This is a genomic window from Enterobacter cloacae complex sp. 309I3 (genome assembly GCF_050031595.1).
Lineage (GTDB): Bacteria > Pseudomonadota > Gammaproteobacteria > Enterobacterales > Enterobacteriaceae > Enterobacter > Enterobacter cloacae.
The window spans coordinates 573268-1034640 of the sequence record NZ_JBLGWI010000001.1; the positions used below are offsets into that span (position 1 = coordinate 573268).

The 461373-nt window shown below is 54.6% G+C and carries 398 protein-coding genes, 8 tRNA genes, 3 rRNA genes, 4 pseudogenes, 1 riboswitch and 1 other annotated feature (2 of these 415 cut by a window edge); of the genes and pseudogenes, 242 read left to right on the forward strand and 171 right to left on the reverse strand.

Annotation, left to right across the window (positions count from 1 at the left end):
- The 3 genes in view from dptH to dptF are tightly spaced (at most 4 nt apart) and all read right to left on the reverse strand, a layout consistent with a single transcriptional unit that may run on beyond the window.
- Positions 1 to 3867: the 5' portion of a DNA phosphorothioation-dependent restriction protein DptH gene (gene dptH / locus ACQG22_RS02720; protein WP_369706831.1), read on the reverse strand. 1197 nt of this gene lie to the left of the window's left edge; only the first 3867 of its 5064 coding nucleotides appear in the window; it begins with the start codon at positions 3865 to 3867; the stop codon falls past the left edge of the window.
- Positions 3848 to 5173, reverse strand: a complete 1326-nt coding sequence (gene dptG / locus ACQG22_RS02725; RefSeq protein ID WP_047737553.1) for a DNA phosphorothioation-dependent restriction protein DptG — start codon at positions 5171 to 5173, stop codon at positions 3848 to 3850. Before dptG ends, dptH begins: the two co-directional genes overlap by 20 nt.
- 4 nt (positions 5174 to 5177) lie before the next feature.
- Complete coding sequence (gene dptF, locus ACQG22_RS02730; protein WP_047737558.1) at positions 5178 to 6827, reverse strand: DNA phosphorothioation-dependent restriction protein DptF; 1650 nt, start codon at positions 6825 to 6827, stop codon at positions 5178 to 5180.
- 626 nt (positions 6828 to 7453) lie between these two features.
- Here dptF and ACQG22_RS02735 point away from each other — a divergent pair.
- From ACQG22_RS02735 to ACQG22_RS02750, 4 genes are all read left to right on the forward strand, one after another.
- A complete protein-coding gene (locus ACQG22_RS02735) occupies positions 7454 to 7921 on the forward strand; it encodes a SymE family type I addiction module toxin (RefSeq protein WP_108453446.1) in 468 nt (155 codons plus the stop codon).
- A gap of 182 nt (positions 7922 to 8103) precedes the next feature.
- Complete coding sequence (locus ACQG22_RS02740) at positions 8104 to 8619, forward strand: DUF2778 domain-containing protein (RefSeq protein ID WP_306295015.1); 516 nt, start codon at positions 8104 to 8106, stop codon at positions 8617 to 8619.
- Positions 8594 to 8857 carry a hypothetical protein gene (locus ACQG22_RS02745; RefSeq protein WP_045902479.1) on the forward strand — a complete coding sequence of 88 codons (264 nt, stop codon included), beginning with the start codon at positions 8594 to 8596 and terminating at the stop codon, positions 8855 to 8857. Before ACQG22_RS02740 ends, ACQG22_RS02745 begins: the two co-directional genes overlap by 26 nt.
- Before the next feature lie 9 nt (positions 8858 to 8866).
- Positions 8867 to 9334, forward strand: a complete 468-nt coding sequence (locus ACQG22_RS02750; protein ID WP_226858092.1) for a hypothetical protein — start codon at positions 8867 to 8869, stop codon at positions 9332 to 9334.
- A gap of 10 nt (positions 9335 to 9344) precedes the next feature.
- On the opposite strand, the gene ACQG22_RS02755 is transcribed toward ACQG22_RS02750, so the two are convergent.
- Together ACQG22_RS02755 and trpS are read right to left on the reverse strand one after the other, a co-directional pair.
- Positions 9345 to 9716, reverse strand: a complete 372-nt coding sequence (locus ACQG22_RS02755) for a hypothetical protein (protein WP_108453447.1) — start codon at positions 9714 to 9716, stop codon at positions 9345 to 9347.
- A 575-nt stretch (positions 9717 to 10291) separates the two neighbouring features.
- Positions 10292 to 11296 (reverse strand): tryptophan--tRNA ligase, encoded by a 1005-nt coding sequence (trpS, locus tag ACQG22_RS02760; protein WP_336340409.1) that lies wholly within the window; start codon positions 11294 to 11296, stop codon positions 10292 to 10294.
- Between the two features lie 199 nt (positions 11297 to 11495).
- Here trpS and fosA point away from each other — a divergent pair, with 199 nt between their 5' ends.
- Positions 11496 to 11921: a FosA/FosA2 family fosfomycin resistance glutathione transferase gene (fosA, locus tag ACQG22_RS02765; RefSeq protein WP_108453449.1), complete on the forward strand. Its 426-nt coding sequence runs from the start codon at positions 11496 to 11498 to the stop codon at positions 11919 to 11921.
- Here fosA and ACQG22_RS02770 read toward each other — a convergent pair.
- Complete coding sequence (locus ACQG22_RS02770; protein WP_252000048.1) at positions 11907 to 12914, reverse strand: LacI family DNA-binding transcriptional regulator; 1008 nt, start codon at positions 12912 to 12914, stop codon at positions 11907 to 11909. The two genes, fosA and ACQG22_RS02770, sit on opposite strands and share 15 nt — an antisense overlap.
- 185 nt (positions 12915 to 13099) lie before the next feature.
- Between ACQG22_RS02770 and ACQG22_RS02775 the strand changes: the two genes are divergently transcribed.
- Positions 13100 to 14188, forward strand: coding sequence for a cellulase family glycosylhydrolase (locus ACQG22_RS02775; RefSeq protein WP_369706830.1), 1089 nt, complete (start codon positions 13100 to 13102; stop codon positions 14186 to 14188).
- Positions 14189 to 14238: 50 nt separating this feature from the next.
- Positions 14239 to 15633 (forward strand): MFS transporter, encoded by a 1395-nt coding sequence (locus ACQG22_RS02780; RefSeq protein WP_095907298.1) that lies wholly within the window; start codon positions 14239 to 14241, stop codon positions 15631 to 15633.
- A gap of 40 nt (positions 15634 to 15673) precedes the next feature.
- On the opposite strand, the gene mcrC is transcribed toward ACQG22_RS02780, so the two are convergent.
- From mcrC to ACQG22_RS02810, 6 genes are all read right to left on the reverse strand, one after another.
- Positions 15674 to 16807: a 5-methylcytosine-specific restriction endonuclease system specificity protein McrC gene (mcrC, locus tag ACQG22_RS02785; RefSeq protein ID WP_336340411.1), complete on the reverse strand. Its 1134-nt coding sequence runs from the start codon at positions 16805 to 16807 to the stop codon at positions 15674 to 15676.
- Positions 16804 to 18756: an AAA family ATPase gene (locus tag ACQG22_RS02790; protein WP_336340412.1), complete on the reverse strand. Its 1953-nt coding sequence runs from the start codon at positions 18754 to 18756 to the stop codon at positions 16804 to 16806. Before ACQG22_RS02790 ends, mcrC begins: the two co-directional genes overlap by 4 nt.
- 131 nt (positions 18757 to 18887) lie before the next feature.
- Positions 18888 to 19709, reverse strand: a complete 822-nt coding sequence (locus ACQG22_RS02795) for an alpha/beta hydrolase (protein ID WP_336340413.1) — start codon at positions 19707 to 19709, stop codon at positions 18888 to 18890.
- 30 nt (positions 19710 to 19739) lie between these two features.
- Positions 19740 to 21359: an MFS transporter gene (locus tag ACQG22_RS02800; RefSeq protein WP_038981728.1), complete on the reverse strand. Its 1620-nt coding sequence runs from the start codon at positions 21357 to 21359 to the stop codon at positions 19740 to 19742.
- Positions 21356 to 21763 (reverse strand): DoxX family protein, encoded by a 408-nt coding sequence (locus tag ACQG22_RS02805; protein ID WP_335261709.1) that lies wholly within the window; start codon positions 21761 to 21763, stop codon positions 21356 to 21358. The genes ACQG22_RS02800 and ACQG22_RS02805 overlap by 4 nt, the downstream gene beginning before the upstream one ends.
- Positions 21763 to 23634 carry an amidohydrolase gene (locus ACQG22_RS02810; RefSeq protein WP_038418608.1) on the reverse strand — a complete coding sequence of 624 codons (1872 nt, stop codon included), beginning with the start codon at positions 23632 to 23634 and terminating at the stop codon, positions 21763 to 21765. The genes ACQG22_RS02805 and ACQG22_RS02810 overlap by 1 nt, the downstream gene beginning before the upstream one ends.
- A gap of 217 nt (positions 23635 to 23851) precedes the next feature.
- Between ACQG22_RS02810 and ACQG22_RS02815 the strand changes: the two genes are divergently transcribed.
- The 5 genes from ACQG22_RS02815 to ACQG22_RS02835 are packed head-to-tail and all read left to right on the forward strand — an operon-like array spanning position 23852 to position 31063.
- Complete coding sequence (locus ACQG22_RS02815) at positions 23852 to 24538, forward strand: hydrolase (RefSeq protein ID WP_013095411.1); 687 nt, start codon at positions 23852 to 23854, stop codon at positions 24536 to 24538.
- Positions 24539 to 24598: 60 nt separating this feature from the next.
- The gene (locus ACQG22_RS02820) at positions 24599 to 24811 is read left to right on the forward strand and encodes a DUF1427 family protein (protein ID WP_013095412.1); all 213 of its coding nucleotides are present in this window, start codon (positions 24599 to 24601) and stop codon (positions 24809 to 24811) included.
- On the forward strand, positions 24808 to 25068 hold the full coding sequence (locus tag ACQG22_RS02825) for a XapX domain-containing protein (RefSeq protein WP_013095413.1): 261 nt from the start codon (positions 24808 to 24810) through the stop codon (positions 25066 to 25068). Before ACQG22_RS02820 ends, ACQG22_RS02825 begins: the two co-directional genes overlap by 4 nt.
- 22 nt (positions 25069 to 25090) lie before the next feature.
- The gene (locus ACQG22_RS02830) at positions 25091 to 25471 is read left to right on the forward strand and encodes a response regulator transcription factor (RefSeq protein WP_013095414.1); all 381 of its coding nucleotides are present in this window, start codon (positions 25091 to 25093) and stop codon (positions 25469 to 25471) included.
- Positions 25472 to 25480: 9 nt separating this feature from the next.
- Positions 25481 to 31063, forward strand: a complete 5583-nt coding sequence (locus tag ACQG22_RS02835) for a trifunctional serine/threonine-protein kinase/ATP-binding protein/sensor histidine kinase (RefSeq protein ID WP_336340414.1) — start codon at positions 25481 to 25483, stop codon at positions 31061 to 31063.
- Between the two features lie 3 nt (positions 31064 to 31066).
- On the opposite strand, the gene ACQG22_RS02840 is transcribed toward ACQG22_RS02835, so the two are convergent.
- Together ACQG22_RS02840 and ACQG22_RS02845 are read right to left on the reverse strand one after the other, a co-directional pair.
- Entirely contained in the window at positions 31067 to 31684 is a 618-nt protein-coding gene (locus ACQG22_RS02840) for a response regulator transcription factor (RefSeq protein ID WP_023620669.1), read from the reverse strand.
- 179 nt (positions 31685 to 31863) lie between these two features.
- A complete protein-coding gene (locus tag ACQG22_RS02845) occupies positions 31864 to 32250 on the reverse strand; it encodes a VOC family protein (RefSeq protein ID WP_029882203.1) in 387 nt (128 codons plus the stop codon).
- 81 nt (positions 32251 to 32331) lie between these two features.
- Here ACQG22_RS02845 and ACQG22_RS02850 point away from each other — a divergent pair, with 81 nt between their 5' ends.
- The 3 genes from ACQG22_RS02850 (at position 32332) to ACQG22_RS02860 (ending at position 35020) form a co-directional block, all read left to right on the forward strand.
- A complete protein-coding gene (locus ACQG22_RS02850) occupies positions 32332 to 33102 on the forward strand; it encodes a DeoR/GlpR family DNA-binding transcription regulator (RefSeq protein ID WP_038981735.1) in 771 nt (256 codons plus the stop codon).
- A 63-nt stretch (positions 33103 to 33165) separates the two neighbouring features.
- On the forward strand, positions 33166 to 33762 hold the full coding sequence (locus ACQG22_RS02855) for an ATP-dependent Clp protease proteolytic subunit (protein ID WP_013095419.1): 597 nt from the start codon (positions 33166 to 33168) through the stop codon (positions 33760 to 33762).
- Positions 33763 to 33898: 136 nt separating this feature from the next.
- Positions 33899 to 35020, forward strand: a complete 1122-nt coding sequence (locus ACQG22_RS02860; protein WP_045902490.1) for a cupin domain-containing protein — start codon at positions 33899 to 33901, stop codon at positions 35018 to 35020.
- 61 nt (positions 35021 to 35081) lie between these two features.
- On the opposite strand, the gene ACQG22_RS02865 is transcribed toward ACQG22_RS02860, so the two are convergent.
- On the reverse strand, positions 35082 to 36500 hold the full coding sequence (locus ACQG22_RS02865; RefSeq protein ID WP_369706829.1) for a PLP-dependent aminotransferase family protein: 1419 nt from the start codon (positions 36498 to 36500) through the stop codon (positions 35082 to 35084).
- A 176-nt stretch (positions 36501 to 36676) separates the two neighbouring features.
- On the opposite strand from ACQG22_RS02865, the gene ACQG22_RS02870 reads away from it, so the two are divergent.
- Positions 36677 to 36838, forward strand: a complete 162-nt coding sequence (locus tag ACQG22_RS02870) for a DUF1127 domain-containing protein (protein WP_020687816.1) — start codon at positions 36677 to 36679, stop codon at positions 36836 to 36838.
- Between the two features lie 86 nt (positions 36839 to 36924).
- Here the strand turns inward: ACQG22_RS02870 and ACQG22_RS02875 are convergent, their stop codons facing one another.
- A complete protein-coding gene (locus ACQG22_RS02875; RefSeq protein WP_047023206.1) occupies positions 36925 to 38313 on the reverse strand; it encodes a PLP-dependent aminotransferase family protein in 1389 nt (462 codons plus the stop codon).
- Positions 38314 to 38415: 102 nt separating this feature from the next.
- Between ACQG22_RS02875 and ACQG22_RS02880 the strand changes: the two genes are divergently transcribed.
- Positions 38416 to 38895, forward strand: a complete 480-nt coding sequence (locus tag ACQG22_RS02880) for a carboxymuconolactone decarboxylase family protein (RefSeq protein WP_013095424.1) — start codon at positions 38416 to 38418, stop codon at positions 38893 to 38895.
- Here ACQG22_RS02880 and ACQG22_RS02885 read toward each other — a convergent pair.
- Positions 38882 to 39784, reverse strand: a complete 903-nt coding sequence (locus tag ACQG22_RS02885; protein ID WP_336340416.1) for a LysR family transcriptional regulator — start codon at positions 39782 to 39784, stop codon at positions 38882 to 38884. The genes ACQG22_RS02880 and ACQG22_RS02885 overlap by 14 nt on opposite strands.
- 100 nt (positions 39785 to 39884) lie before the next feature.
- Between ACQG22_RS02885 and ACQG22_RS02890 the strand changes: the two genes are divergently transcribed.
- From ACQG22_RS02890 to ACQG22_RS02920, 7 genes are all read left to right on the forward strand, one after another.
- Entirely contained in the window at positions 39885 to 41300 is a 1416-nt protein-coding gene (locus ACQG22_RS02890) for an aldehyde dehydrogenase family protein (protein WP_246949233.1), read from the forward strand.
- A gap of 151 nt (positions 41301 to 41451) precedes the next feature.
- Entirely contained in the window at positions 41452 to 41775 is a 324-nt protein-coding gene (locus tag ACQG22_RS02895) for an antibiotic biosynthesis monooxygenase family protein (protein ID WP_023620659.1), read from the forward strand.
- The gene (locus ACQG22_RS02900; protein ID WP_058678940.1) at positions 41768 to 42166 is read left to right on the forward strand and encodes a hypothetical protein; all 399 of its coding nucleotides are present in this window, start codon (positions 41768 to 41770) and stop codon (positions 42164 to 42166) included. Before ACQG22_RS02895 ends, ACQG22_RS02900 begins: the two co-directional genes overlap by 8 nt.
- Positions 42138 to 42833, forward strand: coding sequence for an ArsR/SmtB family transcription factor (locus tag ACQG22_RS02905; RefSeq protein ID WP_038418621.1), 696 nt, complete (start codon positions 42138 to 42140; stop codon positions 42831 to 42833). The genes ACQG22_RS02900 and ACQG22_RS02905 overlap by 29 nt, the downstream gene beginning before the upstream one ends.
- A gap of 202 nt (positions 42834 to 43035) precedes the next feature.
- On the forward strand, positions 43036 to 43506 hold the full coding sequence (locus ACQG22_RS02910) for a MarR family winged helix-turn-helix transcriptional regulator (RefSeq protein ID WP_013095432.1): 471 nt from the start codon (positions 43036 to 43038) through the stop codon (positions 43504 to 43506).
- Positions 43503 to 44570: an HlyD family secretion protein gene (locus ACQG22_RS02915; protein ID WP_086528209.1), complete on the forward strand. Its 1068-nt coding sequence runs from the start codon at positions 43503 to 43505 to the stop codon at positions 44568 to 44570. The genes ACQG22_RS02910 and ACQG22_RS02915 overlap by 4 nt, the downstream gene beginning before the upstream one ends.
- Complete coding sequence (locus tag ACQG22_RS02920) at positions 44560 to 45636, forward strand: DUF2955 domain-containing protein (protein ID WP_038418624.1); 1077 nt, start codon at positions 44560 to 44562, stop codon at positions 45634 to 45636. The genes ACQG22_RS02915 and ACQG22_RS02920 overlap by 11 nt, the downstream gene beginning before the upstream one ends.
- On the opposite strand, the gene ACQG22_RS02925 is transcribed toward ACQG22_RS02920, so the two are convergent.
- Positions 45606 to 46904 (reverse strand): DUF445 domain-containing protein, encoded by a 1299-nt coding sequence (locus ACQG22_RS02925; RefSeq protein WP_013095435.1) that lies wholly within the window; start codon positions 46902 to 46904, stop codon positions 45606 to 45608. The two genes, ACQG22_RS02920 and ACQG22_RS02925, sit on opposite strands and share 31 nt — an antisense overlap.
- 169 nt (positions 46905 to 47073) lie before the next feature.
- On the opposite strand from ACQG22_RS02925, the gene ACQG22_RS02930 reads away from it, so the two are divergent.
- Both ACQG22_RS02930 and ACQG22_RS02935 read left to right on the forward strand, forming a co-directional pair.
- Positions 47074 to 47361 carry a BrnT family toxin gene (locus ACQG22_RS02930; RefSeq protein WP_023620650.1) on the forward strand — a complete coding sequence of 96 codons (288 nt, stop codon included), beginning with the start codon at positions 47074 to 47076 and terminating at the stop codon, positions 47359 to 47361.
- The gene (locus ACQG22_RS02935; protein WP_336340417.1) at positions 47348 to 47650 is read left to right on the forward strand and encodes a BrnA antitoxin family protein; all 303 of its coding nucleotides are present in this window, start codon (positions 47348 to 47350) and stop codon (positions 47648 to 47650) included. The genes ACQG22_RS02930 and ACQG22_RS02935 overlap by 14 nt, the downstream gene beginning before the upstream one ends.
- Positions 47651 to 47680: 30 nt before the next feature.
- Here the strand turns inward: ACQG22_RS02935 and ACQG22_RS02940 are convergent, their stop codons facing one another.
- Both ACQG22_RS02940 and ACQG22_RS02945 read right to left on the reverse strand, forming a co-directional pair.
- Positions 47681 to 48319 carry a LysE family translocator gene (locus ACQG22_RS02940; protein WP_194500792.1) on the reverse strand — a complete coding sequence of 213 codons (639 nt, stop codon included), beginning with the start codon at positions 48317 to 48319 and terminating at the stop codon, positions 47681 to 47683.
- A gap of 48 nt (positions 48320 to 48367) precedes the next feature.
- On the reverse strand, positions 48368 to 49111 hold the full coding sequence (locus ACQG22_RS02945; protein ID WP_336340418.1) for an AraC family transcriptional regulator: 744 nt from the start codon (positions 49109 to 49111) through the stop codon (positions 48368 to 48370).
- 137 nt (positions 49112 to 49248) lie between these two features.
- Between ACQG22_RS02945 and ACQG22_RS02950 the strand changes: the two genes are divergently transcribed.
- The gene (locus ACQG22_RS02950; protein ID WP_058678937.1) at positions 49249 to 50619 is read left to right on the forward strand and encodes an NAD-dependent succinate-semialdehyde dehydrogenase; all 1371 of its coding nucleotides are present in this window, start codon (positions 49249 to 49251) and stop codon (positions 50617 to 50619) included.
- 41 nt (positions 50620 to 50660) lie between these two features.
- On the opposite strand, the gene ACQG22_RS02955 is transcribed toward ACQG22_RS02950, so the two are convergent.
- Both ACQG22_RS02955 and ACQG22_RS02960 read right to left on the reverse strand, forming a co-directional pair.
- Entirely contained in the window at positions 50661 to 50981 is a 321-nt protein-coding gene (locus ACQG22_RS02955) for a hypothetical protein (protein ID WP_013095439.1), read from the reverse strand.
- Entirely contained in the window at positions 50981 to 51526 is a 546-nt protein-coding gene (locus ACQG22_RS02960) for a YfaZ family outer membrane protein (protein WP_013095440.1), read from the reverse strand. The genes ACQG22_RS02955 and ACQG22_RS02960 overlap by 1 nt, the downstream gene beginning before the upstream one ends.
- Before the next feature lie 402 nt (positions 51527 to 51928).
- On the opposite strand from ACQG22_RS02960, the gene ACQG22_RS02965 reads away from it, so the two are divergent.
- The 4 genes and pseudogenes from ACQG22_RS02965 to ACQG22_RS02980 all read left to right on the forward strand — a co-directional run bounded on the left by ACQG22_RS02965 (position 51929) and on the right by ACQG22_RS02980 (position 55791).
- Positions 51929 to 53287 (forward strand): esterase-like activity of phytase family protein, encoded by a 1359-nt coding sequence (locus tag ACQG22_RS02965; RefSeq protein ID WP_141236769.1) that lies wholly within the window; start codon positions 51929 to 51931, stop codon positions 53285 to 53287.
- 349 nt (positions 53288 to 53636) lie between these two features.
- A pseudogene (locus ACQG22_RS02970) lies at positions 53637 to 54259 on the forward strand (glycosyltransferase family 8 protein); the annotation flags it as partial.
- Entirely contained in the window at positions 54251 to 54529 is a 279-nt protein-coding gene (locus ACQG22_RS02975; RefSeq protein WP_426711601.1) for a glycosyltransferase family 8 C-terminal domain-containing protein, read from the forward strand. The pseudogene ACQG22_RS02970 and the gene ACQG22_RS02975, both read left to right, overlap by 9 nt.
- Complete coding sequence (locus tag ACQG22_RS02980; RefSeq protein WP_102752465.1) at positions 54523 to 55791, forward strand: O-antigen ligase family protein; 1269 nt, start codon at positions 54523 to 54525, stop codon at positions 55789 to 55791. Before ACQG22_RS02975 ends, ACQG22_RS02980 begins: the two co-directional genes overlap by 7 nt.
- Before the next feature lie 37 nt (positions 55792 to 55828).
- Here the strand turns inward: ACQG22_RS02980 and yjiA are convergent, their stop codons facing one another.
- The 14 genes from yjiA to hpaG form a co-directional block, all read right to left on the reverse strand.
- Positions 55829 to 56782: a GTPase gene (gene yjiA, locus ACQG22_RS02985; protein ID WP_045902501.1), complete on the reverse strand. Its 954-nt coding sequence runs from the start codon at positions 56780 to 56782 to the stop codon at positions 55829 to 55831.
- Positions 56783 to 56792: 10 nt separating this feature from the next.
- Positions 56793 to 56996, reverse strand: a complete 204-nt coding sequence (locus tag ACQG22_RS02990; RefSeq protein ID WP_003856610.1) for a YbdD/YjiX family protein — start codon at positions 56994 to 56996, stop codon at positions 56793 to 56795.
- A gap of 114 nt (positions 56997 to 57110) precedes the next feature.
- On the reverse strand, positions 57111 to 59264 hold the full coding sequence (locus tag ACQG22_RS02995; protein WP_029882188.1) for a carbon starvation CstA family protein: 2154 nt from the start codon (positions 59262 to 59264) through the stop codon (positions 57111 to 57113).
- A gap of 205 nt (positions 59265 to 59469) precedes the next feature.
- Positions 59470 to 60372 carry a helix-turn-helix transcriptional regulator gene (locus tag ACQG22_RS03000; RefSeq protein ID WP_020688847.1) on the reverse strand — a complete coding sequence of 301 codons (903 nt, stop codon included), beginning with the start codon at positions 60370 to 60372 and terminating at the stop codon, positions 59470 to 59472.
- 178 nt (positions 60373 to 60550) lie between these two features.
- Positions 60551 to 61063, reverse strand: a complete 513-nt coding sequence (locus tag ACQG22_RS03005) for a 4-hydroxyphenylacetate 3-monooxygenase reductase subunit (protein WP_020688846.1) — start codon at positions 61061 to 61063, stop codon at positions 60551 to 60553.
- Between the two features lie 17 nt (positions 61064 to 61080).
- Positions 61081 to 62643 (reverse strand): 4-hydroxyphenylacetate 3-monooxygenase, oxygenase component, encoded by a 1563-nt coding sequence (gene hpaB, locus ACQG22_RS03010; RefSeq protein WP_013095447.1) that lies wholly within the window; start codon positions 62641 to 62643, stop codon positions 61081 to 61083.
- A 177-nt stretch (positions 62644 to 62820) separates the two neighbouring features.
- Positions 62821 to 63753, reverse strand: a complete 933-nt coding sequence (hpaA, locus tag ACQG22_RS03015; protein WP_114519207.1) for a 4-hydroxyphenylacetate catabolism regulatory protein HpaA — start codon at positions 63751 to 63753, stop codon at positions 62821 to 62823.
- A gap of 9 nt (positions 63754 to 63762) precedes the next feature.
- Positions 63763 to 65109 (reverse strand): 4-hydroxyphenylacetate permease, encoded by a 1347-nt coding sequence (gene hpaX, locus ACQG22_RS03020; RefSeq protein ID WP_040020168.1) that lies wholly within the window; start codon positions 65107 to 65109, stop codon positions 63763 to 63765.
- 21 nt (positions 65110 to 65130) lie between these two features.
- Entirely contained in the window at positions 65131 to 65928 is a 798-nt protein-coding gene (hpaI, locus tag ACQG22_RS03025) for a 4-hydroxy-2-oxoheptanedioate aldolase (protein WP_369706998.1), read from the reverse strand.
- Between the two features lie 9 nt (positions 65929 to 65937).
- The gene (gene hpaH, locus ACQG22_RS03030; protein WP_013095451.1) at positions 65938 to 66741 is read right to left on the reverse strand and encodes a 2-oxo-hept-4-ene-1,7-dioate hydratase; all 804 of its coding nucleotides are present in this window, start codon (positions 66739 to 66741) and stop codon (positions 65938 to 65940) included.
- Between the two features lie 122 nt (positions 66742 to 66863).
- Positions 66864 to 67244 (reverse strand): 5-carboxymethyl-2-hydroxymuconate Delta-isomerase, encoded by a 381-nt coding sequence (locus ACQG22_RS03035; protein WP_045295471.1) that lies wholly within the window; start codon positions 67242 to 67244, stop codon positions 66864 to 66866.
- Positions 67245 to 67253: 9 nt separating this feature from the next.
- Positions 67254 to 68105: a 3,4-dihydroxyphenylacetate 2,3-dioxygenase gene (gene hpaD / locus ACQG22_RS03040; RefSeq protein ID WP_013095453.1), complete on the reverse strand. Its 852-nt coding sequence runs from the start codon at positions 68103 to 68105 to the stop codon at positions 67254 to 67256.
- Between the two features lies 1 nt (position 68106).
- Entirely contained in the window at positions 68107 to 69573 is a 1467-nt protein-coding gene (gene hpaE / locus ACQG22_RS03045) for a 5-carboxymethyl-2-hydroxymuconate semialdehyde dehydrogenase (protein ID WP_013095454.1), read from the reverse strand.
- Positions 69570 to 70847, reverse strand: coding sequence for a 4-hydroxyphenylacetate degradation bifunctional isomerase/decarboxylase (gene hpaG / locus ACQG22_RS03050; RefSeq protein ID WP_013095455.1), 1278 nt, complete (start codon positions 70845 to 70847; stop codon positions 69570 to 69572). The genes hpaE and hpaG overlap by 4 nt, the downstream gene beginning before the upstream one ends.
- Positions 70848 to 71115: 268 nt before the next feature.
- Between hpaG and hpaR the strand changes: the two genes are divergently transcribed.
- Positions 71116 to 71556, forward strand: coding sequence for a homoprotocatechuate degradation operon regulator HpaR (gene hpaR / locus ACQG22_RS03055; RefSeq protein ID WP_013095456.1), 441 nt, complete (start codon positions 71116 to 71118; stop codon positions 71554 to 71556).
- Positions 71557 to 71639: 83 nt separating this feature from the next.
- Complete coding sequence (tsr, locus tag ACQG22_RS03060) at positions 71640 to 73304, forward strand: methyl-accepting chemotaxis protein (RefSeq protein ID WP_029882181.1); 1665 nt, start codon at positions 71640 to 71642, stop codon at positions 73302 to 73304.
- Between the two features lie 72 nt (positions 73305 to 73376).
- Here tsr and ACQG22_RS03065 read toward each other — a convergent pair whose 3' ends face one another.
- The 10 genes from ACQG22_RS03065 to ACQG22_RS03110 all read right to left on the reverse strand — a co-directional run bounded on the left by ACQG22_RS03065 (position 73377) and on the right by ACQG22_RS03110 (position 81407).
- Positions 73377 to 73895, reverse strand: coding sequence for a GNAT family N-acetyltransferase (locus tag ACQG22_RS03065; protein WP_369706999.1), 519 nt, complete (start codon positions 73893 to 73895; stop codon positions 73377 to 73379).
- Positions 73895 to 76186 carry a phosphatidylglycerol--membrane-oligosaccharide glycerophosphotransferase gene (gene opgB, locus ACQG22_RS03070; protein WP_369707000.1) on the reverse strand — a complete coding sequence of 764 codons (2292 nt, stop codon included), beginning with the start codon at positions 76184 to 76186 and terminating at the stop codon, positions 73895 to 73897. The genes ACQG22_RS03065 and opgB overlap by 1 nt, the downstream gene beginning before the upstream one ends.
- A 270-nt stretch (positions 76187 to 76456) precedes the next feature.
- On the reverse strand, positions 76457 to 76939 hold the full coding sequence (locus ACQG22_RS03075; protein WP_013095460.1) for a DUF2501 domain-containing protein: 483 nt from the start codon (positions 76937 to 76939) through the stop codon (positions 76457 to 76459).
- Between the two features lie 83 nt (positions 76940 to 77022).
- Positions 77023 to 77760, reverse strand: a complete 738-nt coding sequence (gene dnaC, locus ACQG22_RS03080; protein ID WP_013095461.1) for a DNA replication protein DnaC — start codon at positions 77758 to 77760, stop codon at positions 77023 to 77025.
- Positions 77757 to 78302 carry a primosomal protein DnaT gene (gene dnaT / locus ACQG22_RS03085; RefSeq protein WP_013095462.1) on the reverse strand — a complete coding sequence of 182 codons (546 nt, stop codon included), beginning with the start codon at positions 78300 to 78302 and terminating at the stop codon, positions 77757 to 77759. The genes dnaC and dnaT overlap by 4 nt, the downstream gene beginning before the upstream one ends.
- A 148-nt stretch (positions 78303 to 78450) precedes the next feature.
- Positions 78451 to 78879, reverse strand: coding sequence for an organic hydroperoxide resistance protein (locus ACQG22_RS03090; protein WP_013095463.1), 429 nt, complete (start codon positions 78877 to 78879; stop codon positions 78451 to 78453).
- Between the two features lie 84 nt (positions 78880 to 78963).
- Positions 78964 to 79416: a MarR family winged helix-turn-helix transcriptional regulator gene (locus ACQG22_RS03095; protein WP_013095464.1), complete on the reverse strand. Its 453-nt coding sequence runs from the start codon at positions 79414 to 79416 to the stop codon at positions 78964 to 78966.
- A gap of 41 nt (positions 79417 to 79457) precedes the next feature.
- A complete protein-coding gene (locus ACQG22_RS03100) occupies positions 79458 to 80099 on the reverse strand; it encodes a TetR family transcriptional regulator (protein ID WP_333039713.1) in 642 nt (213 codons plus the stop codon).
- Between the two features lie 67 nt (positions 80100 to 80166).
- Positions 80167 to 80640 (reverse strand): threonine/serine exporter, encoded by a 474-nt coding sequence (locus tag ACQG22_RS03105; RefSeq protein WP_013095466.1) that lies wholly within the window; start codon positions 80638 to 80640, stop codon positions 80167 to 80169.
- Complete coding sequence (locus tag ACQG22_RS03110; RefSeq protein ID WP_029882175.1) at positions 80631 to 81407, reverse strand: threonine/serine ThrE exporter family protein; 777 nt, start codon at positions 81405 to 81407, stop codon at positions 80631 to 80633. Before ACQG22_RS03110 ends, ACQG22_RS03105 begins: the two co-directional genes overlap by 10 nt.
- A gap of 412 nt (positions 81408 to 81819) precedes the next feature.
- Here ACQG22_RS03110 and ACQG22_RS03115 point away from each other — a divergent pair, with 412 nt between their 5' ends.
- Positions 81820 to 82557 carry a helix-turn-helix transcriptional regulator gene (locus tag ACQG22_RS03115; RefSeq protein WP_020688833.1) on the forward strand — a complete coding sequence of 246 codons (738 nt, stop codon included), beginning with the start codon at positions 81820 to 81822 and terminating at the stop codon, positions 82555 to 82557.
- Positions 82554 to 83189 carry a DNA-binding transcriptional activator BglJ gene (gene bglJ / locus ACQG22_RS03120; RefSeq protein WP_013095473.1) on the forward strand — a complete coding sequence of 212 codons (636 nt, stop codon included), beginning with the start codon at positions 82554 to 82556 and terminating at the stop codon, positions 83187 to 83189. Before ACQG22_RS03115 ends, bglJ begins: the two co-directional genes overlap by 4 nt.
- Before the next feature lie 42 nt (positions 83190 to 83231).
- On the opposite strand, the gene ACQG22_RS03125 is transcribed toward bglJ, so the two are convergent.
- A complete protein-coding gene (locus ACQG22_RS03125; RefSeq protein WP_013095474.1) occupies positions 83232 to 83690 on the reverse strand; it encodes a YbaK/EbsC family protein in 459 nt (152 codons plus the stop codon).
- A gap of 328 nt (positions 83691 to 84018) precedes the next feature.
- Here ACQG22_RS03125 and ACQG22_RS03130 point away from each other — a divergent pair, with 328 nt between their 5' ends.
- Positions 84019 to 85365 (forward strand): PTS cellobiose transporter subunit IIC, encoded by a 1347-nt coding sequence (locus ACQG22_RS03130; protein ID WP_013095475.1) that lies wholly within the window; start codon positions 84019 to 84021, stop codon positions 85363 to 85365.
- Between the two features lie 463 nt (positions 85366 to 85828).
- Here the strand turns inward: ACQG22_RS03130 and ACQG22_RS03135 are convergent, their stop codons facing one another.
- Together ACQG22_RS03135 and ACQG22_RS03140 are read right to left on the reverse strand one after the other, a co-directional pair.
- Positions 85829 to 86197: a hypothetical protein gene (locus ACQG22_RS03135; protein WP_426711483.1), complete on the reverse strand. Its 369-nt coding sequence runs from the start codon at positions 86195 to 86197 to the stop codon at positions 85829 to 85831.
- Entirely contained in the window at positions 86185 to 86700 is a 516-nt protein-coding gene (locus ACQG22_RS03140) for a hypothetical protein (RefSeq protein WP_426711484.1), read from the reverse strand. Before ACQG22_RS03140 ends, ACQG22_RS03135 begins: the two co-directional genes overlap by 13 nt.
- Before the next feature lie 55 nt (positions 86701 to 86755).
- Between ACQG22_RS03140 and ACQG22_RS03145 the strand changes: the two genes are divergently transcribed.
- Positions 86756 to 86962: a hypothetical protein gene (locus tag ACQG22_RS03145; protein WP_426711485.1), complete on the forward strand. Its 207-nt coding sequence runs from the start codon at positions 86756 to 86758 to the stop codon at positions 86960 to 86962.
- 219 nt (positions 86963 to 87181) lie between these two features.
- On the opposite strand, the gene fhuF is transcribed toward ACQG22_RS03145, so the two are convergent.
- Together fhuF and ACQG22_RS03155 are read right to left on the reverse strand one after the other, a co-directional pair.
- Positions 87182 to 87970, reverse strand: coding sequence for a siderophore-iron reductase FhuF (fhuF, locus tag ACQG22_RS03150; protein ID WP_058683641.1), 789 nt, complete (start codon positions 87968 to 87970; stop codon positions 87182 to 87184).
- A gap of 92 nt (positions 87971 to 88062) precedes the next feature.
- The gene (locus ACQG22_RS03155) at positions 88063 to 89127 is read right to left on the reverse strand and encodes a GGDEF domain-containing protein (RefSeq protein WP_023621917.1); all 1065 of its coding nucleotides are present in this window, start codon (positions 89125 to 89127) and stop codon (positions 88063 to 88065) included.
- 216 nt (positions 89128 to 89343) lie between these two features.
- On the opposite strand from ACQG22_RS03155, the gene ACQG22_RS03160 reads away from it, so the two are divergent.
- Positions 89344 to 89613: a DUF1435 domain-containing protein gene (locus tag ACQG22_RS03160; protein WP_058681502.1), complete on the forward strand. Its 270-nt coding sequence runs from the start codon at positions 89344 to 89346 to the stop codon at positions 89611 to 89613.
- Positions 89614 to 89655: 42 nt separating this feature from the next.
- On the opposite strand, the gene ACQG22_RS03165 is transcribed toward ACQG22_RS03160, so the two are convergent.
- From ACQG22_RS03165 to rsmC, 4 genes are all read right to left on the reverse strand, one after another.
- Positions 89656 to 89742: transfer RNA gene (locus ACQG22_RS03165), tRNA-Leu, on the reverse strand.
- Positions 89743 to 89773: 31 nt separating this feature from the next.
- Positions 89774 to 89860, reverse strand: a tRNA-Leu gene (locus tag ACQG22_RS03170).
- A gap of 28 nt (positions 89861 to 89888) precedes the next feature.
- Positions 89889 to 89975 (reverse strand) — tRNA-Leu (locus ACQG22_RS03175).
- Between the two features lie 151 nt (positions 89976 to 90126).
- On the reverse strand, positions 90127 to 91155 hold the full coding sequence (gene rsmC / locus ACQG22_RS03180) for a 16S rRNA (guanine(1207)-N(2))-methyltransferase RsmC (RefSeq protein WP_013095479.1): 1029 nt from the start codon (positions 91153 to 91155) through the stop codon (positions 90127 to 90129).
- Between the two features lie 102 nt (positions 91156 to 91257).
- Between rsmC and ACQG22_RS03185 the strand changes: the two genes are divergently transcribed.
- The 8 genes from ACQG22_RS03185 to ACQG22_RS03220 all read left to right on the forward strand — a co-directional run bounded on the left by ACQG22_RS03185 (position 91258) and on the right by ACQG22_RS03220 (position 97621).
- On the forward strand, positions 91258 to 91671 hold the full coding sequence (locus tag ACQG22_RS03185; protein WP_013095480.1) for a DNA polymerase III subunit psi: 414 nt from the start codon (positions 91258 to 91260) through the stop codon (positions 91669 to 91671).
- The gene (gene rimI / locus ACQG22_RS03190) at positions 91640 to 92083 is read left to right on the forward strand and encodes a ribosomal protein S18-alanine N-acetyltransferase (RefSeq protein WP_038418642.1); all 444 of its coding nucleotides are present in this window, start codon (positions 91640 to 91642) and stop codon (positions 92081 to 92083) included. The genes ACQG22_RS03185 and rimI overlap by 32 nt, the downstream gene beginning before the upstream one ends.
- Before the next feature lie 20 nt (positions 92084 to 92103).
- Positions 92104 to 92781 carry a pyrimidine 5'-nucleotidase gene (yjjG, locus tag ACQG22_RS03195; RefSeq protein WP_020684451.1) on the forward strand — a complete coding sequence of 226 codons (678 nt, stop codon included), beginning with the start codon at positions 92104 to 92106 and terminating at the stop codon, positions 92779 to 92781.
- Positions 92782 to 92873: 92 nt separating this feature from the next.
- A complete protein-coding gene (gene prfC, locus ACQG22_RS03200) occupies positions 92874 to 94463 on the forward strand; it encodes a peptide chain release factor 3 (RefSeq protein ID WP_023621922.1) in 1590 nt (529 codons plus the stop codon).
- Between the two features lie 300 nt (positions 94464 to 94763).
- Positions 94764 to 95381, forward strand: a complete 618-nt coding sequence (osmY, locus tag ACQG22_RS03205) for a molecular chaperone OsmY (protein WP_013095484.1) — start codon at positions 94764 to 94766, stop codon at positions 95379 to 95381.
- A 126-nt stretch (positions 95382 to 95507) separates the two neighbouring features.
- The gene (locus ACQG22_RS03210) at positions 95508 to 95669 is read left to right on the forward strand and encodes a DUF1328 domain-containing protein (protein WP_003856556.1); all 162 of its coding nucleotides are present in this window, start codon (positions 95508 to 95510) and stop codon (positions 95667 to 95669) included.
- Between the two features lie 120 nt (positions 95670 to 95789).
- Positions 95790 to 96842, forward strand: a complete 1053-nt coding sequence (locus ACQG22_RS03215) for a patatin-like phospholipase family protein (RefSeq protein WP_020684448.1) — start codon at positions 95790 to 95792, stop codon at positions 96840 to 96842.
- A complete protein-coding gene (locus ACQG22_RS03220) occupies positions 96839 to 97621 on the forward strand; it encodes a metal-dependent hydrolase (protein WP_013095486.1) in 783 nt (260 codons plus the stop codon). The genes ACQG22_RS03215 and ACQG22_RS03220 overlap by 4 nt, the downstream gene beginning before the upstream one ends.
- Here ACQG22_RS03220 and ACQG22_RS03225 read toward each other — a convergent pair.
- On the reverse strand, positions 97616 to 98476 hold the full coding sequence (locus ACQG22_RS03225; RefSeq protein ID WP_045902517.1) for a YjjW family glycine radical enzyme activase: 861 nt from the start codon (positions 98474 to 98476) through the stop codon (positions 97616 to 97618). The two genes, ACQG22_RS03220 and ACQG22_RS03225, sit on opposite strands and share 6 nt — an antisense overlap.
- The gene (locus ACQG22_RS03230) at positions 98451 to 99998 is read right to left on the reverse strand and encodes a YjjI family glycine radical enzyme (RefSeq protein ID WP_102751633.1); all 1548 of its coding nucleotides are present in this window, start codon (positions 99996 to 99998) and stop codon (positions 98451 to 98453) included. Before ACQG22_RS03230 ends, ACQG22_RS03225 begins: the two co-directional genes overlap by 26 nt.
- A 262-nt stretch (positions 99999 to 100260) precedes the next feature.
- Here ACQG22_RS03230 and deoC point away from each other — a divergent pair, with 262 nt between their 5' ends.
- The 4 genes from deoC (at position 100261) to deoD (ending at position 104544) form a co-directional block, all read left to right on the forward strand.
- Complete coding sequence (gene deoC / locus ACQG22_RS03235; protein ID WP_180978458.1) at positions 100261 to 101040, forward strand: deoxyribose-phosphate aldolase; 780 nt, start codon at positions 100261 to 100263, stop codon at positions 101038 to 101040.
- 100 nt (positions 101041 to 101140) lie between these two features.
- Positions 101141 to 102463, forward strand: a complete 1323-nt coding sequence (gene deoA / locus ACQG22_RS03240; protein ID WP_102751635.1) for a thymidine phosphorylase — start codon at positions 101141 to 101143, stop codon at positions 102461 to 102463.
- A gap of 51 nt (positions 102464 to 102514) precedes the next feature.
- Positions 102515 to 103738 carry a phosphopentomutase gene (gene deoB / locus ACQG22_RS03245; RefSeq protein WP_013095491.1) on the forward strand — a complete coding sequence of 408 codons (1224 nt, stop codon included), beginning with the start codon at positions 102515 to 102517 and terminating at the stop codon, positions 103736 to 103738.
- A gap of 83 nt (positions 103739 to 103821) precedes the next feature.
- A complete protein-coding gene (deoD, locus tag ACQG22_RS03250) occupies positions 103822 to 104544 on the forward strand; it encodes a purine-nucleoside phosphorylase (RefSeq protein ID WP_013095492.1) in 723 nt (240 codons plus the stop codon).
- A 61-nt stretch (positions 104545 to 104605) separates the two neighbouring features.
- Here deoD and lplA read toward each other — a convergent pair whose 3' ends face one another.
- Both lplA and ACQG22_RS03260 read right to left on the reverse strand, forming a co-directional pair.
- Positions 104606 to 105622: a lipoate--protein ligase LplA gene (lplA, locus tag ACQG22_RS03255; protein ID WP_057071048.1), complete on the reverse strand. Its 1017-nt coding sequence runs from the start codon at positions 105620 to 105622 to the stop codon at positions 104606 to 104608.
- A 39-nt stretch (positions 105623 to 105661) separates the two neighbouring features.
- Positions 105662 to 106306 (reverse strand): YtjB family periplasmic protein, encoded by a 645-nt coding sequence (locus ACQG22_RS03260; RefSeq protein WP_013095494.1) that lies wholly within the window; start codon positions 106304 to 106306, stop codon positions 105662 to 105664.
- Positions 106307 to 106423: 117 nt separating this feature from the next.
- Between ACQG22_RS03260 and serB the strand changes: the two genes are divergently transcribed.
- From serB to nadR, 3 genes are all read left to right on the forward strand, one after another.
- Positions 106424 to 107392 (forward strand): phosphoserine phosphatase, encoded by a 969-nt coding sequence (serB, locus tag ACQG22_RS03265; RefSeq protein WP_013095495.1) that lies wholly within the window; start codon positions 106424 to 106426, stop codon positions 107390 to 107392.
- A gap of 75 nt (positions 107393 to 107467) precedes the next feature.
- Positions 107468 to 108853 (forward strand): DNA repair protein RadA, encoded by a 1386-nt coding sequence (gene radA / locus ACQG22_RS03270; RefSeq protein WP_013095496.1) that lies wholly within the window; start codon positions 107468 to 107470, stop codon positions 108851 to 108853.
- Positions 108854 to 108888: 35 nt separating this feature from the next.
- A complete protein-coding gene (gene nadR / locus ACQG22_RS03275; protein WP_014830583.1) occupies positions 108889 to 110121 on the forward strand; it encodes a multifunctional transcriptional regulator/nicotinamide-nucleotide adenylyltransferase/ribosylnicotinamide kinase NadR in 1233 nt (410 codons plus the stop codon).
- Positions 110122 to 110226: 105 nt separating this feature from the next.
- Here the strand turns inward: nadR and ACQG22_RS03280 are convergent, their stop codons facing one another.
- Positions 110227 to 111228: a zinc-binding alcohol dehydrogenase family protein gene (locus tag ACQG22_RS03280; protein WP_040020126.1), complete on the reverse strand. Its 1002-nt coding sequence runs from the start codon at positions 111226 to 111228 to the stop codon at positions 110227 to 110229.
- A gap of 108 nt (positions 111229 to 111336) precedes the next feature.
- Here ACQG22_RS03280 and ACQG22_RS03285 point away from each other — a divergent pair, with 108 nt between their 5' ends.
- Complete coding sequence (locus ACQG22_RS03285) at positions 111337 to 112236, forward strand: LysR family transcriptional regulator (protein ID WP_369706571.1); 900 nt, start codon at positions 111337 to 111339, stop codon at positions 112234 to 112236.
- A gap of 91 nt (positions 112237 to 112327) precedes the next feature.
- On the opposite strand, the gene ettA is transcribed toward ACQG22_RS03285, so the two are convergent.
- Positions 112328 to 113995, reverse strand: a complete 1668-nt coding sequence (gene ettA / locus ACQG22_RS03290) for an energy-dependent translational throttle protein EttA (RefSeq protein WP_013095500.1) — start codon at positions 113993 to 113995, stop codon at positions 112328 to 112330.
- 227 nt (positions 113996 to 114222) lie between these two features.
- Between ettA and sltY the strand changes: the two genes are divergently transcribed.
- Together sltY and trpR are read left to right on the forward strand one after the other, a co-directional pair.
- Positions 114223 to 116160, forward strand: coding sequence for a murein transglycosylase (sltY, locus tag ACQG22_RS03295; protein ID WP_013095501.1), 1938 nt, complete (start codon positions 114223 to 114225; stop codon positions 116158 to 116160).
- Positions 116161 to 116215: 55 nt separating this feature from the next.
- A complete protein-coding gene (gene trpR / locus ACQG22_RS03300; protein ID WP_013095502.1) occupies positions 116216 to 116545 on the forward strand; it encodes a trp operon repressor in 330 nt (109 codons plus the stop codon).
- 27 nt (positions 116546 to 116572) lie between these two features.
- Here trpR and yjjX read toward each other — a convergent pair whose 3' ends face one another.
- Complete coding sequence (gene yjjX, locus ACQG22_RS03305) at positions 116573 to 117088, reverse strand: inosine/xanthosine triphosphatase (RefSeq protein ID WP_029882672.1); 516 nt, start codon at positions 117086 to 117088, stop codon at positions 116573 to 116575.
- Between the two features lie 49 nt (positions 117089 to 117137).
- On the opposite strand from yjjX, the gene gpmB reads away from it, so the two are divergent.
- Positions 117138 to 117785, forward strand: a complete 648-nt coding sequence (gene gpmB / locus ACQG22_RS03310) for a 2,3-diphosphoglycerate-dependent phosphoglycerate mutase GpmB (RefSeq protein WP_013095504.1) — start codon at positions 117138 to 117140, stop codon at positions 117783 to 117785.
- Here the strand turns inward: gpmB and robA are convergent.
- Positions 117782 to 118651 (reverse strand): MDR efflux pump AcrAB transcriptional activator RobA, encoded by an 870-nt coding sequence (robA, locus tag ACQG22_RS03315; RefSeq protein WP_013095505.1) that lies wholly within the window; start codon positions 118649 to 118651, stop codon positions 117782 to 117784. The genes gpmB and robA overlap by 4 nt on opposite strands.
- A 211-nt stretch (positions 118652 to 118862) precedes the next feature.
- Here robA and creA point away from each other — a divergent pair, with 211 nt between their 5' ends.
- On the forward strand, positions 118863 to 119336 hold the full coding sequence (creA, locus tag ACQG22_RS03320; RefSeq protein WP_040020122.1) for a protein CreA: 474 nt from the start codon (positions 118863 to 118865) through the stop codon (positions 119334 to 119336).
- A 45-nt stretch (positions 119337 to 119381) separates the two neighbouring features.
- Here the strand turns inward: creA and arcA are convergent, their stop codons facing one another.
- On the reverse strand, positions 119382 to 120098 hold the full coding sequence (gene arcA, locus ACQG22_RS03325) for a two-component system response regulator ArcA (RefSeq protein ID WP_003856501.1): 717 nt from the start codon (positions 120096 to 120098) through the stop codon (positions 119382 to 119384).
- A 95-nt stretch (positions 120099 to 120193) separates the two neighbouring features.
- Here arcA and yjjY point away from each other — a divergent pair, with 95 nt between their 5' ends.
- From yjjY to ACQG22_RS03360, 7 genes are all read left to right on the forward strand, one after another.
- Entirely contained in the window at positions 120194 to 120334 is a 141-nt protein-coding gene (gene yjjY / locus ACQG22_RS03330) for a protein YjjY (RefSeq protein WP_001541509.1), read from the forward strand.
- A 399-nt stretch (positions 120335 to 120733) separates the two neighbouring features.
- Positions 120734 to 121420, forward strand: a complete 687-nt coding sequence (locus ACQG22_RS03335) for a tRNA/rRNA methyltransferase (protein WP_058661978.1) — start codon at positions 120734 to 120736, stop codon at positions 121418 to 121420.
- A gap of 211 nt (positions 121421 to 121631) precedes the next feature.
- The gene (thrL, locus tag ACQG22_RS03340; protein WP_369706573.1) at positions 121632 to 121697 is read left to right on the forward strand and encodes a thr operon leader peptide; all 66 of its coding nucleotides are present in this window, start codon (positions 121632 to 121634) and stop codon (positions 121695 to 121697) included.
- Positions 121639 to 121753: a sequence feature (Thr leader region), on the forward strand. It overlaps the preceding gene by 59 nt.
- Positions 121754 to 121777: 24 nt before the next feature.
- On the forward strand, positions 121778 to 124240 hold the full coding sequence (gene thrA, locus ACQG22_RS03345; RefSeq protein ID WP_048972693.1) for a bifunctional aspartate kinase/homoserine dehydrogenase I: 2463 nt from the start codon (positions 121778 to 121780) through the stop codon (positions 124238 to 124240).
- Between the two features lies 1 nt (position 124241).
- Positions 124242 to 125171, forward strand: coding sequence for a homoserine kinase (thrB, locus tag ACQG22_RS03350; protein ID WP_013095510.1), 930 nt, complete (start codon positions 124242 to 124244; stop codon positions 125169 to 125171).
- Positions 125172 to 125174: 3 nt separating this feature from the next.
- Positions 125175 to 126461: a threonine synthase gene (gene thrC / locus ACQG22_RS03355; RefSeq protein WP_013095511.1), complete on the forward strand. Its 1287-nt coding sequence runs from the start codon at positions 125175 to 125177 to the stop codon at positions 126459 to 126461.
- A 243-nt stretch (positions 126462 to 126704) separates the two neighbouring features.
- Entirely contained in the window at positions 126705 to 126998 is a 294-nt protein-coding gene (locus ACQG22_RS03360) for a DUF2502 domain-containing protein (protein ID WP_013095512.1), read from the forward strand.
- 32 nt (positions 126999 to 127030) lie between these two features.
- Here the strand turns inward: ACQG22_RS03360 and yaaA are convergent, their stop codons facing one another.
- Both yaaA and ACQG22_RS03370 read right to left on the reverse strand, forming a co-directional pair.
- Positions 127031 to 127804, reverse strand: a complete 774-nt coding sequence (gene yaaA / locus ACQG22_RS03365) for a peroxide stress protein YaaA (RefSeq protein WP_045292781.1) — start codon at positions 127802 to 127804, stop codon at positions 127031 to 127033.
- 66 nt (positions 127805 to 127870) lie between these two features.
- The gene (locus tag ACQG22_RS03370; protein ID WP_114519200.1) at positions 127871 to 129301 is read right to left on the reverse strand and encodes an alanine/glycine:cation symporter family protein; all 1431 of its coding nucleotides are present in this window, start codon (positions 129299 to 129301) and stop codon (positions 127871 to 127873) included.
- 262 nt (positions 129302 to 129563) lie between these two features.
- Between ACQG22_RS03370 and tal the strand changes: the two genes are divergently transcribed.
- From tal to ACQG22_RS03385, 3 genes are all read left to right on the forward strand, one after another.
- On the forward strand, positions 129564 to 130517 hold the full coding sequence (gene tal / locus ACQG22_RS03375; RefSeq protein WP_013095515.1) for a transaldolase: 954 nt from the start codon (positions 129564 to 129566) through the stop codon (positions 130515 to 130517).
- Between the two features lie 110 nt (positions 130518 to 130627).
- Positions 130628 to 131215 (forward strand): molybdopterin adenylyltransferase, encoded by a 588-nt coding sequence (gene mog / locus ACQG22_RS03380; protein ID WP_013095516.1) that lies wholly within the window; start codon positions 130628 to 130630, stop codon positions 131213 to 131215.
- Positions 131216 to 131337: 122 nt separating this feature from the next.
- On the forward strand, positions 131338 to 132660 hold the full coding sequence (locus ACQG22_RS03385) for an MFS transporter (protein WP_020688467.1): 1323 nt from the start codon (positions 131338 to 131340) through the stop codon (positions 132658 to 132660).
- On the opposite strand, the gene satP is transcribed toward ACQG22_RS03385, so the two are convergent.
- Positions 132637 to 133203, reverse strand: coding sequence for an acetate uptake transporter (gene satP, locus ACQG22_RS03390; protein ID WP_369706570.1), 567 nt, complete (start codon positions 133201 to 133203; stop codon positions 132637 to 132639). The genes ACQG22_RS03385 and satP overlap by 24 nt on opposite strands.
- Before the next feature lie 297 nt (positions 133204 to 133500).
- Between satP and dnaK the strand changes: the two genes are divergently transcribed.
- The 4 genes from dnaK to nhaR all read left to right on the forward strand — a co-directional run bounded on the left by dnaK (position 133501) and on the right by nhaR (position 138952).
- On the forward strand, positions 133501 to 135414 hold the full coding sequence (dnaK, locus tag ACQG22_RS03395) for a molecular chaperone DnaK (protein WP_013095521.1): 1914 nt from the start codon (positions 133501 to 133503) through the stop codon (positions 135412 to 135414).
- An 87-nt stretch (positions 135415 to 135501) separates the two neighbouring features.
- A complete protein-coding gene (gene dnaJ, locus ACQG22_RS03400) occupies positions 135502 to 136647 on the forward strand; it encodes a molecular chaperone DnaJ (RefSeq protein WP_014830600.1) in 1146 nt (381 codons plus the stop codon).
- A 173-nt stretch (positions 136648 to 136820) separates the two neighbouring features.
- Complete coding sequence (gene nhaA, locus ACQG22_RS03405; RefSeq protein ID WP_013095522.1) at positions 136821 to 137996, forward strand: Na+/H+ antiporter NhaA; 1176 nt, start codon at positions 136821 to 136823, stop codon at positions 137994 to 137996.
- A gap of 56 nt (positions 137997 to 138052) precedes the next feature.
- A complete protein-coding gene (nhaR, locus tag ACQG22_RS03410) occupies positions 138053 to 138952 on the forward strand; it encodes a transcriptional activator NhaR (protein WP_020688469.1) in 900 nt (299 codons plus the stop codon).
- A 57-nt stretch (positions 138953 to 139009) separates the two neighbouring features.
- On the opposite strand, the gene rpsT is transcribed toward nhaR, so the two are convergent.
- A complete protein-coding gene (gene rpsT / locus ACQG22_RS03415; RefSeq protein WP_003856458.1) occupies positions 139010 to 139273 on the reverse strand; it encodes a 30S ribosomal protein S20 in 264 nt (87 codons plus the stop codon).
- 101 nt (positions 139274 to 139374) lie between these two features.
- Here rpsT and ACQG22_RS03420 point away from each other — a divergent pair.
- The 10 genes and pseudogenes from ACQG22_RS03420 to ACQG22_RS03465 all read left to right on the forward strand — a co-directional run bounded on the left by ACQG22_RS03420 (position 139375) and on the right by ACQG22_RS03465 (position 151654).
- A pseudogene (locus ACQG22_RS03420) lies at positions 139375 to 139593 on the forward strand (DUF2575 domain-containing protein).
- A 7-nt stretch (positions 139594 to 139600) separates the two neighbouring features.
- Positions 139601 to 140527 carry a bifunctional riboflavin kinase/FAD synthetase gene (ribF, locus tag ACQG22_RS03425; RefSeq protein WP_020688470.1) on the forward strand — a complete coding sequence of 309 codons (927 nt, stop codon included), beginning with the start codon at positions 139601 to 139603 and terminating at the stop codon, positions 140525 to 140527.
- 45 nt (positions 140528 to 140572) lie between these two features.
- Positions 140573 to 143389: an isoleucine--tRNA ligase gene (gene ileS / locus ACQG22_RS03430; RefSeq protein WP_029882680.1), complete on the forward strand. Its 2817-nt coding sequence runs from the start codon at positions 140573 to 140575 to the stop codon at positions 143387 to 143389.
- Positions 143389 to 143889 (forward strand): signal peptidase II, encoded by a 501-nt coding sequence (gene lspA, locus ACQG22_RS03435; protein ID WP_013095527.1) that lies wholly within the window; start codon positions 143389 to 143391, stop codon positions 143887 to 143889. The genes ileS and lspA overlap by 1 nt, the downstream gene beginning before the upstream one ends.
- A gap of 117 nt (positions 143890 to 144006) precedes the next feature.
- Positions 144007 to 144456, forward strand: coding sequence for an FKBP-type peptidyl-prolyl cis-trans isomerase (fkpB, locus tag ACQG22_RS03440; protein ID WP_013095528.1), 450 nt, complete (start codon positions 144007 to 144009; stop codon positions 144454 to 144456).
- A 1-nt stretch (position 144457) separates the two neighbouring features.
- Positions 144458 to 145408, forward strand: coding sequence for a 4-hydroxy-3-methylbut-2-enyl diphosphate reductase (gene ispH, locus ACQG22_RS03445; protein ID WP_028015471.1), 951 nt, complete (start codon positions 144458 to 144460; stop codon positions 145406 to 145408).
- A 205-nt stretch (positions 145409 to 145613) separates the two neighbouring features.
- On the forward strand, positions 145614 to 146435 hold the full coding sequence (gene dapB / locus ACQG22_RS03450) for a 4-hydroxy-tetrahydrodipicolinate reductase (protein ID WP_013095530.1): 822 nt from the start codon (positions 145614 to 145616) through the stop codon (positions 146433 to 146435).
- Positions 146436 to 146889: 454 nt separating this feature from the next.
- Positions 146890 to 148038 (forward strand): glutamine-hydrolyzing carbamoyl-phosphate synthase small subunit, encoded by a 1149-nt coding sequence (gene carA / locus ACQG22_RS03455; RefSeq protein ID WP_045292772.1) that lies wholly within the window; start codon positions 146890 to 146892, stop codon positions 148036 to 148038.
- Positions 148039 to 148056: 18 nt separating this feature from the next.
- Positions 148057 to 151281 (forward strand): carbamoyl-phosphate synthase large subunit, encoded by a 3225-nt coding sequence (gene carB, locus ACQG22_RS03460; protein ID WP_013095532.1) that lies wholly within the window; start codon positions 148057 to 148059, stop codon positions 151279 to 151281.
- A 139-nt stretch (positions 151282 to 151420) separates the two neighbouring features.
- Positions 151421 to 151654: a YgdI/YgdR family lipoprotein gene (locus tag ACQG22_RS03465; RefSeq protein WP_013095533.1), complete on the forward strand. Its 234-nt coding sequence runs from the start codon at positions 151421 to 151423 to the stop codon at positions 151652 to 151654.
- Between the two features lie 47 nt (positions 151655 to 151701).
- On the opposite strand, the gene ACQG22_RS03470 is transcribed toward ACQG22_RS03465, so the two are convergent.
- On the reverse strand, positions 151702 to 154245 hold the full coding sequence (locus ACQG22_RS03470) for an autotransporter outer membrane beta-barrel domain-containing protein (protein WP_222169069.1): 2544 nt from the start codon (positions 154243 to 154245) through the stop codon (positions 151702 to 151704).
- On the opposite strand from ACQG22_RS03470, the gene ACQG22_RS03475 reads away from it, so the two are divergent.
- The 4 genes from ACQG22_RS03475 (at position 154136) to folA (ending at position 157963) form a co-directional block, all read left to right on the forward strand.
- On the forward strand, positions 154136 to 154627 hold the full coding sequence (locus ACQG22_RS03475) for a hypothetical protein (protein ID WP_170942758.1): 492 nt from the start codon (positions 154136 to 154138) through the stop codon (positions 154625 to 154627). The two genes, ACQG22_RS03470 and ACQG22_RS03475, sit on opposite strands and share 110 nt — an antisense overlap.
- 353 nt (positions 154628 to 154980) lie before the next feature.
- Positions 154981 to 155511 (forward strand): glutathione-regulated potassium-efflux system oxidoreductase KefF, encoded by a 531-nt coding sequence (gene kefF / locus ACQG22_RS03480; protein ID WP_023620041.1) that lies wholly within the window; start codon positions 154981 to 154983, stop codon positions 155509 to 155511.
- Positions 155504 to 157369: a glutathione-regulated potassium-efflux system protein KefC gene (gene kefC, locus ACQG22_RS03485; protein WP_013095537.1), complete on the forward strand. Its 1866-nt coding sequence runs from the start codon at positions 155504 to 155506 to the stop codon at positions 157367 to 157369. Before kefF ends, kefC begins: the two co-directional genes overlap by 8 nt.
- Positions 157370 to 157483: 114 nt before the next feature.
- On the forward strand, positions 157484 to 157963 hold the full coding sequence (gene folA, locus ACQG22_RS03490; RefSeq protein ID WP_008502023.1) for a type 3 dihydrofolate reductase: 480 nt from the start codon (positions 157484 to 157486) through the stop codon (positions 157961 to 157963).
- A gap of 39 nt (positions 157964 to 158002) precedes the next feature.
- Here folA and apaH read toward each other — a convergent pair whose 3' ends face one another.
- From apaH to lptD, 6 genes are read right to left on the reverse strand one after another with little or no spacing between them, the layout of a single operon-like run.
- Positions 158003 to 158851: a bis(5'-nucleosyl)-tetraphosphatase (symmetrical) ApaH gene (gene apaH, locus ACQG22_RS03495; RefSeq protein WP_020688477.1), complete on the reverse strand. Its 849-nt coding sequence runs from the start codon at positions 158849 to 158851 to the stop codon at positions 158003 to 158005.
- Positions 158852 to 158855: 4 nt separating this feature from the next.
- Complete coding sequence (gene apaG / locus ACQG22_RS03500; RefSeq protein ID WP_013095539.1) at positions 158856 to 159233, reverse strand: Co2+/Mg2+ efflux protein ApaG; 378 nt, start codon at positions 159231 to 159233, stop codon at positions 158856 to 158858.
- A gap of 3 nt (positions 159234 to 159236) precedes the next feature.
- Positions 159237 to 160058, reverse strand: coding sequence for a 16S rRNA (adenine(1518)-N(6)/adenine(1519)-N(6))-dimethyltransferase RsmA (gene rsmA / locus ACQG22_RS03505; RefSeq protein WP_013095540.1), 822 nt, complete (start codon positions 160056 to 160058; stop codon positions 159237 to 159239).
- Positions 160055 to 161041 carry a 4-hydroxythreonine-4-phosphate dehydrogenase PdxA gene (gene pdxA / locus ACQG22_RS03510; protein ID WP_102751641.1) on the reverse strand — a complete coding sequence of 329 codons (987 nt, stop codon included), beginning with the start codon at positions 161039 to 161041 and terminating at the stop codon, positions 160055 to 160057. Before pdxA ends, rsmA begins: the two co-directional genes overlap by 4 nt.
- On the reverse strand, positions 161041 to 162327 hold the full coding sequence (surA, locus tag ACQG22_RS03515) for a peptidylprolyl isomerase SurA (RefSeq protein WP_013095542.1): 1287 nt from the start codon (positions 162325 to 162327) through the stop codon (positions 161041 to 161043). The genes pdxA and surA overlap by 1 nt, the downstream gene beginning before the upstream one ends.
- A gap of 53 nt (positions 162328 to 162380) precedes the next feature.
- Complete coding sequence (gene lptD, locus ACQG22_RS03520) at positions 162381 to 164732, reverse strand: LPS assembly protein LptD (RefSeq protein WP_029882686.1); 2352 nt, start codon at positions 164730 to 164732, stop codon at positions 162381 to 162383.
- 239 nt (positions 164733 to 164971) lie between these two features.
- Between lptD and djlA the strand changes: the two genes are divergently transcribed.
- Positions 164972 to 165790, forward strand: coding sequence for a co-chaperone DjlA (gene djlA, locus ACQG22_RS03525; RefSeq protein ID WP_013095544.1), 819 nt, complete (start codon positions 164972 to 164974; stop codon positions 165788 to 165790).
- 30 nt (positions 165791 to 165820) lie between these two features.
- Here the strand turns inward: djlA and rluA are convergent, their stop codons facing one another.
- From rluA to araB, 6 genes are all read right to left on the reverse strand, one after another.
- Complete coding sequence (gene rluA, locus ACQG22_RS03530; protein WP_020688480.1) at positions 165821 to 166480, reverse strand: bifunctional tRNA pseudouridine(32) synthase/23S rRNA pseudouridine(746) synthase RluA; 660 nt, start codon at positions 166478 to 166480, stop codon at positions 165821 to 165823.
- Positions 166481 to 166492: 12 nt separating this feature from the next.
- Positions 166493 to 169399 carry an RNA polymerase-associated protein RapA gene (gene rapA / locus ACQG22_RS03535; RefSeq protein ID WP_045292756.1) on the reverse strand — a complete coding sequence of 969 codons (2907 nt, stop codon included), beginning with the start codon at positions 169397 to 169399 and terminating at the stop codon, positions 166493 to 166495.
- A 128-nt stretch (positions 169400 to 169527) separates the two neighbouring features.
- Positions 169528 to 171885 carry a DNA polymerase II gene (gene polB / locus ACQG22_RS03540; RefSeq protein ID WP_284957439.1) on the reverse strand — a complete coding sequence of 786 codons (2358 nt, stop codon included), beginning with the start codon at positions 171883 to 171885 and terminating at the stop codon, positions 169528 to 169530.
- A gap of 74 nt (positions 171886 to 171959) precedes the next feature.
- Positions 171960 to 172655, reverse strand: coding sequence for an L-ribulose-5-phosphate 4-epimerase (araD, locus tag ACQG22_RS03545; RefSeq protein ID WP_048972700.1), 696 nt, complete (start codon positions 172653 to 172655; stop codon positions 171960 to 171962).
- A gap of 86 nt (positions 172656 to 172741) precedes the next feature.
- Positions 172742 to 174244: an L-arabinose isomerase gene (gene araA / locus ACQG22_RS03550; RefSeq protein ID WP_020688483.1), complete on the reverse strand. Its 1503-nt coding sequence runs from the start codon at positions 174242 to 174244 to the stop codon at positions 172742 to 172744.
- A gap of 10 nt (positions 174245 to 174254) precedes the next feature.
- Complete coding sequence (gene araB, locus ACQG22_RS03555) at positions 174255 to 175964, reverse strand: ribulokinase (protein ID WP_058661974.1); 1710 nt, start codon at positions 175962 to 175964, stop codon at positions 174255 to 174257.
- A 336-nt stretch (positions 175965 to 176300) separates the two neighbouring features.
- On the opposite strand from araB, the gene araC reads away from it, so the two are divergent.
- Both araC and ACQG22_RS03565 read left to right on the forward strand, forming a co-directional pair.
- Positions 176301 to 177146: an arabinose operon transcriptional regulator AraC gene (gene araC / locus ACQG22_RS03560; RefSeq protein ID WP_013095551.1), complete on the forward strand. Its 846-nt coding sequence runs from the start codon at positions 176301 to 176303 to the stop codon at positions 177144 to 177146.
- Between the two features lie 128 nt (positions 177147 to 177274).
- Positions 177275 to 178042 (forward strand): DedA family protein, encoded by a 768-nt coding sequence (locus tag ACQG22_RS03565; RefSeq protein WP_045292750.1) that lies wholly within the window; start codon positions 177275 to 177277, stop codon positions 178040 to 178042.
- Here the strand turns inward: ACQG22_RS03565 and thiQ are convergent.
- The 4 genes and pseudogenes from thiQ to sgrR all read right to left on the reverse strand — a co-directional run bounded on the left by thiQ (position 178032) and on the right by sgrR (position 183114).
- Positions 178032 to 178733: a thiamine ABC transporter ATP-binding protein ThiQ gene (gene thiQ, locus ACQG22_RS03570; protein WP_038981187.1), complete on the reverse strand. Its 702-nt coding sequence runs from the start codon at positions 178731 to 178733 to the stop codon at positions 178032 to 178034. The two genes, ACQG22_RS03565 and thiQ, sit on opposite strands and share 11 nt — an antisense overlap.
- Complete coding sequence (gene thiP / locus ACQG22_RS03575; protein WP_045292748.1) at positions 178717 to 180327, reverse strand: thiamine/thiamine pyrophosphate ABC transporter permease ThiP; 1611 nt, start codon at positions 180325 to 180327, stop codon at positions 178717 to 178719. The genes thiQ and thiP overlap by 17 nt, the downstream gene beginning before the upstream one ends.
- Positions 180303 to 181286 (reverse strand): thiamine ABC transporter substrate binding subunit, encoded by a 984-nt coding sequence (gene thiB, locus ACQG22_RS03580; protein WP_369706569.1) that lies wholly within the window; start codon positions 181284 to 181286, stop codon positions 180303 to 180305. The genes thiP and thiB overlap by 25 nt, the downstream gene beginning before the upstream one ends.
- Positions 181287 to 181317: 31 nt before the next feature.
- Positions 181318 to 181418, reverse strand: a riboswitch (TPP riboswitch).
- 36 nt (positions 181419 to 181454) lie between these two features.
- Positions 181455 to 183114 (reverse strand): annotated as a pseudogene (gene sgrR, locus ACQG22_RS03585) (HTH-type transcriptional regulator SgrR).
- 88 nt (positions 183115 to 183202) lie between these two features.
- On the opposite strand from sgrR, the gene sgrT reads away from it, so the two are divergent.
- The 3 genes from sgrT (at position 183203) to ACQG22_RS03600 (ending at position 185023) form a co-directional block, all read left to right on the forward strand.
- A complete protein-coding gene (gene sgrT / locus ACQG22_RS03590) occupies positions 183203 to 183355 on the forward strand; it encodes a glucose uptake inhibitor SgrT (RefSeq protein ID WP_013095557.1) in 153 nt (50 codons plus the stop codon).
- A gap of 120 nt (positions 183356 to 183475) precedes the next feature.
- Entirely contained in the window at positions 183476 to 184654 is a 1179-nt protein-coding gene (locus ACQG22_RS03595; RefSeq protein WP_013095558.1) for a sugar efflux transporter, read from the forward strand.
- A 216-nt stretch (positions 184655 to 184870) separates the two neighbouring features.
- Positions 184871 to 185023, forward strand: a complete 153-nt coding sequence (locus ACQG22_RS03600) for a Hok/Gef family protein (RefSeq protein ID WP_010427008.1) — start codon at positions 184871 to 184873, stop codon at positions 185021 to 185023.
- 91 nt (positions 185024 to 185114) lie between these two features.
- Here the strand turns inward: ACQG22_RS03600 and leuD are convergent, their stop codons facing one another.
- The 5 genes from leuD to leuL all read right to left on the reverse strand — a co-directional run bounded on the left by leuD (position 185115) and on the right by leuL (position 189974).
- Complete coding sequence (gene leuD, locus ACQG22_RS03605) at positions 185115 to 185720, reverse strand: 3-isopropylmalate dehydratase small subunit (RefSeq protein WP_013095559.1); 606 nt, start codon at positions 185718 to 185720, stop codon at positions 185115 to 185117.
- Between the two features lie 10 nt (positions 185721 to 185730).
- The gene (leuC, locus tag ACQG22_RS03610) at positions 185731 to 187131 is read right to left on the reverse strand and encodes a 3-isopropylmalate dehydratase large subunit (protein WP_045292743.1); all 1401 of its coding nucleotides are present in this window, start codon (positions 187129 to 187131) and stop codon (positions 185731 to 185733) included.
- Positions 187132 to 187133: 2 nt separating this feature from the next.
- Positions 187134 to 188225, reverse strand: coding sequence for a 3-isopropylmalate dehydrogenase (leuB, locus tag ACQG22_RS03615; protein WP_013095561.1), 1092 nt, complete (start codon positions 188223 to 188225; stop codon positions 187134 to 187136).
- Positions 188225 to 189796: a 2-isopropylmalate synthase gene (gene leuA / locus ACQG22_RS03620; protein WP_013095562.1), complete on the reverse strand. Its 1572-nt coding sequence runs from the start codon at positions 189794 to 189796 to the stop codon at positions 188225 to 188227. The genes leuB and leuA overlap by 1 nt, the downstream gene beginning before the upstream one ends.
- A 91-nt stretch (positions 189797 to 189887) precedes the next feature.
- Entirely contained in the window at positions 189888 to 189974 is an 87-nt protein-coding gene (gene leuL, locus ACQG22_RS03625) for a leu operon leader peptide (protein ID WP_071830037.1), read from the reverse strand.
- A gap of 636 nt (positions 189975 to 190610) precedes the next feature.
- Between leuL and leuO the strand changes: the two genes are divergently transcribed.
- The 23 genes from leuO to mutT all read left to right on the forward strand — a co-directional run bounded on the left by leuO (position 190611) and on the right by mutT (position 217792).
- A complete protein-coding gene (gene leuO, locus ACQG22_RS03630; RefSeq protein WP_013095563.1) occupies positions 190611 to 191555 on the forward strand; it encodes a transcriptional regulator LeuO in 945 nt (314 codons plus the stop codon).
- A 379-nt stretch (positions 191556 to 191934) separates the two neighbouring features.
- Positions 191935 to 193659, forward strand: coding sequence for an acetolactate synthase 3 large subunit (gene ilvI / locus ACQG22_RS03635; RefSeq protein WP_102752746.1), 1725 nt, complete (start codon positions 191935 to 191937; stop codon positions 193657 to 193659).
- Between the two features lies 1 nt (position 193660).
- A complete protein-coding gene (gene ilvN, locus ACQG22_RS03640; RefSeq protein WP_008501994.1) occupies positions 193661 to 194152 on the forward strand; it encodes an acetolactate synthase small subunit in 492 nt (163 codons plus the stop codon).
- 179 nt (positions 194153 to 194331) lie between these two features.
- Entirely contained in the window at positions 194332 to 195336 is a 1005-nt protein-coding gene (cra, locus tag ACQG22_RS03645; RefSeq protein WP_013095565.1) for a catabolite repressor/activator, read from the forward strand.
- Positions 195337 to 195940: 604 nt separating this feature from the next.
- A complete protein-coding gene (gene mraZ / locus ACQG22_RS03650) occupies positions 195941 to 196399 on the forward strand; it encodes a division/cell wall cluster transcriptional repressor MraZ (protein WP_014830641.1) in 459 nt (152 codons plus the stop codon).
- A gap of 2 nt (positions 196400 to 196401) precedes the next feature.
- Entirely contained in the window at positions 196402 to 197343 is a 942-nt protein-coding gene (gene rsmH, locus ACQG22_RS03655; RefSeq protein WP_013095568.1) for a 16S rRNA (cytosine(1402)-N(4))-methyltransferase RsmH, read from the forward strand.
- A complete protein-coding gene (gene ftsL, locus ACQG22_RS03660; protein WP_008501989.1) occupies positions 197340 to 197705 on the forward strand; it encodes a cell division protein FtsL in 366 nt (121 codons plus the stop codon). Before rsmH ends, ftsL begins: the two co-directional genes overlap by 4 nt.
- A 15-nt stretch (positions 197706 to 197720) precedes the next feature.
- Positions 197721 to 199487 carry a peptidoglycan glycosyltransferase FtsI gene (locus tag ACQG22_RS03665; RefSeq protein WP_023620014.1) on the forward strand — a complete coding sequence of 589 codons (1767 nt, stop codon included), beginning with the start codon at positions 197721 to 197723 and terminating at the stop codon, positions 199485 to 199487.
- Positions 199474 to 200961 (forward strand): UDP-N-acetylmuramoyl-L-alanyl-D-glutamate--2,6-diaminopimelate ligase, encoded by a 1488-nt coding sequence (murE, locus tag ACQG22_RS03670; protein WP_013095570.1) that lies wholly within the window; start codon positions 199474 to 199476, stop codon positions 200959 to 200961. The genes ACQG22_RS03665 and murE overlap by 14 nt, the downstream gene beginning before the upstream one ends.
- Positions 200958 to 202316 (forward strand): UDP-N-acetylmuramoyl-tripeptide--D-alanyl-D-alanine ligase, encoded by a 1359-nt coding sequence (murF, locus tag ACQG22_RS03675; protein ID WP_020688495.1) that lies wholly within the window; start codon positions 200958 to 200960, stop codon positions 202314 to 202316. Before murE ends, murF begins: the two co-directional genes overlap by 4 nt.
- Positions 202310 to 203392 carry a phospho-N-acetylmuramoyl-pentapeptide-transferase gene (mraY, locus tag ACQG22_RS03680; protein ID WP_008501985.1) on the forward strand — a complete coding sequence of 361 codons (1083 nt, stop codon included), beginning with the start codon at positions 202310 to 202312 and terminating at the stop codon, positions 203390 to 203392. The genes murF and mraY overlap by 7 nt, the downstream gene beginning before the upstream one ends.
- Positions 203393 to 203394: 2 nt before the next feature.
- Positions 203395 to 204711 (forward strand): UDP-N-acetylmuramoyl-L-alanine--D-glutamate ligase, encoded by a 1317-nt coding sequence (gene murD / locus ACQG22_RS03685; protein WP_023620010.1) that lies wholly within the window; start codon positions 203395 to 203397, stop codon positions 204709 to 204711.
- The gene (ftsW, locus tag ACQG22_RS03690; RefSeq protein WP_013095573.1) at positions 204711 to 205955 is read left to right on the forward strand and encodes a cell division protein FtsW; all 1245 of its coding nucleotides are present in this window, start codon (positions 204711 to 204713) and stop codon (positions 205953 to 205955) included. Before murD ends, ftsW begins: the two co-directional genes overlap by 1 nt.
- Positions 205952 to 207016, forward strand: coding sequence for an undecaprenyldiphospho-muramoylpentapeptide beta-N-acetylglucosaminyltransferase (gene murG, locus ACQG22_RS03695; protein WP_013095574.1), 1065 nt, complete (start codon positions 205952 to 205954; stop codon positions 207014 to 207016). The genes ftsW and murG overlap by 4 nt, the downstream gene beginning before the upstream one ends.
- Before the next feature lie 58 nt (positions 207017 to 207074).
- A complete protein-coding gene (gene murC, locus ACQG22_RS03700; RefSeq protein WP_013095575.1) occupies positions 207075 to 208550 on the forward strand; it encodes a UDP-N-acetylmuramate--L-alanine ligase in 1476 nt (491 codons plus the stop codon).
- Complete coding sequence (locus tag ACQG22_RS03705; RefSeq protein ID WP_057071073.1) at positions 208543 to 209463, forward strand: D-alanine--D-alanine ligase; 921 nt, start codon at positions 208543 to 208545, stop codon at positions 209461 to 209463. Before murC ends, ACQG22_RS03705 begins: the two co-directional genes overlap by 8 nt.
- A gap of 1 nt (position 209464) precedes the next feature.
- Positions 209465 to 210307, forward strand: a complete 843-nt coding sequence (gene ftsQ, locus ACQG22_RS03710; protein ID WP_013095577.1) for a cell division protein FtsQ — start codon at positions 209465 to 209467, stop codon at positions 210305 to 210307.
- Positions 210304 to 211560, forward strand: coding sequence for a cell division protein FtsA (gene ftsA, locus ACQG22_RS03715; protein ID WP_006173845.1), 1257 nt, complete (start codon positions 210304 to 210306; stop codon positions 211558 to 211560). The genes ftsQ and ftsA overlap by 4 nt, the downstream gene beginning before the upstream one ends.
- Before the next feature lie 63 nt (positions 211561 to 211623).
- Positions 211624 to 212775: a cell division protein FtsZ gene (gene ftsZ, locus ACQG22_RS03720; RefSeq protein ID WP_008501978.1), complete on the forward strand. Its 1152-nt coding sequence runs from the start codon at positions 211624 to 211626 to the stop codon at positions 212773 to 212775.
- Between the two features lie 101 nt (positions 212776 to 212876).
- Positions 212877 to 213794, forward strand: coding sequence for a UDP-3-O-acyl-N-acetylglucosamine deacetylase (gene lpxC / locus ACQG22_RS03725; protein WP_369706568.1), 918 nt, complete (start codon positions 212877 to 212879; stop codon positions 213792 to 213794).
- A gap of 280 nt (positions 213795 to 214074) precedes the next feature.
- Entirely contained in the window at positions 214075 to 214578 is a 504-nt protein-coding gene (gene secM, locus ACQG22_RS03730) for a secA translation cis-regulator SecM (RefSeq protein WP_029882703.1), read from the forward strand.
- Between the two features lie 59 nt (positions 214579 to 214637).
- Positions 214638 to 217343, forward strand: coding sequence for a preprotein translocase subunit SecA (secA, locus tag ACQG22_RS03735; protein WP_013095581.1), 2706 nt, complete (start codon positions 214638 to 214640; stop codon positions 217341 to 217343).
- A 56-nt stretch (positions 217344 to 217399) separates the two neighbouring features.
- The gene (gene mutT / locus ACQG22_RS03740; protein ID WP_014830654.1) at positions 217400 to 217792 is read left to right on the forward strand and encodes an 8-oxo-dGTP diphosphatase MutT; all 393 of its coding nucleotides are present in this window, start codon (positions 217400 to 217402) and stop codon (positions 217790 to 217792) included.
- A gap of 34 nt (positions 217793 to 217826) precedes the next feature.
- Here mutT and yacG read toward each other — a convergent pair whose 3' ends face one another.
- Genes yacG through coaE form a run of 3 tightly spaced genes read right to left on the reverse strand, consistent with a single transcriptional unit; the run spans position 217827 to position 219394 of the window.
- Positions 217827 to 218021, reverse strand: coding sequence for a DNA gyrase inhibitor YacG (gene yacG, locus ACQG22_RS03745; protein WP_003856332.1), 195 nt, complete (start codon positions 218019 to 218021; stop codon positions 217827 to 217829).
- A gap of 9 nt (positions 218022 to 218030) precedes the next feature.
- The gene (gene zapD / locus ACQG22_RS03750) at positions 218031 to 218774 is read right to left on the reverse strand and encodes a cell division protein ZapD (protein ID WP_013095583.1); all 744 of its coding nucleotides are present in this window, start codon (positions 218772 to 218774) and stop codon (positions 218031 to 218033) included.
- Positions 218774 to 219394, reverse strand: a complete 621-nt coding sequence (gene coaE, locus ACQG22_RS03755; RefSeq protein ID WP_048972710.1) for a dephospho-CoA kinase — start codon at positions 219392 to 219394, stop codon at positions 218774 to 218776. Before coaE ends, zapD begins: the two co-directional genes overlap by 1 nt.
- A gap of 228 nt (positions 219395 to 219622) precedes the next feature.
- On the opposite strand from coaE, the gene ACQG22_RS03760 reads away from it, so the two are divergent.
- Complete coding sequence (locus ACQG22_RS03760; protein ID WP_020688503.1) at positions 219623 to 220666, forward strand: GMP reductase; 1044 nt, start codon at positions 219623 to 219625, stop codon at positions 220664 to 220666.
- A 32-nt stretch (positions 220667 to 220698) separates the two neighbouring features.
- Here the strand turns inward: ACQG22_RS03760 and hofC are convergent, their stop codons facing one another.
- The 4 genes from hofC to nadC all read right to left on the reverse strand — a co-directional run bounded on the left by hofC (position 220699) and on the right by nadC (position 224775).
- Positions 220699 to 221883: a protein transport protein HofC gene (gene hofC / locus ACQG22_RS03765; RefSeq protein WP_346721039.1), complete on the reverse strand. Its 1185-nt coding sequence runs from the start codon at positions 221881 to 221883 to the stop codon at positions 220699 to 220701.
- Positions 221873 to 223255, reverse strand: a complete 1383-nt coding sequence (gene gspE, locus ACQG22_RS03770; protein WP_369706567.1) for a type II secretion system protein GspE — start codon at positions 223253 to 223255, stop codon at positions 221873 to 221875. The genes hofC and gspE overlap by 11 nt, the downstream gene beginning before the upstream one ends.
- A 12-nt stretch (positions 223256 to 223267) precedes the next feature.
- Positions 223268 to 223705 carry a prepilin peptidase-dependent pilin gene (gene ppdD / locus ACQG22_RS03775; protein WP_348569807.1) on the reverse strand — a complete coding sequence of 146 codons (438 nt, stop codon included), beginning with the start codon at positions 223703 to 223705 and terminating at the stop codon, positions 223268 to 223270.
- Between the two features lie 176 nt (positions 223706 to 223881).
- Positions 223882 to 224775, reverse strand: coding sequence for a carboxylating nicotinate-nucleotide diphosphorylase (gene nadC, locus ACQG22_RS03780; protein ID WP_013095589.1), 894 nt, complete (start codon positions 224773 to 224775; stop codon positions 223882 to 223884).
- Between the two features lie 87 nt (positions 224776 to 224862).
- Between nadC and ampD the strand changes: the two genes are divergently transcribed.
- Positions 224863 to 225414 (forward strand): 1,6-anhydro-N-acetylmuramyl-L-alanine amidase AmpD, encoded by a 552-nt coding sequence (ampD, locus tag ACQG22_RS03785; RefSeq protein WP_369706566.1) that lies wholly within the window; start codon positions 224863 to 224865, stop codon positions 225412 to 225414.
- A 9-nt stretch (positions 225415 to 225423) separates the two neighbouring features.
- On the forward strand, positions 225424 to 226278 hold the full coding sequence (gene ampE, locus ACQG22_RS03790) for a beta-lactamase regulator AmpE (RefSeq protein WP_020688508.1): 855 nt from the start codon (positions 225424 to 225426) through the stop codon (positions 226276 to 226278).
- An 18-nt stretch (positions 226279 to 226296) separates the two neighbouring features.
- Here ampE and ACQG22_RS03795 read toward each other — a convergent pair whose 3' ends face one another.
- The 3 genes from ACQG22_RS03795 to aroP all read right to left on the reverse strand — a co-directional run bounded on the left by ACQG22_RS03795 (position 226297) and on the right by aroP (position 230189).
- Positions 226297 to 227247, reverse strand: a complete 951-nt coding sequence (locus ACQG22_RS03795; protein WP_038418687.1) for a glycoside hydrolase family 43 protein — start codon at positions 227245 to 227247, stop codon at positions 226297 to 226299.
- Entirely contained in the window at positions 227240 to 228652 is a 1413-nt protein-coding gene (locus ACQG22_RS03800; protein WP_369706565.1) for a glycoside-pentoside-hexuronide (GPH):cation symporter, read from the reverse strand. Before ACQG22_RS03800 ends, ACQG22_RS03795 begins: the two co-directional genes overlap by 8 nt.
- 166 nt (positions 228653 to 228818) lie before the next feature.
- Entirely contained in the window at positions 228819 to 230189 is a 1371-nt protein-coding gene (gene aroP, locus ACQG22_RS03805) for an aromatic amino acid transporter AroP (protein ID WP_013095594.1), read from the reverse strand.
- Positions 230190 to 230726: 537 nt separating this feature from the next.
- Between aroP and pdhR the strand changes: the two genes are divergently transcribed.
- The 4 genes from pdhR (at position 230727) to lpdA (ending at position 237807) form a co-directional block, all read left to right on the forward strand.
- Entirely contained in the window at positions 230727 to 231491 is a 765-nt protein-coding gene (gene pdhR / locus ACQG22_RS03810; RefSeq protein ID WP_369706564.1) for a pyruvate dehydrogenase complex transcriptional repressor PdhR, read from the forward strand.
- Positions 231492 to 231614: 123 nt separating this feature from the next.
- On the forward strand, positions 231615 to 234278 hold the full coding sequence (gene aceE / locus ACQG22_RS03815; RefSeq protein ID WP_013095597.1) for a pyruvate dehydrogenase (acetyl-transferring), homodimeric type: 2664 nt from the start codon (positions 231615 to 231617) through the stop codon (positions 234276 to 234278).
- Positions 234279 to 234292: 14 nt separating this feature from the next.
- Complete coding sequence (gene aceF, locus ACQG22_RS03820) at positions 234293 to 236185, forward strand: pyruvate dehydrogenase complex dihydrolipoyllysine-residue acetyltransferase (RefSeq protein ID WP_023620930.1); 1893 nt, start codon at positions 234293 to 234295, stop codon at positions 236183 to 236185.
- A gap of 197 nt (positions 236186 to 236382) precedes the next feature.
- The gene (gene lpdA, locus ACQG22_RS03825) at positions 236383 to 237807 is read left to right on the forward strand and encodes a dihydrolipoyl dehydrogenase (RefSeq protein ID WP_014830669.1); all 1425 of its coding nucleotides are present in this window, start codon (positions 236383 to 236385) and stop codon (positions 237805 to 237807) included.
- A gap of 52 nt (positions 237808 to 237859) precedes the next feature.
- Here the strand turns inward: lpdA and ACQG22_RS03830 are convergent, their stop codons facing one another.
- Both ACQG22_RS03830 and ACQG22_RS03835 read right to left on the reverse strand, forming a co-directional pair.
- Positions 237860 to 238651: a DUF2950 family protein gene (locus tag ACQG22_RS03830; protein WP_369706563.1), complete on the reverse strand. Its 792-nt coding sequence runs from the start codon at positions 238649 to 238651 to the stop codon at positions 237860 to 237862.
- A 10-nt stretch (positions 238652 to 238661) separates the two neighbouring features.
- Entirely contained in the window at positions 238662 to 240206 is a 1545-nt protein-coding gene (locus ACQG22_RS03835; RefSeq protein ID WP_369706562.1) for a DUF3300 domain-containing protein, read from the reverse strand.
- A gap of 891 nt (positions 240207 to 241097) precedes the next feature.
- Here ACQG22_RS03835 and acnB point away from each other — a divergent pair.
- Positions 241098 to 243695 carry a bifunctional aconitate hydratase 2/2-methylisocitrate dehydratase gene (gene acnB / locus ACQG22_RS03840; protein WP_013095602.1) on the forward strand — a complete coding sequence of 866 codons (2598 nt, stop codon included), beginning with the start codon at positions 241098 to 241100 and terminating at the stop codon, positions 243693 to 243695.
- 177 nt (positions 243696 to 243872) lie between these two features.
- Positions 243873 to 244235 (forward strand): protein YacL, encoded by a 363-nt coding sequence (gene yacL, locus ACQG22_RS03845; RefSeq protein ID WP_023620926.1) that lies wholly within the window; start codon positions 243873 to 243875, stop codon positions 244233 to 244235.
- A 31-nt stretch (positions 244236 to 244266) separates the two neighbouring features.
- On the opposite strand, the gene speD is transcribed toward yacL, so the two are convergent.
- The 3 genes from speD to ACQG22_RS03860 form a co-directional block, all read right to left on the reverse strand.
- The gene (speD, locus tag ACQG22_RS03850) at positions 244267 to 245061 is read right to left on the reverse strand and encodes an adenosylmethionine decarboxylase (RefSeq protein ID WP_013095609.1); all 795 of its coding nucleotides are present in this window, start codon (positions 245059 to 245061) and stop codon (positions 244267 to 244269) included.
- Entirely contained in the window at positions 245062 to 245931 is an 870-nt protein-coding gene (gene speE, locus ACQG22_RS03855) for a polyamine aminopropyltransferase (protein ID WP_020688518.1), read from the reverse strand.
- A 114-nt stretch (positions 245932 to 246045) separates the two neighbouring features.
- On the reverse strand, positions 246046 to 246393 hold the full coding sequence (locus tag ACQG22_RS03860; protein WP_014830675.1) for a YacC family pilotin-like protein: 348 nt from the start codon (positions 246391 to 246393) through the stop codon (positions 246046 to 246048).
- A 145-nt stretch (positions 246394 to 246538) separates the two neighbouring features.
- Between ACQG22_RS03860 and cueO the strand changes: the two genes are divergently transcribed.
- Positions 246539 to 248098 (forward strand): multicopper oxidase CueO, encoded by a 1560-nt coding sequence (cueO, locus tag ACQG22_RS03865; RefSeq protein WP_369706561.1) that lies wholly within the window; start codon positions 246539 to 246541, stop codon positions 248096 to 248098.
- A 132-nt stretch (positions 248099 to 248230) separates the two neighbouring features.
- Here the strand turns inward: cueO and ACQG22_RS03870 are convergent, their stop codons facing one another.
- On the reverse strand, positions 248231 to 250621 hold the full coding sequence (locus tag ACQG22_RS03870) for a glucose/quinate/shikimate family membrane-bound PQQ-dependent dehydrogenase (protein ID WP_139937242.1): 2391 nt from the start codon (positions 250619 to 250621) through the stop codon (positions 248231 to 248233).
- Positions 250622 to 250829: 208 nt separating this feature from the next.
- Between ACQG22_RS03870 and hpt the strand changes: the two genes are divergently transcribed.
- The gene (hpt, locus tag ACQG22_RS03875) at positions 250830 to 251366 is read left to right on the forward strand and encodes a hypoxanthine phosphoribosyltransferase (RefSeq protein WP_013095614.1); all 537 of its coding nucleotides are present in this window, start codon (positions 250830 to 250832) and stop codon (positions 251364 to 251366) included.
- A 59-nt stretch (positions 251367 to 251425) separates the two neighbouring features.
- Here hpt and can read toward each other — a convergent pair whose 3' ends face one another.
- On the reverse strand, positions 251426 to 252088 hold the full coding sequence (can, locus tag ACQG22_RS03880; protein WP_013095615.1) for a carbonate dehydratase: 663 nt from the start codon (positions 252086 to 252088) through the stop codon (positions 251426 to 251428).
- Between the two features lie 107 nt (positions 252089 to 252195).
- Here can and ACQG22_RS03885 point away from each other — a divergent pair, with 107 nt between their 5' ends.
- The 4 genes from ACQG22_RS03885 (at position 252196) to ACQG22_RS03900 (ending at position 255745) form a co-directional block, all read left to right on the forward strand.
- Positions 252196 to 253122 carry an ABC transporter ATP-binding protein gene (locus ACQG22_RS03885; RefSeq protein WP_013095616.1) on the forward strand — a complete coding sequence of 309 codons (927 nt, stop codon included), beginning with the start codon at positions 252196 to 252198 and terminating at the stop codon, positions 253120 to 253122.
- Positions 253119 to 253889, forward strand: a complete 771-nt coding sequence (locus tag ACQG22_RS03890; RefSeq protein WP_013095617.1) for an ABC transporter permease — start codon at positions 253119 to 253121, stop codon at positions 253887 to 253889. The genes ACQG22_RS03885 and ACQG22_RS03890 overlap by 4 nt, the downstream gene beginning before the upstream one ends.
- Before the next feature lie 104 nt (positions 253890 to 253993).
- Positions 253994 to 254434 carry a PTS sugar transporter subunit IIA gene (locus ACQG22_RS03895; protein ID WP_040022739.1) on the forward strand — a complete coding sequence of 147 codons (441 nt, stop codon included), beginning with the start codon at positions 253994 to 253996 and terminating at the stop codon, positions 254432 to 254434.
- 63 nt (positions 254435 to 254497) lie between these two features.
- Positions 254498 to 255745, forward strand: coding sequence for a polysaccharide deacetylase family protein (locus ACQG22_RS03900; RefSeq protein ID WP_369706560.1), 1248 nt, complete (start codon positions 254498 to 254500; stop codon positions 255743 to 255745).
- Between the two features lies 1 nt (position 255746).
- On the opposite strand, the gene ACQG22_RS03905 is transcribed toward ACQG22_RS03900, so the two are convergent.
- From ACQG22_RS03905 to thpR, 16 genes are all read right to left on the reverse strand, one after another.
- Positions 255747 to 256823 (reverse strand): fimbrial protein StkG, encoded by a 1077-nt coding sequence (locus ACQG22_RS03905; protein ID WP_040022741.1) that lies wholly within the window; start codon positions 256821 to 256823, stop codon positions 255747 to 255749.
- Positions 256824 to 256848: 25 nt separating this feature from the next.
- Positions 256849 to 257454, reverse strand: a complete 606-nt coding sequence (locus tag ACQG22_RS03910; protein ID WP_072039872.1) for a fimbrial-like protein — start codon at positions 257452 to 257454, stop codon at positions 256849 to 256851.
- Positions 257455 to 257483: 29 nt separating this feature from the next.
- Positions 257484 to 258026, reverse strand: a complete 543-nt coding sequence (locus tag ACQG22_RS03915) for a fimbrial protein (protein ID WP_052123593.1) — start codon at positions 258024 to 258026, stop codon at positions 257484 to 257486.
- Between the two features lie 24 nt (positions 258027 to 258050).
- Positions 258051 to 258629 (reverse strand): fimbrial protein, encoded by a 579-nt coding sequence (locus ACQG22_RS03920; RefSeq protein WP_047023393.1) that lies wholly within the window; start codon positions 258627 to 258629, stop codon positions 258051 to 258053.
- A gap of 13 nt (positions 258630 to 258642) precedes the next feature.
- Positions 258643 to 261222: an outer membrane usher protein gene (locus tag ACQG22_RS03925; protein WP_369706559.1), complete on the reverse strand. Its 2580-nt coding sequence runs from the start codon at positions 261220 to 261222 to the stop codon at positions 258643 to 258645.
- Positions 261223 to 261287: 65 nt separating this feature from the next.
- Positions 261288 to 262025, reverse strand: coding sequence for a fimbrial chaperone (locus ACQG22_RS03930; protein ID WP_013095625.1), 738 nt, complete (start codon positions 262023 to 262025; stop codon positions 261288 to 261290).
- Positions 262026 to 262087: 62 nt separating this feature from the next.
- Positions 262088 to 262675 carry a fimbrial protein gene (locus ACQG22_RS03935; protein WP_013095626.1) on the reverse strand — a complete coding sequence of 196 codons (588 nt, stop codon included), beginning with the start codon at positions 262673 to 262675 and terminating at the stop codon, positions 262088 to 262090.
- Positions 262676 to 263070: 395 nt separating this feature from the next.
- Positions 263071 to 263451: an aspartate 1-decarboxylase gene (gene panD / locus ACQG22_RS03940; protein ID WP_003856284.1), complete on the reverse strand. Its 381-nt coding sequence runs from the start codon at positions 263449 to 263451 to the stop codon at positions 263071 to 263073.
- Between the two features lie 56 nt (positions 263452 to 263507).
- Entirely contained in the window at positions 263508 to 264359 is an 852-nt protein-coding gene (panC, locus tag ACQG22_RS03945; protein WP_013095627.1) for a pantoate--beta-alanine ligase, read from the reverse strand.
- 11 nt (positions 264360 to 264370) lie between these two features.
- Entirely contained in the window at positions 264371 to 265162 is a 792-nt protein-coding gene (panB, locus tag ACQG22_RS03950; RefSeq protein ID WP_013095628.1) for a 3-methyl-2-oxobutanoate hydroxymethyltransferase, read from the reverse strand.
- Between the two features lie 122 nt (positions 265163 to 265284).
- On the reverse strand, positions 265285 to 265764 hold the full coding sequence (folK, locus tag ACQG22_RS03955; RefSeq protein ID WP_013095629.1) for a 2-amino-4-hydroxy-6-hydroxymethyldihydropteridine diphosphokinase: 480 nt from the start codon (positions 265762 to 265764) through the stop codon (positions 265285 to 265287).
- Positions 265761 to 267158, reverse strand: a complete 1398-nt coding sequence (gene pcnB / locus ACQG22_RS03960) for a polynucleotide adenylyltransferase PcnB (protein ID WP_072193776.1) — start codon at positions 267156 to 267158, stop codon at positions 265761 to 265763. The genes folK and pcnB overlap by 4 nt, the downstream gene beginning before the upstream one ends.
- A gap of 42 nt (positions 267159 to 267200) precedes the next feature.
- Positions 267201 to 268091: a tRNA glutamyl-Q(34) synthetase GluQRS gene (gene gluQRS, locus ACQG22_RS03965; protein WP_029883633.1), complete on the reverse strand. Its 891-nt coding sequence runs from the start codon at positions 268089 to 268091 to the stop codon at positions 267201 to 267203.
- Positions 268092 to 268150: 59 nt separating this feature from the next.
- On the reverse strand, positions 268151 to 268606 hold the full coding sequence (gene dksA, locus ACQG22_RS03970; protein WP_013095632.1) for an RNA polymerase-binding protein DksA: 456 nt from the start codon (positions 268604 to 268606) through the stop codon (positions 268151 to 268153).
- Positions 268607 to 268782: 176 nt separating this feature from the next.
- Positions 268783 to 269487, reverse strand: coding sequence for a DNA/RNA nuclease SfsA (sfsA, locus tag ACQG22_RS03975; RefSeq protein WP_013095633.1), 705 nt, complete (start codon positions 269485 to 269487; stop codon positions 268783 to 268785).
- On the reverse strand, positions 269477 to 270031 hold the full coding sequence (thpR, locus tag ACQG22_RS03980) for an RNA 2',3'-cyclic phosphodiesterase (RefSeq protein WP_369706558.1): 555 nt from the start codon (positions 270029 to 270031) through the stop codon (positions 269477 to 269479). The genes sfsA and thpR overlap by 11 nt, the downstream gene beginning before the upstream one ends.
- Positions 270032 to 270104: 73 nt before the next feature.
- Here thpR and hrpB point away from each other — a divergent pair, with 73 nt between their 5' ends.
- The 6 genes from hrpB to fhuB all read left to right on the forward strand — a co-directional run bounded on the left by hrpB (position 270105) and on the right by fhuB (position 281362).
- Positions 270105 to 272534: an ATP-dependent helicase HrpB gene (hrpB, locus tag ACQG22_RS03985; protein WP_369706557.1), complete on the forward strand. Its 2430-nt coding sequence runs from the start codon at positions 270105 to 270107 to the stop codon at positions 272532 to 272534.
- A 143-nt stretch (positions 272535 to 272677) separates the two neighbouring features.
- Positions 272678 to 275203: a bifunctional glycosyl transferase/transpeptidase gene (gene mrcB / locus ACQG22_RS03990; RefSeq protein ID WP_013095636.1), complete on the forward strand. Its 2526-nt coding sequence runs from the start codon at positions 272678 to 272680 to the stop codon at positions 275201 to 275203.
- 231 nt (positions 275204 to 275434) lie between these two features.
- On the forward strand, positions 275435 to 277645 hold the full coding sequence (gene fhuA, locus ACQG22_RS03995) for a ferrichrome porin FhuA (protein WP_038981238.1): 2211 nt from the start codon (positions 275435 to 275437) through the stop codon (positions 277643 to 277645).
- A 50-nt stretch (positions 277646 to 277695) separates the two neighbouring features.
- A complete protein-coding gene (fhuC, locus tag ACQG22_RS04000; protein WP_023620747.1) occupies positions 277696 to 278493 on the forward strand; it encodes a Fe3+-hydroxamate ABC transporter ATP-binding protein FhuC in 798 nt (265 codons plus the stop codon).
- The gene (fhuD, locus tag ACQG22_RS04005; RefSeq protein ID WP_013095639.1) at positions 278493 to 279383 is read left to right on the forward strand and encodes a Fe(3+)-hydroxamate ABC transporter substrate-binding protein FhuD; all 891 of its coding nucleotides are present in this window, start codon (positions 278493 to 278495) and stop codon (positions 279381 to 279383) included. Before fhuC ends, fhuD begins: the two co-directional genes overlap by 1 nt.
- Positions 279380 to 281362, forward strand: a complete 1983-nt coding sequence (gene fhuB, locus ACQG22_RS04010) for a Fe(3+)-hydroxamate ABC transporter permease FhuB (RefSeq protein ID WP_045902568.1) — start codon at positions 279380 to 279382, stop codon at positions 281360 to 281362. The genes fhuD and fhuB overlap by 4 nt, the downstream gene beginning before the upstream one ends.
- A gap of 94 nt (positions 281363 to 281456) precedes the next feature.
- Here fhuB and hemL read toward each other — a convergent pair whose 3' ends face one another.
- Complete coding sequence (gene hemL, locus ACQG22_RS04015) at positions 281457 to 282737, reverse strand: glutamate-1-semialdehyde 2,1-aminomutase (RefSeq protein ID WP_038981245.1); 1281 nt, start codon at positions 282735 to 282737, stop codon at positions 281457 to 281459.
- A gap of 177 nt (positions 282738 to 282914) precedes the next feature.
- Between hemL and clcA the strand changes: the two genes are divergently transcribed.
- Together clcA and erpA are read left to right on the forward strand one after the other, a co-directional pair.
- Complete coding sequence (gene clcA, locus ACQG22_RS04020; RefSeq protein ID WP_369706572.1) at positions 282915 to 284315, forward strand: H(+)/Cl(-) exchange transporter ClcA; 1401 nt, start codon at positions 282915 to 282917, stop codon at positions 284313 to 284315.
- 85 nt (positions 284316 to 284400) lie between these two features.
- On the forward strand, positions 284401 to 284745 hold the full coding sequence (gene erpA / locus ACQG22_RS04025; RefSeq protein ID WP_013095643.1) for an iron-sulfur cluster insertion protein ErpA: 345 nt from the start codon (positions 284401 to 284403) through the stop codon (positions 284743 to 284745).
- Between the two features lie 93 nt (positions 284746 to 284838).
- Here the strand turns inward: erpA and ACQG22_RS04030 are convergent, their stop codons facing one another.
- The 3 genes from ACQG22_RS04030 to mtnN are packed head-to-tail and all read right to left on the reverse strand — an operon-like array spanning position 284839 to position 286981.
- Positions 284839 to 285462, reverse strand: a complete 624-nt coding sequence (locus ACQG22_RS04030) for a TRIC cation channel family protein (protein ID WP_013095644.1) — start codon at positions 285460 to 285462, stop codon at positions 284839 to 284841.
- 27 nt (positions 285463 to 285489) lie between these two features.
- Positions 285490 to 286290 (reverse strand): vitamin B12 ABC transporter substrate-binding protein BtuF, encoded by an 801-nt coding sequence (gene btuF, locus ACQG22_RS04035; protein ID WP_023620756.1) that lies wholly within the window; start codon positions 286288 to 286290, stop codon positions 285490 to 285492.
- Positions 286283 to 286981 carry a 5'-methylthioadenosine/S-adenosylhomocysteine nucleosidase gene (gene mtnN, locus ACQG22_RS04040; RefSeq protein WP_013095646.1) on the reverse strand — a complete coding sequence of 233 codons (699 nt, stop codon included), beginning with the start codon at positions 286979 to 286981 and terminating at the stop codon, positions 286283 to 286285. The genes btuF and mtnN overlap by 8 nt, the downstream gene beginning before the upstream one ends.
- Positions 286982 to 287063: 82 nt before the next feature.
- Here mtnN and dgt point away from each other — a divergent pair, with 82 nt between their 5' ends.
- The 3 genes from dgt to cdaR all read left to right on the forward strand — a co-directional run bounded on the left by dgt (position 287064) and on the right by cdaR (position 291457).
- On the forward strand, positions 287064 to 288578 hold the full coding sequence (gene dgt, locus ACQG22_RS04045; RefSeq protein WP_013095647.1) for a dGTPase: 1515 nt from the start codon (positions 287064 to 287066) through the stop codon (positions 288576 to 288578).
- A 131-nt stretch (positions 288579 to 288709) separates the two neighbouring features.
- Positions 288710 to 290146 carry a serine endoprotease DegP gene (gene degP, locus ACQG22_RS04050; protein WP_013095648.1) on the forward strand — a complete coding sequence of 479 codons (1437 nt, stop codon included), beginning with the start codon at positions 288710 to 288712 and terminating at the stop codon, positions 290144 to 290146.
- A 153-nt stretch (positions 290147 to 290299) separates the two neighbouring features.
- A complete protein-coding gene (gene cdaR, locus ACQG22_RS04055; RefSeq protein ID WP_013095649.1) occupies positions 290300 to 291457 on the forward strand; it encodes a DNA-binding transcriptional regulator CdaR in 1158 nt (385 codons plus the stop codon).
- A gap of 104 nt (positions 291458 to 291561) precedes the next feature.
- Here the strand turns inward: cdaR and ACQG22_RS04060 are convergent, their stop codons facing one another.
- From ACQG22_RS04060 to map, 4 genes are all read right to left on the reverse strand, one after another.
- Positions 291562 to 291951 carry a DUF3461 family protein gene (locus tag ACQG22_RS04060; protein WP_008501916.1) on the reverse strand — a complete coding sequence of 130 codons (390 nt, stop codon included), beginning with the start codon at positions 291949 to 291951 and terminating at the stop codon, positions 291562 to 291564.
- A gap of 111 nt (positions 291952 to 292062) precedes the next feature.
- On the reverse strand, positions 292063 to 292887 hold the full coding sequence (gene dapD, locus ACQG22_RS04065; RefSeq protein ID WP_013095650.1) for a 2,3,4,5-tetrahydropyridine-2,6-dicarboxylate N-succinyltransferase: 825 nt from the start codon (positions 292885 to 292887) through the stop codon (positions 292063 to 292065).
- Positions 292888 to 292919: 32 nt separating this feature from the next.
- Complete coding sequence (gene glnD / locus ACQG22_RS04070) at positions 292920 to 295595, reverse strand: bifunctional uridylyltransferase/uridylyl-removing protein GlnD (RefSeq protein ID WP_038418715.1); 2676 nt, start codon at positions 295593 to 295595, stop codon at positions 292920 to 292922.
- A gap of 63 nt (positions 295596 to 295658) precedes the next feature.
- The gene (map, locus tag ACQG22_RS04075; protein WP_013095652.1) at positions 295659 to 296453 is read right to left on the reverse strand and encodes a type I methionyl aminopeptidase; all 795 of its coding nucleotides are present in this window, start codon (positions 296451 to 296453) and stop codon (positions 295659 to 295661) included.
- A 321-nt stretch (positions 296454 to 296774) separates the two neighbouring features.
- Here map and rpsB point away from each other — a divergent pair, with 321 nt between their 5' ends.
- From rpsB to tilS, 20 genes are all read left to right on the forward strand, one after another.
- Complete coding sequence (gene rpsB / locus ACQG22_RS04080) at positions 296775 to 297500, forward strand: 30S ribosomal protein S2 (protein ID WP_013095653.1); 726 nt, start codon at positions 296775 to 296777, stop codon at positions 297498 to 297500.
- A gap of 117 nt (positions 297501 to 297617) precedes the next feature.
- Positions 297618 to 298469 (forward strand): translation elongation factor Ts, encoded by an 852-nt coding sequence (tsf, locus tag ACQG22_RS04085; protein WP_008501911.1) that lies wholly within the window; start codon positions 297618 to 297620, stop codon positions 298467 to 298469.
- 151 nt (positions 298470 to 298620) lie between these two features.
- Entirely contained in the window at positions 298621 to 299346 is a 726-nt protein-coding gene (gene pyrH, locus ACQG22_RS04090; RefSeq protein ID WP_003856194.1) for a UMP kinase, read from the forward strand.
- A 167-nt stretch (positions 299347 to 299513) separates the two neighbouring features.
- On the forward strand, positions 299514 to 300071 hold the full coding sequence (frr, locus tag ACQG22_RS04095; RefSeq protein ID WP_008501909.1) for a ribosome recycling factor: 558 nt from the start codon (positions 299514 to 299516) through the stop codon (positions 300069 to 300071).
- A 95-nt stretch (positions 300072 to 300166) separates the two neighbouring features.
- Complete coding sequence (gene ispC / locus ACQG22_RS04100) at positions 300167 to 301366, forward strand: 1-deoxy-D-xylulose-5-phosphate reductoisomerase (protein WP_038981256.1); 1200 nt, start codon at positions 300167 to 300169, stop codon at positions 301364 to 301366.
- A gap of 186 nt (positions 301367 to 301552) precedes the next feature.
- Positions 301553 to 302311 carry a (2E,6E)-farnesyl-diphosphate-specific ditrans,polycis-undecaprenyl-diphosphate synthase gene (ispU, locus tag ACQG22_RS04105; RefSeq protein WP_028028110.1) on the forward strand — a complete coding sequence of 253 codons (759 nt, stop codon included), beginning with the start codon at positions 301553 to 301555 and terminating at the stop codon, positions 302309 to 302311.
- 12 nt (positions 302312 to 302323) lie between these two features.
- Entirely contained in the window at positions 302324 to 303181 is an 858-nt protein-coding gene (cdsA, locus tag ACQG22_RS04110; protein WP_013095657.1) for a phosphatidate cytidylyltransferase, read from the forward strand.
- An 11-nt stretch (positions 303182 to 303192) separates the two neighbouring features.
- Positions 303193 to 304545, forward strand: a complete 1353-nt coding sequence (gene rseP / locus ACQG22_RS04115; RefSeq protein WP_348569825.1) for a sigma E protease regulator RseP — start codon at positions 303193 to 303195, stop codon at positions 304543 to 304545.
- 31 nt (positions 304546 to 304576) lie between these two features.
- On the forward strand, positions 304577 to 306994 hold the full coding sequence (gene bamA, locus ACQG22_RS04120) for an outer membrane protein assembly factor BamA (RefSeq protein WP_013095659.1): 2418 nt from the start codon (positions 304577 to 304579) through the stop codon (positions 306992 to 306994).
- 122 nt (positions 306995 to 307116) lie between these two features.
- A complete protein-coding gene (skp, locus tag ACQG22_RS04125) occupies positions 307117 to 307611 on the forward strand; it encodes a molecular chaperone Skp (RefSeq protein ID WP_013095660.1) in 495 nt (164 codons plus the stop codon).
- A gap of 3 nt (positions 307612 to 307614) precedes the next feature.
- On the forward strand, positions 307615 to 308640 hold the full coding sequence (gene lpxD, locus ACQG22_RS04130) for a UDP-3-O-(3-hydroxymyristoyl)glucosamine N-acyltransferase (RefSeq protein WP_013095661.1): 1026 nt from the start codon (positions 307615 to 307617) through the stop codon (positions 308638 to 308640).
- A 104-nt stretch (positions 308641 to 308744) separates the two neighbouring features.
- Positions 308745 to 309200 (forward strand): 3-hydroxyacyl-ACP dehydratase FabZ, encoded by a 456-nt coding sequence (gene fabZ / locus ACQG22_RS04135; RefSeq protein WP_010426706.1) that lies wholly within the window; start codon positions 308745 to 308747, stop codon positions 309198 to 309200.
- Positions 309201 to 309203: 3 nt separating this feature from the next.
- The gene (lpxA, locus tag ACQG22_RS04140; RefSeq protein WP_013095662.1) at positions 309204 to 309992 is read left to right on the forward strand and encodes an acyl-ACP--UDP-N-acetylglucosamine O-acyltransferase; all 789 of its coding nucleotides are present in this window, start codon (positions 309204 to 309206) and stop codon (positions 309990 to 309992) included.
- Positions 309992 to 311140: a lipid-A-disaccharide synthase gene (gene lpxB / locus ACQG22_RS04145; RefSeq protein ID WP_038981262.1), complete on the forward strand. Its 1149-nt coding sequence runs from the start codon at positions 309992 to 309994 to the stop codon at positions 311138 to 311140. The genes lpxA and lpxB overlap by 1 nt, the downstream gene beginning before the upstream one ends.
- Positions 311137 to 311733: a ribonuclease HII gene (gene rnhB, locus ACQG22_RS04150; RefSeq protein WP_369706556.1), complete on the forward strand. Its 597-nt coding sequence runs from the start codon at positions 311137 to 311139 to the stop codon at positions 311731 to 311733. Before lpxB ends, rnhB begins: the two co-directional genes overlap by 4 nt.
- Before the next feature lie 38 nt (positions 311734 to 311771).
- A complete protein-coding gene (gene dnaE / locus ACQG22_RS04155) occupies positions 311772 to 315254 on the forward strand; it encodes a DNA polymerase III subunit alpha (protein WP_248092186.1) in 3483 nt (1160 codons plus the stop codon).
- A 12-nt stretch (positions 315255 to 315266) separates the two neighbouring features.
- On the forward strand, positions 315267 to 316226 hold the full coding sequence (gene accA / locus ACQG22_RS04160; protein WP_013095666.1) for an acetyl-CoA carboxylase carboxyl transferase subunit alpha: 960 nt from the start codon (positions 315267 to 315269) through the stop codon (positions 316224 to 316226).
- 100 nt (positions 316227 to 316326) lie between these two features.
- Complete coding sequence (locus ACQG22_RS04165) at positions 316327 to 318459, forward strand: lysine decarboxylase LdcC (protein ID WP_062729341.1); 2133 nt, start codon at positions 316327 to 316329, stop codon at positions 318457 to 318459.
- Positions 318460 to 318524: 65 nt separating this feature from the next.
- Positions 318525 to 318914, forward strand: a complete 390-nt coding sequence (locus tag ACQG22_RS04170; RefSeq protein ID WP_061771875.1) for a VOC family protein — start codon at positions 318525 to 318527, stop codon at positions 318912 to 318914.
- A 58-nt stretch (positions 318915 to 318972) separates the two neighbouring features.
- Entirely contained in the window at positions 318973 to 320259 is a 1287-nt protein-coding gene (gene tilS, locus ACQG22_RS04175) for a tRNA lysidine(34) synthetase TilS (RefSeq protein ID WP_044158883.1), read from the forward strand.
- A 28-nt stretch (positions 320260 to 320287) separates the two neighbouring features.
- On the opposite strand, the gene rof is transcribed toward tilS, so the two are convergent.
- Positions 320288 to 320548 carry a Rho-binding antiterminator gene (rof, locus tag ACQG22_RS04180; protein WP_014830722.1) on the reverse strand — a complete coding sequence of 87 codons (261 nt, stop codon included), beginning with the start codon at positions 320546 to 320548 and terminating at the stop codon, positions 320288 to 320290.
- On the reverse strand, positions 320535 to 320735 hold the full coding sequence (locus tag ACQG22_RS04185; protein ID WP_008501889.1) for a YaeP family protein: 201 nt from the start codon (positions 320733 to 320735) through the stop codon (positions 320535 to 320537). The genes rof and ACQG22_RS04185 overlap by 14 nt, the downstream gene beginning before the upstream one ends.
- 196 nt (positions 320736 to 320931) lie before the next feature.
- Here ACQG22_RS04185 and ACQG22_RS04190 point away from each other — a divergent pair, with 196 nt between their 5' ends.
- Genes ACQG22_RS04190 through nlpE form a run of 3 tightly spaced genes read left to right on the forward strand, consistent with a single transcriptional unit; the run spans position 320932 to position 322628 of the window.
- Entirely contained in the window at positions 320932 to 321477 is a 546-nt protein-coding gene (locus tag ACQG22_RS04190) for a YaeQ family protein (protein WP_369706555.1), read from the forward strand.
- The gene (gene arfB / locus ACQG22_RS04195) at positions 321474 to 321896 is read left to right on the forward strand and encodes an alternative ribosome rescue aminoacyl-tRNA hydrolase ArfB (RefSeq protein WP_020688557.1); all 423 of its coding nucleotides are present in this window, start codon (positions 321474 to 321476) and stop codon (positions 321894 to 321896) included. The genes ACQG22_RS04190 and arfB overlap by 4 nt, the downstream gene beginning before the upstream one ends.
- Positions 321897 to 321929: 33 nt before the next feature.
- Positions 321930 to 322628 carry an envelope stress response activation lipoprotein NlpE gene (gene nlpE / locus ACQG22_RS04200; protein WP_062729342.1) on the forward strand — a complete coding sequence of 233 codons (699 nt, stop codon included), beginning with the start codon at positions 321930 to 321932 and terminating at the stop codon, positions 322626 to 322628.
- Between the two features lie 49 nt (positions 322629 to 322677).
- Here the strand turns inward: nlpE and proS are convergent, their stop codons facing one another.
- From proS to metN, 6 genes are all read right to left on the reverse strand, one after another.
- Positions 322678 to 324396, reverse strand: a complete 1719-nt coding sequence (gene proS, locus ACQG22_RS04205) for a proline--tRNA ligase (RefSeq protein WP_038418725.1) — start codon at positions 324394 to 324396, stop codon at positions 322678 to 322680.
- 112 nt (positions 324397 to 324508) lie between these two features.
- Entirely contained in the window at positions 324509 to 325216 is a 708-nt protein-coding gene (tsaA, locus tag ACQG22_RS04210) for a tRNA (N6-threonylcarbamoyladenosine(37)-N6)-methyltransferase TrmO (protein ID WP_038418726.1), read from the reverse strand.
- Positions 325213 to 325617 carry an Rcs stress response system protein RcsF gene (gene rcsF, locus ACQG22_RS04215; RefSeq protein ID WP_014830728.1) on the reverse strand — a complete coding sequence of 135 codons (405 nt, stop codon included), beginning with the start codon at positions 325615 to 325617 and terminating at the stop codon, positions 325213 to 325215. The genes tsaA and rcsF overlap by 4 nt, the downstream gene beginning before the upstream one ends.
- A gap of 106 nt (positions 325618 to 325723) precedes the next feature.
- On the reverse strand, positions 325724 to 326539 hold the full coding sequence (metQ, locus tag ACQG22_RS04220) for a methionine ABC transporter substrate-binding lipoprotein MetQ (protein WP_013095678.1): 816 nt from the start codon (positions 326537 to 326539) through the stop codon (positions 325724 to 325726).
- Positions 326540 to 326580: 41 nt separating this feature from the next.
- On the reverse strand, positions 326581 to 327234 hold the full coding sequence (locus ACQG22_RS04225; RefSeq protein WP_003856130.1) for a methionine ABC transporter permease MetI: 654 nt from the start codon (positions 327232 to 327234) through the stop codon (positions 326581 to 326583).
- Positions 327227 to 328258, reverse strand: a complete 1032-nt coding sequence (gene metN, locus ACQG22_RS04230; protein WP_029883822.1) for a methionine ABC transporter ATP-binding protein MetN — start codon at positions 328256 to 328258, stop codon at positions 327227 to 327229. Before metN ends, ACQG22_RS04225 begins: the two co-directional genes overlap by 8 nt.
- A 188-nt stretch (positions 328259 to 328446) precedes the next feature.
- Between metN and gmhB the strand changes: the two genes are divergently transcribed.
- The 8 genes from gmhB to dkgB all read left to right on the forward strand — a co-directional run bounded on the left by gmhB (position 328447) and on the right by dkgB (position 335731).
- Positions 328447 to 329013 carry a D-glycero-beta-D-manno-heptose 1,7-bisphosphate 7-phosphatase gene (gene gmhB, locus ACQG22_RS04235; RefSeq protein ID WP_013095680.1) on the forward strand — a complete coding sequence of 189 codons (567 nt, stop codon included), beginning with the start codon at positions 328447 to 328449 and terminating at the stop codon, positions 329011 to 329013.
- Positions 329014 to 329385: 372 nt separating this feature from the next.
- Positions 329386 to 330925 (forward strand): 16S ribosomal RNA (locus ACQG22_RS04240).
- 69 nt (positions 330926 to 330994) lie between these two features.
- Positions 330995 to 331071: transfer RNA gene (locus ACQG22_RS04245), tRNA-Ile, on the forward strand.
- A 107-nt stretch (positions 331072 to 331178) separates the two neighbouring features.
- A tRNA-Ala gene (locus tag ACQG22_RS04250) sits at positions 331179 to 331254 on the forward strand.
- 171 nt (positions 331255 to 331425) lie between these two features.
- A 23S ribosomal RNA gene (locus tag ACQG22_RS04255) occupies positions 331426 to 334329 on the forward strand.
- A 187-nt stretch (positions 334330 to 334516) separates the two neighbouring features.
- Positions 334517 to 334632, forward strand: a 5S ribosomal RNA gene (gene rrf / locus ACQG22_RS04260).
- The 16S, 23S and 5S rRNA genes sit together here with 3 tRNA genes alongside, the layout of an rRNA operon.
- Positions 334633 to 334687: 55 nt before the next feature.
- Positions 334688 to 334764, forward strand: a tRNA-Asp gene (locus tag ACQG22_RS04265).
- Between the two features lie 163 nt (positions 334765 to 334927).
- On the forward strand, positions 334928 to 335731 hold the full coding sequence (dkgB, locus tag ACQG22_RS04270; protein WP_020686296.1) for a 2,5-didehydrogluconate reductase DkgB: 804 nt from the start codon (positions 334928 to 334930) through the stop codon (positions 335729 to 335731).
- Positions 335732 to 335760: 29 nt separating this feature from the next.
- Here the strand turns inward: dkgB and yafC are convergent, their stop codons facing one another.
- Positions 335761 to 336666 carry a DNA-binding transcriptional regulator YafC gene (gene yafC, locus ACQG22_RS04275; protein WP_038418727.1) on the reverse strand — a complete coding sequence of 302 codons (906 nt, stop codon included), beginning with the start codon at positions 336664 to 336666 and terminating at the stop codon, positions 335761 to 335763.
- A 104-nt stretch (positions 336667 to 336770) separates the two neighbouring features.
- Between yafC and ACQG22_RS04280 the strand changes: the two genes are divergently transcribed.
- The 3 genes from ACQG22_RS04280 to ACQG22_RS04290 all read left to right on the forward strand — a co-directional run bounded on the left by ACQG22_RS04280 (position 336771) and on the right by ACQG22_RS04290 (position 339731).
- On the forward strand, positions 336771 to 337946 hold the full coding sequence (locus ACQG22_RS04280) for an MFS transporter (RefSeq protein ID WP_369706916.1): 1176 nt from the start codon (positions 336771 to 336773) through the stop codon (positions 337944 to 337946).
- 137 nt (positions 337947 to 338083) lie between these two features.
- The gene (locus tag ACQG22_RS04285; RefSeq protein ID WP_038420885.1) at positions 338084 to 338881 is read left to right on the forward strand and encodes an endonuclease/exonuclease/phosphatase family protein; all 798 of its coding nucleotides are present in this window, start codon (positions 338084 to 338086) and stop codon (positions 338879 to 338881) included.
- A 76-nt stretch (positions 338882 to 338957) separates the two neighbouring features.
- Positions 338958 to 339731: a class I SAM-dependent methyltransferase gene (locus ACQG22_RS04290; RefSeq protein WP_013095685.1), complete on the forward strand. Its 774-nt coding sequence runs from the start codon at positions 338958 to 338960 to the stop codon at positions 339729 to 339731.
- A gap of 50 nt (positions 339732 to 339781) precedes the next feature.
- Here ACQG22_RS04290 and mltD read toward each other — a convergent pair whose 3' ends face one another.
- Both mltD and gloB read right to left on the reverse strand, forming a co-directional pair.
- On the reverse strand, positions 339782 to 341146 hold the full coding sequence (mltD, locus tag ACQG22_RS04295; protein ID WP_013095686.1) for a murein transglycosylase D: 1365 nt from the start codon (positions 341144 to 341146) through the stop codon (positions 339782 to 339784).
- 68 nt (positions 341147 to 341214) lie between these two features.
- Positions 341215 to 341973: a hydroxyacylglutathione hydrolase gene (gene gloB, locus ACQG22_RS04300; protein WP_029882852.1), complete on the reverse strand. Its 759-nt coding sequence runs from the start codon at positions 341971 to 341973 to the stop codon at positions 341215 to 341217.
- Positions 341974 to 342005: 32 nt separating this feature from the next.
- Between gloB and ACQG22_RS04305 the strand changes: the two genes are divergently transcribed.
- The gene (locus ACQG22_RS04305) at positions 342006 to 342722 is read left to right on the forward strand and encodes a class I SAM-dependent methyltransferase (RefSeq protein ID WP_013095688.1); all 717 of its coding nucleotides are present in this window, start codon (positions 342006 to 342008) and stop codon (positions 342720 to 342722) included.
- On the opposite strand, the gene rnhA is transcribed toward ACQG22_RS04305, so the two are convergent.
- Complete coding sequence (rnhA, locus tag ACQG22_RS04310) at positions 342723 to 343190, reverse strand: ribonuclease HI (protein WP_100168786.1); 468 nt, start codon at positions 343188 to 343190, stop codon at positions 342723 to 342725.
- Positions 343191 to 343254: 64 nt separating this feature from the next.
- Here rnhA and dnaQ point away from each other — a divergent pair, with 64 nt between their 5' ends.
- The 4 genes from dnaQ to ACQG22_RS04330 all read left to right on the forward strand — a co-directional run bounded on the left by dnaQ (position 343255) and on the right by ACQG22_RS04330 (position 361924).
- A complete protein-coding gene (gene dnaQ / locus ACQG22_RS04315) occupies positions 343255 to 343986 on the forward strand; it encodes a DNA polymerase III subunit epsilon (protein WP_013095690.1) in 732 nt (243 codons plus the stop codon).
- A 130-nt stretch (positions 343987 to 344116) separates the two neighbouring features.
- A tRNA-Asp gene (locus ACQG22_RS04320) sits at positions 344117 to 344193 on the forward strand.
- A 478-nt stretch (positions 344194 to 344671) separates the two neighbouring features.
- Positions 344672 to 360883: an Ig-like domain-containing protein gene (locus ACQG22_RS04325; RefSeq protein WP_369706917.1), complete on the forward strand. Its 16212-nt coding sequence runs from the start codon at positions 344672 to 344674 to the stop codon at positions 360881 to 360883.
- A 99-nt stretch (positions 360884 to 360982) separates the two neighbouring features.
- Entirely contained in the window at positions 360983 to 361924 is a 942-nt protein-coding gene (locus ACQG22_RS04330) for an OmpA family protein (RefSeq protein ID WP_058661564.1), read from the forward strand.
- Between the two features lie 110 nt (positions 361925 to 362034).
- On the opposite strand, the gene ACQG22_RS04335 is transcribed toward ACQG22_RS04330, so the two are convergent.
- Complete coding sequence (locus ACQG22_RS04335) at positions 362035 to 362730, reverse strand: helix-turn-helix transcriptional regulator (RefSeq protein ID WP_029882406.1); 696 nt, start codon at positions 362728 to 362730, stop codon at positions 362035 to 362037.
- 364 nt (positions 362731 to 363094) lie between these two features.
- Between ACQG22_RS04335 and ACQG22_RS04340 the strand changes: the two genes are divergently transcribed.
- From ACQG22_RS04340 to ACQG22_RS04435, 20 genes are all read left to right on the forward strand, one after another.
- Positions 363095 to 364234: a polysaccharide export protein gene (locus ACQG22_RS04340; protein ID WP_139152677.1), complete on the forward strand. Its 1140-nt coding sequence runs from the start codon at positions 363095 to 363097 to the stop codon at positions 364232 to 364234.
- A gap of 1 nt (position 364235) precedes the next feature.
- On the forward strand, positions 364236 to 364685 hold the full coding sequence (locus ACQG22_RS04345; RefSeq protein WP_047352053.1) for a protein-tyrosine-phosphatase: 450 nt from the start codon (positions 364236 to 364238) through the stop codon (positions 364683 to 364685).
- Between the two features lie 17 nt (positions 364686 to 364702).
- Entirely contained in the window at positions 364703 to 366850 is a 2148-nt protein-coding gene (locus tag ACQG22_RS04350; protein ID WP_369706918.1) for a polysaccharide biosynthesis tyrosine autokinase, read from the forward strand.
- Positions 366851 to 367146: 296 nt separating this feature from the next.
- A complete protein-coding gene (locus ACQG22_RS04355; RefSeq protein WP_335279135.1) occupies positions 367147 to 371019 on the forward strand; it encodes a filamentous hemagglutinin N-terminal domain-containing protein in 3873 nt (1290 codons plus the stop codon).
- A gap of 126 nt (positions 371020 to 371145) precedes the next feature.
- On the forward strand, positions 371146 to 372726 hold the full coding sequence (locus ACQG22_RS04360) for a ShlB/FhaC/HecB family hemolysin secretion/activation protein (RefSeq protein ID WP_284156270.1): 1581 nt from the start codon (positions 371146 to 371148) through the stop codon (positions 372724 to 372726).
- A gap of 16 nt (positions 372727 to 372742) precedes the next feature.
- The gene (gene acpS / locus ACQG22_RS04365) at positions 372743 to 373111 is read left to right on the forward strand and encodes a holo-ACP synthase (protein WP_014830751.1); all 369 of its coding nucleotides are present in this window, start codon (positions 372743 to 372745) and stop codon (positions 373109 to 373111) included.
- 20 nt (positions 373112 to 373131) lie between these two features.
- Positions 373132 to 373887, forward strand: a complete 756-nt coding sequence (locus tag ACQG22_RS04370; protein WP_045295521.1) for an SDR family oxidoreductase — start codon at positions 373132 to 373134, stop codon at positions 373885 to 373887.
- A gap of 3 nt (positions 373888 to 373890) precedes the next feature.
- Positions 373891 to 374439: a 3-hydroxyacyl-ACP dehydratase FabZ family protein gene (locus ACQG22_RS04375; protein WP_013095700.1), complete on the forward strand. Its 549-nt coding sequence runs from the start codon at positions 373891 to 373893 to the stop codon at positions 374437 to 374439.
- A 21-nt stretch (positions 374440 to 374460) separates the two neighbouring features.
- Positions 374461 to 374742 (forward strand): acyl carrier protein, encoded by a 282-nt coding sequence (locus ACQG22_RS04380; protein WP_013095701.1) that lies wholly within the window; start codon positions 374461 to 374463, stop codon positions 374740 to 374742.
- A 29-nt stretch (positions 374743 to 374771) separates the two neighbouring features.
- Positions 374772 to 375932 (forward strand): aminomethyltransferase family protein, encoded by a 1161-nt coding sequence (locus tag ACQG22_RS04385; RefSeq protein ID WP_155022901.1) that lies wholly within the window; start codon positions 374772 to 374774, stop codon positions 375930 to 375932.
- Between the two features lie 93 nt (positions 375933 to 376025).
- Positions 376026 to 378584: a beta-ketoacyl-[acyl-carrier-protein] synthase family protein gene (locus tag ACQG22_RS04390; protein ID WP_095453035.1), complete on the forward strand. Its 2559-nt coding sequence runs from the start codon at positions 376026 to 376028 to the stop codon at positions 378582 to 378584.
- Between the two features lie 4 nt (positions 378585 to 378588).
- Complete coding sequence (locus tag ACQG22_RS04395) at positions 378589 to 379806, forward strand: beta-ketoacyl synthase (protein ID WP_369706919.1); 1218 nt, start codon at positions 378589 to 378591, stop codon at positions 379804 to 379806.
- An 18-nt stretch (positions 379807 to 379824) separates the two neighbouring features.
- A complete protein-coding gene (locus ACQG22_RS04400; protein ID WP_284156235.1) occupies positions 379825 to 380775 on the forward strand; it encodes an ATP-binding protein in 951 nt (316 codons plus the stop codon).
- 10 nt (positions 380776 to 380785) lie between these two features.
- Entirely contained in the window at positions 380786 to 381493 is a 708-nt protein-coding gene (locus ACQG22_RS04405; RefSeq protein WP_014830757.1) for an ABC transporter ATP-binding protein, read from the forward strand.
- Positions 381477 to 382124, forward strand: a complete 648-nt coding sequence (locus tag ACQG22_RS04410; RefSeq protein ID WP_013095707.1) for a hypothetical protein — start codon at positions 381477 to 381479, stop codon at positions 382122 to 382124. Before ACQG22_RS04405 ends, ACQG22_RS04410 begins: the two co-directional genes overlap by 17 nt.
- Positions 382125 to 383435 (forward strand): ABC transporter permease, encoded by a 1311-nt coding sequence (locus ACQG22_RS04415; RefSeq protein WP_369706920.1) that lies wholly within the window; start codon positions 382125 to 382127, stop codon positions 383433 to 383435. It abuts the gene before it with no gap.
- A gap of 9 nt (positions 383436 to 383444) precedes the next feature.
- Complete coding sequence (locus tag ACQG22_RS04420; RefSeq protein WP_013095709.1) at positions 383445 to 384233, forward strand: outer membrane lipoprotein-sorting protein; 789 nt, start codon at positions 383445 to 383447, stop codon at positions 384231 to 384233.
- A complete protein-coding gene (locus tag ACQG22_RS04425; protein WP_369706921.1) occupies positions 384230 to 385618 on the forward strand; it encodes a hypothetical protein in 1389 nt (462 codons plus the stop codon). The genes ACQG22_RS04420 and ACQG22_RS04425 overlap by 4 nt, the downstream gene beginning before the upstream one ends.
- A 10-nt stretch (positions 385619 to 385628) precedes the next feature.
- Positions 385629 to 386561 (forward strand): ACP S-malonyltransferase, encoded by a 933-nt coding sequence (locus ACQG22_RS04430; RefSeq protein ID WP_047352045.1) that lies wholly within the window; start codon positions 385629 to 385631, stop codon positions 386559 to 386561.
- Positions 386562 to 386619: 58 nt separating this feature from the next.
- Positions 386620 to 387573: a hypothetical protein gene (locus ACQG22_RS04435; protein ID WP_369706922.1), complete on the forward strand. Its 954-nt coding sequence runs from the start codon at positions 386620 to 386622 to the stop codon at positions 387571 to 387573.
- A gap of 73 nt (positions 387574 to 387646) precedes the next feature.
- Here the strand turns inward: ACQG22_RS04435 and ACQG22_RS04440 are convergent, their stop codons facing one another.
- From ACQG22_RS04440 to ACQG22_RS04460, 5 genes are all read right to left on the reverse strand, one after another.
- A complete protein-coding gene (locus ACQG22_RS04440; protein ID WP_130626616.1) occupies positions 387647 to 389368 on the reverse strand; it encodes a TolC family protein in 1722 nt (573 codons plus the stop codon).
- A 4-nt stretch (positions 389369 to 389372) separates the two neighbouring features.
- Positions 389373 to 390725, reverse strand: a complete 1353-nt coding sequence (locus ACQG22_RS04445; RefSeq protein ID WP_013095714.1) for an HlyD family type I secretion periplasmic adaptor subunit — start codon at positions 390723 to 390725, stop codon at positions 389373 to 389375.
- Positions 390722 to 392971, reverse strand: a complete 2250-nt coding sequence (locus ACQG22_RS04450; RefSeq protein WP_369706923.1) for a type I secretion system permease/ATPase — start codon at positions 392969 to 392971, stop codon at positions 390722 to 390724. The genes ACQG22_RS04445 and ACQG22_RS04450 overlap by 4 nt, the downstream gene beginning before the upstream one ends.
- A gap of 258 nt (positions 392972 to 393229) precedes the next feature.
- Positions 393230 to 393865: a hypothetical protein gene (locus ACQG22_RS04455; RefSeq protein WP_023620482.1), complete on the reverse strand. Its 636-nt coding sequence runs from the start codon at positions 393863 to 393865 to the stop codon at positions 393230 to 393232.
- A 155-nt stretch (positions 393866 to 394020) separates the two neighbouring features.
- On the reverse strand, positions 394021 to 394683 hold the full coding sequence (locus ACQG22_RS04460) for a helix-turn-helix transcriptional regulator (RefSeq protein WP_102752170.1): 663 nt from the start codon (positions 394681 to 394683) through the stop codon (positions 394021 to 394023).
- 810 nt (positions 394684 to 395493) lie between these two features.
- On the opposite strand from ACQG22_RS04460, the gene ACQG22_RS04465 reads away from it, so the two are divergent.
- The 7 genes from ACQG22_RS04465 to ACQG22_RS04495 are packed head-to-tail and all read left to right on the forward strand — an operon-like array spanning position 395494 to position 403268.
- Positions 395494 to 396213 carry a FadR/GntR family transcriptional regulator gene (locus ACQG22_RS04465; protein ID WP_013095718.1) on the forward strand — a complete coding sequence of 240 codons (720 nt, stop codon included), beginning with the start codon at positions 395494 to 395496 and terminating at the stop codon, positions 396211 to 396213.
- Entirely contained in the window at positions 396210 to 397223 is a 1014-nt protein-coding gene (locus ACQG22_RS04470; protein ID WP_058651596.1) for an ABC transporter ATP-binding protein, read from the forward strand. The genes ACQG22_RS04465 and ACQG22_RS04470 overlap by 4 nt, the downstream gene beginning before the upstream one ends.
- Complete coding sequence (locus ACQG22_RS04475; protein ID WP_369706574.1) at positions 397220 to 398299, forward strand: ABC transporter ATP-binding protein; 1080 nt, start codon at positions 397220 to 397222, stop codon at positions 398297 to 398299. Before ACQG22_RS04470 ends, ACQG22_RS04475 begins: the two co-directional genes overlap by 4 nt.
- 5 nt (positions 398300 to 398304) lie before the next feature.
- A complete protein-coding gene (locus ACQG22_RS04480; RefSeq protein WP_013095721.1) occupies positions 398305 to 399819 on the forward strand; it encodes an ABC transporter substrate-binding protein in 1515 nt (504 codons plus the stop codon).
- 18 nt (positions 399820 to 399837) lie between these two features.
- A complete protein-coding gene (locus tag ACQG22_RS04485) occupies positions 399838 to 400779 on the forward strand; it encodes an ABC transporter permease (protein ID WP_013095722.1) in 942 nt (313 codons plus the stop codon).
- A gap of 2 nt (positions 400780 to 400781) precedes the next feature.
- The gene (locus ACQG22_RS04490; RefSeq protein WP_102752171.1) at positions 400782 to 401657 is read left to right on the forward strand and encodes an ABC transporter permease; all 876 of its coding nucleotides are present in this window, start codon (positions 400782 to 400784) and stop codon (positions 401655 to 401657) included.
- A 9-nt stretch (positions 401658 to 401666) separates the two neighbouring features.
- On the forward strand, positions 401667 to 403268 hold the full coding sequence (locus tag ACQG22_RS04495; protein ID WP_369706604.1) for a gamma-glutamyltransferase family protein: 1602 nt from the start codon (positions 401667 to 401669) through the stop codon (positions 403266 to 403268).
- 84 nt (positions 403269 to 403352) lie between these two features.
- On the opposite strand, the gene ACQG22_RS04500 is transcribed toward ACQG22_RS04495, so the two are convergent.
- Complete coding sequence (locus ACQG22_RS04500) at positions 403353 to 404123, reverse strand: amidohydrolase (RefSeq protein ID WP_029882429.1); 771 nt, start codon at positions 404121 to 404123, stop codon at positions 403353 to 403355.
- 107 nt (positions 404124 to 404230) lie between these two features.
- Positions 404231 to 406675 (reverse strand): acyl-CoA dehydrogenase FadE, encoded by a 2445-nt coding sequence (gene fadE, locus ACQG22_RS04505; protein WP_369706575.1) that lies wholly within the window; start codon positions 406673 to 406675, stop codon positions 404231 to 404233.
- Positions 406676 to 406914: 239 nt separating this feature from the next.
- Here fadE and lpcA point away from each other — a divergent pair, with 239 nt between their 5' ends.
- Entirely contained in the window at positions 406915 to 407493 is a 579-nt protein-coding gene (gene lpcA / locus ACQG22_RS04510) for a D-sedoheptulose 7-phosphate isomerase (RefSeq protein WP_013095727.1), read from the forward strand.
- Positions 407494 to 407546: 53 nt separating this feature from the next.
- Positions 407547 to 408314, forward strand: coding sequence for a class II glutamine amidotransferase (locus ACQG22_RS04515; RefSeq protein WP_013095728.1), 768 nt, complete (start codon positions 407547 to 407549; stop codon positions 408312 to 408314).
- Here the strand turns inward: ACQG22_RS04515 and dpaA are convergent.
- Entirely contained in the window at positions 408285 to 409025 is a 741-nt protein-coding gene (gene dpaA / locus ACQG22_RS04520) for a peptidoglycan meso-diaminopimelic acid protein amidase (protein WP_013095729.1), read from the reverse strand. The genes ACQG22_RS04515 and dpaA overlap by 30 nt on opposite strands.
- A 298-nt stretch (positions 409026 to 409323) precedes the next feature.
- On the opposite strand from dpaA, the gene ACQG22_RS04525 reads away from it, so the two are divergent.
- From ACQG22_RS04525 to nqrM, 7 genes are read left to right on the forward strand one after another with little or no spacing between them, the layout of a single operon-like run.
- On the forward strand, positions 409324 to 410667 hold the full coding sequence (locus ACQG22_RS04525) for a Na(+)-translocating NADH-quinone reductase subunit A (protein ID WP_369706576.1): 1344 nt from the start codon (positions 409324 to 409326) through the stop codon (positions 410665 to 410667).
- 2 nt (positions 410668 to 410669) lie between these two features.
- Positions 410670 to 411905, forward strand: a complete 1236-nt coding sequence (locus ACQG22_RS04530) for an NADH:ubiquinone reductase (Na(+)-transporting) subunit B (protein WP_013095731.1) — start codon at positions 410670 to 410672, stop codon at positions 411903 to 411905.
- On the forward strand, positions 411898 to 412692 hold the full coding sequence (locus ACQG22_RS04535; RefSeq protein ID WP_369706577.1) for a Na(+)-translocating NADH-quinone reductase subunit C: 795 nt from the start codon (positions 411898 to 411900) through the stop codon (positions 412690 to 412692). Before ACQG22_RS04530 ends, ACQG22_RS04535 begins: the two co-directional genes overlap by 8 nt.
- A complete protein-coding gene (locus tag ACQG22_RS04540) occupies positions 412685 to 413323 on the forward strand; it encodes an NADH:ubiquinone reductase (Na(+)-transporting) subunit D (protein ID WP_013095733.1) in 639 nt (212 codons plus the stop codon). Before ACQG22_RS04535 ends, ACQG22_RS04540 begins: the two co-directional genes overlap by 8 nt.
- Positions 413324 to 413329: 6 nt before the next feature.
- Entirely contained in the window at positions 413330 to 413926 is a 597-nt protein-coding gene (gene nqrE / locus ACQG22_RS04545) for an NADH:ubiquinone reductase (Na(+)-transporting) subunit E (protein ID WP_013095734.1), read from the forward strand.
- Positions 413927 to 413936: 10 nt separating this feature from the next.
- Positions 413937 to 415160 carry an NADH:ubiquinone reductase (Na(+)-transporting) subunit F gene (gene nqrF / locus ACQG22_RS04550; RefSeq protein WP_013095735.1) on the forward strand — a complete coding sequence of 408 codons (1224 nt, stop codon included), beginning with the start codon at positions 413937 to 413939 and terminating at the stop codon, positions 415158 to 415160.
- Positions 415160 to 415366 carry a (Na+)-NQR maturation NqrM gene (nqrM, locus tag ACQG22_RS04555; RefSeq protein WP_020686315.1) on the forward strand — a complete coding sequence of 69 codons (207 nt, stop codon included), beginning with the start codon at positions 415160 to 415162 and terminating at the stop codon, positions 415364 to 415366. The genes nqrF and nqrM overlap by 1 nt, the downstream gene beginning before the upstream one ends.
- A gap of 48 nt (positions 415367 to 415414) precedes the next feature.
- Here nqrM and ACQG22_RS04560 read toward each other — a convergent pair whose 3' ends face one another.
- Positions 415415 to 416278 (reverse strand): glycerophosphodiester phosphodiesterase family protein, encoded by an 864-nt coding sequence (locus tag ACQG22_RS04560; RefSeq protein ID WP_020686316.1) that lies wholly within the window; start codon positions 416276 to 416278, stop codon positions 415415 to 415417.
- A 157-nt stretch (positions 416279 to 416435) separates the two neighbouring features.
- Between ACQG22_RS04560 and dinB the strand changes: the two genes are divergently transcribed.
- Positions 416436 to 417494: a DNA polymerase IV gene (gene dinB, locus ACQG22_RS04565; protein WP_058684264.1), complete on the forward strand. Its 1059-nt coding sequence runs from the start codon at positions 416436 to 416438 to the stop codon at positions 417492 to 417494.
- A gap of 61 nt (positions 417495 to 417555) precedes the next feature.
- Here the strand turns inward: dinB and pepD are convergent, their stop codons facing one another.
- Positions 417556 to 419013, reverse strand: a complete 1458-nt coding sequence (gene pepD, locus ACQG22_RS04570; protein ID WP_058681077.1) for a cytosol nonspecific dipeptidase — start codon at positions 419011 to 419013, stop codon at positions 417556 to 417558.
- Between the two features lie 260 nt (positions 419014 to 419273).
- Between pepD and gpt the strand changes: the two genes are divergently transcribed.
- The 3 genes from gpt to crl all read left to right on the forward strand — a co-directional run bounded on the left by gpt (position 419274) and on the right by crl (position 421540).
- A complete protein-coding gene (gpt, locus tag ACQG22_RS04575) occupies positions 419274 to 419732 on the forward strand; it encodes a xanthine phosphoribosyltransferase (RefSeq protein ID WP_003863205.1) in 459 nt (152 codons plus the stop codon).
- Between the two features lie 104 nt (positions 419733 to 419836).
- Positions 419837 to 421081: an esterase FrsA gene (gene frsA / locus ACQG22_RS04580; protein ID WP_023620942.1), complete on the forward strand. Its 1245-nt coding sequence runs from the start codon at positions 419837 to 419839 to the stop codon at positions 421079 to 421081.
- A gap of 57 nt (positions 421082 to 421138) precedes the next feature.
- Positions 421139 to 421540: a sigma factor-binding protein Crl gene (crl, locus tag ACQG22_RS04585; protein WP_023620943.1), complete on the forward strand. Its 402-nt coding sequence runs from the start codon at positions 421139 to 421141 to the stop codon at positions 421538 to 421540.
- A gap of 101 nt (positions 421541 to 421641) precedes the next feature.
- Here crl and phoE read toward each other — a convergent pair whose 3' ends face one another.
- Positions 421642 to 422694, reverse strand: coding sequence for a phosphoporin PhoE (gene phoE / locus ACQG22_RS04590; protein ID WP_013095744.1), 1053 nt, complete (start codon positions 422692 to 422694; stop codon positions 421642 to 421644).
- Between the two features lie 304 nt (positions 422695 to 422998).
- Between phoE and proB the strand changes: the two genes are divergently transcribed.
- From proB to ACQG22_RS04615, 5 genes are all read left to right on the forward strand, one after another.
- Complete coding sequence (gene proB, locus ACQG22_RS04595; RefSeq protein WP_058678566.1) at positions 422999 to 424102, forward strand: glutamate 5-kinase; 1104 nt, start codon at positions 422999 to 423001, stop codon at positions 424100 to 424102.
- 11 nt (positions 424103 to 424113) lie between these two features.
- Positions 424114 to 425367, forward strand: coding sequence for a glutamate-5-semialdehyde dehydrogenase (gene proA, locus ACQG22_RS04600; protein ID WP_013095746.1), 1254 nt, complete (start codon positions 424114 to 424116; stop codon positions 425365 to 425367).
- A gap of 111 nt (positions 425368 to 425478) precedes the next feature.
- Positions 425479 to 425554, forward strand: a tRNA-Thr gene (locus tag ACQG22_RS04605).
- Between the two features lie 567 nt (positions 425555 to 426121).
- Positions 426122 to 426280: a hypothetical protein gene (locus ACQG22_RS04610; protein ID WP_176686730.1), complete on the forward strand. Its 159-nt coding sequence runs from the start codon at positions 426122 to 426124 to the stop codon at positions 426278 to 426280.
- A 168-nt stretch (positions 426281 to 426448) separates the two neighbouring features.
- A complete protein-coding gene (locus tag ACQG22_RS04615; RefSeq protein ID WP_013095758.1) occupies positions 426449 to 427831 on the forward strand; it encodes an HNH endonuclease signature motif containing protein in 1383 nt (460 codons plus the stop codon).
- Between the two features lie 49 nt (positions 427832 to 427880).
- Here the strand turns inward: ACQG22_RS04615 and ACQG22_RS04620 are convergent.
- Positions 427881 to 428045: pseudogene (locus ACQG22_RS04620) on the reverse strand (tyrosine-type recombinase/integrase); the annotation flags it as partial.
- A 236-nt stretch (positions 428046 to 428281) separates the two neighbouring features.
- Here ACQG22_RS04620 and ACQG22_RS04625 point away from each other — a divergent pair.
- On the forward strand, positions 428282 to 428602 hold the full coding sequence (locus ACQG22_RS04625; protein ID WP_038418755.1) for a hypothetical protein: 321 nt from the start codon (positions 428282 to 428284) through the stop codon (positions 428600 to 428602).
- Here ACQG22_RS04625 and ACQG22_RS04630 read toward each other — a convergent pair.
- The 6 genes from ACQG22_RS04630 to ACQG22_RS04655 all read right to left on the reverse strand — a co-directional run bounded on the left by ACQG22_RS04630 (position 428599) and on the right by ACQG22_RS04655 (position 433961).
- Entirely contained in the window at positions 428599 to 429393 is a 795-nt protein-coding gene (locus ACQG22_RS04630; protein ID WP_013095759.1) for a DUF4225 domain-containing protein, read from the reverse strand. The genes ACQG22_RS04625 and ACQG22_RS04630 overlap by 4 nt on opposite strands.
- Before the next feature lie 234 nt (positions 429394 to 429627).
- A complete protein-coding gene (locus tag ACQG22_RS04635) occupies positions 429628 to 430374 on the reverse strand; it encodes an SAM-dependent methyltransferase (RefSeq protein WP_369706578.1) in 747 nt (248 codons plus the stop codon).
- A gap of 10 nt (positions 430375 to 430384) precedes the next feature.
- Entirely contained in the window at positions 430385 to 430642 is a 258-nt protein-coding gene (locus tag ACQG22_RS04640) for a YjhX family toxin (RefSeq protein ID WP_013095761.1), read from the reverse strand.
- Between the two features lie 395 nt (positions 430643 to 431037).
- A complete protein-coding gene (locus tag ACQG22_RS04645) occupies positions 431038 to 431709 on the reverse strand; it encodes a hypothetical protein (RefSeq protein WP_058661767.1) in 672 nt (223 codons plus the stop codon).
- 218 nt (positions 431710 to 431927) lie between these two features.
- The gene (locus tag ACQG22_RS04650; RefSeq protein WP_369706579.1) at positions 431928 to 433142 is read right to left on the reverse strand and encodes an L-dopachrome tautomerase-related protein; all 1215 of its coding nucleotides are present in this window, start codon (positions 433140 to 433142) and stop codon (positions 431928 to 431930) included.
- A gap of 24 nt (positions 433143 to 433166) precedes the next feature.
- On the reverse strand, positions 433167 to 433961 hold the full coding sequence (locus tag ACQG22_RS04655; protein WP_023620951.1) for an SDR family NAD(P)-dependent oxidoreductase: 795 nt from the start codon (positions 433959 to 433961) through the stop codon (positions 433167 to 433169).
- Positions 433962 to 434060: 99 nt separating this feature from the next.
- Between ACQG22_RS04655 and ACQG22_RS04660 the strand changes: the two genes are divergently transcribed.
- Entirely contained in the window at positions 434061 to 434960 is a 900-nt protein-coding gene (locus ACQG22_RS04660; protein ID WP_062729912.1) for a LysR family transcriptional regulator, read from the forward strand.
- 16 nt (positions 434961 to 434976) lie between these two features.
- Entirely contained in the window at positions 434977 to 435486 is a 510-nt protein-coding gene (locus ACQG22_RS04665) for a hypothetical protein (protein ID WP_045292999.1), read from the forward strand.
- A gap of 31 nt (positions 435487 to 435517) precedes the next feature.
- Here ACQG22_RS04665 and ACQG22_RS04670 read toward each other — a convergent pair whose 3' ends face one another.
- The 4 genes from ACQG22_RS04670 to ACQG22_RS04685 form a co-directional block, all read right to left on the reverse strand.
- Entirely contained in the window at positions 435518 to 437302 is a 1785-nt protein-coding gene (locus ACQG22_RS04670) for a diguanylate cyclase (RefSeq protein WP_045292997.1), read from the reverse strand.
- Positions 437303 to 437422: 120 nt separating this feature from the next.
- Positions 437423 to 438532: an AI-2E family transporter gene (locus tag ACQG22_RS04675; RefSeq protein WP_013095768.1), complete on the reverse strand. Its 1110-nt coding sequence runs from the start codon at positions 438530 to 438532 to the stop codon at positions 437423 to 437425.
- A 118-nt stretch (positions 438533 to 438650) separates the two neighbouring features.
- Positions 438651 to 439832 carry an amidohydrolase gene (locus tag ACQG22_RS04680; protein ID WP_369706580.1) on the reverse strand — a complete coding sequence of 394 codons (1182 nt, stop codon included), beginning with the start codon at positions 439830 to 439832 and terminating at the stop codon, positions 438651 to 438653.
- A gap of 11 nt (positions 439833 to 439843) precedes the next feature.
- Entirely contained in the window at positions 439844 to 441031 is a 1188-nt protein-coding gene (locus ACQG22_RS04685; RefSeq protein ID WP_369706581.1) for an MFS transporter, read from the reverse strand.
- Positions 441032 to 441158: 127 nt separating this feature from the next.
- On the opposite strand from ACQG22_RS04685, the gene ACQG22_RS04690 reads away from it, so the two are divergent.
- From ACQG22_RS04690 to ACQG22_RS04755, 14 genes are all read left to right on the forward strand, one after another.
- The gene (locus ACQG22_RS04690; RefSeq protein WP_013095771.1) at positions 441159 to 442067 is read left to right on the forward strand and encodes a LysR substrate-binding domain-containing protein; all 909 of its coding nucleotides are present in this window, start codon (positions 441159 to 441161) and stop codon (positions 442065 to 442067) included.
- Positions 442068 to 442304: 237 nt separating this feature from the next.
- On the forward strand, positions 442305 to 443705 hold the full coding sequence (mmuP, locus tag ACQG22_RS04695) for an S-methylmethionine permease (RefSeq protein WP_013095772.1): 1401 nt from the start codon (positions 442305 to 442307) through the stop codon (positions 443703 to 443705).
- A complete protein-coding gene (mmuM, locus tag ACQG22_RS04700; RefSeq protein ID WP_013095773.1) occupies positions 443692 to 444624 on the forward strand; it encodes a homocysteine S-methyltransferase in 933 nt (310 codons plus the stop codon). The genes mmuP and mmuM overlap by 14 nt, the downstream gene beginning before the upstream one ends.
- Positions 444625 to 445219: 595 nt before the next feature.
- Positions 445220 to 445735, forward strand: coding sequence for a fimbrial protein (locus ACQG22_RS04705; protein ID WP_013095775.1), 516 nt, complete (start codon positions 445220 to 445222; stop codon positions 445733 to 445735).
- A gap of 88 nt (positions 445736 to 445823) precedes the next feature.
- Positions 445824 to 446375 (forward strand): fimbrial protein, encoded by a 552-nt coding sequence (locus ACQG22_RS04710; protein WP_013095776.1) that lies wholly within the window; start codon positions 445824 to 445826, stop codon positions 446373 to 446375.
- Position 446376: 1 nt separating this feature from the next.
- Complete coding sequence (locus tag ACQG22_RS04715) at positions 446377 to 448860, forward strand: outer membrane usher protein (RefSeq protein WP_038982886.1); 2484 nt, start codon at positions 446377 to 446379, stop codon at positions 448858 to 448860.
- A gap of 31 nt (positions 448861 to 448891) precedes the next feature.
- A complete protein-coding gene (locus tag ACQG22_RS04720) occupies positions 448892 to 449638 on the forward strand; it encodes a fimbria/pilus periplasmic chaperone (RefSeq protein WP_013095778.1) in 747 nt (248 codons plus the stop codon).
- Positions 449639 to 449654: 16 nt separating this feature from the next.
- Positions 449655 to 450236 carry a fimbrial protein gene (locus ACQG22_RS04725; RefSeq protein WP_038982885.1) on the forward strand — a complete coding sequence of 194 codons (582 nt, stop codon included), beginning with the start codon at positions 449655 to 449657 and terminating at the stop codon, positions 450234 to 450236.
- Positions 450229 to 450705 (forward strand): fimbrial protein, encoded by a 477-nt coding sequence (locus tag ACQG22_RS04730; RefSeq protein WP_013095780.1) that lies wholly within the window; start codon positions 450229 to 450231, stop codon positions 450703 to 450705. Before ACQG22_RS04725 ends, ACQG22_RS04730 begins: the two co-directional genes overlap by 8 nt.
- A gap of 11 nt (positions 450706 to 450716) precedes the next feature.
- Entirely contained in the window at positions 450717 to 451577 is an 861-nt protein-coding gene (locus tag ACQG22_RS04735; protein WP_038418768.1) for a hypothetical protein, read from the forward strand.
- Between the two features lie 5 nt (positions 451578 to 451582).
- Positions 451583 to 452383: an EAL domain-containing protein gene (locus tag ACQG22_RS04740; RefSeq protein ID WP_062729921.1), complete on the forward strand. Its 801-nt coding sequence runs from the start codon at positions 451583 to 451585 to the stop codon at positions 452381 to 452383.
- Between the two features lie 163 nt (positions 452384 to 452546).
- The gene (locus tag ACQG22_RS04745; protein ID WP_038418769.1) at positions 452547 to 453284 is read left to right on the forward strand and encodes a winged helix-turn-helix domain-containing protein; all 738 of its coding nucleotides are present in this window, start codon (positions 452547 to 452549) and stop codon (positions 453282 to 453284) included.
- Positions 453285 to 453291: 7 nt separating this feature from the next.
- Positions 453292 to 453732: a hypothetical protein gene (locus tag ACQG22_RS04750; protein ID WP_369706582.1), complete on the forward strand. Its 441-nt coding sequence runs from the start codon at positions 453292 to 453294 to the stop codon at positions 453730 to 453732.
- 233 nt (positions 453733 to 453965) lie between these two features.
- On the forward strand, positions 453966 to 454412 hold the full coding sequence (locus ACQG22_RS04755; RefSeq protein ID WP_102752458.1) for a hypothetical protein: 447 nt from the start codon (positions 453966 to 453968) through the stop codon (positions 454410 to 454412).
- 46 nt (positions 454413 to 454458) lie between these two features.
- Here the strand turns inward: ACQG22_RS04755 and fbpC are convergent, their stop codons facing one another.
- The 5 genes from fbpC to ACQG22_RS04780 all read right to left on the reverse strand — a co-directional run.
- Positions 454459 to 455505: a ferric ABC transporter ATP-binding protein gene (gene fbpC, locus ACQG22_RS04760; protein ID WP_038982882.1), complete on the reverse strand. Its 1047-nt coding sequence runs from the start codon at positions 455503 to 455505 to the stop codon at positions 454459 to 454461.
- Between the two features lie 4 nt (positions 455506 to 455509).
- Complete coding sequence (locus ACQG22_RS04765) at positions 455510 to 457588, reverse strand: ABC transporter permease (RefSeq protein WP_013095788.1); 2079 nt, start codon at positions 457586 to 457588, stop codon at positions 455510 to 455512.
- Between the two features lie 65 nt (positions 457589 to 457653).
- Positions 457654 to 458685, reverse strand: coding sequence for an ABC transporter substrate-binding protein (locus tag ACQG22_RS04770; RefSeq protein WP_013095789.1), 1032 nt, complete (start codon positions 458683 to 458685; stop codon positions 457654 to 457656).
- Positions 458686 to 458698: 13 nt separating this feature from the next.
- Positions 458699 to 460000: an MFS transporter family glucose-6-phosphate receptor UhpC gene (gene uhpC / locus ACQG22_RS04775; RefSeq protein WP_048970435.1), complete on the reverse strand. Its 1302-nt coding sequence runs from the start codon at positions 459998 to 460000 to the stop codon at positions 458699 to 458701.
- Between the two features lie 85 nt (positions 460001 to 460085).
- A protein-coding gene (locus tag ACQG22_RS04780; protein ID WP_013095791.1) for an MASE1 domain-containing sensor histidine kinase crosses the window boundary here: on the reverse strand, positions 460086 to 461373 show its 3' portion. The gene runs 254 nt beyond the window's last position; only the last 1288 of its 1542 coding nucleotides appear in the window; its start codon lies off the right edge, out of view — the gene reads right to left on this strand; it ends in the stop codon at positions 460086 to 460088.

Genomic DNA, 461373 nt, shown 5'->3' on the forward strand with positions numbered 1-461373 from the left:
CGGCTCAGTTGTTGTTGCTACCTGTACTGGATGTGAAGAATTGACATCACACTTTGATTTGAGCAGATATTTTTCCGGCATCCGATAGCGTTCAGCTAGTGGAGGTTGATCACCTTGTGCTGCAATTAACGATGGAAGCAATGAATAGGGGATTTCGATCTGAAGAATATTCTCTGCCGTTTCTTTATAAGAGAGATCAAAACAGGTTCCGCTGTCTACATGCGCTACCACAAAGCCTTCTGCATAATCAGCAAGCTCACCTAACTGATAGTCGCCAGTGAGCCACCATTCACGTCGTTCCAGCAGAGGGGATAGCTTGTCGTTATCCAGTACACCATACAGACGCAACTTCTCTACCTGCATTAATACCTGGCGGATAAAAAGTGCCCGGTATAGTTGTGATGCTAGAGTTTGTGGCCCAAGAATATCTTGCTGTAAATAGCGTTTTAGCTCGCGGGCCTGCTGCCCCGCATGGTTGTAATCGGGGCGAGCTCCTGTTTTTACTTCAAGTGGTAACAGATACAGGTTGTTATCTTTGAAGCCGACAAAGAGCACATCGTCAGAGATCGCTCCTTTCTGATAACCCTGTAAATGGCGCGATAAATCGCTTTCTTTCATTCTCAGCCCGACGTTGCCGGACACGCGGATCATCTCAGCTACTGACAGTGGGATCCAGCAAATATCTGACTGGAGCAGCATAGACTGTACGAATTTGTATGCACCGATAATGCCGTGTTTTTCTTTGCGCTCCTTTTCATTTGAACGCAACATTTTCAACAGCCACTCACCGTTAAAGGCATTAAATTCAGCAAGTAGTTGCTGGCTATCAACGGTGGATTGTCCTGTTTGAAGGAGACGTAGGAACAACTCAACCTGTTTTGTGACGGTTACGGCGTCATAACCAGCACAACTGGTGTACTGGTCAGAGTAATGAATTAGTACGACATCTTTTTGACTAGTAAAGAAATCGAGTGTGACCTTAGGGTCGATAATTGTGGTCCAGAGAGAGCTATCATAAGAGCGATTCAGCAGTTGCTTAAAGTTACCGCTGACAGCCAGACTAATTCCCTGACCGTGATACTGGCTGTTGCTCTGCCGTGCCGGTTGCCACAGACAGCCTAACAAGCGGGCGAGACGCAGGGCGCAAGACGATTCAGTATCGACATTACGCAGACCAAACGCGGTAAAGTAAGCATCGCCTTGTGTTTCAGCCCCTTCGCCTGCAATCAAGCCATGACATAAAACCCCGCTGGCAGCATCCTCAATGCGAATTTGGCGGCAATCAACCGGTGCGGTGTTGGTGAAAAATGCGAGATGGGCGTAAGCCAGTTGATCGCTTTCCGGTGGCAGGATAAATTTGCTGAATGTTAAGCGACTGCGAAGCAGATCGATCAACATATCGGCTTCAGAACGCCACGCACCGCTGTTCAGACCAAGATCATTTTTAAGTTGTTCATAGCTGCCGCTTTCGGCAAAGCGGTCAAAGGCATTGGGTAGCAGACGTTCGTCATAGCAGTTTACGTGTATCGAAATTGCGTTATCTTTTTCCTGCTTAAAATAATCTACCAGTCCCAGGAATAGCTCTCTGGCTTCTCCCATATTAATAGCATTAATAACCAGGGCATTATTTCCTGCACTCTGGAACAGCCGAGAATAGGCATCTGTAAATTCGTTTAGCTTGTCTTTCACCAGACGCTTAACATATTCGTGGCTCATCTGGCGCTGGGGAACAATATCTATCCAGAAGCGGTTTTCTACCATCGGTTGTAACTGTGCGTATTCATGTTCGCTATGATACACAAATGGCATTAGGCCAGAGACGACCAGACGATCGAGAGTAATCTCTGGTAATGAAGCAAATGAAGCTGATGTGGGGAATACGGGCTCAGCGATGATAGTTTCAGCTAGCTGTAAATGATAAGCCATTACCAATGGGTGCAGAGGCGAGAGACGTTCATAATCGTCGCCGCGGCAAATCCCGAGATGTAACAGACTTTTTTCCTGGATGGTTAATGCTCTGCTTAGACTGATTTGCTGTAATGCCTGTTCAAAAGTAGCGATCATGTGACTGACTAATACACGATATTCCGCTGACCATGACACCAGACTCGGCAGGGTATTTCGACGTTGATAGTAAACGAACAATTGGTGGTACGCATTATGGAGGTCGGGATAGCTCGCCAGAAGCTCATCCAGTGCAAACTCACTACCTTTACTGCCAGTGCTGAGCAGATTACGCTCGATCAGGGCGTACTCTTGCATAAGCAACTGCTGGCGAACACCAACCACATTATGTTCGATATTGTCCAGGATGACGCGACCTTTCAACTTGTTCCAGGTTGCATTCCCTTCTTCTTTAAAGAGTTTATTGAAACGACCCTGATCAAAAAGCAGAGGCAGGGTTAATCCTTCCTCTGCTCCTGGACCTTCGATGTTAAACAGTAAACGGGAGTCACCTGAAATCAAGGTAAATTTGATCAGCTCACTTTGATTCGCCAGCGTTTCAAAATTAACGAGTGCATAATGGCGGCAATCAACATCATCACTTTCTTCATCAAGTAAACAGGTCTTGTCGCCGAGCTCTGCAATACGTAACTCATTATCTTCCAGTTGCAGAGTTAATTGACCTTTACCAGGTTCAATACGATAACAATGCTGGATTTCATTAAGCCAGAATTGCCCTTGTTCAACTAACAGCAGGCGAAACTTGTACTCTTCTGCTGAGTTATTGCGGTTAATGATTTCGAGACTAAATAAGCAGGGCCGACCATCAAAAGGCACTGATGCCAGTATCTTAGAGTTTCTCCCCCCGAGCCGGCTAGTACGCCAGAATCGTTCCTTCTGTAACGGACGATGATGAGCAATTTTTACCTGATTGTCCTGAAGGTCATTACCCTGGAAGATAAACTCCAGCTCAACGTGTGACTGCCCCGGTAGAACCTGAACCAGGACACTGATATCTCGTTTACCTGCTTTACTGGTGCTTTTGGCTCTTTGCCAGACCTCACCGTTTTCAGCAGTAATGTTTTCCAACACCAGTTTCTGTTCACTGTTTTGTGCTTTTTCATTCAGGTAGACGGAGAAATCAAGTTCACGCCAATCGTCATTGTCAACGAAATGCTCCTGAATGAATTTTGCACTAAATTCAGTTAGTACATTCTCCAGTTGCCCGCTGTAGCGTTCAACACTGTCCTCTATCTGGCGATATAACTTTTGGTTTTCATTGAGCCGGGCGCGCAACTGCTTATCACTAAAATTCAGCAGGTTATTATCGTTGAATAACTTTAGCTCTGAGAAATCCAGATTGCCGTCGTCCAGCAGACGGTATAACGATGAAAATCCAAAAACCGTTGCGCCTTCATCCAATATTGTTGTCAACTGATCGCCCAGCAAACAGCGGGATACTTGAGAACGGGCGCTGTCCGTTGTGATTAACTTTTCGAGCTGGTGACGGAAGGTTTCTGGGTGCCAGATAGCATCCGGTGCAGCGACATCTTTGGTACTATTGAGTAAGGTATCCAGCATGCTGTTGTGGATAATCAACAACGCTGTCTGGGCAAAAATGCCATTGCGGCCAGAAACCTGATCGCGTAAATGAGAAATATAGTTTTCTGTGAATGCAGGGGTAGTGGTGCCGTGCAGTACCGGAATAAGCTGGATATTATTACATTGGACGTAGGTAAGATATTGCCCCGGTGCAATTTCTAGTTTATTTCCATTCGCTAAAGAGTCGAAAGCATTCCAGAGCTTTAAGGCGTTATCCGGATCGGGAGATTTAAACTGGTAGCGCTCACCAGGCTGGATGATGCTGCTAACCCATTCAATGAAGGTTTCTGCCAGATAGGTTTCATACTGTTTTACGGACATATACGGCGTCTCCACTGTCACTCATTCTCTCCACATTCCCCATGCGTTCATAAAACGCAACCAGCATTTGTGTAGACTGGTTATCCAGATAAAATCCGCGTTGCTCAAAACCACGTAGCAGCTCATGTAGCCGGAGTTTTTTGTTTTTACCCACGGTAAGGTTAGTTAGTAGCAGTAGTCTATCCTGGTTCAGTACCAGCACTTTGCCCGCTCGGCCACGAACCTGAATGAAGTCAGTGCAAATCTGGCTTTCCAGCTCGTTGATGTATTTGCGATTTACCGCTGCTCGCTCGGTTTTTTTACCCTGAAACTGTTCAACGGCAACAGATAACAGCTGTTTAAAGGCATCTTCCAGGTTTGTAGCACGATCGCGTTCAGGAAGATCTCGCTCCTCCTTACTGATAAACTTCTGTATATAATTATTGAGTTCATTCAGTACTCGATTCGATGTATCTGAATAACCTAAACAATCTTGATATACCTGCCAAAGAGGGCGCTTTTCCTCACCTTTTACTTGTAATACCTCTAATGCAGAGAGTATGGGGAACAATTTTTCACTTTGGCGGGCAAACCACTTATAGCCGAAGAGCTTTATTTTATCTCGTTCTGAGCTAGCTTTTTCAGTATCGAGGATAAAGAACAATGATTTACTCTGCGGCTCGCCGTCTTGCCAGTTGTCCAGATTGAGCGCCAGTTGTGCGCACCAACTAAAGGCGTACAAACGTAGAGTATTGGTCAGTTCCTGCAAAAGATATTGTGGATGCTCTGCCAGAAACGCCAAATCAGACTGAAAACACGTTACCAGATAGGGTAAATAAGGTTTTTCTTTTGCAAATGGCCCCTCACCCAGTCGGATTAATTTTTTATTGAGCTTATTCAGCATCTCTTTTTCAATAAAATTCAACTTATCTTGTATCGGGTGATTAAGGCTAAAATCTCTCATCAAATTGGCAAACAGTGTTCCAAGGCGTTTGTCGGCAGTCGAGCCTGCACTTATCTTTTCACCATCAAACTGAGCGTGGAACAGCAAGAAAAGGGGAGATACACGAAAAATATCCTGACTGGAAAAATACATCCGTTCCAGCACGGACAAGAACGCGGGTTCATCGATCAATATTTGCAGATGAGTTTTACAATCCTCGCGAAACTGCTCGAGACTGTAAGTATCGATTTTATACTTCACGGCATAGCTTAGTACTAAACCTGTTACGATTTGCCAGTCAATATTGTTATTCTTATTACGTATTGGAAGGTAGCTATCCAGCTGGTTATTACTAACTTTTAAATTTGTTGCAATGGGATACATGATGTTATCCCTCCATGCCACTGATAGTAATCATGTCATCGTCCGCTCTTGCACTATAAACCCGCTTTAGGCCATCATAAAATTTGATTTCGCTGCTGGATTTTGCCTTTTCTGCGATTAGTTCAACGATTTCGTCCAGTAAGACAATTGCACTTTTATCATATTTATTAGGGCGATAGCCATTATTCAGTTTGCTCAATAGCTCAAATAAGTTAAGACCGATCCGAATCGGATCCAGCGGATCTTGTCCTACTTTTAAATAGATATCGAAACAAGTTGTATGGGCTGTATTTTTCTTGAGAATGGAATCCCAGTCCGGTTTCAGCGCAACAGGTGCTGTTATTTTAATCCCACCAAATTCGCCTAAAAAGAACTCTTCTTTTTGGGTACTCAGTTCAGGTGCTTTACGGTTTGCGTAACGCTGAATACCAGCGATAAGCTCGAAAGAGTAAAAGCGATTTAGTGTTCTTTTTTGTTCCGGATCTGCGGTATAGTTTTTATGAAGATGCCAAATCTCTGAATAACGCTCAAAGAGAGCTTCTTTAAAGAATACAGAGAATCTTTTGTGATAGTTATTTCCTAAAGATTCATGTTGTAGTAGCCAGAAAAGTCTAATTAAGGAAGCTGCATCACCAGGCTTAACACATTGACGATCAAACGTAAGATGTAATTTCGCAAGTGTACTCAGGAAATCATCCAGTTCGGGATCAACTAATCCAAGCTCATAGCGCAAAATAAATTGATCAATCTCGTATGTATGCAATCTGGCAGGATCAAAATCAGAAACCTTTTTAATTAGATCATTTTCTGCACCATTAAACAGATTATCAAACAGATACCCAGGCCCTGTCAGCAGGTGATGTAAAAAATCCAATAAGGTTCTTGTGGTAACAAATTGATCTTTTATTAATCGGGCTTTAAATAGCTGTGTTATTAAAACATTCTGAACACCGGGCATGCACAGTAGTTTAAAGTTAGCAACGGTTTTTAAATCATGTCCTATTGATTCATCACGTTGATAAATTGTGTAAAACAGGTTTTTGTCGTCATTCCCCGTTAAGTGATTCATTAATTTTTTGATAAAAGGGGAGTATTCCTGCTCTTCGTCAAACTCGAACTTTGGATAATGTTCGAAATCAAAGAATGTACAATGTTCATTGCGGTAAGGACGGTGGCCTTCCTGTTGCGATGACAAGAATGAGTCAATAGCGGCGCGGATAGCCATATGGGACTCAGAACCTTCTCTGGCAAAGTTGGCGAGCATCCCGGTGTTGATACCGATGAGGAGCGGGTATGATTGCGAATGATGATTTTCAAATAAATCATTCAACGCATCAATGGCTGATTGTTGAGGCGCAAAGCTGTGTGTCGCATCCAGATGGAAACTAAACTTCTGTTGATATCGTGGTTCTGACTTACAGCGGGTTAAAATTTCGGATTTCCCATCGCCACTACTTCCGCATAGAAAAATGATCTCACCGGGAGCAGCGGTATCCAGATAACGCTGTAACTCTTCTTCAATCTCTTGTTTAACAAAGAGTTGTTCTTTTAGCTCATCGAACACATCCTTTTGCCGATGAGTCTCTGTGGTTACAGAAAACGAAGATGACTTCGCAAGTACACCTAACGCTTTACGTAATGTGATCGCGCTCATAACTTCATGTTCTCTAAAGTAAGAATTCGCCTATTTTATACGAGCTTTTCCTTGATCTCTATAGGACTTTTGTTATCGAGTTAGGGAAGCGTGTTTTTCGTGTAACGAATGAAAGGGTTAAATAGTATTAGCCCCAGCAATGATGAAAAACTAATAATAACCAAATGAAATTATCTGCTCCGGCAAACAGGTAAATTTGCCATTCCTGAAATCATCAGCTCTTCATGTAAAAAAATGTTTTTTGGAATGTCTGGTGCTTTCTTAGAAAATTAAAAAAACTTGCTTATGTGAAATTGCAACAAAGTGTGCACCCTGCAAATATGGTTTCCTGGGAAGCCATTGCGTACAAAGTAAAGGAATAGTGCTTGCAAAAAGTGAAGTAATTTATCCACATCCCATAAACACCACCTTATTTCCCCAACAGTATTTCCTGAATCCCCCTCGCAAATTCAAAATTTATCCCACACCAAACCGCTGTATTTATATTCAGCCCTGTATAATGAGCACCAGAAATTACGCCGAACGGCAAAGGAAGTATCAAAGAATATTTAACGAGGAATTCGCGATATGAAGGTGCTGCAACACCCCCATACCGCTAACCACAAACAACTTACAAGGAGTTGAAAATGGCTGCGACGAATTTTAAGCCAGAGTTTACTGTTTGCAAAACAGAATCAGACGCTTTCACCGGCATGATTGAAAACCGCGAGCTGGTACGCAAAAACAGCGCCCGTCGTCTGCATGGCAACCCGCCCAACGCGGCACCCGTTCATCCCCGCGCGGAAACGCCGCAGGACAGTGCAGCCTGCTGCGAACTGTATGCACGCATAGACATGAAATACCTTCTTTTGGGCGGCGACTGGTTAACCCGTGCAGGCTTTATCAACGGTATGCCGGTAAAAATCCGCGCCATGAAAGACTGCATTGTGATTACGCCACAGCATACAAGAGAATTATGGGGATGTCTGGAAGGGATGAGTGTGGTGAATATAAATAAACAGAAAGTCGCGCAGTGGTTAAAAACATTTCCGGGTGCGTTGAATGATACTGGGGATATACCGACGGTGAAGCGCAGAAATGGTCTGGCAGAGTAAGAATAACATCTAAAATATCCCTTCCTTAATCATGTAAAAGGATAAGTTAATACGGGCTTGAATACACATGCCCGTATTTTTTCTTTTTTAAATGAGTTATCTAATTCCGCTGGTGCACCCAATAAATCGGTTGTAACATTCTCCGCAAAGCGACAGGGAGGATTGCTATGCAAATTTGTAGGATGGATTACAACGATGTCTCCGCAGATGGAAGAACATTGACATTACACGTCTATGGGGTTGGGGCATTTCCTGTTTTTTCAGGTGTCGAACCCGTAACCAATATTGCAGAGTGCGCCTTTATCAGGAATGCTGCGTTACCGGTGGGTACATATTGGATCGTTGATTCACCGGAAGGAAGTGTTGCTAATCGTGTTGGGCGATTTGTAAAAGACTTAAAGAACGGGACCGATCATTCTGAATGGTTCGGCTTGTTTAATGCATCGACCATGGCTGATAACGTATTTGTGAATGGGGTCGACAGAGGATCATTTAGGCTTCACCCATTGAGGCCGAATGGCGAAGGAGAGTCGTGGGGATGCATAACGTTCTATAATATCCCTGATTTTCAGCTGGTCAGACAATCTTTGCTCGCACGTAAGAAGATTCGTGTTCCTGGTGGCAAAGGGTTGATGGCATATGGGCGTATAGATGTAACAGGAAGGGTCGATTATGCTTCATGCAAAGTTAAAAAATAATATCCTGATTGGTCTGGCATGCCTCATTGCTTCCTTCTTTATTGTCCTGTTTCCTCTGGGAGGCTTACTCGATTACTTATCTCAAGCCAGCAATGATTTTTTAAATCGTACCGGTCTGGGGTTTGCTGATGGTGAAGCAGACCCATCATTCCTGTGGGTATTGGGTGGGATGATGGTCGTCGTTACCGCGCTACTGATGTTCGCCATCCGAAAGATATGCAGCCTGAAACGGGCATGAGATATTTCATTGAAGCTTTTTTCGACAATCCCGTCAAAAGTCCTGAAGTGGTGCGTACTTTCGACTGCCACGGTATTTATCCTCGGATGGCTGTTTGTCTGGCTTGTGGCATACGGTTCTGATGACACGACTGTTTATACAGAAAACGATTTTTTCCACTACCACCTGCTGACAGACAGGGAGATTGAAAACGCCCCTAAAGTAACGGACGACTATTATTTTGAGGCGCATTCGGGCGATGGTTACGAACCTTCAAACAGTATCATTTTTAAAGGCGCTACCAGTGCTGCGCCGTTGCGCGCTTATCTCGAAACGTTAGGGTATGTGAAGGAAAAGCGTAGCCTGGAAGTGAAGGAGGTCTGGTCGAAACCCGAACGGTTAAACGCAGATTTTTTTTATCTGTACTTCAATACGGCTACGGGTGAGATTGAACTGACCAAAGTGATAGGTAACGGGCATGTTATCCCATGCCCGTAGTAAGAAAAAATCACTTGTGTTTTATCTGCTCTTTCAGAGCCTTAACCAATGCAGCATGGAGTTCGCCAACGGTTAAATCGCGTATCACAGGTTCGGGAATGCCTCGCAACCTGCGAATTAAACGGCAGATACCAAAGTAATCTATGCCCTCGGTGCTAAAAAGAAACTCGTTTTCAGCGAGAGAAAAAGTTTTCTCATAACCATCTTCTTCAGTGACAAGCGTAACGCCAAACGCTTCCTCGCAGTCTTCAATCAGGGCATCGCCATCCATGCCGCATATATCGAGGTCGGCTTCGATTAGGGTGTTCTCATCAATGCGCTTGCGATGATGTCCTGAGGACTGACGTACAACCTCAATGACCTGCGAAAGAGTGGGATTCATTATGTTGGATTCCATGGGGGAAGAAATGGTGCAGACATTTATAAAGAGACCGAATTAACGCCTGGGACTTATTATTGATGGTCCAAAGAAAATCAAAACAACCCATGCAAACATCCCAATGATTTTTAGCGGCCAGGGTTCGAATACATGAATGCACACAATTACCCCAATAACTAATAGTGGTCCTCCTACTAATTCCAGTATTCCATCTAAAATAGATAACTTATGAGGCAATACACGATTAATTAAAATTGCCATGAAATGTGCGCATCCTAAAATGAGGACTATTACTATAGTGCAGTCTTTCCAGTTATCAGTGACACCCATGCAAATGAGACATAGCGCGATCACTAGAACGCAAAGTAATGTATTCAGCATGGAAATAATAAACTTGCTCATAACAGTTGTCGCGACGTTTAAAAATATAAAGAGTCTATGAATATCGTGCTCTTAGTCGGATGACAAACGACATTCACTAATAATGCATTTAAGAGGCTCTTGCGCTTTAACTATTATTTTAATCGGCTACAAAGCGGCTTCGTGCTCTTCCCACGCACTCCACCGCTAAACCTAACTTAACTAAACACCGGCACCCCCAACCCCACCTTCACCTCCCTCAACGTCTCCTGCGTCACCCCCTGCGCCCGTTCCGTTCCGCGCTTCAGCATCGCCATCAGCTCCCCTTTATCCCGCATATACATCGCCCTCCGCTCCCGCATCGGCGCAATCAGCTCCTGCAAACACGCCTCCAGCTCGTTCTTACAAACCCGGTCACCCAGCCCGCCCTCCTGATAGTGCGCCTTCATCGCCGCCACTTTGTCCTTGTCCGGATGAAACGCGTCGAGGTACGTAAACACCACGTTCCCCTCAATCTGCCCCGGGTCGCTCACCTTCAGGTGGTTCGGATCGGTGTACATGGCGCTGACCGCACGGTGAATGGTCTCTTCGCTGGCCGAAAGGTGCAGCGTGTTGCCCAGCGATTTCGACATCTTGGCGCTGCCGTCGATGCCGGGCAGGCGGCTGGTGTCGCTCAGCATCGCCTTGCAGTGGCGCAGCACCGGGGCGGGCAGCAGGCTGTTCATCTTGTGCACAATCTCGTTGGTCTGCTCAATCATCGGCAGCTGGTCGTCGCCGACGGGCACGCACTCGGCCTTAAACGCGGTGATGTCCGCCGCCTGGCTGATGGGGTAGACCATAAACCCGACCGGCAGCGAGCGGGCGAAGCCCTTCTGCGCAATCTCGTTTTTCACCGTCGGGTTACGCTCCACGCGGGCGACGGTGACGATGTTCATATACAGCATCGTCAGCTCGGCGAGGGCGGGCAGGGCGGACTGCAGGCAGATGGTAGTCAGGTTCGGGTCGATGCCCGCAGCGAGGTAGTCGGCCAGCACTTCGGGGATATTGTCGCGGATCTTCTGCGGGTTGCTGCCGTTGTCGGTCAGGCCTTGCAGGTCGGCAATCAGCACAAACTGGTTGTGCGTCTGCTGCAACGCCACGCGCTGGCGCAGCGATCCGACGAAGTGGCCAAGGTGCAGCGGGCCGGTTGGACGGTCGCCGGTGAGGATGGTTTGCTGGTTCATAAAGACTCCTTAATGTGCAGTTGCCGAAAGGGGTCTTAGAAATGTGAAAGCCGCCTTTCGGCGGCTATCTGAAAATGGGGAAAACTACTCCGTGCCGCCTTTAAGAAGGCAGCCACCAGCGGTTTACGGTGAGCACGGCGTGGTTTATGTTCATCTCTTTACCGTACCACGTCCGGCGCGAAAAACAAAAGGGCACGTCATGCTGCAATCTCTCAACCATCTGACCCTCGCGGTCAGCGACCTGCAAAAAAGCGTCACCTTCTGGCACGAGCTGCTGGGGTTAGCGCTGCATGCCCGCTGGAATACCGGGGCCTATCTCACCTGCGGCGATCTGTGGGTCTGCCTGTCGTACGACGAGGCGCGCCAGTATGTCCCGCCGCAGGAGAGCGACTACACCCATTACGCGTTTACCTTGGCGGAAGAGGATTTTGAACCGTTCTCGCACAGGCTGGAGCAGGCGGGCGTCATCGTCTGGAAGCAGAACAAAAGCGAGGGGGCGTCGTTCTATTTTCTCGACCCGGACGGGCACAAGCTGGAGCTGCACGTGGGCAGCCTCGCCGCGCGGCTGGCGGCGTGTCGCGAGAAGCCCTATGCGGGCATGGTGTTTACCTCAGACGGGGCTTGAGGCGCGTGCCTTCAGCCTGCCCGCCAGCGTCACGTGCGTGGCGGCATCTTCCTGATTGCACAGGTACTCCACCGCCAGCCGTCCCAGCTCGCTGTAGGGCAGCTGGATACTGGTCAGCGGCGGGGTGAGCTGCTCGGAGATCTTCTGGTCGTCGTAACCCGCCAGCAGCATATCCTGCGGGATGCGCACGCCGTTCACCGCCAGCGCCTGATAGCAGCCAATCGCCAGCCAGTCGCTGGCGCAGAAGATGGCGTCCGGGCGCTCGGCCAGTTCCAGCAGGGAAGCTGTCGCGGTAAAGGATTCGCTGAACTGCCAGTTGGTCTGGCGCACCAGGCTGTCGTCGCACGCGAGTCCGGCCTGCTGCAGCGCCGCCTGGTAGCCTGCCAGACGCTGGCGGGAGGCCTCCATCCAGCTCTCGCCGGTGATGTGGGCGATGCGCGTGGCCCCGCAGGCGATGAGATGTTTTGTCACCTGGAAGGCGTTGGCGTAGTCGTCCGGGATAAACGACGGCAGCAGCGGCGAGCCAGGGTCGCGCTGGTTAAGCAGCACCAGCGGGATGCGGGTGCAGTCCTGGAACGCCGTCATGTCCACCAGCGTGGTGACCGGGGAGGCGAGAATAATCCCGATGCAGTTGCGCTTCTCCAGCTGGCGGATGATGTTCAGCGCCAGCTCGATGTCGTCGCCGTAGTCGTAGACGGTGAGCAGGGTCTCGTTGCGCCACGCCGCTTCCCGCGCCTGGCTGATGGCGTCGATAAACGGGTCGAAGCTCTGCATGGAGCTCACCAGCAGGGCGATCTCTTCCTGGTTGCGCGGGGCGTGAACGGCGGGGAGGCGGTCGTAGCCGAGCTCAGTGGCCACGTTAATCACCCGCTGGCGGGTGTCGTCGCTGAGCTTGATGTTGCGGGACTGGTTAAGCACCAGTGATACCGTCGCCTGCGATACCCCTGCCGCCCGCGCAATATCGTTCATCGTCACTTTCGTTTTTCGCTTCATCCGTCCTCTCCCTTTCGCGATTTCGCATCATACCCTAACCGCACGCTTTAGCGCCGTCGATCACGTTTCTCATTCATCGAAGCGTGAACTTTGTGAGGGCCGTCGCTTTTCTAAACGCCGTGATTTGCGCATTTATCCCGCAGCTAATATTTATTAGCTAAATATTATCAGTAAGAGGATGCGTAATGAAAGAGCAGTGGAGCAGGGAGCAGGCACAGGCGTGGTATCAGCAAAAAGGCTGGCTGTGCGGGTTTAACTACCTGCCGTCGACGGCGGTGAACTGGACCGATATCTGGCAGGAAGAGACCTTCGATGCCGCCACCATCGAGCGCGAGCTGGGCTGGGCGGCGGAGGCGGGTTATAACACCCTGCGCATTAATCTGCCGTTTATCGTCTGGGAGCACGACCGCGACGGGCTGATGGCGCGCATCGACCGGTTTTTAACGATTGCTGACGGTCATGGCTTCAGCACCATGCTGACCCTGATGGACGACTGCGGCTTCTCCGGCGACGAGCCGTATCTCGGCCCGCAAAAGCCGCCGGTACCGGGCAAGCACAACAGCCAGGCGGCGGCGAGCCCGGGGCGCGACAAGGTGTGCGATCCCGACTGCTGGCCGCAGATTGAGCGCTATATCCGCGACGTTGTCCGCCAGTTCCGCGAGGATAAGCGCGTGCTGCTGTGGGATCTCTATAACGAGCCGGGCAACCGCGGCATTTTCGCGACAGGCACGCATGAGGTGCAGTACGACGCGAAGCTGGAGACCTGCGCGCACGAGTTGATGAAGCTGGCGTTCCAGTGGGTGCGTGAAGAAGACCCAACCCAGCCGCTCACCGTCTGCGCGTGGCGTCTGCCGCCGGAAGAGGAGGGCGAGACGTTCTTCCAGCATCCGCTGGACCAGACCGCACTGGCGCTCTCGGACGTGGTGAGCTTCCACGCCTACACCCACACCGGCCGCATGACGGCGATTATTCAGCAACTGCAAAAGCTTGGTCGGCCGCTGTTCTGCACCGAATGGCTGGCGCGCCACGTGGGTAGCACCATCGAGGAGCAGCTACCGCTGATGTACGCGGCGAAGGTCGCGCCGTATCAGTGGGGGCTGGTGCGCGGCAAAACCCAGACGTGGCTGCCGTGGCCGGTGGTGATGAAGGAGTCCACGGACTACTGCCGCCTCTGGTTCCACGACGTGTTCGAGGAGAACGGCATTCCGTTCTCACGCCGTGAAATCGCATTAATGCAGCAGCTGCGCAAGATCGCCCCGAAAGTCCAGGGCTAATAATATCGACCCGGCGGCCGACCGCCGGGCAACCAGGCAGGCATATAACAATGGCAATGACAATGAAAATACCGTCTCGCGAGTTGTGGTCTTATTTTGGCTATGGTTTAGGTCAGTGTTTTAGCTTTGGTTTAGTGGGTTCGTTTATTAACTATTTTTACACCGACGTGCTGGGGATCTCGGCGCTGGCGGCGAGTACCATCTTCCTGATTGCCCGCGCGTGGGACGCGGTTCACGATCCGCTGTTTGCCAGCATTATGGACACCATTAACAGCCGGTTCGGCAAGTTTCGCCACTTTTTGCTGATTGCGCCGCTGCTGATCACCGGCGTCACGCTGCTGTCGTTCTATAAAATCGAAGCAGACATGACCACCAAAATCCTCTACGCCGGGGTGACGTATATCCTGTGGGGGACGCTGTATGCCATCTCCGATATCCCGTTCTGGTCGATGTCGTCGGTGATGACCAACGACTCCGCCCAGCGCACCCGCGCGGTGACGGCGGCGATGCTTGGGGTGAACGCGGGCATTGCCTGCGCCAACATCTTCTTCCCGAAGCTGGCGGCGTTCTTCGCCCAGTACAGCAATGATAAAGGCTACTTTATGGCGGCGCTGGTGATGATGCTGGTGGGCCTGCCGCTGATGCTCAACGGCTTTATGCAGATCAAAGAGCGCGTGCCGCCGAGCCCGGAAAAGGTGACCATCCGCGACACCTTCCACAACCTGCGCCAGAACAAGCCGCTGTTTATTGTCCTGCTGTCGTTCTTTTTCTGCGTGTTCCACAACGTGGCGGGCGGGCTGTATATCTACTTTTTTATCAATAACCTGGGCGACGGCAGCCTGCAGATGGCGATTGGCGTGATGGGGATTGTGGCGGCGGTGTTGTGCCTGGTGGCCCCAATGCTGACGCGCCGGATGCAGAAGCGGAAGCTGTTTATGATCCTCTGCGGGCTGGACGTGGCGGTGCGCGTGGTGATGTGGTTCATCGGCTATCAGCAGGTGACGATGCTGTTTATTCTGCTCGGCCTGAGCACGCTGTTCGTGATGATGACCAACATCCTCACCTCGTCGATGATTGCCGACACCATCGAGTACGCGGAGTACCACACCCACAAGCGCTGCGCGGCGATCACCTTCTCCGGGCAGACCTTTACCGGCAAGATGTCGGTGGCGGTGGGCGGTGGGCTCATCGGCGTGTTTCTGACGATGATCGGTTACGTGCCGCAGGCGCAACTTCAGAGCGAAGGCGTGCTGTCGGGGCTGTTCTTCGGGATTTGTTTGTTACCGGCGATTGGCTCGTTGATCCGCATGGGCTTTATGTCGCGCTTTACCTTTACCGAGGAGAAGCATGCGGAGATTTGTCGGCTGCTGGCGGAGCGCAGGCATCATATAGAAAATAGCTGCGCGGAGAATAAGCGGCTGGAGCGCCCGGCTCCGGCGAACTAATCCAGGTGGGTGCCTGTCATGCAGGCGTCCACTTCAGAACTTAATTCACATCAGCTATCCCACAGCAATCATGGGCTAATTTCAATAATTGCTGAGTTATTGTGACGGCATCTGCTGCTAAATCAACGGTGGCAAAGTGGATTTTATGCCCTTGTACCTCAACGAATTCGGAGAGCATTACGTCGACGGCTGGATGAAGTAATAATCCAGCCGAACGGAGAGATAGCGGGTCTGTTCGGTTCTCCTGCGTGCGCAGATAGGTATACATCTGGTAGATATAACCGCTGCGCAAGCTCTGATCGCGATACCAGCCTTTAATCAGAATGTTATTGAATTTAGTGTCGATGATGATGCGCTGTGCAGGTTGCTTGTGCTCAAGAATGATGTCCGAGTTCATGGTTGGGAAAATACTTTCGCTCCCTGCACTGTGAGACGTTAATCTCCATTTCAACTCTTTTCCGGCAGCGACTGTCCAGTCTTTTTTGGGAAGATGGACGTCATAGAAACCCGCCATACTTTTCTCGAACAGCTTACGCATCCAGTAAGGGTCATCAGACGGCGTTGGCAACAGTTTTTGCCCCGCAGTTTGTGTTGGTAGCCATAATTCAAATGCCAGCTGCGAGGCATCGACCATGGCTTTATCCGCCGCATCGTGGCGACCAAAGCGCGTGATTGACGGCAGTTCACCTTTGCTGGGCATTGCGCCCTCGATACCTCTACGACGCAAATTGACTGCCATTGCGCGACATTGCGCAGCCAGCGTGCCGTCGCTGAGCAGTGGAACAAGATGCTCTAGCGCAGAGCGAACATAGCGATTTCGTGGTGTATCCAGCGTCATTTCCTGAAACTGACATGCTACCTGTGCCCGCTCAAGCAATTGTCGACTGGTTGTACGCAGAACATCAATGCGTCCTCTTACCCTGTTAAGCGTGGCGCGGCGTGTTTGGTATCCCATACTTAACTGCCTTAACAGCCGCTGTTCTACTTCGTGAAGCAAGATTCTGGCTACCAGCGCCGGGATCTCCTCCGGGTTGTTTTCAGCGGCAACCATGCTGCGCCCGTGGTGGCGAAACAGACTGGAGGCGTACAGCATCAATAGCCAGATGTTGCGCAAAGGAATGCGCGATACCGCTGCCCGAGCCTGCGTATCGCCACGTTCAGCAAGATCGGTCATACGCTGAGAAGTCCCTTTCTGGCATCCAGGACTTTCTCCGGCGCATCGAACCAGTATTCAGCAAGTAAAGGGCAGATTTCGGTTTCGACAACCTGCTCGTACCAGGCCATCCCGTCGTCAATTTTCAACCCCGTGGGTGGGGTAAAATAGCTATGCCCGATACAAAACTGTGGCCCTAGCGCCGCATCCCTGGATAATTTTTCATTTAACGCGGTTAACTGGGATTCGATAAGGGCTAATGTTTCCAGGCTCACATTAAACCGTTGGTTAACCCACTTTTTCCACGCGTCGTTAAATTCGGGCTTAAGATCAATAAACGCAAAGCGGCGCCGTAATGCCAGGTCTAGCAGGGCAAGCGAGCGGTCAGCGATATTCATCGTCCCGATGATGTACAGGTTTTCAGGAATGTAGGTTTTTTCGTCCATATCCGATCGGTATGAGAGCTCAAGCGCCTCATTCGGTGTGCGTTTATCCGCCTCCATCAGCGTCAGAGTTTCGCCGAAAATTTGCGCAGGATTGCCCCGGTTAATCTCTTCAATGATGACCACGTATTTAGTTGTCGGATCGTTTACTGCTCTGTCTATCGCATGGAGAAAAGGCCCGTCTACCAGTGCTAAACGTCCTTCATTATTAGGACGCCAGCCGCGAATAAAATCTTCGTAGGAGAGGGTAGGGTGGAACTGCACCGCGCTGATGCGCTTAGAGGTTTCCTCGCCCATCAGGCAATACGCCAGGCGGCGAGCAAGCCAGGTTTTACCGGTTCCCGGCGGGCCCTGCAGGATCAGATTTTTTTTGGCCTGTAACCGCTGAAGGATGAGTTGGATTTTATCCTCTTCTAAAAAGCAGCCCTCGTCGATCAAATTGCTTATCGCGTAAGGCTTGTAAGGGATTTCAGCGGGCACGTTCTCTTCAACCGTTTCCTCGGTGATGCTCTGCAATTCACCTTTATCGAAGTTGAGATATTCATAGTGACCGGGGGACTGAAACTCCAGTTCATCATCATCACGTAGTTTTTGCAGATAATATGAAATGGACGATTCAACCGTATTGTTATTGGGATAATCCGCCTTAATCTCATCCAGATAAGCCTCTTTTAACTCCCTCAAGGAGAAATATGGGCTGTCTTTTTTCAGGCACAGTAGTTTGATTTTATTAAGCAAATACGCTTTCCATGTCAGCCGCTCGACCTCATCATTTGACTGATGTAAATCGATATTCCATGCCGCCAGGGAGAGTTCAGGGAAGGAGTGAACCGGATAGTTTGGCTGGGTAAAGGCTTTTTTGAGCGCCAGCGCTACGGTCTGATAGTTGTGTCCACTGCAGCGCCCTTTGGCACCTTTTTTAATGATTTTAATATTCAGGACTTTCTGAATGTAGTACTGAGACTGGCTATCCAGCGTAGGGTAGAACCAAGGGCGTAGCCAGTACAATCCCATCGTCAGGTTCCAGCCAACATTGCGCACGTTAGATGCGGCGTCATAAGAAAAGAGGAAGTCTGTGGGATCGGCGTTTGGGGTGTCGGCGAAGGAGATTGCCTGAGAAAACATTTCCCACAGCGTATCGATGTCTTCTGGCTTGCGTGATTTCTCATAGCCAAAGAACCATGACTTTTGATTGTTCAGCAGCGGAATACCGTCGAACGATTCAGGAACCGGTTCGCGAACGCCTATCAGTTTTGCCAGGCTGGCTGCGATATTTCTTCGGTTGGTAACGGTAAGTGAGCGATTAAACAAGCCCATAGTGGTAAAAGGACAAATGTCTTTCAAAGGATGGGAAGCGCCATTAGCGGGCTTGTCTTGCAGGTGTGACATACTGCCAATCTCAGCAGCAATGCGGTGAATGCCCGCCACCAACTCCTCTCTTCGATTTCGCCAGGTCAGTAGCTGAGAGGCAAATGTCTGATAAAAGTCTGCCCATGCGAATCTGACGTCTTGCTCAACTGCGTCCATATGCTCTCCAGTAAAATTTCATGCTTCTGTAACCTGGCGACTGAATTTTACGGGATTGTAAGCCTTAGTGAATAACTACCTAAAACAGTGGTCTATAAGGGCATGCCGGAACGACATGCCCTCAGACCATCTTACAGCGACTTCACAAACGCCAGCAGATCTTCGTTGAGCTGGTCCTGGTGGGTCAGCGCGAAGCCGTGCGGCGCGTTGTCGTACACCTTCAGCGTGGCGTTTTTGATCATCTCCGCCGCCAGCTTGCCGGTGCTTTCAAACGGCACGATCTGGTCGTTGCTGCCGTGGATCACCAGCGTCGGCACGTCGATTTTCGCCATATCCGGGCGGAAGTCGGTTTCGCCGAACGCGGTCACGCAGTCGATGGTGCCCTTCAGTGACGCCAGCAGGGCGATGTTCAGCGTCTGGGTCAGGGCACCGGCAGAGACGGTCTGCCCGGCATTGATGCCGTAGAACGGGGTGGCGAAGTCGCTAATGAACTGGGCGCGATCTTTACGCAGGCCGTCGCGAATGCCGTCGAACACTCTCTGATCCACACCCTGCGGGAAGGTATCCGATTTACCGAAGATCGGCGTGACCGCGCCCAGCAGCGCCAGACCGGCCACGCGTGCGCTGCCGTAGTTATTGATGTAGCGGGTCACATCGCCGCCGCCCATGGAGAAGCCCACCAGCGTCACGTCCTGCAAGTCCAGGGTGATAATCAGGTCGTTGATATCGGACGCAAAGGTGTCGTAGTCGTAGCCGTTCCACGGCTGATCCGAGCGGCCAAAACCGCGACGGTCAAAGGCGATGGCGCGGAAGCCGCGCTCGGCCAGATAGTTCAGCTGGCTGTCCCACATGTCGCCGTCCAGCGGCCAGCCGTGGCTGAAGAGAACCGGTTTACCCGCGCCGCAGTCTTTGTAGTAAATCTGCGTGCCGTCTTTTGCCTTAAACGTTGCCATAGTGTGTTCCTGTACAGGTGATGGTTATGGTTATACCGGCGCGACCAGGTAGCGAATAGCCGGCGATGTTGTGCCCTGATGAAAAGCCAGAACGCGGCTCTGCAGCAGGAGGTCATTCATGGTGTGGCGCTCCTGCTGGCGCAGATGCTCAATCCAGGAGCCCATCAGGAAGGTCTCGATAAACAGTCCGGGGCGTTCGATATCCTCGTACACCGCCCAGCTCATCGCTCCGGCGCGGCGGCGCACCCGGCGCAGCTCGTGCACTGCCTGCAAAAACGCTTTCGCGTTGTGCGGGTCGATGATGTACTCGTGCGACACCAGCACCGGGCCGCGCTCGTTCGGCAGGTCGATCTCGATGCCGTCCAGCGGCTGGCCGCTGAGGTCGAGATTTAAATCAGGATCTTTCTCCAGCTTCCAGCGGAACACCGTCGCGCTCGCCAGCACCATTCCCAGCGTGGCGACCACCAGCGAAGTCGGGGTGCCAAACTGCGAAGCGATCTGTCCCCAGAGGGCGCTGCCGGCGGTCATCGAGCCGAAGAACACCGTCAGATAAACCGCCAGCGCGCGGGCTTTCACCCAGCGTGCCGCACTGCGCTGCGCGCCGAGGTTGAGGGTAGAGAGCACCGCAATCCACGCGAAGCCGGTGAAGAACTCAAACAGGTTCAGCAGCCAGAAGTGGCGCACGAACGCCAGCGCCAGCATGGTAAGAGCAAACGTCAGGCTGGCGGCCACCATCAGGCGGTCGGCGTTCAGCCGCTGGCGCAGTCGCGGCAGCAGGATGGCCCCGGCGATCGCCCCCAGGCCAATGCAGGCCAGCATCACGCCGTAGCCTGCCGGGCCTAAGCCCAGCTCGCGGCGCGCCACCAGCGGCAGCAGGGCCCAGCCCGCGCTGCCAAAAACGAAGAAGGCCACCGTGCGCACCAGCACGTTGCGCAGCACCGGCGCGGCGTGCACGTAACGGATGCCAGAGCGCACCGCCGAGAAGAAGTGCTCCGGCGGCAGACGCTGCACTGTCGGTGCGGGACGCCAGCGCCACAGCACCCACGCCACGCCGACCACGGAGAGCGCGTTCAGGGCAAACACCATCCATGGCCCGGCCAGTGACAGCAGAAAACCGCCCAGCGCAGGGCCAATCGCCCGGCTGATGTTCACCCCGAGCGAGTTGAGCGCCACGGCGGCACCCAGCTCCGGCTTGCTCACCAGGTCGGGCACCACCGCCTGGAACGGCGGCGAGCTCATCGCCGCCCCCACGCTCAGCAGAAACGTCGTCACCAGCAGAACCGCAGGCGTGACGTGGCCGGTGAAGGAGAGCACCGCCAGCCCGGCGGCGGCGATGAACACCCACAGCTGGGAGAAGAGCAGGTATTTACGTCGGTCGACGATGTCCGCCATCACCCCGGACGGCAGGGCGAAGAGGAACATCGGCAGGCTGCTGGCCGCCTGTACCAGCGCGATATCCAGCGGATCGGCGCTCAGGCTCAGCATGCTCCAGTTAATACCGACGTCGCTCATCCATGAGCCGACGTTAGAGACCACCGTGGCGATCCACAGCATGCGGAACACCGGCTGGCTCAGCGGCTGCCAGGGCGAAACCGTCGGTGCGGGCGTCGTCTCGACGTGGGCGTCACGAACGTCGTTAACCTGGGTCATGCAAATTTCTCCGTTACCTTACGCTGCAGCCGCCACTGGCCCGGCCCGGTCAGGGCAAGGGTGGTGAAGATAATCAGCAGCAGCCAGCCAAACTGCCCTTCGGCAATCGACCAGTTCGGGTGTACCGCCAGCATCGCCACCAGCAGCACGGCGATAATCGGCAGGCACGCCAGGCGGGTGTAGACGCCCGCAATGATAAACAGCGGACAGATCACCTCGGCGACAATCGCCGGGATCAGGCTCGCCCAGGGCCCGAAGCCGAACGGATCTTCAATGCGCGTCAGCTCTTCGCTGAAGTGCAGCACCTTCGGCAGGCCGTGCACGTACAGCAACAACAGGCTGCCGGTCAGACGCAGGAAAAACAGCCCCAGTTCGACCCGGGGCGGAGCAAAGGTGTTTTTCATCAGAATGCAAAGCAGCTGCAGCCCAGCGCCCCCCAGAATGCGTTATCGTCCGACACCGGTATCTCTGACGTGCGGGCAAAATCATGCTGGTGGCTGTGCACCCCGCACGGGCCGCTGCAGTGGTGGACGGCGTTCATACCCACGCGTGTGGCCTGCGGCGGCGCGCTGCGGTAGTGGCCCGGCACCTTCACCACCGGGGACCACTCAGGCAGGACCGGAATGGCAGGCGGGGCCAGCGGGCCAAAGCTGCCTGCGGCGTAGACGATATCGCCGTTGACCACCGTCAGGACGGATTCGATGCCCTTGATCTCCTCTTCCGGCACGCGGAAGTAGTCTTTGCTCAGCACCGCCAGGTCGGCGAGCTGGCCAACTTTGATCTGCCCCTTCTGGTTTTGTTCGCTGGAGAACCATGCGCTGCCCTGGGTCCAGAGCATCAGGGCGGTGTCGCGATCCAGACGGGCGCTGTGATCGTACATCTGCATCCCGCCGACGGTACGGCCAGAGACCAGCCAGTAGAGGGCGGTCCACGGGTTGTAGCTCGCCACGCGGGTGGCATCGGTGCCTAAGCCCACCGGTACGCCGGTCTCCAGCATTTTTGCCACCGGTGGCGTATGGCGGGTGGCTTCAATGCCATAACGCTCGGCAAAGTATTCGCCCTGGAAGGCCATACGGTGCTGCACGGCAATGCCGCCGCCGAGCGCTTTGATGCGGTCGATGTTGGCCTGGGTGACAGTCTCCGCATGGTCGAAGAACCAGTGCAGGCCGTTAAACGGAATATCGCGGTTAACTTTTTCGAACACGTCCAGCATGCGGCTGATGGACTCGTTGTAGGTGGCGTGCAGGCGGAACGGCCAGCGGTGCTCTACCAGATGGCGAACCACGCGCTCCAGCTCATCCTCCATACCCGGTGCGAGGTCAGGGCGTGGTTCGAGAAAATCTTCAAAATCGGCGGCGGAGAAGACCAGCATCTCGCCCGCGCCGTTATGGCGGAAGAAGTCGCTGCCCTGGCCCGGCGTGAGCATGTCGGTCCATTTTTCAAAGTCTTCCAGCTCGTGGCCCGGACGCTGGGTAAAGAGGTTGTAGGCGATGCGGACGGTCATCTGCTTTTTCTCGTGCAGCTCGGCAATCACCTCGTAATCTTCCGGGTAGTTCTGGAAGCCGCCGCCCGCGTCGATGGCGCTGGTCAGCCCCAGACGGTTCAGCTCGCGCATAAACTGGCGGGTGGAGTTAACCTGCTGCTCCAGCGGCAGCTTCGGCCCTTTGGCCAGCGTGGCGTAGAGGATCATGGCGTTCGGACGGGCGATCAGCATCCCGGTCGGGTTGCCGTTGGCGTCGCGCTGGATCTCGCCGCCCGGCGGGTTTGGCGTGTCTTTGGTGTAGCCAACCACCTTCAGCGCGGCGCGGTTGAGCAGGGCGCGGTCGTAGAGGTGCAGGATAAAGACCGGGGTATCCGGCGCGGCGTCGTTAATTTCATCCAGGGTTGGCATGCGGCGTTCGGCAAACTGGAACTCGCTCCAGCCGCCCACCACGCGCACCCACTGTGGCGATGGCGTGCGCAGGGCTTGTTCTTTCAGCATCCGCAGGGCATCGGCCAGAGACGGCACGCCTTCCCAGCGCAGCTCGAGGTTGTAGTTCAGCCCGCCGCGAATGAGGTGCAGGTGGGAGTCGTTCAGGCCGGGGATGGCGGTGTGGCCTTTTAAATCCACCACTTTAGTGCCGTCGCAGTGGTGTTGCATCACCTCGGCGACGGTACCCACTTCCAGAAATTTTCCGTCGCGCACGGCGACGGCTTCCGCCACAGGATTCTCGCGATCGACGGTGTGAAACTGGCCGTTAACCAGAATGAGATCGGCTTTTCCAAGGGTAACCATAACTGCTCCTGACTGAGAGGGGAATGGTCAGGATTATGGGAACCGGTTTCGGCAAAGATCCAGTTATACAATAGGATAGGTATACCAAAGTATAACTATACCTAAGGTTAACTATACGAAGAGATAATTACGCACAGGCGCAGAAGGCCGCAGGATGGGGGCGACTTTATCGGCGTGGCACTCACGGCGATTTCACCCTTAACCACTGGAAAATGCTATGACCTCTTCAAAGCTCGAAGTATTAACCCCTGCGAACTGTCAGATTATTTTCATCGACCACCAGCCACAGATGGCGTTTGGCGTGCAGTCTATTGACCGCCAGGTGCTGAAAAACAACACCGTGGCGCTGGCGAAAGCGGCCAAAGTGTTCAACATCCCGACCATCATCACCACCGTAGAGACTGAAAGCTTCTCCGGTAACACCTACCCGGAGCTGCTGGACGTGTTCCCGGGCCAGGACATTCTGGAGCGTACCTCCATGAACTCCTGGGATGACCAGAAGGTGCGCGACGCGCTGAAAGCCAACGGCAAGAAGAAGGTGGTGGTTGCCGGTCTGTGGACCGAAGTGTGCAACAACAGCTTTGCCCTGTGCGCAATGCTGGAAGGTGACTACGAAATTTATATGGTGGCGGACGCGTCTGGCGGTACCACCAAAGAAGCCCACGACTTTGCCATGCAGCGCATGATCCAGGCGGGCGTGATCCCGGTGACCTGGCAGCAGGTGATGCTGGAGTGGCAGCGCGACTGGGCGCGTAAAGAGACCTACACCGCGGTGATGGATATCGTGCGCGAGCACTCCGGCGCGTACGGCATGGGCGTGGATTACGCTTACACCATGGTGCACAAAGCGCCGTCTCGCCAGAAGAGCGAGCACCGTACCTTAGCGCCGGTCCCGGCCCGCTAAGTCCCGGCGGCAGGCTGGTCCCTCATCCGGCCTGCCACTGACTGCTTTCTGGAGTTCTCTATGAGTACAGGGTTGATATCCCTTGCGGCAGGCGTGTTGATCGGCCTGATGTATGCCGCGCTGAAGGTACGCTCCCCCGCGCCGCCCGCGCTGGCGCTGATTGGCCTGCTGGGGATGCTGGCCGGGGAGCAGGCGACGCGCCATCTGTTAGCCCGCGACAGCGTGGTGAGCGTTCCGGCAGTGGTTCACCATCCGGCAGGAGAGTCATCATGAAGGCCTGGATAATTTCGCTGGTGTGCGGCGTGCTGGCTGGGGTAATTTACGCTCTGCTCAACGTCCACTCTCCGGCACCGCCGGTTGTCGCCCTGCTTGGCCTGTTTGGTATGCTGGTGGGCGAACAGCTGATCCCGGTGGGACGTCGCATACTGAATCGCGAACCGCTGACTCTGGCCTGGTTTCGTCACGAGTGTGTGCCGAAAATCAGCGGCACGGCGCCTCCCGCGCCCGTGAAGGAAAACCGCGACGTTTAATGATTTTTTGAGGAATAACAGCATGACGCTGCCGTGGCGCATTGCCATCATTGATGACGAACGTTCTGTCCGCAGCGGGCTGAGTAACCTCCTGGAGTCGGAAGGGTATGCGACCGACACGTTTGATTCGGCAGAGGTGTTTCTGAGCCACCCGTTCGCCCTGTCCGGCGCGGCGCTGGTGATCACCGATATCAAGCTGCGGGGCATGAACGGCCTGGAGCTGTTTGAAAAGCTGCGGCTGTTGGCTGCCCCGCCTCCCCCCGTACTCTTTATCTCCGGTCATGCTGATGAAAATATGCAGCGGTACGCTCTTGATTTGGGCGCCGCTGCATTTTTGCGTAAGCCTATTAACATCGATATTCTGCTGGATCATATTCAGCGGGAGCTGGCCCGCCGACAATAAGGATCGCGGATGAACGAAAACGAGCTGCCTGCATTCTGGCCCGCCCAGGGAAATCTCCATGATGGGCGGGTTTTTGTCCTTAAAGAGGATGTCATTTTTACCGTGCTGGCGCAGGAGGGCGGGATCTCCTGGATGAACGCCCGACATCCCCATTCTGGCGGCTCCTTTATCATTGCCACCGCGGTCAGCGACGAAGAGGAAGAGCGGGCCACCCGGCTGCTCAAAAATGAGTTTGCGTTGCGCGATCACCTTCAGGACAGCTGGGCCATTCGCGCCGTGGCCTCCACCCAGTACCGGGGGCGTTTTGCACTGGTGTACGCGCCATTTTCGTTTGAGCTGCTGGCGCGACGCGCGGGCAGGGCGATCTCGGGGATCGCCCGGTTTATCGAGCTGGCGATCCAGATCTGCACGCCGCTGCGTCAGATGCATCTGCAGAACCTGATCCACGGCGATATCAAGCCCGGCAATATCTTTGTTCATCACGATTCAACCTGCCGTCTGGGCAGCTTTGGCCTGTCATGCAGTATCTCCGGGGCCTTTTCCCAGACACGGCTGGCCGTCTCTGGCGGTACGCCCGCCTATATGTCCCCGGAGCACACCACCCGCACACAGCGGGCCGTCGATTGCCGCAGCGATCTCTACAGCCTCGGCATTGTGCTTTATGAGCTCCTGACCGGACGCCTGCCGTTTGATCTGGGCGAGAGCGAGCAGACCAACTGGGCGCATTATCACATTGCCTCTGAGCCGCTCTCTCCCGCCGTGTTGCGCCCGGATGTGCCCGACATGCTGTCGACCATCATTCTCAAGCTGCTGGAGAAGCAACCCGATAACCGCTACCAGACCGTCGACGGGCTGATTGCCGATCTTCGACGCTGTCAGGCGACGTTAACCTCCGAAGGCGAGATCGTCGCCTTTACGCCCGGCCAGCAGGACCGGACGCCGGCGATCCATCTGGCGGACTCCCTGTTTGCGGCGCATCCGCAGGCAAACGACGTCATCGCCGCGTTTGAGCGGGTGGGGCAAAACATTGTGCCGGAGCTGGTGACGATCGGCGGGCCGTCGGGGATCGGTAAATCCTCGATTATCGCCACGGCGTTAAAAACGTTGCAGCAGCGCAGGGTGCTGCTGGCGGTGGGCAAGGTCGATCAGTTTTCGCCGACGTTACCCTACGGCGTATTAAGCTCGGCGTTTCGCACCCTGACGCTGCACCTGCTCGGGCTGCCTGCGGAAGAGGTGGCGAAGTGGAAAATCCGCCTCGCGCGCGCCCTGGAAGGATATGAAGAGCTGGCCGTCAGCCTGGTGCCCGAGCTGGGGTTGCTGCTGGAGAGTAAACCTCGCTTCTCGGCAGATACATTTTCCATTGATGCCCGGGCCCGCTTCAGCCATATGGTGCTGGCGCTGGTTAAAACCTTTGCCTCGCAGGGCTGTCCGCTGGTCTTGCTGCTTGACGATCTGCAGTGGAGCGACGCCGCCAGCCTGCAAACGTTGAAGCACCTGCTGGCGACCTGCGGTGCCATTCCGCTATTGCTGGTGGTGGCGCACCGGGACATCGCCTCGTTGTCCGATCCCGCGTTACAGCAGCAGCTCGCGAGCCTGCCGGCGTCGGCGCAACACGCCATCGAGATTATCCCGCAGCCGCTGACGGTGAAGGCGGTAGCACGCTGGCTGGGCACGCTGTTTCGCGTGCGCAGCGCCACAACAACCGACCTCGCCACGCTTATCCACGAGAAAACCGGCGGCAACCCGCTGTTCGTGCATGAGTTTTTCCGCCGCATTGTTGATGACGGGCTGGTGGTGCATAACAAGTATCAGGACAAATGGCAGTACGATCTGCAGGCGATCCGCGCCCGGCATTACACTGAAAACGTCGTCACCCTGGTGCTGGAAAAGCTCGAAGAGATGCCCGACGAGACGCGTCGTCTGCTGGGCAGCATTGCCTGTCTTGGCGGCACGGGCGAGCTGGAGATGCTGTGCCGCGTGGTCGGGATGTCGGTGGCGGAAATCCGTTATGCGCTGCACCCGGCGGTGATGGCGCAGCTGATTGTGCTGACGGAAAAAGCGTATGCCTTTACCCACGACAGGGTGCAGGAGGCTGCTTTCGCACTGCTGGATCAGCGTGAGAGGAGCCACCTGCACCTGACCACCGCCAGCCTGCTGGCCGAGGCCGCGCGTCAGGCGGCGGGGAACGAACTGCTGTTCCGCGCCGTGCACCACGTGACGGCCGCGCTGGATAGCATTCAGCCCGCGCCGCAGCGCCAGATGTTCCGCGAGCTCAGCCTGCTGGCCGCACGGCGGGCGAAGCGCACCGGCGATTATCATTCGGCCCTGAGCTACATTCAGACCGCCAGAGCGCTGGGCAATGCCGGGGCGGTGTCTGACTTTATGCTCGACATCGAAGAGGCGGGCTGTGAATTTGCGCTCGGCCACCTGGAGCGAACCCGCGAGCTGTGTGACGCGATCCTCGGCTGCCCCGGCGGGCTGACTGAAAAAGCGCTGGCGGCTAACCTGCTGGTGGAAGTCTACATTCGCCAGTCCGACAGCCGTCTGGCGCTGGAGGCGGCGCTGTGCTGGCTGGGGATTTTTGGTATCCAGATCAGCCACTACCCGGAAGACGTCGAGTGCGACGAAGCCTGGAAACACTTTTGCAACCGCGTGGGTGAGGCGCCGCAACAGTATTTTGTCCAGCTCTCGCAGATGGACAACCCGCAAACCGAAGCGGTGATGAACCTGCTGTATAGCGCCAGCATTTGCGCCAGCTTTATCTGTCCGCGCCTGCACTTTTTGTTGCTCTGTCGCATGATGCACCTGACCCTCGACCACGGTATCACCGGCGCCTCCACCACGGCGATGGCCTGGTTTGGCGTATTGATTGGCCAACGCTACGCCGAGTATCGCCTTGGTTTCCAGTACGGCACGCTGGCCCGCGAGCTGGTAAACCGTCACGGCTACGATGCCTTTGAAGCCAAAACCCTGCTGCCGCTCGATCAGCTCAGCGTCTGGACCCAGCCGCTGTCATTCACCATCGAGTGCGCCAAAGCCTGCTTTACCGCCGCCGTCACTCACGGTGATATGACGGTGGCCTGCTTTGCGGCCTGCCATCAGGTGATCAACTTCCTCTCGCGGGGCGATCATCTGGACGGGGTGCTGACCAGCATCGATCGCGGTCTGGCCTTTGTCCGTAAAACCCACTTCCAGGACATCGAAACGATTTTGATGCTCCAGCGCGGCTACGTTGAGTTTCTGCGTACGCCGGTCATCGGCACCTGGAGCGCCGCGCAGGTACTCCCTGAAGCGATGCTGCCAGCGGCACCTGAGCAGGCCCCGGAGCAGACCTCGACCATGCTGTTCTGGTACTGGCTGTACCGTGGGATGGCGCACTTTACCTGCGGGGAGTATGCCGCCGCGCAGGCGGAGCTGGAGCAGGCGGGCTGGTTCGCATGGTCTGCGCCAGGCCACATTCACCTGCTGGATTACCATCTCTACAGCGCCCTGTCGCTTTCCAGACAGCTGACGCCGGAGACCTTCTCGGCGAATCACCGTCGCAGCATTCACGCCCACTACGACAAAATCGCCCTCTGGGCGCGGATTAATCCGGGCACGTTTGCCGACAAAGAGGCGCTGATTTACGCCGAAATCGTGCGTCTGGACGGGATGAACAGCATTGCGCTTGAGCAGTATGAGAAAGCGGTGCGCCTCTCGCGGGAGGGCGGTTTTAATCCGCTGAACGCGCTGGCCCACGAGCTGGCAGGGCGCTTTGCCCTTGCCTGCGGCTACCCGACCGCATCGGACGCCCACTTCCGCGGGGCGATCGCCGCCTGGGGCCGCGCCGGTGCACAGGCAAAAGTGCGCCAGCTTGAGCAGGATTTCCCGCATCTTCTGAGCTCCGCCCAGGCCAGCGCGTACGACACGGTGGCTTTCGCGCAGAATGAAGTGATTCGCGATCTGCAAAGCGTGATCAAGGCGTCACGCGCGCTGTCTGAAGAAATTAACCTTGAGCGGTTAATCGAAAACCTGATGACGCTGCTGCTTGAACGGGCCGGGGCGCAGCGCGGTCTGCTGCTGCGCGTGAGCGACAACCATATCCCGGAGATCGAGGCCAGCGCGTGGACCAGTACCGACGGCGTGCGGGTGCGGATCCTGAAAGAGGTCCCGATGGCGACCGATATGCCGCTGTCAGTGCTGGCGGCGGTGATCCGCACCGGGCAGGAGATCCGCACCGGCAAGCCGGAAGAGTTCCACCCCTTTAGCCAGGATCCTTATCTCGTGACCTCGGGGGCGGCCGTGATGTGCGTCCCGATGTTCAAACAGGCGCGGCTGGTGGGCGTGCTCTACCTGGAAAATCGCCTGATGCCGGAGGTCTTTACCGCCGAGCACTCCCGCGTGGTGAGCCTGCTGGGGGCGCAGGCGGCGGTCTCGCTGGAGACGGCGCGCCTGTATGCCGAGCTGCTTGCGGAAAACATCCAGCGTCGTCGCGTGGAGAAAGAGCTGCGATCCAGCCAGACCTCGCTGATGCTGGGCGAGCAGATCAGCCACACCGGCAGCTGGCGCTGGGAGCTGGAGCAGGATCTGATGTTTATCTCCGAGGAGTACGCCCGAATCCTCGGCCTGCCTGAACAGCAAAAGAAGATCTCCATGGCGGAGTTTTTGACCTTTGTGCATCAGGATGATTACGCCCGGATCAGTACCATCGTCACCCAAAGCGTACGCGAAGGGCTCTCCATGCGGGCGGAGTTCCGCATTAACCGTACCGATGGCTCAACCCGCTATATTCTCGGGATTGGCGATCCGGTGGGCGTGGGCAGCGAGGTGAACGAGTATTACGGCATCATCACCGACATTACCAGCCAGCGGGCGGCGGAAGATGCGATGCGGGTGGCGCAGGCGGATCTGGCGCGCGTTTCCCGGGCGACCACCGTCGGGCAATTGACCTCTTCCATTGCCCATGAGATCAACCAGCCGCTGATGTCGATCGTCTCCAACGCCGGGGCGAGCCTGCGCTGGCTCAACCGGGAGCCAGCCCGGCTGGATAAAGTGCGTGAAGGGCTGGAGGAGATCGCCGCTGAAGGGGCGCGGGCGGGGGAGATCATCCGCAGCATTCAGTCCCTGACGCGCAAGCAGGATCCGACCTTCTCACGCATCGATCTGCACTACCTGGTCCACCATATCATCGCGCTGTCGCGCAGCGAGCTTGAGCAGCGACACATTAGCGTCGATTACCTTTTGCAGGCACAGGATAGCTTTATCACTGGCGACAGCGTGCAGATCCAGCAGGTGCTGCTCAACCTGGTGATGAACGCGGTAGAGGCGATGGCCGAGGTGAAAGATCGCTCTTGCACCATCACCATCAGCACCAGCAATGCAGAAGGGAGAGTGCTGGTGGAGATAGCCGATACCGGCAGCGGCATAGAGCCTGAGCGGCTGGAGAAGATTTTTGACTCGTTCTATTCCACCAAAGCGCAGGGCATGGGGATGGGGCTGACCATCAGCGCCAGCATCATTGAGCGGCACTGCGGGAAACTGAGCGCGCGCCGCCGGGAGCCGCACGGCACCGTCTTTGCCTTTACGCTGCCGCTTGCGGCACAGGAAGGGTAACGGCTATTCCGTTGGCAGACTTTTGCTCAGGCGTTCCACAACCCTGACCAGCTCTGCCACGGAGCGCACCTGCATCTTCTCCATCACGCGGCGGCGATGGACTTTCACCGTGATTTCGCTTACCCCAAGCTCGGCGGCGATCTGCTTGTTCAGCAGGCCGCTTATCGCCAGCTGGAGCACTTCATGTTCGCGCGGGGTAAGAGACATATGGCGCTGCTTCAGGGCGTAGTGCTCTTTGTTACGCACGGCGTTGTTTTCCGCCAGCCGGAGCGCGGATTCAATGGCGTCGATAAGCGCGGCGGATTCAACCGGTTTGGTCAGAAACTCGTAGGCCCCGCCTTTGATGGCGCGAACCGACATCGGGATGGTGCCGTGGCCGGTGAGGAAAATAATCGGGATCTCACGCCCGCTGTCCCTGAGGGCATCAGCCACCTCAAAACCGGAGATGGTGGGCATTTGCATATCGAGGATCACGCACGAAGGCAGATCCTCGAAGCGGTGCTGAAGAAATGCTTCTGCCGATGAAAAGCCGATAGCGTTCAGGTCTGCCGATTCCAGTAGCCCGGTCACGGACTGCCTGACGGCGTCATCGTCATCAACCACATACACAATGTGTTCCATTCACCGCCCCGGTGCTGATCTAAATGTCGAGGATGCAAACCGTCCCTTCGGTTACGTAAGAGACTGTTTATGCTGACTTTCATCTTAACACATTAAATATCATTATCATTTAACAATATGATAACCATATGAAGTATAGCGAGCCGGAGCAGGGGCGGTGAAGGAACGAAACGCTGTTTTTATGCACCGACAAGCTCAATGCGATTGCCGTCCGGGTCCGCAATTACCGCTTCATAGAAGCCGTCCCCGGTCATCCGCGGGGCGCTAAGCAGCGTGCCGTTTGCCCTGGCCTGTGCCGCCATGCTGTCCACCTGTGCTTTTCCGCCGACGTTGATGGCGATATGCGCCCAGCCGATAAATTCCGGGTGGGCGGGCGCGTCGGGCAGGTCCGGAATGGTCATCAGCTCAATCGTCGGCCCCTCGTCAAGGGTAATAAAATGGGATTCAAAACCCGGACGATTTTTACTGACGTAGCGTGCGTTGCTGCGGCCATTAAACACCGTTTCCCAGAACTGAACCTGGGCGTTAAGGCTGCGGGTCCAGAGTGCGACATGTGCAATATTCATTGTAACCCTCGTTGTTTGTGTTGCGCGGTTATGCAACATTATGCGCATTGATACTCGATTAGAATTTTTAAAGGACTTTCAATGCTCGATTATGCAGCTTTTCCTGAACAGCGACAAGCGCGGATCCGCCAGATCCTTCAGAAGAGCGGAAGGGTGGTCTGTACCGAGCTGGCGAGCCAGATGAACGTATCCGAGCACACGATTCGCCGTGATTTACATGAACTTAGCAAAGAGGGGTATTGCAAAAAGGTCTACGGCGGCGCGGTGCTTCAGCTTCCGGATGCGGGTAATTTTTTAAGCCGCGAGCAGAAAATAAGTGCAGAAAAGCACACAATCGCGCAGAAAGCAGCAACGCTGGTTCAGGCGGGCGGGTGCATTTTTATCGACGCGGGGACAACAAACCTGGCGCTGGCGAAAGCGCTCCCGGCGGATCTCAACGTCACGGTGGTGACCAACTCCCCGGCCATCGCCACGGAACTGCTGCGCCATCCCCTGTGCGAGGTGATCATCACCGGCGGTCAGATCCAGCGGGCATCCGGCGGGTCGGTGGGCGCCACGGCCGCGGGTCAGATCCAGGGCATTATCTTCGATCAGGCCTTTATTGGCGGCTGCGCGATGGATCCGCAGATGGGACTCACCGGCTTTGACTTTGCCGACTGCGAATTCAAAAAGGCGGTTATCGCCCAGAGCAACCAGACCATCGTGGCCCTGACGGCAGACAAACTTCCCGGTGTGGCGCGCTTTGTGGTGTCGACGTGCCAGGACATTGATGTGCTGGTGGTAGAAGAGGCGCTGGAACAGGGCGTTGTCGACGCGTTTGCGGCCCAGGACATTCGCATTGTGTGCGCCTGAGGACTTTCACGGGTAAAACAGGCTACACTCTGGTTTTAAGCGCTAAATGCTGAGGACATAACAATGCACTACACACTGAAAGACGGCGATAAGGATAAAGCGGAAGGGACACAGAGCGCACTGCAGCAGAAGCTGCTGGAATCCCGCTCGATTGTTATCTCCGGTGAAATCAACCAGGCGCTGGCAGAGAAAGTCATCACCCAGCTGATCCTGCTGCAAAGCGTGAGCAACGATCCGATCAAACTGTACATCAACAGCCAGGGCGGTCACGTGGAAGCCGGTGATACCATTCACGACTTCATCAAGTTCATCCGCCCGGATGTACACGTGATCGGTACCGGCTGGGTGGCGAGCGCCGGGATCACCATCTTCCTGGCGGCGAAAAAAGAGCATCGCTACTCGCTGCCAAACACCCGCTTTATGATCCACCAGCCGCTGGGCGGCGTGCGCGGTCAGGCGACGGATATTGAGATTGAAGCGCGCGAGATCATCCGCATGCTGGACCGCGTGAACAAGCTGATCGCTGATGCCACCGGCCAGCCGCTGGAAAAAGTGAAAAAAGACACCGACCGCAACTTCTGGATGTCTCCGGCCGAAGCGCTGGATTACGGCATTGTGGGTAAACTGATTACCCATTATGACGATCTGAAGCTGGATTAAGTTTTTAACGCCGCGTACGTGTCGGGTGGCGGCTACGCCTTACCCGACCTACGCGTGCTGGTTTGACCCATGACAAGTTCCCCCTCTGCCTTCTTGCCTATAATCGCGCCTGTTTCCCCTCTCACTGGTGCTATCCATGGCGTATCAACTGAACCTGAACTGGCCGGAATTTCTTGAGAAATACTGGCAAAAAAAACCCGTTGTGCTGAAAAATGCCTTCCCGAATTTTGTCGACCCGATTACCCCGGACGAGCTGGCTGGCCTGGCGATGGAGCCGGAGGTCGATAGCCGTCTGGTGAGCCATTTCAACGGCAAATGGCAGGCCAGCAATGGTCCGTTTGAGCACTTTGACGGCCTGGGTGAAACCGGCTGGTCGCTGCTGGCGCAGGCGGTGAACCACTGGCACATGCCGGCGGCGGAGCTGGTGCGCCCGTTCCGCGTGCTGCCGGACTGGCGTCTGGATGATCTCATGATCTCCTTCTCCGTGCCGGGCGGCGGCGTGGGCCCGCATATCGATCAGTACGATGTGTTCATCATTCAGGGGATGGGCAGCCGTCGCTGGCGCGTGGGTGACAAGCTGCCGATGCGTCAGTTCTGCCCACATCCGGCGCTGCTGCACGTGGATCCGTTTGAACCGATCATCGACGAAGATCTGGCGCCGGGCGATATTCTCTACATTCCACCAGGATTCCCGCACGACGGCTTCACCCATGAAACCGCGCTGAACTACTCTGTGGGTTTCCGGGGGCCAAACGGCCGCGATCTGATCAGCAGCTTTGCCGATTACGCGCTGGAAAACGATCTGGGCGGGGAGCATTACAGCGATCCGGATCTGACCTGCCGCGAACACCCTGGGCGCATTGAGCAGTACGAGCTCGATCGCATTCGCCAGATGATGATCGACATGATCGGTAAGCCGGATGATTTCACAAAATGGTTCGGCAGCTTTGTCTCCACGCCGCGTCACGAGCTGGATATCGCCGCCGCCGAGCCGCCGTATGCGCCCGATGAGGTGCTGGACGCGCTGCAGGGCGGAGAGAGATTGTCTCGCCTGAGCGGCCTGCGCGTGCTGAATATCAACGGCAGTTTCTTCATCAACAGCGAACAGCTCGAGACAGTCGACGCGAAGGCGGCGGACGCGCTGTGCCGCTACACTGAGCTGGGCCAGGCCGAGCTGGGCGATGCGCTGAACAACCCGGCGTTTGTCGAGGAGCTCACCGGGCTGATTAACCAGGGGTACTGGTACTTCGACGAGTAGTGCTGTACGGTTTTCTCCCTCTCCCTGTGGGAGAGGGCCGGGGTGAGGGCATCAGGCCGCACTAGCCCTCCTCCATCGCAATCACAATCGCTTCACCCATCTTCTTCAATGCCTCGCGATGCTTATCCGTCGGCGGTAATGCCACGTTAATCCGCAGGCAGTTGCGGTACTTTCCGGAGGCGGAAAACAGCGACCCGGCCGCGGCCTGGATCTTCAGGCGGCACAGCTGCTTGCTGACGCACACCATGTCGACCTTCTCCGGTAGCTCCACCCACAGCAAAAAACTGCCCTGCGGGCGCGTCACGCATATGTCTGCCGGAAAATATTGCCGTACCCAGCAGGTATAGGTTTCCATATTCTGCTGATAAATCTGGCGCATACGGCGCACGTGGCGATGATAATGGCCGTCGCGGATAAACGCCGCCACCGCCATCTGCGTGCCCGGCACGTTAAACCCGCCCGCGGCGTATTTCATGTGCATCACCCGGTCGTAGTAGCGTCCCGGCACAATCCAGCCGACGCGTAACCCCGGCGCCACGGTTTTGGTAAACGAACTGCAGAGGATCACGCGGCCATCAATATCCATGGAGTGAATGGTCCGCGGGCGCGGGTATTCCGCCGCCAGCTCGCCGTAGATATCATCCTCGACGATCACGATATCGTGCCGCTGGGCCAGGGCCAGCACCTGCTTCTTACGCGACTCCGGCATGATAAACCCAAGCGGATTATTGCAGTTGGGCACCAGGATGACCGCTTTGATGGGCCACTGCTCCAGCGCCAGCTCTAATGCCTCAATGCTGATCCCGGTTTGCGAATCGGTCGGAATTTCTATCGCCTTGATGTCAAACCCGCGCAGCATCTGCATGGTGCCGTGGAACGACGGCGACTCCACCGCCACAATGTCTCCTGGTTTACAGACTGACAGCAGGGCGATGGAGAGCGCGCCGTGGCAGCCGTTGGTGATCACAATCTCGTTCGCCGCCACGGTGGAGCCCCCGTCGAGCATCAGCCGGGCGATCTGCTCGCGCAGCTCAAGGCGGCCGTCGAGTACGTCATAGCTCAGCATTTCGGCGGGGTTGTGCTGTGCGATGCGGCTCATCTCACGCCACAAGGGCTTCAGGCTCGGCTGGTTAACGTCTGGCGAACCGCCGCCAAAGGAGATCATCTCTTTGTCGGCGCGGGCATCCAGCAGCATCATCACCTCATCCCACTGGGTGACGTCCACCGGGCGCTGCACCGGGCGCGTCATGGCCGGCACCGGTGGCTGGGCCTTGCGCTTAGACACAAAATAGCCGGAACGCGGCTGGGGGGTGATGAGCTGCAGGTTTTCGAGGATCTGATAGGCCTGCTGTATGGTGCTGATGCTCACGCCATGCTCCTGGCTCAGCGCGCGTACCGACGGCAGACGTTCACCGCTGCGATACAGCCCTTGTTCAATGCGTTCTGCCAGTAGATTGACCAGATGTTGGTAGCGCGTCATGCTGTATCCTTTGTTGTCACCATACAGATTACAAAACCAGTACAGATTGCCGCAAAAAACGGCATGCAGATACCGTTTTAGCGGATCTGTATGTTAAACAAAAGTTGTTTTTGAGTCTGTATTGCTAAAGCCGTTTTCCACGATCATAGCCCCACTGACACGGTGAGGAGAGCATCATGGAATTCTACGAAAATCGTTCAAAACGTCCGTTTATCGCGTTTGTGTGGGTAGCGAAAACGCTGCGTAACTGGTATCGCGTCAACCGTACCCGCCGCATTCTGAGCCAGATGAGCGACGAGCAGCTCAAGGACGTTGGATTGTCGCGGTATGATGTGTGAGACACGTCGCCGCCGGGTGGCGGCTGCGCCTTACCCGGCCTACTCGATCCCGTAGGCCCGGTAAGCGTAGCGCCACCGGGCGATGTTTAGCTCAACAGCGTAAGCGTCTGCCGCTTCGGTCTTTCCAGCAAATCCACCGCCTCCTGATATGACCGCACGTTGTTATAGCCCATCACCAGCCCGTAGCGTTTGCCCGACCCGCGATACCACTCTGAAAGGGCATTCACCTGCAGCTGCTGCGCTTGCCAGCAGCACGCCACCTCCCGATCGTTGCTGCCTTTCGCCAGAAACGCCACGATATGCATTCCGCCGTCGTTTTGCTCGGTGAAAAACAGATCGCCATATACCTCACGCAGGGCGGCAATCATCCACTCCCGGCGGGTCTGGTACAGCGCGCGCATCTTCTTGAGATGACGGAAAAAATGGCCCTCGTTGAGAAAGGTGGTGAGGATTTTTTGCGTCAATACCGGCTGGCCGCTGGCAACGATGTCCGCACAGTCGGTAAATGCCTCAACCGTGCTGGCGGGCATCACGATGTAGCCCATGCGTAAGGAGGGCATAATGGTTTTACTGAAAGTGCCCATAAAGATCACCCGATCATGGCGATCGAGGCTTTTCAGCGACGGCAGCACCTTGCGGGTATAGTGAAATTCTCCGTCGTAATCATCTTCAATAATCCACGCCCCGTTCTGGCTCGCCCAGTCGAGAAGCTGCTGTTTACGCGGCAGAGAGAGCGTTACCGCCAGGGGGCTTTGGTGAGAGGGCGTCACGATAGCAAAACGGGCGTCGCGGTGATGATGCAACAGATACTCCGTGTCGATGCCGCAGCGATCGACCGGCACGGTGTGCAGACGTGGCACAATCCGCTTAAGCAACTGCTGGCCCATGAAATAGCCCGGATCTTCAAACACCACTTTGTCGCTGCGGCTGGCGAGCGTATCGAGGATCAGGCGCAGACTGCCGCTGTAGCCGCTGGTGATCAACACCTGTTCGGCGGTACACGAGAGCCCGCGGGAGATATTCAGATAGCGGGCGATAGCCTGGCGCAGGGGATACCAGCCCAGCACCGGCGGGTTGAGCATCTCTTCCGGGCGCATCGAGCGCGTTGCCTGGCCTGCCAGCAGTAACCATTTTTTATAGGGGAAGCTGTCGAGGGAGGGAATGCCGGGGCGCAGAAAACCCGCTCGTTCACGCTGGCTGATAAGCGATGCCGGGAGTGTACCGGTGGTGTGATCCGCTGGAGCCGGCGTCGCGGGCAGCAAGAGATCGGGATTGACCCGCGTGCCGCGCGCGCCCTGGCTCACCAGGTACCCTTCGCCGATTAAAATAGCATACGCCGTTTCGACGGTTTTGCGCGCCACCTTGAGCTCTTCGGCCAGTACGCGAATGGCGGGCACCTTATCGCCAGGCTTCAGCACGCCGCGCGTAATGTTGTCGCGATAGCGAGTGTAAATGTCGTGATAGCCCGGCTTCATGTCCTACCTCATTTTATGGTTTTTGTATCTTTTTACTATGTCATGACCCGCGTAGATTGTCCTCATCGCATGACACATACCGTGTAAATAAGAGGAAAGACAATGAGCACTCGCGTAAACCACCATAAAGTCACTCCAGCCCTTGCCAACGCGCTGTCCGCCCTGAGCATGGAAGTGGCGAAAACCTCTATCGACCCGGCGCTGAAGCACCTGATCGACATTCGCGTTTCCCAGCTGAACGGCTGTACCTTCTGTCTGGATATGCACTCCAAAGAGGCCAAAATTGCCGGGGAGCGCGAACTGCGCCTTTACCACCTGGCGGCCTGGCGCGAATCTCCGCTGTTCAGCGCTCGCGAGAAAGCGGCGCTGGCCTTCGCCGAAGCGTTGACCCAGATTGGCGTTCACGGGGTGAGCGACGCGTTGTACCGCAGCGTGGCGGAACACTTTTCTGACGTGGAGATTTCAGAGCTGAACTTCGCCATCGTGGCGATCAACGCCTGGAACCGTTTAGGCATTACCTCGCGCATGGCCCCCGGCTCGCTGGACGCAGCTTACGGACTGAACAAGGCTAACCTGGAATAATCCCGCGCTCGCGGATCATCGCCACCAGCGCCCGCAACCCTGGCGGGACGTGGCGATGGCCTGGATAGTAAAGACGCAGCCCGGCAAACGGCTGCGTCCAGTCGTTTAACACGCTCACCAGTTCCCCGCTTTTCAGCTCATCACGGATATAGAGTTCCGGTAAAAAGCCAATCCCCAGCCCCGCTTTGACCGCGCGGATCGAGGCAAAAAGATCGGATGTCGCAAAACGCGGCGGCACGGCCAGCGCATACTGGACTCCCCGACGGGCCAGCTCCCAGCGGTAGATCCCACCGTGGGCCATGCGCATCCCGATCCCCTGATGCAACAGCAGATCCTCCGGCGTTTGCGGTATACCGTGGCGGGCAAAATAGTCCGGTGTGGCGGTCACGAGCTGGCGGATCTCTCCGGTCAGCGGTACGGCGATCATGTCCTGCGGCACTGCTTCTTCAAGGCGGATCCCGGCGTCGTAGCCTTCGGCGACGATATCGATCATTCGCGCCTCGCTCACCGTTTCCACGCGCATTTTCGGGTAGCGGATCATAAAGTCGATCAGCAGCTGGTCCAGAAACAGGGAGCCAATATTGTTCGGCACGTTCAGGCGCAGGGTGCCTGCGGGTTCACCGGTGTCGCTGTGGATCTCTTCCCCGGCCTGACGAATTTCCTGCAGCGCCGGACCGATGCGCGCCACATAACGCTGCCCGGCGTCGGTGAGCGCCACGCTGCGGGTAGTGCGGTTAAAAAGACGCGTCTCGAGGCGGCTCTCCAGCCCGGCGATGGCGTTACTCACCGCCGTGGCAGACATGCCCAGTTCCTGGGCGGCACCGCGAAAGCTGTCGCGTCGTACCACCGCCATCACCACTTCCAGCTCTGTCAAACCTGAACGATGCATAGATTATCCTGAAAATCGAAACAACCCTTGCAGCATAGCGTGGATTATCGCAACGAAGTAGTCGTGCCAGACTGTGTCCACACAGCCTGAGGAGGTTTATATGCACCACATCGAACAGATTTTTATCAACGGCGAATTTGTTACCCCGCACGGCACCGAGCGTTTTGATTTATACAACCCGGCGACGGAACAGGTCATAGGGCAGGTGCGTCTGGCAGATGAGGTCGACGCTGAACGCGCCATTGCGGCCGCCAAAGCGGCGTTTCCGGCGTGGTCGCAAACCACAAAACAGGAACGGATTGCTGCGTTAACACGTATGCATGCCGCTGTTGCCGCCCGTCAAGATCAACTGCTGGAGGCGATAATCGAAGAGTACGGCGCACCGGCTGCGCGCTCGGCGTGGATGGCCAGTTATCCGGCCGATGTCATTGCCCAGGCGATTGAGGCCCTGGAGGCGTTTGAATTTTCATTTTCAGCGGGGGCGGCATCGGTGCAGATGACGCCGCTAGGCGTAGCGGGCCTGATCACGCCGTGGAACAGCGATGCGGGGTTTATCTGCGGCAAACTGGCGGCGGCGCTCGCGGCGGGCTGCACGGCGGTGATCAAACCCAGTGAAATGAGCGCCCTGCAAACGCAGATCATCACCGAGGCGCTGCGTGATGCCGCATTGCCAGCGGGCGTGTTTAATATTATCACCGGGCGCGGTGAGACGGTGGGGGAGACTATTAGCCGCCACCCGGACGTGGCAAAAATCTCGTTTACGGGGTCGACGAATACTGGCAAAGCGATCCTGCGTAACGCGGCGGAGGGTTTTAAGCGCGTCACGCTGGAGTTAGGCGGTAAATCGCCGACGATTTTGCTGGATGATGTCGATCTTGCATGGGCGATCCCGCTGGTGATTCAGGCCGGGTTTATGAACAGCGGGCAGGCGTGCGTGGCCGGCACGCGTATTCTGGTGCCGCAGTCGCGCAAGGCCGAGATGGAAACCGCCCTGGCGCAGGCGGTGACGGCGGTGAAATCCGGCGACCCGCGCGAAAGCGCGACAGAGATTGGCCCGATGGTCAGCGAAAAGCAGTGGCTGCGGGTGCAGGGGTATATTCGCAAAGGGCTCGACGAAGGCGCGCGACTGCTGGCGGGCGGCGAAGGGCGACCGGACGGGACGCGGGACGGCTGGTTTGTGCGCCCGACGCTGTTTACTGATGTGAACAACCAGATGACCATCGCGCGTGAGGAAATTTTTGGCCCGGTGCTGTGCATTATTCCTTATCAGGACGAGGCGGAGGCTGTCGCGATTGCCAACGATACCGAGTACGGCCTGAGCGCGATGGTGCTGGGGCGTGACACCGGGCGTGCGCGTCGCGTGGCGCAGCAGATTGTTTCCGGGCGCGTGCTGGTAAACACCCTCGCGCATGAGCCAAAAGCCCCGTTTGGCGGGTTTAAACACTCCGGCGTGGGACGCGAGATGGGCGAATGGGGAATTGGAGCGTTTATGGAGCCGAAGTCGATTGTGGGTTAAACCCTGCCCGGTGGCGCTACGCTTACCGGGCCTACAAAAACCGTAGGCCGGATAAGCGCAGCGCCATCCGGCACAACACTTCGCTCCATACCGAAGCATCCTTGTCATCTGTCCTGCATTCTCTTCACACCATCACAACGGAGAGACCTTCATGATCGCAGTCATTTTCGAAGCTAAAGCCGCGCCGGCGCATCAGGCGCGCTACCTGCAGCTCGCGGCCGAACTTAAACCCCTGCTGGCGGATATTGACGGTTTTATCGATATCGAACGTTTCCAGAGCCTGACCACCGACGGCAAAATTCTCTCGCTCTCCTGGTGGCGGGACGAAGAGGCTATCCGCAACTGGAAGCAGAACGTTTTTCATCAGGCCGCGCAGGCCGAGGGGCGGGAGTCGATTTTTACGTACTACCGCATTCGGGTGGCACAGCTGGTGCGGGAATACAGCGCCGAAAACGGAGGGCACGCGGATGTATGATGTTCATGTGATTTTTAACGATATGCCGGGTGAACTGGCACGCTTTGGTCAGCTGTTGGGCAGTAAGGGGATTGGACTGGAAGGCGGTGGCGTATTCGGCGTTGAGGCGCATTTTCTGGTGGAAGACGGCGAAAAAGCCCGCCATGTTCTGCTTGAGGCCGGATTTAACCTGAAAGCGGTTCGTCAGCCCATCATCAGAAAACTGAGGCAGGAACGCCCCGGCGAACTGGGGGAGATAGCTGCTGCACTGGCGGCTCGCGGGGTGTCTATTCTTACCCAGTACAGCGACCACGCGAATCACCTTATTCTGCTGACGGATAATGATAAGCTGGCCGCAGCAATCACCGAACCCTGGGCAACCTATGTTAAAGACGAGCTTACCGCCAGATAACAGCGCAGCGCTGGAGCAGGCCATTGCCGCAGTAGCAGCCGCAATGGCCGATCCGTCGCGCGTGAAAATGCTTTGTGCGCTGATGGACGGGCGGGCGTGGACGGCCACCGAGCTGAGTGCGGCGGCGGATGTGGCGCCGTCTACCGCCAGCGGGCACCTTGCGCGACTGCTGGACGGAAAGCTCATTACCTGCCTGTCGCAGGGGCGCCATCGCTATTATCGCCTGGCAGGGCATGACGTAGCGGAGCTGGTGGAGCAGATGATGGGGCTGTCGTGGCACCGCATTTCTCCGCCGGAAACCAGCGCGCCAAAAGCCCTGCGTGAAGCCCGCACCTGCTACGACCATCTGGCGGGCGCGGTGGCGGTGCAGATCTACGATTTCATGCAGGCCGAAAGTTGGCTGGAGCCAGACGGTTCGGCACTGACCCTGTATGGCCGGGAGCAGTTTCTGAAACTCGGTATCCCGTTAAGCACCCATCCCCGGCGAAAGGCCTGTTGCGCCTGTCTGGACTGGAGCGAGCGGCGGTTTCATCTGGGCGGTGAAGCCGGTGCGGCGTTGCTCATGCATCTGGAAAGCAAGGGCTGGATCCAGCGGGTAGCGGGGTATCGGGAAGTGGTGCTTACGGCTTCGGGGAAGGGCGCCATTACCCGACATTTTAGCCGCTAAACTCCGCTGCGGGCTGTACCCTCACCCCAACCCTCTCCCTTAAGGGAGAGGGGGGCCTCCGTGCAGGCATTATTGTATGGGGAACCCTCAGCCCGCCGGGAGAGGGAGATATCCTTTCGCAATTCCTGCTCTTTCGCCTCGCGTTTCTTGATACTTACCCTGATAACTATTATCTTGACGACGTGTTTCGAGAGGTTCCCCCATGAGTGAAGAACAACTGTTTTGCCGCAGGCCGATGGGCATGCGGATGGCGATGATTGTGCGCCAGTGGCGCGCCGTTATTGACGACGCCATTCTCGATACCGGGTTAACCCAGTCGAGCTGGACGGTAATGATGCAGCTTCATCAACTGGGGGATAACGTCTCGGTGAGTGAGCTGGCGGAGGTGCAGGGCATTGAACTGCCGCCGCTGATGCGCACCCTGACACAGCTGGAAAAGCAGGGATACCTGCTGCGCACCGTATCGCCTTATGACAAGCGCATCCGGCTTCTGACGCTGACGCCTGAGGGAAAAGCCATCCTAAAAAGGCTCACCCAGGTGATTGAGACGTACCAGACGCGCGTATCGCAAAACATCGCGCCTGAGCATATCGAAATTTTCAGCGCCACCTTGAATCAAATCGCCTGCAATTTGCGGACAATCCGCGAAGAAGATAACAAGACCGAAAAATAATGACTCCTGAACAAAAGTTTGCCCGCTGGGTAAGGGTGAGTATTGCCTCTTTCCTGCTGATGTTTGTCTACTTTGTCGTCGCCGATATCTGGATCCCGCTGACGCCGGACTCCACCGTCATGCGCGTGGTGACGCCGGTTTCTCCGCGCGTCTCCGGGTATGTGTCGGCCGTGCACGTACACAACAACAGCCAGGTGAAGCGGGGCGACCTGCTGTTTGAGCTGGATGACACGCCGTTTCGCAATAAAGTGGAAGCGGCGCAAATCGCGCTTGAGCAGGCACGCCTGTCCAATGAACAGCTGGACGCGCAGATCGCCGCCGCCCAGGCCAGCCTGAAAACCGCCGTGCTGACCGCGCGTAACGACAAAGTGACCTTTGACCGCTACCAGAAGCTGAGCACGTTACAGAACGTCTCGCAGGCGGATCTGGATAAGGTCCGTACCACCTGGCAGAGCAGCGAGCAGTCCGTGAGCTCGATTCAGGCGAACATCCATAACCTGCGCATCCAGCGTGGCGAGCGGGAAGAGCACCGCAACGTGACGCTGCAAAAATACCGTAACGCGCTTGATGAGGCGGAGCTCAACCTCGGCTGGACGAAGGTTTACGCCCAGGCGAACGGCACGGTCAGCAACCTGCAGCTAAGCCCCGGGTTTTATGCCTCGTCCGGTTCGGCGGCGCTGGCGCTGGTGAATAATCAGACCGATATTGTGGCCGATTTTCGTGAGAAGAGTCTGCGCCATACCCATCAGGGGACCGATGCCGCCGTGGTATTTGACGCCTTTCCGGGACAGGTTTTCCGCGCCCACGTGACCAGCAGCGATGCGGGGATCCTTGCCGGACAGGAGGCGGTGAGCGGCGAACTGTCCGCGCCGGAAACCTCCAACCGTTGGGTGCGCGACGCTCAGCGAATGCGCATTCACGTGGCGCTGGATGAGACGCTGCCGAAACCGCTCCCGACCGGCGCTCGTGCCACCGTGCAGCTCTACAACAGCGAAGGGCCGTTTGCGCGCTTCTTCTCCGGGATGCAAATCCACCTGGTGAGCCTGCTCCACTATGTCTATTAGCACGCTGGCGCGGGTCTTTACCCCGCACGGCAACATCGTCTATACGGCCAATGACTTTCGCCAGACCCTGCGCATCGTCTTTGCCGGGATGATCGCGCTGAGTATTTCAAGTTTCTATAACACCAGCTACGGCGTGTTTTATGTGGTCTACCCCATCATGCTGCTGTCGCTGGTGCCGGTCTTTAACCGCCATGTGGCGAAGCAGTTTATCTTCAGCGCATCGCTAAACTGCGTCGAAATGGTGGTTATTATCGGCTATCTGTCCCAGTGGCCGGTGATCATGACGCTGGTAGTTTTTGCCCTGTATGTCATGCGTTTTCGCTTTATGAGTAAGGGGCCGCTGTTCCTGTTCGGGTCGATGGGCGTGGTGTGCCAGAGCGTGATGCTCAACTTTATGAGCTATCCCACCACCGACTGGCACACGCTGCTGTTTTCCAACATTGAAGCGAGTGTGATGGCGGTATGCCTGAGCGCGCTGATGAACTACCTCCTGCCGGACGTTGAGCCACGCAAGCCGCCGCCGCTGATCGAGAAAGATGATGCCCGCGTGCGGCACGAGTCTCTGCTCTCCGGCACCGTTGCGACGATGATTTTTGTCATCTTCCAGATAAGCGATTTAAGCGATTCGCTTTCGGCGCTGATGGCCGGTGTGTTGATTCTGTTCCCGATGCACTATCGCGGCGCGGTGATGAGCTCTATCTGGCGCGTGGCTGGCGTGGTGCTGGGCTGTCTCTATATTCTGGTGGTGCAGCTTATCCTCTACGATCACAGCAGCCACATGCTACTGATGATGCCGCTTATCGGCCTCGGGCTGGCGTTTGGTGCGCGTCTGCATGTGATGGAGAAGGTGGGAGCCGGCGTTGGGTTTGCCAGCATCACCACCATCGGGATTATGTTCGGTCAGAACATGCACCCGGACAGCGACCTGGTGTTCAGCGATCTCTACCGCATCACCTCGGTGACCTTTTCTCTGGTGGCGACGCTGACGATGGTGTTTCTGGTGCACTTGATCCTCAATCGCTTTGAGGCGACGCGCTACGTCATTGCACCACCCAAAACGGAGTAATGCGCAAGCACGGCGGGCAGTTGCGAGAGTAAAAACAGAATCAGGCCAATTGTCCCGCCCACCAGGGTGCCGTTGACGCGGATAAACTGCAGATCTTTGCCGATATTAAGCTCGATCTGGCGGGACATATCTTTGGCGTCCCAGCTTTTTACCGTGTCGCTGATATGACGGGTGAGAAACGCAGCGAAATCCGGTGCCACGCGGTGCGCCGCCTGCTCGAGGTGCTCATTGAGCGATGCCCGCAGGCTGTCGTCACCGAGCAGCGTTTCGCCAAACCACTGCCCGGCGTTGGCGATTCGCTGCTTCACGCGGGAATCCTCACGTTGCATATCCGCCTTCAGCCACTGGCGCAGGTCAGCCCACATCTCACCCAGATAGCGGTTAAACGCGTCGTCGTTCTTCAGGTAATGCTTGATGTTCTCTGCCTTTGCGGCCATCTCCGGATCGTTTTTCAGGTTGTCGATAAGCTTCAGCGTGGCGCGGTCGAACGCCTGGCGGATCTGGTGGGTACGGTCATGACTGACGTCGTCCAGCAGGGTATTCACCGCGTTTGACACCATCTCCGCGCTCTGATCGCCCAGCCACTCGGTGGGCAGCACCATCGCCTTGCGCGGATGCTCGGTTTTAAGCCAGTGGACGATCTGGTCTGAAATAAATTCCCGCGTGCTATCGCGTTGAATCAGGGTGATCAGGCGGTTGATGATGGCGTCCAGCAGTACCTGATGGCGGTTGTTTTTGGTCATGCTCTCCAGCATCACTGCGCTGGTTTCGGTGAAATCGACCTTATCGATGGCTTTATGCACCGCGCGTTTGAGCAGGCGCTGAATACGCCCGTCGTCGGTCAGCTCAAGAAAACCGCCCATCACCTGAATCAGATGCTGCCCGACACGCTGGGCATTGTCGGGCTTACTGAACCAGGTGCCAATCATCTGCGCCGGCTCATAACGGCGGATCAGCGCCACCAGCGACTGGGTGTCGAGAAACTTCTCCTGCACGAACTGGCCGAGATTATCGCCAATCCGGTCTTTATTGCGCGGGATAATCGCCGTATGGCGCGAGATAAACGGAATGGGCACCCGGCGAAACAGCGCGACGACCGCAAACCAGTCCGCCAGCGCGCCAACCATCGCCGCCTCGGCAATGGCCTTCACGCCGCGCACCCAGAAGGTTTGCGGCAGAAACAGGGTGGTGATAAACGCCGCGACGGCAATCAGCAGCAGCGACAGCGCCAGCAGCTTGGCGCGTTTGAGTTCAGCGATTTTTTCCATGGGTTAAGGATAGAGGGAGACGGGGGGAAAGTGCAAAGACGGGAGCGTTACACCATCTTCGCTTCTGGAATCCGCCTTCCGAAATTAAACACCGCTTTTGCTTAATGGGTTTAATCCTTGCGCAGTTTGTATATGCTTTTTTGTATATACAATCAGGGAAGGGTACACTATGCCAACGGAGTATGAGTGGGATAGCGATAAGGCGAAAAGTAACCAGCAAAAACATGGCATACGCTTTGAGGATGCGGTTCTGGTTTTCGACGATCCTTATCATTTGTCTGTTCAGGATCGCTATGAGAACGGTGAGTTTCGCTGGCAAACCATCGGCCTTGTGCAAGGCGTCATTGTTATCCTGGTCGCACATACGGTACGTTTCGAAAGCGGAGGCGAAATTATTCGTATCATTAGCGCACGTAAGGCGGACCGTAAAGAGAGGAACCGTTATGAGCATCGTTAAACATAAACGAGGTAGTTCGCCTGAGGTTAGCGCTCGTCGTGACGCTGAGCTAAAAGCATTAGCTGAAAAACCAGAAGCAGAAATCGATTACAGCGATATTCCTGCCACGAACGATAAACAGTGGTCCGGGGCGGTGCGAGGGAAGTTCTATCGGCCACTTAAAACGCAGGCATCTGTACGCATTGACGCCGACGTGATGGAGTGGCTGAAACGGCCTGGAAAGGGTTACCAGACGCGGCTAAATGCCATATTGCGTGAAGCGATGCTGCGCGATCAAAACAAAAAATAGACCACGGGCAGCGTTGGGCTGCCCCTTATTTCAGCTTATCAGCTCCAGCAGCCGCCACAGCACCCACCCGCCAAACCCCATCAGCACAACCCCTGCCGTGCGCTCAATCCACCACAGCGAACGGCTGAGCCTCTGTTGCACCGCGGGCAGCCCCATCAGCGACACCAGCGCCAGATCCCACACCAGCACCACCAGCACCATCCAGACGCCGCAGGTCGCCTGCTGAAGCAGCGTGACATTTGGCCCCAGCAGCGCCGTCATCAGCGCCAGATAGAACAGGGCGTTCTTTGGATTTAATAACGCCGAGCCAAGTCCCAGCAGGATCTGTTTACGCAGTGAGGGGAAGCGCTGGTGGGTTTCGTTCAGCGCCAGCGCTTGCGGGCGGCTGCGCACCAGATGCGAGCCGATCCACAGCAGATACAGCGCCCCGCAAAGCTCGATAAGGGTAAACAGCCACGTAAACTGGCGCAGCGCGCTCCAGCCAATAATCACCAGCAGGATATACAACCCGTTGCCCGCGGCGATGCCGAGGCACAGTCCGGCGCTGCCGCGGACCCGGTAGCGCGCCGCGTAGCCCACCAGCAGGAAGAAATCCGGGCCCGGGCTTAACAGGGCGACAAAATGCGCCAGCGCCAGAGCGAGAAAAGCGGAAGGGAATAACAGTTCCATAGCAACCTCTGTGTAAAAAACCGAGGTCAGACTACGGCGATGCAAACGCTATTTATTGTCCGATATTGATCGGCCCGTGGCGTACTGGCGCGGCGTGGCGGCGGTATAGCTCACAAAGGTCTTATGAAAATGGCTCTGATCGGCAAACCCGCTCTGGTAGCCGACATCGGCAATATCATCCCCGGCACGCAGCCGCGCTTTGGCGTATTCCACGCGGGAGATGTTGAGAAAGCTGCCCGGCGTCAGGCCAGTGTCCTGCCTGAAGGTGCGGATCAGCGTCTCTTTGCGCAGCGAGAAGCGGTGGGCAAGGTCGTCGAGTGACGGCGGGCTGGTTAAATCGGCAAGAAACGCCTGCTGGATGTGCTGGCTGGTTGTACGTAGTTCACCCGTGCGGCTGGCGCAGCGCGGAAGGGCAGAAATCAGCATGTTCAGGGAATTAGCCGACATGTTCTCAACAACGTTCTGGTAAAGAGCAAACAACGTGCTGTCGCGTATGACCTGTTCTGCCAGGGGATAATCCGTGTCGATATAGAGCATATGATAGCTGCGGGGCTGGCCCGCAACGGGGTTGCAGCTGTGCGGCACTTGCGCCGGGATCACGATGAGATCGCCGGGGTGGAGGATGTACTGCGTGTCATTGCACCGGCAGCAGGTCTGGCCTTCCACTATCGCGCCAATCGAGAGTTGAGGGTGACAATGACGTTTATACGCCACGGTACTCTGCCACGTGCTGCGCAGCTCAAGGCCCGGAAGGCGGTTAAAGGTCTGGCGGATGTGTCGGGTATGGGTCATAGGCGCTCCTGTCAGGAACATTTTTATACCATGCCCTGGCCTTACTAAGAACCTTCCGGATATACCCAACTTTACGTCCATCACCCGTCATGTTGTCTACCCTTACTACCCTAAGCGGTAAAACATGGAGATTCGATATGGCTTATCAGACAGTAAATCCTGCCACCAACCAGCTCATCAAAGAATATCCCTCTCATACCGACGCGGATATCGAAGCGGCGCTGAAAGCGGCCGACGCCCTTTACCATTCGCAGTGGGCGAAAGGCGACATTGAACAGCGCCTGCCGGTGCTGCATAAGCTTGCTGACCTGATCGACGAACGCACCGAGGAGCTGGCTAAAATTGCCAGTCAGGAGATGGGTAAGCTCATCGAACAAAGCCGCGGTGAGGTGAAGCTGTGCGCGCAAATCGCCCGCTACTATGCCGATAACGCGAAGCAGTTCCTGGCCCCGGTGAAGTACCCGTCTGAACTCGGAGAAGCGTGGGTGGAGCATCACCCCATCGGCGTGCTGATGGCCGTGGAACCGTGGAATTTCCCGTATTATCAGCTGATGCGTGTTCTGGCACCTAACCTGGCGGCGGGTAACCCGGTGCTGGCTAAACATGCCAGCATCGTGCCGCACTGTGCCGAAACCTTTGCTCATCTGGTGCGTGAGGCAGGGGCGCCGGAAGGGGCATGGACCAATCTCTTTATCTCGTCTGAGCAGGTGGCGAACATCATCGCTGACGACCGCGTACAGGGGGCCGCGCTAACCGGCTCTGAGAAAGCGGGCAGCGTGGTGGCCGCGCAGGCGGCGAAGCACATCAAGAAATCCACCCTTGAGCTGGGCGGTAACGACGTTTTCGTGGTGCTGGACGACGCGGATCTTGATAAAGCGGTGAAGACAGGCGTGAACGCGCGACTTAACAACGCCGGTCAGGTCTGTACCGCAGCGAAGCGCTTTATCCTGCATGAGAAAATTGCCGATGCCTTCCTGAGCAAATTCACCGACGCCTTTAAGCAGGTGAAAATTGGCGACCCGCTGGATGAAAGCACCACGCTTGGGCCACTGTCGTCTAAAGATGCGCTCGAAACGCTGACAAAACAGGTCAATGAGGCGGTGAAAAAGGGCGCGACGTTACACTATGGTGGTAAACCGGTGCAGCGCGACGGGAGCTTCTTTGAGCCGACGATCCTGACGAATATCTCCCGCGACAACCCGGCGTACTTCGAGGAGTTCTTCGGCCCGGTGGCGCAGATATATATGGTGAAAAACGATGACGAGGCGGTCGCCCTGGCGAACGACTCCCACTACGGACTGGGCGGTGCGGTGTTCAGTCAGGATATTGAACGCGCGAAGAAAATGGCGTCACGGATTGAGACCGGCATGGTGTATATCAACTGGCTCACCGATACCGCACCGGAGCTGCCGTTTGGCGGCGTGAAGCGCTCCGGTTACGGACGCGAGCTGTCGGATCTGGGGATCAAAGAGTTTGTGAACCAGAAGCTGGTGGTGGTGCGTAAGTAAGCGGCAATAAAAAACCTGCCAGTAGGCAGGTTTTTTAGAGATTATTGCACTTCAATTTTATCCCAGCCGCTTTTGAACATGCAGCTGTCTACGAGGGTCGCCCTGCGATCCTCATTGGCGTCTTCAACCGTGTAGCTCGTGGAAATATCCTTTTTCTTGTTCTTCAGATCCGTTTTTTCCGAGTCCGAACCGGTCACGACGTTATCCGGGGGCAGATCGATCAGCGCCTGCGCTTCACATTCCGTGAGCTTTTTGTTCATTTCAGCGTCGCTGACGCCCGGTTTCACCCATTTGTACTGGACGCAGCCGGTGAGCAGAAGCGTGAGGCTCAGAACGCAAAGCGCGGTAATGCGGTGTTTCATCAGAAGGTGACTCCACCGCCAACATACGCACCGTCAATCAGGGTGTGGCCTGGACGACCGTCTTTACCATCAACGCTCACGTGGCGGTAACCCACTTTCAGGGTCACAGGTGTAACTGGCGTCCAGCTTACGCCGCCGTTGGCTTCAACGTAGTTTTTCACGCTGTTGTTCATCCCTTCTGGTGCCACGTAGCCTTCACCATACAGATGAATGCTGTCGGTCAGGGCAACGTTTACGCCGCCACCGATCGGGAACGCCACGCCGTTATCGCCTTTTTTCGGGCCGATATAGATAGCTTTTGCACCCGCGTTCAGCATGACCGGGCCAAGACCCAGGTTATAACCTGCACCCACACCGCCGGTCTGCGTACCGTCATCGGTGTTTTTCAGCCAGTTGCTTTCCACATACAGGCCGGATGAGGATTTACCCATCTCCAGGTTGAGGTTGGTAAAGTTTTTACCCTGCTCAACGCTGCCACCCAGAGCGAGTGCAGAACCCGATACAGCAGTCAACGCAGTCAGCAGAAGGATATTCAGTTTTTTCATCTCATATGCCTCGTCATCAATTTAATCTGGGCGCACCTTAACAAGCGATGTTAATGACTGCAAATGTGATGAAAGTCGCCGTTTTATGCTGGTTTTGTTAATTTTTTAATTTGGTGGTGTTGCGAGAGTGTTGGGTTGCGAGGTCGTCAACGGGTAATGATTTGGCGTTTAGAAAGTGTTTATTTTTTTAGCTAAACATAATCTGAACGAGAGCAGAAAGAGTGGTTCGCAGCGAATTAATTGGGTTTCTAATAATTTCCAGAAATGTTTCTGCTGTTACAGATAACAACAGAGCTTTACATTTCTTTGGCGCTCCGGCCCGCGCAATGTTGCCATTCGATGTCATTTTCCTGACACGTTTCTTCTTTACGGTGTGAGCTTCACTTTATGGATGCTAACAACATGAAAAGAAAAATTATTCCTGTGCTAATCGGTTGTGTGCTTTCTTTCTCTGCCCTCGCGGCGCAGCCTACGGCTGAGCGCTATGTCGTCAGTTTTCCAGAAGGCACACACGTGAACTACACCGGCGCGTTTGCCAGTGCATTCCCGAACGGGCTTCCGGTTGGGATAGGTTCTGGCCTGCTGTTCACCGGGAAACAGGGCGATGCCCTGACCTTCGCCACCATTACCGATCGCGGTCCGAACGCGGATTCACCGAAAGTGGGTAAAAACGAAGCCAAAATTTTCGTTACGCCAGATTTCGCGCCGCTGCTGATGACGATTCGTGTACAAAACGGCAAAGCGGAGGCCATTGATGCCCGTCCTCTGCATGACGATAAAGGCGCGATCAACGGTCTGCCGCTGGAAAGCGACGTGATTGGATCCACCAATGAAGTGGCCTTCAGCGACACGTTAAAGAGGCTGAAGGGGGATAATCGCGGGCTGGATACGGAAGGGATCACCCCGGACGGTAAAGGCGGTTACTGGCTGTGCGATGAGTATGGCCCGTTTCTGATTAACATCGACAGTAAAGGGAAAATCCTGGCGATCCACGGTCCGCAGGCGGCAGAAGGGGAAAAAGCAATTGCGGGCGGTTTGCCAAATATCCTCAAATGGCGTCAGGCGAACCGCGGCTTTGAAGGCCTCACCCGTATGCCGGACGGGCGTATTATTGCCGCCGTGCAAAGTACGCTGGATATCGACGGTAAGAGCAAGAAAAAGGCGCTGTTTACGCGTCTGGTGAGCTTTGACCCGGCAAGCGGGAAAACCGCGATGTACGGTTATCCCATCGACAGCGCGGCCTACAGCAAAAACAGCGACGCTAAAATCGGCGACATCGTGGCGCTCGATGACCAGCACATCCTGCTGATTGAACAGGGAAGTGATAAAAACGACGGAATGCGTAACCTGATTTACAAGGTCGATCTCAGTAAGGCGAGCGACCTGTCAGGTTTCGACAAGCCGGGCGAGTATCCGGAGTTTGATGATGAGAAAACCCTGGCACAGCGCGGCATTACCCTTGCGCAGAAAACGCAGGTTGTTGATCTGCGCGCCCTGGGCTGGCAGCAGGAAAAGGCTGAAGGGCTGGCGCTGATCGACAGCAAAACGCTGGCGGTGGCGAACGATAACGACTTTGGCGTGAAGGTGGCGATGCAACATCCGGTCGAGGGCAAGAAGCTCAAGGATTATCGGGTGAACGCGGAAGGAAAGCTGACGCTGGATGATAAGCCGGTTGAGACGACCCTCAGCGTGAAGCCGCTGGAGAAACCGGAGTCTGACAGTGAGTTGTGGATTGTGACGCTGCCGGAGGCGTTGGATTGAAAACGAGCGGCTTGCTGTAATCCACCAGCCATGAAGTACTAAAGCACTGCAGTCATGTGAAAGTGATTGCAGTGCTTTTTTATTTACTTTTCATATGGATATGATTAAATTTTCTTTATACCTCTTAGGTTTAGCCTGTTTTTTAAACAAAATAGAGAAAGTACTGGGGAAGAAACTTATAATTTGTTATCGTATGTATTATAAGTATTTTTGAGCTATATAAATAATGATGAATCCGACTACTCTTAATTTAAACGAATCTTTATTGAACTTGCAAATATTGGATTTTAATTTAGATACAGAAGTCCATTACTCTGCAGTAGTTTATGGCGTTGATGGCAATTTTTTGATGCACTGTGGGATTTCGTTGTTATCTATAGTTCAAAATACAACGGAAAAAACGTTACATTTTTTCATTATTACTGATCAAAAAAATGAGGTTGAATTTGCCAGGTTGCAATCCGTCATAGAAAATACGCAGCATGCGCTTACGATTATTATCATCTCTGCTGAAACGCTGACTATTTTGCCAAAGACATCAGTTTTTCCTGTTGCAATTTATTTTCGTCTTTTAGCTCCATATTTAATTAAAAATTATCGTTATTTATTATATATTGACGCTGATATTGTAGCATTGAATAGCATTTCTGATTTAATAGAGGATTATAAACCTAGGAATAGTATTTGTTGCGCAGTAAGGAACCAGAGCAGCAATTGCTATTATCAAAATCTATTAATATTTCGGATGGCGATTATTTCAACTCTGGTATGCTCTATATCAATGCTCTGAATTGGAATGAAAACAATATTTCGCAAAAAGTTATTGAATGTTTATTGGAAAGAAGAACTGAATTTAAGTATTTTGATCAGGATGCCCTAAATGTTGTTCTACATAAAAGAGTTATGTTTGTTGATGAAAAATATAATCGGCAAATTAAGACGGGGCATAAGAGTGCAGATTTTATGTATGAACCACCTCAAAAAACAATTTTTCTGCATTATGTTGGTAGTGATAAACCATGGCAACTTTGGAATCAACAGAATATTAGTGCTCACTATCGCAAGTATAAAAAATTATCCCCCTGGCGTGATGTTGCGGATGTTGAACCACGTTGTGCTAAAGAATTAAAGAAATACTATAAAATGCTCCTTATCAAAAAACAGTTTGTTGAGGCTTTCTATATTTTTATTAAATATCATTTTGTACGTCTCCTTGAAAAGAAGGCAAAAAAGTCATGTTAAGTCGTGCGTATATTAAAAAGTTAAATGTAAATCTTATTTTCATTCTTATTGTGTTTTCTATTGCTAGCGATCTTTTCATGGAGGCATATCCAAGAAAACTATTCTATATGAGTTGCTATCTTTCTATTTTGGGACTTGTTTTATTGGAGAGTTGGAACAACTTTCGTCAGTGGCTGTTTGATAATAGGATAGCTATGACTTTTATATTAAGTATTGTGCTTCTTGGGGCCAGTAAGTTGATATGGTCTATAAGTTTTTCGTCAGCGCATTTGCAAGATATAAAGGATAATTACTATGCTGGTGGAAAGTTGCTTATCCTGGCTGGTCTAATAGCTTTTTATTTGCTTAAATCTGTTAGCGAGATAACTGTTCAAACCTGGAAATTTGCTGCTTGCATTAGCCTCGTGTTAGGTATAATTACAGTTTGGTTCGGTTATCAACAACAAGCTATAGGTGTAAATAGAATCAAACTTTTGGCCGATGCGGCAACAACAGCTGCTTATATAATAGTTATTCAGTCAATAGTTTGTATGTCTTTATTTAAAAAAACTATCGCAAAACCGTCGTGGCGGATGTTAAGTTTTGCGGTAACATTTATTGTGTTTTCTTATTTGTTATTAATGACTGAAACCCGTGGTGCCATAGGTACTTTTTTTATTGTATGCTGCGTTTTAGCCTGTATTGAGCTTAGAAACGTAAAATTTCGATATTGGTGTCTGGCTGTATTGACGATATCGGTTATTGGATGCGGCATAGCCTATAAGATGCAAAAGAGAATTTTGGAGGCATATGATAATATACAGCAACTTCAAAACGATAATGCTAATACATCATTGGGAGCACGTTTTGTAATGCTCGATGCAGGATTTCATGTAGCAAGCGTTTCTCTTTTTGGTCAGGATGCTGAAGATCGTTATAATAAAGCAAAGCTATATATTTCGGAAAATTACAAAAGTCGAGAGGCAATCAGAGTCATTAAGTATCATTTTCATAATGAAATAATAGAAAGCTTTAGTTTGCAAGGGATTTTTGGAGTTGTTTCTCTGCTTTTATTCTATATTTGTTGTGTCATGGCATCATTTGTAAAAAATAACCGATTAAATTCTGGGTTGCTGCTTTATATTACAGCGCTACTCTTAATGGGACTCACTGATGTCCTGCTCATTCAACGAAATACGGCTATGGTGATTGGTGCTTGTGCAGTAGTCTTACTTCTCTGCCAGAGTGCAAAGAATAAAAATTTTGCAAACCTTGATCGTTAGGTTAAACAGGGTCACTTGTATGTGACCCTGAATTATCTTATTTCCGCAGCCCCGCAAACGCCGCCCGGATTTCCTCTTCCGGCAGTTGGATACCGATAAACACCATCACGCTGCGCGGTGTCTCGTCGCCCCAGGGTCTGTCCCAGTCCGCGCTGTACAGCCGCTGTACGCCCTGGAACAGCAGGCGGTTTGGTTCGCCGTCGATCCACAGCATGCCTTTGTAGCGCAGCAGTTTATCGGCAAACGACAGCAGCAGGTTCTCCATCACGCGGGAGACCTCGCTGATGTCTACCGGGTAATCCAGCTCCACCACAATCGACGCTACGTCGTTCTGCTTATCCGCCATAAAGTGAAAACGCGGTTTTGAGGTGACATGCTCTTCCAGCATAAAACCGTTGGTGTTGAACAGCTGAGACAGGTCGATATCGCCGTGCGTCACGGTGTATACCGGCGCGCGGGCGTTGATGCGTGCGAGGCGCTCGCGCAGTTTAACGCTCTCGCCCGCCACGTCGGTTTTGGTCAGCAGGATGCGGTCGGCGTAGCCCACCTGAGACTGGGCGATGGTAAACTGGTTCATCTGATCGTCGGCGTGAACCGCGTCGACCAGGGCAATCACGCCGTCCAGCAGGTAGCGCTGGCAAAGGATGTCATGCGAGAAAAAGGTCTGAATAATCGGGCCGGGGTCGGCCATGCCGGTGCATTCAATCACCAGACGGTCGAAGTGGATGTCCCCACGATCGCGGCTGTCGAGCAGGTCCAGCAGGGCATCTTCCAGTTCGTTAGAGCGGGTACAGCAGATGCAGCCGTTGGTCAGGGTTTTGATCTGCGTGGCGCGATCGCCAATCAGCTGGTCGTCAACGGAGACTTCGCCGAACTCGTTTTCGATCACGGCGATTTTGAAACCGTGCTGCGCGTTGAGAATGTGGCGCAGCAGGGTGGTTTTACCGGCGCCGAGGAAACCGGTCAACAGGGTGACGGCAATCGGGGTCATGGTCTCTCCTTTAGCAGCAGCGGACGCCGCCTTCTCCACTTCCGCCGTAGCGCGCTTCCTGACGCTCGCGGAAGAATTCAGTGTAGGTCATGTAGGGCTTATCCGGGTGGTTGGTTTTCATATGCTCAACGTAGTTGTCATAGTCCGGAATGCCAATCAGCATTTTCGCTGCCTGACCGAGGTATTTTTTTGCTTCGCCTAAGTTACCAAACATTGTGGATTCCAGACAGGAAAAGCCCCTCACCCTAACCCTCTCCCCATAGGGGAGAGGGAACTTTTACACCCTCTCCCCTATGGGGAGAGGGCTGGGGTGAGGGGTATTAGTAGATTAATGGTGCGAAGAGGTCTTCACGCCGCCTTCCGGTACCGGCACGTACGGGGTCTCTTTGTCCGTTCGACCTTCAGCGTTACGCACTTTCATCCAGGTTTTGATGCCGTAGAAGATAATGCTGTACACCACCACCAGGAACAGAATGCTCAGACCCGCGTTGGTGTAGTTGTTCACCACGATATGGTTCATGTTGGCAATCTGCTGGGCGGTGAGATCCGCGCCACCGGCGGCAATTTTCGCTTTGTACTGGTTAGCCATGTAGAAGAAGCCTTCCAGCTGCGGGTTGCTGCTGAACAGTTTCAGACCCAGCGCCCAGGTGGTGCAGAGCAGCAGCCACAGCGCAGGCACCACGGTGACCCAGATGTATTTGGTGCGTTTCATCTTCACCAGTACCACGGTGCCGAGCACCAGGGCAACGGCTGCCAGCATCTGGTTAGAGATACCGAACAGCGGCCACAGGCTCTTCACGCCGCCGAGTGGGTCAACAACGCCCTGGTACAGCAGGTAACCCCACAGGCCAACGCAGCCCGCAGTACCCAGCACGCCCGCCACCAGAGAGTCGGTTTTCTTCAGGAACGGCACGAAGTTCCCCAACAGATCCTGCAGCATAAAGCGGCCTGCACGGGTACCGGCGTCCAGCGCGGTGAGGATGAACAGCGCTTCGAACAGAATACCGAAGTGGTACCAGAAGCCCATGTCCGCCCACGGCAGTACTTTGTGGAACACGTGTGCAATACCTACCGCCAGCGTCGGTGCACCACCGGCGCGGTTCAGCACGGACGGTTCGCCGATGTCTTTCGCGGTCTGCATGATCTGCTCAGGCGAAATCACAAAGCCCCAGGAGCTGACGGTCGCCGCCGCGTGGGCGCTGGCGTCCTTCAACTGCGCCATAATCAGCGCCGCGTTGTCACCGCCCATCTCATGCAGGTTTGGCATGGTGATGCCCAGGCCTGCCGGCGGGGTGTTCATCGCGAAGTAAAGACCCGGTTCGATGATAGACGCAGCCACCAGCGCCATGATCGCCACGAAGGATTCCATCAGCATGGCACCGTAACCGATGAAACGCGCGTCGGTTTCGTTGGCCATCAGCTTCGGCGTGGTGCCGGAGGAGATCAGCGCGTGGAAGCCAGAAACGGCACCACAGGCGATGGTGATAAACAGGAACGGGAACAGGGCGCCTTTCCACAGCGGACCGGTACCGTCAATGTACTGGGTCACCGCCGGCATTTTCAGTTCAGGGTTGATGATCACAATACCGATCGCCAGCCCGACGATGACGCCGATTTTCAGGAAGGTCGCCAGATAGTCACGCGGAGCCAGAATCAGCCATACCGGCAGAAGGGCAGAAATAAACGCGTAACCAATCAGGGCAAAGGTGATGGTGGTGTCTTTAAAGGTCAGCGCCGGACCCCAGTACGGGTCGTGCGCAATCACACCGCCGAAGTAGATAGAGGCAACCAGCAGCACGATACCAATGACCGACACCTCGCCGACGCGGCCAGGGCGCAGGAAGCGCATGTAGATCCCCATGAACAGCGCAATCGGCACGGTAGAGCAGACGGTAAAGACGCCCCACGGACTTTCAGCCAGCGCTTTCACCACGATTAATGCCAGCACCGCGAGGATGATGATCATGATCAGGAAGCAGCCGAAGAGGGCGATGGTACCCGGCACGCGGCCCATCTCTTCTTTGATCATCTCACCCAGCGACGAACCGTTACGGCGCGAGGAGATAAACAGCACCATAAAGTCCTGCACCGCACCCGCCAGCACTACACCAGCGAGCAGCCACAGGGTACCCGGCAGGTAACCCATCTGCGCGGCCAGTACCGGGCCGACCAGCGGGCCAGCGCCTGCAATGGCGGCAAAGTGGTGACCAAACAGCACATAGCGGTTGGTTGGCACGTAGTTCAGGCCGTCATTGTTAATGACCGCCGGGGTGGCACGCGTCGGGTCGAGTTTCATGACCTTCTGCGCGATGTATAAGCTGTAGTAGCGATAAGCCACAAGGTAGACGGAAACCGACGCGACCACGATCCACAGGGCGCTTACGTGTTCGCCCCGGCGTAATGCGACAACCGCCAGACAGAAAGCGCCGAGGATCCCGAGTAAGGCCCAGGGCACGTGCTTCAGTAGTTTTTTAGTATCCATAGTAAGACCTGGTTTTTTATGTAAAGAAAAAAGGGTCAGGGTTCGTTGTGAGGAGGTATTGAGTAATGCTGGAGCGATCGTGCCAGAAGCTTGCGCGCGTAAAGGGGAGAAAATGGGTGAGTGGTTGAAAGTGCCTGGTGAGCGGTCAAAGGGGGCGGCGAGTGGTTCAGGCTCGCCGCCAGCGGGAGAAATAATGTGATACAGATCACCCGGTTACCGTGGCTGCGCTCCCCGCCAGGTAGCCTTCCAGCGTTTTAACCAGCTTTTCCTTAAGCCAGGCTGGCTCCAGGATCTGAATGTTGGGTAACCAGTAGAACAGCAGCGGCAGGATCTGGTTTTCATGTGCTGCCTGACAGCGCAGCGTCACGCCGTCGTGTTGCTCCTCCAGCAGCTCTTGTGCCGGGAGGAGATCGCGGCGCAGGAAGTAGTGTGAAATATTATCCTTAATAAATATTTTCACCTCGAAAGTATCTTCCGATACCCACGGATCGAGGTTTTTTTCCAACAGCCCGATCACATTTTCGTCCGGCGTAAAGGTGCGTTTCTGAATATCAAGCCAGCGAATCTGACTCAATGAGAAGGATTTTAACCGGCTATTTTCGGTAGCTTGTAAATACCATATATTTTTTTTGTTAATGAGTTTATAGGGGTTAATCAGCCGGGTTTTGCCTTTATAAACGATCTGGCAAACATTACAGTTTTTAATCGATTTTTCAATGTTGGATAAATGGCGACGAATATCACGTTCCGCCGTGTGCTCCGCCTCGTTGGCGAGAATAAGAATATGATTTTCATCAACGCGGTTTTCGAGTTTCTCCCAAAACTCCGCGTTTCTTTCGGGGAAAAAGCTATCAGCATTCAGGAAGTTAGCAAGGGTATGGTGTAATCCTTGTCCGCCGGGCGATTGCGCGGAATGGATCAGCCGATATAGCCCGTTTCCGGTATGTTCCACAATCGGGGAGAGCGCATTTAAATCCCGGTAGACGGTACGCTCGGTAATATTAAATTTCTCCATCAGCGCACTGCGGTTTATCACACCGTTTAAATGTAGCTCAAGGAGAATATCGACCAGACGTTCAGCCGAGCGGCTCCGCGTCGTTTTAGCCATAAGGTCTTCCTGTATATTAGGGTATGCGCTGAATGATGCGGGTAGCACTGACACAGCGTGTCAGTATTCAGGCACAGAAAATTTCTCTTATGGCTATATAACGGCGTGATTTAGCGGAAACCTTAGGAATTTTTGCAGAAAGGCGCGCTGGCCTCAGGAGGGCCAGCGCGAGAGGGGATCACACGGCTGCTTCCGGCTCCATCATTACCGGGTGGAAACGGCGTTTGAAATAGATCAGGCCGTGGCCCTCTTCACTGAGGATGATATTTTTAATTTCAACAAGATAAACCAGATGCGTGCCGATGGTTTGCACCTGACTTATCTCGCCTTCCAGGCTTGCCAGCGCCCCTTTCAGCACCGGTTGCGCCAGCGGACCTTTCTGCCAGCAGGAGAGGGTAAAGCGCTCCTCCATGGCCATCCCGGTCATACCGGCGAAGTGGCGAGCCATGATCTCCTGCTCGTGGTTGAGCACATTCACGCACAGCTTGCCGTTGCCCTGAAACACCGGGTTCATGGCGCTGTTGGCGTTGATACAGACCATGATCGACGGCGGGGAATCCGTTACCGAGCAGACGGCAGTGGCGGTGATCCCGCAGCGTCCGGCATCGCCCGCCGTGGTGATGACATTCACCGCGGCCGACAGGCTGGCCATGGCGTCGCGAAAACGCAGGCGTTGTTCATCTGAATGCATTGAAACCTCCCGCTGCGTTATTTCAGCAGCTTGTCCAGCATGTTGATATCGCTGTTGTTGTGCAGGTGTGGCACCGTCCAGCCGTGTTGGTCGTACTCAGACATGCAGCGGTCGACCATCGCCATCATTTTGTCCATGTTGCCGGAGCTTTGCGCCTGGCGCAGACACTGCAGGCGAATTTCGTCCTGGCTGCCGGAGTAGTTGATCTCATACAGCTCGTGACGGCCGCCAAATTCGCTGCCGATGGCATCCCACATCAGCTTCAAAATCTTGATGCGTTCGACGTGATCCATGCCGTTGGAGCCGCGCACGTACTTCGCCAGATACTGATCGATCTGCGGGTTGTTCAGATCCCGTGCGCTGGATGGCAGGTAGATCAGCCCGCTGGTGACGTTGCGTTCGATGATGTTTTTAATCTTCGCGTAGGCCATTGGCGCCATTACGCGATAGGTTTGCAGCGCCGCGTGATCCGGCAGGTACGCACCGTTCACCCACGGCGTGGCTTCGGAACACATGGAGTCGCTCAGCGCCCAGAACATATTGCGCCAGGCGACCACTTCGCCGAGATCTGCCTGCACGCCGCGGAACTCCAGGGTGCCGGTACACTCCAGCGATTTTTTCAGCAGGGCGGTGATGAAGTCGAGCTTCACCGCCAGACGCACGCAGGCCTGCAGCGGGTACATGCGGGCAAAACCGCCTTCCATAGTCCAGCGACGGCAGCGGTCGAAATCGCGGTAGATCAGCACGTTTTCCCATGGGATCAGTACATTATCCATCACCAGGATCGCGTCGTTCTCATCAAAACGGCTGGAGAGCGGGTAGTCGTACGGCGAGCCGGTAGCGCCAGCCACCATCTCGTAGGAGGCGCGGGAGATCAGCTTCACCCCTTCGGCGTCCATTGGCGCGACGAACATGAGCGCAAAGTCCGGGTTTTCGCCCATCACCTGCGCGGAGCCAAAGCCGATCATGTTGTAGTGGGTCAGCGCGGAGTTGGTGGCAACCACTTTGGCGCCGCTGACGATGATCCCGGCGTCGGTCTCTTTTTCCAGCTTGATATAGACGTCTTTCACCTCGTCCGCCGGTTTGTGGCGGTCGATAGGCGGGTTGACGATAGCGTGGTTAAAGTACAGGCCGGTTTCCTGAATGCGGGTATACCAGTTACGGGCATTTTGCTCAAACTGGCCGTAGAAGGCCGGGTTTGCGCCGAGCGCGCAGCCGAACGCGGCTTTGTAGTCCGGCGTGCGGCCCATCCAGCCGTAGCTCAGGCGAGACCACTCGGCGATGGCGTCCCGCTGCTGACGCAGGTCGTCGGCGCTTTTCGCCACGCGGAAGAACTTATGGGTGTAACCGCCGCTGCCGGTGTCGGTGCCCCAGCACAGCGTATCCTGCATGTCAGGTTTGTGCAGCGCGTCGTACATCTGCGCGATGGAGGCCGCCGCATTGCGAAACGCCGGATGGGTGGTGACGTCTTTAACGCGCTCGCCGTAGATATAAATCTCGCGGCCATCCTGCAGGCTTTTTAAATACTCTTCGCCGGTTAACGGGCGTTTGGTATCAGCGCGGAACTCTTCAGGCTTCATAGGGACCTCGTATCGGAATTGGTTTGTTAAATTTATGTTTTGTTTTTGTTGTTTAATTGAAGCGTGAGAGGGGCGGAACGTGAAGGGACGATTGGGACAACGGCAGGTACTTTTCGCGAGAGATCGCAGAGTGTGATTTCCCTCACCCTAACCCTCTCCCAACGGGAGAGGGAACGGTTACTCCCTCTCCCGTTGGGAGAGGGCAGGGGTGAGGGCAACAGGGGAAACCGGTACTTTCTGCGCCCGATACGCGCTGGGCGAGCAGCCCGTCAGGCGATTGAAAAAGCGGGCAAAATAGGCCGGATCCTTAAAGCCCAACTGCCACGCAATCTCGCTGACCGTACTGTCGGAAAAGAGCAACAGCCGTCTGGCTTCGCGCAGCTGGCGGTCGAAGATCAGCCGCTTCGGCGGACGGTTGGCGAAGCGGCGGCAGATATCGGTCAGGCGGGATTCGGTCAGGTGGAGTTCACAGGCGTAGTCCGGCACCGTCCAGTGCTGGTGATAGTGGGTGTCAATCAACTGGGTAAAGCGCTGGAACAGTTTTAACTCACCGCGCATGCCGCCTGAAGCGTGGTCGTCGAGCCTGGCGTTACGCAGCAGCAGGGTAAAGACCGCCTGCGCGAGCAGCACCAGGGTATGCGCGCGCCCAGGAAGTTGCCCGGTGGATTCCCTGGCAATCAGCTGCCAGTAGTGCCTGAGCGCCGCCAGCTCGTCGGGCTTATCGGCCAGCGACAGGCAGATCCCCGGCAGGCCAAACGCTTCTCGCGTGCCGGGGTAGAGCACCTCCAGCAGCGGCCAGATGAGATCCTCGCGTACCGTCAGAACGTGGCCATCGCTGTCGGATTCGGTGATAAACGCGTGCGGCACCGACGGTGGGGTAATGACGAACAGCGGAGCCTGCACCGAGTAGCGATGATCGTCGAGCTGGAGTTCTATCTGCCCGGTATCAAGAAAGTGCATCTGAAAATACTGGTCGTGACGATGCGCCTGCATGTCGCGGCCAAAAAAGGCCGCCATGCGGGCAAACGACTGATAGTGCACATCGTCGGTGCCCAGACTTTCGTCGTACTCTTTGCTGATATCGATATTGGCGACGGGGCTCTGGCACATAGCTCCTCCTCAGTGGATCTTCTGTGCCGCCATCCCCGGATCGCGCCCGAGGCTTTCCTGGCGGGTCATTGGGATCCGCGTCAGCACCAGCGCGCCCACCACCAGCAGCCCGGCGACGAACCATAGCCCGGAGCTGAAGCTGCCGGTGGCATCACGCAGAATGCCGATCAGCAGCGGGCTGACGGCGGATCCGACGTTGCCGATAGCGTTGATCACCGCCAGCGCCACCGCACGGGACTGCAGGCTAATAACCTGATCCGGCGTGGTCCAGAATATCGCCATGGCGGTAAACGATCCGGTTGAGGCCATGATGATGCCAAGCAGCTGGATCAGGCTGTGATCGGTGGCCGAGGCCAGCATCCATCCCGCCGCCGCGAAGAGATACGGCAGGATGGTGTGCTTTTTTCGCTCTTTCAGCCTGTCGGAGCGACGGCTCCACCAGATCATGCCGAGGATGGTGCAAAACTGCGGGATCGCCGCCAGCAGGCCGATCACAATGTTGCTGCTGCCGGTGTTGAAGCTTTGCAGGATCTGCGGCGTCCAGATATTGATCGCACTCAGCGTGTTCGTCAGACAGAAATAGGCCAGCGTATAGAGCAGTACCGCCGGAGTCAGGACTTCACGCAGCGTTGAACGCGGCGTGGCGGCATGCGCCACCGCCAGCTCTTGCTCACGGGCGATCATGGTTTTCAGCGTTTGCTTTTCTTCATAATCCAGCCAGCTGGCCTGATCCGGGGTGTCGTTAAGGTAGAACCAGGTCACCACGCCAAGCACCACCGACGGCAACCCTTCCAGCAGGAACAGCCACTGCCAGCCTTTCAGGTTCCACAGCCCGTCCATCGCCAGGATGTAGCCGGAAAGAATAGAGCCGAGCATCATGGTTACCGGCATGGCAATCATAAACAGCGCGTTGGCGCGGGCGCGGTGATAGGCCGGGAACCACCAGGTGAGATAGACCAAAATCCCCGGCAGGAAGCCAGCCTCGGCAATGCCCACCAGCATGCGCAGCACATAGAGCGTTTCCGGGCTGGTGGCGAACATGGTGCAGGTGGACGCGATCCCCCACACCACCATGATCCCGGCGATCCAGCGCCGGGCGCCGATCTTCGCCAGCATGATGTTGCTCGGGATCCCGCATAGCACGTAGGTGACGTAAAAGAGCGTCGCGGCCAGGCCAAACATCGTGGAGGTGAGGCCCAGATCTTTGCCCATCGTCAGCCCGGCAAAGCCAATGTTGATGCGATCGAGAAACGAGAAGACAAACAGGATGAAGAGAAACACGATCAAACGACGGAACAGCTTATTTATAACGCGATGTTCAACAGCTTTATTATCTTGCAGGGTAGAGGTCGTCATGGTGCGCTCCAGATCTTACGTTTAGTAGACGGATTTATTGTTATTAACTGACGTAACCGGGTGATCGATAAAACGTGCCGCCAGCGCTTCGGCGCTGCGGGCGAGCAGGGTCGTGTCGACGCCGACGGCGACAAACAACGCGCCGAATTCGAGATAGCGTTTGGCCAGCTGCTCGTTGGCCATCAGGATGCCGGGCGCTTTGCCGGCGCTCAGGATCTGCGCGATCGCCTGTTCAATGGCCGCCTGCACTTCCGGATGCTGAGGATTACCGGCAAAGCCCATGTCGGCGCTCAGATCCGCCGGGCCGATAAACACCCCGTCGACGCCGTCCACATCCAGGATCTGCGGCAGGTTTTTTAGCGCCTCGCGGGTTTCGATTTGCACCAGCACGCACATGGCGTCGTTGGCCTGGTGCAGGTAGTCCGGGATGCGGTTCCAGCGCGAGGCCCGCGCCAGGGCGCTGCCCACGCCGCGAATACCCGCAGGCGGATAGCGCGTGGAACGGACCGCCAGACGGGCTTCTTCGGCGTTTTGTACCATCGGTACCAGCAGGGTTTGCGCGCCCACATCCAGCAGCTGTTTGATCTGCACCGGATCGTTCCACGACGGGCGTACCACCGGCTGGCTCGGATAAGGGGCGATGGCCTGCAGCTGGGTTAAGACGGTCTGCACGGTGTTCGGCGCATGTTCGGCGTCGATCAGCAGCCAGTCGAAACCAGCCCCCGACAGCAGTTCGGCGCTGTAGCTGCTGGTCAGCCCCAGCCATAAACCAATCTGCGGCTTTCCGGCTTTCAGCGCCGTTTTGAATGCGTTTTGCATGGTTATCTCCTAGACAAAGCGGCAGCTGATGGAGCCCATGTTGCCGTAGTCCACGTGGAAGGTATCGCCTTTGCTGGCCGCGACCGGACGGGTAAACGAACCGCCGAGAATGATCTGGCCTGGCTCAAGCTGAACGTCGTAGGGGGCAAGTTTGTTGGCCAGCCACGCCACGCCGTTAGCCGGGTGGTTGAGCACGCCCGCGGCAACGCCGGTCTCTTCGATCACGCCGTTGCGATAGAGCAGGGCGGAGATCCAGCGCAGATCCAGCTCGTCGGGCTTAATCGGACGGCCGCCGAGGATCACGCCCGCGTTGGCGGCGTTATCGGAGATGGTGTCGAACACCTTGCGCGGGCGCTGGGTTTCCGGGTCAACGTTGTGGCAGCGGGCGTCGATCAGCTCCAGCGCGGGGATGACGTAATCTGTGGCGTTGTAGACGTCGAAGATCGTGCAGTTCGGTCCGCGCAGCGGTTTTGCCAGCACGAAGGCCAGCTCCACCTCAATGCGCGGGACGATAAAGCGATCGACGGGGATGTCGCTGCCGTCGTGGAAGAACATATCGTCCAGCAGCGCACCGTAGTCCGGCTCGCTGATCTGCGAGCTGGCCTGCATTGCTTTTGAGGTGAGGCCGATCTTGTGGCCTTTCAGCACGCGGCCTTCGGCGATTTTCAGGTTCACCCATTCGCGCTGTACGGCGTAGGCGTCTTCAATCGTGATCTCCGGGTACTCCAGCGAGATCGCGCGGATCTGCTCCCGGGACTGCTCCGCCTGATGTAGGCGGTGGGCGATCAGGGTATGGGTGTGTTTGTCGAGCATGGCGATATCCTGTTTTATGTTTGTTTTCTCCCTCTCCCAGTGGGAAAGGGACGGGGTGAGGGCATCGGGCCGCAGAGATTTCCCCTCACCCTAACCCTCTCCCAAAGGGAGAGGGGACGGTATTACGTAAACAACGCGTGTACGTTGTTTTGTTTGTAATTGAGCGTCGGGTGCAGTTCGTCGAGCTCAAACGACAGCGCCAGATAGCGGGAGGCCATGAGGTTGGCAAAATGCGCTTTGATCAGCGCAAACAGCATCTCCCCCACGGCCTCGCGGCTCTCCAGGCTGCGCCCGGCGCCAATCTTCAGCGTCATATGCACAAAGGCGTACTCCTGCTTGCCGTCCGCCATCTGCCAGGTATCCAGCCAGTGGGCGCGGCTGCGGATACCGCCGATGGGGAAAATGCCGGTGGCGGCCAGCGCCTCGTTCACTTTGGCGAACAGCCCCGGCAGGTCGGCCTGCTCGCGGATGTTGTCGGTACATTCAGCGATAAAATGCGGCATGGTGGCTCCTTACGCGGGCAGCGGGAAAACGGCGTTAACCTGGCCGGTACCGGAGCTGGCGAACAGCTCGGTGAGGAATTCAACCTTGCCGTCGTATTTGTCCCAGCCGAGCATGCCCAGCAGCATCACCGTGTCGTGCATGTTGCCCTCGCCGTAGCAGTAATCGGCGTACTCCGGCAGCATGCTGCAGAACTCTTTGAACTGGCCTTCGCGCCATAGCTTCACCACCCGTTCGTCCATCTGGCGGTCGAACTCGCGGGTGTAGCTGTTCATCCCTTCTTCCGCACGCTGGTCGTCGATAAAGCGGTGCGACAGCGAGCCGCTGGCGAGCACCGCCACGGTGCCGTCATACTTTTCGATGGCGCTGACGATGGCCTCGCCCAGCCTGCGGCTGTCGGCGAAGTCGTGAACCGTGCAGAACGCCGAGATGGAGACCACTTTGAAGTGCTTATCCGCGTTCATGTAGCGCATCGGCACCAGCGTGCCGTATTCCAGCTTCAGGCTCGGGATGTTGTGCGCTTTGGCGCGCACGCCAAGCTTGACCGCCTCGTCGGCGATCAGCTGCCCGAGCTCCGGGTTGCCGTCGTAGTCGTAGGTCATGTCGCGGATAAAGTGCGGCAGCTCGTTACTGGTGTAGATGCCTGAAAAATGGTCCGCACAGTTGATGTGATAGGCGCTGTTCACCAGCCAGTGGGTGTCGAAGACGATGATGGTATCGACGCCCAGCTCGCGGCAGCGCTTGCCGATCTCTTTGTGCCCGTCAATGGCCCCCTGACGGCAGCCGTGGTTTTTACCCGGCAGCTCAGAGAGATACATTGACGGTACGTGCGTGATTTTTGCTGCTAACGCTAACTTTCCCATTTTAGATCCCCCATTTTGGAATCGGATGGTCGCCCATGGAGATGCAGACGTTCTTCATCTCCGCGAACACCTCAAAGCTGTACTCGCCGCCTTCGCGCCCGGTGCCGGAGGCCTTCACGCCGCCAAACGGCTGGCGCAGGTCGCGCACGTTCTGGGTATTCACGAACACCATGCCCGCTTCGATATTGCGCGCCAGACGCAGCACTTTGCTGACGTCCTGGGTCCAGATGTACGACGCCAGGCCGTACTCCACGTCGTTGGCCAGGCGTAGCCCTTCCGCTTCGTCCTTGAACGGCAGCAGGCATGCTACCGGGCCGAAGATCTCCTCCTGCGCCACGCGCATGCGGTTGTCGACATCCGCCAGCACCGTCGGGCGCAGGAAGTTACCGCCTTTCAGGTGCGCAGGCAGGTCGGCCGGTTTGTCCGGGCCGCCCGCCAGCAGGGTCGCGCCCTCCTCAATGCCCAGGCGGATATAGCCGGAGACTTTCTCCCAGTGCTGTTGGCTAATCAGTGCGCCAATCTGGGTGTTCGGATCGGTCGGATCGCCCACGCGCAGGCGGTTGGCGCGCTCGGCGAAGCGTTTGACGAATTCCGGGTAGATGCTCTGCTGGATGAAAATGCGCGAGCCCGCGGTGCAGCGCTCGCCGTTGATGGAGAAGATGGTGAACAGGGCGGCGTCCAGCGCGCGCTCAATGTCGGCATCTTCAAAAATCAGTACCGGGGATTTGCCGCCCAGCTCCATGGAGTATTTCTTCAGCCCGGCGTTTTTCATGATATTGCGCCCGGTGGCGGTGCCGCCGGTGAAGGAGACGGCCCGCACGTCGTGATGGCGCACCAGCGCATCGCCTGCCGTGGCGCCATAGCCCTGCACCACGTTCAGCACGCCCGCCGGAATACCCGCCTCCAGCGCCAGTTCGCCCAGACGGTCGGCGGTCAGCGGCGAGAGTTCAGACATCTTCAGCACGGCGGTATTCCCCAACGCCAGGCATGGGGCGACCTTCCAGGTAGCGGTCATAAACGGCACGTTCCATGGCGACACCAGCGCGCAGACGCCCACCGGCTGCACCAGGGTGTAGTTCAGCATCTTGTCGTCAACCGGGTAGGTTTTGCCGTTCATCTGCTGGCACACTTCGGCGAAGAACTCAAAGTTGTGCGAGGCGCGCGGGATAAGCACGTTTTTGGTCTGGTGGATGGGCAGGCCGGTGTCGGCGGTTTCCATCGCGGCAATGTCCGGCACGTTCTGGTCAATCAGATCGCCCAGGCGACGCATCAGACGCGCACGCTCTTTCATCGGCAGGTTGGCCCACTTTGGGAAAGCCTCTTTTGCTGCCGCCACGGCCTGATGGATTTCCGCTTCCCCGCCGGCGGCGACTTCTGCCAGCACCTCGCCGGAGGCCGGGTTGGTGGTGTGGAAGTAGTCGCTTCCCGCCACGTTTTTGCCGTTGATCCAGTGGTTAATCTTTTTCATTTTGCCGTCTCCTCACTCACAATCCGGTTTACCAGGCGACCCACGCCTTCCACTTCCACCACCACTTCATCCCCCGGTACCACGTCGGACAGTCCTTTTGGCGTGCCGGTGGCGATCATGTCGCCCGGCTGCAGAGTCATGAATTCGCTCAGGTATGCAATCAGGTATGGGATGCTGAAAATCAGATCCGCCGTGGTCCCTTCCTGACGTAATTCACCGTTGACGAAGGTGCGCAGGGTTAAGTTATGCGGATCGGGAATGGCTGCTTTTGGCACGATGTTGGGGCTGATGGGGGTTAACCCGTCGCGGCTTTTGACCCGCAGATTCGGGCGGTAGTAATTTTCGAGATAGTCGCGAATGGCGTAGTCGTTACAGACCGTGTAGCCCGCAACAAAATCCATCGCCTCGGCTTCACTGACCTTACGCGCGGTTTTGCCGATGACCACCACCAGCTCCGCCTCGTAGTGCATGTACTCAACGTTGTCCGGGCGTACCGAGGTCTGGTTGTCGCCGTTGAAGGTATTGGGCGCTTTGATAAATACCAGCGGCTCGGTCGGTGGCGTGAATGCCAGCTCGCTGGCGTGATCGGCGTAGTTCAGGCCGAGGGCGAACAGCGTGGGGTGAGGGTGCGCGCCCTGAGCCATCGCCACGTCGCGTTCATCCACCACCGGGTTTTCCAGTGCCGGGAACCCTTCCGCCAGAATGCGTACCCGATCGCCAGGGCGGATCTCGACGCGGCTTTGCGGCGTGCCGAGCAAGATCGCATCGCCCGGATTCAGGGTCGCGAACTCGCTCAGGGCGCTCAGCAGTTCGGCGGCGTTGCGCTGTAGCCCGGCGGTGTTCCAGTGGTCCGCTTCGCGGCCGTTGATTTCGGTGATGATAGTCAGGTTATCCACGTTGTCGACGGCGACCAGCTCACCCAGCGGACAAAACCCGTCCCGGCATTTGGCTTTGATTGCCGGGCGATAAAAGCTCTCTTCCGGCAGGCTTACCTCGTTGGCCAGTGCGTACCCGGCGATGTAGGCCGCTGCGTCCTCCACGCGAACTTTGCTGGCCGTTTTGCCCACCACCAGCGCGACGGTTGCGCCGCTCAGCACCGTCTCACCCTGCGGGAACGGGATGGGTTCACCTGCGCGGATCACCGTGTTGTGTGGCTTGATAAACCACACCGCGGTTTTTGGTGGGGTGTTGTAGGGGGCTTTTTCAAATGCCTCAGCCCAGGCGTCGCGCTGGCTTTGGTGGTTCAGCGCCACGGCAAAAACGGTACCTTTCATTGACATACTCCTCAGGCCGGAACGCCGGCGTTGATTTTGTTAATATGTTAATGATTTGGTTTTATGCTTTTGCTGATTATTTCGCAATCAGAAGTGAAATATTTGTGATATGAATAACAATAAATTTACATTTTCGTTTAAAATGATATATTTATCATCGTGTTAATAAAGTGCTGTTGTTTCTGTTAGACTTTTCGATGGTTAAAAAGCAGTTGATTAAAACAGCGATTTTGAATTGTTTACTTGTTAACAATAAGCGGGAGTGGCTATGCATGATTCTTTAACTATCGCCCTGTTGCAGGCGCGGGAAGCGGCGATGTCCTACTTCCGACCGATTGTGAAGCGGCATAATCTGACCGAGCAGCAGTGGCGCATTGTGCGAGTGCTGGCTGAACATCCCTCGATGGATTTTCACGATCTGGCGTTTCGGACCTGCATATTGCGCCCGAGCCTGACGGGCATTCTGACGCGCATGGAGCGCGACGGTCTGGTGCTGCGCTTAAAACCGGTCAATGACCAGCGCAAACTGTACGTGTCGCTGACCAAAGAGGGCAACGCGCTGTACGAGCACGCTCAGGCGCAGGTGGAAGAGGCGTACCAGCAAATAGAGGCGGAATATACGCCGGAGAAGATGAAACAGCTGACGGCGCTGCTTGAGGAGTTTATCGCGCTGGGAAACCGCCATAACGCAGCGCGTGACGAAGAGTAAAAACCACAAATTAAAGGATGATTTTCGTAAAGTTTTCCCTTTCCAGGCCGAAAATTCTGTATCTGTCTGAAGGAAGAGAAAACATGTTAAACCGTATCAAGATTGTCACCAGCTTAATGCTGGTTTTAGCGATATTTGGCCTTTTACAACTGACCTCCGGTGGTCTTTTCTTCAATGCCCTGAAGCATGACAAAGAGAATTTCACCGTCCTGCAAACCATTCGCCAGCAACAATCCACGCTGAACGCCAGCTGGGTGGCGTTGCTGCAAACCCGTAACACCCTGAACCGCGCGGGCATCCGTTACATGATGGATCAGAACAATATCGGCAGCGGCGCGACCGTGAACGATCTGATGCAAATTGCCTCTGTGTCACTGAAACAGGCGGAAAAAAACTGGGCCGCCTACGAAGCCCTGCCGCGCGATCCGCGTCAGAGCGACGCTGAAGCGATGGAAATTAAGCGTAACTACGATATTTATCACGGCGCGCTGGCGGAGCTGATTCAGCTGCTGGGGGCAGGCAAAATTAACGCTTTCTTCGATCAGCCTACCCAGAGCTATCAGGATGGTTTTGAGAAGCAGTATGTGAACTACCTGCTGCAGAACGACAAGCTGTATCAGATGGCGGTGGAAAACAGCAACAGCTCTTACAGCCAGGCGATCTGGGTGCTGATCAGCGTGCTGATCGTTGTGCTGGTGGTCATCGTGGGCGTGTGGCTGGGTATCAAGCAGGCGCTGATCTCTCCGCTGACCCGTCTCATCGACAACATCCGCCATATCGCCAGCGGCGATCTGGTGAAGCGCATTGAAGTGGAAGGCGCTAACGAGATGGGTGAGCTGGCCGACTCGCTGCGTCATATGCAGAGCGAACTGGTACGTACCGTTGGTGACGTGCGTAACGGCGCAAACGCTATCTACAGCGGCGCGAGCGAAATCGCGATGGGCAATAACGATCTCTCTTCCCGTACTGAACAGCAGGCCGCTTCCCTGGAAGAGACCGCAGCCAGCATGGAGCAGCTGACGGCGACCGTGAAGCAGAACGCCGAGAATGCCCGCCAGGCGAGCAACCTGGCGCTGAGCGCGTCTGAAACCGCACAGAAAGGCGGGAAAGTGGTGGATAACGTGGTGCAAACCATGCGCGACATCGCGGGCAGTTCGCAGAAAATCGCCGATATTATCAGCGTGATTGACGGTATTGCCTTCCAGACCAATATTCTGGCACTGAACGCGGCGGTTGAAGCTGCACGTGCGGGTGAGCAGGGTCGCGGATTCGCCGTCGTGGCAGGTGAAGTACGTAACCTGGCCCAGCGCAGTGCCCAGGCTGCCCGTGAGATCAAGAGCCTGATTGAAGACTCCGTTGGTCGTGTGGAAGTGGGCTCAACGCTGGTGGAAAGCGCCGGTGAAACGATGGGTGAAATCGTTAATGCGGTGACCCGCGTGACCGATATCATGGGCGAAATCGCCTCTGCCTCTGATGAGCAGAGCCGCGGTATCGATCAGGTTGGTCTGGCGGTGGCGGAGATGGATCGCGTGACTCAGCAGAACGCCTCGCTGGTGGAAGAGTCTGCTGCTGCCGCTGCGGCGCTGGAAGAGCAGGCGAGCCGCCTGACGCAGGCCGTCGCGGTGTTCCGTATTCAGCAGGAGCAGATGAAAGCACGTGAGTTTGCCGCTGCCAAAAGCGTTGCTGCACCGGTGGTGATGCGTAAACCGGCGACCGCGGATGCGGGCGATAACTGGGAAACCTTCTAACGCCGTATGTGGTGCCGGGTGGCGGCTACGCCTTACCCGGCCTACGCAATGACGGTGCGCCGTCGGGCGATATTACAGAGGCAGGCGCATGGCACAGCGAGCGTCATACGCTAAACCGTGCGCCGTCTCTTCTTCGCGTTTTTCACGCACTTCAGGCGTCAGCGTCGTTATCATTTCAAACCCCAGCCGCGCATAGAACGGCGCATTCCACGGCACGTCCCGGAAGGTTGTCAGCGTCAGCGATGCCAGCCCCCTTTTGCGGGCCTGGTCAGCGACACAGGCGATGAGCCGTCGGCCGATCCCTTTTCCCTGCCAGTCCAGATGCACCGAAAGCTCCACAATGAACAGCGACGAAACGTGCGTCTCTGCGAGGATAAAACCGACCGGCAGTTCGTTGGCCAGCGCCAGCCAGCTCAGTCCGCGTTCGGCGTAGTCGAGATGCTGCTCAGCGGAAATGACATCGCCCTCTGCAAGCCAGGCGAGTTCCGGGTAATCCCGGAAACGCTCGCCCGCCGCGCGTTCTATGGCGGGCAGGGCGGTGACGTCACCGGGGCGTGTTGGGCGAACGGTGATGTTAAGGCCGACGCGCATTAGCCTGCGTTACCCACGATTTTAATTTCGACCATGCCAATCCCGAGCTCGCGCGGTGAGTGGCCGAGAATATTGCCTTCATTGGTGGATTGCGGCTCTGGCGGCACAATCACCAGGGTATTACTCCGTGAAGGATTATCGAAATGCAGCGTGGTGGTGGTGACTTCGTTGCCAAGGGTCAGCGTTTGCTCGCTGTCGCCCACCCGTACCGGAACAGGGCGGTTAGCATTAGCGCCATACGCTTTGGCGGTGATCACCAGGTCGAATTTCTGCGGCAAGGGGTGGGCATACTCAATTTTTACTTCATTGCCCAGCTGTGCGTTGGACCAGCGACCCCAGGACTCCGGACGAGAGATACCGCTGAACTGTTTAACTTCTTCCGGCGCACCGGCGACGTTGAAGATGAAGCTGTCCGCTTTATAGCGAATATCGTTGTCGACGATTTTCAGCATATCAATGTTGCGCTGATAGCGGGCGGTATCGATAACCGTATCCCTGAAGGCGGTTTTGCCCTTCCATACTGGCTTATCTACGTGCTGCACGGTTTGCTCCCCGCCAAGCTGCCCCTGAGAGACGCACCAGTCCGTCGACAGCGCCAGCGGCGGCGACCAGAGCTGGCCCATTTTGTAGCACTTATCGACCCAGACAAAGTTATCTCGCGGGGCAAACTCCGCCAGCTGGAAGCGCAGCGGCGCCGAGTATTCGCTTTCGGGCAGCGGCTCAACGCGGTTATCCGACACGCGCAGCAGCAGCGGCAGCCGGAAGTGGCTGCCTGAGAAGGCGATCGTTTTTTTATCCTGATCGATAGTGAAGTCTTTCATCTCTTTCGGGAAGTTCCACAGACGAATGATATCCGGCTTCCAGGCGAGGATTTTTTCCTTCATGTTGAGGAACACTTCGGACAGCGATTGTCCCGACAGCGTGCTGCGGCCCAGACCAATAAAGTTGTCACCGCCAAGAATATCCAGCACTGTGGCGCCGTTATCCATCGAATTACGCTTGGTGGCGATTACCTCCTGCTGCGGTGTGTCGCCGCGCAGAACGAAGAATAGATTGCTGCGATCCTGTTTGTTCAGCTGATCCCACGCGCTGTTTTTCATCGCCAGATGGTCTGAAGAGACCACGATCACCGTGTTTTTGAACCAGGGTGAGGTTTTGATTTTCTGAACAAGGGCGGCGATATGCTCCTGGCTACAGGTGACGGCGCTGAAGGATTTATTATCTTTGCCGTCAATGTCGTAGCGTTTGCGCTTGCAGGTGCGCGAGACAAAACCGTCAGGATGGTGAGTATCTACCGTCAGGGCAAAGAGGGAGAAGCGTTTCCCGGCGCGGGACAGTTCTTCGAATTTTTTCCAGGTTTCATCCAGCACGGTATCGTCGTAGAAGCCCCAGTCGTTGCGGTAAGTGGGGTCGGCGACGGTCGTTTTTAACTCTTCTGAGCCGTACAAATGATCAAACCCGTGTGATTTCAGGAACACATCTTTCCCGGCAAAGCGCAGGTTGGCCCCCTGGACAAAATAGTTCTCGTAACCGGAGTTTTTCAGGATGTCGCCCAGGCAGATATTCTGCGGGAAGAAGCTCGACATTGAAGCTGAGGCGTTGCCTTCAAAGGGGGCAAACAGAGGAATGCCGCACTGGGAGGCGACCATTCCGGCAATGGTGTAGTCGGTGCCGGGCAGCTGCATGGTGTGACTGAAGTCGAGGCCTTCGTTTTTCAGCGCGCCCAGATCCGGCGTCAGGTTCGGGAAGGCGTCGTTATCGAAATAGGTCCTCTCCAGACTCTCGCCGTAGATGTACACCAGATTAAGCTTCGGGTTGGCTATCGTTTTCGATGGCTCTTTATAGTACGCCACGAAATCCGGGTCACCGTCGCGCGACTGGGATTTCACCAGCTCGGTGATCTGATGAAATGCCGGGCTGGCATCCACGGAGGCCAGCGCAAGGAAAAGCGCCAGCAGGCTGTAGCCATGATGGTGCGGAAGATGACGGCGGCGGCGCAGCACCCAGGCGAGCGCGCCAAAAATGGTCACCAGCGCCAGCACCAGGCCCAGACCGGGGAGGATATATTTACCCACGCCCGCGCCCGTCAGGCTATTGGTCAGGGTGTAGAGCACCGCATCGTTTATCCCGTCTCCGGTAAAGTAATCGCTGGCGTAGAGCGTAATGTTTAAAACAATAAAAATGCCGAGCACCACCAGCGTGGCGATAAACCACCAGGTGTTACGGCCAGCTTTCCAGGCGTAAACGCCGATGGAGGCCAGAAAAAGGGCAAGGGACATTAACTCTGACAACAGCATATCCTCATGACGCCAGGTGCTTCGCTGGCTAATTGATTATTTTTTGGGTAATACAATGTAATGGCGATGTCGCTAAGCTGCAATTTTAGTGTCACGAAAGTGTGCCGTTGTTAGGAATTGGTTTAGAAAATCGTTTTTTTGAAGGCGGTCGCATCCTGCTGTACGGATGCTGAGACGAGGGCAGAAGGGGAAAATGCCGGTTTCACGCCGCGTTGCAAGACTAACGTATTAAACGCGGCGTGTTGTGGCAGGAAATGGGGCCGATCAGGAGATGAAATTAACGCCTTGTTTCAGCACCAGATCGCAGGCTTTGGTTTTCACCTGTTTCGCCAGAGATGAGTTGCCAAGGGTGCTCAGATTCAGCTGCTGACCATTTTGCGCGTTCAGCAGACCCTGAATGCCGTCCATGTAGTTGGTGTCGGCTTTCTGCTCCTGGGTGTCCAGACCCAGCTTACCGAGCACCTGGTTTTTCACATTTTGCGCATCGGTCACGGAAGCCAGCTTTTGCTTCGCACAGTATTCCAGGATGCCTGCTGCGTTGTTCATGGTGCCGGCACTCAGACTCTGGGAGCTATTGCCCAGCAGGCTGGTGAGGGAAGAGGCTGACAGCCCGCCCTGAGTGCTGCCGCTCTCTTTGGTGAGTTCGCTGGCGGCGCTGGAAAGGGACTCCTGCCATGACGCGGCATGGGCCATGCCGGTGACCAGCAGGGCGCCTAAAAGTGTGCTGAAAAGAATCTGTTTTTTCATAATGGCTTTCTCAAAAAGGTCCGTTTTGGGCCGGAAGGGGTCCAGTATATACCTCCGCTCCGGCGGCGATTCCTGGAACTGTCTTAATACTCTTTACCGGTGACGCGGCTGCGATAGCTTTCCCAGTCAAAGATGACGTAGAGGCTGTTGCCCAGCTTCATGCGATCCATCACGCGCTCGCCCAGTAAGCGGGTCATCTCGTCGATATTGTGGTTGGTCAGCATGCCGGTGGGACGCTTGGAAGAAGAGCGGCGATCGACAATCTGGTTAATGATCACCTTTTCATAGCGGGATTCGGTTTGAACACCGATCTCGTCAATAACCAGCAAATCCACATTGCTCAGATCGTTAAGCAGCTGCTCTTCGCTGGTTTCACGGTTGCTGAAGGTATCTTTCATGGCAGACATGATATCGGCCACGGTAATGATTAACACCGATTTCCCGCGCAGAAGCAGTTCGTTGCAGATGGCGGCGGCCAGGTGATTTTTACCGGTACCGGGCTTACCGCTGAAGATAAAGCTGGCGATGTTGCCGTCGAATTCGTCCACGTACTGCCGGGCGGCGGCCAGGGCGTTCATCTGCCCGTTGGTCTCAATTTTATAGTTATCGAATGAGCAGTTCTGATGCAGGGGGCGAATACCGGAGCGGTTAAAGGTACGCTGCATTTTCATCGCCCGGTTTTCACGGGCGAGGGCGGCAGCGCGGATCTCACCCTGTTCTTTTTGCCACGCCAGAAGTTCTTCACCCGTTGTGAAGGCAGGCTTCACATTGGCTGGCATCATCTTTTGCAGTCGTTTCATCAGGTCGCCGACGTTTTTCATTTCGCACCTCGGAATCCATTAGGGATCTGTTTATCCGGTTCTGAAAAAGCGTTGATATCGCGTTTTGGCTGGCCGTTATTGCTGGCGCGGTTAATTTGCAGATGGCGGGCGAGCTTTTGCTGCCACTGAATGTGGGTGAAGACTTTGCCTTCTGCCTGCCACCAGGCAATAAAGGCGGCAAGCTCCTCAGGGGTAGCCGGTTGCGTCAGCGCAATGCCCCACAATGCCGCCTGCCGCTGGAAATCCACATCCGGATGCCAGCCCGCGTACAGGGCAAATTTCCCCATCGGCACCGTGACGGGGGCGTTACCCGGCTCTTCAAAGAACTGGTTATCGAGCGTGACGTCACTTGCCGGGCGCGACAACCGCGCTTCTATCTCCAGAAGCTGCGCCAGACGCTCCGGGGTGAGGGCGTAAAACGCCGGGGCGTTGTCGGCCAACACTGCAAGCGTGCCGCCTTCGGCGTGCGTCAACACACCGCTGGGATCGCGCATAAAGGCATCAATACCAGCAATGCTGGTGGTCAGAATTCTGGAGGACATAACGCTTTCTCTACTGATTACTACGGGCGTGATATGGGCTTATGGTAGCACAGAGAGGATGAGGGAATGGAGGGGATTTCCCCGGTGGCGCTGCGCTTACCGGGGCTACAGTCGTAGGCCTGATAAGCGCAGCGCCATCAGGCATTTATCACGCGATGATATTCAGGGTCACGTCGATGTTGCCGCGGGTCGCGTTAGAGTACGGGCACACAATGTGCGCCGCATCCACCAGTTTTTTGGCTTCTGCAGGATCCATACCTTCAACGTGAATGTTCAGTTTGGCTTCGATACCAAAACCGGTTGGCAGTGGACCAATTCCCACTTCACCTTCAATGAAGGCCTCTTTTGGCAGCGTAAATTTGTCGCGTGCAGCCACAAATTTCATCGCCCCCAGGAAACAGGCAGAGTAGCCGGCAGCAAACAGCTGTTCAGGGTTGGTCACTTCGCCACCCATGCCGCCCATCTCTTTTGGCACACCCAGTTTGACGTCCAGGACGCCATCGGAAGAGGTTGCGCGGCCGTCACGGCCTCCGGTCGCTTTTGCTTTGGCAGTGTAGACAACTTTTTCTAAAGACATGGCAGGTTCCTCATCTTACGTTAGTGCGTGCTATTAAATAGCACGCGATGTATCGGGGTAAATAAATACGCGTAAAGTATAGCCTTACGCGTGATGTAACTGATGTCGCAAAAGTTCAAGCTGCTGCTTGAGTGCCAGCATGGTGTCAGTGTCACATTGCGCTGCGCATCCCACCGCGTGAGGGATCCCGGAGGCCTGCTGCTGCAGCTCACGTCCCGCATCGCTCAGCGTGACGGCAACCTGGCGTTCGTCTTTACGCGAACGCTGACGGTTGATCAGCCCGGCGCTTTCCAGACGCTTCAACAGCGGCGTCAGGGTGGCAGAGTCAAGGAACAGCCGCTCACCGATGTCCGACACCGTAATGTCATCCTGCTCCCACAGTACCAGCATCACCAGGTATTGCGGGTAGGTCAGGTTCAGCGGTGCCAGCAGTTGCCGGTACAGCTTGTTAAGCGCCAGGTTTGCCGAATAGAGGGCAAAACAGAGCTGGTTATCCAGCAGAAGCGCGTTGGTGGTGTCGTTCGTTTTTGCGTTCATGAGTTGAATATAGATAGTGCACGATATAATTGCAAGCAATTTTATGGACAGGTATAACGAAGCGCCACCTGAACGGCCATTTTCCGGTAGTGCTGGCGCTGAGCCTGCTCGTCTGCTCCCTCTTCAAACAGCAGCGTAAAGGTGTAGCTGTTGGCAACATAGTGGAAGCTGAAGCTGCTGATCAGGCGGTGAAGATCCCGCGGGTCAACCGACTGGCTGAACAGCTGCTTTTCTTTTCCGCGCCGCAGGATATCGTTGAGCAGGTCGAGCGCGCTGCGGTTGACCTGGCGCAGGTAGCTGGATTGCTGCATAAAGCGACCACGCTGCATGTTCTCCATGCAGATAATACGAATGTAATCCGGGTGGTCTGCGTGGTAGTCAAAGGTGGCTTCCACCAGGTGCACCAGCGCTTCAACCGGCGGTATGTCTGCAAGGCTGAGCGCTTTTTCACTGGCGCGGATCCGGGTGTAGACGTACTCAAGAACGAGAAGGTAAAGATTTTCTTTGTTCTTAAAATGGTAAACCACCATCCGTTTAGTGGTGCCTGCTTTCTCTGCGATCTGCTCCATGCGGGCGCCGTTCAACCCATATTCGGCAAAAAGGGCGATAGCGCTCTGAAAGATTTTTTCCTTCAGGCTGGATTCTTCACTGTGCTCCGGGAGTTCGCTGCCAGGGTTTGCCACATCCTTTCCTTATCGTCACTAAACGGAATAGAAAGATTATCCCCATGGCAGCGAAATAACACAAACATCAAACGCGCGGGCGTTTGCGGTAAAGCCACAGTCCCGGGATCGACAACCCGATCGAGAGTGCGCCAACAATAGATGAGGCCTTAAGAAAGTTGCTCAGAAGCAGGATCATCTGTGGCTCGGTGTAGCCAAAGTGGCTGATTTTTACCGCTGAAATCATGGCCGTATAGGCTGAAATGCCGGGGAACATCGGGATGACGGCCGCGACGGTGAACACCTTAGGATGCGCCAGATACCAGCGCGACCACTGAATACCAATGCTGCCGACCAGCATGGAGGCCATAAAAGTTGACCACTCGATGTTAAAACCAGCGGTCATCATGATCATTCTCGAGCCATGACCGATGGCGCCCAGCAGCGCACACCATGGCAAAGCGCGCTGCGGGACGTTGAAGACCATCGCAAAGCCGACGGCGGGAATGGCGGCCAGGATCATGTCCTGCATCAGTGCCAGCAGAAACGTTATCACGCCCATCCGCGTAACCCCCACAGCGTCATGGCCATCACTACGCCGATACAGGTTGCCAGCGTAAGCAGGCTGGCAATCGCCCAGCGCGCCAGACCGGTATTGATGTGCCCTTTAAACATATCGGCAACGGCGTTAATCAGCGGGAAGCCCGGAACCAGCAGGAGCACGCTGGCGGCCATGGCGATGGTGGGTGTGTTGGCAAACTGTGGCAGGCGCAGCAGCAGCCCCGACACTGTGGTGGCAACAAACGCGGTGATGCAGAAGTTAATTTGTGGGTGCAACTGCCGGTGCGTCAGTACCTGGCGTACATACATGGCGATGCTGCTGGCGCAGAAGGTCACGAACGCGCCGTCCCAGCCCCCTTTATTGAGCTTACAAAAACAGGCGCACGATAACCCCACCATCAACACCACCAGCCAGCGCGGATAACGTAGGGGTTTAATTTGGTTGAACCGTTTTTCTATCTCTTTCAGGTCGAGTAGCTTATGTTCAGCCAGAATGACGATGTGCTGCACTTCGGTTACCACATGCATATTAATGCCGCGGTCGTGGTTTTTACGGGTAGAGGTGAGGCACTGGCCATCTTTGATGGTGGTCAGCACGATAGCGTTCGATGAAATCGCGCTTTCGACGCTATCCATCCCCAATGCCAGCCCCAGACGCGTCGAAAGCTCCTCGACCAGGGCGCTTTCCGCCCCGTGCTGGAGCAGGAAAAGTCCGCACTGAATACACAGCCGCGTGGTGGCACGCTGCATCGATATTTCTGCCTGCATGTAGTGTCCCGAAGTGTTGGTGAGTCGCTTGCCTGTTGGCCCCTGATGCTTACTTTTAGCACAGAGTGCGGTATCCCTTGCTCTGGGTCAGATCAAGATTCATGCAAACAGTTGCAGCCCGGCTCGCGAAAGAGAATGAGGTTTAAATATAAATACGATGAATTTGTATGAGTCGAAATATAGAATATTTATATTAAGTTATTCTTATTTTATATTTTCATTATTTTAATGCTCTTGCAATTAAATTTAATTGCGCTTTGTGAGATATTAGCGTTGTTTTAGGCCTTTCTTAAGCTAAGAACATATCTCATCTTCTGCTTGTATTAATCAGTCTACACTCAGGGACGAAAAAACATAAATCTTGATGCGTTTAGACGCTACTCATCAAATGAAAAATGGACACGGAGGGTCTATGTTGTCATTGAATGGTAAACATGGCGTAGTTATTAGCAGGGTACCCGTTATGCAAAACGGGTTAGGCAGCGTTATGGCAAACCATTTCCCAGAATTTGAATTGACTTATTGTCGTTCGCTGCAGGAGTTAACGTTACTTCAGCTTCGCCGGGCTAATGTCATTATTGCTGATATTTCAGGTGAATACAGGAAACCCCGGGGAACGTTAGAAGAATATTACAACTTACTGAACCAATACCGGGATATTCACTGGATTTTTATGGTCTCTCGTCCCCTTTATCCCATTGCAGTGGAACTGCTTATGCGCCCGGAAAGCACGTTGCTTTCAGAAATGGAGCCGATTGAAGGCGTGATTAATGCTATTCGTGCAGGTAGCGAGCGGGCGGAGCGGATAAGCCAGACGTTATTGTCTCCTGAACCCGCCGAGGCGGAAACCGAAGACGAACCGTTTGTTGCGCTGACCCACTCTGAACGCAAAGTGTTACGCCTGCTAGGTAAGGGTTGGGGAATTAACCAAATTGCTACCTTGCTCAAGAAGAGCAACAAAACAATCAGTGCGCAGAAAAACAGTGCGATGCGACGGTTGTCGCTGCGCAGCAATGCCGATATGTACGCCTGGATTAACAGTGCACAGGGAATGAGAGAGCTGAGTTTAATGTCAGCCTATGGAGAGTATGAGGAATGGAAAAAACCGATACACCAGGACATATCGCTGTCATCGAAAATTGCACAATGAGTGCCGTTGGGCTGCAGCATCTTTTTGCGATGCCGATGCTCAGCCATTATCGACTGCACCTCTTCAGTCAGTTCGAAAGCTTTAAAAAGGCGCTGACCAATATCTCTTTTTTCTCGGTGATCTATTCGCTCTCGGATGCGCGTGAAGAGCGTCGTAACTGCCTGGCTTCCCTGCGGGATCTCGCTTTCACCCATAGTGATATTCAGCGAATTGTACTTGCGTCTGATGACATGGAAGCGCGCCTGATAAGCCATCTGTCGCCTTCTCGTCTGCATGGCATTGTGAGTAAATCGGTACCGCTGAGCCACCTGCAGGAGGAGCTGGTGGTGCTATTGAGAGAGACGCATCATATCAATGACAATATGCTGAACCACTGGTATGTCAATCAAAACAGATTGTTAAGCCCAACGGAGCGGGCGATATTGCGGTATATGTCTTTCGGGTTTTCCATTCCTGAAATCGCGACACAACTTGAACGCAATATTAAAACCATCCGCGCGCACAAGTTTAATGCGATGGTGAAACTGGGGGTGAATTCTGACGTAGGGTTGCTTGATGCGGCGGATATTCTTACCCATCTTCCGGCAAGAGACATGCGCTGTTCGGTGTCAGGCTCGCCGGCATTTTTATAATCGGTGATTTTTTGATGCGCCAGATACATTCTGGCACATCAATTAAATGCATACATCGACCCACTTTGCGGACGTCAGCTCGGCCATCCGGTCTGGAGAAATGCGCACGGCGCTGTGGATGGCACCTGCGGCGGGCAGCACTTCCGCGTACTGTTTTAACGAAATATCGCAGTAAACAGAAAGTGGGTTTTCCAGCCCGAACGGACAGACTCCCCCGACGGGATGGCCTGTAATCGTCACCACTTCATCACTACTGAGCATGCGCGCTTTTGCACCAAAGGTATCTTTCAGTTTTTTGTTGTCCAGACGCGCATCGCCTTTCGCCACAACCAGAATCACCTCATTTTTTACTTTTAGCGATAATGTCTTGGCGATTTGACCCGGCTCAACGCGATGAGCGGCAGCAGCCAGCGCAACGGTCGCGGTACTTTGACTCAGTTCAATGATTTCTATATCCGGCGCGTTGTCGGCAAAAAACTGCTGTACAGACTGCAAACTCATTGTTTCCTCCTGACAAATATCCTGCGTAATCTGTCATAAGAATTTATCTGCTGTAAATATCTCTTAAGTAACAAATATCCTACATGGCCGATTTCTGGATCGCCTTCACATTCACGGAAACCGGTTACAGTAACCGGTTGCAGAGCGTGAATCAGAGATTAATACTGAGGACGTAACGTCCCCTGTATCCAATAATAAGAGCACATTATGAAACCATTCCGTCTGAGCAGTACCGCTGGTACACGAGCCAGCAAGGTTGTGAAGCTGATTTATGGAACAACGTGTGGCGTGAAAGCGCCCGTATCGAACGTCTGACAGGAGATCTGCTATGTCTGCCAACCATGCTGCGTTTAATCTGATATTCCGTTTCGTTGAAAATTACGTCAGTCCCATTGCCGGGCGGATCTCTTCCCAGCGTCATGTTATGGCTATCCGCGACGGATTTATTTCCGCGATGCCCTTCATGATTGTCGGTTCATTTTTGTTAGTGTTTGCTTACCCACCGTTTTCGCCAGACACCACCTGGGGCTTCGCGCGCGCCTGGCTGGACATGGCAAAGCAATTTGAAGGCCAGATTCTCACGCCGTTCGATATGACGATGGGCATTATGTCCATTTATATTTGTGCGGCCATTGCCTATAACCTCGGCAAACACTATGTGAAATCGCATCAGTTAGATCCGTTCATGTGCGCCATGCTGTCGCTGATGGCGTTTCTGTTGGTGGCTGCACCTAAGACCAAAGGCACGCTGCCCGTAGACAGCCTGGGAGGCACGGGGATCTTTACTGCGATTCTGGTAGCAATCTACTGCGTTGAGATGATGCGTTTCCTCAAAGCGCACAATATCGGTATCCGTCTGCCGGACCAGGTTCCTCCGATGATCAAAAACTCCTTTGATCTGCTGATCCCGGTGCTGGTGGTCGTACTGACGCTCTATCCGCTGAGTTTGTTGATTCAATCTCAGTTTGGCATGCTGATTCCGCAGGCCATTATGTCAATCTTCAAACCGCTGGTTTCCGCTGCGGATTCTCTGCCTGCCATCCTGCTGGCGGTGTTGATTGGTCATTTACTGTGGTTCGCAGGGATCCACGGGGCGGCAATTGTCTCCGGGATGCTGCAAATGTTCTGGCTGACCAATCTCGGGGCTAACCAGACCGCCCTGGCGGCAAGCCAGCCTCTTCCCCATATCTTTATGGAGGCGTTCTGGACGTTCTTTATCGTGATTGGGGGCTCGGGGGCTACAATGGGGCTGGTGTTCTGCTACCTGCGCAGCCGTTCAGCGCATCTGCGCTCAATCGGGCGTCTGAGCGTGGTGCCGAGCATCTTTAACATCAACGAACCGGTCATTTTTGGTACGCCGATCGTCATGAACCCGGTGTTCTTTATTCCGTTCCTGCTGGCACCGATGGTCAACGCCGTGCTGGCCTGGGCGGCAATGAAGTTTGATCTGATTAGCCGCGTGATCTCTGTTGTGCCATGGACAGCACCCGCGCCTGTGGGCGCCGCATGGGCGCTGGGCTGGGATTTCCGCGCGGCCATTCTGGTAGTGGTGCTTGCGTGTGTCTCAGCCATCATCTACTTCCCGTTCTTTAAAGTGTACGAGAAGCAGCTGCTGGAGCAGGAAGCGGAAGAAGCGCAGCGTAATGCGGAAGCGGAAAATCAGCAGGTGGCCTAGGTAAAAGCAAAACGGCAACATAAGTTGCCGTTTTTAGTGTTTGTTCCCTTTCCCTGTGGGCTGAGGGATCCCCAGTAATTTTTTAACCATAAGCGATAACGCTGCTCTCAGAATGACTGAGAACATTCAGCGATGCCCTGGTCCGGCTGTAAATCGCTGGAGGCGTTTCCTGCAGGCCGGGGCGAGGCGCAGGGATGCGCCGAGAGGGCGGCTTGCAGGGACGTTACATCCGCCCGTCCCCGATAAGCCGGAAGGAATAAGCCGAAGGCACCGCGAAGCGGCGATTTACCGCCGGGAGCCCGGGTCGCCAGGGTGGTGGCGACTGAGCCACCCTGGCACGTTCACAAGTCATGCCGTTACAGAGTAGCAAGGAACATAAAGTGAACGGAATGACCTCACAGCCGTATGTTCCCCCTCACCCCCGCCCTCTCCCCAAAGGGCTGAGGGATCCCCAGTAATATGGTCATGCCACCATGACCATATTTGCTCTACTCTTTTCCCAGCTTTTCATCTCGTTAACTATATTCAGCCGTCTCACTTTCCCGGGCTCATGCCGGATGACTTCTTCTGCCAGACTCAGGTATGACAGCACCCGTCTGTGCCTGATGCTGCTTGCCTGATAGTGCCAGTGTAAACACTGCCTTTCTGCCCTGTAACCTGCCAGCCACATCACCAGGCTTGCCATTGCCGCGACCATATTCAGCACTTCCAGTCGCCCTTTTTCCTGACTCCGGCTCAGCCTCAGACCGAACCCGAAGCGTGGACTTTTGTCATACCGGAAGTTTTGTTCTATCTGCATTCTGCGGCTGTACAGGGCCATTATCTGGTCCAACTACAGTCCCTCTGCATTACTGAACAGCAGCAGGGCTCCCGCGCGCTACTGCGGTGTTCCCGCTGTGTTTTCGGCATCCCCCCTTTTCCCTGACGCCCTGCGTCAGGGCGCTTATGCAGATAGAACCGGCCGTAACAGGGCGTTAGTGGTTTACGGGACAGGACACCGTAACCCACGCAGACCGGTTGTCCGGTAGCCTCAAGCTCACTGATTTTCATCCATTTTTTATCTCCGTCCAGCCGGAAGCTGATGCAGCCCCTGACCCTGCCGGTGAAGCTCCAGCCCAGCTGGCTGACATGCCGGAACCAGTCTGTCCGGAAGCCTGCATCTGTAATGATGGTGACGGCTTTATCTTTCGGGATGGCATCATGCAGGCGGTCAAGGAAGCGGCACTGTACATCGCTGTTCTGCGCCAGCTCTGCGGGGACAACCTCACTCATAAGCGGCAGTGAGCGACCATTACAGACCAGGCTTTTTACCACAAAGATACCAGTTCCTGTCATGCCAGCCTGTCCAGTCGACAGCAATCACACAGAAGGGCATCAGGGAGGTGATGGTATGTGTGAGCAGGTGCTGAATACGGGGAATATCCCGGTGAAGGGCGGTATTACCCAGGGCACGGTCAACACGTTTAATTTTATTTTTGACGTGCGCTCTGCCGGGAAGAGTGCGACCAAGGCTGGTCAGGGTCAGATCCGCACCGTGCGTGAGGGCAACGGCCATGGAAACAAGGACATTAATCCGGAAGCTGTGAACATCCGGTAAAGACGCGGAGAAAAATTTCTGGCAGACTGTCTGTAAAGGCACGATGAGGTCTCTTCTGATTTGTTAGCGCAACCAGTAGATCACACTTCATCGTGCTTTTCATTTTTCTGGGGAACCCTCAGCCCAAAGGGAGAGGGGGCCGTCTGTGCAGGCATTATTTATGGGGATCCCTCAACCCTGTGGGAGAGGGGCAGGGTGAGGGCATCAGGCCGGTCCTGACTACTTCAGCGTACAATCCCCGCACTGCTGAACGTCCGGCAGGCGATAGCGCTGGCAGCAGGTGCGACGCACCAGAAGCCCGTCACGCGGCACTACGGTACGGAATAACGGGTTATCGCGGCCATCTGCAAGCTGTTTCGTAAAGAACAAGGACTGACGCAGGGCATCCACCTTCTCATCACCGAGCAGGGGCTTCATTTCCGTCAAATACCAGTGGATTAAATAGCCGGTATTACTCCAGATAAGCTTCCCGTTGATCTCACCTGTCTCTTCCAGAGCATTCACCACTGGCATCAGGGCGCGGGTCACGAGCCGATCCATCCGCTGCGTGGCAGAAAGATGCATGGTCGTTGGGTCTTCGTGAAGATCGATCCAGAAGCAGGCCGCACGCCCCGTCTCGTGGAACTCAACGTGAAAATACTCCGGGGAGAGATCCAGCATGGTCTCCTGGGTGAGCAATGCCAGCATAAGCGGAGGCGCCATCAGGCCGATATACCATTGCGCCCAGAGAGAGAGCAGGGGCTTATTTTCCCGCGTAAGGGTGGGGTGATTGCGATAGATATGGTCAGAATAGGTTGCCAGCAGCGACTGGCGTTTTGCCGGCTGCTGCCACTGTGCCAGTGTCATGGCGTGGTGCGGATGCGGCTCATCCAGTTTGATAAAGTCCAGCAGATGGGCACGGGTTGCCGCTATCTTTTGGCGTATGGCTTCCGCAAGTGAAGAGTCTCCCGTGGTGAGACGGGCTCGCCAGAGGAGGGGTTCAACAGTCTGTACGGTATGAGTGGCCATAATAGATAGAAATCTAAATGATAATGATTGCCAATCCTAACTATTGCTCATACCGATGGCAAGACTTTTGTCCTGGAGAGAGAATGCTGTGCTTAAACCGCCTGTAGCTCTTCGCTGAGCAGAATGTTATTCCGCCCAAGATGCTTTGCTTCGTAGAGGGCTTTATCTGCTTTTTCCAGCGCGCCTTCTGCGTCTTCATTCTCGAAAATGGCAATACCAATGCTGATGGTGACGTTAGTCGCGACGCGCTCATTGAACATGTGGGGGATTTTTAAGTCGTACACTTTCTGACGAATGCGCTCTGCCGTCTGGCGGGCATGTTCCAGCGAGATGTTCGTCAGCAGTACCATAAACTCTTCCCCGCCAAACCGCGCCACAATATCCCGTGAGCGTACGGCATCACGAATGGCTGCCGAGACACGGATTAACGCCTGGTCACCCATCATATGGCCGTAGTGGTCGTTATAGGCTTTGAAGTGATCGATATCCATTAGCAGGACAAAGTGTTCGCCGTTTTCTACCGCGGGCAGATTCTCCAGTCGGCTTTGCAAGCCGCGACGGTTATACAGGCCGGTAAGCGGATCCATCATGCTGAGATCGGTCAGGGTTTCTCGTTCTTCCAGTAACCGGGAGAGGAGCTCCTGAGCGAAGCGATCGTTACGTCTTTGTAGTACGTGGTGAACGCCGATAGCCACGACCGGAAGAATGAAAGAGTAGATCATTCTCAACCAGTGTTCAGAGGGGCTTAACCACAGGCAGACAATAAATGCGGGTAATGAGTGGAGCGTAAACGCTTTGATATTAATGGCGAATGCCAGCGAACCGATAAAAAGCACCGTTAATAGCGCCATGATCAAATATGTCGCCCGATCCTGCGTAATTAACGAAAATTTTGAGGCGATTTGCCAGGCCCATAAAATACCGAATATCGCTGAAACCACAGGAATATTTATCTTGCGGGTACACTTTTGCCAGTGCCAGAGCAGCAATCCGGTGCTGAGCGTAAAAATAGCCAGCAGGGGGAAAGATAACAGCTGAACAGAATAGAGCGGATTTGTTACCGAGAACACCGCTGAGGTTGCGTTCAAAAATAAAAATAAACGTAACGATAATTGATATTTGCTGTTGACCAAAGACCGCCAGGATTGTGATGTCATAGTAGTGCGTTTTTATTAAAATTTAATTAAAACAGATAAATGGATGTTGTTTCGCAATAATGGAAGCAAAAAAAATCAACGAGTAATTATCAGAGAAACTTTATGAGTAGTTAACAGGTGGGCAATTTATCACCTTAAACAATGCCTGTCATTACGGGAAAGGTAAACGGCCACGGTTTTTAATTATCGGTGCTGACAAATGATAATGCTTGTCATATGATATTGGTTATCATTATCGATTCGAAAGGGCAAACCATGTTGAACCGGGTGTTAGGAAGTGGTTGGGGGGTATTACTGCCGGGAGCCATCCTCGGCGGTCTGATGTTTGCCGATCTCTCCATTGATCTCTGGAAAGCCATCATTGTGTCAGGACTGCTGATGACCTCAGCCATGATCTGGCATAAGCAATTACGGCACTTTGTTTTGTTGCCATCATGCGTCGCGCTGGTCAGTGGAATTCTGGTGATACTGATGAGTTTGAAATAACAGGGAATAACAAGAAGGACTTCAGAGGGGATGCAAGATAATTGGTGCGAGGGGGGGGACTTGAACCCCCACGTCCGTAAGGACACTAACACCTGAAGCTAGCGCGTCTACCAATTCCGCCACCTTCGCACAGTTATCTTACTTTTTGATATCGCCTCGTTGGTGCGAGGGGGGGGACTTGAACCCCCACGTCCGTAAGAACACTAACACCTGAAGCTAGCGCGTCTACCAATTCCGCCACCTTCGCCCAGTGCGAGCAATATCAACGTGATTTATGGTGCGAGGGGGGGGACTTGAACCCCCACGTCCGTAAGGACACTAACACCTGAAGCTAGCGCGTCTACCAATTCCGCCACCTTCGCATACCATCGATACTGTAAAAGTATCGTAACCACGGAGGCGCATTCTAGATGTTTTGAGCTTTACGTCAATAGAAAAATGCGCGCGTTGTTTTGATTGCTGCAAAAATGGCCGGAGGGGGATGGCCCTTCTCCGGCAAACAATACCCGTGGATTACTTTTTAGCCTGACGCGTCATCACGGTACGGTAGACCTTAAAACGGCCTGTTTGCGCGATAACTTCATGGAAGCCGAAGGTTTCATCCAGCACTTTTGGGTACGGCAGAAACGCGTTGGCGACGATCCTCAGTTCCCCCCCGCTGTTCAGGTGACGTACAGCGCCACGGATAAGCGTTTGCGCTGCTTCAAGGCTGGTTTCGATGCCATCGTGGAACGGCGGATTTGAAATAATCATGTCGAACCGACCGGTAACGTCCGAGAAGACGTTGCTGGCGAAGACATCCCCTTCGAAGCCGTTTGCGGCAAGCGTCGCACGGCTGGCTTCAACTGCTGGCGCGCTGACGTCACAGAGCGTCAGGCGGACTTTTGGTGAGTGGCTTGCCAGCACCGTGGCCAGTACCCCTGCACCGCAGCCTACATCCAGCACTTTGCCTTTGGTGTGCGGCGTCAGCGTGGAGAGCAGCAGCTTACTGCCCACGTCCAGCCCGTCACGGCTGAAAACGCCCGGCAGGGTTTTAATGGTCAGGCCATCAAGCTGATACGCATCCCAGTAGGTCCCGGCATCAAAGGAAGGCTGGTTTTCCAGACGACCATGATACAGGCCGCAGCGACGGGCGCTGTCGACTTTATTGAGCGGGGCGTACGCTTCCAGCATCTGCTCTGCGCTTCGCACGCCGCTGCGGTTCTCACCGACCACGAAAATATCGCACCCGACCGGCAGCAGAGAGAGCAGATTCATCAGCTGGAACTGCGCTTCCGGTTTGTTCTTCGGCCAGTAGTAGATCAACGTGTCGCAGTCAGCGACATCACTCTGTTCCGCCACCAGGCTAAAGCGTGCGCGCTCGCCCATCTGGCGGCTCAGCACCTGCCAGTGGTGGTAGTATTGGGTATGGGCACGGCTTTCAGCACAGTCAAAACGCGCGGGCAGGTCATCCTGCATATCTCCGGCAAACAGAATACGGCTTTCTTCGAAATCATCACTGTGACGCAGCAAGACTTCACTTGCCGGGGTAAATGCAGACATGAATTGTTCCTCAATAAACTCAGGCGGGGATTATAGTAGGTAGATGGCGCACTTTCGACACATTTGCTATATTTGCGCGCCTGAGAGACAGGAGTTTTCGCTATGACATCCCGACGTGACTGGCAGTTGCAGCAGCTGGGTATCACCCAGTGGGCCTTGCGTCGCCCGACGGCGTTGCAGGGTGAAATCGCCATCGCCATTCCTGCGCATGTGCGTCTGGTGATGGTGGCGGAAGAACTGCCTGCCCTGAATGATGCCCTGATTGGTGATGTCCTTCGCAGCCTGAAGCTGACGGCCGACCAGGTTTTACAGCTGACGCCGGACAGGGTCGCCATGCTTCCTCCTGACAGCCATTGCAACTGCTGGCGAATGGGCGAGACAAACGACATATCCCTTTCCGGGAGCCAGATCAGCTCCCCCGTGCTGGAAGAGCTGAAAGCCAACCCAAAAGCGCGAAGCGCGCTATGGCAACAAATCTGCGAATATGAACACGATTTCTTCCCTCACGACGCCTGATCTGCTTGCGGCGTATGCGATTGAAACACGCGCCCATGCGTTTCCGTGGAGCGAAAAGACACTCGCCAGCAATCAGGGCGAACGGTATCTAAATTACCGCCTGGACGTTGACGGCACCCTGGCTGCATTTGCGATAACCCAGGTCGTTCTGGATGAGGCCACGCTGTTTAATATCGCGGTGGATCCCGCGTTTCAACGCCGTGGGCTGGGAAGAGAACTGCTTACGCATCTCATTCGTGAGCTCGAAACCCGTGACGTTTTCACCCTGTGGCTGGAGGTGCGCGCGTCAAATGTCGCCGCCATCGCGCTCTATGAAAGCTTAGGCTTTAACGAGGCGACAATTCGCCGTAACTACTACCCGACCGCAGAGGGACGTGAAGACGCCATTATTATGGCTCTGCCGATTGGATAACGAAAAATAAGGTTGTAACGATGAAATGGGACTGGATTTTCTTTGACGCCGACGAAACGCTCTTTACGTTCGATTCGTTCGGTGGTCTACAGCGGATGTTTTTGGACTATAGCGTGACCTTCACCGCTGAAGATTTTCAGGACTATCAGGCGGTGAATAAACCGCTGTGGGTGGATTACCAGAACGGTGCCATCACCGCGTTACAACTGCAGCACCAGCGTTTCGATGTCTGGGCCGAACGGTTAAATGTAAGTCCAGGCGCGTTAAACGAGGCATTCCTCAATGCGATGGCCGATATCTGCGCCCCGCTGCCGGGGGCGGTTTCCCTGCTTGATTCGCTGAAAGGCAAGGTCAAACTGGGGATCATCACCAACGGTTTTACCGCGCTGCAGCAGATTCGCCTTGAGCGCACGGGCCTGCGCGATCATTTCGACGCGCTGGTGATCTCAGAAGAGGTGGGCGTGCCGAAGCCGGATCCACGTATTTTTGATTATGCACTGGCGCAAGCCGGCAACCCCGATCGCGACCGTGTGCTGATGGTGGGTGATACCGCGGAGTCGGATATTCTGGGCGGCATGAATTCTGGTCTGTCCACCGTCTGGTTGAATGCGCATGGCCGCGTGAAGCCAGAAGGTATTGAGCCAACCTGGACCGTAACGTCGTTGAACGAACTGGAGCAGCTCCTGTGTAAACAATGATTGCCTGCCCCCCATTGATGGGTAAAATAGCCGCATTTTTCGTATTCCATGATGCGCGGCCTGCTGTCGCGCTTATATAAGAAGATTTGATTATGACGTTGTCTCCTTATCTGCAAGAGGTGGCCAAACGCCGCACTTTTGCCATTATCTCGCACCCGGATGCCGGTAAAACCACCATCACCGAGAAGGTGCTGTTGTTCGGACAGGCCATCCAGACCGCCGGTACCGTTAAGGGCCGTGGCTCCAGCCAGCACGCAAAATCTGACTGGATGGAGATGGAAAAACAGCGTGGTATTTCGATTACCACCTCCGTGATGCAGTTCCCGTATCACGACTGCCTGGTGAACCTGCTGGACACCCCGGGCCACGAAGACTTCTCCGAAGATACCTACCGTACGCTGACGGCGGTGGACTGCTGCCTGATGGTGATCGACGCCGCAAAAGGTGTAGAAGACCGTACCCGTAAGCTGATGGAAGTGACCCGTCTGCGCGATACGCCCATCCTCACCTTTATGAACAAACTCGACCGTGACATCCGTGATCCGATGGAGCTGATGGATGAAGTGGAAAACGAGCTGAAGATTGCCTGTGCGCCCATCACCTGGCCAATTGGCTGCGGTAAGCTGTTTAAAGGTGTTTACCACCTTTATAAAGACGAAACCTATCTGTATCAGACAGGTAAAGGCCACACCATTCAGGAAGTGCGCATCGTGAAAGGTCTGGATAACCCGGATCTGGACGCCGCGGTGGGTGACGAGCTGGCTGCACAGCTACGTGACGAGCTGGAGCTGGTGAAAGGGGCATCTCATGAGTTCGATAAAGAGCTGTTCCTGAGCGGCGAAATTACCCCGGTCTTCTTCGGTACCGCTCTGGGTAACTTCGGCGTCGACCATATGCTCGACGGTCTGGTGGAGTGGGCGCCGCAGCCGATGCCACGTAAAACCGACACCCGTGAAGTGGAAGCGAAAGAAGAGAAGTTCACCGGCTTCGTCTTTAAAATTCAGGCCAATATGGACCCGAAACACCGTGACCGCGTGGCCTTCATGCGCGTGGTGTCCGGCAAGTATGAAAAGGGTATGAAGCTGCGTCAGGTGCGTATCGGTAAAGATGTGGTGATCTCCGACGCGCTGACCTTCATGGCGGGCGACCGTTCGCACGTGGAAGAAGCGTATCCGGGTGACATCATCGGTCTGCATAACCATGGCACCATCCAGATCGGTGATACCTTCACGCAGGGCGAAATGATGAAGTTCACCGGGATTCCGAACTTCGCGCCAGAGCTGTTCCGCCGCATTCGCCTGAAAGATCCGCTGAAGCAGAAACAGTTGTTGAAAGGGCTGGTGCAGCTTTCCGAAGAGGGTGCTGTGCAGGTCTTCCGTCCAATCGCGAATAACGATCTGATCGTGGGTGCGGTGGGTGTGCTGCAGTTCGACGTGGTGGTTGCGCGTCTGAAGAGCGAATACAACGTGGAAGCGATTTACGAATCGGTCAACGTGGCGACCGCGCGCTGGGTTGAATGTGCTGACGTGAAGAAATTCGAAGAGTTCAAGCGTAAGAACGAAGTTCAGCTGGCGCTGGATGGCGGTGATAATCTGACCTATATCGCCCCAACCATGGTTAACCTGAATCTGACGCAGGAACGTTATCCTGACGTACAGTTCCGCAAAACGCGCGAACACTAATCCCCTCTCAGAGCACGGCAGCCGCCGTGCTCTTCTTTATTTCCTGTCTTATTAGTCCCTTGCGGAATGTTCTTAATTCATCGCATTTTCGCGCTTTTTGCTCGTTTTTTGCCCGAAACTGAAAGCACCTCTGTGAGAGTGATCTATATTTAACTCAGTGTTTAGCTCCGGGCGTGGATGAATAAACTGTTCAATGCATGACTTTAGGTTCTCCATTTTGCCCGTGTGTCTATTCGCAATATATAAAACTACTAAGGAAGTATGTAGCCCGAATAACGGGCAAAACACAGGAATACATCGATGAATATGACAAGACTGAAGATTTCTAAAACTCTGCTGGCGGTGACATTGGGTAGCGTTCTGGTAAGCGGCTCCGCTCTGGCGGAATCCAGCACCATGGATAAAGCGCAAAACACCGCTAATACCGCAGGGGAAAAAATCGATAGCTCTATGAATAAAGTCGGTAATTTCATGGATGACAGCTCAATCACAGCAAAAGTGAAAGCCGCGCTGGTAGATGATGAAGCTATCAAGAGCACCGATATTTCCGTAAAAACCGAGCAAAAAGTCGTCACCCTGAGCGGCTTTGTTGAAAGCCAGGCCCAGGCCGAACAGGCCGTAAAAGTGGCGAAGGGTGTTGAAGGCGTTGCGTCTGTAAGTGACAAACTGCACGTCCGTGACAGCAAAAACGCGTCGGTGAAAGGCTATGCAGGCGATGCCGCTACGACCAGCGAAATCAAAGCTAAACTGTTAGCTGACGACATCGTGCCATCGCGTAAAGTCAAAGTGGAAACCACCGACGGTGTGGTTCAGCTTTCCGGTACGGTAGATTCTCAGGCGCAAATTGACCGCGCCGAATCCATTGCGAAAGCAATTGATGGTGTGAAAAGCGTTAAAAACGATCTGAAAACGAAGTAAACCTGCACGATTCGCCCGACAGGCCAGCCCTGCGGGCGAAATAAAAATGACTCTGGAAAAACGCCGGTGAGTGACCTGAGCGCTCATATTTAGCGGCCGACATTAACTATGGTAAAGGAGAGGCTTATGTTTCGTTGGGGCATTATATTTCTGGTTATCGCGTTAATTGCCGCCGCTTTGGGCTTTGGCGGACTGGCGGGTACAGCGGCCTGGGCAGCTAAAATTGTCTTCGTTGTCGGTATCATCCTGTTCCTGGTGAGCCTGTTTACGGGACGCAGACGTCCGTAGCAAACGCAATATTCCTTAAACAAAAAAAAGCCAGTCGTTATGACTGGCTTTTTCTTATTTGCGTTGCTGGTCGGGTGCGTTACTGTGGAGAGAGAAAATAATCAAAACAGGAAAGCAGAGGTGGGGCAACGAATTCCCGTTACGCTCGGCAATATTGCGCCGCTGACGTTAAAACCGTTTCGTGCTGGTCAACTTGCGCTGGTTTGCGAGGGGGGCGGGCAGCGCGGCATTTTTACCGCCGGCGTGCTGGATGAATTTATGCGCGCGCAATTCAACCCGTTTGACCTTTACTTCGGCACGTCTGCCGGGGCGCAGAACTTGTCTGCCTATGTCTGTAACCAGCCTGGCTACGCGCGAAAAGTCATTATGCGCTACACCACGGCGAAAGAATTTTTTAACCCGGTGCGCTTCGTGCGCGGCGGCAACCTGATCGATCTCGACTGGCTGCTGGAATCCACCTCCAGCCAGATGCCGCTGGCGATGGATACCGCCGCACGCCTGTTTGATAGCGGCAAAGAATTCTGGATGTGCGCCAGCCGGGGCGATGATTATTCCCCGGGCTATTTCTCTCCGCAAAAAGAGAACTGGCTGGATATCATCCGTGCCTCCAGCGCCATTCCCGGCTTTTATCGGACCGGCGCGCTGCTGGACGGCATCAGCTATCTCGACGGCGGCATCAGTGACGCGGTGCCGGTGCAGGAAGCGGCCCGGCGGGGGGCAAAAACCATTGTGGTGATCCGCACTGTGCCGTCGCAAATGTACTACACGCCGCAGTGGTTTAAACGGATGGAGCGCTGGCTGGGCGACAGCAGTCTGCAGCCGCTGGTGAATATCGCGAAGCAGCATGAAACCACCTACGGCGCGATGCAACGCTTTATTGAAAAACCGCCGGGTAAGCTGCGTATTTTTGAAATTTATCCGCCGAAACCGCTGGTCAGTATGGCGCTCGGCAGCCGTGTTCCCGCGCTGCGTGCAGATTATAAAACGGGGCGACTGTGCGGACGCTACTTCCTGGCGACGGTTGGAAAAATGCTGGCAGAGCAACCGCCGCTGCACCGGCATAAACACATTATTACGCCGCCTGCGATTGTGGCTAACGATCCGCTGACCGTGCCACTGGTGGATGTCCCGCAGGCGAATGACGCTTTACTGGATAACGAGGATCTGGCGTGACGCACCGTTTTGTTGATACCCACTGCCACTTTGATTTTCCGCCGTTTACGGGGGACGAGACGCAGAGCATTGAGCGCGCCGCTCAGGCGGGTATCCACGCGATGATTGTGCCTGCAATCGAAGTGGACAGATTCGAGCGCGTGCTTGATCTCGCCCGCCGCCATGATGCGCTGTATGCCGCGCTGGGTCTGCATCCTATAGTGATAGAACACCATCTGGACGAACATCTCGACGTACTGGATGCGGCGCTGCAAACCCGCGAAAACAAACTGGTCGCGATGGGTGAGATCGGCCTCGATCTCTATCGCGATAATCCGCAGTTTGAACGCCAGCAGAGGATCTTTGATGCCCAGCTCAGGCTGGCAAAGCGTCACGATCTGCCGGTGATCCTCCACTCACGACGTACGCACGACAAACTGGCGATGCACCTGAAACGCATCGATCTGCCGCGAAAAGGGGTAGTGCACGGTTTCTCCGGTAGCCTGCAGCAGGCGCAGCGTTTTATTGAACTGGGCTATAAGATTGGCGTGGGCGGTACCATTACCTATCCCCGGGCCAGCAAAACGCGCGACGTAATGGCACAGTTACCGCTGTCTGCTCTGTTACTGGAAACGGATGCTCCTGATATGCCATTAAACGGTTTTCAGGGACAGCCGAACCGCCCGGAACAGGCGGCACGCGTGTTTACCACGCTGTGTGAACTGCGTGAGGAGCCGGAAACGGAGATTGCAGATGCGCTGCTGGAAAATACCCGCGCGCTGTTTGGCATCACGCTATAGGTAAAGTGCCGGGCGGATCACCGTGATGTGCTGTTTTTCGAGCGCCAGCGCCAGCGGCTCGATGTCCTCCGGTGTAGCGCTGCGCCATGACGCCGCCTCGCCGTAAACCCCGTGCGCGTGAAACGCGTTAATGCGCACCGGCACATTCCCCAGCCCAAGGATAAATGTTGTCAGGGGCTTAAGATGCTCCAGATAATCGCACTGCTCAGGGATCATCAGTAAACGCAGTTCCGTCAGCCGCTGATGCTGCGCCAGCCAGCGAATGCTTTGCTTAATCTGCGGGTTTTCGCGTCCGGTCAGCACGCGGTGATGTTCGTTTCCCCAGGCCTTGAGATCCACCATCGCGCCATCCAGTACCGGCAGCAGCCTTTGCCAGCCGGTTTCCCCCAGCAGACCGTTGCTGTCCACCAGACACGTCAGGTGGCGCAGGGCGGGATCCGTTTTGATCGCCGTGAACAGGGCGATCAAAAACGGCAACTGGGTGGTGGCTTCGCCGCCGCTCACGGTAACCCCTTCAATAAAAGGGGCGGCTTTACGGACCTGCGCGAGGATCTCTTCCACGCTCAGGCGCTGCGCCATTGGCGTTGCCTGCTGCTGGCACAGATGCAGGCAGGTATCGCACTGCTGGCACCGACTCTCCTGCCACCAGACGCGCCCGGCCTGAATGTTCAGTGCATCGTGCGGGCAGTGGGGCACGCAGTCGCCGCAGTCGTTGCAGCGCCCGATGGTCCACGGGTTGTGGCAGGTTTTACAGCGCAGGTTACAGCCCTGCAGGAAGAGGGCCAGGCGGCTGCCCGGCCCGTCCACGCAGGAGAAGGGGATAACCTGACTAACTAAAGCGCATCTGCTGTTCATGGCTGACCACGCGCGGCTGACGTTCCAGAATGCGGGTATTGCGTGCGGCTTCTTCGCCAAGCCAGGTGGTATTGGTGCGCGATCCGGCTTCGCGATACTGTGCCAGATCCGACAGCCGCACCATATAGCCGGTCACGCGCACCAGCTCGTTACCGGCTACGTTGGCGGTAAATTCCCGCATACCGGCATTAAACGCCCCCAGGCACAGCTGCACGACCGCCTGCGGATTGCGTTTTACCGTCTCATCCAGCGTCAGAATGTCGCTGATCCCGGCGGAGTAGTGCGGGTGATGCGGCGCCACGGCCAGCAGATGAGTGATGGGATCCGGCTCGTCGCCGTACGGCAGACGCGCACCCGGGGTGGTACCGACATCTGAACTTATTCCCGACTGTGCATGGAGCATCGCACGCTGTTTCCAGCCGTATTTCACCGGCGTGTTTTCCACAAACGCCGCCAGCTGCTCGCTGATGCGATAGCCCAGCGCGTTAGCCTGCTCGCTCTTACCGTAACGGCCGTCGATACCCGCTTTTTCGCAAAGCGTATTCACCGCCTCTGCCATGCCGTACATGCCAAACATCGGTACAAAGCGATCGGCATCAATCAGCCCCTCTTTCACCAGGAAGCTATTCTCAAAGAAGCCGGATTGTTGATAGAGAAACGCGCAGCGGGCATCAATGATGGCCATTTGTTGCTGGCAGTAGTGCGGCAACATACGCGTGAAGAAATCGTCGGGTGACGCGCTGTGTTCAGCAATCGCCCGCAGATTGAGGCGGACCAGCGTACTGCCGCCGCCCGCCAGCGGCAGCGAGTTGTAACAGCTCACGATGCCATAGCGGCCTTTTGTGAAAATTTTATCATTCACCGGGCCATGGGAAATATGCGGTTTGCTGCATTCACAGATATTTTTTGCCACCTCAAGCAGGAGATCGTCCGGTGTCACGTCCGGGTCATAAATAAACGTCAGATTCGGTGCAGCCTGCTTCAATTCTGCATCGGCACGCAAAATGGCGCGGGTGATGGGGGTATCTGCCGGACCGATGTTGACGTGCGTAAAGGCGTCCGGCAACGTTCTGTCGAGATAGCGCCAGAAACGTTTTATTCGGCTATCGATCGCTTCTTGTGTTAGAATTCTAACATAGGGTTGCAGTAGAGCATCAAGGTGACCGAGATAGACCGGCATTGATGTTACTGAAGGCACATGATGGTAGAGAATGGTTAACAGCGAGAGCGCGTCATCCAGATCTTTCGCCCCCTCCAGCTCCAGCCATTCTGAACCTTTAGCCAGAAACGTTGCGTAATCCGGCAGAACATAACGGGGTTTATAGGGCGCGTGCCCTTCAAACATGTCGCAGATAAATCCCTTGTCCAGCGCGGCACGAGCCGCCTCAGGAAGTGCCGGATAAGGCAGATTGTTTTCCGCTTCCAGCGCCAGAAAATGACGCTTCTGTTCCGGGGTTAACACCGGGCTTGTCACAATGTGCTGGCAACGTTGTTGCAGGGCGTCGGGGCTGGCGTGGGGCATGTTCGCTTCCTTGATTGTTCTGCGGATGATGAACGGATTGTAGGAAGCCATCCCGTCAGGGCTTTTGATCTGACGAGGGGAATCGCTGCATTCGTCAGCAGTTCACGCATTAAAGTTTGAAGCAGATCTCATTACAGTAATGCAAATTTGTACGTAGTTTTCATTAACTGTGATGAATGTCGAAGTGTGAATGCGGGTGGATGTTAGAATACTCACAGACCCGCAAGGTAAAATTGATACGGCACCGCCGTTGGAGAATGTTATGACCGATTTAACTGCAAGCAGCCTGCGCGCGTTGAAACTGATGGATCTGACCACCCTGAACGATGACGACACCAATGAAAAAGTCATCGCCCTGTGTCATCAGGCGAAAACGCCAGTGGGCAACACTGCCGCTGTCTGCATCTATCCGCGCTTTATCCCGATTGCCCGCAAAACGCTGAAAGAGCAGGGTACCCCGGACGTGCGCATTGCAACCGTAACTAACTTCCCGCACGGCAACGACGATATCGTGATCGCGCTGGCGGAAACCCGCGCGGCGATTGCCTACGGCGCAGACGAAGTTGACGTGGTATTCCCGTACCGTGCGCTGATCGCGGGCAACGAGCAGGTGGGCTTTGACCTGGTGAAAGCCTGTAAAGACGCTTGCGCGGCGGCAAACGTGCTGCTGAAAGTGATCATCGAAACCGGCGAACTGAAAGAAGAAGCGCTGATTCGTAAAGCGTCCGAAATCTCCATCAAAGCCGGTGCGGATTTCATTAAAACCTCTACCGGTAAAGTGCCGGTGAATGCGACCCCGGAAAGCGCGCGCATCATGATGGAAGTGATCCGCGATATGGGCGTGTCCAAAACCGTGGGCTTTAAACCGGCGGGCGGCGTGCGTACTGCGGAAGACGCGCAGCAGTTCCTGGCGATTGCCGACGAGCTGTTCGGCGAAGAGTGGGCGGACTCACGTCACTACCGCTTCGGCGCGTCCAGCCTGCTGGCAAGCCTGCTGAAAGCGCTGGGTCATGGCGACGGTAAGAGCGCCAGCAGCTACTAAGTTTGAATTGCCGGGTGGCGCTACGCTTACCCGGCCTACAGGATCGTGGTCGGGTATATCGTACCCGCCATCATTCACCCGATTCCTCATGGGGGTTACCGTGTTTCTCGCACAAGAAATTATTCGTAAAAAACGTGATGGTCATGCATTAAGCGACGAAGAGATCCGCTTCTTTATCAACGGCATTCGAGATAACACCATCTCAGAAGGGCAGATTGCAGCCCTGGCGATGACCATCTTCTTCCACGATATGTCGATGCCTGAGCGTGTCTCGTTGACCATGGCGATGCGAGATTCAGGAACCGTACTGGACTGGAAGAGCCTCAACCTCAACGGTCCGATTGTCGACAAACACTCCACCGGCGGCGTAGGCGATGTAACGTCTCTGATGCTCGGCCCCATGGTGGCGGCCTGCGGCGGTTATATCCCGATGATCTCCGGGCGCGGCCTGGGACACACCGGCGGTACGCTCGACAAACTGGAAGCCATTCCGGGCTTCGATATCTTCCCGGATGACAACCGCTTCCGCGAAATTATTAAAGACGTTGGCGTGGCGATCATCGGCCAGACCAGCTCGCTTGCCCCGGCAGACAAGCGCTTCTACGCAACCCGCGATATCACCGCAACCGTTGACTCCATCCCGCTGATCACCGCCTCTATTCTGGCGAAGAAACTGGCAGAGGGGCTGGACGCGCTGGTAATGGACGTAAAAGTGGGTAGCGGCGCGTTTATGCCAACCTATGAACTCTCTGCTCAGCTTGCTGAAGCGATCGTTGGCGTCGCCAACGGCGCAGGCGTGCGCACCACCGCACTGCTGACGGACATGAATCAGGTGCTGGCCTCCAGCGCCGGTAACGCCGTCGAAGTGCGCGAAGCCGTTCAGTTCCTGACAGGCGTTTACCGTAACCCACGACTGTTCGACGTGACCATGGCGCTGTGCGTCGAGATGCTGATTTCAGGCAAACTGGCGAAAGACGACGCTGAAGCGCGCGCGAAGCTGCAGGCGGTGCTGGATAACGGCAAAGCGGCAGAGATCTTTGGCCGCATGGTGGCGGCGCAAAAAGGCCCGACCGACTTCGTGGAAAACTACGCGAAATACCTGCCGACCGCGACGCTCAGCAAAGCCGTTTATGCCGATAGCGAAGGTTTTGTCTCTGCTATGGACACCCGTGCACTGGGTATGGCGGTGGTCTCGATGGGCGGCGGCCGTCGTCAGGCATCGGACACCATTGATTACAGCGTTGGCTTTACCGATATGGCCCGTCTGGGCGACAGCGTTGACGGAGAACGTCCGCTGGCGGTGATCCACGCCAAAGACGAAGCCAGCTGGCAGGAGGCGGCGAAGGCGATGAAAGCGGCTATTACGCTTGCTGATAAAGCACCAGAAAGCTCGCCTTCGGTCTATCGTCGTATCACCGAATAGCGGTATACTGATCTGATCAATCATTTTTAGCACTACGTACGGAGAACAATTATGAAACGTGCATTTATTATGGTGCTGGACTCATTCGGCATCGGCGCAACCGAAGATGCAGAACGTTTTGGTGACGTGGGTTCCGATACCATGGGTCACATCGCGGAAGCCTGTGCGAAAGGCGAAGCGGACAACGGTCGTAAAGGCCCTCTGACTCTGCCCAATCTGACCCGCCTCGGTCTGGTGAAAGCGCATGAAGGTTCTACCGGTAAAATCGCTGCCGGTATGGACGGCAACGCGGAAGTGGTGGGCGCTTACGCCTGGGCGCATGAGCTCTCTTCCGGTAAAGACACCCCGTCTGGACACTGGGAAATCGCCGGTGTGCCGGTTCTGTTTGACTGGGGCTATTTCTCCGATCACGAGAACAGCTTCCCGCAGGAACTGCTTGATAAGCTGGTGAAACGCGCCAACCTGCCGGGCTACCTCGGTAACTGCCACTCTTCCGGTACCGTGATTCTGGATCAGCTCGGCGAAGAGCACATGAAAACCGGTAAGCCGATTTTCTACACCTCTGCTGACTCCGTATTCCAGATTGCCTGCCACGAAGAGACGTTTGGCCTGGATAAACTGTACGAGCTGTGCGAAATCGCCCGTGAAGAGCTGACCGAAGGCGGCTACAACATTGGTCGTGTTATCGCGCGTCCGTTTATCGGCGACAAAGCGGGTAACTTCCAGCGTACCGGTAACCGTCACGACCTGGCCGTTGAGCCACCGGCACCTACCGTGCTGCAGAAACTGGTTGATGAGAAAGGCGGTCACGTGGTTTCCGTGGGTAAAATCGCCGATATCTACGCCAACTGCGGTATCACCAAAAAGGTGAAAGCCACCGGCCTGGATGCGCTGTTTGACGCGACCGTCAAAGAGATGAAAGAAGCAGGTGATAACACCATCGTCTTCACCAACTTCGTCGACTTCGACTCCTCCTGGGGCCACCGTCGCGACGTGGCGGGTTATGCGGCTGGCCTGGAGCTGTTCGACCGTCGTCTGCCAGAGCTGATGGAGCTGGTGGGTGAAGATGACATTCTGATCCTGACCGCTGACCACGGCTGTGACCCAACCTGGACCGGTACTGACCACACTCGTGAGCACATTCCGGTGCTGGTGTATGGCCCGAAAGTGAAACCGGGCTCGCTGGGTCACCGTGAAACCTTCGCGGACATCGGCCAGACGATTGCGAAATATTTTGGCACGTCTGACATGGAATATGGCAAGGCGATGTTCTGAGTTATGTTGGGTGCGGCCTGATGCCCTCACCCCAACCCTCTCCCACGGGGAGAGGGCGAATTTACAATGAAAAGGAACTGAAGATGGCAACTCCTCACATTAACGCAGAAATGGGTGATTTCGCTGACGTCGTATTGATGCCGGGCGACCCGCTGCGCGCGAAACACATTGCAGAAACTTTCCTGGAAGACGTGCGTGAAGTGAACAACGTTCGCGGCATGCTGGGCTTCACCGGAACGTACAAAGGCCGCAAAATCTCCGTGATGGGCCACGGTATGGGTATTCCATCCTGCTCCATCTACACCAAAGAGCTGATCACCGACTTCGGCGTGAAGAAAATCATCCGTGTTGGCTCCTGCGGCGCGGTGCGCATGGACGTTAAACTGCGTGACGTGGTGATTGGTATGGGTGCCTGCACCGATTCCAAAGTCAACCGTATGCGTTTCAAAGATCACGACTTCGCGGCGATTGCTGATTTCGGCATGGTGCGTAACGCGGTTGACGCGGCTAAAGCGCTGGGCGTTGATGCTCGCGTGGGTAACCTGTTCTCTGCGGATCTGTTCTATGCGCCGGACGGCGGCGAGATGTTCGACGTAATGGAAAAATACGGCATCCTGGGCGTGGAAATGGAAGCGGCGGGCATCTACGGCGTCGCGGCTGAGTTCGGTGCGAAAGCACTGACCATCTGCACCGTCTCTGACCACATCCGTACCCACGAGCAGACCACGGCTGCTGAGCGTCAGACCACCTTCAACGACATGATCAAAATCGCGCTGGAATCCGTTCTGCTGGGCGATAAAGAGTAATTCTGTCTCTTCCGACCCTCTCCCTGTGGGAGAGGGTTGGGGTGAGAGCACCAGGCCGCACCTAGCGCACGGCCCGTGCAATCCACGCTGACAACTCCCTCAGCTCATTTTCCTGCCCCGGGAAATCCCCGATCAACGCATCGCATTCCTGCTGCAGCATATCCGCCCGATACAAACAGCCCTGCAAACGAGCCGCCAGCGCCTCTAACGGCGCCGGGTTAAGGCTGTCCGTAAATACCTGCGTGCGGGTGATATGACCTTTCTCTACGTCAAAGTGCAGCTCCACGCCGCCCCAGGTAAAGCGTTCGTCCAGCAGATGCGAAAAGGCAGGCGCCTGGCCAAAGTTCCACTCCCAACTGCTCTGGCGGGCAAAGGTTTCGGCGAAATTGGGCAGATCCGGGGTTTTATCCGGGGAGATCACCTCTGCCTCTACGCGCTCACCGTAATGGGCAAAGAAGGCTTCCTGGATCGCCTCGCAGATTTGCGCGTGAGTGATGTCCGGCAGAAGCTCAACCAGGTTGGCCACGCGCCCCCGCACGGAAGTGATCCCTTTGGCCTGCAGTTTTTTCTTGTCGGGATTCAGGTAGTTCGCCAGACGGCTGAGATCGGCGTTAAGAAGAAGGGTGCCGTGGTGGAAGCCGCGATCCAGTGTTTCGCGATAGGCTGAGCCTGACACTTTGCGATCTCCGTCGGGCGTTTTGACCACCAGATCGTTACGCCCGGAGGCTTCTGCCGTCACGCCGAGCGAATTGAGCGCGTTGAGGACAATGGACGTTGAGATGGTCTTGTCGTATTCCGGCTTACCCGCCATAAAGGTAAAGCAGGTATTGCCCAGATCGTGGAATACCGCACCACCGCCGCTGCTGCGGCGCGCCAGACGGACGTTGTCCTCTTCCATACGCCGGGTGTTACACTCTTTCCACGGATTCTGCGCGCGGCCAATGACCACCGTGTCGGCGTTGCGCCAGAGAAACAGCACGCGTTGGGTGGCGGGCATCTGGCGGAAGATGCACTCTTCCACCGCAAGATTAAACCACGGATCGTAAGAGTCAGAGAGCAGCAGGCGTAACGTCGTCATGGCAGAGTTCCTTTTCCGAATCATCAGCCTACTTTATCACTAATCTTTCTTTTCGCTCTCTTCGTCTTCAGGAACAGATTTGCTGGCGGTCAGCAGGAAGGGCGACTGCTGCCAGCGGGTGCGCTTGCCCTGCAGCAAGGTGCGGGCCAGTACCACGCCAATGGCGAGGGAGAGCAGGAGCATCAGACGGAGTATATTGGTGGTGTTATCCACCTGTTTGGCTTCCGTGGGCAGGGTATGGGTGTCGAGCGTCAGGCGCAGATACCCCAGCGGACCATTTTTGCCCTGAATAGGTTCGACGATCTGCTGGTTAAAGTAGCCCCCGGCTTTTTTACCGTCCAGCGCCAGCCTGTCGCGTACGTCGACATGCTCGCCCGCGCGGGCAATCAGATCGCCTTTTTCATCGTAGACACCGGCATCCAGGATACGGCTGTTCTCGGTTAACTGACGCAAAACCTGGCTGATGCGTTTGTCATCCGGCGTTTCGGTACGCATAGCGGGCGCGACGTTAAGCGTAACCTGACGCGCCAGCGTGCGGGCCAGCTCCTCAAACTGCGGATTCCGTTGCCGTTGATGATTCTGGCTAAACCACGACGCCCCTTGCATCAGCACCACTAACAGGGCGAGACAGAAAAGGACGATCACGGCGCGATGAAGCCGGAATTTCAGTTTTGCGCGAGCCATATTCCACCTGCTGAAAATTTACGGCTTAATGTTGCCAGAAGTGATGGTTACAGGGTAGCCTCATGCGTTATTTTCCCTCTGGAACCTTCCGGCGCGAACGAAATTACAGGAGCTTCAATGCCGAACATTACCTGGTGCGACCTGCCAACGGATGTCTCTTTATGGCCAGGATTGCCGCTCTCTTTAAGTGGCGATGAGGTGATGCCTCTGGATTACCACGCTGGCCGTAGCGGCTGGCTGCTGTACGGACGCGGCCTGGATAAGCAACGCCTTACCCAATATCAAACTAAACTGGGTGCGGCGATGGTGATTGTCGCCGCCTGGTGTGTGGAAGATTATCAGGTCATTCGCCTGGCCGGTTCCCTGACGCAGCGTGCGACGCGTCTGGCGCACGACGCCGGGCTGGACGTTGCCCCGCTGGGTAAAATCCCCCATCTGAAAACGCCGGGTCTGCTGGTGATGGATATGGACTCTACCGCCATCCAGATTGAGTGTATCGATGAGATCGCCAAACTGGCGGGCAGCGGCGAGCTGGTGGCGGAAGTGACCGAGCGCGCGATGCGCGGCGAGCTGGATTTTACTGCCAGCCTGAGACAGCGCGTGGCGACCCTCAAAGGGGCCGATGCCAATATCCTGCGTCAGGTGCGCGATGAACTGCCGCTGATGCCCGGGCTGACGCAACTGGTGCTGAAGCTCCAGTCGCTGGGCTGGAAAGTGGCGATCGCCTCCGGTGGCTTTACCTTCTTCGCGGATTACCTGCGGGAAAAACTGCATCTGACCACCGTGGTCGCCAACGAGCTGGAGATCATGGACGGTAAGCTGACCGGGCAGGTGCTCGGCGATATCGTGGATGCGCAGTATAAAGCCAATACGCTGAGCCGACTGGCCGAGAAATATGAAATTCCGGTTGCCCAGACCGTTGCCATTGGCGATGGCGCAAACGATCTGCCGATGATCAAAGTTGCCGGTCTTGGCATTGCCTACCATGCCAAGCCAAAAGTGAATGAAAAGACGGAAGTGACTATCCGTCACGCTGACCTGATGGGGGTGTTCTGCATCCTCTCCGGCAGCCTGAATCAGAAATAACGGTATGCGATTGTAGGCCGGGTAAGCGTTAGCGTCACCCGGCGCGCAGGCCGCACTGAAATAACGAGGTAAACCGTGGCTAAAGCCCCAAAACGCGCATTTGTCTGTAATGAATGTGGTGCGGATTATCCGCGCTGGCAGGGGCAATGCAGCGCCTGTCATGCCTGGAACACCATCACCGAAGTGCGTGGTGTGGCGGCTTCGCCGAGCGTGGCCCGCAATGAACGCCTGAGCGGCTATGCGGGTAATGCCGGTGTGGCAAAAGTCCAAAAACTGTCAGAAATCAGTCTGGAAGCGTTGCCGCGCTTCTCCACCGGCTTCAAAGAATTTGACCGCGTACTTGGCGGCGGCGTGGTGCCGGGCAGTGCGATCCTGATCGGCGGTAACCCGGGAGCGGGTAAATCGACCCTGCTGCTGCAAACGCTCTGCAAGCTCGCCGAGCAGATGAAAACCCTGTACGTCACTGGCGAAGAGTCCCTGCAGCAGGTGGCGATGCGAGCACACCGTCTGGGGTTACCTACCGGCAATCTGAATATGCTGTCGGAAACCAGCATTGAGCAGATCTGCATGATTGCTGAAGAAGAGCAGCCGAAGCTGATGGTGATTGACTCCATCCAGGTGATGCACATGGCGGATATTCAGTCCTCGCCGGGCAGCGTGGCGCAGGTGCGTGAGACCGCCGCGTATCTGACGCGTTTTGCCAAAACCCGCGGCGTGGCGATTGTAATGGTCGGCCACGTTACAAAAGATGGTTCCCTGGCGGGGCCAAAAGTGCTTGAGCACTGTATCGACTGCTCCGTGATGCTGGACGGCGACGCAGACTCCCGCTTCCGTACCCTGCGCAGCCACAAAAACCGCTTTGGTGCGGTGAACGAGCTAGGCGTATTTGCCATGACCGAGCAGGGGCTGCGCGAAGTCAGCAACCCGTCGGCCATCTTCCTGAGCCGGGGAGATGAAGTCACCTCCGGCAGTTCGGTGATGGTGCTGTGGGAGGGGACGCGCCCGCTGCTCGTTGAAATTCAGGCGCTGGTGGATCACTCGATGATGGGTAACCCGCGGCGCGTGGCGGTTGGTCTGGAACAGAACCGTCTGGCGATCCTGCTGGCGGTGCTACACCGTCATGGTGGCCTGCAAATGGCCGATCAGGACGTCTTCGTCAACGTGGTCGGGGGCGTGAAAGTTTCAGAGACCAGTGCCGATCTGGCGCTGCTGCTGGCGATGGTCTCCAGTCTGCGTGACAGACCGCTGCCGCAGGATCTGGTGGTCTTCGGCGAAGTGGGGCTGGCCGGGGAGATCCGCCCGGTGCCCAGCGGCCAGGAGCGCATCTCCGAGGCGGCGAAACATGGCTTCCGCCGGGCGATTGTGCCGGCGGCCAACGTGCCGAAGAAGATCCCCGAAGGGATGCAGGTCTTTGGCGTTAAAAAACTCGCAGATGCGTTAAATGTCTTTGACGACTTATAATTACGTATTCGATTTTGCAGGAGGCACCGTAATTTATGTCATCATTTGACTACATCAAGACCGCAATCCGTCAGAAAGGCTGCACGCTACAGCAGGTGGCTGACGCCAGCGGCATGACGAAAGGCTATCTTAGCCAGTTGCTGAACGCCAAAATCAAAAGCCCCAGCGCGCAAAAGCTTGAAGCGTTACATCGCTTTCTGGGGCTTGAATTCCCGCGTATGCAAAAGAACATCGGCGTGGTGTTTGGTAAGTTTTACCCGCTGCATACCGGCCATATCTACCTGATCCAGCGCGCTTGTAGCCAGGTCGACGAGCTGCACATCATCATGGGTTACGATGAAACCCGTGACCGTCAGCTGTTTGAAGACAGCGCCATGTCGCAGCAGCCGACGGTGCCGGATCGCCTGCGCTGGCTGCTTCAGACCTTCAAATATCAGAAAAACATTCGCATTCATGCCTTTAACGAAGAGGGCATGGAGCCGTATCCACACGGCTGGGACGTGTGGAGCAACGGCATTAAAGCGTTTATGGAAGAGAAGGGCATTGCGCCCAACTGGATCTACACCTCTGAAGAGTCCGACGCACCGCAGTTCCGCGAGCATCTGGGCATTGAAACGGTGCTGATCGATCCTAAGCGTACATTCATGAACATCAGCGGGGCGCAGATCCGCGAAAACCCGTTCCGCTACTGGGATTACATCCCGACCGAAGTGAAGCCGTTCTTTGTGCGCACAGTTGCGATTCTGGGCGGTGAATCCAGCGGGAAATCGACGCTGGTTAACAAGCTGGCAAATATCTTCAATACTACCAGCGCGTGGGAATACGGACGTGATTATGTCTTTTCCCATCTGGGGGGAGACGAGATGGCGCTGCAGTATTCTGATTACGACAAAATCGCGCTAGGCCATGCTCAGTACATTGATTTCGCGGTGAAATACGCCAACAAAGTGGCCTTCATCGACACCGATTTTGTCACCACACAAGCTTTCTGTAAGAAGTATGAAGGACGCGAGCACCCGTTCGTACAGGCGCTGATCGATGAATATCGCTTCGACCTGGTGATCCTGCTGGAAAACAACACGCCATGGGTCGCCGACGGGATGCGCAGCCTCGGTAGCTCAGTGGACAGAAAAGAGTTCCAGACGATGCTGGTGGAGATGCTTCACGAGAACAACGTGGAGTTTGTCCACGTTGAAGCGTCGGATTACGACACCCGTTTCCTGCGCTGCGTCGAGCTGGTGAAGGAGATGATGGGGGAGCAGGGGTAAATTCACAGGTTTGCCCTTCTCCCTAACCCTCTCCCCATGGGGGAGAGGGGATCGTACGGAGCTGTCTTTACCCTCTCCCCCGTGGGGAGAGGGGGAATTATCCACTCAGAACGCAACCACCACCTTCCCGCGCATATGCCCGTCCAGCACTTTGCGGTGGGCCTCGGTAATGCTTTCCACGCTCAGCCCGTGCAGCGTTTCGCTGAGCGAGCTCTCCACCACGCCGTTATCCACCAGCTTCGCCACCTCGTTTAAGATCTCACCCTGACGCGCCATATCGGCAGTCTGGTACATGCTGCGGGTATACATGAATTCCCAGTGCAGGGCGGCGGATTTGGATTTCAGCTTGTCCTGGTTCAGCGGGTGCGCATTTTCGACGATGGAGCAGATGTGTCCCTGCGGTGCAATCAGTTCGCTGACCGCGTCCCAGTGGCCATCGGTATCATTGAGGATAAAAATATAATCCACAAAGGTGATGCCTTGTTTGGCCAGTTCACCTTGCAGATCGCGATAATTCACCACCAGATCCGCGCCGCGATCGCGACACCATTGGGCTGAGTCTTCCCGCGACGCGGTGGCGATGACCCTGACCTTGCTGTTGTGCTTCGCAAACGGGATCGCAAGGGAGCCTACGCCGCCGGCACCGCCGATGATCAGCAGCGTTTTGTCCGACCCGGCATCCTGAATGTTCAGGCGCTCAAACAGCCCTTCCCAGGCGGTGAGCGCGGTCAGCGGCAATGCGGCAGCGGCATCCCAGCCAAGGCTTGTCGGTTTGTGTCCGACAATACGCGCATCAATCAGCTGATGCGTGGCATTACTGCCCGGACGGGTAATATCACCCGCGTACCACACTTCGTCGCCCGGTTTGAAGCCGGTGACGCTTGTCCCCACCGCTTTGACGACACCGCTGGCATCCCAGCCGAGAATGCGTGGCGCCTGCAGGCCGTTTTTAACAAGACTCGCATGCACTTTGGTATCGACCGGGTTGATGGAAACGGCTTTTACTTCCACCAGCAGATCGTGTTCACCGGGCTGTGGCATCGGTTGGGTGATCTCAATAAAAGCTGCGGGATTTTCAGGATTAACGGCAATGGCTTTAACAGACATGATCAACTCCTCAATGGAATGCGTTTTGTTGAGGCTAGTCTATTAAGTGGTCATGCGCATGATAAGATGGACAATCAAGAACGGAGTGTTCGTATAGGGTGAACAATCATGTTTAAACAGCTTCAGGATATGGCGCTGTTTGCGCTGGTGGCGGAGATGGGCAGTTTTACCGCCGCAGCGCAGAAAGCAGACCTGCCGAAATCCAGCGTTAGCCAGCGGATTAGCCAGCTTGAGCAGCAGGTGGGGATCCGCCTGCTAAACCGCACCACGCGCAGGCTGAATCTGACCTTTGCGGGGGAGCACTATCTGGTGCATTGTCGCGAGATGCTGGCGGCCAGTGAAAGGGCGGAGTATGCCATTCAGCGTCTGCGTGAAAACCCCAGCGGGCGGCTTCGTATCACCTGCCCGGCGGGCATTGGCGCGACGTTACTGGCACACCTGAATGCCGAGTTTCAGCTCCGCTATCCTGACGTTTCGCTGGATGTCTCTATTTCTGACGATGTGCTCGATCTGGTGGAGTCTGGCTTTGACGTGGCGCTGCGTACCGGTAAACCGCAGGACTCCTCGCTGATTGGCCGCATGATTGGCCACTGTCCGCGCTATATGCTGGCCTCACCGGAATATCTGGCACGCCGGGAGCCGCTGCACCATCCCCGCCAGCTGGTGGATCACCGCTGTATTACCCACAAGGCCTGGTCTGAATGGCTCCTGCAAAGCGAGAGTGAGGATTACCGCTATCTGCCGGACAATGCGCATATGACGGATAATCTTGTTTATGCTCGTGAGTGCGCGGTAGCTGGTGCGGGGATCACACTCTTACCCGCTTTTTTGCTGGAAGATAAAATTGAAAAAGGGGCGCTGGTGCAGGTGCTACCGGAGTGGAACGTTGAAGGAAACGATCTCTGGATCGCCTATCCGAGCCGTAAGCTCAATTCGCCTGCGCTGATGAGCTATATCGAGTTTGCGATGCAGTTTGATGAGGTGAAGCGGTTTTACGTGGGTGGGTGATTATGTGCGGCCTGATGCCCTCACCCTGACCCTCTCCCACGGGGAGAGGGCACAAACATAAAAAACGGCAACCGAAGTTGCCGTTTTACTTTTATTTCGCAATACGCTTGTACTTAATACGCTTCGGCTCCAGCGCGTCTGCGCCCAGCGTGCGTTTCTTGTACTCTTCGTATTCGGTGAAGTTACCTTCGAAGAACTCTACCTTACCTTCATCCTGGTAGTCCAGAATGTGGGTGGCGATACGGTCAAGGAACCAACGGTCGTGCGAGATAACCATGGCACAGCCCGGGAACTCCAGCAGGGCGTTTTCCAGCGCGCGCAGGGTTTCGATGTCGAGGTCGTTGGTTGGTTCATCGAGCAGCAGTACGTTACCGCCAACCTGCAGCAGCTTCGCCAGATGCAGACGACCACGCTCACCACCGGACAACTCGCCGACGCGTTTACCCTGATCGGTACCTTTGAAGTTAAAGCGGCCAACGTAGGCACGGCTTGGCATCTCGGTGTTACCGATACGCATGATATCCAGCCCGCCGGACACTTCTTCCCACACGGTTTTGCTGTTATCCATTGCGTCACGGAACTGGTCAACGGACGCCAGTTTCACCGTTTCACCCAGGGTGATAGAGCCGCTGTCTGGCTGCTCCTGACCGGACATCATACGGAACAGGGTGGATTTACCCGCGCCGTTCGGACCGATGATACCGACGATGGCACCCTTCGGTACGGAGAAGGAGAGATCGTCGATCAGCACGCGGTCACCGTAAGATTTACGCAGGTTGCTGACTTCGACCACTTTATCCCCCAGACGCGCGCCAGGTGGAATAAACAGTTCGTTGGTTTCGTTACGTTTCTGGTATTCGGTGTTGTTCAGCTCTTCGAAGCGTGCCAGACGGGCTTTGCCCTTAGACTGACGGCCCTTCGTGCCCTGACGTACCCACTCCAGCTCTTTCTCAATAGACTTACGGCGTGCTGCTTCAGCAGACGCTTCCTGCGCCAGACGCTGATCTTTCTGCTCCAGCCAGGAAGAGTAGTTGCCTTCCCATGGGATACCCTCGCCGCGGTCCAGCTCCAGGATCCAGCCCGCCACGTTGTCGAGGAAGTAACGGTCGTGGGTGATCGCCACCACGGTGCCTTCGAAGTCGTGCAGGAAGCGTTCCAGCCACGCCACGGATTCCGCATCCAGGTGGTTAGTGGGTTCGTCGAGCAGCAGCATGTCTGGTTTTTCCAGCAGCAGACGGCACAGCGCCACGCGGCGACGCTCACCACCGGAGAGGTTGGCGATTTTCGCATCCCAGTCCGGCAGACGCAGGGCGTCAGCGGCGCGCTCCAGCTGCACGTTCAGGTTGTGACCGTCGTGCGCCTGGATAATCTCTTCAAATTTGCCTTGCTGAGCGGCCAGTTTATCGAAGTCCGCATCTGGCTCGGCGTATTTGGCATACACTTCATCCAGACCTTTCAGCGCGTTAACCACTTCGGATACCGCTTCTTCAACCGATTCACGAACGGTGTGTTCAGGGTTCAGCTGAGGTTCCTGCGGCAGGTAGCCAATTTTGATGCCTGGCTGCGGACGGGCTTCACCTTCGATGTCTGTATCGATGCCGGCCATGATGCGCAGCAGGGTGGACTTACCGGCACCGTTGAGGCCCAGAACACCGATTTTTGCGCCCGGGAAGAAGCTCAGCGAGATATTTTTAAGAATATGACGTTTCGGCGGTACCACTTTGCCGACACGATGCATGGTATAAACGAATTGAGCCACGTTGGACTTCGCCTCTTTTATCGTGATGAAAAGGAATTTCAGCCTCGAAGTGTAGCCTTTTTCCCGCCCTAATCCCAGCCAGGAACGTCGGGAGTGTTAAAACGCGCAGGAAAGGTAAAAAAGTGTCCGTAACGTGGCGCGTTCCGGGATGCCTGGTTAGCATAAGTTAATTAGACTTTGACGTGGCAAGACGCTGCAATTGACGAAAAAACAATGAGGAAGAGCTTGTGGAAAAAGCCAAACGGGTGGTCTGGCGTCTGCTGGCGGCCAGCGTATGCGTAATGGCGGTAAGCCAGGCGGTGCATGCCGATTCACTGGATGAACAACGTAACCGCTACGCCCAGATTAAACAGGCGTGGGACAACAAACAGATGGATACTGTGCAGGCGTTGATGCCGACGCTGAAAGACTATCCTCTCTATCCCTATCTGGAGTATCGCCAGATTACTGACGATCTCATGAATCAACCCACGGTCACCGTGAATAACTTCATTCAGGCGAACCCGACCCTGCCGCCCGCCCGGAACCTGCAGTCTCGTTTTGTAAACGAGCTGGCGCGTCGTGAAGACTGGCGCGGACTGCTGGCGTTCAGCCCGGAAAAACCGAACACCACGGAAGCCCAGTGTAACTATTACTATGCAAAATGGGCCACCGGTCAGCAGGAGGAAGCCTGGGCCGGGGCAAAAGAGCTGTGGCTGACCGGGAAAAGCCAGCCTAACGCCTGTGATTCGCTCTTTGGTGCCTGGCGTGCTTCCGGTAAACAGGATCCGCTGGCTTACCTTGAACGTATCCGTCTGGCGATGAAAGCGGGAAACACGCGTCTGGTGATGGCTCTGGCGGGTCAAATGCCGTCGGATTACCAGACCATTTCCACGGCCGTGATGTCGCTGGCAAACGACCCCAACAGCGTTCTGACCTTTGCCCGCAGCACGGGAGCGACCGATTTTACCCGACAGATGGCGGCGGTGGCCTTTGCCAGCGTGGCGCGTGACGATGTCGAAAACGCGCGGCTGATGATCCCGCAGCTTGTACAGGCACAGCAGCTCAATGAAGAGCAAACCCAGGAACTGCGCGACATCGTGGCGTGGAGACTGATGGGCTCGGACGTAACCGACGAACAGGCCCGCTGGCGGGACGATGCCATTATGCGTTCCAACTCCACGTCGCTGGTGGAACGTCGCGTGCGCATGGCGCTGGGGACGGGCGATCGTAAAGGCCTTAATACCTGGCTTGCGCGTCTGCCGATGGAAGCCAAAGAGAAAGACGAATGGCGCTACTGGCAGGCGGATCTGCTGATGGAGCGGGGACGCGATGACGAAGCCAAAGAGATCCTCCACGCGCTGATGCAGCAGCGAGGCTTCTACCCAATGGTGGCCGCGCAGCGTCTGGGTGAGGAGTACACCTTCCGCATTGATAAAGCGCCGGGTAACGCCAGCCCGGCGTTGACCCAGGGGCCGGAAATGGCGCGCGTGCGCGAGCTGATGTACTGGAATATGGACAACACCGCCCGTAGCGAGTGGGCGAATCTGGTCACCAGCCGCACTACGGATGAGAAAGCCCAGCTTGCCCGTTACGCCTTTGATAACCACTGGTGGGATCTGAGCGTTCAGGCGACGATCGCCGGTAAGCTGTGGGATCATCTCGAAGAACGTTTCCCGCTGGCCTACAAAGATCTGTTCGATCGCTACACCAGCGGTAAAGATATTCCGCAAAGCTATGCCATGGCGATTGCCCGTCAGGAGAGCGCCTGGAACCCGAAAGTCCGTTCCCCGGTAGGGGCCAGCGGCCTGATGCAGATTATGCCGGGCACGGCGACGCATACGGTGAAGATGTTTAATATCCCGGGATACAGCAGTCCATCACAGCTGCTGGATCCGGATACCAACATCAACATTGGTACCAGCTATCTGCAGTACGTCTATCAGCAGTTTGGTAACAACCGCATTTTCGCCTCTGCGGCGTATAACGCGGGCCCAGGGCGTGTGCGTACCTGGCTGGGTAACAGCGCCGGACGCATCGACGCCGTGGCGTTTGTCGAGAGCATTCCGTTCTCAGAAACGCGCGGCTACGTGAAGAACGTGCTGGCGTATGATGCCTATTACCGTTACTTCATGGGGCAAAAAGATACCCTGATGAGCGATGCGGAGTGGCAGAGACGTTACTGATTGGGATGGGTTGTGTTATGCTGTACTCGTTAATGAGTACAACAGGCGGTATAACATGACCCAGCATTCCCCGTATTCCTCGGCACTGGCCGAACAACGTCATCAGGAGTGGCTTCGTTTTGTGGAGTTGCTCCGCCAGTCTTACGACCAGGATCTGCATTTACCCCTGCTGCAACTGATGCTGACGCCGGACGAGCGTGAGGCGTTGGGCACGCGCGTGCGGATCATCGAAGAGTTACTGCGCGGTGAGATGAGCCAGCGTGAGCTCAAAAACGAGCTGGGCGCGGGGATCGCGACGATCACCCGCGGTTCAAACAGCCTGAAGTCTGCGCCGGTTGAGCTGCGTCAGTGGCTGGAAGCGGTATTGCTGAAAAACGCCGGATGACGGCTGCGCCTTATCCGGCCTACACGTTCAACGATAAATGGCGTTATGGAACGGGCTTAACGCCAGGATCACCGCCTGATGGTAAACGCTTGAGCGCGTAAGCGCGCCAGCAGTAAAGACGCCAATCGCTCCTTCTTTACGGCCTATTTCATCAATGCCGGTGTACTGCGACATCACTGGCCCGAGCGCTTCGCCTGCGCGCACTTTTTCCAGAATGATGTCCGGCAGCGGCAGGGTGGCCGAGCGTGCTTCACCGCGCTGTTCACGGCTTTCGATAACCACCCAGCTAAACGTCGCGCCCTCGTCAATTCCCGCTTCAATGGCGACCCAGAAGTCGGCATCGGGTGCGGCCGCTTTCGCATTTAACACGCGATTTCGTGCGCCAGCGCGCGTTTCTTCGCTGCCAAACGGCTGTTCAGGAACGCCACTCTCGACGCCGACGGCATCAATATGGCAGGATCCTTCGCCGAAAATCTCTTCAAATGCCCTTAGAATTGCCTGAATTTTGGCAGGATTGGTGGTAGCAGAGACAACATGGTGCATAATTAAGCTCGATTCAAAAAAACTCATCGCAGTATAACGGAAAAAAAGCATGTTACAGGTATACCTTGTTCGCCACGGTGAAACGCAGTGGAACGCCGAGCGACGTATTCAAGGCCAGTCCGACAGTCCTCTCACTGAAAAGGGTGTGCAGCAAGCGTGGCAGGTGGCAGAACGTGCCAGAACGCTGGGCATTACCCATGTCATCACCAGCGATTTAGGTCGCACGCAGCAGACGGCGCGCATTATTGCTGATGCCTGTGGTTGTGATGTGCTGCTTGAACCGCGCCTGCGCGAGCTGGATATGGGGGTGCTCGAAAAACGCCATATCGATACGCTGACAGAAACGGAAGAGGGCTGGCGCCGCACGCTGGTTAACGGTACCGAAGATGGCCGTATCCCTGAGGGCGAATCCATGCAGGAGCTGAGCGTGCGTATGCATGCTGCGCTGGCGGAATGCCTGAAGCTGCCCGCCGGAAGCCGTCCACTGCTGGTGAGTCACGGGATTGCGCTGGGATGTCTGGTCAGCACCATTCTGGGGTTACCGGCCTATGCGGAGCGCCGTTTGCGTCTGCGCAACTGCTCTATTTCCCGTATTGATTATCAGGAAAGCGCGTGGCTGGCGTCGGGATGGGTCGTTGAGATGGCAGGGGACATTTCGCATCTTGATGCCCCTGCACTGGATGAACTGCAGCGCTAACGACGGATCGGGATTAAGAATTCCATCCGCAGATTAATGGGGCCTTCTTCCGGTTTCGCATCGCTTGCCGGGTAGTAGCGCTCAATATCCTGACCTTTACGGCGATTCAGGTTCAGCATAGGCATGCATGTTCCGTAAACGGTCAGGATGAATTCCTGTACGCCCGTTCCCAGCCCTTCGTAGGAGAACATCACATACTCTCCGCCTTCCAGCACGACCGGTTTAGAGCCCTGAATATAGCCATTGGCCATCTCCGGCGTTAACGCGGTGGTGTAGAACACCTCCTGCTCGTCGTCTTTTTCCTGGCTTGGATGCGTTTCGTTGAGACCATACAGGATAGGCGGGATCGCCGGGGCATGGCTCAGGAAGTCGCGCCAGAACTGAACGCGCATTTGATGGCGGAACTCAGAAATCTGCTCCAGAGAACAGGTGTAGCTCTGTGTCGTACCGATCAAATGGGTTTCCGGCAGGGTAATGATTTCGTACTTCGGCATGGCGAACTCGCCCAGACGCAGCGGCGGGCGCATACCGTATGAGCTCCAGTCAGGTGAACGGCGATAGAGTGCTGGCGTCAACGAGAACTGTTTTTTAAAAGCTCGGGTGAATGTTTGTTGCGAGTCGAAACGATACTGCAGGGCAATATCAAGAATGGGCCGCGCGGTCAGGCGTAAGGCCACCGCAGATTTAGATAAACGACGTGCGCGAATATAGGCACCGATAGCATGACCGGTGACATCCTTGAACATCCTTTGCAGATGCCACTTGGAATAGCCTGCTTTAGCCGCCACATTATCCAGTGACAAAGGCTGGTCAAGATGACCTTCCAGCCAGGTTAGCAGGTCGCGAATAATTCCAGCCTGATCCATATACTATCCTCATCCTTAAAACAGCAGGTGCCTGATAACAGGTTAGCGGATAATAGCATTTTTTGATGTTTTAGCATTCAGTGTTTTTTTTGCTCATTAATGCTTTTTGTCCTGCGTTTTGGGGGAATATATTCTAATCCTGTGATCTTGCTACATTTTTGTCTAACGTGTTGAATAATCGCTCAACGTAATATTAAGAAATGGTAACAATATGAAATATAAGACATTGCTCTTAACAGCCTTACTGCTGATAGCGGGCCGCGCGGCGCAGGCGGAACAGATTGGTTCTGTCGATACCGTGTTTAAAATGTTTGGGCCGGACCACAAAATTGTGGTGGAGGCGTTTGACGATCCGGATGTGAAAAACGTCACCTGCTACGTTAGCCGGGCAAAAACCGGGGGGATTAAAGGCGGTCTGGGACTGGCCGAGGATACATCCGATGCGGCCATCTCCTGCCAGCAGGTCGGGCCGGTTGAGCTGAGCGACAAAATCAAAAACGGCAAAGCGCAGGGGGATGTGGTGTTCCAGAAACGGACGTCGCTGGTCTTCAAAAAGCTGCAGGTGGTGCGTTTTTACGATGCTAAACGTAACACCCTGGCCTACCTTGCTTACTCCGACAAAGTAGTGGAAGGTTCACCGAAAAACGCGATTAGCGCGGTGCCGATTATGCCGTGGCGGGAATAAAAAAACGGCGCTTTCGCGCCGTTTTTTATGGTGTTGACTGCAGGATCACTCCTGCAGGTCACCGCAGAAACGATAGCCTTCGCCGTGGATCGTGGCGATGATTTCCGGCGTATCTGGCGTAGATTCGAAATGTTTACGAATACGACGGATGGTCACGTCTACAGTACGGTCGTGTGGCTTCAGCTCACGGCCGGTCATTTTCTTCAGCAGTTCTGCACGGGACTGAATTTTGCCCGGGTTTTCACAGAAGTGCAGCATCGCGCGGAATTCACTGCGCGGCAGTTTATACTGCTCACCGTTCGGGCTGATCAGTGAACGGCTATTGATATCAAGTTCCCAGCCGTTGAATTTGTAGCTGTCTACGCTACGACGCTCTTCGCTGACGGTGCCCAGGTTCATGGTGCGGGACAGCAGGTTGCGTGCACGAATGGTTAACTCGCGTGGGTTAAACGGTTTGGTGATGTAGTCATCCGCACCGATTTCCAGGCCAAGGATCTTATCAACTTCGTTATCACGGCCTGTCAGGAACATTAATGCGACGTTCGCCTGTTCACGCAGTTCGCGCGCCAGCAGAAGGCCGTTTTTACCTGGCAGATTGATATCCATAATGACCAGGTTGATATCATTTTCAGAAAGGATCTGATGCATCTCTGCGCCATCGGTCGCTTCAAAGACATCGTAGCCTTCTGCTTCGAAAATGCTCTTCAACGTGTTGCGTGTTACCAACTCGTCTTCAACGATAAGAATGTGCGGGGTCTGCATGTTTGCTACCTAAATTGCCAACTAAATCGAAACAGGAAGTACAAAAGTCCCTGACCTGCCTGATGCATGTCGCAAATTAACATGACCGGGCTAACGTGACTAAAGTACGTAATTGCGTTCTTGATGCACTTTCCATCAACGTCAACAACATCATTAGCTTGGTCGTGGGTACTTTCCCTTTGGACCCGACAGTGTCAAAAACGGCTGTCATCCTAACCATTTTAACAGCAACATAACAGGCTAAGTGACACCTGACACCCAATAAAACTACGCTTCGTTGACATATATCAAGTTCAATTGTAGCACGTTAACAGTTTGATGAAATCATCATAGCTAAATGCTAGCCTTTGTCACAATTTTTCAATAAACCAACTAGTTGCGGATCTTGATTGATAAACGTTACGAATCCAACTTAAATCGCGTATTCACCCTGTCATTATCATTATAAAACATAAGGATAATCAGGTTCTGTTAACATTCTAAATGATTGTTCAGCTACAAAATAGTTTAGCGCTTTTAATTTGTTATGAAACGCTATTTCGGTGATTTGTGTTGCAAAATTGTAAATTCGCGCCGCGTAATATGTTGACGCGCATCACATTAATCCCCGCTAACTGATTAAAAAGAGAGCATAAATGCATCTGTCGATTGTACTGGTCGCGCCAGCCAGAGCTGAAAATATAGGCGCTGCGGCGCGTGCCATGAAGACCATGGGGTTCACCGATTTGCGTATTGTGGACAGCGCTGCTCACCTGGAGCCCGCGGCGCGTTGGGTGGCGCACGGGTCGGGCGATATTCTTGATAATATAACCACTTACGACAAGCTCGCCGACGCGCTGCACGATATTTCGTTTACCGTTGCGACCACGGCGCGCAGTCGGGCTAAGTTCCACTATTACGCCACGCCAGCGGAACTGGTACCGATGATGAGCGAGAAAAGCCAGTGGCTGGAAAAAGCGGCGCTGGTGTTTGGGCGGGAAGATTCAGGATTAACAAACGACGAACTGGCGCTCGCGGACGTGCTGACAGGGGCTCCGATGGTCGCGGATTATCCGTCCCTGAATTTAGGTCAGGCGGTGATGGTCTATTGCTATCAATTAGCGTCCTTAATACAAATTCCCCAACCGCAAGCGGTGGGTACCGACGAAAACCAACTGGCCGCGCTGCGTACGCGCGTTGACAACCTGCTGATGCAACTTGGTGTGGCGGATGATCAAAAAATGGCTGACTGGCTGCAGCAGCGTCTTGGGCGTCTGGAGCAGCGCGATACGGCAATGCTGCACCGTTTGCTGCACGATATCGAAAAAAAATTATCCGAGTAAAATGCTGCCATAAGTTTTTACTATGGCGTAAGCGTCTGACGTTAAGGGTTGCCTCTGGCGGAATCGGATGAAAATAAATCTGCACGCAGCGGGACGTAAGAATCCGCTGAATTGTGATCAAATTAAAAATTCATTGACTTAAGGTGCCCGATCCTTTAACCCTAAAAGAATACAGCACAGACAGATAATAATGACAGAGTACACAACATCCATGAAACGCATCAGCATCACCACCATTACCACAACCATCATTACCACAGGTAACGATGCGGGCTGACGCGTACAGGAAAAACAGAAAAAAGCCCGCACCTGAACAGTGCGGGCTTTTTTTTCGGCTAAAGGAAACGAGGTAGAACCATGCGAGTGTTGAAGTTCGGCGGTACATCAGTGGCAAATGCAGAACGCTTTCTGCGTGTTGCCGATATCCTGGAGAGCAACGCCAGGCAGGGACAGGTCGCGACCGTTCTCTCTGCGCCGGCAAAAATCACTAACCACCTGGTGGCGATGATTGAAAAGACCATTGGCGGTCAGGATGCACTTCCGAACATTAGCGATGCCGAGCGTATCTTCGCCGAGCTGCTGCAGGGACTGGCGGAGGCACAGCCAGGTTTCCCGCTCGTACAGCTGAAAGCCTTCGTAGAACAAGAATTTGCCCAGATTAAACATGTGCTGCACGGTATCAGCCTGCTGGGTCAGTGCCCGGACAGCATCAACGCGGCGTTAATTTGCCGCGGTGAGAAACTCTCTATCGCCATCATGGCGGGCCTGCTGGAAGCGCGCGGGCATCACGTCACGGTGATTGATCCGGTTGAAAAACTGCTGGCGGTGGGCCACTACCTCGAATCCACCGTTGATATTGCTGAATCAACCCGCCGCATCGCTGCGAGCAAAATTCCTTCTGACCATATGATCCTGATGGCGGGCTTCACCGCCGGCAATGAAAAGGGTGAACTGGTGGTGCTGGGCCGTAACGGCTCTGATTACTCTGCTGCTGTGCTGGCCGCCTGTTTACGCGCGGACTGTTGCGAGATCTGGACTGACGTTGACGGCGTATACACCTGCGACCCGCGCCAGGTACCGGACGCCAGGCTGCTGAAGTCGATGTCTTACCAGGAGGCGATGGAGCTTTCCTACTTCGGCGCGAAAGTGCTTCACCCTCGTACCATCTCCCCCATTGCCCAGTTCCAGATCCCTTGCCTGATTAAAAATACCGGTAACCCGCAAGCGCCTGGCACGCTGATTGGCGCCAGCACCGACGAAGATGGCCTGCCGGTGAAAGGTATCTCTAACCTCAACAACATGGCAATGTTCAGCGTCTCCGGGCCTGGTATGAAAGGGATGGTTGGCATGGCGGCGCGCGTGTTTGCCGCAATGTCACGCAATGGGATCTCTGTGGTGCTGATCACCCAGTCCTCATCGGAATACAGCATCAGCTTCTGCGTGCCGCAGGGTGACTGTCTGCGCGCCCGTCGTGCGCTGGAAGAAGAGTTCTATCTGGAGCTGAAAGAAGAGCTGCTGGAGCCATTATCCATTCAGGAACGTCTTGCGGTTATCTCCGTGGTTGGCGACGGTATGCGCACGCTGCGCGGTATCTCCGCCAAGTTCTTTGCCGCGCTGGCGCGCGCCAATATTAATATCGTGGCGATTGCCCAGGGCTCATCCGAGCGTTCTATTTCGGTGGTGGTTGATAACGATGACGCGACTACCGGCGTACGCGTGGTTCATCAGATGCTGTTCAACACCGATCAGGTGATTGAGCTGTTCCTGATTGGCGTGGGCGGTGTTGGCGGTGCGCTGCTGGAGCAGGTGAAACGTCAGCAGGAGTGGCTGAAGAAGAAGCATATCGATCTGCGCGTCTGCGGGATCGCCAACTCAAAAGCGCTGCTGACCAACGTTCACGGGCTGAACCTGGAAAACTGGCAGGCCGAGTTGAACGAGGCAAAAGAGCCGTTCAACCTTGGGCGTCTGATCCGTCTGGTGAAAGAGTATCACCTGCTGAACCCGGTGATTGTCGATTGTACCTCGAACCAGGCGGTTGCCGATCAGTACGCGGACTTCTTGCGCGAAGGCTTCCATGTGGTCACGCCGAACAAAAAGGCCAACACCTCGTCGATGGATTACTATCACCAGCTGCGTCTGGCGGCGAGCAAATCGCGTCGCAAGTTCCTGTACGATACCAACGTGGGGGCGGGCCTGCCGGTTATCGAAAACCTGCAGAACCTGCTGAACGCGGGCGACGAACTGCAACATTTCTCCGGCATTCTCTCCGGTTCGCTGTCCTTTATTTTCGGTAAGCTGGATGAAGGGATGAGCCTCTCAGAAGCAACCCGTGCCGCGCGTGAACTGGGCTACACCGAGCCGGATCCGCGTGACGATCTCTCCGGTATGGACGTGGCGCGCAAACTGCTTATTCTGGCGCGCGAAACGGGCCGTGAGCTGGAGCTTTCCGATATCGTGATAGAACCCGTGCTGCCGGCTGAATTTGACAGCAGCGGTGACGTCAGCGCCTTTATGGACAAGTTACCGCAGCTGGATGACGCTTTTGCCGCACGCGTGGCGAAAGCCCGTGATGAAGGTAAGGTATTGCGCTATGTTGGCAACATTGAAGAAGATGGCGTGTGCCGGGTGAAGATTGCCGAAGTCGATGGCAACGATCCGCTGTACAAAGTCAAAAACGGCGAAAACGCCCTGGCGTTTTACAGCCACTATTATCAGCCATTGCCGCTGGTGCTTCGCGGCTATGGCGCAGGGAACGATGTTACGGCGGCGGGTGTGTTTGCCGATCTGCTGCGTACCCTGTCATGGAAGTTAGGAGTTTAACATGGTCAAAGTTTATGCCCCGGCTTCCAGCGCCAATATGAGCGTCGGGTTTGATGTGCTGGGTGCGGCGGTGACGCCGGTGGACGGTTCACTATTGGGCGATACGGTCACGGTGGAAGCAGCAGAAAGCTTCAGCCTGAATAACGTGGGACGTTTTGCCAGCAAGCTGCCGTCCGAACCGCGCGAGAATATTGTCTATCAGTGCTGGGAGCGCTTCTGTCAGGAGATCGGGAAAAACGTGCCGGTCGCCATGACGCTGGAAAAAAGTATGCCGATTGGCTCTGGCCTGGGGTCAAGTGCCTGCTCTGTTGTGGCCGCGCTGGTGGCGATGAATGAGCACTGCGGCAAACCCCTGAACAATAGCCGTCTGCTGGGGTTAATGGGTGAGCTGGAAGGCCGCATCTCTGGCAGTATCCACTACGATAACGTCGCGCCGTGTTTCCTCGGCGGTATGCAGTTGATGATCGAAGAAAATGGCATCATCAGCCAGCAGGTGCCAGGGTTTGATGAGTGGCTGTGGGTACTGGCCTACCCGGGTATCAAAGTTTCTACCGCGGAAGCGCGTGCGATCCTGCCTGCGCAGTATCGTCGTCAGGACTGCATCGCCCACGGACGTCACCTGGCAGGCTTTATTCACGCCTGTTATACCCGTCAGCCACAGCTGGCGGCGAAATTGATGAAAGATGTGATTGCCGAACCGTATCGTACGAAGTTGCTGCCTGGCTTTAATGAGGCGCGACAGGCATCGCTTGATATTGGCGCGCAGGCGTGCGGCATCTCCGGCTCCGGCCCGACGCTGTTCGCCCTGTGCGATAAGCCAGACACCGCGCAGCGCGTGGCGGACTGGCTCTCTAAACACTACCTGCAAAATCAGGAAGGCTTTGTTCATATTTGCCGTCTGGACACGGCTGGCGCACGAGTACTGGGATAACGAATGAAACTCTACAATCTGAAAGATCATAACGAGCAGGTCAGCTTCGCGCAGGCGGTGACTCAGGGACTGGGCAAAAATCAGGGGCTGTTCTTCCCTCACGATCTCCCTGAATTCCAGCTGACCGACATTGATGAGCTGTTGAAGCAGGACTTTGTCACTCGCAGCACAAAAATTTTGTCTGCGTTTATCGGCGACGAAATCCCGCAGGAGTTGCTGGAAGAGCGCGTACGTGCGGCGTTCGCCTTCCCGGCACCGGTTCAGCAGGTTGAGCCGGATGTGGGCTGTCTGGAGCTGTTCCACGGCCCAACCCTGGCGTTTAAAGACTTCGGCGGCCGCTTTATGGCGCAGATGCTTACCCACATCAGCGGCGACAAGCCGGTCACCATTCTGACCGCCACCTCCGGGGATACCGGTGCCGCCGTGGCGCATGCTTTTTACGGTCTGAAGAACGTCCGCGTGGTGATCCTCTATCCGAAAGGCAAGATCAGCCCGCTCCAGGAAAAACTGTTCTGCACCCTCGGCGGCAACATTGAAACCGTGGCGGTAGATGGCGACTTCGATGCCTGTCAGGCGCTGGTGAAACAGGCCTTCGACGATGAAGAGCTGAAAGCCGCGCTGGGGCTCAACTCTGCTAACTCCATTAACATCAGCCGCCTGCTGGCGCAGATTTGCTACTACTTCGAAGCGGTTGCCCAACTGCCGCAAGAGGCGCGTAATCAGCTGGTGGTTTCGGTACCGAGCGGAAACTTTGGCGACCTGACCGCGGGCCTGCTGGCGAAATCCCTCGGGCTGCCGGTGAAACGCTTTATTGCGGCGACTAACGCCAACGACACCGTGCCACGCTTCCTGAAAGACGGTAAATGGGCGCCGAACGCGACCCAGGCGACGCTCTCTAACGCGATGGACGTGTCACAGCCAAACAACTGGCCGCGCGTGGAAGAGCTGTTCCGCCGTAAAGTGTGGCGTCTGGGCGATCTGGGCTATGCGGCGGTCACCGATGAAACCACCAAAAGCACTATGCGTGAGCTGAAAGCGGTGGGGTATACCTCTGAACCGCATGCGGCGATTGCTTACCGTGCGCTGCGCGACCAGCTTAATCCTGGCGAGTATGGCCTGTTCCTGGGGACGGCGCATCCGGCAAAATTCAAAGAGAGCGTGGAAGAGATTCTGGGTGAAACGCTGCCGCTGCCGAAAGAGCTGGCGGATCGCGCTGACCTGCCGCTGCTCTCTCATGAGCTGCCGGCGGATTTTGCCGCGCTGCGTAAGCTGATGATGACCCGAGCGTGATTTTTTGCCCGGTGGCGCTGCGCTTACCGGGCCTGCAACAATTTCAATCGTAGGCCGGGTAAGCGAAGCATCACCCGGCTTTTTTGTGAGGAAAATAAGGAGAAAAATAGCAGGGAAAAAGCAGAAATTCCCAATAAATGCGGTCGCTTAGCGTTTAGGATTGCAGAGAATAACATCCCCGGTTCCCCTCACGTAATCTCCTTACATCGGCCCACGTTGGGCAAGAATCATAAGGAGTCACCGATGTCTAAACTGAAACCTGCGCTGATTGCGCTTTCACTGATGCTGGTCGCTCCCATGGCGGTACAGGCATCCGAAATCACCCTGGTTCCGGCGGTCAAACTGCAGATTGGCGATCGGGATAATAACGGCCATTACTGGGACGGCGGCCGCTGGCGCGACCATGACTGGTGGAAGGCGCATTATGAATGGCGCGATAACCACTGGCGTCCACATGATGAGCATCGCGATCGTGACGATCGTCATGACCACCGCCACGACGATCACCGACCAGGCCCGGACTGGAAGCATCACTAATACAAACCCCGCCAGCAGGCGGGGTTGTTTTTTTACTGTTCGTGGCGCTTAAACACCAGTTCCCCTTTCCCTGACGCTTCCTCGTCAAAGAAATACCCCTCGCTGTTGAATCCGGTGAGCTGCTCTGGCTTCGTCAGGCGGTTTTGAATGATGTAGCGGCTCATCAGGCCACGCGCTTTTTTGGCATAGAAGCTGATGACCTTGAACTTGCCGTTTTTCTCATCAAGGAAGACCGGTTTAATAATTTCCGCATTGAGCTTCTTCGGCTTCACCGATTTGAAGTATTCATCGGAGGCGAGGTTAATCACCACGTTATCCCCCTGCGCGTGCAGGGCTGCGTTCAGCTTATCGGTGATAATGTCGCCCCAGAAATGGTACAGATCTTTGCCTTTGGCGTTTTCCAGGCGGATGCCCATCTCCAGACGATAGGGCTGCATCAGATCCAGCGGGCGCAGCACGCCGTACAGGCCTGAAAGCATACGCAGATGCTGCTGGGCAAAATCGAAATCGGCTTCGCTGAACTCTTCTGCCTGCAGGCCGGTATAGACATCGCCCTTGAAGGCCAGAAGCGCCTGGCGCGCATTCGCAGGAGTAAAGTCAGGATGCCACTCATGGAAGCGGGTCGCGTTGAGATCGGCGAGCTTATCACTGATGCTCATCAGAGAGGCGATTTGCGGCGCGGAGAGCTTACGCGCCTCGTGAATCAGTTGTTGCGAGTAGTCCAGCAGTTCAGGCTGGGTATAACGCTCGGTCGCGAGCGGGCTCTGGTAGTCGAGCGTTTTTGCAGGTGAAATCAGAATCAGCATATCCAGTCCTTGCAGGAAATTTAAGGCGACTTTAGCAAAAAATCGCCCTGAATTGATCGATAGCTGTTATTGCCGCGGCAAATCATCCCACGTGCCGGGCGCAATCTGCGACTTGATTTCGGGATAGCGCGAGGCGTCAAACACCGGCGGAACCCCCAGCTTGCGCTGGCGAAGGTAGTCCCGGGCGATGAGGGTGACTACGGGCGAGAGCAGCAAAATCGCCGTCAGGTTGGTGATCGCCATCAGCGCCATAATCACGTCCGCCAGTTGCCAGACCACCGGCATGCTGAGCAGAGAACCCACGATGACCATCAGCAACATGCCCAGGCGCAACAGGTTGAGCATGGGGCGAGAGTTGAGCTTCAGGAAAATGAGGTTGTTCTCGGCGTAAAGGTAATTGACGACCATTGAGCTGAAGGCGAACAACAGCAGAATGAGCGAAACAAATCCCGCTCCCCAGCCACCGGTAAGGTTCACCAGCGCCTGCTGAAGAAGCTGTATCCCGGCGGCTTCCGTTGAGTGAGAGATTGGGCCTGCCAGCAGCAAGATCATGGCGCTGGAGGAGCAGATAATAATCGTGTCCGTGAAGACGCCAATCATTTGCACAATGCCTTGCGCGGCCGGGTGAGGGGGCCAGGAAGCGGCCGCCGCCGCGGCATTGGGGGTAGACCCCATTCCGGCTTCGTTAGAGAACATACCGCGTTGAAAACCCGCCATCAGCGCCTGGCTAAAGGTATAGCCCAGCGCACCCGAAGCCGCTTCACGCCAGCCAAAGGCGCTGCTGAAAATGGTCGCAATCACATCTGGCACCTGGTCGATATGCAACGCAGCGACCAGCAGGCTGGCCGCAACCCAGAGCAAGGCCATAATGGGAACCAGCCACTGCATCAGGCGGGCTGTGCCCTTAAGACCGGTAGAGATGGTCAGCAGTATGCAGAGGGCTAACCCCGCGCCGGTGAGCCATTCCGGACAGGCGAAGGCATAGCGCAGGGCATGGGCGACAGAATTTGCCTGGACGGTGTTGAAAATCAGGCCATAGGCGACGAGCAAGAAAACTGAGAACAGCACGCCCATCCAGCGCATCCCTAAGCCGCGCGCCATGTACCAGGCAGGGCCACCGCGAAACTGGCCATGATGATCTTTTTCTTTATAGAGCTGGGCGAGAGAGCATTCGGCAAAGGACGTTGCCATGCCGATAATTGCCGTCACCCACATCCAGAAAACCGCCCCCGGCCCACCGGCGCTGATAGCCAGCGCGACCCCCGCCAGGTTACCGCTGCCAAGCCTTGCCGCAAGGCTGGTGCACAGCGCCTGGAACGAGGTTAATCCACCGGGTTGTGGCGTGACGCTGTTTTTCAGACTTCTGCCAAATTTGCGGATATAACGAAACTGGATAAAACCGCTGCGTAACGTAAACCATATACCTGCTGCCAGAAGCAGGTATATCATTATCGAACCCCAGAGCACTTCGTTAATAAAGAAAAAGAAATCAGGCATTAACGTCCCTCATGTTGATGCCAGGGTAAGGATGTAAACGCTACCACATATTGGGCGTACTGTTACGTAGCTGCCTCTTAATATTCCGAGTTTATCATACATTGGCTAAGCGCACTGTCTGCGGTTGCGCTACCCCTCTGTCGTGTTATCATCAGGGCAGACCGGTTACATCCCCCTAACAAGTAAACCTGTCATTTTTCCGCTGCAGGCATGCTGTCGGTAGCGTGAATTATCCAGGGCACGTTAAAAGAGAAACACTATCATGACGGATAAATTGACCTCCCTTCGTCAGTTCACCACTGTCGTAGCTGACACCGGAGATATCGCGGCAATGAAGCTGTACCAGCCGCAGGATGCCACAACTAACCCTTCTCTGATCCTTAACGCCGCGCAGATCCCTGAGTATCGCAAACTGATTGACGACGCCGTGACCTGGGCGAAAGCACAGAGCAACGACCGCGCGCAGCAGGTTGTGGATGCCACTGATAAACTGGCAGTGAACATCGGTCTGGAGATCCTTAAACTGGTTCCTGGCCGCATCTCTACCGAAGTGGATGCGCGTCTCTCCTACGACACCGAAGCGTCTATCGCGAAAGCCAAACGTCTGATCAAAATGTATAACGATGCGGGTATCAGCAATGACCGTATCCTGATCAAACTGGCTTCTACCTGGCAGGGTATCCGCGCTGCTGAACAGCTGGAAAAAGACGGTATCAACTGTAACCTGACGCTGCTGTTCTCCTTCGCGCAGGCGCGTGCATGTGCGGAAGCGGGCGTATACCTGATTTCTCCGTTCGTGGGTCGTATTCTGGACTGGTACAAAGCCAATACCGACAAGAAAGAGTACGCCGCGTCTGAAGATCCAGGCGTGATTTCCGTGACTGAAATCTACGAATACTACAAACAGCACGGTTATGAGACCGTTGTTATGGGCGCAAGCTTCCGTAACGTCGGCGAAATCATCGAACTGGCTGGCTGTGACCGCCTGACCATCGCACCAGCGCTGCTGAAAGAGCTGGCTGAGAGCGAAGGTACCATCGAGCGTAAACTGTCTTACACCGGTGAAGTGAAAGCGCGTCCAGAGCGTATCACTGAATCCGAGTTCCTGTGGCAGCACAACCAGGATCCAATGGCGGTAGACAAACTGGCTGACGGTATCCGTAAGTTTGCTATTGACCAGGAAAAACTGGAAAAAATGATCGGCGATCTGCTGTAATCATTCTGCGTGACCGGGCTCCCGGTCACGCGACTTCTTTCGTACTCTGTCTGAAATTCCCCTCTGCGTGTATCATTCCCTTTAATCAGTACTTTTTGAATGGAATGGATATGAATACCTTACGCATCGGCTTAGTGTCGATTTCTGACCGCGCCTCAAGCGGTGTTTATCAGGATAAAGGCATCCCTGCTCTTGAAGAGTGGCTGGGTAGCGCGCTGACCACCCCGTTTGAAATCCAGACCCGCCTGATCCCGGACGAACAGCCGATCATCGAGCAGACGTTGTGTGAGCTGGTGGATGAGATGAGCTGCCACCTGGTGCTGACCACCGGCGGAACCGGTCCTGCACGTCGTGATGTGACACCAGATGCTACGCTTGCTATAGCTGACCGTGAAATGCCGGGCTTCGGTGAACAGATGCGCCAGATTAGCCTGCACTTTGTTCCAACGGCGATCCTCTCCCGTCAGGTGGGGGTGATTCGCAAGCAGGCGCTGATCCTGAATCTGCCGGGCCAGCCTAAGTCGATCAAAGAGACGCTGGAAGGGTTAAAAGCGGATGACGGCAGCGTGATCGTCCATGGGATCTTTGCAAGTGTACCGTATTGTATACAGCTACTGGACGGGCCGTATGTCGAAACCGACGACAAAGTAGTAGCAGCATTTCGTCCTAAAAGCGCACGCCGCGAAACAATCTCCTGAAAATAATCATTATGTGACATTAGCTGAAGCTGCTGTGGTGTGCTAAAAGTTTTACGGTATAGTAATTTTTTCTTTACGATAGCTGTAATAATAATTCCACAACACACGCTAAATGGTTCGCTATGTCACATAACACCCGACCTCTGAATCGACAGGACTACAAAACGCTCACGCTCGCGGCACTGGGCGGCGCGCTGGAGTTTTACGATTTCATCATCTTTGTTTTCTTTGCCGCTGTGGTGGGGGAGTTGTTCTTCCCGGCGGATATCCCGGAATGGCTGCGTCAGGTGCAAACCTTCGGTATTTTTGCTGCCGGGTATCTGGCGCGTCCTCTTGGTGGGATTGTGATGGCGCACTTTGGCGATCTTGTCGGGCGCAAAAAGATGTTTACCCTCAGTATCCTGCTGATGGCCGTGCCGACGTTGGCCATTGGTCTGCTGCCAACCTACGCCTCGATGGGCATTCTCGCCCCGTTATTGTTGCTGCTGATGCGTATTCTTCAGGGGGCGGCCATCGGCGGTGAAGTGCCGGGAGCGTGGGTGTTTGTCGCGGAGCATGTTCCGGCGCGCCGCATTGGTATCGCCTGCGGAACCTTAACCGCGGGGCTAACGGTGGGGATTTTGCTCGGTTCCGTCGTCGCGACAATTGTGAATACCAGCATGACGCAACAGGCCGTACACGACTGGGGCTGGCGTCTGCCGTTCCTGCTGGGCGGGGCGTTTGGCCTGGTGGCGATGTACCTGCGCCGTTGGCTCCAGGAGACCCCGATTTTCCTCGAAATGCAGCAGCGCAAAGCGCTGGCACAAGAGTTGCCCGTTAAAGCCGTCGTGGTGCGTCATAAAAAAGCGGTGGTGGTGTCGATGCTGCTTACCTGGTTGCTCTCGGCAGGCATTGTGGTGGTGATTTTGATGTCGCCGGTCTGGCTGCAAAAGCAGTACGGCTTTGCCCCGGCGGTGACCTTACAGGCGAACAGTATCGCCACGGTTATGCTCTGCTTCGGCTGCCTGGCCGCCGGGCTGGCTGCGGATCGTTTCGGTGCCAGCGTAACCTTTATCGTTGGCAGCCTGTTACTGGCGGGCTCAAGCTGGGCGTTTTACCATCTGGCCGGGAGTCATCCTGAACAGCTGTTCCTTTTATACGGCGTGGTAGGGCTGTGCGTTGGCGTGGTGGGGGCGGTGCCTTATGTGATGGTTCGGGCCTTCCCGCCAGAAGTCCGCTTCACCGGCATCTCATTCTCATACAATGTTTCATATGCCATCTTCGGTGGACTGACGCCGATTGCGGTTACGGTATTGATGGGCGTGTCACCGCTGGCACCTGCCTGGTATGTGCTGGCGTTGTCGCTGATGGGGCTGGTGTTGGGGATTTGGCTTCGCCAGATGGGAGAATGTCGTGCCCGCGAGGCGGACACGACAGAGGGATCAGTGTTTTTCACCAATCGGTAAAATGGTGCGGTCAAACTGCTCGTTCAGCACTTCACCCATTGCCAGGTAGATAGCGCTTGCGCCGCAAACCAGACCAATCCAGCCTGCAACGTGAACGATGCCTTCGTTGTCCACCAGATGACCAATCGCCAGCAGGGCGAACAGCACGGTCAGGCTCAGGAAGACAAACTGCAGTGCGCGGTTACCCTTGAGGGTGCCGAAGAACATGAACAGGGTTAAGACACCCCACAGGCCCAGGTAAACGCCCAGGAAATGGGCGTTTGCCGCCTCTGCCAGGCCCATTTTAGGCATCAGCAGAATGGCGACCAGGGTCAGCCAGAAGGAACCGTAAGAGGTAAAGGCGGTTAAGCCGAAGGTATTGCCTTTCTTATATTCCAGCAGGCCCGCGAAGATTTGCGCGATACCGCCGTAAAAAATGCCCATCGCCAGGATAATGCCATCCATCGGGAACATCCCGATGTTGTGCAGGTTCAGCAGAATGGTGGTCATGCCAAAACCCATCAGGCCCAGCGGAGCCGGATTAGCCAACTTAGTGTTGCCCATAAGTCCTCAAAAAAATCATCATTAATATGGTGAAATGGTTAAACCCGCGACAGTACTCCCTGAAGGGGCGCGGCATCATAATGGGCGCAAACGATGCCGTCTATGATCTCGTCAGGGTGAAATTAAAATTTTTTTTATCCTTCCCCCCTTGATGGATGACGTTGCGACCCCATCTTGTAAGCAACCGCAGTGTGTGGACCTGAAAAAAATCAAATCTGGGCAGTTGAAAAAGCACGTTCTGCCCTTATTACAGGTACACAACCACATGTTGACTGAATTTTTAGTGGAGACGTTTAGATGGGTAAAATTATTGGTATCGACCTGGGTACTACCAACTCTTGTGTAGCGATTATGGATGGCACTACTGCACGTGTGCTGGAGAACGCCGAGGGCGATCGCACCACGCCTTCTATCATTGCCTATACCCAGGATGGTGAAACTCTGGTTGGTCAGCCGGCTAAACGTCAGGCAGTGACGAACCCGCAAAACACCCTGTTTGCGATTAAACGCCTGATTGGCCGCCGCTTCCAGGACGAAGAAGTTCAGCGTGACGTTTCTATCATGCCTTACAAAATCATCGCAGCAGATAACGGCGATGCATGGCTTGATGTGAAAGGCACCAAAACAGCACCACCTCAGATCTCTGCTGAAGTGCTGAAAAAAATGAAGAAAACCGCAGAAGATTACCTGGGTGAGCCGGTAACTGAAGCAGTTATCACCGTTCCTGCGTACTTCAACGATGCTCAGCGTCAGGCAACTAAAGATGCTGGCCGTATCGCAGGTCTGGAAGTAAAACGTATCATCAACGAACCAACCGCTGCTGCTCTGGCTTACGGTCTGGATAAAGAAGTTGGCAACCGTACTATCGCGGTTTACGACCTGGGTGGTGGTACCTTCGATATCTCTATTATCGAAATCGACGAAGTAGACGGCGAAAAAACCTTCGAAGTTCTGGCAACCAACGGTGATACGCACCTGGGTGGTGAAGACTTCGATACCCGTCTGATCAACTATCTCGTTGACGAATTTAAGAAAGATCAGGGCATTGACCTGCGTAACGACCCGCTGGCTATGCAGCGCCTGAAAGAAGCCGCTGAGAAAGCGAAGATCGAACTCTCTTCCGCTCAGCAGACCGACGTGAACCTGCCGTACATTACTGCAGACGCGACCGGTCCTAAGCACATGAACATCAAAGTGACCCGTGCGAAACTGGAAAGCCTGGTAGAAGACCTGGTGAACCGTTCTATCGAGCCACTGAAAGTTGCACTGCAGGATGCTGGCCTGTCCGTGTCTGATATCAACGACGTTATCCTCGTTGGTGGCCAGACCCGTATGCCGATGGTTCAGAAGAAAGTGGCTGAATTCTTTGGTAAAGAACCACGTAAAGACGTTAACCCGGATGAAGCAGTGGCAATTGGTGCTGCGGTTCAGGGCGGCGTGCTGACCGGTGATGTTAAAGACGTTCTGCTGCTGGACGTTACCCCACTGTCTCTGGGTATCGAGACCATGGGTGGCGTAATGACGGCGCTGATCAGCAAAAACACCACCATCCCAACCAAGCACAGCCAGGTGTTCTCTACCGCTGAAGATAACCAGTCTGCGGTAACCATCCATGTGCTGCAGGGTGAGCGTAAGCGTGCGTCTGATAACAAATCTCTGGGTCAGTTCAACCTGGATGGTATTAACCCGGCACCACGCGGCATGCCGCAGATCGAAGTGACCTTCGATATCGATGCTGACGGTATTCTGCACGTTTCCGCGAAAGACAAAAACAGCGGTAAAGAGCAGAAGATCACCATTAAGGCCTCTTCCGGTCTGAACGAGGAAGAGATCCAGAAAATGGTTCGTGAAGCGGAAGCCAACGCGGAATCTGACCGTAAGTTCGAAGAACTGGTTCAGACCCGTAACCAGGGTGACCATCTGCTGCACAGCACTCGTAAGCAGGTTGAAGAAGCAGGCGATAAACTGCCAGCGGAAGACAAAACTGCTATCGAAGCTGCACTGAGCGCGCTGGAAACGTCTCTGAAAGGCGAAGACAAAGCGGATATCGAAGCGAAGATGCAGGAGCTGGCACAGGCTTCTCAGAAGCTGATGGAAATCGCTCAGCAGCAGCATGCCCAGCAGCAGGCAGGCGCTGACGCTTCAGCGAACAACGCGAAAGACGACGACGTTGTCGACGCTGAGTTCGAAGAAGTTAAAGACAAAAAATAATCGCCCTGATGCAGGGTAATTAATCGGCACGGGCGTAGGAGAACTCTCCACGCCCGTGCTCGCATGTTAAGGGGCTTAAAAAAACCAATGGCAAAGCAAGACTATTACGAGATTTTAGGCGTTCCGAAAACTGCGGAAGAGCGTGAAATCAAAAAGGCGTATAAGCGCCTGGCCATGAAATTCCACCCGGATCGCAACCAGGGTGACAAAGAGGCTGAAGCTAAATTTAAAGAGATCAAAGAAGCCTACGAAGTCCTGACCGATGCACAAAAACGTGCGGCCTATGACCAGTACGGTCACGCAGCCTTTGAACAGGGCGGCATGGGTGGCGGTGGATTCGGTGGCGGCGGCTTTGGCGGCGGCGCTGATTTCAGCGATATCTTTGGCGATGTTTTCGGCGATATCTTCGGTGGTGGCCGCGGTCGTCAACGCGCAGCGCGTGGTGCGGATCTGCGCTACAACATGGAGCTGACGCTGGAAGAGGCCGTTCGCGGTGTCACCAAAGAGATCCGTATCCCGACGCTGGAAGAGTGTGACGTTTGCCATGGCAGCGGTGCGAAAGCGGGTACGCAGCCACAAACCTGTCCAACCTGTCACGGTTCCGGTCAGGTGCAGATGCGTCAGGGCTTCTTCGCCGTCCAGCAGGCGTGTCCGCACTGTCATGGTCGTGGGACGCTGATTAAAGATCCATGCACCAAATGCCACGGCCACGGTCGCGTTGAGAAAACCAAAACCCTGTCCGTTAAAATCCCGGCTGGCGTAGATACGGGTGACCGCATCCGTCTGGCAGGTGAAGGCGAAGCAGGTGAGCACGGCGCACCAGCAGGCGATCTGTACGTTCAGGTGCAGGTGAAACAGCACGCTATCTTTGAGCGTGAAGGCAACAACCTCTACTGTGAAGTCCCGATCAACTTTGCTATGGCAGCGCTCGGTGGCGAAATTGAAGTGCCTACACTGGATGGGCGCGTGAACCTGAAAATCCCAGGCGAAACGCAGACCGGTAAGCTGTTCCGCATGCGCGGTAAAGGCGTGAAATCCGTTCGCGGTGGTGCGCAGGGCGACCTGCTGTGCCGCGTGGTGGTTGAAACCCCGGTTGGCCTGAACGACAAGCAGAAGCAGCTGTTAAAAGAGCTGCAGGAAAGCTTTGGCGGCCCGACGGGTGAGAAAAACAGCCCACGCTCCAAAAGCTTCTTCGATGGCGTCAAAAAATTCTTCGATGATTTGACCCGCTAAATCGTTAGCTGGTAACTATCCTTTAAAAACCCGGAAGCGATTCCGGGTTTTTTGTTTCTTGTTCGAAAGCTCGGTTAAACTGAGTATATATTCAATATTAATCTGTTTTTACCGATTTGTTTGCGCTGATATTATGGTTTTATCGAGGTATTGTTGTAAAAGAGAGAATTAACGTGAAATTACTACACCGTTTCTTTAGCAGTGAAGCATCCGGCGGCGTGATCCTGATTATTGCTGCTGCGGCCGCGATGCTGCTCGCCAACATGGGCATGACGCGCGATCTCTATCACGCATTTCTGGAAACGCCCGTCGAGCTTAAGGTCGGCGCGCTGGAAATTAACAAGAACATGCTGCTGTGGATCAACGATGCGCTGATGGCGGTGTTCTTCCTGCTGGTGGGGCTTGAGGTGAAACGTGAGCTGGTGATGGGCTCGTTAGCCAGCCGCCAGCGCGCAGCATTTCCGGTGATCGCCGCCATTGGCGGGATGGTCGTTCCGGCGCTGCTCTTCCTCGCGTTTGCCTGGCAGGATCCTGTTGCGCGTGACGGGTGGGCGATCCCGGCGGCAACGGATATCGCGTTTGCGCTTGGCGTTTTAGCGTTGCTCGGGAGCCGGGTTCCGGTTGCACTGAAAATCTTCCTGATGGCGCTGGCGATCATTGATGACCTGGGGGCTATCGTCATTATCGCGCTGTTCTACACCAGCGATCTGTCGATTCTGTCGCTGAGCGTGGCAGCAGGGGCGATTGCTGTCCTGGCGCTGTTGAACATTTTCAATGTCCGTCGCATTGGAATTTACATCCTTGTGGGGATGGTGTTGTGGACGGCGGTGCTGAAATCGGGTGTCCATGCCACGCTGGCCGGGGTGATCGTCGGCTTCTTTGTGCCGCTTAAGCCGCAGGAGGGTAAATCACCCGCCAAACAACTGGAGCATGTGCTGCACCCGTGGGTCGCCTTTATGATCCTGCCGCTGTTTGCGTTTGCCAACGCGGGCGTTTCCCTGGGAGGGGTTACGCTGGAGGGGCTCACTTCCGTGCTGCCGCTGGGTATTATTGCCGGGCTGTTTATTGGTAAACCGCTGGGGATCAGCCTGTTCTGCTGGCTGGCGCTGAAGCTTAAGCTGGCATCGTTGCCGAACGGCACAACATTTGGTCAGATTATGGCGGTCGGCGTGCTGTGCGGTATCGGATTTACCATGTCGATCTTTATCTCGACGCTGGCATTTGGTGCAAACGCGCCTGAGCTGATTATCTGGGCAAAACTCGCCATTCTTATCGGTTCATTACTGGCCGCAGTTATTGGTTATACCTTATTGAAGGTGAAGTTGTCCGGGCAGGCCGTCCAGGCATAACGGAAAACCGGGAGGAGGTCATTCTTCTCCCGATACACTCAGGGAGAGAAGACGCGATGTCTCATTTGAATTACAACCATCTTTATTATTTCTGGCATGTTTACAAACAAGGCTCGGTGGTAGGGGCGGCAGAAGCTCTTTTTCTGACGCCACAAACTATCACCGGGCAAATCAAAGCTCTGGAAGAACGCCTCCAAGGCAAGCTGTTCAAGCGTAAAGGACGTGGCATAGAGCCAAGCGAGTTGGGTGAACTGGTTTTTCGCTATGCGGACAAGATGTTTACCCTGAGCCAGGAGATGCTGGATATCGTCAACTACCGCAAAGAGTCTAATTTGCTGTTTGACGTGGGCGTGGCGGATGCCCTCTCGAAACGGCTGGTGAGCGGCGTGCTGGATGCGGCGGTGGTTGAAGACGAGCAGATCCATTTGCGCTGTTTTGAATCCACACACGAAATGCTGCTGGAGCAGTTGAGCCAGCATAAGCTGGATATGATTATCTCGGATTGCCCCATCGACTCCACGCAGCAGGAGGGGCTGTTCTCGGTCAAGATTGGTGAATGCGGGGTAAGCTTCTGGTGCATCAACCCGCCTCCGGAAAAACCGTTCCCTGCCTGTCTGGAAGAACGCCGCTTACTGGTGCCGGGAAGGCGCTCCATGCTGGGGCGTAAGCTGCAGAACTGGTTTAACTCTCAGGGGCTAAACGTGGAGATCCTGGGTGAGTTCGATGATGCAGCACTGATGAAAGCGTTTGGTGAGGCGCACAACGCAATCTTTGTTGCGCCGACGCTGTACATGCACGATCTCTATTCGGATAACAAGATTACCGAGATTGGCAGAGTCGATAACGTCATGGAGGAGTACCACGCCATCTTCGCCGAAAGGATGATTCAACACCCGGCGGTGCAGCGTATCTGTAACCGCGACTACTCGGCGCTGTTTACCCCGCCAGCAAACTGAAGGTATAAAAAAACCCGCGTTAAGCGGGTTCTTTAAACAAGCAACAACAAGCGGCGATTAAGCCAGTTTGTTGATCTGCGCGGTCAGGTTTGCTTTATGACGCGCTGCTTTGTTTTTGTGGATCAGACCTTTAGCAGCCTGACGATCCACGATTGGTTGCATTTCGTTAAATGCGTTCTGCGCTGCAGCTTTGTCGCCAGCTTCGATTGCTGCGTATACTTTCTTGATGAAAGTACGCATCATAGAGCGACGGCTTGCGTTGTGCTTACGAGCCTTTTCAGACTGAACGGCACGTTTCTTAGCTGATTTGATATTAGCCAAGTCCAACTCCCAAATATGATCTATGTGGACAATTCAAAGGCCGAGGAATATGCCCTCTTTGCCTTCTTTTGTCAATGGATTTGTGCAAATAAGCGCCGTTAATTAGCGACGCTACGTTACGTAGTGATGGCGCAGGATTCTACCAGCTTGTCTTTCGTGAATACAGCTTTTCGGCATAAAAATCGCAGTTCCCGGACAGATTTTTTTGCTGTGAAAGGTCAGCATGATGAAATCATTACGGCTTTCTGTTTTGTGCAGACAATCGTCGGTTAACCTTAATCGCTGTACAAGGTATACTTTGGCGATTTTCACTGTTTTGAGCCAGACATGAAGCTGATACGCGGCATACATAATCTCAGCAAAGCCCCCCACGGGTGCGTGCTGACCATTGGTAATTTCGACGGCGTGCATCGTGGGCATCAGGCGCTGTTGCAGGGATTGCGTAAAGAAGGGGAGGCACGTGGCCTGCCCGTGGTAGTGATGATTTTCGAGCCGCAGCCGCTGGAACTGTTCGCGGGCGATAAATCGCCTGCCCGACTTACTCGCCTGCGCGAGAAGTTGCGCTATCTGGCACAGTCCGGTGTGGACTACGTATTGTGTGTCCGTTTTGATCGTCGTTTTGCCGCGCTGACAGCACAAAATTTCGTCAGCGACCTGTTGGTCAAGCGCCTTGGCGTGCAGTTTCTCGCCGTGGGTGATGATTTCCGCTTTGGCGCTGGTCGTCAGGGCGATTTCTTGCTATTACAGAAGGCTGGCCTGGAATATGGTTTTGACGTCACCAGCGCGATGACCTTTTGCGAAGGTGGCGTGCGCGTCAGCAGTACGGCGGTTCGTCAGGCGCTGGCCAATGATGAACTGGAAACCGCAGAGAATTTGCTGGGGCATCCGTTTACCATTTCTGGTCGTGTGGTTCATGGCGATGCGCTGGGCCGTACGATAGGTTTCCCGACGGCGAATATACCGCTGCGTCGTCAGGTCTCCCCGGTTAAAGGGGTATATGCGGTGGAAGTGGCTGGACTGGGCGAGAAACCTTTTTACGGTGTCGCCAATATTGGCACACGTCCTACGGTCGCCGGTGTGCGGCAGCAGCTAGAAGTGCATCTGCTGGACGTTGTAATGGACCTCTACGGTCGCCATATAGATGTCATACTGCGTAAAAAAATACGCAATGAGCAGCGATTTGCCTCGCTGGATGAACTAAAAGCGCAAATCGCGCGAGATGAATTAACGGCCCGCGAGTTTTTTGGGCTTTGAACCCGGCTTAAATGCCTACGTGATAAATACGGAACCGAGAATCTGATGAGTGACTATAAATCAACCCTGAATTTGCCGGAAACAGGGTTCCCGATGCGCGGCGATCTCGCCAAGCGCGAACCGGGAATGCTGGCGCGTTGGACCGATGATGACCTGTACGGCATCATTCGTGCAGCCAAGAAAGGCAAAAAAACCTTCATTCTGCATGATGGCCCTCCATATGCGAATGGCAGCATTCATATTGGTCACTCTGTAAACAAGATTCTGAAAGACATTATCGTGAAGTCCAAAGGACTTGCGGGATATGACTCGCCTTACGTTCCGGGTTGGGACTGCCACGGTCTGCCGATTGAACTGAAAGTTGAGCAGGAGTTTGGTAAGCCGGGTGAGAAATTCACCGCGGCGGAATTCCGTGCGAAATGCCGTGAATACGCGGCCACTCAGGTTGACGGCCAGCGTGCAGACTTTATTCGTCTGGGCGTGCTGGGCGACTGGTCGCATCCGTACCTGACCATGGACTTCAAAACCGAAGCCAACATCATCCGTGCGCTGGGTAAAATCATCGGCAATGGCCACCTGCACAAAGGCGCGAAGCCGGTGCACTGGTGCGTGGACTGCCGTTCTGCGCTGGCAGAAGCAGAAGTTGAGTATTACGACAAAACCTCGCCTTCAATCGACGTGGCCTTCGAAGCGGTCGATCAGGATGCGATCAAAGGTAAATTCGGCCTGCCGGGCGTAAGCGGCCCGATCTCGCTGGTTATCTGGACCACCACCCCATGGACGCTGCCTGCTAACCGTGCAATCTCCCTCTCCGGTGAGTTCGAATATGCACTGGTTCAGATTGACGGTCAGGCGCTGATCCTGGCGAAAGATCTGGTGGAAAGCGTGCTGAAACGCGCGAACATCACCGACTACACCGTGCTGGGCACCGTGAAGGGCGACGCGCTTGAGCTGATGCGTTTCAAACACCCGTTCCTGGACTTCGACGTTCCGGCAATCCTGGGCGACCACGTGACGCTGGAAGCCGGTACCGGTGCAGTACATACCGCCGGTGGTCACGGTCCTGACGACTACAACATCAGCCTGAAATATGGTCTGGAAATCGCGAACCCGGTTGGTCCGGACGGATCATACCTGCCTGGTACGTATCCATCGCTGGACGGTATCAACGTCTTCAAAGCGAACGACATCATCGTGGAGATGCTGCGTGAGCGCGGCGCGCTGTTACACGTTGAGAAAATGCAGCACAGCTACCCGTGCTGCTGGCGTCACAAGACACCGATTATCTTCCGTGCAACCCCACAGTGGTTCGTCAGCATGGATCAGAAAGGCCTGCGCGAGCAGTCTCTGAAAGAGATCAAAGGCGTGCAGTGGATCCCGGACTGGGGCCAGGCGCGTATTGAATCCATGGTGGCTAACCGTCCTGACTGGTGTATCTCCCGTCAGCGCACCTGGGGCGTGCCGATGTCGCTGTTCGTGCATAAAGAGACGCACGAACTGCACCCGAACACGCTGGAACTGATGGAAGAAGTGGCGAAGCGTGTTGAAGTTGATGGCATTCAGGCGTGGTGGGATCTCGACGCCCGCGATATCCTGGGCGCTGACGCGGACAACTACGAGAAAGTGCCAGATACTCTGGACGTGTGGTTCGACTCCGGGTCTACTCACGCCTCCGTGGTTGACGTGCGTCCTGAGTTTGCCGGTCACGCGGCTGATATGTATCTGGAAGGTTCTGACCAACACCGTGGCTGGTTCATGTCATCCCTGATGATCTCCACCGCCATGAAAGGTAAAGCACCTTACCGTCAGGTACTGACCCACGGTTTCACCGTCGATGGTCAGGGCCGTAAGATGTCCAAATCTATCGGTAATACCGTTTCTCCGCAGGACGTGATGAACAAACTGGGCGCAGACATTCTGCGTCTGTGGGTGGCATCTACCGACTATACCGGCGAAATGGCGGTATCAGATGAGATCCTGAAACGTGCTGCCGACAGCTATCGTCGTATCCGTAACACCGCGCGCTTCCTGCTGGCGAACCTGAATGGTTTCGATCCGGCAAAAGACATGGTGAAACCGGAAGAGATGGTGGTGCTGGATCGCTGGGCGGTGGGCTGTGCGAAAGCGGCGCAGGAAGATATCGTTAAGGCATATGAGTCTTACGACTTCCATGAAGTGGTGCAGCGCCTGATGCGCTTCTGCTCCATCGAGATGGGCTCGTTCTACCTCGACATCATCAAAGATCGCCAGTACACCGCGAAAGCGGACAGCGTGGCGCGTCGTAGCTGCCAGACTGCGCTGTATCACATCGCAGAAGCACTGGTGCGCTGGATGGCGCCAATTATGTCCTTCACCGCGGATGAAATCTGGGGCTACCTGCCAGGTGAGCGTGAGAAGTATGTCTTCACCGGCGAGTGGTACGAAGGTCTGTTCGATCTCTCCAGTACCGAAGCGATGAACGATGCCTTCTGGGACGAGCTGCTGAAAGTGCGTGGCGAAGTGAACAAGGTCATCGAACAGGCGCGTGCTGACAAGAAAGTCGGTGGTTCTCTGGAAGCGGCAGTGACCCTGTACGCAGAACCTGAGCTGGCGGCCAAACTGACGGCGCTGGGCGATGAATTACGATTTGTCCTGTTGACCTCTGGGGCGAAAGTTGCGGATTATGCCGACGCTTCTGCTGATGCTCAGCAGAGCGAACTGCTTAAAGGACTAAAAGTCGCACTGAGCAAAGCCGAAGGTGAGAAGTGCCCGCGCTGCTGGCACTACACCACCGATGTCGGCCAGGTGGCGGAACACGCAGACATCTGCGGACGCTGTGTAAGCAACGTCGCCGGTGACGGCGAAAAACGTAAGTTTGCCTGATGAGTAAAACTCTCTGTTCAACAGGACTGCGCTGGCTGTGGCTGGTTGTGGTGGTGCTGATTATTGATCTGGGCAGCAAGTTCCTGATCCTCCAGAACTTCGCTCTGGGGGATACGGTTCCGCTGTTCCCGTCGCTTAACCTGCACTATGCGCGTAACTACGGTGCGGCGTTTAGCTTCCTTGCTGACAGCGGTGGCTGGCAGCGCTGGTTCTTTGCGGGTATTGCTATCGGTATCTGTGTGGTGCTGGCGGTGCTGATGTACCGTTCGAAAGCGACGCAAAAGCTGAACAACATCGCCTATGCGCTGATCATTGGCGGCGCATTAGGTAACCTGTTCGATCGCCTGTGGCATGGCTTTGTGGTCGATATGATCGACTTCTACGTCGGCGACTGGCACTTTGCGACCTTTAACCTCGCCGATAGCGCAATTTGTATCGGTGCGGCGTTAATCGTGCTGGAAGGTTTCTTGCCGAAACCCGCCGCGAAAGAGCAGGCTTAATTGTAAATGCCGGGTGGCGCTGCGCTTACCCGGCCTACAGAATTTGTGGCCTCCCGTAGACCCGGTAAGCGCAGCGCCACCGGGCAACAGGTGACCCAAAACAAGCGAGCAATTTGCATGTCTAAATCCGTACAAAGCAATAGCGCGGTTCTCGTTCACTTCACGCTGAAACTGGATGACGGCTCGACGGCCGAATCCACCCGCAATAACGGCAAACCAGCCCTGTTTCGTCTTGGCGATACGTCGTTATCTGAAGGTCTGGAGCAGCAGCTTCTGGGTCTGAAAGAGGGGGAGAAGAAGGCGTTTTCGCTGGAGCCGGATGCGGCGTTTGGCGTGCCAAGCCCGGACCTTATCCAGTACTTCTCTCGTCGTGAGTTTATGGATGCGGGCGAACCGGAAATCGGGGCGATTATGCTCTTTACCGCTATGGATGGCAGCGAAATGCCTGGCGTGATCCGCGAAATCAACGGCGATTCCATCACCGTAGATTTCAACCATCCGCTTGCCGGGCGCACCGTCCATTTTGATATTGAAGTGCTGGAGATCGATCCGGTACTGGAGGCCTGAAATGCAGATCCTGTTGGCTAACCCGCGCGGCTTCTGCGCCGGTGTAGACCGCGCTATCAGCATTGTTGAAAACGCGCTGGAGATTTACGGCGCGCCGATTTACGTGCGTCACGAAGTTGTACATAACCGTTACGTGGTCGACAGTCTGCGTGAACGCGGTGCAATCTTCATTGAGCAGATCAGCGAAGTGCCGGACGGCGCGATCCTGATTTTCTCCGCACACGGTGTCTCCCAGGCGGTACGTAACGAAGCGAAAAGCCGTGATTTGACGGTGTTCGACGCCACCTGTCCGTTGGTAACCAAAGTGCATATGGAAGTGGCGCGCGCCAGCCGTCGCGGTGAAGAGTCGATCCTGATTGGTCATGCGGGTCATCCGGAAGTCGAAGGCACCATGGGCCAGTACAGCAACCCGGAAGGGGGGATGTATCTGGTGGAGTCGCCGGAAGATGTTCTGACGCTGAACGTAAAAAACGAAGCCCGTCTGTCGTTCATGACGCAGACCACGCTTTCAGTGGATGATACGTCGGATGTGATTGACGCATTGCGCCAGCGTTTTCCAAAAATCGTCGGGCCGCGTAAAGATGATATCTGCTACGCAACCACTAACCGCCAGGAAGCAGTGCGTGCGTTGGCTGAGCAGGCGGACGTGGTGCTGGTGGTCGGCTCGAAAAACTCCTCTAACTCCAACCGTCTGGCCGAACTGGCGCAGCGCATGGGCAAGGCGGCGTTTCTGATTGACGACGCGACGGACATTCAGGAAGCGTGGGTGAAAAACGCGGCCTGTGTCGGTGTCACCGCAGGGGCTTCCGCACCGGATATCCTGGTGCAGAACGTGATCGCCCGTCTGCAGGAACTGGGTGGTGGTGAAGCCGTTCCGCTGGAAGGCCGCGAAGAGAACATCGTCTTCGAAGTCCCGAAAGAGCTGCGTATTGATGCACGCGAAGTGGAATAATCCTTCTTCTGATGAAAGGCCAGCACCTCCTGTGCTGGCCTTTTTTTTATCTGCTACTTTATCGTGACGACAAAATCATGTCTTTTACTGATATTTGAGTCCGTTTCACGTTAAATTCTAATTATCGGTGTTTTCAGTTGGCAGCCCTGACAAAGGCTGGTTAATCTGAAAACGGTTTACATCATTTTAACGTAAGAGAATAACTATGCATGATGCACAGATCCGTGTCGCTATTGCGGGCGCGGGTGGACGTATGGGTCGCCAGCTCATTCAGGCGGCACTTCAGATGGATGGCGTAGCGCTGGGCGCAGCACTGGAACGTGAAGGTTCATCGCTTCTTGGGGCCGATGCCGGTGAACTGGCAGGCGCGGGCAAGACGGGCGTTACCGTTCAAAGCAGCCTTGATGCGGTGAAAGATGATTTTGATGTGTTTATCGATTTCACCCGGCCAGAAGGCACACTGACCCATCTGGCATTTTGCCGTCAGCACGGCAAAGGCATGGTGATTGGCACCACCGGGTTTGATGAAGCCGGTAAACAAGCCATTCAGGATGCGTCACATGAGATTGCTATTGTCTTCGCTGCTAACTTTAGCGTGGGCGTCAACGTTATGCTTAAGCTGCTGGAGAAGGCCGCAAAAGTGATGGGCGATTATACCGACATTGAGATTGTCGAAGCTCACCACCGTTACAAGGTCGATGCTCCCTCCGGCACGGCGCTGGCAATGGGCGAAGCGATTGCGCATGCACTGGATAAAGATTTAAAAGACTGCGCGGTATATACCCGCGAAGGCCATACGGGCGAACGTGTCCCGGGAACGATTGGTTTCGCAACCGTGCGTGCGGGTGACATCGTCGGGGAACATACTGCGATGTTCGCCGATATTGGAGAACGTGTAGAGATCACGCATAAAGCATCCAGCCGCATGACATTTGCCAATGGTGCCGTTCGCTCCGCTTTGTGGTTAAAAGGCAAAGAAAATGGTCTTTTTGATATGCGTGATGTGCTCGATCTCAACAATTTGTAAGAGATATTACCCATCGTGATGTGGTTATTGCAGTCGTAACTTTTTGATTGCATAGGGCAATAATTTATTGCCCTTTTATTTTATCCATTCCATGTTTAGTTTTATCTTTTTTGACTAAAAGTAGATGTTATCCATTCATTTTGTGTTGCTGACATGTAAATTTTGACCGTTTGGTCCACTTTTTATTATCTGAGTACCAGAAATTCCAATAAACTTGCCACGCAAGCGTTTTCTGTCGTGATTTACCTGATCTTTTTGCCGCTTAACATCTTTTCAGGCCGCCAGGCTTGCAAAAGGATAATTAAAATATCCGTTTTGAGTTGACTTTTACCTGGCAAATCTCCAGAATGCCGCCGTTTGCCAAAAATCCGCTGGCAACACATTTGCATTGATTTATGACATGGTTGTGAATTAATATGCAAATAAAGTGAGTGAATATTCTCTGGAGGGTGTTTTGATTAAGTCAGCGCTATTGGTTCTGGAAGACGGAACCCAGTTTATCGGTCGGGCCATAGGGGCAACGGGTTCGGCGGTTGGGGAAGTCGTTTTCAATACTTCAATGACCGGTTATCAAGAAATCCTCACTGATCCTTCCTATTCTCGCCAAATCGTTACTCTTACTTATCCTCATATCGGCAATGTCGGCACCAATGCTGCTGACGAAGAATCTTCTCAGGTACATGCGCAAGGCCTGGTCATTCGCGACCTGCCGCTGATTGCCAGCAACTTCCGCAATACCGAAGACCTCTCTTCCTACCTGAAGCGCCATAACATTGTGGCGATTGCCGATATCGATACCCGTAAGTTAACGCGTCTGCTGCGCGAGAAGGGTGCACAGAACGGCTGCATCATCGCAGGGGACAACCTCGATGCGGCGCTGGCGCTGGAAAAAGCGAAAGCCTTCCCGGGCCTGAATGGCATGGACCTGGCGAAAGAAGTGACGACCACTGAAGCATACAGCTGGACGCAAGGTAGCTGGACGCTTTCAGATGACCTGCCGGAAGCGAAAAAAGAGAGCGAGCTGCCGTTCCACGTGGTCGCCTACGATTTCGGCGCCAAGCGCAATATCCTGCGCATGCTGGTTGATCGCGGCTGCCGTCTGACGGTGGTGCCGGCGAAAACCTCTGCCGAAGACGTACTGAAGTTGAACCCGGATGGCATCTTCCTCTCTAACGGTCCTGGCGACCCGGCACCGTGCGATTACGCTATCGATGCCATCAAGTCCTTCCTCGAAACCGATATTCCGGTATTCGGCATCTGCCTCGGCCATCAGCTGCTGGCGCTGGCGAGCGGGGCGAACACCATTAAGATGAAGTTCGGTCACCACGGTGGTAACCACCCGGTGAAAGACATCGACAACAACACGGTGATGATTACGGCACAGAACCACGGCTTCGCAGTAGACGAAGCGTCAATGCCGGCTAATCTGCGCGTGACGCACAAATCCCTGTTCGATGGCACCCTGCAGGGGATCCATCGTACCGATAAGCCAGCGTTCAGCTTCCAGGGACACCCGGAAGCCAGCCCGGGGCCGCACGATGCCGCACCGCTGTTCGATCACTTCATCGAACTTATCGAGCAATACCGTAAGACCGCTAAATAATCAGGAGCCGAGAAGACCATGCCAAAACGTACAGACATAAAAAGCATCCTGATCCTTGGCGCTGGCCCGATTGTTATCGGTCAGGCCTGTGAATTTGACTACTCCGGTGCACAGGCATGTAAAGCCCTGCGCGAAGAGGGTTACCGCGTTATCCTGGTAAACTCTAACCCGGCGACCATCATGACCGACCCGGAAATGGCGGATGCAACCTACATCGAGCCGATTCACTGGGAAGTGGTACGTAAAATCATCGAGAAAGAGCGTCCGGATGCAGTTCTGCCGACCATGGGTGGCCAGACTGCGCTGAACTGCGCGCTGGAGCTGGAGCGTCAGGGCGTGCTGGAAGAGTTCGGCGTGACCATGATTGGTGCGACCGCCGACGCGATTGATAAAGCAGAAGACCGTCGTCGCTTCGACGTGGCGATGAAAAAAATCGGCCTCGACACCGCACGTTCCGGTATCGCTCACAACATGGAAGAGGCACTGGCCGTAGCGGCTGAAGTGGGTTATCCGTGCATCATCCGTCCTTCCTTCACCATGGGCGGCACCGGCGGCGGTATCGCCTACAACCGCGAAGAGTTTGAAGAGATTTGCGAGCGCGGCCTGGATCTCTCCCCAACCAAAGAGCTGCTGATTGATGAATCGCTGATTGGCTGGAAAGAGTACGAGATGGAAGTGGTGCGTGATAAAAACGACAACTGCATCATCGTCTGCTCCATCGAAAACTTCGATGCGATGGGTATCCACACCGGCGACTCCATTACCGTTGCGCCAGCGCAAACGCTGACCGACAAAGAGTACCAAATCATGCGTAACGCCTCGATGGCGGTACTGCGTGAAATCGGCGTCGAAACCGGTGGTTCTAACGTGCAGTTCTCGGTGAACCCGAAAACCGGCCGTCTGATTGTTATCGAAATGAACCCGCGCGTGTCCCGCTCCTCCGCGCTGGCCTCTAAAGCGACCGGCTTCCCGATTGCGAAGGTGGCGGCGAAACTGGCGGTCGGTTACACCCTTGACGAGCTGATGAACGACATCACCGGGGGCCGCACGCCTGCGTCCTTCGAACCGTCTATCGACTACGTTGTGACCAAAATTCCACGCTTCAACTTCGAGAAATTCGCTGGCGCGAACGACCGTCTGACCACCCAGATGAAATCTGTGGGTGAAGTGATGGCGATTGGCCGCACGCAGCAGGAATCCCTGCAGAAAGCGCTGCGCGGCCTCGAAGTGGGCGCGACCGGCTTCGATCCGAAAGTGAGCCTGGACGACCCGGAAGCACTGACCAAAATCCGCCGCGAGCTGAAAGACGCGGGCGCAGAGCGTATCTGGTATATCGCCGACGCCTTCCGCGCAGGCTTGTCCGTGGACGGCGTGTTCAACCTGACCAACATCGACCGCTGGTTCCTGGTGCAAATTGAAGAGCTGGTGCGTCTGGAAGAGAAAGTGGCGGAGCTGGGCATCAATGGCCTGGATGCTGACTTCCTGCGCATGCTGAAACGCAAAGGCTTTGCCGACGCGCGTCTGGCAAAACTGGCCGGCGTGCGTGAAGCGGAAATCCGCAAGCTGCGCGACCAGTATGACCTGCACCCGGTCTACAAGCGTGTTGATACCTGTGCGGCAGAGTTCGCGACCGATACGGCTTACATGTACTCCACGTATGAAGACGAGTGTGAAGCGAATCCGTCCGTTGACCGCGACAAAATCATGGTACTGGGCGGTGGCCCAAACCGTATCGGCCAGGGCATCGAGTTTGACTACTGCTGCGTACACGCCTCTCTGGCGCTGCGCGAAGACGGTTACGAGACCATCATGGTCAACTGTAACCCGGAAACGGTCTCTACCGACTATGACACCTCTGACCGTCTCTACTTCGAACCGGTAACTCTGGAAGACGTGCTGGAAATCGTGCGCATCGAAAAGCCAAAAGGCGTGATCGTGCAGTACGGCGGCCAGACTCCGCTGAAACTGGCGCGCGCGCTGGAAGCCGCAGGTGTGCCGGTTATCGGTACCAGCCCGGATGCCATTGACCGTGCAGAAGACCGCGAGCGTTTCCAGCAGGCGGTTGACCGTCTGAAGCTGAAACAGCCGGCAAACGCCACCGTGACTGCGATTGAACAAGCGGTTGAGAAGGCGAAAGAGATTGGCTACCCGCTGGTGGTGCGTCCTTCTTACGTGCTGGGCGGCCGCGCGATGGAAATCGTCTACGACGAAGCTGACCTGCGTCGTTACTTCCAGACGGCAGTCAGCGTGTCCAACGATGCGCCGGTGCTGCTGGATCGCTTCCTCGACGATGCGGTTGAAGTGGATGTGGATGCTATCTGCGACGGTGAAATGGTGCTGATTGGTGGCATCATGGAGCACATCGAGCAGGCGGGCGTGCACTCAGGCGACTCCGCCTGTTCTCTGCCAGCGTACACCCTGAGCCAGGAAATTCAGGACGTGATGCGTCAGCAGGTGCAGAAACTGGCCTTCGAACTGCAGGTTCGCGGCCTGATGAACGTCCAGTTCGCCGTGAAAGACAACGAAGTCTACCTGATTGAAGTGAACCCGCGTGCGGCACGTACCGTACCGTTCGTCTCTAAAGCGACCGGTATTCCGCTGGCAAAAGTGGCGGCGCGCGTGATGGCCGGCCAGACGCTGGCACAGCAGGGCGTCACAAAAGAGATTATCCCGCCGTACTACTCGGTGAAAGAGGTGGTGCTGCCGTTCAACAAATTCCCGGGCGTTGACCCGCTGTTAGGGCCAGAGATGCGCTCTACCGGGGAAGTGATGGGCGTGGGCCGCACCTTTGCAGAAGCGTTTGCTAAAGCGCAACTGGGCAGCAACTCCACCATGAAGAAATCTGGCCGTGCGCTGCTATCTGTTCGCGAAGGCGATAAAGAGCGCGTGGTTGACCTGGCTGCCAAGCTGCTGAAACAGGGCTTCGAGCTGGATGCAACCCACGGTACGGCGATTGTGCTGGGTGAAGCGGGAATCAACCCGCGTCTGGTGAACAAAGTGCATGAAGGTCGTCCGCACATTCAGGATCGCATCAAGAATGGCGAATACACCTACATCATCAACACCACTGCGGGCCGCCAGGCGATTGAAGACTCCAAGCTGATTCGCCGCAGCGCGCTGCAGTACAAAGTGCATTACGACACCACCCTGAACGGCGGTTTCGCAACAGCCATGGCGCTGAACGCGGATGCCACCGAGAAGGTGATTTCGGTCCAGGAAATGCACGCCCAGATTAACAAGTAAGACAAATTGCCCGGTACCGTTCGGTTACCGGGCATTCTTCCCCTCTTCAGAACCTTCTGGTTTTCCATCCGCATTCAGTCAGTTAGCCTAAAATGGTTAGGTCGATAATGAAATTCAACTGAGAGCAGGGGAAAACACCATGCAAAATAAACTACTGATCGCTTCCGTTCTGGCTGCCACTGCAATGTTCACCGTAGCTGGGTGTTCATCTAATCAGGCGGTAAAAACCACCGATGGCCGCACCATCATTACGGACGGCAAACCGCAGGTGGATGACGATACTGGTCTGGTGTCGTATAAAAACGCGGAAACGGGTCAAACCGAGCAGATTAACCGTGACCAGGTTAAATCCATGGGTGAACTGGATAATTAAAAAAAGCAGTGGCATCCGCCACTGCTTTTTTGCTTGATGCGGATGGATTACCAGCGGTGGTTTAACAAAATATGTCCGCCGTAAGCGGCATAGTTGTTTTCACCCCATTCGCCGCTGGCGCGAAGCGAAATTGTCGTGGTCTCGTTAAGATTGCCGGTAATACCCAGCTCTACCTGACCACGATCCTCCGGCGTATCATTACTTACGGTTTCGTCGTTGAAGGCCAGATCGTTTTGACCTGCACCCTTCAGCCAGTTCACCGCAACGTATGGCTGCCAGGCCGTGACGTCCTTTTGCTGGAAATAGCTGGATTTCACACCCAGACGACCGAAGACGCTGTCGTTATCCAGAGTCGTCACCCGGACGCCATCGCGGTCCGTATGATTTTCCTGATCAAGATAGCTGTAGATCACCTGCGCCTGAGGCTCGATCTTCCAGGTACGCTCGTTTTCAGATGGGATAACCCACGCATGGCCGACTTCAACAGACGCGGCAAAACCTTCGCTGTTGTAATCCTCATCGTTGCGGTTGCTGGTCACTTTGTTGTTGTACCAGCTGTAGGCGGCCCAGGTATCAATGTAGCTGCCCAGGCGTAATTTCTGATCTTCCTGCCAGGTGGCGTAGAGCCCAACGTTGAAGCCATCGACTTTACCCTGTGCGTCACGCACGTTGTGTTTCGCATCTGAGTGGGTCTTCGCCTGGCCTGCACCAAACATGCCACCGGCACGCAGGATACCGCTGTCCATTGGCTTGCTGAGGAAATCGCTGCCGACTTGCAGAACGGTGGTCGTGGTGTCGTAGCTGACTTTATCGCCGCCTGCATCATTTTCATGGTAACGACCTTTAACATACATCCAGGTATTCAGATCGTCTTCGTTACGGAAAGTGAGCTGATCGCGATCGTCACGTTTGTGCAGGAACATACTCTGAGCCGCCAGATAGTTGCCTAAATACGCGCCCACTTCAGGTGCCATCACTTCTGGTGCTGGGGTATTGCCGCCGCCGTTATCGGTATTATTACCACCGTCGCCGTTATCAGTGCCGCCGCTGTTGCCGCCATCGTCGGTATTGCTGCCATTGTCACTGTTACCGCCATTATCAGTGTTACCGCCATCGTCGGTATTGCCACCGTTGTCGGTATTATCACCGTCATCGGTATCATCTGTTGGATCGACAGGTGGCGTGGCCTTCGATTCCAGGTACCAGTTCCCGTCACTATGCTGGTAAAGAGAATATTCGTATGCGCCTGCCACAACCGGTTTGGCCAGCGTCAGCTGTGCTTCAGAGCTGCCGGCGACGCTGACAATCTCCATGCCGTTCACGGTCTGTGCGCCAAGTCCACCCATGTTGCTGACGGTCACACCGGACTGGCCAAAACTGCTGCCGGTTATTGTGAGATGATCGGTAGGTGCCGTGTCAGTACCCAGCTCGCTGTTTAACACAATCTGGCTACCTTCTGCGCCGGTATAGTCACCATTAATGGTAAAGTCATTACCCACGCTGTGGTCGGCAGCACTGAGCAAAAGCGTGCCGCTGTTGGTCACGTTGCCGTTAATGGTATCAATGCCGGCGTTTCTGAGGGTTGCATTACCCTCAATTGCATTCCACGCTGCCAGCGTACCGCCGCTGAGAATAGTGATGTTGTTGTAGACGGTTCCTGCGGTGGCAAACTTTGCCCCGTTCTGCACGGTGAGAGTGGCATTGCTGTTTTCAACACCTAACGTTGCGCCTGCCGCTACCAGCGTTGTGCCGTTTCGCAGGGTCGTATCGCCGGTATAGCTGTTGTTGCCGGTCAGCGTCAGCGTATTCGCATCAACTTTCTCTACGTTTCCGCTGCCGGTCATGTCGGTAGAAAACGTGAAATTGCCTCCCTGGTTAAAAATAACCGTACCATTGTTGGTTAGGCCACCGCTGAGACTTGCCATACCTTCGCCATTGCCCAGCTGGAGCGTGGCTTCATTCGCCACCAGCGTATTGCCAGCATTGGAAACGGTACCCGCCAGGGTCAGGTTGCCGCTATTCACCTGCAGTGAATCACCGGCACCAATGATGTCGACGTTACCCGTCAGCGCCCAGTCTTCACCGTTCATTTTGACAGAGGCGAAACCATCGCCTTCGTTCAGCCCGATAAAATTGCTGTCTTCTGTACCGGTGCCTACCAGGGTCAGGGTGTTACCGGTTGAAAGCGTGGAAATGACATCGCCAGACAGGTTTGAACCTGTGTTGAGGGTGAGGGTATTATTTTTGTTACTGGCGAACATTATAGCTGTCTTGCCACCACCAATTGAGCCATTGTTAATGATGTCAGCCTTCGCGGTATCCGTTACGTTGATACCATTCTGATCACCCTGAATGGTGCCGGTATTGATGATTTTGGTTCCACCACCGCTGAGTTTGATACCATCTTCGCTTGTGCCGATAATCGAGCCATTATTATCAATCACAATTCCGGCGTCAGTAGCCAGACCTGTATTGCCTTTAATGATGCCTGTTTCCGTATTTGATATGCTAATTGCAGAGGAATCTTCATTAACAAAAATACCCTTTTCAAAGCCGGTTATGTTTCCTTTGTTGGTTAAACTACCCTGCATCGTGACTATGTTTACAGCGTTCTTTGTTGCGGAGGAAATGGTAGCGCCAGCATTATTATTAATATCGAGTGGCTGCGCGCTAGTGTTTATATCAAGTCCATTCGAAGTGCCGGAAATATTCCCATTGTTTGTTATTGAACTGACTTTAAATCCTGAGGCGGAAACAGCGGCTAAATCGCCAGACGATGACACAGTAATATCTTTATTGATGACGTATTCGGTATCGGCGGAGAAGTCTTGCGGGGCAGAGGTTGACTGGTCGATGGTGCCTGCAGAACTGATTATTGGTGTAAAAACAAGCAGGGCGGGAAATAATCTCCCCAGTAACTGGGTGGTCCTGTTTAATTCCAGACGTTTTACTTTCATATTCACATCCATTTAAAAGGAAATTCGAAGTGAAGAAAAATATTCTCTTTCAGGTTTTAAAGAAAAGCGTTGAGAGGAGTGGGTTGAAATTATTATGTTTTCAATGTGTTATGTATACTTCGATTTATTAAAATGCAAATTTAATAAATCTAAATATGACACGGTTATAAATAATGCAGTGTCAATTATTTGTGAGAGGAATATATTTTCAGGTGTTCAAATAAGTACTGGAAAACCCCTGCGAACTGGCACTCAAGAGTAGCAATACTTGCGTTTTGCTCCCGACGCGTCACTGAACACTTTCAGCGGGCGGGTTAACTGTCTACACTCACATCTACAAGAGAGAAGACAGTCAAAACAGGCCGATTCATGATTCTGATAATTTATGCGCATCCCTATCCGCATCACTCCCATGCGAATAAGCGCATGCTTGAACAGGTAAGGACACTCGACAACGTAGAGATACGTTCCCTCTATCAACTTTATCCTGATTTTAACATCGACATCGCCGCCGAACAGGAGGCGCTCACTCGCGCCGATCTGATCATCTGGCAACACCCGATGCAGTGGTACAGCACACCTCCGCTCCTCAAGTTGTGGATCGACAAAGTCTTTTCCCACGGCTGGGCGTATGGTCACAACGGGCATGCGCTAAAGGGAAAAAGCCTGATGTGGGCTGTGACCACCGGCGGTGGAGAAAGCCACTTCGATATTGGCTCTTTCCCGGGTTTTGAGGTGCTGGCACAACCGCTTCAGGCGACAGCACTCTACTGTGGCCTTACCTGGCTTCCTCCTTTTGCTATGCACTGCACATTTGTTTGTGACGATGAGACGTTGCAGGCGCAGGCTCGTCATTATAAACAACGCTTACTTGAGTGGCAGGAGACGCACAATGGATAGCCATACGCTGATACAGGCGCTGATTTACCTTGGCGCGGCGGCGCTGATTGTGCCCGTAGCGGTTCGCCTGGGGCTGGGCTCCGTGCTGGGCTATCTAATCGCCGGGTGTGTTATCGGACCCTGGGGATTTCGCCTGGTCACCGACGCGGAGGCGATCCTGCATTTCGCCGAAATTGGTGTCGTACTGATGCTGTTTGTCATTGGTCTGGAACTTGACCCGCAGCGTTTGTGGAAGCTGCGCGCCTCAGTGTTTGGCGGCGGGGCGCTACAAATGGCGGCCTGTGGTCTGCTGTTGGGCGGCTTCTGTATTCTGCTGGGAATGGACTGGAAAGTGGCAGAGCTTATTGGCATGACGCTGGCACTCTCTTCGACGGCGATTGCCATGCAGGCAATGAACGAGCGAAACCTGACCGTTTCACAGATGGGACGCAGTGCGTTTTCGGTGCTGCTGTTTCAGGATATCGCGGCCATTCCGCTGGTGGCGATGATCCCGCTGCTGGCCGCAAGTGGGGCCTCCACCACGCTCGGCGCTTTTGCCCTCTCTGCGTTGAAAGTGGTCGGTGCGCTGGCACTGGTTGTCCTGCTTGGCCGGTATGTAACACGTCCGCTGCTTCGATTTGTCGCCCGCTCGGGGTTGCGGGAAGTGTTCAGTGCCGTGGCGCTGTTCCTGGTGTTTGGTTTTGGTCTGCTGCTGGAGGAAGCCGGGCTGTCGATGGCGATGGGAGCCTTCCTCGCGGGCGTTCTGCTGGCCAGCTCAGAGTATCGACACGCGCTTGAAAGTGATATCGAGCCATTTAAAGGACTGCTACTGGGGCTGTTTTTCATCGGGGTCGGGATGTCTATCGACTTTGGCACGCTGGTCACGCATCCACTGCGGATCCTCATCCTGCTGGTCGGTTTCCTGGTCATCAAAATGGTGATGCTTTGGCTGATCGCCCGTCCGCTGAACGTGCCTGGCAGACAGCGTCTTTGGTTCGCCGTGCTACTCGGACAGGGAAGCGAATTCGCGTTTGTGGTCTTCGGCGCGGCGCAAATGGCCAATGTGCTCGATCCCGAGTGGGCGAAAGCGCTGACGCTGGCGGTCGCGCTGTCGATGGCGGCGACGCCGATCCTGCTGGTGCTGCTGACGCGTCTGGAAAAAACAGGCAGCGAACAGGAACGTGAGGCCGATGAGATCGATGAGGAACAGCCGCGGGTCATCATTGCCGGATTCGGTCGCTTTGGGCAGATCACCGGTCGTTTACTGCTCTCAAGCGGGGTAAAAATGGTCATCCTCGATCACGATCCGGACCATGTGGATACCCTGCGTAAGTTCGATATGAAAGTCTTCTACGGCGATGCAACGCGTGTCGATCTGCTGGAATCAGCCGGGGCAGCGAAAGCGGAAGTCCTCATCAACGCGATTGACGATCCCCAGACCAGTATGCAGCTGGTTGAGCTGGTGAAGGAGCATTTCCCGAACCTGACCATTATCTCCCGTGCGCGCGATGTGGATCACTATATCCAGCTGCGACAGGCGGGGGTGGACGCACCCGAGCGTGAAACCTTCGAAGGGGCGCTTAAGTCTGGCCGCATGGCGCTGGAAAGTCTGGGCCTGGGCGCGTATGAAGCGCGCGAGCGTGCGGACCTGTTCCGTCGCTTCAATACCGATATGGTGGAAGAGATGGTGGCGATGGCGGGCAGTACGGCCACAGAGCGTGCGGCGGTGTTTAAACGCACCAGTGCGATGCTGACAGAGATCATTAACGAGGATCGTAATCATCTGTCGCTGGTGCAGCGTCATGGCTGGCAGGGAACGGAGGAGGGCAAGCATACCGGCGATCCGGCGGACGAACCGGAGAGTAAACCTTCCGCGTGAAGTGGAGTTGCCAGCAATATTAAAAAATTTCTCTCTCTTTACCATGCCGCCAGTCGACGAAAGATTAAGCTTTCCGTATAGTGGCGGCAATTTTTTGCATCCGGGAAATTTTCAATGATCAGTCTGATTGCAGCGCTGGCGGTGGACCGTGTTATCGGTATGGAAAATGCCATGCCGTGGAACCTGCCTGCCGATCTCGCATGGTTTAAACGTACGACGTTAAACAAGCCGGTAGTGATGGGCCGCCTGACCTGGGAGTCGATTGGTCGTCCATTGCCGGGCCGTAAGAACATCGTGATCAGTAGCCAGCCAGGCACTGACGATCGCGTCGAATGGGTGAAATCCGTGGACGAGGCGATTGCCGCCTGCGGTAACGCCGAAGAGATCATGGTGATTGGTGGTGGGCGTGTGTATGAGCAATTCCTGCCAAAAGCGCAAAAGCTCTATCTGACGCATATTGATGCGGAAGTGGAAGGCGATACCCATTTCCCGGACTACGATCCGGACGAGTGGGAATCGGTATTCAGCGAATTTCACGACGCGGATGCGCAGAACTCACACAGCTACTGCTTCGAGATTCTGGAACGTCGCTAGTTGATAGACCCTCTCCCGGCCGGGAGAGGGAATTCACTCTCAGGAGGCGACTGCCTCGCCTTCCCCCAGGTCCAGCTGTCGGTTGGACGGCTGCACGAAGTATGTTTTATCTTCCCAGCGTAAGCAGGTTAAATCCCCGCCCCAGCAACAACCGGTATCAAGACCGTAGATCCCGTCTGGCGTGCCTTTCCCTTCTAGCGCGGCCCAGTGGCCAAACACCACGCTGTACTCACTGGTGACCGGTCCGGGAATCGCAAACCACGGTTTAAGTGGTGCAGGTGCGCTTTCCGGCGTCTCTTTTGAGTACATATCCAGCTGCCCGTTCGGGAAGCAGAAACGCATCCGTGTGAACGCGTTCGTGATAAAACGCAGACGCGCCAGACCGCTCAGATCTTCACTCCAGTGATTTGGCATGTCGCCGTACATGGCATCAAGGAAGAAGGGATAGGAATCGCTCGCCAGCACGGCTTCTACGTCACGCGCGCAGGTTTTGGCCGTCTCAAGATCCCACTGTGGGGTGATCCCGGCGTGTGCCATGACCAGTTTTTTCTCTTCATCGATCTGCAACAGGGGCTGACGACGCAGCCAGTTGATCAGTTCGTCGGCGTCTGGCGCCTCCAGCAGCGGGGTGAGGCGATCTTTCGGCTTATTTCGGCTGATGCCGGCAAAGACGGCGAGCAGATGCAAATCATGGTTGCCCAGCACCATGCGAACGCTGTCGCCCAGCGATTTTACGAAGCGTAAAACCTCCAGGGAGCCTGGCCCACGCGCCACTAAATCGCCCGTCAGCCAGAGAATATCCCGTCCTGGCGTAAAGTCGACCTGTTTTAATAATGCGATCAGTTCATCGTAGCAACCGTGAACGTCGCCAATCAGATATGTAGACATTAGATTAATGAATGAGTGTTGTAACGGCGAGACGGAACACAGGAATAGCAACGCGGAACACATTGCCATCGACGTCGACCATTTCATAATGGCCTTGCATGGTACCCAGCGGCGTTTCGATCACTGCACCGCTGGTGTACTGATACTCTTCGCCAGGGGCGATGTGGGGCTGTTCACCAACCACACCTTCACCCTGAACTTCGATTTCACGGCCATTGCCGTTAGTGATAAGCCAGTAACGCCCGAGCAGTTGCACAGGCATCCGCCCCAGGTTGCGAATGGTCACGGTGTAGGCGAAAACAAAACGTTCTTCATCGGGTGAGGACTGCGACTCAACGTAAACGCTTTGTACCTGGACACAGACGCGGGGCGAATCAATCATGGCTTAACTCTCCTTCGGCGGCGCATTTTCGCTAATGTAATTAGCCAGTTTACAGTACTGCTCAACAGAGATGTTTTCTGCTCGCATTGCCGGGTCAATGCCCAGCTCGGCCAGCACGTCAACGGTGAACAGATTGCCGAGGCTATTACGGATCGTTTTACGGCGCTGGTTAAAGGCTTCTGTGGTGATGCGGCTCAGTACGCGCAGGTCTTTGACCGGGTATGGCATCGTTTTATGCGGCACAAGGCGCACAACCGCAGAGTCGACTTTTGGCGGCGGCGTGAAGGCAGACGGCGGCACTTCGAGTACCGGGATCACATTGCAGAAATATTGTGCCATCACGCTTAAACGACCATACGCTTTACTATTCGGCCCTGCAACCAGACGGTTTACCACCTCTTTTTGCAACATGAAGTGCATGTCGGCAATGGCATCAGTATAGCTAAAGAGATGGAACATCAGCGGCGTGGAGATGTTATAGGGCAGGTTACCGAATACGCGCAGCGGCTGACCCATTTTTTCCGACAGCTCGCCAAAATTCATGGTCATGGCATCTTGCTGATAAATCGTCAGCTTCGGCCCAAGGAACGGGTGCGTTTGCAGACGAGCAGCGAGATCGCGGTCGAGTTCGATAACGGTCAGTTCGTCCAGACGTTCGCCGACGGGTTCAGTCAGTGCTGCCAGACCGGGGCCGATTTCAACCATCGCCTGGCCTTTTTGCGGATTAATGGCCGAAACAATACTGTCGATCACGAACTGATCGTTGAGGAAGTTTTGCCCGAAGCGTTTACGGGCTAAGTGGCCCTGATGGACTCGATTAGTCATTGAGTATTAACAATCATTTTGATGGCGAGATTAAGCGCCGTAATAAAACTGCCGACATCCGCTTTTCCCTGGCCTGCCAGATCCAGCGCAGTACCGTGGTCAACGGACGTTCGAATAAAAGGTAAACCGAGGGTGATATTCACACCGCGGCCAAAGCCCTGGTATTTTAGCACGGGCAGGCCCTGATCGTGGTACATCGCGAGCACGGCATCGGCATTATCCAGGTATTTGGGCTGGAAAAGGGTATCGGCAGGCAATGGCCCGCTCAGGTTCATCCCTTTCGCCCGCATTTCATTCAGCACCGGAATGATGGTGTCGATCTCTTCAGTCCCCATATGCCCGCCTTCCCCGGCGTGTGGGTTCAGGCCACAGACCAGAACGTGCGGCTGTTTAATGCCGAATTTGGTCTGCAGATCGTGATGCAGTATCCCGATGATCTCCCGCAGCAGTTCAGGGGTGATGGCGTCAGGAATGGCCTTAATCGGCAGATGGGTTGTTACCAGAGCCACCCGCATCGCTTCCGTCGCCAGCATCATCACCACTTTCGGGCTGTGCGATCGCTCTTCAAAAAACTCGGTATGTCCGGTGAACGGAATACCGGCTTCGTTAATCACCCCTTTGTGGACAGGGCCTGTAATCAGGGCAGCAAATTCTCCCTGTATGCAACCATCGCAGGCGCGCGCCAGGGTTTCGACAACATAGTGGCCGTTTTCAGTGCTGAGCTGACCCGGAATAACAGGAGTACGAAGAGGGACGGGAAGAAGCGTGAGCGTTCCGGCTTGCTGCGGTGCAGGCTGCTGGCCTTCAACGTAGGGGATAAGCGTTAAAGGCAGACCGAGCAGTGAAGCCCGGTCTTGTAACAGTGTTGCATCAGCACAGACGACCAGTTCCACCGGCCAGCTACGTTGGGCAAGCTGGACCACGAGGTCAGGCCCAATCCCGGCGGGTTCGCCGGGGGTGATCACAACACGATGCTGTTTCATTAGTTGCTCAGAACTTTCACGTAAGCGCTGGCGCGTTGTTCCTGCATCCAGGTTGCCGCTTCTTCAGAGAACTTACGGTTGAACAGCATACGATAGGCTCTGTCTTTCTGCGCTGCGTCGGTTTTATCAACGTTGCGGGTATCCAGCAGTTCGATCAGATGCCAGCCAAAGGAGGAGTGTACCGGCGCACTCATCTGGCCTTTGTTCAGCTTCATCAGCGCATCGCGGAATGCCGGATCGTAGATATCCGCAGCCGCCCAGCCCAGGTCGCCGCCCTGGTTAGCAGAGCCAGGATCCTGAGAGAACTCTTTTGCGGCATTCGCAAACGACGTTTTTCCGCTCTTAATGTCCGCAGCAATCTGTTGCAGCTTCGCACGCGCCTGATCGTCCGTCATGATCGGTGACGGTTTCAGCAGAATGTGGCGAGCATGAACTTCGGTGACGGAGATGTTCTGGCTCTGACCACGCAGGTCGTTGACTTTCAGGATGTGGAAGCCAACACCTGAACGGATTGGACCCACGATGTCGCCTTTCTTCGCCGTGCTCAGCGCCTGGGCAAAGATGGATGGCAGTTCCTGAATACGTCCCCAGCCCATCTGGCCACCTTTCAGCGCCTGTTGGTCGGCAGAGTAGGTAATGGCCAGCTTGCCAAAGTCACTGCCGTTACGTGCCTGCTCAACGATAGCGCGCGCCTGGCTTTCCGCTTCAGCGGCCTGGTCAGACGTTGGGTTCTCTGGCAGCGGGATCAGAATATGGCTCAGGTTCAGCTCGGTGCTGGCATCGTTCTGGTTGCCCACCTGTTTTGCCAGCGCGTCGACTTCCTGCGGCAGGATGGTGACGCGGCGACGAACTTCATTGTTACGCACTTCTGAGATCAGCATCTCTTTACGGATCTGATTACGGTAGGTTGAATAGCTGATGCCATCATAGGCCAGACGACTACGCATCTGATCCAGGGTCATATTGTTCTGCTTAGCGATGTTAGCGATCGCCTGATCAAGCTGCTCGTCAGTGATCTTCACGCCCATTTTCTGACCCATTTGCAGGACAATCTGATCCATGATCAGACGTTCCAGGATCTGATGGCGCAGCGTTGCGTCATCCGGAAGTTGCTGACCCGCCTGGCCCGAATTGAGCTTCACAGATTTCATCAAACCGTCAACGTCACTTTCGAGCACGACACCGTTGTTAACCACAGCGGCGACCTTATCAACAACCTGGGGGGCCGCGAAGCTGGTATTCGCAACCATAGCGACACCGAGCAGCAGCGTTTTCCAGTTCTTCATACTTTTTCCATTTCAATTAACCGCAAAGCGGATTACGTTGCAAAACAAGCACATTACAAGGAACTGCGGTACGGCAGAATGTTCGAGCGCAGCATCTGCTGCGTGCCCAGGCCGTAGTTGGAGCTCAGGCCGCGCAATTCGACATTAAAGCCAATCACGTTATCGTATTTGCTCTGATTGTTTTGAGTATCCCAGCCGTTAAGCTTGCGTTCGTAGCCGACACGCAGCGCGTAACAGCAGGAGTTATATTGCAGACCAACCATCTGGTCAGCAGGCTTGTTGGCGTTAGTGTCAAAGTAGTATGCGCCCACAATTGACCAGCGGTCAGCGATTGGCCAACTGGCTGCACCACCCACCTGCGAAATCCCGTCTTTATACTGTTCACTGGTGGCATAGTTCGGCAATGTTGCCTGAATATATTCCGGGCTGGCGTAACGATAGGTCAACTGCACCATACGATCTTCATCGCGACGGTACTCGACGGCTGCACTGCTGGTCGCAATATTGTCGAGACGCGTGTCGTACTGCAGACCCCCGCGTAAGCCCCAGCGATCGGTCATGCGCCAGTAGGTATCGCCCGCCCACACCAGCGAACCTGTTTTGTTGTCTTTCTCCCAGTTGATATTGTCATCACCGGTACGAGACTCGGTGAAATAGTAGATTTGACCAACAGAAACGTTAAAACGTTCAACGGCAGATTCATCATAAACGCGCGTTGTGACGCCGGTCGTTAACTGGTTCGCGGAAGCAATACGGTCGAGACCGCCGTAGGTACGGTCACGGAACAGGCCGCTGTAGTCAGACTGCAGGAAAGCGGAATCATAGTTTTGGATTTTGCTCTGATCGCGATAAGGCACGTACAAATACTGCATACGTGGCTCAAGCGTCTGCGTATACCCATCCGCCAGCAGACCCATATCGCGCTCGAAGATCAGCTTACCGTCCATTTTAAATTGCGGAAGAACGCGGTTCACGGATTCGTCAAGGTCTGTGCCATAGCGGTTGTTATACCAGTCCACATTTTTCTGCTGATAATGGGTCGCCATCAGCTTGGCTTCGGTATTCAGACTCGACCAGTTGTTCGACAGCGGTAAATTGATCGTTGGTTCTAAATGAACACGCGTGGCTTCCGGCATGTCCGAGTTGGTATTGACGAAATGCACTGCCTGAGCGTAGACGCGGGTATCGAATGGACCAACATCGTTCTGATACCAGTTCACATCCAGCTGCGGTTCTGCACCGTAAGTGCTTCGCGTCTGGCTATCAAACACCTGGAACTGCTTCGTCGACACCGTAGCGTTGAAGTTCTGAATAGCATAGCCAACGCTAAATTTCTGCGTGGCGTAACCATCGGTACTGGAACCGTACTTGGAATCGAAGTCGTTGAAATAGTAAGGATCGCTGACTTTGGTGTAGTCGACGTTAAAACGCCAGACCTGGTCCATGACGCCAGCGTGACGCCAGAAGTACATCCAACGGTGTTTATCACCTTCTGTTGGGTGCTCATCCTGGAAGACCTTATCTGATGGCAGATAATCCAGTTCCATCAAACCGGTACCCGCCTGGGTCAGATAGCGGAACTCGTTTTCCCACATGACGTTGCCGCGCTTATGGATATAGTGCGGCGTGATCGTGGCGTCCATGTTGGGCGCGATGTTCCAGTAATACGGCAGATAGAACTCAAAATAGTTCGAGGTGCTGTATTTGGCATTTGGGATCAGGAAGCCTGAACGACGTTTGTCGCCCACGGGAAGTTGCAGGTACGGGCTATAGAAAACCGGCACCGGGCCGAGTTTAAACCGGGCGTTCCAGATTTCTGCGACCTGTTCTTCACGGTCGTGAATTACCTCACTTCCAACCACGCTCCAGGTATTCGAACCCGGCAGACAGGAGGTGAAGGAACCGTTTTCCAGAATCGTATAGCGGTTTTCACCGCGCTGTTTCATCAGATCTGCTTTACCACGCCCCTGACGACCCACCATCTGGTAATCACCTTCCCAGACGTTAGTATCTTTAGTGTTCAGGTTTGACCATGCTTTCGGACCTTTCAGGATGACCTGATTGTCGTCATAGTGCACATTACCCAGCGCATCCACCGTTCGTACCGGTTCGGCCGCACCTTCCGGCTGCTTCTGGTGCAACTGCACTTCATCTGCCTGCAGGCGGCTATTGCCCTGATTAATATCCACACTGCCCGTAAACGTGGCATTGTCAGGATAGGTTCCTTTAGAACTGTCGGCAGTAATGGTTACCGGCAAGCTATTTGTATCGCCACTCACCAGTGGGCGATTATAACTTGGGACGCCAAGCATACACTGCGAGGCAAGATCGGCCGCCAGCCCCTGTTGACTGTACAGGGCGGTGCCAATCATTGTGGCCAGGAGGGTGGGGATACGTTTTTTCATACGTTATATTTTAGTGTTCCGTCATCAGTGGCTACGGCTTACAAACGCTCAGAGACTATCTTACTCATCAGCGCAGTACCAGCGTTAATCCTGCCCGTTTGCGTGCCAGAGTGTTAGGCTCGCTATCGAATGACGAGTATGATAATGCAAATTATAGGCGATGTCCCTCAATTGACCGTGGCTCGACCACTGTAATGATGGCGTTGCGTCGACAAGGGACATGACTATCCGGGGAGTATATGCAGTATTGGGGTAAAATCATCGGCGTTGCGTTCGCCATCATCATGGGTGCCGGGTTTTGGGGCATCGTACTTGGCCTGATTATTGGCCATATGTTCGATAAGGCACGCAGCCGCAAAATGGCGTGGTTCGCCAACCAGCGCGAGCGTCAGTCCCTCTTTTTCTCCACCACCTTTGAGGTGATGGGGCACTTAACCAAATCAAAAGGGCGGGTAACGGAAGCCGATATCCAGATTGCCAGCGTATTTATGGACCGCATGAATCTGCACGGGGAATCTCGTGTGGCGGCGCAAAATGCGTTTCGCATCGGTAAATCGGATAACTATCCGCTGCGCGAAAAAATGCGTCAGTTCCGCAGTATCTGTTTCGGCCGTTTTGATTTAATTCGGATGTTTCTGGAGATCCAGATTCAGGCGGCGTTTGCCGACGGGTCTCTTCATCCGAATGAACGCGATGTGTTATACGTGATTGCCGAAGAGCTGGGGATCTCCCGCATGCAGTTCGACCAGTTCCTGCGCATGATGCAGGGCGGCGCACACTTTGGTGGCGGCTATCAACAGCATCAATCCTCTGGCGGCGGCTGGCAGCAGGCGCAGCGTGGCCCGACGCTGGAAGATGCCTGTAACGTGCTTGGCGTGAAACCTTCTGATGATGCAACAACCATCAAGCGCGCCTATCGTAAGCTGATGAGTGAACATCACCCGGATAAACTGGTCGCGAAGGGCTTACCACCAGAGATGATGGAGATGGCGAAGCAAAAAGCGCAGGAAATCCAGAAAGCGTACGAGCTGATAAAAGAGCAGAAAAATTTCAAATAAAAAATGGCCCGACACAGTCGGGCCATTTTTTTAGAAGTCCACCGGGGCTTTAAACGTCATTGCGTTGCCAAACGCCGGGTGGGTGATGGTGAGCGTCTGGGCATGAAGCTGCAAACGCGGCGCTGAAGCCAGCGCCTCCGGGGGGGCGTAAAAACGGTCTCCCAGAATCGGGTGCCCCAGCGCGAGCATATGCACACGCAGCTGATGTGAACGCCCGGTAATGGGCTTCAGCAGCACGCGCGCGGTGTTATCCGGCGCGTACTCCAGCACTTCATACTCGGTTTGCGCGGCCTTGCCCGTCTCATAGCATACCTTCTGCTTTGGTCGATTTGGCCAGTCGCAAATCAGCGGCAGATCCACTAGCCCTTCCGCCTGCGCGGGATGGCCCCAGACGCGTGCGACATATTGCTTTTTCGGCTCACGCTCGCGGAACTGGCGTTTGAGTTCACGTTCAGCGGCTTTGTTCAGCGCCACCACAATCACGCCGCTGGTTGCCATGTCCAGGCGATGAACGGACTCCGCCTGGGGATAATCACGCTGAATACGTGTCATCACGCTGTCTTTGTGCTCATCCAGACGCCCCGGCACGGACAACAGGCCGCTTGGCTTGTTGACCACCATAATGTGCTCATCCTGATAAAGGATAACCAGCCACGGGTCTTGCGGCGGATTGTAAGGCTCCATCACCATCTTGTGCTCCGTTTACTGATGCGTCACAACAATAAGACGCAGGGCATCCAGACGCCAGCTTGCCTGATTCAGGCTTTCCAGCACCTGCTGACGGTTGCTCTCAATCGCGGTCAGTTCGTCATCACGGATGTTTGGGTTCACCGCTTTTAACGCTTCCAGACGAGACAGCTCTGCAGACAGTTTCTCATCGGCTTCCTCGCGTGCGGCATCAATCAGCGTCCTGGCCGCTTTTTCGATCTGCGTTTCACCCAACTGCAGAATGGCGTGCACGTCCTGTTGTACGGCGTTGACCAGTTTGCTGCCCGTGTGGCGGTTTACTGCGCTCAGCTGGCGGTTGAAACTCTCGAATTCAACCTGTGCAGCCAGGTTGGTGCCGTTTTTATCCAGCAGCAGACGCACTGGCGTTGGCGGCAGGAAGCGGGTGAGCTGCAGCTGTTTCGGCGCTTGCGCTTCCACAACATAGATCAGCTCGACCAGCAGCGTACCAACGGGTAATGCTTTGTTTTTCAACAGGGAAATCGTGCTGCTACCCGTGTCGCCGGAAAGGATCAGGTCGAGGCCGTTGCGGATCAACGGGTGTTCCCAGGTGATGAACTGCGCGTCTTCGCGAGACAGCGCCACGTCACGCTCAAAGGTGATGGTGCAACCATCCTCCGGCAGGCCCGGGAAATCCGGAACCAGCATATGATCGGATGGGGTCAGCACGATCATGTTCTCGCCGCGATCGTCCTGGTTAATCCCGACGATGTCGAACAGGTTCATGGCGAAGCTGATCAGGCTGGTGTCGTCATCCTGCTCTTCAATGCTTTCGGCAAGCGCCTGCGCTTTTTCGCCACCGTTGGAGTGGATTTCCAGCAGGCGGTCACGTCCCTGCTCCAGCTGCGCTTTCAGAGCCTCATGCTTTTCGCGACAGGATTTGATCAGCTCATCAAAACCGTCCGTATTTTCCGGCGCTGCCAGGTAACCGATCAGATCCGTATGCACCTGATCGTAAATGGTGCGTCCCGTCGGACAGGTATGTTCGAACGCGTCCAGACCTTCGTGGAACCAGCGTACCAGCACCGACTGAGCGGTTTTTTCCAGGTAAGGGACGTGGATCTGAATATCATGCGCCTGACCGATACGGTCCAGACGGCCGATACGCTGTTCCAGCAGGTCGGGGTTGAACGGCAGATCGAACATCACCAGGTTGCTGGCGAACTGGAAGTTACGCCCTTCAGAACCGATTTCAGAGCACAGCAGAACCTGTGCGCCGCTGTCTTCTTCACTGAACCAGGCCGCGGCGCGGTCACGCTCGACAATGGACATCCCCTCGTGGAACACGGCGGCTCGAATACCTTCGCGCTCGCGCAGAACCTGCTCCAGCTGCAGCGCGGTGGCCGCCTTGGCGCAGATCACCAGCACTTTCTGTGAACGATGAGCCGTTAAGTAACCCATCAGCCATTCAACACGCGGGTCGAAGTTCCACCAGGTTCCGGTATCGCCTTCAAATTCCTGATAAATCTGCTCCGGGTAGAGCATGTCGCGCGCACGTTCTTCCTGGCTTTTGCGCGCCCCCATAATGCCGGAGACTTTTATCGCCGTCTGATACTGCGTCGGCAGCGGCAGCTTGATGGTATGCAGTTCGCGTTTCGGGAAGCCCTTCACGCCGTTACGGGTGTTACGGAACAGCACGCGGCTGGTGCCGTGGCGGTCCATCAGCATATCGATCAGCTCTTTACGCGCGGAACCCGCGTTGTCGCTGTCACTGTTGGCTGCCTGCAGCAGCGGCTCAATATCCTGTTCGCCAATCAGATCGCTCAGGGTGTTGAGTTCGTCATTCGAGAGGCGTTTGCCCGCCAGCAGCATGGCGACAGCATCGGCAACCGGGCGGTAATTATTCTGTTCTTCGACAAACTGCTCAAAGTCATGGAAGCGGTTTGGATCGAGCAGGCGCAGACGGGCGAAGTGGCTCTCCAGCCCCAGCTGCTCCGGCGTTGCGGTCAGCAGCAGGACGCCCGGCACGCGCTCGGCAAGCTGTTCAATCGCCATGTATTCACGGCTCGGTGCCTCTTCGCTCCAGACCAGGTGGTGCGCTTCGTCGACCACCAGCAGATCCCACTCTGCGTCGCACAGATGCTCAAGACGCTGCTTGCTGCGGCGCACGAAGTCCAGGGAGCAGATGACCAGCTGTTCGGTTTCAAACGGGTTGTCTGCGTCATGCTGGGCTTCGGCGTAGCGCTCGTCGTCAAACAGCGAGAAACGAAGGTTAAAGCGGCGCAGCATCTCAACCAGCCACTGGTGTTGCAGCGTTTCCGGTACCACGATCAGCACGCGCTCGGCGGCGCCAGAAAGCAGTTGTTGATGCAGGATCATACCGGCTTCAATGGTTTTACCGAGGCCCACTTCGTCTGCCAGCAGTACGCGAGGCGCATGACGACGACCAACGTCATGAGCGATATTCAACTGATGAGGGATCAGGCTGGTGCGTTGACCACGCAGGCCGCTCCACGGCATGCGGTACTGTTCACTCTGGAATTTACGTGCGCGATAGCGCAGGGAGAAGCGATCCATACGGTCGATTTGCCCGGCAAACAGGCGATCCTGCGGCTTGCTGAAAACCAGTTTGCTGTCGAGCAGCACTTCACGCAGGATGACATTGCTCTCGTCAGTGTCGAGGCGAGTCCCAATGTAGGCGAGCAGACCATTCTCTTCTTTTACGTCTTCAACCTTTAGCTGCCAGCCGTCGTGGCTGGTCACGGTGTCACCTGGATTGAACATCACGCGGGTAACAGGGGAGTCATTGCGAGCGTACAGGCGGTTTTCACCGGTAGCAGGGAAAAGGAGGGTGACCATGCGTGCATCGACTGCAACCACGGTTCCCAATCCAAGTTCGCTTTCTGTATCGCTGATCCAGCGTTGACCAAGTGTAAAAGGCATATGTGTTCGGCTCTAATCTTTAATTGCAGGCAATAGTTCAACCACCGTCAAAAAAGACGGTCATCGAAAAATGGGTCCGGGAGTGGAAAGGGCGCTATGGTACTGGATGGCAGCGATTTCGTCACGTGTCAAAATAGGCCAAGCTGCCCTGTCACTAGTGTAGCAAAATCGTCGTCAATGAACGGCAAAATTCCATCCGCGACGGGCTGAAGCTGGCGCGTCAGGTAGTGGTCGTAGTCCAGCGCAGAGTGTTGATAATCCACGGGCTCTGGCCCGTTTGTCGTCCAGACATACTTAATGGTGCCCCGGTTCTGATACTGCGGGGCGCGCCCCCGACGGACGTTCTCTTCATCCGCCAGACGCGCGGCGCGGACGTGTGGCGGAACGTTACGCTGATACTCGGCCAGCGGGCGGCGCAGGCGTTTGCGATACACCAGCTGGTTGTCGAGCTCGCCAGCCATCAGGCTGGCTATCGTCTCGCGGACGTAGTCCTGATAAGGCTCATTACGAAAGATCCGCAAATAGAGCGTTTGCTGGAACTGCTGAGCCAGCGGAGTCCAGTCTGTGCGCACCGTCTCCAGCCCTTTAAACACCATGCGTTGCTTTTCACCTTCCTGAATCAGTCCGGCATAGCGTTTCTTGCTGCCCTGATCGGTTCCACGGATAGTGGGCATTAAAAAGCGGCTGAAATGGGTTTCATACTCCAGCTCTAACGCGCTGGTTAACCGCTCTTTTTGCAAATGCGCTTGCCACCAGTCGTTCACGAAGGCCACCAGCTGTTTGCCAATTCGCGCGGCTTCCTCTTCGGCGTGCGCGCCCTTCAACCAGACGAAGGTGGAGTCGGTATCGCCATAGATCACTTCATAGCCCTGGGATTCGATCAGCGCCTTTGTCTGGCGCATGATCTCATGCCCGCGCATGGTGATAGACGAGGCGAGACGCGGGTCGAAGAAGCGACAGGCGCTGGTGCCCAGCACACCGTAAAAAGCGTTCATGATAATTTTTAGCGCCTGAGAAAGCGGCTTGTTGCCGTGGCGCTTGGCCTCGTCGCGCCCGTGCCAGATCTGTCCCACGATCTCCGGCAGGCAGTGTTTCTCCCGTGAGAAACGCGCCCCCAGAAACCCGTCGGTGCTGTGCATATCGTCCGGCTGCGCCATCCCCTCTACCAGCCCCACCGGATCAATCAGAAAGGTGCGGATAATCGAGGGGTAGAGGCTTTTGTAGTCCAGTACCAGCACGGAGTCATACAGTCCCGGCCGGGAATCCATCACGTAGCCGCCTGGGCTTGCCTGAGGCGGCACGTCCCCCAGGTTCGGTGCGACGTAGCCTGCCCGGTGCATGCGGGGAAAGTACAGATGGCTGAATGCCGCCACGGAACCGCCGTGCCGATCAGCGGCAAGACCGTTCACTGTGGCGCGTTCCAGCAGAAAAGGCATGATCTCGGTTTTGTGGAAAATCTGCGTAACCAGCTCACAATCTTTCAGGTTATAGGTGGCAAGTGCCGGTTTGTCTTCGTTGAAGCGGCGGTCGATCTCATCCATTCGGTCCCACGGATTATCGATGGATTTCCCTTCCCCCAGCAGCTCCTGCGCCACCGCCTCCAGCGAGAAGGAAGAGAAATTCCAGAATGCGGATTTCAGCGCCTCGATGCCGTCGATAATCAGGCGACCATTGGCCTGTGCGAAGAAGACGCCGTTTTTGAAACCGTGCTCGCGCCATTCCAGTTCGCTATGACCCCGCCCAAGCATGAGCGGGATACGGTACCGCTCGGCGTGTTTTTGCAGTACCCGCAGATCGAATTGCACCACGTTCCAGCCGATCAGGACATCGGGATCGCGATCGGCAAACCACTGGTTCAGTTTTTCCAGCAGCTGTGGCCGGTTGTTGACGTACTCCAGTCGGAAGTCCAGCGCGGAGGCATCACCATTCTGTGGCCCGAGCATATAGACAACCCGGTCGCCGCAGCCTTCAAGACCAATACAGTACAGTTCACCGTGACGGGTGGTTTCGATGTCCAGTGAGACCCATTTCAACGGCGGACGGTAGTGCGGGTTAGGTTTCAGACGGGCGTTAATCAGCCCGCCGTTGTGCGCTGTGCCATCAACCCAGACAGGGGCGGTAATAAACCGCTCCATCAAGAAACGTTCCGGGGGACGAATATCGGCTTCGTACAGGGTGACGCCCGCCTCGCGCAGCAGTTTTTCATAGCGCATCAGCTGGCGATGGGCGCGACAATAGAGGCCAGAAACCGGCTGGCGATGGAAATCCTTCAGCCCAAGTGGCGTGATGCGCCAGTTGTTTTCACCGCGCAGTAGCTGCTTTACTTTGTCGATGTGGGCTTCAGGAATAAATGCCACGGACTCCTGTGGCGGCAGGGTAACGCGCAGCGGGCCGTTGTCCGTCGCCAGCCAGAACTCCACCTCTGTTCCCTGAGGCGTATCCCGCCAGTGTCGGGTCAGTAAAAAACCTTCTTGCGCCTGCGTCACGCCGTTATCCCATAAAACAAAACCAGGCCTGATTATAGCCTGGTTAGCGGTTTTATGCTGGGTTTATATACAGTTTATTGCCCGTAATAGGCTTTTGCACCGTGCTTGCGCAGGTAGTGTTTGTCCAGCAGCGTCTGTTGCATATCCGGCAACTGTGGTGCCAGTTGACGACAGAAGATGCCCATATAGGCTACCTCTTCCAGCACAATCGCGTTATGCACTGCATCTTCCGCATTTTTGCCCCACGCAAACGGGCCGTGAGAATGCACCAGCACCCCAGGCATCTGTGCTGCGTCGATTCCCTGTTTTTCAAAGGTTTCGACAATCACATTGCCGGTTTCCCATTCATACTCGCCGTTGATTTCCGCATCGGTCATCAGGCGGGTGCACGGGATGGTGCCGTAAAAGTAGTCTGCGTGCGTGGTACCGGTAGCCGGGATGGACTGGCCTGCCTGCGCCCAGATAGTCGCATGACGCGAGTGGGTATGCACAATGCCGCCGATGGTCGGAAATGCCTGATACAGCAGGCGATGGGTGGGGGTATCGGAGGAGGGTTTTTTCTTCCCTTCCACCACTTCACCGGTTGCAATGCTGACCACAACCATATCCTCAGCAGTCATCACCGTATAATCCACGCCGGAAGGCTTGATGACGAACACCCCTTTTTCGCGGTCAACGGCGCTAACGTTGCCCCAGGTCAGGGTCACCAGATTATGTTTAGGCAGCGCCAGGTTGGCTTCGAGTACCTGGCGTTTGAGATCTTCTAGCATTGTTGTCTCCCGCCGGATGGCGCTTCGCTTATCCGGCCTACACAATCGTAGGCGCGGTAAACGCAGTGCCACCGGGCACGTCGTACTTAACGTTTCGAACCGTAATAGACTTCATTCCAGCGCAGCGCGTCTTTAAACGCGGGCAGGCGGGTATCGTTATCGATCACGGTCAGTTCGATGTCGTGCAGTTCAGCGAACTGACGCATATCGTTGAGATCCAGCGCGTGACTGAAGACGGTATGGTGTGCGCCACCGGCGACGATCCAGGCTTCGGAGGCGGTTGGCAGATCGGGCTGCGCTTTCCACAGGGCGTTGGCGACCGGCAGTTTTGGCAGCGCGTGTGGCGTTTCAACCGCATCCACACAGTTCACCAGCAGGCGGAAACGATCGCCCAGGTCGATCAGGCTGGCGTTGATGGCCGGGCCGGTACGGGTGTTGAAGATCAAACGTGCCGGATCCGCTTTGCCGCCAATGCCGAGATGCTGCACGTCGAGGATCGGTTTCTCTTCGACGGCAATGGATGGGCACACTTCCAGCATGTGTGAACCGAGTACCAGGTCGTTGCCATTTTCGAAGTGGTAGGTGTAGTCCTCCATAAAGGAGGTGCCGCCCTGCAGACCGGTTGACATCACTTTCATGATGCGAAGCAGAGCGGCAGTTTTCCAGTCGCCTTCGCCCGCGAAGCCGTAGCCCTGCTGCATCAGACGTTGTACTGCCAGACCCGGCAGTTGTTTCAGACCATGGAGATCTTCAAATGTCGTGGTAAAGGCGTGGAAGCCACCCTGTTCCAGGAAGCGTTTCATCCCCAGTTCAATGCGCGCCGCGTCCAGCACGTTCTGGCGTTTGTCACCCTTCACCTGCGCCGCTGCGGTGAGGCGGTAGCTGCTTTCGTATTCGTCGACCAGCGCGCTCACGTCGCCATCGCCGATCTCATTGACGACCTGCACCAGGTCACCCACGGCCCAGGTGTTCACGGAAAAACCGAACTTGATCTGCGCGGCAACTTTATCACCGTCGGTGACTGCCACTTCACGCATGTTGTCGCCAAATCGCACCACTTTCAGATGGCGGGTATCCTGTTTGGAAACGGCCTGACGCATCCAGGAGCCGATGCGTTTCTGCGCATGTTGATCCTGCCAGTGTCCGGTCACTACGGCGTGCTGCTGACGCATACGGGCGCCGATGAAGCCGAACTCACGGCCGCCGTGTGCGGTCTGGTTCAGGTTCATAAAGTCCATATCAATGCTGTCCCATGGCAGGGAGGCGTTGAACTGGGTATGGAATTGCAGCAGCGGTTTGTTGAGGATAGACAGACCGTTGATCCACATTTTGGCGGGTGAGAAGGTGTGCAGCCACACCACCAGACCCGCACATTTATCGTCGTAGTTTGCGTCACGGCAGATATGGGTGATCTCATCCGGCGTCGTGCCCAGCGGCTTCAGCACCAGTTTGCATGGCAGTTTGGCCTCAGCATTCAGCGCGTTCACGACGTGTTCCGCATGTTTCGTCACCTGTTGCAACGCTTGCGGTCCGTACAAATGCTGGCTGCCAATCACAAACCACACTTCATAATTATCAAAAATGGTCATCGTCGTGTCCTTAATGGGTCAGGGTTGCCGTCGTATCCGCGGTGTGTTTTGACGGGGCGGCGACAGGGAGATAGTGAAGTTCGGCGCTTTTTGCCCATTGCTGGTAGCGCTGATAAAGCTGTTCAAAGCGTTGCGCCTGTTGAGCACGCGGCTGAAGGGTATTTTCGACCGCGCTTGCCATATGCTGCTGTGCAGTCGGGATATCGGCGTGTACGCCCGCGGCAACGGCGGCGAAAATAGCCGCACCCAGCGCGCAGCATTGATCGGACGCGACAATCTGCAGCGGACGGTTCAGCACGTCGCAGCAGGCCTGCATGATCACCGGGTTTTTACGGGCGATACCGCCCAGCGCCATGACGTTATTGACGTCGATGCCCTGTTCGGTGAAGCACTCCATAATCGCGCGGGCACCAAAGGCGGTGGCTGCAATCAGGCCGCCAAACAGGGCCGGGGCATCGGTCGCCAGATTGAGATCGGTGATAACACCTTTAAGACGCTGGTTGGCAAATGGCGTACGGCGGCCGTTGAACCAGTCGAGCACCACCGGCAGGTGTTCAAGAGACGGATTTTTCGCCCATGCGGCGGTGAGCTGGGGCAGCAGCTGTTTCTTACTCTCGGCAATCTGGGGTTTCAGTTCCGGGTGCGCGGTCGCCAGCTGGTCCAGCGGCCAGCCCAGTACCCGACCAAACCAGGCGTAAATATCGCCAAACGCAGACTGCCCGGCTTCCAGACCGATAAAGTCCGGCACCACGCTGCCGTCGACCTGTCCGCAGATACCTTTCACTGCGCGGTCACCGACGCTGGCCTTATCCGCCGTCAGGATGTCGCAGGTGGAGGTGCCGATCACTTTCACCAGCGTATTGGGCTGGGCACCAGCGCCCACCGCGCCCATATGGCAGTCAAACGCACCGCCGGAGATTGCCACGTTTTGCGGCAGGCCCAGACGTGTTGCCCACTCTTCGCAGAGCGTGCCCACCGGAATATCGGCGGTAAAGGTGTCGGTAAAGAGCGGGTACTTCAGGCTCTTGTTGATAATCGGATCGAGTTCATCGAAGAAGGCTGCCGGTGGCAGACCGCCCCAGCTTTCATGCCATAGGGATTTATGCCCGGCGCTGCAGCGGCCGCGGCGAATATCCTGCGGGCGGGTGGTACCCGAGAGCAGGGCAGGAACCCAGTCACACAGTTCAATCCACGATGCGGCTGCCTGTGCAACCGCTGCGTCAGCGCGGGTGACATGCAGGATCTTGGCCCAGAACCATTCACTGGAATAAATTCCGCCGATGTAGCGCGAATAGTCGGTTTTGCCCGGCTGGTGGCACAACCGGGTGATGGCTTCGGCCTCTTCGACGGCGGTATGGTCTTTCCACAGCACAAACATGGCGTTCGGGTTGTCGGCGAACTCAGGACGTAGCGCCAGCACCCGGCCTTCCGCATCCACTGGCGCGGGGGTAGAACCGGTGCTGTCTACGCCGATCCCAACCACCTCTGCACGCTGGGCGTCAGTCAGCTCTGCCAGCACGGTTTTGATTGCCGCTTCCATCGACTCGATGTAGTCGCGTGGATGGTGACGGAACTGGTTGTTTGGCGCATCGCAGTAGCGCCCCTCTTGCCAGCGTGGGTACCACTCAACGCTGGTTGCTATCTCCTGGCCGGACGTACAGTCCACTGCCAGGGCGCGAACCGAGTCGCTGCCAAAATCGAGGCCAATCGCAATTGCCATGGTGTTGCTCCATCAGAAAACAGGTATGAGAGAACATTAGAGACTGGGGGCGAAAATCGTCAGGCAGGATCCGCTAATCTTATGGACTAAATTGCTGTTGAGATGGAAAGTGTGACGCCGTGCAAATATTCAATGTGGACATTTCTGCCGCACTTATAGACACTTTTGTTACTGCTTATCTGCCCACTCTGGCGGAGAAATCAGGGGGAAAGGCTGAAACATGGCGGACGTAAAAGAGACGTGATGCTTTTTGGATCTCGTCGCAGGCCATTTTTATACGGCTTTTAACGATATGGACAATTGGTTTCCTTCAGTACCGTTGGGAGAACTGAATCTATGGCCGAAACGCAAAACGATCCCTTACTGCCGGGTTATTCTTTTAACGCCCACCTGGTGGCGGGGCTGACCCCTATCGAGGCTGAGGGATATCTCGATTTTTACGTTGACCGTCCGCTTGGGATGAAAGGGTACATTCTGAACCTGACCGTGCGTGGGGAAGGGATAATCAAAAACAACGATCAGCAGTTCGTCTGTCGTCCCGGCGATATGCTGCTGTTTCCGCCTGGTGAGATCCACCATTACGGGCGTCATCCGGATGCCAAAGAGTGGTATCACCAGTGGGTCTACTTCCGCCCCCGCGCCTACTGGCAGGAGTGGCTTTCGTGGCCAGCCATTTTTGCGCACACCGGTTTTTACCGCCCGGACGACGCTCATCTGGCCCAGTTCCGCGAGCTGTTTGCCCAGATCATAGAGGCAGGGCAGGCCGGTGGGCGCTACGCTGAGCTGCTGGCGATTAATTTGCTTGAACAGGTGTTACTGCGCCGGATGGAGGCGATTAACGCGTCGCTTAATCCGCCGCTGGATAATCGTGTGCGCGATGCCTGCCAGTACATCAGCGACCACCTGGCCGACAGCCAGTTTGATATCGCCAGCGTGGCCCAGCATGTCTGTTTGTCGCCGTCGCGGCTGTCGCATCTGTTCCGGCAGCAGTTGGGTGTCAGCGTGCTGAGCTGGCGCGAAGATCAGCGCATCAGCCAGGCGAAACTGCTGCTCAGCACCACCCGGATGCCCATTGCCACCGTAGGGCGCAATGTGGGCTTTGAAGATCAGCTCTATTTTTCCCGCGTATTTAAAAAATGCACTGGCGCCAGCCCCAGTGAATTCCGGGCGGGATGTGAATAAACGGTAAAAAAAGATAAACAAGCAGGTGAACAACGGAAGCAACCTGTAAACTATTCAGACAATTGTTGTCTTGACGCGATGCAGGGCGCTAAGCAGAATCCCTGATTCGTTTTCTGACCGGAATAGTTATGCAGGCATTGCTGGAACATTTTATTACCCAGTCCGTTATGTATTCGCTTATCGCCGTTGCGCTGGTGGCGTTTCTGGAATCGCTGGCGCTGGTTGGACTGATCCTGCCTGGTACGGTGATGATGGCGGCGTTGGGCGCGTTGATTGGCAGCGGTGAGGTCAATTTCTGGCAGGCATGGCTGGCCGGTATGATCGGCTGCTTACTGGGCGACTGGATCTCCTTCTGGCTGGGCTGGCGTTTCAAGAAACCGCTGCACTGCTGGTCATTCATGAAGAAGAACAAAGCGTTGCTGGATAAAACCGAGCATGCACTGCATCAGCACAGCATGTTTACGATACTCGTCGGACGCTTTGTCGGGCCAACGCGTCCGCTGGTGCCGATGGTCGCCGGGATGCTGGATCTGCCCGTCGCAAAATTCGTTTTGCCGAACATTATCGGCTGCGTCTTCTGGCCGCCGTTCTACTTCCTGCCGGGGATCCTGGCGGGGGCGGCAATTGATATTCCTGACGATGTGCAGAGCGGTGGCTTTAAATGGTTATTGCTGGCAACAGCGCTGCTGTTATGGCTCGCTGCATGGTTGTGCTGGCGGCTATGGCGCAGCGCGAAAGCGAATGTCGATCGTCTGACGCGCTATCTGCCTCGCTCGCGCTTGCTGTGGCTGGCGCCGCTGACGCTGGGCGTTGCCGTCGTGGCGCTGATCGCGCTGATTCGCCATCCGCTGATGCCGGTGTACGGTGAGATCCTGCTGAAGGTGGTCAGCCGTTAAGGATCCCCAGCAGGTGCGACGCGCTTGCTTTGCCACTCATCAACTCTTCGGTTTCACCCTCCCACACGATACGACCCTCCGCGATCACCACCGATCGCGGGGCGATGCGTGCGGCATCTTCAATACTGTGTGACACCATCAGCATCGTCAGCTGCTGACGCTGGCAGACCTCCTGTACCAGGGCGAGCATCTCCTGGCGCAGCGCGGGATCGAGTGCAGAGAAGGGCTCATCCAGCAGCAGTATCGGCTGCTCGCGAACCAGGCAGCGAGCCAGCGCCACGCGCTGACGTTGTCCGCCAGAGAGCTCTCCGGGGAGTCGGTCAATAAACGTGGTAATGCCCATCTGCCCGGCAATCTTTTCCAGCTTCTGGCGCTGTGCGTCGTTCAGTTTCAGCCCCGGATCCATACCCAGCGCGATGTTTTGCCGCACCGTCAGATGGGTGAACAGGTTATTTTCCTGGAACAGCATCGAGACCGGACGCCTGGCGGGCGGGGTGTAGGTATGGTCGTTGTTTTCAATGATTATCGACCCGCTTGCCGGTTGCAGAAAACCGGCAATCAGATTGAGTAAGGTACTTTTCCCTGCCCCGCTTGGGCCAAGCACGGCAATCATCTCACCCGGGCGTACCGACAGGCTGAACCGCATAGGCAGGTGCTGGTAGAGCCAGGTGACATCAGTCAGTTTTAACATTGCGCCCCGGAAGTTTTTCGATAACGGTAAATAAGGCAAAGCACAGCAACAGCAGCAACAGCGCCGTGACGGCCCCCTCCTGACTGCGGTAGGAGCCGATCTGCTGATACAACCAGTATGGCAGCGTGCGGAAATCTTCATTGCCGAAGAGCGCCACCACACCAAAATCTCCAATGGAGAGCACACAAGCGAAGGCCAGCGCCTGAGCAAGCGGGCGTTTCAGCGCACGCAGTTCAACCACCTTTAACCGGCGCCAGCCCTGTATACCAAGCGACTGACACAGCAAAGCGTAACGGCTGTTGACGTCGCGCATGGGGTTTTCCAGCACCTTCAGCGCATAGGGAATGGCCATCAGGGCGTTGGTAAAAATCACGATTCCGTCGGCGCTTTCCGGCAGACCAACCGTACTGTTGAACAATAAAAAGAAGCCGGTTGCCAGGACGATGCCCGGCATTGCGAGGATTAACATCCCCGTCAGCTCCAGCGCTTGTCCGGCTTTGCGCGCCTGGCGCGCATAAAGTTCTCGACTGCTCCACAGCAGCATCATGGTCAGCACGACACACAATAGCCCGGCAGCCAGTGCGATGCGCAAGGATGTCCAGGTCGCCTGCCAGAGGACGGGCTGTTGCAACACGGAGACGAGGTTAAGGTTAACGCCATCAACGATAACGGCCATCAGCGGTGGCAGCAGCAGCAGCAGGGCCAGTACGATCAACATCACATCCGCGATTCGGCTGTGCAGGCTGTCCTGAGGATCGCGCCAGCCTGTAATCTGATGACTGCCCGGTGGAATGGCTTTGCTCAGACGCTGACTCAGCAGGACCAGCACAAGACAGCACAGCATCTGTACCAGAGCCAGAAGCGCAGCGCGGCCGGGGTCGTAGTCGTAACTCAGCGCCTGGTAAATCGCCAGTTCGATGGTGGTCGCCTGTGGTCCACCACCAAGAGAAAGCACGGTGGCGAAACTGGCAAAACAGAGCATGAAGATCAGCGCCGCAACCGGAGGGATTTGACGGCGCAGCCACGGCCATTCGACAAAGCGGAAGAATGACCAGCCGCGCATGCCCAGCTGTGCCGCAAGCTGACGCTGCTCGCCGGGGATAGCCTCCAGCGCCTGTAAAAAAAGCCGGGTCGCCATGGGCATGTTGAAAAAGATGTGCGCCAGCAGAATACCTTTGAGTCCGTAAGGGGAGAAGGTCCACTCCAGACCAAGCAGGTTAAAGAGGGCGGCCAGCCAGCCCTGACGACCATACACGCTCAGGATCCCAAACACCGCCACCAGGACGGGCAGGATCAGCGTCATGGCGCACAGTCTCAACAGCGCCTCCCTGCCGGGGAAGCGTCTGCGGTAGAGCGCCCGCGCGAGAAAAATGGCCGGGATCACCGACAGCAGGGCAGAGAGAAACGCCTGCCAGAAAGAGAACCGGATGACGTGCCAGAGATAGCTGTCGTGCCAGAGGGAGAGCAGATCACTCTCTGGCGCGTTAAACCACAATGCCAGAAAAGCACCCAGACTGACCGCCACCATCACTACAGCGGCGAGCAGTCCGGGAAATAACCAGCCGGGAATTAGCGGCTGACGGCGCGTTGCCATTCACTTACCCATGCTGCTCGCTGCGCGGCGACCTGCTGCGGCGTAAACTCCAGCGAGGTTTGCGGTTTGGTCAGTTGCTCAAAGCCCGCAGGTAGCGTCACGTTGGTCACCGGATACATCCAGTTACCCGTAGGGATCGCATTCTGGAACGCCGGGGAGACCATGAATTTCAGAAACTTCTCGGCCAGTTCCGGCTGCTTGCTGGCGGCAGTGCGGGCAGCCACTTCCACCTGCAGATAATGACCTTCAGCGAAATCAGCGGCGGCGTAGTTGTCTTTCTTCTCGGCGATAATGTGATAAGCCGGGGAGGTGGTGTAGCTCAGCACCAGGTCGCTCTCCCCTTTCAGGAACAGGCCATAGGCTTCGCTCCAGCCTTTGGTGACGGTCACGGTTTTGGCGGCCAGCTTCTGCCACGCCTCCGGCGTTTTATCACCGTATACCTTCTGCATCCACAGCAGCAGGCCCAGACCCGGTGTGCTGGTGCGCGGATCTTCATAAATCACGCGCCATTTCTGGTCGCTTTCCACCAGCTCCTTCAGGCTTTTCGGCGGGTTCTTCAGCTTGTTTTTGTCATAAACAAACGCAAAATATCCGTAATCGAACGGCACAAAGGTGTCGTTTTTCCAGCCGCCCGGCACGTTAACCGCATCTGCCGCTACGCCGCTTTTGACGAACAGTTTCGTTTGCGAGGCCGCATCCAGCAGGTTGTTATCCAGGCCGAGTACCACGTCGGCCTTGCTGTTTTTACCTTCCATACGCAGACGGTTAAGCAGCGAGACGCCATCTTCCAGCGCCACGAATTTCAGTTCGCAGTTGCAGTCGGCTTCAAAGGCTTTTTTGACGACCGGGCCTGGGCCCCAGTCGGCAGAAAAGGAGTCGTAGGTGTAGACCGTCAGGACGGGTTTTGCGAAAGCAGGCAGCGCAAACAGCGCCAGCAGGGGAAGCACTTTTTTTAACACTTTGCACCTCAAGGTTGAGTGGCAAAGGATTTTGAGCGACAGCCTCAAATCCCTTCGCCGGCGTTATCCGGATCAGGTTCGACGGGTATTATCTCAGCGCACATCAGTGATGCAGCACCCCGTTGAGAACGGCGCTATTGTAATGATTTGGCGAATATTACGAAAGTGTTATGGCTCTGGTGGCGCAAACCAGGCGGATTTAAAATCAAACCAGCCCAGCGTATTCATCCGTAACCCCCGCATACTGCGCTGGCCCTGGATCATCAGCCAGTGGTGGATCAGCGGCACGATTGCCTGTTCGGCCAGCAGCGCCTGACACCAGGTGGCCAGGTTCATCTCACCCGCGCGCCACTGCGCCGCATCCTGCTGCCAGTCCCGATCGATACAGTGCTGGATCAGCGGGACTTCATACAGGTGTGAGAAGAGCGAGAAATCGAGCGGCAGGGTGAAGTTGGCGCTGTTCAGCCAGATATCGCTGGTCAGTTCCCCCTGGTGCCATTCGTCATAGTCCACTTCCCTGATGTCCAGCCGGACGCCTTCTGCGGCCAGCAGTCTGGTCATGATCCTGGCAATAAAACGGTGCTCCACATGCTCGCGGTAGTAGGTCAGGGTGACAGACTCCAGCCCTGCCGGTTTGTCACAGTGGGCAGGTCGGGCATGATGCCAGCGAGGAAGCAACCCGTACGCCGGAAACCAGTACGTCTGATACTGTTCTTCCGCATGGTAAATCAGATTGGAGGGAGATAAGACGTGGCTGATCCATTTGCGTACCGCCTGATTGGCCCCGCGGTGGGTGCGGCTGTCAAACAGCAGGTAGTAGCAGCCCTCCTCAAGGCGGCTTTCCACCGCCTTTTCGCCCGTTGTGGGGCCTTCAAGCGTCAGCCCGGCGCTGAGCTCTTCATTGAGATCCGGTAATACCCAGACGTTCACTTCGTCGATCAGCGCCCGGTAGCCAAAATAATCATCAAACGCGCGAATTTTCAGCTGGTTATTGGTGTTACGCGACACGGCATAGGGCCCGGTGCCAATGGGCTGGCTGGCAAAATTGTGCAGCGATTCCCACTCTCCCGGCAAAATCATTGATGGGACATACCCCAGCAGCCAGGGAAGCCATTTATCCGGCTGAGACAGTTCAATATCCAGCGTCCAGGCGGTGGGGGAGTGAACGCGCGAAATATGCGAATAAAGCGGAAGCTTGCGGGCACGCTCCAGTGAGGCGATGACATCGCGCATTTCCAGCTCGCGGCCGTGGTGAAAGTGGATGCCGGGACGTAAGAAGAAGCGCCAGTGACGTGGGGAGAGTTGCTGCCAGTGGTGCGCAATATCAGCTTCCAGTTCCCCGTTTTCCTCATTTATTCGCGTCAGGCCGCTGAATATTTGTCGCGCCATATGGGTTTCTGAGCGGCGCAAGGCCGTGCCGGGGAGCAGATTCTTCATCGGGCGATAGTAGAGCACCCGCAGAATGTGGCGGCCCTGACGAAAACTCCGCCCAAGATGGGAGACCAGCATCTGACGCACTGCGGCTTTATCGCCAACCAGTTGCACCAGCTGATCGATTCTGTCCTGTTCCAGCAGGTCTTCTGCTCGCTGTTGCTGCAAGGCCAGCCCGGTATAGAGAAAGGTCAGGCGTGAGCGTTTGCCGCGTCCCGCTTCGGCTTCCCAGTTTAACCAGCCCTGTTTGTTGCTGCATGGTGTTAAGCAGCGTGCGCATATGACGTCGGGAGCAGTTAAGGAGCTCAGCCAGTTCGTTAAGCGTGGTCTCCTGCGATTGCCCTTCGCAGCACTGCCAGAGGCGGATGAATTGTTGTTGCAGACGACCAGAAGGCATAAAAGGGGAACTCCTGACAAAAAATCAGCAATTTATTAATCCCTATATTAAGCCAATAATGATTCCCGATGAAGTGAGGAGGTACATTATGAAGAGGTCTACCGCACGTCAGTTTTATCAGCAGTACTTTTCAGCGACAAAAGGAACGTCCTGGCTGGCCCGTCAGTGTGCTGAGCAACGGCTGAAAATGTTAGAAGAACTGATGCAGTGGGACGTTACGAAACCGACCTCTTCTCGCTAACTCGCCTCGATCATGTGTGACTGAGTATTGGTGCTTATCACCCGCCAGCAAAATGTTTTTTGCTGGCTTTTTTCGTTTATTCTTTCACCCAATTCGATTCGCTTTCACAAGGACTTGCAGATGCTCTGGTTAATGACGATGGGGCGACGCCTGAACGGCGTGTATGCCGCTTTTATGCTGGTGGCCTTTATGATGGGCGTGGCGGGGGCGCTGCAGGCACCGACGCTGAGTCTTTTTCTCAGCCGGGAGGTGGGGGCGCAGCCGTTTTGGGTCGGCCTGTTTTATACCGTGAACGCCATCGCCGGGATCTTGGTGAGCCTGGGGCTGGCGAAACGATCCGACAGCCAGGGCGATCGCCGCAAGTTGATCCTATTTTGTTGCGCCATGGCTGTGGGTAACGCACTGCTGTTTGCCTTTAATCGTCACTACCTGACGCTGATCACCTGCGGCGTGCTGCTGGCCTCGCTGGCGAACACCGCCATGCCGCAGCTGTTCGCGCTTGCCCGGGAATATGCCGACAACTCGGCGCGGGAAGTGGTGATGTTTAGCTCGGTGATGCGTGCGCAGCTCTCTCTTGCATGGGTCATTGGTCCGCCGCTGGCCTTTATGCTGGCGTTGAATTACGGTTTTACCGCCATGTTTTCCATCGCTGCGGGGATTTTTGCCATTAGCCTGGCATTGATTGCCTTCGTGCTGCCGTCAGTGGCGCGTGTCGAACAGACAGCGGATAAACCCATTACTCAGGTGAGCGGCTGGCAGGATAAAAACGTCCGTATGCTGTTTATCGCCTCCACGCTGATGTGGACCTGCAACACCATGTATATCATCGATATGCCGCTGTGGATCAGCAGCGATCTGGGTCTGCCGGATAAGCTCGCGGGGATCTTAATGGGGACGGCCGCCGGGCTGGAAATTCCGGCGATGATTCTGGCGGGATACTACGTCAAACATCTCGGGAAACGCCGGATGATGCTGATAGCCGTAGCGGCCGGAGTGCTTTTTTACCTGGGGCTGATTTTCTTCCATTCACGAGAGGCGTTGCTGGCGCTGCAGCTGTTTAATGCTGTGTTTATTGGGATCGTGGCCGGGATAGGGATGCTCTGGTTCCAGGATTTAATGCCCGGGCGGGCGGGGTCGGCGACCACACTCTTTACCAACAGTATCTCCACAGGGGTAATTCTGGCGGGGGTGATTCAGGGGGCGTTGTCGCAAAGCTATGGACATGGGTCGGTGTACTGGATGATTGCACTAACGTCGATTGTCACGCTGATGCTGACCTGGCGCGTAAAAGACGTCTGATTCTGGAAGGCGCCTTCACGAAATGAAACCATTTTCTGACAGAGTTTAAGAAGACACATAGAATGCGTGGCGGGTGCTTGAGGCTGTTTGCCTCAGGCTTTCGCAAGAGGCAAACAGTGGAGAGTCCCACATCAAAAAACTGATGGGGAGACCAACTTCACAACCAACATTGCGAGGTTAGTCTCTTCATTGCCGAAAAGCAATAAGGAGGCTGGAATGCCAAAACGTACTCTGCTGTTAGGTTTGTTTCTGATCTGTACAACGCTGTTGATCTTCACCTGGATGGTGCGTGATTCACTGTGTGAACTGCATTTCAGACAGGAGAAAACAGAGCTGGCAGCAGTGTTGGCTTACGAAGCAAAACGTTAGCGGTATGGGCGGGGAAAGTTCCCCGCCCCTCCAGAGTGGTTGAGCCTCAACGCACCCTTATCAATGGCCCGCATCGTGCGGGCCATTGCCTTTAGCCCATAAACGCAGGCTGTTTTTTCTCGTATGCGGAGATGGCGTCTTCATGCTGAAGCGTCAGGCCAATGCTGTCCAGACCGTTCAGCATGCAGTGGCGACGGAAGGCATCGATGCTGAAGCTGTAGGTCTTATCCCCGGCTTTCACCACTTCCGCTTCCAGATCCACTTCAAACGACATGCCCGGATTTGCCTTAACCAGCGCGAACAATTCATCCACTTGCTCGTCACTCAGCGTCACCGGCAGCAGCTGGTTGTTGAAGCTGTTGCCGTAGAAGATATCTGCAAAGCTCGGGGCGATCACCACTTTAAAGCCGTAATCGGTCAGCGCCCATGGCGCGTGCTCGCGTGAGGAGCCGCAGCCAAAGTTTTCCCGTGCCAGCAGAATGGAGGCGCCTTTATATTCCGGGAAATTCAGCACAAATTCCGGGTCAGGTACCTGACCTTTATCATCCAGAAAACGCCAGTCGTTAAACAGATGAGCACCAAATCCGGTGCGGGTGACCTTCTGCAAAAATTGCTTCGGGATGATCGCATCGGTATCGACGTTAGCGGCGTCCAGAGGGACAACCCGGCCTGTATGTTGGGTAAATTTCTCTGCCATGATTGTCTCCTTATTTCAGGCTGCGAATATCGGCGAAATGGCCGGTAACTGCCGCAGCGGCGGCCATCGCCGGGCTGACCAGGTGGGTGCGTCCACCGCGGCCCTGACGACCTTCAAAGTTACGGTTACTGGTGGAGGCACAACGTTCGCCCGGATTCAGGCGGTCATTGTTCATGGCCAGACACATGGAGCAACCAGGCAAGCGCCACTCGAAGCCTGCTTCGATAAAGATCTTATCCAGGCCTTCGGCTTCCGCCTGCGCTTTTACCGGGCCGGAGCCTGGCACAACCAGCGCCTGCACGCCGGGTGCCACTTTACGGCCTTTGGCGATCTCCGCCGCAGCGCGTAAATCTTCGATACGCGAGTTGGTGCAGGAGCCAATAAAGACTTTGTCGATGGTCACATCGGTCAACGGCACACCGGGTTTGAGACCCATATACGCCAGCGCTTTTTCGGCACTGGCGCGTTCGACCGGATCGGTAAATGAGGCCGGATCGGGAATAGTGTCATTCACGGAAATGACCTGACCCGGATTGGTTCCCCAGGTCACCTGCGGGGCAATCTCCTCCGCCTGCAAGGTAACAACGGTGTCAAAAACCGCGTCATCATCGGTTTTCAGGGTTTTCCAGTACGCGACGGCGTCAGCGTAATCCTGATCTTTTGGCGCGTGCAGACGCCCTTTTACATAGTTGAAGGTGGTTTCATCCGGCGCCACCAGGCCTGCTTTGGCCCCCATCTCGATGGCCATATTGCACAGAGTCATACGACCTTCCATGCTCAGCGCCTGAATAGCGTCACCGCAGAACTCAACTACGTGCCCGGTGCCGCCGGCACTGCCCGTTTTACCGATGATGGCCAGCACGATGTCTTTCGCGGTGATCCCCGGCGCGGCTTTGCCTTTCACTTCAATCTTCATGGTTTTGGCTCGGCCCTGTTTCAGGGTCTGCGTAGCCAGAACATGCTCAACTTCAGAGGTGCCAATACCGAACGCCAGTGCACCAAACGCGCCGTGCGTTGCGGTATGGGAGTCGCCGCAGACGATGGTCATGCCGGGCAGGGTGATCCCTTGCTCAGGTCCCATCACGTGAACGATACCCTGATACGGATGGTTCAGATCGTAGAGCTCGACGCCAAACTCGTTACAGTTCTTGATCAACTCTTGCATCTGGATACGCGCCATTTCGCCCGACGCATTGATATCTTTGGTCTGGGTGGAAACGTTGTGATCCATTGTCGCGAAGGTTTTACCCGGCTGACGTACCGGGCGTTTGTGCGCACGCAACCCATCAAATGCCTGTGGGGAGGTCACTTCGTGTACCAGATGCCTGTCGATATAGAGCAGTGGGGTTTCGTTTGGTGCCTCATAGACAACGTGTGCATCAAACAATTTTTCATATAACGTCTTCGCCATGATTACACCCCTTCAGCGACATAGCGGGCAATGATGTCGCCCATTTCATCGGTACTGACTGCCGCCGTGCCGCGTGCTAAATCACCGGTACGGACGCCTTCTTCTAACGCGCGATTAATGGCGTTCTCAATTGCGGTTGCCGCATCGCCTGCATCCAGGCTGTAGCGCAGCAGCAGAGCCAGGGAGAGGATCTGCGCAATCGGGTTAGCGATGTTTTTACCTGCGATATCCGGCGCGGAGCCGCCAGCAGGCTCGTACAGGCCAAAGCCTTCTTCGTTCAGGCTCGCTGACGGCAGCATGCCCATGGAGCCGGTGATCATCGCGCACTCATCCGAGAGGATATCGCCGAACAGGTTGGAGCACAGCAGCACGTCAAACTGGGACGGATCTTTAATCAGCTGCATTGTCGCGTTATCGATGTACATATGCGACAGCTCAACGTCAGGATAATGCTTAGCAACTTCGCTGACGATCTCACGCCATAAGATGGAAGACTGCAGCACATTCGCTTTGTCGATAGAGGTCACTTTATGGCGGCGTTTGCGTGCAGACTCAAAAGCGATATGGGCGATACGTTCAATTTCGAAACGGTGATAGACCTCGGTGTCGAACGCTTTTTCATGCTGGCCGCTGCCTTCACGGCCTTTTGGCTGACCGAAATAGATCCCGCCGGTCAGCTCACGCACGCACAGAATGTCGAAGCCGTTAGCGGCGATATCCGCGCGCAGCGGGCAGAACTCTTCCAGACCCTGATACAGCTTTGCCGGACGCAGGTTACTGAACAGCTTGAAATGTTTACGCAGCGGCAGCAACGCGCCGCGCTCTGGCTGCTCTGCGGGTGGCAGGTGTTCCCATTTCGGGCCACCCACGGAACCAAACAGGACGGCATCGGCGTTCTCGCAGCCCTCTACCGTTGCTTTTGGCAGCGGCGTACCGTGATTATCGATAGCAATACCGCCCACGTCGTAGTGGCTGGTGGTAATTTTCATCGCAAAACGCGAGCGAACGGCTTCCAGTACTTTCAGCGCCTGTGCCATCACTTCCGGGCCAATACCGTCACCCGGCAACACAGCAATATGGTAATTCTTCGACATTACACGGTTTCCTTGTTGTTCTCTTTATTCTGAGCTTTGCGTTGCAACTCTTTTTCGACTTCAGCGGCGCGCCAGATATTGTTCAGGACATGCACCATTGCTTTCGCAGAGGATTCGACGATATCGGTCGCCAGACCCACGCCGTGGAAGCGACGGCCGTTATAATTGACCACGATATCCACCTGACCGAGTGCATCTTTGCCATGGCCTTTGGCCGTCAGGTCATATTTGACCAGCTCCACGTCGTATTCGGTGACGCGGTTAATCGCCTGGTAGATAGCATCGACAGGACCATTGCCGTTTGCCGCTTCCGCTTTTATCTCATCCCCGCAGGCCAGCTTGATGGATGCCGTGGCGATATCGCTGGAGCCGGACTGCACGCTGAAGTAATCCAGACGGAAATGCTCTGGCTCTTCCTGCTGCTTATTAATGAAGGCCAGTGCTTCCAGGTCATAGTCGAACACCTGACCTTTTTTGTCGGCCAGCTTCAGGAACGCGTCGTACAGCTGATCCATGTTGTAATCGCTGTCCTTGTAACCCATCTCTTCCATACGATGTTTCACTGCCGCACGGCCGGAGCGGGAGGTCAGATTCAACTGAACCTGGTTCAGACCGATCGATTCCGGGGTCATGATTTCGTAGTTTTCGCGGTTTTTCAGTACGCCATCCTGGTGGATACCGGAAGAGTGCGCGAATGCGCCGGTACCGACAATCGCCTTGTTGGCGGGGATCGGCATGTTGCAAATCTGGCTGACGGTCTGGCTGGTACGCCAGATTTCATTGTGATTGATGCGGGTGTGCACGTTCATGATGTCTTTGCGCACTTTGATCGCCATGATCACTTCTTCCAGGGAACAGTTGCCTGCGCGTTCCCCGATACCGTTCATCGCACCTTCTACCTGACGGGCACCGGCGTGAACAGCGGCGATGGCGTTGCCGACGGCCAGGCCTAAATCGTCGTGGGTATGAACTGAGATAATTGCCTTATCAATGTTTGGTACACGATCATACAAGCCAGTAATGATGTTGGAGAACTCAAACGGCATGGTGTAGCCGACGGTGTCCGGGATGTTGATGGTTTTGGCCCCGGCATTAATGGCGGCTTCCACCACGCGTGCCAGATCCTCAATTGGCGTGCGGCCTGCGTCTTCACATGAGAATTCAACATCATCCGTGTAGTTGCGCGCGCGTTTGACCATGTAGACCGCGCGCTCAATCACCTCGTCGAGGGTGCTGCGCAACTTGGTGGCAATATGCATGGGAGAGGTGGCAATAAAAGTATGAATACGGAATGCTTCAGCCACTTTCAGTGACTCGGCGGCAACGTCGATATCTTTCTCAACGCAGCGTGCCAGGCCACAGACGCGGCTGTTTTTGATGGTACGGGCGATGGTCTGTACCGATTCGAAATCACCCGGAGAAGAGACCGGGAAACCCACCTCCATCACGTCGACACCCATACGTTCGAGAGCCAGCGCAATCTGCAGCTTCTCTTTCACACTCAGGCTCGCCTGTAATGCCTGTTCACCGTCACGTAAAGTGGTATCAAAAATAATGACTTGCTGGCTCATGGGTTAGGTCCTTGTCAGTCTTAGGGCGCCTTGCTACGAGCATAAAAAAACCCGCGCAGTGGCGCGGGTTTTTAGTCTTACTGGTGACGATTCAACGCTGAATTTCGCCCGCCAGTCTACCGCGCACAGAAGATGCGTTTAGTAGTAGTAGACCGGTGAAACGAATGGTGCGAATCATGAATCGTGCTCCGTTAAATTCAATATGCTTTTAGTGGTACTGGATATGGGGGGGGATGTCAACCCCTGACAACAAAAACGACCCCGATCGCACGATGTTCCAGAGAATTTTATTTAGCTAATTGTGCTGGTTTTTATCTTTCATGCCTTTTGAAAAGTCTATTTTTGGACTGGAGATTCATCTCCGGAACGATTTAAATATAATTAGTATCAATTCAACATACGTCTGTAATGGATGAGCCCTGAGAAGAATTGTTTTTAATTTCATTGATTTATTAGTGCTGCAAATAAAAATGCAGTAAATAAAGCGTGAGCAATGATGCGAGTTTGTTAATTGTTTGGCATGGCTCACGTGAATAGTTTAATAATACTTAAGTTATCATTAACCGAAGGGCGATTGTGTATTTGTCTTGATTATGGTTTCATGCAAACCATAATGTCATTGATATCATTTATGCGGAATTTCATCTCACCATCAATGACCTGGGCGAAGTCACCCTTTTGATGATGCGCTCTTTATATTTTCCGAATTTTAAACAATTCTCTTTCGCTGGTTGTATCTGCATGGTAAATCATATTTTTCGAAATTATTACTGTAATTTGGCAAAGGGAGTTTAGCGTGACAGTGGAGCCAGGAGTGCCAGAAAATAATATTAATCAACCTCAGGGTTATAATGGGGTTAAACCTCAGTTACGCACCGTGGATCTCAATCTGTTGACCGTGTTTGACGCGGTGATGCAGGAACAGAATATCACGCGGGCAGCGCAGTCTCTGGGGATGTCGCAGCCTGCCGTCAGCAATGCGGTATCCCGGCTTAAAGTGATGTTTAATGACGAATTGTTTGTTCGTTATGGCAGAGGGATTCAACCCACGGCGCGTGCATTTCAGCTGTTTGGCTCTATCCGCCAGGCGTTACAGTTGGTGCAAAATGAGCTGCCGGGATCGGGTTTTGAGCCCTTAAGCAGTGAGCGTGTTTTCCATCTTTGTGTATGTAGCCCGTTAGATAATTATTTGACGTCCGTGATCTACAATAAAGTCGAAGAAATTGCGCCCAATATTCAACTGGTATTTAAATCTTCTCTTAATCAGAACACAGAACATCAGCTTCGATATCAGGAAACAGAATTCGTTCTGGGATACGAAGAGTTCCGTCGTCCGGAATTTTCCTGTGTACCGCTGTTTAAAGATGAAATGGTACTGGTCGCCAGCAAAAAACATCCACGAATGAATATGCCGCTGCGCGAAAGTGATGTTTATAACGAGCAGCACGCTGTTGTTGCCCTCGACCGATACGCCTCATTTAGTCTGCCGTGGTATGACACTGCGGATAAACAGGCGAGCGTGGCTTATCAGGGAATGGCCATGGTCAGCGTCTTAAATGTGGTTTCCCAGACCCATCTGGTCGCTATCGCCCCGCGTTGGCTGGCGGAGGAGTTTTCGGAACCCTTAAATCTGCAAATTCTGCCGTTGCCGCTCAAGCTCAATAGCCGTACCTGTTATCTTTCCTGGCATGAAGCCGCAGGCCGGGATAAAGGCCATCAGTGGATGGAAGAATTGCTTATTAGCATTTGCCGCCGATAAGCGCGTCAGGATAAATCACATCGGCGCGTGTGGTTTATCCTGCATATTTTTTCATTTTCGGTATTTTGTGCTGTTGTTATTTTTTCTGGCTGCTGCCAGCCTCGCAAAAATAGATGATTTCCTGAAAGGTTGCGCTTTTCAGCGATGATTTATCACCTCACGAACGAATCACAGTGGAATTAACCATATCCTCCCTGTAACGCTGCTTTTTGTGCTTCTGACCCCGTTTGCCGCGTCCTGTTTGCTAATTGCCTGCCTCAAAACGAGCGGTTAAGGTAACGATCACTCTGCAATATATAAGATTGGTTCATCACGATCGTAAGACGGTGTGGAAATGAATTCTGCAGTTCGTCTATAACAAAATGCCTGGAGGCAAAGCATGGAGATGTTGTCTGGCGCGGAAATGGTCGTCCGATCGTTAATCGATCAGGGCGTGAAGCAGGTGTTCGGCTACCCTGGAGGCGCAGTTCTGGATATTTATGATGCGCTTCATACGGTAGGCGGCATTGACCATGTTTTGGTGCGCCACGAGCAGGCGGCAGTGCACATGGCTGACGGGTTGGCGCGTGCGACGGGTGAAGTGGGCGTGGTATTGGTCACCTCCGGCCCCGGCGCGACGAATGCAATTACCGGCATTGCGACAGCCTATATGGACTCCATCCCGCTGGTCATTCTATCCGGGCAGGTCGCAACGTCACTGATTGGCTACGATGCATTTCAGGAGTGCGACATGGTGGGGATTTCACGCCCCGTTGTGAAGCACAGTTTCCTGGTGAAGCAAACTGAAGACATTCCCGGCGTACTGAAAAAAGCCTTCTGGCTGGCAGCCAGTGGGCGTCCTGGTCCTGTGGTGGTCGATCTGCCAAAAGATATTCTTAACCCGGCAAACAAGCTGCCGTATGTCTGGCCGGAAACGGTAAGCATGCGCTCCTACAACCCAACGACACAGGGCCACAAAGGCCAGATCAAACGTGCGTTACACACGCTTCTGGCTGCGAAAAAGCCGGTGGTCTATGTCGGCGGCGGCGCGGTTAACTCAGCCTGTGAAATGCAACTGCGTGAGCTGATCGAAAAATTGAATCTTCCTGTCGCCTCGTCACTGATGGGACTGGGCGCCTTCCCGGCAACGCACCGCCAGGCTCTGGGTATGTTGGGCATGCACGGTACCTATGAAGCCAACATGACGATGCATCATTCGGATGTGATCTTTGCCGTTGGCGTGCGCTTTGACGATCGCACGACCAACAATCTGGCGAAGTACTGCCCGAACGCCACCGTGCTGCATATTGATATCGATCCTACGTCTATTTCGAAAACGGTGCCGGCGGATGTGCCGATCGTTGGGGATGCGCGACAGGTTCTGGAGCAAATGCTGGATCTGCTATCGCAGGAAACCCCTTCACAACCGTTGGATGAGATCCGCGACTGGTGGCAACAGATCGAGTTGTGGCGAGCACGTCAGTGTCTGAAATACGATACCCAAAGCGAAAACATTAAGCCGCAGGCGGTGATCGAAACCCTCTGGCGTCTGACGAAAGGTGAAGCCTATGTCACCTCAGATGTAGGTCAGCATCAGATGTTTGCCGCGCTTTATTATCCGTTTGATAAACCACGTCACTGGATCAACTCTGGTGGTCTGGGGACAATGGGCTTTGGGTTACCTGCCGCACTGGGGGTGAAGCTTGCGCTGCCGAATGAAACCGTCGTTTGCGTGACAGGAGACGGCAGCATTCAGATGAATATCCAGGAACTCTCCACCGCGTTGCAATATGAACTGCCGGTTCTGGTTCTGAACCTGAATAACGGTTATCTCGGTATGGTGAAGCAGTGGCAGGATATGATCTACTCTGGACGCCATTCTCACTCCTACATGAAATCGCTGCCGGATTTTGTTCGTCTGGCCGAAGCCTATGGTCATGTCGGGATGCGGGTGACCGAGCCGGCAGAGCTGGAAGCGAAACTTGCTGAAGCGCTTGAACACGTCAAAAATAACCGCCTTGTTTTCATGGATGTCATTGTTGATGGCACAGAGCACGTTTATCCGATGCATATTCGCGGTGGTGGTATGGACGAAATGTGGTTAAGTAAAACGGAGAGAACCTGATATGCGCCGGATATTATCTGTATTACTGGAAAACGAGTCTGGTGCACTGTCACGCGTTATTGGACTCTTTGCACAACGCGGCTACAACATTGAGAGCCTGACCGTTGCCCCTACCGAGGATCCTACGCTGTCGCGCATGACGATTCAGACCGTCGGCGACGCCAAGGTGCTTGAGCAGATCGAGAAACAGTTACACAAACTTGTCGATGTTCTGCGCGTGAGCGAACTGGGGCAGGGGGCCTATGTAGAACGTGAGGTCATGCTGGTGAAAATTCAGGCCAGTGGTTATGGCCGTGAAGAGGTTAAACGCAACGCGGATATCTTCCGTGGGCAGATTATTGACGTTACCCCTTCTTTATATACGGTTCAGCTGGTGGGAACGAGTGACAAGCTGGACGCATTCCTTGCGTCCGTGAGGGATGTGGCAAAAATTGTTGAGGTTGCGCGGTCGGGCGTTGTCGGCCTTTCGCGCGGCGAGAAAATCATGCGTTAGCAGACAATAAGGTTCGCCTCTTTCAGCCCGGTCACCAAAGCCGGGCTTTTTTTTGCGTAATACGCCGATAACACAGATAAAAGCGGTTGCCGCGAAAGCTATTCTGCGTTTAGATGTTAAAAGATTTAACCATAACCTTGACAGGGCCATGGACTCTTTTCTTTTTTTAAGGGGCAATTGTGAAACTGGATGAAATCGCCCGGCTAGCCGGCGTGTCACGAACTACGGCCAGCTATGTGATTAACGGTAAAGCAAAGCAGTACCGTGTCAGCGACAAAACCGTTGAGAAAGTCATGGCGGTGGTTCGTGAGCACAACTACCACCCGAATGCTGTCGCAGCGGGCTTACGTGCCGGGCGCACCCGATCGATTGGTCTGGTGATCCCCGATCTGGAAAACACCAGCTACACCCGCATCGCTAACTATCTTGAACGTCAGGCTCGCCAGCGTGGCTATCAGCTCCTGATTGCCTGCTCTGAAGATCAGCCTGATAACGAAATGCGCTGTATTGAGCATCTGCTCCAGCGTCAGGTTGATGCGATCATCGTTTCGACCTCCTTGCCACCTGAGCATCCCTTCTATCAACGCTGGGCGAACGATCCGTTCCCAATCGTTGCACTGGATCGCGCCCTGGACAGAGAGCATTTTACCAGTGTCGTTGGTGCCGATCAGGATGACGCGGAAATGCTGGCCGCGGAGCTGAGAACCTTCCCGGCTGAAACCGTGCTCTATCTTGGGGCGTTGCCTGAGCTCTCTGTGAGTTTCCTGCGTGAGCAAGGCTTCAGAACGGCGTGGAAAGACGACCCGCGCGAGGTTCACTACCTTTATGCCAACAGTTATGAACGCGAAGCCGCTGCGCAGCTGTTCGAGAAATGGCTGGAGACGCACCCGATGCCTCAGGCGCTGTTCACCACTTCATTTGCGTTGCTGCAGGGGGTGATGGATGTCACTTTGCGTCGGGATGGTAAGCTGCCTTCCGATCTCGCTATCGCCACCTTCGGTGATAACGAACTGCTCGACTTCCTGCAATGTCCGGTCCTGGCCGTCGCGCAGCGCCATCGTGATGTGGCGGAGCGCGTGCTGGAGATCGTTCTCGCGAGCCTTGATGAACCACGTAAACCGAAGCCGGGGCTGACGCGCATCAAACGTAATCTCTACCGTCGCGGAATTTTAAGCCGCCATTAATGAAATGAGAGGGGGATAGCGAAAATTGCCCCCTCTTTTTTCTGGATAATTCTGTCAAATAATTCCCGGAGAAAAATTAGGACGATTCCTTAGGAATCAGAACCTGCTATTTTTTTATTCTTTCAGGCTTTTTAAAATGCCTTTGAAAGAACATTTATACGATTTATAAAGCCTGTCTTTGTATTGTTTTGTTACAAAGCTGCCCGGTCGATGAATATTCAGACGTTTTTCCCCTGCTCCAGCGTGCTTGCCTGCCAGTCGGTTCGTTCATTGCGCATTGTGGTGAATGTGGCGCTGTTATCCCCTGTGAATATGTCTTAAAATGCTGCCCGCGTCGCAAACTGACACTTTATATTTCGATGCGATGATATTGAGTGAGCCTTAACGCTAGTGTGCATATTCGGTTTTTTTCTTACAAATATTCATAACGTTAATTTTGCCTCGCCAGTTGTGCAGTTATTAACCAGGACTGTTTATCTCTGTAAATAGAGCCCTTTCGGGTTCGTATAGAGAGAGTCCTGGCTTGACAAGCTTTTCCCTCGCTCCGTAAACTCCTTTAGGTGGGAATTTGTGGGTTAAAGTGGTGAGGAGGGGTGAGACTGGCATGTTCCGTGGAGCAACGTTAGTCAATCTCGACAGTAAGGGGCGTTTATCGGTACCAACCCGATACCGCGACCAGCTGATCGAGAACGCTTCGGGTCAACTGGTTTGCACCATTGACATCAACTCCCCCTGCCTGCTGCTTTACCCTTTACCTGAATGGGAAATTATTGAGCAAAAGCTGTCGCGACTGTCGAGCATGAACCCACAGGAACGCCGCGTGCAGCGGTTGTTATTGGGGCATGCCAGTGAGTGTCAGATGGATAGTGCAGGGCGATTACTGATTGCGCCTGTGCTGCGGCAGCATGCCGGTCTGACCAAAGAAGTGATGCTGGTCGGTCAGTTCAACAAGTTTGAACTGTGGGACGAAACGACCTGGTATCAACAGGTCAAGGAAGATATCGACGCTGAGCAGTCTGATTCCGCTACCTTGTCGGAACGGCTGCAGGACTTGTCTCTATAAATATGATGGAAAATTATAAACATACAACGGTGTTGCTGGATGAGGCCGTCAACGGCCTGAATATTCGTCCGGACGGCATCTACATTGATGGCACTTTTGGTCGCGGTGGCCACTCGCGTTTGATCCTCTCCCAGCTTGGAGCGGAAGGACGTCTGCTGGCAATTGATCGCGATCCGCAGGCGATTGCTGTTGCGCAAACCATCGATGACCCACGCTTTTCCATCGTGCATGGACCTTTCTCTGCGCTGGCGGATTACGTAGCTGAGCGCGGCCTGACGGGCAAGATCGACGGGATTCTTCTCGATCTTGGCGTCTCTTCACCCCAACTTGATGATGCTGAACGCGGCTTCTCCTTTATGCGCGACGGCCCGCTGGACATGCGCATGGATCCCACGCGCGGTCAGTCTGCCGCCGAGTGGTTACAGACCGCAGATGAAGCCGATATCGCCTGGGTGATCAAAACCTTTGGCGAAGAACGTTTTGGCAAGCGCATCGCGCGCGCCATTGTTGAGCGCAATCGTATTGAGCCGATGACCCGCACGAAAGAGCTGGCCGAGGTGATTGCGGCGGCAACACCGGTGAAGGATAAACACAAACACCCCGCGACCCGTACCTTCCAGGCGGTTCGCATCTGGGTAAACAGTGAACTGGAGGAAATAGAGCTGGCGCTAAAAAGCTCGCTCGACGTGCTGGCCCCGGGAGGGCGGTTGTCCATCATCAGCTTCCATTCGCTGGAGGACCGTATTGTGAAACGCTTTATGCGTGAACAAAGCCGCGGTCCACAGGTGCCAGCAGGGCTGCCGATGACGGAAGAACAACTCAGGAAGCTGGGGGGCCGTCAGTTGCGAGCATTAGGCAAGTTGATGCCGGGCGAAGAAGAGGTGGCAGAGAATCCACGCGCCCGTAGTTCAGTGCTGCGTATTGCAGAGAGGACGAACGCATGATCGGCAGAGTGACAGAGACCCTAAGCAAAGTTAAGGATTCGTTAGGAAGCAACGAGCGCCATGCCTTGCCTGGCGTGATCGGCGACGATCTTTTGCGGTTTGGGAAGCTGCCACTCTGCTTGTTCATTTGCATCATTGTGACGGCAGTAACGGTGGTGACGACAGCCCACCACACACGTTTATTGACTGCGCAACGCGAGCAGATGGTACTGGAACGCGATGCGCTGGATATTGAATGGCGAAACCTGATCCTTGAAGAAAACGCCCTCGGCGATCACAGCCGGGTCGAGCGGATCGCAACAGAAAAGCTGCAATTGCAGCATGTTGATCCTTCCCAGGAAAATATCGTAGTACAAAAATAAGGGAAAACGCGACGCATGAGAGCAGCGGCAAAAACGCTAAAACCAAAACGTCAGGAAGAACAGGCCAACTTTATCAGTTGGCGTTTTGCGTTGCTTTGCGGCTGCATTTTACTCGCGCTGGGCTTCCTGCTGGGACGTGTGGCGTGGCTACAAATCATCGCGCCTGACATGCTGGTGCGCCAGGGCGATATGCGCTCTCTGCGCGTACAGGAAGTCTCCACATCTCGCGGGATGATCACCGATCGTTCCGGTCGTCCGCTGGCCGTGAGCGTACCGGTGAAGGCGATCTGGGCCGATCCGAAAGAGCTGCACGATGCCGGTGGTATCACGCTCGACAACCGCTGGAAAGCGCTGTCTGACGCCCTGAAAATGCCGCTGGATCAGCTTGCCTCCCGCGTTAATGCCAACCCGAAAGGGCGCTTTATCTATCTGGCGCGTCAGGTTAACCCTGACATGGCCGATTACATCAGAAAACTGAAGCTCCCGGGTATCCATCTGCGAGAAGAGTCTCGCCGTTACTATCCTTCCGGCGAAGTAACCGCTCACCTCATTGGCTTTACCAACGTCGACAGCCAGGGGATTGAAGGGGTTGAAAAAAGTTTCGATAAGTGGCTTACCGGCCAGCCGGGTGAGCGAATCGTGCGTAAAGACCGCTATGGTCGCGTGATTGAAGATATCTCTTCCACAGACAGCCAGGCCGCGCATAACCTGGCGTTGAGCATTGATGAACGCCTGCAGGCGCTGGTGTATCGCGAACTGAACAATGCCGTGGCCTTTAACAAGGCGGAGTCGGGCAGCGCCGTGCTGGTGGATGTCAGCACTGGTGAAGTGCTGGCGATGGCCAACAGCCCGTCCTACAACCCGAACAACTTTACCGGTACCGCCAAAGATGCAATGCGTAACCGGGCCATTACCGACGTGTTCGAACCTGGCTCCACGGTGAAGCCGATGGTGGTGATGACGGCGCTGCAACGCGGCATCGTCAATGAGAACACGGTTCTGAACACGATCCCTTACCGAATCAACGGCCACGAGATTAAAGACGTGGCGCGCTACAGCGAATTGACCCTGACCGGGGTATTACAGAAGTCGAGTAACGTCGGTGTTTCAAAGCTGGCGTTAGCGATGCCGTCCTCAGCGTTAGTAGAGACTTACTCACGTTTTGGGCTAGGAAAGGCGACCAATTTGGGGTTGGTCGGAGAACGCAGTGGCTTATATCCTCAAAAACAACGGTGGTCTGACATAGAGAGGGCCACCTTCTCTTTCGGCTACGGGCTAATGGTAACCCCGTTACAGTTAGCGCGAGTCTACGCAACGATTGGCAGCTATGGCGTCTATCGCCCACTGTCGATTACCAAAGTTGATCCACCGGTTCCGGGCGAGCGTATCTTCCCGGAATCTATCGTTCGTACCGTTGTGCATATGATGGAAAGCGTAGCGCTACCTGGCGGTGGCGGCGTGAAGGCGGCGATCAAAGGCTATCGCATCGCCATTAAAACCGGTACGGCGAAAAAAGTGGGGCCAGACGGCCGCTACATCAACAAATACATTGCCTATACCGCAGGCGTTGCGCCTGCAAGCAATCCGCGTTTTGCGCTGGTGGTCGTCATTAACGATCCACAGGCGGGTAAATACTACGGCGGCGCCGTTTCAGCGCCTGTGTTCGGCGCCATCATGGGCGGCGTATTACGCACCATGAACGTTGAACCGGACGCGCTGGCAACGGGCGAAAAAAGTGAATTTGTAATTAATCAAGGCGAGGGTACAGGTGGCAGATCGTAATTTGCGCGACCTTCTCGCTCCGTGGGTGCCAAACGCACCTGAGCGAGCGCTACGGGAGATGGTACTGGACAGCCGTGTGGCTGCTTCCGGCGATCTTTTTGTGGCTGTAGTTGGTCATCAGGCGGACGGGCGTCGATATATCCCGCAGGCGATTGCGCAAGGTGTAGCTGCCATTATTGCTGAGGCTAAAGATGAGGCAACCGACGGTGAAATCCGTGAAATGCACGGTGTGCCGGTTATCTACCTTAGCCAGTTGAATGAGCGACTCTCCGCACTGGCGGGACGTTTTTATAACGAGCCTTCAGACCAGCTGCGTCTGGTGGGCGTGACGGGCACTAACGGTAAAACGACGACCACCCAATTGATGGCGCAATGGGCGCAACTGCTGGGAGAAACCGGCGCCGTAATGGGCACCGTGGGGAATGGGCTGCTGGGTAAAGTGAGCCCGACGGAAAACACCACCGGCTCCGCGGTTGACGTACAACATGTGATTGCCGGTCTGGCAGGGCAGGGTGCGACCTTTGCCGCGATGGAAGTCTCCTCTCATGGTCTGGTACAGCATCGTGTGGCGGCGTTGAAATTTGCCGCCTCCGTGTTCACGAACCTGAGTCGCGATCATCTTGATTATCATGGTGATATGGAGCATTACGAGGCCGCGAAATGGCTGCTCTTCTCCACGCATCACTATGGACAGGCCATCATCAACGCTGATGACGAAGTGGGGCGCCGCTGGCTTGCGAAGCTGCCGGATGCGGTTGCGGTGTCGATGGAAGACCATATCAATCCGAACTGCCATGGCCGCTGGCTGAAGGCGGTTGAGGTTAATTATCACGACAGCGGCGCGACGATTCGCTTTGCCTCTTCCTGGGGTGAAGGCGAAATTGAAAGCCGCCTGATGGGGGCGTTTAACGTCAGCAACCTCCTGCTGGCGCTGGCAACGCTGCTGGCGTTGGGCTATCCGATGGCCGAACTGCTCAACACCGCAGAGCGTCTGCAGCCCGTCTGTGGCCGTATGGAAGTGTTCAGTGCACCAGGTAAACCGACCGTTGTTGTCGATTATGCCCACACGCCGGATGCGCTGGAAAAAGCGCTTGAAGCGGCACGTCTGCACTGCGCCGGTAAGCTCTGGTGTGTGTTTGGCTGTGGGGGCGATCGCGACAAGGGCAAGCGTCCGTTGATGGGTGCCATCGCCGAACAGTTCGCGGATATTCCGGTTGTGACCGATGACAACCCGCGTACTGAAGAGCCGCGCGCCATTATCAACGATATCCTGGCCGGTATGCTGGACGCAGGACGTGCCCGCGTGGTGGAAGGCCGTGCGGAAGCCGTGACCAACGCCATCATGCAGGCGCAAGAGAACGACGTCGTGCTCCTGGCGGGTAAAGGCCATGAAGATTATCAGATTGTTGGCAATCGTCGACTGGACTATTCGGACCGTGTAACGGCAGCGCGTCTGTTGGGAGTGGTGGCATGATCAGCTTAACGCTCGGCAAGGCGGCAACCCTCCTGCAGGGTACGCTGCATGGTCAGGATCTGACCATCGACGCCGTGACGACAGATACCCGCAAAGTGACCGCCGGGTGCCTGTTTGTGGCGCTGAAGGGCGAACGTTTTGACGCCCACGATTTTGCTGAACAGGCGAAAGAGAATGGTGCGGGTGCGCTGCTGGTGAACCGCAAACTCGATATCGATTTACCGCAGATTGTGGTGAAGGATACGCGCCTTGCCTTCGGTGAGCTGGCAGCATGGGTTCGTCAGCAGGTGCCAGCTCGCGTTGTTGCTCTGACGGGGTCTTCGGGCAAAACGTCAGTAAAAGAGATGACGGCGGCGATCCTCAGTCAGTGCGGTAACACGCTTTACACCGCAGGCAATCTAAATAATGACATCGGCGTGCCGATGACATTGCTTCGCCTCACCAAAGAGCATGACTTTGCGGTGATTGAATTAGGGGCAAACCACCAGGGTGAAATTGCCTGGACGGTCAGCCTGACGCGTCCGGAGGCTGCGCTGGTGAACAACCTGGCCGCCGCGCATCTGGAAGGTTTCGGTTCACTTGAAGGCGTGGCGAAAGCCAAAGGTGAGATCTATACCGGCCTGCCGGATAACGGTATCGCCATTATGAATGCCGATAATAACGACTGGTTGAACTGGCAGAGCATCATCGGTTCACGTAAGACGTGGCGCTTCTCGCCTAATGCGGCAGACAGTGATTTTACCGCGACCCATATCCATGTGACCTCGCATGGTACGGAATTCACGCTCAATACCCCAACGGGAGGCATTGAGGTTCTGCTGCCGCTGCCGGGTCGCCATAACATCGCCAATGCGCTTGCTGCCGCGGCGCTGTCGATGGCCGTCGGCGCGACACATGACGCGATCAAAACTGGCCTTGCGAATTTAAAAGCCGTACCGGGACGTCTGTTCCCAGTCCAGCTTGCAGAAAACAAACTGCTGCTGGATGACTCCTACAACGCGAACGTCGGTTCGATGACGGCAGCCGTACAGGTGTTGTCCGAAATGCCAGGCTATCGCGTGATGGTGGTTGGCGATATGGCCGAGCTGGGCGATGAGAGCGAAGCCTGTCATACCCAGGTGGGTGAAGCCGCGAAAGCGGCCGGGCTGGATTGCGTACTGAGCGCAGGAAAACTGAGCCAGGCGATTAGCCATGCCAGCGGTGTTGGCGAACATTTTGCCGATAAAGCCGCACTGATTGAACGTCTGAAGACGTTGATTGCTGAAAAACAAATTGTGACTGTGTTAGTGAAAGGTTCACGTAGTGCCGCCATGGAAGAGGTAGTGCACGCATTACAGGAGAACGGGACATGTTAGTTTGGCTGGCCGAACATTTGGTCAAATATTACTCAGGCTTTAACGTCTTTTCCTATCTGACGTTTCGCGCCATCGTCAGCCTGCTGACTGCGCTGTTCATCTCGTTGTGGATGGGCCCGCGCATGATTGCCCGTCTGCAAAAACTCTCTTTCGGCCAGGTTGTGCGTAACGATGGTCCGGAATCGCACTTCAGCAAGCGCGGTACGCCAACCATGGGCGGGATTATGATCCTGACCGCGATCGTGGTTTCCGTGCTGCTGTGGGCCTATCCATCCAACCCGTACGTCTGGTGTGTGCTGACTGTGCTGGTGGGCTACGGAATCATTGGATTTGTTGATGATTACCGCAAAGTGGTACGTAAAGACACGAAAGGTCTGATCGCCCGCTGGAAATATTTCTGGATGTCGGTAATTGCGCTGGGCGTGGCCTTCGCGCTGTATCTGGCCGGAAAAGATACTCCCGCTACCGAGCTGGTGGTGCCGTTCTTTAAAGACGTCATGCCGCAACTGGGGCTGTTCTACATTCTGCTGGCGTACTTCGTGATTGTGGGCACCGGTAACGCGGTGAACCTGACCGATGGTCTGGATGGCCTGGCCATTATGCCAACGGTCTTCGTGGCCGCAGGTTTCGCGCTGGTGGCGTGGGCGACCGGCAACATGAACTTTGCCAACTATCTGCACATTCCTTATCTGCGTCACGCGGGCGAGCTGGTGATCGTCTGTACGGCCATTGTCGGGGCGGGGCTGGGCTTCCTGTGGTTCAACACCTATCCGGCCCAGGTCTTTATGGGTGACGTCGGTTCACTGGCTCTGGGCGGCGCGCTGGGCATTATTGCCGTGCTGCTGCGCCAGGAGTTCCTGCTGGTGATCATGGGCGGGGTATTTGTGGTTGAGACCCTGTCGGTGATCCTGCAGGTCGGTTCCTTTAAGCTGCGCGGCCAGCGCATCTTCCGTATGGCACCGATTCACCATCACTATGAACTGAAAGGCTGGCCAGAGCCGCGCGTCATCGTGCGCTTCTGGATTATTTCGCTGATGCTGGTGCTGATTGGCCTGGCAACGCTGAAGGTACGTTAATCATGGCAGATTACCAGGGCAAAAAAGTCGTTATCATCGGGTTGGGCCTTACTGGCCTGTCCTGCGTGGACTTTTTCCTTGCGCGCGGCGTGACGCCGCGGGTGATGGATACGCGTGTTTCTCCGCCGGGTCTGGACAAACTGCCGGAACAGGTTGAACGCCACCTTGGTGGTCTGAATGATGACTGGCTGCTGGCAGCCGATCTGATTGTGGCCAGCCCCGGTATGGCGCTGGCGCACCCTTCACTGAGCGCCGCAGCCGATGCGGGCGTTGAGATTGTCGGTGATATCGAGCTGTTCTGCCGCGAAGCGCAGGCGCCTGTTATCGCCATTACCGGCTCTAACGGAAAAAGCACCGTCACTACCCTGGTGGGTGAGATGGCGAAAGCGGCGGGCAAAAATGTCGGCGTTGGCGGCAACATTGGCTTGCCGGCGCTGATGCTGCTGGACAAAGGCTGTGAGCTGTACGTGCTGGAACTCTCCAGCTTCCAGCTGGAAACCACCTCCAGCCTGCATGCGGCCGCGGCCACAATCCTGAACGTGACCGAAGATCATATGGACAGGTATCCATTTGGTCTACAGCAGTATCGCGCAGCCAAACTGCGTATTTATGAAAATGCCAAAGTCTGCGTCGTTAACGCAGATGATGCCCTGACCATGCCGGTACGCGGTGCCGATGACCGCTGCATCAGCTTTGGTATCACCATGGGGGATTATCATCTGAACCGTCAGCTGGGTGAAACCTGGCTGCGGGTGAAAGGTGAGAAAGTGCTGAACGTGAAGGAGATGAAGCTTTCCGGTCAGCATAACTACACCAATGCGCTGGCGGCGCTGGCGCTGGCGGATGCCGTCGGTTTGCCACGCTCCTCCAGCCTGCAGGCGCTAACCACCTTTACCGGACTGGCGCACCGTTTCCAGCTGGCGCTGGAGCATAACGGCGTACGCTGGATCAATGATTCCAAAGCCACCAACGTAGGCAGTACAGAGGCCGCGCTGAATGGTTTGCAGGTGGAAGGTACTCTGCATCTGCTGCTGGGTGGCGACGGTAAGTCCGCCGATTTCACCTCCCTGAAGCAGTATCTTTCCGGCGATAACATCCGTCTCTACTGCTTTGGTCGTGATGGCAGGGAACTGGCGGAATTGCGTCCTGAGATCGCCGAGCAGACCGAAACCATGGAACAGGCAATGCGCCTGATTGCTCCTCGCGTGAAGCCGGGCGATATGGTGCTGCTCTCTCCGGCATGCGCCAGCCTCGATCAATTCAAGAATTTCGAACAGCGTGGTGATCTCTTTACCCGCCTGGCGAAGGAGTTAGGCTGATGCGTTTATCTCTCCCTCGCCTGAAAATGCCGCGCTTCCCAGGATTTGGTGTCCTGGTGTGGTTGTTTGCGGCACTGAAAGGCTGGGTGATGGGCTCTCGTCAGAAAGATAACGACAGCCTGATCATGTACGATCGCACGCTCTTCTGGCTCACCCTGGGGCTGGCGGCGGTCGGCTTTATTATGGTGACGTCAGCATCAATGCCCGTCGGGCAGCGACTGGCGAACGATCCTTTCCTGTTTGCCAAGCGTGATGGTCTGTACATCATCCTGGCGTTCTGTCTTGCGCTGATAACCTTACGTCTGCCAATGGCGTTCTGGCAGCGACACAGTACCGCGATGCTGATCGCCTCGATCATCATGCTGCTGATCGTGCTGGTGGTGGGGAGTTCCGTAAACGGGGCATCGCGCTGGATCGCCTTTGGTCCGCTGCGTATTCAGCCTGCCGAATTTACCAAACTGTCCCTGTTCTGCTACCTGGCGAACTACCTGGTGCGCAAAGTAGATGAAGTGCGTAACAACCTTCGCGGCTTCCTGAAACCGATGGGCGTGATTCTGGTGCTGGCGGTCTTACTGCTGGCGCAGCCTGACCTCGGTACCGTGGTGGTTCTGTTTGTGACGACGCTGGCGATGCTGTTCCTGGCGGGGGCGAAACTGTGGCAGTTCATCGCCATTATCGGGATGGGTATTTCAGCAGTTGTCCTGCTGATCCTTGCTGAACCATACCGTATCCGCCGTGTGACCTCGTTCTGGAACCCGTGGGAAGACCCGTTTGGCAGTGGCTATCAGCTGACGCAGTCACTCATGGCGTTTGGCCGCGGTGAAGTCTGGGGACAAGGCCTGGGCAACTCGGTTCAGAAACTGGAGTATTTACCCGAAGCGCATACTGACTTCATCTTCTCCATTATTGCGGAAGAACTGGGTTATATCGGTGTGGTATTAGCGCTATTAATGGTATTCTTCGTCGCTTTCCGCGCCATGTCGATTGGGCGGAAAGCGCTGGAGATCGATCACCGCTTCTCAGGTTTCTTAGCCTGTTCAATTGGTATCTGGTTTAGCTTCCAGGCATTGGTTAACGTCGGGGCCGCAGCGGGTATGCTGCCGACCAAGGGCCTGACGTTGCCGTTGATCAGTTATGGTGGTTCCAGTCTGTTGATCATGTCGACGGCCATCATGATGTTGTTACGTATAGATTATGAAACGCGTCTGGAAAAAGCCCAGGCGTTTACACGAGGTTCACGATGAATCAACCGAAGCGGTTAATGGTGATGGCAGGCGGTACCGGTGGACATGTGTTCCCGGGGCTGGCGGTTGCGCACCATTTAATGGATCAGGGCTGGCAGGTACGCTGGCTGGGAACCGCAGACCGCATGGAGGCCGACCTGGTACCGAAGCACGGTATTGAGATCGACTTTATTCGTATTTCTGGCCTTCGTGGCAAAGGCATTAAGGCCCAGCTTCTGGCGCCGGTGCGTATTTTCAACGCATGGCGTCAGGCACGCAGCATCATGAAGCGCTTTCAGCCGGATGTGGTGCTGGGCATGGGCGGTTATGTTTCCGGTCCGGGTGGTCTTGCCGCGTGGTCGTTGGGCATTCCCGTTGTACTGCATGAGCAGAATGGTATTGCCGGACTGACCAATAAGTGGCTGGCGAAAATCGCCACCAAAGTGATGCAGGCATTTCCTGGTGCGTTCCCGAAAGCGGACGTCGTCGGGAACCCGGTGCGTGTGGATGTGCTGGCGCTGCCGTTGCCGGATACCCGCATGGCTGGCCGTGAAGGCCCTGTTCGCGTGCTGGTCGTCGGTGGATCGCAGGGCGCACGCATCCTGAACCAGACGATGCCGCAGGTTGCCGCAAAGCTGGGTGATGCCGTGACCATCTGGCATCAAAGCGGAAAAGGCGCTCAGCAGACCGTTGAGCAGGCTTATGCGGCAGAAGGTCAGCCGCAGCACAAAGTGACGGAATTTATCGACGATATGGCGGCAGCGTACGCCTGGGCCGATGTCGTGGTCTGTCGCTCCGGTGCATTAACGGTGAGTGAAATTGCCGCCGCGGGTTTACCGGCTCTGTTTGTGCCGTTCCAGCACAAAGATCGTCAGCAGTACTGGAATGCGCTGCCGCTTGAAAAAGCCGGTGCCGCGAAAATATTCGAGCAGCCACAATTTACCGCCGATGCGGTCGCCACCACCCTGGCGGGCTGGAACCGGGAAACATTAATGGAGATGGCGCAACGTGCACGTGCGGCGGCCATTCCTGATGCAACGGAACGGGTGGCAAAAGAAGTGAGCCTGGCAGCCCAGGCTTAACCCTCGCAGCGCGTGTTGCGCGGCACGAATTTTTTAAGTAGTCGATGGCGTTTAGAGAATGAATACACAACAACTGGCAAAACTGCGTTCAATCGTGCCCGAGATGCGTCGCGTCCGGCACATTCACTTTGTTGGCATCGGTGGTGCTGGCATGGGCGGTATTGCCGAAGTGTTAGCTAACGAAGGCTATCAGATCAGCGGGTCTGACCTGGCGCCAAACCCTGTTACGCAGCAACTGGCGTCGCTTGGGGCGACTATCTATTTCAACCATCGCCCGGAAAACGTGCGCGATGCGAGTGTGGTGGTGGTATCCAGCGCCATCTCCTCTGATAACCCGGAAATCGTGGCCGCGCATGAAGCGCGTATTCCGGTGATCCGCCGCGCGGAAATGCTGGCAGAGCTGATGCGTTTTCGTCACGGGATTGCGATTGCCGGGACGCACGGTAAAACCACGACCACGGCGATGGTTTCCAGTATTTATGCCGAAGCGGGTCTCGACCCGACGTTCGTCAACGGCGGTCTGGTAAAAGCAGCAGGTGTGCATGCGCGTCTGGGCCACAGCCGTTATCTGATTGCGGAAGCGGATGAGAGCGATGCGTCGTTCCTGCATCTGCAGCCGATGGTGGCGATTGTCACTAACATCGAAGCTGACCACATGGATACCTACCAGGGCGACTTCGAGAATTTAAAGCAGACCTTTATCAACTTCCTGCATAACCTGCCGTTCTATGGACGCGCGGTAATGTGTGTGGACGATCCGGTCATTCGCGAGTTGTTGCCGCGGGTTGGTCGTCAGATCACTACCTATGGTTTCAGCGAAGACGCGGATGTCCGCGTGGAAGAGTACAAACAGATTGGTGCGCAGGGGCATTTCACCCTGGCGCGTCAGGACAAAGAGCTGCTGCACGTGACGCTGAACGCACCAGGTCGTCATAACGCCCTGAACGCAGCCGCGGCGGTGGCCGTCGCGACGGAAGAAGGCATTGATGACGATGCGATCCTGCGTGCGCTGGAAAGCTTCCAGGGAACCGGGCGTCGTTTCGACTTCCTTGGCGAATTCCCGCTGGATGCGGTAAACGGTAAACCGGGTACTGCCATGCTGGTAGACGACTATGGCCACCATCCAACCGAAGTGGACGCGACCATTAAGGCCGCACGTGCGGGATGGCCAGAGAAGAACCTGGTGATGATCTTCCAGCCACACCGTTTTACGCGTACGCGCGATCTGTATGACGATTTCGCCAGCGTGCTGTCCCAGGTGGACACATTGCTGATGCTGGATGTTTATTCTGCAGGTGAAACGCCGATCCCAGGCGCGGACAGCCGTTCTCTGTGTCGAACCATTCGCGGACGCGGTAAAGTAGACCCTATTTTGGTTTCGGATCCTGCTCAGGTCGCCGAAATTCTGGCGCCGGTACTGACAGGTAACGATTTGATTCTGATTCAGGGCGCGGGAAATATCGGCAAAATCGCCCGTACCTTAGCTGAAATCAAACTGAAGCCGCAAACTCAGGAGGATGAGCATCATGGCTGATAAGATTGCTGTCCTGTCTGGCGGCACCTCCGCCGAGCGCGAGGTTTCCCTGAATTCAGGCGCTGCGGTACTGGCGGGCCTGCGTGAGGCTGGCGTTAATGCACATCTGGTCGATCCGAAAGAGGTCGATGTAACGCAGCTGAAAGCAATGGGCTTCGATAAAGTCTTTATTGCTCTGCACGGTCGTGGGGGAGAAGACGGTACCCTGCAAGGGTTGCTGGATCTCATCGGTATGCCCTACACCGGCAGCGGCGTGATGGCCTCCGCCATCTCAATGGATAAACTGCGCAGTAAGCTGCTGTGGCAGGGAGCGGGTTTGCCGGTTGCGCCGTGGGTTGCGTTGACGCGCCGCGAATTTGAAATGGGCCTTCAGGATAGCGTTAATGCACGCATTGCTGAGCTGGGCTTACCGGTTATTGTAAAGCCCAGCCGTGAAGGGTCGAGCGTTGGGATGTCCAAAGTTGATAAAGCTGACGATTTATCGTCTGCTTTAGCGCTGGCATTTCAACACGATGAAGAAGTTCTGATTGAAAAATGGCTCAGCGGGCCGGAATTTACCGTGGCGATGCTTGGTGAAGAAATTTTACCGTCGATTCGCATCCAACCTGCTGGCGTCTTCTATGATTATGAGGCGAAGTATCTCTCTGACGAGACGCAATATTTCTGCCCAGCAGGTCTTGAAGCAGAACGTGAAGCGGATTTACAGTCCCTGGTGCTTAAAGCCTGGCATGTTCTTGGTTGCAGTGGCTGGGGACGCATTGATGTGATGCTCGACAGCGATGGGCAATTTTATTTGCTGGAAGCGAATACTTCTCCAGGCATGACCAGCCACAGCCTTGTGCCGATGGCCGCGCGTCAGGCGGGGATGAGCTTCTCGCAGTTAGTCGTACGTATTCTGGACCAGGCGGGCTGATATGTCTCAGGCTGCATTGAACACGCGCAACCGCGATGACGAGGAAGAATATTCTTCTTCACGCCGGAGTAATGGAACGCGTCTTGCAGGGATTATTTTCCTGCTCGGGGTGCTGTGCACCGTGTTTATCAGCGGCTGGATGGTACTGGGCTGGATGGAAGATGCGCAGCGGTTGCCGCTGTCGAAGCTGGTGGTCACCGGTGAACGCCACTACACGCGTAACGATGATATTCGCCAGTCGATTCTGGCACTGGGGTCGCCTGGCACCTTTATGACGCAGGATGTCAACATTATCCAGAGTCAGATTGAACGTCTGCCCTGGATAAAACAGGCGAGTGTAAGAAAGCAATGGCCTGATGAATTGAAGATTCATCTGGTTGAATATGTGCCCATTGCGCGTTGGAATGATCAGCACATGGTTGACGTAGACGGAAATTCCTTCAGCGTCCCGGCCGATCGTGTCAACAAGCAAAATTTACCGATGTTGTATGGTCCTGAAGGCAGCGAAAACGAAGTGTTACAGGGTTTTCGCGAGATGGGGCAAGTGCTGGCGAAGGACAGGTTTACGTTAAAAGAAGCTGCGATGACGGCGCGCCGTTCGTGGCAGCTCACCTTAACGAATGGCATTAAGCTCAACCTTGGCCGCGGCGACACGATGAAGCGTCTGGCGCGTTTTGTAGAACTTTACCCGGTTTTACAGCAGCAGGCACAGACTGACGGCAAACGGATAAGCTACGTTGATTTGCGCTATGACTCAGGCGCAGCAGTCGGTTGGGTACCGGCTCCGGTCGAGGAACCTAATCAGCAACAGAATCAGGCACAGGTACAGGCAGAACAACAATGATCAAGGCGACGGACAGAAAACTGGTAGTTGGACTGGAGATTGGCACCGCGAAGGTTGCCGCTTTAGTAGGGGAAGTTCTGCCCGACGGTATGGTCAATATCATTGGCGTGGGCAGCTGCCCGTCCCGTGGTATGGATAAAGGTGGGGTAAACGATCTTGAGTCGGTGGTGAAATGCGTGCAGCGCGCCATCGATCAGGCTGAATTAATGGCAGATTGCCAGATTTCCTCTGTCTATCTGGCTCTCTCTGGTAAGCATATCAGCTGCCAGAACGAAATCGGCATGGTGCCCATTTCTGAAGAAGAAGTGACGCAGGAAGACGTTGAAAACGTTGTGCATACGGCGAAGTCCGTTCGCGTTCGCGATGAGCATCGCGTGCTGCACGTGATCCCGCAGGAATATGCGATCGACTACCAGGAAGGGATCAAGAACCCGGTTGGTCTGTCTGGCGTGCGTATGCAGGCAAAAGTGCACCTGATCACATGTCACAACGATATGGCGAAGAACATCGTAAAAGCCGTTGAACGTTGTGGCCTGAAAGTTGACCAACTTATTTTCGCCGGTCTGGCGGCAAGCTATTCCGTGCTGACCGAAGATGAACGTGAACTGGGCGTCTGTGTGGTCGATATTGGTGGTGGTACAATGGATATGGCCGTGTATACCGGCGGTGCCCTGCGCCACACCAAAGTGATCCCTTACGCGGGGAACGTGGTGACCAGCGATATTGCCTACGCGTTTGGTACGCCGCCAAGCGATGCAGAAGCGATTAAAGTGCGCCACGGTTGTGCGCTGGGGTCTATCGTTGGCAAAGATGAGAGCGTTGAAGTGCCAAGCGTGGGCGGCCGTCCGCCGCGTAGCCTGCAGCGCCAGACGTTGGCAGAGGTGATTGAGCCACGCTATACCGAGCTGCTCAACCTGGTCAACGAAGAGATTTTGCAGTTACAGGAACAGCTTCGCCAGCAGGGCGTAAAACATCATCTTGCGGCGGGGATTGTATTAACCGGCGGTGCAGCGCAAATTGAAGGTCTTGCGGCCTGTGCGCAGCGTGTGTTCCATACGCAGGTGCGTATTGGCGCACCGCTGAATATTACCGGTTTAACGGATTATGCCCAGGAGCCTTACTATTCAACGGCTGTGGGCCTGCTCCACTACGGGAAAGAATCCCATCTCAGTGGTGAAGCAGAAGTGGAAAAACGCGTCTCAGTGGGGTCGTGGGTCAAACGACTGAACAACTGGCTGCGAAAAGAGTTTTAATTTTTTTAAGAGACCGGAGAGAATTAACGGTCTCGGGCGACAGGCACAACGGAGAGAGAAATTATGTTTGAACCTATGGAACTGACCAACGACGCGGTGATTAAAGTCATCGGCGTCGGTGGCGGCGGCGGTAACGCCGTAGAGCATATGGTGCGCGAGCGCATTGAAGGTGTTGAATTCTTTGCGGTTAACACCGATGCACAGGCACTGCGTAAGACGGCAGTCGGCCAGACTATCCAGATCGGTGGTGGCATCACCAAAGGTCTGGGCGCAGGGGCTAACCCGGAAGTAGGTCGCAATGCGGCTGAAGAAGATCGTGAAGCGCTGCGTGCTGCACTGGAAGGTGCGGACATGGTCTTCATCGCAGCAGGTATGGGTGGCGGTACAGGTACCGGCGCAGCACCTGTTGTGGCTGAAGTGGCTAAAGATTTAGGTATCCTGACCGTCGCTGTCGTGACCAAGCCTTTCAATTTTGAAGGCAAGAAACGTATGGCCTTCGCGGAGCAGGGTATCACCGAGCTGTCCAAGCATGTGGACTCGCTGATCACCATCCCGAACGACAAACTGCTGAAAGTGCTGGGTCGCGGTATCTCTCTGCTGGATGCCTTTGGCGCAGCAAACGACGTGCTGAAAGGCGCGGTTCAGGGTATCGCTGAACTGATTACCCGTCCTGGCCTGATGAACGTTGACTTTGCTGACGTTCGCACCGTGATGTCCGAAATGGGCTACGCGATGATGGGCTCCGGCGTGGCGAGCGGTGAAGACCGTGCGGAAGAAGCAGCAGAAATGGCTATCTCTTCTCCGCTGCTGGAAGATATCGATCTGTCGGGTGCGCGTGGCGTGCTGGTCAACATCACCGCTGGCTTTGACCTGCGTCTGGATGAGTTCGAAACCGTGGGTAACACCATCCGTGCGTTCGCCTCTGACAACGCGACCGTGGTAATCGGTACCTCCCTTGACCCGGAAATGAACGACGAGCTGCGTGTAACGGTTGTTGCTACCGGTATCGGTATGGACAAGCGCCCTGAAATCACTCTGGTGACGAACAAGCAGACTCAGCAACCGGTAATGGATCGTTACCAGCAGCACGGTATGTCTCCTCTGACTCAGGAGCAAAAACCGGCCGCGAAAGTGGTTAATGACCCAACGCCGCAAACGGCGAAAGAGCCAGATTATCTGGATATCCCGGCGTTCCTGCGTAAGCAAGCTGACTAAGAATTGGCTGGAATTTGGGGATTTCCGCTCTTTGTGCTAAACTGGCCCACCGTTAGTGATATACACTCTCGGTTGGATAGTTAATTTGGCGAGATTATACGATGATCAAACAAAGGACACTTAAACGTATCGTTCAGGCGACGGGTGTCGGTTTACATACCGGCAAGAAAGTCACCCTGACGTTACGCCCTGCGCCGGCCAATACCGGGGTCATCTATCGTCGCACCGACTTGAATCCACCGGTAGATTTTCCGGCCGATGCCAAATCTGTGCGTGATACTATGCTCTGTACTTGTCTGGTGAACGAGCATGACGTGCGGATTTCTACCGTAGAGCACCTGAACGCCGCCCTGGCGGGTCTGGGTATCGACAACATTATTGTTGAAGTCAATGCGCCAGAAATCCCGATCATGGATGGTAGTGCTGCTCCGTTCGTTTATCTGTTGCTGGATGCCGGCATCGAAGAACTGAACTGCGCGAAGAAATTTGTTCGCATCAAAGAGACCGTTCGCGTCGAAGATGGCGACAAGTGGGCTGAATTCAAACCGTACAATGGTTTCTCGTTGGACTTCACCATCGATTTTAACCATCCGGCGATTGATGCCAGTACCCAGCGCTATGCGATGAACTTCTCTGCTGATGCGTTTATGCGCCAGATCAGCCGTGCTCGTACTTTCGGCTTCATGCGTGATATCGAATATCTGCAGTCCCGCGGCCTGTGCCTGGGCGGCAGCTTCGATTGTGCCATCGTTGTTGACGATTATCGCGTACTGAACGAAGACGGTCTGCGTTTCGAAGATGAATTCGTTCGCCACAAAATGCTTGATGCAATTGGCGACCTGTTCATGTGTGGTCACAACATTATTGGTGCATTTACCGCGTTCAAATCCGGTCATGCGCTGAATAACAAACTCTTGCAGGCCGTCCTGGCAAAACAGGAAGCCTGGGAGTATGTGACCTTCGAAGACGAAGCTGAACTGCCGCTGGCCTTCAAAGCCCCTGGCCTGGTTCTGGCGTAACGGTTCAAGCCGTTCCGTAAAAAAATCGACTGGTTAACCTGGTACTCTCTCCGACCAGGGAAACCAGTCGTTTTTATTTTTACCTTTCTTCATTTTGCCCCAGCTTCCCCTTTCGCTTAGCAGGCGTAGAAAATCTGTGCGTTAGCTGCATTCTTGACCGTTTTTCCCCGCTGCAGTACGTCATTCCTGCTGCTGTGTATTGGCTTTAGTGGTAATATCTGGGCGCTTAAAAGAATAACTGAACTCAGCCTGTGTAAGACGGGCTTATGTGGTGGAGCAAGTGAGCGGAATTCTGACGCGCTGGCGACAATTTGGCAGACGTTACTTCTGGCCGCATCTCTTATTAGGGATGGTCGCGGCGAGTTTCGGCTTGCCTGCGCTCAGCAACAGCGCCGAAGCTGCCACACCGGCAAAGACGTCAACCACTAAACACGATCTCACCGCGCGCGTTAACTTCACCAATCTTGCGTGGCTTGAAGCCAGCCGCCGTCCTAACTTTTCGGTAGATTACTGGCAGCAGCACGCCATCCGCACGGTTATCCGCCATCTGTCATTTGCAATGGCGCCGCAGGCCATACCGGTTGCTGAAGAGACGCTGCCGGTTCAGGCGCAACACCTTGCGCTGCTGGATACGCTCAACGCGCTGTTGACGCAGGACAGCCAGCCAGCTGTTAGCGTTCCGCAGACAGCGCAATCTGTCGTTGTTTCACCCGCCACATTCTCTGTCTCGACGTGGATAAGCCAGGTTCACGGCATTCGCGCCGGGCCTCAGCGCCTCAGTTAAATTAACCGTTTTCAATACCTTAATTTATCTGCCCGTTATGGGGCGTTTGAGAATTTATTATGCTAATCAAATTATTAACCAAAGTTTTTGGTAGTCGTAACGATCGTACCCTGCGCCGTATGCGCAAAGCTGTCGCTGTCATCAACGGTATGGAACCGGCGATGGAGAAGCTGTCTGATGACGAGCTGAAAGCGAAAACCGCAGAATTCCGCGCACGCCTGGAAAAAGGCGAAACCTTAGAAAGCCTGATCCCGGAAGCCTTCGCGGTTGTGCGTGAAGCGAGTAAACGTGTATTCGGCATGCGTCACTTCGACGTGCAGCTGCTGGGCGGTATGGTGCTTAACGAGCGCTGCATCGCAGAAATGCGTACCGGTGAAGGTAAAACCCTGACCGCGACGCTGCCTGCCTACCTGAACGCACTGACCGGCAAAGGCGTGCACGTCGTGACCGTCAACGACTATCTGGCACAGCGTGACGCCGAAAATAACCGTCCATTGTTCGAATTCCTGGGGATGACCGTCGGCATCAACATGTCCGGTCTTCCTGCGCCAGCCAAGCGCGAAGCGTATAACGCCGATATCACCTACGGTACCAACAACGAATACGGCTTCGACTACCTGCGTGACAACATGGCGTTCAGCCCTGAAGAACGTGTGCAGCGTAAACTGCATTATGCGCTGGTGGATGAGGTGGACTCCATTCTGATCGATGAAGCGCGTACCCCGCTGATCATCTCCGGTCCGGCCGAAGACAGCTCTGATATGTACCGTAAAGTCGACAAAATCATTCCACACCTGCTGCGTCAGGAGAAAGAAGACTCCGATACCTTCCAGGGTGAAGGTCACTTCTCCGTTGATGAAAAAGCGCGCCAGGTGAACCTGACTGAACGTGGTCTGGTTAAAATTGAAGAGCTGTTAGTGGCTGAAGGCATCATGGAAGAGGGTGAGTCTCTCTACTCCCCGAGCAACATCATGCTGATGCACCACGTGACTGCCGCACTGCGCGCCCATGCGCTGTTCACTCGCGACGTCGACTACATCGTCAAAGACGGCGAAGTCATCATCGTTGATGAGCACACCGGCCGTACCATGCAGGGTCGTCGCTGGTCTGACGGTCTGCACCAGGCTGTTGAAGCCAAAGAAGGCGTGGATATTCAAAACGAAAACCAGACGCTGGCGTCTATTACCTTCCAGAACTACTTCCGTCTGTACGAGAAGCTGGCAGGGATGACCGGTACAGCAGATACCGAAGCGTTTGAATTCAGCTCCATCTACAAACTGGATACCGTTGTCGTTCCAACCAACCGTCCAATGATCCGTAAGGACATGCCGGACCTGGTCTACATGACCGAAGCGGAAAAAATTCAGGCAATCATCGAAGATATTCGCGAACGTACTGCTAAAGGCCAGCCGGTTCTGGTGGGGACCATCTCCATCGAGAAATCCGAAGTGGTGTCTAATGAGCTGACCAAAGCGGGTATCAAGCACAACGTACTGAACGCCAAATTCCACGCCAAAGAAGCAGATATCGTTGCGCAGGCGGGTTATCCGGCGGCCGTGACCATCGCCACCAACATGGCGGGTCGTGGTACCGATATTATGCTGGGCGGTAGCTGGCAGGCCGAAGTGGCGGAGCTGGAAAACCCAACGCCGGAACAGATTGCGCAGATCAAAGCCGACTGGCAGGTGCGTCATGACGCGGTTCTGGCATCTGGTGGTCTGCACATCATTGGTACTGAGCGTCACGAATCACGTCGTATCGATAACCAGCTGCGTGGTCGTGCAGGTCGTCAGGGGGATGCCGGTTCTTCCCGCTTCTACCTGTCGATGGAAGATGCGCTGATGCGTATCTTCGCCTCTGACCGTGTTTCCGGCATGATGCGTAAGCTGGGGATGAAACCTGGTGAAGCCATTGAGCACCCATGGGTGACCAAAGCGATTGCCAACGCGCAGCGTAAAGTGGAAAGCCGCAACTTCGATATTCGTAAGCAGCTGCTGGAATATGACGACGTCGCCAACGATCAGCGTCGTGCTATCTATACCCAGCGTAACGAACTGCTGGACGTATCCGACGTGAGCGAAACCATCAACAGCATTCGTGAAGATGTGTTCAAAGCGACTATCGATGCGCACATTCCGCCTCAGTCTCTGGAAGAGATGTGGGATATCGAAGGCCTTCAGGAGCGCCTGAAAAACGACTTCGACCTCGACCTGCCAATCAAAGAGTGGCTGGATAAAGAGCCAGAGCTGCACGAAGAGACCCTGCGCGAGCGTATCTACGAAACCGCGCTGGAGGTATACAAGCGTAAGGAAGAGGTTGTTGGTGCTGAGATGATGCGTCACTTCGAAAAAGGGGTGATGCTGCAGACGCTGGACTCACTGTGGAAAGAGCACCTGGCGGCGATGGACTACCTGCGTCAGGGGATCCACCTGCGTGGCTATGCGCAGAAAGATCCTAAGCAGGAGTACAAGCGCGAATCCTTCTCGATGTTTGCCTCCATGCTGGAGTCGCTGAAATATGAAGTTATCAGCACCCTGAGCAAAGTGCAGGTGCGTATGCCGGAAGAAGTGGAAGCGATGGAGCAACAGCGTCGTGAGGAAGCCGAGCGTCTGGCACAGATGCAGCAGCTTAGCCACCAGACTGACGATAGCGAAGCCGCTGCGGCAATCGCCGCGCAAACTGGCGATCGCAAAGTGGGGCGTAACGATCCGTGCCCATGCGGTTCCGGTAAAAAATATAAGGCGTGCCACGGCCGTCTGAGCTAAGTTCATAAAAAACGAAAAGGCGCAGAAATCTGCGCCTTTTTTATGGAAGTGACAATATGAAAATACTGCAAATTGCTGTCGGGATTATTCGCAACCCGCAAAACCAAATCTTCATTACGCAACGTGCCGCTGACGCCCACATGGCAAACAAGTGGGAGTTTCCTGGCGGGAAAATCGAGTCCGGTGAAACGCCGGAGCAGGCGCTGGTGCGTGAGCTTCAGGAAGAGGTCGGCATCACTCCGATTGGCGCAACGCTGTTTGATAAGCTGGAATACCAGTTTCCGGATCGTCACATCACGCTGTGGTTCTGGCTTGTGGAAAGCTGGGAGGGGGAACCCTGGGGGAAAGAGGGTCAACCGGGTGGCTGGGTTTCGCTTCACGCGAGTGATGCCGAAAAATTTCCTCCGGCAAATGCGCCCGTCATATCCCGGCTAACGGGTAACCAGTAGGCCTGCTAAGCGAAGTGCCAGCAGGCATCTACCGCTACTGCTGGTTTTCGCTCCAGTCATCGCTGTCCGAGAGATCGCCTTCACTTGGAATGCGTTTCTCTTCCGCCGCCCATTCGCCCAGGTCAATTAACTGACAGCGCTTACAGCAGAATGGGCGAAACGGACTCACCTCTCCCCAGACAACAGTTTTGCCACAGGTTGGGCAGTTTACGGTGGTTACATCAGACATAGGCACTCCTTAACAACAGGCCAGTTCAAAATCGAGGCGTTCCGGCACGGTGCCATTTTCACTATCCAGCGGCATAAAGCGAATCGCAAAACGACTCTTATGCCCGGAGATTTGCGGGTAAAGCTGTTCACCCAGAGAGAGATTCAGACGCAGCAGATCCGCATCATCACCGTTGTCCTGGTAGAAACCGTTCAGGCTGGTTTGCTTGCGGAATGGCGCCGAGTTACGGATGAGATCGAGGATCAGGGATAACGTCTGATGCATCGGCTCCAGGCTGTCCAGCCAGCTTTTCACCTGTGCATCACGCTGGACCTGCGGCATATGCAACCACATATGCAGTGTCGGCAGGTCAAAGCTGCAGCAGCCGCCCGGGATACTCAGGCGCTGGCGCACCAGCCCGATTAAGCGGTCTTCGCGCAAAAACTGCCCAACGCGGGGAGCGGCCATCAGCGTACTGCTGCTGTTTTTAAGCTGTTGACGGAGTGAATCAATGCGGCTCTGGTCAACGCCCGGTACTTCGGCCCAGGCCTGTAATTTACGCTGCTGGCGCTCCAGCTCTTTCAGTAGCTCGGTGCGAACGTCGCCTCGTTCAATTACATCCAGAAGATCGCCCACATTGCGGAAGAAGTGCAGCGCCGTCGCATGATCGTTGATGGGCAAATGTTGTGAGAGTTGTTGAATCAGAAATTCGATACGCAGCCAGGTACGCATTTTTTCGTTGAGCGGATGCTCAAAAAGGATGTGGGTCGACATTATGGTTTTTCCTGTGCAACGGCCTGCGCGGCATACGTCAGATACTGCGCGTGCAGGCGGGCAACATCCGATGCAATGGCATCTGGTGCGCCGTTATTATCAATAACATCATCCGCAACGGCAAGGCGCTGAGCGCGCGTGGCCTGAGCGGCAAGAATTTGTTCAGCCTGTTCGCGCGAGACATGGTCGCGCGCCACGGTGCGCTGGATTTGCGTTTCGGGTGAGACATCAATGACCAGTACCCGGTCCGCTTTATTGTGCAGTTGATTCTCTACCAGCAGCGGAACCACCCACAGAACATATGGCGAGCGGGCTGCGGCAATCTGACGCTGGGTTTCCTGGTGGATAATGGGGTGGAGCAGAGCATTAAGCCAGGTCTTTTCTGAAGAATCAGAAAAAATGCACTCACGAAGCTTGCGGCGATTTAGCGTGCCATCCGCGTTGATAATTGCCTGACCAAAATGTGCCTTAATGGCGTTTAGTGCGGGTGTATCTGGCTCTACCACCTGACGGGCAATGATATCGGCATCGATTATGGTGATACCCAGACGAGAAAATGCGTCCGCAACGGTACTTTTCCCGCTACCGATGCCGCCGGTTAATGCGACGATATACCCCATTAAATCAAATCCTGGGAATTATTCATTATTAAAATCAGTTGGTTAAAATTCAAACGTGCGCCAGCCACTGTTTGGCTCTCTTTACCGGCTTTTTACCAGGTAAATTTATAGGATTGTAGCGTAAAAAAAGAGAATTTCGCAGTCTTGCGGAGCAGGTATTAGTGCGTATGATAACGTCACTGGAGTTGTGCTTTTAACATATTTGCCTCTAACCCCAGGAATCCGCACATGCGTATCGAAGAAGATCTGAAGTTAGGTTTCAAAGACGTTCTTATCCGCCCTAAACGCTCTACACTGAAAAGTCGCTCAGACGTTGAACTCGAACGTCAATTCACCTTTAAACATTCCGGTCAGACCTGGTCTGGCGTGCCGATCATCGCAGCCAATATGGATACGGTGGGAACCTTCGAGATGGCGACCGCGCTGGCGAAATTCGATATCCTTACCGCTGTGCATAAGCACTACAGCCCGGAAGAGTGGAATGCCTTTATCGCCTCTGCATCGGACGATGTGGTGAAGCATGTCATGGTTTCCACCGGTACCTCCGATGCCGATTTCGAGAAGACCAAACAGATTCTTAACGCTAACCCGGCGCTCAATTTTGTCTGTATTGATGTGGCAAATGGTTACTCCGAGCACTTCGTGCAGTTTGTCAGCAAGGCGCGTGAGGCCTGGCCCACCAAAACCATTATCGCGGGCAACGTGGTAACCGGTGAAATGTGTGAAGAGCTGATCCTTTCCGGTGCAGACATCGTAAAAGTGGGCATTGGCCCGGGTTCCGTGTGTACCACGCGTGTGAAGACCGGTGTGGGTTACCCGCAACTTTCTGCGGTGATTGAGTGTGCTGATGCCGCGCACGGTCTGGGCGGCCAGATCATCAGCGACGGCGGTTGCACCATGCCGGGTGATGTCGCGAAAGCCTTTGGCGGCGGCGCGGATTTCGTGATGCTTGGCGGCATGCTGGCGGGTCATGAAGAGAGCGGCGGTACCGTGGTTGAAGAGAACGGCGAGAAGTTCATGCTGTTCTACGGCATGAGCTCAGAATCAGCAATGACTCGTCACGTAGGTGGCGTGGCAAAATACCGTGCTGCGGAAGGCAAAACCGTGAAGCTGCCTCTGCGTGGCCCGGTCGAAAACACGGCTCGTGACATCCTGGGCGGCCTGCGTTCCGCATGTACCTACGTTGGGGCATCCCGTCTGAAAGAGCTGACAAAACGTACGACGTTTATCCGCGTTCAGGAGCAGGAAAACCGCGTTTTCAATAGCCTGTAATGTTTCTGCTGGCGTATGTCCGTACGCCAGCGTTATCCCGCGCTCATTGCATCCCCGAGATGGAAAATGGGCAGATACATCGCCACCACCAGCGTACCGATAATCACCCCTGTCACAATCAGCAGCACTGGCTCCAGAAGCGCGGCCAGATTGTCTGCCAGTTGAAAGGTTTGCTCCGTATGATGGCGGGCAAGGTTTTCCAGCATAATGTCGAGTGACCCAGATACCTCCCCGGTGCGTATGAGTTGAATGCACAGCGGGGTAAAGACGGCCGCTTTCTGAAATGAAGACCAGACGGTAAAGCCTTGTTCAATGTCCCCACGAACGCTGCGCAATATACCTTGCCAGTACCGGCTATCAACAGTTTCTTCCGCGCTCTGTAATCCCTGTAAAAAGGGGATGCCCGCCTGCTGGGTGAGTGACAGTACGGTAAAGATCTGCCCCAGTTTTTGCCCTCTTGCCAGCCTTCCCGTCACGGGAATATGCATCAGGATACGTTGCCAGCGCGGATCCCGTCGCAGCGCCCAGGCGATGGCCACGGGAATAAGCAGCAGCACGAACAGGGCGATGGCGTATGTCTGGATAAACGCTGACAGGCCCATGACCATCTGTGTCAGCAGCGGCAGGGGAGTATTAAACGTTTTGTAGATGGCCGCGAACTCCGGCAAGACCAGGGTGACCATGGCCAGAACGACAAGAACGGCCAGCGCCAGGATGATCGTCGGATAGCGCAACGCCTTCTTCACTTTTGCCGTGAGTTGCTGCTGGGATTGTTGCTGCTGAGCGAGCTGACGGCAGCACGTTTCCAGCTTTCCCGTTAGCTCCCCTGTTTTTACCATCGAGACATACAGCGGGCTAAATACCGCAGGCCATCGCTTCAGCGCCTCTGAAAAGGCGCATCCCTCGCTCAGATCATCATTCATGTTTTCAAGCAGCGCCTGCCAGTGTTTGACAGGATGCTGCTCGGCCAGCATTTGCAGACTTTGCGATAACGTCAGGCCAGCCTGCAACAGCGTGGCAAGCTGGCGAAACATCTCATAGCAATGCTGGGGTCGCCAGCGGTGCGTCAGCGAGCATCGGGTGAGCGAAAGTGGATGTAACTCTTTACGCATCAGCCTGACGAAGGCCGTTTCGCGATCTGCCGCCCACAGCACCCCACACAGAGATTCGCCTTCACTGGATAGCGCCCGCCAGCGCCAGAGATGATTAACACTCATTGGTCATTCCCAGCACGCGCAGCAACTCTTCGAGCGTGGTCAGACCTTGCTCAACGGCCAGACAACCCTGCTCAAATAACGATGTCATTCCCGCCTGACGGGCGCTGGCTTCGATGACCTCTATCGAGGCGCCACTGGCGATGGCCTGCCGGAGCGTGGTGTCGATGGCGAGGACTTCAAAAATGGCGACGCGGCCATAAAAGCCGTGATAGCAGCGATCGCAGCCGCCAGGTTGCCAGCGAGGAAGCGGCCGGGGCCATACGGTGCGCGGTAATTCTGCGCGGCTGTTGGCTTCCTGCCGACAGTGAGGACACAGACGACGCACCAGCCGCTGGGCGATCACCAGCGAAAGTGCAGAGGAGATCATCCAGCGTGCAACTCCCATCTGCTGCAGGCGAATGACGGTTTCCGTCGTGGAGTTGGTGTGAAGCGTCGACAGCACCAGATGCCCGGTCTGTGCGGCGTTAATGGCAATCTCTGCCGTTTCACTATCGCGGATTTCGCCTACCATAATGATGTCCGGATCCTGGCGCAGGAGCGCCCGCAGAACGCTCTGAAAGGTTAAGCCCGCACGGGGATTAATCTGCGTTTGGTTCAGCCCCGCAAGCGGGATCTCGATCGGATCTTCCACGCTGCAGATGTTAACGTCAGGGGTATTACGCGCCTGCAATGCGCTATAGAGCGTGACCGTTTTTCCGCTGCCAGTGGGGCCCGTGACCAAAATCAGCCCCTGCGGTTGATGAAGGATCTCGTTAAAGCGGGCCAGCTGTTTCGCACTCATTCCCAGTTTTTCGGGTTCCAGCGCCTGATGAACCTGATGCAGCAGGCGCAGCACAATTTTCTCTCCGCCGCTGCAGGGAAGCGTGGCGATGCGAAAAGAGACCGGCTCGCTTGCCAGTTCAATCGTAAATTGACCATCCTGCGGTAAACGGCGCTCCGCAATATCCAGTTGGCCCAGCACTTTTAAGCGAGCGGTGAGGGTATTTGCCACCGCTGCAGAAAGCGGAGGCAGCGGACAAAGCACACCGTCAATACGCAAGCGGACCTGACAGATATCCCCCATCGGTTCGATATGAATGTCAGATGCGCGCTGGTTGATCGCCTGCTGCAGGGTGTGGTTGAGAATATCCACCGTGTTATGCGGCGTTAAAACAACCGGGAGGTGTGATTGCGCGGTTAACTGCCGGTGTTTTTCCATGCGCTCCGCTGTCCAGCATTCAATATCAATACGTTTTTGCGTGGCGAAACGTAGCGCTTCCATCATTTCAGCGGCGGGATTGCCCACGACGGCGATGCTAATCATGTCGGCGTCGCTGGTCAGCAGCAAAGCATGGTGGCGCTGGCACAGGGTGACGAGTTGATCTGAATTCATTATCCGCCCCTGTCAGTTACTGTCGAAACGGAAAACATCTTCGCAGGCCTCTTTGAGCGCACCGTCGTTGCTGATATTGCAGCTACGTTTCCAGCCCGTCATACCGTTGCCACTACTCCATTGCGGCGTCATCACCACCTCAAGTCCGTTAAGGCTCTCCTGCCCGGTTAACGACACGACGCCCTGCGTCACGCTCATTCCCGAGACATAGCGTGTTGTCGTTGGAGAAGGGATACCGTTACTGCCGCCGTCGCAGCTCGTCACGCCGCCATGTTCCAGGGCACAAAGTTCAATCGCCGTGCGATAGGGCACGAACGTTTGCAGCATGTCGGTCAGGGCCGCTTTTCGCAGGTAGTTCTGGTAGGCGGGAATACCAATGGCGCTCAGGATGGCAATAATGCCGATTACCACCATCAGCTCAATGAGCGTGAAGCCATGTTGTCTGTTCATATCTGCTCCTCAGGGTTAAGTGGCGCTACTCTGACAGCGGGGAAAAAAGCAGACGAGGGGCAAAAAATGGAACGTGAAGCGGCGTTCAGGGAATTTGTACTTACTTGCAGAGAAGAACAGAGAGATTGCGAGGAGGGCTGAAATTTCCCCTCTCCAGGCAGAGAGGGGAGACGACGTTATTTGAAGCGCATGGAGAGATCGAGGGCGCGAACGTGCTTGGTCAGCGCCCCGACAGAAATGTAGTCCACGCCGGTTTCGGCGAATTCACGGATCGTTTCGAAGGTGACGTTCCCTGAAACTTCGAGCTGTGCCTGGCCGTTGGTGAGCTTCACCGCCTCGCGCATCTGTGCTGTTTCAAAGTTATCGAGCATGATGATATCGGCACCGGCCTTGATGGCCTGCTCCAGCTCTTCGAGGTTTTCAACTTCCACTTCAACCGGCACATCCGGGTGCAGCCAGAAGGCTTTCTCCACCGCCTGACGCACGGAGCCAGAGGCAATAATGTGGTTCTCTTTAATCAGGAAGGCGTCGGACAACCCCAGACGGTGGTTGGCTCCCCCGCCACAAAGCACCGCGTACTTTAATGCCGTGCGCAGACCTGGCAGCGTTTTACGGGTGTCCAGCAGTTGCGTATGGGTACCGGCCAGCAGGTCAACGTAACGACGCACTTCGCTTGCCACCCCTGACAGAGTCTGCACAAAGTTAAGCGCGGTACGTTCACCGGTCAGCAGCACGCGGGACGGGCCTTCAAGCTCAAACAGCGGCTGGTTTGCGGTAATGGCGTCACCGTCTTCAACATGCCAGGTGATTTGCACCTCATCGCCGGCCAGTTGAGTAAAGACCTCTTCAACCCAGCGCTTGCCGCAAAACACGCCATCTTCACGGGTGATGATCACGGCGTGTGAGCGTGTCTCTTTCGGCAATAATTGTGCGGTAATATCGTTGTCCGCGCTGACGTCACCGCCCAGATCTTCTTTCAAAGCATGGGCAACGCTTGCCGGAATATCCATATTAATACGTTCCAGAAGCGCTTCACGTCGGTGGTCGGGGTTGTAGCGGCGAGGCGGCATGATAAAACTCCAAATTGGTAACGAATCATAATATTGAAACATGCTACTCTGAACCGAGTAACAGCACCATACATAAGGAGTTCCAGCATGTTGTTAGAAGACGGATGGCTGGTGGATGCGCGGCGTGTACCCTCACCGCACCACGATGGCCGCCCGGAGGATGAAAAGCCCACACTGCTGGTGGTTCATAACATTAGTCTCCCGCCGGGTGAGTTTGGCGGTCCGTGGATCGATGCGTTATTCACGGGAACGATAGATCCCGATGCCCATCCTTTCTTTGCTGAGATTGCGCATCTGCGCGTATCGGCGCACTGCCTGATCCGTCGCGATGGCGAAGTGGTTCAGTATGTTCCTTTTGATAAGCGCGCCTGGCATGCGGGTGTCTCGATGTATCAGGGGCGCGAGCGTTGCAATGACTTCTCTATTGGGATTGAGCTGGAAGGCACGGACACCACCCCTTATACCGATGCACAGTACCAGCGGTTGGCGGATATCACCCAAACGCTCATCAGGCTTTACCCTGCGATTGCAGAGAACATGACGGGACACTGTGATATCGCCCCGGCGCGAAAAACCGATCCTGGCCCTGCATTTGACTGGCCCCGGTTTCGCGCCATGCTTACCGCGTCGCCAGAATAAGGAGATAACATGACGTTGTTTACCATGCTGCTGGTCATCATCGCAGAACGCTTGTTCAAACTCGGTGAGCACTGGCATCTGGATCACCGGCTGGAGGTGCTTTTCCGCCGGATTAACCATTTTTCCATGCTGCGTACGCTGCTGATGACCGCGGGCGTGATGGTGATTACGTTCTTGCTGCTGCGCTCGTTATACGGCCTCTTTTTCAACGTGCCGCTACTGGTGGTGTGGATCCTGCTCGGTGTGCTGTGTATTGGCGCAGGCAAGGTGCGTATGCACTATCACGCTTATCTGAAAGCCGCTTCCCGTGATGATGCGCATGCACGTAGCGCCATGGCCAGCGAGCTGACGATGATCCACGGCGTGCCGCCGGATTGCGATGAACGCGAGTTCCTGCGTGAACTGCAAAACGCGCTGCTGTGGATCAACTTCCGCTACTACCTGGCGCCGCTGTTCTGGTTTGTGGTGGGGGGCCCGTGGGGGCCGGTACTGCTGATGGGATATGCGTTCCTGCGCGCCTGGCAGACCTGGCTTGCCCGCTATCTCACCCCGCATGAACGTTTGCTCTCCGGCATTGATGCGATCCTGCACGTGCTCGACTGGCTTCCGGTTCGTCTGGTGGGTGTGGTCTACGCGCTTATTGGCCACGGCGAAAAAGCGCTCCCGGCGTGGTTCGCCTCGCTTGGCGACCGTCATACCTCGCAGTACCAGGTGCTGACACGCCTGGCGCAGTTCTCTCTGGCGCGTGAGCCGCATACCGACAAGATAGAAACGCCGAAAGCGGCGGTCTCGATGGCGAAGAAAACGTCGTTTGTGGTGGTCGTTATCGTAGCGTTGCTAACCATTTACGGCACGCTGGTCTGAACCCGCGTGCCGTAGCGGTTAAGGCGTATCTGCAGGCGGGATGCCAAAATCAGGCATCCCGTTTTCGTGCCAGCGGACGAGCTTCAGGCGGGTATGACGATTGGGGTCATAAAGCGGATCGCCTTCAATTTCGGTGTAATTTCGCGCGTGATACACCAGCACATCTTCTCCTTCCGGCGTTTGCGTAAAGCTGTTATGGCCTGGCCCATACTGGCGGTTTTCGTAGCTGGTGACGAAGACCGGGCGCGAGGCCTTGTGCCAGTTCGCAGGATTTTGCGGATCGGCATTGATCTCTGTCCACAGCAGTCCCATGCAGTAGTTCTCGTCGGTCGCGCTGGCGGAATAGCTGATAAACAACTTGTCGCCGTGGAACAGCACCGCCGGGCCTTCGTTGACCCAGAAGCCGCGGCACTCCCAGTCATATTCCGGTTTACTGAGCATCACCGGCTCGCCTTTCAGCGTCCACGGGTTCTCCATTTCACATAAATAGAGATTGGAGTTGCCGGAGATATCCGGGGCTTTTTGCGCCCACAGATACCAGCGTTTCCCCTGATGCACGAACGTGGTCGCGTCCAGCGCAAAGGTGTCGAATGGCGTTTTTACCTGGCCTTTTTCAGTCCACGTGCCGGTTAGCGGGTCGCGGTCGGCACACTCCAGCACAAACATGCGGTGCTGGAACATGCCCAGACCATCCAGCGCCTGGGTGTGCGCGGCGGCAAAATAGATGTACCACTTACCGTCGATATGATGCAGTTCCGGTGCCCAGATAAGCTGGCTCATTGGGCCGGTCTCCGGTTTGCGCCATACGACCACCTCGTCGGCACTGCGCAAACCTTCCAGCGACGCTGCCCGGCGGATCGCCAGCCTGTCGTATTGCGGCACGGAGGCGATAAAATAATATTGCCCTTCATGACGCAGAATGTACGGGTCAGCGCGTTGTTCTATAAACGGGTTAGGCCAGTTATGCATGCGGCGTTCCTTCTTTTGTTTCGGCTCTCGTTTCCTGCCAGGCGTTCAGTTCGCTGTAGTTGGTGCGGCGTTTATCCAGGTCGAGCTGGATCTGTTTCATGGTTTCCCGATCCACTTTCAGCAGTCGTACTACGCCCGCAGTGATCAAATACCCCACACCCGGGATCACGGTAAACAGCAGAACGATCCCGTTAATGGCCTCTGCGCTTTGCGCTTTCGCACCGGCGTCGTAGCCATACCATGAGAGCAGGAAGCCCACCATCGCGCCAGCAATCGCCAGCCCCAGCTTGAGGAAGAAGATATTGCCCGAGAAGCTGATCCCGGTGATGCGTTTACCGGTTTTCCACTCGCCATAGTCGTCCACATCGGCCATTAGCGACCAGTGCAGCGGAGATGGGATCTGGTGAAGAATGTTAAGCAGGAAGTAGAGCACCACGATGGTGACGGTCGCTTTCGGGTCGAAGAAATAGAACGCGCAGGAGAAAAGCGCCAGCACGATGTTGGTCCAGAAGAACACTTTCAGTTTACACCAGCGGTCGGTCAGCACTTTCGCCAGCATACTGCCGAGCATCATCCCCACCACGCCCAGGCTGATAAACAGGGTGGCAAAGTGAGTGCTCTGGCCCATTACCCAGGTGACGTAATACATGGTGGCCGCCATGCGGATAAAGCCCGGGCAGACGTTGCAGAGGGTCAGCAGCAGAATGCGTACCCACTGGTCGTTTTTCCACACGTCCTTCAGATCGTTTTTCAGCTCATCATGGGTCTGCACCGCCGGACGTACGCGCTCGCGCACGGTGGCGAAGCAGAACAGGAACATACAGGTACCAATCAGCGCCAGCACGGTCATCGCCATCTGGTAGCCTTTGGCTTTGTTATCGCCACCAAACCAGTCGGCCATCGGCAGGAGCGTGAGCGACAGTAAAAGCGTGGCAATACCCACCATCACAAAGCGATAGGACTGGCAGGCCACGCGCTCTTTTGGGTCATTGGTGATCACGCCGCCCAACGAGCAGTAGGGAATGTTGATGGCCGTATAGGTTAACGAGAGCAGGAAGTAGGTCACAAAGGCATAGATAACTTTGCTGTTATAGCTCCAGTCAGGCGTGGTGAACATCAGGATACTGAACAGCGCATAGGGGAACGCAATCCACAAAAGCCATGGACGAAACCGCCCATATTTACTGCGGGTACGGTCCGCGATGGCCCCCATAATCGGGTCCGTAACGGCATCAATGACGCGCACGGACAGCAGCAACACGCCGACCAGCGCAGGTGCCAGCCCAAAAATATCGGTATAAAAATAATTAACAAACAACATGATGGCGCCGAAGATGATATTGCATCCTGCATCGCCCATCCCATAGCCGATCTTCTCTTTTACTGACAGTTTATTGTTATCCATTGACTGCTCTCCGGGTGACGGTATGGAGAGAATTATTTGCTGGCTAATCGATATATGCGTTGCAGTATCAGGGCGGTGATATGGATAAAGCGGCTGACGAGGTGAATTTGTGAGGAAGGTAACAAACGCTCAGCACCCGCGAAACGAGTGCTGAGCTGAAGAGCTATTAATGTGCTTTTACGGTTTTACCGTTTTTCTGTTTTACCAGATACCCCACGCCGAGGATCGCAATCCAGACCGGGATCAGGTAAACGGAAATCGCCATGCCTGGGGTGAGCAGCATAATCACCAGCACGCCCGCCATAAACAGCAGGCAAACCCAGTTACCCAGCGGATAGAGCAGGGCAGGGAAGCGGGTGGTTACGCCCTGCTGCTGTTTAGCGCGGCGGAACTTGATGTGCGCCAGGCTGATCATCGCCCAGTTAATCACCAGAGCCGAGACCACCAAAGCCATCAGCAGGCCAAACGCCGATTCGGGTGCCATGTAGTTAATCAGCACGCAAAGCGCCGTCACGATAGCCGAAACAATGATGGTATTGACCGGCACGCCGCGCTTATCGACGTTCAGCAGGGCTTTTGGTGCGTTACCCTGCTGCGCAAGGCCGAACAGCATGCGGCTGTTGCAGTACACGCAGCTGTTGTAGACGGAAAGCGCCGCCGTCAGCACGACGATATTGAGCGCATTCGCCACGAAGGTATCGCCCAGTTCGTGGAAGATAAGGACGAACGGGCTGGTGTCGGCCGTGACGCGTGTCCACGGCAGCAGCGAGAGCAGAACGGCCAGTGAACCCACATAGAAGATCAGAATTCGGTAGATAACCTGATTCGTCGCTTTCGGGATGCTTTGCTCCGGGTTGTCGGCTTCAGCGGCGGTGATCCCCACCAGCTCCAGCCCCCCGAAGGAAAACATAATAATGGCCATCATCATCACCAGACCGGTCATCCCGTGAGGCAGGAATCCACCTTGCTCCCAGAGGTTACGCACCGTGGCCTGTGGGCCACCGTTGCCGCTGAACAGCAGCCAGCCGCCAAAGATAATCATCGCCACCACGGCAATGACTTTGATGATGGCAAACCAGAACTCCATCTCACCGAACACTTTTACGTTGGTCAGGTTGATGGCGTTGATAATGACGAAGAACGCTGCCGCAGAAACCCAGGTTGGGATCTCGGGATACCAGAACTGAATGTATTTCCCCACGGCGGTCAGTTCTGCCATGGCTACCAGAACGTAAAGCACCCAGTAGTTCCAGCCGGAAGCGAAACCGGCAAAACTGCCCCAGTATTTATAGGCAAAGTGGCTGAACGAGCCTGCAACCGGCTCTTCAACGACCATTTCACCTAACTGGCGCATGATCAGAAACGCAATAAAACCTGCGATAGCGTAACCCAAAATAATGCCTGGACCGGCAGACTGGATGACGGATGCGCTTCCCAGAAACAGGCCAGTGCCGATAGCACCACCCAATGCGATGAGCTGTATATGGCGGTTTTTAAGGCCGCGCTTTAGCTGATCGCCGTGCTGTTGAGCTTCCATTTGAAACCTCGTGTGTGGTTGTTATGTTCACGCTGTGCGTGTGTAATTATGAATATCCGTTTTCTGTATTTATTTCTTTACGGTTAATAAGACCGAAAAAAGCGGAGATGTCTTCCGTAAGCGCAAGAATAGTGGTAAGCGCCTGTGAATGCACCTGCTTTATGAAGGGCTGATGACGAGTTGAATAAAAAGAAAGCATTTGTAAATCGCACCGTTAATTCTTACTACCCCAACCTATAGAATAGAAATGCCTTAAAAGTGGGCGAATTTTCATTTTTTGCGTTGTTGAATCGCTTCAGATTGCAAAAGCCCTCGTTTCATTATGGTTAAAACTCCCTCTTTGGTAGTAATCAGCTCATTTGTGCAAAGTTACATTTCTGAAACGTTATTTCTGTAAGGTTGTTAAAATGTGCAGGGTTTACTGATTTCAATCAAAACCAATATGGACAGAAGGTGAATACTTTGTTACTTTAGCGATACGAACTTGAAATTGGTAAGACCAATTGACTCCGGGCAAAAAGGCGTAAGACAGGGAATATGGCCTACAGCAAAATTCGCCAACCAAAACTATCCGATGTGATTGAGCAGCAGCTGGAGTTTTTAATCCTCGAGGGGACACTGCGCCCGGGTGAGAAACTTCCGCCAGAACGCGAGCTGGCTAAACAGTTCGACGTATCCCGCCCCTCTCTGCGTGAGGCGATTCAACGCCTCGAAGCAAAGGGCTTGCTGCTTCGTCGCCAGGGCGGCGGAACCTTTGTTCAAAACAGCCTGTGGCAGAGCTTCAGCGATCCGCTGGTAGAACTTCTCTCTGACCACCCAGAATCCCAGTTTGATCTGCTTGAGACCCGTCACGCGCTTGAAGGTATCGCGGCCTATTACGCCGCCCTTCGCAGCACTGATGAAGATCGCGTGCGTATCCGCGAACTGCATCAGGCCATTGAACGGGCACAGCAGTCCGGCGATTTAGACGCCGAGTCCAATGCCGTCGTCCAGTATCAGATTGCCGTCACCGAAGCGGCACACAACGTAGTGCTCCTCCATCTGCTACGCTGCATGGAGCCGATGCTGGCCCAGAACGTTCGTCAAAATTTTGAATTGTTGTATGCCCGTCGGGACATGCTCCCGCGGGTAAGCAACCATCGCACCCGAGTATTCGAGGCGATAATGGCCGGGGAACCGGAGCAGGCGCGCGAAGCGTCGCACCGACATCTGGCTTTCATTGAGGAAATCTTGCTGGACCGCAGCCGAGAACAATCGCGTCGCGAACGTTCATTACGCCGCATACAGCAACGAAAGGATTAAGCGCCAGGTACTTTTAGAGCGCGGCAACTAAACGCAGAACCTGTCTTATTGTGTTTTCTGACGAAAATACAATGGGACAGGTTCCAGACAAATCAACGTATTAGATAGATAAGGAATACCCCCATGTCAGAACGTCTCCAAAATGACGTGGATCCGATCGAAACTCGCGACTGGCTACAGGCGATCGAATCGGTCATCCGTGAAGAAGGTGTTGAGCGCGCTCAGTATCTGATTGATCAGCTGCTTTCTGAAGCCCGCAAAGGCGGCGTGAAGGTTGCTTCAGGTGCAGGGGCTAGCAACTACGTAAACACGATTGCCGTTGAAGACGAACCGGAATACCCGGGCAATCTGGATCTGGAACGCCGTATCCGTTCTGCCATCCGCTGGAACGCCATCATGACCGTTCTGCGTGCGTCCAAGAAAGATCTGGAGCTGGGTGGCCACATGGCGTCCTTCCAGTCCTCTGCGACCGTTTACGAAGTGTGCTTCAACCACTTCTTCCGTGCTGCTAACGAGAAAGACGGCGGCGACCTGGTGTACTTCCAGGGCCACATCTCTCCGGGCATCTATGCACGTGCATTCCTGGAAGGTCGTCTGACTGAAGAGCAGATGAACAACTTCCGTCAGGAAGTTCACGGTAAAGGTCTGTCTTCTTACCCGCACCCTAAACTGATGCCTGAATTCTGGCAGTTCCCGACCGTATCCATGGGTCTGGGCCCAATTGGTGCAATCTATCAGGCGAAATTCCTGAAGTACCTGGAACACCGTGGTCTGAAAGATACCTCTGAGCAAACCGTTTACGCCTTCCTGGGCGACGGTGAGATGGATGAGCCAGAATCTAAAGGTGCGATCACCATCGCTACCCGTGAGAAGCTGGACAACCTGTGCTTCATCATCAACTGTAACCTGCAGCGTCTGGATGGTCCGGTAACCGGTAACGGTAAGATCATCAACGAACTGGAAGGCATCTTCGCAGGTGCTGGCTGGAACGTTATCAAAGTAATGTGGGGTTCCCGTTGGGACGAACTGCTGCGTAAAGACACCAGCGGTAAACTGATCCAGCTGATGAACGAAACCGTTGACGGTGACTACCAGACCTTCAAATCCAAAGACGGTGCCTACGTTCGTGAGCACTTCTTCGGCAAATATCCTGAAACCGCCGCACTGGTTGCAGACTGGACTGACGAGCAGATCTGGGCGCTTAACCGTGGTGGTCACGATCCGAAGAAAATCTACGCAGCACTGAAAAAAGCGCGCGAAACCAAAGGTAAAGCGACTGTAATCCTGGCCCACACCATCAAAGGTTACGGCATGGGTGATACCGCAGAAGGTAAAAACATCGCTCACCAGGTTAAGAAAATGAACATGGACGGCGTGCGCTACATCCGCGACCGTTTCAACGTGCCAGTGACCGATGAGCAGGTAGAAAACCTGTCTTACATCACCTTCCCGGAAGGTTCTGAAGAGTACAAGTACCTGCACGAACGTCGTCAGGCGCTGAAAGGCTACCTGCCAGCTCGTCAGCCTAACTTCACCGAGAAACTGGAACTGCCAGCGCTGGAAGACTTCTCTCAGCTGCTGGAAGAGCAGAACAAAGAGATCTCCACCACTATCGCTTTCGTTCGTGCCCTGAACGTGATGCTGAAGAACAAGTCGATCAAAGATCGTCTGGTGCCAATCATCGCTGACGAAGCGCGTACTTTCGGTATGGAAGGTCTGTTCCGTCAGATCGGTATCTACAGCCCGAACGGCCAGCAGTACACCCCGCAGGACCGTGAGCAGGTTGCATACTACAAAGAAGACGAGAAAGGTCAGATCCTGCAGGAAGGTATCAACGAGCTGGGCGCAGGCGCATCCTGGCTGGCTGCTGCGACCTCCTACAGCACCAACAACCTGCCGATGATCCCGTTCTACATCTACTACTCCATGTTCGGGTTCCAGCGTATCGGTGACCTGTGCTGGCAGGCAGGCGACCAGCAGGCTCGCGGCTTCCTGATTGGTGGTACTTCCGGTCGTACGACCCTGAACGGTGAAGGTCTGCAGCACGAAGATGGCCACAGCCACATTCAGTCTCTGACTATCCCTAACTGTATCTCTTACGACCCGTCTTACGCGTACGAAGTGGCAGTCATCATGCATGACGGTCTGCAGCGCATGTACGGCGAAGCGCAAGAGAACATTTACTACTACATCACCACCCTGAACGAAAACTACCACATGCCGGCAATGCCAGCAGGTGCCGAGGAAGGTATCCGTAAAGGTATCTACAAACTCGAAACCATCGAAGGTAGCAAAGGTAAAGTTCAGCTGCTGGGCTCCGGTTCTATTCTGCGTCACGTTCGTGAAGCAGCGCAGATCCTGGCGAAAGACTACGGTGTGGGTTCCGACGTGTACAGCGTGACCTCCTTCACTGAACTGGCGCGTGATGGCCAGGATTGTGAGCGCTGGAACATGCTGCACCCAATGGAAACCCCACGCGTTCCGTACATCGCTCAGGTGATGAACGACGCGCCAGCGGTGGCGTCTACTGACTATATGAAACTGTTCGCTGAGCAGGTTCGTACTTACGTTCCAGCTGATGATTATCGCGTACTGGGTACTGACGGCTTCGGTCGTTCTGACAGCCGCGAAAACCTGCGTCACCACTTCGAAGTTGATGCTTCTTACGTGGTTGTAGCAGCACTGGGCGAACTGGCTAAACGTGGCGAAATCGATAAGAAAGTGGTTGCGGACGCAATTACCAAATTCAACATCGATGCAGAAAAAGTTAACCCGCGTCTGGCGTAAGAGGTAAAAGAATAATGGCTATCGAAATCAATGTACCGGACATCGGGGCTGATGAAGTTGAAATCACCGAGATCCTGGTCAAAGTAGGCGACAAAGTTGAAGCTGAACAGTCGCTGATCACCGTAGAAGGCGATAAAGCCTCTATGGAAGTCCCGTCTCCTCAGGCTGGCATCGTTAAAGAGATCAAAGTCTCTGTTGGCGATAAAACCGAGACTGGCAAACTGATCATGATTTTCGATTCCGCCGACGGTGCAGCAGCTGCTGCACCTGCGCAGGAAGAGAAGAAAGAAGCTCCGGCCGCCGCTGCTCCAGCAGCTGCTGCGGCAGCGAAAGAAGTTAACGTGCCTGACATCGGCGGTGACGAAGTTGAAGTCACTGAAATCCTGGTGAAAGTGGGCGATACCGTTGCAGCTGAGCAGTCTCTGATCACCGTCGAAGGCGATAAAGCGTCTATGGAAGTGCCGGCGCCGTTCGCGGGCACCGTTAAAGAGATCAAGATCAACACCGGTGACAAAGTGTCTACCGGCTCTCTGATCATGATCTTCGAAGTGGCGGGTGCTGCACCTGCCGCTGCGCCAGCTCAGGCTGCAGCTCCGGCTCCAGCGGCTGCACCAGCAGCAGGCGGCGTGAAAGACGTTAACGTTCCTGACATCGGCGGTGACGAAGTCGAAGTGACCGAAGTGATGGTGAAAGTGGGCGACAAAGTTGCCGCTGAACAGTCACTGATCACCGTTGAAGGCGACAAAGCCTCTATGGAAGTGCCTGCGCCGTTCGCGGGTACCGTTAAAGAGATCAAAATCAGCACCGGCGACAAAGTCTCTACCGGCTCTCTGATCATGGTCTTCGAAGTGGAAGGCGCTGCGCCTGCTGCCGCTCCGGCTGCCGCGGCTGCTCCAGCACCGGCTGCTGCTCCGGCTCAGGCTGCTAAACCAGCGGCACCTGCTGCAAAAGCGGAAAGCAAATCTGAGTTCGCTGAAAACGACGCTTACGTCCACGCGACCCCGCTGATTCGTCGCCTGGCGCGCGAATTCGGCGTGAACCTGGCGAAAGTGAAAGGGACTGGCCGTAAAGGTCGTATCCTGCGCGAAGACGTTCAGGCTTATGTGAAAGACGCGGTGAAACGCGCTGAAGCTGCACCAGCTGCAGCCGCAGGCGGCGGTATCCCGGGCATGCTGCCATGGCCGAAAGTGGACTTCAGCAAGTTCGGTGAAATTGAAGAAGTGGAACTGGGCCGCATCCAGAAAATCTCTGGTGCTAACCTGAGCCGTAACTGGGTCATGATCCCGCACGTTACGCACTTCGACAAAACCGATATCACCGATCTGGAAGCGTTCCGTAAACAGCAGAACGCCGAAGCTGAGAAGCGTAAACTGGACGTGAAATTCACCCCAGTGGTCTTCATCATGAAAGCCGTTGCCGCTGCCCTGGAGCAGATGCCACGCTTCAACAGCTCCCTGTCCGAAGATGGCCAGAAGCTGACGCTGAAGAAATACATCAACATTGGTGTTGCGGTTGATACGCCAAATGGTCTGGTTGTTCCGGTCTTCAAAGACGTGAACAAGAAGAGCATCACTGAGCTGTCCCGTGAACTGACCACCATCTCCAAAAAAGCGCGTGATGGTAAGCTGACTGCCGGCGAAATGCAGGGCGGCTGCTTCACTATCTCCAGCATCGGCGGCCTGGGTACTACCCACTTCGCACCGATTGTTAACGCGCCGGAAGTGGCTATCCTCGGTGTGTCCAAGTCCGCGATGGAGCCGGTGTGGAATGGCAAAGAGTTCGTGCCGCGTCTGATGATGCCAATCTCTCTGTCCTTCGACCACCGCGTGATCGACGGTGCTGATGGTGCGCGTTTCATCACCATCATCAACAACATGCTGAGTGACATTCGCCGCCTGGTGATGTAAGTGAAAAGCCGGCCAGTCGGCCGGCTTTTTTCTGTTAATCTCATGTGGTTTGTGAGGTTATTGGCGAAAGCGACAATTCGTGAGCCGTTTGTTGTTTCAAAATTGTTAACAATTTTGTAAACTGCGAGCGGATAGAACGTCCCGGTGGATGAAGGGCGACAAGTACCTGGACCGCCGGAAATCAATAAGAGGTCATGATGAGTACTGAAATCAAAACTCAGGTCGTGGTACTTGGGGCAGGTCCCGCAGGTTACTCTGCAGCCTTCCGTTGCGCTGATTTAGGTCTGGAAACCGTCATCGTAGAACGTTACAACACCCTTGGTGGTGTTTGTCTGAACGTAGGTTGTATCCCTTCTAAAGCGCTGCTGCACGTAGCGAAAGTTATCGAAGAAGCCAAAGCGCTGGCTGAACACGGTATCGTCTTCGGCGAGCCGAAAACCGATATCGATAAAATCCGTACCTGGAAAGAGAAAGTTATCACTCAGCTGACCGGTGGTCTGGCTGGCATGGCGAAAGGCCGTAAAGTGAAAGTGGTTAACGGTCTGGGTAAATTCACCGGCGCGAACACCCTTGAAGTGGAAGGCGAAAACGGCAAAACCGTAATCAACTTCGACAACGCGATCATCGCGGCGGGCTCTCGTCCAATCGAACTGCCATTCATTCCACATGAAGATCCACGCGTGTGGGATTCCACCGATGCCCTGGAACTGAAAACCGTTCCAAAACGTCTGCTGGTTATGGGCGGCGGTATCATCGGTCTGGAAATGGGTACCGTGTACCATGCGCTGGGTTCAGACATTGACGTGGTTGAAATGTTCGACCAGGTTATCCCGGCTGCGGATAAAGACATCGTTAAAGTCTTCACCAAGCGTATCAGCAAGAAATTCAACCTGATGCTGGAAACCAAAGTGACTGCCGTTGAAGCGAAAGAAGACGGTATTTACGTTTCCATGGAAGGTAAAAAAGCGCCATCCGAACCACAGCGTTACGACGCCGTGCTGGTGGCGATCGGCCGTGTGCCGAACGGTAAGAACCTCGACGCGGGCAAAGCTGGCGTGGAAGTGGACGACCGTGGCTTCATCCGCGTTGACAAACAACTGCGCACTAACGTGCCGCACATCTTTGCTATCGGCGATATCGTCGGTCAGCCAATGCTGGCGCACAAAGGTGTTCACGAAGGTCACGTTGCCGCTGAAGTTATCGCCGGCATGAAACACTACTTCGATCCGAAAGTAATCCCATCTATCGCGTACACCGAGCCAGAAGTGGCATGGGTAGGTCTGACCGAGAAAGAAGCGAAAGAGAAAGGCATCAGCTACGAAACCGCCACCTTCCCGTGGGCTGCTTCTGGCCGTGCTATCGCTTCCGATTGCGCAGACGGTATGACCAAACTGATCTTCGACAAAGAGACTCACCGCGTTATCGGTGGTGCGATTGTCGGTACCAACGGCGGCGAGCTGCTGGGTGAAATCGGTCTGGCGATCGAAATGGGTTGCGACGCGGAAGACATCGCGCTGACCATCCACGCTCACCCAACTCTGCACGAGTCCGTGGGCCTGGCGGCAGAAGTTTTTGAAGGTAGCATCACCGACCTGCCAAACGCGAAAGCGAAGAAGAAATAAGTTTCTTCAGACAAAAAAAGCGGCCTGTGGCCGCTTTTTTTATGTGCTGTGTTCAGGGAGCCACAGGCTGCCAGGTTTTATCCGGATTATAGGTAGTTAACGCCCAGGCTTTCTGCTCAGAGTCATTGCCGAGATCGGCCTGGTACACTTTGTCATCCTGGTTTATCACAAAGCTCATGACGCCTGTCTGGCCATAGCTGACGGGCCATGCCACCATCGCAAAGCCTTTCTCATCAGGCAGGATACGGAACCGATAGCCGTGATAGCCTGCACCGGGCTCTTTGGGGCTGAAGGCCGGCCCCAGCGGGCTGGGGGCTTCACCCGGCGAAACGGGCCAGTAGAGACCATCTTTTTTCCCTTCAGAGCTGACAATTTTCTGCGCGTATTTTTGATTCATGGCGAAATAGCTCTGCTGGGCATCCACATAGGCATGTAATGCTTCGATGGCGGCAAGCTCGTTACGCCCGATCTCGCGGGTCAGGATCTCCTCGGCGCCCTCCTTGATATCGAATTGCCATCCGGCAGCGGTTTTGACAACCGGGATAGGCAACTGCCAGTCGTTATTTCCGACGACCAGATGCGCCGTATTACCGTCGATAACCGTGTTGTGCCGCACCTTCCAGTCGCGGAGGAAACGATCGACGGCATCAGGATCGACCCCTTCAGGCGGCAGAAAATCGCGCCAGTTCTCTCCAAGCAGATTGTTCATCGCCGTTTCATTCTGCTCACTGATGGCATGCGCCAGCGCATCGGTCGCCTGAGCGGGCGTGCTGAAGGATTGCTGTGCCATCGCAGCGGCGGACATCATGAACAACACCATTCCACAGACAAGATTCTTTTTCATGTTGGCTCCCTTAACGATGACGGAATTCACGGTGTTCAGCACGTCCGGCAGGGGCCTGACGCGGCTGCTGATGACGGGCAGCCAATTGTCTGCTTTGCGCCCCCCGTTGCTGCTGGGCTTGCCAGTTGGCAGAGCGGCTGTCGTTACCGCTCAGGGCATTTGCGCGAGGCTGGCTGGTTCGCTGCGGGATATGGCGTTGCTGGGCTGGCTGCGCGATCCGTTTATCCTGCCGCTGGGTTACGGCAGGGTGATTATCACGCTGCTGCGAGGTGGTTCGCTTTGCCGTTTGCGGTCTGGTGTCGTAGCCACGGTAGTTGTTGCGCTGGGATATCTGCTTCAGCTGTTCGCCTGAAGTCTGGCGCTGTGCATCTTTGGTTCCCGGACGCGCGGTTTGCGGGAAGGTTTTACCCGTCGATTTTTCCATCTGGCTTAGGGCCGCCTGACGCTGGCTGTCGCGGTTAACCGGTTTTTGCTGCGTAGAACTGAGCCCCGTTACCGTGTTAGTGGAATGGAAGCGGTTATTGAGCTGGCTGGTGGGGTAGGGCACACCTTCCCGATACGCCGGGTTATGCTGCCAGGTGCGGTTGGCATCCGTCAGGCGTTGACCACTGATTTTGTTGAAGTTCTCAACGTTAATATTGATATTGTTATCACCGTTGCGGTTATAGCCGCCGTGATTCCAGTCATCGTCATGATGGTGGTCCCAGTCGTCGTCATCATCCCAGTCGATGTTGCTGAAGATGGCGTAGGTTGTCGCCACACCCAGGCTGAAGCCTAAGCCTTTGACCAGACTGTCCGTAAACTGCTCTCCCGGAGAAGGAGGAAGATAGGTTGGCGGATAGGCAGTGTTTGGCCAGGTACCGTAAACGGTATTGGGGTTATAGGTGGGGACGTAAACGACCTGCGGATCCGCGGATTCAATTTTGATCACCGTCGGGGCAAGCGTGGTGGAGGTCGTCGTTTCGCTGGTGGCCGATTTGGCCGGGGCAGGTTTCGTCACGGTGGTGACCGTCTGCTGAGGCGTCGATTGTAAGGCGCCGGTCTTTTGAGCCAGCGCGCGCAGGCGTTGGACGGAATCCATGACATCCTTCGGTTGCGCGAGAAACGCATCACCCAGATTTTGTACCCACGGCGGGTTTTCACCCATCAGCGACATCAGTTGAGGAAACGCGACCAACGATTTTACGCTGGGATCCCAGGGCTGGCTGGCAACGGCCTGGATAGCGGCGTCTCCTTCCATTTTAGGGTTGTCTTTGGACCACTGCGCCGCCTGGATGACGTTGGCCGGGTAGGTCGAGGCCATTAAAATTTGTGACAGCAGGGCATCCGGATAGAGCGCGATGGGAGCAACCCACTGATCGATTTGCGCGGCCGTATAGGCTGGGGCGACGACAGGGGCGGGTTGCACTGCTGCGGGGGTTACCGGTTGTTGTGCGACGGGAGCGGGGACGACAGGCTCTCTCGCCCGACTTTTGACAAACATGACGCCTGAGGCGGCAAACAGCCCGGCACTGCACAGAAGAACAAGCAGATGTGGTTTAAAGGGCAACTTCATAAAATGACTCCAACGAGACAAGCGCTGTGCCGTGAGGCGTTACGGTTGGCGTGAGTATTATTCACTCGCCTTTTACTGTTTTGACTTTTGTTGGGGAACTGCCGGTACGTCCGGATAAAGAGTGTGAGTATTTATTACACAATTATATGTGATAGCTGAAAAGCCGCTGGGATTTCAGAAGGCCGCTCTTGCGAGCGGCCAGCAGCTAGTTGCCGAGGTTGACAACAAACAGCACCGTGATGTCGGATATGTTCCAGCCACCGTGCAGTGCCGTAAGCAGTAAACCGAGCGCAACGATCAGCGCAGTGATTCGCATCTCCATTGCGTGCGTTCCTGTACAGGCTACGCGGGTTCATTCTTCACCGGGAAAGGCAGAACCTGGCAAGTTGATGTTGCCGCGTAGATGAAGGAACTGCTCCCGGGCCCGGTGACTGGTTGCTACACCAGCGGAGCAGGCCGCGGAGAAGAATAGTCAATTCAATGGATCTGAAGAAGGCAAAAAATGCAATTACATGGGCTTTCATACGAAATGGGAAGGTGCTACGCAAAATCGTGATAGCAGCTTGCAAGCCCACAGGGAGTGATGCACAATATTTCACGTTGGTGTTGCCGCAAATCTGCCAACCCGGTGTGCTACCACCGCAAGGCAACAAATAAACCGCTTTCAGGCGGTTTTTTTGTTGCCAAAATTCCCCCCGTCTGCCCTCTACACCATGCTTAACGATTCAGCAAATTTTTTAATGTTGCTTTTTTGTAAACGGATTAACACTGTGCAGAAATCCTGCTATGCTGCCCGACGCGGTATCGGGCATTTACCCTACAAACTGCTGTCTCACAGGAGCGTGAAGAGAACGCCCGCCGCATATGACAATGAGAGCGAGGAGAACCGTCGTGCTAGAAGAATACCGTAAGCACGTAGCAGAACGTGCCGCCGAGGGAATTGTACCCAAACCGTTAGATGCAACCCAAATGGCCGCGCTCGTCGAGCTGCTGAAGAACCCGCCTAAGGGCGAAGAAGAATTCCTGTTAGATCTGCTGATCAACCGCGTACCGCCTGGCGTAGATGAAGCTGCCTACGTAAAAGCCGGATTCCTTGCTGCTATCGCCAAAGGCGAAGCCACCTCCCCACTGGTTACTCCTGAAAAAGCCATTGAACTGCTCGGCACCATGCAGGGTGGTTATAACATTCATCCGCTGATTGACGCGCTGGATAACGACAAGCTGGCACCGATTGCCGCTAAAGCGCTCTCTTCAACGCTGCTGATGTTCGATAACTTCTACGATGTGGAAGAAAAAGCCAAAGCAGGCAACGTCTATGCGAAGCAGGTGATGCAGTCCTGGGCCGATGCCGAATGGTTCCTGAACCGTCCTGCGCTGGCTGAAAAAATTACCGTTACCGTATTCAAAGTCACCGGTGAAACCAACACCGATGACCTCTCTCCGGCACCGGATGCATGGTCTCGCCCGGATATCCCGCTGCACGCACTGGCGATGTTGAAAAACGCCCGTGAAGGCATTGAGCCGGATCAGCCAGGCGTTGTCGGCCCGATCAAACAGATCGAAGCGTTGCAGAAAAAAGGGTTCCCGCTGGCTTACGTCGGTGACGTTGTCGGTACCGGTTCTTCCCGTAAATCCGCCACTAACTCCGTCCTGTGGTTTATGGGTGACGATATTCCGCATGTGCCGAACAAACGCGGTGGCGGCTTGTGCCTGGGCGGTAAGATTGCCCCAATCTTCTTCAACACCATGGAAGATGCTGGCGCACTGCCAATTGAAGTGGATGTCTCTAACCTGAACATGGGCGACGTGATTGACGTTTACCCGTATAAAGGTGAAGTCCGTAACCACGACACCAACGAGCTGCTGGCAAGCTTCGAGCTGAAAACCGATGTGCTGATCGACGAAGTGCGTGCCGGTGGCCGTATCCCGCTGATCATCGGTCGTGGCCTGACCACCAAAGCGCGTGAAGCGCTGGGTCTGCCGCACTCAGACGTGTTCCGTCATGCGAAAGACGTAGCAGAAAGCAATCGTGGCTTCTCGCTGGCGCAGAAAATGGTTGGCCGTGCGTGCGGCGTGGCCGGTATCCGTCCTGGCGCTTACTGCGAGCCGAAGATGACCTCTGTGGGCTCTCAGGACACCACTGGCCCAATGACCCGTGACGAGCTGAAAGACCTGGCGTGCCTGGGCTTCTCGTCCGATCTGGTCATGCAGTCCTTCTGTCACACGGCGGCGTATCCGAAGCCGGTTGACGTAACCACGCACCACACGCTGCCAGACTTCATCATGAACCGTGGCGGCGTCTCCCTGCGTCCGGGCGACGGCGTTATCCACTCCTGGCTGAACCGTATGCTGCTGCCGGATACCGTCGGTACCGGCGGTGACTCCCATACCCGTTTCCCGATTGGTATCTCCTTCCCTGCGGGCTCCGGTCTGGTGGCGTTTGCCGCAGCGACCGGCGTGATGCCGCTGGATATGCCGGAATCGGTACTGGTGCGCTTCAAAGGTAAAATGCAGCCGGGTATCACCCTGCGTGACCTGGTTCACGCTATCCCGCTGTATGCCATCAAACAGGGCCTGCTGACCGTTGAGAAGAAAGGTAAGAAAAACATCTTCTCTGGCCGCATCCTGGAAATTGAAGGGCTGCCGGACCTCAAAGTTGAGCAGGCATTCGAGCTGACCGATGCGTCCGCAGAGCGTTCCGCCGCGGGTTGTACCATCAAGCTGAACAAAGAGCCGATCATTGAGTATCTGAACTCTAACATCGTCCTGCTGAAGTGGATGATTGCGGAAGGCTACGGCGACCGTCGTACGCTGGAGCGTCGTATTCAGGGGATGGAGAAATGGCTGGCGGATCCGCAGCTGCTGGAAGCCGATGCTGACGCAGAATATGCGGCGGTGATCGATATCGATCTGGCAGACATTAAAGAGCCAATTCTCTGTGCACCGAACGATCCTGACGATGCGCGTCTGCTGTCTGACGTGCAGGGCGATAAGATCGACGAAGTGTTCATCGGTTCCTGTATGACTAACATCGGTCACTTCCGTGCTGCCGGTAAACTGCTGGATACTCATAAAGGCCAACTGCCAACCCGCCTTTGGGTAGCGCCACCAACCCGTATGGATGCGGCGCAGCTGACGGAAGAGGGTTACTACAGCGTGTTTGGTAAAAGCGGTGCGCGCATCGAAATCCCTGGCTGTTCCCTGTGTATGGGTAACCAGGCGCGCGTGGCAGACGGTGCGACGGTGGTCTCCACCTCTACCCGTAACTTCCCGAACCGTTTAGGTACCGGTGCGAACGTCTACCTGGCGTCTGCTGAGCTGGCGGCGGTTGCGGCGCTGATTGGCAAACTGCCAACGCCGGAAGAGTACCAGACCTTCGTTGCTCAGGTTGATAAGACGGCGGTGGATACCTATCGCTATCTGAACTTCGACCAGCTCTCTCAGTACACCGAGAAAGCTGACGGGGTGATCTTCCAGACGGCGGTATAAAAGCAAAACCGTCTCCACGAGACGGTTTTTAGTGTTTGCATCCTCTCCCGTGGGAGAGGGCCGGGGTGAGGGCATCAGGCCTCTCACCTTTTTATTTTCATTCCTCCCACCTCACACGCTTTTTTTCTTCCTCTCTGCTGCGATAATTACCGTAATGGCTTTGCAGAGGAAAACACTATGGATTACGAATTTCTGCGCGACATCACCGGGGTGGTGAAAGTGCGTATGTCGATGGGCCACGAAGCCGTTGGACACTGGTTTAACGAAGAGGTGAAAGAAAATCTTGCGCTTCTTGATGAAGTTGAACAGGCGGCGAATACGATAAAAGGCAGTGAACGCTCCTGGCAACGTGCGGGTCATGAATACACGCTGTGGATGGATGGCGAAGAGGTGATGGTGCGGGCCAATCAGCTGGAATTCTCGGGTGACGAGATAGAAGAGGGGATGAGCTACTACGACGAAGAGAGCCTGTCGCTGTGTGGCGTGGAGGACTTTCTGCAGGTCGTGGCGGCGTACCGGGAGTTTATGAAACAGAAATAGTACACAGGAGCGTCCTTGCTCCGTGCGAGTCTTACACGGCCGGAATATTGCGGCCGTAGTAGATTTCGCGCATCTCTTTCCAGAGCAGGTCGGTAATGACCTTACGCTCTTCTTCGCTTAAATCTTCTGGCTTTGTGTGGAACATGTAGTGCTTAAGGTCAAACTCCTTAAGCAGCATCTTGGTGTGGAAGATGTTCTCCTGATACACGTTCACGTCCATCATGTCGTACAGCGATTTCATGTCCTCGGACATAAAGTTCTGAATGGAGTTGATCTCGTGATCGATAAAGTGCTTCATACCGTTGATATCGCGCGTAAAACCACGCACACGATAATCAATGGTGACGATATCGGATTCCAGCTGGTGAATTAAATAGTTCAGCGCGTTTAGCGGGGAGATCACGCCGCAGGTGGATACTTCGATATCGGCGCGGAACGTACACAGGCCGCCTTCCGGGTGGCTCTCCGGGTAGGTGTGCACGCAGATATGGCTTTTATCGAGGTGGGCGACAACCACTTCAGGCAGCGGGCCCGGATGCTCGGTTTTGTCGATAAGCTTAGGATCGACCGGCTCTTCGCTGACCAGAATGGTCACGCTGGCGCCCTGAGGTTCATAATCCTGGCGGGCGATGTTCAGAATATTTGCGCCGATAATAGAGCAGGTTTCCGACAGGATCTCGGTCAGTCGGTTGGCATTGTAGAGTTCATCGATATAGGCGATGTAGCCATCGCGCTCTTCAGCTGTTTTGGCATAGCATATATCGTAAATACAAAAACTCAGGCTTTTGGTCAGGTTGTTAAAGCCATGCAGTTTAAGCTTTTTCAATTAGTTCACCCCCTGGGAGGACAGTGCATCTTGCAGGTACTGCGGCAAGGCGAAGGCTGCGGTATGGACCGCCGGATTGTAGTAACGGCACTGGAGACCTGCCTGATGGAAGCGCGCCTGGATAATCTCCGTGGAGAGATGACGCAGGACGTCGTTATCCGTCGCCCAGGCAAAGGTCATGATCCCGCCGTAGTAAGTCGGAATGGCAGCCTGATAGAAGCTAACATCGCCAAAATAGGTGCTCAGTTTGCGGTGGCTGTCGAGCGCTTCATCCTGCTGCAGGAAGCAGACGCCATTTTGCGCCACGAAGATACCGCCAGGGTTCAGACAACGCTTGCAACCCTCGTAGAACGATGAGGTAAACAGCGAGGCTCCCGGGCCGATAGGGTCGGTACAGTCGGAGATAATGACGTCAAACGTCTGATTCGTCTGGTTGACGAAGTTCACGCCATCGTCAATCACCAGTTTAAAGCGCGGATCGTCGTAGCTACCCGCGTTATGGTTAGGCAGGTACTGACGACAGAATGAGACCACGCCCGCGTCGATCTCTACCATGGTGATGGTTTCAATGGACTGGTGGCGGGAGACTTCGCGCAGCATCGCCCCGTCGCCGCCGCCGATAATCAGCACGTGCTTCGCGTGGCCATGGGCCAGCAGCGGGACGTGGGTCATCATCTCATGATAGATAAACTCATCTCGCTCGGTGGTTTGCACCACGCCGTCCAGCGCCATTACGCGGCCAAAAGCGGCATTCTCGAAGATGATCAGATCCTGATGATCGGTTTTCTCATGATAAAGCACGTTATCAACGGCAAAGTACTGACCAAACTGGTCATGCAGTGTTTCATGCCACAACGTGTGGTCGGCCATACGCGGACTCCTCTTCGTTAACATCCGTTACACTCACGAAAAATGAGCGAAACATGATAGCTAACTATAACCGTGGTTGCACGGTTCCAGGCGAAACAAGAGGCGTCGGGAAGGTTATTTCACGTAGGCGAGCAGGCTAAGCGAATCGCGGGCCAGCGCTTTGCATTTTTTTGCCGTTGGGATGCCAATACCGCTTAAATCACGGTAACTGTCTTCACCGAGCGCTTTCATGTCGAAGCTGTCGTAGTTGCTGAGGTCCCATTGGTTCTGCTGGGCAAAAAAGACCAGTGCGCGACGAATTTGCCCGTTGGGTAAATTCTGGTAGCCACAATCATTTTTCAGGAACACAAAAACCGCCGTCAGATCGGCCATATCTTCCGCTTCATTTTCACTGAGCGCATAGCTGTTCGCACACATTGCCATCAGGCTGGTGAACAAAATTGTCCTGAAAAACGTCTTCATTGCTTCTACCACTGCATCACGGAAAATCAACGTTAGCATATTTGGTGCCAGTGCGACGATCTTTATTATTGCCGCGTTACTTGACCTTCCGGTAAGGGGAGGGTTTATGCTCAAAAGATCGTCTGCACGAAATAAGGAAATGAATATGCAACGTCGTGAATTTCTAAAATATTCCGTTGCGTTGGGGGTTGCCAGCGCATTACCACTGTGGAGTCGCGCGGTTCTGGCGGCTGACAGACCTGCCTTACCCATTCCTGATTTATTGACCGCCGATGCCCGTGGCCGTATCCAGCTGGTGGTTCAGTCCGGTAAAACGGCGTTTGGTAAAAATAACGCCACCACCTGGGGCTATAACGGCAATGTGCTTGGCCCGGCGTTGCAACTGCGCAGAGGAAAAGCCGTCACCGTTGATATTCACAACACGCTGGCAGAAGAGACGACGCTGCACTGGCACGGGCTGGAAGTGCCGGGCGAGGTCGACGGCGGTCCGCAAGGGATTATAAAAGCGGGCGGGAAGCGCACCGTGACCTTTACCCCCGAGCAGCGGGCGGCGACCTGCTGGTTCCACCCGCATCAGCATGGTAAAACGGGCCATCAGGTGGCCATGGGGCTGGCAGGTCTGGTGCTGATTGAAGATGACGAAAGTCGCCTGCTGCGTCTGCCCAAACAGTGGGGTATCGACGATGTGCCGGTCATTGTGCAGGACAAAAAATTCTCCGCAGACGGTCAGATTGATTATCAGCTGGATGTGATGACCGCGGCGGTAGGCTGGTTTGGCGATACGCTGCTGACCAATGGCGCGATCTACCCCCAGCACGCTGCACCAAAAGGCTGGCTGCGGTTACGTCTGCTCAACGGATGCAACGCGCGCTCGCTGAACTTTGCCACCAGCGATAATCGTCCGCTGTACGTCGTGGCGAGCGACGGAGGACTGCTGCCTGAGCCGGTCAAAGTGAATGAACTCCCTGTGCTGATGGGCGAGCGCTTTGAGGTGCTGGTGGACATCAGCGACGGTAAGTCATTTGACCTGGTGACGCTCCCGGTCAGCCAGATGGGGATGGTCGTTGCGCCATTCGATAAGCCACACCCGGTTTTACGTATTCAGCCGCTGCAGATCACCGCCTCTGGTACGCTGCCGGACACCCTAACCACGCTGCCGGCGCTTCCATCGCTGGATGGGCTTACGCAACGTAAGCTGCAGCTCTCCATGGATCCGATGCTCGACATGATGGGCATGCAGGCGCTGATGAAAAAGTATGGCGATCAGGCGATGGCGGGGATGCACCACGGGCAGATGATGGGCCATATGAACATGGATCACGGCAAGATGGGCGGTATGAATCACGGCGGTCACGGGTTTGATTTCCACAATGCCAATATGATCAACGGCAAAGCGTTCGATATGAACACGCCAATGTTTGCTGCTACAAAAGGGCAGTTTGAGCGCTGGGTGATTTCAGGCGAAGGCGACATGATGCTGCATCCGTTCCATATTCACGGCACCCAGTTCCGTATTCTTTCAGAGAACGGCAAAGCGCCGGATCCGCATCGCGCGGGCTGGAAAGATACAGTGAGAGTGGAAGGCGGCGTCAGCGAGGTGCTGGTGAAGTTTGACCACGAGGCGCCGAAGGAGTTTGCCTATATGGCGCACTGTCATCTGCTGGAACACGAAGATACGGGGATGATGCTGGGTTTTACCGTATAAAAAAGCCGGGTGGCGGCTTCGCCTTACCCGGCCTACATTTCGCAGGTGCGGCCTGATGCCCTCACCCTGGCCCTCTCCCGGTGGGAGAGGGAACAAACATAAAAAACGGCAACCGAGGTTGCCGTTTTGCATTTATTTTGCGTCATCCGGCAACGCATACGCGACAATATAGTCGCCCATCTTCGTGCCAAACGAACCGTGACCGCCCGCAGAGATGACAACGTACTGCTTGCCATTCACTTCATAGGTCATCGGCGTTGCCTGCCCACCGGCTGGCAGACGGCCTTGCCACAGTTTCTCACCGTTGGTCATGTTGTACGCGCGCAGGTAGTTATCTGCGGTTGCCGCGATGAACAGCACGTTACCGGCGGTGGAAATTGGGCCACCCAGCATTGGCATACCCATGTTGAACGGCACCGGAACCGGCATCGGGAACGGCATGCTGTCCTGCGGGGTACCAATACGTTTTTTCCACACGATCTGGTTGGTTTTCAGATCCAGACCGGAGATATATCCCCAGGCAGGCTGTTTACACGGCAGACCAAACGGAGACAGGAACGGATTCAGGGTCACGCCAAACGGTACGCCGTACTGCGGCTGAATACCGGCTTCGGTACCGCTGCCTTTCGCGTCTTTCGGCTGCTCCATCGGGTTACCCGGACCACGTGGGATCAGTTTAGAGACAAACGGCAGCGCCATCGGGTTGGCGATCGCTACCTGACGGTTAGGGTCAACGGAGATCCCACCCCATTCGAACATCCCAAGGTTACCCGGGAAGACCAGCGTGCCCTGCTCAGAAGGCGGGGTAAAGATGCCTTCATAGCGCAGCTGATGGAACATTACGCGGCACACCAGCTGGTCAAACATGGTGGCACCCCACATGTCTGCGCCGCTGAGGTCTTTCTTCGGACGGAAGCTCAGTTCGGAGAACGGCTGCGTTTTAGTGACGTAATCGCCTTTAGCCGCGCCCTGAGGAACCGGTTTTTCCGGTGCAGGCACAACCAGCTCGCCGTTACGACGGTCCAGTACGAAGATGTTACCGGTTTTCGCCGGAGCATAAATCACCGGAACGGTTTTGCCGTTAACGGTAACGTCCGCCAGCGTTGGCTGGGACGGCATATCCATATCCCACAGATCGTGGTGTACGGTCTGGTAGCTCCACGCCAGTTTACCAGTGGTCGCGTTCAGCGCCAGAATGGAGCTGGCATAACGTTCCTGCTCAGGGGTACGGTTACCGCCCCAGATATCAGGCGTGGTCACGCCCATTGGCAGGTAGACCAGATCCAGCTTCGCATCATACGCAGCCGGTGCCCAGGAGTTTGGCGAGTTGAAGGTAAAGGTGTGTTCATCAGACGGGATCGCGTTAGGATCTTTCGCGCCCGGATCGAAGGCCCACAGCAGTTTACCGGTATTCACGTCGAAACCACGGATAACGCCAGAGGTTTCGCGGGTGGAGAAGTTATCCGTGACCGAACCAGCAATCACGATGGTTTTATCGGTGATGATTGGCGGTGAGGTGGGTTCATACAGACCCGGCGTGGTGTCCGGCATGTTGGTCTGCAGGTTCAGGATACCTTTGTTGGCGAAGGTTTCGCACAGCTTGCCGGTTTCGGCGTTAATCGCGAACAGGCGGCCATCGTTCACCGGCAGCATAATGCGGCGAGGACAGTCGGCAATGACGTCCGGGCTGGCATTATCCGCACGCGCTTCGTGGTAAGAGACACCGCGGCAGGTGATGTGCTGGAACGACGGGTTGGAGTTCAGCTGCGGATCGAAGTGCCATTTCTCTTTACCGGTGGCCGCGTCGAGCGCGAACAGACGCTGGTGCGCCGTACACAGATAAAGCATGTTGCCCACTTTAATTGGCGTCACTTCGTTGGTCAGTTCACCCGGATCGTTTGGCATCTTCAGATCGCCGGTACGGAATACCCAGGCTTCTTTGAGGTTTTTCACGTTGTCCGCGTTGATCTGCTTCAGCGGGGAGTAGCGCTGACCTTCCTGGTTACGGCCATACGCTGGCCAGTCGCCGTCAGCCACCTGCGAGATAGCCGCCGCAGGGGTGGATTCTGCATTCAGCGTACCGTTGATCTCCTGCGGGTCGTTAAAGCCGGCCCAGGTCAGGATACCGCCACTGATTAGCAGAGCGACAAGCAGCGCCGCAACGGCACCGCTGGAAGGCACAATCAGGCGACGCCAGACGAACGGCAGGATCAGCCAGATACCGAAGAAGACCAGAATGTCGCTGCGTGGCGTCAGTGCCCAGAAGTCGAACCCGACTTCCCAGACGCCCCAGATCATGGTTGCGAGGAGTAATACCGCATAAAGCCACAGTGCGGATTGTTTTCTACGCCAGAGCAGAACAGTTACGCCAAGCATAACCAGGCCCGCAATGGGGTAGTACCAGGAGCCGCCAATTGCGACCAGCCAGACGCCACCGATTAACAGGTACAGGCCGCAGAAGGCGGCGAATAACGCTGTTAGTGTCACCAGTAGACGCGGCTGTTTAGAGTTTGTTTCAGCCATAGAAAGTGTACTCGTCAGTTTTTGTTAATAATTTGCTAGCAACTAATTATAGGTATTAACAAGTGTGATCGGAATCACAATATTTGCTTTTTATAACTCATACGCCAGGCTTAGCCATTTGCTGATATAATGGCTGGCTTGCGTATCGATGCCGGAATAACACTCATCCGCATTGAGAGATTTTCATTAAAATCATATGGTTAGTAATATGAAACATACTGTTGAAGTGATGATCCCGGAAGCCGAGATCAAAGCGCGTATCGCCGAACTGGGTCGTCAAATCACCGAACATTACAAGGACAGCGGCAGCGAAATGGTGCTGGTTGGTCTGTTGCGTGGCTCTTTCATGTTCATGGCAGACCTGTGCCGTGAAGTGCAGGTGTCACATGAGGTCGATTTTATGACCGCCTCCAGCTATGGCAGCGGCATGTCCACAACCCGTGATGTGAAAATCCTGAAAGATCTGGATGAAGATATTCGTGGCAAAGATGTGTTGATCGTCGAAGACATCATCGACTCCGGTAACACGCTTTCTAAAGTGCGCGAGATCCTGAGCCTGCGTGAGCCGAAATCCCTGGCCATCTGTACTCTGCTGGATAAACCAGACCGCCGTGAAGTGCAGGTACCGGTGGAGTTTGTTGGTTTCTCTATTCCGGACGAGTTCGTCGTCGGTTACGGTATTGACTACGCGCAGCGTTATCGCCATCTGCCGTATGTTGGGAAGGTTGTGCTTCTGGACGAGTAGTGCGGCCTGGTGCCCTCACCCCAGCCCTCTCCCACAGGGAGAGGGAGAAAATCCCCGCTTTATTTATGGTTCACATGCTTAAGCTTGAGGTTGGCAATGCCCGAACGGTAACGCTGCTCCAGCGTTTCGCGGTTGGTGGCGGTCACTTCCAGATTGCGCAGCAGGCCGTCGTGAATGCCGTACGCCCAGCCGTGGATAGAGACCTTCTGCCCGCGCTTCCACGCTGACTGCATGATCGTTGAATGACCCAGGTTATACACCTGCTCCATCACGTTCAGTTCACACAGCGTGTCCATCCGGCGCTCCTGCGGCATTTCACCCAGCAGTGAGCTATGTTTGAACCAGATATCGCGGATGTGCAGCAGCCAGTTATCGATGAGCCCCAGTTCCGGGTTTTCCACAGCGGCCTGCACGCCGCCGCAGCCGTAGTGACCGCAAATAATGATGTGCTCGACCTCCAGGACGTCTACGGCGTACTGAACGACAGACAGGCAGTTGAGATCGGTATGAATCACCAGGTTGGCAACGTTACGGTGAACAAACAGTTCGCCGGGCTCAAGGCCCGTCAGTCGCTCAGCCGGAACACGGCTGTCGGAACATCCAATCCAGAGAAAGCGTGGATTCTGCGCTTGCGCGAGCTTTCCAAAAAAACCGGGGTCTTCCTCCACCAGCATTTTTGACCATAGTGCATTGTTGCTGATGAGTGTATCTATGTTGTTCATGGAGGTTAGCGACCTGTAACCAAGTGATTGCGTTGCGCTACTATAGGGTAACCCGACTTTTAATGAAACCACACAACGTGTGTCAGAACCTAAGGTAAGTTTAATTCATGGCGATTGCACTGGAGCTTGAGCAGCTTAAAAAAACCTATCCGGGCGGCGTTCAGGCGCTACGCGGGATAGATCTCAAAGTAGAAGCGGGGGATTTCTATGCGCTTCTGGGGCCGAATGGCGCGGGGAAATCGACGACCATCGGCATTATCAGCTCGCTGGTCAATAAGACCTCTGGCCGGGTCTGCGTGTTTGGCTACGATCTGCAAAAAGATGTGGTCAACGCCAAACGTCAGCTCGGTCTGGTACCGCAGGAGTTCAACTTCAACCCGTTTGAGACGGTGCAGCAGATCGTCGTCAACCAGGCGGGCTACTACGGCGTTGAGCGAAAAGAAGCGTTAGCTCGCAGCGAAAAGTACCTGAAGCAGCTTGATCTATGGGAAAAACGTAACGAACGTGCGCGTATGCTGTCTGGCGGCATGAAGCGCCGTCTGATGATTGCCCGTGCGCTGATGCATGAGCCAAAACTGTTGATCCTCGACGAGCCCACCGCCGGGGTAGATATTGAGCTTCGTCGCTCAATGTGGGGGTTCCTGAAAGATCTCAACGACAAAGGCACCACCATTATTTTGACGACGCACTACCTTGAAGAAGCGGAAATGCTGTGCCGCAACATCGGCATCATTCAGAACGGCGAGCTGGTGGAAAACACCTCAATGAAGGATCTGCTCTCGAAGCTCAAATCAGAAACGTTCATTCTGGATCTGGCGGCAAAAAGCGCGCTGCCGAAGCTTGAAGGGTACCAGTATCGCCTGGTCGACACCTCCACGCTGGAGGTGGAAGTATTGCGGGAGCAGGGCATTAACAGCGTCTTCTCCCAGCTGAGTGCCCAGGGCATTCAGGTTTTAAGTATGCGTAACAAAGCGAACCGACTGGAAGAGCTGTTTGTCTCTCTGGTGCAGGATAAACAAGGAGACAAGGCATGACGCATCTTTATTGGGTCGCGCTGAAAAGCATCTGGGCGAAAGAGATTAACCGCTTTATGCGCATCTGGGTACAAACCCTGGTGCCGCCGGTGATCACCATGACGCTCTATTTCATCATCTTCGGTAATCTGATTGGTTCCCGCATTGGTGAGATGCATGGCTTTACCTATATGCAGTTTATCGTTCCGGGTTTGATCATGATGGCGGTGATCACCAACGCCTATGCCAACGTGGCTTCGTCTTTCTTTAGCGCTAAGTTCCAGCGCAACATTGAGGAGCTGCTGGTGGCACCGGTGCCAACGCATGTGATCATTGCGGGTTACGTCGGCGGTGGTGTAGCGCGCGGCCTGTGCGTCGGGATCCTGGTGACGGCTATCTCCTTGTTCTTCGTGCCGTTCCAGGTGCACTCCTGGCTGTTCGTGGGGCTGACGCTGCTGTTGACGGCGATCCTGTTTTCGCTTGCCGGTCTGCTGAACGCGGTGTTTGCCAAAACGTTTGACGATATCAGCCTGATCCCGACCTTTGTGCTGACGCCGCTGACCTATCTGGGTGGGGTGTTTTATTCCCTGACGCTGCTGCCGCCGTTCTGGCAGGCGTTGTCGCACCTGAACCCGATTGTCTACATGATCAGCGGTTTCCGCTTCGGCTTCCTCGGCATTACTGACGTACCGCTGTTCACTACCGTTGCGGTGCTGGTGGTGTTTATCGTCGCCTTCTACCTGCTGTGCTGGTACTTAATCCAGCGCGGACGCGGACTGCGCAGCTAACCTTCCGCCCGGTGACTTTCTGGTTGCCGGGCCTTTTTTTTGACTGTTATCACCGTAAGCTAATCTTCACTTCGCTAAACTACTCGCCTGCTAAGGAGAGAGTTATGCTGGGATGGGTCATTACCTGCCACGATGAACAGGCGCAGGAGATGTTGATAAAGCTTGAAGCCAGGTTTGGTCCACTGGCGCAGTGTCGTGCGGTGAATTACTGGCAAGGTCTGAGCACCAACATGCTGAGCCGGATGATGTGCGATGCCCTGCATGAAACCGACACTGGCGAAGGCGTTATCTTTCTCACCGATAAATCTGGCGCAGCACCGTATCGCGTGGCTGCTCTGTTGAGCCACAAACACGACTGCTGCGAAGTGATCTCCGGTATTGATCTTCCCCTGCTTGAGTTAATGTATCCACGGCGTGAATTATTAAGCAGCGCAGAGTTTCGCGATGCCATCGTGGCGCAGGGTGAGCCGGGCGTCAGCAGCCTGTGGCATCAACAGCAGAAAAATCCCCCCTTCGTTCTTCTTCACGACCTGTATAAGAATTAAACATTGGTATTGATGGTGCATTTGTTACAATGGCACCAGTTTATTCGTACCGATATCACATACATGTTCACGCGTATTTTGTTCCTGTGCCTGCTGGTTCTCTCTGGCGGGGCATCAGCCAGTTTATTAAGTCAGCAAGGTCTTCCTGCCCAGTACATGCAAACCACTGAAGATGCGGCTATCTGGGCGCAGGTGGGAAACGAGGTCGTTAACGTCGGCCATGTCAGAGCCGGACAGATCCTTGCCGTTGTGCCTACCGCTGCGGATTATTACGAGTTTCGCTTCGGCTTCGGGACAGGATTTATCGATAAAGGCCATCTGGAGCAGGTGCAGGGAAAGCAGCGCGTTGAGGACAGCCTTGGCGATCTTAATAAGCCGCTCAGTAATCAAAACCTGATCACCTGGAAAGACACGCCGGTGTACAACGCGCCGTCCAGCGGCAGTGCGCCATTCGGTACGCTGAGCGCCAATTTGCGGTATCCGGTTTTAAGCAAACTCAAAGACCGCTTAAACCAGACGTGGTACCAGATCCGTATCGGTAATCGCCTGGCATGGATCAGCAGCCTGGACGCGCAGGAAGATAATGGCCTCCCGGTGCTGACCTACCATCATATTCTGCGTGATGAAGAGAACACGCGCTTCCGGCATACCTCTACCACCACCAGCGTGCGCGCGTTCAATAACCAGATGGCCTGGCTGCGTGACCAGGGGTATACCACCCTGACGATGTATCAGCTGGAAGGGTATGTACGTAACAAACTGAACCTGCCGGCCAAATCGGTGGTGATCACGTTTGATGACGGACTGAAATCCGTAAGCCGCTATGCTTACCCGATTCTGAAAGAGTACGGGTTTAACGCCACGGCGTTTATCATCTCATCCCGCATTAAGCGTCATCCGCAAAAGTGGGATCCGAAATCACTTCAATTTATGAGCGTTCAGGAGTTGAAGGGCATCCAGGACGTGTTTGACATTCAGTCCCACACGCACTTCCTGCACCGCGTGGATGGTAACAAGCATCCGATTCTACTGAGCCGCAGCTACCACGTGATTTTGTTTGATTTCGAACGCTCGCGCCGGGCGCTGGCGCAGTTTAACCCGCGCGTGCTGTATCTCTCTTATCAGTTTGGTGGCTATGACAATAAAGCCATAAAAGCCGCGAATGACGCCGGTTTTCACCTCGCAGTGACAACGGTAAAAGGGAAGGTCAAGCCGGGGGATAATCCGTTCTTACTGAAACGCCTGTACATCTTAAGAACGGATTCGCTGGAGACCATGTCGCGGCTGATCAGCAACCAGCCGCAGGGGTAAGCTATTCGTAGGTAAACTGCAGGGTGCCGATGGCGCTGAACGTGCCTGAAGTGACTTTTTCTGTATCAGACTTAACTAACCGGGCCGTAAGTAACCAACTGAATATCGTGAGGGTAGTATTATCTTGTGCGGTATAGCTGCTAGTTGAATTAGGCACTATCTGCCTGTTGTTCGGCCACTTCAGTAACACGCCCACGCCTTGTGCCGCGTTCGACGATGCGGTGTTGGCGAGTAATGAGCCATCGGTCCCGGTTGTTTTACTGGTGGTCAACTTCACGGTGACTTTACGGGTGTTGGTGCAATTCCCTGTCACCCCAAAATCGGCGTTTATGGTTTTATCGTTCTCGATATCGGATACACCATAATCCCCCAGGTCTACGGTTTTGGGAGCCGTGAGCGTGCAGGTGGGTTTTTCTATTGGTGTAATGAAGGCCATATTGGCTATGGTAATGGTCGGTTTGGGATGATCGTCTGGATCGGATCCCACCGGGTCTCCAATGGTAATTTTTCCAATTGTTCCACCAACCGGGCCAATAGATACTACGTTAGCAGGAATACCGGCAAACGTGGGAAGTTGGTAAAATTCGACCATGGCCCGCCAGGCGCGATTATCCAGCAGCTCATCCTGGTCATTCATGTGTAATGCAAGAAACCAGCTCGTACTGGGAGCGAAATAGGCCGTGGCGGTATTGTCTACTGTGCCAAAAGCCAGAGCATAGGCTATTCCGGTTACATTGGTTTTGAATAAAGCTTTACCATCAATACTGCCGACTAACAGACTGGCGTCTGCCAGGGTGAAAATGTTTTCGCCATGTTTTCCTATCGTGCATTTACTACTTAATCCGGGGCTCAGATTCAGGCGATATAGCGAGCTGATTTTTGTAGGAACAGCGACATTATCCACGATTTGCAGGGTCGGCTTTGCGCCATTATAGTCGCCGATGGACTGCGTGTCGCCAAATCGAAATTTACACTCAATATCTGCATGGGCGTAAAAAGCGTTCATGGTTAAAAACATAAATAAAATGATAAAACCGTTAAAACGTGGGGACACGGTTATCCCAGGACGCTGTGCCATAATTGTTCCTTTTTAGCGTTGCCTGTTAGCGATATGTCACGCTGACTAATGCGCGCGCGGTCACTTTTCCTGCGCTGACCGGGCCGTAATTTTGGTAGCGGGCGTAAAAGTTATACGCTTTCAAATAGCTTTGTTGGTCTGATGGGGTCGCTATTTTGACCTCCACATCAGACTGCCCCTCGCTGTCGAGGACGTTTTGATTATTGGATTCAGAAAAAATAACAATCCCCACGTTTTCAGCGCCGCCAGCAAGGGCGGATGTTTCATTACTGAATATCTGTTTTGAAATCCCATCAATTTGGGCAGATTGCGGTTTAAAGGTAAAGTGCAGCGCTTGTCCGGATCCCGATTCATCCCCGCTGCAGTCCACAACCTGAATCATAAAGCGTGTTCCTCCCGCGGGGTCTGCTGGTTGAAGTCGATCGGTGCCCTCCGCGGTATAAAACCACGTTTTTCCCACCGTTGGCAGCGTTACGCTTCCACTTTCTGGAATACTGACCTGGCACGTATTGTTGATAATGTTTGCCGTCATATCCATTTCCAGGCTGGAGGCAAAACCCGCTGCGGGAAACCCCATGCAGAGGGCCAGCCATGACATCGCATTTCTTAAGATTAAGCGGGACTGGAACATCCTGTTTAAGCTACCTGTCTGAATAAACATTATTGATAGGTCACGGTAAACGTCACGGGCGCATTGACCGAACCTGTCGTCACGTCCGAAATCGTTTTACCATTTGCAATGACGATGCGCGCATCCATCTCAAAATTCCCCGTCCCGTTAGACAGGTTGATGACAGACGTCGGGACAGTGGCGCAGTTCAATATGGAGCCTGAGTCGACAGAGCCTTTCCAGATTTCAAAGCCGACGTTATGCCCGGCTGCATATGCGTTACCGGTACACGACCCGCCTGCACCCGGCATGGCCTGAATGGCGGCGTTTTTTACCCCGGCACAGTTCGTGAAGGCAATTTTGAAGGTTTCTCGTCGGCTCTGGCTCACCAGGTCAGACTTAAACACATCGCCAAACGGCAAAATGTCAATCGGGGCTCCGCTGGCGTTTTGAATCTCCGCGTTACAGGTCCCGGCCTCAATGGTGGATGTAAACGTTGCCTGCACGCTCGTCGTCCCCGTAATCGCACTTAACGCAACGGAAGGCAGGGTGGCAGTTATTGCAAGCACCAGTAATGTCATTTTCATTTTCATATCAACGCTCCGCATTGCTGCCAGTTATTCATAGGTGAAATTAAACGTAGCGATACCGCTAAAATTGCCGGTCGTGCCCTGACCGTTTGCGGTTTCCACCAGCGTTGCCAGAAGTGGTACCTCGCCAGCACTTATCTCTCCGCTCGACCAGACGAGGCGCTGTGTATCGGTGGATGAATTAATGACAAAGGGGGTATTCGGGGTGGCGGTACGGGAAATCGCCACGCCAATATTTTCCGCACTGCCGTCGCCGGAGAGTGAGTTCTTAATTGCCGTCGTCAGCGGGCTGGCGCTACCGCTGATGGTGGTTTTCAGCGATGCCAGACTTGGCGGGCATGAGACCATTTTGAGTTTAAAGTTGGTCGTGGCTTTGGCATTTTTCAGGATGATGTAATCCAGGCGCACCTTGCCGTTAGTCCCAATGGGGATAACGTTGCTGGTGCCATCACCGCTGCCGCCTTCGATTTTCATATCGCAGGTGGTGTCACGGATATTCGCGGTAAAAGTAATATCGAGATTATCGGCATGTGTTTCCAGCGACAGCGCCATTAGCCCCGTGCTTAAAATAACTAACCCTGTTTTTTTCCAGGCTCTAAAAAGCATGTTTTAACTCCCTTTATAAGGCTGTGACGCGGCAGGTCTGGCCCGTCAGCAGCGTTGTCGGTCCAATCTTTTTCGCATCCGGTGGGATGTGGTAGGAGACGGTACAGGATGTGCCGGGCTCATTTCCCCAGACGATGTTTAACGTTCCTTTATCTTCAATTCCGCGGATCCAGGCTTGCCCGGCCTGACCCACGCTACCCACGGATACGCCCTGGTCGGTTTGCACATCGGCGCCTAACGGGATAAACCCGCCATCGTCACGCATCAGTTCCATTAACACTGAGCGCCCCTGATCGGTTTCAAAGTTAACCAGCACAACGGCACCGCTACGGGGAACGGTGGTGGAGCGGGTATTTTTCACCTCCACGTCAGAGTGCATTTCGCTGATATCAAGACCAACGCTGTTTTCACGGTAGGCGGACAGATAGGGCATAACGGCATAGCCTGAGGCGCCGATTTCACCGTTTCCGATAGAGACGCGGGCGCCTTCTGCCCCCTCAGCTTTAATTAAGGCAAGCGTATCGCTTTCGCTGATGCTGCCTGGGGCGAGTGTTACGCCACCGGAGTGCAGAACCATTCCGCCGCTATAGCTGGCAGAATATTGTCGTGTACCGTCATCTGAGGCGGAGACGGAAAGGCTTAGCGGTCCATGCGGGCCGTTGTAACTGCCGTACCCGCTTAACTGATTTAACGTATCGTCGTAACGCGTGGTGCTTTCGGTAATGCTGTAACTGAAACGGTTATCTTCGGTATTGCCATTGGCGCTGGCGTTAAAGCTACTGCCGCCTTTTAAATCGCTGCCGATGCCCGTCGTGAGTGAGGAGAATCCACCCGCTCGCTTGCTGTTACCCATCAGCGTGTCGAATGGAATTGTGAGGTTCAGATAGACGCTGTCATCTTTTTCCCCAAACTCATTGTAGGTGCGCTGCACGGTGAGGCTATAACTTCCCCAGCTTAACGAATGACTGTGGCCAACCGAGTATTGCGCCGACGAACTGCTTTCATTCCAGTAGTCCTGCCAGGTTGAGTTGACATACAGCGATCCCAAATCAAGATCGGCAATATTCAGCGGTTGGCTGATATTCACCTGGATCTGGTTTTTCATGCGCTGGAAGGTCTGATACACGTCGCTATTGTTACGTTCCGGGTTACGCTCCCTGTCACGGTATTTGATCTCATTGGTCAACGAGGCCGCATCGTTCAGGCTGAGATAGTCAGACGTTGAAAACCGGTAGGCGGCGACGTTGAAAGAGGTATTCGTGGCTTCCATAAGTTTGCTGTAGGAGACGCGATAACTTTCGCCCGTGAGATGTCGTAAGCCGTCTATCCGGGCATCCGAATGCGTGACATCAAGGGCGAATGCGCCGACTCTGGTATTCATGGCAATACCCAGCAATGCGGCGTAAAAATCGCTATCGGTATATTCCAGGCCCGCATACCCCGTGAAGGTATTGGTTAAGCCATAGTAGCCCGTTGCATATCCCACCTTTGGTTTGTCGCGCAGGCTGTCGTCACGCAGTTCACCCACGCCGACATCCCATCGGGAGTAGCCAGGACGAAGCATTTGTGCGACGGAAGAATAGGCGACTGAGAAGGAACGTTTGCTCCCATCCGTCTCTTCTACCGTGACGATGAGAGCGCTACCGTAACCTGTTGTACTGAGGTCGGTGATTTCAAACGGTCCTGGGGGGACGGAGGTTTCGTAAATCGTATTGCCGCTTTGGGCGATCGTGACTTTGGCGTTGCTGTTTGCAACCCCTCGGATCACCGGCGCATAGGTCGATATACCATTTGGAAGCATACGGTCATCGTTATACAAACGCGCCCCGCGCAGGCTAATGGAATCGAAGGCGTCGCCACGGGTATAGGAATCGCCGGCGATAAACTGCGCTTTCAGCGGCGTGATATCACGCTGAAGATAGATATCCTGACTGGCGTAATGGGTACCGGAATCCTGATCCCAGTTCAGGTTGCCTCGCGCCCGGAGTCGCCATGGCCCCAGGTTTGCCCCATAGCGCAGACCTGCATAGGCCGTATCAGTGCTGGAATCCGGCATGTCTGCGTGCCAGCCGTTAAGATCCCATGAGAGCATGGCCACCGGGATCCCGTCTTCCCACAGTGAAGGATCGACAAATCCCGCAGGACGCTGAATGACGAAAGCCTGAGGAATGGAAAGGTCTAACTCCTGTGTGGAGGGATCGTAAGCCACACGCGAGCCGGGATAGGCGTCTGGCATAGAGACACAGGTGTCAGCAGAATCCTCCTCAGGGTGTTTCAGTTGCTCGGTGGTGACATTTGCTTGCGTGAGTCGTTTCGGGGTGATGCAGGGAGTGGCGCGCGGTGTGCCATTCTCCTTAAACAGAAGATCCGTGGTAACGGAAGGTTTCCCGTTAACGATCATCTTCACCTTATAGGTTCCGGCAATAACAGGGTTGCCTTTTGAAAAACGACTGATATCAATGGATGCGCCAGTGTTATAAAGAAACTGCTCGTTAAACTGCACGTCTTCTTCGTTATTATTTTCAGCAGCAAATGCACATAACGGCAATACCGCACTTATCGATAAACATAGTAGCGAACGTCTAAAGTGCATGATGAACTCTGTCCCAGGGCAACGCTAATTATAGTTTTTGTGAATGTTCTGAAGCTGACAGGGAATCAATGCGGTATAGACTCATACTTATCAATTCCACCGAAATCATTAATGGCTTGCCAGGTTATTTTGCTATTTCCAGATGAGGTGTAATTTTTCACATTCATCGTCTGGCTTGAGAACGGTTCAATATAATGCGTTTCGATCTCGTAACTTTTACCGCCTGAAATAAGCGCCGCACTTGCCAGCGACACATAATAAGGCGAGTCATTTTTCGCACTTAAAACGATTTTTTGCCCTTGTCGGGTTTGGGACCACTTAAGATTTTTGGCCGCGTCTGTCGGTTCCCCTTTTAACCCAGTGGGACGGAAAAAGAGTTTAATGCGGGTGCGGAAAGCAAGCTGAAGCATACTTTGGTTATCGCTCTCCTTAGCCTTCGGCGGAACTTCCAGAACGTTAAACCAGAACAGCGATTCTTTATCTTTTGGCAATGCCTGACCCAGCCAGGTGATTCTGACGGTTTGCCCTTTTTGCGGTTCAACACGCGAAACGGGCGGCGTCACAATAAAAGGCAGTTTCAGCTCCTGAGGGTTAGTGGTATCCCTTCCATCATCGAGCCAGGTCTGTACCAGCAGAGGCCGGGTGCCACGGTTATCCATTGACACCGTTACGTCTTTTGCCGATTCAGGATAAATGACACGGGTGCCGGAAATCACAATATCTGCACTGGCGTTAAGAGCAAACACGCTCATCGAGGCCAGCAGCAGGGCTTTTAGTCCGCTCTTAATATTCAGTACGTACATGTAAACTCTCAATAAATACGCAAAAATGTGCCCAACAGGGCACATTAACGGGAGGGATAAAATTATTCGTAGCTCATGGTGAAGTACGCGTTGGCGCTGACTTTACCTGACTGCACTGGGTTCGTGTCTTTCACCCAGTTGGAACCCGGAACGTATGCAACGCGATAGAACAGCTTGCCGGAACCGGCGGTGAGATTGGCTTTCTGCGTATTATTAGCAGGCTGGCCGACCATAATACGAGAAGATTCGGTAGGGGCATTATTATACAAGGCAAGTGCAACGTTGGTTGCTGAGCCTGCTACGTTGGCGTCAGGTTCAATAGTACCGTTTGCAATGGCACCCATATTTTTTGACATAAAGCTTGCTGAAGCAGTCTTTAATGTTCCTGGGCAGTTGGTGAGCAGCAGTTCAAAATTCTTAGAGCCGACACCGGTATCGACGGTGGTTGATTCAACATCAGATTTTTTAACAACTGGTAAGGTAATAGTAATATTATTTTGTGATTCACCATTGGCGGTGGAAATATTACACGTTGTGTCTGTTACCGCACCGTCAAATGTGATTAAACCGATATCGGTGTCTGCTATTGCTGAAAAAGAACCCATTGCAAACAAAGTTACAGCTGAAGCTAATAACGTTTTTTTTAACATAATTTAAATTCCATTTAAAAACATTGTACAGATTTAATTTAAGCAAAATGATGATAGGGATCTATGAATGGGTTGGGTATTTAAAATTGCTAAAAGCCATTATTAGAAAAATTGAATATTTGATAAGTTATTGAAAATGATCTTTAAATTTGTTTTGAATGAACGGAGAGAGACGATTTTTATTGCGGCCAAATTATATTGCATTGTTTAGATTATAAATGGCAAAGATCATTCCTTTAATTATATCATTCAGAATAATGTTTTTTTTAAACCAAGAGAAACGCTGAGAGAGGAGAAAATAGGGGAAATAAATAGAGGAGAGGCTATGTATACAAAAAAAGGATGTTTTCTTTACCTTTGAGGAGCGGAACCTGAAGGCTCCGCTCCTGGCGGCATCAGGCAACCTGTACCGGAATCGCCTTTGCGGTGCGTTTCATCTCGTTGTCGCCTTCAAAATAGGCGACTTTAGGCTGCCAGCGGCGCGCCTCTTCGTCGGACATCATGACGAAGCTCGCGATGATGACAATATCCCCTACGTCAGCACAGTGCGCGGCGGCACCGTTAACGGAGATGATCTTAGACCCACGCTCTGCGGCAATCGCGTAGGTGGAGAAGCGTTTGCCGTTGTTCACGTTCCAGATATCAATCGCTTCGTTTTCAAGAATACCCGCCGCGTCGAGAAAATCCTGATCGATCGCGCAGGAGCCTTCATAGTGCAGGTCGGCCTGCGTGACTTTCACACGGTGAAGCTTACCTTGCAGCATTTTGCGAATCATTACGTGTACCTTTAATCATGCGTTAACCCCTCCTGTAAGAGGGGAGGGTAAGAAGGTTATGCCAGTTCAACCACTTTGTTGTCGATAAGGCGCGCCTGGCCGAGCCATGCAGCCACCAGAATAACCGCGCGCTTGCTGGCGTCGGTTAACTCAAGCAGCGTGTCAGCATCACGGATTTGAATATCGTCAGCGCGGAAGCCTTTATCGTTCAGCGCTTGTTCAGCCAGGGCCACGATCTCTTCAGCGGTCAACTCTTTCGCCGACAGTTGCTCTGCCATGGTATTCATGACTTTGCTTAATCCTGGGGCAATCTTACGCTGGTCAGCGGTCAGATAGCCGTTACGGGAGCTGAGCGCCAGACCGTCTTTGGCACGTACAATCGGCACGCCCACGATCTCGATATCATAACCCATGTCGGCAACCATCTTACGGATCAGAGCCAGCTGCTGGAAATCTTTCTCACCAAAGCAGGCAACGTCCGGCTGCACCAGGTTGAACAGCTTGCTGACGATAGTGGATACGCCGCGGAAGTGGCCTGGACGGCTGGCCCCTTCGAGCATGGTCGAAATGCCCGGGACATCAACGTACGTGGACTCTTCCGTACCCTGAGGGTAGACATCTGCAGGTGCCGGCGCAAAGACGAAGTCCGCATGGCGCTTTTTCAGTTTCTCGCAATCTTCCTGCAGCGTACGAGGATAGCGCGCCAGGTCGTCCGCGCGGTCAAACTGCATCGGATTAACGAAGATACTGACCACCACGATATCTGCACGGGCTTTCGCTTCGTCGACCAGTTTCATATGGCCGTCATGCAGGTTACCCATGGTCGGGACCAGTGCGATACGTTTACCTTCCTGTCGTGCACGGCGAATATGCTGGCGAAGCAGCGGCAGGGTTTCAATGATTAGCACAACAAGACTCCTTAATGGAAACTGTGTTCTTCACCCGGGTAAACACCGGATTCGACGTCGGCAATATACTGCCTGACCGCGGCGCGCATGTCGCCCGCTTCAGTAAGGAAATTTTTGGCGAATTTCGGGATATGGCCGCCGGTGATGCCAAAGGCGTCGTGCATCACCAGAATCTGACCGTCGGTCACGTTGCCAGCCCCAATCCCGATGACCGGAATAGACAGCGCGTCGGTGATGCGTTTTGCCAGCTCAACCGGTACACATTCCAGCACCAGCAGCTGTGCGCCTGCCGCTTCCAGCGCGAGGGCATCGTCAAACAGCGCCTGCGCGGCATCACCGCGGCCCTGCACCTTGTAACCGCCAAAGATATTGACGGACTGTGGTGTGAGGCCCAAATGTCCGCACACCGGCACGGCGCGTTCGGTGAGCATTCTTACCGTCTCCACCAGCCAGGCGCCGCCTTCGATTTTGACCATATTAGCACCTGCGCGCATCACGGCCGCCGCATTGTCGAAAGCCTGCTCCGGCGTGGCGTAGGCCATAAACGGCAGATCGGAAAGCAGAAGGCAGGCAGGTGCACCACGGCGCACGGCTCGGGTGTGGTAAGCAATATCCTCGACCGTGACCGGCAGGGTAGAGTCATGTCCTTGTACCGTCATCCCTAACGAATCCCCGACCAGCATGACGTTGATCCCCTCTTCGGCAAACAGTTTGGCGAAGCTGTAGTCATATGCGGTGATGGTGGCGAAGCGTCTCTTTTCCTGTTTGCATTTCTGCAGTAAGGAGATGGTGGTTGGTTTCATACTGTTTCCTGATAACCCAAAGCGAATCTTTGCGCATTCTAACAGTAACATTCGAGGGAACAATGATTTTAGGTCGTCTATTAGCCACAATTATTTTGTGGCTAATGCGCGGGGGCACAAGCTTACCAGCGAGCGGGTTTTTCTGCGTGGAGGTTGTCCAGGATCTCCCTGAGCGGGATGCCGTCCGGGAAGGTGAGATCGGGGGCGACTTCAAACAGCGGCCAGAGCATAAATCCGCGATTTTTCATGTCGTAATGCGGCACCGTCAGGCGTGAAGTGTTAATCACCTCGTTGCCAAACAGCATGATGTCGAGGTCAAGGGTACGTGGCCCCCAGCGCTCTGCTTTACGCACGCGACCCTGTTGCAGCTCAATGCGCTGGGTGTTATCCAGCAACGTTTCGGCATCCAGCGCGGTGTCCAGCACCACGGCGGCATTCAGGTAATCAGGCTGATCCTGCGGGCCGAGCGGCGGTGTACGGTAAAACGAGGAGACTGCCACAATGCGGCTCTGGGGGATCTCACCCAGCGCCTGAACGGCAGCATTAACCTGCTCCAGAGGAGAGGCAAGATTGCTGCCGATAGCGATATACGCGAGGGTCATGCCGTGCCTTCGCGACGCGGTGCGCGCTTGCGCGGACGACGGTGACGACGACGCGGCGCCGGCTCTTCATCAAGGCCAGTGAGCATGTCTTTCTGCTCCGGCGGTGCGGAGACCTGGAACTCGGCCCACCACTGCGCCAGACGCTGCAGCTCCTGGTTGCGTTCAATTTCAGCACGCAGAGAGAGCAGATCAAAGGCCGCGCGGAACTTAGGATGCTCCATCAGCTTCCAGGCGCGTTTGCCCTGACGACGGGACATACGCAGCTGAAGCTGCCAGATATCGCGCACCAGCGTGGTAATACGTTTCGGAATGGCCAGCGTACGGCAGCCTTCGTCCAGTACGTCGTTTGCCGCCAGGGCAAAAGCGTCATAATAGGCGAGGCCGCTTTCCTGGGTAATGCGCTGAGCCGTTTCCAGCAGCGGATACCAGAACATCGCCGCAAACAGGAACGCCGGGTTCACGCGCATATCGTTGCGGATACGGGTGTCGGTATTCTTCAGCACCTGCGCAATCATGCGTTCCATTGGGCTGTCACCATTTTCGGTGAAGTAGCGGGTAATGGACGGGAATAAAGGCTGGAAAAGGTTGTATTCGCGCAGCAGGTTATAGGTGGCAAATCCGTGACCGGCTTGCAGCAGTTTGAGCGCTTCTTCGAACAGGCGGGCTGGCGGTACGTCATTGATAAGCGTCGCCAGACGCGGGATCGGCTCTGCCGTCTCCGGGCTGATGCGCATATCCAGCTTGGCGGCGAAACGCACGGCCCGCAGCATACGCACCGGATCTTCGCGATACCGGGTTTCCGGCGTGCCGATCAGGCGAATCAGGCCCTCTTTCAGATCCTGCATGCCGCCGACGTAATCACGCACGGTGAAATCCGCCACGCTGTAGTAAAGGCTGTTGATGGTGAAATCGCGACGCTGGGCATCTTCTTCGATCGAACCGAAGATGTTGTCGCGCAGCAGCATACCGTTCTGGCCACGCTGGGAAGTTGTGCGATCGGATGCGCCCGCTTCGTGGTGACCACGGAACGTCGCCACCTCAATAATTTCCGGCCCAAACATGACGTGTGCCAGACGGAAACGGCGGCCAACGAGACGGCAATTGCGGAATAATTTACGCACCTGTTCGGGCGTGGCGCTGGTCGTCACGTCGAAATCTTTGGGTTTTTTGCCCAGCAGTAAATCACGTACTCCACCGCCAACGAGATAGGCCTCGTAGCCCGCTTTATTCAGACGATAGAGCACCTTGAGGGCATTTTCACTGATATCTTTGCGGGAAATATTGTGCTGCTCACGCGGGATAACCGACATCTGTGGTTGCGCAATAGCGTCATTCGCCATGCTCTCTTCGCGGCTTAGCACTTTACGGCAAAAATTAGCGACTCGGGTAAAAATGGTACACCTCGTAGTGTGTTTTGTTATGAAAAAAGCGGCTAATCATAGCTCAGCGCAACGCATTTGAGAATGCTGGATTTTTGGCACGCTCGTGAGCGACCAGGTGGCAACGGCCTGTTTCAGCAATTCGTCAATGGAAAGATCCTGCCATTCGTTGGTTACATTCTGGTTGAGAAATCGTAACGCGTCGATCAAAACGGGGCGCGGATCGCCCTCTGGCAGGGCGGGGGCGTGGTTTTGCTTCGACAGCTTATCGCCCCGCTCGTTGACGGCCAGCGGCAGATGAATGTAATCCGGTGCCGTCCAGCCAAACTGGTGATACAACGCTATTTGCCGCACCGTAGGTTCAACCAGATCGGCTCCGCGCACAATTTCGGTGACGCCCTGAAAGTGGTCATCCACCACCACCGCCAGGTTATAGGCAAACAGCCCGTCACGGCGGTGGATAATAAAATCTTCCCGTGCCAGCCGTTCATCCGCATGAATGTCGCCAGAGAGCAGGTCGTTAAAGTGGAGCACAGGGGCACGCTGGATCAGGCGAACGGCGGCGTTTTCCGGGCCGTGGTTGAGCGTGCGGCAGTGGCCGTCATAGACGCCCCCCACGCTCTGTATGCGGGCGCGGGTACAGGTGCAGTTATATGAGAGCCCTTGCTCAGCGAGCCAGGCCAGACGTTCCCGGTAGGCGTCGTGACGTGTTGATTGCCAGACAACTTCGCCGTCCCAGTGAAGACCGTAATGTTCCAGCTGACGCAGAATGGTGTCTGCTGCACCGGGAACTTCACGTGGAGGATCAATATCTTCAATGCGGACGAGCCATTTACCCAGGCGTGCGCGAGCCTGCAGGTAGCTGCCGAGAGCGGCAATTAACGAGCCGAAATGTAATTCACCGGAGGGGGATGGCGCGAAGCGCCCGATATAGTGAGATTCAGACATATCAACAGTAATAAGGCGGGAGAGACTCCCGCCTTTGGAGTGGGTAAACAGGACCGGGATTAACCCGCCATCTGTTTTTCGCGGATTTCTGCCAGCGTTTTACAGTCGATGCACAGATCGGCGGTCGGACGCGCTTCCAGGCGACGAATGCCAATTTCAACACCACAGGATTCGCAGTAGCCAAAATCTTCGTCCTCGACCTTCTTCAGCGTTTTTTCGATCTTTTTGATCAGTTTGCGCTCGCGGTCACGGTTACGCAGTTCAAGGCTGAACTCTTCTTCCTGAGCGGCACGGTCTACCGGATCCGGGAAGTTAGCCGCTTCATCCTGCATATGACTAACGGTGCGATCGACTTCATCCCTGAGTTGATTACGCCATGCTTCAAGAATACGCTTGAAGTGCGACAGCTGGGCTTCATTCATATACTCTTCGCCCGGTTTCTCTTGATACGGCTCCACCCCAGCGATGGCGAGAATACTCAGGGACGATGTTTTACGGTTTTGCCCTTCTTGCATGTTGCTTCTCCTTAACACGCACTATCGATCCCCGTGTTGGGGGAAAAATCAGGTCGCTATAAATAGCAGATGCTTTTCCGTATGGCAATTATCTAAACGTAACACTTGACAAGCCTGTGAGGAAAAGCGTATTTGCGCACGCGGCCAGAACACTTATTCATCAATCGTCTATTCCCTTATAAGACAATGGGAAGAGAGGATCTCAGAGTCATATTATCGGCAGAAAGTTCCGCTTTATAAGCCAAAACCTCTACCCCCTGCTTTTGTGCCTCATTCAACAATTGCGCGTATTTGAGATCAATATGGCGGGCTGGAGAAAACCGTTCAATGGCTGAGTGCAAAACCGCAAACAGCAGTACGGCGCGTTTGCCCGCCGCCGCAACACTCATCAGCTCCCGCAGATGCTTTTGTCCCCGTAGCGTGACTGCATCCGGGAAATAGCCATTTTCCTGATCCGCTAACGTGACTGATTTGACTTCAATATAGCACTCGGGACGGTCTTCCGCCTGTAACATAAAGTCAATTCTGCTGCCTTCATCGCCATATTTCACTTCAGATTTATGGGTGCCATAACCCACCAGTTCGGGAAGGGTTCCGTTCGTCAGAGCCTCCTTAACTAATTGATTCGCGCGCAGGGTGTTAACGCAAATAAAAGCCCCTTGTTGGGTTTGCGTCATTTCCCAGGTGTGAGGATATTTGCGTTTAGTATTTTCTGAAGTGGAATACCAGACCGTGTCACCCGGTGTCGCACATCCCGTCATTGCCCCGGTGTTGGGGCAGTGCAGCGTTAACGGCTCCCCTTCTGGGGTGACGACATCAGCGAGAAAACGCTTGTAGCGTTGAATAAGCGTGGCGTGTTGCAGTGCAGGACTAAACTTCATCAGAATTCCTTAGGGTATCGCCCAGCGTCCAGCGCTGGAGCGGCGTATAGCGGGTGCGTCCTTGTGAAAAAACAGATTCGTACAGCGCGAAAGAGGTCACCGGAAAGGCCCAGTAAAAGCCCGGTGGCGGGATAGCAACGGCCTGACCGGCATCGCGCAGTAGCGTAATGTGAGGATGAAACGGCTGCGGACTCTGGTAACAGCCGCTACGTGCCGCCTGGGCGCGCAGCATATTCGCAAGCTGTAATAATCCGCGCGGCGGCTGGCGCGTGCCCAGCCAGACGACGCGGGAGCGGAGCCACTGCCCCGCATCGTCAAGGGTCAGCGTAAATCCCGGCTGGGAAATCCGACTGGCCATCGCCGCCAGGGCGCGCTGTTTCTCGCCGCTGACGTCGCCCAGAAAAGCCAGCGTCAGGTGGAGGTTTGCCGCAGCAACCGGGCGGCCCGCTTCGGGCGGGAAGTGTTCGGCGCGCCAGCGAACAATTTGCCGTTGGATCGGCACGGGCAGCTCAATGGCGAAAAACAGTCGTTTCGACTCAGACATACAGGGGACTCGGTAATGATATGCGCCGATGCTACAATGTACGCCGACTAATGTTAACCCTCTGGAGCTGTTAGTGTCCTCATTGCCGGTCGCCGTCGTCCTTCCTGAACTGCTCGCTGCCTTGCAGGATGCCCCGCAGGTTTTACTTAACGCCCCTACGGGTGCCGGTAAATCCACCTGGCTACCGCTGCACATTCTCAACGCAGGCATTATCAGCGGGAAGATTATCCTGCTGGAGCCGCGCAGGCTGGCCGCGCGCAACGTGGCGCAGCGCCTGGCGGAACTGCTGAATGAAAAACCGGGCGAGACGGTAGGCTACCGTATGCGCGCCGAAACCTGCGTCGGCCCGTCCACGCGGCTTGAAGTGGTGACCGAAGGGATCCTCACCCGTATGCTGCAAAACGATCCGGAACTGTCCGGCATCGGGCTGGTGATTCTGGATGAGTTCCACGAGCGCAGCCTGCAGGCGGATCTGGCGCTGGCGCTGTTGCTGGACGTCCAGCTGGGGTTACGGGACGATCTCCGACTGCTCATCATGTCGGCCACGCTGGATAATGAGCGTCTACAGCAGACGTTACCGGATGCGCCGGTCATCACCTCCGAAGGGCGCGCGTTTCCGGTTGAACGCCGCTATCAGCCGCTTCCTGCCCATCAGCGTTTCGATGAAGCGGTGGCGATCGCCACGGCTGACTTGCTTCGTCAGGAATCCGGTTCGCTGCTGCTGTTTTTGCCGGGCGTTGGCGAAATCCAGCGGGTGCAGGAGCAGCTTGCCGCCCGCGTGGGCAGCGACGTAATACTTTGCCCGCTCTACGGCGCACTGTCGTTGAGTGACCAGCGCAAGGCCATCCTTCCCGCACCGACGGGGCAGCGTAAAGTGGTACTGGCCACCAATATTGCCGAAACCAGTCTGACCATTGAAGGCATTCGCCTGGTGGTGGACAGCGCCCAGGAGAGGGTGGCCAGTTTTGACCCGCGCACCGGGCTGACAAAGCTGCTGACGCAACGCATCAGCCAGGCGTCGATGGTTCAGCGAGCTGGCCGTGCCGGGCGTCTTGAGCCGGGCATCTGTTTACATCTCATCAGTGCAGAACAGGCCGAACGCGCGGCTGTGCAGAGCACGCCGGAAATTTTACAAAGCGATCTTTCGGGGCTGATCATGGAACTGTTGCAGTGGGGCTGCCCCGATCCCGCGCAGTTAACCTGGCTCAATGCGCCTCCCGCGGTAAACCTGGCGGCGGCGCGCGCGTTGCTGACCCAGCTCGGGGCGCTGGACGGCGAAAGGCTATCATCACGTGGACAGAAAATGGCCGCGCTGGGTAACGATCCCCGGCTGGCCGCGATGCTGGTGGCCGCTCAGGGGGATGATGAAATTGCCACGGCGGCGAAACTGGCGGCTATCCTTGAGGAGCCGCCTCGTGGTGCAAATTGCGATCTGGCGCAGGCCTTTTCACGTAATCAGGGGAACTGGCAGCAGCGCGCGCAGCAGCTCTGTAAACGGCTTAACAGCCGTGGTGGTACGCCGGACGCTGACAGCATTGCGCCTCTCCTGGCGCAGGCATTTGCCGACAGGATTGCGCGTCGTCGCGGGCTGGATGGACGCTACCAGCTTGCAAACGGCATGGGGGCTATGCTGGACAGCGATGACGCCCTGACGCGCCATGAATGGCTAATTGCGCCACTCTTGCTGCAGGGTAGCCACTCGCCCGATGCCCGAATTTTGCAGGCCGTGGCTGTGGATATCGATGCCCTCACGCGCGCATGTCCGCAGTTGCTTCAGCAGTCCGACATCGTCGAGTGGGATGATGCGCAGGGTACCCTGAAGGCATTTCGTCGTAGCCAGATAGGTAAACTGACGCTGGGGACGAAGCCGCTGGCAAAGCCATCGGAAGAGGAGTTGCACCAGGCGATGCTGAACGGTATCCGGGAAAAAGGACTAGGTGTTCTGAACTGGACCCCGGAGGCCGAGCAGTACCGTATTCGTCTGCACTGTGCCGCGCGCTGGTTGCCCGAGTATGCCTGGCCGGCGGTGGATGATGACTCGTTACTTGCATCGCTGGAAACCTGGCTCCTGCCGCAAATGAGCGGTGTACACTCGCTGCGGGCGTTAAAAGCGCTTGATGTTAAGGTCGCGTTACAGAATTTACTCGACTGGTCGTTACGTCAACGTCTGGATAGTGAACTGCCAGGGCATTACACTGTGCCGACCGGCAGCCGGATTGCCATTCGTTATCACGAGGATAATCCACCGGCGCTGGCGGTACGGATGCAGGAGATGTTTGGCGAGGCGACCACGCCATCCATTGCCGAAGGGCGCGTGCCCGTGGTGCTTGAGCTGTTGTCACCTGCGCATCGCCCGCTGCAGATTACCCGCGATCTGGGCGCATTCTGGGCGGGGAGCTACCGTGAAGTGCAAAAAGAGATGAAAGGGCGTTATCCCAAACATGTCTGGCCGGACGATCCGGCGAATACGGCACCGACACGGCGGACGAAGAAATATTCGTAAAGGGGAGTGCGGCCTGATGCCCTCACCCCGACCCTCTCCCACAGGGAGAGGGAGAAAAGCAATTTTGAGAGATTTCTTCTTTCACAGGTCAGTGGAAGAAATGAGAATCGGGCCTTTGCGCCTGAACGTTGCGGAGAAAAAGCATGGCGGGGAATGACCGCGAGCCAATTGGGCGTAAGGGAAAACCAACGCGTCCGGCCAAAGAAAAGGTGAGCCGTCGTCGCCTCAGAGATGAGGACTATGACGATGACTATGAAGACGATTATGAGGATGAAGAACCGATGCCGCGTAAAGGAAAAGGCAAAGGGCGTAAGCCTCGGGGTAAACGCGGCTGGTTCTGGCTGCTGCTGAAGCTGTTCATTGTTTTTGTTGTACTGATGGCGATCTACGGCGTTTATCTGGATCAGAAGATCCGCAGCCGTATCGACGGAAAAGTCTGGCAATTGCCGGCGGCAGTGTATGGCCGCATGGTAAACCTTGAGCCTGACATGTCGATCAGTAAGAACGAGATGGTGAAACTGCTGGAGGCCACCCAGTATCGTCAGGTGTCGAAAATGACGCGTCCTGGCGAATTTACCGTGCAGGCGAAAAGCATTGAGATGATCCGTCGTCCGTTCGATTTCCCGGACAGCAAAGAGGGGCAGGTGCGTGCGCGTCTGACTTTTGACGGCGATCGTCTGGAAACCATCGAGAACATGGATAACAACCGCCAGTTCGGTTTCTTCCGTCTCGATCCGCGTCTTATCACCATGCTCTCTTCGGCGAATGGTGAACAGCGTCTGTTCGTCGCCCGTAACGGTTTCCCGGACCTGCTGGTGGACACGCTGCTGGCAACCGAAGACCGTCACTTCTATGAGCACGATGGTATCAGCCTCTACTCCATTGGTCGTGCGGTGCTGGCCAACCTGACGGCGGGCCGTACGGTACAGGGGGCAAGTACGCTTACCCAGCAGCTGGTGAAGAACCTGTTCCTCTCCAGCGAGCGCTCTTACTGGCGTAAAGCCAACGAAGCGTACATGGCCGTGCTGATGGATGCGCGTTACAGCAAGGATCGTATCCTTGAGCTGTATATGAACGAGGTCTATCTCGGTCAGAGCGGTGATAACGAAATCCGCGGTTTCCCGCTGGCGAGCCTGTACTACTTTGGCCGTCCGGTGGAAGAGCTGAGCCTGGACCAGCAGGCCCTGCTGGTGGGCATGGTGAAAGGGGCGTCCATCTATAACCCGTGGCGTAACCCGAAACTGGCGCTGGAGCGTCGTAACCTCGTGTTGCGTCTGCTGCAACAACAGCAGGTGATTGACCAGGAGCTGTACGACATGCTGAGCGCACGTCCGCTTGGCGTGCAGCCGCGCGGCGGTGTGATTTCGCCTCAGCCTGCGTTTATGCAGCTGGTGCGTCAGGAGCTGCAGAGCAAGCTCGGTGATAAAGTGAAAGATCTCTCCGGCGTGAAGATCTTTACCACCTTTGACTCCGTGGCGCAGGATGCGGCAGAAAAAGCGGCCGTTGAGGGCATTCCGGCGCTGAAGAAACAGCGTAAGCTGAGCGATCTGGAAACCGCGATGGTGGTGGTTGACCGTAACACGGGTGAAGTCCGTGCGATGGTGGGCGGGGCTGAGCCGCAGTTTGCAGGTTACAACCGTGCTATGCAGGCGCGTCGTTCGATCGGTTCACTGGCGAAACCCGCAACCTATCTCACTGCCCTGAGCCAGCCAAATCTGTATCGCCTGAATACCTGGATTGCAGACGCGCCGATCTCACTGCGTCAGCCTAACGGCCAGGTCTGGTCACCGCAGAACGATGATAAACAGTTCAGCGGCCAGGTAATGCTGGTGGATGCGTTGACCCGCTCCATGAACGTTCCGACGGTAAACCTTGGGATGGCACTGGGTCTGCCTGCGATAGTTGATACCTGGCAGAAGCTGGGCGTCGCTAAAGATCAGCTGCACCCTGTGCCAGCCATGATCCTGGGGGCGTTAAACCTGACGCCAATCGAAGTGGCACAGGCGTTCCAGACCATTGCCAGCGGTGGTAACCGTGCACCGCTGTCAGCCCTGCGCTCGGTGATTGCCGAAGATGGCTCCGTGCTGTATCAGAGCTTCCCGCAGGCGGAACGCGCCGTTCCGGCGCAGGCAGCCTACATGACGCTGTGGACGATGCAGCAGGTTGTGCAGCGTGGTACCGGCCGTCAGCTGGGGGCGAAGTATCCGGGCCTGCATCTGGCGGGCAAAACCGGGACGACCAACAACAACGTCGATACCTGGTTTGCCGGTATCGATGGTCGTGAAGTGGTGATCACCTGGGTGGGCCGCGACAACAACCAGCCAACCAAACTGTATGGTGCGAGCGGGGCGATGTCGATTTACCAGCGTTATCTGGCGAATCAGTCTCCGGTGCCGCTAAACCTGGTTGCGCCGGAGGATATCGTGGATATGGGCGTGGACAGTTCCGGAAACTTTGTCTGTGGCGGCGGTATGCGTACCTTGCCTGTCTGGACAACGAACCCGGATTCCCTGTGCCAGCAGAGCCAGCCAGAGCAGCCGACGGGCAACCCGTTCGACCAGTCTTCTCAGCCTCAGCAGCCGCAGCAACAACAGCCGCAGCAGCAGAACGAGAAGAAAGACAGCGACGGTGTCGCGGGCTGGATTAGAGATATGTTCGGCGGTAACTAACCGTTCAAGGTCCCCCCGAAAGGGGGGATTTTTTTACCCGTTTTCCCCATTTTATTAACCCTCGTTTTAATTCTGATTAACCCTTCGTTTTCTCCTGGTTATTTCTTAAACCCTTAATTCTCGTAGGGCCGCTTCCTGCTTGCTATGCAGCCAACGTTTCGCCTATTATGCTGCGGTCATAATAATAATTCTCGTTTACGTTATCATTCACTTTTCTATCAGAGATACACCATGGCGCTTTCCAATACTGCTCAGCCAATTAACACGTCGCTGCGTAAAATCGCAGTAGTCGTAGCCACAGCGGTTGCCGGCATGTCTGCTTATACCCATGCTGCCGAAACCCCGAAAAAAGAAGAAACCATCACTGTCACTGCCGCTCCGGCTGCACAGGAAAGTGCCTGGGGGCCTGCACCAACGATTGCGGCGAAACGTACCGCAACGGCAACCAAGACCGATACACCTATAGAAAAGACGCCGCAGTCGATTTCCGTCGTCACGCGTGAAGAAATTGACATGAAGCAGCCGGGAACGGTGAAGCAAGCGCTGGCTTATACGCCGAGCGTTTTTGCCACCCGCGGCGCCTCAACGACATATGATGTGGTGTCGATTCGTGGTTTCACCACTTCCAGCACCGTGAATACCAACCAGTATCTCGATGGGATGAAGCTGCAGGGCGATAACTATTCTGAAGCGTCCATGGATCCGTACTTCCTTGAGCGCGTGGAGCTGCTGCGTGGCCCAACATCTGTACTGTACGGCAAAAGCCATCCGGGCGGTGTTGTGAGCATGGTCAGCAAGCGACCGACCACTGAGCCGCTGAAAGAAATTCAGTTCAAGATGGGCACCGATAACCTGTGGCAGACCGGGTTTGATTTCAGCGATGCAATTGATGATGACGGCGTGTGGTCATACCGCCTGACCGGTCTGGGCCGTAGTGAAAATGCGCAGCAGGAGATGGCCAAATCCACCCGCTATGCCATTGCACCGGCTTTCAGCTGGCGTCCTGACGATAAAACCGATTTCACTTTCCTGAGTAACTTCCAGAGCGATCCGGATGCGGGCTATTACGGCTGGCTGCCGCGGGAAGGTACCGTTGTGCCTTACTATGATGCCAACGGTAAAGCGCACAAGCTGCCGACCAATTTCAACGAAGGGGAAGAGGATAATAAGATCGCCCGTCGCCAGAAAATGGTGGGATACAGCTTCTCGCATGCGTTTGATGACACCTTTACCCTGCGTCAAAACCTGCGCTACACCAAAATCAACACGCTGTATCGTTCCGTCTACGGCAACGGCTATATTGCCCCGGCGCAAATCAGCCGCGCGTATGTACGTTCAGACGAAGATCTCAACTCGTTCACCGTGGATACTCAGCTCCAGTCAAAATTCGCGACCGGCGCTGTGGATCATACCCTCTTAACCGGGGTCGATTACCTTCGTATGCGTAATGACATCAACGCAGACTACGGTACTGCCGATCCGATCAGCATGACAAAGCCTGCGTACGGCAATCCGAACGTCGATGTTTACTACCTGTACAAAGTGCTTAATCGTCAGGAACAAACTGGTCTGTACGCTCAGGATCAGGCTGAGTGGGATAAGTGGGTACTGACAATGGGTGGTCGCTATGATTTTGCGAAAACCTCTGCGCTGACCCGTACTACCGGTACTACCGCGGAAATTAACGATCAGGCATTCACCTGGCGTGGCGGGATTAACTACCTGTTCGACAACGGTATCACGCCGTACTTCAGCTATAGCGAATCATTCGAACCGATTTCGGGTACCACTCAGGGCGGAAAACCGTTCGATCCGGCACGCGGCAAGCAGTATGAAGCCGGTGTGAAATACGTACCGAAAGATCTGCCTGTTGTGGTCACGGCAGCGGTGTATCAGCTGACCAAAAACAATAATCTGACGGCCGATCCGGCCAACCCGACCAGCGGCTTCAGCGTACAAGGGGGCGAAATTCGTTCCCGTGGTGTTGAGCTGGAAGCGAAAGCGGCCGTATCAGCCAATGTGAACGTGACGGCCTCGTACAGCTTCACCGATGCGAAATACACTCACGATACCTGGTTTGAAGGCCGCCGCCCGGCGGAAGTGCCACGTAACATGGCCTCTCTGTGGGCGGATTACACCTTCCACGAGACGGCACTGAGCGGTCTGACGCTGGGGGCGGGTGCGCGCTATATCGGCAACACCGTTTCCTACTACTCCTCAACGTCTCCGAAAGCCTACGAATCGTTTAACGTCGCGGGTTACGCGCTGGCGGACGCGACGGTGAAATACGATCTGGCGCGTTTTGGGCTGCCAGGCTCTTCAGTTGGCGTTAACGTGAACAATATCTTTGACCGCGAGTACGTTTCCAGCTGCTATAGCGAATACGCATGCTACTGGGGAGCAGGACGTCAGGTTGTGGCTACCGCGACCTTCCGCTTCTAATCTCTCTTCGGGCACGGTTCGCCGTGCCCTTTTTATTTAAGTTGGCTGATATGCAGGATAATAAAACGCAATCCGATACCACCTTTACGCTCAATCAACTCTCCTTTCGTGTTCCCGGGCGCACCTTGCTGCATCCGCTCTCGTTGACGTTCCCCGCAGGTAAAGTTACCGGCTTGATTGGTCACAATGGTTCCGGTAAATCGACGTTACTTAAAATGCTGGGCCGTCATCAGCCGCCTTCTGAAGGGGATATTTTGCTGGACGAACAGCCTCTGGAGAGCTGGAGCAGTAAAGCCTTTGCGCGCAAAGTCGCCTATCTGCCGCAGCAATTGCCTCAGGCAGAAGGGATGACGGTGCGTGAGCTGGTGGCAATCGGGCGTTATCCGTGGCATGGCGCACTCGGGCGCTTCGGTGTCGCCGACAGAGAGAAAGTGGAAGAGGCGATTGCGCTGGTGGGATTAAAGCCGCTGGCGCACCGTCTGGTCGACAGCCTTTCCGGGGGCGAACGTCAGCGCGCGTGGATTGCGATGCTGGTCGCGCAGGACAGCCGCTGCCTGCTGCTCGACGAACCCACTTCCGCACTGGATATCGCTCATCAGGTTGATGTTCTCGCGCTGGTTCATCGCCTGAGCCAGCAGCGTGGCCTGACGGTTATTGCGGTGCTGCACGATATCAACATGGCGGCGCGCTACTGCGATTATCTTGTCGCCCTTCGCGGCGGGGAGATGATTGCCGAGGGTTCGCCGTCTGAACTGATGCGGAGCGAAACGCTGGAACACATCTACGGTATTCCTATGGGGATCCTGCCTCATCCAGGCGGGGCTGCTCCGGTGAGCTTTGTTTACTGATGCTGAATTCTACCTTGTTGAGCCGCCGTCGCCTGCTGACGGCCATGGCACTTTCACCGCTGCTGTTAAAGATGAACCTCGCGCGGGCTGCTGCCGTCGATCCACACCGTATTGTGGCGCTGGAGTGGCTGCCTGTTGAACTGATGATGGCGCTGGGCGTCACGCCGTATGGCGTGGCCGATATTCCCAACTACCGGCTGTGGGTGAACGAGCCGGCGCTACCCGATTCGGTCATTGATATTGGTCTGCGAACAGAGCCTAATCTTGAGCTGCTGACGCAGATGAAGCCGTCATTTCTGTTCTGGTCCGCGGGTTATGGCCCGTCAGAAGAGACAATGGCGCGTATTGCCCCTGGGCGGGGGTTCTCCTTCAGTGACGGTAAAAAACCGCTGACGATGGCGAAAAACTCCATCAACGAGATGGCGCATTTCCTCAACCGTGAGGCGGAAGCCAAACAACATTTCGCTGAGTTTGATGCTCTGATTGACGCCCTGAAGCCGCGTTTTGCCCATCGCGGAGACCGTCCGCTGCTGATGGTGACGCTGCTGGATGCGCGCCATATGCTGGTCTTCGGCAAAAACTGTCTGTTCCAGGAAGTGCTCGATAGCTTTGGCATTCCTAATGCCTGGGAAGGGGAGATGACCTTCTGGGGCAGCACCGCCGTCGGTATCGACCGTCTGGCGGCGTTCCGCGATGTGGACGTGCTGTGCTTCGATCACGGCAACGAGCGTGAAATGCAGGCGCTGATGGCGACACCGTTGTGGCAGGCGATGCCGTTCGTGCGTGAGCAACGCTTTACGCGTGCACCGGCGGTCTGGTTCTACGGCGCGACGCTGTCGGCCATGCACTTCGCCCGGGTGCTGGATAACGCGCTGGGGGGAAAAGCATGAGTACGCGTATTGCCCGTTTCCCGGCGCTGTTGCTGGCTCTGATTTTCCTGACCGCGCTGGCTTTGACCTGGTTTAACCTCTCGACCGCCTTACCGCGCGGGCAGTGGAGCGCGGCCCTGGCTGCGCCGGATATCGATAATATTCAGCAAATGCTGTTCCACTACAGCCTGCTGCCGCGTCTGGCGATTTCGCTGCTGGTCGGGGCCGGGTTAGGGCTGGTGGGCGTCCTGTTCCAGCAGGTTTTGCGTAACCCGCTGGCCGAGCCTACAACGCTTGGCGTCGCGACAGGTGCCCAGCTTGGGATCACGGTGACCACGCTGTGGGCACTGCCTGGGGCGTTAACCTCGCAGTTTGCCGCGCTTGCGGGCGCGTGCGTGGTAGGCGCGCTGGTCTTCGGCGTGGCGTGGGGGAAACGCCTCTCGCCAGTGACGCTGATCCTCGCAGGGCTGGTGGTGAGCCTCTACTGTGGGGCAATCAACCAGCTGCTGGTGCTGTTTCATCACGATCAGCTGCAAAGCATGTTCCTGTGGAGTACCGGCACGCTGACCCAGACCGACTGGAGTAGTGTGCAGCGCCTGTGGCCGCAGCTTGTTGGCGGCGCCATGTTGACGCTGCTGCTGTTACGTCCGCTGACGCTGATGGGGCTGGATGACGGCGTAGCCCGTAATCTGGGGCTGGCGCTCTCCCTGGCGCGTCTGGCGGCGCTGACGCTGGCGATTGTCCTCAGCGCATTGCTGGTTAATGCGGTTGGGATTATCGGCTTTATCGGGCTGTTTGCCCCGCTGCTGGCAAAAATGCTCGGTGCGCGTCGCCTGCTGGCGCGACTGCTGCTGGCCCCGCTAATTGGAGCGCTGATCCTCTGGCTTTCCGATCAAATCATTCTCTGGCTGGCGCGTGTCTGGATGGAAGTCTCTACCGGGTCGGTAACGGCACTGGTTGGCGCGCCGCTGTTGCTGTGGCTGTTGCCACGTCTGCGCAGCATGAGCGCTCCCGCGATGGACGCGGGGGATAAAGTTTATGCCGAGCGTCAGTCGGTGCTGTGGTTCAGCCTCGCCGGGCTGGCGGTGCTGATTATCGTCTCGTTTGTGGCGCTTGCTTTCGGGCGCGATGCGACGGGCTGGCACTGGGCAACGGGCGATTTGCTCCAGGAACTGCTGCAGTGGCGCTGGCCGCGGATCCTCTCGGCGTTGATTGCCGGGGTGATGCTGGCGGTCGCGGGCTGTATTATCCAGCGCCTGACCGGCAACCCGATGGCCAGCCCGGAAGTGCTGGGTATCAGTTCGGGAGCCGCGTTTGGCGTGGTGCTGATGCTGTTCCTTGTGCCGGGAAATGCCTTTGGCTGGCTGATGCCTGCCGGAAGCATCGGGGCGGCGGTGACGCTGATGATCATTCTGATTGCGTCAGGCCGCGGCGGGTTTTCGCCTCACCGGATGCTGCTGGCCGGGATGGCGCTCAGCACCGCCTTTACCATGCTGCTGATGATGTTGCAGGCGAGCGGCGATCCGCGGATGGCGAAGATCCTGACCTGGATCTCCGGCTCAACGTACAACGCCACCGGCAGTCAGGTGGTGCATTCCGGGATCGTGATGATCGTGCTGCTGGCGATTGTGCCCCTGTGCCGCCGCTGGATGACGATCCTGCCGCTGGGGGGCGAAACCGCACGTGCGGTCGGCATGGCGTTAACGCCAACGCGCGTCGCGCTGTTACTGCTGGCGGCGTGCCTGACGGCCACGGCCACCATGACCATTGGTCCACTGAGTTTTGTTGGGTTGATGGCGCCGCATATCGCCAGAATGATGGGATTCCGTCGGACGATGCCGCATATCGTGATGTCTGCCCTGACGGGCGGGGTGATGCTGGTGGTGGCGGACTGGTGCGGAAGAATGGTGCTGTTCCCGTATCAGATCCCGGCGGGTTTGCTGTCGACCTTTATCGGCGCGCCGTATTTTATTTATCTGTTGAGAAAGCAGAGTCGGTAATAAAAGTAAACGTCAATCCTAAGATTGACGTTTTAGGGTTTGCTCCCTCTCCCGGTGGGAGAGGGACGGGGTGAGGGCATCACGCCGCACGTGCTTACAACTTCGCAAACACCTTACGCGCCGCGTCGATGGTGTTATTGATATCCTCTTCGCTGTGCGCCACGGACATAAAGCCAGCTTCAAAAGCAGACGGCGCCAGGTAGACGCCTTCTTCCAGCATCAGGTGGAAGAAACGCTTGAAGCGTTCAACGTCGCACTTCACCACGTCCTGATAGCTTGTCACGGTTTGGGCTTCCGTGAAGAAGATCCCGAACATCCCGCCCACGTGGTTTACCACCAGCGGAATACCCGCCTCTTCAGCCGCTTCCAGCAGACCATTTGCCAGCTGCGTCGTGCGCTCAGTCAGGGTTTCGTGAATGCCCGGCTGGGAGACTTCTGTCAGGCAGGCGAAGCCCGCCGCCATGGCAATCGGGTTACCGGAGAGCGTACCCGCCTGGTAAACCGGCCCTGTTGGTGCCAGGGCTTCCATCACATCCTTGCGCCCCCCGAATGCACCCACCGGCATACCGCCGCCGATGATTTTGCCGAGACAGGTCAGATCCGGCTCTACGCCGTAATAAGACTGGGCACCCGCGAGCGCGACGCGGAAACCGGTCATCACTTCGTCGATAATCAGCAGCGCGCCAAATTCATCGCACAGGGCACGCAGGCCTGGCAGGAAATCGGGCTGCGGTGGAATGCAGTTCATGTTGCCTGCAACCGGTTCAACGATGATGCAGGCGATCTCCTGTGGATACTGCTCGAATGCCGCACGGACGGTGTTCAGATCGTTATAGGTGCAGGTCAGAGTGTGTTTCGCGAAATCAGCCGGTACGCCTGGGGAGTTTGGCTGGCCAAGGGTCAGTGCGCCGGAACCCGCTTTCACCAGCAGGCAGTCCGCATGGCCGTGGTAGCAGCCTTCAAACTTGATGATTTTGTCACGACCGGTAAAGCCGCGCGCCAGACGAATAGCGCTCATGGTGGCTTCGGTACCGGAGTTCACCATACGCACCATGTCCATGGTTGGCACCAGCTCGGTCACCAGCTCCGCCATTTTGACTTCCATCTCGGTAGGCGCGCCGAAGCTCAGGCCGCGCTGGGCCGCTTCAATCACCGCATTGCGGATGGCAGGGTGGTTATGACCCAGCACCATCGGGCCCCAGGAGCCGACGTAATCGATATAGGCCTTGCCGTCGACATCAAACAGGTACGCGCCATCAGCACGTTCAATAAACAGCGGCGTTCCGCCTACGCCGGTAAAGGCGCGAACAGGCGAGTTCACGCCGCCCGGGATAAGCTCGCGGGCTGCACTGTAGAGGTTTTCAGACTTGCTCATGGCGTCGTTCCTGGTTCGTATAAAATGATTAAGCACACTATTCTAAGTGATCCGCGGAAGGTAATGAAATTTTTGCCCCCTTTCATTGCTAAACAATTTTTAAGTATTTTTCACGGGACGACCTGATGCACTCTGGTAAAATCCCTGCGGCGATTTGTATGACGAAAAGACATGGTAATGAAAGCAGACTCTCCCTCTTTTGAAGAACAACAGTTCCGACGCGCGCAACACCGGATCAGCATCCGGCGCTTGCTTAACCGCGATAAGACACCGCTGGCCATTTTACTGGCCGCCGCTGTAGTCGGTACGCTCGCCGGGCTGGCGGGCGTCGCCTTTGAAAAGGCAGTCAATGCGGTGCTGAACTGGCGTATTGGTACGGTGGCCGGTTTCGCCGACAAAGGATGGCTGGTCTGGGTCTGGGCGTTCGGGTTGTCCGCGCTATTTGCCATGGTGGGTTACTTTCTGGTGCGTAAATTTGCGCCGGAAGCGGGCGGTTCCGGGATCCCTGAAATCGAAGGCGCGCTGGAAGAGCTGCGCCCGGTGCGCTGGTGGCGCGTCATCCCGGTGAAGTTTATCGGCGGCATGGGAACGCTTGGTGCGGGTATGGTACTGGGCCGAGAGGGGCCAACCGTGCAGTTGGGCGGGAACGTCGGGCGCATGGTGGGGGATCTGTTCCGGATGCGCAGCGCGGAAGCGCGCCATACGCTGCTGGCGACAGGTGCCGCAGCGGGGCTTTCGGCGGCGTTTAACGCGCCGCTGGCGGGGATCCTGTTTATCATCGAAGAGATGCGCGCCCAGTTCCGTTACAACCTTATCTCGATCAAAGCGGTCTTTACCGGTGTGATCATGTCGAGCATTGTGTTTCGCATTTTCAATGGCGAAAGCCCGGTGATCGAAGTGGGCAAACTGACCAATGCGCCGGTCAACACGCTGTGGCTGTACCTGATCCTCGGCATGATATTCGGCATTGTCGGCCCGCTGTTTAACACTTTTATTCTGCGTATGCAGGATATGTTCCAGCGCATCCACGGCGGGAATACCACGAAGTGGGTGTTGATGGGCGGTCTGCTGGGCGGCCTGTGCGGCGTGCTGGGGTTCATTGAACCGAACGCGGCGGGGGGCGGGTTCGGGCTGATCCCGATTGCAGCTGCGGGCAACTTCAGCGTGGGTCTGCTTCTGTTTATGTTTATTTCTCGCGTCATCACGACGGTGCTCTGTTTTTCCTCCGGTGCGCCTGGCGGTATCTTTGCTCCGATGCTGGCGCTGGGAACGCTGCTTGGTACTGCCTTTGGCATGGCCGCTGAGGTCGGTTTTCCGGCATACAATCTGGATGCGGGTACCTTTGCCGTTGCCGGGATGGGAGCGCTGCTGGCGGCCTCCCTGCGCGCGCCGCTCACCGGCATCGTGCTGGTGCTGGAGATGACGGATAATTACCAGCTCATTTTGCCAATGATCATTACCTGTCTCGGCGCGACACTATTAGCCCAATTCCTGGGTGGAAAACCGCTATACTCCACCATTCTTGCACGCACCCTGGCGAAGCAGGAGGCAGAACGGGCCGCAATGCAGAATACTTGAATGAATTACCAGGGTATTAGATAATGACAAAAAGAATTGGGTGAATTTTACCCAATTGCAGTAGCAGTATTCATGGGAGCATAAGATGAGTGATGACGTAGCGTTGCCGCTGGAGTTTACCGAAGCAGCAGCCAACAAAGTGAAAACCCTGATTGCCGACGAAGACAATCCGGATCTGAAACTGCGTGTCTATATTACCGGTGGCGGCTGCAGCGGCTTCCAGTATGGTTTTACCTTTGACGACCAGGTTAACGACGGCGATATGACTATCGAGAAACAGGGCGTCGCGCTGGTGGTTGACCCGATGAGCCTGCAATATCTGGTGGGCGGTTCGGTAGATTACACAGAAGGTCTGGAAGGTTCACGCTTTGTGGTGACGAACCCAAATGCCACCAGCACCTGCGGGTGTGGGTCTTCGTTCAGTATTTAAGCGGGGGCGGGCTGATGCCCTCACACCGGCCCTCTCCCACCGGGAGAGGGAGAAAAGATTAAAAACGGTAACCTTGCGGTTACCGTTTTGCGTTTATCTTCCATTCTCATCCAGCGCGAACGTCGGCAATTTAAGGTGCCAGCGTATCGCCGCCAGACGTATCGCCAGCGTCACCACCATTCCCAGCATGGCTGAGTTTTCCAGCGGTATCGCAAAGGTATAGTACGCCGTGGCGTGTACAATCCCGCCAATAATGCAGGCCGTAGCATAGATTTCGGTACGCAGGATCATCGGCACTTCTCGTGCCAGAATATCGCGAATAATCCCGCCGCCTACGCCAGTCAGCACGCCCATGCAGATGGCAACCATGGGCCCTGTACCCGCATTAAAGGCTTTATTCACCCCAATGCCGACAAACACAGCCAGCCCGACGGCATCCAGCACCGGGAGGATCCATTTTGGTAAGCGGCGGGGCTGGCGAACCAGCACGATGGTTAACAGGCAGGTGACCATCGCCACCACCAGATCGGTGGGATCTTTCACCCAAAATACCGGGCCATTATCCAGCGCCATATCGCGGATCGTTCCACCGCCTACGGCGGTCACCACGCCAAGCACCAGCACGCCAAACGGATCCATGCGCAGCTTTCCGGCGAGCAGGACGCCGGAGATAGCAAAAACGGCTGTGCCAAGAATATCCAGCCAATAAACGAGCATCGTTAAATCCTCGAAGGGGGTCTTATGTTAATGACTCTCGGCCAGTGCGGCACAGAGTTGTTTTGCGGCGAGGATAATACGCGGGCTGGCGCGTTCAAACCAGTCGCTGGTGAGAGGGATCACCGGAATTTTTAGCTGGCTTTGCCAGAATTGTTCAATTTTAGGAATCTCGCTCGCATTTCCGACCACAACGATCGCCTGTGGTCGGCGAGCAAGAACCTGTTCCCGGCTGACCTGAGGCCACGGTATCCGGCTGGCCGCAAAGATATTTTCTCCGCCGCACACTTCCAGGACCTGATTCTGAATGGAGCCTTTCCCGGTGGTGAACAGCGGCTGGCTGCCAAACTGCAGAAAGATGCGCTTTTTAACGGGGGTATCGTATTTTGCTTTGAGTGCCGCATAGTCGCTGAGCAGTTGTTTTGCCGCATCCTCGGCTTTGGCCGGGGTTGGGCTGTAGGGCGCCAGAGCGCGTAACGCCTGCGCGACCTGCTCAATGCTCACGGCATCCACCCACATGACCTTGATCCCAAGCGACGTCAGCTGATTAACCTGCCGCTCTGCATTGCCGCCACGCCAGGCGAGCACGAGATCGGGCTTAAGCGCCACGATGCGCTCAAGGTTCATCCCTTGCCATGTTGCGACCTGTTCAATATGCGCGGCCTGCGGTGGGTAATTGGAAAAGCTGCTTACACCAACGGGGGTGATACCGGCGGCAAACGCCAGTTCGGTGTTAGCGGGGGAGAGGGTAATCACACGCGGCGCGGCGCAGAGCCAGGCCGGTGCGAGCAGAAGCAGGGCGACCAGCGCCCTGATGGCATGTTTAGCCACGAGCCAGTTTCTGCACAAGGCTCTCCACCATCACGGTGGACTGTTTTGCCGCGACAACCAGGAATTCGTCGAAGCTGATATGAGACTGCTGATCGGCCACGTCAGAGATGGCGCGGACCACCACGAACGGGACGTTGAAATTATGGCAAACGTGGGCAATAGCGGTCGCTTCCATCTCAACGGCGATAGCCTGCGGGAAGTTGTGACGGATTTTTGCCAGGCCGACGGAGCCATTGATGAAGGCATCACCGCTCACAATCAGGCCGCGTACGGCGTTGAGGTTCAGCTCAGCAATGCACTCTTCTGCCGCCGCAACCAGCTTATCGTCGGCCTTAAAGCCGGCCGGGCAACCTGGAAGCTGACCGTATTCGTAGCCGAATGCGGTAACGTCTGCGTCGTGGTAACGCGCTTCATCGGAGACGACGATATCACCCACTTTCAGGGTCGGTGCCAGACCGCCCGCAGAGCCGGTGTTAACGATCACGTCTGGTTTGCAGCGCTCAAGCAACAGCGTTGCGCCCAGCGCAGCAGCAACCTTACCGATGCCTGATTTCAGCAGAGCCACGTCAACACCGTTCAGTTGACCGGTATAGATCTCACAACCCCCCAGAGAGAGAGTCTGACGGTTCTCAATTTTGTCACGCAGCAGCGTAACTTCTTCTTCCATTGCACCAATAATGCCGATTTTCATAGATTTACTCGCGATGTGCCTTGTTAAGATGCATAGTCTATCATGCGCTTAAGGGGAAACGCATTCTCACGCGGGGGAGCACATGTCACAGATCGATTTTCGCACCAAAATTAACTGGCACCGACGTTTCCGTTCGCCGCAGGGTGAAAAGAGCGAACATGAGATCCTGCGTATCTTCGAAAGCGATCGCGGGCGGATCATTAACTCGCCTGCCATTCGTCGTCTGCAGCAAAAGACCCAGGTGTTTCCGCTTGAGCGTAACGCTGCCGTGCGCACACGCCTTACCCACTCAATGGAAGTTCAGCAGGTGGGGCGCTACATTGCCAAAGAGATTTTAAGCCGTCTCAAAGAGCAGCGCTTGCTGGAAACCTACGGTCTGGATGAGTTGACCGGGCCCTTTGAGAGTATTGTTGAGATGGCCTGCCTGATGCACGATATCGGCAACCCGCCGTTTGGTCACTTTGGCGAGGCGGCGATCAACGACTGGTTCAGGCAGCGACTCTTCCCGTCGGATGCCGTCAGCCAGCCGCTCAGTGATGACCGCTGCGTGGTGCGGGATTTACGCCTGCGTGAAGGCGAAGACGGGCTAAACGATCTGCGTCGTAAAGTGCGTCAGGATCTCTGTCATTTTGAAGGCAATGCGCAGGGGATCAGGCTGGTGCACTCCCTGATGCGCATGAATCTGACCTGGGCACAGGTGGGATGCATCCTCAAATATACCCGTCCCGCCTGGTGGATGGGCGAAACGCCCGCTTCGCACAGCTATCTGATGAAAAAGCCGGGCTATTACCTCTCCGAAGAGGCCTATATTGAGCGGTTACGTAAAGAACTTTCATTGACTGCAAATGGCCGCTTCCCGTTGACGTGGATTATGGAAGCCGCCGATGACATCTCCTATTGCGTTGCTGACCTGGAAGACGCGGTTGAAAAAAGAATATTTAGCGTCGAGGAGCTTTATCAGCATCTTTATGATGCATGGGGGAAACATGAAAAAGGTTCGCTGTTTGCCCAGGTGGTTGAAAATGCCTGGGAAAAATCGCGTGCAAATACATTAAGCCGGAGCACCGAAGATCAGTTCTTTATGTATTTGCGGGTCAATACATTAAATAAACTGGTGCCTTACGCCGCCTCGCGCTTTATTGATAATTTGCCGATGATTTTTAGCGGCGAGTTCAATCATGCCTTGCTGGAGGATGACAGTAGCTTCAGCCAGTTGCTTGAGTTATATAAACATGTCGCGATGCGTCATGTATTCAGCCACCCCGATGTCGAACAGTTAGAGCTGCAGGGATACCGGGTTATCAGCGGCTTACTGGAAATATATCGCCCTCTGCTGCAATTGTCGGTCGATGAATTCAGCGAGCTGGTGGAACAAGAGCGCGTGCGACGAATACCGATTGAGTCCCGGCTTTATCAGAAACTTTCTACCCGTCATCGTCTGGCTTACGTTGAAGCCATCGGCAAACTGGATCGCCACTCACCGCAGTGGCCGGTGCTCGAATATTATTATCGCTGTCGTCTCATCCAGGACTATATCAGCGGAATGACCGATTTGTATGCCTGGGATGAGTACCGCAAGCTGATGGCGGTGGAATAATCCCGGAGTTTTGTAAAGACGACCAATAAATTTTTACTTTTTCCATAAACTTATCGCCGGAACTAAGCGGTATAAAACGAATCTGAGTTACACAGCAATTTTGCGTTATCTGTAAATCGAGATTGAGAAACATGAAAAAAACCACATTAGCAATGAGTGCACTGGCTCTGAGTTTAGGTTTAGCGCTGTCTCCTCTGACTGCTACTGCAGCCGAGACCGCGTCGTCGGCAGCAACCGCGCAGCAGATGCCAAGCCTGGCACCGATGCTCGAAAAAGTGATGCCATCGGTGGTGAGTATTAACGTTGAGGGCAGCACGACCGTCAATACGCCGCGTATGCCGCGTAACTTCCAGCAGTTCTTCGGCGATAACTCGCCGTTCTGCCAGGACGGTTCGCCATTCCAGAGTTCTCCGTTCTGTCAGGGCGGTGGCGCAGGGGATGACGGCCAGGGCGGCGGCCAGCAGCAGAAATTCATGGCGCTTGGCTCGGGGGTTATTATTGATGCCGCGAAAGGGTATGTCGTCACCAATAACCACGTGGTGGATAACGCCAACAGCATTAAGGTTCAGCTGAGCGACGGGCGTAAATTTGACGCTAAAGTGGTGGGCAAGGACCCACGCTCTGATATCGCACTGATCCAGATTCAGGATCCTAAAAACCTGACGGCGATTAAAATTGCCGACTCCGACGCGCTGCGTGTCGGTGACTACACCGTGGCCATCGGTAACCCGTTCGGTCTGGGCGAAACCGTGACCTCGGGGATTGTTTCAGCGCTGGGCCGTAGCGGCCTGAACGCGGAGAACTATGAAAACTTCATCCAGACGGATGCGGCGATCAACCGCGGTAACTCCGGCGGTGCGCTGGTGAACCTGAACGGTGAGCTGATTGGTATTAACACTGCCATCCTGGCACCGGACGGCGGCAACATCGGTATCGGTTTTGCTATCCCAAGTAACATGGTGAAAAACCTGACCGCGCAGATGGTGCAGTACGGCCAGGTGAAACGCGGTGAACTGGGTATCATGGGTACCGAGCTGAACTCTGAACTGGCGAAAGCGATGAAAGTTGACGCCCAGCGCGGCGCGTTCGTGAGCCAGGTTATGCCGAACTCCTCCGCAGCAAAAGCGGGGATTAAAGCCGGGGATGTGATCACCTCCCTGAACGGTAAACCGATCAGCAGTTTTGCCGCCCTGCGTGCCGAAGTGGGTTCAATGCCAATTGGCAGCAAAGTTACCCTCGGCCTGCTGCGTGACGGTAAGGCGGTTAACGTGAGTCTGGAGCTGCAGCAGAGCAGTCAGAATCAGGTTGATTCCAGCACCATCTTCAGCGGTATTGAAGGGGCGGAGATGAGCAACAAAGGTGCAGATAAAGGCGTGGTGGTGAATAACGTGAAAGCGAATTCCCCGGCAGCCCGTATCGGCCTGAAAAAAGGTGATGTGATCATGGGTGCTAACCAGCAGCCAGTGAAAAACATCGCTGAACTGCGTAAAATTCTCGATAGCAAACCATCCGTGCTGGCGCTGAATATTCAGCGTGGTGATACCTCTATCTACCTCCTGATGCAGTAATCCTCGTAAGCCCCTGCGTGATGTAAGCAGGGGCTTTTTTGTTTCTGTGACCCTTCCCACAAGTCCATACTTCACTGCCTGATTTTGTGCATTCGCACAATGCGACCGTAGCCGAACTCCCCTATGCTTGAGCTCTGCTCACAGGAGGGTTACATGGCTGGCTGGCATCTTGATACCAAAATGGCGCAGGATATCGTGGCGCGCACCATGCGCATCATTGATACCAATATCAACGTAATGGATGCCCGCGGGCGCATTATTGGCAGCGGCGATCGCGAGCGTATTGGGGAATTGCACGAAGGTGCACTGCTGGTGCTTTCCCAGGGGCGGGTCGTGGATATCGATGATGCCGTGGCGAAACACCTGCACGGCGTCCGTCAGGGCATCAATTTACCGCTGCGCCTTGAAGGGGAAATTGTTGGCGTAATAGGCCTGACCGGTGAACCCGAATCACTGCGTAAATATGGCGAGCTGGTCTGCATGACGGCGGAGATGATGCTGGAGCAGTCGCGCCTGATGCACCTGCTGGCCCAGGACAGCCGTCTGCGCGAAGAGCTGGTGATGAACCTGATTCAGGCAGAGGAGCATACGCCTGCGCTGAGCGAGTGGGCGCAGCGTCTGGGTATTGACCTGAACCAACCGCGCGTCGTGGCGGTGATTGAGGTGGATAGCGGCCAGCTGGGGGTCGATAGCGCGATGGCTGAATTGCAGCAGCTACAAAACGCGCTGGCAACGCCGGAGCGCGACAACCTGGTGGCGATTGTATCCCTGACGGAAATGGTGGTACTCAAGCCGGCGCTTAACGCGTTCGGTCGCTGGGATGCGGAAGATCACCGTCGTCGTGTGGAGCAGTTAATTTCCCGTATGAAAGAGAATGGTCAGCTGCGTTTTCGCGTCGCCCTGGGGAATTACTTTACCGGGCCTGGCAGTATCGCCCGCTCATGGCGTACGGCGCGTACCACGATGATGGTGGGTAAACAGCGAATGCCGGAAAGCCGCAGCTATTTTTATCAGGATCTGATGCTGCCGGTACTGCTCGACAGCCTGCGCGGTGGCTGGCAGGCCAATGAGCTGGCGCGTCCGCTCGCGCGCCTGAAAGCGATGGACAACAATGGCCTGCTGCGCCGGACGCTACAGGCGTGGTTCCGGCATAACGTGCAGCCGCTGGCGACGTCGAAAGCGCTGTTCATTCACCGCAACACGCTGGAGTATCGGCTCAACCGGATTTCGGAGCTGACAGGGCTGGATCTGGGAAGTTTTGACGACAGACTGCTGCTGTATGTGGCGTTACAGCTGGATGAACAGCGATGATGCTGTTTGCCGGGTGGCGGCTTCGCCTTACCCGGCCTACATGATGGTTTTCTCCCTCTCCCTGTGGGAGAGGGCCGGGGTGAGGGCATCAGGCCGCACCCAACTTATTTGTTACGCGTTAATTTCTCAAGATCCGCTTCAATCTCGCTGATCTTATTAGTCACAACGCTTTCAAGGTGACGCAGATCGTCAAGGATCTTACGCTTGAGATCGACTTCGGTACGGTCGCGCTGGCAGATCTGATCGAGTTCATCGATCACATAGCGCAGGTTGGGGCTGATTTCCTGAACCTCTTTGTATCCCTGTCCTACACCGTCTGCGACGACGGTCTTACGCTGGCGTGGATACTTAAACTTCACGCTCTTGGCGAAAAACTCTCCTTTGTCCTTGTGAAAATAGATTTTTAAAATGTCGTTGTTGGCTTCCTGGCGAAGGCTGTAACGATCAATTTCATCAGGATTGGTAATGCCCAGACTTTTCAGATTATCGTACATAGCGGTACCCTTGATCTCAACATAACCTTTGAATAATTAACGAAAAAATCTATTTTCGCCACCCTCAGATATGAAAAAAGCGGGGTTGCCCCCGCTTTTTGTTATATCCGATTAATCGATGGTGCGCAGCAATTCGTTGATGCCCACTTTACCGCGGGTTTTCGCGTCCACTTTCTTCACGATAACCGCACAGTACAGGCTGTACTTACCATCTTTAGACGGCAGGTTGCCGGAAACAACCACGGAGCCTGCCGGAACACGGCCGTAATGGATTTCGCCGGTTTCACGGTCGTAAATACGGGTGCTCTGACCGATGTAAACGCCCATAGAGATCACTGAGCCTTCTTCAACGATCACGCCTTCTACCACTTCAGAGCGCGCGCCGATGAAGCAATTGTCTTCGATGATGGTTGGGTTAGCCTGCAGGGGTTCCAGTACGCCACCGATGCCGACGCCGCCGGACAGGTGAACGTTTTTACCAATCTGCGCGCAGGAGCCCACGGTAGCCCAGGTATCCACCATGGTGCCTTCGTCTACATAGGCACCGATGTTTACGTAGGATGGCATCAGTACGGTGTTACGGGCGATGAACGCGCCCTGACGCACCGCAGCAGGTGGCACTACGCGGAAGCCTTCTTTCTGGAAACGCGCTTCGTCGTAATCAGCGAATTTCATTGGCACTTTATCGAAGTAGCGGCTTTCAGCTCCGTCGATAACCTGGTTATCGTTGATACGGAAAGAGAGCAGCACGGCTTTCTTCAGCCATTGATGAGTGACCCACTGACCGTCGATTTTTTCTGCTACACGCAGCGCGCCGGAATCCAGCAGAGAAATCACCTGGTTAACCGCTTCGCGGGTAACGGTATCCACATTTGCCGGGGTAATCTCGGCGCGACGCTCAAAAGCGGACTCAATAACGTTCTGTAACTGCTGCATTGTTTACTCTTTCCATTTCACTAAAAAACACGTCACCCTTTATCGTTTGGATTGAGGGCTGCTGTCAACCGTTGTTGCACTTCAAGTTGCAGGTCATTATTAAGGGCACGCCGGTCCGCTGTTGCGATTATAAATAAATCTTCTACTCGCTCGCCAATGGTTGTAATTCGGGCCCCGTGAAGCGAAATTCCCAGATCGGCAAAGACCTGGCCGACGCGGGCGAGCAGACCTGGCTGATCCAGGGCAATGAGCTCCAGGAACGATTTACGATCGGTGTGGGTCGGCAGAAAATTGACCTCGGTATCGACGGTAAAGTGGCGCAGTTTCGCGGGCTGACGACGCGGCTGCGGCGGCTGCCAGCTGCGCTGAGTGATGGCCTGCTCCAGACCAAAACGTATCCCCTCATGACGATCCGACGACAGCGGGCTGCCGTCCGGCTCCAGCACAATAAAGGTGTCCATCGCCATGCCGTCGCGGGTGGTGAAAATCTGCGCGTCGTGCACGCTCAGGTTTCGTCTGTCCAGTTCAGCGCATACCGCAGCAAACAGATAAGGGCGGTCCGGGCTCCAGATAAAGATCTCTGTACCACCACGCGTCGCCTGCGGGCTGAGCAGGATCATCGGCTGCGACAAATCATGCTGCAGCAGATGCCGCGCATGCCAGGCGAGCTGGTTTGGGCTGTGACGGACAAAGTAGTTGGCACGACAGCGGGCCCAAATCTGATGCAACGCCTCTTCATCAATGTTGTCCATCCGCAGCAGGGCCAGAGCCTGCAACTGATGGTGGCGCACGCGCTCACGCATGTCCGGCGTGTTTTGCATTCCGCGGCGCAGCTGTTTTTCGGTCGCAAAGTACAGTTCACGCAGCAGGCTCTGCTTCCAGCTGTTCCACAGCGTTTCGTTGGTGGCGCAGATATCGGCCACCGTCAGGCAGACCAGATAGCGCAGACGGTTTTCTGTTTGTACCTCTTCTGCAAACTGCTTGATCACTTCAGGGTCCTGAATGTCACGACGCTGTGCGGTGACTGACATCAGCAGGTGATGGCGCACCAGCCAGGCCACCAGCTGTGTTTCACGTGAGTTCAGACCGTGCAGTTCGGCAAATTTCAGCACGTCCTGCGCGCCGAGCACCGAGTGGTCACCGCCGCGGCCTTTGGCGATATCGTGGAACAGGGCGGCAATCAGGATCAGCTCCGGATGGGTCAGCCGTGGCCACAGCTCAACGCACAGAGGGTGGCGGGAGCGCGTCTCTTCTTTCGCAAAACTCTCCAGCTTGAGCATGACGCGGATCGTGTGTTCATCCACCGTATAGGCATGGAACAGATCGAACTGCATCTGCCCGACAATGTGCGACCATTGCGGCATATAGGCCCACAGTACGCTATGACGGTGCATTGGCAGCAGTCCGCGACTGACGGCGCCCGGATGGCGGAGCATGCTCAGGAACAGCGAACGCGCTTCCGGGATATAGCACAGCGGCTGCGTCAGATGGCGGCGCGCATGGCGCAAATGGCGCAGGGTGGTGGAGTAGATCCCGGTGATCGTGCTGTTGCGGACCATGGTATAGAACATCCGCAGGATCGCTTCCGGCTCGCGCATAAACAGCGTTTCGTCGCGCAGATCGATAAGCGTGCCGCGTAGCTGGAACTCATCATCAATGGGGCGCGGTTTTTCGTCGGCCGTCAGCGCCAGAATAGCTTCGTCGAACAGCTGCAATAGCATCTGGTTGAGCTCGGTAACGCGTCGGGTCACGCGGAAGAAATCCTTCATCATGTGCTCAACCGGTTCGTTACCCTCGCCGCTGTAGTGAAGGCGCTGGGCCACGCTGAGCTGGCGGTCGAACAACAGACGGTTATCGTAGCGATTAAGTTCAAGATGGAGGGCAAAACGAATGCGCCACAGTAGATGCAGACACTCGTTGAGCTCGTTTCGCTCGGCCTCGGTTAAAAAGCCAAAACCCACCATTTCATCCAGCGAGGTGGCGCCAAAGTGGCGACGAGCTACCCACTGTAATGTGTGGATATCGCGCAGGCCGCCGGGGCTGCTTTTGATATCCGGTTCAAGGTTATAGCTTGTGCCGTGATAGCGCTGGTGGCGTTGATTTTGTTCCTCGACCTTAGCGGCGAAGAACTTTTCTGATGGCCAGAAGCCGTCGCTGAATATGTGTTTTTGCAGTTCCAGGAACAGCGCGACGTCGCCGATCAGCAGGCGGGTTTCAATCAGGTTGGTGGCAACGGTCAGATCCGATAGTCCCTCCAGCAGGCACTCTTCCAGGGTGCGTACGCTGTGGCCGACTTCCAGTTTCACATCCCAGAGCAGCGTCAGTAATTCGCCAATCTTCTGCGCCTGTTCGTCCGGCAGCTTTTTGCGGCTTAAGATCAGCAGGTCAATATCGGAAAGCGGATGCAGCTCACCGCGGCCATAGCCCCCGACGGCAACCAGCGCCACGTCGCTGACCTGCCCGAATCCGTACTCAATCCACAGGCGTTGCAGAAGCTGGTCAATAAATTCGGTGCGCGCTTCAATGAGCTGTTCGGCGGAAATGCCCGCATCAAACGCGCTTCCCAGCCAGCGCTGGAAGACATCCATATGGGCTTTGATGCCGGCACAGCTCAGCTCGTGCTGCGCCCAGACGCCCGGGTTATCGGGCTGGTCGGGGAGGGTGGGGAGTGCTGTGTTAGCATACTGTTCGGGTAATAGATTACTCATCGTGCGCCACCCATAAGAAAAAGCTATCGCCATTAAAAAAGCCGGCATTTGCCGGCTTTTTTATCATTCATCGTGCGTCAGTATTGCCGGGATGGTGTCATCCTTGCGCAACGTCATAATTTCGCAGCCGTTGTCTGTTACCACAATAGTATGCTCGTACTGTGCAGACAAGCTTCTGTCTTTGGTTTTCACCGTCCAGCCATCTTTCATGGTACGGATACGGTAGTCACCCGCGTTGACCATCGGCTCGATGGTGAAGGTCATCCCTTTTTGCAGCACCACGCCGCCGTCATCCGCATCGTAGTGCAGAACCTGCGGCTCTTCGTGGAAGACGCGGCCAATGCCGTGACCACAATATTCGCGAACCACGGAGAAACCTTCCGCTTCGACAAACTTCTGGATAGCGGCACCAATGGTGCGCAGGCGAATGCCCGGTTTCACCATCTTCAGCGCCAGGTAGAGGCTCTCCTGCGTCACTTTACACAGGCGCTCACCCAGGATGGTTGGCTTGCCCACGATAAACATCTTCGAGGTGTCACCGTGGTAATCATCTTTAATGACGGTGACGTCGATGTTGACGATGTCGCCATCTTTCAGCAGTTTTTCGTCATCCGGAATACCGTGGCACACCACTTCATTTATAGAAATGCAGACGGATTTCGGGAAACCGTGGTAGCCGAGGCAGGCGGAGACCGCGTGCTGCTCGTTAACGATATAGTCGTTACAGATGCGGTCCAGTTCGCCGGTGCTGACGCCCGGTTTCACGAACGGCTCGATCATTTCCAGCACTTCCGCGGCCAGACGACCGGCGACGCGCATCTTTTCAATTTCTTCAGGGGTCTTAATAGAGATAGCCATGTAATCTGTCCATCGGTGTCGATTTTTTCGACAATACTAGTCTAAGTACCGTCAATGGTATCAGTCAGGCGCACCCCGTGCCAAACTGAGAATCATTAACAGCACACTACGCCAACAATTATTGGTTTCTGGTCGTGATTTGTGGTATAAAGCGCGCCGGACTTCCGATCCATCTCAGATACACAGGCTGGACGGGAGCGATATATCTCACTTTGTGTAACAACACACACGTATCGGCACATATTCCGGGGTGCCCTTCGGGGTCGGTAATATGGGATACGTGGAGGCATAACCCCAACTTTCAATATAGAGGTTTTAAACATGGCAACTGTTTCCATGCGCGACATGCTCAAGGCTGGTGTTCACTTCGGTCACCAGACCCGTTACTGGAACCCGAAAATGAAGCCTTTCATCTTCGGCGCGCGTAACAAAGTTCACATCATCAACCTTGAGAAAACTGTACCAATGTTCAACGAAGCCCTGGCTGAGCTGAACAAGATCGCTTCCCGTAAAGGTAAGATTCTGTTCGTTGGTACTAAGCGCGCTGCAAGCGAAGCTGTGAAAGATGCTGCTAACAGCTGCGACCAGTTCTTCGTGAACCATCGCTGGTTGGGCGGCATGCTGACCAACTGGAAAACTGTTCGTCAGTCCATCAAGCGCCTGAAAGATCTGGAAACCCAGTCTCAGGACGGTACTTTCGACAAGCTGACTAAGAAAGAAGCGCTGATGCGCACTCGTGAGCTGGACAAGCTGGAAAACAGCCTGGGCGGTATCAAAGATATGGGCGGCCTGCCAGACGCGCTGTTCGTAATCGATGCAGACCACGAGCACATCGCAATCAAAGAAGCTAACAACCTGGGTATCCCGGTATTCGCTATCGTTGATACCAACTCCGATCCGGACGGTGTTGACTTCGTTATCCCGGGTAACGACGACGCAATCCGTGCTGTTAGCCTGTACCTGAGCGCTGTAGCTGCTACCGTTCGTGAAGGCCGTTCCCAGGATCTGGCTTCTCAGGCGGAAGAAAGCTTCGTAGAAGCTGAATAATAAGGTTTCACCCCTTATTAGTACCGTGTATGAATAGGGGCCCATTATCGGCCCCTTTTTTCAATTTATACTGTTTGGCCGCAGGCCGGGCAGTTCACATCTCCCGAGGATTTAAGAATGGCTGAAATTACCGCATCCCTGGTAAAAGAGCTGCGCGAGCGTACTGGCGCAGGCATGATGGATTGCAAAAAAGCGCTGACTGAAGCGAACGGCGACATCGAGCTGGCAATCGAAAACATGCGTAAATCCGGTGCGATCAAAGCAGCTAAAAAAGCAGGCAACGTTGCTGCTGACGGCGTGATCATCACTAAAATCGACGGCAACTACGGCATCATTCTGGAAGTTAACTGCCAGACTGACTTCGTTGCTAAAGATGGTGGTTTCCAGGCATTTGCTAACAAAGTTCTGGACGCAGCTGTTGCTGGCAAAATCACTGACGTTGAAGTTCTGAAAGCACAGTTCGAAGAAGAACGTGTTGCGCTGGTTGCTAAAATCGGTGAGAACATCAACATCCGTCGCGTAGCGTCCCTGGAAGGCGACGTTCTGGGTTCTTACCAGCACGGTGCGCGTATCGGTGTTCTGGTTGCGGCTAAAGGCGCTGACGAAGAGCTGGTTAAACAGCTGGCAATGCACATCGCTGCAAGCAAACCAGAATTCGTTAAACCAGAAGACGTGTCTGCTGAAGTGGTAGAGAAAGAGTACCAGGTTCAGCTGGACATCGCGATGCAGTCTGGTAAGCCAAAAGAAATCGCAGAGAAAATGGTTGAAGGCCGCATGAAGAAATTCACCGGCGAAGTTTCTCTGACTGGCCAGCCTTTCGTTATGGATCCAAGCAAATCCGTTGCTCAGCTGCTGAAAGAGCACAACGCTGACGTAACTGGCTTCATCCGCTTCGAAGTGGGCGAAGGCATCGAGAAAGTTGAGACTGACTTCGCAGCAGAAGTTGCTGCAATGTCCAAGCAGTCTTAATGATGAAAAAGGAGCCGCCTGAGGGCGGCTTCTTTTTGTCACCCGTCAGACGAAAATCAGACAGGATCCCGTATCGCTGTGCTGGTATGCGACATACTATGTCGCCAGAATTAACCCCCATCTTAATCGTTGACAGTCTCAGGAAAGAAACATGGCTACCAATGCAAAACCCGTGTACAAACGCATTCTGCTTAAGCTGAGTGGCGAAGCGCTGCAGGGATCGGAAGGCTTCGGTATTGACGCAAGCATTCTCGACCGCATGGCACAGGAGATCAAAGAACTTGTCGAACTGGGTATTCAGGTCGGCGTGGTCATTGGCGGTGGCAACCTTTTCCGTGGTGCTGGTCTGGCGAAAGCGGGGATGAACCGCGTTGTGGGCGACCATATGGGTATGCTGGCAACCGTGATGAACGGTCTGGCAATGCGTGATGCGTTGCATCGTGCCTATGTGAATGCCCGCCTGATGTCCGCTATTCCTTTGAATGGCGTTTGTGATAACTACAGTTGGGCAGAAGCGATCAGCCTGCTGCGCAACAACCGCGTGGTGATCCTCTCCGCCGGTACGGGTAACCCGTTCTTTACAACCGATTCCGCTGCTTGCCTGCGCGGTATCGAAATCGAAGCCGATGTGGTGCTGAAAGCAACCAAAGTGGATGGCGTGTTTACCGCCGACCCGGCAAAAGATCCCTCTGCCACCATGTACGATCAGCTGTCCTACAGCGAAGTGCTGGAAAAAGAGCTGAAAGTGATGGATCTTGCCGCCTTCACGCTGGCTCGAGACCACAAACTGCCGATCCGTGTCTTCAATATGAATAAGCCTGGCGCACTGCGCCGCGTGGTCATGGGCGAAAAAGAAGGCACATTGATCACGGAATAATTTCCGTCGGCGATAAATACAGGTAAGATTCCGCTTTATTTTGAAGTGGTATCTTACCCGGACGCGCCATTGGCGTTGTCATGAATTAAACGCGACTATACTTAGCACACCTGTAGCACTGTGCTGGCGGATAGTCTGCCTGAGACAAGTTTTCAAGGATTCGTAACGTGATTAACGACATCAGAAAAGATGCTGAAGTACGCATGGAAAAATGCGTAGAAGCGTTCAAAACCCAAATCAGCAAAATCCGTACTGGCCGTGCTTCTCCAAGCCTGCTGGATGGCATCATCGTAGAGTACTACGGTACGCCTACCCCTCTGCGCCAGCTGGCGAGCGTGACCGTAGAAGATACCCGTACGCTGAAAATCAACGTGTTCGATCGCTCTATGGGCCCGGCGGTTGAGAAAGCGATCATGGCATCTGACCTCGGTCTGAACCCAAGCTCTGCGGGTGCTGATATCCGTGTTCCACTGCCTCCGCTGACCGAAGAGCGTCGTAAAGACCTGATCAAAGTCGTGCGTGGCGAAGCTGAGCAGGGTCGTGTTTCCGTGCGTAACGTCCGTCGCGACGCTAACGATAAAGTGAAAGCGCTGCTGAAAGAAAAAGAGATCAGTGAAGATGACGATCGTCGTTCACAGGACGACATTCAGAAAATGACTGACGCTGCCATCAAGAAAATTGATGCGGCGCTGGCAGATAAAGAAGCGGAACTGATGCAGTTCTGATTTCTGTCTTACACTGATAAACGCCGTTCAGAGGGACTTCGGGTCTTGCTGGCGGCGTTTTGCTTTTATCTGGTCTAACTTTTTTCGGGCATCTCATGAAGCATTTAACTCTCCTTGGCTCAACCGGATCTATCGGTTGCAGCACTCTCGACGTTGTACGCCACAACCCTGCGCTTTACACCGTGACAGCACTGGTGGCCGGGAAGAATGTGCAGCGAATGGTCGAGCAGTGTCTGGAGTTTACGCCCCGCTATGCGGTAATGGATGACGAAGAGAGCGCCCGCCAGCTGAAAGCCGCTCTGCAAGAGAAGGGCAGTCGTACTGAGGTTCTGAGCGGGCAGCAGGCTGCCTGTGAGATGGCCGCGCTGGATGAGGTCGATCAGGTGATGGCCGCCATTGTTGGCGCGGCCGGGTTGCTGCCGACGCTAGCCGCCATCGATGCCGGTAAAGATGTTCTGCTGGCGAATAAAGAGTCGCTGGTGACCTGCGGACGCCTGTTTATGGAGGCGGTTAAGCAGCGCGGAGCACGTCTTTTGCCGGTCGACAGCGAGCACAACGCCATTTTTCAGAGTTTACCGCAACCTTTTCAGCAGAACCTGGGGTACGCTGACCTGGAGCAGAATGGGGTTGTATCGATTTTGCTTACCGGGTCTGGTGGCCCGTTCCGTGAAACGCCACTGTCTGAACTGAGCGCAATGACGCCGGATCAGGCGTGCCGTCATCCGAACTGGTCAATGGGGCGTAAGATCTCCGTTGACTCTGCCACTATGATGAACAAAGGTCTGGAATACATTGAAGCTCGCTGGCTGTTTAACGCGTCGGCGAAACAGATGGAAGTGCTGATCCACCCGCAATCGGTGATTCACTCGATGGTGCGCTATCAGGACGGCAGCGTGCTGGCACAGCTGGGAGAGCCGGATATGCGTACGCCAATTGCACATGCAATGGCATGGCCTGAACGCGTGAAATCTGGCGTAAAGCCACTCGATTTTTGCAAGCTGAGTTCTCTGACGTTCAGTGAACCTGACTACGATCGTTATCCGTGTCTTAAGCTTGCAATGAATGCCTTTGACCAGGGGCAGGCGGCGACGACGGCACTCAATGCAGCCAATGAAATTACCGTTGAAGCATTTCTGAATCAGCAGATCCGTTTCACCGATATCGCTATGCTGAATTTGTCGGTACTGGAGTTGATGGATCTGCGCGAACCACAAAGCGTGGAAGAGGTGCTGGCGGTGGATGAGCAGGCTCGTATTATTGCGCGCAAACAGGTGACACGTCTCGCAAGCTGGTGATAAAGCAAGCACTAGTCGTCGTGCTATTTGTTAGCGTTGGGCTTCGGTGATATAGTCTGCGCCACCTGATCGCAGGTATTTGACTTTAAGTGGTCAGGTAAGCCGTGGTTTGACACGGCTTTTTTACGTATAGGCTTCAGTATTCCTGAGTACCGTTAAATCCTTTTCAGGGACTAAAAACGCGTTATGTTGTCTGCGAATCAACCAATAAGCGAAAACTTGCCAGCTCATGGCTGCCGTCATGTAGCAATCATCATGGATGGCAATGGCCGCTGGGCGAAAAGACAAGGGAAGATACGAGCCTTTGGGCATAAAGCTGGGGCGAAATCTGTTCGCCGCGCCGTCTCTTTTGCCGCCAATAACGGCATTGATGCGTTAACGCTCTATGCTTTTAGCAGTGAAAACTGGAATCGACCTGCGCAGGAAGTGACTGCGTTGATGGAACTGTTTGTGTGGGCGCTCGACAGCGAAGTAAAAAGCCTGCACCGCCACAATGTGCGCCTGCGTGTCATTGGCGAAACCAGTCGTTTTAACTCACGTTTGCAGGAACGGATTCGTAAAGCAGAAGCGCTGACTGAAAATAACACGGGTCTGACGCTGAATATCGCGGCGAATTACGGTGGACGCTGGGATATTATCCAGGGGGTTCGGCACCTGGCTGAACAGGTTCAGGAAGGGTTGTTGAGACCCGACCAAATTGATGAAGACGCGCTGAGCAAGCAAATCTGCATGAATGAACTGGCACCTGTGGATTTGGTAATTAGGACAGGGGGAGAACATCGCATAAGTAACTTTTTGCTATGGCAAATTGCCTATGCCGAACTTTACTTTACGGATGTGCTTTGGCCCGATTTTGATGAACAAGACTTTGAAGGTGCGCTGCATGCCTTTGCCAATCGAGAGCGTCGTTTCGGCGGCACCGAGCCTGGTGGCGACAAAGCCTGATGGGGGTAGCTTTTGCTGAAGTATCGCCTGATTTCCGCTTTTGTATTAATACCCATTGTCATTGCGGCGCTGTTTTTACTGCCCCCGGTGGGATTTGCTATTGTCACGCTGGTGGTGTGTATGCTGGCCGCGTGGGAATGGGGACAGTTTAGCGGCTTTACGTCGCGCAGTCAGCGGGTATGGCTGGCGGTACTCTGTGGCTTGATCCTGGCCCTGATGCTGTTTACCTTGCCGGAATATCACCATGATATTCACCAACCACTGGTTGCCGGGTCCCTGTGGGTATCGTTGGCCTGGTGGATCGCCGCCCTTGTTTTGGTGCTTTTTTATCCAGGCTCCGCGGCGTTGTGGCGCAATTCAAAAGTGCTGCGCCTTATATTTGGTCTTCTTACCATTGTGCCTTTTTTCTGGGGCATGGTTGCCCTGCGCGCCTGGCACTACGACGAAAACCACTACAGCGGTGCGATTTGGCTGCTTTATGTGATGATTCTGGTCTGGGGGGCTGACTCTGGGGCCTATATGTTTGGTAAACTGTTCGGCAAACATAAACTGGCTCCGAAGGTGTCGCCTGGTAAAACCTGGCAAGGATTCATCGGCGGCCTGTTTACGGCAGCGATTATCTCCTGGGGCTATGGCGTCTGGGCGAATCTGGACATTGCACCGTCAATACTGCTGGTGTGTTCGATTTTTGCCGCGCTGGCCTCGGTACTCGGTGATTTAACCGAAAGTATGTTCAAGCGAGAAGCAGGGATTAAGGACAGCGGACACCTGATTCCAGGGCATGGCGGGATACTGGATCGCATTGACAGCCTGACAGCGGCTGTTCCCGTGTTTGCTTGTCTGCTTTTACTGGTATTCGGGACGATTTAACGGAAGGTTTTATGCTGAGCATTCTCTGGAATCTGGCGGCGTTCATTGTTGCACTGGGTGTACTGATTACCGTGCATGAATTTGGCCATTTCTGGGTTGCTCGCCGTTGCGGTGTGCGCGTAGAGCGGTTCTCCATCGGTTTTGGCAAATCACTCTGGACGCGTACCGACCGTCACGGCACGGAATTTGTCATCGCCCTTATCCCGCTCGGTGGCTACGTCAAAATGCTCGACGAACGTGTTGAGCCTGTGGCCCCTGAGCTTCGACACAGCGCGTTTAACAACAAAACCGTTGGACAACGTGCCGCCATCATTGCTGCCGGACCGGTAGCCAATTTCATCTTTGCTATCTTCGCTTACTGGCTGGTGTTTATCATCGGCGTTCCGGGCGTGCGTCCGGTTGTCGGTGAAATCGCCCCCAATTCCATCGCGGCGAGTGCGCAAATTACGCCGGGGATGGAACTTAAAGCGATTGATGGTATCGAAACCCCTGATTGGGATGCCGTGCGACTGCAACTGGTAGCCAAAATCGGTGATGAGCAGACCACGGTCAGCGTGTCACCGTTTGGTTCTGACCAGCGACAGAATAAAATGCTGGATTTGCGTCACTGGAGTTTCGAACCAGACAAAGAAGATCCCGTCTCTGCGCTGGGGATTCGCCCACGTGGTGCGCAGATCGAACCGATATTAGCCGAAGTTCAGGCAAATTCGGCGGCGAGCAAAGCGGGTTTGCAAGCTGGCGACAGGATCGTTAAAGTCGATGGTCAGCCATTAACACAGTGGATGACCTTTGTTACTCTGGTGCGCGATAATCCGGGTACGTCGCTCGCGCTGGAAGTTGAAAGGCAGGGTAGTCCACTCTCGCTGACGCTGATCCCGGATAGCAAATCGGTCGGCAAAAAGGCAGAAGGGTTTGCAGGCGTTGTGCCTAAAGTGATCCCGCTGCCTGATGAGTACAAGACAATACGCCAGTATGGGCCGTTTAGCGCCATCCTTGAAGCCACGGATAAAACATGGCAACTGATGAAGCTGACGGTAAACATGTTGGGGAAATTGATAACCGGTGATGTGAAACTGAACAACCTCAGTGGGCCAATTTCGATAGCTCAGGGGGCTGGGATGTCAGCGGAGTTCGGGGTGATTTACTATCTCATGTTTCTCGCGCTCATTAGCGTGAACCTTGGGATCATCAACCTGTTCCCGCTTCCCGTTTTAGACGGGGGTCATCTGCTGTTTTTAGCGATTGAAAAGCTAAAAGGCGGGCCGGTATCCGAGCGAGTTCAAGACTTTAGTTATCGCATTGGCTCGATTTTGCTGGTGCTGTTAATGGGGCTTGCACTTTTCAATGATTTCTCTCGGTTGTAAGAGAGTTAGTTAGGAAGAACGCATAATAACGATGGCGATGAAAAAGTTGCTCATAGCGTCGCTGCTGTTTAGCAGCGCCACCGTATACGGTGCTGACGGGTTCGTAGTGAAAGACATTCATTTCGAAGGCCTTCAGCGTGTCGCCGTTGGTGCGGCCCTCCTCAGTATGCCTGTGCGCCCCGGCGATACGGTTAATGATGATGACATCAGTAACACCATCCGTGCTCTGTTTGCCACCGGCAACTTTGAGGATGTCCGCGTCCTGCGCGATGGTGATACGCTGCTGGTTCAGGTAAAAGAACGTCCAACGATCGCCAGTATCACTTTCTCCGGTAACAAGTCGGTGAAAGATGACATGCTCAAGCAAAACCTTGAAGCATCCGGTGTTCGTGTGGGGGAATCTCTGGACCGCACCACCCTTTCAGACATTGAAAAAGGTCTGGAAGACTTCTATTACAGCGTCGGTAAGTACAGCGCCAGCGTGAAAGCGGTGGTGACTCCGCTGCCGCGTAACCGTGTTGACCTGAAGCTGGTCTTCCAGGAAGGCGTCTCGGCGAAGATCCAACAGATCAACATCGTCGGGAACCACGCGTTCACTACCGACGAACTGATCTCCACCTTCCAGCTGCGTGACGAAGTGCCGTGGTGGAACGTGGTGGGCGATCGCAAATACCAGAAACAGAAACTGGCGGGCGACCTCGAAACCCTGCGCAGCTACTATCTGGATCGCGGTTATGCCCGTTTCAACATCGACTCGACTCAGGTGAGTCTGACCCCGGACAAGAAAGGGATCTACATTACGATTAACATTACAGAAGGCGATCAGTACAAGCTTTCGGGTGTTGAAGTAAGTGGCAACCTGGCGGGGCATTCTGCCGAGATCGAATCGCTGACCAAAATTCAGCCAGGCGATCTGTACAGCGGTTCTAAAGTAACCAAAATGGAAGACGGCATTAAAAAGCTGCTCGGCCGCTATGGTTATGCCTATCCGCGTGTGCAAACTCAGCCGGAAATCAACGACGCGGATAAAACCGTTAAGCTTCACGTTAACGTTGATGCGGGCAACCGTTTCTACGTGCGTAAGATCCGCTTCGAAGGTAACGACACCTCCAAAGATTCCGTTCTGCGTCGCGAAATGCGCCAGATGGAAGGGGCATGGTTGGGTAGCGACCTCGTTGACCAGGGTAAAGAGCGTCTGAACCGTCTGGGCTATTTTGAAACGGTTGATACCGATACCCAGCGTGTGCCGGGCAGCCCGGACCAGGTTGATGTCGTGTACAAAGTGAAAGAGCGTAATACCGGTAGCTTTAACTTCGGTGTGGGCTACGGTACTGAAAGCGGCGTGAGCTTCCAGGTTGGCGTTCAGCAGGATAACTGGCTGGGTACGGGTTACTCGGTGGGTATCAACGGTACCAAAAACGACTACCAGACCTACTCTGAGTTCTCTGTCACTAACCCATACTTCACCGTTGACGGTGTGAGCCTGGGTGGTCGTATCTTCTATAACGACTTTAAAGCAGACGACGCGGATCTGTCCTCGTACACCAACAAGAGCTACGGTGTAGACGGTACGCTTGGATTCCCGGTTAACGAATACAACACCCTGCGTGCGGGCTTGGGTTACGTGCATAACGACCTGTCCAATATGCAACCGCAGGTGGCAATGTGGCGTTATCTCGACTCTATCGGCCAGTCGGCGAGCACCTCCAGCGATAACAACGGTTTTGCGGCGGATGACTTCACCTTCAACTACGGCTGGACGTATAACCGCCTTGACCGTGGTTACTTCCCAACGGAAGGTTCTCGTGTCAACCTGAATGGTAAAGTGACTATTCCTGGTTCTGATAACGAGTTCTACAAGTTAACGCTCGATACTGCCTCGTACTTCCCGATCGATGACGATCATAAGTGGGTGGTTCTGGGTCGTACCCGTTGGGGCTATGGCGATGGTTTAGGCGGCAAAGAGATGCCGTTCTATGAGAACTTCTACGCCGGTGGTTCCAGTACCGTTCGTGGCTTCCAGTCCAACAACATTGGTCCGAAAGCGGTTTATTACGGCGGTAATGACGAAGATAACTGCGCAAGCCGGGATCCAAAACAGGTTTGTAGCTCTGATGATGCGGTAGGCGGTAACGCCATGGCCGTGGCGAGCCTTGAGTTCATTACGCCAACGCCATTTATCAGTGATAAATACGCCAACTCAGTCCGTACGTCCTTCTTCTGGGATGCCGGTACCGTGTGGGATACCAACTGGGAGAACACTGCCCAGATGCGTGCGGCAGGTGTTCCAGACTACAGCGATCCGGGCAATATTCGCATGTCTGCAGGTATCGCATTACAATGGATGTCACCGCTGGGGCCGTTGGTCTTCTCTTACGCCCAGCCGTTTAAGAAATATGATGGAGATAAGTCGGAGCAATTCCAGTTTAACATTGGTAAAACCTGGTAATTCTCCGCGGCAAAGGAATGCGTTGGCAGTGTAGCGCTGACAACCGGCGATCGGTAAAACGATCGCCTTGCCACGCAAAGAACGGTACCTTCTGGTGCCAATGGGATGGTAAGGAGTTAATTGTGAAAAAGTGGTTATTAGCTGCAGGTCTCGGTTTAGCGATGGCAACCTCTGCTCAGGCAGCAGACAAAATTGCAATCGTCAACATGGGTAATTTGTTCCAGCAGGTTGCACAGAAAACTGGCGTTTCTGCGACTCTGGAAAACGAATTCAAAGGCCGTGCAAGCGAACTGCAGGGTATGGAAAACGATCTTCAGTCCAAAATGCAGCGTCTGCAGCGTGATGGTTCTACCATGAAATCAAGCGAGCGCAGCAAACTGGAAAAAGACGTAATGGCTCAGCGCCAGACGTTCTCCCAGAAAGCGCAGGCTTTCGAGCAGGATCGTCAGCGTCGTTCTAACGAAGAGCGTGGCAAGCTGGTGACTCGCATTCAGACTGCTGTTAAAGCAGTTGCTGCCGATCAGAACATCGATCTGGTTGTTGATGCGAACGCCGTTGCTTTCAACAGCAGCGATGTTAAAGACATCACCGCTGATGTTCTGAAACAGGTTAAATAAGTAATGCCTTCAATTCGACTGGCTGATTTAGCTCAGCAGTTGGATGCAGAATTACACGGTGATGGCGATATCGTCATCACCGCTGTTGCGTCCATGCAATCTGCTAAAGCTGGCAATATTACCTTCATGGTAAGCCCGAAGTACCGTGAACATCTGGCTCAATGCCAGGCGTCGGCTGTTGTTCTGACGCAGGACGATCTTCCGTTTGCCACTGGTGCGGCACTGGTAGTGAAAAATCCCTACCTGACGTATGCTCGCATGGCACAAATTCTTGATACCACGCCGCAGCCGGCGCAAAACATTGCTGCCAGTGCAGCAATCGATCCGACGGCTCAGCTGGGTAACAACGTAGCAGTCGGCGCAAATGCCGTGATCGAGTCTGGCGTCGTACTGGGCGATAACGTCGTCATCGGCCCGGGCTGCTTCGTTGGGAAAAACACAAAAATCGGCGCCGGGACCCGTTTGTGGGCCAATGTGTCCGTCTACCACGAAGTTGAAATCGGCGAAAATTGCCTCGTTCAGTCCAGCACAGTGATTGGTTCTGACGGTTTTGGCTACGCTAACGATCGTGGTAATTGGGTTAAGATCCCGCAACTTGGTCGCGTTATCATTGGCGATCGCGTTGAGATCGGAGCCTGCACCACCATTGACCGTGGTGCGCTTGACGACACCATTATCGGCAACGGTGTTATTATCGATAATCAGTGCCAGATTGCGCATAACGTTGTGATTGGCGACAATACCGCGGTTGCAGGTGGCGTCATCATGGCAGGCAGTCTGAAAATTGGCCGTTACTGCATGATTGGCGGTGCCAGCGTGATCAATGGTCATATGGAAATATGCGACAAGGTCACCGTGACGGGAATGGGCATGGTAATGCGTCCTATCACTGAGCCAGGCGTCTATTCCTCAGGCATCCCGCTGCAACCTAACAAGGTATGGCGTAAAACAGCAGCTCTGGTGATGAATATTGATGATATGAGCAAGCGACTCAAGTCCCTTGAGCGTAAGATCGATCAACAAGACTAAGCGTTCATCTTTTTAACGCTTAATTTCCCGGCCTGTCGGCTTTCTTTTAAACCGGCAGGCCGTGTTATTATTGCTAATCAGTACATTTTGACAGGAAGAGTATTTTGACTACCGACACTCATACTCTGCATATTGAAGAGATTTTAGAACTTCTGCCGCACCGTTACCCGTTTTTGCTGGTAGACCGTGTGCTGGATTTTGAAGAAGGTCGTTTTCTGCGCGCAGTGAAAAATGTCTCCGTTAACGAGCCATTCTTCCAGGGGCACTTCCCTGGTAAACCCATCTTCCCGGGTGTGTTGATCCTGGAAGCGATGGCACAAGCTACCGGTATTCTTGCGTTTAAAAGCGTAGGCAAACTGGAGCCGGGTGAACTGTACTACTTCGCGGGTATCGATGAAGCGCGCTTCAAGCGTCCTGTCGTGCCTGGTGATCAGATGATCATGGAAGTCACTTTTGAAAAAACGCGTCGTGGCCTGACTCGCTTTAAAGGCGTAGCGCTGGTTGACGGCAAAGTTGTTTGCGAAGCGACGATGATGTGTGCTCGTAGCCGGGAGTCCTGATACGTGATTGATAAATCTGCCTTTATTCATCCTACCGCTATTGTGGAAACCGGCGCCATTATTGGTGCTAATGTCCACATTGGCCCGTTCTGTATTGTTGGTCCCCATGTCGAAATTGGTGAGGGTACAGTACTGAAATCTCACGTTGTCGTGAATGGTCATACGACCATTGGCAGCAACAATGAGATCTATCAGTTCGCCTCCATCGGCGAAGTTAACCAGGATTTAAAATATGCTGGTGAGTCGACCCGTCTGGAAATTGGCGATCGTAACCGTATCCGCGAAAGCGTCACCATTCATCGTGGAACAGTACAGGGTGGTGGGTTGACGAAGGTGGGCAGCGATAACCTGTTTATGGTTAATGCGCACATCGCGCACGACTGTACCGTAGGTGACCGCTGTATTCTTGCCAACAACGCAACGCTGGCAGGACACGTATCGGTTGATGATTTCGCAATTATTGGCGGTATGACCGCAGTCCATCAGTTCTGCATCATTGGTGCACACGTGATGGTCGGCGGATGCTCCGGTGTGGCGCAGGACGTCCCACCGTATGTAATTGCGCAGGGCAACCATGCCACGCCATTCGGCGTGAACATCGAAGGCCTCAAGCGTCGTGGCTTTAGTCGCGAAGCGATTACGGCTATCCGCAACGCGTATAAGTTACTGTACCGTAGCGGCAAAACGCTGGAAGAGGCGAAGCCGGAAATTGCCGAACTGGCGGAAAAGCACCCTGAAGTGAACGCGTTCATGGAATTCTTTGACCGTTCCACAAGGGGTCTGATTCGTTAATGGTCGACAGTCGTCCGCTTACGATAGCCCTGGTCGCCGGAGAAACCTCCGGCGATATTCTTGGTGCCGGTCTTATCCGCGCGCTTAAGGCTCGCGTACCTGATGCTCGCTTTGTTGGCGTTGCAGGCCCGCAAATGCAGGCTGAAGGCTGCGAAGCCTGGTACGAAATGGAAGAGCTGGCCGTGATGGGCATTGTTGAGGTACTGGGGCGGCTGCGTCGTCTGCTGCATATCCGCGCCGATCTTACCCGCCGCTTCACCGAGCTCAAACCCGATGTCTTTGTCGGTATTGATGCGCCTGACTTCAACATTACCCTCGAAGGGAATCTGAAAAAGCAGGGCATTAAAACCATTCACTACGTCAGTCCGTCCGTCTGGGCGTGGCGACAGAAACGCGTTTTCAAAATCGGACGGTCAACCAATCTGGTGCTGGCTTTCCTGCCTTTCGAAAAAGCGTTTTACGACAAATTTAACGTTCCGTGCCGTTTTATCGGGCATACCATGGCGGATGCGATGCCGCTGGATCCGGATAAAAACGCAGCGCGTGACGTGCTGGGGATCCCTCACGATGCGCACTGTCTGGCTCTTCTGCCGGGTAGCCGTGGCGCAGAAGTAGAGATGCTTAGCGCGGACTTCCTGAAAACCGCGCAAATTCTGCGCGATACCTATCCCGATCTCGAAGTGGTTGTGCCGCTGGTGAACGCCAAGCGCCGGGAGCAGTTTGAGCGTATCAAAGCCGAGGTTGCACCGGATCTTCACATCCATCTGCTGGATGGAAAAGGCCGTGAGGCGATGGTCGCGAGCGATGCCGCGCTGCTGGCCTCCGGTACGGCAGCCCTGGAGTGCATGCTGGCGAAATGTCCGATGGTGGTAGGCTATCGCATGAAACCGTTCACCTTCTGGCTGGCCAAACGCCTGGTGAAGACGGAGTACGTTTCGCTGCCAAACCTGCTCGCCGGGCGTGAACTGGTGAAAGAGCTTCTGCAGGACGAGTGTCAGCCTCAGGCGCTGGCCGATGCGCTGCTACCGCTGCTTGCCAACGGCAAGACCAGCCACCAGATGCATGATACGTTCCGCGAACTGCATCAGCAGATCCGCTGTAATGCCGATGAGCAAGCGGCTGATGCGGTGCTGGAGTTAGCAAGATGATGGAATTTATTTATCCTCACACCCACCTTGTTGCGGGTGTGGACGAAGTGGGCCGTGGCCCGTTAGTGGGCGCTGTCGTGACCGCGGCGGTGATCCTCGATCCTGCCCGTCCGATTATCGGGTTGAATGACTCCAAAAAGCTTTCAGAAAAGCGCCGACTGGCGTTATTTGATGAGATTCAGGAAAAAGCATTAGCCTGGAGCCTTGGGCGTGCTGAGCCGCATGAAATTGACGAGCTGAACATCCTGCATGCCACAATGCTGGCGATGCAGCGTGCGGTGGCGGGGCTGAAAATTGCCCCGGAGTATGTTCTTATTGACGGCAACCGTTGCCCTGCATTACCTGTGCCTTCCATGGCGGTAGTAAAAGGGGATAGCCGGGTCGCGGAAATCAGTGCGGCTTCTATTATTGCCAAAGTGACTCGCGATGCTGAAATGGCCGCGCTGGATCTCACTTACCCTCAGTATGGCTTCGCTCAGCATAAAGGGTATCCTACAGCCTTCCACCTGGCAAAGCTGGCTGAACATGGCGCAACCGAGCACCACCGGCGCAGTTTTGGCCCGGTGAAACGCGCGCTGGGACTGGTGTCCTGAATCAATACGCAAGCAATTAAGTAACGCGGAATCTGAAGATGGCTGAACCACGTTTCGTACACCTGCGGGTGCATAGCGACTACTCCATGATCGATGGGCTGGCGAAAACCGGGCCGCTGGTAAAAAAGGCGGCCTCACTGGGTATGCCTGCGCTGGCGATCACCGATTTTACCAACCTGTGTGGTCTGGTGAAGTTCTACGGAACGGCGCATGGCGCGGGGATGAAACCCATCGTCGGAGCTGATTTTCATGTGCAGAGCGAACTGCTCGGCGACGAAATGACGCAAATTTCCGTGTTAGCGATGAACAACACGGGTTATCAGAATCTCACCCTGCTAATCTCCAAAGCCTACCAGCGAGGCTACGGCGCCCTGGGGCCATGGATTGACCGGGACTGGCTGGCGGAGCTGAACGAAGGGTTATTGCTGATCTCCGGCGGCCGCATGGGTGATGTGGGCAAATGCCTGCTGCGCGGCAATAGTGCGCTGGTGGATCAGTGCGTATCATTCTATGAAGAGTACTTCCCGGATCGTTATTATCTGGAGCTGATCCGCACCGGTCGCCCGGATGAAGAGAGTTATCTCCATGCCGCTGTCGCGCTTGCGGAAGCGCGCGGGCTGCCCGTGGTGGCAACCAACGATGTACGCTTCATTGAGGCCGGGGATTTCGACGCTCACGAGATTCGCGTGGCGATCCATGATGGCTTCACCCTCGACGATCCGAAGCGCCCGCGTAATTATTCTGCTCAGCAGTACATGCGCAGCGAAGAGGAGATGTGTGAACTCTTCTCTGACATCCCGGAAGCGCTGGAAAACAGCGTTGAAATCGCCAAGCGCTGTAACGTTACCGTGCGTTTGGGTGAGTACTTCCTGCCGCAGTTCCCGACCGGGGAAATGACCACGGAAGACTTCCTGGTCATGAAATCCAAAGAAGGTCTGGAAGAACGTCTTGAATTCCTTTTCCCGGATGAAGAAGAGCGTAAAAAACGTCGTCCGGAATATGACGAGCGCCTGGATATTGAACTTCAGGTTATCAACCAGATGGGCTTCCCGGGCTACTTCCTGATCGTAATGGAGTTTATCCAGTGGTCGAAGGATAACGGCGTGCCGGTTGGTCCAGGACGTGGTTCCGGTGCCGGGTCACTGGTGGCCTATGCGCTTAAGATCACTGACCTCGATCCGCTGGAATTTGACCTGCTATTCGAACGTTTCCTTAACCCGGAACGTGTCTCCATGCCCGACTTCGACGTCGACTTCTGTATGGAAAAACGTGACCAGGTTATTGAGCACGTGGCGGATATGTATGGCCGTGACGCGGTATCGCAGATCATTACCTTCGGTACGATGGCGGCGAAAGCGGTTATCCGCGACGTGGGCCGCGTGCTGGGGCATCCGTACGGCTTCGTCGATCGTATCTCTAAGCTGGTGCCGCCCGATCCGGGGATGACGCTGGCAAAAGCGTTTGAAGCCGAGCCGCAGCTGCCGGAAATCTACGAAGCTGACGAAGAAGTCAAAGCGCTGATTGACATGGCGCGTAAGCTGGAAGGCGTCACGCGTAACGCCGGTAAACACGCGGGTGGTGTGGTTATCGCCCCGACCAAAATTACCGACTTTGCGCCGCTCTATTGTGACGAAGCGGGGCAGCACCCGGTTACCCAGTTTGATAAGAACGACGTTGAATACGCCGGGCTGGTGAAGTTCGACTTCCTCGGTCTGCGTACGCTTACCATCATCAACTGGGCGCTGGAGATGATCAACGCCCGCCGCGAGAAGAACGGCGAGCCGCCGCTGGATATCGCGGCCATCCCGCTGGATGACAAGAAAAGTTTCGACATGCTGCAGCGCTCGGAGACCACCGCGGTCTTCCAGCTTGAATCCCGCGGCATGAAAGATCTGATTAAACGTCTGCAGCCTGACTGCTTCGAAGATATGATCGCACTGGTGGCGCTGTTCCGTCCGGGACCGCTGCAGTCGGGGATGGTAGATAACTTTATCGACCGTAAGCATGGTCGGGAAGAGATTTCCTACCCGGACGTTCAGTGGCAGCACGAAAGCCTGAAGCCGGTACTGGAGCCAACCTACGGCATCATCCTGTATCAGGAACAGGTCATGCAGATTGCTCAGGTGCTCTCCGGCTATACCCTCGGCGGCGCGGATATGCTGCGTCGTGCAATGGGTAAGAAAAAGCCGGAGGAGATGGCCAAGCAGCGCTCTATTTTTGAAGATGGCGCGAAGAAAAACGGCATTGACGGCGAACTGGCAATGAAAATCTTCGACCTGGTGGAGAAATTCGCCGGGTACGGATTTAACAAATCGCACTCTGCCGCCTATGCTTTGGTGTCGTATCAAACCCTGTGGCTGAAGGCGCACTATCCCGCTGAATTTATGGCGGCGGTAATGACCGCCGATATGGATAACACCGAGAAGGTGGTTGGCCTGGTGGATGAGTGCTGGCGCATGGGACTGAAGATCCTGCCGCCGGACATTAACTCGGGTCTTTACCATTTCCACGTTAACGACGACGGGGAGATCGTGTACGGGATCGGCGCAATCAAAGGCGTAGGTGAAGGGCCGATCGAGGCGATCATCGAAGCGCGTAATAACGGTGGTTATTTCCGCGAGCTGTTTGATCTGTGCGCCCGCACCGATACCAAAAAACTGAACCGCCGCGTGCTGGAAAAACTGATCATGTCCGGTGCGTTCGACAGGCTGGGGCCGCACCGCGCCGCGCTGATGAACTCGCTTGGCGACGCGCTGAAAGCCGCGGATCAGCACGCAAAAGCGGAAGCCATTGGCCAGGCGGACATGTTCGGCGTGCTGGCGGAAGAGCCAGAGCAGATCGAGCAGTCTTACGCCAGCTGTCTGCCGTGGCCAGAACAGGTGGTGCTGGATGGTGAGCGTGAAACGTTAGGCTTGTACCTGACGGGGCACCCGATCAACCAGTACATCAAAGAAATTGAGCGCTATGTCGGAGGCTACAGGCTGAAAGACATGCATCCGACAGAACGTGGTAAAATCACCACGGCTGCGGGGCTCGTGATTGCTGCAAGGGTTATGGTCACCAAGCGCGGCAATCGTATCGGCATCTGTACCCTGGATGACCGTTCCGGGCGTCTGGAGGTGATGTTATTCACCGACGCGCTGGACAAATACCAGCAATTGCTGGAAAAAGACCGCATACTTATCGTCAGCGGACAGGTCAGCTTTGATGACTTCAGCGGGGGGCTTAAAATGACCGCCCGCGAAGTGATGGACATTGACGAAGCCCGGGAAAAATATGCTCGCGGGCTTGCTATCTCGCTGACGGACAGGCAAATTGATGACCAGCTTTTAAACCGACTCCGTCAGTCTCTGGAACCCCACCGCTCGGGGACAATTCCAGTACATCTCTACTATCAGAGGGCGGATGCACGTGCGCGGTTGCGCTTTGGTGCAACGTGGCGTGTCTCTCCGAGCGATCGTTTACTGAACGATCTCCGTGGCCTCATTGGTTCGGAGCAGGTGGAACTGGAGTTTGACTAATACAGGAATACTATGAGTCTGAATTTCCTTGATTTCGAACAGCCGATTGCTGAGCTGGAAGCGAAAATCGATTCTCTGACAGCGGTAAGCCGTCAGGATGAAAAACTGGATATTAACATCGACGAAGAAGTGCATCGTCTGCGCGAAAAAAGCGTAGAACTGACGCGCAAAATCTTTGCCGATCTCGGCGCATGGCAGATCGCCCAGTTGGCGCGTCACCCACAGCGTCCGTACACCCTGGATTATGTCCGCCTGGCGTTTGACGAATTTGACGAACTGGCAGGCGACCGCGCTTACGCTGACGATAAAGCTATCGTCGGTGGTATCGCTCGTCTGGATGGACGTCCGGTGATGATCATTGGCCATCAGAAAGGCCGTGAAACCAAAGAGAAGATCCGTCGTAACTTTGGTATGCCGGCACCAGAAGGCTACCGTAAAGCCCTGCGTCTGATGGAGATGGCTGAGCGTTTCAATATGCCCATCATCACCTTTATCGACACCCCGGGTGCTTACCCTGGCGTGGGCGCGGAAGAGCGCGGTCAGTCTGAAGCCATCGCACGTAACCTGCGTGAGATGTCTCGCCTGAAGGTGCCTGTCATCTGTACCGTTATTGGTGAAGGTGGTTCCGGTGGTGCGCTGGCGATTGGCGTGGGCGATAAAGTGAATATGCTGCAGTACAGCACCTATTCCGTTATCTCTCCGGAAGGGTGTGCCTCTATCCTGTGGAAGAGCGCCGATAAAGCGCCTCTGGCTGCAGAAGCGATGGGCATCATTGCCCCACGCCTGAAAGAGCTGAAGCTGATCGATACCGTCATCCCTGAGCCTCTGGGTGGTGCGCATCGTAAGCCGGAAGTGATGGCCGCTTCCCTGAAAGCGCAGCTGCTGGCCGATCTGGCGGACCTGGATGTGCTGAGCAAAGAAGACCTGCTCAATCGTCGTTACCAGCGTCTGATGACCTACGGTTACGCGTAAGCTTCACAATTATCTGAAAAGCCGCACACTGTTGCGGCTTTTTTTATACCTGCGGTTTACCCTGGCTATGCTTAGCTAATGTTTTTTAAGGAGGAAGCCCGTGAATATTATTGCCATTATGGGGCCACACGGCGTCTTTTATAAAGATGAGCCTATCAAGGAGCTGGAGCAGGCCCTGCAGTCACGTGGCTATCAGCTGATCTGGCCGCACAACAGCGCTGACCTGCTGAAGTTCATTGAGCACAACCCGCGGATCTGTGGCGTGATCTTCGACTGGGATGAGTACGACCTGGAGCTGTGCAGCGATATCAACAAGCTGAATGAATATCTCCCGCTGTATGCGTTTATCAATACCCACTCGACCATGGACGTCAGTGCACAGGATATGCGGATGGCGCTGTGGTTTTTCGAATACTCACTCGGCGTGGCCGAAGATATTGCGGCCCGCATTCAGCAATATACCGGCGAGTATCTGGATAACATCACGCCGCCGTTTACCCGGGCGCTGTTTACCTATGTGAAGGAAGGGAAGTACACCTTTTGCACGCCTGGTCATATGGCGGGGACGGCTTATCAAAAAAGCCCGGTTGGCTGTCTGTTTTATGATTTCTTCGGCGGTAACACCCTGAAAGCGGATGTGTCGATTTCGGTTACCGAGCTTGGCTCATTGCTGGATCACACCGGTCCACATCTGGAAGCCGAAGAGTACATCGCCCGCACCTTTGGGGCCGAGCAGAGCTATATGGTGACCAACGGTACGTCGACGTCAAACAAAATCGTCGGCATGTATGCCGCCCCGGCCGGAAGTACGTTACTCATCGACCGTAACTGCCATAAGTCGCTGGCGCATCTGCTGATGATGAGCGATGTCGTACCGCTCTGGCTGTCACCCACGCGTAACGCGCTGGGGATCCTGGGGGGAATTCCGCGACGTGAATTCACCCATTCAGCCATAGAAAATAAGGTGGCGGCGATCCCCGGCGCAAGCTGGCCGATCCATGCGGTGATCACCAACTCCACCTATGACGGATTGCTGTATAACACCAACTGGATCAAACAGACTCTGGATGTTCCCTCGATCCACTTTGATTCCGCGTGGGTTCCTTATACCAATTTTCACCCCATCTACGCGGGTAAAAGCGGGATGAGTGGCGAACGCGTGCCGGGCAAAGTGTTTTTCGAAACGCAATCGACGCACAAAATGCTGGCAGCGTTTTCCCAGGCCTCGCTTATTCATATCAAAGGTGAGTACGACGAAGAGACGTTTAACGAAGCGTTTATGATGCACACCACCACCTCACCAAGTTATCCGCTGGTGGCCTCCATTGAAACGGCTGCGGCGATGCTGCGCGGCAATCCGGGTAAACGTCTTATCAATCGCTCTGTAGAGCGCGCGCTGCATTTCCGCAAAGAGGTTCAGCGGTTAAAAGATGAGGCTGAGGGCTGGTTCTTTGATATCTGGCAGCCGGAAGAGATTGACGAGGCGGAGTGCTGGCCAGTTGCGCCGGGTGAAGAGTGGCACGGCTTCCGTGATGCCGATGCCGACCACATGTTCCTCGACCCGGTAAAAGTGACCATCCTGACGCCGGGCATGGATGAACAGGGCAACATGAGCGACGAAGGCATTCCGGCCGCGCTGGTGGCGAAATTCCTTGATGAGCGCGGCGTGGTGGTGGAGAAAACCGGACCGTATAACCTGTTGTTCCTGTTCAGCATTGGGATTGATAAAACCCGCGCGATGGGTCTGCTACGTGGGCTGATGGAGTTTAAGCGTGCGTATGATCTGAACCTGCGCGTGAAGAACATGCTGCCGGATCTCTATGCGGAGGATCCTGATTTTTATCGCAATATGCGTATACAGGATCTGGCCCAGGGGATCCACAAACTGATCCGCCAGCACGATCTGCCGCGCCTGATGCTGCAGGCGTTTGACGTCTTGCCTGAGATGAAACTGACGCCGCACAAAGCCTGGCAGCGACAGGTAAAAGGGGAGGTAGAAACCGTTGAGCTGGAAAATCTGGTGGGACGCGTCTCGGCCAATATGATCCTGCCTTATCCGCCGGGCGTACCGCTGCTGATGCCGGGAGAGATGATCACCGAAGAGAGCCGTGCGGTGCTCGATTTTCTGCTGATGCTCTGTTCTATCGGGCGTCACTATCCGGGCTTCGAGACGGATATCCACGGTGCGAAACGTGATGAAAATGGGGTTTACTGGGTGCGAGTCCTAAAATAAAGGTGGCTGCTTGCCAGGGGCGGGTTTTCGGTTGTAACGTTCAGGCATCATAAAAAGGAGAAGCTATGCTGGGTTTAAAACAGGTTCATCATATTGCGATCATTGCCACCGATTACGTCAAAAGTAAGGCCTTTTATTGCGACATTCTGGGCTTTACGCTGTTAAGCGAGGCCTATCGTGTGGAGCGCGACTCCTGGAAAGGCGATCTGGCGTTAAACGGGCAGTATGTCATTGAACTGTTCTCTTTTCCTTTCCCGCCTGCGCGTCCGTCCCGTCCGGAAGCCTGCGGCCTGCGCCATCTGGCTTTTAGCGTGGATGATCTTGACCGTGCGGTAAAACATCTTGAAGAGCATGGCGTGAAGTGCGAAGCGATTCGTGTCGATCCGTTTACCGACAAGCGTTTTACTTTTTTCAACGATCCGGACGGTCTTCCGCTGGAGCTTTACCAGCAGTAAGCGCCATCCTGTGTGATAATGCCCGCTCTGTTCGGGCATTTTTTATGTGTAATTCTCTATGACCCTACCTGCTATTGCGCAAGCCGTTTCACCGTACCGCCAGCTGCTGGTGGGATTTAGCGGTGGCCTGGATTCTACGGTGTTGCTCCATCGCCTCAAGCTCTGGCGCGATCAGCAACCTGACGTTCAGCTCCGGGCGATGCATATCCATCATGGGCTGAGTCCTCATGCCGACGTCTGGGTTGCGCATTGTGAAGCGGTGTGTTCCGCATGGGCGATCCCGCTTGAGATTAAACGGGTAGTGCTCAGAGATGAGGGGCTCGGTATTGAAGCGCACGCGCGTAAAGCGCGCTATGCCGCGTTTACCGCGGCATTACAGCCCGGCGAAGCGCTGGTCACGGCACAGCACCTTGACGACCAATGCGAAACCTTTTTGCTGGCGTTAAAACGGGGAAGTGGCCCGGCGGGGCTCTCCGCCATGCCTGAACGCTCTGATTTTGCCGGGACGCAATTATTGCGTCCGCTGCTTGGCGAGTCGCGCGCATCGCTGGAAGCCTGGGCGCAGCAATATCAGCTGAGCTGGATTGAAGATGAGAGCAATCAGGACGATGGCTACGATCGTAATTTCCTGCGTCTGCGTGTTTTGCCGTTACTGACCGCACGCTGGCCGCACTTTGCAGACGCAACAGCACGAAGCGCCCTGCTGTGTGCCGAACAGGAGAGCCTGCTGGATGAACTGCTGAGTGAAGAACTGGCTGAACTGATTTCGGTAAACGGGGCGTTGGCGATCGCACCGCTGGAGGCGATGAGTCCGGTTCGTCGGGCCGCGCTGCTGCGCCGTTGGCTGGCCTCTCACCGTGCAACGATGCCATCGCGTGCCATGCTGGGACGTATCTGGGACGAAGTCGCCCAGGCGCGGGAGGATGCAACGCCGTGCGTGCACCTGAACGGTTTTGACGTCAGGCGCTATAAAGGCCAGCTGTGGTGGGTGAAATCGACCCCCTCGCTTGCAGATGTGGTGCTCGGCTGGCCATCGCCTGCGAAACCGCTGCTGTTGCCCTGGGATATGGGAAGCTTGTCTCTGGAGACGCCAGGCCATGTGCGTTTACCGAAAGCCGAAGAACCGGTCACCGTGCGCTTTAAGGCCAGCGGTATGCTGCACATTGTCGGACGTAACGGTGGAAGGAAGCTCAAAAAAATCTGGCAGGAGTGCAATGTGCCGCCCTGGTTGCGCGATACCACGCCGTTACTTTTTTACGGTGAAACACTGATTGCGGCGGCAGGGGTATTCATTACAGAAGAGGGCTGGGCAGAATCGGGCGTGAGTCTGGAGTGGAAAACGTAACGGGCAGCCAGGCTGCCCGTTAGTGTCATCAGGATTCGCTCACCACGACGGTGCCGATTTGCGGGTGGCTGAAGCTGGCAATTTTGTCCAGGCGTAGCTCACGCGTCGCACCGGCGTCTTCCACTATCAGATATTCCACATTCTTACGTGAAACCAGGTCGCTGGCTTTCGCCTTCAACACTTCGCCATCTTTTAACTCCAGCGTCAGTATTAAATGATGCTGGCAGGCGAGTTCGAGGTTGTCATAGTCATCACAATTGATGGGTTGATAAGTATCATTCATCGACATAATCGCTCACCAGTAAATTCGCCGCAGCATACGCTGCTTTTTCCCTGACCGATTCTGAAAGGCTCTCATCAGAGGCCACTTCATTAAGCACTTTCAATACACAGCCCAACGCATCCGGGACATATCCCAGATCTCCGCTGGCGATTTCCGCATACCGTTTGCGAATTAGCTCACAATAATTATTCACATCCCCTCCCGCCAGCGCACTGACTTACTGTGAGATATCATTAAGCCTACGAAGATAAACTCGGTTTAGCAAGGTGACTATACCATACTCATTTAAGCAATATCAGAGCCTTGATGGCGCCGTATTCATCACGGCGTAACAGCCTTTTGCCGCTGTTTTCGCTACAATGTGCGCCTGATTCGAAAGGAGTTCTCCCATGGCGCTGAAAGCGACAATTTATAAAGCGGTGGTCAATGTGGCTGACCTTGACCGCAACCAGTTTCTGGATGCGTCACTGACGCTGGCGCGTCACCCCTCTGAAACCCAGGAGCGCATGATGCTGCGCCTGCTGGCGTGGATTAAATATGCCGACGAGCGTCTGCAGTTCACCCGTGGCTTAAGCGCAGAAGACGAGCCGGAAGCCTGGCTGCGTAACGATCATCTGGGTATCGATTTATGGATTGAACTTGGTCTGCCAGATGAGCGCCGCCTTAAAAAGGCGTGTACCCAGTCTGCGGAAGTGGCGCTATTCGCGTACAACCAACGCGCTGCGGAAATCTGGTGGCAGCAAAACAAGAGCAAGTGCGGTCAGTTTACAAACCTCACAGTCTGGTATCTGGATGATGAACAACTGGCGCAGCTGAGCGAATTTGCCAGCCGGACGATGACTCTGCAGGCGACGATCCAGGACGGCGCAATCTGGCTTTCTGACTCTCAGAATAATCTGGAAATTCATCTGACGGCGTGGCAGCCTGCTTCATGATCGTGTTGTCCCGAAACGTCAGCATCCCGGACAATGAGCTGGAGATCACCGCCATCCGTGCGCAGGGGGCGGGGGGACAGCACGTTAACAAGGCTTCAACCGCTATCCATTTGCGCTTTGACATTCGGGCCTCAAGCCTGCCAGAGTATTATAAGGAAAGTCTGCTCGCTGCCAGCCATCATCTGATCACCAGCGACGGTGTCATTGTGATCAAGGCGCAGGAGTACCGTAGCCAGGAGTTAAACCGGGAAGCGGCAATTGCCAGACTGGTGGCGGTGATAAAAGAATTAACTGCGGTGCAAAAAAGCCGTCGGGCAACGCGGCCAACCCGCGCATCGAAAGAGCGTCGGTTGTCGTCAAAGGCTCAGAAATCCACAGTGAAAGCACTACGCGGTAAAGTTCGTCGCCCTTTGGATTGACGAAAAGGAACACTATTTCATAAGGAATTCATTGTGAAAAAAGCATTATGGTCAGCGTTGGCAGTGAGTACGCTCTTTGCGCTTTTCGGATGTAACAACCGTTCGGAAACGCAGGTCCTGCAGCCCACGCAGAATGAAGAGTTAAAGCCAATGCAGCAGAGCTGGCGCGGCGTACTGCCTTGTGCCGACTGTGAAGGTATTGAGACGTCGCTGTTCCTGCAAAAAGACGGTACGTGGGTCATGAATCAGCGGTATCAGGGCGCGAAAGAACCCTCCTCTTTTGCGACTTACGGAACATGGGCACGCACGGCCGAGAAGCTGGTGTTGACCGATACGAGCGGCGAGAAAACGTATTTCCGCGCCAAAGGCGAGGGGATGGAGATGCTCGACCGTGAAGGCAACCCGATTGAATCCCAGTTCAACTACACGCTGGCTCCGGTGAAAGCGGCGCTGCCGGCCACGCCGATGCCGATGCGGGGCATGTATTTCTATATGGCTGATGCGGCCATCTTTACAGATTGCGCAACGGGTAAGAAAGTAAGCGTGGCGAACAATGCCCAGCTGGAACGGGATTATGCGGTCGCACGCGGAAATGACAGTAAGCCGGTATTATTGACGGTCGACGGTCACTTTACGCTGGAGCCAAACCCGGATAGCGGCGAGTTGGTGAAAACCCTTGTGGCAGATAAATACGCGAAGTTCGCGGCAGGCAAAGACTGTAACAGTAAATAACGCTGGCTTTGCGCCATGAAAAAACCCCGCCTGAGCGGGGTTTTTTTATTTAACCTTTGATGGCTTTTACCAGGTAATCAAGGATATCACCGGTCTTAATCATCTGTTTTTCGCCGCTACGACGGTATTTATATTCAATCTCGTCGCTGTCGAGGTTACGGTCACCGATAACGATGGTATGAGGAATACCAATCAGTTCCATATCAGCAAACATCACGCCCGGACGTTCTTTACGGTCGTCCATCAGCACTTCGATACCCTGCGCGCGCAGCTCTGCGTACAGTTTCTCAGCCAGCTCCTGCACACGGTAAGACTTGTGCATGTTCATTGGCAGGATCGCCACCTGGAACGGCGCGATGTTATCCGGCCAGACAATGCCACGCTCGTCGTAGTTCTGCTCAATCGCCGCAGCCACCACGCGCGTGACCCCGATACCGTAGCAACCCATGGTCAGGATCTGGTTACGGCCATCTTCACCCTGAACGGCAGCGTTCAGCGCACGGGAATATTTATCGCCCAGCTGGAAGATATGCCCCACTTCGATGCCGCGTTTAATCATCAGGGTGCCCTGGCCATCCGGGCTTGGATCGCCTGCAACAACGTTGCGGATATCCGCCACTTCTGGCGTTGCCACATCGCGATCCCAGTTGATGCCAAAGTAGTGTTTACCATCAATATTAGCGCCTGCAGCGAAGTCGCTCATCGCCGCAACCGTGCGGTCAATCACAACAGGCACAGTCATATTCACCGGACCCAGAGAGCCTGGGCCTGCGTTTACGACGGCGCGGATTTCTGCTTCCGTTGCGAAGGTCAGTGGGCTGGCAACCTGTGGCAGCTTCTCAGCTTTCACTTCGTTCAGCTCGTGATCACCACGTACCAGCAGGGCAACCAGCGGATATGCACTGCCTTCAGTGGATTTCACCAGCAGCGTTTTAACGGTTTTTTCGATCGGCAGCGCAAACTGCTCAACCAGCTCGGCAATGGTTTTGGCATTTGGCGTGTCAACCAGCGTCATTTCCTGGGTTGCCGCGCCGCGTGGTTCTTTTGGTGCCAGTGCTTCAGCAAATTCAATGTTTGCCGCGTAGTCAGAGGAGTCAGAGAAGATCACATCGTCTTCACCGCTCTGCGCCAGAACCTGGAACTCATGGGACGCGCTACCACCGATAGAGCCGGTATCGGCCTGCACAGCACGGAAATCCAGACCCATGCGGGAGAAGATTTTGCTGTAAGCCTCGTACATTTTGTCGTAGGTCTCTTGCAGAGATTCCTGAGAAGTATGGAAAGAGTAAGCATCTTTCATCAGGAATTCGCGAGAACGCATAACGCCGAAACGTGGGCGAACTTCGTCACGGAACTTGGTCTGGATCTGGAAGAAGTTCAGCGGCAGCTGTTTGTAAGAGCTCAGCTCATTGCGAATCAGATCGGTGATCACTTCTTCATGCGTCGGGCCGAGGACGAACGGACGCTCGCCACGGTCAACGAAGCGCAGCAGTTCAGGGCCATATTGCTCCCAACGGCCGCTCTCCTGCCACAGGTCAGCGGGCTGAACCACGGGCATGGACACCTCGATAGCACCGGCGTTATTCATCTCTTCACGCACGATGTTTTCGACTTTTTTCAGGACGCGCACGCCGGTCGGCAGCCAGGTGTACAACCCGGAGGCCAGCTTGCGGATCATCCCGGCGCGCAGCATCAGCTGGTGGCTGATGACTTCGGCGTCGGCAGGTGTCTCCTTCAGTGTGGAGAGCAGATATTGGCTAGTACGCATGTTGTTACGGTTCCATTTCGACGATTGGAACAGGCTGAAACGCCAGCCTGACACAAAAAAAGTGGTTTAGTTTACCAGTGTGGCAAAGATGCCAAAAGAGAGGAGAAGAAAATTACCTGGGTTCCAGGGCAAACACTTCAAAACCGGTCTCTGTCACGCGCCAGCGGACATTAAAATCCAGCAGCCAGACGGCGTAGGTTTTCCCGGCTTCCTCTTCTTTACGGTAGGCTGGACGCGGATCCTGCGCCAGAACGTCTACGATAAAGTCCCGCAAACGGGGATAGCGCTTTTCCAGTTGGCTAAGTTGCGTAAGCAGTTCTGGCGTAAAGTGAACAGGCATATCCGCCTGCGGTGCTTGCTGGGCGTAGCTGGCCCGGGCATCTGGCAACGCTTCGGCAAAAGGCAGATAGGGTTTAATGTCGATAACCGGGGTGCCATCAACCAGGTCAAGGCTGCCTAACTCCAGTATCACCTGATCTTTCTGACAGCGTATTCCTTTCAGTTCAACCAGCGACATGCCGATCGGGTTTGGACGAAAGGTTGAGCGGGTCGCGAATACCCCCATCCGGGCATTTCCGCCCAGACGAGGAGGGCGCACCGTAGGACGCCAGCCACCGTCCATCGTCTGGTGAAACACAAAAACAACCCATAAATGGCTGAATGCCTCAAGCCCGCGCACCGCATCTGCCTGATTATAGGGCGCAATCAAGTGAAGTTCACCGCTGCCGCTGGTGACCAGACCCGGCTGGCGTGGCACGGCAAACTTCTCTTTGTAAGGAGAGCGGATAACGCCTATCTGTTCGAAATGAAAGGCACTCATTTCGCCGAAATGGTCAGCGCCGAACCAATACACACCGCCTGACGATAGCAGCCTGGTGTCCCGCTGGTGACTTCACAGCTGTGCAACAGTACCGCGTTAGCTTTCATTTTGGCCGCGTTGATCTGCATACGTTTACGGGCTGTCGGAATGTTGGGTGGGGAGTCCTGATTGGTAGCCTGACAGGATTCACCGCTCACCTCACCGAGCTCACGGAAAGGCTTGCCCACAAGTTCGTCGGCTTTGGTAATGATACGAACCGGCGCAGGGCGAGGCGCTTTAGGTTTAACGGGCTCTGCTTTTGGCGGGGTTGCAGTGCTTTGAACGGGTTCAACTGGAGATCTGCTTAGCATAGAACAGCCGCTCAGCATCAGTGCTAAAAGACAGATCGGTAAAGCACGCATAATAATTCCTCAGTGGATAATCAAAACGTCAGATATTGAATCAGTTGACTGCACAAATGACAAGACGGGCAGAAGCCCGTCTTGATGATATTACACTGAGGTAAGATTACCAGCCTTTAACCGCGCCGCCGTTAAACACTTTGTTGGCTTCCTGGTAAACTTCTTCAGACTGATAAGCCTGAACGAATTTCTTCACGTTTTCCGCGTCTTTGTTGTCTTCACGGGTCACGATCAGGTTAACGTACGGGGAATCTTTGTCTTCAACAAAGATGCCGTCTTTTGCCGGGGTCAGGCCAATCTGGCTGGCGTAGGTAGTGTTGATAACAGCCAGGGCGATCTGCGCATCGTCCAGAGAGCGTGGCAGCTGCGGCGCTTCCAGCTCAACAATTTTCAGATTTTTCGGGTTCTCGGTCACGTCGAGAACGGTCGGCAGCAGGCCAACGCCGTCTTTCAGTTTAATCAGGCCCACTTTCTGCAGCAGCAGCAGGGAGCGGCCCAGGTTAGTTGGATCGTTTGGCACAGCAACCTGAGAGCCTGGCTGCAATTCGTCCAGCGATTTAATCTTCTTGGAGTAGCCCGCGATTGGGTAAACGAAGGTGTTACCCACCGCAACCAGTTTGTAGCCGCGATCCTTAATCTGCTGATCCAGGTACGGTTTGTGCTGGAAGGCGTTGGCGTCAATATCGCCTTTGCTCAGCGCTTCGTTCGGCAGAACGTAATCGTTGAAGGTCACCAGCTCAACATCAAGGCCATACTTCTCTTTTGCCACTTTCTGAGCGGTTTCAGCAACCTGCTGTTCTGCACCCACGATAACGCCCACTTTAATGTGGTTTGGATCTTTTTCGTCCTGACCACAACCCACCAGTGCCAGAGAGCCGATCAGCGCGCCTGCTGCAGCAAAGGTCTTTAATTTAAACGCCATGTTTTTATCCTTAACTCGTCGAGTTTGTGTTGTGTGTAACGTTATTTGTGCGTAACAGCCCGGACGATGCGATCGCCAGAGAACTGGATGAGATAAACCAGTACAACCAGCAATACCAGAACGGTATTCATTACGGTAGCGTTATAACCAATATAGCCGTACTGGTAACCAATCTGGCCTAAACCGCCAGCGCCAACGGCACCGCCCATCGCGGAATAACCGACCAGGGTGATAAGCGTAATGGTTGCCGCATTCACCAGGCCTGGCAGTGCTTCCGGCAGCAGAACCTTGCGCACGATCTGCATCGGTGTGGCGCCCATTGCGCGGGAAGCTTCGATCAACCCGGTTGGAATTTCAAGCAGGGCGTTTTCCACCATACGCGCGATAAACGGCGCGGCGCCGACCGTCAGGGGAACAATGGCCGCCTGCAGACCAATAGAGGTGCCGACAATCACGCGGGTGAATGGAATCATCCATACCAGCAGAATAATAAACGGGATAGAACGGAAGATATTGACCAGCGCAGAGAGCGTACGGTACAACTTCGCGTTCTCAATGATTTGACCCGGACGCGTCACGTACAGCAGTACGCCGACCGGCAGGCCAATCACAAAACCAAAGAAACCGGATACAAAGGTCATTGCCAGCGTTTCCCAAACGCCGCGAACCAGCAGCCACATCATCGGCTCAGACATAACCCAGTACCTCTATTTTTACGTGATGTTCTTGCAGCCAGGCAATTGCCGCCTGGGTTTCTTCTTGTGTGCCGTGCATTTCCGTCAGCATGATGCCGAACTTCACGCCGCCGGCGTAATCCATCTGCGCGCTGATGATGTTGTTGTTCACATTGAAGCGGCGCGCGGTTTCGGAAAGCAGCGGGGCATCAACGGACTGACCGGTGAACTCCATTCGCAGCATCGGGACGCTGTTCGTCGTGGGTTCGGTTTTCAAACGCTCCAGATAATCTTCCGGAATATCCAGATGCAGTGTGGACTGAATAAATTGCTGCGCCAGCGGGGTCTTAGGATGTGAAAACACTTCACTTACCGTGTCCTGCTCAATCAGTTCACCGTTGCTGATCACGGCAACACAGTCACAGATGCGTTTTACGACATCCATCTCGTGCGTAATAAGGAGGATCGTCAGGCCGAGACGACGGTTAATGTCTTTCAGCAGTTCCAGAATAGAACGGGTGGTGGCCGGGTCTAATGCGCTGGTGGCTTCATCGCACAGCAGCACTTTGGGATTGCTTGCCAGCGCACGGGCAATGGCTACACGCTGTTTTTGTCCGCCAGACAGATTAGCCGGGTAGCTATCATGTTTATCACCCAGACCCACGAGATCCAGCAGCTCGGTTACGCGACGCTTAACCTCATCTTTAGGCGTGTTGTCGAGCTCCAGCGGTAAGGCGACGTTGCCGAACACCGTGCGTGACGCCAGCAGGTTAAAGTGCTGGAAAATCATGCCAATCTGGCGACGCGCTTTGGTCAGTTCTTTTTCTGAGAGCGCGGTCAGTTCTTGTCCGCCAACTTCTACGCTGCCCTGGGTTGGGCGCTCAAGCAGGTTAACACAACGGATCAGTGTACTTTTACCTGCACCCGATGCGCCAATGACGCCATAAATCTGACCAGCAGGAACATGCAGGCTGACATTGTTCAGCGCCTGAATGGTTCGGTTCCCCTGCTGGAACACTTTGGTGATATTGGAAAGTTTAATCATTAGATTATTTTTATCGTATGTAAGTTAGCCGTGGCATTTTCGTCTGCCAGATACGGGTGATGCCCGTAAACAAAACGGATGTTAAGGCATCCAGACGTCTAAATCAATCCAACTCTGTGCGATGAGCACTTTATTGCGCTGCGATTCATGAGATACTAGCTGAACACGCCTTTTTCAGGAGCAAACCGGTGGCAAAATCAGTACCCGCAATTTTTCTCGATCGTGATGGCACTATTAATGTGGATCACGGTTATGTTCACGAGATTGACGAGTTCGAATTTATCGAAGGCGTTATCGATGCCATGCGCCAGCTAAAAGAGATGGGCTATGCGCTGGTGGTTGTCACCAACCAGTCTGGTATCGCGCGTGGCAAATTTACCGAAGCGCAATTCGAAACGCTGACGGAATGGATGGACTGGTCTCTTGCCGACCGCGGTGTTGATCTTGATGGCATCTATTATTGTCCTCATCACCCGCAGGGAACGGTAGAAGAGTATCGCCAGACCTGTGATTGCCGTAAGCCGCACCCGGGGATGTTTATCTCGGCGCAGGAATTTCTGCATATTGATATGGCCGCTTCTTATATGGTGGGCGATAAAATGGAAGATATGCAGGCGGCAACCGCGGCGGGTGTGGGTACCAAAGTATTAGTTCGCACCGGCAAACCCGTGACGCCAGAAGCAGAGACTGCAGCGGATTGGGTGATTAATAGCCTGGCCGATCTGCCTGAAGCGATCAAAAAGCACCAAAAATAGGCTTTTTGGCGAAAAGATGAGCGGTTGAAATAAAAATGCATATTTCCGCTTGTCATTCCCCGGAGGCCCCCTATAATGCGCCTCCATCGACACGGCGGATGTGAATCACTTCACAAACAACCCGGTCGGTTGAAGAGAAAAAATCCTGAAATTCAGGGTTGACTCTGAAAGAGGAAAGCGTAATATACGCCACCTCGCGACAGAGCGCTGAAGCGCGTCGCAACTGCTCTTTAACAATTTATCAGACAATCTGTGTGGGCACTCAAAGTGACATGGATTCTTAACGTCCTCGGACGAAAAAATGAATACCAAGTCTCAACGAGTGAACACGTAATTCATTACGAAGTTTAATTCATTGAGCATCAAACTTTTAAATTGAAGAGTTTGATCATGGCTCAGATTGAACGCTGGCGGCAGGCCTAACACATGCAAGTCGAACGGTAGCACAGAGAGCTTGCTCTCGGGTGACGAGTGGCGGACGGGTGAGTAATGTCTGGGAAACTGCCTGATGGAGGGGGATAACTACTGGAAACGGTAGCTAATACCGCATAACGTCGCAAGACCAAAGAGGGGGACCTTCGGGCCTCTTGCCATCAGATGTGCCCAGATGGGATTAGCTAGTAGGTGGGGTAACGGCTCACCTAGGCGACGATCCCTAGCTGGTCTGAGAGGATGACCAGCCACACTGGAACTGAGACACGGTCCAGACTCCTACGGGAGGCAGCAGTGGGGAATATTGCACAATGGGCGCAAGCCTGATGCAGCCATGCCGCGTGTATGAAGAAGGCCTTCGGGTTGTAAAGTACTTTCAGCGGGGAGGAAGGTGTTGTGGTTAATAACCGCAGCAATTGACGTTACCCGCAGAAGAAGCACCGGCTAACTCCGTGCCAGCAGCCGCGGTAATACGGAGGGTGCAAGCGTTAATCGGAATTACTGGGCGTAAAGCGCACGCAGGCGGTCTGTCAAGTCGGATGTGAAATCCCCGGGCTCAACCTGGGAACTGCATTCGAAACTGGCAGGCTGGAGTCTTGTAGAGGGGGGTAGAATTCCAGGTGTAGCGGTGAAATGCGTAGAGATCTGGAGGAATACCGGTGGCGAAGGCGGCCCCCTGGACAAAGACTGACGCTCAGGTGCGAAAGCGTGGGGAGCAAACAGGATTAGATACCCTGGTAGTCCACGCCGTAAACGATGTCGATTTGGAGGTTGTGCCCTTGAGGCGTGGCTTCCGGAGCTAACGCGTTAAATCGACCGCCTGGGGAGTACGGCCGCAAGGTTAAAACTCAAATGAATTGACGGGGGCCCGCACAAGCGGTGGAGCATGTGGTTTAATTCGATGCAACGCGAAGAACCTTACCTGGTCTTGACATCCACAGAACTTTCCAGAGATGGATTGGTGCCTTCGGGAACTGTGAGACAGGTGCTGCATGGCTGTCGTCAGCTCGTGTTGTGAAATGTTGGGTTAAGTCCCGCAACGAGCGCAACCCTTATCCTTTGTTGCCAGCGGTTAGGCCGGGAACTCAAAGGAGACTGCCAGTGATAAACTGGAGGAAGGTGGGGATGACGTCAAGTCATCATGGCCCTTACGACCAGGGCTACACACGTGCTACAATGGCGCATACAAAGAGAAGCGACCTCGCGAGAGCAAGCGGACCTCATAAAGTGCGTCGTAGTCCGGATTGGAGTCTGCAACTCGACTCCATGAAGTCGGAATCGCTAGTAATCGTAGATCAGAATGCTACGGTGAATACGTTCCCGGGCCTTGTACACACCGCCCGTCACACCATGGGAGTGGGTTGCAAAAGAAGTAGGTAGCTTAACCTTCGGGAGGGCGCTTACCACTTTGTGATTCATGACTGGGGTGAAGTCGTAACAAGGTAACCGTAGGGGAACCTGCGGTTGGATCACCTCCTTACCTTAAAGAACCTGCCTTTGCAGTGCTCACACAGATTGTCTGATGAAAAACAGCAGTAAAAACCTCTACAGGCTTGTAGCTCAGGTGGTTAGAGCGCACCCCTGATAAGGGTGAGGTCGGTGGTTCAAGTCCACTCAGGCCTACCAAATTTTCCCTGATACTGCGTTGCGGCAACGCTCACATACTGATGTATGCGTCGCGTTACCACGCCTTGTCTCAGGAAAAATTACCGGTACAGAGGTTTGCAAACGATGGGGCTATAGCTCAGCTGGGAGAGCGCCTGCTTTGCACGCAGGAGGTCTGCGGTTCGATCCCGCATAGCTCCACCATCTTTTACTGCGAACACAAGAAAACTTCAGAGTGAACCTGAAAAGGTGCACTGCGAAGTTTTGCTCTTTAAAAATCTGGATCAAGCTGAAAATTGAAACGACACACATGTTATGTGTGTTCGAGTCTCTCAAATTTTCGCAATCATGAAGTGAAACATCTTCGGGTTGTGAGGTTAAGCGACTAAGCGTACACGGTGGATGCCCTGGCAGTCAGAGGCGATGAAGGACGTGCTAATCTGCGAAAAGCGCCGGCGAGGTGATATGAACCCTTGACCCGGCGATGTCCGAATGGGGAAACCCAGTGTGATTCGTCACACTATCGTTAACTGAATACATAGGTTAACGAGGCGAACCGGGGGAACTGAAACATCTAAGTACCCCGAGGAAAAGAAATCAACCGAGATTCCCCCAGTAGCGGCGAGCGAACGGGGAGCAGCCCAGAGTCTGAATCAGCTTGTGTGTTAGTGGAAGCGTCTGGAAAGTCGCACGGTACAGGGTGAAAGTCCCGTACACGAAAATGCACAGGCTGTGAACTCGAAGAGTAGGGCGGGACACGTGGTATCCTGTCTGAATATGGGGGGACCATCCTCCAAGGCTAAATACTCCTGACTGACCGATAGTGAACCAGTACCGTGAGGGAAAGGCGAAAAGAACCCCGGCGAGGGGAGTGAAAAAGAACCTGAAACCGTGTACGTACAAGCAGTGGGAGCACCTTCGGGTGTGACTGCGTACCTTTTGTATAATGGGTCAGCGACTTATATTCTGTAGCAAGGTTAACCGTATAGGGGAGCCGAAGGGAAACCGAGTCTTAACTGGGCGTTAAGTTGCAGGGTATAGACCCGAAACCCGGTGATCTAGCCATGGGCAGGTTGAAGGTTGGGTAACACTAACTGGAGGACCGAACCGACTAATGTTGAAAAATTAGCGGATGACCTGTGGCTGGGGGTGAAAGGCCAATCAAACCGGGAGATAGCTGGTTCTCCCCGAAAGCTATTTAGGTAGCGCCTCGTGAACTCATCTTCGGGGGTAGAGCACTGTTTCGGCTAGGGGGCCATCCCGGCTTACCAACCCGATGCAAACTACGAATACCGAAGAATGTTATCACGGGAGACACACGGCGGGTGCTAACGTCCGTCGTGAAGAGGGAAACAACCCAGACCGCCAGCTAAGGTCCCAAAGTCATGGTTAAGTGGGAAACGATGTGGGAAGGCCCAGACAGCCAGGATGTTGGCTTAGAAGCAGCCATCATTTAAAGAAAGCGTAATAGCTCACTGGTCGAGTCGGCCTGCGCGGAAGATGTAACGGGGCTAAACCATGCACCGAAGCTGCGGCAGCGACGCTTATGCGTTGTTGGGTAGGGGAGCGTTCTGTAAGCCGTTGAAGGTGGCCTGTGAGGGTTGCTGGAGGTATCAGAAGTGCGAATGCTGACATAAGTAACGATAAAGCGGGTGAAAAGCCCGCTCGCCGGAAGACCAAGGGTTCCTGTCCAACGTTAATCGGGGCAGGGTGAGTCGACCCCTAAGGCGAGGCCGAAAGGCGTAGTCGATGGGAAACAGGTTAATATTCCTGTACTTGGTGTTACTGCGAAGGGGGGACGGAGAAGGCTATGTTAGCCGGGCGACGGTTGTCCCGGTTTAAGCATGTAGGCGGAGGTTCCAGGTAAATCCGGTACCTTTTAACGCTGAGGTGTGATGACGAGGCACTACGGTGCTGAAGTAACAAATGCCCTGCTTCCAGGAAAAGCCTCTAAGCATCAGGTAACACGAAATCGTACCCCAAACCGACACAGGTGGTCAGGTAGAGAATACCAAGGCGCTTGAGAGAACTCGGGTGAAGGAACTAGGCAAAATGGTGCCGTAACTTCGGGAGAAGGCACGCTGATATGTAGGTGAAGCCCCTGCGGGTGGAGCTGAAATCAGTCGAAGATACCAGCTGGCTGCAACTGTTTATTAAAAACACAGCACTGTGCAAACACGAAAGTGGACGTATACGGTGTGACGCCTGCCCGGTGCCGGAAGGTTAATTGATGGGGTTAGCGGTAACGCGAAGCTCTTGATCGAAGCCCCGGTAAACGGCGGCCGTAACTATAACGGTCCTAAGGTAGCGAAATTCCTTGTCGGGTAAGTTCCGACCTGCACGAATGGCGTAATGATGGCCAGGCTGTCTCCACCCGAGACTCAGTGAAATTGAACTCGCTGTGAAGATGCAGTGTACCCGCGGCAAGACGGAAAGACCCCGTGAACCTTTACTATAGCTTGACACTGAACACTGGTCCTTGATGTGTAGGATAGGTGGGAGGCTTTGAAGCGTGGACGCCAGTCTGCGTGGAGCCGTCCTTGAAATACCACCCTTTAATGGCTGGTGTTCTAACGTAGACCCGTAATCCGGGTTGCGGACAGTGTCTGGTGGGTAGTTTGACTGGGGCGGTCTCCTCCCAAAGAGTAACGGAGGAGCACGAAGGTTAGCTAATCCTGGTCGGACATCAGGAGGTTAGTGCAATGGCATAAGCTAGCTTGACTGCGAGAGTGACGGCTCGAGCAGGTGCGAAAGCAGGTCATAGTGATCCGGTGGTTCTGAATGGAAGGGCCATCGCTCAACGGATAAAAGGTACTCCGGGGATAACAGGCTGATACCGCCCAAGAGTTCATATCGACGGCGGTGTTTGGCACCTCGATGTCGGCTCATCACATCCTGGGGCTGAAGTAGGTCCCAAGGGTATGGCTGTTCGCCATTTAAAGTGGTACGCGAGCTGGGTTTAGAACGTCGTGAGACAGTTCGGTCCCTATCTGCCGTGGGCGCTGGAGAATTGAGGGGGGCTGCTCCTAGTACGAGAGGACCGGAGTGGACGCATCACTGGTGTTCGGGTTGTCATGCCAATGGCACTGCCCGGTAGCTAAATGCGGAAGAGATAAGTGCTGAAAGCATCTAAGCACGAAACTTGCCCCGAGATGAGTTCTCCCTGAGACTTAAAGTCTCCTGAAGGAACGTTGAAGACGACGACGTTGATAGGTCGGGTGTGTAAGCGCAGCGATGCGTTGAGCTAACCGATACTAATGAACCGTGAGGCTTAACCTTACAACGCCGAAGATGTTTTGGCGAAGAGACAGATTTTCAGCTTTGATTCAGAGTCCGAAGGATTTTGCGCTGAGACAAGGCGGCAAGCGAAGGAAAGGAAGGAGCATACTGAGGTATGTGACTGACTTTACGAGAGCAGCCAACGCAGTATCAGCCCAAAAGACACAGGACAGAGCACAGGAATTTGCCTGGCGGCTTTAGCGCGGTGGTCCCACCTGACCCCATGCCGAACTCAGAAGTGAAACGCCGTAGCGCCGATGGTAGTGTGGGGTCTCCCCATGTGAGAGTAGGGAACTGCCAGGCATCAAATTAAGTAGTAAACCGGTGCATCAATCCGGTGGTTACAGCAGTCTTCGGTGGAGCGGTAGTTCAGTCGGTTAGAATACCTGCCTGTCACGCAGGGGGTCGCGGGTTCGAGTCCCGTCCGTTCCGCCACTTATTAAAAGCCCTGAGTTAACGCTCAGGGCTTTTTTCTTATCTGCTTCCCAATTATTGCTAAATCAGCAAAAATCCTCTGCGTTTTACGACCTTTTTCAGCATAACGCCAGCAGCGATAATCTTCCTCAGTTAACGAACATTACGAATAACGAGGAATGACATGACTATCCCTGCATTAGGCCTGGGCACTTTCCGCCTGAAAGACGACGTTGTTATCGCATCGGTCAAAACCGCCCTTGAGCTTGGCTATCGCGCAATTGATACCGCGCAGATTTATGAAAATGAAGCTGCGGTTGGCCAGGCGATTGAAGAAAGCGGTGTACCGCGTAACGAACTGTTTATCACCACCAAAATCTGGATCGAGAACCTCAGTAAAGACAAGCTGATCCCAAGCCTGAAAGAGAGCCTGAAGAAGCTGCGTACTGACTATGTCGATCTGACCCTGATCCACTGGCCATCTCCGAATGATGCCGTTTCTGTAGAAGAATTCATGCAGGCGCTGCTGGAAGCGAAAGAGCAGGGCTTAACCCGTCAAATTGGTATTTCGAACTTCACCATTCCGTTGATGGAAAAAGCCATTGCTGCCGTTGGCGCAGAGAACATTGCGACCAACCAGATTGAGCTCTCCCCTTATCTGCAAAACCGCAACGTGGTGGCGTGGGCCAAACAGCACGGGATTCACATCACTTCTTACATGACGCTGGCATACGGTAAAGCGCTGAAAGATGAGGTCATTGCACGTATTGCAAATAAACATAACGCAACGGCTGCACAGGTGATCCTGGCCTGGGCGATGGGTGAAGGTTATGCTGTTATTCCATCTTCAACGAAGCGTGAAAACCTGGCCAGCAACCTGTTAGCTGTGGATCTCCAGCTGGATGAAGAAGACAAAAAAGCGATCGCTGCCCTGGAGTGCAACGATCGCCTGGTGAGCCCGGAAGGTTTAGCGCCAGACTGGGATTAATATTGACCCGCCCTCTGTACGCTTAACCCTCACACAGCTCCTTCGGGAGCTGTTTTAATATGCTCGCTCAGAAAGTCGATAAAGGCACGGATACGCGTGCTCACCGCTCTGTCGCTGTAGTAAACCGCACTGAAGGGCATCTCTACCGGCAGACGCTTGTCCGACATTAACTCCACGAGCTCACCGCGCGCAATTTCTTTATCAATCATGTAATCAGACAAACAGGCGATCCCATTTCCTTCAAGACACAGCTGCTTCAGCGTTTCCCCGCTGTTGGACGACAACCCGCAGGTGATCTCATGCAACTGACCGTCAGGGCAGGCGACAGGCCAGGTATTCAGTGATACCGGCTCGGTGAAACCCAGACACAGATGCTGCTTCAGCTCTTCAACGGTTTCAGGTTTGCCGTGTTCAGCGATGTATTGTGGTGAGGCGATGATTTTACGGTAGCTGGCAAACAGAGGACGCGCGCGCAGGCTTGAGTCCGTCAGGGTTCCCGCCCGGATCGCCACATCGACTTTACGTTCGATAAGATTGATAAAGGTCTCGGAGGAGACCAAAGAGAGCGTCATCTCCGGATAGCGTTCACGAAAAGGCTTAATCAGCGGCATCAGAAAGTGCAGAATTACCGGTGTGGCCGCATCAATACGCAATAGCCCACGCGGTGTGCTGCGCGTTTCCATGATCTCGGTCTCTGCTGCAGCCATCTCCTGTAAGACAGACTGCACCCGGCGGAAGTACCGTTCACCTTCTTCCGTCAGGCTCAACTGCCGCGTCGTGCGGTTGAGAAGACTCACCCCAAGCTTCATCTCAAGCTTTTTCACCGAGCGGCTTACAGCAGAGTTTGCCTGCCCTAACTGCTCTGCCGCGCGGCTAAAACTGCCACTTTCGACGACGGCGACAAAGATTGTCAGCTCTTCCGAGGTTGCTTTCATTGTTGCACCACCTGCAAAATTCTATTGAGATTTTGACCATTTTTGTTATTTAACCACTGGCGCATACTGCCTGTCATCTTAATCCTGATGATACGGAGTATTTTATGCCACTGGCGCTACTTGCCCTGACGATCAGTGCTTTTGCAATTGGCACGACCGAATTTGTTATCGTAGGACTGGTTCCTACCATCGCTAACCAGCTTGCTATCTCATTACCTTCAGCCGGGCTGTTGGTCTCCATCTATGCTTTCGGTGTCGCTGTCGGCGCGCCCGTCCTGACGGCGTTAACCGGGCGATTCCCGCGTAAGCAACTGCTGGTCGCGCTGATGGTGCTCTTCACGGCCGGCAATATACTGGCCTGGCAGGCGCCGGACTACACGACGCTGGTCATTGCCCGCCTGCTGACTGGCCTTGCTCATGGGGTGTTCTTCTCGATTGGCTCCACCATTGCAACCAGCCTGGTACCCAAAGAGAAAGCCGCATCAGCCATTGCTATTATGTTTGGCGGATTGACCGTCGCACTGGTCACCGGCGTACCATTAGGGACGTTCATCGGGCAACATTTCGGCTGGCGTGAAACCTTCCTCGCCGTTTCTTTACTGGGCGTGTTTGCACTGGTGGCCAGCCTGCTGCTGGTACCGTCGAATATTCCCGGCCGTACAAGCGCAAGACTGAGCGATCAGATTAAGGTGCTCACACATCCTCGTTTGCTGCTCATCTATGCCGTTACGGCGCTGGGCTACGGCGGCGTGTTCACGGCATTCACCTTCCTCGCTCCAATGATGCAGGATCTGGCCGGCTTCTCTCCTGCAGCGGTAAGCTGGATTTTACTGGGGTACGGTATCTCTGTGGCGATTGGCAACATCTGGGGAGGTAAGCTCGCGGATAAGCATGGTGCTGTACCAGCGCTTAAGTTTATCTTCGCGGCACTGGTGATTCTACTGATGCTCTTCCAGTTCACGGCATCGATTCAGTACGCCGCGCTGGTAACGGTACTGGTCATGGGCATCTTTGCCTTTGGTAATGTACCCGGCCTGCAGGTCTACGTGGTACAAAAAGCCGAACGCTATACGCCAAATGCGGTGGACGTGGCTTCTGGTCTGAACATTGCCGCCTTCAATATTGGTATCGCGATCGGTTCTATCGTTGGCGGGCAGACGGTGGAGCACTTTGGATTATCCCAAACCCCGTGGATTGGTGCCGTTATTGTGCTCGTTGCCTTCCTGCTGATTGGTCTGAGCGGGCGCCTTGATAAACCCTCTCGCGTAGCGCTTGGTTAAACCTCAGTAAGTGCTTGCTTACAAAACTGGAAAGAGGTTTCTCAGTAATTGCGTTGAAAGTGTGACCTAAAATCCCTATAACATTAGAACCAGTCCGTTTTCCGGGCTGGTTCATGTTACAGAGGTTGTTTCCAAAAGTGCGAAAAAATACCTATGCCATGCGTTATGTTGCCGGAATGCCCGCGGAGAGGATCTTGCCTCCCGGGTCGTTTGCGAGCCTCAGCCAGGCATTACCTGCCGGTACACCGTTAAGCAGCGATGAAAAAATTCGGGTGCTGGTATGGAATATCTTTAAACAGCAGCGTGCGGATTGGTTATCCGTCCTCAAGAACTTTGGTAAAGATGCCCATCTGGTTCTGCTGCAGGAGGCGCAAACCACGCCTGAGCTGGTAAGGTTTGCGACCACTAACTATCTCGCCGCCGACCAGGTGCCCGCATTTGTATTGCCGCAACATCCCTCTGGCGTGATGACCCTTTCTGCCGCGCATCCGGTTTACTGCTGCCCGCTGCGCGAGCGCGAGCCTATCCTGCGACTGGCAAAATCGGCGCTGGTGACGGTCTACCCACTGCCTGACACGCGACTGCTGATGGTCGTGAACATCCATGCGGTAAACTTCAGTCTGGGCGTGGATGTGTATAGTAAGCAGTTACTTCCTATTGGTGACCAGATAGCCCATCACAGTGGGCCTATTATTATGGCCGGGGATTTCAATGCCTGGAGCCGTCCACGCATGAACGCGCTGTATCGCTTTGCGCGGGAGATGTCGCTGCGTGAAGTTCGTTTTAGTGATGACCAGCGCAAGAAAGCGTTCGGTCGTCCTCTCGATTTCGTTTTCTATCGTGGTTTGAGCGTGCATGATGCCTCTGTTCTGGTCACTCGCGCCTCCGATCACAACCCGCTACTAGTGGAATTCAGTCCCGGCAAACCTGATTAATATGGTGAGTCAGGTCTGCCGTGGGGCAGGCCGGTTGAGTGCTGCCCTTTACTTTAACCAACGCAAGGACAGTACAATGACAACAACACACTCTCATCACGACAACGTCGAAAAACAGTTTGGTTCCCAGGCAAGCGCCTATCTGACCAGCGCCGTACATGCTTCTGGCCGCGATCTGGTGCGTCTCGGCGAGCGTCTCTCGGCGTTTCCGCAGGCGACGGTGCTGGATTTAGGCTGCGGAGCAGGGCATGCCAGCTTTACAGCAGCGCAGCATGTGGCTCAGGTTACGGCGTATGATTTATCCAGCCAGATGCTGGAGGTAGTGGCGGAGGCGGCAAAAGCCAAAGGGCTCAACAATGTCGATACGCGCCAGGGCTATGCCGAATCCTTACCTTTCGAAGAGGCGTCGTTTGACGTTGTTATCAGCCGTTACTCCGCGCACCACTGGCATGATGTCGGCCAGGCATTACGGGAAGTCAAACGCGTGCTGAAGCCGGGCGGAACCGTCATCATTATGGACGTTATGTCTCCGGGTCACCCTGTACGGAACATCTGGCTGCAGACGGTTGAAGCGCTGCGTGACACCTCGCACGTGCAGGATTATTCCAGTGGGGAGTGGTTAACGTTTATTACTGAGGCCGGTTTAATTTCACGTTCACTGATAACCGATCGCTTACCGCTGGAATTTAGTTCGTGGATCGCCCGTATGCGCACCCCGGACGCGTTAAGCCAGGCCATCCGGTTGTATCAGGACAGTGCTTCCTCAGAGGTGAAGGCCTACTTTGAATTGCAGGATGACGGTTCGTTTACCAGCGATACCATCATGGTTGAAGCGCAAAAAGCGAAGTAAAAAAAAAGCACCGAGGGGAATCGGTGCCTTTTTATCTCTGTATCGTGTAATCAGGAGTCTGGCGTGGCGCTGTTTTTTACAAACAGTGTCAGCTGGTCGCCTGGTTGCAGATTGTCAGTATCATTATTCCAGCGCATCACATCCTTAATGTTCACGCCGTGTCGTTTTGCGATACTGGACAGTGAATCGCCTTTACGCACGCGATAGGTAATGCTATCGCTGTTATTGGCGAGACGCTGTGCGCTGCTACCCGCACCCACCGTCAGTGTCTGACCCACTCTCAGGCCTGAGCTGCGCAGGTTATTCCACTGCTGCAGATCTTTTGCTGTCACGCCAAGACGTGATGCAATGCCCGAAAGCGTATCACCGCTACGAACCTTATAGCTGCGGCTGTTGACTGATGATGCATCCGCAATCAGCGTTGACTGAACGGCGGCAATTTCACCAGACGCTAAAGACTCACGTAATTGTTCAGCATGTTTCTGCGGAACCATCACATACTGTGGGCCACTCGCCCCCAGCGTTGAGCCTTTAACACCCGCGTTAAAGGTTTTAAGTTTACTTACCGACATACCCGTCATATCGGCAACCTGTTGAATATCAACCGGGTTGCTGAGGCGAACGCGCGCCAGTGCACGACTTTCGTCTGGTGTTGGCAGTTGTACACCGTAACGCTTGCTGTTTTTGAGAATATCACTCAATGCCAGCATCTTCGGTACGTAAATCTTCGTTTCCTGTGGCAGTGAGAGCGACCAAAAATCGGTGGATTTACCCCGTGCTTTATTCGCTTTCATTGCCTTCAGTACACGACCTTCGCCACTATTATACGCCGCAACCGTTAACAACCAGTCGCCGTCAAACATCTTGTTCAGACGTTGCATCATGTCGAGAGCGGCTGTCGTGGAAGCGACAACATCGCGACGCGCATCATAGTTACGGGTCTGTTTCAAACCGTAATTTCGCCCCGTGCTCGGAATGATCTGCCAAATACCTGCGGCATTGGCACCAGACGTCGCGTGTGGGTCAAAAGCGCTCTCCACTATGGGTAGGAGTACCAGCTCCATAGGCATGTTACGTTTCTTAACTTGCCCGGCTATCCAGTACATATACGGCTCTGCCCGTAACGTTACATCGTGGAGATAGCTCTTATTTCTTAAATACTTCTGTTTCTGTTCGCGAATCCGGCTGTTTTCCGGAATTCCCATCTTTAGCTCGTCGCCAATAGAGGTCCACAAGTTTTGATCCTGCGCGAAAGATGTCCCATCGTCCAACCAACGCGCTGAGCTTGTAAACTTCCCTGCTTCCCCTTGACCAGCTGCAGAAAGGCTCTGTGCGTGCTGTTGTACGTTGCTGCCGTTCTGCGACTGGCAACCAACAAGCAGGACAGAGGCGAGTAAGATCGCTTTTGCCTTCATGTGTGTGTCAATAGTTGCTTAAAAGACGAGCGATGATAACGGCGAAATTTTGAAAAGGCAACCCGCAATTATCTGAAGTTATCTTTCTTTGACCTTAACCATGCAAATCGCTGTTCTGGTTGTTGCAATTTTGTTTCTTGGTTAATTTTATTAATTAAATCAATGTCATCTGTTCTAAGAAATAAATTAATTTTACGCTCGTTTTTCAGAATTACGGGTAGTGTTTTTTGGTTTTTTGCACGTAACTCCTTCACTTTCTGATAGTAATCCTGAATCGCACGATCCTCAGGTAAAATGCTGGCAGAAAACTTCATATTTCCTAATGTATACTCATGCGCGCAACAAATTACAGTATCGTCAGGCAGGGCATTAATTTTTTGTAAAGATTGGTACATCTGGGCTGGCGTGCCTTCAAACAGTCTTCCACAGCCGCCAGAAAACAGCGTATCGCCACAAAACAGATAAGGTTTGCTGTAGAAACACAGATGTCCCAAAGTGTGACCTGGTGTAGCAAATACGGAAAACTCCCACTCACGTATGAGGATATTTTTGCCTTCTTCGACTACTTGCGTGATTCCCTTATCTTGTGCCTCTGCCGGTCCGTAAACCACCAGATGCGGGAACCGGGCGCGCAGCTCAGGCACACCGCCGGTATGATCGTGGTGATGGTGGGTCAGGAGGATGGCTTCAGGCTGCCAGCCATTCTCTTTTATTGCCTGCAGAACCGGGGCGGCCTCTCCGGGGTCGACAATGACGCATCGACGCGCGTCATCGACTAAAACCCAGATGTAATTGTCCTCAAAGGCAGGAATACTGATAAGATTCATACATTACCTCTTATAGCGTGGCGGGTGTTTTGATGAAACCGGCAAGGATACCTCAGACTGTCGCAGCACCGGAACGTTGGGCGGAATTGCCCTGGGGTGAATACTATCGCGAGGCGTTAGAACTACAGCTTAAGCCCTGGCTCGCGAAAATGTATGGCTTTCACCTGCTTAAGATTGGCAATCTCAGCGCGGAAATCAATACCGAAAGCTGCGCTATCTCACATCAGGTCCATGTCTCTCTCGGCGGATCGCCCGTTCAGGTGAAGGCAGACCCTTTACATCTGCCGTTTGCGGAAAAGTCGGTTGATGCGTGCCTGCTGGCGCATACGATACCCTGGTGCAGCGATCCTCATCGCATGCTGCGTGAAGCCGATCGCGTGCTGATAGATGACGGCTGGCTGGTGATAAGCGGGTTTAATCCGCTGAGCCTGATGGGGCTGCGCAAGCTGGTGCCCGTATTACGCCGCACTCCTCCTTATAACAGCCGGATGTTCACCATGATGCGCCAGCTGGACTGGCTTTCGCTGCTGAATTTTGAAGTGCTCAGCTACGGCGGATTTCAGGTACTGCCCTGGGCCAGAAAAGGGGGCGTTTTGCTGAGTACCCATTTGCCCGCATTAGGCTGCATGCAGTTTATCGTTGCGCGTAAGCGAACCATTCCTCTGACGCTTAACCCGATGAAGCAGAGCAAAACCAAAACGCCGATCCGCCAGACCGTGGGGGCCACGCGGCAGTACAGAAAACCGTAATCAGGAGTCAGGCTGATAGCCCGCGTCCTCATGTGCCGGGTTAGCGGCCGCCGTTCGCGCCAGTTCATCGCAGCGCTCGTTTTCCGGGTGGCCGGCATGGCCTTTTACCCATTCCCACTTAATATTATGCTGGCCCAGCGCCGCATCCAGCCGTTTCCAGAGATCGACATTCTTGACGGGCTTCTTATCTGCCGTCTTCCAGCCGCGTTTTTTCCAGTTGTGGATCCACTGGGTGATCCCCTGGCGCACGTACTGGCTGTCGGTACTGAGCACCACGTCACAATGTTCTTTTAAGGCTTCCAGCGCCACGATGGCCGCCATCAACTCCATGCGGTTGTTGGTGGTCAGGAAATACCCTTCACTAAAAGTTTTTTCGTGCTGACGATAGCGCATAATCGCGCCATAGCCGCCAGGCCCTGGGTTACCGAGACAAGATCCATCGGTGAAAATTTCTACCTGTTTACGCATCTCTGGTAGACTTCCTGTATTTGAAACGTTCAGTTAAACGATAAGTCTGACATAAATGACCGCTATGAGCACTGCAATTACTCGCCAGATTGTTCTTGATACCGAAACCACCGGTATGAACCAGATCGGCGCGCACTACGAAGGGCACAAGATCATTGAGATCGGTGCTGTTGAAGTGGTGAACCGTCGTCTGACGGGGAACAACTTCCACGTCTATCTCAAACCCGATCGGCTGGTGGATCCCGAAGCGTTCGGCGTTCATGGTATTGCCGATGAGTTCTTGCTGGATAAACCGACCTTCGCGGAGGTGGCGGACGAATTTCTGGACTACATTAAAGGCGCAGAGCTCGTCATTCACAACGCCTCGTTCGATATCGGCTTTATGGACTACGAGTTTAGTAAGCTCCAGCGCGATATCCCCAAAACGAACACCTTCTGCAAGGTCACTGACAGCCTGGCGCTGGCCAGGAAGATGTTCCCCGGCAAGCGTAACAGCCTCGATGCGCTCTGTTCACGTTATGAAATAGACAACACCAAGCGAACGCTGCACGGGGCATTGCTCGATGCCCAGATCCTGGCGGATGTCTATCTGGCGATGACCGGCGGTCAAACGTCAATGAAGTTCAGCATGGAGAATGAATCTCAGCAGACGCAGGGCGAAGCGGGAATTCAGCGTGTTGTTCGCCAGGCCAGCCGCTTGCGGGTTGTTTTAGCGAGTGATGAAGAGCTTCTCAACCACGAATCTCGTCTGGATCTGGTCCAGAAGAAGGGCGGAAGCTGTATGTGGCGTGCGTAAGGCATGCCAGAATGCCTGTAAAATCACCGTTCGGGTGATTTTTGCAGCAAACGATTCAAAACGTGAGAAAAAGCGTTGACGAGTTCAGAGGCAAACCGTAATATGCGCCTCGTTCCCAAGGGAACACAGCGGAGCGGTAGTTCAGTCGGTTAGAATACCTGCCTGTCACGCAGGGGGTCGCGGGTTCGAGTCCCGTCCGTTCCGCCACTATTCAGGCCCACGTTATTTATAACGTGGGCCTTTTTCATTTCTGCGTTTCCTCAATCCTGAATTTCTCTCGTCTACCCGGCCCGCTGCTGTCGTCACGCGGTGAACGGCTGAGTTCCTGTTTAATTGATTTTTAATTAAAAATCTCATTCTGTTATTTTTATTAAAATAATCAATTTGATTTATTATTCTTTTCGTGTAAGTTCTTAACCGCTAATTATTCTTTTCCTCCTCCTTCCTTGTTCACTCATTAATAGCTTTTTGATGTCAACTATTCCTAATGCGGCGTAGAGCGTTGCGTGGTTTTTTCCTACCCATATAAAGAGGTCAGACATGATAGTTTTAAGCATCATGTCGATGAACCCTGTGGACATGAATTATCTCAGAAAGGTTTCAACGTAAGGTAGTTCAGGGTGTATCAACAAAAAAGTTTATATATCCACAATTTAGTGAGTGAAATTCACCAAGGACTTTAAGTATGACGGACAATAAAGTCATTTTAGCGGTCAATAACGGAGACGGAAAAACTCGGTTGTTGACCGCAGATGCAGGCCGGACGGTTAAGGTAAAACTTATCCCCGGCAATAAATATTTATTGAAGAATATTAACGACGACTTCGCTCCAGAAAATATTACGCTGCAGCGCGTAGACAAGGCGCTGCACATTATCCAGGAAGGCGATACACAGCCAAGCATAATTATTGAAGATTACTTCAATGGTGATCCTAACAACCCGGTGCTGATGGGCATGGCGGAAGATGGATTACTCTACGCCTATGTTCCTCTGTCGGGCGAAAGCTACGACACCGGCTATCTGATGGCTGACGGCAGCATGTCTCCTGTGGCGTTAGGCGGAGAACCGTTAGGCGCGGGTGGGCCTCTTCTGACGGCCCCGGATGACGACAACGACATGCTGTTTGGCATGCTGGGATGGTTTGCACTTGCGGCGGCGGGTGTAGGGGCTGCTTTCGCGCTGTCTGAGATGGACAAGGACGACGGCGATAACCACTCCACGCCTGATAAGCCGAGCATCGGCACCACAATGGATGATGAAGGCTCAATCAAAGGCCCGTTAAAATCAGGTGATACGACCGATGACTCAACGCCGACGCTGACTGGTAAAGGTAAGCCTGGTGACACCATCCATATCTACGATAACGACAAAGAGATTGGCTCCGTTATCGTTGATGATGAAGGCGAGTGGAGCTATACGCCTGATAAGCCACTGGGCGAAGGCGAGCACGAGCTGACCGTCGTGGAAAAAGATCCTGACGGCAACGCGAGTCCTCCATCAGACCCGATTGTCATCGTCGTTGATACGGTTGCGCCAAAAGCGCCGACGATTGAACACATCATGGACAAAGTGGGTAAAACCACCGGTGAAATTCATGATGATGCTTACACCGACGATCCACAACCAGAAATGAGCGGCACCGGTGAAGCTGGCGCAACGATCGCGATTTACGATAACGGTAAAAAGATCGGCGAAACCACCGTTAACGAGGATGGCCGTTGGTATTTCAAACCGTCCGAAAACCTCACTGACGGTAGCCACAGCATCACGGTCAGCCAGACGGATAAAGCGGGTAACGTCAGCGAACCGTCTGATGAGCGTGATTTTATTGTATTGACTGAACCTCCGGGAAAAGCAGAAACGCCTGAGGTGATTGACAATACCGGTCCGGTAACCGGTCCGCTCAAACCGGGCGATGTGACGGATGACAGTCAGCCTTCTTTCAGTGGAGAGGGAACACCGGGCAATACCATCATTATCAAAGACAATGATAAAGAGATCGGCTCGGTTATCGTCGACGACGAAGGTAAATGGTCATTTACACCTAAGGATGAACTTGCCGAGGGTGAACATAATGTCGTGGTCGTTGAGGAAGATCCGCTCGGCAATGAAGGCGATCCTTCCGATCCGATTCAGATTATTGTGGATACCACGCCGCCAGCCAAACCGGATATGGCCGATGCCCAGGATAATACCGGGCCGATTACGGGCCAGCTGAAAGGCGGTGACGTCACGGATGAAACCCGTCCGGTATTCAGCGGTAAAGGCGAACCGGGCGACACCGTGACCATTTATGATGGTGACGAGGTGCTTGGCACAACCGTTATTGACGATAAAGGCAACTGGACGCTGAAACCAGAGAAACCGCTGGGTGAAGGCGATCACAGCATCACCGTTACGCAGACGGATAAGGCGGGCAATACCAGCGACCCCTCGGAAGCGCTGGAGTTTGAAGTTGACACTACCGCGCCTGATGCTTCAGCAAATGTTCTGAATATTACCGCCGTTGCGGATGACGTAGGCGATCGTCAGGGCAATGTAGCCAGCGGTGACATCACCGATGACAGCAAACCGCTCATCAGTGGTATCGGTGAAGCCGGGAACACCGTCTTTGTCTACACCACCGACTCTTCCGGCAAACACCTGATTGGTACAGCGGTGGTAGGCAGTGATGGCACCTGGAGCCTGACACCAGAAACCCCACTGACGGAAGGCCTGAACAAGCTGACCCTGGAGACGCAGGACCCGGCGGGCAACCGCGTTGCCGGTGAAGCGCCGTCTTACGACATCAATCTGCTGATCCCGGTGAGTACTGCACCGTCCATCAACAGCGTTGTGGACAACGCCGAGCCGCACGTCGGCCCAATGCAGAAAGGCGAATCCACCAACGACACCACCCCAACCCTGAGCGGCAGCGCTGCACTGGGCGACATTGTGTCTATCCTCGACAACGGGAAAGTGATTGGTACCGTCACGGCGGACAGTAACGGGAAGTGGGCGTTCACCCCGGATACCGCGCTGGCGGATGGCAAGCACACCTTCACCGTCACGGCGACTGACGCAGCGGGCAACGCACGCACCAGCGGCAGCTTCCCGATCGTGATTGACACTGCGGCACCGTCTCCGGCAGAAAATATCGTTATCAATGATAACGTGGGCGACAAGCAGGGGCCGGTAGGTCCAGGCGACACCACCGACGATCAGTCCCCGACCCTGAGCGGCGAAGCCGAGCCGGGCAGCGTGGTGGACATCTATGATAACGACGAGAAGATCGGTTCCGTCATCGTTGATGACGAAGGTAAATGGTCCTATACGCCAGACACGCCTCTGGCTAAAGGCGATCATGAGATCACCACTACCGTGACCGATCCGTCTGGCAACACCAGTGAACCGTCTCCTGGGATCTCCTTCACCGTCGATCCGGATCCAAACCAGGTGACCGTGGGTGAAGTGGTGGATGACGAGGGCCCGATCGTGGGCAACCTGAAGCCAGGCACCGTGACCGATGACGCACGTCCTGAACTGAGCGGTAAAGGTAAGCCGGGCAGCACCGTAACCATCATGGATGGCGACGATGTACTGGGCTCCACCGTGGTGGATCCGGATGGCAACTGGACCTTTACCCCTGAACAGGATCTGGCCGATGGCGATCACAGCCTGACCGTGATTTCCAAAGACCCGGCCGGAAACGAGGTGACCTCTCCGTCCTTTGATATTACCGTTGATGCGACCGCCCCGGAAAAACCTGTACTCGGATCCGCAACGGATGATGTGGGAACAATTCGTGGCGATCTGAGCAACGGCGGCACCACCGACGACGCAAACCCAACCTTCAACGGCTCTGCAGAGCCGGGCAGCCGTGTCGATATTTATGACAACGGTGAGCATATTGGTTCAACGATTGCGGACGACAACGGTGCCTGGCAGTTCACGCCAACTACACCTCTGCCAGAAGGTGAGCACCATATCACCACCACCGCAACGGATGAAGCGGGCAACACCGGTCCGGAATCGGATGATTTTGTGCTGGTGACCGACTACACCCCACCAGTGGCAAGCAGCGATGTACTGAACATTACGTCCGTAATGGATGATGTCGGCGGCCGTCAGGGTAACGTGGCCAGCGGTGAAATCACCGATGACAGCAAACCGGTTATCAATGGTATTGGTGAAGCGGGCAGCACCGTCTTTGTTTACAGCACGGATGCTAACGGCAAACATCTGCTGGGCTCAGCTGTGGTCAACAGTGAAGGCAACTGGACGCTGGCACTGGATACACCGCTGGTGGAAGGGCTTAATCAGCTGACGCTGGAAACCCAGGACGCAGTAGGCAACCGCGTAGTGGGTGAAGCACCGTCTTACGACATTACCGTTCTGATCCCGGTCAGCACCGAGCCGTCCATCAACAGCGTTGTGGACAACGCCGAGCCGCACGTCGGCCCAATGCAGAAAGGCGAAACCACCAACGACACCACCCCAACCCTGAGCGGCAGCGCTGCACCGGGCGACGTTGTGTCTATCCTCGACAACGGGAAAGTGATTGGCACCGTCAAGGCGGACAGCAGCGGTAAGTGGTCGTTCACCCCGGATACCGCGCTGGCGGATGGTCAGCACACCTTCACCGTCACGGCGACTGACGCAGCGGGCAACGCGCGCACCAGCGGTACCTTCCCGATCGTGATCGATACTGCGGCACCGTCTCCGGCAGAAAATATCGTTATCAATGATAACGTGGGCGACAAGCAGGGGCCGGTAGGTCCAGGCGACACCACCGACGATCAGTCCCCGACCCTGAGCGGCGAAGCCGAGCCGGGCAGCGTGGTGGACATCTATGACAACGACGAGAAGATCGGTTCCGTCATCGTTGATGACGAAGGTAAATGGTCCTATACGCCAGATAAGCCTCTGGCTAAAGGCGATCATGAGATCACCACCACCGTAACCGATCCGTCTGGCAACACCAGTGAACCGTCTCCGGGGATCTCCTTCACCGTCGATCCGGATCCAAACCAGGTTACCGTGGGTGAAGTGGTGGATGACCAGGGCCCGATCGTGGGCAACCTGAAGCCAGGCACCGTGACCGATGACGCACGTCCTGAACTGAGCGGTAAAGGTAAGCCAGGCAGCACCGTGACCATCATGGATGGCGACGATGTACTGGGCTCCACCGTGGTGGATCCGGACGGCAACTGGACCTTCACTCCTGAACAGGATCTGGCCGATGGCGATCACAGCCTGACCGTGATTTCCAAAGACCCGGCCGGAAACGACGTGACCTCTCCGTCCTTTGATATCTCTGTCGATACCGTGGCACCGGAAAAACCGGTTATTGGTGTTGCGACTGATGACGTCGGCTCCAGCCGTGGCGATCTGAGCAGCGGTAGCACCACCGATGATGCGAACCCAACCTTTAAAGGTTCCGCAGAGCCGGGCAGCCGTGTCGATATCTATGATAACGGGGAGCTGATTGGTTCTACCATGGTGGACGAAAATGGCGGCTGGCAATTTACGCCAACCACCGCGCTGCCAGAGGGTGAGCACCATATCACCACTACCGCAACCGATAAGGCCGGTAACACGGGTCCGGAATCAGATGATTTTGTACTGATCACCGACTACACCGCGCCTGACGCCAGCAAAGTGGCGATCACCGAAGTCTACGACGACGTGAACACCGCTGGCGTGATTGCCTCCGGCGAAGAAACCGACGACAACCGTCCGCTGATCAAGGGGACGGGCGCAGAGCCGGGCAACACCATCACCGTCTACAACGGCGACAAGGTGATTGGCACCGCGAAAGTGCAGGCCGACGGCACCTGGTCCCTGGAGCCGACCACGCCGCTGCCGGACGGGAAGTACACCCTGACGGCGAAAGAGACCGACGGCGTGGGCAACGTCTCCGGTCCGTCCGGTGAGTACATCATCAACGTGGCCACCGTACCGCCGCAGGCACCGACGCTGGATACCGTCTATGACGACGTGGCCCCGCATGCGGACTACCTGCAGAAGGGCGATGTCACCAACGACACCACCCCGACCCTGAGCGGCAGCAGCGGCGTGGCGGGCGGCACCATCAGTATCTACGACAACGGTCGTCTGATTGGCACCACCTCCGTGGCCGGCAACGGCAGCTGGAGCTTCACGCCGGATACGGCGCTGGCTGACGGCAGCCATAACTTCACCGCCACCGTCACCGACGGCGTGGGCCGCACCAGTGAGCCAACCGGCGGCTTCGGTATCGTTATCGATACAAAAGCCCCGGACGCGGCCTCTGACCTGCTGGTCACCGACAACGTCGGTGCGTACCAGGGCCCGGTCGTGAGCGGCGACACCACCGATGACAACACCCCGACCCTGAGCGGTAAGGCCGAGCCGGGCAGCACGGTGAACATCATCGATAACGGCCAGGTCATCGGCACCGCGAAGGTGAACCCGGACGGCACCTGGAGCTACACTCCGGACCAGCCGCTGGCGAACGGCGCACACGACCTGACCACCACCGTCACCGATCCGTCGGGCAACACCGGGCCGGAAGGCTCGCACGTGGTCATCACCGTTGACGTGGTCCCGGGCAAGGTGGAAATCACCGCCGTGACCGATGACACCGGCAGCGTGACCGGCAGCCTGTCGCAGGGCGCGCTCACCGACGACACCCGTCCGCAAATCAGCGGCACGGCGAAGGCGGGCAGCACCGTGACCATCATGGACGGCAGCAACGTGCTGGGCACCACCACCGCGGGCGCGGACGGCACCTGGAGCTTCACGCCGAGCGTGGACCTGGGCCGCGGCGACCACACCTTCACCGCCACGGCGAAGGACCCGATGGGCAATGAGTCGAGCAGCAGCAGCTGGACCGTGACCATCGACACCGATGCACCGGTGAAACCGACCATCGACGCGGCGCTGGACGACGTGGGCAGCGTGCAGGGTAACCTGGCGAACGGCGGCACCACCGACGATCCGACCCCGACCCTGAGCGGCAAGGCGGAAGCGGGCAGCACCGTGAAGATCTACGATCAGAACGGCCTGCTGGGCGAAGTGACGGCGAAGGCCGACGGCACCTGGAGCTTCTCGCCGGTGGCGAAACTGCCGGAAGGCGAGCACCGCTTCCACGTGACGGCCACCGACAAGGCGGGCAACACCAGTGTGGCATCGGACGACTTCGTCCTGACCCTGGACTACACCGCCCCTGATGCGAGCAAGCTGGCGATCACCGAAGTCTATGACGACGTGAACACCGCAGGCGTGATTGCCTCCGGCGAAGAAACCGACGACAACCGTCCGCTGATCAAGGGGACGGGCGCAGAGCCGGGCAACACCATCACCGTCTACAACGGCGACAAGGTGATTGGCACCGCGAAAGTGCAGGCCGACGGCACCTGGTCCCTGGAGCCGACCACGCCGCTGCCGGACGGGAAGTACACCCTGACGGCGAAAGAGACCGACGGCGTGGGCAATGTCTCCGGTCCGTCCGGTGAGTACATCATCAACGTGGCCACCGTACCGCCGCAGGCACCGACGCTGGACACCGTCTATGACGACGTGGCCCCGCATGCGGACTACCTGCAGAAGGGCGATGTCACCAACGACACCACCCCGACCCTGAGCGGCAGCAGCGGCGTGGCGGGCGGCACCATCAGTATCTACGACAACGGTCGTCTGATTGGCACCACCTCCGTGGCCGGCAACGGCAGCTGGAGCTTCACGCCGGATACGGCGCTGGCAGACGGCAGCCATAACTTCACCGCCACCGTCACCGACGGCGTGGGCCGCACCAGTGAGCCAACCGGCGGCTTCGGTATCGTTATCGATACAAAAGCCCCGGACGCGGCCTCTGACCTGCTGGTCACCGACAACGTCGGCGCCTACCAGGGCCCGGTCGTGAGCGGCGACACCACCGATGACAACACCCCGACCCTGAGCGGTAAGGCCGAGCCGGGCAGCACGGTGAACATCATCGACAACGGCCAGGTCATCGGCACCGCGAAGGTGAACCCGGACGGTACCTGGAGCTACACCCCGGACCAGCCGCTGGCGAACGGCGCACACGACCTGACCACCACCGTCACCGATCCGTCGGGCAACACCGGGCCGGAAGGCTCGCACGTGGTCATCACCGTTGACGTGGTCCCGGGCAAGGTGGAAATCACCGCCGTGACCGACGACACCGGCAGCGTGACCGGCAGCCTGTCGCAGGGCGCGCTCACCGATGACACCCGTCCGCAAATCAGCGGCACGGCGAAGGCGGGCAGCACCGTGACCATCATGGACGGCAGCAACGTGCTGGGCACCACCACCGCGGGCGCGGACGGCACCTGGAGCTTCACGCCGAGCGTGGACCTGGGCCGCGGGGACCACACCTTCACCGCCACGGCGAAGGACCCGATGGGTAACGAGTCGAGCAGCAGCAGCTGGACCGTGACCATCGACACCGATGCGCCGGTGAAACCGACCATCGACGCGGCGCTGGACGACGTGGGCAGCGTGCAGGGTAACCTGGCGAACGGCGGCACCACCGACGATCCGACCCCGACCCTGAGCGGCAAGGCGGAAGCGGGCAGCACCGTGAAGATCTACGATCAGAACGGCCTGCTGGGCGAAGTGACGGCGAAGGCCGACGGCACCTGGAGCTTCTCGCCGGTGGCGAAACTGCCGGAAGGCGAGCACCGCTTCCACGTGACGGCCACCGACAAGGCGGGCAACACCAGTGTGGCATCGGACGACTTCGTCCTGACCCTGGACTACACCGCCCCTGACGCGAGCAAGCTGGCGATCACCGAAGTCTATGACGACGTGAACACCGCAGGCGTCATTGCCTCCGGCGAAGAAACCGACGACAACCGTCCGCTGATCAAGGGGACGGGCGCAGAGCCGGGCAACACCATCACCGTGTACAACGGCGACAAGGTGATTGGCACCGCGAAAGTGCAGGCCGACGGCACCTGGTCCCTGGAGCCGACCACGCCGCTGCCGGACGGGAAGTACACCCTGACGGCGAAAGAGACCGACGGCGTGGGCAACGTCTCCGGTCCGTCCGGTGAGTACATCATCAACGTGGCCACCGTACCGCCGCAGGCACCGACGCTGGATACCGTCTATGACGATGTGGCCCCGCATGCGGACTACCTGCAGAAGGGCGATGTCACCAACGACACCACCCCGACCCTGAGCGGCAGCAGCGGCGTGGCGGGCGGTACCATCAGTATCTACGACAACGGTCGTCTGATTGGCACCACCTCCGTGGCCGGCAACGGCAGCTGGAGCTTCACGCCGGATACGGCGCTGGCAGACGGCAGCCATAACTTCACCGCCACCGTCACCGACGGCGTGGGCCGCACCAGTGAGCCAACCGGCGGCTTCGGTATCGTTATCGATACAAAAGCCCCGGACGCGGCCTCTGACCTGCTGGTCACCGACAACGTCGGTGCGTACCAGGGCCCGGTCGTGAGCGGCGACACCACCGATGACAACACCCCGACCCTGAGCGGTAAGGCCGAGCCGGGCAGCACGGTGAACATCATCGATAACGGCCAGGTCATCGGCACCGCGAAGGTGAACCCGGACGGCACCTGGAGCTACACTCCGGACCAGCCGCTGGCGAACGGCGCACACGACCTGACCACCACCGTCACCGATCCGTCGGGCAACACCGGGCCGGAAGGCTCGCACGTGGTCATCACCGTTGACGTGGTCCCGGGCAAGGTGGAAATCACCGCCGTGACCGACGACACCGGCAGCGTGACCGGCAGCCTGTCGCAGGGCGCGCTCACCGACGACACCCGTCCGCAAATCAGCGGCACGGCGAAGGCGGGCAGCACCGTGACCATCATGGACGGCAGCAACGTGCTGGGCACCACCACCGCGGGCGCGGACGGCACCTGGAGCTTCACGCCGAGCGTGGACCTGGGCCGCGGCGACCACACCTTCACCGCCACGGCGAAAGACCCGATGGGCAATGAGTCGAGCAGCAGCAGCTGGACCGTGACCATCGACACCGATGCGCCGGTGAAACCGACCATCGACGCGGCGCTGGACGACGTGGGCAGCGTGCAGGGTAACCTGGCGAACGGCGCCACCACCGACGATCCGACCCCGACCCTGAGCGGCAAGGCGGAAGCGGGCAGCACCGTGAAGATCTACGATCAGAACGGCCTGCTGGGCGAAGTGACGGCGAAAGCCGACGGCACCTGGAGCTTCTCACCGGTGGCGAAACTGCCGGAAGGCGAACACCGCTTCCACGTGACGGCCACCGACAAGGCGGGCAACACCAGTGTGGCATCGGACGACTTCGTCCTGACCCTGGACTTCACCGCCCCGGACGTGAGCAAAGTGAGCATTACCGATGTGGTGGATGACTTTGGTTCCGTGACCGGATCGATTGCTTCGGGTGGTAAGACGGACGATAACACGCCGTTGATCAAGGGGACGGGCGCAGAGCCGGGCAACACCATCACCGTCTACAACGGCGACAAGGTGATCGGCACCGCGAAAGTACAGGCTGACGGCACCTGGGAACTTCAGGTCACGAAAGCCCTGCCTGACGGGACGTACAACCTGACGGTGAAAGAGACCGACAGCGTGGGTAACACCACGGCGGCATCACCGGAATACATTATTCAGATCGATGCTGGCGGTCAGCCGCTGCCACCGACCCTGAGCAGTGTGGAAGATGATGTTGCGCCGCATACCGGCCCATTACAAAAGGATGCGACAACCAACGACAACACCCTGTTGTTGACGGGTACGGCTGAAGCCGGTGTCACGGTTCGCATTTATGGCGGCCCGAACGGTACCACCCTGCTGGGTGAAACCAAGGCCGATGCCCAGGGCAAATGGAGCTTCAATACGCCGAAACTGGCGGACGGCGTTCATACGTTTGTCGCGGAAGCGATTAACGACATTGGCCAGGTAAGCCCACAGACTGGCGGCTTCCCAATCACGGTCGATACCAGCGCGCCGGGTGAGGTCACTGGCTTTATCGTGAGCGATAACGAAGGTCCGCAGACCGGTACATTGTCCAATGGCGATACCACTGACGATGCGACACCGACGATCAGCGGTAAAGCAGAGCCAGGCAGCGTTGTTCACATCTATGTGAATGGTCAGGAAAACGGTACTGCGGTTGCAGACGCGAACGGTAACTGGACTTACACCACCGGTTCTCTGGTGGATGGAGAATACACCTTCACCGCGCGTGCTGAAGATTCAGCAGGCAACCTGGGGGCTGAAAATGCCGGAGTCACCGTCACGCTTGATACCTCCAGCGTTCCGGTCACCATCGTCCGCGTAATGGATGATAAAGGCAGCGTCACGGGTGACCTGAAGGCGAACGACGTCACTGACGACGCGCGTCCGGAAATCATCGGTAAGGCGAAAGCAGGCAGCACTGTCACCATCATGGATGGCAACGTGGTGTTGGGCAGCGTCAAGGCCGATGCCAGTGGCAACTGGGTATTTACGCCTACCAGCGATCTGGGCGATGGTGTACACAACATTACGGCAATCGCGAAAGATCTGACGGGTAACGAGGATACCTCCAGCACCTTCAGCTTCGAAATTGACAGTAAAGCACCGAACCGTCCGAGTATCGATTACGCGGAAGATCAGGTGGGAACGATCAAGGACGATCTGAACAGCAACGATGTCACTGACGATCCGCAGCCAATCCTGCACGGTACGGCTGAAGCGGGCAGCACCGTCAATATTTACACCGTTGACGGCACCCTGCTGGGTTCAGTCACCGCGAACAGCAACGGGGCATGGAACTTCAAACCGGGCAGCAAGTTACCGGAAGGCAAAAACACCTTCTACGTGACGGCCACGGATGAAGCCGGCAACGTCAGTGACAAGTCTGCGGACTTTATTCTGACTACCGACTACACCGCGCCGGATGCGAGCAAAGTGACCATTGATTCCGTAACGGATAACGTGGGTAACGTTCAGGGTATTGTTGCAGATGGCGGGGTACTGGATGACTCACGTCCGGTGATCCGTGGCTCTGGTGCTGAAACGGGCAACGTCATTACCGTCTATACCACCGACAAAGACGGCAACACGAAAGTGTTGGGCACGACCAAAGTGGATCAGAATGGCAAATGGGAACTGACGCCATCTGAGTCTCTTTACGGTGATTCAATCAACAAACTGACCGTGACGGAAACCGATAGTGTTGGCAACGTGGCGAAACCGGCTGACAGCTATGACGTCATTATGTCTGACACCCCGAATGCGCCAGCGATTGTTAACGTCCTGGATGATACTGGCACAACTGTTATCAATCTGGCCGACAATGCGTTGACCAAAGATGACACGCCGACCCTGAAAGGGACTGCGGATGGTGTTGCAGGCGATACCATCACCATCTACAACGGTAGTCAGGTTGTGGGTAAAACAACGCTGAACAGCGATGGCACCTGGAGCTTTACGCCATCACCAGCGCTGGCTGATGGTAACTATATCTTTACGGTGACCAATACCAACAGCGCGGGTCAGGAGAGCGATCGTAGTGGTTCGTTCACCCTCACTATTGACTCAACAGCACCAAATCCGGTTTCCGGTTTACAGGTGGCTGACGATCAGGGGGCCTGGAAAGGTCAGTTAACCGACGGTATGACCACCGACGACAACAAACCGACCTTCACGGGTAAAGCAGAGCAGGGTAGCACGGTCACTATCTACGATAACGGCCAGGCGATTGGTTCAGTTGTTGTGACTAACACTGATGGTAGCTGGCAGTACACGCCAACCACGCCATTAGCAGATGGTGAACACCAGTTTGCGACCCAGGTAACGGATCCGGCGGGTAACGCGAGCGCGATCGTTGACGATATCACCGTTAACGTCTCCACGGGCGCAAGCTATCTGCAACTGCTGCAGGTGGTGGATGATGTCCAGGAAACGGGCGGCTCACGCGTGCTTCGCGAGGGTGAAGTCACCAACGACAGCCAGGTACAGCTGGTTGGTAAGGCGACGGCAGGCAGCACCATTATCATCACTGACGTCGGTGGCGTTCAGCTTGGCACGGTGAAAGCAGATGCCAACGGTGACTGGGAATTCACGCCGCTGAGCAGCCTGAGTGATGGCGCGCATACGCTGCGTATTACCGGGACCGATCCGTCAAATAACCCGCTCACCCCGATTGACTTCGATCTGGTGGTGGACACGGTTGCGCCTGTTGCGCCGGTTATCACAAACGTGCTGGATGATGTGAACCCTGTTCAAGGTTCCGTTGCTCACGGCAAGCCTACCAACGACACCACGCCGGAAATCACCGGTACGGCGGAGAAGGGAAGCACGGTCAATGTGTACCATCAGGTGGATGCGACCACGCGTATTCTGCTGGGTACCGCCGTTGCCGATAGCACGACGGGCCTGTGGACGCTGCAGATCACTGACGCGAACAAGCTGACTGAAGGCACCTGGAATCTGGTGGCAACCTCCACGGATGCGGCTGGCAACATCAGCACGCCGAGCAACACCTGGACGATTGTTGTCGATACCACCGTGTCTGACGCGGTTATCAATATCAGCTCTATTTCAGAAGACCGGGGGGCATCAGATACTGACTTCATCACCAGCGATAACACGCTGTTGATTAACGGTCAGCTGACGAAAGCCCTGCAGGCGGACGAATGGGTTGAGATTAGCCTCGACAACGGTGCAACCTGGACGCGTGCCTCAACGGTGACCAGTACATCCTGGACTGTGGATATGCAGAACACGCCGCTGAATGATGGTGCTTACACCATTCAGGCTCGCGTGGTGGATAACGCCGGTAACGTTGGCAGCACTGATTCTCAGGCGCTGCAGGTGGCAACAGGCGGCAGTGACATGAATGGTCTGTCTACGACCACCAAAGTCACCACCGATACCAGCCATGGTCTGACGACCGGTGATCACTTCAGCCATGCTGCGACAGCAACTAACAGCGACATGGTCACCCGTGACCGTACGGTGACCATCAGCGGTAACCTGAGCGCGGCGCTACAGGCGGGTGAGCATCTGCAGATCTCCCTGGATAACGGCAAAACCTGGCAAACGCTGGCACTCAACGGCCAGAGCTGGAGCTATGTACTGCCGGAAGCGACAGCAAGCACCACTCACAGCTTCAAGCTGCAGGTCATTGACGTTGCGGGCAACCCAGGTACGAACACGAAGTTTGCGGATAGCTACAACGTGGTTATCGATCTGGATTCTCCGAACGGTATTACCGGGGCGCCAGATGTGCCGCAGCACACCACCACAGGAGATTCGTTCACCTTCTCCAGTGGTCAATACGGTCGTGTTGAAGCGGGGGCGATTGTCTCGCTGGTGAGTGACGTCAACAACAACGGGACATATCAGGAAGGTCTGGATCAAGTCATTGGCTTCGTGAAGGCTAACGCTGACGGCTCCTGGAGTCTGAATACGTCACTGCCTTCTGGCGCACATAACCTGGCCTTTGTGGTCTGGGATGAAGCGGGTAACCGCTCAAGCATGAGCGCCAGCACCAGTACAGGTGTCACCGAAGGTGGCGGCAGTACGCTGATTGAACAAACCTGGGGGGGAACGACCGATGCGGATAGCCGCGGTCTGAACGCCGCTGCGGTGACCATCAGTCAGGATGGTTTGTGGTCATTCTTCCAGAGTGCTCGTGGCACTTCTGGTACATCGACCGCTAACGCCGGACGTGTCTATGACTCCGTCACGCGTGAAGACTACGATTCAACGTACCTTGCCCAGCCGTCAACCGACAACGGTGCGGGTTACAACGTAGATAGCACGTCATACAGCCGTTATGTTAACTCCGCAGCCTTTGCGGACATTAACCGCGATGGCTATGCCGACGTCATGTCTCAGATCAGTAGTTATAGCAACGCGGGTCGTACCGCCTACTGGCTGCAGAACGCGGACGGTAGTTACTCCGCGAAGGCGCTGGATCAGGGCACCCTGAACCACCTCGGCGGCGTGATTTCCTATGACCGTGAAGGTGATGGCTATCTGGACTTTGTGCTGGGTGACTCCGAAGCAGACTCCATTTCGTTCATCAAAAATACGCAGGGCAAGCTGAGTTACGAGGACAACTCCGGCTTCTCTGACGGACATCCTGGCGGGGCATTGCCAACGTCGCTGAGTGTGCTGCACGAAGTCGGGGCTGTGGATATCGATAACAACGGTACTGTAGATATTACGGCACATATCGACTACAACGGCGCTGGCAACCTCGTCGGCAACAACTCCCGCGGTCTGGGTATCTTGTATAACCAGACTACCGGGACGTCGAACACCAACTTCGGTGAAGTTGGCTACTACGCGAACGTGTTCCGTGACGATGGCCATGAAGACTACGGTAACTTGTCTATCTCCATGACCTATGCGGATTACAACAACGATGGTTGGCTGGATCTGTTCCTGAGCCGTGGTTCGAAGGGTGGCAGTAACAGCGACGAGAGCCGTATCTATCTGAACGATGGTACCGGTAAGCTCAATGCAACGGACAGCCAGGCGCAGTGGTTTGGCGATAACGTTGATGGCGGCACGTCGCTGGCAGTGGACTGGAACCACGACGGTAAGATGGACATCATCGAAGTGCCACGCTCTGGCGTGACTGGCTCGCCGATGTTGTATACCAATACCGGTAGTAACAACTGGGGCGCCAATAAAGTCAGCCTGACAGGTAGCACGACGTTCAACAACATGACGGGTGCCGTCGCACTCGACTATGACTGGGACGGTTCGATGGACCTGGTGCTGTACCGCTCTGGCGCAGATGCTGATGTCGTGGCAAGAGACGACGCGGGACGCACGATGCTGGTGAAAAACACCAATATCGCGGCGGACGGCACGAGCCTGCAGATCCGTATTGTTGACGGCAACGGCATCAATACCTTCTACAGCAACACCGTGAAGTTATACAACTCAGCGGGCGAGCTTGTGGCAACCCAGTTGATTAACCCGCAGTCCTCTGGTTCCAGCAACAGTATGGGTCTGGTGAGCTTCTTCGGGCTGGATCCGAATGAAGTTTACTCCGTGCAGATGCTGCGCATTACCGATGGTAAAGCGGATCACGTTGGCGCAACGAGCAGCATTGGTGGGTACACCAACGGTACGGTAAATGAGAGCTGGGGGGGCCTGACAACAGGTAAAGCCCATGACTCTTACGTACTGACGGCGGAAAGCAGCAATGCGGCGAACAACACCTCCGGAAACAACGGGATCATCGGGACGGGCTATAACGACACCTTCTTCGGTTCTGCAGGCAACGACACCTACAACGGTGGCGGCGGCTGGAACCAGATTGTGAGCGGTAATCCTGTCTGGAGCGAAACTGCCGGTATGGACGTTGTTGACTACAGCCGTTCAACCACTGCGATCAACGCGAACCTGTGGACAGGCACTGCAACCGGTAACGGCACCGATCAGCTCCTCAACATCGAGGGTCTCGTAGGTTCCAGTCAGCAAGATACGTTTACGGATAACTCCGCGAATAACGTGTTTGAAGGACGTGGTGGCAATGACGCCTTCTACCTGGTCAACGGCGGTAACGATACGCTGATGTACAAGGTGTTGGCAGGTCTGAGCAACGACAGCACCGGTGGCAATGGTCATGACACGATCCACGGCTTTAAGGTGGGTAATCTGGTGAAAGACAGTGACGCAGATCTGCTCGATATGAGTGAACTGCTTGACTACAAAGGTTCTATCTCCTTCTTCGAAGACGAAGGAAAACTGGAGCTGGATTACTCCTCCCGCGGCGTACTTGACTACGTCAAGGTGGAAGTTGTGGGTAGTGATACCGTGATCAGTATCGACCGTGACGGTCAGGGCGGACAGCATGGATTTACGCAGGTTGTCACACTGGCTGACGTGCAAACGGATTTGGTGACGCTGCTACAGAATAACCAAATCATGATGTAACCCAGTAAATACCCGCCATCTTCGGATGGCGGGCTTTCTGCACGCATCTTCCAATCGTTGTTACACAGTCATTCACTGGGTTAATCGGGAATTTGATAAATGAAAGTAACCCTTAATAAGTTTAAAAAAATAAACCTGGCGTGTGCGATTACTGCCGCGCTCAGCGTATTGATATCCAGCACTGCATATTCAGCAGAACGAGTGAAGCACGTCATCGATATACCGGCAGACGTCAAAACCACTTCAGGGAAGACGGCACCACAGCCCTACCGTCCGGTTGCGGATGTGACACCGGAACTGGCACAAATTGTGGTTTATTACCCTGAGGGGAGCGTACCCGCGACGATCTACGTCGACCGCGAGCTGCAGTCGGTACTGCTGCCGGGGCAATTTACCGTCCTGTGCGCCGCGCCAGGCGCGCATGCGGTGGAGTCCTGGTTCAACGATCACCCTGCTTATCAGGGGAAACAAAATCCTCTGCAACAGCTCAATGCCGAGAGTGCGCAAACCTATTTTATTCAGGTTAATCCAGGTACGTCAGGAAATACGGCGGCCCTGGAAGAGCGTTCCCGGGCTGAAGCTCTGTTGAGTAAGATGTATAAGCAGACCAAAATAATTAACCGTGCATCGCAGGTAAAAACCTGTGATTACGTTAATAACAGCGGTGTGGTGCTTATTCAGGAGCAAGTCCTGTTCCGCTTTGCGGCAAGTAATGCGGCAGGGATTTTTGCTGAATCCCGCAATAAGCTGGACGAAGTGGTGAAATTTACCAAAAAGGCAAATAACGTCAGTGAGATCCAGATTGTGGGGTATACCGACGCAATTGGTAGCCGTGAGGCTAACCAGCGCCTGTCTGAAGCGCGTGCCGATACCGTTCGTTCATTGCTGATCGAGAAAGGGATTAAACCGGAGCTGATCAATAACACGACGGGCAAAGGAATAGCACAAAGCGCTGAAGGCTGCGGTACCTCTGCCAGCCAGCAAGCGGCAGGATGTAACGTCAACAGCCGCCGCGTAGAAATTTTAGTGAAAAGCCACTAAGTCAGCATCGATACAAAAATACGGATTGCGGAGACGCTTTCCGTATTTTTTTTGTGAATAATTTGACGGTGTTATGGAGACACGGGTGACGTGTTAGAGGTGGAGAGGGATTAAGCAGTTTGTGGTTCGTACATCTTAATGTGGGCAATGCTGTAGTACTTTTTCTTTTCTCTGATTATGTCATGGTCAATCGAGGATTTAATGATTTCGCCGCAGGAGTAGATTTTCTTTAAAGAGTTAAACCCCAACTGTTTCATTATGCTGTTGCTGTAGGTATAGGTGGTTTTGGGTTTGATGTTATATAAGGTACTGATGTCGTCAATCGTGTAGCCTGAGATCATTAACTTCAGGACACAGAACTCCATATGCGTCAGTTCGATATGTTTTTTGACGATCCCGCTTTTGCTGGGGTGACGCTGGGTATGCATTTTCCTGACAATTTCATCATTGGTCAGATTATTGATATTCACGAGTCGGTGTTTGTAATGCGAGCAGATGCAGGCGAAAAGCTCCGGAAAGATATCCGAGTGGTAAGCGATGATGATCTCTTCAATGGCGTGGAGGTTTGTTTTCTGTTTTAGTGAGATAAGCCACTGAAAGTAGATGATGTTGCTATAAATAGAGTCAGGAAGCACCAGGTACAAGGTAAAAAAACTATCTTTTTTCATACCTTTTACCCAGTCATGAAAATGGTGCTGATTATAAAAAGAGAGAATCTCTTCTTTTTTGAACGTATTGGAAAGTAAATGGCGCAATCCGATGTTGCTGAAATGACATCTTGATAATATGACCCGCGACGTATCCATTTTTATCCCTTTGGTTAATGTATTCTGCACGCCTCTTTTTGGTGTAAGATTTGCATGCTAACGATCTTATGATACGGTATGTATATATTTTCATTTTACACGATGTCTCAGGGTTAATATGTGAGAATAGTCTTCGCATAAATGGGAATTGTTTACGTGCCTGATGATTGGACGGCTTTCTATATTAATGATAAGAAAGAGATGTCAGGGGTTAGGATTACTCCACGTCTACAGGACATGCATACTTTTAAGGTTTATCATTTAATCAATTGTGGAATGCCACGCTTCATTCTCTCTGCACCACCATGGGTGATTGATTAATTATAAGGAAATGTCATTTCACCGAAATGGCATAAAGAAAAGTATGAGAAAATTGCCAGCTCTGTTTATTTTCACCACGCTATTTTTACTGGCAGGGTGTCAGATAACCCCCGGAAGCCATATTGATACCGACGGAAAAACGGTTGTCGAAACGCCCGACCCCGATAATATCAATGACGTAAAGGTGAATGTTTACCCCGTTACGCCGGCGCTGATTGAGAAATTACGTGAAAACGTCGTAGTCGCCCACGCCAATGCGGAGCTGAATAAACGACTCGAAGCGTATGAGTACCGTATTGGGGTTGGTGACATCATTATGGTCACGGTGTGGGAACATCCTGAGCTTACCACCCCGTCTGGCCAGTATCGTAGCGCCAGCGATACGGGAAACTGGGTCCATTCAGACGGCACTATTTTTTATCCGTACATCGGGAAAATCCATGTTAAGGATAAAACGGTCACTGAAGTCAGAGAGCTGATTACCGAACATCTGGCGAAATACATTGAGTCCCCACAGGTCGATGTGGGGATTGCCGCGTTTCGCTCTCAGAAAGTGTATGTCTCTGGTGAAGTTAATCAGTCCGGGCAGCAGCCCATCACTAACGTTCCATTGACCATCATTGATGCGGTTAATCTGGCGGGTGGGCTGACTGAAAACGCAGACTGGGGGAATGCTGTTTTAACCCAGGGGGGTAAAAAATCAATCATCTCGCTGCAAGCACTTATGCAGTATGGCGACCTGCAGCAGAACAGGCTGCTCTATTCCGGCGATATTCTGTATATCCCGCGTAATGATGATTTAAAAGTCTTTGTCATGGGCGATGTGGTGAAGCAAACCACCATGAAAATGGATCGCTCAGGCATGACGCTGACCGAAGCGTTGGGTAATGCGGAGGGCATGAATCAATTAACCAGTGATGCCAGCGGTATTTTTGTGATCCGTTCGGAAAACAAACCGGATGCGTCAAAGGGAAAACAGGCAAATATTTATCAGCTTGATGCCAGGGATGCGACGGCGCTGGTGCTTGGCACCGAATTCAGGCTCAAGCCGTACGATATTGTGTATGTGACGAGCGCACCGATTGCGCGCTGGAACAGAGTCATTAATCAATTAATGCCAACCATTAGTGGTGTCTACAGCCTGACTGAAACGACGCGCTTCATCAGAAACTGGAGTAATTGATATGAATGGCAGGTATCAGTCCATTCTTGTCGTCTGCACAGGCAATATTTGTCGTTCCCCGGTGGGGGAACGCATTTTGCGTTCACGCTTGCCCAATATGAGCGTAGATTCCGCCGGGATTGCTGCGTTAACGGGGGAAGCGGCAGATCCCGTAATGGTTAACACTGCACGTGAGAATGGCCTTTCGTTAGAGGGTCATTGTGCCAAACAACTTACACCGCTGATGTGTCGTGAATATGATTTGATTCTGGCCATGGAGCAAAACCATATTGAAGCCGTGACCCGCCTGGCAATGGAAGCCCGGGGAAAGACATTTTTATTCGGATATTGGCTCCAGCAAATGGAAATTCCTGATCCTTATCGTCGGGGTCGAGATATCTCAGGTGTTATTTTTCAACAACTTTTTTCCGCTGCCGAAGAATGGGTCAAGGTTTTCCAGCAGGTTAAATAATCAGGGCTGATTAGAGCATGTTTGACAAACAGATTAGCAATTCGCAAACCGGTAATGTTCCGCGGCAGGAGGATATTGACATCGTTCAACTCCTCAAAGTCTTATATTACAGTAAGGTCTGGATAGCGGCGACGACATTACTGTTTATCGCTTTCGGCATCGTTATTGCTTACACCTTAGCGCCGGTCTATAAAAGTGATGCGTTAATTCAGGTTGAGAGAAATGCATCTACGGGGCTGTTGAATAAGCTCTCTACGATGCTGCCTGAAGGTTCCGGGGTCGCTTCAGAATCTGAAATTTCGTTAATTAAATCGCGGATGGTGATCGGTAAAACCGTGCGCGATCTGGGGCTGGATATCTCCGTGACTGAAAAACGCTATCCGTTTGCGAATGGCCTGCTCCTGCGCCTGCTTGGTAAACCCACGGGTAACATTGAGGTTTCAACCTTAACTGTCCCCGAGGAGTTCCTGAACGAAGCGTTGATCCTGACGATAACTGCTGCGGGTGAGTACACCCTGCAGGTCGGCGAGGCCGTTTTGCACGGTAAAGTGGGGGTTCCTCTTCACGCGCACGGCATTGATTTTATGATTGAACGTGCCGAACTGACCCAGGACACCGTGTTCATTTTACGTAAGCACAATGAATATTCGGTAATTGATGAGATCAAAAACAATATCGTCGTGGATGGAAAATCCGGTGGCAATGGGATGCTGCATCTGAGCATGACCGGCACCGATCCGGTCATGATCAGTAAAATCCTTGAAACCATCAGCCACAATTATCTTGCCCAGGACTTTGAGCGTAAGTCAGAAGAGGCCAGCAAGAGTCTGGCCTTTGTGAACGAACAATTACTGCAAATCAAAAACAATCTGGTGACGGCAGAAACGAAACTCAATGATTTCAGAAAGAATAATGAGTCGGTGGATTTATCCCTTGAAGCGAAATTCATTTTAGACAATGTGGTGTCCATTGATACCCAACTGAATGAATTAACCTTTAAAGAAGCTGAAATATCAAAGCTCTATAAACGTTCGCATCCGGCTTATAAAGCGCTGTCAGAAAAACGTGCGGTACTGCAGGAAGAGAAAGAGAAGCTCAATCAGCGTATCAGTACGATGCCGCGGACTCAGCAAGAAATTTTGAGCATGACCCGTGATGTGCAGATGGGAAATGATATCTATATGGTGCTGTTGAATAAGCAGCATGAACTCAATATCAATAAGGCCAGTACGCTGGGCAATGTTCGCATTATTGACAATGCCGTCACGCAGCATAAGCCGATTAAACCGAAAAAAACGTTGATTGTCATCCTGTCGGCGCTGTTGGGCTTCCTGTTCGCCTCCGGTGTGATTCTGCTACGCAACATGTTAATTAAAGGGATCAAACAACCCGCGGAGCTGGAAAAACGGGGCATCCCTGTCCACGCCGTCGTACCGCTGGCACCTGAACTGACAAAGAGCAGACGCTGCCGGGCGATTACCACCTATCAGTCTGATGAGCTGTTAGTGAAATCGTCCCCAACCTCGCTGGCGGTCGAGGCGATAAGAGGGCTGCGGACCAGCCTTCATTTCGCCATGCTGAAGTCAGAAAATAAAATATTAATGATTTCAGGCACCTCTCCGGGAGTGGGTAAATCCTTCGTCAGTTCAAACCTGGCGGTGCTGATGGCGCAGGCCGGTTCACGGGTGCTGCTGGTTGATTGCGATCTGAGAAGGGGATATTTGCACAGCATCTTCTCCCAGGCGGAAGGCCATGCCGGGCTTGCCGATTATCTCTCAGCGAATGCGGCGGTGTCCCAGGTGATAGAAGAGACAGAGTACCAGGGCGTCGATTTTATTGGCCGGGGAAGAATGGTCAATAACCCCGCCGAGCTGTTTATGACGGAGAAATTCCAGACACTCGTTGACGCCTGTTCAGCGCAATACGATGTCATTATTCTCGATACGCCGCCTATTCTGAGCGTTACGGATGCCGCGATTATTGGCCGATTCGCCTCAACGTCTCTGATGGTCGTCAGGTTCGAACAGAACTCGGTCCAGGAGGTGGAAGCAGGGCTGCGTCGATTCAATCAAAACGGGATTGCCATCCAGGGGGTCATATTCAACGGTGTTGAAAAACGCGCTTCGGCCACCTATAGCTATGGCGATTACTCATATCAGGAGTAATTCATCTCTCTTCTTATAAGGAATAAGTCTTGACAGGCCGGGAATGTGTAATATTCCTAATGCCTGTGGACTTGTTCCTGGTTAAAAGTTCCCTTTATGTTATGCAGTCTGAATGCTAATTCCAGATAAAAATGCCAGAATTAATACCAAGGAATGCTCTTAAAATCTAAATTAATGAACCATCAGGGAACCACAAGGGGGGATAAACAGTAATCAACGGATGTGAAGTAGTTATTTAGAGTGGTGATGTTATATTTTGAAAAAATGTAATAATTCCGAAATAAAGAGTCGATTAAATGAATAGTAATAAAAATAAAGTCTTTCAACTCGAGTTGAAGTGGCATCCTGTTGCCGCTTCTGTGCTACTCGCTCTGCCAATTGTTGCGCACTCAGCAGAGATCAACATCAAGAACGGCGTGGTTTATACTGCCGGGAATGTGCCTGTCATTAACATTAATAAAGCCAACGATAAGGGGCTTTCTCATAATGTCTATGACAACTTAAACGTTGATAAGAATGGCCTTATCTTCAATAACAGCATGACTGAATCAAATACCGTTCTGGCGGGTAAGATTCAGGGGAACAGCAACCTGACGTCCGGGACGGCGAAAGTCATCCTGAACGAAGTCACGTCTAAAAATGCCTCTGCGATTAACGGCATGATGGAAGTGGCCGGCGATAAAGCCGATTTAATTATTGCTAACCCGAACGGTATTACCGTTAACGGTGGCGGCTCCATTAACACCAGTAAACTGACCCTGACAACCGGTACGCCGGATATTCAGAACGATCAGTTAGCCGGTTATTCTGTTAACGGTGGCACCATTACGCTGGGTAAACTGAATAACGCCAGCCCGACGGAAATTTTGTCTCGCAATGTTGTCGTGACCGATAAAGTCACAGCTAACGAGCTGAACGTTGTCGCCGGTAATAACTACGTTAACGCTGCAGGTCAGGTGACCGGTTCTGTAACCGCAGCCGGAACGCGTAATGCCAACAGCATTGACGTTGCTGCGCTGGGCGGTATGTATGCCAATAAGATTAACCTCGTCAGCACCGAAAGCGGTGTCGGCGTGCGTAACCAGGGCATTATTGCGGGTGGCATCAACGGCGTAAATATTGACGCTAACGGTCAGTTGCTGAACAACACTGCGCGCATTGAGTCCTCTGGTCAGATCAATATTAAAACCAACGGCGCACTGAGCAACGTCACCGGGGATATTACCTCTGTGGGTACCATCGCGCTGGACACCAATAAAAACAGCCTCAATAACAGCCGTTCAGGCAACATTTCGACAATGGGAGACCTCTATGTTAATAGCGGCGCCATTGATAACACCAACGGCAAAATGGCGGCGGCAGGCATGCTGGCTGCGGATACCAACGGCAACACCTTAACCAACTACGGTAAAGGAAATACTGTCGGTATTGAAGCCGGTATCGTGGCGTTAAAAACCGGTACCCTGAATAACAGCAACGGCCAGATCAAGGGCGGGTATGTGGGTCTTGAATCTGCTGCTGTAAACAACAACAGCGGTTTAGTCGACTCCCTGGGCGATGTGAACGTGGTGAGCGGCGGTAACGTCGATAACAACCGGGGCATGATCCGTTCTGCGGGTGGTTTCACCAAGATTGCCGCGAAAGGTACGATTAACAACGGCGCGACCAAAACCGCAGATACCGCCAGTAATGACTCGTTAGGCATTATCGCTGAGAAGGGCGTGCAGATTGCCGCGAACAGCATCAATAACAACGGCGGGCAGATGGCGTCAAATGGCGATATCTCCCTTGAAAGTGCCGGCGCGATTGATAACTACTCGGGCAAACTGAACTCAAACAGCAAGGTGATTGCCAAAGCGGCCTCTATGCGTAACGACAACGGCGGTGTTGCGGGTCGTACCGGTGTGAGTGCCGCAGTGGGTGGAAACATCACCAACTACATCGGCGTCTTCAGCTCTGAAGAAGGGGATGTTGCCCTGGCATCGAATGCCCTGAACAACCGCGGTGGCTTCATTATGGGACAAAACGTCACCATTAATGCCAACGCAGGGGTGAACAACAACACCGCGTTCATCGTTGCCAGTAAGGTATTGAGCGTCACTGCAGGCGATAACATCGAAAACCGTTACGGTATCGATTTCGGATCCACATTTGGTACCTACTTCGGCATGCCGCAGCAGAACGGCGGTATGGTTGGTAAAGAAGGTGTCTCGCTGTCCGGGAACTATATCTATAACGGCGAAAGCCGCATCATTGCTGAAAATGGCCCGCTTACAATGCAGGCACGAGGCAGCATTGATAACGCGCGTTCGTTGCTGGTCAGCGGCGGGGATGCCTCCATCAAAGCGGGAAGCACCCTGACGAACAACTACGCAACCATCTACAGCATGGGCGACCTGCTGATTGATGCAAACAGCGTGAGCAACTACAGCAACGGTGCGCTGGAAGATAACAACGCGACTGGCGTTATCGCGGCAGATAAAAAACTGACCATGAATGTGAAGAACAGCTTCACCAACTATGGCTGGATCAGCAGCCTCGGTGATGCCATTTTCAATATTCTGAACGGTTCTTTAACTAACCGTAATACGCTCTCCGCTGAGAAGTCTCTGACCGTGTCTGCACAGACCGGGGTTGAAAACCTGAAAGATATCGCCGCGGGCGAGCATCTGGTGGTGAACAGCCAGCGTGGTGTGACCAACAACTCCAACAGCAATATGGTGGGTGATAAGGTCACGATCTCTGCGGTCTATGATATTAACAACCGTGGCAATATCGTGGCTGACAGCAGCCTGGCGATGAGCGCTAAAGGCAATATCTATAACGATCTGAATATGATCAGCTATGGTGACATTGCCTTAAGTGCCAATAACATTGATAACGCCTCGCGTAAAATCAAAGCGGTGGGTGATGTCACGCTGACAGCGGCCGGGAATGTGAGCAACAGCCGCGGCGAAATCAGCTCTGAGACTGGCGATATCACTATCAATGCGGGTGGCACCGTAGATAACTACTACGGCCAGCTCCTGTCCGGTAGCGATATTGCGCTGAAAGCGAACCGTCTGAACAACGACTACGGTCGGGTTGCCGCTTACGGCAATATCGATCTGGCGCTGATGGGGTATTTCGACAGCAACCGTGGTTCCGTCCTTTCTCAGACGGGTGATATCAAGCTGGCTGCCAACACCGTTGATAACAACAACGGTCTGATTGCCGGTAAGAATGTCACCGTCGAGTCCAAAGGTGCGGTTTACAACAACACCGCCATGATCGTGGCGGACAAAAAGCTCTCCGTGAACGCGGCAGGGAATGTTGAAAACCGTGACGGTAACAACTTCGTACGTAATCATGGCGAAACCTTCGGTGTGACGGGCGATGTGGGTGGCATGATTGGCCGTGAAGGTGTCGCGGTTTCCGGTCAAAACGTCTACAACAACAACAGTAGCATCATCGCTGATAACGGTGCGCTGAGCGTGCTGTCTAAAGGGACGCTGGACAACACCCGCGCTATGCTGGTGAGCGGCGCTGACGCCATCATCAAAGCGGCCGGTACGTTCTATAACAACTATGCCACCACCTACAGTGCAGGCAACCTGGATATCACTGCGGGTACGCTGAACAACTACAGCGATGGCAGCATGGAGAGCAACACGGCGACCGGCGTTATCGCGTCAGATAAGAATCTCAGTCTGACGGTTGATAACAACGTCACCAACTACGGTTGGATCAGCGGTAAAGGCGATCTGAACTTCACTATCCTGAAAGGTGCACTGACTAACCGCAATGCAATCTCTTCAGGTAACGCTCTGGCGATTAATGCCCTGAACGGTGTTGAGAATTTTAAAGACATCGTGGGTGTGGCCAGCGCGAAAATTGATACTCAGCGTCATGTTACCAATAATGCCAACGGCAATATCCTTGCACAGAATATCGTGATTAATGCCGGTGCCGACATTAACAACCGCGGTAATATTGTGAGCGATTATACGCTGTCTGTGAAAACAGCAGGGAATATCTATAACTACCTCAATATGCTGACTTATGGCGTTGCGGGTGTCACTGCGAATAACGTGACAAACAGCGGTCAGGATGCAGTATTTGGTGGCTTATACGGTATGGAACTGATTACCAATAAAGTGACCAATACCGGCACGATTGTTGGTATGTAATCTAAAGGTGTAACAAAAGGCAGCAGCTATTGTCTGATAGCGCAAAGTCAGCACGAGACCCTGCTGCCTTTTTTTCTGAGAAAGTGAATGGAACTGCGATTTAAATTTTTACTGTCATTGCTGGTAATGTCGTCTCAAGCATTTGCAGTTGACGATATTAATGCCCTGATTAAACAGCAGCAAAATGCAGATCTAAATACTTTCAAAGAACACAAGGTGTATCGGCAGAATGTTTTCTCCAGCACCGAACGTAAAGTATTTAGACTGGACAAATTACCTGAGGAGAAAAACTGTTTTACCCTTAAAGCACTTGTTCTTGATAATGATTTTTTGAAACGTAAAACCGAAAAGGCGATAAAAAAAGAGATCGTCGGACGCTGCGTGGGCAGCATCGGTGTGGTGAAAATCGCCGCCGCGTTACAGGATTTTTATATCGATGCCGGTTACATCACGACCCGCATTACGATCCCTTCACAGAATATTTCGTCTGGCACGCTGAAGCTTGACGTCAATGCGGGGAAAATAGAAAAAATTATTGTCGAGCATAATGATATTAATCCATGGATGCTGCCGTTTGCGAAAGAGGACATCCTTAATATTCGCGATATCGAGCAGGGTCTGGAAAACCTGCAGCAAGAACCCGGCGTGGATGTGAAGATCAATATCGAGCCGGGTACGAAGCACGGGTATAGCACCATTCGCATCAGCACCAACCGGGAAAAACAGTGGAGCGTGCGGGCGAGCTATAACAACTGGGGCGATAAAGCGACAGGAGAACACCTGACCTCTGTGGTGGGCTATCTCTATAACATCGCCCGGTTTAGCGATCTGTTTTATCTCGCCGGAACGAAGAGCACGACGGGTCAGTATCAGAGTGTAAGTGGTTACTATGCCCTGCCGGTAGGCTACTGGAACTATTCGTTGTTTTATAGCAGCAGTAAGTCACGTCAGGCGATACCGCTCTATTACACCACGGTGGATTACGCCGGTAAGAGTGAGTACGGCAGCGTGAAGGCGACGCGCACGGTCTACCGGGATAAAAGCCGGAAGGTGACGGGGAATGCCGAGCTGATCCGTCGAAAAGCCGGTTATACCCTTAATGGCGAGGAACTTGTCTTACAGAAGCGTGACATGGATAACGTCAGGTTTGGCGTGAATTACACGCAGCAGCTGGCAAATGCACACTGGGATTCAACGGTATCCTGGCAGCGTTTTGTCACCTGGTTCGGCGCCGAAAAAACGCCGGATATGGTGTATGGCAATGTCAGTCCCGTCAGTCAGCTGGTGAATGTGGAAAGTCGCTATACCCGACAATTTTCTCAAACCGCCTATAGCGCTTTTTTTTTGGCGCAATACGCACCGCGTGAGCTGACGCTGCAGGATCAAATGACGATGGGCGATCGCTGGAGCGTACGCGGGTTTGAAAACAGCGTTGGCCTGACCGGGAACAGCGGGTACTACCTGCAAAATACATTTTATCGCCCGGTGCGAGGAATGAACGCAAACTATTACGTTGGCGTAGATGCCGGTCATATAAGACGGGACAGTGTCTATGGCGAAGAGATTATCGTCGGCAGCACCCTGGGTATTCAGGGGAATGTGAAAAGCCTGGCGTACGATTCATCAGTCTCCATGCCGGTTAAATATCCTGGCAGCATGGACGTGAATAAATTTAATTTTAATCTGAATCTTTCTTATCAGCTTTGAAAGGGAAGCACGATAAATGCGTATCGGCACGGACATTGTGGAAGTTTCGCGCATACAGCGAGCGATAACAAACTGGCAAAGCGATTTTTTACAGCGCGTCTTTACCCCGCAAGAAAATATAAAAATTAACCGGGAAGATCCTAACTATGAGCGCGCATCAGGTTTCTGGGCGGCAAAAGAGGCGGTCGTTAAGGCGCTTGGCTGTGGATATCGCGACGGCATCACCTTTAAGGATATTGAAATAAACCATGACGAACTGGGTTGTCCCCATCTGATTTTCTCTGGGCGAGTCAAAGAGCTGCTTATTGAAAAGCAGATGGCGAATGCCTCGCTCAGTATTTCGCATTGTCAGCACTATGCGACAGCCGTTGTCATACTTTATTAACCTAACTAATTGTGAATATTATGTATCAATACAATGATCTTAAGGAAAAGACGGTTCTGGTCACCGGCGCCAGTGGTGATATTGGCCTGGCGATATGCGCTAAATTTCTTGACCAGAATTGCGATGTTTATGCGCTGTATAAATCCAATGCCACGCAATTAACGGAACTGAAAGAAACGCATCCGGCAGGAAGCAAGCTCACTGTCATTCAGTGCGATCTCGCCGATGCGCAGAGTGTCACTGCACTCTGTTCACGCCTGACCGAGGAAGCGGGCAAGCTTGATGTGCTGGTTAACAACGCCGGGATTGTAAAAGACAGCCTGTTTGCCTCGATGAGCTTTGATGACTTCAGCCAGGTGGTAGACACCAACCTGTTCAGCATTTTCCGTCTGACGAAAGAAGCCTTAATGCTGCTGCGCTCCGCAGAAAACCCGGCCATCATCAATGTGGCCTCCATTGCGGCCATTATCCCAAGCGTCGGGCAGGCGAACTACAGCGCGTCGAAGGGCGCAATCCTGGGATTCACCCGCACGCTGGCGGCGGAACTGGCGCCGTATGGCGTGCGCGTAAATGCCATCGCGCCGGGGATGATTGAATCCAAAATGGTGAAAAAAGTATCCCGCACGGTGGTGCGTGGCGTAACGGCATCTATTCCATTGCGTCGTCTGGGTAAATGCGACGAGGTTGCCAATACCGTCGTTTATCTGGGCTCCACTGCCTCCAGCTACATTGTGGGTCAAACCATCGTTATCGATGGCGGCCTGGTGATGCGGTGATTTATGTCTAAATACGTTATCCCCTCGAAGATCTTTCTGGAAATGGGCGGCTGGCGTCAGCCGCTGCTGATGGTCGACAGAATTGATGACTTCAAATATGGCGAAAATGGCTTTGTGAAGGTGACGAAGCACATCACCTACAACGAGCCCTATTTGCTCGGACATTTCCCGGACGATCCGATCATGCCTGGGGTTATTATTTCTGAGATTTTTGGTCAGGCCAGCGAGTACCTCTCGTTCCTCACCGATATTTGCGATATCTACAACCAGACATACGGCACGGAACTGAAATCGTTACGCGATATTCATGCGCTCATTCAGCGTGACGAGATGCGGGAGATCATTCGCACGCGCCGCGCGCAGGTTCGCGGTGTTCTGGCGGCCCAGAATTTGAAATTTAAAGATATTGCCTACCCAGGTGATTCGATTGAAGTGACCAGCAAGCTGGCATTTTCTGATGCCCATGGCTTTAAGCATTATTCCGTGACGGCTAACGTCGGTAAGCGGTTAATTAGCCATGGCACCATTATTAATTTCCGCGAAACAAAGTAAACCCCTGAGAGAGTTAAAACCATGTCTACAATGAAAAACGAAATTGACCAGCGCAAGGACGTGCTGATGACAATTAAAACTGAGATTATTCAGCGTTTAAATATTCAGCGCGATGAGTCTCAAATTGATGATGATACCGCCCTGTTTGGTAATGGTTTAAAACTGGACTCCGTTGATGCAACGGAAATCGTGGTCATGCTGGATAAAGTTTTCGATATCAAAGTGAGCGAAAGCGATGATCCTTCTTATATGAGAAGTATCAACAATCTGGCGACGTTTATCATCCAGAAGAAAAAAGCTTAATTTATCATTGCGAATAACAGGATCACGTTATGAAGTCTCTTTATGATTTTCATTTAAAAAACAATGCGAAAATGGGCATTTACAACAATGCCAACGTTCCTTCTGCCTATCACGATCCGATGGTGGAATATAAAGCCGTACGTGAAAATGCCCTGCTGGTGGACTATTCCCACATGTCCATTGTCAGCGTGATGGGTGATGATGCCTGGGCACTGGTGAATTATTATGTCTCTGCCGATGTCTCCATTATCCGTGACGAGCAAGGGATCTACTCGCTGGTATTGAATGAAGACGGTACGGTGCGCGGTGATGTGTATGTGCTCTGCTCATCCGACGGCTATTACATCATGTCCGAGAATATTCCGGCGGCGGAAATTATCGCTGGCCTGAACGCCCTTCTGGAAAAAGCCGACGAACTGGATATCCAGGAAACCCCTGAAATTGCTGACATGCGCGAGCAGAACTGGGGCGCGATCATGGTAGAAGGACCGTACTCCTGGGAGCTGATGTCTGAAATCCACGGTTTCGACGTGATTGGTCTGCCTTACTACGAGTACATGAATACCGACGACGAGCTGATGGTATTCCGCTGCGGTAAACACGGTGAATTCGCCTATATGGTTGTTGGCCAGCAGGAACAGCTGCTGGATCAGTGGCAGCAACTGCTGGAGCACGGCGGCAAATACCTGCTGCAGACCGGTGGGCTGGACTACCAGAAAATTGTACGTATCGAAAACCCAGGCTGGGATGACGCGCTGTGGGCTGAGTACAACCTCAATCCGGTAGAGCTGCAGTTGCAATGGGCTGTGCAGTACGACAAAGAGGGCTTTGTGGGTAAAGACGCGGCCGAAGAGCTCTCTCACGGCGAAGGCGCACGCAAGGTGATCGGCATGGTTGTCGAGGGCGAATGTTCAGGCATTGAATCCGGCGATAACGTACTGGTTGAGGGTCAGGTGGTAGGGAAAGTCGCTAAGGCTATCTATTCTCCAGCCCTGCAGTGCTTTATTGCCCTGGCGCTGATCGACAATGAATATGCATGGTCTGATATTAGCGGCTTTGCTATTCAAACGCGTTCTGAAACGGTAGCCGCGAAAACCAAAGGTATGCCATTTATTTATAACCTGAGCATGCTGGTTAATCCAACTGAACACAGTTTTGTGGATGCCTCTAAAGCGAAAAGCGCACTGTAATTATTAATCGAAACAGCGAGAAGCGAATCCGTGGGAATAACACCACGGATCCTTTTCGCTGCTCATTGCCTGTACATGGCGGTACATATATTTATGAAGACAAACAGAAAACGGGTTGTCATTACCGGGATCGGTATTCTCTCTTCGCTGGCTGAAAACCTGCAGGATTTCAGAAACGCCTTACTGAATAAAAAAAATGGCGTCACGGACAGCGTGCGTTTTTCAAAATGGTTTGAAAACGCCAGAGCCGCTGAAGTCTTGCATGACATTGACTATTCGGAATTACCGGACGACGTTATCGCCTCCCTGGATAATGCCGCACTCTGGGCCTACAAAGTGGGTAAAGATGCGCTCAATCAGGCGGGGCTGGCTGAGAACAAAGCGCACCTCAAAGAAACCGGTTTAATTGTTGGCGTGTCGTCTGCCGGGACCGAGGCATTTCTGCCGCTGTTTGAGCAACGCATGGAAGACTTTTCCCTGCGTAAAGCGCTGTTCTCTGGCGGTTTCTCCTCCTGCTGTTCCAGCGTCTCCACGCTGCTCGGGTTACAGGGCGGTGTTGAACTGGTCGCGACCGCCTGTACGGCCAGCCCTAACGCGGTCGGCATGGCGTTTGACTACATCCAGAACGGCAAAAGCAAAACCATGCTGGCCGTCGGGACAGAACCTATCTACCTGCCCACCTTCGCGGGCTTTTATGCCCTGAACGTGATGCATCCGGACGCCTGCACGCCGTTCTCCGGCAATTCGGGTATGTCCATCGGTGAAGGGGCCGGGGCGATCGTGCTTGAAGAGTACGAACATGCTGTCGCACGTGGCGCCACCATTTACGGTGAAATTCTCTCTTATGCCACCTCCTGCGATGCGTTCCACGAAACCGGACCGGATCCACGCGCCAGCGGCGCGGTACAGGTGATGCATAAGGCGATGGAAAATGCCGGCGTCACCCCGGATCAGATCGAATACGTCAACGCCCACGGTACCGGAACAGAAGCCAACGACCGTATCGAAACGCTGGCGATGAAAAAGGTGTTTGCCAACAATGAGAAACTGTTGGTGAGCTCTACCAAGTCTTATTTTGGTCATAACATCGGCGCGGCGGGGATCGTCGAACTGATCGCCTGCCTGGTCACGCTGCCGGATAACCGCGTGCTGCCGACGCTGAACTTCACCAACGCGCGTCCAAACTGCGATCTGGATTACGTGCCAAACGACTTCCGTGACCAGAAAATCAACCTCTTCATGAAGAACAATTATGCCTTCGGCGGTAACAACTGCAGCATGATTATCAGCATGGAGCCTTGTTCGATCCCGGTCAGTACCTACGACGAAAAGCGCGTGGCGATCACCGGCCTGGGTGCTGTTTCCGCGATTGGTCACACCGTTCACGAGATCCTCGACAACGTATGGAAACAGAACCATACCGTTGAGCTGGGCGGCGTCACCTTCCCGGAAGACACGCTGGAAGAGGCAAAAGAGTTACTGGATGTGCTGGAAACCACCCGTCAGTTCGAAGCGCTGTTTGGTGACGATTTCAACGCGCTGGCCGAAACGCTGCCGGAAGCGAATGAACACTTTAAAACCTTCCAGGTTTCCGGGCTGGAACCGCGTAAACATCTGCGCCGCTTTGACCCTCGCAAGGCTACGCGTGGCGGTACGTTCGCATTAATTGCCCTGTCCGAAGCGCTGGAGCAGGCGAAGCGTAAAATCAAGCGTGATGGCGATGAGCTTGGCATGGTCATGGGAATGTCCAGTGGCCCGCAGGAGACGACCTACAAATATCTGCAGAGCCTTAAGCCAGACCCACGTAAAGTCAGAACCTCTGAATTCCCGGGATCGTTGATGAACTCCATCCCGACGTTCTGCGGTATTTCGGAAGGGATCAAGGGCTACACCACTACGCTGGCGACCGGCGAGAATGCGGCGTTAGGCGCATTAACCTACGGCTACGAAATCGTGCGTCAGGATCTGCAGCCGCAGGTGCTGGTGGGCGGCGCGGACGAGTATTTCCCGTCCATGTCACTCTATATGGACGCCGTAACCCGCAAGCTGCATATGACCTCCGACGCCAGGGAATATCAGATCTACGGTAACGATCCGAAGGGTTACATTCCTGGCGAAGGTGCCTGCATGTTGTTGCTAGAAGATCCGCAGCGTGCAGCCGCACGTGGTGCAGAAGTGCTGGCGGAAGTGGCCGGTTACGGTAAAGCCTGTAGCAACAGCTATTTTGATGCCTCTCAGCGGGACGAGAAATCCTCCTCCATGGCGCTGGCTATCGCCCGTGCGCTGGCGGATGCCGGTGTAACGGCGCAGGAGATCGACCTGGTCTGTGGTACCAGCAACGGTAGCGATGAAAGCTCACGCATTGAAATCGATGCGATTTACGCCACCTTCGCCCAGGCAAAACCGGACGTACCGGTCGTGAACTACAACGCCTGCTTTGGCTTTGTCGCGTCTGCTGCCGGACTGCTTAACCTGGCCGTCATTATTGACTGTTTTAAGACGCAGGCGGTTCCCGCTATTCCTCATACCGTCGAGTTTTTCGATAAGCGAATTAACTTCGTTCGTGAACCGTTAAAACTTGCCCTGAAGCACGTATTGCTGGTGGGTGCGACGGAAGGCGGTAACTACTACGCGTTTGTGATTAAAGGATAATATTGTGGATAATGCCGCTATCATTTCGGGGTTCAGTTCTTGTCTGCCGTTTGCCGAAGACAGTCTTCAGCTTATTCAAAATCTGAAGCTGGGCAAACGCGTTGAAAGAAAGCCCTGGTTTAAATCCGACGACGAGGCAATTAAATGTGGGTTCGATGGCAATAAACATATTGCCACGCTGGATCATACGGATGATAGCGCATTAGATCTGCTTTATCGTCTGATTGACGATGCACTCGACCAGGCCGACCTGGATGTTCAATGGCTGGCCGGGTGCAATGCCCGGGTTTATTTAACCGGTATTGGCCCGCGGGTCGATGGCATGGCCTTTAAGAGTTTCTATAACAAAAATGATGTGGAAGATATTTATCTTTCAAAATCATTAATGCAGCTGCATGTGGATAATATGTCGCAGGATCGTATTGCCGGTCACCTTGCGCGTAAATATAACCTGCAGTATTTACCCCCAAATATGAATTGCACCAGTAATTCATCCATGACAGCCGTGCATTTAGGTTGCCAGGCCATCGAGCATGGCGGCGTAGATATTGTCCTGGTGGTGAACTGCTCAAAAATTAAAACGCAGGATATCTGGTTTCTGGATACGCAATCCATGCTGGATAGTCATCTTGTTCAGCCCTTTGGTGAAAACAGCCATGGGGTGCTTTTCGCTGAAGGCTATAGCGCCATTCTGCTGGAAAATTCCCGCCACCGTCGCGCCAGAAAGGCGAAGGGCGGCGTGCGGTTGCAAACAACCTATACCCAAATCAGCGCAGGCAGAAGCAACGACAGCTCATGGCTCAGCACCAATATTTTAAAAGTGATGCAGGCCACAATGAAGAAAGCCGAACTGGACGTTGAGGCACTGTGCGCGATTATCCCTCACGGTAACGGTTCATCCGTCAGCGATAAAGCGGAAGCCAAAGCAATAGCGATGTTGACGGAAGGACATCCGGTTCCGGTTCTGGCTTATAAAGGCCAGATTGGCTATACCGCAACCGGCTCTGGGATTGTCGATTTAATTATTGGTCATCATTCGCTCACCCAGCAGGAGCTTATTTCCCCCGTTGGTAATGACACCATTATTGATGCCGTTGCTCAGCATGTTTTGATTGACCGTGGCGTTATTGGTCATCACAAAAACCACCTGCTTAAAGTTGGGGTTGGCGTGGATGGATCCATTATTGGCGCCGTCATGTCTACGGATCATCCAGGCTGTTGAACGATCATGGAGAGTAACATGTATTTATCCTCATTTTCGCTCATTGAGCCGGAAGATAAATTTTATTTCTATCAGCCCAGCTGGCTAAACGCGTGGGAGTCGCATTTATTTAATAAAGCGCTCAAATCAACCCATGCAAACGGCTGGGGTCTGAAACGTTTTGGTACGCAGCCGGAGTTATATGCCGGTGAGATGATCCGCAATCCTCAGTATCAAAAATACCTGGATGCGATGGAGCAAGCGGCGGATGACGCGCTCATGGCGCTGCCGGCGAAAGAGCGAATGAAGCTGCTAAAGCAGCGTACGGCATTTATTTATGTCGACTCCTGGGGGGAATCCGGGCCGTTTGAAAATATCTCCAGCGCATTACACATCTCAATGATTGATACGCTGCCAAAAAACCTGGTGAAGAAATTCTCTGTGAATTCACCGACGTGCAAAATCCGGGGTGAAAGGCAATCCTTCATCCAGGCCATGAGTCTGGCAAAGGATTATCTGAGCTGGGATGTGTTTGATTACGTGGTGATCTGCGCCGCCTACCGTGCGATCCCGGTGCTGGTGTTTTCGGACGAAGATATCGCGCTGAAGTGGGGAGAGAAGCGCAGGGGGAAAGCCCAGGATGTCAATTTAACCGTTGAGCGCGCGGGCTGTTTCATCTTTAGTCAGCATGAAAGTGCAATCCGGGTGAACGGCGGTCAATACGTGATGGCCGATACCCTTGAGGACATGCAGGCAGCGGATCGCGTGGCGTTTGCCGGTCTGCGTAAAGAGATGCTGTCTCGCTCAACCGTTGCGCCGCAAAAGACGTTAGATCTGGTCGATACCTTTGGTGCCAGTGGCTGTCTGACGCCAGCATTAAGCTTTGCGTATCTCCGGCAGGCTCCTCATTTTGCGGGAAAATTAAGAACTGTCGTTCCCGATAAACAGTTCGGTTACAGCTATTTCGACATTGACTATTGCAAGGAATAACGACACCCCCATGAGCGGAATGATTAAAGAACTCCCAATGATATCGCTGAACAATATCTATAAGAGTTATGGCTCGGGCGAAGGCAAAGTCGATGCCCTGAAAAATATCAATCTTGAAATAGAGAAAGGCGAATTTCTGGCACTGTGCGGCCCCTCCGGCAGCGGTAAAAGTACGCTGTTAAATATCCTGTCGGGTATTGATAAACCGGGATTTGGTTCGGTGATGTTTTTGCGAAAATTACTCAACAATTTACCGGAAGAACAATTATCAGAAATTCGTGGCAAGCATCTGGGGTTCATATTTCAGTTTTTTAACCTCATCCCCGTGCTGAGCGTATTTGATAACGTTTTTTACCCGCTGGTGTTGAATGGGCACATTGGCAAAAAAGAGGCGAAAGAGCGGGCGCTGCATTTTATCGAGAGCGTAGGACTGGCGGGATATACCGAACGTAAGCCGGGCCAGCTTTCGGGTGGACAACAGCAGCGTGTGGCTATTGCCCGTGCACTGGCGCATGACCCTCAGGTCGTGATTGCCGATGAGCCAACCGGAAACCTCGACCTGGTCACCGGTGAGGCCATTCTCGATCTGCTGCTGAAAATCAACCGGGAGACACGCACCACTTTCATTATTTCGACGCACTCAAGCCAGCTGAAAGAGCGCGCGCGGCGTGTGGTTGAAATTAAGGACGGAGTATTAGTTCATGATTCACAATCGTAATTTCTTCATTCTCTGCTGGCTGCTGATCTGCATGGCCTATGCCGGGAGCGTTAAAGCCGCCGCGGCCCCCGTGGCTGAGCAGGTGATAAAAAATGGCTTCCCGACGCAGGCCGATAAGCTAGCCGATATCACCCGTGCGTTGTTTACCGAATACAAGGCCAATGATAACGCGCTGTCGCTGGTTTTTTATGCCTACGGCATGCTGCGCCAGGCGGAGCATGCCCTCAATACCAATGACGTCATTCGGGCGTCTGAGTATGGCAAAACGGGCTTTTTCTATCTCGATGAAGCGGTGGACCTCTACGAGGGCAATCAACGGGTGCGCTACATGCGTGCCCGTGTGGACGCGTACCTGCCAGCCGATATTGGCCGCTGTGTGGTGACGTTAAAAGATACGGAACAGATGGCGAAAAGCCCTGACGTATTCAATGCCGGGTTGATGAAGCACATTGACGAAATGCGTTATCGCGCGCTGTTGAGCTGTAACCGTACCGCCGAGGCAGACGCGCTGCTGGCGCAAACAGAACTGCGTCACGCCAACTCTGCATTACCACTGGCTTCTGGCGACGCGCCAGAGTGGGATATCAACGAAGTGACAGAGGTCTTGTTACCGCTGGTGAAAGGGAACTAAATGTCCGGGGTTATGGTGTTAGCGAATAGTGTTGTTGTACTGATTCTGATTTTTGTCCTCTGGTGCGTATTATTCCGCTCGCGGGATGTGAAGTTTGCTTTTTTAAACCTCTTTCGCCACAAGAGACGATCTTATTCAACCATTGCCGCCATTATGCTCGGTGGCGTGTCGATTTTTCTGTATGGCGGGTTTATCGATTACTCTTTCTGGATTTTGAAAGAGCAAACGATTCGAACCAATATTGGTCACGTGCAAATTTATAATGAAAATTATTTCCAGACGTCGAATAAAAATAAAAGCCTGATTGCCGATTATGCATCCCTGAAAAAGGCGATTCTCAACGATCCGGATCTTGCACCGCATATTTCGACGCTGTCCGGTCAGCTGGAATTTACCGGGGTGATTTCGCAATATGAAAACGAAACGTCCAGCTATTTTTCCGCCCTGGGTGTGGAGCCGCTGCCTGCGTTAAAGCTGGGATCGTTTGATAAATTAATTTCCGGCAGCGATCTCTCCCGGGTGCGTACCGACGAAATCACGCTGGGCAGTGGGCTGGCGAAAACGCTCAATGCCCACTACGACGACTGGCTGGATGTGCTGGTGGTGAATACCGAGGGCGGTCAGGGCGCGTTATCGATGAAGCTTCGCGGCATCTTTGAGTCCGGTATTAAGGATTACGATGATGTGGCGATGAAAATTCCGCTTGATACCGCACAGCGCATCATGGGAACCAACAGCGTCAGTAAGGTATTAATCCTGCTGAAGGACGACGATACCGCCGTCTTTAGCGCCAAACTGCGCCAGTTTATTGCGAAGCATCATTTACCGCTGCTGGTCAAAGACTGGAAAGAGACCTCGATCTTTTATCAGCAAGTCGAAGGCTTATTATCCGGGATCTATTTCTTCATTAAGCTCATCGTCGGATTGATCGTGATCTTTATGATCGGCAATTCGATGACCATGAATATTATCGAACGTACCCGGGAAATAACCACCCTCAGGGCGATTGGCCTGAAACCCCTGCACGTCACCAGGCTGTTTTTACTGGAAGGGATTTTCATTGGTCTTATCGGCGCCATTGGCAGTCTGGCGACAGGTTATGCCATTGCCTCTGCCATCAATCTTTACGGTATTGCCATGCCGCCGTCACCGGGGCAATCGCTGGGCTATACGGCCTTTATTAAAACCGACAGCGTAGCACTGACCTGGATAACCCTCGTATTACCGATCCTGGCCGCAACCGGCGCCTCTGTGCTGCCTGCATTACGTGCTTCACGGCTGAATATTTCAGATGCTTTTAAATTTTCGTAAGGAAGCGATATGAAACGCGTTGTCATCACAAAACTGCTCTTTTGTCTGTGCCTGTTTTCCTCGGCGGTATTATCAGCGCCGGTGGATAACAAAGCATCAGAGATTATTCGTCGTGCCGATGAGGTTCGTTCCCCGAATAAACCTTTTCGCTACACCCTGACCATTCATGAATATAAGTCGGGCGCATCTCAGCCTGACAATAAGCAGGTGCTGGATATTTCCATGCGCTTTATGAAACCCGAAGGGGGAATGAAAGCCGATGCCCGTTCGCTGGCGCGTTTTATTTATCCCCCGCGGGACAAAGGCAAAGTGCTGCTCTCTGACTGGTACGATCTTTGGTTCTACACGCCAGAACTGCGTCGACCGGTTCCCGTTTCGCGCCAGCAGCGCCTGATTGGACAAATTTCCAATGGCGACGTCATTGTCACCAATTTTGAGTATGCCTACCACGCCACGCTGCTGGGCGAGGAAGCATGCGGCGATACGCAGTGCTATAAGCTGGAGTTGGTGCGCAAAACGGATGACGTCACGTGGCCAAAAGTCATCTATTACGTCGAAAAAGAGGGGGAGAACCGTCCTTTTAAAGCGTCGTATTACTCTCTGGATAATAAATTGATGAAAGAAGTGCTTTACCAGGATTTTCAGATGGTATTAGGGAAGATGCGTCCGATGAAAATTATTGTGAAGGAGGCCCGTCACGGTAACAGCTACTCCGTGATGGAGTACAGCGATGTTCGCCTGGAGTCCTTGCCTGAATCCCACTTTACTCGCGAGTCTATTCAGCGAGGTGCCAATTGAAACGCACATTACTGGGGTTAACTCTGGCACTCTCCGCTCTGCCCGTGAGCGCACTGGCGGACTGCCTGTCCGGTTCCGACTTTGCAAAAAACAGCACTGTCACGCTGTATGAGCAGGTGTCGCTGGTCAAAAAACAAATTTCAGACTGGCGAATTAACGGCCGAAATCCGTATACCAGACACAATATCTACAATGACGCGGGCGTGAATCTCACCAGCAAGTGCGCGATCGTTGATAATGCGCTGGATCTGGATTTGTCTCTCTACGGGCTCACCTGGTACTCACCGCGCAAGGTGGGAGCATTTGAAGAGGACGACAGCCGCTCTCAGCTGCTGATTGAGCGTCTGAGACTGGTTTACGCCGTTTCAGACAGCGTGCAGCTTGAAGTGGGAAAACTTCAGGCGAAGCAGGGTCTCTTTTTCCTGCGCTCACCTTCCGATCTGACTCCGCATTACTACGCCGGGTTCAAACCGACGCGGCTTTACGATCCCGCGCTTCGCACTGCGTATCAGTCCTCGTCCTGGGCCGCGACGCTGTCAATGGACAACCGGGATGAGTCGCTCTCGCTGACCGTGATTCCGAAGCTGGCGACGATCGATAAATACTATCTGACCTCCAGCAACTGGTCCGCGAACCAGCGTGGCAACAGCAGCGAGGCCTGGCTTCTGAGCTATACCTCACATGCCTTCCGTCAACATACGCCGGGGATGCGCATTCTGCTGGGAGACTCGCAGTCGGTTGCCGTTTCTGACAGCTATCACTACACCCCACAGCTGACCCTGAATGCCGAGATGGTCTGGCACCGGGAGCAGCGCTGGCGTCATCTCTCTGAGGAGAAAAGTGCAGAAGTCCAGAACTATGCATTTCCTTCATCGCTGTATGAGACCGAGGACAAAAATGGCGTAGAGCTGGCGGTGGGCGGGCAATATACCACTGATACCTTTAACGTTTTCGGCCTGGAATATTATTACCAGAGCGAAGGCTACTCCCGCACGGAATGGCGCAAACAGCGCGAGCTGATGACCTTTTTGAATACGCCGACAGGCTATGCGCCGCTCGACAGGGCGTTTGATTCCTATAAGTACCTGATGGCGTCTGAAATCAGCAATACGGGCAACAAAGGCATGTTGCAGGGGAAACACTATCTCAACGCCTGGTCCAGCGTGCAGCTCACGCATCAGATCGCCGTGCAGCCTTATTTTATCGTCAATCTGATGGATAAAAGCACCCTGTCGGGGCTCCACATCAGCGCACCGCTGACCTTTATTGATGACCAGCTGGAAGCGTATACCGGCGTCTATTCAGCACTGGGTAGCGCAAATTCTGAGTTTGCTTTCTTCGGCGATGTTGCCGGTGGCTATGTTGGCTTTAAGTATTACTTATAAGGAAATGACTATGACGCTTGATAATCCATCGCAGCCTGTGGTGCTGCTGTTTTCCGGCCAGGGAAACCCGGTGATTGGTATGGGCAGCGATCTGTGGGATCTCAATGCAACGACGAAACAGATCTGGGATTGTGCCAGCGATGTGTCGGGTCTCGATCTGCGCCGACTCTGCCTTAAGGGGCCGATGAACAGGCTGATCCAGACCACGGTACAACAGCTGGCCGTTACGGCGATCAACGTATCGCTTTATAGCCTCTGCCGCGAGCGCTTCCCGGCGCTGCGCGTCGTGGGTGCCTGCGGCCATAGCGTTGGCGAATACAGTGCCCTGTACGCGGCAGGCGCGATCTCGCTGGAGACCCTGTTCCGTACGCTGCATTTTCGCGCCAGCACCATGGATGCGGTGAGTAAAAAGCAGAAAGGCGCGATGCTGGCGCTGAAGGGGGCCGATTTTGCCACGCTGAGTGACATCATCACCCGTTCCGGGATCGCGCTGGATATCAGCTGCGACAATACCCCGCGTCAGCAGGTGATTGGCGGGACCCCGTCTGCGCTGAGTGATTTTGCCAAAGTGCTGGCCGATGAAGGCTATGAGCCGATCAAGCTCGGCGTCAGCGGGGCCTGGCATACCCGTTTAATGGCTGAGGGCGTGCAATTGATGCGTGACTTCCTGGCGGGACAGCCCTTCACCTCGCCAGCCTATGACGTGCTGATGAATGTGACCGCCAGAGTCGAAACGGTGCCCGACAATATCAAAGAGAACCTCTCCCTGCATCTGACGCAGACGGTGAAATGGGCCGATTCCATGGCCAGATTCATCCATCATCCAGACCAGCCGCTGTTCCTGGAGATGAGCAACAAACCCTATCTGGGACAGATGCTAAATGATTTTTCCGGTTTTTCTGCCGGGCGTGTCCTGCACTGCAGAAAAGTGTTAGGGATGTAATGGCCGAGCTATGATTCCAGATTATTTAACCTTCATCCGCTATCAGGATAAAAGGAACGTGCTTTTTATCTATATCGTGACGTTTATCCTGCTGGGCTTTTACTGGAAAAATGCCGGTTTCTCTTTTTCCCGGCAGGATGCCTGGGTCGCGAGCGGTATTTTCGCGCTGATCGGGTATAGCTTCATTGCCGACCTTAAGGCCTTCTGGGCCTATAAATGCGTCGTCAAGAATGTTGATTTGTCGGTATTTGTCGGCAAAGAGAGCCCGAAAACGAATTCGGTCATCTTCGAACCGTTCGTTGTGCTTGCCGTCTCGATCCTGATTTTCGCGGGCATCACGGGGCTCTTCCTTGCGCTGACCACGCCAGGCATCACGCTGCTGATCATGGTTTTCGTGGCGCCGCTGATTATCTGGGGGATCTTTGCCGCACTGCGCCATGTCTATATTCAGCAGGTCGTTGCCTCAGCCAGAGACAAGGCAAAATACACGCAGCTTTCACAGTATGTGGCCGCTGCTGTCGTGATGAGTGTGGTGATGAATCTCCTGACCATCAGCCCCTTACGCAACAGTGCGCAGTTTGATCTCTATGGGCGCTACTTCACCTTAACCGCCATCATCACCATGGTGGTGCTCTGCGTGGTGGTGCTGGCAATCAATCTGCTGTTCTTGCGCTTTACCCGACGCTATGTGTTTCTGGGCCATCTGTTCCTTAACGAGATTGATCTCTATTTCTCCCCGTCAATCCCGTGGAGGACGCTGTCAGAGAAACCATTATGGCTGCGGCTGGTGATGCTGGTGGGTGTGGAATGTGTCTGGTCGGCTGTTATCGGCGTGCTGCTTACGCTTTCGGGATGGCAGGTCTGGTTTGAGGTCTATTTCCTGCTTTGCTATCTGCCATGTCTGGTGTACTACACGCTGCACACCTGGTGGAAATGGCATACCGATTTTATGATGTCGAGCGATATGTATCTGCGCTGGGCGGAGATCAGCAGAGAGGACACCCCCTGGTAGTCGCCTTCTGAAAGAGATAAAAAAGCCAGACCCTCATCACTGACGGTCTGGCTTTTTATTACGTCTGTTTCGCTTAGCTCATTTTCATCCATGACAGCAGCATGGAGGCGCTGGCAATGACGTTAATGTTGGAAATATAGCCGTCGTAGCGGTTGTTAATGGCAGAAAGCTGATTATTAAAATGATCGTTTTCTGCCGTCAGCACGTCGAGCAAGGTGCGTTTGCCAAGGTGATACCACTGTTCGTAGAACATACGACGCACCCGATCCGTTTCACTTGTCAGGCGATCGTAATCATCGGCGCGCAGGAAAGAGGAGTCACGTACCTGAATCTGATAGTTAATCTGATACTCCAGATCTTTGTAACTCACTTCATATTGCTGCTGCGCCATATTGGCTTTCGCCCGTGCCGACATCTCAGCGGCACGCTGAGAGCCGCCGCTAAACGCCTCCCACTCGACGTTTAAGCCCGTATACCAACCCGCTTCGTTGCCGTTGCTGTCTTTGGCGGTGCTTTTGGAGATGACCCAGTTCACCTGCGGCAGGGCCGACGATTTAATGCTTTCTGCCTCATACTCCGCCGCCCGGACTTTGGACTGCAGGTTCAGCATCATCGGGTTTTTATCCAGCCCAGAAAGCGCCACCGACGCCGGGATGACCGTGTCGTGCCAGCTTATGCCTTCCGGTAATTCAGGCTCGATCCCCAGCAGACGCACCAGTTTGATTTTGCTGGCACTCAGCTGATGCTCAATATTGTCGAGACTCGCCTGGGCCGACATCAGTTTTGCTTTGGCCTGCACCAGTTCACTCTCTCTGCCGCGGTCTGCCTGGGTAATTTGCGACAGCATGGTGACCAGCTCTTTCATGCGGCCAACATACTGTTTCGCCACAACCTTACTGTGCTGGTAACGCCCCATGTTCATCAGCTCGGACACGGTGTTGTAGGCCAGCTGTTCGCGGGAATACTCTTTTGAATAACGGGCTGCTTTTGCCGTTTCCAGAGAGTTGTCCACCTGGTTACTGATCCTTCCCCAGTCAATAATCGGCGTATTAACGGAGACCGTGCCGCTAGAGTCGCTGATATGGCTATTGTTGGATGACGACTGGCGATCGCCGCCCACGGTCGACAGCGGCGAGGTTACGCCCAGACGTACCTGGGGCATGCGCTGGCCTTTTACCTGATCGACCATGTAGTCAGACGCCATCACCTCTGCTGAGGCGGCCCGCAGTTCCGGGCTATACGCCAGCGCTCTGGCCACCATGCTGCGCAGGAAAACAAGCGAATCCTGACTGCCGGCACGGTAGCCCTGCGACATGCCGCTGATGGCTTGACGCGCACTGCCGTCACGACGCACCCCGGCGTACGCCGGGTCCGGTTTGTAATACTCGGTGACGGGCGGGAAGAAGTCTGCGTTTTTCTTTAGCGCAGCCCGGCTTTCCGCCGGTTTTGACGGGGCGGGGGCAAACTCCCTGGCTGTCGGTGCAGAGGCGTAACGTTCAGGGCGCGCAGTGGCTTGCGTTGGCATCGCCTTTTGCGTACTGACGTATTGCGACTGGGTACGCATGGCGGGCAGCGAACGCGGCGATGCCGCACTGTGCGACACCGTCCGCTGCACAGGCTGCACTTCGCGGTTGAGCTGTGACTGTGTGCGCATCGGCGGCAATGACGCCAGGCTGCTTTTAGCCTGAGCAATGTCAGCCGCGTGCAGCGGAATGACAAAAGAAGAGCAGGGCAAGCAGAGTGCAACTGCGGTTGCTACCCTTGCCCAACGACGCTCTTTACGTGCCTTAACCATATAATTATCTCTCCCTGAAGGCTTCGCGCGCTTTCAGTATCGGTTTGAGGATGTAAGACAAAATGGTCTTCTCCCCCGTTCTGATTTCTACGTTTGCCACCATTCCCGGCATGATCGGGAATGACTTGTCTTTTACCTGTAACGCGGCACGGTCGGTGCGGACGAACACCCGGTAATAGGTAGAATCTCCACGCCCCTGACGGGCTTTCTCTTCATCGATCAGGGTGTCTGAACTGAGGTGTTCAACGACACCGTTTAATCCGCCATAAATGGCATAGTCGTAGGCGGTAATTTTTACCGTGGCGGGCAGGCCCGGATGGATAAAGGCCACATCAGAGGGTTTGATTTTGGCTTCAACCAGCAGGTTATCTTCAAGCGGAATGAGGGTCATGATCTCCGCCCCCTGCTGAATGACGCCGCCACGGGTTGTCACCCGGATGTTGTTGACGGTGCCGCGCACGGGCGCCACCACCGTGGTACGGTTCATCACGTCCTGGCGTCCGCGCAGAATTTCTTCCGCCTGCGCCAGCTCGGATTCCAGTCGGTTCAGTTCGCTGTTGGCATCAGAGCGGAAGCGGTTGGTACGCTCAGTGATCTGCAGGCTGAATTCGTTCGCCTGGCGCTTGAGGCGCAGGATTTCGACATCCGACATTAACCCTCTGCGCGCCAGCGGCTCCGACAGACTGACCTCGTTTTGCGCCAGCGTCAGGCTCCGTTTTAAGGCCTCTACGCTTTCATTCAGGGTTTTCAGGCGGGCGTTATAGGCCTGGGTCTCATCACGCACGATTGACTCAATCCCGGCGATATCTGGCGGGAAGGTCAGTGGCGTGTCGTAGGCTTCCGCCCTGAGACGGGCAATGCTGCCTTTCAGCCCCTGCACTTTGGACAACGATTCGCCATAGCTGGCCCCGGCGCGAGTCGGGTCAATCTTCAGCAGAATCTGGCCTTTCTCGACAATGTCGCCTTCCTGCACGTTCAGCTCTTCAAGAATGCCGCCTTCCAGGCTCTGAATGAGCTGCTCGCGGCTGGCGGGGATCACTTTTCCGTCGCCACGGGTAATCTCCTCAACCCGGGCGAAATGCGCCCAGACCAGCGCCACCACCACAACCAGGGTGATGGTGTAGAGCATGATCATGCTGAAAGGGGTCTTCTGTGCGATCAGCGCGCCCTGCAGGTCGTGCATGAATTTCAGATCGTCGGCTTTCACTTTCCCCGTTGGCTGTGCGGGGTGTAATGCCAGCCCGGTGCCCGCTCTCTGCGTAGCATTCACGTTTTCCAGTGCCGTTGAGGGTACGCCTGCATCCGTTTCGGCCTCTCCCTTTGAGGCGTTATGATTCACTTCGTCCTCGTTCATCATTCATTCACACCTTGTTTCTGTTGCTTCTCTTCGACTGAATGCATTGCTTGCTTTTTCTTCATGACATTCTCATTCAGGCTGGCCATCACCTGATCTTTGGGACCGTCTTTCACTACGTGTCCGTCTTCCATGACGATCAGACGCTCTACCAGGCTCAGTACGGACATGCGGTGGGTCACAATGACCAGCGTTTGTCCTTGCGTCGCTTCTTTGAGCCGACGAAGGAACAGGGTTTCCGTCATCGCATCCATTGAGCTGGTGGGTTCATCCATCAGCAAAATCTTTGGCCGCAGCAACAGGCAGCGGGCGAGGGCGACGAGCTGTTTTTGTCCACCGGAAAGGCAATTGCCCATTTCGCCGATAGGCATGTCAAAACCCAGTGGATGTCTGGCCGCCACGTGATCAAGCCCGGTCAGGCGAACCACCCGCAGAAACTCTTCCGTGCTCACGCCCGGGTTGCCAATGATGATGTTATGGCGCAGGGTGCCGTAAAACAGGCGGCAGTCCTGCCCTACGTAACCCACCGCAGCGCGCCAGTCGGCGGGATCAACCTGTGTCGCATCCACACCATCAATGAAAAGCTGTCCGCTGCTCTGCTGGTACAGGCGCGCCATCACGCGCAGCAGGGTCGACTTACCGCTGCCAATTTTGCCCAGCACGGCCACCTGCTCCCCGGCCTCGATGTTGATATTGATATTGTCCAGAATGCGTGGCGCGACCATCATTCCCGGTACCGGATAGGTAAACCCCACCTTTTTCAGACGCAGGCTGCCGGTGAAATTGGGCGTCGGCAGATAATTGATCAGCGCATCGCGCTCGGTCGGCGTTTCCATCAGCTGGTTAAGGGATTTCAGCGCGGTTTTAGCGTGCTGATAACGCAGCGCCAGACCGACCACGGAGGCCAGAGGCGCGAGCGAACGGCTGGAGAGGATCACCACCCCAATCATGGCCCCCATGGTCAGCTCTCCGGCGTGGATTAAATAGACGCCGAGCACCACGATGCAGACGGTGGTGATTTGCTGCACAAAAGAGACAAAGTTGGTGGTCAGCATGGAGAGATAGCGGGTTTTCATCGAGGACGCTGCAGCCAGTGCGCTGAAATCATTCCAGCGCTTTTGCATCACCCCTTCGCCCTGAGCGGCTTTTAAGGCCTCAAGCCCTTCGATGCTCTCGATCAGCAGACCCTGCTTAAGCGAAATTTCCCGGACGTTTTCTTCCATGTAGCGACCCAGCGGCCACTGGATAATGACGCTGACAATCAAAATCAGTGGCATGGCGACCAGCGGTACAACGGCCAGTGGGCCGCCAATCATGTAAATGATGAACATGAACAGCAGACAGAATGGCAAATCGGACAGCGTGGCGAGGGTCGCAGAGGTGATAAAGTCGCGGACGGCCTCAAAATCGCGTAACTGGTTCGCAAAGGTTCCGGAGGATTGCGGCTTGTATTCCATACGCATCGACATCACCTGGCGAAACAGCTTCGCTCCGAGGATCAGATCTGCTTTTTTACCGGCGATGTCGATCAAATAGGCGCGGATTTGTCGGCTGGCAAATTCAAAAATAATGGCAATCACCACGCCAATCGCCAGCGACCACAGGGTGACGTACGCCTGGGTGGGGATCACGCGGTCATAGACGTTCATGGTGAAGAAGGTACCGGCCAGCGTAAGAATGTTCGCCAGCAGCGCCGCCAGTGCCGCGCTGTAGAAGTAATGCCGGTAGCGCCACAGCGTCGAATAGAGCCAGTGACCTTCATCCTTGGCTTTCGGTAACAGCTGGTCTTCAGCACGCGCGTCCAGCGTGGGTTTTGGCGTCGTCACAAGGGCATAACCGCCATAAGCCTCGTGTAAATCCGCCTCTGCAACGAGGAGCGTTCCGTCGTTTTCAGGTACCACAATCTGATACGTATGTTGCCCGCGCTTTCCCTTGCGTGCGGTAAGAATGCAGTATGTCCCGTCTTTGCGTGCAATAAGCAAAGGGAACAGCCAGGAGGAAAGCGAATTCAGATCGCGCTTAACCCAACCGGCGGATATGCCTATCTGCTCAAGCATACGTAATGCCATTTCAGGCTCCAGCTTGTCGCTTTTTGGCAGGCCTGCATACAGCACCTCTTTGCTGGCATACTTAGAATGATGCCCACAAAGCCATTCAACGCCCCACAGAAGAGAATCTTTTTCAGGGGCTTCAATATCATCAAGAGTATGCTCTGAATTAATTTTTACCGTGGAGAGATGCGTATTCATTTTGAATTCAGACCTGTAGTTGCGTTCCTCACTTAGAATTAAAAAGTAAAGAATATGTTATTTAAAAACGACCAGGGGCATCCGTAAATACAACGGGTGACGCGGGTGGATTATGTAAAAATACAAGCACTGGTAATATCGTAGTGTAGGGTTTTATCCCTCTTACACACAATAAGGAAAAGTAACTGTTCCTTTAAGAATACTCTACGTCATATTTGCTATGCTGATGTTTTAACGTCTCTTTCTTACGTGGACGTATTAGCTCGCCAGTCTTGAAATGGGAACGCCCAGCTTTGTTTCAATTCTTATTTTCATGGCGTAAATGTTTTTGACATTCGTGGCATTTTTCATGGCAATCTTTTTAGGCAGTTGGCCCTTATACAGTTCAGAAAAGAGTGCATATTCATTTGCGCTAAGTTTGGCTCTTTTTTCTGAAGGCCGTATTATTTTTCCCATAAAGGACTGACTGATCTTCATTTTGATATCCTCGGCCAGGTCATCATGAAAAATGACCGTACTGATGATCGTGTCTGCCGTGTCGTTGTAGAACCAGTAGTGGGCAATGGCCGCCATTTTTTTATCGGTGATCAGAATCAGGCGCGAGTTTCTGAACTGAGCTAACCAATTGTTTGATAAGAAGTAATTTATATTTTTGTAATTAAAGTCTATCACGACAATGGGTTGTGAAATTATTTTTGAATTAATATCAGCAAAGTATTGTAAAATGCCTTCTATCAGAAATGAGTTATTTTCTGGCCAAATATAAAACTCGGCTCCCGAACATTCATCGCACTTTGTGCTGCGAATAGAGGCATAGGCGCATTTATGCACACATCCGTAACAACGCATAGTGTAGTTGTCATTCTCATTTTGTTTAATAGTAATAATGTTCATGTGATCAAACGCTACGCGTCGATATAATATATGTAAAATATTATGTAATATATCAACAATCAGATTAATTATGCATTACGGAAAAACACGAGTGACAGTCAGAGTACGCTCTGTTCGTCCAGGAATTTTCGACAGAGTGTATTGTCAGTTTTACACTAACTTGCAAGCCGTGTGATGGACACGCCCAGCTTGCGTTCAATTCGGTTCTTCATGGCGTAGGTGTTTTTTACACTGGTGCCGTTCCGGTAGGCGATTTTCTTTGGCGACCATCCGTTAAAGAGGAATGAAAACAGGCTGTATTCATTCTGACTCAGTTTGGGTCTGTTACCTGTCGGTTTAATCGTTTTAGCCAGGAACGTTTTTTTCAGTTTCGTCGAGACTTCTTCTGCGCTATCGTCATAAAAGATAATTGAACTGATAGTGGTTTCTAACGTGTCGTTGTAAAACCAGTAGTGCGCAATTGCCGTCATCTTTTTATCAGTGACAAGAATCAGTCTCATGTTTTTGAACTGATCTAACCAGTTTTCAGATAAAAAATAATTGATGTTTTTATGACTGAAGTCGATGATGACAACCGGCTGCGAAATATATTTATCATTTACCTCGCCAAAGTGATGACGAATGCCTTCAACCAAAAAGGTATTATTATCAGGCCAGATATAATATTCAAGCGCGTGGCAATCACGGTTTTGGCCATCTTCAGACGTATTAAAGCGGCATTGCTTTTCGCAACCATAACAACGCATGTCAGGGGTATGACAAACGGGTTGTCCACCCGTATGAGATAAATGGCCAGGATTGTTAGTTGCACAGTACATATTATACCTCACACGCGATGTTTTCTTACGTTAATGATATTAAACCGGAGTCTGACAAACGCCGTCGTTCTTTAGGAATAATCATATGCTGGACCAGGCAATAATCTTAATTAAATAGTCTGAACTGACTATTATGAATGCGATTTAAGAACTAATTTTATATAAAACAATGGGTTGCATAAGTTCTTAAATGAGAGTGAGATTCATTTATTTTTATCTAAAATGCTGTAATTGTTGTTTTTTGGTTAATTTTTGGCAGAGTCGTTTACTTTCTGAAATACCGGGTGAAAGACACGGTTTAATAAGCCGAAAAAGCACGGACTTTATTAACTAAAGTAAGCGGCGTGAAGCAATAAAATACGCATTTAATATAGCCGCAGAAAATAGTTGTCCTGTTTATAAAGCGTATTATTTACCTGTTTCTTGTGACTCGCCGTCCGTTATATCAGTGCCCGGCGTTACCAACCGGCGGCATCTTTGCCTTTTTTATCGGTTACATAATCTTTAGTTAACAAAGAATATACATAACTAGTGCATTTATTTAACATTTGATCGTTTTTGGTGCGTTTGTTGCACTATTTTTGTGCAGATAGCGGGGTGGCTAATGTGCTGGCGCAACGTTTGACGTGCCAGTTTGTTTTTGATGTTCTGCTTATAAATTAACAGGTTATCACCCTTTATACTGCGAAATTTTGAACCAATATAAAATTGGTTCGTTTATTGCTTAATCATTAGCACGATAAGTAGCGCCTCATATCAATAACTTATCGTTAATAACAATAAAGTCATGATGAAAGCGAGCGAACCAATATGGAAAAACCGTCACGGTTTCTGGCAAATTCCAGCACCGCGCTTGAACAATTGCGCGGTCTTATTCACCAGCACGAGTCAACACCAGGCCTTCCGCTGCCCACGGAACGTGAGCTGTCGGAAACTCTCGGCGTAGGACGACGTGAAGTACGCCGTGCGCTGGATGTGCTGGAAGAAGAGGGGCGGATCTGGCGTAAGCAGGGCAAAGGTACCTTTATTGGTCCTGCTGCGCCTGTGGAACCGCTGGCCCTTCAGGGATTGGTTCAGCAAACCAACCTTCTGGAAGTGATGGAAGCTCGTCTACAGCTCGAACCCGGCTTAGCCCGGCTTGCGGCACTGCGTGCCACCAGGGAAAACCTCGCGCTCATGCAGCGCATGCTGGAACGCATTGATAAGGTCAGCCCGGACGACCGCGATCTGAATGAACTGTGGGACAGCGCCTTTCACCGCGCCATAGCGGAGGCCGCAGGCAATCGCCTGATGCTCGGTCTTTTTGATGCCATTGATGCCGTCAGGCGTGAGCCAGGCTGGCAGCATTTGCGTGAGCTTGCCCGAACCCCCGAACGGGTCGATGTCTACAACGACCATCATCATAAAATCATGTCCGCGATTATCCATCGCCAGCCCAACGAAGCAGCGGCCGCCATGCGCGAACATCTGCTTAGCCTGCAAAACGCCCTGATACAGGCGATCCACCTTGAGGACGACATCACGCTATGACGACGATTCCGTTTAAGGAAGCCACTCCGGTACTGCGCCTGCAAAACCTCAACGTTAAGTTCGCCGGATCGCCGGTGAGCGTGCTTGACGGTATCTCGCTGACGGTCAAAGCGGGTGAAACGCTGGCGCTGGTGGGGGAGTCCGGCTGCGGGAAAAGTATCACCTCCTTAGCGCTGATGGGGCTATTGCCCGCCAGCGCGCAGATTGTCAGCGGCGATATGCAGTTTCGTCGCCACGATTTGCGAAAGCTCTCCCCGCGGGAATATGCCGATCTCCGCGGTAACGAGCTGGCGATGATTTTCCAGGAGCCGATGACGTCGCTCAACCCCGCCTTTACCCTTGGGGACCAGCTCAGCGAAGCGGTTATGCGCCATCAGAACGTTTCGCGTGCGCAGGCGATGAATACCGCGCTGCAAATCCTGGAGAAGGTGCAGATCCCGGCGGCAGAGATGCGCCTGAAAGCGTATCCGCACCAGCTTTCTGGCGGCATGCGCCAGCGCGTGATGATTGCGATGGCGCTGATTAACCATCCGCGTTTGTTGATTGCCGACGAGCCGACCACCGCACTGGACGTCACCATTCAGGCGCAAATCCTCGCGCTGCTCAACACCTTAAAAGAGGAGACCGGTACGGCGGTGCTGATGATCACCCATGATTTAGGCGTGGTGGCGGAAGTGGCGCAGCAGGTGGCGGTGATGTATGCCGGGCAGGTGGTGGAGCAGGGGAGCGTCGAGGCCATCTTTGCCGATCCGCAGCACCCGTACACCATTGGTCTGATGGGCTCTATTCCGTCCGCGGGCGCGCGTAAAGGGCCGCTCGCCACCATTCCCGGCGCGGTTCCCCTGGCGGAATCCATGCCGAAAGGCTGCCGCTTTGCGACCCGCTGCCCCTTTGCGCAAACACGCTGCCATAACGAAAAACCGTCGCTCGCGGCGCAGGGGGCTGACCATCTGGTCGCCTGCTTCCGCGTGCCGCTGGAACAACACATTGCGCTGGGAGAGATCGCATGACCACGCCCATTCTTGAAGCCCGTGACCTGAGCAAGCGCTTCCCCGGCCCGAAGAAACTGTTTACTCCAGCCCGCTTTGTGACGGCGGTGGATCGCGTCTCCCTCTCCGTGATGCCCGGCGAAACGCTGGCGATTGTCGGGGAGTCCGGGTCCGGCAAATCCACGCTCGGCCGTCTGCTGCTGCGTTTGCTAGCCGCCAGCGAAGGACGCGTGTTTTATCAGGGGGAAGAGATCACACACGCCTCAGGAGCTCGTCTCAACCAGCTGCGCCGGGAATTACAGATTATTTTTCAGGATCCTTTTGCGTCGCTAAACCCGCGCATGACGGTTGAGCAGATTGTGGGTGAGCCGCTGTGGCTGCATCAGGAGATGAAAAAAGCCGATCGTCACTATCGCGTTGCGGAACTGCTTAAAACCGTGGGTCTGCCTGCCGCCTGGGCGGCGCGTTTTCCGCACGAGTTTTCAGGTGGGCAACGCCAGCGCATTGGTATTGCGCGTGCGCTGGCCTCCGGGCCAAAACTGCTGCTGGGTGACGAGCCCGTCTCGGCGCTGGATGTTTCCGTGCAGGCGCAGGTGATCAATCTGCTGGAAAGCCTGAAGCATCAACTGGGGCTAACGATGGTGATTGTTGCCCACGGCCTGGCGGTCATCCGCCATATGAGCGACCGCGTGGCAGTGATGTATCTCGGGCAGATCGTTGAGCTTGCCAGCGTCGACGAGATCTTTGACGCGCCTCTCCATCCTTACACCCAGGCGCTCATCGCCTCTGCACCGCAGATGCAGCCGGGCGCCCGACGCGCAGCCCCGTTGCTGCAAGGGGATTTACCGAACCCGGCCGATCCCCCGTCCGGATGCCGATTCCATACCCGTTGCCCGTATGCCACGGATGAATGTCGCCTTGCCAAGCCCATTAACCAGGTGCTGGAAGGCGGACGCCAGATTGCCTGCCACCGCTGGCAGGAGATTAACCGCGATCGCAGTGTTATCCAGATAGCACCGCCGTCTGCCGCCTTTCTGCGCCGCCGCGCGCTGTTTGAACACGCGGCCTCTCACTCCTCCCTTCCTTCAAGGAACTAATGATAATGACAATGCGTAATTCTCTTTTGACCGTACTGGGAAGTGTTATGTTGCTCGGCGCGGCGCTGCCCGCCCAGGCTGAAAGCGTGCTGCGAGTAGGGCTGGGTGCAGACCCGGACATGCTCGATCCGCATCTGGCGCGCACCTATTATGGCCGCTTCGTTTTTGCCTCCCTGTGCGACAGGCTGGTGGATGTGGACGAAAACCTGAAAGTGGTGCCGGGTCTGGCGAAAGAGTGGACCTGGAGCGAGGATGGCAAAACCCTGACCTTCAATTTGCGTGAAGGCGTCACCTTCCATGACGGCGAAAAATTCGATGCGGCAGCGGCAAAATATAACCTCGACCGGGCGCTGACCTTAAAAGGCTCTCTGCGTAAAAGTGAAATATCGTCCGTGGAGTCCGTTGAGGTCACCGGCCCGATGCAGATCGCCCTGCACCTGAAAACCCCCGATGCTGCCCTGTTAATGCAGCTCACCGACCGCGCCGGGGCGATGATGGCCCCCGAAGCGGCGAAAAAGCCGGACTTTGCCGCCCATCCCGTCTGCTCCGGTCCTTATAAGTTCGACAGCCGCGTCTCCCAGGATCGCATTGTTCTGACTCGTTTCGACAACTACTGGAATAAAGACGCTTACCACTTCGACAAGATCATCTACCTGCCGATCCCGGATGCCTCCGTGCGCCTGGCGAACCTGCGCGCGGGCGATCTCGATCTGACCGAGGGCATTGCTGCCAGCGACGTTAAAACCGTCGAAGCCGACAGCAAGCTGGCGCTGGCGAAGGTGACCGGCCTCGGGTATCAGGGCATCACCTTCAATATCAATAATGGCAAGGTGCCAGCGAACGATCCGTTCAAGGACGCCCGCGTGCGTGAAGCGTTCTCTCAGGCCATTGACCGCGATGCACTCAATCAGGTGGTCTTTGAGGGGCTGTATACGCCTGCCAACCAGCCGTTTTCGACGGTAAGCCCGTATCACGTCAACCTGCCGGTGCCCCCGCGTGACGTCGACAAGGCGAAAGCGCTGCTTAAAGCCGCAGGCGTCGCGACGCCGCTGAACGTGAATCTGCTGGTGCCGAACAACCCAACCTCGCAGCAGGTCGGCCAGGTATTGCAGGCGATGGTGGCTGAAGCGGGCTTTACCCTGAATCTGCAGATGACCGAGTTCGCCACGCTGCTCGATCGCCAGCAGAGCGGTGATTACCAGCTGAGCTTCTCCGGCTGGTCAGGACGCCCGGACCCGGATGGCAGCATCTACGGTTTTATCCACAGCAAAGGGACGCTTAACGACGGCCGTTACAGCAATGCGCAGGTCGATGAGTGGCTGACCCAGGCGCGTCTCAGCAACGATAAAGCCGTTCGCCAGCCGCTGTACGACAAGGTAGTGAAGCAGCTGCAAACCGACATGCCTGTTGCCTACCTCTACTTTGAGCCGCGTATTTTCGGCCTGAACAAAAGCGTGCAGGGCTTTAAGCCGTACCCGGACGGCATCGTGCGTCTGGCCGGTGTGACGCTGGCGAAATAACCGTCCCGAGGAGAGACCATGCTGGAACTGATTTGCAAACGTCTGCTGCTGGCCATTCCGACGCTATTGCTGGTGAGTATGATGGTGTTCGGGCTGCAGAAGCTGCTGCCCGGCGATCCGCTCATCGCCATGGCGGGCGAGGAGCGCGATCCGGCGGTGATCGCCCAGCTGCGCGCTGAGCTCAATCTGGATGCACCCATCCCGGTGCAGTATTTTCACTGGCTGACGCGCGCGCTGCAGGGCGATCTAGGGGTCTCCTTACGCACGCACGAACCGGTGACCGAGCTTATCGCCAGCAAACTGCCGGTCACGCTGGAGCTGTCGCTGCTGGCGATGATCATCGCCCTGGTGTTCGGCATCAGCATGGGGATCCTCGCGGCGGTGAACAAAAACAGCTGGGTCGATCACGGGGCGAACTTTGTGGCGATCTCCGGGATCTCGATACCGCACTTCTGGCTCGGGATCCTGCTGATACTGGTCTTCTCGGTCAATCTGCAGTGGCTGCCGGCGTCCGGGTTTGTGCCGTTTAGTGAAGATCCGGTGCAGAACCTGCGGACGTTGCTGCTGCCTGCCGCCGTGCTCGGCACCGGGCTGGCGGCCACGCTGATGCGCCATACCCGCGCCTCCATGATCGCCGTGCTCAAAGCTGACTACATCCGCACCGCGCGGGCCAAAGGGCTGCTGCCAAAAGCCGTCATTATCAAGCATGCGTTTCGCAACGCGCTGGTGCCGGTGATCACGCTTACCACGCTGCTGTTCGGCGAGCTGCTGGGCGGCGCGGTGCTGACCGAGCAGGTCTTCACCATTCCGGGATTTGGCAAAATGATCGTCGACTCGGTGTTTAACCGCGACTACGCGGTGGTGCAGGGCGTGGTGCTGATCGTGGCGATTGGCTTCCTGTTGCTGAACCTGCTGGCCGATGTGCTGTACGTTCTCATCAATCCGAAAATGCGAGGTTAACCATGGCGGAACTGACAACTCAAACCGTTGCGCCGGTTCTGCCCCGCGCGCAGAACCGGGTGCTGAAGAAATTTCTCGCCAATAAAAGCGCGGTGATCGGCGCGGTGATTGTGGGCTTCTTTGTGCTGGTGGCGCTGCTTGCACCGTGGATCGCGCCGTTCGATCCGGTGAAGGCGAATTTCCTCGCGGTGCGCAAAGCGCCCTCGGTGATGTACTGGTTCGGCACCGACGAGCTGGGGCGCGATATTTTATCCCGCATTATCTGGGGAGCCAGAACCTCGCTGATGGCGGGGTGTATGTCGGTGGTCATCGCCGTGGTCATCGGCGTGCCGCTGGGGCTGGTGGCTGGTTACTTTCAGAAGATGTGGGATGGGGTGATCTCACGCGTTATCGAAGCGCTGCTGGCCTGTCCGTTCCTGATCATGGCGATCGCCCTCGGGGCGTTTTTAGGGCCAAGCCTGACCAATGCCATGATCGCCATTGGCCTTTCCGCGATGCCGATCTTCGCCCGTCTCACGCGCGGCCAGGTGATCGCCATTCGCAACGAAGAGTACATCGACGGCGCGCGGGCGATAGGCCTGCCGGATCGCTGGATCATCATCAAATATGTCCTGCCGAACGTGATGTCACCCATTCTGGTGCAGGCCACGCTGGCCATTGCCTCGGCGATTATCGCCGAAGCCAGTCTCTCGTTTCTGGGTCTGGGGCAGCAGCCGCCGAACCCCTCCTGGGGCTCAATGCTTAACACCGCCAAAGGCTTCCTTGAGCAGGCGCCCTGGATGTCCGTCTTCCCCGGCGTGGCGATTTTCCTTGCCGTGCAGGGCTTTAATTTACTCGGCGACGGGCTGCGCGATGCGCTCGATCCGCGCCACGACTAAGGAGTCATGATGACCAAAGCGCTTGATTTTACGTCCGGTTACGCTTCACGACGCCCACCGATGATGGGCCATAACGCGGTTGCCACCTCGCAGCCGCTGGCGGCGCAGGCGGGGATGAAGATGCTGCAGCTGGGCGGCAACGCCGTTGATGCGGCTGTCGCCACCGCGATGGCGCTGACGGTGGTAGAACCCACCGGTAACGGGATTGGCAGCGATGCCTTCGGCATCGTCTGGGATGGCGAAAAGCTCCACGGCCTGAACGCCTCTGGCCGCTCGCCTGCGAGCTGGCATGCGGATCTGTTCGCTGGCAAAACGGCGATGCCGGAAATCGGCTGGGATGCGGTAACCGTGCCCGGTGCGGTATCGGGCTGGGTGGCGCTGGCGGAACGTTTTGGCACGCTGCCGCTGACCACGCTGGCGCAGCCTGCCATTGAGTATGCGCGTAACGGTTTCCCGGTTTCGCCGCTGATTGGCCATCTCTGGCAGCGCGGTTATAACAAACTCAAAGACCAGCCGGGCTTTAGCGCCTGCTTCGCACCGGAAGGCCGCGCCCCGCGCGTAGGGGAGATCTTCCGTAACCCGGCGCAGGCTAACTCGCTGGAGCTGATTGCAAAAACCAACGGCGAGGCGTTTTATCGGGGCGAGCTGGCGCAGAAAATTGCCGCCTTCGCCAAAGCGCACGGCGCACATCTGACGGCTGAGGATCTGGCGAACCATCGTGTGGACTGGGTGGAGCTGTTGTCGCGCGACTTTGCCGGCGGTTCGGTGCAGGAGCTGCCGCCGAACGGGCAGGGGATCGCCACGTTGATTGCGCTCGGCATTCTGGAGCAGTGCGGCATTGAGCACCATCATCCGGACTCCGTGCAATCCCTGCATTTATCCATTGAGGCGATGAAGCTGGCGCTGGCGGATCTCGACCGCTACGTGGCGGATGAAGCGCACATGGAGTTTGCGGCTAAAGAGCTGCTGAGCGACCATTATCTGAAATCGCGCGCGGCGCTTATCGATCCTGATAAAGCCTCGGATTTTGAGTACGGTTCGCCGACGCAGAGCGGCACGGTCTACATCAGCACCGCAGATGCCAGCGGGATGATGGTTTCGTTTATCCAGTCCAACTATATGGGCTTTGGTTCAGGGATTGTGGTACCGGATACCGGCATCAGCCTGCAAAACCGCGGCTGCGGATTTGTGCTGGATCCGAAGCACCCGAACGCGCTGGCGGGCAGCAAGCGTCCGTTCCACACCATCATTCCGGGTTTTGCGATGGACGGCAACGGCCAGCCGCTGATGTCTTTTGGTGTGATGGGTGGGCCAATGCAGGCGCAAGGGCATATGCAGATGGCGCTGCGCATCATGCTGCACGGGCAAAACCCGCAGGCAGCAATCGACGCCCCGCGCTGGCGCGTGGTGCAGGGCCGGGAGGTGATCGTCGAATCGACGTTCGATCGCAACACCATTGCTGCCCTGCGTGAACGTGGCCACCACATCGTCGTGGAAGATCCGCTCCAGGAGTATAACTTTGGCGGTGCGCAGGTGATTTACCGGATGCCGGAAGGGCACTACGTGGCCGCGACGGAGAGCCGCAAAGACGGGCAGGCGCTGGTGAGTTGATTAACGCCCGGTGGCGCTGCGCTTACCGGGCCTACGCTGTGCTTTTTGTAGGCCGGGTAAGGCATCGCCGCCACCCGGCTTTTTTCAGCCAATACTAAACGGATCCGCATCCTGCCAGGCGGGGAACTTCTCGCGATACTCCTTTAGCGCCGTCAACGACAGCTCGGCATCAATGCGCGTCGCCTGATGCGGTTCGGCGGTGGCGATGATCTCGCCCTGCGGATTCACCACCCGGCTATCGCCCCGGTAGTGATGTCCGTTGCCGTCTGTTCCCACGCGGTTACACCCCACCACGTACGCCTGGTTTTCAATTGCGCGTGCCACCAGCAGCGACTGCCAGTGCAGGGAGCGCGGCGCAGGCCAGTTGGCGACATACAGCGCCAGGTCGTAATCGTTGCGGTTGCGCGACCAGACCGGGAAGCGCAGGTCGTAGCAGACCAGCGGCAGAATACGCCAGCCGCGCCATTCAAACACCACGCGTTCGTTGCCGGCTTGATAATGATGATGCTCATCGGCCATGCGGAACAGGTGGCGCTTATCGTAAAAATGGACCTTCCCCTCCGGCTCAACCAGCAGGAAGCGGTTCACCGGGCCGCGTTCCGTTTGCAGGGCGGCGCTACCGGCGATCAGCGCGTTGGTCTGCTGCGCTTTGGCGTGCATCCAGGCGACCACCTCATCCTGCGGCATCGACTGTTGTGCGGCTTCCATCGCGAAGCCCGTGGTGAACATCTCCGGCAGGACAATCACATCGCGCCCGGTAATGCCTTCCAGTTGACGATCAAAGTGGCGCAGGTTGGCAGGGCCATCCATCCACACTAAAGGTTGCTGCAAAATAGAAATCTTCAGACCAGGCACAATTCAGACTCCTCAAACGACCCTTTTTGACACTGTAGCACGACATAAAGAGAAAAGATGGCAATAAAAAACCCCGCACGTGGCGGGGTTTTTCAGGACGAAACGCGTTAAGCGGCTTCAGGTTTGCGGTCTTTCTCCGGCAGCTTTACCGGCTGTGTTGCCAGCTCGTCCGGTTCGAAATCATCGACGTTAATGCTGCGCAGACGGCTCTCTTCGGCTTTCACCAGGAGTGCGGCTTCGCTGTTGTCAATGATGCCACCCGCCAGTGCCTGTTTCGCCAGTTCATCCAGGCGGGTAAACGGCAGGTTTTTGCCCAGCTGTTTACAGATCTTCTGGTGAATCGGGTCGGCGGCCATCACGTCCAGCAGCGCCTCTTCCAGCAGACCCACCGGGTTATGTGGCGTTGGCGCCAGATACTGACCTCGGCCGATACGTGAGCGGGTTGCACTCGGTACCTGCAGGATTTTCGCCACTTTATGATCCAGCTTGTCAGACGGCGCCAGATGATGACGACCGGTCGGGAAGATCGCCACGCGCAGGGCACCTGCCACCAGACGGTTAGGGAAGTTCACCAGCAGATCGTCAATCGCCTGCTCGGCCTGATACAGCGCATCCTGCACCCCCCAGTGCACCAGCGGCAGATCCGCTTCCTGACGGCCTTCGTCGTCGTAGCGTTTCAGTACCGCAGAAGCCAGGTAGAGCTGGCTCAGCACATCACCCAGACGGGCAGAGATGCGCTCGCGACGCTTCAGGCTACCGCCCAGCACTGCCATGGAGACGTCGGACAGCAGCGCCAGGTTGGCGCTCAGCCGGTTCAGATGCTGGTAATAACGTTTTGTCGCATCATGGGTTGGCGTGGCGCTGGTCAGCCCGCGGGTCAGACCCAGCCAGAAGCTGCGCACTTTATTGCTGCCTACATGACCGATATGTTTGAACAGCAGCTTGTCGAAGGCATCCACGTCGTTGTTCTGCGCGGCGGCCATCTCTTCCAGCACGTACGGATGGCAGCGAATCGCCCCCTGGCCGAAGATCATCATGCTGCGGGTCAGGATGTTTGCCCCTTCTACGGTGATGGCGATCGGTGCGCCCTGATAGCCACGCGCCAGGAAGTTGCCTTCGCCGAGCATAATGCCTTTACCACCTGCGATATCCATTGCATCAATGATCGACTGCTGTGCGCGGTGGGTGCAGTGGTACTTCACAATCGCGGACAGTACGGCCGGTTTTTCACCCAGCATAATGCCGTAGGTAATTAACGACGCGGCGGCATCCATCACGTAGGCGTTGCCTGCGATACGCGCCAGCGGCTCTTCGATCCCTTCCATCTTGCCGATGGAGATTTTGAACTGACGACGGATGTGCGCGTAGGCACCAATCCCCATCGCCACCGATTTCAGCCCGCCGGTTGAGTTCGACGGCAGGGTAATGCCGCGACCAACGGACAGACATTCCACCAGCATACGCCAGCCCTGACCGGCCATTTTCGGCCCACCGATGATGTAATCAATCGGGACAAAGATATCCTGACCGCGGGTCGGACCGTTCTGGAACGGCACGTTCAGCGGGAAGTGGCGACGACCAATTTCAACGCCCGGGGTAGAGGTGGGGATCAGCGCACAGGTAATGCCCAGATCTTCTTCACCACCCAGCAGTTTTTCCGGGTCGGAGAGTTTAAACGCAAGGCCCAGCACGGTAGCGACAGGCGCGAGCGTAATGTAGCGTTTGTTCCAGGTCAGGCGCATACCCAGCACCTGTTCGCCCTGCCATTCGCCCATGCAGACTACGCCGGTATCCGGGATGGCGCCTGCATCGGAACCCGCTTCCGGGCTGGTCAGTGCGAAGCATGGAATTTCCTGACCGCGTGCCAGACGCGGCAGATAGTGATCTTTCTGCTCTTTTGTACCGTAATGCTGCAGCAGTTCGCCCGGGCCTAAGGAGTTAGGTACGCCCACGGTGATCGCCAGGATCCCGGAGACGCCAGCCAGTTTTTGCAGCACGCGAGCCTGAGCGTACGCGGAGAATTCCAGACCGCCGTACTCTTTTTTGATGATCATCGCGAAGAAGCGATGCTCTTTCAGGTATGCCCACAGCTCCGGCGGCAGGTCGGCCATTTCATGGGTGATGGCAAAGTCATTGGCCATACGGCAGGCTTCTTCTACCGGGCCGTCAATAAAGGCTTGTTCTTCCGCTGTCAGACGCGGCTGCGGGTAGTTATGCAGTTTTTTCCAGTCCGGGTTGCCCTGGAACAGATCGCCTTCCCACCAGGTGGTACCGGCGTCAATCGCTTCTTTCTCGGTGCGCGACATCGGTGGCATCACTTTGCGGAAACCTTTGAACACCGGCGCGGAGATCATCGACTTACGCATCGGGGCAAAGTTAAACGGCAGAAGGATGATGGCCAGCGGCACTAAAAGCCAGATATTCCAGAGACCTGCGACGCCAAGCGCAGCCGTCCAGGCCAGAAGAATCAGGCTGCTCAGGAATAAACTTACACGGTGATAGAACAGCACACCGAGCAGGACAACGGTTGCGAGAATGCTCAAAATCATCATAAAGAAAAGCTCCCTTGCTTGTAGGAGGTCTGACCACTTGTGATGATATGGTTGTAGTTGATGTTATTTCCTTTAGCAATGTGTTTACAAAATAATTACAACCTGGTTCACATTGTTCGTTTGTTTGCCGGCACGAAAACGCAAAACGTCAGACGATTCGCATCCCTTTAGCTTCTCGCTTTTATTGCTATCCGGTACACTCCACTGTGTTATCTCATCAATACTGAAGGATTATCCTCATGTACCAGGATCTTATTCGTAACGAACTGAACGAAGCGGCGGAAACGCTGGCTAACTTTCTGAAAGATGATGCCAATATTCACGCTATTCAGCGCGCGGCGGTCCTGCTGGCCGACAGTTTCAAAGCCGGTGGCAAAGTGCTCTCCTGCGGTAACGGGGGGTCCCACTGCGACGCTATGCACTTCGCAGAAGAGCTGACCGGGCGTTATCGTGAAAACCGTCCGGGCTACCCGGCGATTGCGATCTCCGACGTGAGCCACATCTCCTGCGTGGGCAACGATTTCGGTTACGACTACATCTTCTCCCGCTACGTTGAAGCGGTTGGTCGTGAAGGTGACGTGCTGCTGGGTATCTCCACTTCGGGCAACTCTGGTAACGTGATCAAAGCGATTGCGGCGGCGCGTGAAAAAGGGATGAAAGTCATCACCCTGACGGGCAAAGATGGCGGTAAGATGGACGGTACCGCGGACGTTGAAATCCGTGTTCCGCACTTCGGTTATGCTGACCGCATTCAGGAAATTCACATCAAAGTGATCCACATCCTGATCCAGCTGATCGAAAAAGAGATGGTTAAGTAAGGCTTCGCTGGGGGGCACCGGTGCCCCCCGCAGTTGTGGAGTGGAGGTAATCTATGTGCGAACTGCTCGGGATGAGCGCCAATGTGCCAACCGATATCTGCTTTAGTTTCACCGGGCTGGTACAGCGCGGTGGGGGAACCGGGCCGCATAAAGACGGCTGGGGTATCACCTTCTACGAAGGCAAAGGGTGTCGCACGTTCAAGGATCCACAACCCAGCTTTAACTCACCGATTGCCAAGCTGGTGCAGGATTACCCCATTAAATCCTGTTCGGTCATCGCCCATATTCGTCAGGCAAACCGCGGCGAAGTGGCGCTCGAAAACACCCATCCGTTTACCCGTGAGCTGTGGGGCCGTAACTGGACCTACGCGCATAACGGGCAACTTACGGGCTATAAGTCGCTGGAGACCGGTAATTTTCGCCCGGTTGGCGAAACCGACAGCGAAAAAGCCTTTTGCTGGCTGCTGCATAAGCTGACAGAGCGTTATCCGCGCACCCCTGGCAACATGGCGGCGGTATTTAAATATATTGCGTCGCTGGCGTCTGAACTGCGCGAGAAGGGCGTGTTTAACATGCTGTTGTCTGACGGGCGCTATGTGATGGCGTTCTGCTCTACGAATCTCTTCTGGATCACCCGTCGTGCACCGTTTGGCGTGGCAAAACTGCTCGATCAGGATGTGGAAATTGATTTTCAGAAAGAGACCACACCAAATGATGTGGTCACTGTTATCGCCACGCAGCCGCTGACCGGCAACGAGACCTGGCAGAAGATTATGCCAGGCGAGTGGGTGTTATTTTGTCTCGGGGACCGTGTAATTTGATGCCAGCTGTGGGTGGACAACTTCGTGGCTCAGCGGTTTGCTGACCACATAACGGCCATCCACAACCGAGACGACAGGCGGCTTGTGCGTCTGCTCGAAATAGTCATAGCCCGGTTTTAGCTGTTTCCAGAAATCCGCGTAGTAAGAGTACTTGTGACGCGCCATGTTGGCATCGGTCATGCGGAACGGATAGATGCTGACCTGAACGTTTGGCTGACCAAAGACCAGTGCGCCCGTGACAAACTGGAAAATCTCATCAATGCCGGAATCGGTCATCGCGTAACAACCGATGGACACACAGGCACCGTGGATCATCAGATATTTACCTTCGTAACCGTGCGCACGGTCAAAGGCATTCGGGAAGCCGATATTAATCGCTTTATAGAAACGGCTATCCGGTTTTAGCTGGTTACGCTGAACGTTGTAAAACCCTTCCGGGCTTTTGAAATCGCCCTGACGCTGTTTTGGCCCCAGACCACCGGAATAGTTACAAATCTTGTAGCTGTCGAGCAGCTGATATGTCTCACCCATTTTCACAAACAGGTCGAGTGTGCGTTCTTCCTTGAAGATTTGAATATAAACGGGGGATCCCATTAGCTGCTGTTTATATTCTTTGCTCACAGGCGTGGTTGAACTGTTGCTGCTGAGCAGCCCGGCAAACGACACGCACGGAATCAGGAGCATCGCAATGAACAATGCGATTTTACGCATACTACAAGTTCCTTGATAAAACTAAGACCAACTTGCCAGAACGGCAAAAGAGACCCGAAATCAGATTAATCTGTTAGGAGCGCTCACATTAGCACCGCTATAGATTTTCGCAAGAGCGGAGCTGTTAGTTTACAAATTAGTTTTACTTTATAACCCATCAAAATCGCGCTGGCTCCAGGAACTTTGCGTATCAGTTCGCAATTTGACACCTGCAGCTGAGTTTTATCTGCCCGGAAAACGCCGGAAATGGTACACTTCACGCCCTCAGAATAGTTGTTCACGGAAACTTGCTAACCACATGTTTAAAATAAGAAAAGGACTTGACCTGCCCATCGCAGGCGTGCCCGAACAGCACGTTTCGGCAGGCGCAAGCGTTCGCCATGTTGCCATTCTGGGCGACGATTACGTGGGGATGCGCCCCTCAATGCTGGTCCAGCAGGACGATCGCGTCATTAAAGGGCAGGCGCTCTTCGAAGATAAAAAAAATCCCGGCGTGATGTTTACCGCCCCTGCCAGCGGCACCGTTGTGGCGATCAACCGTGGCGAACGCCGCGTGTTGCAGTCGGTGGTTATCCGCATTGAAGGGGATGAACAGCGTGAGTTTGCCCATTATGAGGCCGCAGACCTCACGGCGTTGAGCCGTGAAACCGTTCAGGCGCAACTGCTGGACGCCGGTTTGTGGACCGCATTTCGCACACGCCCTTTCAGCAAAACGCCTGTGCCTGGCACGGTTCCGGCCGCTATCTTCGTTACGTCAATTGACACCAACCCACTCAGTGCAGACCCGCAGCCGGTTATTCTGGCACAACGTCAGGCCTTTGATGCTGGGCTGACCGTTCTCACGCGGCTGACGCCCGGGAAAGTCCACGTGTGCCAGGCCAGTGCCGGTAAACTTGGCGGCCATCCGCAGGGACAGGTGACGTTCAATGAATTTGCAGGCCCGCATCCGGCGGGGTTGGCGGGAACGCATATTCACTTCCTTGAGCCGGTCAGCCTGACAAAACAGGTCTGGCACCTTAACTATCAGGACGTGATTGCCATCGGCAAACTCTTTACCACCGGTAAGCTCTGCACAGAGCGAGTAATCGCGATTGGCGGGCCGCAGGCGGCAAACCCGCGCCTGGTGACAACGCTGTTGGGGGCGGATATCAATGAACTGCTGGACGACGAAACCAAAGCGGGTGAAAACCGTCTGATTTCCGGTTCGGTACTCAGCGGCCGTCATGCCGTTGGGCCGCAGGCCTATCTGGGGCGCTTCCATCTGCAGGTGAGCATTGTGCTGGAAGGGCGTGAGAAAGAGCTCTTCGGCTGGGTGCTGCCAGGTGCAGAAAAGTATTCCGTCACCCGCACCACGCTCGGCCACTTCCTGCGTCATAAGCTGTTCAACTTCTCCACCAGCACAAACGGTGGTGAGCGCGCCATGGTGCCGATTGGTAACTACGAGCGTGTTATGCCGCTTGATATTCTGCCCACCGTGCTGCTGCGCGATCTGCTTGCCGGGGACACCGACAGCGCCCAGGCGCTGGGTTGCCTGGAGCTGGACGAAGAAGATCTGGCGCTCTGTACCTATGTCTGTCCGGGAAAATACGAATATGGACCGGTATTGCGCGAGGTGTTAACCCGCATTGAGCAGGAAGGATAACCATGGGCTTAAAACACCTCTTTGAAAAAATAGAGCCGCATTTTACCGAGGGTAAACTGAAGAAGTACTACCCGCTGTATGAAGCGACGACGACCATTTTCTACACGCCAGGTCTGGTGACGAAAGGCGCGGCGCACGTTCGTGACGCCATCGACCTGAAGCGAATGATGATTCTGGTCTGGTTTGCCGTCTTCCCGGCAATGTTCTGGGGCATGTACAACGTGGGGCTGCAGACCATTCCGGCGCTGCATCATCTGTACGATGCTCAGCAACTGGCGCAGGTGATCCAGTCTGACTGGCATTACCGTCTGGCACAGTCGCTTGGCGTAAGTTTTGCCCCAGACGCGGGCTGGATCAGCATGATGACGCTGGGGGCGGTGTTCTTCCTGCCGATCTACATCACGGTATTTATCGTGGGTGGATTCTGGGAAGTGCTGTTTGCCATTATTCGTAAACATGAGATCAACGAAGGCTTCTTTGTTACTTCCATTCTGTTTGCCCTGATTGTCCCGCCAACGTTACCGCTCTGGCAGGCCGCGCTGGGGATCAGCTTTGGTGTGGTCATCGCGAAAGAGATCTTCGGGGGAACCGGGCGTAACTTCCTCAACCCTGCGCTGGCAGGGCGTGCGTTCCTGTTCTTTGCCTATCCGGCGCAAATCTCCGGCGATCTGGTCTGGACCGCTGCGGACGGCTTCTCTGGGGCGACACCGCTTTCACAATGGGCGGCGCACGGCGGTGAAACGCTGGTGAACAATGCGACAGGCCAACCCGTCACCTGGTTTGATGCGTTTATGGGCAACATCCCGGGCTCCATTGGGGAGGTCTCCACGCTGATGATTTTGATTGGCGGAGCGATCATCCTGTTTGGTCGCGTGGCCTCCTGGCGGATTGTCGCCGGTGTCATGATCGGCATGGTGCTGACTGCCACACTGTTCAACCTTATCGGTTCCGCCACCAACCCGATGTTCTCCATGCCCTGGTACTGGCATCTGGTGCTGGGCGGTTTCGCCTTCGGCATGATGTTCATGGCCACCGATCCGGTCTCTGCTTCCTTTACTGACAGAGGGAAATGGAGCTATGGCGTGCTCATCGGGGTGATGTGTGTCCTGATTCGTGTGGTCAACCCGGCCTATCCGGAAGGGATGATGTTGGCCATTCTGTTTGCCAACCTGTTTGCACCACTGTTCGATTATCTGGTCGTGCGCGCCAACATTAAGCGGAGGAAGGCACGTGGCTGAAATCAAAAATAACGACAGCATCGGCAAAACGCTGCTGGTGGTGCTGGTGCTGTGTCTGGTCTGTTCCATTGTGGTGGCTGGTTCTGCCGTGGGGTTAAAGCCGCGACAGCAGGAGCAGCGCGCGCTGGATAAACAGAGCAACATCCTGGCCGTCGCCGGGCTGATGCAGGAAGGGATGAGTGCAGACGATGTGTCGGCCGTCTTTGCTGAGCGCATCACCGCGCGTCTGGTGGATTTAAAAACGGGCCAGCTGCTGGATAAAGATCCGGCGAAATATAACCAGGCGCTGGCATTAAAAGACCCGCAGATGAGCATGACGCTGGACGCATCTCAGGATCCGGCGGGCATTAAGCGTCGCAGCAAGCTGGCTGAAATCTACCTCGTACGTGATGAGCAAAAACAGGTGCAGGAAGTGGTGCTGCCCATCTACGGCAACGGCCTGTGGTCAATGATGTACGCCTTCGTGGCGCTTGATACGGATGGCCGCACCGTGAAAGGCATCACCTACTATGACCAGGGTGAAACGCCGGGGCTCGGTGGAGAAGTGGAGAACCCTAACTGGCGCGCGCAGTTTGTCGGGAAGAAAGTGCTCGACGACAGCGGAGCGCCTGCGCTGAAGGTGATGAAAGGGTCTGCGCGTCCTGACGATGTCTATGCCGTTGACGGGCTATCCGGGGCCACGCTCACCTCCAAAGGGGTGCAGCACAGTTTTGATTTCTGGATGGGCGAACTCGGTTTTGGTCCTTTCCTGAAAAATGTACGTGAAGGAGCGCTGAACCATGGCTGATACGGGTGAACTGAAAGAAGTTAAAAAGGTGCTGATTGGCCCACTTTTAGCCAATAACCCGATAACGCTGCAGGTGCTGGGTGTGTGTTCAGCCCTGGCGGTGACCACCAAGCTGGAAACGGCGGTGGTGATGACGCTGGCAGTAACGCTGGTTACCGCGTTTTCCAGCATGTTTATCTCGATGATCCGCCACCATATCCCCAACAGCGTGAGGATCATCGTGCAGATGGCGATCATCGCCTCGCTGGTGATCGTGGTCGATCAGCTGCTACGCGCCTTTGCCTATGAAATATCGAAACAGCTTTCGGTATTTGTGGGCCTGATTATCACCAACTGTATCGTGATGGGACGTGCAGAAGGCTATGCCATGAAAATGCCCCCGCTGGCGAGCTTTATGGACGGCATCGGCAACGGCCTCGGCTACGGCGTGATCCTGCTGTCCGTAGGGTTCCTGCGTGAGTTGATTGGCAGCGGTAAGCTGTTTGGCATCACGGTGCTGGACACGGTACAGAACGGCGGCTGGTATCTGCCAAACGGCCTGTTCCTGCTGGCTCCAAGCGCATTTTTCATTATCGGTTTGCTGATCTGGCTGATTCGTACCCTGAAGCCAGAACAGCAGGAAAAGGAGTAACCGACAATGGCTCATTACCTGAGTTTATTTGTGCGCGCGGTGTTTGTTGAAAACATGGCGCTCGCGTTCTTCCTCGGCATGTGTACGTTCCTTGCCGTGTCCAAAAAGGTGTCAACGGCATTTGGCCTGGGCATAGCGGTTACCGTGGTGCTTGGCCTGTCGGTGCCGATCAACAACCTGGTGTACAACTTTGTCCTGCGCGACAGCGCGCTGGTGGAGGGGGTGGATCTCAGCTTCCTGAACTTCATTACCTTTATCGGTGTGATTGCGGCGCTGGTGCAAATCCTTGAGATGATCCTTGATAAGTATTTCCCGTCACTCTACAACGCGCTGGGGATCTTCCTGCCGTTGATCGCGGTGAACTGCGCCATCTTCGGTGGCGTCTCGTTTATGGTTCAGCGTGATTACAACTTCAGCGAATCAATTGTGTATGGTTTCGGCTCCGGGATCGGCTGGATGCTGGCTATCGTCACCATGGCGGGGATCCGCGAAAAAATGAAATATGCCAACGTGCCTGCAGGCCTGCGTGGCTTAGGGATTACCTTTATCACCACCGGTCTCATGGCGCTGGGCTTTATGTCCTTCTCCGGTGTGCAGCTATAAGGGCTAACTGATGGAAATTATGCTTGGCGTGGCGATGTTCACGCTGATTGTACTAGTGCTGTCGGGGTTGATTCTGGTGGCGCGCGCGAAGCTGGTGAATTCCGGTGATGTCATTATCGATATCAACGATGAACCGCAAAACCAGATCCGCACGCCAGCCGGCGATAAACTGCTGAATACGCTTGCCGGCAACGGCATCTTCGTCTCTTCGGCCTGCGGCGGCGGTGGCTCCTGCGGTCAGTGCCGCGTAAAGGTGAAAGAGGGCGGTGGCGATATTCTGCCCACTGAGCTGTCGCACATCACCAAGCGTGAGGCGAAAGAGGGCTGCCGTCTGGCCTGTCAGGTCGCGGTGCGCCAGAACATGAAAATTGAACTGCCGGAGGAGATTTTCGGCGTCAAAAAATGGGAATGCGAAGTTATCTCCAACGATAACAAAGCCACCTTTATCAAAGAGCTTAAACTGCGGGTGCCTGAAGGAGAGAGCGTTCCGTTCCGGGCGGGGGGCTATATCCAGATTGAATGTCCGGAGCACACCGTGGCCTACGCTGACTTCGACGTGCCTGATGAATACCGTGCCGACTGGGATAAATTTAATCTCTTCCGCTTTGTCTCTGAGGTTAAAGAGCCCGCGCTTCGTGCTTACTCCATGGCGAACTACCCGGAAGAGAAGGGTATCATCATGCTTAACGTGCGTATCGCCACGCCGCCGCCAGCGGTACCGCATGCGCCGCCGGGCATCATGTCATCGTATATCTGGTCATTAAAACCGGGCGACAAGGTGACCATCTCCGGCCCGTTTGGCGAGTTCTTTGCGAAAGAAACAGATGCCGAAATGGTATTTATCGGCGGTGGTGCAGGTATGGCGCCGATGCGTTCGCACATTTTCGACCAGCTCAAGCGGCTTGGCAGTCAGCGTAAAATCAGCTTCTGGTACGGGGCGCGTTCGCTGCGTGAGATGTTCTATGACGATGAGTTCGAACAGCTGGCGCGTGAAAACCCTAACTTCACCTTCCATGTGGCGCTCTCCGATCCGCAGCCGGAAGATAACTGGACCGGCCATACGGGCTTCATCCACAACGTGCTGTATGAAAACTACCTCAAACAGCATCCTGCGCCGGAAGACTGCGAGTTTTATATGTGTGGTCCGCCAGTGATGAACGCCGCAGTGATCAAGATGCTTAAAGATCTGGGCGTGGAAGATGAGAACATCCTGCTGGATGATTTTGGAGGCTGATGATGCTGACGTTTCTGGCAACCTTCGCGGTCTTTGTACTGGTCATATTCGGCATGTCGTTAGGCTGGATCATCAAGCGCAAAAGCATTCAGGGCAGCTGCGGTGGGATCTCGTCCATTGGCATGGAAAAAGTCTGCGACTGCCCGGAACCGTGCGATGCCCGTAAAAAAAGGATGGCGCGGGAGCAGCAGCGCCGAATTTTGTAAATCGCGACGTAACGATAACAGCAGGCCGCATTATTGCGGCCTGCTGGCTTATTTAGCCCATGCTTTTGCGGCGGCGGGCGAGTCGACCATCACCGCATCCGCCTGCAGCGCCTCTGCCTTTTTATAATCTTCGGCGGTGTTCACGCCCAGCAAGATAACGTGACTGTTGCCCTGCGAGCGGAAACAGTCCATGGATTCTTTATCCCAGGTGAGGGTTGAGCGGGACACCCCTTCACCAAGGGTAAATTTCTCAACCACGTCAACGGTTCTGTTCAGCTCTAGCGCGTACCAGTACTCCTGCATCGTCTGCTCTGGTGGCAGGCACTGGTGGCTCAGCGATACCGTTACCAGCCTGGAGCGCGTTTCACTGCGGGTAACAAAGCGTGGGATTGCTGCCGGAAGCGAGGCAAGATAACGGTCCTCAGTAGAATAAACCCTCACCCGCCCCAGACTCTGGGTCTCATTAAGCACCGCAAGAAGCGCTTTTCCCATCGTGGCCGGATCGGCGTCAGGTGATTTGATATCAATATAAAACCGGGTTTGTGGCCAGGTTTCCAGCACGCTTTTCAGGGTGGGGATCGTCACCCCTTTGCCACGCCACGGATGGGTTTCACCGCCCCAGCTCCAGCCAGCGTCAACTGCCGATAACTCCGCAAGCGTGTAGTCCGAGATTTTGCCTGTTTTGTTCGTCAGCGCTTTTAAATCAGAAGGACGATACAGGACCGGAACGCCATCTTTACTGAGCTGCACGGTTATCCAGACTGCCTGAGCCTGATTCTCTAAGGCCAGTTTGATCGCTTGTACTGTGTTTTCTGGTGCGTCGGCTGTTCCGCCCCGGTGGGCAACGATCTGTGGGCCAGCGAAGCTCGTTCCCGTCACGAGCAGCAGAGAGAGCGCGAGTATTTTTCTCATGAATTTATATCCTTATTCACATAAAAAATTAATATATACAACAAGTTACGTGTTGTTTTTTGTATCATATTTTTATGACAAATAAGAGAAGGTAAATCTGCTGTCGCATTTTTTAGACTTTGATATACTGTATATAAATACATGTGTGGTGGTCGTAATGCGCAAAATAATCCATGTCGATATGGACTGTTTTTTTGCCGCAGTGGAGATGCGTGACAACCCGGCGCTGCGGGATATTCCTATTGCCATTGGCGGTAGCCGTGTCCAGCGCGGTGTAATCAGCACCGCCAACTATCCTGCGCGCAAATTTGGCGTGCGCAGCGCCATGCCTACCGCCATGGCCCTTAAGCTCTGTCCTCATCTCACGCTTTTACCCGGTCGCTTTGAGGCGTACAAAGAAGCGTCCCTGCATATCCGCGAAATCTTCTCTCGCTACACCTCACTGATTGAACCTCTGTCGCTGGACGAAGCTTATCTTGATGTCACCGACAGCGTGCACTGTCACGGCTCCGCGACGCTGATGGCGCAGGAGATCCGCCGGACTATCTTCCAGGAGCTGAATCTGACCGCGTCGGCAGGTGTCGCACCGGTGAAGTTCCTCGCCAAAATAGCGTCCGATCTCAACAAGCCCGACGGCCAGTACGTTATCACCCCGGAAGAGGTCCCGGCGTTTTTAAAAACGCTGCCGCTCGGCAAAATCCCGGGCGTAGGCAAAGTCTCTGCGGCAAAGCTGGAAAGCATGGGGCTGCGAACCTGCGAAGATGTACAGCGCAGCGATTTAGCCATGCTGCTTAAACGCTTTGGAAAATTTGGCCGCGTGCTGTGGGAGCGCAGTCAGGGTATAGACGAGCGCAGTGTCAGCAGCGAGCGGCTGCGAAAGTCGGTTGGAGTTGAACGCACACTGATTGAAGATATTCATGACTGGTCTGAATGCGAAAACATCATTACGGAGCAGCTCTATCCTGAACTGGAACGGCGCTTAATCAAGGTCAAACCGGACCTGCTGATTGCCCGTCAGGGCGTGAAGCTTAAGTTCAATGATTTTCAGCAGACGACTCAGGAGCACGTCTGGCCGCGCCTGAATAAAGAGGATCTCATCGCGACGGCGAAAAAGGCCTGGGATGAACGTCGGGGCGGGCGAGGGGTCAGGCTGGTGGGGTTACACGTTACCTTGCTGGATCCGCAGCTGGAACGTCAGCTGGTATTGGGATTGTAAAAAGGCCGGTGGCGCGACGTTGTTCACCCTCTCCCTTTGGGAGAGGGCTGGGGTGAGGGTATTACTTAGCAGGAATCGCTTTCAGCAGTTCAGTCAGCAGGGTCCAGTAATGGCCCACGCTTTCAATGTGAACCTGCTCATCCGGCGAGTGTGGTCCGGTAATGGTTGGCCCAATGGAGACCATATCCATGTTCGGGTACGGCTTCTTGAACAGACCACATTCCAGACCCGCGTGGATCACCTGAATGTTCGGGGTGCTGTTGAACAGACGCTGGTATGTTTCACGCACCAGTGCCATCACCGGAGAGCTTGCGTCCGGCTGCCAGCCTGGGTAGCTGCCTTTGGCAGAGGTTTTCGCTCCGGCCAGCGTGCCCAGAGATTCCAGCATGCTCACCACATACTCTTTACCTGTGTCGATAAGCGATCGGATCAGGCAGATGATCTCTGCGCTGTCGTCGCCCATGGTGACCACACCCACGTTCAGAGAGGTTTCAACCACCCCTTTCGCGACGTCTGAGTTGCGGATCACGCCGTTTGGTGTCGCGTTTAACAGCTGAATAAAGGTGTCACGAGACTGGGTGGTCAGCGCGGCTTTATCCGTGGACACGGACTCCAGCACTACGGTCAGGTTCTTCTCTTTCGCGGACAGTTCGTTTTTCAGGATATCCAGATAGACGCTGGAGAGCTTTTTCAGCTCGTCTGCTTTGGCAGCTGGAACGGCTACCGTCGCGAACGCTTCACGTGGGATTGCGTTGCGCAGCGTACCGCCGTTGAAATCGACCAGACGCAGGTCCAGCTCAGCCGCGTGGCCCGCCAGGAAGCGTGCCAGCAGTTTGTTGGCGTTGCCCAGGCCTAAGTGAATATCACCGCCGGAGTGGCCGCCTTTCAGCCCTTTCAGCGTCAGCTTGAAGGTCTGGAAGTCAGCAGGCACCGCTTCACGGGAGAGCGGCAGGGTAGAGATAAAATCAATCCCGCCCGCGCAGCCCATGTAGATCTCGCCTTCTTCTTCGGAGTCGGTGTTGATCAGAATATCCGCCTGCAGCCAGTTCGCCTGCAGACCGAACGCACCGTCCATGCCCGCTTCTTCGGTCATGGTCAGCAGCACTTCCAGTGGACCGTGCTGAACGCTGTCGTCCGCCAGTACCGCCAGCGCAGAGGCCATACCGATACCGTTATCTGCACCCAGCGTGGTGCCGCGTGCTTTCACCCAGTCGCCGTCGATGTACGGCTGGATCGGGTCTTTCGTGAAGTCGTGAACGGTGTCGTTGTTTTTCTGTGGCACCATGTCCAGGTGCGCCTGCAGCACAACCGGTTTACGGTTTTCCATGCCTGCGGTCGCCGGTTTGCGGATCAGAATGTTGCCAACCTGGTCGCGTTCAGCGTGCAGACCTTTTTCCTTCGCCCAACCCATAATATGTTCGGCAAGCTGTTCTTCATGGTAAGACGGGTGTGGAATGGAGCAGATTTTGGCAAAAATATCCCACAGCGGCTGGGGAGATAATTGAGACAGTTCAGACACGATAAGTCTCCTTGTCGATGCCCTGCAAAGCGAGTTGCAGGTCACAGGGTTAGCAGGTTAATAGTTACCACAAGTCAGGCTTGCGAGATGCAACTGAGAATACCACTTTCTCCGATGGCTGGTAGCATAAAGCATGTAAAAACTCAGGCAGAGGGCGCTAAACACTGGTTTTTAGTGCGTCAGATCTCTATAATCTCGCGCAACCTATTTCCCCCTCGAACACTTTTTAAGCCGTATAAAAACAGGCTGGGACACTTCACATGAGCGAAAAATACGTCGTCACCTGGGACATGTTGCAGATCCACGCACGCAAACTGGCCGCGCGTCTGATGCCTTCTGAACAGTGGAAAGGCATTATTGCCGTTAGCCGTGGCGGTCTGGTACCGGGGGCGCTGCTGGCCCGTGAGCTGGGTATTCGTCATGTCGATACCGTCTGCATTTCCAGCTATGACCACGACAACCAGCGTGAGCTGAAAGTGCTGAAACGCGCGGAAGGCGACGGTGAAGGTTTCATCGTTATTGATGACCTGGTGGATACCGGTGGTACCGCGGTGGCTATCCGCGAAATGTACCCAAAAGCACACTTCGTCACCATCTTTGCGAAACCGGCGGGCCGCCCACTGGTTGATGATTACGTGATTGATATTCCACAGGATACCTGGATTGAACAGCCATGGGACATGGGCGTGGTCTTTGTACCGCCTATTTCCGGCCGTTAATTTCCGTACGTAACTTTACACGCCCGGCTATGCCGGGCGTTGTTCTTTTTATTCTGCCACGCGTTACAATGGACACTATATGACGTATCCATGGAGGCAACGCAATGACGCAGGCGAATCTCACCGAGACACTCTTCAAACCCCGTTTCAAGCACCCTGAAACCTCGACGCTGGTGCGTCGCTTCAATCCGGGGAACCAGCCTGCCGTCCAGTCTGCATTAGACGGTAAAAACGTGCCTCACTGGTATCGCATGATTAACCGCCTGATGTGGATCTGGCGCGGTATCGATCCGCGTGAGATCCTCGATGTGCAGGCGCGTATCGTCATGAGTGAAGCCGAGCGTACCGACAGCGAACTCTACGATACGGTGGTGGGTTACCGCGGCGGCAACTGGATCTACGAATGGTCGAAACAGGCGATGCTCTGGCAGCAAAAAGCCAGCCAGGAAGAGGACGCCACCCTCAGCGGCAAGCACTGGCTGCACGCAGCCAATCTTTACGCCATTGCCGCCTATCCGCACTTAAAAGGGGATGAGCTGGCAGAGCAGGCGCAGGCGCTGGCAAACCGTGCCTATGAAGAGGCTGCCCAACGCTTGCCGGGCCGGATGCGCGAGCTTGAGTTCACCATCCCCGGCGGCGCGCCCGTGACCGGGTTCCTGCATATGCCTGAAGGCGACGGCCCGTTTCCGACCGTGCTGATGTGCGGTGGGCTGGATTCGCTGCAAATCGACTATTACAGCCTGTATGAGCGTTACTTCGCCCCAAAAGGGATCGCGATGCTGACGCTTGATATGCCCTCTATCGGTTTTTCCTCCAAATGGAAACTGACGCAGGATTCCAGTCTTCTGCACCAGCATGCGCTGAAAGCGCTGGAAAACATTCCCTGGGTCGACCACACCCGCGTCGCGGCGTTTGGTTTCCGCTTTGGGGCGAACGTGGCCGTGCGTCTGGCCTATCTTGAGGCGTCACGCCTGAAGGCCGTAGCCTGTCTTGGGCCGGTGGTTCACGCTCTGCTCAGCGATCCTGCCCGTCAGGGCAGCGTGCCGGAAATGTACCTCGACGTGCTGGCCAGCCGCCTTGGCATGCATGATGCTTCAGACGAAGCGCTGCGCGTGGAACTCAATCGCTATTCGTTAAAAACGCAGGGCCTGCTGGGACGCCGGTGTCCAACGCCGATGCTGTCCGGCTTCTGGAAAAACGATCCGTTCAGCCCGGAAGAGGAGTCACGCTTAATCACATCGTCATCTGCGGATGGCAAATTGCTGGAAGTTCCCTTCAGCCCGGTGTATCAGAATTTTGACAAAGCATTAAAAGAGATTACGCGTTGGATCGCCCAGAGATTGTGTTAAGAGATTGCTAAATTTTGATGGTTTGGTAAAACAGTGGCTTCACAAAAGGAGATCGTAATGACGTTACCGAGTGGACACCCGAAAAGTAGATTGATTAAGAAGTTCATGGCTCTTGGCCCGTATATTCGAGAAGAGCAGTGTGAAGAGAATCGCTTTTTTTTCGACTGCCTGGCTGTATGCGTCAACGTGAAGCCTGCACCCGAAAAACGTGAATTCTGGGGCTGGTGGATGGAAATGGAAGCAGAAGAGAAACGTTTTACCTACAGCTACCAGTTTGGCCTGTTTAATAAAGACGGCAACTGGCAGGCCACCACCATCAAAGATCAGGAAGTGATTGACCGCCTGGAATATACCCTGAAAGAGTTCCACGACAAGGCGCGCGATTTACTGGCCACGCTGGACCTGAAGCTTGAGCCTGCCGATGATTTTTCCAGTGAAAAGGCGAAATTGACGGCGTAAAAATGAAATAATGCCGGGTGATGATCCCGCAGGCCCGGTAAGCGCAGCGCCTCCGGGCACAAAAAAACCGGCTTAATGCCGGTTTTTTTATTACTGCCGACTCAGAACTGGTAGGTCATACCCAGGGCAACGATATCATCGCTGCTCACGCCCAGTTTGTTATCGTCATCAATCTGGTTGATTTTATAATCAACAAACGCGGACATATTTTTGTTGAAATAATAGGTCGCGCCGACGTCGATATATTTCACCAGATCTTCATCGCCAATACCTTCGATATCCTTGCCTTTAGACTGGACATAACCCAGGGATGGACGCAGACCGAAATCGAACTGATATTGTGCGACCACTTCAAAGTTCTGCGCTTTATTGGCAAAGCCGCCAGAAATTGGGGTCATATTGCGGGTTTCGGAGTACATCGCCGCCAGGTAGATATCGTTCGCATCATATTTCAGACCGGTTGCCCAGGCTTCGGCTTTTTTGCCTTCGCCGCGGGTCAGCAGGTTCTGCGCGTTAGTACGGTCAGAGTTGGTGTACGCGCCGCTTACCGCGAAATCGCTGCCGCCAAAGTCATAGGTCAGAGACGTACCAAAACCGTCACCGTTCTGTTTTTTGACGTCGCGGTTTTCGTTTTTACCCTGATATTGCAGGGTCATATCCAGACCATCAACCGCGCCAAAGAAGTCGGTGTTACGGTAAGTGGCAAGACCGCTTGCACGCTTGGTCATGAAGTTATCGGTCTGCGCGGAAGAGTCGCCGCCAAACTCAGGGAACATATCGGTCCACGCTTCCACGTCATACAGCGCGCCCAGGTTACGACCGTAATCCAGAGAACCAAAGTCTTTCAGCTTCAGACCGGCGAATGCCAGACGCGTTTTCTGAGTGGAATCGCTCTCTGCTTTGTTGCCCGCAAATTCCGCTTCCCAACGGCCATAGCCCGTCAGCTGATCGTTAATCTGAGTTTCACCTTTAAAACCGAAACGCACGTATGTCTGGTCACCATCTTTTGAATCGTCATCGCTGATGTAGTGCATTGCTTTAACTTTGCCGTACACGTCCAGTTTGTTGCCGTTTTTATTATAAACTTCGGCAGCGTGAACAGATGCGGAAGCCACAACGCCCATAACCATTAATGCCAGAGTGCTCTTTTTCATTTTCGATCCTGTCTTATAAACGCGCTTAAAAATTCGCTGGACGATAAGCTCATGCTTAAGTCCCGTGAAAAAACAGAAAGGGTTTTAACGTTACGGAATGAAACTTTTATGACAAATTAAGATTAATTTTAAAAAACTGTGATTTATTATTTCGGTAATAAAATTGTCAAAATCCGCCGCTACGCTTCCTGATCCCGCGCAACAAAGTGTTTCGCGATGTGCTGTGGCAGTTGGCAACGGGCCTGACACCTGTTAAAACGTTCGTTCGACATCACTTTCCCTTATCGTTGAACGGCAGAGAATCATGAGTGACAGCCAGACGCTGGTGGTAAAACTCGGCACCAGTGTTTTAACAGGCGGATCGCGCCGCCTAAATCGCGCCCACATTGTTGAGCTTGTACGTCAGTGCGCTCAGCTGCATGCCGCAGGGCATCGTATTGTTATTGTGACCTCCGGGGCGATTGCCGCCGGGCGTGAACATCTGGGTTACCCCGAACTCCCCGCGACGATCGCCTCTAAACAGCTGCTGGCCGCCGTGGGACAAAGCCGACTCATTCAACTCTGGGAACAGTTGTTCTCAATTTATGGCATTCACGTCGGGCAGATGCTGCTGACGCGCGCGGATATGGAAGACAGAGAACGCTTCTTGAACGCCCGCGATACGCTGCGCGCGCTGCTGGACAACAATATCGTCCCGGTGATTAACGAAAACGACGCCGTGGCTACCGCTGAAATCAAAGTGGGTGACAACGATAACCTCTCTGCGCTGGCGGCGATCCTGGCCGGTGCCGACAAGCTCTTGCTCCTGACCGATCAGCAGGGGCTGTTTACCGCAGACCCGCGCTCCAACCCGGAAGCTAAACTGATTACCGATGTACACGGCATTGACGATGCGCTGCGCGCCATCGCCGGCGACAGCGTCTCTGGCCTGGGAACGGGCGGCATGGGCACTAAACTGCAGGCGGCGGATGTGGCCTGCCGCGCCGGGATCGACACCATCATTGCGGCGGGCAGCCGTCCTGGCGTCATTGGCGACGTGATGGAAGGCATTTCCGTTGGCACGCGCTTCCACGCCCAGGAATCCCCGCTGGAAAACCGCAAACGCTGGATTTTCGGCGCGCCGCCGGCAGGTGAACTGACCGTGGATGAAGGGGCGACCGCCGCGATTCTGGAAAGAGGGAGTTCATTGCTTCCTAAAGGAATTAAAAACGTGACAGGCAACTTCTCCCGTGGTGAAGTGATCCGTATCCGTAACCTTGAAGGTCGCGACATCGCTCACGGCGTCAGCCGCTACAACAGCGATGCTCTGCGCCGTATTGCGGGTCACCACTCGCAGCAGATCGACGCCATTTTGGGCTACGAGTATGGCCCGGTTGCCGTGCATCGTGACGACATGATTATTCGTTAAGGAGCCAGAAAATGCTGGAACAAATGGGTGCCGCCGCCAAGGCCGCCTCTTACAAACTGGCGCTCCTTTCCAGCCGCGAGAAAAACCGCGTGCTGGAAAAAATCGCTGATTATCTGGAATCGCAGTCGCCGGAAATCCTCCTCGCCAACGAACAGGATCTGCTGGAAGCGCGCCGCAATGGTCTGAGCGAAGCGATGCTCGACCGTCTGGCGTTGACCCCGGCACGCCTGAAAGGCATCGCCGACGATGTCCGTCAGGTTTGTAATCTGGCCGACCCGGTCGGGCAAGTGATTGACGGCGGACTGCTCGACAGCGGTTTACGTCTGGAGCGCCGTCGCGTGCCGCTCGGCGTTATCGGCGTGATTTATGAAGCCCGTCCGAACGTGACGGTGGATGTCGCTTCCCTGTGCCTGAAGACCGGTAATGCCGCTATTCTGCGCGGCGGGAAAGAGACATGGCGCACCAACGCCGCGACGGTGAAAGTCATCCAGCAGGCGCTGCAGGAGTGCGGCTTACCGGCAGGTGCCGTGCAGGCTATCGAAAGCCCGGACCGTGCTCTGGTGAACGAGATGCTGCGCATGGACAAATACATCGACATGCTGATCCCACGCGGTGGCGCGGGCCTGCACAAGCTGTGCCGCGAGCAGTCGACGATCCCGGTGATCACCGGCGGTATCGGCGTGTGCCATATCGTGGTGGACGAGAGCGCCGAAATTACACCGGCGCTGAAGATTATCGTGAATGCCAAGACCCAGCGTCCAAGTACCTGTAATACGGTGGAAACGCTGCTGGTGCATCAGGGTATCGCGAACACCTTCCTGCCAGCCCTGAGCAAGCAGATGGCCGAGAGTGGCGTCACGCTGCACGCGGACGAGAAGGCGCTGGCGCTGCTGAAAGACGGCCCGGCGACGGTGGTGCCGGTAAACGCGGAGCAGTATGACGACGAGTTCCTGTCTTTGGATCTGAACGTGAAGATCGTAGCCGATCTCGACGACGCTATCGCGCACATCCGTGAGCATGGTACTCAGCACTCTGACGCCATCCTGACGCGCACGCTGCGCAATGCCGACCGCTTTGTGAACGAGGTGGATTCTTCTGCCGTGTACGTGAACGCATCAACCCGTTTCACCGACGGTGGACAGTTTGGTCTGGGCGCGGAAGTGGCCGTAAGCACGCAGAAACTGCACGCGCGTGGTCCGATGGGCCTGGAAGCGTTGACCACCTACAAGTGGATTGGCATCGGCGACGATACGATTCGTGCGTAAATAATCACGGGTGATGCAAAAATAGCCGTTTGATTCAAAAGGGCATTGACGCATCACCCGGATAGATCTAACCTTTTGCCCCGTGGTTACGCTCGTAACCGGCCTCTCAGGGCCGATATAGCTCAGTTGGTAGAGCAGCGCATTCGTAATGCGAAGGTCGTAGGTTCGACTCCTATTATCGGCACCATCTAACAAAATCAATCAGTTAGCGTCAAAAACCTAAAGGATTGTATCTTTCATTATCATCCTTGATAACACTTGGTAAACGCCTTTGCGTTGTATCGGCTCAAGGATTGAGCAACGTACTGACGGGTAGTTACCAGGCTCAAGCCCGAACAGCATTAGAAATTTTGCCATCCCTTGAAGCTGAAAGAGTTGCCGGACTCTCTAAACACATCACTTGAACCCTTAGCGATACGTTCCGCGCTTCGTGCGGCGCTCAATGATGCTACACGTCGAGATGACGTTGCAGAGAATAAACAGGCGTAATGTGGGAAGCTAACCGGATCGGGAAAGAATCCGGCTCTGCCACGGTTTCGATCACCGGAGTATAACGATCACCTGATAAGAGAACGTGCTAAGGCTTTATCCTCCCTGCGAAGGGATTACACCCTGCGGAAGCGCTACGCGCTGCCTTTTCTTATGTGCCCAACACGGCACGTAATGGTCATCTATTATCTGCACCATTGTAACTTTCGTTGTACTGTCTCTCTGCTGTACGTTGAGCGCTGGCAGATTCAGCGGAGGGGATATCATGTCAAAAGCTAACCAAAAAGCAGCCACGAAGCGCAACAATCGAAAAATACACGCTCGTAAATTCCTGGCTACGCCGGAGGGGAAAGCATCGCTTGCTAAGAAGCAGGAAGAGCGTGAGGAAATTAAGTTGGCGCGAGCGGCTAACAACATGTTTTAAACTACCGATCACGCCGCTAAATGGCTTGTATTGTCCAAAATCTGTTGGTTGCGCATTGTAGGCACCTTGGTTAACCTAAGATTAATCCGATAGGGGTGGTGGAGATACGTGATGGGCGAAGCTCTAGTAGAGATTTGTATGTTAGATTTCAAGGAAGGGTAACGGCTAATGAAGAATAGTATTCTTGCTGATGCTTTGTTGAATGCTGCAAAAAATAGCGAGCCTGAAAGCGCTATCACCAAACTTGTTACATCAAGTGTTGGAGAACAGCAAAAACAAACCAAAAGAAAACTTCATGCACAAGAAATGTCTCTAACTGAATTGATCAGGATAAAAAATGAATACTCTGAAAAAATAAACGATCCGGTAACATCTAACGAGAAGAAGAAAGAAGTTTCAGAAATCATTAAATCAATAAATTATGAGATCAGGAATAGAACTAAGGATACGCCTGCACAAACTCTAAAGGAGCCTTGCTCAATATTTAAGCAGGAGAGGAGAGTTGCACGCGAAAATTATAGAAAATCTATTCAGGTTAGATCTTTCAAGAAAACTATCCCACCGAATCAGTTTACCATCAGCCATGAAAATCGTAGTTTCCTGCCATTGAATGAGAAGACTTTGGAGCGTGAAAGGTTGCGTAAAGAGTTAATTGCCAAAGAAGCTCAGGCTGAGTTGGAGAGAATGGCTTTAATTTCTCGCGTTACGCATACTAAAATTATTCAAGAAGAAAGAACTGATACGAGGAAGAGATCACCTGCAAAGGTGATTACAAAATTAGATACCAATTCAACAACCAAAATTGAAGTGCCGGAATTTTATTTTAATAGCGAACTGTACAGCCAGTTGATAAGGATTATCCCTGTCACGCAAGCGTACAAGATCGCAAAAAGCCGTGAACTATCTTCAAAATATTATGACAGTAAAGTTGAATCAGGTAAGTATACATATTTTAACACGCTCGCTTACTTAATTTCATTAAGAGGTAAGACTGAAGCGGATGCGCGTGAAATAGCCAAGGAACAAGGGCGATCTGAAAGGGTATTATATGATTTTATCACAGTAGGCTATAAAATTTCTCTTGGTAAAAAAGATTCTGGTGCGGTAAGAAAGAAAAATGAAAAAAGTAATTCCTACCCTGAATTAGTGGATCTTAAATTAATTTCGAGTAATGTTCAGCGTACCTTGCAGTTAAGAAGAATTAGTGACCAACAAAGTTTTCGAAGGAGAGTTGAGACCAACTTCAAAGGTAGGTGTGCTGTAACTGGGCAATCAATTCAATCTTTGCTTCAAGCCTGTCATTTAGAGAATTATTGTTCCTCGCATAATATGGATACCAGTAACGGCATCCTACTTACCTCGGATTGTCATCGAATGTTCGATAACGGCCAACTTGGTATAAATCCAGATACTCTAACCGTACATTTCAATGTTGAATGTATATATGCCCATATGTTTGAGGGTAAAAGAATAGAGGCACATACTGTGAAGTTAGACGAGAATAAACTGCGCAGTAAATGGAAATTATTTTTGAAAATTAGATCCGGTTGATACGTTACTTTCAACCTTTGGTCTATTTTAGAATAAGTACAATCCGCCACTATTCCAAAGAAAACTCGTCTGTTAAATCGTCCTGCACGTCCTGACCATACCCGATGTAATACATAGTAGAGCGTGGATCTCTCTGTCCGAAGAAATGGGTGATAGTTTCTATAGCCACTCCAGCATTGAACATGACACGGCCTCGACTCTTTCGCAGGTTATGCCGGCAAGGTTGTTGCTTGTACCATTAATAAAGCTTTATGGATGCTATTATCCGAAATCAGTTTCTTAGACAAACCGCATACGCTCGAGAAACATTGAATAGTCGCAACGCCTTGAGCCCACCAGAGGATAACTAAAAGGCATAGACCCCGCCGCAAACTTTCGGCTGGATTGCGATAAAGTACATCAGTATACTCATCCCTCGAAACGGACATTGCATGAACAGAGGAGAGAAGGATGAAGATCACAGAAGACTCTTTGTTGCATTCTGGATTTACTCGCAAAGAAATACAAAAGTTGAATAATAATATCGCGAATTATGGCGGGGATCTTGATGAGGTAGTCCACGATTTAGCAAGAAGATTTAAAACTCTACTATGGATTTTCTCTTGTGGCATACTTTTTTTCATCTATCTCGTTTTTTCAAAACAGGATGATCATTGGTATGTTTTCTCAGGAGGGATTTCAATACTGATTGTTTTCTTGATATGTGGTTTTGCTCAGCCACCAATCATTTCCTACAAATCATGGCGGCATGTCAGGTCTGAAAAAAGTTAATCAATACTCATCAGATCAAAGATGACCTTGGCCTTCAAACCATATCCCACGATTTTCATTGTGAGCTTTGGAGTGCTCATAGTTGTCACTTTCCGATAGTAGTCGCTTGGTATATAACGGAAAAGCCTCCACGCTTCAGCTTTCCTCGACAAGCCAAAGATGGTGTAACCGCTTGCGCTTAAAGAAAAAGATTTGTAAACAGCGAGTCCAGTTTCAGGCTTAAATCCCATGAATTTTGCTATTTCCATTGATTGATCAGCAGCTATTCCCTCTGACTTTGCATTGCTGTCTCTTTTAAAATTAATAAACTCTTTTGATATTCCATTCATACCATCTATAACAAGAATTGCACCTGCAAGAATACCAATAGGTGTCCCGGTAAACATGAGCATTGCCCCACCAAATGCGGTCACTCCGGATATCACAATATTTACTGCCGAAATCACATACCCAACAATTTTATTATTTTCCCTGACAAACTCGACCTTCGCATAAAGCTGAGCAGACCTCGTCCTTAACAAGCGCTCTTGCTCAAGAAGATTCTCTTTTTCAGCACGCAGATTTTTGAGGCATTCAATGCATTCTTCATCGGTTTTCGCCCGCCGTGCTGTCGCGAACTCTTTTTCTACGACCTGTTTTATTTCCTCAACAAACTTGATACGTGTTAGACCATCTTGTAAATAGTAAGATGACAGTCGATTTGCAGTTTCGATGACCTTTCGGGCTTCCAGATTCACCATCGTATCTGACCAGGTTCTATTCCATCCCCTGTTAAGCAGCGCAATATCCATCATGCTTCCTTCATTAATGTGCCTGGCTGTTTTATGGGCAATATATTCTCCTCATCGGTTTTTCTCAATAGACGATCCCCTGGTATTCATCTCACGCCAGTAAAAGAATAACCACCCGTAATTACGATGACGAATAAAGGGAACAATTAACGATAATTAAGTACGACAGGCATAATATTGTGCGCACCCTGCAAAAAGGCGATATAACCTTTGGGTTATATCGCCTGCTCCTTTTTATCGTGCGATTAAGGCAAACACGCCCCAACCAAAGTATTCCCGCGTATACGTCACATGGCGTTTAGGCGCATTCGTCAGCTCTGCCCGAACCTCATGCGCAAAGTCATCGTCAGGGTTCTCCTCCAGCCAGCGGCGCATGGTCAGCCATTTAGCCGCTTCATACCGATCCCAGCCTTCCTGGTCTGCCAGTACCATTTCGACCAGGTCATAGCCCTGTTCAGCGAAAGAGGCGACAAGGTCGGGCAGGGTGAGGAAATCGGCCACCGACGAGACGCCACAGGCCTGGGCAATCTCTTCCGATGCAGGCAGCTGACGCCAGTACGGTTCGCCGATAAGCACCAGTCCGCCTGGCTTAAGGCTCTTTGCCAGCAGTTCGATCGTCCCGGCGACGCCGCCCGCAATCCAGGTGGCCCCTACGCAGGCCGCCACGTCGCATTTTTCATCCGCGACATAGCCCGCCGCGTCGTTATGAATAAAATGAACGTGTTCACTGACGCCAAGCTCTTCTGCGCGCAGCTTTGCCTGTGCGGTGAAGAGCGGGCTCATGTCGATGCCGGTACCGGTAATGCCGTAGTCACGTGCCCAGGTACACAGCATCTCTCCCGAGCCGCTGCCGAGATCGAGAATGCGCGCGCCTGGCTTCATGCGTAACACGCGGCCCAGCGTGGCGTACTTCTCTGGCGTGAAGGGGTTGTGAATGCGGTGTTCACTTTCGCTGATAGTAAAAATACGTGGGATATCCATAATCCTCTCCTTATCGATTATCAGGCTGGGCGCGAACGTTGTTCAGCCCGGTGGTATTGATGCGGTAGGGTTGACCGTTGACGGATTTGATCAGCTTTTTGGTTTTGAGTTTTTTAAAGACGGCGAGTGTGCAGTCGGTGAGCAGAAGCCCTTCGCGGCTGTAACATTCAACAGAAGTGACGCGGCCAGATGCATCGCGGACGTGCACAATACGTCCACCTTTAGCGAGAACGTGTAAGGTACGTTGTTCCTGACGGGATAAATTCATACTGGAAAACCTGTTTAATCATCATGTGCAAAACGTGCAAACACACAGCGGTGTCCGCATTCGATTTCGGCGCATTGATAATCAGTCCGGCCTGAAAGGTCGGGGGCTGATTATCAGATGATTACATTCTCCAGCATCAAAGCCTCGGGTAGAGTTGAAAGGTATTTACGAGGCGAATGATAACACCGCTTTTTGGTAAGTGAATAGCCAGGGATAAAAAGTGTGATCCAGGAGGGGAGGGGCGGCACCAGTATGTTGTATTCCCGGCAGGCTGGAAGTGAAAAGGTATGCCTGTGGTCCGGCTATCTATCTTTTTTATCCTGAAACCCCATGGTATTTCAGGATGAGCATACCCGATACAAGCCCGCACGAAGCGGGCCGTACTGCACATCACATTACAGCTTCAGCAAACGCGGCAGTTGGTTATCCAGCTCAAGCAGGCAGCTTTTCATGTAGCTTTCAGTTTGGCTGGTCACTTTTTGGTAATTATTTGCACTCCACTCGCTCAGTGGCGCTTCAACTGGCGTAGGGGCGCATTCCGCTACCGTAAACGCAGAGAACATATTTCCGCTTTCCGGGCGTTTATAGAACAGGACTTTATATTTCAGCTGATAGAGAGGTGTGGTCGCGGTGGCGTCTTTATAGATCAGCGCCCAGGTTGCTTTACCAATATAGAGCGGCTGCTTGTAAACGTGGCCATTGCCTTTTTCGTTCAGCCACTTGCTGATATTTTGTTTCGCTTTAGGAACAAACCAGCTGTTCGTCGGGTTTTGCAGGGTTTCGATCGCTGTCCCTTTATAGTTCTCTTTATCAAAGTCACCGGAGTTAATGTTACCGGTTAACGCGCCGAGAACGGCAAGCCCCATACCGGCTGCGGCATGCGTCGGGGTCACTTCGCGCAGCGTGTTGTCGGCGATACGGTTGTCATTCAGTTCCGGCAGTGCTGATACGCTATAAATATCAATTGCGCTGCCATTTGCCGCTTTCACGGTGTCGGGTTTTACCGAGCCAGCACAGCCCGCAAGAATTAAGGATGCAGATACAATCGCTAGAAGACGAACTTTCATTTTCTCTCCATGAGATAATTTTATTTAAGTGGCTGCGTGGATGTTCCTGAGCCGAAAAGGGCCGTTTATCTTGCCCGGCAGAGTTGTCAGCCTGCAGACACAGGCTGACAGCTACCCAGATAAATATCGACTCCCTGACCCTGTTCTTTAGTCAATCAGCCACATTCCTTTGACCCGCATCAATAATCGTTCGCGATTATCCAGCCACGGGTATTTTATTATTCGCCCGTATTATGTGATGCACCGAGAGGCAAACGCCACAAATCATAGCGTTCCTCTCCGGGTTTAACGGCTCCCGCGAAGTGGTCATTGAGGCGACTCGAGGTAAAGATCAAATCCCCGTCCGGACGGATTGCCGGTGTGTCTGGCCAGTAAACGTCTTCGCTGGCGGCGATAAGCGACATAGCGCGGTGCTTCGGATCAAACCGGACAATCCCGTTGCGGGTGACATCCGTGATATAGAGGTTGCCCTTTGCATCGGTTACAAGACCGTCGGTGTTACCGCCCACCACGCCAAGATCTTGGATACTGGCGGCAATCTGCGCATCGGTTGACCCTGCCTGCCTCAGCAATGCCGTGGGCACTGCCCAGGCATGGGTTCCCGTTGTGACCGTCCAGTACAGCGTGTCCGCATCCGGGGAGAGCGCAATACCGTTGATGCCAATCAATAAGGGTTTACCCGGCCAGACCTCCGCACCGTGTGCAACCACCTTAACGCCCGGCTCAATCTGTAGCGCAGGGTGACGGTCGAGCACGCGTCGCGCCGTGCCGGTGGCGAAATCAACGACGATAAGGCCCACGCGGTTTTCCGGTGCGCTCCGCGAGCCGCTGTCGGAGATATAGGCGACACGGCGTTTCTCATCGACAACCACATCGTTCAGGAAGCTGGCTTTGCGGTCCGCCACGCCATCCAGGGCGATACGTTTAAGGGTGCGGCCCGTGTTGAGATCCAGCACGACCAGTTTCTGCGAGCCCACGGGCGACTCCGCTTCGCCTGCGACAAACCCCATGTCCAGCGCCCATAGCCAGCCATTTTGACGATCAATATAAAAGCCAAGCACGTTGCGCAGGTTCTGCGCGGGATCGGTGTTTACCGCGTTCTCCTCGAGGGACGGAAACGCCGTCAGGCGGGCAGGGCCGGACTGCACAGTCGTATCCAGAATGCTCAGCGTGGCGGGGGCGGCGGCAGAAACCAGCCGGGGCGTACTGACAAAGGCCCGGCCCTTTGCATCAAAATGGATACCGGCAATGGGCGCGTTAACCGAGCCGGAAAAGCGCGTCGGCGTTTGCCCATTCTGCGGGGTATCCCAGCTCACGCCAGCATAGCTGCGCCAGCGTTCAAGGGGCTGGAGCGTCGCCGCACTGGCGAGACTCGGGAAAGCGATCAGCGCCGCCAGCGCAATGGCGGACAGACTACGGGTGCGAATGAACATGAAAAGGCTCCGGTGAGTTCAGCATTAAAGGATGGAACGGAACGTGCCGCCCTCGACGCGTACAGCCGCCCCGTTGGATGCCGCACCCAGTGGGCTGGCTAACAGAGCGACCATCGCCGCGATCTCGTCTGCCTCAATCATTCTGGCAATCAACGAGCTGGGGCGGTAGGTCTGGAAGAAATGCGCTTCGATCTCCCGATCGGTCATATCCGGGGCAGGCGCGGTCTGGCGAAGGTACTCAATAATGCCGTCCGAGCGCGTCGCCGACGGCAGCACGCTGTTAACCGTCACGCCGGTTCCCCGGGTCAGTTCGGCCATACCGCGCGAAACAGCAAGCTGCGCTGATTTGCTGACGCCGTAATGCACCATGTCTGGCGGCGTAAAGGCGCCCACTTCGCTGGATATAAAAATTACCCGTCCCCAGTTCCGCTCCAGCATGCGCGGGAAGTAGTGGCGTGAGAGGCGGACGCCGGACATCACATTGGTGTTGAACATGCGCAGCCAGTCTTCGTCGTTAATATCCGCGAAGGCTTTGGCTTCGTAGAACCCCAGGTTATTAATCAGAATATCGGTGTCAGGGCAGGCGGCGAACAGGGCTTCTGCGCCCTCCAGGGTACCGAGGTCAACGACAACGGTGGAGACCTGTGCGTCAGGCGTCGCGTCGGTGATGGTGGCCGCGGCTTTTTGCAGCTTTGCCGGGTCGCGTCCGGTAAGGGTGACGGCAACCCCTTCTTGAGCGAGCGTGCGGGCGATGGCCAAACCAATGCCTGCGGTTGCGCCCGTAACCAGCGCGGTCTTACCGGTGAGTTGAAGATCCATAGTGTTTACCCTCTGGTGATGAATGCAGCTCACTTTACTCATCACTCCAGAGGGGATAAATTAGCCAGATTGAAAAACATTTGTTCCTGAAAGAGCAAAATGAGCCGCAAATTCGATTATCTCGGAGACGTTGAAGTCTTCATTACTGTCGTTGAACACGGCTCTTTTACTGCCGCAGCGGTTGTCCTTTCCACCACACCCTCTGTCCTGAGTCGCGCGGTTTCCCGCCTGGAAGCGCGTCTTGGACGGCAGTTATTACAGCGAACGACCCGCCGCGTGGGGCTGACGGAGGCCGGACGCGTTTATCTGGAACAGGCGAGGTCTGCGTTTGCACTGCTTGATGACGCCGAACGCGAGGGGCGGGGCCAGGAAGGCGATCTGACCGGTCGCGTGCGAATGAGCGTTCCAACCACCTACGGGCACTACCGTCTGCCGCCGCTGCTGGCGCGCTTTGCCCAACACTACCCACGCGTTCAGGTGGAGCTGAACATCACCAATCGCAACGTTGATTTGATTGCGGAGGGATTCGATCTGGCGATTCGCCTGGGGCCGTTGCCCGACAGTGGGTTAGTCGCGCGCAAGCTGGAGGACGCAGCGCTGCTGCTGGTCGCATCGCCTGATTACCTGCACCGCATGGGGAGCCCGCAGACGCTGGAGGAGTTGCATCGTCACACCTGTCTGCCCTTTATCATGCCGCGTACCGGGCGCATTGCCCCCTGGGTGTTTCGTGATGAGGAACGTGATATTGACTGGCTGCCGGGTTCAACTATCGAAATCTCAGACGATGTACTCGGCGTGGTTTCGCTGGCGGAGCAGGGGATGGGGATCTGTCAGAGCTATGAATTTATCGTCCGCGACAGGATACAGCGCGGTCAGTTAGTTGAGGTGCTGCCACACCTGCGTGGACGGTCGCGGCCGTTCTCCGTGCTCTTCGCGCCACACCGACGCCAGTCGGCAGCCACCCGGGCGATGATTGATCTTCTCACCAACCAAAAATGACAAGGATATGTCCACTATGAAAAAAGAGACTTATACCTTTTGGCTCCCACTCATCGCGGGCGGTATAGCCCTGCTATCTGGTTTTGTGGTCTGGTCAGTTAACGTTTATCGCGTGACATACCTTACGATCCGCGGGGAGCAGTATCTGGCCGGAGGGGCGTTGCTGCTGGCGCTGGTGCCGATGGTTATTTTTATCAGAAAGGGACGACTCAAAGGCAAGCGTGTTGCTGGCGCGATAAAACTATACCTCGGCTTCTTCATTTGCAGCCTGCCGGTTGCCATGTTCGTGATTTTTACAACGGCCTGGCTACTGGAGGGAGACTATTCCTCATGGAGCAAACCTTACCGGTATGAATCCAGTACCCGCCACAGCTGCTCGGGGGCAGAAGTCTACGAGCCGGAGTTAAAAAAAGAGATCCGCATCTGTAACCCGAAGGGTAACGTTTATTCCAACTCTACCCTGTACGTGGAAAAGCGGAGTAATGCGCTGGGGATTGTGGTGCTCTGGGCGATCACGCGCGCCTGAACCGGTGAAGATCAGGGCGCGAAAATCACAGTCAGCCCGCCTCCAGCATCCCAAAGCTCACAATACGCGAACGGCCCAGCTCTTTCGCCCGGTATAAGGCCACGTCGGCAGCGCGCAGCAGGTTATCGCTCTGAGCGTGCTGCGGATAGCTGGCGACGCCAATCGACACATCCACAGGGCCAATCTCTGAAAGCCCATAGCGCAGCGACAGTTCATGCACGCCGTTATAAATCTCTTTGGCGCACGCCTGCGCCGCCTCTTCATCGACGCCGGAAAGCAACACCAGAAACTCTTCGCCGCCATAGCGGAATGCCAGCCCGCTGTCGTGTACGGCGCGTTGTATGATGGTGGCCACGCTTTTGATGACCTGATCGCCCGCTTCATGACCAAAGCGGTCATTAATGCTTTTGAAGTGGTCGATGTCGATCATCAGGCAGCTTACCGGCTCTTCATTGCGCACCGCCTGCGCCATTTGGGTGCGCAGGGTATCTTCCAGATGATGGCGGTTACGCAAGCCGGTGAGCGGATCGAAGAGGGCTTTTTCCAGCAGGGCATCGCGCAGACGTTGGTTGGCCAGCGCCAGGCCGAGCGCTTCAGCCATCAGCTCCAGATAGGCGCGGGAAGGGGCATTTTCCGCAGTGATGTTCTGGAAGGAGAGCAACCCAATGGCTTCGCCCTGGGCAATCATAGGAACGCAGAGTGACGTATGCGTGTGCGACGCCGGCAGATGGTAGCAGGCGATATCCGGCTCGCCATTTACCGGAGGATGGCTCTGCCCACGTCTGACCGCCCAGCACTCATCGGGATGAAAAGGCGTATCCTCTCCTGGCGGCGAAAGCCACTGCGCGACGCAGCGCATCTGCCACGGATCGCGGTCGAGGATATAGAGCCGCCCGGCAATTCCCGGCGCGATATTGGGGGCGAACAGCTCCGCTACGTTAATCACGTCCGCAAAGTTCTCACACCCCTGCAGCCGCTGGGTCATGCGCGCCAGCAGCTCGCGGATGGCCCAGTCGGCGTCGCGCTCTTTTTCCAGACGCTGCCGCGCAAGGCCATTTTCACGAAAGATACGAATCGCCTGCGCCATATCGCCAATCTCATCGATCTGGTTGAAATTGGGTGTTTCTACGGCATAGTCCTGCGACGCCAGGCGATGCACCACATCGCTCAGGCGTACCACCGGGCGCAGCACGCGCCGTTTTAAGATAAAGCCAAGCACAAACAGGAACAGCAGGGCGGTCAGGCCAACCATCATTTCAGAGATTGTCCGCAGCGTTTTCGATTTTTTGGTTGCCTCCTGAACGGAAGCGATCACCCGCTTGTCGAGTATCTGGCGGAAGTGATCGATCTGATTCTGGGCGCGTTCCAGCTCCTGTTCATAGGGCGCACCGTAGAGCAGGGCGATGGCCTGCGCATCTTCTCCCTGCGCCGTGTGGGTGAGGGCGGCCTGCTGTTCGTCCTGTAGCTCATCGACGATTTTTATCCCTTCATGCAGCAGAGACAGCTCATCATCTGACGCGCCGACATCCTGCAGTTTTTCCAGCCGGAGTTCGGTACTCTTCAGCTTGTTCTCTGACTGGTTGTATTCCCTGAGGATCTGCGGGTCTTTTTTAATTACGTACAGGCGGGCTAAATCAGACTGCGCCCAGATATCGGTTTCGATATCTTCCGTGAGCGCATCAAATTTCTGCCGCTGTTCAACGGCCTGACGCTCAAGGGTGTCAGCATTGGACGCCATCAGCATGATGATGCCGGAAGCGAGGGTCAGGCAGACCGTGGCACCGTAGGCCCAGTTTGTTATCGTCGCGATTCGCACCTGGTGATCCTTTTACGACCAAAGAAGGATGGCGTTCTTTCAAATTATAGAAAACGTTTGATTTAAGGCGAAAAAAAAGGCGGCACAGCGCCGCCTGTTGGGAAGGTTATCGTCAGCGGTTTATAAATCTGGAGGATTTTTCCCTTCTTCAATAAACGCGGCATCCAGCTCTTCGGCGTTACCCGCATGATCGCGACCGGAGAAGAGGTTCCAGCAGGCGATAAACAGCGCGGCAATCAGCGGGCCAATCACGAAGCCGTTAATGCCGTACAGCTCCATGCCGCCAAGCGTTGAGATCAGGATCAGGTAGTCCGGCATTTTGGTATCTTTGCCTACCAGCAGCGGGCGCAGGATATTATCCACCAGCCCGACGATAATCACGAAGAAGCCGACAATGAACAACCCCTGCCAGATCTGATGCGTCGCGAAGAGGAAAATGGCGGCCGGAACCCAGACAATCGCCGACCCCACCGCAGGCACCAGGGAGAGGAAGGCCATCAGCGCTCCCCAGAGGATGCTGCCGTCGATACCGGCAATGGCAAACGCAATCCCGCCGAGCGTGCCCTGAACCACCGCGACAACCGCCGTGCCTTTTACCGTCGCCCGCGAGACGCCGACAAACTTGGCGAACAGGTGCTGCTTGGCGAAATCGGACAGAGGCAGGGAGTCGAGGATCTGGCGCACCAGGAACGGCCCGTCTTTCAACAGGAAGAACAGCAGATACAGCATGATGCCGAAGCTAATGGCAAAGCCGAATGTCCCTTTGCCGATCAGAAACGCGCTGCCCGCCAGATACTGCCCGCCCTGCAGGGCGACATCGGAGAGTTTTTTCTGGATCTGCGCGGCGTTGGTCAGGTTGTGATCCGCGAGGAAACCGCTGGCCCAGTCCGGCAGATGGTTAAAGATGCTCGCCACCACCTCCGGGAACTGGGTGTTGTTCTCCTGCAGTTTGGTGTACACCACGTTCAGCTCTATGGCGAGCGAGGAGAAGATCACCATCAACGGGATAAAGACAATCAGGCAGATAATGCCGATGGTCAGCAGCGAGGCCAGCCCGTTGCGATCTCCCAGTGCGGCGCGCAGCTTGTTTTTTACCGGGTTAAAGATAACGGTCAGAATGGCGGCCCACAGAATGGCGGAGAAGTAGGGCGATAGCACGTCGAAAAACGCCCACGTCACGAGGGCGAGAATAAAGATAAAGAAACCTTTGGTCAGTCCGTTAAAGCGCATCAGTCAGTCCTGGTTACTAAGAAACTGTGACGACTATAGAACTGATTGACGGATTTACCAACCATTGCGCCGGGGGGCGCAGGCGACGCGCCGCCGGGCAATGTCAGGACGGGAGGGGTCAAATCTCCTCAAACAGCGGGCTCACCAGCGCAACGTGCGTTTTCACGCCCACCGCCAGCGCAGCCTCGTCGATGCGAAAGTGTGGATTGTGGACGTTCCAGACCGCGCCTTTTTCCTCGTTGCCGCAGCCGATGAACAGAAACGTTCCCGGGACTTTCTCCTGATAGGAGGAGAAATCCTCGCTTCCGAACAGGGCCCGATCGGCAAGCTGCAACGTTCCTTCTTCGAAGTGCACTGCAATCGCCGCTTTGGCGATGGCATTGGTGTCGGCATGGTTGTTGCCAACGGCGTAACCCTGCTGCCAGCGGATCTCACAGCGCGCGCCGTGGGCACTGACGACGCCCTCGACAATACGCTGCACCAACTGCGGTACCTGCTCGCGCACCTGCTGATTATGAGTACGCACCGTTCCGGCCAGGCGGGCGCTGTCCGGAATCACGTTATAGCTGTCACCGGCCTGGAAGGTCGCGATGGTAAGTACCGGGGCGTTAATCGGGTCGAGATTACGCGCCACCACGTTTTGCAGCGCGGTGACAACTTCAGCGCCGATTACCACCGGGTCGATGCAGAACTGCGGCATTGAGCCATGTCCGCCCCGGCCGAAGATCGTGATATCAAAATTATCGCTGGAGGCGACATAGACCCCTTCTTTCAGCGTAATGTTACCGGTAGGACTGGTCGGGAAAACGTGCAGACCGAAGATCTTCTCGACATCGTCAACCACGCCTTTCTCCACCAGTTCGCGCGCGCCGCCCGGCGGCACTTCTTCGGCAGGCTGGAAGATAAACTTGATGCTGCCGCACAGCTGGCTGCGCATGTGGCAAAGCACTTTCGCCGCGCCCATCAGCATGGCGGTGTGGGCATCGTGACCGCAGGCATGCATGACGCCGGGTTTGGTTGAGCTGAATGCTTCACCGCTCTCTTCCTGCAGCGGCAGGGCGTCGATATCAGCACGCAGTGCCCACATCGGGCCGGGTTTTTCACCCTGTAATACCGCCACCACGCTGTTCTCCAGCGGGCGGCTAATCGTCAGCTCCGGCAGATTCGCCAGTTCACGGGCGATAAAATCTGCGGTCGGCTTTTCCTGAAATGAGAGATCCGGGTTGGCATGAATATGCCTGCGCCAGCGGATCACCTCGTCGTGAACGTCGCGGATAAGGTTTTCAGTGCTACTTTTCATGACAGTCTCCTTCAGTCAGTCACCTGCAGTGAGGGCGCAGGTTTTTTTATCAATGGCACTATCGCCACGCCCGCGCACACCATTGCCAGTGACAAGAAAATAAATGCGCTTTCATAACTGTGGCTTTTTCCAACGAGATAGCCAATAACAACCGGTGAAACGAAGCCCCCCAGCGTCCCCCCGGTGTTTATCAGCCCGATGGCCGAGCCCATGATGTTCTCCGGCAGGCGTTTCATTGGCAGGGTAAACGCGGTCACAAAGGTGGCCATCAGGAAGATCTCCCCCACAAACAGCAGGATGCTGGCACTCACCGCCGTGGCGGTGTGGAAGATGCCGAGAATGGCAGCAGCGCTCACCAGTGCGCAGATCAAAATCACCTGTGGCTCGCGGTGGTGGAAGTATTTTCCGACCAGCCAGCCGGTGCACAACGACGAAAGCCAGATCCCCGCGCCGCCAGCCGCCACGATATAACCGGACACCTCAATCGGCATGCCCATGCTCTGGACAAAGAATTTAGGCAGCCAGGCCAACAGGCCATAGCTTGGGATATTGATGCAAAACACCGAGAAAAACAGCAGCAGCACCGTGGGGTTACGCCACAGCGCCTCGCGTTGCCCATGCGCGGCCTGGCGTGGCGCGGGTTTCTGATACGGCACGCGCAAGGCGATCAACAGGGCGATGGCGCAGGCAACGATCCCTAATGCCACAAACGAGGTGTGCCAGCCCAGGTGTTCCAGCGCCGAGACGGCCACAATCGGCCCGACGGTCATCGCCAGCCCGGCGGAGGAGAGCAGTACCGACTGGGCGAAGGTGCGTTTTTCCAGCGTAAAATTGCTGACCACCGCTTTCGCGCAGGAGCAGGGATAGCCGGAATGCCCCACGCCGGAGAGAAAGCGAAACACCAGCAGCAGGCCAACGCTCATACCCAGCGCGCCAAAGCAGAGGGCGAAGATCCCCAGCGCACACAGAGAAAGGATCAGCATGGTTTTGTAGCCGATTCGGTCGTTTAGCCAGCCAGCAGGCACCTGAAAGAGAGAGTAGGCGAGAAAGAAGATCCCAGTGATATAGCCCAGCTGCGCGGTGGTAAGCCCGAACTCTTTTTCGATCGGCAGCAGGGCAAAACCCATTACGGTTTTATCGATGTAGACCACGACATAGCCGATAAAAAGTAAAAAAATCATCTGTGACTGGCTTTTCATTGTGTTTTCCGCCTGACGTCAGAGTGTGATGAGAATTGTTGTGTGCACTCTGAATCTAGGGGTTTACCAGACAGGCGGGAAGATATAATTTTGCTATAGGTGATGCTTTTTTGTTATAGGGCGAGCGATGAAATATCTGCCAAAACTCGGCCATCTTCAGGCCTTTCGTCAGGTGGCGCGCAGCGGCAGTATCCGTTCGGCCGCACGGGAACTGGGCGTTTCGCAGCCCGGATTGAGCCGTACATTGCGTGAGCTTGAGCAAACTTTAGGCACCCAACTTTTATTGCGCAGCAAAGAGGGGATTGCCCTTACCGAGGCGGGAATGGCGTTTTCCCAACGGGCGGAGTGGGTGCTTGAAGAGCTGCGGCGTGCGGCGGATGAAGTGGAGCAGATTAACCATTTTACTCACGGGCGTCTGACGGTGGGGTTCTCTTCGCTTATTGCGCTGACCGTCTTTCCCGATGTGGCCGAGGCATTCAAGAAAACGCTGCCCCAGGTCTTGCTGACGGTGAAGGAGGGGCAGCTCTCCTCGCTCCTGCCTGGCGTACGAAACGGTGAAATAGATATGGCTATCGGCTCGGTGGATCCGATGGCGCCGCCGGAAGGGGTGATGATCGAACCGCTGTTTACCTCGCCGTTTTGCATCATCGCGCGCAAGGGGCACCCACTGGCAGAAGCCCGCGATCTGATGGCGCTGCGTCAGGCCAAATGGCTACTGCCGGAGTCGTCCATGGGCTACTACCAGCAGCTACAAAATGAGCTCAGCCATTTTTATCGACAGGTGGATATCACCCCGCTGCGCACCGATTCCGTCATCACGGGGCTGAATATGGTGCTTAACGCGGACTATCTGACGGTGGTCGCGCGGGCAATGTGTCAGCCGCTGCAGCTTGATGACAAGCTGGTGGCGTTGCCCATCACCCAGCTGCCGTCGGCGCAGTATTGCGCGGTGTGGTCGCAAAAGTCGGCGATGACCACCAACGCGCGCCAGTTTTTGATTCGCCTGCGCGAAGCATGCAGAGGGTTTAGCTGGTAGCGGACAGATACGACTTTTGTCTGAGCCAGAATCACAGCCGTCCGCGCCATGCTGTAAGTATCTGCTTGCGGAGGTGCTTATGGCCTGGCGTCCGATTCTGTATGTGATCCTCACAACCCATCCCCGACTCAGTGCGCGACGCGCCCGGTTGCGTCTGGTCGTCTAGCTTTTTTATGTTAATCGCGGTATAACACACCTTCTTTGGATGTTTAGATGTCCATACGTATAGAAGGTAATATGCAAACACAACAAGAAAATGGGCAGCTAAAGCGCACCATGAAAACACGCCACCTGATTATGCTCTCGCTGGGTGGCGTGATTGGCACAGGGTTATTCTTTAATACCGGTTATATCATTTCGACAACCGGGGCCGCAGGCACGCTGCTGGCCTATCTCATTGGCGCACTGGTAGTCTGGCTGGTGATGCAGTGTCTGGGCGAACTGTCGGTGGCGATGCCGGAAACCGGCGCGTTTCACGTCTATGCCGCTCGTTACCTCGGCCCGGCGACGGGCTATACCGTGGCGTGGCTGTACTGGCTCACCTGGACGGTGGCACTAGGGTCGAGCTTTACCGCTGCCGGGTTCTGTATGCAGTACTGGTTCCCACAGGTGCCCGTCTGGGTATGGTGCGTGGTCTTCTGCGTGGTGATTTTTGGCCTTAACGTCATCTCCACGCGTTTCTTTGCCGAGGGCGAATTCTGGTTCTCGCTGGTGAAAGTTATCACCATCATCGCCTTTATTATTCTTGGCGGCGCGGCGATCTTTGGCTTTATTCCAATGCAGGACGGTTCGCCTGCGCCGGGTCTGAGCAACATTACCGCTGAAGGCTGGTTCCCGCATGGCGGCCTGCCGATCCTGATGACCATGGTGGCGGTGAACTTTGCCTTCTCCGGCACCGAGCTTATCGGCATTGCGGCGGGCGAAACGGAAAACCCGCATAAGGTTATTCCGGTGGCGATCCGCGCGACCATTGCCCGACTGATCATCTTCTTTATCGGCACCGTGTTTGTGCTGGCGGCGCTGATCCCGATGCAGCAGGCCGGGGTGGAAAAGAGCCCGTTTGTGCTGGTGTTTGAAAAAGTCGGGATCCCGTATGCGGCAGATATCTTTAACTTTGTGATTTTGACCGCGATCCTCTCGGCGGCAAACTCTGGCTTGTACGCCTCAGGGCGCATGCTGTGGTCGCTTTCTAACGAGAAAACGCTGCCGCGCTGCTTTGCCCGCGTCAATAAAAACGGCGTGCCGCTGACGGCGCTCTCCGTTTCCATGCTCGGTGGCGTGCTGGCGCTCTTCTCAAGCGTGGTTGCGCCAGACACGGTGTTTGTGGCGCTGTCGGCCATTTCCGGTTTTGCGGTGGTGGCGGTATGGATCAGCATCTGCGCGTCGCACTTTGTCTTCCGTCGTCGTCATCTGCAGTCCGGACAGCCGCTGTCTGCTCTGCACTATCGCGCGCCGTGGTATCCGCTGGTGCCGGTGCTCGGGTTTATCCTCTGCGTGGTGGCATGTATCGGCCTGTGGTTTGATCCGAGCCAGCGCATTGCCCTTTATTGTGGCCTGCCGTTCGTCGCCCTGTGTTATGGTGCCTACTACCTGACCCGAAACCTGACATCGCAGGAGCCTGAACATGTCGCAGAATAATCCGCTTACCGCCCTCCTTGAAAAGCAGCCGTTTGTGGTGCTGGATGGCGCAATGGCAACTGAACTGGAAGCGCGCGGGTGCAACCTGGCAGACAACCTCTGGTCTGCCAAAGTATTGATGGAAAACCCGGAGCTTATCCGTGAAGTCCACCTCGACTACTACCGTGCGGGTGCGCAGGTGGCGATCACCGCCAGCTATCAGGCCACGCCTGCGGGCTTTGCGGCGCGCGGTCTGGATGAGGCGCAGTCCCGCGCGTTGATCGGCAAAAGCGTGGAGCTGGCGCGTAAGGCGCGTGAAGCGTATCTGGCGGAAAATCCGCATGCGGGCACGCTGCTGGTGGCGGGGTCCGTTGGGCCGTATGGCGCCTATCTGGCGGATGGCTCTGAGTATCGCGGAGATTATGTGCGTCGCGCCGAAGAGTTTACCGCGTTTCATCGTCCGCGCATTGAGGCGTTGCTGGATGCGGGGGCGGATCTGCTGGCTTGCGAAACGCTACCCTCCTTTGAGGAGATCAAGGCGCTGGCAGCACTTGTGGCTGAGTATCCCCGCGCCCGGGCATGGTTCTCGTTTACCCTGCGCGACAGCGAGCACCTGAGCGACGGGACACCGCTGCTGGAAGTTGTCGCGGCCCTGAAAGATAATTCGCAGGTCGTGGCGCTGGGCATCAACTGTATCGCGCTGGAAAACACCACCGCGGCGCTGAAACACCTGCACAGCCTGACGGCACTGCCGCTGGTGGTCTATCCGAACTCGGGCGAGCATTATGATGCGGTGACCAAAACCTGGCACCATCACGGTGAAGCGTGCGAGACGCTGGCGGGGTATTTGCCCCAGTGGCTGGAGGCCGGTGCCAGATTAATCGGTGGATGCTGTCGCACCACGCCGAAAGATATTGCTGAGCTTAACGCGCAGCGATAATCCTGATTCCCGGTCAGCAGTTATGCAGGCCGGGAATAATTCTCTTTATACCCTTCCCATTATTTCTTTCTGACAAATTCAGATGCCTATCCCAACTAGATAATTTCTGTTCGCGTGCGAATGATATTGTCTCCTGACACAGATACTTTTTGAGTTTATGTAATTAATTTTCACACTCCAGCAACAAATCTACTTTGATAATCTCGTGTTTATGACTGTTGGTGTGGGTTAAAAGATTAAGCTTTAGAATGATAATCTATCATTATTATTTATTTTAGTATAAAAAACTAATTGATGTGTAATTCATCTTTATTATTCTAATTAAATCTCTTATTTAAGAATGTCTTTTGTTTTTGATCTGATGGCTTATTTTGCCTTTTGTTTTTTCATCGTCGGGTTATTATTTGTTGCATCAGCGAAGCGCAGGGAGATATGCGTAAGTTCAACTGAATTTGCTGATGATGATGTTTAAGAGATTATTTGATTGCTGAATAATTTAATTAATCCCAATTTTCGGGCGGGGCGTCTATTGCCCAAATTCAGCCATCACAAATCTTATGTGTGTGTCATTCACTTAATTTACAGGACGATATTTATGAAAATGAACAAACTCTTTACTGCACTGGTTCTGGCTTCTGGTATGGCTGCTTTCGGTGCTCAGGCTGACCAGGGTAGCGGCGTTGTGACCTTCACCGGTTCCGTTATCGATGCGCCATGTTCAATCGCGGCAGGTGATGAAGATCAGACCATTAGCCTCGGCCAGGTTTCCAGTTCCGCGGTGGCGAACGGCGGTACCTCTACGCCGGTTCCGTTTTACATTCACCTGGAAAACTGCTCTGTTGAGACCGCTACCACTGTGACCACTACCTTCTCCGGCGCGGATTCCAGCGTTGACGGTGCAGTACTGGGCGTAACCGGTAATGCAACCGATGTTGGCATCGTGATGACCGATGGCGACAGCAACACTATCACCCTGGGTGAAGCCACGAGTGGACAGAACGTGGTTAATGGCGACAACACTCTGACCTATTCCGCATACATCATCGGTGGAGAAGCACCAACCGAAGGTGATTTCACCGCTGTGACTAACTGGACTCTGGCTTACGAATAAGCCCTGACCTTATTTCGATGATTCGTCAGACGGCCTTTGCAGGCCGTCTGATATTCGATACCGACTGAATAAGTGAAAAGGGTTTGCTATGGGTTATATATTTTCGAATACAACAAAATTAGTTAAAACACTCCCTTTTCTCCTGTCTGGTTATTGCCTGCCTTTATTCGCTGCAAACCTGGGGGAGGGTGCCGTCCTGATTCAGGGGGCGGTGCTCTACACACCCTGTGCAATTGATCTCGATAGCCGTGATCAAACGATTGATATGGGCGATACACCCGTGTCGGAAATTGCGACTAAAGGTTACGGCCCCACCCGTGCCTTCACCGTTCGCTTAATTAATTGCCTGATGCTGCCAACACCCGGGAACAGCAAATATGACTCCGAGTACTACCAGATAACGTTCGAGCCCATGATCGGCACAGAGCGATTTTCAGTACATGGAGACGCGCAGGGCATTGAACTGGCGATCCGCGATATTGACGGCAATATCGCCGCGCCTGGTGTGGCGTTTCCCGCCAGAGAGGTCACGGCGGGCAGTATGAACCTGAATTATTCGCTTCAGCTTGTCAGCAACGGACAGCCGCTTAAAGCCGGGGATTACCAGTCTCTGATCCGCTTCAGAATGGATTACTACTGAGATGAAAAAAACGATACGGACATTCCGACGCTCAACGCTCAGCGTGCTGATTTTGGCTTTAATCGTGCCGGTGGCGAAAAGCTGGGCCGACGATGATATTCAGTTCAATACCGACGTGCTGGACACGCAGGACAAGAGCAATATCGATCTTAGCCACTTTTCGCGTCGAGGCTACGTCATGCCCGGCGACTACACCTTCAGCATCATGGTGAACAAAGACATCCTGCGCGAAGAGCGAATTGTGGTCTATCCCGAGGGTGAAAACGGCCGGGACAGCCTGATTTGCCTGACGCCAGAGCAGCTCTCTCGCTTCAACCTGAAGGCCAGCGTCATGGACGATCTTCGCTGGCTGCGCGACGGTGAGTGTCTGGACAAAGCCAGTCTCGAAGGGCTGGATATGCGCGTCGACCTTGCAAAGGACACGCTTTATCTGGCGATCCCACAGGCGTGGCTGGAGTACACTGCGCCAAACTGGGATCCGCCTTCGCGCTGGGATGAGGGTATCCCTGGTGTGATTGCCGACTACAACCTCAATGTTCAGGCGCAGCAGAATCAAACCGGTTCAGACAGCCAAAATATCAGCGGGAATGGGGTCCTGGGGGCCAACCTGGGACCATGGCGTGCCCGCGCCGACTGGCAGACCAGTTGGAACAAGCGTGACGGGAAAACGGACAAGGATTTCGCCTTTAGCCGTTACTACCTCTACCGCGCCATTCCTTCACTGAAAGCGAAGCTGACGGTGGGGGAAGATTACCTCAGCTCCGATATCTTCGATACCTTCCGCTTTAGCGGCGTTAGCCTGAATTCCGATCTCAGCATGTTGCCGCCGAGCCTGCGTGGCTACGCGCCAGAAGTGACGGGGATCTCCCGTTCAGGCGGTAAAGTGACCATCAGCCAGCAGGGACGCGTAATACACGAAACGCAGGTGGCCGCCGGGGCATTTCGTATTCAGGAACTGAATGATGCCATCTCTGGCACGCTCGACGTAAGGGTGGAAGAGCTGGACGGCAGCGTGCAGGTCTTTCAGGTCACGACGGCTTCGGTTCCCTACCTGACGCGCCCGGGTGCGGTGCGCTACAAGCTGGCAGCGGGTAAACCCTCCGAGTGGGGGCACAGCATGATCGGGCCGATGTTCACCTCGGGAGAAATCTCCTGGGGCGTGGCCAACGGCTGGACGCTGTACGGCGGCTCGGTGATCGGCGGTGACTATAATGCCCTGTCGGTGGGGATCGGGCGCGATCTCTTCATCCTCGGCGCGCTGGCCTTCGACGTAACGCAGTCGCGGGCGGTATTGCCTTCTGAAGGAACGCTGTCCGGTACCTCTTACCGGGTGAGCTACTCAAAAACCTTCGACGAGTACGACAGCCAGGTCACCTTTGCCGGGTATCGTTTCTCCGAACGCGACTTTATGAGTATGTCGGAGTACCTCGATACCCGCTACGGCAGCGGCACGTCGCACAGCCCGAAAGAAAAATACACGGTGTCGTTTAACAAACGCTTCCGTGATGTCGGGCTGAGCGCTTACCTCAACTACAGCCATCAGACCTACTGGAACAGCGCGGATAACGATCGCGTAAGCCTGTCGCTATCGCGCTATGTCGATCTCGGTCCATTCAAGAACATGAGCGTATCGCTTACGGCCTACCGCAGCGAGTACTACTCCCTGAAAGACGACGGGGCATACATTTCCGTGTCGTTGCCGATAGGTAACGGCACCTCGCTCAGCTATGGCGCCACAATTAACCGCACCGATAACACACATCGCGTGAGCTATTACGGCCGGGTGGATGAACACAATAGCTTCCAGGTCAGCAGCGGCCTTTCCCGCAGCGGCCCGACGGCGTACGGCTACTACACCTGGCAGGGCGATAGCGCGCAGGTACAGACCAACGCCAGCTATCAGTCCGGCAGTTATACCGCGCTGGGCATGAACGTGACCGGCGGTCTGACCCTGACCACCGAAGGGGGCGCAGCGCACCGCTCGAACGCGCGGGGCGGCAGCCGCGTACTGGTGGATACCGCAGGCGTCGACGGCGTGCCCGTGAAGGGATTCGGCGCCTCGGTGAAAACCAACCGATTCGGGAAAGCGGTGATTGGCGATGTGAACAGCTACTACCGCAATCCGATCCGCATTGACGTTGACAAGCTTGATGAAAACGCTGACGTCACCCGATCGGTCTCACAGGCCACGCTCACCGAAGGGGCGATCGGCTATCGCCAGTTTGACGTGATTGCAGGTGGTAAAGCGATGGCCTTTATCCGCAAGGCTGACGGGAGCTTCCCGCCATTTGGGGCCTCGGTGATGAACGAGAAAAACCAGGAAACGGGGGTGGTGAATGACGAAGGAAGCGTCTGGCTAAGCGGCATTCAGCCAAACGGCAAAATGACCGTCAAATGGGATGGACAAGCCCGCTGCGTGGTAAACCTGCCGGCCGTGCTGCCAGCCGTGCTGGAGAATTTGCTTTTAACCTGTGCGCCGGAATAACCGGCCTGAACAACGAGATGAGTTAATCAAGATGACAATTGTGCGAATTTCCGCCCTGACGGGCCTGGCACTGATGGTTTCAGGCGTGGCGACAGCCGCCATATCGCTGGACAGAACTCGGGTGATTTTTGACGGCGCGGCAAAATCCGTCAGCCTGCGCCTGACCAATGAAAATAAAACACTGCCGTATCTGGCGCAGGGATGGGTGGAAGATGCACAGGGTAAAAAAATCACCGATCCGCTGGTGCTGCTGCCGCCGGTTCAGCGCATTGAACCAGGCGAGCAGAGTCAGATCAAGGTGCAATCCACCGCGGGGATCCAGCGCCTGCCACAGGACAGGGAGTCGCTGTTCTATTTCAATCTGCGCGAGATCCCGCCCAAAAGCAGCAAGCCTAATACGCTGCAACTGGCGCTCCAGACCCGCATCAAGCTCTTTTATCGCCCGGCCGCTATTGAAGTGCAGCGTGCCGATTATTCCACGCCGTTTCAGGAACAGCTGACCCTGACGCGGGTAGGGGATAAATACCGCGTGAATAATCCGACGCCGTATTACATCTCGCTGGTGAATGCGTCTTCGACGCTCACTGGCAAAGCGGCGGCAGGCTTCAAGCCGATTATGGTTGAGCCGAAAGGTCAGCTGGTGCTGACACCTTCTGCTGCTGCGCTCGGCAGCGCACCAGTGCTGACTTACGTCAACGACTTCGGTGGCCGCGCAAAGCTGATCTTCAGCTGTGGCGGCAACGAGTGCAAAGCCGTTCCGCAGGAAAAGAAAAAATAACCGTCGGGAGAGTGGCATGACTATCGCGTACTGGAAAAAGGGGAGCGGGCTCGCTCTGATGCTGCTGGCAGGATCGCTAAATGCCGCGGACGAATTGGTCGATGGCAACTATGGGCTGCTGCACGTGCGCGGTGCGCTGACGGAAAGCGCCTGCCGTCTGGAGATGGACTCCGCGTGGCAGGAGGTGGACATGGGGACGACGGCAACGGGTGCGCTTAAAAAGCCAGGCGACCAGGGTACGCCGGTGCGGGTGGAGATCCATCTGGAGGATTGTATGCCATCACCCACCTCAGTACGCGATGCGTGGAGCGGCGATTTGCTCTGGAGTCGGGATCAGCCTTCGGTCACGGTCAGCTTTGTTGCGCCGGGAGAGTTGTTTAATCCGGGCCTGGTCCGCGTGACCGGGGCCAGCGGGTTAGGGCTACACCTGACCGACAGACTGCACCGTTCGGTTCGTCTTAACGATGAGGGGCATCCGCTGTTGCTGGAGTCAGATGACAACACGCTTTTTTATTATCTCACGCCGGAACGTACCTCTGCACCGCTGGTGGCGGGGGCATGGCAGGCGCTGATCCACTTCAGGCTTAATTATGACTAGTTCACGTTTTGCTCTGCTTATCGCTTTGTTGCTGGCCAATCCAGTGGCCTGGTCATCCCTGACGGTAAACGTCACCGGCGTGGTCGTGGAGGGAGTGTGTGAAATCAACAACGGTGAAACCGTCCACGTGGATTTTGGCAGCAACCTGCAGGCGCGCCAGCTGGACGGTGAGAACTTTATGAAAACCATCGACTATTCGCTGGTCTGTGAAGATCTGACCTCCAACGATCTGGAGATGCAGTTTGAAGGCGCGGCAGCCTCGTTTAGCGACGACTATCTGGCCACAGACCGCGAAGGGCTGGGGATCAAATTGTATATGAACGGAGAATCGATGCCGCTAAATACCTGGATGCCGTTTACCTGGCCGGAGGTGCCCGTTTTGCAGGCCGCGCCGATTAAAGATGGCGCATCAACCGTGGAAACGGGCGTGTTTAGCGCGTCAGCCACGCTGAAAATTCAGTATCAGTAGGAGAAAACTCCATGAAAAAAATGCTCTTTGCGCTTCTTCTGTTTCTCGGCATGGCATTTAGTCACACCGCTTCAGCCTCAATCTGGAGTTGGATCGACACCCTCAAATCGTGCGGCTCGAACTCCTGCTACGACTACACTTTCACGATTGCCGACTGGGATGAAAATGACGCAACGCCAAATCCATGCTATCAGCTCTCGGCCTGTACTCTGATCATCGGACACAGACATAATGTTGCGGGGACTTCAGGACCAGGAATAGAGCGTTCCTGGGACGCGGGGTCCTATCCGTTTTTGATCACCGCAGAGACAATGGGTGAGGTAAGTCAGCAGTTTAAAACCATTTTCACGTTCCCTTATTCGTCCACGACGCGGCACAGCGGTGTGGCTGTCAATTGGGAAGAGTGCGTGGGTTTTTTTTACGCAGCGGGCAAAAACCTTGGTAACAACGCGTCAAACGTCAACCAAAGCGCTTTTCAGGGCCACCCTATGATGCCTGGGAGTATTTGTGGTGTTGCTCCACAGCCCAGCGGTTCCTGCGATTTCAATCAGGACGTACTGACCCTCGACCACGGCACGCTGACGCGTCAGGAGCTTGATGGGCATGAGGTCAGTGAAAACGTCAGTATTAACTGTACGACATCACAGACGCTCAAGCTGTATATCTACTCCGCAGACAACGTGCAGCTGCGTGACGACGGCAGTCTCTATTCCGAGCTTTATATGAATGACAACGTACTCGGCACGTCGGGCTTCACTCTGGACGTCGCCGAACAGGAAAATGTCGTTGTGAAATCAGTTCTTCATACAAATGGCAGCGTGGCGGCAGGTGAGTTTTCGGGCTCCACTGTGATGCTGATTACGGTGGAGTGATGAAAATGACTGCGTTGCCCTTGAACAATATCGATCTCTACTGCGCGCTTATGATGGGGGAGATCGTTCCCTATTATCAGCCGCTGATTAACAGCCGGACCCAGCGTTTGTACGGGCTGGAAATATTAATGCGCTGGTCACTCTCTGAGGAGAATGCCTCACCCCTGGCGCTTATCCGCGCATTTGACGAGAATGGTCTGTTGCCTGAAATGATGCAACACCTGATGCGCAAGGTTGCGGCAGATATTAACGAACTGGATGCATTGCTGCCTGTTGGGCTTCATCTTTCGCTCAATGTGAGCTCTTCACAGGTCGCGAAGCCCGGCTTTGTGTTTGATACGCTCTCGTTTCTGGCATCCATTCCTCTGGAAAAATATTGTCTGGTGGTCGAGGTCACCGAAGAGCAACCATTGCCGCCTACGCCTGAGGTTACGGGCGCTTTTCTGAAGTTGCAGCTGGCGGGGGTCGAGATCTATCTGGATGATTTTGGTACCGGCTGCTCTAATCTGGAATACCTTGAGCAATTTAGCGTGGACGGGGTGAAGGTGGACCAGCTTTTCGTTAAGCATCTTTCCTCTGATAAAGCGTCAACATCCATTGCAGCGATGGTTGCTGGCCTGGCGAAAGCGCGGGGTCTTGGCATCATTGCTGAAGGGGTTGAAACCTCTGAACAATCACAGCTGCTGCGCGATATGGGGATTGTTATTCAGCAGGGCTATCTCTTTTCCTGCGCATTAAGTCAGTCGCAGTTACGGGAGTATCTTGCCGCCAGACGGTTACATTTTCAGATGAAAAACAGGAAATAAGAGAGTCGTTGATTATAATTTGTCATGACGTAAGTAAAAATTTCTAGACAGTATGATACGCAATTGAACGGGTATTTTGTCACTTTATTCCAATACGCTAAACTAGCTATCGGCATTAACGCCATGAAGAGTGTGGATTAATATTGGAGCTGGTGACAGTGTTATGCATTTCATATTAAACAATAATGTCTCTTTCAACGTTGCTGAAAGGACAGTGTCGGATGGAAAAACGCAACATGTGCTTTCTAATCCGGCATGCAGGCTTCTTCTCGTACTCCTGGAGAATAATAACCGGCTAATGACCAGAGAAGAACTTTTGCAGAAGGTTTGGGGCGATTTTGGATTAACCCCATCCAGTAATAGTTTGAATAATAATATCAGTATATTGCGTAAGATTTTCACTGAGTTTGGAATTCATGATGTGCTCAAAACTGTCCCTAAACAAGGCTTTGAGTTGGCGCTGGAAAATCTTCAGGTCAATGAAAAGTCCAGAGACTATTTGGTGATGCAGGCGATTTCAAAACCTGAAAAAGAGCCCAGTGTACATAAGACCCGGTTGATTAAATGGACCGGCGTGTTGTTCATTATTATTGGATTAGCAATCGCTTTATATCTCAATTTTTTCGACAAACGTGAGGATGTCACGCTTTTAAAACAAGTGCAGCAGTGCAAGATCTTTTATCACAGCAAAGTGAATGCAAAGAGAGTGGAACACTATTTCTCTGAAGGAAACGGGATGAAATTGCTGACGAAGTGTTCAACGCCTGCCTATATTTTTTACGATGACAGTAAAGTGCATGAGAAAACTGAGCTTCTTGAAATCTTTGTCGCAAAATGTACGGTCGATAGTGAAGGGGAATTTAGTGAATGTAAAAACTTCGTCTCGACTAAAGTGGGCTAGCCTTGCTATGTTGTTGATCGCGGTATTTATTGGTGCGTTGCTGTATGTGCCCAAGGATACCCGCGTGCTGGATTGCACAGCAGATATGAATCTTGAGCTGGGTAAAGACCATGACAAGATCGTCGCCAACATCCATCTCGTCGTTCACTTCGTTCCAGATGAGCTCAGCTACATTACCGAGTATGGGGTCGTGACCTACAACAACCAGCGCTATATCGTCGATCGCTATGCCCGACTGCGTTATTCTGGAGATAACCTTCACTCTTTTAATGAATTTAAAAGAGAAGGGATAGAGAAGAATATTAGTGAAACACTACCTGACTCTTTATCTGAAAAACTCACTTCAGCACAAAAGGTCTTTTTATTTAAGGTGCGGAAGTTACAGGGTGAAATATGGAGCATTAGCGATTTGCGGCGTACGGTATTAGTGTGCGCTAAATCAGACTGATGCCGTTATTTTTTTAATTATATCTCCGCCTCTTAATGTTAAGAGGCTGGAGTCTTTTTGTCTTTAAAATGCATTTGGGTGTAAATTTCATGCCATTAAACGTTCTGATAACACAGGATAGTTATCTCTTTCATGGGTTGAAACACTGTATTTCTCTTAAACATATTCAGGATCTTACACTACTTGAAACCTCACATCGAGAGTGTGTGGTTCTGGTAGACAGCAGAATGCCGATGAACGACCTTGAGCACGGGTGGCGGTTTCTCTCGGCTATGTTTGAGCGAACTAAGGCTATTATGCTTTGTATGAATCAACCCGTGAGCTTGCCCTTCAGCGTAAAACCCTGTGGAGACACTGTTGATATGAAAACCAGCCCAGAAAATATATCGCTGATGATCCTTAATAAAATCTCTATTGCAATGCCGGATAAATGGTCACCGCCGGTGCGAATAAAAATAGAAGAAAGAGAGGTTGCATTAATTAATGCGTTTCTGTGCGGAAAGGATATCGAAGAGATGGCAACGATGTTTTGTTGTTCTCAAAAGGAGGTCTATAAGTTTAGAGACAAAGTTTGCCAGCGGCTTAACGTCAGGCATTTTTATATTGCTTGTTTATATATTTTTCGCCACGGGTTACTGCAACGGTCTTATACGTTACCCGAAACCTGGTTATGGTATTAAAAGCGAAGACGCGAAACGGTAACCCGCGTCACCGTTTCGCATTTCATTACGCAGCCTCCGCCAACATAAACATCCCGTACGGATGGATCTCAAGGTAGTACGCATCGCCCACGTCCGGCTGCAGGCGCGTGGCGTTCACCTGAAGTAAAATCTCCTGCCCGTGCCAGTCGACAATCACCTCATACTGCGGCCCCATATATGCGACGTGGCGGATAGTGCAGCGCTGGCTCTCCTCGCCGCGCTGGCTTAGCGTAATCGCCTCCGGACGCACACCGACCGTACCTTCGCCCTGCGTAGCAAAATGCAGCGGTCGCGGCAGACGGTAGCCGTAGATTTCCACGATATCCTCGCTGAAGCGCGCCGGGAAGAGGTTGGCATCCCCCATAAAACTCGCCATAAAGCGAGACGCCGGCTGTCGATAGAGATCCTGAGGCGAGCCAATCTGCATAATGTTGCCCTTGTTCATCACCAGCACGGTGTCGGAGACCGCAAACGCCTCGCTTTGATCGTGCGTCACGTACAGCGAGGTGATGTTGAACTGCTTTTGCAGTTCGCGAATTTTGTCCCGCATGCTGCGCCTGAGGTTCGCATCGAGGTTGCTCAGCGGTTCATCAAATAGCAACACTTTGGGTTTGAGGATCAGAGCGCGGGCCAGAGCCACGCGCTGCTGCTGGCCGCCAGAAATCTGATCCACGTAGCGATCTTCAAACCCCTCCAGGTCAACCATCGCCAGGGCTTCTTTGACCCGTGATTTTATCTCCGGACGCGAAACGCCCAGCATCTTCAGACCGTAGCCCACGTTCTCGCCCAGCGACATATGTGGGAAGAGCGCGTAGGACTGAAACACCATACAGATATCGCGCTGCTGAATGGAGCGGTGGGTCACATCCTCTCCATCAATGTAAATCTGTCCTTCGGTCGGTTTTTCCAGCCCGGCGACCAGGCGCAGCACGGTAGTTTTACCGCAGCCGGACGGGCCGAGCAGCGTTACCATTTGTCCCTGCGGGATCGCCAGGTTGATGTTTTCAATTACTGTGTTTGCGCCAAAGCGTTTGGTCACGTTGCGCAGTTCAACAAAATGTTTCTCAGTCATAGTGTTATGCCTGGTTTTTGGCTTTAGAACGGGAGATACGCGCCTCGCCGATCAGCCAGTCAAAGAGGAAAATGATCGCCAGCATGACCACAATCAGGATCGAGCCGTAGGCAATCGCCACGCCGTATTCACCGTCTTCCACACGGTTCAGAATGTAGGCCGTTGCCACGCGGGTATCCGGCGTGACGAGGAACACAATGGCGCTGACGGTGGTAATGGCACGCACAAAGCTGTAAATCAGTGCCGATAAAATGGCCGGACGCAGCAGCGGCAGCAGGATGTGGGTGATGGTGCGCAGGCTTCCGGCACGCAGGCTCAGCGAAGCCTCGTCCAGCGACTTGTCGATCTGCCCTAATCCCGCGATCCCGGCGCGAATGCCCACCGGCACGTTACGCATTACCATGGAAATAATCACGATGGCGGCGGTGCCCGTGAGGTACACCGGCGCGCTGTTAAAGGCCAGAATGTACGACACGCCCGCCACGGTACCCGGTACGGCAAAGCACAGCATGGTAGTGAACTCGATGGTCTTTTTACCCCGGAACTGCTGGCGCACTACAACCCAGGCAATCAGCAGGCCGAAGGCGGCGGTGATCGGCGCGGCAATCCCGGCGTAGAGCAGGGTATCGAGCAGCGAAGGCCACGCGCCGTCGCTCATCCCCTGCCCGAACAGCTTGATAAAGTTATCCAGCGTCAGGGTGTAATCCACGCCCCAGTTGACGGTAAAGCTGCCGTAGAAAATGCTGCCGTAGAGCAGGGCGTTAAAGGCGATCCACACCGCCAGCAGGGCGATCACGCTCCACACCAGCGTCACCGGCAGCGGCTGCACGTCTCCGCGGTACGATTTACCGGACACGGTTACGTAGGATCGCTTGCCGATCCACATGTACTGAATGCAGAACACCAGCAGCGAGAACAGCAGGAGGAAGGCTCCGAGGGTACTCGCCGCCTGATAATCCAACTGTGAGCCGGTAATGTAGAAGTAAATCTGCGTGGCCAGCACGTCGAAGTTCCCGCCCAGCACCAGCGGGTTACTGAAGTCGGCCAGCGACTGTACAACCACGATTAAGAACGCATTTGCCAGCGCCGGTTTCAGCAGCGGCACGAAGACGCCGTTAAAGGTCTGCCAGCGGCTGGCGCGTAGGGTGTACGAGGCCTCTTCCAGCGACGGGTGGATGGTTTTGATTGCGCCGTCGAGGATCATAAAGGCCATCGGCGTGAAGGCCAGCACCTGCGCCAACCAGATGCCGGTGAAGCCGTACAGCCAGTTAGTGTTGGTTAACCCAAACCAGTCCACCATCAGCTCCGTAATATAGCCAGAGCGCCCCATCATAAGTGTAACGCCCAACCCCACCACGAACGGCGGGGTAACGATGGGCAGAATCGAGAAGATACGGCCAATGATGGCGCTGCGTTTGGCGATGCGCGTGGTGTATATCGCCAACACCAGCCCAAAGAAGGTGCAGCCGATCCCGACGGCAATCGACAGCATAATCGAATTGATGATGACCTGAATAATGTGCGCCTGGGACAGCACATTCATGAACGCCAGCGGGGCGAATTCACCTGCGTCGTTGGTGAACATCGGAATGAAAATGGCGATGCTCGGCCAGACGATAAAAATCCCGATCAACGCCACGATGGTAATCAGCGAGCCGATGACAAAACGATCGCCGCCCAGCCACTCCAGGCGGGTGAGGGCCAGCGTCATGATGGCGCCCAGGGCGACAAACAGCACGATGGTGGCATAGCCTAAACCGCGTCCTTCCACGGTGGCGCTGATGACCACGAACGCCATACACAGCAGTGCCCAGCCCGCGTCAAGGTAGTGGCGGCTGCGCTGCTCGCGCTTTGCTTCGTTAAACGGGCGTACCAGCAGCAAGCTCGGCAGCAGGTACCACAGCCAGCTGATGTTGAACTGGGACCAGCCGTAGGCGTCGAGGATCTCATCCCCGGTCGACTCCAGCAGGCCGTAATCAAGGCTCCAGCTCGGCAGCAGGGCAAAGGCCAGCCAGCCGAGTAAAACCCACAGGAATACAGCATCCCGTTTTTTGGCGGGATGAAGAGCATGTGTCTGTGACATAAATTTTCCGGGTGTTGGATGCCCGGCAAATGAATGCTGCCGGGCGATGACCACTGTTCGCGGGCTTATTTACCCATCTTCACGTCGCTGACCCATTTATTGATCAGCGCTTTACGCACGTCCGTGGAGCCGTACTTGTCCATGTCATAGCTGATGAGCTTGAGGTCATCGAGCTTGAGCGAGTTCGGTGAGGTCTCGGCTGTGGTGTTGGTCAGGATTTGGTAGGATTTGCCCTTCTTCCACGCCAGCTCCTGCGCTTCTTTGGAGAGCACCCAGTCCACGAACAGCTTCGCGTTCTCTTCGTTGCGCGCGCCCTTCAGAATGCTTACACCGCCAATTTCATACCCGGTGCCTTCGCAGGGAGAGATCAGTTCCAGCGGTGCACCCTGCTCTTTTTCCAGCGAGTAGTCGTGCAGGAAGCCGATGCCGATGGCGGTTTCACCACGTGCGGCGTTACGCGCCGGGGCAATGCCGGATTTGGTGTACTGAGACACGTTGCCGTTCAGCTGTTTCAGGTAGTCGAAGGCCTGATCTTCCCCCCACAGCTGGACGAAGGTCGCCAGCGCGGTATAGGCGGTGCCGGAGCTTTGTGGATCGGCAATCTGGATCTCGCCCTTGTATTCCGGTTTGGTCAGATCCTTCCAGCATTTGGGCACCGGCAGATTTTTCTCTTTCAGGCGCTGGGTGTTAACGCCAAAGCCTAAGATCCCGACATAGACCGCAGAGGAGAGGTTGCCCTTCACCTTGGCCGGATCGCGGAATTTCTCCATGATCTGTTCCAGGTTTTCCGATTTATAGGGCTGGAGTAACCCCATCTCACCGGCCTGGGACTGCGGATCCAGCGTGCCGCCGTACCAGACATCGGCCTGCGGGTTTTTCTTCTCGGCATCCACCTTCGCCAGCGTGCTGCCGGAACCGTTGCGGATAAACGAGGTTTTAACATCGTACTTTTCACCGAATGCTTTGGTTTCCACTTCGCACATTTCGTTAGTGGCGCTGCAGTACACCACCAGACGGCCTTTGGCCTGTGCGGCACCGGTTAAGGTAGCCAGTGCGATCCCGGAAGCAATGAGGGTAGAGAGAAGCGTTGTTTTCATTATTCAGCCCTTTTTATGACGTTATGTGACTGCGAGAAGCGGTGATGCCCGCCATCAGCAAGGGCATCAGTAATAAACCCATCAGGACGGCGGCAATCGAGAGCAAACTGAACATCCCTGACCAGCCGTAGCGTTCAATCACCTGCGACAGCGGCCACCCGGCCAGCGAGGCACCCAGATAGGCAAATACGCCGAGAAAGCCGGTAATCGAGCCTGCCGCCAGTTTGTGTCCACACTCAACGGCGGCAAGGCCAATGAGCATCTGCGGACCGAAGACGAAAAATCCGACCGTAAAAAAACACATCGCCAGCAGGGCATAGTGATGAACCGGTGCCAGCCACAGCGCAGCGACAGACACCATCAGCCCCAGCGTGAACAGCAAAATCATCGGTGCACGCTGGCCGCTGAACAGCAGATCTGATCCCCATCCAGCAAATAACGCGCCCAGTAACCCGCCCACTTCGAACAGCATCACCGTGGCGTTGGCGCTAAGCAGGTTCACGCCGTGGCTTTCTGCCAGCCAAATATTGCCCCAGTCGTTCAGGGCGATGCGGATGAGATACACCAGCACATACGACGCCCCGAGCAGCCAGATCATCGGGTTTTGCAGCATGGTGGTACGCAACATCTGCCATAACCCCATCGGCGGGCTTTGCTGCTGCTGGCGCAGCTCCAGCGGATCGCTACGCCACTCCCCGACCGTGGGCAGACCCTCCTCCTGCGGTGTACCCCGCAGTTGTGTGGTCAGCCACAGGCCGAGCACGATGCTGATGATCCCCGGTGTCAGCATCGCCGCCTGCCACCCCCATCGATGGGCGGCAACGGCGCAAATCAACGGAATAATCGCGCCACCGATATTGATGGAGGTATTCCAGCAGCCCCACCAGAAGCCGCGTTCGTTACGCGAATACCAGTGGGTCAGCAGCCTGGCGCAGGGCGGCCAGCCCCAGCCCTGAAAGAAGCCGTTCAGCGTCCAGATAAACAGAAGCAGCGGGAACGCATCGCTAAAGCTGAACAGCACGTTCAGCACGCCCGTAGCCAGCAGCCCGATGCCCATAAACGCGCGCTGTCCGTGGCTGTCGTGCCAGAGCCCGGCGGCGAATTTGGACAGCCCGTAGCTGAGATAAAACAGCGAACCGATAAGCCCGATATCGCCCTTGCTCAGCCCCAGATCCAGCTGCAGCGCGGGTAAAACATAGTTCAGACTTTTTCGCGTCAGGTAAAACGCGGCGTAGCCAATCGCCATACAAAGAAGCAGCCTGGGGCGCAGCGCCCGGTAACGTTGTGAAACCTCTTCAGCAGACAGTGCGTGCATGGCGTTCTCCGTTTGAGATGACTGTAGGGAAGTGCGGCATAAATGGGATGAGACAAAGTCTGGAGTGACTAAGACTTTTTCCTGGTCAGAGCGGCGTTTGTTGCAAATTTGTGGGCAGGTTAACAATTACGCGCGTCCCAGGAAGGGATTCCAGCGTCAGTTCGCCGCCGAGCGCAGAGACGCGTTCGCGCATGCCCTGAATACCAAAGCCGGGCTGCTGCTGCGGGCTAATGCCGCTACCGTTATCGTGCACCTCAAGGTACAGCCGCGCGTGCCGCTGGCAGAGCAGAATTGTGACTTCGCTTGCGTTGGCGTGTTTGCAGACGTTGTTGAGCAGCTCCTGAAGCAGGCGATATAGCGTAAAGACCAGCGTTTCGCTCTCCGGCGGCGTGGGAAGCCGGTAGTCAAAGTGGCAGCGGATCCCGCGTTCAGCAAAGGCGAACTCGTTGACCAGGTGGTGCAGAGCCTCGTGGAGCGACAGCTCTTCCAGCACGGGGGGGCGAAGCTGGCGCAAAAGCTGGCGTGTGGAGTGGTGAATACGTCGCGCGAGATCGTTGATCTGTCCAGCGGCCTCAATGGCGAGCGGCGTATCGCTCGTCCGCTTCACCAACTGAGACTGAATCTGGATAGCGGTGATGTTCTGGCCAATCTCATCATGAAGCTCGCGCGCCAGCAGCTTGCGGGTGTCCTCTTCGGAATGGATCAGTTTCTCCGCCAGCGCCCGCCTGGCCTGAAGTTCATTCTCAAGCCGATGGCGATAGCGTTCGAGGTTCATCGCCAGATGCTGCTGGCGGCTGATAGCGATTCCCAGGCCAATCCCCAGCAACGACTGGGTAGAGAGAAAAATTTCCAGTTCGAGAAGGTCGCTAAATCCGACGCCCACCTGGCGGGCAATGGTGATCATCATGCTGCCGAGCAGCCCGGAAAGGACACCACCCTGCCAGCCGAATTTCCACGCCATCACCACGTTGGGCAGGAACACGATAATCAGCAGCAGCCGCTCCAGCGCCGGGGAGAGCACCATCTGCGTGCCGATGCCGATAATGAAAAACAGGCTGCACCAGATAATCAGCGAGGTGCGCAGCGGCGGATTGCTGGTGTCCAGCCCCAGCAGATGGTAACGATGCTGCTGGCGTAAAAATTCGAAGACCAGATAGACGAACGGCGTAAGCAGCACGCCACCCGTAAATGAGCCGAGCAAAAGCAGCGTGGCCGGGCTGTCCAGAAAGGGCGACAGGAGCAAGGTTTGCAGTAGGGCATTCACCGTCACCGCCGCAATCAGGGTCGACAGCCGCTGCCAGTAGAGCGGGAAACGGTGCCAGTACCGCTGCGCCAGCCAGGCGCTGACTATGCCGATAAGCGGCACAGTTAGC

Coding starts and splice junctions, on each gene's coding strand:
- ACQG22_RS04330 (WP_058661564.1), top strand. CDS start 360,983: ATGAAAGTAACCCTTAATAAGTTTAAAAAAATAAACCTGGCGTGTGCG.
- ACQG22_RS02900 (WP_058678940.1), top strand. CDS start 41,768: ATGTATGATGTTCATGTGATTTTTAACGATATGCCGGGTGAACTGGCA.
- ftsZ (WP_008501978.1), top strand. CDS start 211,624: ATGTTTGAACCTATGGAACTGACCAACGACGCGGTGATTAAAGTCATC.
- ACQG22_RS02925 (WP_013095435.1), bottom strand. CDS start 46,904: ATGGAAAAAATCGCTGAACTCAAACGCGCCAAGCTGCTGGCGCTGTCG.
- ACQG22_RS03760 (WP_020688503.1), top strand. CDS start 219,623: ATGCGTATCGAAGAAGATCTGAAGTTAGGTTTCAAAGACGTTCTTATC.
- ACQG22_RS04440 (WP_130626616.1), bottom strand. CDS start 389,368: ATGGTTAAGGCACGTAAAGAGCGTCGTTGGGCAAGGGTAGCAACCGCA.
- yacL (WP_023620926.1), top strand. CDS start 243,873: ATGGATTACGAATTTCTGCGCGACATCACCGGGGTGGTGAAAGTGCGT.
- ACQG22_RS03145 (WP_426711485.1), top strand. CDS start 86,756: ATGTGTGAGCAGGTGCTGAATACGGGGAATATCCCGGTGAAGGGCGGT.
- ACQG22_RS02935 (WP_336340417.1), top strand. CDS start 47,348: ATGAGCATCGTTAAACATAAACGAGGTAGTTCGCCTGAGGTTAGCGCT.
- apaG (WP_013095539.1), bottom strand. CDS start 159,233: ATGATTGATTCGCCCCGCGTCTGTGTCCAGGTACAAAGCGTTTACGTT.
- ACQG22_RS04640 (WP_013095761.1), bottom strand. CDS start 430,642: ATGAATTTATCCCGTCAGGAACAACGTACCTTACACGTTCTCGCTAAA.
- ACQG22_RS03075 (WP_013095460.1), bottom strand. CDS start 76,939: ATGAAAAAACAGATTCTTTTCAGCACACTTTTAGGCGCCCTGCTGGTC.
- ACQG22_RS04530 (WP_013095731.1), top strand. CDS start 410,670: ATGGGCTTAAAACACCTCTTTGAAAAAATAGAGCCGCATTTTACCGAG.
- ACQG22_RS03065 (WP_369706999.1), bottom strand. CDS start 73,895: ATGCGCGTCGGCCTTAACATCACCGTTCGCCCAACACGCCCCGGTGAC.
- glnD (WP_038418715.1), bottom strand. CDS start 295,595: ATGAGTAATCTATTACCCGAACAGTATGCTAACACAGCACTCCCCACC.
- rnhA (WP_100168786.1), bottom strand. CDS start 343,190: ATGCGTAAACAGGTAGAAATTTTCACCGATGGATCTTGTCTCGGTAAC.
- ACQG22_RS04450 (WP_369706923.1), bottom strand. CDS start 392,971: ATGAATACGCATCTCTCCACGGTAAAAATTAATTCAGAGCATACTCTT.
- ACQG22_RS03465 (WP_013095533.1), top strand. CDS start 151,421: ATGCAAAATAAACTACTGATCGCTTCCGTTCTGGCTGCCACTGCAATG.
- panB (WP_013095628.1), bottom strand. CDS start 265,162: ATGAAACCAACCACCATCTCCTTACTGCAGAAATGCAAACAGGAAAAG.
- ACQG22_RS04705 (WP_013095775.1), top strand. CDS start 445,220: ATGAAAATGAACAAACTCTTTACTGCACTGGTTCTGGCTTCTGGTATG.
- ACQG22_RS04625 (WP_038418755.1), top strand. CDS start 428,282: ATGAAGATCACAGAAGACTCTTTGTTGCATTCTGGATTTACTCGCAAA.
- ACQG22_RS04615 (WP_013095758.1), top strand. CDS start 426,449: ATGAAGAATAGTATTCTTGCTGATGCTTTGTTGAATGCTGCAAAAAAT.
- ACQG22_RS03935 (WP_013095626.1), bottom strand. CDS start 262,675: ATGTTAAAAAAAACGTTATTAGCTTCAGCTGTAACTTTGTTTGCAATG.
- ACQG22_RS04370 (WP_045295521.1), top strand. CDS start 373,132: ATGTATCAATACAATGATCTTAAGGAAAAGACGGTTCTGGTCACCGGC.
- proA (WP_013095746.1), top strand. CDS start 424,114: ATGCTGGAACAAATGGGTGCCGCCGCCAAGGCCGCCTCTTACAAACTG.
- ACQG22_RS03705 (WP_057071073.1), top strand. CDS start 208,543: ATGGCTGATAAGATTGCTGTCCTGTCTGGCGGCACCTCCGCCGAGCGC.
- ACQG22_RS04730 (WP_013095780.1), top strand. CDS start 450,229: ATGACTAGTTCACGTTTTGCTCTGCTTATCGCTTTGTTGCTGGCCAAT.
- ACQG22_RS02960 (WP_013095440.1), bottom strand. CDS start 51,526: ATGAAAAAACTGAATATCCTTCTGCTGACTGCGTTGACTGCTGTATCG.
- mcrC (WP_336340411.1), bottom strand. CDS start 16,807: ATGACCGATCTTGCTGAACGTGGCGATACGCAGGCTCGGGCAGCGGTA.
- trpS (WP_336340409.1), bottom strand. CDS start 11,296: ATGAACCAGCAAACCATCCTCACCGGCGACCGTCCAACCGGCCCGCTG.
- ACQG22_RS03835 (WP_369706562.1), bottom strand. CDS start 240,206: ATGAAGTTGCCCTTTAAACCACATCTGCTTGTTCTTCTGTGCAGTGCC.
- ACQG22_RS02795 (WP_336340413.1), bottom strand. CDS start 19,709: ATGGCAACGTTTAAGGCAAAAGACGGCACGCAGATTTACTACAAAGAC.
- satP (WP_369706570.1), bottom strand. CDS start 133,203: ATGGGCAACACTAAGTTGGCTAATCCGGCTCCGCTGGGCCTGATGGGT.
- ACQG22_RS03095 (WP_013095464.1), bottom strand. CDS start 79,416: ATGAACGCAAAAACGAACGACACCACCAACGCGCTTCTGCTGGATAAC.
- rpsB (WP_013095653.1), top strand. CDS start 296,775: ATGGCAACTGTTTCCATGCGCGACATGCTCAAGGCTGGTGTTCACTTC.
- fhuA (WP_038981238.1), top strand. CDS start 275,435: ATGGCGCTTTCCAATACTGCTCAGCCAATTAACACGTCGCTGCGTAAA.
- rluA (WP_020688480.1), bottom strand. CDS start 166,480: ATGGTGATGGAGCCTTACAATCCGCCGCAAGACCCGTGGCTGGTTATC.
- fkpB (WP_013095528.1), top strand. CDS start 144,007: ATGTCTAAATCCGTACAAAGCAATAGCGCGGTTCTCGTTCACTTCACG.
- arfB (WP_020688557.1), top strand. CDS start 321,474: ATGATCGTGTTGTCCCGAAACGTCAGCATCCCGGACAATGAGCTGGAG.
- ACQG22_RS04460 (WP_102752170.1), bottom strand. CDS start 394,683: ATGTACTGTGCAACTAACAATCCTGGCCATTTATCTCATACGGGTGGA.
- lpcA (WP_013095727.1), top strand. CDS start 406,915: ATGTACCAGGATCTTATTCGTAACGAACTGAACGAAGCGGCGGAAACG.
- clcA (WP_369706572.1), top strand. CDS start 282,915: ATGAAAGCAGACTCTCCCTCTTTTGAAGAACAACAGTTCCGACGCGCG.
- yaaA (WP_045292781.1), bottom strand. CDS start 127,804: ATGCTGATTCTGATTTCACCTGCAAAAACGCTCGACTACCAGAGCCCG.
- ACQG22_RS03930 (WP_013095625.1), bottom strand. CDS start 262,025: ATGTACGTACTGAATATTAAGAGCGGACTAAAAGCCCTGCTGCTGGCC.
- serB (WP_013095495.1), top strand. CDS start 106,424: ATGCCGAACATTACCTGGTGCGACCTGCCAACGGATGTCTCTTTATGG.
- ACQG22_RS03115 (WP_020688833.1), top strand. CDS start 81,820: ATGTTGTCATTGAATGGTAAACATGGCGTAGTTATTAGCAGGGTACCC.
- ACQG22_RS04690 (WP_013095771.1), top strand. CDS start 441,159: ATGAAATATCTGCCAAAACTCGGCCATCTTCAGGCCTTTCGTCAGGTG.
- metQ (WP_013095678.1), bottom strand. CDS start 326,539: ATGGCGTTTAAATTAAAGACCTTTGCTGCAGCAGGCGCGCTGATCGGC.
- ACQG22_RS02850 (WP_038981735.1), top strand. CDS start 32,332: ATGCTCGATTATGCAGCTTTTCCTGAACAGCGACAAGCGCGGATCCGC.
- ACQG22_RS04685 (WP_369706581.1), bottom strand. CDS start 441,031: ATGAAAAGCCAGTCACAGATGATTTTTTTACTTTTTATCGGCTATGTC.
- ACQG22_RS03475 (WP_170942758.1), top strand. CDS start 154,136: ATGATGCCTGTTTCCGTATTTGATATGCTAATTGCAGAGGAATCTTCA.
- ACQG22_RS02860 (WP_045902490.1), top strand. CDS start 33,899: ATGGCGTATCAACTGAACCTGAACTGGCCGGAATTTCTTGAGAAATAC.
- ACQG22_RS04390 (WP_095453035.1), top strand. CDS start 376,026: ATGAAGACAAACAGAAAACGGGTTGTCATTACCGGGATCGGTATTCTC.
- ACQG22_RS04350 (WP_369706918.1), top strand. CDS start 364,703: ATGTTTGACAAACAGATTAGCAATTCGCAAACCGGTAATGTTCCGCGG.
- ribF (WP_020688470.1), top strand. CDS start 139,601: ATGAAGCTGATACGCGGCATACATAATCTCAGCAAAGCCCCCCACGGG.
- ftsW (WP_013095573.1), top strand. CDS start 204,711: ATGCGTTTATCTCTCCCTCGCCTGAAAATGCCGCGCTTCCCAGGATTT.
- ACQG22_RS02880 (WP_013095424.1), top strand. CDS start 38,416: ATGAGCACTCGCGTAAACCACCATAAAGTCACTCCAGCCCTTGCCAAC.
- acpS (WP_014830751.1), top strand. CDS start 372,743: ATGCGTATCGGCACGGACATTGTGGAAGTTTCGCGCATACAGCGAGCG.
- araC (WP_013095551.1), top strand. CDS start 176,301: ATGGCCGAAACGCAAAACGATCCCTTACTGCCGGGTTATTCTTTTAAC.
- ACQG22_RS02905 (WP_038418621.1), top strand. CDS start 42,138: ATGTTAAAGACGAGCTTACCGCCAGATAACAGCGCAGCGCTGGAGCAG.
- crl (WP_023620943.1), top strand. CDS start 421,139: ATGACGTTACCGAGTGGACACCCGAAAAGTAGATTGATTAAGAAGTTC.
- dapB (WP_013095530.1), top strand. CDS start 145,614: ATGCATGATGCACAGATCCGTGTCGCTATTGCGGGCGCGGGTGGACGT.
- prfC (WP_023621922.1), top strand. CDS start 92,874: ATGACGTTGTCTCCTTATCTGCAAGAGGTGGCCAAACGCCGCACTTTT.
- metN (WP_029883822.1), bottom strand. CDS start 328,258: ATGATTAAACTTTCCAATATCACCAAAGTGTTCCAGCAGGGGAACCGA.
- cueO (WP_369706561.1), top strand. CDS start 246,539: ATGCAACGTCGTGAATTTCTAAAATATTCCGTTGCGTTGGGGGTTGCC.
- ACQG22_RS02790 (WP_336340412.1), bottom strand. CDS start 18,756: ATGGACGCAGTTGAGCAAGACGTCAGATTCGCATGGGCAGACTTTTAT.
- ACQG22_RS02975 (WP_426711601.1), top strand. CDS start 54,251: ATGTATGAACCACCTCAAAAAACAATTTTTCTGCATTATGTTGGTAGT.
- dptG (WP_047737553.1), bottom strand. CDS start 5,173: ATGTATCCCATTGCAACAAATTTAAAAGTTAGTAATAACCAGCTGGAT.
- nqrF (WP_013095735.1), top strand. CDS start 413,937: ATGGAAATTATGCTTGGCGTGGCGATGTTCACGCTGATTGTACTAGTG.
- dnaK (WP_013095521.1), top strand. CDS start 133,501: ATGGGTAAAATTATTGGTATCGACCTGGGTACTACCAACTCTTGTGTA.
- ACQG22_RS03210 (WP_003856556.1), top strand. CDS start 95,508: ATGTTTCGTTGGGGCATTATATTTCTGGTTATCGCGTTAATTGCCGCC.
- thrA (WP_048972693.1), top strand. CDS start 121,778: ATGCGAGTGTTGAAGTTCGGCGGTACATCAGTGGCAAATGCAGAACGC.
- ACQG22_RS03140 (WP_426711484.1), bottom strand. CDS start 86,700: ATGACAGGAACTGGTATCTTTGTGGTAAAAAGCCTGGTCTGTAATGGT.
- ACQG22_RS03860 (WP_014830675.1), bottom strand. CDS start 246,393: ATGAAGACGTTTTTCAGGACAATTTTGTTCACCAGCCTGATGGCAATG.
- ACQG22_RS02870 (WP_020687816.1), top strand. CDS start 36,677: ATGGAATTCTACGAAAATCGTTCAAAACGTCCGTTTATCGCGTTTGTG.
- ACQG22_RS02980 (WP_102752465.1), top strand. CDS start 54,523: ATGTTAAGTCGTGCGTATATTAAAAAGTTAAATGTAAATCTTATTTTC.
- ACQG22_RS04465 (WP_013095718.1), top strand. CDS start 395,494: ATGGAAAAACCGTCACGGTTTCTGGCAAATTCCAGCACCGCGCTTGAA.
- surA (WP_013095542.1), bottom strand. CDS start 162,327: ATGAAGAACTGGAAAACGCTGCTGCTCGGTGTCGCTATGGTTGCGAAT.
- tsf (WP_008501911.1), top strand. CDS start 297,618: ATGGCTGAAATTACCGCATCCCTGGTAAAAGAGCTGCGCGAGCGTACT.
- ACQG22_RS02810 (WP_038418608.1), bottom strand. CDS start 23,634: ATGGTTACCCTTGGAAAAGCCGATCTCATTCTGGTTAACGGCCAGTTT.
- murC (WP_013095575.1), top strand. CDS start 207,075: ATGAATACACAACAACTGGCAAAACTGCGTTCAATCGTGCCCGAGATG.
- bamA (WP_013095659.1), top strand. CDS start 304,577: ATGGCGATGAAAAAGTTGCTCATAGCGTCGCTGCTGTTTAGCAGCGCC.
- ACQG22_RS02895 (WP_023620659.1), top strand. CDS start 41,452: ATGATCGCAGTCATTTTCGAAGCTAAAGCCGCGCCGGCGCATCAGGCG.
- rof (WP_014830722.1), bottom strand. CDS start 320,548: ATGTCGATGAATGATACTTATCAACCCATCAATTGTGATGACTATGAC.
- ACQG22_RS03160 (WP_058681502.1), top strand. CDS start 89,344: ATGATATTGGTTATCATTATCGATTCGAAAGGGCAAACCATGTTGAAC.
- sgrT (WP_013095557.1), top strand. CDS start 183,203: ATGAAGAGGTCTACCGCACGTCAGTTTTATCAGCAGTACTTTTCAGCG.
- tsaA (WP_038418726.1), bottom strand. CDS start 325,216: ATGAGTGCCTTTCATTTCGAACAGATAGGCGTTATCCGCTCTCCTTAC.
- lpdA (WP_014830669.1), top strand. CDS start 236,383: ATGAGTACTGAAATCAAAACTCAGGTCGTGGTACTTGGGGCAGGTCCC.
- ACQG22_RS04560 (WP_020686316.1), bottom strand. CDS start 416,278: ATGAGAAAAATACTCGCGCTCTCTCTGCTGCTCGTGACGGGAACGAGC.
- ACQG22_RS03795 (WP_038418687.1), bottom strand. CDS start 227,247: ATGCATAACTGGCCTAACCCGTTTATAGAACAACGCGCTGACCCGTAC.
- ACQG22_RS02955 (WP_013095439.1), bottom strand. CDS start 50,981: ATGAAACACCGCATTACCGCGCTTTGCGTTCTGAGCCTCACGCTTCTG.
- pdxA (WP_102751641.1), bottom strand. CDS start 161,041: ATGAAACAGCATCGTGTTGTGATCACCCCCGGCGAACCCGCCGGGATT.
- lpxD (WP_013095661.1), top strand. CDS start 307,615: ATGCCTTCAATTCGACTGGCTGATTTAGCTCAGCAGTTGGATGCAGAA.
- frsA (WP_023620942.1), top strand. CDS start 419,837: ATGACGCAGGCGAATCTCACCGAGACACTCTTCAAACCCCGTTTCAAG.
- deoB (WP_013095491.1), top strand. CDS start 102,515: ATGAAACGTGCATTTATTATGGTGCTGGACTCATTCGGCATCGGCGCA.
- ACQG22_RS04740 (WP_062729921.1), top strand. CDS start 451,583: ATGACTGCGTTGCCCTTGAACAATATCGATCTCTACTGCGCGCTTATG.
- trpR (WP_013095502.1), top strand. CDS start 116,216: ATGACCCAGCATTCCCCGTATTCCTCGGCACTGGCCGAACAACGTCAT.
- sfsA (WP_013095633.1), bottom strand. CDS start 269,487: ATGAAGTTTAGTCCTGCACTGCAACACGCCACGCTTATTCAACGCTAC.
- ACQG22_RS02965 (WP_141236769.1), top strand. CDS start 51,929: ATGAAAAGAAAAATTATTCCTGTGCTAATCGGTTGTGTGCTTTCTTTC.
- nqrE (WP_013095734.1), top strand. CDS start 413,330: ATGGCTCATTACCTGAGTTTATTTGTGCGCGCGGTGTTTGTTGAAAAC.
- creA (WP_040020122.1), top strand. CDS start 118,863: ATGAAATATAAGACATTGCTCTTAACAGCCTTACTGCTGATAGCGGGC.
- ispU (WP_028028110.1), top strand. CDS start 301,553: ATGTTGTCTGCGAATCAACCAATAAGCGAAAACTTGCCAGCTCATGGC.
- mutT (WP_014830654.1), top strand. CDS start 217,400: ATGAAAATACTGCAAATTGCTGTCGGGATTATTCGCAACCCGCAAAAC.
- mraY (WP_008501985.1), top strand. CDS start 202,310: ATGTTAGTTTGGCTGGCCGAACATTTGGTCAAATATTACTCAGGCTTT.
- aceE (WP_013095597.1), top strand. CDS start 231,615: ATGTCAGAACGTCTCCAAAATGACGTGGATCCGATCGAAACTCGCGAC.
- ACQG22_RS03895 (WP_040022739.1), top strand. CDS start 253,994: ATGCTGGGATGGGTCATTACCTGCCACGATGAACAGGCGCAGGAGATG.
- rnhB (WP_369706556.1), top strand. CDS start 311,137: ATGATGGAATTTATTTATCCTCACACCCACCTTGTTGCGGGTGTGGAC.
- ACQG22_RS02780 (WP_095907298.1), top strand. CDS start 14,239: ATGGCAATGACAATGAAAATACCGTCTCGCGAGTTGTGGTCTTATTTT.
- ACQG22_RS04720 (WP_013095778.1), top strand. CDS start 448,892: ATGACAATTGTGCGAATTTCCGCCCTGACGGGCCTGGCACTGATGGTT.
- ACQG22_RS03260 (WP_013095494.1), bottom strand. CDS start 106,306: ATGGCTCGCGCAAAACTGAAATTCCGGCTTCATCGCGCCGTGATCGTC.
- ACQG22_RS04630 (WP_013095759.1), bottom strand. CDS start 429,393: ATGGATATTGCGCTGCTTAACAGGGGATGGAATAGAACCTGGTCAGAT.
- panD (WP_003856284.1), bottom strand. CDS start 263,451: ATGATTCGCAAAATGCTGCAAGGTAAGCTTCACCGTGTGAAAGTCACG.
- kefC (WP_013095537.1), top strand. CDS start 155,504: ATGGATAGCCATACGCTGATACAGGCGCTGATTTACCTTGGCGCGGCG.
- arcA (WP_003856501.1), bottom strand. CDS start 120,098: ATGCAGACCCCGCACATTCTTATCGTTGAAGACGAGTTGGTAACACGC.
- ACQG22_RS03885 (WP_013095616.1), top strand. CDS start 252,196: ATGGCGATTGCACTGGAGCTTGAGCAGCTTAAAAAAACCTATCCGGGC.
- hpaE (WP_013095454.1), bottom strand. CDS start 69,573: ATGAAAAAGATTAACCACTGGATCAACGGCAAAAACGTGGCGGGAAGC.
- lptD (WP_029882686.1), bottom strand. CDS start 164,732: ATGAAAAAACGTATCCCCACCCTCCTGGCCACAATGATTGGCACCGCC.
- ACQG22_RS04485 (WP_013095722.1), top strand. CDS start 399,838: ATGCTGGAACTGATTTGCAAACGTCTGCTGCTGGCCATTCCGACGCTA.
- ACQG22_RS04410 (WP_013095707.1), top strand. CDS start 381,477: ATGATTCACAATCGTAATTTCTTCATTCTCTGCTGGCTGCTGATCTGC.
- ACQG22_RS03385 (WP_020688467.1), top strand. CDS start 131,338: ATGTCACATAACACCCGACCTCTGAATCGACAGGACTACAAAACGCTC.
- ACQG22_RS02815 (WP_013095411.1), top strand. CDS start 23,852: ATGACCTCTTCAAAGCTCGAAGTATTAACCCCTGCGAACTGTCAGATT.
- ACQG22_RS03890 (WP_013095617.1), top strand. CDS start 253,119: ATGACGCATCTTTATTGGGTCGCGCTGAAAAGCATCTGGGCGAAAGAG.
- ACQG22_RS04765 (WP_013095788.1), bottom strand. CDS start 457,588: ATGTCACAGACACATGCTCTTCATCCCGCCAAAAAACGGGATGCTGTA.
- dptF (WP_047737558.1), bottom strand. CDS start 6,827: ATGAGCGCGATCACATTACGTAAAGCGTTAGGTGTACTTGCGAAGTCA.
- ACQG22_RS02910 (WP_013095432.1), top strand. CDS start 43,036: ATGAGTGAAGAACAACTGTTTTGCCGCAGGCCGATGGGCATGCGGATG.
- mtnN (WP_013095646.1), bottom strand. CDS start 286,981: ATGAAAATCGGCATTATTGGTGCAATGGAAGAAGAAGTTACGCTGCTG.
- ftsQ (WP_013095577.1), top strand. CDS start 209,465: ATGTCTCAGGCTGCATTGAACACGCGCAACCGCGATGACGAGGAAGAA.
- ACQG22_RS03280 (WP_040020126.1), bottom strand. CDS start 111,228: ATGTCTGTTAAAGCCATTGCCGTTAATCCTGAAAATCCCGCAGCTTTT.
- hpaD (WP_013095453.1), bottom strand. CDS start 68,105: ATGGGAAAGTTAGCGTTAGCAGCAAAAATCACGCACGTACCGTCAATG.
- osmY (WP_013095484.1), top strand. CDS start 94,764: ATGAATATGACAAGACTGAAGATTTCTAAAACTCTGCTGGCGGTGACA.
- nhaR (WP_020688469.1), top strand. CDS start 138,053: ATGTCTCATTTGAATTACAACCATCTTTATTATTTCTGGCATGTTTAC.
- ACQG22_RS03920 (WP_047023393.1), bottom strand. CDS start 258,629: ATGCTTTTTAGAGCCTGGAAAAAAACAGGGTTAGTTATTTTAAGCACG.
- gpmB (WP_013095504.1), top strand. CDS start 117,138: ATGTTACAGGTATACCTTGTTCGCCACGGTGAAACGCAGTGGAACGCC.
- ACQG22_RS04280 (WP_369706916.1), top strand. CDS start 336,771: ATGCCACTGGCGCTACTTGCCCTGACGATCAGTGCTTTTGCAATTGGC.
- tsr (WP_029882181.1), top strand. CDS start 71,640: ATGTTAAACCGTATCAAGATTGTCACCAGCTTAATGCTGGTTTTAGCG.
- ACQG22_RS03000 (WP_020688847.1), bottom strand. CDS start 60,372: ATGGCTAAAACGACGCGGAGCCGCTCGGCTGAACGTCTGGTCGATATT.
- ACQG22_RS04660 (WP_062729912.1), top strand. CDS start 434,061: ATGAGCCGCAAATTCGATTATCTCGGAGACGTTGAAGTCTTCATTACT.
- dnaJ (WP_014830600.1), top strand. CDS start 135,502: ATGGCAAAGCAAGACTATTACGAGATTTTAGGCGTTCCGAAAACTGCG.
- gspE (WP_369706567.1), bottom strand. CDS start 223,255: ATGAATTCAGATCAACTCGTCACCCTGTGCCAGCGCCACCATGCTTTG.
- cdaR (WP_013095649.1), top strand. CDS start 290,300: ATGGCTGGCTGGCATCTTGATACCAAAATGGCGCAGGATATCGTGGCG.
- ACQG22_RS04755 (WP_102752458.1), top strand. CDS start 453,966: ATGAACGACCTTGAGCACGGGTGGCGGTTTCTCTCGGCTATGTTTGAG.
- ACQG22_RS03905 (WP_040022741.1), bottom strand. CDS start 256,823: ATGGCACAGCGTCCTGGGATAACCGTGTCCCCACGTTTTAACGGTTTT.
- ACQG22_RS04480 (WP_013095721.1), top strand. CDS start 398,305: ATGACAATGCGTAATTCTCTTTTGACCGTACTGGGAAGTGTTATGTTG.
- murG (WP_013095574.1), top strand. CDS start 205,952: ATGAATCAACCGAAGCGGTTAATGGTGATGGCAGGCGGTACCGGTGGA.
- ACQG22_RS02855 (WP_013095419.1), top strand. CDS start 33,166: ATGCACTACACACTGAAAGACGGCGATAAGGATAAAGCGGAAGGGACA.
- lplA (WP_057071048.1), bottom strand. CDS start 105,622: ATGACGACGTTACGCCTGCTGCTCTCTGACTCTTACGATCCGTGGTTT.
- dkgB (WP_020686296.1), top strand. CDS start 334,928: ATGACTATCCCTGCATTAGGCCTGGGCACTTTCCGCCTGAAAGACGAC.
- mltD (WP_013095686.1), bottom strand. CDS start 341,146: ATGAAGGCAAAAGCGATCTTACTCGCCTCTGTCCTGCTTGTTGGTTGC.
- ACQG22_RS02775 (WP_369706830.1), top strand. CDS start 13,100: ATGAAAGAGCAGTGGAGCAGGGAGCAGGCACAGGCGTGGTATCAGCAA.
- can (WP_013095615.1), bottom strand. CDS start 252,088: ATGAACAACATAGATACACTCATCAGCAACAATGCACTATGGTCAAAA.
- ACQG22_RS02875 (WP_047023206.1), bottom strand. CDS start 38,313: ATGAAGCCGGGCTATCACGACATTTACACTCGCTATCGCGACAACATT.
- araD (WP_048972700.1), bottom strand. CDS start 172,655: ATGCTAGAAGATCTCAAACGCCAGGTACTCGAAGCCAACCTGGCGCTG.
- ACQG22_RS02865 (WP_369706829.1), bottom strand. CDS start 36,500: ATGACGCGCTACCAACATCTGGTCAATCTACTGGCAGAACGCATTGAA.
- murF (WP_020688495.1), top strand. CDS start 200,958: ATGATCAGCTTAACGCTCGGCAAGGCGGCAACCCTCCTGCAGGGTACG.
- ACQG22_RS03910 (WP_072039872.1), bottom strand. CDS start 257,454: ATGTTCCAGTCCCGCTTAATCTTAAGAAATGCGATGTCATGGCTGGCC.
- ACQG22_RS04635 (WP_369706578.1), bottom strand. CDS start 430,374: ATGGATATCCCACGTATTTTTACTATCAGCGAAAGTGAACACCGCATT.
- hpaG (WP_013095455.1), bottom strand. CDS start 70,847: ATGAAAGGTACCGTTTTTGCCGTGGCGCTGAACCACCAAAGCCAGCGC.
- gluQRS (WP_029883633.1), bottom strand. CDS start 268,091: ATGTCTGAATCTCACTATATCGGGCGCTTCGCGCCATCCCCCTCCGGT.
- leuC (WP_045292743.1), bottom strand. CDS start 187,131: ATGGCGAAGACGTTATATGAAAAATTGTTTGATGCACACGTTGTCTAT.
- ACQG22_RS02945 (WP_336340418.1), bottom strand. CDS start 49,111: ATGACCCATACCCGACACATCCGCCAGACCTTTAACCGCCTTCCGGGC.
- ACQG22_RS02890 (WP_246949233.1), top strand. CDS start 39,885: ATGCACCACATCGAACAGATTTTTATCAACGGCGAATTTGTTACCCCG.
- ACQG22_RS04405 (WP_014830757.1), top strand. CDS start 380,786: ATGAGCGGAATGATTAAAGAACTCCCAATGATATCGCTGAACAATATC.
- ACQG22_RS03595 (WP_013095558.1), top strand. CDS start 183,476: ATGCTCTGGTTAATGACGATGGGGCGACGCCTGAACGGCGTGTATGCC.
- fhuD (WP_013095639.1), top strand. CDS start 278,493: ATGCTGAATTCTACCTTGTTGAGCCGCCGTCGCCTGCTGACGGCCATG.
- dnaQ (WP_013095690.1), top strand. CDS start 343,255: ATGAGCACTGCAATTACTCGCCAGATTGTTCTTGATACCGAAACCACC.
- ACQG22_RS04725 (WP_038982885.1), top strand. CDS start 449,655: ATGACTATCGCGTACTGGAAAAAGGGGAGCGGGCTCGCTCTGATGCTG.
- deoD (WP_013095492.1), top strand. CDS start 103,822: ATGGCAACTCCTCACATTAACGCAGAAATGGGTGATTTCGCTGACGTC.
- ACQG22_RS04675 (WP_013095768.1), bottom strand. CDS start 438,532: ATGCGCTTTAACGGACTGACCAAAGGTTTCTTTATCTTTATTCTCGCC.
- ACQG22_RS03005 (WP_020688846.1), bottom strand. CDS start 61,063: ATGCATTCAGATGAACAACGCCTGCGTTTTCGCGACGCCATGGCCAGC.
- ACQG22_RS02740 (WP_306295015.1), top strand. CDS start 8,104: ATGGATTACAACGATGTCTCCGCAGATGGAAGAACATTGACATTACAC.
- lpxB (WP_038981262.1), top strand. CDS start 309,992: ATGGTCGACAGTCGTCCGCTTACGATAGCCCTGGTCGCCGGAGAAACC.
- mmuM (WP_013095773.1), top strand. CDS start 443,692: ATGTCGCAGAATAATCCGCTTACCGCCCTCCTTGAAAAGCAGCCGTTT.
- ACQG22_RS02940 (WP_194500792.1), bottom strand. CDS start 48,319: ATGGAACTGTTATTCCCTTCCGCTTTTCTCGCTCTGGCGCTGGCGCAT.
- ACQG22_RS03335 (WP_058661978.1), top strand. CDS start 120,734: ATGCATCTGTCGATTGTACTGGTCGCGCCAGCCAGAGCTGAAAATATA.
- nadR (WP_014830583.1), top strand. CDS start 108,889: ATGTCATCATTTGACTACATCAAGACCGCAATCCGTCAGAAAGGCTGC.
- djlA (WP_013095544.1), top strand. CDS start 164,972: ATGCAGTATTGGGGTAAAATCATCGGCGTTGCGTTCGCCATCATCATG.
- ACQG22_RS03110 (WP_029882175.1), bottom strand. CDS start 81,407: ATGCAGGCAGAAATATCGATGCAGCGTGCCACCACGCGGCTGTGTATT.
- leuL (WP_071830037.1), bottom strand. CDS start 189,974: ATGATTCGCACCATTCGTTTCACCGGTCTACTACTACTAAACGCATCT.
- ACQG22_RS02840 (WP_023620669.1), bottom strand. CDS start 31,684: ATGGAACACATTGTGTATGTGGTTGATGACGATGACGCCGTCAGGCAG.
- hpaB (WP_013095447.1), bottom strand. CDS start 62,643: ATGAAGCCTGAAGAGTTCCGCGCTGATACCAAACGCCCGTTAACCGGC.
- thpR (WP_369706558.1), bottom strand. CDS start 270,031: ATGTCTGAGTCGAAACGACTGTTTTTCGCCATTGAGCTGCCCGTGCCG.
- zapD (WP_013095583.1), bottom strand. CDS start 218,774: ATGTCGACCCACATCCTTTTTGAGCATCCGCTCAACGAAAAAATGCGT.
- ACQG22_RS04030 (WP_013095644.1), bottom strand. CDS start 285,462: ATGCTCGTTTATTGGCTGGATATTCTTGGCACAGCCGTTTTTGCTATC.
- fhuB (WP_045902568.1), top strand. CDS start 279,380: ATGAGTACGCGTATTGCCCGTTTCCCGGCGCTGTTGCTGGCTCTGATT.
- araB (WP_058661974.1), bottom strand. CDS start 175,964: ATGGCAATTGCGATTGGCCTCGATTTTGGCAGCGACTCGGTTCGCGCC.
- accA (WP_013095666.1), top strand. CDS start 315,267: ATGAGTCTGAATTTCCTTGATTTCGAACAGCCGATTGCTGAGCTGGAA.
- ACQG22_RS02735 (WP_108453446.1), top strand. CDS start 7,454: ATGGCTGCGACGAATTTTAAGCCAGAGTTTACTGTTTGCAAAACAGAA.
- fbpC (WP_038982882.1), bottom strand. CDS start 455,505: ATGACTGAGAAACATTTTGTTGAACTGCGCAACGTGACCAAACGCTTT.
- ACQG22_RS03035 (WP_045295471.1), bottom strand. CDS start 67,244: ATGCCGCATTTTATCGCTGAATGTACCGACAACATCCGCGAGCAGGCC.
- ispC (WP_038981256.1), top strand. CDS start 300,167: ATGAAGCATTTAACTCTCCTTGGCTCAACCGGATCTATCGGTTGCAGC.
- ACQG22_RS03870 (WP_139937242.1), bottom strand. CDS start 250,621: ATGGCTGAAACAAACTCTAAACAGCCGCGTCTACTGGTGACACTAACA.
- ACQG22_RS03470 (WP_222169069.1), bottom strand. CDS start 154,245: ATGCAGGGTAGTTTAACCAACAAAGGAAACATAACCGGCTTTGAAAAG.
- ACQG22_RS04340 (WP_139152677.1), top strand. CDS start 363,095: ATGAGAAAATTGCCAGCTCTGTTTATTTTCACCACGCTATTTTTACTG.
- aceF (WP_023620930.1), top strand. CDS start 234,293: ATGGCTATCGAAATCAATGTACCGGACATCGGGGCTGATGAAGTTGAA.
- ACQG22_RS03900 (WP_369706560.1), top strand. CDS start 254,498: ATGTTCACGCGTATTTTGTTCCTGTGCCTGCTGGTTCTCTCTGGCGGG.
- ACQG22_RS04290 (WP_013095685.1), top strand. CDS start 338,958: ATGACAACAACACACTCTCATCACGACAACGTCGAAAAACAGTTTGGT.
- gpt (WP_003863205.1), top strand. CDS start 419,274: ATGAGCGAAAAATACGTCGTCACCTGGGACATGTTGCAGATCCACGCA.
- ACQG22_RS03105 (WP_013095466.1), bottom strand. CDS start 80,640: ATGGGCGTGATAACGTTTCTGCTGGCACTGATGCAGGACATGATCCTG.
- ACQG22_RS04745 (WP_038418769.1), top strand. CDS start 452,547: ATGCATTTCATATTAAACAATAATGTCTCTTTCAACGTTGCTGAAAGG.
- ACQG22_RS03090 (WP_013095463.1), bottom strand. CDS start 78,879: ATGTCTTTAGAAAAAGTTGTCTACACTGCCAAAGCAAAAGCGACCGGA.
- lpxC (WP_369706568.1), top strand. CDS start 212,877: ATGATCAAACAAAGGACACTTAAACGTATCGTTCAGGCGACGGGTGTC.
- hpaH (WP_013095451.1), bottom strand. CDS start 66,741: ATGCTCGACAAACACACCCATACCCTGATCGCCCACCGCCTACATCAG.
- ftsA (WP_006173845.1), top strand. CDS start 210,304: ATGATCAAGGCGACGGACAGAAAACTGGTAGTTGGACTGGAGATTGGC.
- ACQG22_RS02920 (WP_038418624.1), top strand. CDS start 44,560: ATGTCTATTAGCACGCTGGCGCGGGTCTTTACCCCGCACGGCAACATC.
- ACQG22_RS02805 (WP_335261709.1), bottom strand. CDS start 21,763: ATGAAAAACACCTTTGCTCCGCCCCGGGTCGAACTGGGGCTGTTTTTC.
- ACQG22_RS02930 (WP_023620650.1), top strand. CDS start 47,074: ATGCCAACGGAGTATGAGTGGGATAGCGATAAGGCGAAAAGTAACCAG.
- secA (WP_013095581.1), top strand. CDS start 214,638: ATGCTAATCAAATTATTAACCAAAGTTTTTGGTAGTCGTAACGATCGT.
- fhuF (WP_058683641.1), bottom strand. CDS start 87,970: ATGGCCACTCATACCGTACAGACTGTTGAACCCCTCCTCTGGCGAGCC.
- mraZ (WP_014830641.1), top strand. CDS start 195,941: ATGTTCCGTGGAGCAACGTTAGTCAATCTCGACAGTAAGGGGCGTTTA.
- ACQG22_RS02845 (WP_029882203.1), bottom strand. CDS start 32,250: ATGAATATTGCACATGTCGCACTCTGGACCCGCAGCCTTAACGCCCAG.
- degP (WP_013095648.1), top strand. CDS start 288,710: ATGAAAAAAACCACATTAGCAATGAGTGCACTGGCTCTGAGTTTAGGT.
- ACQG22_RS03230 (WP_102751633.1), bottom strand. CDS start 99,998: ATGCCCCACGCCAGCCCCGACGCCCTGCAACAACGTTGCCAGCACATT.
- bglJ (WP_013095473.1), top strand. CDS start 82,554: ATGAGTGCCGTTGGGCTGCAGCATCTTTTTGCGATGCCGATGCTCAGC.
- ACQG22_RS04170 (WP_061771875.1), top strand. CDS start 318,525: ATGCTGGGTTTAAAACAGGTTCATCATATTGCGATCATTGCCACCGAT.
- rapA (WP_045292756.1), bottom strand. CDS start 169,399: ATGCCTTTTACACTTGGTCAACGCTGGATCAGCGATACAGAAAGCGAA.
- carB (WP_013095532.1), top strand. CDS start 148,057: ATGCCAAAACGTACAGACATAAAAAGCATCCTGATCCTTGGCGCTGGC.
- araA (WP_020688483.1), bottom strand. CDS start 174,244: ATGACCATTTTTGATAATTATGAAGTGTGGTTTGTGATTGGCAGCCAG.
- ftsL (WP_008501989.1), top strand. CDS start 197,340: ATGATCGGCAGAGTGACAGAGACCCTAAGCAAAGTTAAGGATTCGTTA.
- dksA (WP_013095632.1), bottom strand. CDS start 268,606: ATGCAAGAAGGGCAAAACCGTAAAACATCGTCCCTGAGTATTCTCGCC.
- rcsF (WP_014830728.1), bottom strand. CDS start 325,617: ATGCGTGCTTTACCGATCTGTCTTTTAGCACTGATGCTGAGCGGCTGT.
- ppdD (WP_348569807.1), bottom strand. CDS start 223,705: ATGAACAGACAACATGGCTTCACGCTCATTGAGCTGATGGTGGTAATC.
- proS (WP_038418725.1), bottom strand. CDS start 324,396: ATGCGTACTAGCCAATATCTGCTCTCCACACTGAAGGAGACACCTGCC.
- rseP (WP_348569825.1), top strand. CDS start 303,193: ATGCTGAGCATTCTCTGGAATCTGGCGGCGTTCATTGTTGCACTGGGT.
- ACQG22_RS02800 (WP_038981728.1), bottom strand. CDS start 21,359: ATGACCCAGGTTAACGACGTTCGTGACGCCCACGTCGAGACGACGCCC.
- ACQG22_RS04770 (WP_013095789.1), bottom strand. CDS start 458,685: ATGAAAACAACGCTTCTCTCTACCCTCATTGCTTCCGGGATCGCACTG.
- ACQG22_RS04415 (WP_369706920.1), top strand. CDS start 382,125: ATGTCCGGGGTTATGGTGTTAGCGAATAGTGTTGTTGTACTGATTCTG.
- ACQG22_RS03285 (WP_369706571.1), top strand. CDS start 111,337: ATGTTTAAACAGCTTCAGGATATGGCGCTGTTTGCGCTGGTGGCGGAG.
- hpaA (WP_114519207.1), bottom strand. CDS start 63,753: ATGTGCCAGAGCCCCGTCGCCAATATCGATATCAGCAAAGAGTACGAC.
- dinB (WP_058684264.1), top strand. CDS start 416,436: ATGCGCAAAATAATCCATGTCGATATGGACTGTTTTTTTGCCGCAGTG.
- yjjG (WP_020684451.1), top strand. CDS start 92,104: ATGAAATGGGACTGGATTTTCTTTGACGCCGACGAAACGCTCTTTACG.
- ACQG22_RS04525 (WP_369706576.1), top strand. CDS start 409,324: ATGTTTAAAATAAGAAAAGGACTTGACCTGCCCATCGCAGGCGTGCCC.
- ACQG22_RS04650 (WP_369706579.1), bottom strand. CDS start 433,142: ATGTTCATTCGCACCCGTAGTCTGTCCGCCATTGCGCTGGCGGCGCTG.
- ACQG22_RS04380 (WP_013095701.1), top strand. CDS start 374,461: ATGTCTACAATGAAAAACGAAATTGACCAGCGCAAGGACGTGCTGATG.
- ACQG22_RS02770 (WP_252000048.1), bottom strand. CDS start 12,914: ATGAAGCGAAAAACGAAAGTGACGATGAACGATATTGCGCGGGCGGCA.
- dpaA (WP_013095729.1), bottom strand. CDS start 409,025: ATGCGTAAAATCGCATTGTTCATTGCGATGCTCCTGATTCCGTGCGTG.
- robA (WP_013095505.1), bottom strand. CDS start 118,651: ATGGATCAGGCTGGAATTATTCGCGACCTGCTAACCTGGCTGGAAGGT.
- apaH (WP_020688477.1), bottom strand. CDS start 158,851: ATGTCTACATATCTGATTGGCGACGTTCACGGTTGCTACGATGAACTG.
- pyrH (WP_003856194.1), top strand. CDS start 298,621: ATGGCTACCAATGCAAAACCCGTGTACAAACGCATTCTGCTTAAGCTG.
- fhuC (WP_023620747.1), top strand. CDS start 277,696: ATGCAGGATAATAAAACGCAATCCGATACCACCTTTACGCTCAATCAA.
- pdhR (WP_369706564.1), top strand. CDS start 230,727: ATGGCCTACAGCAAAATTCGCCAACCAAAACTATCCGATGTGATTGAG.
- ACQG22_RS04455 (WP_023620482.1), bottom strand. CDS start 393,865: ATGAACATTATTACTATTAAACAAAATGAGAATGACAACTACACTATG.
- folA (WP_008502023.1), top strand. CDS start 157,484: ATGATCAGTCTGATTGCAGCGCTGGCGGTGGACCGTGTTATCGGTATG.
- leuA (WP_013095562.1), bottom strand. CDS start 189,796: ATGAGCCAGCAAGTCATTATTTTTGATACCACTTTACGTGACGGTGAA.
- ACQG22_RS04420 (WP_013095709.1), top strand. CDS start 383,445: ATGAAACGCGTTGTCATCACAAAACTGCTCTTTTGTCTGTGCCTGTTT.
- ACQG22_RS04305 (WP_013095688.1), top strand. CDS start 342,006: ATGAAACCGGCAAGGATACCTCAGACTGTCGCAGCACCGGAACGTTGG.
- fadE (WP_369706575.1), bottom strand. CDS start 406,675: ATGATGATTTTGAGCATTCTCGCAACCGTTGTCCTGCTCGGTGTGCTG.
- ACQG22_RS04430 (WP_047352045.1), top strand. CDS start 385,629: ATGACGCTTGATAATCCATCGCAGCCTGTGGTGCTGCTGTTTTCCGGC.
- ilvI (WP_102752746.1), top strand. CDS start 191,935: ATGGAGATGTTGTCTGGCGCGGAAATGGTCGTCCGATCGTTAATCGAT.
- ACQG22_RS03360 (WP_013095512.1), top strand. CDS start 126,705: ATGTCTAAACTGAAACCTGCGCTGATTGCGCTTTCACTGATGCTGGTC.
- rsmH (WP_013095568.1), top strand. CDS start 196,402: ATGATGGAAAATTATAAACATACAACGGTGTTGCTGGATGAGGCCGTC.
- kefF (WP_023620041.1), top strand. CDS start 154,981: ATGATTCTGATAATTTATGCGCATCCCTATCCGCATCACTCCCATGCG.
- ilvN (WP_008501994.1), top strand. CDS start 193,661: ATGCGCCGGATATTATCTGTATTACTGGAAAACGAGTCTGGTGCACTG.
- erpA (WP_013095643.1), top strand. CDS start 284,401: ATGAGTGATGACGTAGCGTTGCCGCTGGAGTTTACCGAAGCAGCAGCC.
- ACQG22_RS03830 (WP_369706563.1), bottom strand. CDS start 238,651: ATGAAAAAGAATCTTGTCTGTGGAATGGTGTTGTTCATGATGTCCGCC.
- ACQG22_RS02745 (WP_045902479.1), top strand. CDS start 8,594: ATGCTTCATGCAAAGTTAAAAAATAATATCCTGATTGGTCTGGCATGC.
- folK (WP_013095629.1), bottom strand. CDS start 265,764: ATGACCCTCGCGTATATCGCTATCGGCAGCAATCTTGCCTCTCCTCTG.
- ACQG22_RS04490 (WP_102752171.1), top strand. CDS start 400,782: ATGGCGGAACTGACAACTCAAACCGTTGCGCCGGTTCTGCCCCGCGCG.
- ACQG22_RS03800 (WP_369706565.1), bottom strand. CDS start 228,652: ATGGATAACAATAAACTGTCAGTAAAAGAGAAGATCGGCTATGGGATG.
- lspA (WP_013095527.1), top strand. CDS start 143,389: ATGAGTAAAACTCTCTGTTCAACAGGACTGCGCTGGCTGTGGCTGGTT.
- ACQG22_RS04515 (WP_013095728.1), top strand. CDS start 407,547: ATGTGCGAACTGCTCGGGATGAGCGCCAATGTGCCAACCGATATCTGC.
- mog (WP_013095516.1), top strand. CDS start 130,628: ATGAATACCTTACGCATCGGCTTAGTGTCGATTTCTGACCGCGCCTCA.
- ACQG22_RS04665 (WP_045292999.1), top strand. CDS start 434,977: ATGAAAAAAGAGACTTATACCTTTTGGCTCCCACTCATCGCGGGCGGT.
- phoE (WP_013095744.1), bottom strand. CDS start 422,694: ATGAAAAAGAGCACTCTGGCATTAATGGTTATGGGCGTTGTGGCTTCC.
- dnaC (WP_013095461.1), bottom strand. CDS start 77,760: ATGAAAAACGTCGGCGACCTGATGAAACGACTGCAAAAGATGATGCCA.
- ACQG22_RS02835 (WP_336340414.1), top strand. CDS start 25,481: ATGAACGAAAACGAGCTGCCTGCATTCTGGCCCGCCCAGGGAAATCTC.
- ACQG22_RS04400 (WP_284156235.1), top strand. CDS start 379,825: ATGTATTTATCCTCATTTTCGCTCATTGAGCCGGAAGATAAATTTTAT.
- ACQG22_RS02755 (WP_108453447.1), bottom strand. CDS start 9,716: ATGAATCCCACTCTTTCGCAGGTCATTGAGGTTGTACGTCAGTCCTCA.
- yjjX (WP_029882672.1), bottom strand. CDS start 117,088: ATGCACCATGTTGTCTCTGCTACCACCAATCCTGCCAAAATTCAGGCA.
- hemL (WP_038981245.1), bottom strand. CDS start 282,737: ATGAGCAAGTCTGAAAACCTCTACAGTGCAGCCCGCGAGCTTATCCCG.
- ileS (WP_029882680.1), top strand. CDS start 140,573: ATGAGTGACTATAAATCAACCCTGAATTTGCCGGAAACAGGGTTCCCG.
- ACQG22_RS04190 (WP_369706555.1), top strand. CDS start 320,932: ATGGCGCTGAAAGCGACAATTTATAAAGCGGTGGTCAATGTGGCTGAC.
- tal (WP_013095515.1), top strand. CDS start 129,564: ATGACGGATAAATTGACCTCCCTTCGTCAGTTCACCACTGTCGTAGCT.
- gloB (WP_029882852.1), bottom strand. CDS start 341,973: ATGAATCTTATCAGTATTCCTGCCTTTGAGGACAATTACATCTGGGTT.
- thiQ (WP_038981187.1), bottom strand. CDS start 178,733: ATGTTAAAACTGACTGATGTCACCTGGCTCTACCAGCACCTGCCTATG.
- ACQG22_RS04715 (WP_038982886.1), top strand. CDS start 446,377: ATGAAAAAAACGATACGGACATTCCGACGCTCAACGCTCAGCGTGCTG.
- uhpC (WP_048970435.1), bottom strand. CDS start 460,000: ATGCACGCACTGTCTGCTGAAGAGGTTTCACAACGTTACCGGGCGCTG.
- ACQG22_RS04360 (WP_284156270.1), top strand. CDS start 371,146: ATGTCGTCTCAAGCATTTGCAGTTGACGATATTAATGCCCTGATTAAA.
- ACQG22_RS04385 (WP_155022901.1), top strand. CDS start 374,772: ATGAAGTCTCTTTATGATTTTCATTTAAAAAACAATGCGAAAATGGGC.
- tilS (WP_044158883.1), top strand. CDS start 318,973: ATGACCCTACCTGCTATTGCGCAAGCCGTTTCACCGTACCGCCAGCTG.
- ACQG22_RS03125 (WP_013095474.1), bottom strand. CDS start 83,690: ATGAGTTTGCAGTCTGTACAGCAGTTTTTTGCCGACAACGCGCCGGAT.
- aroP (WP_013095594.1), bottom strand. CDS start 230,189: ATGGAAGCTCAACAGCACGGCGATCAGCTAAAGCGCGGCCTTAAAAAC.
- ACQG22_RS04655 (WP_023620951.1), bottom strand. CDS start 433,961: ATGGATCTTCAACTCACCGGTAAGACCGCGCTGGTTACGGGCGCAACC.
- ACQG22_RS04680 (WP_369706580.1), bottom strand. CDS start 439,832: ATGAAAAGTAGCACTGAAAACCTTATCCGCGACGTTCACGACGAGGTG.
- thiP (WP_045292748.1), bottom strand. CDS start 180,327: ATGGCAACGCGCCGTCAGCCGCTAATTCCCGGCTGGTTATTTCCCGGA.
- ACQG22_RS04345 (WP_047352053.1), top strand. CDS start 364,236: ATGAATGGCAGGTATCAGTCCATTCTTGTCGTCTGCACAGGCAATATT.
- mrcB (WP_013095636.1), top strand. CDS start 272,678: ATGGCGGGGAATGACCGCGAGCCAATTGGGCGTAAGGGAAAACCAACG.
- ACQG22_RS04645 (WP_058661767.1), bottom strand. CDS start 431,709: ATGAAAGTTCGTCTTCTAGCGATTGTATCTGCATCCTTAATTCTTGCG.
- ACQG22_RS04225 (WP_003856130.1), bottom strand. CDS start 327,234: ATGTCTGAGCCGATGATGTGGCTGCTGGTTCGCGGCGTTTGGGAAACG.
- ACQG22_RS03915 (WP_052123593.1), bottom strand. CDS start 258,026: ATGAAAATGAAAATGACATTACTGGTGCTTGCAATAACTGCCACCCTG.
- hpt (WP_013095614.1), top strand. CDS start 250,830: ATGAAACATACTGTTGAAGTGATGATCCCGGAAGCCGAGATCAAAGCG.
- hofC (WP_346721039.1), bottom strand. CDS start 221,883: ATGAGTGTTAATCATCTCTGGCGCTGGCGGGCGCTATCCAGTGAAGGC.
- ACQG22_RS04470 (WP_058651596.1), top strand. CDS start 396,210: ATGACGACGATTCCGTTTAAGGAAGCCACTCCGGTACTGCGCCTGCAA.
- ACQG22_RS04060 (WP_008501916.1), bottom strand. CDS start 291,951: ATGTACGATAATCTGAAAAGTCTGGGCATTACCAATCCTGATGAAATT.
- nqrM (WP_020686315.1), top strand. CDS start 415,160: ATGATGCTGACGTTTCTGGCAACCTTCGCGGTCTTTGTACTGGTCATA.
- ACQG22_RS03155 (WP_023621917.1), bottom strand. CDS start 89,127: ATGACATCACAATCCTGGCGGTCTTTGGTCAACAGCAAATATCAATTA.
- ACQG22_RS03565 (WP_045292750.1), top strand. CDS start 177,275: ATGCAGGCATTGCTGGAACATTTTATTACCCAGTCCGTTATGTATTCG.
- ACQG22_RS03225 (WP_045902517.1), bottom strand. CDS start 98,476: ATGAACAGCAGATGCGCTTTAGTTAGTCAGGTTATCCCCTTCTCCTGC.
- map (WP_013095652.1), bottom strand. CDS start 296,453: ATGGCTATCTCTATTAAGACCCCTGAAGAAATTGAAAAGATGCGCGTC.
- fosA (WP_108453449.1), top strand. CDS start 11,496: ATGCTGCAATCTCTCAACCATCTGACCCTCGCGGTCAGCGACCTGCAA.
- yacG (WP_003856332.1), bottom strand. CDS start 218,021: ATGTCTGATGTAACCACCGTAAACTGCCCAACCTGTGGCAAAACTGTT.
- ACQG22_RS02830 (WP_013095414.1), top strand. CDS start 25,091: ATGACGCTGCCGTGGCGCATTGCCATCATTGATGACGAACGTTCTGTC.
- mmuP (WP_013095772.1), top strand. CDS start 442,305: ATGCAAACACAACAAGAAAATGGGCAGCTAAAGCGCACCATGAAAACA.
- ACQG22_RS03665 (WP_023620014.1), top strand. CDS start 197,721: ATGAGAGCAGCGGCAAAAACGCTAAAACCAAAACGTCAGGAAGAACAG.
- dnaT (WP_013095462.1), bottom strand. CDS start 78,302: ATGTCCTCCAGAATTCTGACCACCAGCATTGCTGGTATTGATGCCTTT.
- hpaI (WP_369706998.1), bottom strand. CDS start 65,928: ATGCAAAACGCATTCAAAACGGCGCTGAAAGCCGGAAAGCCGCAGATT.
- ACQG22_RS02885 (WP_336340416.1), bottom strand. CDS start 39,784: ATGCATCGTTCAGGTTTGACAGAGCTGGAAGTGGTGATGGCGGTGGTA.
- ACQG22_RS03600 (WP_010427008.1), top strand. CDS start 184,871: ATGCCAAAACGTACTCTGCTGTTAGGTTTGTTTCTGATCTGTACAACG.
- murD (WP_023620010.1), top strand. CDS start 203,395: ATGGCAGATTACCAGGGCAAAAAAGTCGTTATCATCGGGTTGGGCCTT.
- ACQG22_RS03130 (WP_013095475.1), top strand. CDS start 84,019: ATGTCTGCCAACCATGCTGCGTTTAATCTGATATTCCGTTTCGTTGAA.
- speE (WP_020688518.1), bottom strand. CDS start 245,931: ATGGCCGACCACACGTTGTGGCATGAAACACTGCATGACCAGTTTGGT.
- ampE (WP_020688508.1), top strand. CDS start 225,424: ATGACGTTGTTTACCATGCTGCTGGTCATCATCGCAGAACGCTTGTTC.
- proB (WP_058678566.1), top strand. CDS start 422,999: ATGAGTGACAGCCAGACGCTGGTGGTAAAACTCGGCACCAGTGTTTTA.
- ispH (WP_028015471.1), top strand. CDS start 144,458: ATGCAGATCCTGTTGGCTAACCCGCGCGGCTTCTGCGCCGGTGTAGAC.
- ACQG22_RS04540 (WP_013095733.1), top strand. CDS start 412,685: ATGGCTGATACGGGTGAACTGAAAGAAGTTAAAAAGGTGCTGATTGGC.
- rsmA (WP_013095540.1), bottom strand. CDS start 160,058: ATGACTAATCGAGTCCATCAGGGCCACTTAGCCCGTAAACGCTTCGGG.
- ACQG22_RS02820 (WP_013095412.1), top strand. CDS start 24,599: ATGAGTACAGGGTTGATATCCCTTGCGGCAGGCGTGTTGATCGGCCTG.
- dgt (WP_013095647.1), top strand. CDS start 287,064: ATGTCACAGATCGATTTTCGCACCAAAATTAACTGGCACCGACGTTTC.
- coaE (WP_048972710.1), bottom strand. CDS start 219,394: ATGGGGTATATCGTCGCATTAACCGGCGGCATCGGTAGCGGGAAAAGT.
- ACQG22_RS02995 (WP_029882188.1), bottom strand. CDS start 59,264: ATGGATACTAAAAAACTACTGAAGCACGTGCCCTGGGCCTTACTCGGG.
- rsmC (WP_013095479.1), bottom strand. CDS start 91,155: ATGTCTGCATTTACCCCGGCAAGTGAAGTCTTGCTGCGTCACAGTGAT.
- ACQG22_RS03925 (WP_369706559.1), bottom strand. CDS start 261,222: ATGCACTTTAGACGTTCGCTACTATGTTTATCGATAAGTGCGGTATTG.
- ACQG22_RS02825 (WP_013095413.1), top strand. CDS start 24,808: ATGAAGGCCTGGATAATTTCGCTGGTGTGCGGCGTGCTGGCTGGGGTA.
- deoC (WP_180978458.1), top strand. CDS start 100,261: ATGACCGATTTAACTGCAAGCAGCCTGCGCGCGTTGAAACTGATGGAT.
- ACQG22_RS04475 (WP_369706574.1), top strand. CDS start 397,220: ATGACCACGCCCATTCTTGAAGCCCGTGACCTGAGCAAGCGCTTCCCC.
- yjiA (WP_045902501.1), bottom strand. CDS start 56,782: ATGACCCCGATTGCCGTCACCCTGTTGACCGGTTTCCTCGGCGCCGGT.
- ACQG22_RS04325 (WP_369706917.1), top strand. CDS start 344,672: ATGACGGACAATAAAGTCATTTTAGCGGTCAATAACGGAGACGGAAAA.
- dnaE (WP_248092186.1), top strand. CDS start 311,772: ATGGCTGAACCACGTTTCGTACACCTGCGGGTGCATAGCGACTACTCC.
- yafC (WP_038418727.1), bottom strand. CDS start 336,666: ATGAAAGCAACCTCGGAAGAGCTGACAATCTTTGTCGCCGTCGTCGAA.
- ACQG22_RS02990 (WP_003856610.1), bottom strand. CDS start 56,996: ATGTTTGGTAACTTAGGCGAAGCAAAAAAATACCTCGGTCAGGCAGCG.
- ACQG22_RS04735 (WP_038418768.1), top strand. CDS start 450,717: ATGAAAAAAATGCTCTTTGCGCTTCTTCTGTTTCTCGGCATGGCATTT.
- hpaR (WP_013095456.1), top strand. CDS start 71,116: ATGCATGATTCTTTAACTATCGCCCTGTTGCAGGCGCGGGAAGCGGCG.
- nadC (WP_013095589.1), bottom strand. CDS start 224,775: ATGCCGCCTCGCCGCTACAACCCCGACCACCGACGTGAAGCGCTTCTG.
- ACQG22_RS03370 (WP_114519200.1), bottom strand. CDS start 129,301: ATGCCTGATTTCTTTTTCTTTATTAACGAAGTGCTCTGGGGTTCGATA.
- hpaX (WP_040020168.1), bottom strand. CDS start 65,109: ATGACGACCTCTACCCTGCAAGATAATAAAGCTGTTGAACATCGCGTT.
- ACQG22_RS03185 (WP_013095480.1), top strand. CDS start 91,258: ATGACATCCCGACGTGACTGGCAGTTGCAGCAGCTGGGTATCACCCAG.
- ACQG22_RS02950 (WP_058678937.1), top strand. CDS start 49,249: ATGGCTTATCAGACAGTAAATCCTGCCACCAACCAGCTCATCAAAGAA.
- ACQG22_RS04750 (WP_369706582.1), top strand. CDS start 453,292: ATGTTGTTGATCGCGGTATTTATTGGTGCGTTGCTGTATGTGCCCAAG.
- ACQG22_RS04445 (WP_013095714.1), bottom strand. CDS start 390,725: ATGATGAACGAGGACGAAGTGAATCATAACGCCTCAAAGGGAGAGGCC.
- ACQG22_RS04495 (WP_369706604.1), top strand. CDS start 401,667: ATGACCAAAGCGCTTGATTTTACGTCCGGTTACGCTTCACGACGCCCA.
- ACQG22_RS04335 (WP_029882406.1), bottom strand. CDS start 362,730: ATGGATACGTCGCGGGTCATATTATCAAGATGTCATTTCAGCAACATC.
- leuB (WP_013095561.1), bottom strand. CDS start 188,225: ATGTCGAAGAATTACCATATTGCTGTGTTGCCGGGTGACGGTATTGGC.
- thrB (WP_013095510.1), top strand. CDS start 124,242: ATGGTCAAAGTTTATGCCCCGGCTTCCAGCGCCAATATGAGCGTCGGG.
- ACQG22_RS04375 (WP_013095700.1), top strand. CDS start 373,891: ATGTCTAAATACGTTATCCCCTCGAAGATCTTTCTGGAAATGGGCGGC.
- dapD (WP_013095650.1), bottom strand. CDS start 292,887: ATGCAGCAGTTACAGAACGTTATTGAGTCCGCTTTTGAGCGTCGCGCC.
- rimI (WP_038418642.1), top strand. CDS start 91,640: ATGAACACGATTTCTTCCCTCACGACGCCTGATCTGCTTGCGGCGTAT.
- ACQG22_RS04710 (WP_013095776.1), top strand. CDS start 445,824: ATGGGTTATATATTTTCGAATACAACAAAATTAGTTAAAACACTCCCT.
- ACQG22_RS04355 (WP_335279135.1), top strand. CDS start 367,147: ATGAATAGTAATAAAAATAAAGTCTTTCAACTCGAGTTGAAGTGGCAT.
- ACQG22_RS04610 (WP_176686730.1), top strand. CDS start 426,122: ATGTCAAAAGCTAACCAAAAAGCAGCCACGAAGCGCAACAATCGAAAA.
- ampD (WP_369706566.1), top strand. CDS start 224,863: ATGTTGTTAGAAGACGGATGGCTGGTGGATGCGCGGCGTGTACCCTCA.
- thrC (WP_013095511.1), top strand. CDS start 125,175: ATGAAACTCTACAATCTGAAAGATCATAACGAGCAGGTCAGCTTCGCG.
- leuD (WP_013095559.1), bottom strand. CDS start 185,720: ATGGCAGAGAAATTTACCCAACATACAGGCCGGGTTGTCCCTCTGGAC.